The sequence below is a fragment of the Paenibacillus sp. FSL R5-0517 genome (assembly GCF_037974355.1).
Classification (GTDB): Bacteria; Bacillota; Bacilli; order Paenibacillales; family Paenibacillaceae; genus Paenibacillus.
The window spans coordinates 3,114,255-3,575,627 of record NZ_CP150235.1; the positions used below are offsets into that span (position 1 = coordinate 3,114,255).

Below are 461,373 nucleotides of genomic sequence, written 5' to 3' on the forward strand. Positions count from 1 at the left end.
TTATGGCTGTGCCACTTGGTGTCATTTCAGCTGTCAAACGCAATACGTTTACGGATCTCATCATTTCCGGAATATCCGTCATTGGTAAGGCCATGCCAAACTTCTGGATGGGGATCATGCTCATCCTCTTGTTCTCCGTCATGTTGGGTGTATTGCCGGTATCCGGTCGCGGAGGATTGTCACATCTGATCTTGCCGGCATTCACGCTTGGCGTTGGACTGGCTGCGCAGATGACCCGGCTGATTCGCTCAAGTATGTTAGAGATTCTGAATCAGGACTATATTCGAACAGCCCGGAGCAAAGGACTGGGTCGGATGGTCGTTATTGTGAAACATGCGTTTCGGAATGGATTGATTCCTGTGGTGACGATCATGAGTTTGCAGTTTACAAGTCTGATCGGGGGAACCTTGATTACGGAAACGGTATTCTCCTGGCCTGGACTGGGTCAATTGCTGGTCGTTGCAGTCAACACACATGATATGGCGATTGTACAGGCCGCGGTGTTTGTCATTGCTTTTATCGTTGTGGTAATCAACATCTTGACGGATGTGGCCTACAGGCTGCTTGATCCGCGCATCAAATACGACTAGAAGGAGGTGCAATCATATGACAGGCAGCAATGAAATGCCAATTCCGGGTACAGAACAGGGACAGGACAATGGGCGTGCACCAACGGGATTTCGTTATATCTGGCAACAACTGATCATCAGCAAGACCGGAATGTTTGGTGCTGTGCTTGTATTGTTGGTGGTGTTAATCGCCATAGGTGCACCTCTATTGACGAGTCATGATCCAGCGGCAGTGAATCCGCTCAATCGCCTTAAACCGCCTGCATGGCTTGAGGGTGGAACGGCCGAATACTGGCTGGGGACCGACAATCTGGGCAGAGACATGTGGAGCCGAATTGTATATGGTGCCCGGGTTTCCTTAATCGTGGGGATGGGTGCCGTGATTGTATCAGGCATCATTGGCGCCATTTTGGGGTTGGTATCCGGATTCTACGGGAAATGGCTGGATGCCATCATCATGCGTGTAGGTGATGCCTTTATGGCGATCCCAACCATTCTATTTATGCTCGTTGTGATGGCGATTGTTGGTCCGGGTATTACAACGCTAATCTTTGTCATCGGGGTGACAAATTGGGTTCCATTCACCCGTGTGGTCAGAAGTGAGGTCCTTAGTATCAAGGAGCGGGATTTTGTTCATGCGGCCAGATCGATCGGTGCGAAGAACGGAAGACTGATTGTGAAACATATTCTGCCGAATATCCTCTCGTCCTTTATCGTGATCTGTGGGATGAATGTGGGCACGACGATTATTATGGAAGCTTCACTCAGTTTCCTGGGTCTGGGCATCAAACCACCTGATGTATCCTGGGGAGGCATGCTCAGTGATGGCAGACAATATGTTGCAACAAGCTGGTGGGTCGCTACATTCCCGGGACTAGCCATTACTTTTACCGTACTCGGTGTTATTTTCCTTGGAGATTGGCTGCGTGATGTGCTTGATCCACGTACGGAGACAACCCAAAAATAAACGGAGAAGGGAGCCATCATTATGAATCAAAGACCAATTATGCCGGAGGATCTGCTTCACTATCGTTGGATAAGTCAGCCTGTTGTCAGCCCGAACGGACAAGTGGCTTATGTGGAACAAACCATTGATCAGGATAAAAACGAATATAACACGCAAATAAGAGGGATTTCGCTCGATGGTGATGAAGATATTGCACTTTCAGATGGTACGAAGGATTCTTCGCCTGCATGGTCGCCGGATGGCACACAACTCACATTCATTCGCTCTGTGGATGGAGGTAAAGGACTATGGGTGCTCGATTCGGATAAAAAAGAGTCTGTCATGCTGATCTCTCCCGCACGTAAGATATTGAATTATATCTGGTCGCCGAACGGGCATTACATTGCGTTTACCAGCAAAGTGCAACCGGAGGATCAACAGAAGACAGCTGATCCCCAACAGCAGTCCGCACCTGCGCTACGAGGTAAGGTTTTTGAGCGTACAACGCCGAAGGCAGAAGGGGCTGGATGGTGGGATGGTCAATACAGCCATTTGTTTGTATATGAGATCGCCAGCGGGGAGATCACGCAGGTAACTTCCGGGCTGTGGAATATCAGTGCTCCGGCATGGTCGCCAGATAGCCAGTATCTTTCCTTCATATCCAAGCAAGTGGAGGATGAGGAACTTGATGCGGATCTGTTGTACTTTACAGATGTATACAGCATTCAATTGGGAGAGAATACGTTCTTCAAAGTGACGGATTCCAGTCTGGCAATTAGCCAGTTTTCCTATTCACCGGACGGGCAGCAGCTGATCTTGATCGCCAGTGATCGTGAGTATGGTAGCGGGAGCCACAACAACTTATACGCTGTCCCTGTTCAACGGGGGGAACCCAGGATAATTGCACCACAGTTAGATATGCAGATTGGTAACGCAGCACTGGGAGATATGAAGTCAGCAGGTGCATCACCTTCTCCTGTCTCGGATATCCATCATCCGGAACGTGGTGTGTATGTACTCGGAACGCATAACGGGAATGTGGACGTGTATCGCATTCAAGAAGATGGAGCTTGTCAATCGGTGACGGACACTCGTGAAAAGGATGTGTATCAGTATACCTTAACGCCAGATGGTACTTCGCTCGTTATCGCTGCGTTGACTGATGAACATCCTGGAGAGTTATATCGCGTGAATATGGATAGTGGTGAGATGTTCAGGCTCACCCGGCGAAATGATGAATTCATGGCGGGTTTAGTTGTAAATGCGCCTGTACGTGTAGAGTTTAAGTCTTCCGATGGATGGCCGATTCAAGGTTGGTTAGCTACTCCGGCAATACGTGGCAACCATGGGAAGCTACCACTCATACTTCAAATACATGGTGGACCTCATGCGATGTATACGGGAACATACAGTCATGAGATGCAGACACTTCTTGCGCAAGGTTACGCTGTGCTGTGGATCAATCCTCGCGGAAGTATGGGATACGGTCAGGAGTTTGCCAGAGCTTGCCGTGGTGACTTCGCCGGAGGCGATTACCGGGATCTGATGGAAGCTGTTGATTATGCATTGGCTACGTATGATTTCCTTGATGCATCACGTCTGGGTGTCGCAGGTGGCAGTTATGGCGGTGTAATGACGAACTGGATCGTAGCACATACGGACCGTTTCAAGGCTGCTGTAACCCAGCGATGTATCTCTAACTGGTTATCCATGTACGGAACGAGCGATATTGGAATTTCCTATGTGGAGGGAGTCATTGGAGGTAATCCGGCGGAAAACGCTGAATTCCTATGGTCTCGCTCACCTCTTGCCCATGCACACCATATTGAGACGCCGCTTCTGATCATGCACGGGGAACAGGACTATCGGACACCGATTGCGCAAGCGGAAGAATTATATACAACGTTAAAACGATATGGCAAAAAGACCAAGCTGATCCGTTATCCGGGCTCCAATCACAGTTTGCTCAAAAGCGGTAAACCATCGCTGCGGATCGATAGCTTCGAACAGGTGAATGCCTGGTTCAATCAGTATCTCGGGAATGAGGAGGGCGAGCAATGAGCCGAACTCAGTTGTCCATTCCTGTAGGGCTTCTTGTAGAGAATGCACTGACAAGTGGTGCAACCAAGGAGAACATGATTGAATGGTTGCAACGTCGTGACTTTTCCCAGTTGCTGCCTCTGGTTAAAGAACCCGCGATGGATTTTGATGAAAGACTACAGACAGCAGCTGATATCGGAGACGACTGGGAGATGGCGATACGTCAAGGTTATGAGTTCAAGTTTTTGCATATTAACGCATTGAAGAGATTGCTCGATTTCCGGTTTGACCGTAAGGTGGATCGGGATTATGTTCAAGACGATCTGTCATTGAAGCATGTTCATCTGACTGAACATGAGATTGAATTGCTGCAATCGTTAATTGGCAGGCAATGGATCGTACACGTAGAAGAAACCGAGGCAGCAGAGGAAGGGAGAACAGACACCGGGTCATCCTCCCGCATTCCTGTCCTTATTCAATTGAAATTCCCATAGTATGACCAACAGAAGCCGCCGTGATCGCGGCTTTTTTGGTATGTACAGTTAGAAATGTGGACGACTGAATTCAAAAAGTTGAAATCGAACTCTGTATGATTTATATTTATATTAAATGATATTATTATCTATCAAAAATGATGGATGTGAAAAGGAGGACATGGGATGTCCATTCAAAATGTTCTGGGGAAAATTCAAATATCGGATGATGTGATCTCCAAAATTGTCGGCAAGATTGCAAATACGACCAGTGAGATTTCCTCCATGTCGACAGGATTTGTAGAAGGGATCACCAAAAAGTGGAGTGGGAAAAGTCTGCAAAATGGCATAGCAATCCGCAATATAGAATCCAGACTGGAGATTAACTTAAAGGTTGTAGTTCGTTATGGAACAAAAGTACATGAAGTCTGCAGGGAATTGCAAAACAATGTGAGAGTGCATGTAGAACAACTGACTGGTCTAACCATTGAAACCGTGAACGTCATCGTTGAGGGCATATCCTTCAATCAACCTGATGTGAGGATGTAGTCCAATTTCAACTACCTGGAGGAGTGACAGCGATGAATAAGATTTCCATAATAAAAGCCAGTCCACAGTCCTTGGTCGGCGGGCAACTGAATCAGATGGCACTTGAATATATGGCCTATTCGCTTGCGGGTACCAAGGATACAAGCATTATAGAAAAAACCTTCAACAAGTTATGGCGTTCGAAACGAAACCGATTCAGTCACGAATACGCTTATGAAGCCAAAATGCAGAACAAAACGCTGGGCATGATCATGTGTTATCCGACCACTCTAATGAACAAGCTCGCTTTGCCAACGTTCACCAAATTGTTTGAACTTCGGAACTGGAGCCTGATTAAGTATAATCTTCAACATTGGAAAGAGTTCTATTCCATGGTGACATTAAAAGAAGCGAAGAACGACGAATACCACATCGGGACATTGGCTACCTTGCCTGAGAGCAGAGGACTTGGTGTAGGGACACAGCTCATTCAATTTGCAGAGGAGCAAGCTGTAATACAAGGTTTCTCCAAGTCTTCACTTACAGTTAAAAGAGAAAATCTACTAGCTATTAAACTGTATGAACGTCTGGGATACCAGAGAGTGGGGGAAATCAACAAACCTTCGCTTTCCCTGTACCGAATGTCCAAAATACTGGTATAGTGTTTCTCTAATACGAATAGATAAAGAAATGGCAGATTCATATACTTAAGCACACATTGGAATATTCGATGGTGTGGGATGCAGGGACGCTTATTGCGTTCCTTTTGTAGTTTTAAGATCATTTTACAAAAAAAGATACTTGACTTTCAGTGGTGTTTAAGCAGGTACTTGACAGGGGTGTGGTATAGTATAAAAAGTTCTTTTAATGAAGAAAGACGGAGAAATATATAATGCGGGGTGTAACCAGTGTATCAATATAAGGACCAGGAATATGAGGCAGTACATTTTGAGGGGCGTGATCTGCGCTATGGAGAACTTATAAGTTGTGTTTTTAAACAATGTACATTTATGAACGCTTCTATGGAAGAAATCGAAACAAGTAATTGCCGTTTCATTGAGTGTGACTTCAAAGGGGCTTCCATGAATGGATCAATTCATACAGAATCGGCTTTTGAAAATTGCTTATTTGGTGGTGCGAATCTATTTGCTTCCAAATTCAGTTCTTGCAAGATGACCGGATCGGACTTTTCGGGTGCGCAAATGGATGGCATTACACTAAGTCACGGCGATTGGTCTTATACGAATCTGAGACATACCCGATTAGGCAAACAGGACTTGCGAGGAATTCGTTTCTTTGAAGCTGACTTTACGGACACGGATTTCACCAAAGCGGATTTGAGAGACTGTGATCTTACCAGAGCCGTATTAAGCAGAGCCAAGCTGCAAGGGGCCGATCTAAGAGGGGCTAATCTGGAAGGTATCGATCTGAAATCACTGGATATCAAAGGGGTACGATTGGATCGTGAACAAGCCGTTCTGTTTGTGCGCTCGTATGGTGCGAAAGTAGATTGAGTTGAACATATGCAGCATGAAGCCGCCGTTAAGGCGGCTTTTTGACTATAAAGCTTTCACATTTAAGAAAATAGGAGGGAATAATAGATATAAACAAGAAGTAGTTAACATAAGTTTCAACTAAATGAAGTTTATCATGACCGTCACATTAATTATTATTGTTGCTGTTATTGTCTTTGGGCTTATAACGAAAGTAAAAGACAGAATCACTTGGTTTGGAGGATATTTTTTTGAAATTAATTAAAACATATGATGTGGAACTAAGTGAAGAATGGTCAACTCTTCTTCAGGAATTACTTGTTGCAAGCTTTCCAGAGGTTTATCCGAAAGACAGATTGTTCTTTAAGCAGATACCACAGAGTAGGGTATTGGCATTTACCCCAGATAACCAACTCGTTGGGCAAGTGGGACTGGATTACAGGATGATGAATTTAAATGGAACACCGATCAGAGTGATGGGGATCATCGATTTGTGTGTTTCTCCAGCTGCTCGCGCTCAAGGAATCGCTTCATTGTTAATTTCCGAAGTGGAGAGGATGGCTAAAGAGCGTGTTGATTTTGTCCTTTTATTTGCGGATCATGAGGAATTGTATCGCAAAAATGGATTCAAAACGGTAAGCAACACATGTACGTGGTTGAAAATTAATCATGAAACCTTAACCACAGTTGGAGTAGGGACTCAAAAGGTGGAGGGGTTAATGATTAAAGAGGTTGGAAGCCGGCTATGGGAAGAAGGAGAACTAGATTTCTTAGGATACTTATATTAATCAAGTTGGTTGTGCGATGAGGCTCTATCTGCTTTCTCGCCTTGACCCGTGTTGTTGTTCCATGTTAAGTTTTCTGTATTAAATTTTAAGCTTCGAAAGGGTGATAAAGGGATGACAGAATTAGAGGTTGTAGATGTTTATGTGGACCTGTCAACGAACTTGAACAATGGCATGGTTCACAATATAGCTAATCAGAATCCGACACTTTATCCTCCTATGCATAGATCTACTTGGCGCTGAAGGTTATATCGCCAGGTTTCTTTATCGTATAAGCGAATCTAAATTCTGATTATGTTCAAATATTAAAGTGAGGGAATCCATGCCAGGTTCAATGGTGAAATCCCGTCAGTTTACTTTTATATTTCACATAAAAAGGATGATCAGCATGTCTTTAATTAACGTTACCAACCTGACCTTTGCCTATGATGGCAGTTACGATAATATATTTGAAAATGTTAGTTTTCAGTTAGACTCCGATTGGAAATTGGGTTTTACCGGCAGGAACGGCAGAGGCAAAACGACATTCCTCAATCTGTTGCTCGGTAAATATGAATACAGCGGACATATCTCTGCGAATGTTAGCTTTGAATACTTTCCTTTCCAGGTAGAGAATAAGGAAGCCATGACAATCGATGTCATCGGCGAGATTCATCCTGAATATCTGCACTGGCAAGTTGTGCGCGAGTTTAACCTGTTGAAGGTGTCGGAAGATGTATTGTATCGGCCTTTCGACACGTTATCCAATGGAGAACAAACAAAGGTGATGCTGGCTGCCTTGTTTCTGAAGGACAATCGGTTTCTGCTTATTGATGAACCAACCAATCATCTTGATCTTCATGCGAGACAAATCGTAGGTGATTATCTCCGCAGCAAGAGTGGATTTATTTTGGTGTCTCATGATCGATCCTTCCTGGATCAAAGTGTAGACCACATCCTTTCCATCAATAAGAGTAACATCGAGATTCAGAAAGGCAATTTCTCCGCCTGGTGGGAAAATAAACGAAGACAGGATCAGTTTGAACTTGCGAGTAATGAGAAATTAAAGAAGGACATCAAACGTTTATCCGATTCAGCCAAACGGACCGGTGGATGGTCGCATGAAGTCGAAAAGACCAAAAATGGTACGAGAAATTCCGGTTCCAAGGTGGATAAAGGATATATTGGGCACAAGGCTGCCAAGATGATGAAACGTTCCAAAAATATTGAACAAAGGCAGCAATCTGCTATTCAAGAGAAATCCAAACTTCTCAAAAATATTGAGAGTGCAGAATCTCTGCAGATCCATCAGCTGGATTTTCACAAGAATGAACTTGTAGAATTGGAACATGTGTCGATATCGTACGGGGCCAATACGGTGTGCAAGGATGTCAGTATGACGGTTGAAAAAGGAGATCGTATTGCCCTTTACGGTAAAAATGGATCTGGCAAATCCAGCATTCTTAAACTGATCTGTGGTGAAGATATTGCTTACACAGGTCTTTTGCGTAAGGATCATCAGCTTAAAATCTCGTATGTGTCGCAGGACACGTCCGATCTCGAAGGCCAATTAGCTGAGTACGCGGCGATACAGGGGATAGATGAGAGCTTGTTTAAATCGATACTTCGAAAGTTGGATTTTTCCAGACTGCAATTGGACAAAGATATCTCAACGTTTAGTGCAGGTCAAAAAAAGAAAGTGCTCATTGCCAAAAGTCTGAGTGAGAGGGCTCATCTGCACATTTGGGATGAACCACTGAACTTTGTAGATGTCATCTCACGTATGCAGATCGAAGACCTGTTGCTGGAATATACACCGACCTTGCTTTTTGTGGAGCATGATCGTGAATTTTGTACCAATATTGCAACAAAAATTATTGAACTATAAGCAACAGCAACAGACTGCGTTAAAAGGTTACGATGCTAAGAGCCGCCGAATGGCGGCTTTTAAGCTTTATATGTACAGCAAGAGTATAGCAGATAGCGTGTAACGTTCAGACTTCGATATGGTGAGAATGTATGCTATAATTTTATAGTCTAATCCAATCATATGATGGATGAACAGATCAATTATTGAACTATACTCGCTAAGAGGTGTAATACCAATGAAAAAGGAAATGACCACAATCAAACAAACCAGGCTCAATTCCATTTTGGACGAGGCCACCAAATTATTGATTGAAAAACCGAATGCATCCATGAATGAAATTGCCGAATCTGCAAAAATCGGGATCGCTACCTTACATCGATATGTGGAAAGCCGCGAACAGCTCATGGTTCATCTGGGGTTACGGGCAATCGAGGTGGTCAGTGAGACCATGCAACAAATTCAACTGGATGAAGAGCACTGTGAAAAGTACATACCTGAGCTGATCGAGGCGCTGATTCCATTAGGCGACAAAATATATTTCCTGGCTCATGACACCACCATTAACTATAATCCAGAGATTGAGGGAGCAGATCTGAAGCTGAGAGAACCGGTACTGCATGCGGTCGGTCTGTTACAGCAGAAAGGTTATTTCCGCTCCGATCTTGATAAAACCTGGATTGTCGATGTGCTGTATTCCATCATGTTCCTGACGTGGCAGCAGGTTGTAAGTGGTCATATCGCGAGAAAAGCAGCTCCAGCGCTTGTAGTAGACACGTTTTATCATGGTTTTAAGCAGCACTAGGTCAGCGCCAATAGAAGGAAAAACATTAGATTTTAATAGTGAAAACACGCTCAAAACAGTCAATCGTATCGTTAGATATGCAGACTCCTTTGAGGGTGTTTTTTTGCGTTTGCAACAGCTTTTCCCAGTGTACAGACATCATGGACTTGATTTTTACTAATATTCAAATATTAACAGGGTTCAGAATTTAAGATTTCAAGTTTACAAAAAATGATATAAATTTCTAGTAGATTCAAATCATTACCAAATAAAGACAAAATATTCAGACGAGGGGGACAGACAGAACGACCTGCAATTATCCAGTTCAGAATCAGCTCAAGTACTCATTCCATCAACCCAAATCAGGAGGGATTCCATGCTTTACACCATTATTGTGCCAGTCAACCAGGACTATAACATTTTGAACCTGTTCACAGATTCGTTGCTTCGGACGGTAAGCCCATCCACTCAGATTATTTTTATCAACGACGGTTCCGGCTCAGCAGTCTTTCAACATCTGGATAAACTGAAGCAAGAAGTAAAAGAAGGTGTGACCATCGAGATTCTTCAGCATGATTTTCCACTCGGTTGCGCCGTGTCGATTAATAGCGCACTGAGCCTTGCCAAGGGAGAGTACATTTTCTTCCTGGATTCTGACACGATTCTAGAGCCGAACTGGCAACCGATGATGAAAGAGACACTGGACAGCGATATTACAATCGGCATGATTGGAGGCGTTCTGCTGTATCCGCAAACCGGAGGTGTACAGCACTGCGGCATTGCTTTTGCAGACACCATCGGTCGACACCTGTTCCTGAACGCATCCCCTGATGATATCCCAAAAGAAACCTTCTCTGTTCAACTAGTGGTGTTTGCCATGTTCGGCATGAAGCGGGAGGTCTACGAGACCATCGGCAACCTCGATGAGAAATTCTTTAACGGGTACGAGGACTTTGATTATCAGATGCGGGCACGAGCTGCCGGATACGATACAGTCATTAATCCGAATATTCAAGCCTATCACTGGGAACGCAGCAGCGGCATTCACCGGAACTTCAACCGCAAGAACAATCTGGCACGCTTCTGGAAAAAGTGGGGCGGTCAAATCGAGGCTGATGTGTGGCCTTTCGTTTTCAGTCATCTGAAAGCGCAGCTAGAGAGTCAAGCTGAATACCAGCATCTGCCGATTGTAGGCATTGACCTTGCCGAGGTTCGCAGTGATGCGGATACATTCTGGACCAAGTTGGAGGAAGCTGACTTTGCCAATGTAACCGAGGTGCGTGACTATTCCAATCGCTTCAATTCCAACGGGGCCATCTGGCTGCCACAGGTACTGGGTAAGGAACTGATTCATAGTGAGAATCGGTTACTGTTCTTGGTGGACAATTTCGCCCGTTTATTAGAGAACCGCTACTGGATAGAGATGAGACATGCTCATCGAGCCAAGGATCTGATCATTGATCTGTATGGCAATGTAATTACGATGGATCGCATCTACGATGGATGCTGGCCTGGAACCAAAGTACGGTAATCTACGCACAACGAAAATAAACAGGGAGGTACTTAAGGTGAAAGAAAAAGAGAGCACGCTCGATCGTGCCGTAAGATTTACCCGTAATCTGGAGTGGTTGGAGCAAGTCGAAAAGGTAATTCCGAGCGGATGCAGCACTTTAGCCAAAGCACCTGAACGTTTATTTCCGGGGCATACACCCGTATGCTGTGCAGAGGCCTACAAATCCCGATTTACAGATATCGACGGTAATGAATGGCTGGATTGCGAAATGGCCATGGGTACGGCGTCTTGGGGCCATGCGAGGCATGAAGTCCAACTAACCGTCATTCACCAGCTGAAAAAAGGGACAAGCTTTTCGGTACCGGCCGACATCGAGCTTGAATGCGCCGAGTTAATTTTGGAGCGGTTCGAGGGTCGTTATCCGTCGCTGCGCTTCACCAAGAGTGGTGCGGATGCAGTGAGTGGGGCCGTACGACTTGCTCGTGCCGCAAGTGGCAAGAGCAAGGTTATTGCGACGGCTTATCATGGGTGGCATGATTGGTCCGCATACGGTTATTATGGTGGCCAGACGAAAGAACGGGGCATTCCAGTAGATATCGAGCGTTCGACAATCTGGGTCAACAAACCTACTGCAGAACGAATTGAGGCCCAGATTACCTCATCTCCCGAGGATATCGCATGTATTGTTTTATGTCCCAACGAGTGGAAAAGGGACGCACTGGAAGAAGTCGTGAACCTATGCCGGTCTCTGGACATCATTATCATATTCGATGAGGTTACTTCCGGTATTCGAATGGGCAAACAGGCTACAGCAGGAGAATATGACATCTGGCCTGATCTGCTCTGTATCTCCAAAGGTATGGCAAACGGTTTACCGCTCGCAGCGGTTTTGGGGCCTGAGCACTTGATGTCTCTGTCGGGACAAGTCCGATTCAGCAATGCCCATTCCAGCGAAACAACAGCGCTCGCGGCAGCCATTGCCTGTGAACGATTAATGAAAAATGCGAAAGTATGGCCGACCTGGCGTGATCCGGCAACCCGGATTATGGATCGTCTGGCATCTGAACTTGTGTTACTTGGATTAACGGATCAATTGGAAGTGAAGGGGACGTATGCGAGCTTCTGCATTCAATCCTTGGCCGAGAATAACTTTCAAACGGACCCTTTCCGCGAGTTCATGGTGAAGAGAATGGCTCACTTCGGCATTTTCACCAAAGGTTACTTTATTTTCTCGGATGCCCATACACGGGAAGAATTGCTGTGGGTTGAGGAAGCACTGTTACAGACCCTGTCAGACTGGAAAGAGATTCAGAAGCAGGAACATCTCCATTCGATGCAATTATCGAAAACGTTTGAAGTCTAATCCATAAATTAGAAATCACAATCAACTAGGAGGAATATTCAATGAAAGCACTCGTATATCAGGATCTCAAACAGGTGACTTATCAGGAGATTGAGGAGCCAACCATTCAAAAGCCAAACCAGGTGAAAATCAAAATCTATGGTTCAGGTATCTGTGGTACAGATCTGAACATTGTCAAAGGCAAAGTACCTGCCAATAAAGGCACGATTATCGGTCATGAGGGTGTGGGCACCGTTGTTGAGGTGGGTGAAGAAGTTCGCGGTTTCAAGATTGGCGATCGGGTATTGGTTGATCCCACGCAATCTTGCGGAACCTGCTCCTATTGCCGTGAAGGTCTGTTCATCTACTGCGAGAATTTTGATGACTATCAAGTAGGGATGACGACACATGGAACCTTTGCTGAATATTTTGTTGGGGACGAAAAGTATATCTATGCCATCCCGGATTCCATGAGCTGGGAAACGGCCATGATGATCGAACCACTGGGATGTGTGCTTCAGACGTTCATGAAAGCAGGGACTAAGCCAAGCGACGCTGTGCTGGTCCTCGGTTCAGGTGCAATCGGTTCCCTGTGTCAGCTTGTGAGTAAACGATTGGCAAGGCTTACTGTAGGCACGGAAGTTGATCCATATCGCAAAGAGTTCGCTTCAGGGATCGCAGATCATGTGTTCTATCCTCAGGATCTGACACTGGATCAAGTATACGAGATCAATAATAACAAGAAGTTTGATATTGTGGTGGACGCGGTTGGTAACCAGCTTCATGTGGGATTTGAGATGATTGCCAAAGGTGGAAAGATTATTCCGATGGGATATGACGACAGCTATGAGGTGACTTTCAAATCAACAGCCGTGATTAATGATGGCATCAGTATCATTGGTGCAGTTGCTAACCACTCGATGATCAGCACGGCACTGAAATTTGCCCAAAGCATCCCGGAGCTGGAACAAATGGTGACAGCCAAAGAACTGCTGAGTGATTATGAACGGGCCTTTAATGGAACGATTGGTTATGACATGCATACTGGAGAGAAATTGCCGATGAACTCGGTCAAAACAGCTCTTATCCTATAAGAGGTACTATAGGCATGTAGACATTAGCGGGTTTGCCGCTGCGAGAAGTTGTAATTCGCAGCGGTGAAAACCGCAGAAGGAAGGGATATCGATTGAAATTGCTTCAAGATTTGCCGAAGAATCCACGCTACTCCATTTTACTCGAACCGGTATGGGCCATTCCGGGCACGATCGTTCTCTTCTACGCTCCTTTATATATGAAGGAAGCCGGACTTTCGGATATCGAAATCGGTTTAATCAATTCGGTGAATCTTTATTTTGCTTTTATCTTTCAATTGTTTGCGGGTTCCATTACCAATAAGCTGGGGCGTAAACGAACAACGCTGATCTTCGACCTGCTTGCCTGGAGTGTTCCTATGTTCATCTGGGCTTTCTCCCAGAACTTCTGGCTGTTTCTGATCGCCTACTTGCTTAACGCAACATCGAAGTTTGTAACGGTTGCCTTTAACTGTCTGATCATAGAGGATGTTGAGGAACACAAACGATCCAAGGTATTTGCTATTCTCAACATGATTATTACAGGAGCCGGGGTACTTACGCCAATTGCAGGAGTTGTTATAGCTGATTTTGGAATTGTACCTACACTGGCCAGCATTTACTTTGTCGGGGGCATCCTCATGACGGCCATGTTTTTCATTCGTAATCGATACACGGATGAGACCGAGGTTGGTAAGGAGCTTATGGGATTGCATAGTAAAACTCGCGTGCTTCAGAGCTTGGGAGCCAGTCTGCGCCTGTTCGGCAAATCGTTCTATAAACGAAGACTGTTCCCGATCATTCTGATTACGGTGTTGTCGAATCTGATTTTGCAGCTGAATTTCTTTCAGGTCATTTTCTTCAAGGAACAGTTGAAATTCGATGACCGTGTCATTTCGTTTATCCCAGTGGTGACTGCGGTAACCGTCATGCTGCTCTATCTGGTCATTATTCCGCGACTGAAACGGCGTTCGGAAGAGAAGTATGTTGGTTTTTCCATTGTGCTTAGTACGGCGGGGGCCATTCTCTTTCTGTTGATTCCGGTGGGGAATATAGGCATGTTGTTTCTCACGCTAATCGTGCTCGCTGCGGGTAACTTCATTTTGCAGACGTATCGAGATTCCCTGCTGATGAACCGATTGGGGACGCATGAAAAAGCCGACATGTTCTCGGCTGTGCAGACGGTTATGACGTTAACAGCTATTCCATCGGGTTACCTGACGGGCTTGCTCTACCATCACAATCCAACGCTGTTGTTCAGTGTCATTCTTGGTCTATACATCGTACTCATGATCATCATGTTCTTCCTGCCTGATCCACAAAAGCACTCCCAAGTGCTGAAACCTTACAAAAATATGTAGAAGAAGGGGTTTTCTGTATATGAATCGAATATGTAGTACAGAAAAAACTAAAAATTAACTTCACTTGGGAGGATACGGAATGACGAACATAATGACAACAGAAGCGCGGAATCAGTGGAGCTGGATGAACGAGCCCGAGAGCTGGTCCTACACGGATCAGGGAGGTGTGGTGGTGGAAGCGAAAGCGGATACTGACTTTTTCCAGGACCCTGCGGGCAAGCATATTCGTGCAACTGCACCCTTCCTGTCCATGCCTGTACCTAGTGACTTCGAAATCACAACCCAGTTAACCGTAGATATGAAAAATCAATATGATTCCGGATGCCTGATGGTCATGGCGGATGATCTCAATTGGTGCAAAATTTGTTTTGAGTATGATGGAAAAGCACCTACCATCGTGTCGGTGGTCACACGTGATGGTTCATCCGATGATTGTAATTCGGTTGAAGTCTCTGTATCTAATCCCTATCTGCGTATACGCAAAGTAGAGGACTGCATATCATTCTTTTATTCTCCTGATGGGGAAGAGTGGAAACTTATTCGATATTTCGGCATGCCGACACAAGGGGAACTTCGAGCTGGATTAGTTGCACAATCGCCGACTGGAACGGGCTGTACATGTCACTTTTTGTCTGTCAATGTTACTCGTCCGGACTTGACTGCACGCTTCTAATCCGCTCCCCCGGCCGATCATTGGAGGGAGAACAGGTTCATGGTAAAAGCTTTCATATTTGATTTTGATGGACTCATTGTGGATACAGAGACGCCGTGGTATTATGCGTTTCGCGATATCTATGAAGAGCACGGTGTTGAACTTGGTCTGGACCTATGGTCGAAAAATGTGGGAACGTCCTTTGAGGAATTTCATCCTTTTTTGTATCTGGAGCAGGCGCTTCAAAGAAAAATTGATCATGAGCATATCAAACTGCTCTCAGAACAGAAATACGAAGCTTATTTGGGACAGGCGGCTATTCTTCCAGGGGTGAATGAATTGCTTCAGTCTGCGAGGGAAAAGGGGATTCAGCTTGCCGTTGCTTCCAGCTCCACACGGGACTGGGTTCATGGTTACTTGAAGAAATTAGGCATTTTTGATTATTTCAAAGTCGTTCATACATCTGAAGATGTGAAGCGAGTGAAACCTGATCCTGAACTGTACCTTCTTGCTCTCCAGAGTCTGGGAATCGAGGCTTCGGAAGCGATTGTGTTCGAAGACTCTCCTAACGGACTGAAGGCAGCCAACGCCGCAGGTATTCGTTGCATCATCGTGCCTAACGAGGTAACGCGTAGTCTGGAATTCGCCATGCATGAACTGCGGTTATCCTCGCTGGCCGAGATTGATATGGAGATTCTCTAATCCAGATATTGCTTGCGTAGCTCGATCGGGGAGATCCCTTCGTATTTTTTGAACACCGATCCAAAGTAACTGGCACTGTTAAATCCAACGGCATGCGCTATTTCATGAGCCGTAGTTGCATCATTTTCAATAAGCATTTCCTTGGCTTTCAACAACCGATATCGCATCAAATACTCCAATGGAGTCATTTGGAATTCTTTTTTAAATATCCGATTCAGGTGTTGTTCGGTCACGTCCATCTGCTCAGCCAACATAGGGAGAGAGAGATCCTGATGATAATTTTGTTTGATAAAAGTAATGAGTTCATCCAACCGTAATCGGGCATTGGAACGTTCGTAAGCACTATAGCGTTCACCTTCAATGGTTAATCTGACCAAAAGCATGTACAGTAATGCGGATACGTGCCAGATCTGATCCTTGTGCCGGGACTGCAGCGCCAACGTAATTTCATGCAACAGGATATGAAGCATTCCATCCGGCTTGAAGGCGCGCAGCTCCCCGATCTGCAAGGTATGCAAGAATCGTGGTAATAAATAGCCATTGAAAGACAGACAATCAAATCGTAATGAATCACTCAGATTGTGGTAACGGTATGTTACCTCCGGAAACAAAATGAGAGCTGTCCCTTTTTTGATCGAAAATTCATGATTCTTAGCTGCGATTCGCCCTGTTCCTCCGATGCACTGTACAATGCTGTAATCCCGTGAATGGTCGCTCCAATTCATCAATTCATCAACGGTCAACTGGTTTTGCCCTGTAATCATGAGCGGCATATCGGTATCCAGTGGATTCCCCATGCTAGGTTTCGGCATCGTCGTGTTATTCCTCTTTTCGTTAAAGGATCATGTGCGTAAGTGGCGTGGTTACAGCGTTAAAAGAAACCTAGAATGAATTATATTACATAAATGGAATAATTTTAATTGAATGGCAAGTGATAATAAAACGTTTTCAAAAAAACGATGCAACTGTTTTATCTGGATGGACTAGCATGAACCGCAGTCAGATCAGTCTCCATTTATGGACCTGAAAGTACGCTTGCCTTGCCAACAGAATGCGAAACAGTATACGCTATAACGGATGAGTGATTAAGGAAAGGGATGCAAACATGAAGAAAGTCATCGTAGTTGGATCGGGTATTCTGGGGGCATCAACAGCCTATCAATTAGCCAAACGGGGCGCAGAAGTAATCATCATAGATCGAAAAGATATAGGACAGGCAACCGATGCAGCAGCCGGTATCATCTGTCCATGGTTGTCACAGCGACGCAACCAGGACTGGTATCAGCTCGCCAAGGCTGGTGCGCGATTCTATCCTGGTATCATAGCGGAGCTTGAGGAAGAAGGAGAAACGGAAACCGGATATGCTCAAGTGGGCGCGCTCAGCATTCATACGGATGAGGATAAAATCAACAAAATGGAAGAACGGGCACAGCTTCGAAAAGCAGATGCACCGGAGATTGGTGAGATTACACCTCTTGATGCCAAAGGAACCCGTGATCGTTTTCCATTGCTAGATGAACGTTATCAATCGGTACATATTAGCGGTGCTGCACGTATAGATGGACGGGCGCTGCGGGATGCCTTAATCCGGTCTGCACAGCGTAATGGAGCGAAAGTGGTCCATGGAGACGCCACGCTTCAATTCGAAGCAGATCGGGTCATTGGTGTGAGTGTTAATGATCAGCATTTGCTGGCAGATGAAGTCGTTGTATGTGCAGGTGCGTGGGCCAATACACTCCTGAAGCCTCTCGGAATACACTTTAAAGTGCACTATCAAAAGGCACAGATTATGCATTTGCATGTCACGGAGGAGGCGGATACAGGCCGCTGGCCTGTGATTATGCCCCCGTCAGATCAATATCTGTTGGCCTTTGATCAACAGAAGATTGTGATTGGGGCCACTCATGAAAATGATGTTGAAGGTTATGATACAAGAGTAACTGCAGGAGGTATGCAGGAGGTTTTGAATAAAGGCCTGGAACTGGCACCGGGTCTCACAAACAGCACATTCCAGGAAGTGCGAGTTGGATTCCGTCCGTTCACACCTGGATTTCTGCCCGTAATGGGAGCTGTGCCGGGGTGGCTGGGGCTGATTACGGCGAATGGCCTGGGTGCCTCTGGCTTGACCATGGGGCCATTTATCGGGAGTCAATTGGCCAAATTGGCTCTTGGCATGGAACTGGATATCGATATTGAGCCGTACAATGTTGGCAAAGCAATGGATGAGATGGAAAGAGGTGAGTCATGACCTATTCACAACGTTTATCCGATGGAGCGAACTCGTCCGACATTATATATCTGGAGCATCAGATTGGTACGACAAAAGAAGAACTGCGAATCGCTATGGAGAAACAAGAAACATACGAGCGGGAAATGTCGGAATTGAAGTCATCACCAATCGGTAATGCATCGAAAGTCGGTTCGGACGAGCAATTCTTAAAGGAGAAGGCTAGTCAGACGCAGAACTTGATTGAAATCCTGTCTGCACAGCTGAATCAGCTAGAGGAAGCATTGGTGAAACTGGGCGATTAATCGGCTCATATCTCGTGTTTTCTGAAACTCTGACAATAAAATATACGATATGTATACAACAAAACCCCTTATTCAAGGGGTTTTGTTGATTTAGTTCAAATTATTTATACCAATAAATGAACGGGTGGTATAAAATAGAAGTGGGTGCAGAACTGTCAATTCAGGTACCCATGTAACCAATCATGAAACTATTCTGAGAGGTGGCTTTCGAATGTATAAAGAAGTGATACGTGTTGAGGACATCACAGGGTTCCAGACCAGATCTGAAGAGTTTTTTCCACTTCACTGGTTTCAACAAATGTTGTCCGATCATCCTGTGTACTATCACGAAGATACAGATACCTGGAATGTGTTCAGATACGATGATGTGAAGCAGGTCCTAAGCAATCATGAGTATTTCTCAGCTGAAGGAACTCGAACGACCATTGCGGTCGGAGCGAAGAACAACGAAGGCACACCTCCGGACAAATTAAACATTTCAAGTATCGATCCGCCCCGTCATCAAAAAAGTCGTTCGTTGTTATCCGCTGCTTTTACACCGCGTAGTCTGAAAAACTGGGAGCCACGAATTCGCAACATTGCACAGCAGCTCGTAGCTGATATTAAACCGAATACGACCATTGATATGGTTCAGGCGCTGGCCGCTCCCCTGCCTTCGATGGTTATGGCCGATCTACTTGGTATCCCTCTTACAGACAGTCATCGCTTTAAGAACTGGGTAGATATTCTGTTTCAACCCACCAATCCGAAGACTGCTGAGGAGAGTGAACAGAAAAAACAGACGGCAGCTCAAGAGTATTATCAATTTCTCTATCCTATAGTGGTTCATAAACGGACCCATCCTGGTGAGGATATCATTACGGATCTGTTGAGTGTTGAAGTTGAAGGGGAGAAGTTCACGGAAGATGAGGTTGTTCGCACGACCATGCTTTTACTTGGAGCTGGTATTGAGACAACGAGCCATATGGTTTCCAATACGTTCTATTCCTTCCTGTACGATGATCCGAGTCTGTATGAACAGCTTAGACAGAATCCTGAATTGGTGCCGCTAGCAGTGGAAGAAATGCTTCGTTATCGGTTTCATAATGCCAAGCGGCATCGAACAGTGAAGCAGGATAACCAACTGCTTGGAGTGGACTTGAAAAAAGGGGATGTTGTCATTTCCTGGATGAGTGCAGCCAATATGGATGAGCAGATGTTTGAAAACCCGTTTGAGTTAAACATTCATCGTCATAATAATAAAAGACATCTTACCTTTGGTAATGGTCCACACTTTTGTCTGGGTGCTCCGCTGGCGCGAATGGAATTAAGTATTGCCTTGACTGCATTTGTAGAGAAGATTGCTCGGATTGAACCCGTGGAGTCTTTTGATCTGGAGGATAATCTGGCTGCTTCAGCTCCGGGACAGTCACTGACCCATCTGCCAGTGAAGATTGTCGGCTAAGGGAATGAGTTTCATCATTGGACAACCTAAAAAGCGGCAGATCAGACGTGAACGTCTTGGTCTGCCGCTTTGTTATGCAAGTATGAGGCTGGATAACTTAATTTGAATTCATCGAAACCTTTTGTCTGATAACCTGTTTGACTTCTTCCTCTTTGGCTTGTTTGGTGCGTTTAATAAAGAAGGAAAGAATCAATCCCACGACAGCGATACCGATGATAACAACATACGCATCATTGATACCTTGAATCATGGACTCGGTAGCCAACTGTTGTTGACTGAGGCCATTGGCTGCACCAGTTGCCATCATATCCTCTATATGTGCTGTTGTACGTGAGGTCATGACACTCACGAGCAATGAAGTACCTACAGCGCCAGCAACTTGTCTGACGGTGTTGGAGATGGCTGTACCGTGTGCACCCAGTCTTGGTGGCAGTTGGTTAAGCCCCGCAGTTTGAATCGGCATCATGAGCAAAGCCATACCAATTCGGCGGCCGGTCGACATTAACACCAGGTAACCATAACTGGTTGAATCCGATAAATCGATGAAACCAATGGTGGTCACAATGGTGATAACCATCCCGATAACAGCGAGCCATTTTGCTCCAAATCGATCAAACAATTTTCCGGCTACAGGCATCAGGAAGCCCATAAAAAGGGCACCCGGAAGGAGTAATAATCCGGACTCCAGTGCAGTGTAACCACGTGCATTCTGGAGGTACAAGGGAAGCAACATCATGTCAGCATACATGATCATGGTAATTGCGATACTTATGACCGTGGTCAGGGAGAACATGTTGTACTTGAAAGCCCGCAGATCAAGCAATGGGTCTTCCGAAACGAGCTGACGCCAAGTGAAAAGCGCAAGTGCAACAAGACCAGCAGCAATACAGATAAGTACTTCTGCACTTGACCATCCCAGACTTCCTGCTCTGCTGAATCCATACAGCAATGCGCCGAATCCGATGGTGGACAACACCACGCTGATCGTATCGAACTTGGTGTTGACCCGTTCGGATACATTCTTCAGGTATACAAAGGCAAAGGCAATGACAATAAGTGTTAATGGAATCATGCCATAAAACATCGTTTGCCAAGAGTAGTTCTCCAGAATATAACCGGCAAGGGTAGGTCCGATGGCAGGAGCGAAAATGATCGCAAAACCAACCATACCCATAGCTGAACCTCGTTTCTCAGGGGCAAACAAGGTCAAAATAACGTGCATCAAGAGTGGCATGATAATCCCAGCACCTGCTGCCTGAATCATGCGACCTGTCAGCAATGTGCCGAAGTTGGTTGCAAGAGCGGATACGATGGTACCGATTAGGAAAATAAACATCGAAGCTTGGAATAATTGCTTGGTTGAAAAGCGTTGCATGAAGTAGGCTGTAATGGGGATCAGCACCCCGTTTACCAGCATGTAACCTGTCGTTAACCATTGTGCTGTTGCGGCGGAGATGTTAAAATCACCCATCAGTTCCGGTGTAGCGACACTCATGATCGTTTGATTCAACGTTGCAAGGAAGGCTCCCAGAATCATGATAAACAGAATAGGGCCTTTCTTTACGGAAGATTCATCTTGTAACTTAACCTGACTCAATCCTTTTCATCCTTTCAATCCAAACGTGACTAAATTTACAACGTGTTGTATAGTTTACATTGTATTTATTGAATTATATACATATTCGGACAGATTACAATTTACGTTATGAGGTGTTTTCGTCGTTTATTTTACAAATGTTATGATATTGTTGTGTAAATCGAATATAAACGACTGATTGTTTAAAATTGTAATGTTCCAAATTTGAAGGAGGGATACACGTGAAAGATGAGAAGAAATCGCCTGTGGACCCAAGAATATTGCGAACACGTCAGTTAATTCGAGGTGCGTTTGTGGAGTTGCTGCAGGAAATGGATATTGAGAAATTGTCAGTGAACAAAATTGCCGAACGAGCGACGATCAATCGGGTAACCTTCTATCTGCACTATCGGGATATTACGGATATGATGGAGAAGATGGCTGATGAGATGATTGAGCATATTGAACGGATCGTGGAAGAATATGCCCCTCATTTTGAGAAGCAAAGAACAGAAGAGGCATGGCCAGTTCTGGTCAAGTTACTGGAGCATTTTGCAGAGAACGCTTCATTCTATCAGGTGGTACTTGCCACGAAGCGCACGCCCATTTTCACAGAACGACTCCTGAAGCTGTTAAGTACCTTGGTCAAAGCTAAGATAGATCGAGCCGAAATGGAAGATGTGCTGGAGGATTCCGGCATTCACAAGGAAATCGCCATCTGGTATGGTTCGTCTGCTTTAATTGGTACCATTGTTGCCTGGCTGCGTAACGACATGCCTTATTCTCCGCATTTTCTGGCGAAACAATTCTCATTGATCCGTTCATACTCTTATAATGACCTGATATAATCAAACTACAATCCACTGAACAATGACAGCAAACGGGGGGATATGACAGGGAAAATGCAGGCCATCGACTCATACATAACAGAGGAGGACTAATGTAATGAAATATAGTGCAGAACGTATATATGTGAGATTTTGGAAGGTAGAGGATACCTCATTGCTTCTGGATCTTCAGGTTCGAAATCGTGAGGCAATTGAGAGAACCTCTGCAAGTCATCGGGATGACTCTTACTACAGCATGGAAAAGCAAAGGGAACTCATTGAGAGCTGGGACAAGAAAAGAGAAGAAGGAATTCGCTATTCCTTCGGTATTTTTCTACATACAACGGATGAACTTGTGGGTGAAATTTCATTGTTCAAGATCATAATGGATTCAACCCCCAAATGGATCGTAGGTTATGTGACGGATGTGCTGCATCAAGGAAAAGGGTATATGAGCGAAGCCCTGCAATGTGTGCTGGAATTTGCCAAACATGAAACTGAAATTACACGCATCGAGGCTGGCGCGGTACCTGATAATACAGGTTCCATCCGTGTACTTCAAAAGGCAGGATTCACAGCGTGCGGGTCACAGTCTGTCCCGATCCAGGGAACGTTAAAGGAGCATACGATGTTTGCTGTGGATATACAATGAGCAGGATGTATCAGAATTAACTATAATTTGAACCATATATTCAAACGTATCGGAGAGGACAGAAAAATCTATGGCTACTATACTCGTTGCGGACGACGATCCGAACATTCGCGAACTCGTCTGTCTCTTTCTCAAAAACGATGGATTCACGACGGTGGAAGCTGCGGACGGTAAGGAAGCTCTCACCGTGTACGGCGAGACGCCAGTGGATCTGGTCGTGCTTGATATTATGATGCCTGTTATGGACGGCTGGGCATTATGCAAGGAACTCCGCAGAGCCAATCCGGATCTCCCGTTACTCATGCTGACGGCGAGAGGAGAGACTTGGGAGAAGGTAAAAGGATTCGAATTGGGTACGGATGATTATTTGACGAAACCGTTTGATCCATTGGAGCTTACCGCACGTGTCCGAGCATTACTGAAAAGATATAAAATTGGCTCCACACACACAATCCAGTTTGGCAATGTCATTCTGGATCGTCAGACGTATAAGGTGACGAGAGGTACAGAATCGCTTACTTTACCACTGAAGGAATTCGAATTGCTATATAAGCTTGCTGGAACACCAGGCCAGGTCTATACACGTGAGCAGTTGATCGATCAGATATGGGGTATTGATTACGCCGGAGATGATCGAACGATAGACGTACATATTAAGCGCCTGCGTGAACGATTCGCGACGACACCTGATTTTCGGATTGAAACGGTGCGTGGGCTAGGATACAGACTTGAGGTCCATGAATGATCAGATCATTATACATTCGTGTGGTGCTCACCTTTCTGATCTCTGTCATCGCTGGTACAGTTATTTCTTTTTTTATGTCAACCTGGATATTCGAAGATAAATTGAACGAAAATGCCCGAATTAACATACGCAACTTTGGCCAAGACGTAGTGCAGATATATAAGACGATGCCTTTGGATGAAGCAGAATTATTCGTTAGCACTATGAAACAGCTTGATTCATATCATATTCGAATTTATGATGCAACGGGCAAGCTCCAGACTTATGGGAAGCTTAATGGACATAAATCAGCTGCTGTATCGAAAGAGCAACTTAAAAAAGTGTTAGATGGAGGGGTTGTTCAAGACACACCAAAGGGGATCGCTACTGTTCTTTTGGGGTTACCGATCAAGACGGAAATGGGCACAAAAGCGATGTTTTTGGAAACACTCGCACCGCCCTCCGCCTCTTTTGTAGTGCAGTTTGGCTTAATCTTTGCAAGCTGTTCGTTGATTGCAGGAAGTCTGCTGATTCTGATTGCTTCTGTATACCTGGTTAGACCAATCAAAAAATTGACCAAAGCGACCAAACGGATTGCAGCTGGAGATTTCAATGTCAAGCTGAACATCACGCAAAAGACTGAGATAGGTACGTTGGCTCGCAGTTTTGAAGAGATGATGCACGATCTGCAGCAGTTGGAGCAGATGCGCAGGGAATTCGTTACGAATGTTTCGCACGAGGTTCAGTCTCCACTCACCTCGATATCCGGTTACGCTTCGGCACTGAAGCAGGTAAACCTCTCAGAACAAGAGCGGAACCGTTATCTGGATATTATTATTGCTGAAGCCAAGCGAATGTCCAAAATGAGCGACAGCCTGCTCAAGCTGAGTTTGCTTGAATCGCAGTCACAGCAACTTCGGCTCAATACCTTAAGTCTGGATGAACAGATCCGAAGGGTTATCGTGGCACTCCAGCCGCAATGGTCTGCGCGCAATATTCATTTCGAGCTTGATTTGGAGAATGTAAAGGTGACGGCTGATCACGATCAGTTAAATCAGGTATGGACGAATATTCTGGGAAACAGCATCAAGTTCTCCAATGATGGCGGTATGATTAAAGTCAGTATCGAAGAGGATATCAAAAATGTGACTATCCGAATGTCCGACACGGGCATCGGTATTCCCCTTGAAGACCAGAAGCGTATATTCGAGCGCTTTTTCAAGGCGGATCGTTCCCACAGTCGTAAATATGACGGCAGTGGTATGGGACTTGCTATCGTTAAACAGATCGTATCGCTTCATCAGGGTGACATTCGAGTGGAAAGTGAACCTGGTCAAGGGACGTCCTTTGTCATCACGTTGCCCATCCATCCACCAACGGATAGTTAGGCTCGCAGGATAGGCCAAAGAATTAAAATCGGATGATTGAATACCGGATTTTCATACCATGTGTAACATGCAAGTTTTCTTGCATGTTACACATGGTTTTTTTGCTTGTTCATATTCCGTTCATATTCCGGTCACGGAGAGTACATCTTTGTTGGTTAGGCTTGCATTAACGGCCTCTTAGGCCAATACACAGATGAGGACAGGAGCAGATGAATGTGAATCAACAAGCAGACAAAAGCGTGCGGAGTAAGAGCAAAACAAAAAAAGTGTTAAGCATTTTGTTAAAAGTGCTTGCCGCAATCATTTTAGTAATTTTACTTTTTGTAGCTACCGTATATACGGTTAACAAAATCAGTAGTTATTCAGAGCAAAAAAGAATGGAGCCATATGGTCAACATGTTTCCGTGGATGGGAAAAATATGAATGTGTTCATTCAAGGTGAAGGCGAGGAAACGATTGTGCTTTTGCCGGGTTTTGGAACAGCGTCACCTGCACTAGATTTTAAGCCACTTATCTCGGAGTTAACCCCATATTATAGAGTCGTCGTGGTGGAACCTTTTGGTTATGGATTAAGTGATCAGACCGAAAGGGAACGCAGTACAGCAAATATTGTAAGCGAAATACATGAAGCGCTGCAAAATCTTCGTATTGATCGGTATATTCTCATGGGTCATTCCATATCGGGGATCTATAGTCTGGATTATGTGAACAAATATGCTGATGAAGTAAGTGCATACGTTGGGCTGGACACCAGTGTTCCAGCGATTAGTGAACAGAAGGTTGAAGCATCAGAAATCGTACCGATTAAATGGTACCGTAACTTGGGTTTCCCACGTTTGCAATTGAAAATGAGTGATGATCCATATGCTGGGCTTCCGTATGATGAACAAACCAAAGAACAATTGAACATTTTGATACAAAAGAACATGTTTAATTCAACTCAGTTAAACGAAATTGTAAGCATGTATTCCAATTTTAAAGCAGCTGAACAGTTAACGTTCCCAGTTGATCTCCCGGTTCTTTTCTTTGTTCAAAAGAATCATCCTGCAGTGGACAATTGGGTTCCCGAACACGAGAAGTTAATAGAGAACTCTGCGCGTGGTGAAATGGTGCTGCTGGAAGCAAATCATTATCTATACCGTTCCCATGCCAAAGAAATCGCTGCACAGTTCAGGGAGTTTATGGGAGGATCTCAATAACCCCATTATTCATTAGTATAAGCGCCTGCTCCGTCACGTCATAACATTTCTTTACTTGTTCATATTCAGTTCATATTGTCGTCACGGAGAGTACATGTGCATTAGATAAAGTTTCATTAGCGGCAAAGAAGAATACCAACTACCAGTTCAGGACAGGAGAAGATCAGCGTGACACAACCAGAAGGCAAGAAAGCCAAGAATAGAACCAGCGTCAAGAAGGTACGAAATATTATACTTAAAATACTAGGAGCAATCTTAATTGCTATTGTTCTGTTTCTAGGTATTGTTTATATCACAAATGTAATTAGCAGTAATTCTGAGGCGAAAAAGATTGAGTCTTACGGTCAGCATGTATCTGTAGACGGAAAAAATATGAATGTGCTCATTCAAGGTGAAGGCAAGGAAACGATTGTGCTTCTGCCCGGTTATGGAACAGCAACACCAGTGCTTGATTTCAAGTTGCTTATTGATCAATTATCACCATATTACAAAGTGGTTGCTGTTGAGCCATTCGGTTATGGATTAAGTGATGAAACTGAAAAAGAAAGAACGACAGAGAATATCGTAAGTGAAATTCATGAAGCTCTGCAGCAACTTGATATTCAGCAGTACATGCTCATGGGTCACTCTATAGCGGGCATTTACGGTATTGATTATGTGAACAAATATACGGATGAGGTTACTGCCTTTGTCGGTATTGATAGCAGTGTATCCACCCAACCAAGTATTACAGATGCGAAGTTCCCCTTAAAAACGTTTGCTCTTCTTAGAAATACAGGTCTCTTGAGATTAATGATGAAAGTGGGTGCAGATCCCTATGAGGGACTGGCATTCGATGAACAAACGGTTGAGCAGATGAGAATGATTTCGAATAAAAACATGTACAATCCCACCTCATTAAACGAGATGGACCATATTTATACCAATTTTAAAGGTGCTCAAGGTTTAAGCTTCCCTAAAAATCTTCCACTTCTTCTCTTTGTACAAGCGAATAATGAAGGGGTAGAAGGATGGATCCCCTTGCATGAAGGACAGATCAAAGACTCGGTTCATGGGAAAGTAATTCCAATGGATGGTTCCCATTATTTACATCATACGCAATTCAAAAAAATTGCTGAAGATGTTAGAGCCTTTATGGCTGAATCGAAATAAATAGGGGTAAACGTACAACCTTTGAATTAACAGATCTGTATGAACGAATCTATATGAACGAATCTATATGAACGAATATGAAAAACCGCCCTGTGTGGCGGTTTCTACAACATGGTCAATAACATGGTCAATCCGGACGTTGCTGTAATGAGAGAGAGGAAATATAAATGAGATTATTTGAGATACTTTTAGTTCTATCCTGCTTCGCTTTACTCGCAGACTTACTATTTATTAAAAGAAGTGCAAAGAAAACAGGCCTAGGTATAGGTATAGGTATAGGTATAGGAAGCAGTGTCATACTCGTAGCTCATTTATTGGTTGAGGGATACAGATGGCAGTTGCTTTTGGTATATATCATGACGGCACTATTCATGTTTATTGTTCTACTCCGGCATTCCGACAAGATGATCCATCTAAAAATAGGAAAGGTATTGAAGTATAGTTTATCTTCCCTAATCGTCATTCTACTTGTTGCTTCTACACTCTTGTCGGTATACTTACCTGTCTTTGATTTGCCGAAGCCCGAGGGTCCAGAGAAAGTAGGTACTCAAACCTTCCATTTTACAGATCAGAACAGAGATGAAATCTTGACTGAAGATCAAACCGATAAGAGGGAGTTAATGGTTCAAGTCTGGTACCCTACTGAAAACATTAGTAACAAGAAACGTGACACGCTGTTTCCAAATAATAAAGAAATGTTCAAAACGTATATTCAGAGCTTCTCTGCTTCTTTGAAACTGCCTGAATTTGTGCTCGACTACTGGAAATATAGTCATAGCAACTCTTATGAAAATGTAGAAATATTACCTTCGGCAAGTCCTTATCCTGTGGTGCTGCTATCTCATGGTATGGGAACCAGTAGAGTTCTACAGGCATCACAGGCGGAGAATCTGGCCAGTCATGGGTTTATCGTAGTGACAATCGATCATACGTACAGCACGTTTGCTACCCTCTTTCCTGATGGTCGTGTAACGGGGTATACAACAAAGATGACAACCATAGATGACCGCAGAGAAGTTGGCGATATATGGACAAAAGACGTGGAGTTTGTAATTGATCAAATTGAAAAGCTGAATTCAGGTGCAATTGAAAGTCAGTTTAAAGGAAAAATCGATGTAGATAACATCGGTGCGATGGGGCATTCTTTTGGGGGTGCAACGGCGTTTAATGCCACGTATTTGGATCATCGAATCAAGGCCGGGGTTAATATGGATGGGTCACTGAATGAAGTAGAAGATAGAGATGATATAAACAAGCCGTTTATGTTTGTCAGATCGGGAAATTTTGAAGACTGGTTAGCCAATTTTGAAAAGGATAGAAATTCGGATGACGAAGTAACTAAGTTTCTTTCAGATGAGCTGCACATTATGAAAAATGTTATTGAACATGGGGGAAATGTAATTTATATAGAAGGAACCCAGCACTTCAATTTCACGGATCTTCAATTTTATTCAGAACTGATTAAACTGTCCGGGATCACAGGAGAGATCAATGGTAAAAGAGGTTCAAATATCGTAAATCAATATGTACTCGATTTCTTTAACAAACAATTGAAAGGAACGGGTGGAAACCTGATTCAGGGGCCGAGCGACATCTACCCAGAGGTGAAATTTGTAGATCCGAAAGAACTCTAATTTGAACTCAGGAGATGATGTGAATGGGACGACAAACGGGAAAACGAATTTCAATCACCGCCTTAACTCTGGTGTTAATGATGTTAGCTCCAATGTCAGTCATGGCCGCACCAGCTACGAGTAACAACAGCGATTTAACGTATGAACCAACCAAGAAAATAGTAGCGGAGAAAGCGAAGATCCTAACTGAGACGTACGGTACGACCAGTGTACAATATGCATTAATCGATGCTGGAGAGATTGTGGTGTCCGGTCAAACGGGCAAGAACGATATAGAGGATAAAGTACCGCTTACTTCAGATACAATCTACGGCATCGGCTCAACAAGTAAAATGTTTCTTACAGCTTCTGTTATGAAGCTTGTTGATGATAGCAAGATCGATTTGGATGTGCCAATTGTGAACTATTTACCTGATTTTAAGATGAAAGATAACCGGTACAAATTAATCACACCACGTATGTTGTTGAATCATTCCGCTGGTCTGCTGGGCAGCTCCGGTAGCAATGCCACATTATACGGGGATAATGACACGTATTCACATGACACGTTTCTGGAGCAATTGGCGAACCAACACCTGAAGGCTGATCCTGGCGCGTACTCGGTGTATAGTAACGACAGTTTTACGTTAGCCGAGATTCTAGTTGAAAGAGTGAGCGGCATGGGCTTTACTGCATTTATACACAAATATATTACAGAGCCCCTGGACATGAAACATACCAAAACACCGCAGGATGTCGTTAATCCGGCAGCAATGGCGGGAATCTATTCTCCTTTGGTTGAAGGCCAGCTTCCTCAAGAGAATTATAATATCATTGCTACTGGAGGCATCTATTCCACTGCTGAGGATCTGGTGAAATTTTCACAAATCTTCACGGGAGAAGTCGATGGCATTCTTTCCAATAAGTCGGTAGGAGCCATGGCGCAGGAAGAATACAAAAGAGGTATGTGGCCGGAGGATAGCGACACGTCTATATCTTACGGGTTAGGGTGGGATAGTGTACATTTGTACCCATTCAGTGAATATGGCATCAAAGCTATTACCAAAGGTGGGGATACCATATCGTATCACTCCTCATTAATTGTACTGCCAGAATACAATCTGGCTGCAGCCGTTACCTCATCAGGGGGAACGAGTGCCAGAGATCAGTTTATTGCAAGTGAATTATTACTCAGTGCACTTGAGGAAAAGGGCATTATTACAGAACGAAAGCCGGAAAAATCGTTTGGCGTACCAGTGAAGGCAGATATGCCTAAAGAAATATCCACGTATGCGGGTATATACGGTTCTAATAATTCGGTGAAGAAGATCGAAATGAATCATGCTGGAAAAATGACTGTATCCGCGCTAACAGCTCCAAATAATTCGGCTCAAGAATACACATATACAGCGGATGGTACGTTTGTTAACGATAAAGGCACAGAAAAGCTGAAATTCGTTACAGAGCAGAATGGAAGGACATATCTGTGGTCTCGATCTTATATATCCATGCCGGGACTGGGACAGTTGGCGTTCTCCGAATATACGGCGGAGAAGCTGGAAGCCAATGAATTATCCCAAGATATTACTGCCTCATGGGAGCAGCGTGAAGGTAAGAGATACTACGTGGTGAATCAGAAGTATACATCAACTGTCTATCTCCATTCATCACCAATCCTTTCTTTCCATATGAATGAAGAGACCCCAGGGTATATGACCAATAGTAAGATTATTGGAGCCAACAAAGCAGTCACGGATCTTCAAATCCCTGGTATGGCAGGACGGGATTCAAAGGAAATTTATTTCGCTGAAAAGAATGGAGTAGAGTACATTACAGCTGTAGGTAGCATATACGCGAGTGAGGAAATCGTACAATCACTCTATTCGGGCAAACAATCTGTAACAACGATTCAAGCAGACGGTTACGCCAAATGGTTTTCTATACCATCAACGGTGAATGGAAAAGTCATGACCGTTAAACTGCCTTCAAATGGTGCCTTTGCCGTATATGATCAAAAGGGTATTTGTATTAATCACACCGTGGTCAGCGGTAAGAATGAGGTTGTTTTACCGGAAAACGGTCGCATTGTATTTGCAGGTGACGTTGGTTCCACATTTGAAATTTCATTGAAATAGATGAATTCTAGTAAGGTAGCATGTTTAACGAAACTAAGAAGGCAGCCGATCAAAGTAATCGGCTGCTTTTGTTCAATTGAAGAAGATATATTTATATTCTTTTTTCGGGGAGTGGAAACGATGCCTACGATATTAGTTGCTGACGACGATGCGAACATTCGCAAACTCGTCTGTTTATTTTTGCGCAACGACGGATTTACTACCATCAACGCCGTAGACGGAAAGGAAGCCCTGGCTATCTTTACCTCCACGCCAGTCGATTTGGTTATTCTTGATATTATGATGCCAGTCATGGACGGTTGGGCATTATGCGAGGAACTTCGAAGAGCCAATCCGGATCTTCCGTTACTCATGTTGACGGCAAGAAACGAGACCTGGGAGAAAGTACAAGCATTTCAGCTCGGGACAGATGATTATATGATGAAGCCATTCGATCCGCTTGAGTTGATGGCTCGCGTCAAGGCACTGTTGAAACGATACCGTATAGGTTTAACGCAGACCATCCAATTAGGAAACGTTATTCTGAACCGGCAGACTTATAAGGTCCTGAGGGGTACAGAGTCGTTCACCTTGCCGCTTAAAGAGTTCGAATTATTGTATAAACTTGCTGGATTACCGGGACAAGTCTATACGCGGGAGCAACTAATCGATCAAGTTTGGGGAATTAATTATACTGGCGATGATCGAACGATAGACGTGCATATTAAACGTCTACGCGAACGTTTTACCGATATCTCCGATTTTCGTATCGAAACGGTGCGGGGACTTGGCTACCGGCTAGAGGTGCAGGAGTGACCGGCTCCCTCTATACACGTGTAGTCCTGACCTTTTTGGTCTCCGTGACCGGGGGCACCATCCTTTCTTTTCTTGCTACAACCTGGATATTTCAAGATAAATTAAACGAAAACATACAAGCTTCCTTGCTTGACTTTGGACAGGATATCGTCCGCATCTACGAGACATTGCCTCTACGCGAAGCAGAAATGTTTATAAGTGAAATGAAACAACTCAACTCTTACCACATCCGAATCTATAAAGCAACGGGTCAGTTTCAATCCTATGGAGAACTTAAAGGACAACATCCTTTCCTAGTGACTACAGAACAATTGAAGAAAGTGCTGGATGGAGGAAGAGTCCAAGTTAATGGAATCGATACGATCTTCTTGGGATTGCCGATAAAAACTGAAATGGGAAGCATAGCAATGTTTGTAGAGCCCCTCACTTCCTCTTCCACCTCATTTCTTATCAAATTTGTTGTAACCTTTTTGATTTGTTCGTTGTTAGCAGGAAGCCTATTGATACTAATTGCGGCTATTTTTCTGGTAAGACCGATCAAAAAATTGACAAAAGCGACCCGGCTTATAGCTGCTGGAGATTTCAACGTCAAGCTTAATATTAAACAAAAGGGTGAGATAGGTACTTTGGCTCGCAGCTTTGAAGAAATGATGCACGATCTAAAGCAGCTTGAGCAGATGCGCAGGGAATTTGTAGCAAACGTGTCCCATGAAGTTCAGTCTCCGCTCACTTCCATTTCCGGTTTTGCTATAGCGCTCAAGCAGGTAGACCTCCCGGATGACGAAAAAAGCGATTATCTCGACATTATCATCACTGAAACTGCACGAATGTCCAAAATAAGTGATAGTCTGCTAAAGCTGAGTTTGCTTGAATCTCAATCATTGCAAATGCGGCTGGCCACGCTCAGTCTGGATGAACAGATCAGACGAGTAATTGTCGCTATTCAACCCCAATGGTCGGCCCGTAACATTCAGATCGATCTTGATTTGCAGCCCACCCAAATCACGGCCGATTATGATCAGTTAAATCAGGTGTGGATCAATATCTTCGGCAATGCCATCAAATTTTCCGAAGATGGTGCCCGAATTAACGTCACGATCAAACAGAATATCAAGAACGTGGATATCCGCATATCGGATTCGGGTATTGGTATTCTCCCGGAAGACCAAAAGCGTATATTTGACCGCTTCTTTAAAGCAGATCGTTCCCACAGTCAGAAATATGAAGGAAGCGGTATGGGACTAGCTATTGTAAAGCAGATCATCTCGCTTCATCAAGGGGACATCCGGGTGGAGAGCGAATATGGACGAGGAACGACCTTCATCGTCATCTTGCCAATTACAACACCCACAGAGTGATTGAATTTTATGCCTTCACTAGGCTATGACACCCTGTAAAAACCTCCTTGCGTATAATGATGCAAACTTTTTTTGCCTGTTCATCCTCCGTTCATGTTGTAGTCATTAGGGGGACATCTTGGTTTGTTATATTGTGTTTAGCGCCCACGTTATGGTGGCTTAACACAATGATGAAGACAGGAGTAGATGCAAGAATGAAACCAAGAGAGGTAACAAAACTGGAGATGAGTGTGAGGAGAGCAAGAAAGAGAAATACTATAGCTGCTGTGACTCTCATGCTGACGATACTTGCCCCGCTATCTGCAATGGCCGCACCGGCTGTCATGAATAACAGCATTAACCTTACGTACGAGACAACAAAGAAAACCGTAATCGAAAAAGCTAAACTGCTGACGGAGACGTACGGTACGACGAGTCTGCAATATGCGCTCATTGATGGTGGAGAGATTACGGTGTCCGGTCAAACGGGGAAGAACGATCTAAACGACAAGGTACCTCTTACTACGAACACGATCTATGGCATAGGGTCAACCAGTAAAATGTTTCTTACAGCTTCAGTGATGAAGCTGGTGGATGAAGGCAAGATCGATCTGGATGTGCCTGTTGTGAACTATATGCCTGATTTTACAATGAAAGATAATCGACACAAACAGATTACACCCCGTATGTTGCTGAATCATTCGGCCGGGCTTCCCGGAGCTTCTAACGGTAGTGCTATACTGTATGGGGACAATGATACCATTGCACATGATACCTTTTTGGATCAATTGGCGACCCAGAATCTGATGGCAGAGCCAGGTGCGTATTCGGTGTACTCTAACGATGGATTTACATTAGCTGAAATTCTGGTTGAGAGAGTCACTGGTATGAGCTTTACGGCATTTATACACAAATATATTACAGAGCCTCTGAAAATGAATCATACCAAAACACCACAGGATATAGTTAATCCGGAAGAAATGGCGGGAATCTATTCCCCTTTTTATGAGGCACAACTTCCAAAAGAGAATTATAATATCATTGCTTCAGGAGGCATATATTCCACCGCTAAGGATCTGGTGAAATTTTCGCAAATCTTCACAGGAGAGGTCAAAGGGATTCTTTCCAACAAGTCGGTAGAAGCCATGGAGCAAAAAGAATACAGAAGAGGCATGTGGCCAAAGGATAGTGATTCTTCTATGTCGTACGGATTAGGGTGGGATAGTGTGGACTTGTTCCCATTCAGTGAGTACGGCATCAAGGCTGTTACGAAAGGTGGAGATACGTTATCTTATCATTCTTCACTCGTCGTACTTCCGGAATACAACATGGCTGCAGCCGTGATCTCTTCAGACGGGTCAAGCGTAACCGATCAATTCATTGCGAGTGAGTTATTACTTAGCGCACTTGAAGAAAAGGGCATGATTAAAGAACGGAAACCGGAAAAATCATTTGGTGTACCTGTGAAGGCTGATATGCCTAAAGAAATCTCCAAGTTTGCAGGGAATTATGGTGGCAATAATTCAGTGACGAAGATCAAAATAAATACGGCTGGACAAATGACGGTCTCCTCTCTCACGTCTCCAAGTCATCCGGTTCAAGAATACACCTATACATCAGATGGTACTTTTGTGAGTGATGATGGTACAGAAAAGTTGAAATTCGTTGTGGAGAAAAATGGGAATACCTACCTGTGGTCTCGATCTTATATCTCCGTTCCAGGACTCGGACAGGTGGCTCTCTCAGAATATAATGCGGAGAAGCTGGAAGCCAATACATTACCCAAGGAGATTAACGATGCATGGGCAAAGCGTGATGGTAAAAAATATTATCTGGTGAATGCGAAATACACATCCATGTTTTATCTTAATGCTACATCGATCGTGCCTATTTATATGAATAAAGAGAATCCAGGGTATATGTCCAATAATAAGATTATTGGAGCAGACGAAGCAGCCAATCAATTGCAGATTCCGGGTAGTGCCGGACGAGAACCAATGGACATTCATTTCTTCAAAAAGAACGATGGAGAGTATCTTACATTTTCAGGTTATGTATTCGTCAGTGAGGAATTGGTAAAACCAATCTATTCCGGTAAACAATCCGCAACAACGATTCAAGCAGATGGATATGCCAAATGGTTTTCGGTACCCGCTACTGCGAAAGGAAAAGTCATGACAGTGAAGTTACCTGCAAATGGAGCCTTCGCTATCTATGATCAGAACGGAGTTTGTATTAATCACAGCGTAGTCAGCGGTAATAATGTTGTTGTTTTACCCGAAAACGGCCGTATTGTATTTGCAGGTGAGGCTGGCGCCAAATTTGAAATTTCACTAAAAAAGTAAATGAACTCAACAGGAGAGAACCATCATGATGAAAAAAATATTAATCATTTTGCTCAAAATATTCGGAGCGATCGTTATCGCTTTTGCATTATTTATTGCGACTGTCTTTATTGTTAATGTATTTAGCAACAAATCGGAGGAAGGGAAAATAAAATCATACGGCCAGTTTGTAGCGGTTGACGGGAAAAACATGAATGTGTTGATTCAAGGAAAAGGCAAAGAAACGGTGGTATTGCTTCCTGGGTATGGAACACCCGCCCCAGCCCTTGATTTCAAACCGCTCATCGATCAGCTATCTCCATTTTACAAAGTCGTTGTCATTGAACCTTTCGGTTATGGATTAAGTGACATTACTGAAAAAGAGCGTACTACGGAAAATATGGTTAGTGAAATTCATGAAGCGTTACAGCAACTTGGTATTCATCGTTATACGCTCATGGCTCACTCCATTTCAGGAATATACGGACTGGATTATGTGAACAAATATGCAAACGAAGTAACTTCCTTTGTCGGCATCGAGAGCAGTGTCCCAACGCAGGGAGGTAACGATGATCCATTCCCAACTGAAACGTACAAACTGCTTAAAAAATCAGGATTCTACCGATTGTTAATGAAACTGGCCCCTGATCAACTGATTGCACCCGATGTTGATGATGAAACCAGAGAACAAATTCGAATCCTTTCACTCAAAAATACGTTTAATCCGAACAATCTGAATGAAGGCGAAAACTTTGGTCCTAACTTCAAAGCAGCGGAGAACCTGACCTTCCCCAAAGATCTTCCGTTGATTTTCTTCTTACAAGCGAATGATACTGAAACGGAAGGATGGATACCCTTGCATGAAGAGCAAGTCAAAGATTCAGTGCATGGAAAAGTGATGACTTTCGAGGGAGATCATTATTTGCATCACACCCGCTCCAAAGAAATGGTTCAAGAATATAGGAAGTTTATGAGTGAAATAGAGTAGAGTGTGTCAACAAAAGAAGCCGCGAAATCGCGGCTTTTTTCTATTGAAAGAGGTGATGAACATACATACGTAGTTACTTTATTGGAAAATTAAGGTTGACACTCCTTGTCGCCGCGTATACAATCGTATACATGAATGCGTTGTATACATATGTATACACGTCATGGAGGTGGCAGGATGAGAGATCGACAGATCGAAGAATCGGATGGAAGTGTACGTCAAGGTGAACGTCCGAGACGTGATGTGGGTGACAGCGAGCAACGTGGAGAGCATTCCAGACGTGGCAGAGGACATGGTGAACATCAGGGGAAACGGGGCCATGGTGCGCAAACCTTCCGTCGCGGCCGGATTCTTGTATTTCTGGAACAGATGCAGAATCGAAGAACAACGCTCGCCAGACAACTTGGTCAGGAGGAGTATGAACATATTCGCCCAATAATCAGTGGGGAGTTGAAAGCCATTGATCAGGTCATCGACGAGTATGTCCATCTTTTCGAACTGCAAAATGAAGATGTAGGTCCCAATAAGAATCTGGAGAGTGAGAGTGAATAAGTATGATTCGTCGTTTTTTTTCGTATTATCGTCCTTATAAAAAACTGTTTTTGATTGATTTTGGATGTGCTGTACTCGCAGGTCTTCTGGAGTTGGCTTTCCCGCTTGCCGTCAGCAAATTCATTAATGAGTTGTTGCCGGGTCAGGATTGGCCTCTTATTTTGCTTGCCTGTATTGTGCTGTTATCCATCTATGCACTTAATACGGTATTGAACTATGTCGTTACATACTGGGGACATATGCTGGGCATTAACATTGAGACCAACATGCGTGAGAAGATGTTCGCTCACTTGCAGAAGCTGTCTTTCCGGTTCTTCGATAATCGCAAAACAGGTCATTTGATTGGTCATCTTACGAATGATCTGAACGATATCGGCGAGGTTGCTCACCATGGACCCGAAGATGTGTTCATTGCAGTGATGACATTAATCGGATCATTCTGGCTGATGGCTAACATTAATCTTGAGCTTGCGCTCCTAACCTTTATCATTATCCCAATTATGGCTTGGGTCATTATCGTATTCGGTGGCCGTATGACGAAGACGTATCGAAGACTCTTCGGAGACGTCGGCAATTTCAATGCGCGCATTGAGGACAATGTCGGAGGCATGCGAGTTGTGCAATCGTTTGCCAACGAAGAACACGAAAAAGAGCTTTTTGCTGTAGACAATCAGAATTTCCGTAAAACCAAGCTGCTTGCCTACAAAACGATGGCAAAAAGTATCTCAGTCAGTTATATGATGATGCGACTGGTTACGGTATTTGTCATGATCAGCGGGGCTTGGTTTTATATTGATGGCAGAATTAATATGGGTGATTTTATGGCCTTCCTGCTGCTATCGAATATCTTCTTCCGTCCTATCGAGAAGATTAACGCAGTCATCGAAAGTTATCCAAAGGGCATCGCTGGTTTCAAGCGTTATCTGGAGATCATTGATACAGAACCTGAAATTGCGGATAACAAAAACGCCGTGGAATTCGAAAGTGTGAAGGGTGATATTCGTTTTGAGAACGTCTCGTTTGGATATGAATCCAGTCGCCGTATTTTAAATGATATCAGTCTGACTGTTCGACCAGGGGAAACCGTTGCTTTTGTTGGCCCGTCAGGCGCAGGTAAGACAACCATCTGCAGCCTGCTTCCTCGATTCTATGAGGTAGAAGAGGGACGAATCACTGTAGATGGAGTGGACATTCGGGATGTTAAGCTTCAATCGTTGCGTAAGCATATCGGGATCGTTCAACAGGATGTATTTTTGTTCTCGGGTACCATTAAGGAGAATATTGCTTATGGTGACCTGAGTGCAACGGACGAACAGATCTGGGATGCCGCTCGCCGTGCCTCATTGGAGGAATTGATTCTTACGTTGCCGGACGGTATGGATACGGTCATTGGCGAGCGTGGAGTCAAGCTATCCGGAGGACAGAAGCAACGGTTATCCATTGCTCGTATGTTCTTGAAAAATCCACCCATTCTTATTCTGGATGAGGCAACGTCTGCACTGGATACGGAAACGGAAGCACTTATTCAGCAATCACTCGCTGAATTGTCGGTGGGTAGAACGACACTTGTGATCGCACACCGATTGACAACGATCAAGAACGCGGATCGAATCATTGTAGTGAACACAGATGGTATCGCTGAACAGGGTAACCATGAGGAATTGGTCGCCGCTGGAGGCATATACAGCCGTCTTCATCAGGTGCAATATAGTCACTCTTAATCCATATAAAATGAAAAAAAATATTTACACTGGGTACTCCGATGACAGAATAACCTTCCGATCGCTGTTATCCCCAGATTTTTTTATTCCTTCTTTAAAGGGGAAATCCGGGGATAAAGGCGAACGCTCCGCTTCTTCAGGTTCTTTCTGTCCTCTTCGTTTTGTGTAAATGTTCAGTTCAATTTATATAGAAACTTAAGTAGGTGACTAAGTATTTGTATAAAGTATCTAAATCAATTAAACCTTGCCGCGCATATGTGCGGCTTTTTGGTTTGGCTTAAAAATGTGGTAATCAAATATCAAGGGAAAATATAATGTTGACAACGTCCACTAACCTGATTATTATAATGTTGACAAAGTCCACTAAAAAGGAGGGTTTGACATCGACTCTCAGTACATAAATCCAGATATTCTGGCTGACATGCGACGTTTTAACCGTTTTTATACCAACATACTTGGTGTACTCGACAAGCATATTCTCGGAACAGGGTATTCCTTTGCTGAAGTACGGGTCATTATCGAGATTGGAATTCGGGGAGAGAGCATTGCGAACAATCTGGTGGATACACTGACCATTGATCGCAGTTATATGAGCCGCATTGTGAACAAGCTGACCAAGGAAGGTCTGCTGGTGAAAGTGAATTCTGAAGCCGATAGCCGGGTCAGTCTGATTCGTCTGACAGCCAAGGGTGAGGAACTGTATGCCCAATTGAATGATCGATCCGATCAACAGATTCTGAAATTAATGCAAGAACTCAATGAAGAAGAGATTCAAGAGGTATACACCTCCATGATGAACATACAAGAGAAGTTGAACAAGAAGGCAGGAGAGACAACACGATGATACGATTTGAATGTGATTATAACGAAGGTGCGCATGAACGCATTTTACAAAAACTGATGGAAACCAATATGGAACAGACAAGCGGGTATGGCACGGATGAGCATTGCGAACGCGCGAGAATGCTTATTCGTCAGGCTTGTGACAACGAGCAGGCTGATGTTCATTTTTTGGTTGGCGGTACACAGACGAATACAACGGTGATTGCCTCTATTTTGCGTCCATATCAAGGTGTGATTGCAGCGACCTCGGGACACATTGCGGTTCATGAGACTGGGGCTATCGAAGCAACGGGCCATAAGGTACTCACGGTTCCAAGTGAGGATGGAAAGATCACGCCTGAACAGGTTAGAGCAGTCTATGATGCGCACATGAACGAGTCTTCACCGGAACATTGTGTACAGCCAGGTATGGTCTATATATCTCAGCCAACGGAGAACGGAACGATGTACAGCAAAGCAGAATTGCAAGCATTGCACGCAGTCAGCAGAGCATGTGGTCTGCCATTTTTCGTGGATGGAGCACGCCTTGGATATGCACTTGCCTCCCGTAATTGCGATATGACACTTGCTGATCTTGCGCGCTTGTGCGATGTATTTTACATCGGCGGAACCAAGATTGGGGCGTTGATGGGAGAAGCGGTCGTGATCCTGAATGATGCGCTCAAACCAGATTTTCGTTATATGATCAAACAAAAAGGTGGCCTGCTTGCCAAAGGCAGATTGTTGGGGATTCAATTCGAAACTTTGTTCGAAGACGGCTTGTATCTTGAGATTTCCCATCATGCCGTGGATATGGCGTTGAGAATTCATGATTCACTCGAACAGCAGGGAGTACGCTTCCTGTATGACTCACCAACCAACCAGCAGTTTCCGATTCTGCCCAATCTTTTGCTTGAGAAATTACGGAATGATTATACTTTCTCCTTCTGGGAAAAGGTTGACGATACACACAGTGCGGTGCGCTTTTGTACCAGTTGGGCAACCCGGCAGGAGAATGTGGATGCACTGACTCGTGATATTGCTCAATTATTGCATGAAGAGACTCGGATTGAACAACGACTCGAAGTATTGGTATAACTTTGCTAATATTAATGTTACTTAAGGACAACCGCGACAGGTTGTCCTTTTTCGTATGTTTTTCGTGAATTGACAGTTCTCTTATATTAAAGCTATTATAGATATAATATATCCTTAATTGAGGAGGAGATTGTATTCTATGAATAACGGACATTTATCCGGACAAACGAACGAATCGTGGAGTGGTCATTCTGCTCCTTTTACAGCGTTACAGGAAACACCGATCTTAACCTTGCTCCAGCCGTCCCATGGAGAACGAATCCTTGATGTGGGTTGCGGGAATGGGGATCTGACAGCCAAAATTGCAGCCGCAGGAGCGCTGACAACAGGCATTGATTTTTCGAAGGAGACAATTAGGCAAGCTAAACAGAAATATCCTGATATGAATATTCAAGTCGCTAATGCCTGTCATTATCGGTCTGAAGAGCCGTTTGATGCGGTCTTCTCTCATGCCGTTCTGCATTGGATAAAGGATGCCCCAGCTGTAGTGCAATCCATATACTTAGCGCTTAAGACGGGCGGACGATTCGTGGCAGAGTTTGCCGGAAGTGGCAATACGGCTATTTTAATAGCAGCGGTACGGGAAGAACTGCATGCCCGTGGATACAAATGGGAAGGCCGGAATCCATGGTATCACCCTACCATTGGCGAATATACTAATCTTCTGGAGCAAAACGGATTTCGAGTTAGTCTGGCCCAGCATGTTGACCAATTTACTCCGTTCAAGCCAGGTGCCAGAAAGTGGTTGGACAGCTTCGCAGAGTATTTATTCAGTGGTATCGCACCTGCGGAACAGGATGTTATTATGGAAGCTGTAGAGAAAAAAGTACAGCCACAACTGATGCGGGATGGACAATGGTATTTGGACAGAAGCCGACTGCGAGTGGTAGCCATGAAGGAATCGGGGAATGCGGTATGAAAGTGGACAAACCCAAGCTTCAGGAGCAGTTGCTTGAACCGGAAACGATAGGTTTTCTCGAATCCAAAATGGAGTATAAACACAAACTGATTGAGAACATGACTTTGGATCAACAGGAAGCGAGTAAGGTTTCCTTTGAAAATGTTGTATTTAGACATGTGACGATCTCGGAGTCTGCCTTGGAACAATTCGAATTCACGGATGTCCGGTTCGAACACTGCGACTTCTCCAATGTCAATCTCTCTGGTGCCTTCATGCACCGAATCGAATGGCATAACTGCAAGTTTGTTGGAACGGATTTTTCCAATAGTCGCTTGCAAAATGTCAGTTTTTTTCATGGTCTAGGGGATTACAGCAATTTCCGTTTTGCCCATCTGAAACAGGTCTCCTTCTCGGAATGTACCTTGATTGGTGCGGACTTTGCCTATCTGGCTCTTCAGAAGATGGAGTTCACTCAATGTAATATCGACCAAGCTTCCTTAACGGGGACCAAAATGAAAGATTTGGATCTTCGCGATTGCCAATTTGACTCCTTGGTGTTAACCATGGAAGACCTCAACGGTTGTGTGATTTCACCACATCAAGCCGCCACATTTGTAGGATTAATGGGTTTGATTATCAAATAAATGGCATGATCACATTAACGGGGTTGCCAAGATAGTGGAAGTGTGTATAATTGGAGACACATTAGAATACAAACAGGTTTTCTAGGGTTCCGCGACGTATGTGTCGGTCTGGTCCGAGAGAAAACCCGCAACCTGTTGGTTGTGCCACGGAGGGATAAAAGCCTGGGAGATGAACTGCGATATGCAGTTTGTTTCCCGGGCTTTTTTTGTTTTTCGCTAATGAACCCTTACAGGTTGTACAAAAAATGTAGTAGAGAAGGAGTGTTTCAGGTATGAATAAAAATTGGATGTCGGTTGTGATTGCTGCGTTGTTCGAAGTGGGTTGGGTCATTGGATTAAAACATGCCAGCGGGTTGCTGGAATGGAGTCTTACACTGGTTGCGATTATGATCAGCTTCAGCTTAATGATTGCAGCTTCGCGTACCTTGCCCGTGGGAACCGTATACGCAGTATTCGTTGGCCTAGGTACCGCTGGAACGGTGCTTGCAGAGATTCTTTTGTTTAATGCAAATGTGCAAACCGGAAAAATGATACTCATTGGTACACTTTTACTCGGCGTAATTGGTCTTAAAATGCTGAGTAAAGAGAAGAACAAGGAGGTGCAGCTATAATGAACTGGGTGTTTCTTATCTTGGCAGGGGTATTTGAGATGATCGGCGTGCTAATGATAAACAAGTTGCACAAAGACCGTAATTTAATTTCACTCGTTCTATTGGTAGCCGGGTTTGGTTTAAGTTTTATGTTCCTGTCCCTTGCAATGGAAACTCTTCCGATGGGGACAGCATATGCGGTATGGACGGGAATCGGAGCCTCCGGCGGTGCCATTCTGGGCATGGTGTTTTACGGAGAACCCCGAAATGCCCTAAGAATTCTGTTTATCGCTATGGTGCTCGGATCGGCAGTCGGTCTTAAATTGGTTAGTTAAATAAGTAGAATTAAAAAGATAATGTACAGATTGCGTTTTTAATGTTATCCTTATACGTTACGTGTGAAATAAAAGATGCGTCTTATTGATAGATGTGCGTAAATGAAGGAGATAACATGACATTTAAGGACCTAAATATTATTCCCTCTATTATGGAAGGGTTAAGCAAAGCAAACTATACTAATCCTACGCCTATCCAGGAACAGGCCATTCCAGCTGTATTGGCTGGCAGAGACTTGCTGGGATGTGCACAGACCGGAACAGGCAAGACGGCAGCATTTTCGGTGCCGATCATTCAATTATTAAGCGAAAGATCCAAAGGACAAGGATCAAAGTCCGCTCGACATATTCGTTCATTGATTTTGACACCAACAAGAGAGCTGGCAATTCAGATCGCCGATAATATCAAAGTATATAGTCGGTATACGGACATCCGTTGTACGGCTATCGTTGGTGGTGTTTCGCAAAAAGTGCAAGAGCGGGCGCTGAATCAAGGTGCAGATATTATTATCGCAACACCTGGCAGATTGAACGATCTGATTAACCAGAAACGTATTGATCTGAAGATGGTTGAGATTCTCGTTCTGGATGAAGCAGACCGGATGTTGGACATGGGCTTTATTCATGATGTAAAAAGAATTATCGCCAAGATGCCGAACAAGAAGCAAACGCTGTTCTTCTCAGCGACCATGCCTCCTGAAATCACCAAGATGGTTAAAACGTTACTGGTTGATCCAGTCAAAGTCGAAATCACACCCGTATCTTCAACAGTAGACCGCATTGAGCAGTCTATATATTTGCTGGAAAATGGCAAAAAGCAGCAGATGTTGAATCAGATCCTGGAGGATAAATCCATCGTCACGGCATTGGTGTTCACACGCACGAAGCGCGGCGCTGACCGGGTTACACGTGATTTAGCCAAAGTGAATGTTACAGCACAAGCCATTCATGGCAACAAGTCTCAGAACGAGCGCCAGCGGGCACTGAACAATTTCAAGAGTGGGGCTACGCGAGTACTGGTGGCGACGGATATCGCAGCAAGAGGAATTGATGTGGAAGAACTGTCACATGTCATTAACTTTAACCTGCCTAACATTCCGGAAACGTATGTTCACCGTATTGGACGTACAGGTCGAGCAGGGAAAAGCGGGATGGCCATCTCATTCTGTGAGAAGGATGAACTTCCATTCCTGAAGGATATCGAGAAAGTAATCAAGAAGACGATTCCTGAAGTTAAAGGTCATCCGTATCCGATGACAGGTGTACCTGTGTTTGAGAAAACCAGCAAAGCATCGGGCAGTAAACCTGCGTTCAACAAATCGGCAGCGGGCAAACCAGCCAAATCCAAGGCGAACCCGGCACGCAAGCCCAAATCCGAGTGGTTTGCCAAGAGTGGCAAAACGACCAGTAGTCGTTCTAACGACGGTAGATCCAATAGCAATCGATCTAACAGCAGTAGCAGTCGATCGAACAGTAGTAGCAGTAAATCAAATAATGGTTCATTCAGCCGCAGCAGCAAAACAAGGAATGATAGAGCCAATTAAGACCTAAATAAACGCAGATAAAACCTTCTTCATTCATATGGAGGAGGTTTTATTATGTATGTACAGAGAGCTTATTTACATACGAACTTACATTCGATATCATTATATCGTTCACGGGTAAAAGGGAGGTACTGACTTGAAGGATACGATAATTAAGTACTGTTTGAACAAGAAAGGCGCGATCAAGGATTATCCATTTGGCCCTGATCCAGTCGCGATCAAGGTTGCGGGTAAGATGTTCGCGCTTATTTTTGAAAATAAAGAAAAGAACTGTCGCTTGAACTTAAAATGTGACCCGATTATTGCAGAGAATCTGAGAGAGCAGCATGAAGCTGTTCAACCAGGATATCATATGAACAAAAAACACTGGAATACCATTACGTTGGATGGCTCCTTGTCAGATGAGGATGTCTACGTCATGATCGATCACTCGTATGAAATGGTTATCCAATCCCTTCCGAAAAGGGTTCGGGAATCTCTGGCCGAATCGTGAGGCATTTCGCTCATATCAATGCCGATGGTCTGCTCGCCAAGTAGAATGAATATCTTATGAAAATGAAGACATACTTGAAGCCCATATGGGACCGTTATCTTGGAAATAAGCAAGATCGAACGGCCTTGTTCAACGTTGCATCCCTTGTTATCAATGCCTGGATTGGGATAGGCAAGCTAGTCTTGGGGATATATCTCCTTTCCGGATGGTTCATCACAAATGCAGTGTATTATTTGATTCTGTGTATAGTCAAAGGCCAGGTGCTTCATCAATATAAAGTTGCCAAAGGTATGGTGTCTCCCCAAGAAAGATATTCTTTGGAGCTTGCGGTGTATAAACGCGGAGGTCTTTTTCTATGTTTTCTGGGCGTATCCTATTCGATCGTCTGTCTGCGAATGTATCTGATCGGTGATGCCTTCATATATAGCGGACTTATTGTATATATCGTAGCTATAGTCGCTTTTACCAAACTTGCTTTTGCCGTGTATGGTACTTGGGCTAATCGTCATCTACATAACCCAATTATATCTACATTGAAAATGATTAACTTCACCGATGCCATGGTATCCATCGTCGTGACACAAGCGACACTACTTACCATGCAAGCCTCACCTCTCGCTTTAAAAACCAGCAGCGTGTTTGGCATGGGGTGCAGCGTTTTATTTTGTCTGATGGGGGTCTGGATGATGTTCCACAAGACAAAACAGTCAAGTATGGAGCAGGAGAGCGCATCCAACGAACAGTGAGAAACTGGGGGAGCTTGATATCTCGCATGAATATGCTGTCACAACGGAAGGTGGACTGGCAACGACAGTGGGGGAGGAAAATTACATCACTGTCTTGAATTCATTGGAGAATGAATGATTCAAATTTCCGATTGTCGGATTCATTCTTAATGCAAATAAGGAGTGATATCTATGGATCAACAGCAACAACTGGCCATGGTACAACAAATGCGTCAAAATGTCGTCGGTACAGATGCAGCTCTTCAACCCAGCTCCACGTATGCCGTCACCGTAGAAGAAGTTATGATTCCTACGACGAAAGGTGATGCGCGTGTACTTGTGTATACACCGAATCGGGATCATTCCGCACCTCTGCCGGTTTTCTTCAATATGCATGGGGGTGGTTTCATCCTCGGACAAGCAGAGATGGATGATCCATGGTGTCGTCTGATCGCTGATCGTGCTGATTGTGTGGTCGTGAATATCGATTACCGTCTTGCACCAGAGCACAAATTTCCAACCGCAGTCCATGAATGTTATGACGTTGTAAAGTGGGTCCACGACAATCCGGAATCCTTCTCGGTGAACCCATCTCTATTCGCCATTGGTGGGCATAGTGCTGGGGGGAATCTTGCAGCAGCAGTGTGTTTGCTGAATCAGCAACGTGGTAGCGAGCTGCCGATTGTACTTCAGGTTATCGATTATGCCGTGTTGGATATAGCTACAGATCCGGCCGAGAAACCGAGTTATGAAGTAGCCATTCCTGCTGATATCGCCAGAACGTTCAACGCGATGTACCTTGAAACGCCACAAGATGCGCATGATCCGTTAGCGTCGCCTGTGCTTGCGACATCATTGCAGGGTCTCCCGGAAGTGTTGATCATTACGGCGGAGAAAGATTCACTGGCACAAGAAGCAAGAACATACGCAGCAAGGCTGGAAGAAAGCGGTGTGAAGGTGACCCATAAGGAGTATAAGGGAGCTGCTCATGGATTTACACATTTTGGCGATCTTCAGATAGCTGAGGATGCTTGGTATCGGATGAGTGACAAGATCAGAGAAGCATTTTCCAAATAAAGTACATTAGAGCGACGTGTAGAAAGAACTGGTAAGTGGTTAGATATCATTTGAGCAAGTTGTATAAAAGTTACCTTAAAGTCGCCTAATGGCGGCTTTTTTTGAGTTCATTGGCGTGATTGCTCAATTGCTTGGTGAAACCAAGCTTCTGATCTTGCAGATGTGTTAATAAACTGGATTAGGAGCCGTCTTGAGATTATAACGATATCGTTAAGGGTAAGAGTGTTAATTAGAGGAAATAATAACCAATACCAGGAGGTTTATTATGAACCAATACAACAGTCCATCCGATATCGCCATTCTTGGCATGGGAACGGCTCTCCCTGCTCACCCCGTAGCGCAGTCTGATATTGCGGAACTAATTGCTTCTTCTCTTCAGGATCGGCCGGATTTGGCCCGGTTTGCCAGGCGAATATTCAAGTCCTGTGGTGTTGAAACTCGATATACCGTAGAACCGAGTTATCTGGGCTCACTGGAAGAATGCCGTTATCTGCCCTCTGGTGAGAGATCTGACATCCCGACAACTGAAGAAAGAATGAATACTTACAAGCGAGAGGCGCTTCCGCTCGGAATCGAGGCGGCAGAGAAAGCCCTCTCGGATTCAGGTGTATCTCCCAAGAGCATCACGCATATCATCACCGTCAGTTGCACCGGTCAATATCTGCCAGGTCTTGATGTTATGCTCATCCGTCACTTGGGACTGTCTGACCGTGTTAACCGACTGCCGTTGATCTTTCAGGGCTGTGCCGCAGGGTTGAAAGCCATTCAGATGGCACGAGATGTCGTGCAGGGTGCTCCGGGATCACAGGTACTTATTGTCTGTGTAGAGTTGTGCACAATACATTTTCAGCCGGTGCAAGATCGAGAAGCACTATTTGCGGCTTCATTCTTCGGAGATGCAGCTTCTTCTTGCATAGTGGGCACACCAGAACCTCAGCACAAAAATGTTCTGTGCTTGGGTACGGGGTATTCTGTGCTTCTTCCGGATTCAACTGAGGATATGACCTGGGAGGTTGGGAATCTGGGGTATGACCTTTATCTATCACCTCGTATTCCGAAGCTGCTTGGTGTTCATCTGGAAGAGGAACTTCGTCTCTTATTGCAAAGTGAGGAGCTTCCTGAACTGTGGGCCATTCATCCGGGAGGACGCGGGATTGTGGACACTGTGCAGAATGTAATGAAGCTGAGAGATGAACAAACAAAGTACAGCAGGGAGATCCTTAGAACGTATGGTAACCTGTCTTCCAACACGATTCTGTTTGTACTGAATGCGATGCGTGAGGACATGAAGGTGCAGGTTCAATCCTCGACAGATGGGGTAGCCATGGCATTTGGACCGGGACTCACCGCGGAGTTGATGAAATTCACTTATGTACCCTCATTATCTTCAGTGATGGAGGACCACGAACATGTCCTTCTTTAGAACATTATCCATTCGGGCCAAGGAAGAGGAACTGATGGATGACTTCTCTATGGGAGGGGAGGAGCTGCGTGAAGCACTCAGACATCTGAGACGTCTTAACAAAATATTCGCGGCACCCGGCCCAACGCTTGCTGGTGTAGAGAAGTTATGGAACTCTGTCGGCAGGCCAGATAAACTGTCTCTTCTGGATGTGGGGGCAGGTTCAGGGGATGTGAACCAGAAACTGCTGCAATGGGCGGACCGTCAGGGCATTCAGTTGGAAATTACATTGGTTGATTTGACGGAAGAGGCGTGTGAGGAAGCAAGACAACTATTCCGTGACGAACCCCGAGTCAGGGTACAACGTGCCGATCTTACGCAACTGCCCGATGCTTCAGCAGATATTGTGACAGGTTCCCAGTTTGTGCATCATTTTGACGGAGATCAGTTGGTTGATATGGTTTCTCATATGCTGCGAGCATCGAGATATGGTGTCGTCATTAACGATATTCACCGCCATTCCGTGTCCTATAAAGCCGTCTGGATTACAACACGAATGATCTCGCGCAATCGGTACATTCGTCATGATGGCCCTCTGTCCGTAGCCAAAGGCTTTACAGGCAGGGATTGGAAGGAACTTAAACAACGGCTAAATCATGATACGATGACTTATGAATGGAAGCCTTTGTTCCGTTACTCTGTTGTTATTCCCACAAAGGGCAGGTGATCTGACGTGACGAATTCGATAGATGTGATTGTCATCGGAGCCGGGATTGCCGGTAGTACGTGTGCAATGCAACTGGCAGGAAAAGGTCATCGAACCCTTTTGCTGGATCGCCAAGAGTTCCCTCGACACAAAACCTGTGGTGAGTTCATGTCACCCGAAACCAAGGAAATGCTGGAGGTTCTGGACATTCACCTTCTGGACCAGACGAAGAAACCCAGTACCATGGATCATGCCAAAATCGTTATGCCACAAGGTGGAGTGATCGAAGCACCACTGCCGGGATTTGCATATGGCATAAGTCGATATGAGCTGGACCAGATTTTGCATCAGAAGGCTCTGGCGGCCGGAGCCCAGATTGTTACCAAAGCGACCGTAACGAGTATTGAGCAGCTTGAGGATGCCAGTTATGAGGTTCAAGTGAAACAGGGAGATGAGCGGATGAGCTACAGAGCCAAAGCCGTCATCGGAGCACATGGTACCAAGAAGCCGCGTGGGATGGCTTCCGCACCTGAACTGCGAGACCAAACCGTATATGTTGGGGTTAAATCCCACTTCAGCGGAATTGAGATTCCTGCACGGGTCGAGTTATATTTTTGTGAGGGTGGTTATGTGGGGATTTCCCCCATTGAAAATGGCAATGTGAATGTCGCCGCATTGTTGACACTGGATACCGTACAGGGAAGTGGCAAGTCTGTAAACGATATTTTACAGGCGGCTTCCCTGAAGAACGTGAGTTTGGCAGCCCGTTTAGCCGAAGGAAAACCTGTAGACGGAACGCAAGTGTCAATTGCACCGCTGCATCTGTCCAATGTTCCTGAACCTTGGTCTCAATATCCGCATATTGGAGATGCCATGCTGATGATCCCGCCTTTATGTGGAGACGGGATGTCCATTGCCCTTCGCTCCTCACTCCTGTGTGCAAGGTGGACCGACAAGTACCTCCAAGGCGACATTGAACATGCCGATTGGCAGAGTAATTACACGCTGGAAGCAAGCCGTGAATTCACCCAATTGCTCAGACGCGCAAGAAGAATTCAAAAGCTGGCTTTTGCGAAAACCAATAAATTCTATCCTGGTCTGGCTCGGATGATCCCCGGTTTAGCTGCTTATGTCGTGAAGGCCACACGGTTATCCGAGATGAACGCAGCGCGCTAATTCATTGAAACTTTGCTCGCGAAAGAGGTTGCTGACGGCGGCCTCTTTTTTGGTGTATACATATAATTTTGTGGAGACAGTTTGGAAATTCGGCAAATGCTCGTATAATAGAATCTAATGTAACGATAGAGAACTAAGTCAGATGAAATGTCGGGAGGCACTATTTAAGATGAACTATTCATTTTCCAATCGTATCGCAGCACTGCAACCATCCATTATTCGCGAGATTCTGAAAGCTTCCTCGGGGCAAAATGTGATTCCATTCTCTGCGGGAAACCCCGCACCGGAAACCTTTCCTATTGAGGCGATTCGCACGTTCACCCAAACCATTCTGGAGCAAGACCCGGTCACGGCTCTGCAATATGGAATTACAGAAGGATATGTTCCCCTCAGGGAAGCATTAACGCAACATTTGAAGACAGGTTTTGATACGGGTAAGCCATCCGATCAATTGTTCATTGTATCTGGAGCGCAGCAGGGGATTGAGCTTGCCTGTAAAGTGTTCTGTAATGAAGGGGACACGATTATCTGTGAGAGTCCGAGCTTTATTGGTTCACTCAACTCCTTCCGGGCATCCGGTGCGAAGCTTGCGGGTGTTCCGATGGAGATGGACGGTATGGATATCGAGAAGCTGGAACAGGCGCTGCAAACGGAGCCCAATGTGAAAATGATCTATGTGATCCCAAGTTTTCAGAATCCTACTGGTGTAACGACAAGTCTAGCTAAACGTAAGGCTATATACGAGCTGGCTAAGAAGTATGGCGTTATGATTTTGGAAGATAATCCGTACGGAGAACTTCGATTCAACGGAGACGATGTGCCAACCATCAAGTCTATGGATGATGAGGGTCTGGTCATCTATGTTGGATCATTCTCCAAAATTTTGTCGGCGGGACTACGTGTCGGTTTTGTACAAGCGCCACATGAAGTGGTGGAGAAGATGGTTGTTGCCAAACAGGGAGAAGACGTACATACCGCCATGCTTCCACAGATTCTGGCATACAAGTTCATGACAGAATATGATTACGCGGGGCACATTAACAGCATTCGTGAGGTATATCGGAGAAAAGCTACATTGATGATGGACAAGCTGCAAGAGCATATGGGTGAGTCCGTTAACTACACTCAACCGGATGGTGGACTGTTCCTCTGGTGTGACCTGCCAGCACATGTGCCGATGCTTGATTATGCCAAGACAGCGGCAGCTCAAGGGGTTGCGGTTGTACCGGGAAATGCATTTCTGGTGAACGAGCAAGACCCTTGTAATGCCATCAGACTTAATTTCTCAACCCCGTCAGACGAACAGATTATCAAGGGTGTAGATATTTTGGGTCAGGTATTGAAGGGCTACAACGCTTAATATTGCATAAAAAGTAAAATACAATAATCCATGAGAAGTCGCCAATGGGCGGCTTCTTTTTGGCCTTTCACAGCCCTTAATTATCAATTAATGCACTTAATTCTGCCTGAAAAACCTTTTGATTCTTCTGATTAAAAGTACTCAGCAGCACGGTAACAATCCCATTACCTTTTCGTCGGGGCGTTAGTCCAATAACTTCTGCAATGACATGAAGTTCATCATCCGGAAAGACCGGCTTCAGAAATTGAATGTTATTCATTCCGGTTCCCGCCACGACATGTTCTCCATAGACCCCGACCTCAATCCATAATTTAAAGGAGATATTCATCGTTTGCATGCCAGAAGCAATGATACTGCCAAAGCGGCCTTGCTTGGCTTTCTCCTCATCCAAATGCATGTACTGTGGATCATAGATCGTGGCAAACTCCATAATATCGTTCTTGGACAATGCCAAGGATGTGGTTTCGTAGCGCTGACCTATTACATATTCACTGAATCTCATGAAGGCACCTCGGTTTCTTTAATATGTTTTTCGTAGTCGATGTCTTGGAAAGAGACATGACTGGACTGACGTGTTAAAATGCTAGTGAACACGCCGGTGTTATGCTGTGTTACCGACATAATGAAATAAACAGATGAAACTGTCTTTGAGGAGTATATATGATGATAACGATTAAAGATGTAGCCAAGATGGCGGGAGTAGCCAGTTCAACCGTATCTTGTGTACTCAACGATAAAGGCAATGTAAGTGAGCCAACAAGACTCCGAGTACTTGAGGCAGCGAGCCAACTTAATTACGTTAGGCATGGTCCTGCATCTGAATTAAAACGAAATAGTACACAAACCATTGGTATTATTGTCCATGACATGTCCAGTCCGTATTTCTCGGATTTGGTGAACGGAATAGAAACTGTCGTCATGAGTCATGGATACGATATGATCGTATGTAGTTCGTTGGGTGGAGAGAAATCAACAGCCCATCGTTACATCCGAGAAAGAAGAATTGATGGAGCTATTGTTATCGCTCAGAATATTCAAGATCAATTGCTGATTGAAGCATCTGAAGCCGGATTTCCAATTGTTGTCATGGATCGGGATCTGGATGCTCAACATATTGTAAAGGTTTTGATGAGTGATACGCAAGGCGGATACCTGGCAACCCGTTATCTGATCGATAAAGGCCACCGGACAATAGCTTATATCAGTGGTCCGTCACAATCGGAATGTAATCTCCATCGTTATCAGGGTTATTTGAAAGCCTTGAAGGAGGCAGGCATTGAAGAGAATCCCGAGTGGAAAATTGGCGGACAATACATGAAGCAAGATGGCTACGTTGCAGCCAAGAAACTGCTTGAAGGAGAGTTGCCCTCCGCGGTTTTCTTTGCAAATGATGAAATGGCGATCGGCGGCATGGAAGCCTTCAGAGAGCATGATATTTCAATTCCCGAGCAGTTATCCGTGATCGGCTTTGACAATATACCTGCATCACAGTACATGAATCCACCACTAACCACCTTTCGTCAGCCAAAGAGGGATGCAGGTCAGCTTGCAGGTCATGTTCTCTTTCAATTGCTGAATGGAGAGGTAGTTGAGACGTTGTATACACTGGACATCCAATGCGTGGAACGCGATTCTGTTCGGCTCCTCAACCTGAGTTGAGGAGTTTTTTTCATTCTATAGAATTTTAAATACTTAAAAAGAAAGGAGAGTAGCCATGAATGCATAATATAAAGACGAGGAGTTTTTTTGCTTTGGAAATAAATGGAGGGTGATACGATGGGCGTACCTACGTTTCTGGAGACAGGTCATATGCAGGAAGGTTTTCCCATTCGGGTAATTCACACAGGAAATCAATTCAATTATGCCGCACACTGGCATGATGAGGTTGAACTGATTCTTGTCAATGGTAAGAGCGCCAGAATTGGCGTGAACGACCACGTTTGTGAGTTGGAAAAAGGGGATGTGCTGCTGATCAAACCAGGGGATGTGCACTGTTTTTTTCCAGGGACTGAACAGCTAACCATTATTTTGTTCCGACTCGAATTGTTAACGGGAAGTTTCACGACCGAAGCTGAAATTCAGGATCTCGGACAACTTTTTAACAAAACAACAGTTATTCCCTCGAACACGGGAAGTCAGAGCAAACTGGCTCATTATATAGATGTCATCATTACCGAGAAGAAAAACCAGAAGCCGGGATATCGATGGTTAATGGTATCCAGATTATATGATCTCATCATACTTTTACTACGTACAATTGTACCGGTTACCACCGATGAATCAACATCTTCAGGATGGCCCTGTACTTCCTCCAAAAAATTTGAATTCCTTGAATCAGTTTGTGAATATCTGGAGGAGCACTATGCTGAACCAATCAAGCTGGAACAGGTGGCGGAACATATTAAGTTCAGCAAGTTCCATGTCTGCAAGCTGTTCAAAGAGATCAAGGGCGTAACACTGATGGAATACTTGAATCATTTTCGAATTATCAAATCAGAGTGGGCCTTATTGTTCCGTCAGGATACCATTCTGGAGATTGCGATCGGGCATGGGTTCAACAATGTAAACTCCTATAACCGTCTTTTTAAAAAATATAATGACTGCACACCCTCCGAATTTCGTAAAAAACATCGTACGAATATCACAAAATATGGAGGGTAATGCACAATATTTGTGGAGAAAGCCCTCTCCAAAATCAATATACTCTAATAAATTGTAAGCGTTTCCTTTTTGAAGGAGGGGGCCTATGAAGAAGTGGTTTAAGCCAACAATTGTATTTGTATGTGCAGCACTGTTGTTAGCTGGTTGTCAGTTCAGTCCATCCAATCAAAGCAAGCAACAGGAGATTACCGTGTGGAGTTTTACGGATGAAGCAGGATATGCCATCGAGAAATTCGAACAGCAATATCCTGACATCAAAGTGAACTTTGTCAACATCCCCGGTAATTTCTATATCACCAAGCTGAAATCTGCGCTACAGACGACCTCGAAGGCTCCGGATGTATTTATGATTGAAAATGCGAATATTCGAGAACTGATTGACGTTCCATATCTGGAGAATCTATCAGCTTCGCCGTATAACGCCAATGAACTTATTCAGGAACAATATGCTTTTGTGCAGGCCAATGAAAAGGACAGTGAAGGAAATGTCAGAGCGATAGGTTACCAGGGAACACCAGGGGGCATCTATTACCGTCGGGATTTGGCAAAGGAATACTTGGGTACCGATGACCCTGAGAAGGTGGGTTCACAGATCGATACATGGGAGAAGATTTTCGAGATTGGAGAGAAGGTGCAGCAACTTAGCGGGAATAAAGTACATGCATTGGCGAATTGGAATGCGATATCGAATTCATATGATGGTATACCTTGGGTGAAGGAAGGCAAACTTGTCATCGACCCAACCTACTTGAAAGTACTCGATCTTGTACGTGAAGCACGTGAGCGGAAAGTACTTGCCGAGTATGATGATGGAAGTGCCGGTTACGCTGCATCCATGCAAAAAGGAGAGGTCATGTTCTATCCCGGGGCAACCTGGGCCCTGCAATTTACGTTCAAGGCAAATGCCCCGGATACCGAAGGCTTGTGGGGATTGGCGCAGGGACCGTCAGCGTTTAGTGCAGGCGGAACTTATATAGGGATGTATAGTAAAAGTGACAAAAAAGATCTCGCCTGGAAGTTTATCGAGTTCTATAACTTTAACCATGATTTTCTGTCGGAGCTCGCGAAAGAGCAGGATTATTTCACGAGCAACATGGTTGTGAATGATGAACTTGCTCCGTCTCTCTCATCGTCCTATTTGGGAGGACAGAAGCATTTCGAATTTTTCTCAGAGGCTGCGAAACGGGTTCCTGTATACGAACGCACCAAATATGATGCGATTATTAACAACGATATCTACAAGAATGTACTCCAGTTGTATCTCAATAAGGACATTCAGACCAAGGAAGAAGTCGTAAAGCGAATCAAACGTGATGTCACCTTGAGATTTCCGGAGCTGGAAGTGGAATAGCTTAGGACGGTCTGATAACCTTCTTCGGAGTTTTCAGACACGCCCTCGAAGTAAGCGATGGTTATACACATCACACATCCGATGATAACTGGGGGGATAGAACATGTTTGCCAAAACGATTCGCAAGGACCATTACGGCTACTATTTCATTGCTCCGTTCTTTATTATTTTCACCATTTTTGGGCTTTATCCCATTTTATATTCGCTCTATATCAGTTTCACCAACTTTGATGGCATCACGACGCCTGACTTTGTAGGAATCGGTAACTACGTGGCTGTACTACAAGATCCGTTGTTCTACAAAACCTTGTTTAATACATTATTCATCTGGGGCGTATCTGTCGTTCCGCAGCTGACGATTTCCCTGGTGTTGGCCTTTATCCTGAATGATAAGCTGCTCAGAGGACGGGATTTTTTCAGAGCCGTATACTTTTTCCCGAATATTGTAACGGCTGCATCACTCGGGTTACTTGTCAGCCTGATCTTTGACTGGCAATCCGGAGGACTTAATCATTTTTTGGTGCAAACTGGCATCATACAAGATCCAATTAACTGGAAAAATGATCCCTGGTTTATGCGTCTGATTGTGTCCTCGATTCTCTTTTTCCAATACTTTGGCTATTCCATGGTCATCTACCTCGCAGGTCTCCAGGGGATAGACCCGTCGTTATTGGAGGCTGCGCAGATGGATGGAGCGAAAAAGAAACATATTTTCATTCATATTATCGTGCCAATGCTCCGTCCAATTATTCTGTTTCAGATGATTACCTCCATTATTGGTGGCATTCAGATTTTTGATCAACCATTTACATTAACCAATGGCAATGGTGGTCCTGACCGGGCAGCCATGACAAGCATTATGTATCTCTATAATGTCGCATTTCAGAGCACTCGTTTTGGGTACGGCGCTGCAATCGCATTTTGTCTGTTTATTATCATCATACTGTTGTCCGTTGCATCCTTCATCATGACCAAGCGGAAGAGCCGTTCATAGGGAGGGGAGTTCTCATGCAAACTGCAAAATCAGTTGAACAACCAAATGCAGCGATTCAGCAATATGCCACCACAAGGCGACTGACGGCAGGCAAGATCATCATCTATCTGTTATTGATTGGTCTTGCCGTGCTGTGCATTATTCCATTTTATCTGATGCTCATCTATTCAACACATAACAATGCAACGATTGCTTCAACATTCACCTTTCTTCCCGGATCGTTTTTGGTGGATAATTATATGAACATGGTATCCAAAATTAACATTTGGCGTGGGTTTGCCAACAGTATTTTCATTGCAGGATCATCAACTGTATTATCTCTGTATATTGGTGCTTTGACCGCATACGGTTTTGCCAAATTCAAATTCAAAGGGCGCAACTGGTTGTTCCTGTTTCTGTTAGCAACCATGATGGTGCCGGGTCAGTTGGCCCTGATTGGGGTATATCGCCTATTCAGTATGTTGGGGCTTCTGGACAGCTATGCCGCGATTATTTTGCCGGCTGCGGCTAACGCGTTTAATGTATTCTTTATCAAACAGTTCATGGAGAGCAGTATCCCGGATGAGATTATTGAATCTGCACGTGTGGACAGTGCCGGTGAGTTCCGGACGTTCAATCAGATTGTATTGCCTATTCTGGGGCCGGCCATCTCCGCCCTTGGCATCTTCACGTTTATTGGGTCGTGGAATAATTTTCTAACACCGCTTGTACTGTTTTTCTCCCTGGATAAATACCCCCTTCCAGTACTAGTTGCGTTAGTTCAGGGTTACTATGGGATGGATTATGGGCTCTTATACTTGGGTGTAGCAATCTCAATCCTGCCTATTATTGTTGTATTCTCTGTGTTTTCCAAACAGATTATCGGAAGTGTTGCTTTGGGTGCTGTAAAAGGATAGTGACGAATTGTATAACGGAATATCAGGGATGCAAAGGGTCCTTTATTCTGATTATATTCTCAGGGTCGCTCAAGAGGGCGGCTCTTTTGCTATTCAATATTTTGCGTATATATACCAACGTATAAGTAAAGGATACCTTTAACTGAGAATATCTGGACGAGCATGCGCAGAAAGGGGAGGGCGGTATGGACACATCACAGATAACACAACAGAACCTGCCGTTAACCGGACATCTTGCTATTGATCAGGAAATGTTAAGCTCCGTTTTTGCAGGTTGCTCGGATGTTATGTTTCATACATTCCAAACCGCATGCCATACTTCAGCACTATGTGTATATTGTGTGGGTTTATGCGATACAGAGCGGCTGGAGAGACAAGTTCTAACCCCCCTTCAGGAAATGGGGATTGAAGCTGCGCAGGTTCCCCTGGCTTCAGTTAAAAGTGTTGAAACAACTACTCAGGCGGTGCAGGCGATATTAGAGGGGGAAGCTTTGTTACTACTGGAAGGTTCAATGATTGGAACTACATACCCTCTATACAAAGCTGAAAATCGTTCAACCGAGGAACCTTTAGCTGAATCGACCGTGCGCGGTGCACGGGATGGATTCACAGAATCGTTAACGATGAATGTATCTCTTCTTCGCAAACGTCTTAAGACACCTGCATTGAAGCTTCATACACGTAATATGGGAGATCGAACCAACACCAGTATTTCACTTGTATACATGGAGGGAATTATCGACCCCAAGCTGGTAAAGGAAGTGAAGACACGACTTTCGGATTTAAAACTTCGTGACGTACTGGAGAGTCAGTACATTGAAGAAGGCATTGTTGATCAGCGGTACTCCCCATTTCCACAGATGATTGCGACGGAGCGTCCGGATGTTGTCGCTTCCAACTTGCTGGAAGGTCGCTTTGCTATTTTTGTGGACGGAACGCCTTTCACTCTTATTGCGCCAGTGACCATCTTTTCCATGTTACAATCCCCCGAAGATTATTATCAAAATGTGTTTATGAGTGTTTTTGTACGCTGGCTGCGATACATTTTTTTTGTGTTATCCATGCTGCTCCCATCCGCTTATGTAGCAATTACGACGTTTCATCAGGAGATGATTCCGACCGTATTGCTTCTCAGTATTGCGCGGGCGAGAGAAGAGATCCCTTTTCCTGCACTGGTGGAAGCGCTCATTATGGAAATCGCCTTTGAAGCACTGCGGGAGGCGGGCGTCCGATTGCCGAAGCAGGTCGGATCTGCAGTCAGTATCGTGGGAGCTTTAATTATTGGTCAAGCGGCGACGAGTGCCGGAATTGTGTCAGCCCCCATGATTATCATTGTTGCGATAACCGGTATCGCTTCTTTCATGATCCCTCGTTACGCTGCCAGCATTGCGACCCGATTACTGCGTTTTCCTATGATGTTTCTGGCGGGAACGCTGGGACTCACAGGTGTCATGTTGGGAGTTATCCTGGTTGTCATTCATCTGAGCAGTCTTCGTTCATTCGGAACACCTTATCTGTCACCAGTAGCCCCTACGATGAGCAAGGAACTCAAGGATGTATGGTGGCGTCCAGCACCAAGGAACAAACCGGATTAGAACAATTCATACTCAAGCAATCAAGGGAGAGGGATTACACATGTTAACTGACAAAGGAAAAATATCAGAGACTCAATTGGCATTCATGATCTTTCCTGCCATTCTCGCAACAGCCATCTTGTCTGTTCCTGGAATTACAATGCATTATGCAGGTCATGACATGTGGCTCTCTCCAATTATAGGCTCCCTTATTGGTTTTGCAGCGGTAGCGATCTCTATCGGACTGGATCGCCTGTACCCCGGAAAAACGCTCATTCAATCGAGTGTATCGATTGCGGGACGTATCTTTGGAAAATTAATAGGATTGGTGTATATCATTTTTTTGCCCCATTTGACGGGCTTGATTATACGGACGTACGGTGAATTCATCGTTAACAATGCACTTCCGCGGACTCCGCTATTCGTTGTAATGGGGACGATGGTTGCGGTGTGTGCGCTGAATGTCAGACTAGGAATCGAAGTAGTTGGACGCACGTCTCAAATCTTTGTGACCCTGCTTATCGTGTTGCTTAGTCTAATCTTCATTCTATTGATCGGGGAACTGACTCCAGCGGAATTATTCCCTTTCATGGAGAACGGACCGCTACCTAGCATTAAAGGAGCCCTTGCTCCTGCTGCATGGTTTAGTGAATACATCGTAATTGCCTTCTTGCTTCCTTATGTCAATCGTAGAAAACGCACAACACGAGTTATGTTGGGTTCCCTTATACTAACGACAACCGCAATGACGGTAATCAATCTGTTTTGCCTTTTTTTAATTGGAGATCTGACGGATAGCTTTGTATATCCGGTTATGATTGCCGCAAGATACATAACCATTGCAGACTTTCTGCAACATATTGAATCCCTGATTATTGCGGTTTGGATTTTTGGAATCTTCGTCAAGATTTCTGTTTTTCTTTATATTTTTGCGACATCCACAGCAGAATGGTTCGGTTTGAAGGATTACAAACCCGTCGTTGTGCCGCTTTCGTTTCTATGCATGGTTTATGCCTACTGGGTTGTGTCCGGCGGATCAGGTACATCCAGTCTGATTGGCCCTTCAGCTAATTTGTATACGATCAGCATTTTATTAATCCTTCCGGCTATGATCTACGGTGTCGCATGGCTGAAGAAAGGGTGGGCACATTTTCGAAAGAATCAAGCGAACACCTGATTGATGGGGGAGGAGCACTTGCGAATATATAGAGTACTACTAATGCCAATATTGTGTTGTGTACTTTTAAGTGGATGCTGGGATCGCATTGAGATTAACGATTTGGCTATCGTGCTGGCTACGGGTATAGATTACGAAGATGGCAAAGTGCAACTGACTTCACAGATTTTCATTCCGCGAAAGGCCAGTGCAGGAGATAGCAGTGGGAGCGGAGGCAGTCCAAGCGGGGTTACGATGATTCGAACAGCGGAAGGACTTACAATTGCTGAGGCATTGAATCGGTTACAACGTAAGGTTCCCCGGAATATGTTCTGGGGCCACTGCGAAGTCATCATCATTAGTGAGCAAGCCGGTAAACGCGGTATCCGCGAGTACATCGATTTCTTCCTGCGTTATCCCCAGTTTAGGGAGCATGCATATGTCTTTTCCAGCGAAAGGGCGGCAAAAGATATCCTTGCCTTGCTTGATCCTCTGGAGCGGAGTTCTGCTGAATCGCTGCGTGAGATGGCCAATCTGAAGCTGGGTACACGGATTACCGCTCTTGAACTAGGTAAATCGATCGAAGGTCCAGGCAGCTCGGTCATCTTGTCTCGCATGTTAATCTTACCCCCGGAGCCCGATCAGGATAAACTGACAACCACCCCATATGTAAAAGGTTTGAGCTTGTATAAGGAGGATCGCTACGTCAAGACGGTCAAAGAACCACTAAGCGTAGGTGTACTATTACTTGCAAAAGAACTGAACAACATTATCATGCCTGTTGAATTTAAGCCGTTAAAAGGTTCTTTTTCGATCCAACCCATTGAAATCCAAACGGTCTTGAAACCTCGGATTGTAAATCAACAGTGGAGTATGAAGGTCGACATCCAAACCCGGGGAGAAGTGGTGTTAAATACAACGGAGGCCGATCTGACTGATCCCGCTGTTTTATCTAAACTGGAACAGGAATGGTCAGCTAAGCTTACAACACTGGCTCATGATGCTTTAGAGATGGCCCAGAAGGAGTTGCGCACCGATTTCTTCAAATTTGCTGTTGAATTCCGCAGATATTATCCGAACCAATGGAAGAAGCAGGAGAAGAACTGGGAAACCATCTATCCTGAATTGGACGTGGAAGTCAAAGTGGATGCACATGTAGTACGTACCGGGAAATCTACAGGCCCGCAGGGGATACCTGATGAGGACGAAAATTGAACAGAGATCGCTCCTGTTATAGAGAATGAGGTGATTGTATGAAAATAGGCTCAATCCTTGGAATTTTGATGCTGGCGGCTGCGATAATGTATGGAGAGTGGAAGAGTAGCAAAGAGAAGCGAGGCAGAATAGTGAGTGCGGGGATTACTGCAGTGGCGACAGTTATTGGGATCATCCTTCTCTTTCAGCCCCGTTTTCCTGGTCCTACTCAGGTTATGAAGCTTGTATTTGGAAGCGTGGATAAATTAATGAAGTGAAAATATGGAAACAGAAGGACCACGTCTTTACGTACCATAGATGAGGTCCTTCTGTTGTTTGAAGTGAGCTGCATCAGCTCAAAGATGTCTATTCTTTGATTACTGAAGCGTTCACGGCATCTTCCATTTTTGTATTGTAGGAACGGAACAGACCCAGACGCCAGAACGCGGCTCCTTTGAGGTCATAACGTTTGGCAAGACCGAGCTTGTCATCTACCGAGGAGGGCGTTTCACTGCTTAAACTGATCCCGAGCAGAAGTTTACTCTTCGGAACACCGGCCTCTATAGCTAATTGAATCGCCTGATTTACAAGACTATTTGGCTCAGGTACCTGAGATTTGGTGCCAACCGGATTATACTGATAGGCCATAATAATAAGATCATCCGCAATAGAGGCAAGTGTCTTGTAATCATAACCCTTATAAGCACTATTTAGAGGCGGGACCGCTAGTGATAAGGATGTATCCTGGGACAAGGAACTCTTTAATTGCTTCACGTAAGCATTGAGCAGCTTCTGTTGTTCTACTGCATCCAGTTTAAAGCCCAGTCCTTCAAAATCCAGAACAACTCCACCAAAACCATGCTCTGTGACAGCAGCACTTATGCCTTCAATTGATTTTTGCCGCAACTCAGCGTTACTCAATACTTTGGTCAGTTCGCCGTTTCCATCCAAGGCATATACCATAAGCTGCGGTTGGATCTGCTGATCTGCCGCGTCAGCAACGATGGACTGCGGCGTAATATCACCCGAAGCAGCAGGAAGACGGTACTCATCCCCCTGAAGTGTAAACTGACCTTCGCGATCAATGCGGCTCCAACCAAATGCTACAGAATTCATGGAAGGAATAAGATCCTTTTCTTGAAAGGATTGCAATGCATAGAAGGCCCTCAGGTGCATCTCGCGTTGTGGAGATACGAGGGAGACCGTCTTGGTTGCCTGATTCCAGCTTACTTGTACACCGAATTGGTTACTGAATGAACTTAGTGGAATGAGCACGCGTCCCTCCCACTGAACGGGTGCTGCTGGGAGAGTAACTTTCTTCCCGTTTACGGTCGCTGTAGTACTACCCACTTGAAGCAGTACTTCTGTTGCTTGTCCTTTCACAATTTGCGTCGCTTTTACAGTTTGTGATTTGCTATTCCAGGTAATATCGATACCAAGGGCTTCTCCAACCGTTCTAAACGGAACGTACGTGACACCTTTCTCAATACGAGGAGCTGCATCAAATTTCAGGGGGACATCATCCAATTGAACCGAGATGGCTGGGGCAGCATAGGCTCCACCGATATTTGGGGTACTCCCGATGATAGAGAGAGCAATCACCGTAACCGCAGCAATTTTTCCTGCACGTTTAATAAGCATCGTTTGTTTCCTCCTACTTCTTACATAATAATAGAATCATATTTGATAACAAAATCTAGTAATCTAGCATATGTAGCATAACAAAATTTTCATATCGTTCCAATATAAGAGTCCGAAAACTGCAGAAGAAAGAACAAAAAACCAGTTTTCAATTGAAAGAGAGGGGCCTAAATAACCCCATACCTCTAATGGGAAAAAGCTTAGAGGCATGGGGTTATACGTGTTTTTAATCTGAAACAACAAATCCTTCGAAATTCTCAGGTCCGACCCGTGTTGTACCGAGCAGGTTTGTACTGATAAACGCGGTGTAGGTTAATTGGGGCATGAGCGGGGGGTTATAGTCAGTGGTAGCGAAGACAATCACCTCTGGGTTAAGCAGACCATCTAGACCATAGGTGTGGTTTCCCGAGTACACGATTGGATCGGTTGCGATTGTACCTCGTACAACAGTAATCCTCACTACAAAAAGTGCACGCGGCAATTGCACCGTGATGGTTCCTTTTAATGAAACTCTTAGATTGGTTCCGGCTCCAGCAGTTATGAGACCAATCTGGCCAAATAATTCTGGTGTAAGGATCACTGGAATCGGTATGGAAATGGAATTAAACAAGGCGGCATTCTGTGATGTCCGTGCATCTAGAAATTGCGTCAATGAATATACCTCCTATCTGTTCCAGATAGAATAATATATTCCTCATCGGGATATTCGCATGGACGGTGGGGCAATGCTGGAAATATTAAAGACAAACTGACTGCCCAAATCACTGGAATCTTTAAGCCATACCACGCCACCCATAAATTCAGCAAGCTGTTTACAGATGGACAGGCCCAATCCCGTTCCGCCATACTTCCCTGAATTACCATGAATCTGAGAGTAGGATTTGAACAACAGATCCTGACAATCCTGTGGGATGCCGATGCCCGTATCCTGTATTTCGTAGGTTGCATGCAGAAGCCCTTTTTTATCAGCAGATACTTGAGCAGAGATACATACTTCACCTTTCTCCGTGAATTTAAGCGCATTCCCAACGAGATTAATTAGAATCTGACGAACTTTGTGCTGATCACCCATTAGCATCACATGATCATTGATGTTGTATTCTGCGTACAAACGAATTCCTTTTTTCTGTGCTTCAGAAGAGAATAATTGTAATACATGATCTACTGTTTCAGTGACACTATAGGGATTGATCTCCAAAGAGATCGCACCAGCCTCAGCTTTCGAATAATCGAGAATCTGATCCATCATCGATAGAAGACTTGTGCCACTAGACTCAATGACATTAACATATAACGACTGGTCGTCATTTAGCCGGGTAGATTGTAACAGATTGGCCATCGCAAGAACACCATTCATTGGTGTACGGATTTCGTGGCTGAGCACTGCCAACAAATTGTTCTTTTCTTCAAGTACTTTTGCAGCGGTTTCTTCCGCTTGTTTTAACTGCTGTAGCGTCGTTTCCATCTCAAGAAGACTTGTGAAGAATGAAGACAAGGAGAGAAGCAGATCCACGTCTCTTTGCTGATAGGAATAGAAATCCTGATCAAATGAGCAGAGGGAGCCGTAAATCTCTCCGTTCTCATTATGTATAGGTACCCCTACAAATGAACAACCGCCTACGAATTCTGTAGCATCCATATGTTTGGTTAAAGGATGAGTAAGATTATTATTTATCACCAACGGGCCTTGGATATGTTCTGTCACAAGCGCACAGTATGACTCGGCGTTTTCAACGACTAGTCCCTCACCCAGAATTAGTTTGTCACGATTATATACGTTCAGAACTTTGGTGGACAGGTGATCCAACTGGGCAATACAAAACGTATTTGCTGGAATTAACCTGCTTGCCGTGTCCATAACATTAGCAGCCGAATCATATAATTTATGTGAGACTATAGATAGTACATCAATGAATTCTGTTTTTAACATATTGATATGACTCCTCCTGATTGTAGAAATTCGTTGTGCACTGTATTCAGTATATATGAATTCGAAGAATTGAGCATGTATGGTTTTGACAGTGGAAGATGGAAATGAGAAAATATAGTGCTGTAGAACATGAAAAATATATAAATTGGTGGAGGCATCTCAATGAATCAGCGTTTTCGAATTACCCGGTCCATACAAGATAACAATGCGGAACAATCCATCTCCCTGGAAGAGTGCAAACTTTACTTTGAATCGAAGCCCGAATTTACCTATTCACCGGTTCTTCATATTGTCGGAGCAGAGAGCACCATGTCCATCGATGGGGATTTTTTTATGTGGGATCTTGAGGGAACACAGATTGCTTTTCGTTTGTACATGGGCGATATCTATGTGGCTATTTCTAACGAGGCAATTGTCCCCAAAATGATGGAGATTGCAACGGATCTGCGTGCAGATATTGTTGAAGGATAAATAAAAGGCTGAGAATTAGATCTGGATAAAATGGAATCAAATCGTTGTAGTGCGTTTGGATAATCCTGTAAAAATGAGACTAAAGGTTCATTTATATTCCATATGTTAGCTTGTAATATATGGAATATAAATCATTTTACAGGAGAGTGAATGAAGTGAAAAAGACTAAATTAATACTTGTTGTATTCATGAGCATGATTCTCGCCATATCGGTACCTGGGATGGGCTCAAGTTCAAAGGCTTCTGCAGCTACTGCACGTACACCCATTGTATTGGTACACGGACTGACCGGTTCAGATAGCAATTTTACAGCGATTGAGAGTTATTTGCGTAGCCAAGGGTGGACGAGAGATGAACTATTCGCGATTGACCTCCCTAGCAAACAAGGAAACCAATTATTGAACTCCGCAGCCATCAGTCGTTTTGTAGATGATGTACTGCAACAAACAGGTCACACAAAAGTTAACATTGTAGCGCATAGCATGGGCGGAGCAAATAGTCTGTATTACATAATTAATCGTGACGGCGCTTCCAAAGTGGACAAATTAATTACCCTGGGAGGGGCTAATCGATTGACCACTACTACAGCTCCGAGTGGAATAAAGGTGACTTCGATCTATTCCACCAGTGATACGATCGTGTCCCCGGCACTGTCCCGGTTGAACGGGGCGAACAACATTTCTGTTTCCCTTGTATCCCATATCGGTCTGTTGTTCAATTCACGGGTAAACGCCCTGATCAAAACCGCGTTGAACGAGTAGCTAAATTGGTAATAGTGGCATGCTTTCATAATATACTGAATGATTGATTTGAACACGACTGACCATTCATGGTTAGTCGTGTTTTTCGTATTATCCGAAATAGCTCGCTGAGGTAAGATTCAAAAATAGCTACATCCGTTCTATAATTAGAAATCAGAATGAAAAATGGAACAAGCTAAAGGAGTCTGGATTCATGCAATCTCAACCGAATGATCGAATTAAAGTTCACCCAGGCTTTTGGGCCGGATTATATCAATTGGGAATTGGTGCAGAAGACATCGCTCGGACAGCACAACTATCTCTCGAAACAATAAATAAACCTGTAGTGACCCAATCTCAGTACTTTGCAATCTGGCAGGCTTACTCTGATCTCATAGGGGACACCGCCGAGGGCATCATCAAACTTGCAACCGGATATGAGATATCCAAGTATCCTCCGCCTGTGCTGGCGATGTACCATGCTCGTGATTATCGTGATGCGTTGAATCGAATGGTCCGTTACAAGCAAATGTGTCCTCCCGAGAGTTTGCAGATTACCGAAGCAGGGGAGGAATGTATCATTGAACTCGAATGGTTACATAAGGAGCTAACAGGTCCGCCATTATTGGTCGGTATTACGCTGGCATTTCTGCTTGAACTTGGACGTAGGGGTACAGGCCAGCCTTTGATGGCCAAAAGGGTCGAGTTCTCCCAACCGATGGGCAACGTATATACGCTTGAAGCTTACTTTGGCTGCCGAGTTGAGACGAACTCCAACTATAATCGGCTGACGCTGGAGCGAAGAGATCTGAGTCTTGCATTTCTCTCGTATAACGAGGAGTTACTGGAGATTCTGACCCCGGCTCTGGATCGGTCGCTGAACGAACAGAAGAACAGTCATTCCATTACTGAAGTGGTCAAATGGATCTTGCAACGCAACCTCACAGGAAAGCGCCCTGACATCCAGGCGGTCGCCAAAGAACTTCGTATGAGTGATCGTACCTTGCAACGGCGACTGACGGAAGAAAATACAAACTTCAAGCAATTATTAACCGAAGCCAGACGTGAGCAGGCCAGGGAGTACCTGGCAGATCCTTCGCTCGATATCAAAGAGGTCGCATTCCTGGTTGGATATGAAGACCAGAATTCGTTCTATCGTGCGTTTCGGAGCTGGGAAGGAGATACGCCATCGAATTGGCGTGTCAGGCATTAACTCTGGCGCAAGATGCTAGTTACTGAGCCCTTCAGACTGCGTAATATTATAACTATCCAGTGCATGAAGCTGTTGATAATGTTCAAAAATAGCTGCCGGATAGTTGTAATCATGAAGGAGAAATGCAGGATGGATATGGGACTAAAAGAGAAAACAGCCTTAGTTACAGGATCAACAAAAGGAATTGGTAAGGCGATTGCCATGGAACTTGCCCAAGAAGGTGTTCATGTGCTGATTAATGGACGCAATGATGAAGAGGTGGAACATACCGTTCGTGAAATCAAGACCACTTTTCCAGACACCTCTCCGCAGAAGGCCACGGCTGATCTTGTAGATCAAGCGCAACGCCAATTTTTATTTGAGAAATTTCCCGAAGTTGATATATTAATCAATAGCATGGGCATATATGAGATCATGAAATATGAAGAATTGAATGATGAAGTGTGGGAGAGATATTTCCGTATTAATGTGTTGGCTGCCAATGGCTTGTCTCAATTTTATTTACCTAAAATGATGAAGAACAATGACGGGCGCATTATTTTCATCGCAAGTGAAGAAGCCCTAATGCCCTCAGGCCAGATGCCCCAGTATTGCATGACCAAGTCAATGCTACTGTCATTATCCAAAAGTTTGTCCAAACTGACAGCAGGCACCGACGTTACGATTAATACGATCCTGCCAGGCCCAACACTGTCCGAAAACGTACGGGAAATCATTGAGGGCATATACCCAGATGAGACGTTGACTTTCGAGGAAAAAGAGAAAGACTTTATGATAAAAAATCTGCCTCAGTCTGAATTACAGCGCTTCATCAAACCAAGTGAAATAGGCAGACTCGCCGCTTTTGTATGCAGCCCGTATGCATCAGCTTTTCGAGGCTCTCCCATCCGTATGGACGGGGGCATGGTACCCACCATATTCTAAAATTGTTCAGGATACAGCATAAGTAACGATAAGAAGTCGCCAGTATTGGCGACTTTTTTAATGCCCATGTTAAAGATCGTTGTTGATATTTGCTTACACAAATGTTCTATAATGGAGTCATCAATCTACGAGGAAAGGTTGGAGCGTAAATGATTATAAGAAAAGCAATATTAATGGAATAGTGTTGACGATGTTCTAGGAAATTTATAACCACACGTCAATATGATAAAAGATACTATTTAGCTTTGAAGACGTTTGTTTTGAAAAGAGGTACGGTATTTTATACATAAGACCTATGCGAGGAGGGGTATCAAGTTTATAATACAGGTATGATTTACCGAAAACGGTTTCTATGATTTGGAAACGATTACTTCTATTATACAGATGAATTCAGAGGAGACAAAATTATGATAGCTGCATTAAATCTGGAAGGTGTCTGGAAACTTCAACTCGATGAACATAAAGTGGAGAATGGTCTGAATTTCTCAGACGTTATTACTTTACCTAATACAACTTCTCATGCGGGCAAAGGCAAGAAAAATGAACAGGTGTTAATCGGTGCGCTGACGGATGAGTATTTGTTTGAAGGATATGCCTGGTTTTCACGTGAGATTGATATTCCCGAACATTTGGCGAATAAACGTTGCTTCTTGCACCTGGAACGAACACGAGTAACCACAGTTTGGATTGATGGGGTGGAATGGGGCACGCAAAACAGTCTAAATACACCTCATCGTTACGAGTTGGAGGCAGGGTTAACGGCTGGGATACATACGATCACGATTCGAGTGGACAATACCAATTATCCAACCAAAGGCGGGCATCTTACATCTGAAGATACGCAGACCAATTGGAACGGGATTACCGGGAAGATGGAACTTCAATTTTTTGAGCGTGTATTTCTGGATAATGTGCAGGTCTACCCTGATCTTGCGAATCGGTCTTTTGAGATTAAAGGAGCACTTGTCGGTGAGCTGAGAGGAGTACATATCGTCATATCCGCTGTTGCTGTCAGTGCAGATCCGGTTCATACGACGAAGGAACAGAGTTTCATTCCGGATTCGCAGGAGATTGGGCTGACATATAAGATTGGCGAAGATGTCATGTTATGGAGTGATGATGAGCCTAATCTGTATCAACTTCACATTCAACTGCAAGACGAGAACGGGGAAATACTGGACTCCACCGAAGTATGGACAGGTTTACGGGAATTCCGGGCAGCTGGGGACAAATTCACGATTAATGGTCGCAAAACGTTTCTTCGTGGCAAACATGACGGGCTGATCTTTCCGCTCACGGGATATGCGCCAACCGATGTGGATGAATGGGTTCGCATTCTCGAGATCTCCAAGTCTTACGGCATTAATCACTACCGTTTCCATACCTGTTGTCCTCCAGAGGCTGCTTTCATTGCGGCTGATCTGCTCGGCATCTATATGGAACCTGAGCTTCCGTTCTGGGGAACCATTACGGACGAATCCTCGGATGCACACAATCAAGTAGAGCAGGATTACTTGATCAGCGAGGGGTTTGCGATGCTGCAAGCTTTTGGTAATCATCCTTCGTTTGTCATGATGTCCTTGGGAAATGAACTTTGGGGCAGCAAGGACAGATTGAATTCAATTCTGAAAGCATACAAAGCATATGATCATCGTCACCTATATACCGAAGGCTCCAACAACTTTCAGTTTGTACCGGACATTCTGGAAGAAAGTGAATTCTTTTGTGGGGTTCGATTCTCGAAAGAGCGTCTGTTCAGAGGTTCGTATGCCATGTGTGATGCGCCGCTAGGACATGTACAGACCGACTTGCCCAACACATTGAAGGATTATGATTCGAACATTGTACCTGAGCAAGGTAGTGATGCTGGCCCAGCTGCTCAAACGGGGGACAAAGAGATTCAGATTCAATATGGCACAGGTTCCAAAACGGTGCAGGCTGAAGCCGGAAGTGATCAACTCGTCTCACATGTACCGATCATCTCGCATGAAATTGGACAGTATGCCACATTTCCGAATTTTGAGGAGATCAGCAAGTATACAGGCTCTCTTAAAGCCAAAAACTTCGAAGTGTTCAGAGAGCGTCTGGAAGCCAAAGGATTGGGACATCTGGCAGAAGCCTACTTCAGGGCCTCTGGCAAGCTTGCAGTCGCCTGTTACAAAGAAGAATTGGAAGCGGCTTTTCGTTCGCAGCAACTAGCAGGTTTCCAACTGCTGGATCTCCAGGATTTCAGTGGTCAGGGAACAGCGCTGGTAGGTGTACTGGACGCATTCATGGATTCCAAAGGCATGATTACACCTGAAGAGTGGAGAACGTTCTGTTCCGATGCGGTGTTGCTCGCGAGATTTCCTAAATATAATTATCGAGCTGGTGAATTATTCGAAGCGCGTATTGAACTAAGTTACTTCCGGAGACAAGTGTTGGATGGACTTCAACTGAAGTGGGAGCTACTAAGCGAGCAGCAACAAGACGGCATCCTTCTAGAAGGGAGAGCTGACCTACCAGCGTTGAATGGAGAACATTATGTGAGTATCACGGATCTTAGCATTCGTATTCCTGAAGTCTCCAATATGACCAAAGTGGAGCTTAGAATGTCCATTCCGGGCACGGATATCCGTAAGTCTTATGACTTGTGGATCTACCCCGGGCAAGTCGAAGTGGATCTGAGCGGTCTTAACCTCTTTACCGAACTTTCGGAACAAGCGCTGGGTCTGCTTGAAAACGGGGAGGATATTCTACTATTCCCGAATCCTGATCAGATTCAACACGCGATCCAAGGTTTCTACAGCACCGACTTTTGGTCTTACCCTATGTTCCGATCAATATCGGAGAATATGAAAAGAGAAGTTCCTGTGGGCACAATGGGCTTGTTAATTCAACAGGATCATCCGGTCTTCGAACATTTTGTCACAGAGGAGCACTCAACCTATCCGTGGTGGAGCATCGTTTCTGAATCGTCATCCATCATTCTGGATGAGCTGAATAAGGAGCTGCGGCCAATCGTGCAGACCATCGATAATTTTGAACGAAACCACAAGCTCGGCCTGTTGATGGAGTGTTGGGTCGGGAAGGGTAGAGTGCTGATGGGAGCGCTGAATCTGGAGCGTCTGATGACTACATTGGAGGGCAGACAGTTGTTATACAGCTTCCAGCGCTATGTACTAAGTCCGGCCTACCAGCCAGCTGCCCGCCTGGAAGTCGAGGAACTTCGCAAGTTGTTTAACTAAGATATAGGGAGAAGAAGTGTCAGGTTTCCCTTAATTATGCCAATGAGCCCCTTCCGCGAATGGAAGGGGCTATAAGACACGCAGATTGAATCGGTTCATTCTCCCATTAAACGTTAGATGAACCTGCACTTTTTAGGATTACATTCCAATCTTCTTCTTCAAAAAGTATGTTGTCTTTCTCCTCTGTTACTCCGATCCGGACCTCAAGGATCACCATCCTGGTTTCAGCCAGAATAGAAAAGAGACTCTCCTTGGTAATCGCGAACTGATTGCCCATGCTCACTTGCATGACCTTTCTGTTGACAAGCACTTGCCCACTGCCTGCAAGCACGGTCCATGCTCTACACCCAGTTCTATGCCAGTTCAACCCGATATGTTTGCCCGGTAGAACCGTTATGTTTAATGTGGTTACTGTTGCACTCTCATCTTCTAACGAACTTTCAATGACACGATAACTGCCCCAGGTTGCTTCGCCATACATCGGTTTTAGTGGCAAGCTACCCAATTGCGCTTTAATTTCATTTGAATTATTTTTGTTGGCAATGAGAATGCCATCCGGACTTGCGGCAGCGATAATACCTGGCACACCCATGACTTGGATGGGGTAGGGAAGCTCGTTAATAATATAGGAATCGGAGGAAGAACCCGAGATTCCACCGTGTCCGATTACATGGGTATCTAACTGGGAGCACAGCGTATCCCAGCTTCCGATATCCTGCCACACTCCCTTATAAGGCAGGACTACGGCCCGCTGTGCCTTTTCTGCAACATGCTTGTCAAAACTGCGTTCAGGCAACGCTTCATACAGGGACGACAATTGATCATAATGAACCGGAAGCCCCATTTTTTTAATATGGGATATCATAAACGTGACGGTGAATGCGTACACACCGCAGTTCCATAGTGCCCCACGTTGTAGCAGAGTTTCAGCAATGGTGGTTTCGGGTTTTTCTATAAATTGTGTTATGGGCGCATAAGCATTACGTTCTTCCCCACCCGGCAGGATGTATCCATACTGTTCTGAAGCATGTGTAGGCCTTGTCCCAATTAAAGCGATATCGGCTTGAGAATGTTTCAATATATCCGGCAGTAATTGGAAGTTGCTGAAAAAATCTTCACCTGCGAACACATCAGCTGGAGCGATACAGATTACATCGTCATCTTTGGCCATTCGGAAGGATTGCAGATATAACGTCGCTAAGGCAGCCGCAGTAAAAGTGCCTCTTTTATAAGGTTCCCCAATGACTGGTATTTTGCCTTGAGTATGTCGTGCCGTAATATTAGCCTGATCCTGATGTGAAATAATGAGTGTTGAATCTGTTAGGGATGAACTGCCAAGCTGACGGCATACTCTGCTGATCATGGATTCCCTACCTCCAGCGGGTGATGGAAGTATATCTATGAACAGCTTGGAGCGAAGCTCATTGGATAAAGGCCAGAGCCTTTTGCCAGAGCCGCCGCACAGCAATACGATATGCATGGGCTTCCTCCTTACGCTCAGGGAGCTTTACTATAGATTTTCCGTTTATGAAAGGAAAGAGAACGGTATTTAAGAGCCAGATTACGGATTTGTTGCTCTTTTAACGAAGAAGCGTTCACATTCAGACTTTTATTCATGGAACTTCTAAGGGCCATGCTGCCAGGGTTTTTCGTATACATAAAATTGGCATACGTTTCATACTCGGAGAAACCAAACTGCTTTTTCTTATTGATATTGGAGATGATCGCTTTGTACCATGGCAGCTTATGAACATCTTCAATTTTCTGTTTTAAGGCAGCGAGTTTCGATTTGTCGAACAGCATATAATGGGTGACAAAAGAGCGGGGACGTGGAGCTTTCATGCCTAACAACTTGCGGTAGGTATTGAAATATTCCGGCTGGCTCCAGTCACGGCAGTAAAAGACGGTTTTGCCTTCTACAAGAAATGTATGAGGCTTAATCATTACGGTATCCGCATCCATGACTAAAAAGTGCTTTGCCTTCACAATGGAATCTCCGTTCATTTTGAGCAGCTGCTGATATAACCAGCCTGACCGATTCCATCGGGAGGACTGGTAGTGTATCTCGTCTTTGGTTAGAGGCAGGACGGATCGCTCATTAACAAAAATGCAGTTTTTAAGGGAACAAAGTTTTCTGATTTTGGAGCTGACCGGAGAAACAATATATATGCTTCCGATGGGATGCTTCACGTAACGGCGAATGTTATCAATGACGTGGGGAAGAGTAGCCAGATCTTTCTCGATCGCTGGTATAAGAACATCAATCTTGGGCGCAGCATTTAACTGCATTCCACGCTGAACGGACATCTTCTCAACTCCTTGCACATATCGTTATGACTTCTTCCATGGTATGTGTGCAAAAGTGGTTTGGTCAGGGCATGTGCTAATATACATTTTTTACGAATAGGGGCTCTTGTAGAGGGTTCCTATATCGGTATGACATATAATGCATGCAGGATCTTGATCAAACAGCAGGCTTTGATGCGGCTGCTGAAGGAAGAATGTACGACATGGGAGTTGATAAATTGCAGCCATTAAGAAGCAAGTGGTTAAAAACAAAATTGATTATTAATAATGAATCTATTAAACCGTTTATCCCAGACACACAGAAATATAACAAAACGAATCTGAAATTTATGATCAGCAAGTATGGAATGGTCTATATTAAACCTGAGAGAGGTACTTTCGGGATGGGTGTCATTAAGGCTGAAATGGAAGATCATCAACATTTTGTCTATCAGCATGATCAAAAACGTCTGACTTTTAACAGCTTTGAATCGTTCTATACCAGTCTGACACGTTTGGTGAATAAAAGAAGCTATCTGATTCAGAGAGGAATCCATCTTCTTAAGCACAATAACAGACGTTTTGACATCCGAGTCATGATACAGCTAAGCCCGACCAAGCAATGGGAAGCTACCGGAATCATCGGCCGACTGGGTCATCCAAAGAAAATCGTAACCAATTATCATAGTGGTGGTACACCGATGGATATTCACAAGCTGCTACAATCACATGCATCCACTAAACGTAGGAATGAACTGGTTAAGGAGATGAATGAGCTTAGCCTGCGCATAGCTCGTCATATGAAAAAAAAGTACTCGTATCTAATGCAAATTGGTGTAGATATCGGCCTTGATCATAGTCTGAAACCCTGGATTATTGAGGTAAATGTCAAACCCGACCCATATATATTCAATCAATTAAAAGACAAGACAATGTATCGCAAGGTAATACGATTTTACCGCCATGCTGTGCCCAAAAAAACAGAATAACCGACCGGACTTTTCATAGAAATGGCTGGAGAAGGTTTCAAGTTCAAGAGTCGCCAATGTGGCGACTTTTTTTGTTGATCTGCGTTTTAGGGTCGGAATAATGCATCTCATCCTAATTCGACACTGAAACCTATGCTAAAATAGTATATTCGAGAGTGAAATTCAGAGTCGATGTTGATGAAAGGCGGATGTCCCTCCATGTTTAATATTGCAATCTGTGATGACGAGCAGCAGCAGCGAGATCGTGTGAAATCAATGCTGGTCTCCTTATCTCTAAAAACCAATTTTGATTTTCAAATTAGCCTATTCACATCTGGAGAACAACTGCTCTCACACTACAGAGAGGTTGGGGATACATTTCATATTCTCATCTTGGATGTGGAGATGGGTGGAATGAACGGAATCCAGACCGCTAAAGAGATCAGGAATATGAAGTTTCTGGATGTACAGATTATGTTCTTGACCAGTTACCCGGAATACATGGTGGAGAGCTTCGATGTCATCACTTTTCAATATCTGATCAAGCCAATACAGCCGCAAGTTTTCGAGGAGAAGATGATTAAGCTGTGTCAATATTTTCAGGCATTGGAGAAAAAGTATGTGCTGATCAAGTCAGACTATGATGAATTGCTGCTGAAATATGATGACATCCTCTGGATGGAGGTCGTCAAAAGCTTAACGATCAAGAACAAGTTGAATGTGGTGACACGAGAAAATGTGCATGAGACCAAAGGTGTTTTATCCAGCTATGCTTCCGGTTTGAAAGACCATGGTTTTTTACAGATTCATCGCTCGATTATCATTAATTTGATGCACGTGCAGAAGTTTTCCGGTACTCAAGTCGTTATGTTAAATGGGACGGAGCTGCCCATAGGCAGATCCAAGATTAAGGAAGTCAAGGATGCCTATACCAAATACATGATTATGAGGGTTCAGTAAATGGACATGTATATGATGTTTTCTATCATCTTCGTGACCTTACTTATGGCTTTCCAGGCAAATTTTTATTTTGACTCTGTGTTGGGGAAGTCCAAGCGGAAGCCGCGTAGAGCAGTCTATTTCTTGGTATTTGTGCTGTTGGATTACTTTTATTTGGCAACTTCCTTCTCCGACCTCGTTTCGACAGCGATTGCCCTAGTATTAATCTTCAGTCTGGCACTATCCTATGATGTGGAGCTTAAAATCAAGCTTGTGTTTACCATCCTGTATGGGGTTCTGATTACAATGGCGAATACGATAGCTGTATATATTCTAGGCGTTTTGGAATCCACAGGAGACTTCATCTCATGGGAACAGTTCAATGGTGAAAATCACTGGATTCTCTCCAAGGTGATGCTGCTTGGTTGCAGTATCATGTTCATTGTTATTCAAATTGTACGTCTAGTCGCGAAACGCAGAGGTTTTGCTGTGCATTATCGTTATTATTTGTTGTTTCTCATTGTGCCGATAATTACGATCTATCAGATCAATGTGGCCTCCATCTATAGTGAAAAAAACATTTTCTACGTCTTTTCTGTACTAGGCTCTCTATTTCTCAATGTATTCATTGTTTATGTATTTGATAATATGGTGGAAAAAGCACAGCTCACGCATGAAAATACCCAGTTACAGCGTCAGATGGATTACCAGGATGCCAATTATGAGAAGACCGTTCATAGTTTTAAAAATATTAAAAGCATCATCCATGATATCAATCAGCAATTTTTGTATATAGATGAATGCATCAAACGTAACGAACTGGTGGCTGCTGGTGACCATATCCAGTCTACATTGAATACCATTGAAGGTGCGTATCAGCGGGTGAATTCCGGCAATCTGGTCATTGATGCTCTTGTTACAAATACCCTGGCTATGGGGCAGGCAAACGGAATCAAAATCGACACCAAAATCCAACTCCACTCGCAACATATCCAAATCGATCGTTATGATCTGTGCGTGGTGCTTGGTAACATGCTCGATAACGCAATTGAAGCCTCCAAGAAGGTTAGACAGGCGGAGGATCGATATGTCCTTATTGCACTTCACTCCACATCATCTGCACTTGTCATTCAGATTATGAATCATGTAGAGAAACCGATCGTTGAGTTGAAAAGTGAAAAGCCAAATCCCGAGTACCATGGCATCGGTCTAACCAATATCTCGAGAATATGCGAGAAATATGGCGGACATATGAGTATTGAACATCCGTCTCGGAAGTTTAACAACATGGTCGTGCTTCCGTTTCACACCGACAATCCCTGAACATACCGTTCGGGGATTGTTTTTTTCCATTCAGGGTCCAATTGCGTTCGATCTGTCATTTACCGGATATGATGAATTCATTCATAAGAACATTTGAGGGAGGACATTGGGATGAAAAAATTAATTAGTCTTTTATGTACAGCCGTGATTGTAATTACGCCGATGACAGATGTCAGCGCAAAGGAGAATACCAGTACAACGATTGAGACACGGGCGGAGCAGATCGCCACGGAGATGGTGCAAAACTATGGTGTCACCAGTGTACAATATGCGATCAGGGACGAAGGGAAACTCATTTTATCAGATAGTGTTGGATTGCACGACAAGGCATCACAAAAACCAATAGACAAGGAAAGCATGTATGGCATAGGTTCGGTTAGCAAAATGGTTGTTACGGCAGCCGCCATGAAGCTGGTTGATTCCGGCAAAATAGATCTGGATGAGCCGCTTACTTCGTATATCAAAGACTTTAAGATGGCAGATCCGCGATATACTCAAATCACACCGCGCATGTTGATGAATCATTCATCCGGTCTTTACGGTACACATTATGGAAACAGTATGTTGTTTGACGATAATGACACCCGCAATCATGACGAGCTATTACTCAAACTCCAGTCCGAAAAACTGAAATCCAAGCCGGGAGCCTATTCTGTCTACTGCAATGATGGCTTCCAGTTGCTGGAGCTTATGGTGGAACGGGTGAGTGGGTTATCCTACAGCGAATATATCGACCAGTACATCAGCGAGCCACTGAAGTTGGAATCAACGAAGACGCCAATGGATGACTTTGATAGAAAAAAGTTATCTGAGACCTATTGGCCAACACTTGCAATGAAGATGCCAACCGAAAATGCAAACATTATCGGTACAGGCGGAGTGTACTCCACCGCAGAGGAGTTGAGTCAATTCGGAGAGGTTTTGATGGGGAATAGACCGGATATTCTGTCCGAATCTGCTGTGAAGGCCATGCAAGCTCATGAATATCGTAAGGGCATCTGGGTATCAGATGAGCAAAATACGATCAATTATGGCTTGGGGTGGGATGCGGTGGATCTTGCACCGTTCAGCGATTATGGGGTTACCGCACTTGCCAAAGGCGGAGATACCATGATGTATCATGCCGTGTTAATCACGATACCTGAACATGATATTTCAATGGCGGTCTTATCTTCCGGTGGATCTTCCGTTTACAATCAGATGTTTGCCAGCAAAGTGCTACTGGAAGTTCTGGCGGATCAAGGTATTATTGACAAGGTGAAGCCCGATCAGACCTTCTCGTCACCCGATAAAGTGAAGATGCCCACAGAATTAAGCACGTACTCCGGTCTCTACGGTACGGTAGGAGAGACGTTGGATATAAAGATCGAGGATGACGAGTTCAAATTGCCTGCATTGCTGGGTGGAATTATTCCAGAGCAGAACTATGTGTACACAGGTGATGAACATTTTACAAGTACAGATGGCAGCGTGAAAGCCAGTTTTGTGAAGGAACGTAATGACAAGGTGTATGTTAAAGTTCAGGCCGTGATAACGTTACCTGGGATAGGCCAAACCGTAATGAACACGTATGATTATCAAAAACTGGATCAACATGCGCTGGACGCAACAACAAAAGAGAAATGGACAGCTCGTGACGGCTCGAAATATTACGCACTGGATGAAAAAATAACATCGATCTTTTATCTGCTTCCATCGATGCTGATCAAAAATCTGTCTGTTGATGCCCAAAATGGTTACGCCAATGGCACGGAAATCTTGGATGCGAATAATGCGAAGAACATCGCCCAGATTCCTGTGATGAACGGAAGAGATGCTTTCGATCTACAATTTTACACGAAAAATGGTGCCGAGATTTTGATCCAGGATGGGCAGGAATACATTGCAGAGGATGCAATTACGCCAATCTTTGGTGGAAAAAAAGGAATTACGACTATCCCGGCTAATGGTCAAGCAAGGTGGTATGCCATCGATTCCCGATCGGCGAACAAATCCATCACGGTGAATTCTCCGAACAGCGGAGGTTACGCAGTGTATGATGATCAAGGAGTAGTGGTTGATTTCTCTGTAGCAACCAATCAGGAATCAACGAAGCTCCCGAAAAGTGGTTTTATCGTTTTTGGTGGCAACGCCGGTGATGTATTCCAGATTGAATTAAAGTAAAGCAGGGACCTCATTACAAAATCACGTTCCCAACGTTGTCACATAACTAATGTCGTATTCAGGAAGTCGCCAACTGGCGGCTTTTTGATTTTTAGAATAATTTAACAATCGAGTAACTTTTCGGCCTCAATGCTCGTTATATTTTATGTAGTTATATATTAGGCTCATTTATCACAGGAGGAATCACTTTCTATGATCAATCGACATAAACGTCACACAATGAAGCATTATAAAAGAAGTGCAGGCAGACCCATCATTGCTGGTCTTACTGCCGGAATGCTGATGGTTCATGGAGTCAACGGCGTACTGCCATCTCAGGCACATGCTGAAGCATCGGATGTATCCATTCGTAACTGGTATTCGTATCAGCGAATCACTGTACCTGAACTGAAACCTACTTGGACAGCAAATGTAGATAACTATTTGAATATGAATGAGACGTACATCGGAGCAAGTGCCATTGCAGAAGAGGGCAAAGTATTCACGTTTGCTGGATCGAAGTTGGTGGCACTTGATGCGACAACAGGTAAAAGGCTCTGGACTTACGGCAAAGATCTGACACCTTATATCACCTATCAAAGCGGCGTCCTTTACGGACTGACCAGTGATCATAAGCCTTATGCCTTGAATGCAAAAACAGGCAAAGCAAAATGGCAATCTGTCACATCCACCTGGATTGATACGGTTCAACGTACAGAAGTGTTGGTGCCAACAATGGATACGCTCTACGTGATTAAAGGAAGTACAACGTTTGCACTGGATATCAAGTCAGGCAAATTGCGTTGGTCGGCAGATGAACCATTAGGGGAAGGTCATGGTACTGAGTATCTGGAAGAAGCTAATGGTGTGGTGCTGAGAACTTTTTTTGTTCAAGGAGCACTTACGTCCACTCAGCTTAATGCATACGACAAGAAAACAGGCAAGAAGCTATGGGGTCATTTTGGTCAGGGGGAGGCTCTTCAGATCAAAGACGGTCTTGTATATTCAGCGGATTACTATTCTCCAATGTTGGGAGATGATGACGAATCTTCGCCTGAACGCAAATGGAAAGTTAATGCGTACAACCTGAAGACGGGTGTGTTAAAAGGAAGTCAGGAATACACCTGGAAAATCCCTGGTGATCCACCGTATGAAAATGGGTATGGCGGAATTTTTACGAGTAAAGATAAACTATACATTTTGCAAGGGGATAAAATAGCCGAGTATTCATTGACTTCAACCAAGTCTGAACCCACGCCACTTCGAACTTTTCGTAGCCCTTATGGAGAAAATATGGTGTGGGTTGGCATTACACAGGAACGGTTGATCTTCAGAAACGCCAACACGGGAGAACTCACAGGCATTAAGCTGGCTAATGGTCAGGAGGTACAGTGGCATGGTGATGCCCCCGTTGCTCAGATCGATGTTTACGGTAAAGGAATGTATCGAGCGCAACGTAACGGCACCTTACTTGCACTCAACACGATGACGGGGCAGCCTGCTTTTCGAGTCTCCACCGGTGGTGACCTGCACAACACGACGTTGAAGACAAACGGAATGATTATTATCCAGGCTGAAGGCAAACTTCTTGGCGTTAAGCTTCCAGCATCGCTGAAATAATTGTTTCAGAATGAAAATTATAGGGAGAAGACCGGATCATGGCATAGCTTGCGCCTCTAATCCGGTCTTTTTTATTTTTGCGCGTAAAATACTGCAAAGTCCAAGGATTTGTACATGCAATCAACCACAGGAAACCCCGCTTCTTCCAACCACATAAACTGATCCTCCAGCGTGGCATTGATATCCACCTTGCGTCTTTCGATCGAAGCCGAGATAGCTTCCTCAGACAAACCACTTTGTTGAATCGCTTCTAACCAGCGCTGGCGGTAATAAGTGTCCGTATCTGGAGTTCTTCCTTGAACCTGATCTGCGTTGATGAAACGACCACCTGGTTCTAACAGCTTATGTACAGTTTTAAACACCTTTTTCTTGTCAGCGTGGGTCAGATGGTGAATAGATAGGGAGGAAATAATCATATCGTAGGAACTGGTGAAGTCGTACTTAGAGTAATCCCCAACCAAGTACTCTACTTGTGTAGCATCAGCAAACCTTCGACGTGCCCCTTCGAGCATCTGATCACTGATGTCGATCAGGGTTAATCGTGCGTTGGGGTACTTTTGCAGGACCAATCCGGAGAGAAGGCCCGTTCCTGCACCCAGATCAAGAATACGTGGCGAATTAAGCGAACACTCCATTAGATTCAGAGCCATTCCATAAAAATCATCAAAACAAGGGATAAGCTGTTTTCGCTGCACATCATAATCTTGGGCTACCTTATCGAACAGCTGCTTTACTGAGAGTTCCATATGCTCATCACTCCTTGAGGTTTTCTCCATAGTTTACAAACTGGAAGGAAACAAGGGAAATACCAATTATGGATAAGTTCATAGGCTGGAACTATGGGTTCCGAGTCAAAAGGTCGCCAACCGGCGGCTTTTTTCAGATTGAACGGAGATGTTAAGACGAATGATTCGCTGTATTTGACCTAGAGTGTACTCTAAGGTGTAGACTTGCATTAGATAGAAACTATTTCAAAGGAGACGGATGAGATGACACAAGAAGATACCTTTAAAACCTTACAACATAAAATTGGCTCAGGATTCGATCATCGGAGTACAACAGAGGACGTATTAAGTAATATTGATCTGACAGGACAACTTGCTATTGTAACAGGGGGTTATTCCGGCCTGGGGTTGGAGACGACACGCGCACTCGTCCAAGCAGGGGCTCACGTCGTTGTGACGGCACGCCGGCCAGCTGTTGCCCAAGAAGCTCTATCCGGACTGTCCGGTGTGGAAATTGACGAACTGGATCTCGCGGATCTCTCAAGTGTTCGTGCCTTTGCCGAGCGGTTTGTGGCGAGTGATCGCAACATCGACATGTTAATTCTCAATGCGGGCATCATGGCTTGTCCGGAGACGCGTGTTGGTCCTGGATGGGAAGCTCAATTTGCAACCAATCACCTAGGCCACTTTGCATTGACTAATCTGTTATGGCCAGCACTTGCAAATCAGGGTGGCGCACGTGTTGTTTCCTTGGCATCAGCGGGACATCATTTCTCACCGATTCGTTGGGATGACATCCAGTTTGAGCATGATTATGAGAAATTCCCTGCCTATGGACAGTCCAAAACAGCAACCATTTTATTCAGCGTTGAGCTGGACAGACGTGGTGCTGAACAGGGAGTGCGTGCGTTCTCGGTTCATCCAGGTGGAATTATGACGCCGTTGCAGCGTCATATGCCTAAAGATGAGATGATCGCATTGGGCTGGATTGATGAATCTGGACAAGTGGCCAATCCTGCATTCAAAACACTTGAACAGGGGGCGGCAACGCAAGTCTGGGCAGCAACTTCTCCTCAGCTTGAGGGCAAAGGCGGTGTCTACTGCGAGGATTGTGACATCAGTGAAATGGCTCCTGAAGATGGAGGTTTCTATGGGGTGAAAGAATATGCGATAGATCCTGAGCAAGCTCTTCGTCTATGGAATCTGTCCGTAGAGCTGACGGATACGGATATCCCAACCACGTAAAACCTTGATTTACACAATAATTAAATTGAATTCACACTAAACGCTACTGAAGTTGTCAGTAGCGTTTTTTTATTTTGCTCATACTATTTGAGAAAGTAACATCCCTCATGGTTAGGTGAATATCATATATCAGAACAGAGGGAAGAAAGGATACATTATACGGCTCAGTGAAGTGAAATAAATGTGATGGATTGTAATGTGAGTGCTTTTCCATTTAAAATAGAGGAATCATGTTCTTTTTGAGAACGCAGGGAGAGAAAATCATGAATATTTTTGAGCAACACATACCTTTAGAAAAAGTAAAATTCAATGAACCGCTAAAAAATCACACGTTTATTAAAATTGGTGGTAAAGCAGATATCCTCATCCATCCAACAACGATAGACGAAATCACTAAAATCGTAGAGATTGCCAACATACATCAATTGCCGCTGACGGTTATTGGCAAAGGCTCCAACGTCATCATCAAAGATGGAGGTATCCGAGGTGTAACTATTTCCCTTAGTCATTTCGATCAAATTAAAGTGAGTGGAGACAGTATGATTGCGCAAAGTGGCGTTGATATCATTGATGTATCCAGGCTTGCTTTGGAGCATAGCTTAACCGGTTTGGAATTTGCTTGCGGTATTCCCGGAAGCACGGGGGGCGCACTCTACATGAATGCGGGTGCCTATGGGGGTCAGATCGAAGATGTTGTTGAACGAGCGACTGTGATCACCAAAGACGGTACAGTATTGGAGATTCCTCGAGAAGAGATGAAGTTTGGTTATCGAAATAGTCTCTTCAAGATGGATCACTATATCATACTGGAGGCCGAATTCGGGCTCAAAAAAGGAAACAAGGAAGATATTGCAAGCAAAATGAAGGAATTAACGTTCCTGAGAGAATCCAAGCAGCCGCTTGAGTTCCCCTCTTGTGGAAGTGTATTTAAACGACCCGAAGGACATTTTGCCGGTAAACTGATTCAGGATTGTAACTTGCAAGGCACTCGTATCGGAGGTGCAGAGATCTCCATGAAACATGCGGGTTTTATCGTAAATGTGGATCACGCTACTGCCCAGGATTACATGGATCTGATTCAATTTATTCAGAAGAAAGTATATGATACGTTCCAGGTTGAATTGGAAACCGAAGTGATCTTCCTGGGAGAATAGCTTCGATGAATACTTGAAAGGTCGCCGTTGGCGACCTTTTTTGATTGGACACATTGGATTCGTACAAGAATCCATATACTAATTATGGTAATATTAGAGTGATTGTTTTTAATATTTCATCGTGTTTATAAGGAGTGCACTCGGAGATGTCCAAACGTAACAGGAGAATCCTGCTAATCATCACAATGGTAATTGTACTCTCGCCCGTGTCAGTCCTGACATATATGTATATGAATGAACGTGCAGGGGGGTTAGCCGATCAACGCATATCTAAAGTTTGGGGATTAAGTGAAACTATACATATTCCTATAGCGAAAAGTCCTGAGGGAGCAGTTCAGGAATTTAGAGGTGAGTTTTATACCTCCCAATTTATTCATCAGGAGGCTGTAGACGGAGGCATGATTTTGTTCACACAAAAAAAGGGTCGGGAAAACAACAGTAATCTTCAGATGGAGTATACCCGCAAGAACATGTTCGGATGGAAATGGGTATGGGGTGGAGGTTATTCCATAAGTGAGGGTCTACAAACCAAGTTTGCTTTGAATTATATGAATATACCGAAGTTGGATAAAGTCTCGGCCCCGTTTCCCATGTTGTTTGGTGACATCGTAGACCCAACCATCAGACGTGTAACTGTTGAAATCAAGCAAAATGGAAAACCAGTAGAGATAGAAAGCAAATTGGTTGAAGTGAGTCGGGACCAGCTGATCTGGTACGCCTTCCTGCCACCCGCAGCAGATATCCCATATACAATTCAAGCTTATAATGTTGAGGGCGAACTTATAGCAAGCAAGCGAATTGAAGATGCGAATGACAGTGGCTCATTGAATGTTGAACGATGATGCATATGGGTGTGATGATGGATATTACGCAGGATCATCTGTTGTTCGATTGGCTTTCACATATTTGAGCTGCGCAACGATGATGACGCTAATGATCACCAGCAGGAACCACGAACTGATCTTGCTAAAGCTAACCAGTTGCCAAGCATCATGTTGATCAGGATATTTCCAGCCATTGAAGAATGTAGCGATATTCTCAGCAGCCCAGATGAAGAAACCAACAATGACAAAAGCAATGGATAACGGCATTCGATAGGTCGTTGCCCGTACCCGGTAGATAATCCACGTTTTCCAGAAGACAATAAATACAAGCACCGTTAGCCACCAACGAAAATCGGGAATAAAATGATGGGTGAAAAAGTTGATATATATGGCTGCACCGAGCAGACCGGAAGGTAATATACCAGGCCATCCAGTCATGTCCATTCGCAGTCTTCGCCACACCTGACACATAAAGCTGGCTACACTTGCATACATGAATCCACTATATAGAGGGACACCAAGGATTTTGGTGTACGCCGGCTCAGGGTATGACCATGAGCCCATCCATACTTTATAGATCTCCAACGCCAGGCCAATCATGTGAAATACACAGATGACCTTGATTTCATCCCGGGTTTCCAAGCCGCTTCGATACATCAGGTACTGCACAACAAGCAATACCAGCAGGATCGCATCATATCGATAAAGAAAAGGAACTGGGATGACGCTGGATAGGGCCAATGTGCCAAAGATCGCTACAGGAAATATGCAGCTCATCGCCTGATGATAGCCGAAATGCAGTAGCTGTACTATAGGTTTCATTTCAAATTCAACTCCTTTCCAAACACGTTGGAGCCAGATTTATTTAAGATTTAGGGTGTTTATCATAGGCGTTTTTTTGCCTACACTTCATCATATAGATATTTCTGTGAATAAAAAGAGAAAAAAACGCACAAATCTGTTCTTGTTTTTCAGGATTGTATCCCTCAACCGTGATGACTCGGTCCTTCCATGTATATTCTCTCGTGGTTATGTTAAAATGGAATTCGAACAATTAACAATAGACAAGGAGGCCGCCATGCAACCGATCAAACCTCAAGATATTCAGCTCCGACTCAGTGAACTTGCTGATCAGGACTTATACGTACATCTGGAACTCACGTCAGGTGCATATGCACATCATTATGATAGTTCGAAGCATCCGGCATCGGCATTCATTACCAATGCGGCCATACGATATACGCAGGGCTCTATTTCGGGTACGGGTCCATACCGGGTAGGTCTAAAAACCACTCAGGGATGGATATATGCCGAGGGTCTTACACATATTGACGAACAGGAAAACGAAAGACTTATTCTGGCTGGTCACGACACTCAAGGCAAGCTGGTTGTCGCGTTACAACTGAGTCGGGAGATGTTCTGATGAAAGTGGAGGATGGAAAAACCATGAATACGACACACAATGAGCATGAGCGAATCTTGGTGGTGTATCCACATCCGGATGATGAAGCTTTCTCTGTATCGGGAACATTAGCCAAATACATAGATGGCGGTGCCCATGTAACCTACGCTTGTCTGACACTTGGCGAGATGGGGCGCAACATGGGTATTCCTCCCTTTGCCAACAGAGTCACATTGCCTGCGATTCGCAAGCAAGAACTGATTGAAGCTTCCGCAGCGATCGGAATCCAGGACTTAAGAATGCTCGGTTTTCACGATAAAATGATTGAGTTTGAAGATCCGCAGCTGCTCGACGATTGTATTATGGCACTGCTTGAAGAACTGAAACCGTCGCTCGTCATCACCTTCTATCCGGGCTTCAGTGTTCACCCCGATCATGATGCTACGGGAGAAGCCGTCATTCGCACGATTACTCGTCTTCCTGTAGCTGAGCGGCCAGTGGTTCACTGTGTTGCGTTTTCGAATAATCATGAACAGTTCATTGGCACAGCAGATGTATTCGTTGATGTGACTGGATTTTTAAGTCAAAAAATGGCATCAATTCGTGCCCATCGTTCACAATTCCAGGCAGCAGAGCTTGTCGGAAATCGTGAGCTCGATGATGAAGAAATCAAGAAACGCTTTGGTAGAGAAAAATTTTGGACCTATCCATTTGAATAATCGAATCACTTAGAAGTCGCCATTATGGCGGCTTTTTTTGTTAGATCACAATATCGACACAAAAATGTGCTGTCTATAGCCTAATTGAGCTATATGGAAAAAAATCCGTTTTAAGTACACTGTGATCAGGATTGTGATAACGCTTCATTATTGGGTTGCTTCAATGGATGAGGAATAAGGATGAATGATTCTGAGTGAAATGGAGGGATGGTGTGTACAGCCAAAGTATGCTTGAGATTGACGTAAGATCTGTTAAACACAAAGCCGCAGTATTACACCTCAGCAACAAGGAGTCAGATTTGCGCGGGATGAATCATGAATAATTTCGGGGAAAGGTTGCGTGTGTTTGGCTGTTGCAAGAAAAGCAGGGGCCTGGTCCTGCCTTTTCTAATTAGCATGTTGATTGCCCTATTGTATTTCCCGCAGGGAAAGGTCATGGCCGCCTCTGTAGAACGTGATCTCATTCCCCTTCAGCCAATGATTGACCGTTCTGCATCCGGAGATGTCATTGTACTTGAGTCAGGCCGATATGTAGGCCCCATAACGATTGATAAGAACATCACCATTCAGGGCGATCCTACGGTCATTGTTGTTAACGCGGAAGCCACATCTACAATAATGATTCGTTCGGATGGGGTGAAGTTGAGAGGTTTTACCATTGAACATGATGCGAATGCACAGACTGCAGCCATTCAGGTTGAAGGGAACAACAGTGAGATCACGGATCTGCATATTCAGACCCAGGGTTTTGGGATAATCATCCGGAATTCAAGTCAGGCGGCGATTCAGCGGAACAAGATCACTTGGGTGGGGTCTGGTTCTGCAACCAGTAGCCAGAAGGGCAATGGCATTGATCTGTACAACGCCCATGACAGCTACATTGAAGGCAATGAGATCATAGGCATGCGGGATGGCATCTATCTGGAGAACAGTCGCATATCTACCGTTCGAAATAACAGGCTGTTACATACAAGGTATGGCATCCACTGTATGTACATTGACGGCTCTTCTGTCATGGACAATACCGGAGAAGAGAACATGACAGGTGCCATGATCATGGGCGTCAAGAATACGGTTATATCGGGCAATTCTTTTCGCAAACAAAGTACCCATGTTCATTCCCAAGGCATTCTGTTGTATGACGTACATCAATCCTCTGTACTCAACAATGTGGTGGAGGGCAACCGTGTCGGTATGAATATAGCAGAATCCTCGGGCAATGAGATCCGTGGCAATGCGGTACTTCGGAATTTTGTGGGCATTCAGCTGGTTCTGGCAGAAGATAACGAATTTACACATAACCAATGGGTCTCCAATGTTATTGAGGCTTCGGCTTTGGATAGCTCGAACAATGTCATGATGGAGAATTACTGGGACTCCTTTCAGGGGCTCGATCTAAATCAGGACGGAATCAGTGAGATTTCCTATGCCATTAATCCTTTTTATGAGCAACTGGTCAGTCGAAATTCTGCGTATCAGCTCTTTTTTCAATCACCGGGCATGGTCTTTCTGAGTGACTTGTTTACAGAAGGCAGAGAACAATGGACTACTGACAAGTCGCCACGAATGAGCATGGATAAGGGATCTGATCCGCACATAACAGTGGAAACAGCTACAGGTACCCATATGGTTTGGATCATTGGGCTAGCTTTGCTGGGTATAGCGACTTTTATCATTATCTATATGGGGGTATCACGAAAATGAACAAAAGCTTGAACGGAAGATGGTCAATGCTTATGGTACTTATGTTTGGCATCGTATTATTAACAGCTTGCGGAACAAAATACGCGGCATTGCCGATCAATGAAGAGGTCGATATCTGCGCGATATGTAAAATGCAGGTGAAGGACGATGCATATGCAACACAGCTCACTACGAAAGACGGCCAGAATTACAAGTTTGATGATATCGGTTGCATGAACCAGTGGAAAACAGAGAATGGCACAGATAACATCGGCATGGACTATGTGCGTGACTATAATGACAAGGAATGGATTGAATACAGCAAAGCCACGTATGTATATGATGCTTCATTGCGCACGCCTATGGCCTATGGAATTCTAACTTTCAAGGACAAGCCATCGGCTGAAGCGTTCGTTGCAGAGCAAGGTGTGGGGACCATTATGACTGCTGAGGATCTTGCATCGCATGACTGGAAACAAAATACAGAGAATATGGACATGATGGGTGAACATGGGCACGGAGAAGAGGGTATGAGTGACGAAGGAATGAGTGATGAGACACACCAGGAAGATGAGACGAAAGAAGAGTCAGGTCACTAGGTATGACCATAGAAAATGGTGATCAATGATGGCAGATATGATACAGATTGCAAGACGGGAAGTGAAGATGGGATTTCGCAATCCCTGGGCGTATTCGTTTCTGATTCTTTTTTGCACATTTAGCTTAAGCTTGTTACTCCTGAATTCGCAGAATCTGGTTCAAGGATATTCGGGCACAACAGGTTCGATGCTGAATCTAATTCTATACCTTTTGCCATTAATGACGCTGTTCCTCGGTTCCTTCTCATTAACATCCGAAAAGGAAGATGGCAGTTGGCAACTGCTGGCGACATATCCTATTGGTACGATGTCCTTTATTGTGGGCAAGTATGTTGGGTTGTCAATTGTATTGATTACCATTGTTGCGTTTGGATACGGCCTGATGGGAGTGATTAGCGGAGTAGTCGGGAATCCACTGGATGTCATGACATATCTTCTCTTTCTGGCATTCTCGTGTGGACTGGTGTTGTTATTTCTGACACTGGCTCTATTCATCGGTTCGTTGTCACGCAATCGGTGGCAGGCATTAACCATCTCGGTGACCGTATGGTTTTTCACAGTCATTGGATGGCCAATGTTACTGCTCTCAGTATTGGGATTGATGCCTTATCTGTGGGTCAAACCGATGCTGGTTATGCTAACGTTCATTAATCCGGCTGAGCTGGTGCGATTGTTCGTAGTCATCAAACTGGGAGGCGGATCCATTCTAGGGCCTGAATATTATCAATGGGTGGAGTGGGTGCAACAACCCAGTGGCAGTTGGATTTTCATCGGGATATGTCTGTTCTGGATCACCTGCTCTGTCCTGACCATATACGGAATCTGGGAGAGGGGGCGTTCTCATGGATAAGGTGGGACTCGAAGTGATGGGATTGGGAAAATCCATTAAAAAGAAACGTATTGTTGAGGATATCTCCTTTCGCATGAGTTCCGGTCAAGTGCTTGCCCTCTGTGGAGGCAATGGCGCAGGAAAGAGCACGGTGCTGCGTATGATCGCTGGAATTCTTCGGCCTACCACGGGTGACGTTGTAGTCAACAATATTCGTTGGTTGAAGGAGCGCAAACATTATTCACAGCAGATTGGATATATGCCGGATGATTATCAATTTAATCAGGGATTAAGTGCGGAGGAAATGCTTCTGTTCTGGGCTTCTCTGCGGAAAGTTCCCAAGGGGAGAGTAAAGGAAGTACTGACTATGGTAGGTTTGGAGAATCAAAAGAAAAACCGGGTTACGACTTTCTCCAAAGGTATGCGCCAACGTGTGTTATTTGCTCAAGCTGTACTGTCCAAACCTCCATTGCTCATCATGGATGAGCCAACAAATGGATTGGACCCGTTCTGGATGCAGGAATTAGCTCAGCTCCTCAAGGGTATCAAGCAGGATGGCCACATGGTCGTGTTCTCAACCCATCAGCTGGAGATTGCAGATGATATTGCGGATCAGGTGATATTCATGAACCAGGGACGTAGTGTGGGAGAGGGCTCCACCCGTGACTTTCGTGATCAATTCGGTTCGCTCCATGCAGCATTTCATCAAAGTCTTGGTTTAAAGTGAAGGTGAGTTCAGTGCAGAAGAAAAATCTTAAGAGCAGACGTACTCTTACAATTTTGATTGGATTGATCGCTTTGTTAGCAGGTGCATGGGCTATTTTTGAAAATGTATCGACACCTGAGTCAGGGCGAGCCAACATGATTCAAGTAGGTGCAATGGCCCCTGAGTTCACAGCGGTTAATTCAGCAGGCGAGCAAGTGAAGCTGTCGGATTATCGGGGCAAAGCCGTCATGATTAACTTTTGGGCTTCATGGTGCACGCCCTGTGTAAGGGAGATGCCGCTCGTACATCAGATTGCCCAGGACTATCAGAATGATGTGGCAACCCTGTTTGTTAACGTGGGGGAATCAAAGGGTACGATTCGTGAGTTTATGGATAAGCAAGCGTTTGATTTTCCGGTCATCATTGATGTGACGGGTAACATATCAGGGATGTATCGTATTACGGGTTTGCCCGCTACGATGGTTATTGATAAGGAAGGGAAGTTCCGTCACATATTGCTGGGCGAACTTACTGAAGACATCCCTTTACAGCAATGGCTGGAAGAGAGTATTTAGTCGTAAGAGTTGGATGGTGAGAAAAGCGGCAGGAACCCCCAAGATCGCCCAAGATCCCTCATAATACAAGTGAAATGAAGGTGCGTTAAAAGTAACTACAAAAATTTAAGCACATAAAAAGCCGGACACCCCTTTAACGAAGGGGTGTCCGGCTTTACTTTTTTAAATATGCTGCTTCGCAGCAGAGATTACAATACAGCAGCGGAAGCGTAATTGGTACGGGCGATTCTGGTTGCATCCACCATGTTACGGAGGGAGGCCACCGTTTCTTCCTGTCCACGGGTTTTTAATCCGCAGTCCGGGTTGATCCAGAACAGCTTCGGATCAAGAACACGCAGGGCGCGTTCAATCATGCTGCTCATTTCATCCACACTTGGAACCCGTGGACTATGGATATCATATACGCCAAGACCAATACCCAGCTCATACGTATTTTCTTCAAAACTATGAATCAGTTCGCCGTGACTACGGGATGTCTCAATAGAAATGACATCTGCATCCATGGCTTCGATGGAATCAATCATGTCATGGAATTCGCAATAGCACATATGCGTATGAATTTGGGTCGTTTCGTGCACCGTGCACGTGGAAATGCGGAACGCTTTGACCGCCCAGGCCAGGTAATCGGCTTGTTCATTTTCCTTCAGCGGAAGCCCTTCACGAACAGCCGGCTCGTCAACCTGAATCATGCCAATGCCTGCCTGTTCAAGTGCTTCAACTTCCTGTCTTAGCGCATACGCCAATTGATAGGCAATCTGCTCCCGAGCAATGTCTTCCCGTACGAACGACCAGTTCATGATGGTAATTGGGCCAGTCAGCATGCCTTTAACAGGGCGATCGGTCTGCGATTGAGCATATTTCGTTTCTTCTACCGTCATTTCACCCGTGAACGCAACATCCCCGAAGATAATAGGCGGCTTCACGCAACGTGAACCATACGACTGTACCCAGCCGAACTGTGTAAAGGCAAAACCGGCAAGTTTCTCGCCAAAGAACTCAACCATATCGGTACGCTCAAACTCACCATGTACCAATACGTCAATTCCGATCTCTTCCTGAAGCTTAATCCAGATATCAATCTGCTCCCGGATGAAGGCAGCATATTGCTCGTTGTTCAACTCGCCTTTGCGCCACAACTGACGTGCTTTTCTGACTTCAGCAGATTGCGGGAAACTGCCAATCGTTGTCGTCGGGAAGAGTGGCAATTGCCATTTGACCTGTTGGGCTTCATGACGCTCGGCAAAAGGACGAGAGCGCTCTGGCTGTTGAACACTTATGGAAGCAACGGCTTTCTGTACAGCTGTGCGGTTCCGATCTTCGGATTGCTGAAGTGCCTGAAGGGGAAGCTCTGCTTCGTCTATTTTGGCTGTAATCTCTGCACTTGGTGAAGATAGGGCTGTAGTCAAAAGAACAATCTCATCCAGCTTTTCATCTGCAAACGCAAGAGCATTTTTCAAATCAGATGTAAGTTTGGCCTCACGTGCAGTGGTGACGGGCACATGCAGCAGGCTGCAGGATGATTGCACGATGATACGTTCAGACGTTACGACTTCAGCCAGTTCATTCAGCAACTTCAGTTTTCCTTGAAGGGAAGCTTTCCAGATCCCACGTCCATCAATAATACCTGCTCCGAGCACTTTGTCAGCCGGGAAACCGGATGTGCGAATGGATTGTATGTTACCAGAGAGTCCGTGTACAAAATCTAGTCCTACCCCTTGCACTGGCAATGACACAATGTCACTGTAGTTTTCGACAGATTCAAAGTACGTTTGCAGCATGATATTCAGGCCCGGCACGGCTGCCGCAAATGTCTCATATATTTTATTCAGACGCTGTACGTCTTCATCATCTAATTTGGTGACCAGAATAGGTTCGTCGATCTGCACCCACTGAACACCTTCACTCGCAAGTTCCTGGAGTAATTGAGTGTAAAGTGGAAGCAAGCGATCCAGCCATGCGTCAGTCTCGGATTTATCATAGCCTTTCGAGAGCTTCAGGAAGGTTAATGGTCCAACGATGACCGGTTTTCCTTCAATGCCTAGTTTTTCTTTTGCTTCACGATAAGCGAGAAGGGGTTTGTTCTCCGTCAGAGTTGGGGAAGCCCCCTCCAGTTCAGGTACGATGTAGTGATAGTTGGTGTTAAACCATTTTGTCATTTCACTTGCTGCGGCATCTTTCGTACCCCGGGCAATGCCATAATATACGGACAACGGAACCGAGCCACCATCATAAGCAAAACGTTTAGGAATAATGCCGAACATCACGGCCGTATCCAGGATATGATCGTAATAACTGAAATCATTCACCGGAATGAGGTCGATTCCTTTTGCTTGTTGTTTACACAAATGATCGATACGGATCTCCTGCAGACGTGCGTGAAATTCTGTTTCCTCCAATTTGCCTGCCCAGAACGCTTCCAACGCTTTCTTCCATTCCCGATCAGCACCAATACGCGGATATCCCAATACACTACTTTTCGTCATCGTTTAAAACCCCTCTGCTTTTATGTTACACAAAATTTATCACAGATCCGGAGTTATAACGTAATTCCATTAAATTATACCTAGTTATAGCCTGTGGCTATATCAAAAGTGATCATTACGTTTGAAAAAGACACCAGTAATGTTACAATGGATAACTATGTTCATACGAATGATTGAAGGGAGGGCGATAAGCATGAATCTGTATCACATCCAGTCTACCGTGCACGGAATCAACAGAGTAGCATCGTTTTTGGAAGAAAATTATATTGGTATCGCTTGGTCCGGTACAGGAGATCTGGAGCAAACGCCCCCGGAGCTATGGAAGGAACAGTTGGTTCAACACGCTAGCTTGGATGAAGCAGAATTGGCGAGAGCACTCGCGACATTACATATGTTTGCCAACCTCATGCAGGATGGGGATTATGTATTAATTAGCGATGATGAATGGACGTATGTGGGGGATATCGGGGATTATTATTACGACGATTCCGCTGGCACGGAAGAGGACTTGATCTGTCACCGCCGCGGGGTTACATGGTTGGGTCGTATTCCTCTCGCTGAGCTAAATGACAAAGTTCAGTCGCTGCTAAAAGATTCATCCACACTTGCAAAGTTTGAGCATCCCGTTTCACAAGCACAGCTGGATCGCGGACTTGCAATCGGCATAGCAGCTGAAGCAACACACACTCTCTCAACAGGAATAGATGAAGCTACAATTCAAGCAGCTATTCATGTGCTGAAGGAAGCGTTGCACAGTGAAGAAGAAGAGCTGCGAATTCGCGCGGCTACAGCCATTTTGCAGTATGCCAAACCATAGTAACATGCAAAATGTTAGAGAATAGTCGTGATTTTATATAGAAATCATTCATATCAAAACAATTTGAAATCTTCCAATTCTGGAGTGAGTTGAGGCGTACTTATAGAAATATTCAATGGATGGGGGAATTGACGCTTGCTGTTGGGAATGATAATTTAGACATATCATTAAAACCAATAAGTCCAATGAGATAAAGGGGGTATGTAGGGTGACACACATCGTGCATGCAGCAGCTGAAGATATTCGCAGCGAGGATTCGTTGCAATTGATCAAGGAACTGAGTGAAGAACTCGGTTTGTTATATGGCGGTGATGGAACGGCGGGATTTCAACTGTCCGACGTTGAAGTGCCACGGGCGGCTTTTATCGTTGCGAGGATCGACGGGTACCCGGTTGGTTGCGGAGCACTTAGACCCCTTGATGAAACATCTGTAGAAGTTAAACGCATGTATACACGCAGTGGCTACCGCCGTAAGGGGATAGCCCAGGCTATTTTGGCTGAGGCGGAGCGTCTTGCAAGTGAACTTGGTTATACCAACCTGAAACTGCAAACCGGTCCATTACAGCCGGAAGCTGCAGCACTATATGAGCGTGTAGGGTATTATCGAATCCCTGTATTCAGTGGCAATTGGGATAAAGTATTGGCCTATCAGAAAGATCTGGTACACGAAAAGGTAAATGTTACGCACGAATTATAACTTCCGTTATTGAACGGATAGAGGAGCATAATATACAAGAAAAAGTCGCCTATGGGCGACTTTTTTTAGCTTTAATATATGCAATGATCTCCAATGATCTCATCTGAACATATAGACAAAGTCGTTTAATCCGTTACGCTATTATTAAATCGATGTGTCTTGATATTGAGCGCCCCATTCGCACAGTCCTTCCAAAACGGGCAGTAACCTCTCAGCTTTCGCTGTCAGTCGGTACTCGACTTTAGGAGGGACTTGAGGGTACTCTTTGCGCTCTACCATGCCATCCGCTTCCAGTTCTTTGAGCTGTGAACTCAATGTTTTATATGTGATGGCTCCGATCTGTCTTTTCAGCTCATTGAAGCGGACGGGCGGGTTTTCTGCCAAAAGGTACATAATCACCATTTTCCATTTGCCACCAATAACGGACAACGTATATCCAAAAGGGGTATCTTGAATGTTTTTAACTTTACCGTGGTAGTCAGCCATACTCATTATTAACACTATCCTTCCGGGTAGTACCTATTATAAAAGACCGTACTATTTATTTTGGATCAGTTTAAACTAATCTCACCTGAAAGTAAAGTAGAACTACGATGACTCAAAAAACAATACGCCGCCTCAGCTGAAGATTTAACTGATGGTTCTGCTAGATACAACAAAGGAACAACCATCGCTGGTTGTTCCTTTTGGTGTGATTAGTTTGTTTTTATAAGAAGATCAGCAACAATGTTCCTGCGGCAAAACAGTAATACGAAAAGTATTTCAGGTTGCCTTTTGCCATAATGCCCATAAACCATCTCATGGAGAAATAGGTAACGAAGAGTGTTGTGATAAATGCAATCAGATAGGGGATCGCCAGCTGTGATCGATTTGGATCATTGGCGATGTCGGATACACCCATGATGAGTCCACCAATGCTTATTGGAATGTACAGCATGAAGGAGAACTTCAGTGCCGTTTCCTGTTTCATGCCCACAGCGATGGATGCAATTACAGTCGCCCCAGAACGGCTAATTCCGGGAATAAGAGCTACTGCCTGAGCGAGACCGACCAACAATGCATCTTTTGTAGACAGATCACCGTCTTGTTTACGACCACGAAGATTACGAATCAGCCATAAGGCGACCCCGGTGATCAATAGCGCGATGGAAACAGTGTAGACGGACGAGAAAATTTCTTCAATCCGATCCTTGAACAGGACCGCAACGACAGCAGCAGGAACCGTACCAATAATTATGTATAAGCAAAACATGAAGTCTGCTCTATATTCCTCTTTACGAGTACGAAGGTAACCTAATGCACCAATAATCAACGTTTTGATATCTTCCCGGAAAATAAAAATAATAGCGATAAGCGATGCCGTGTTGGTTAAAATCTCAAATGACAATCCATTCTGCTTCATGCCCATCAGTCTCTGGGCGATGATCAAGTGACCGCTGGAGGAGACAGGAATCGGCTCCGTTGCGCCTTGAACAATACCTAAAAATAAATACTTTAACCATAACATAATTTCTTCCATGTTGTCCTCCTTGAATACATGTCATTGGCTTTCCAATGATCTCTCTTTTTAATAAAAGTGACTTGTCTACTCTATTGATGATAGCCGCTTAAGTTAGTGACTTGCAAGTTAGAGTTCATAGAGGGAGGAAAATAAACATAGCTTGTCAAATACTTCAGAGCATGATATCGTTGATAACGATTATCAATATCAACGAAAAGGTGGGTTTATTTTGCGTAAACAGAGAAAATCAGTATGGATCATAATGGCACTCATCTTGCTGCTTGTACTTAGTGCTTGTGGTCAATCTACCGCGAGCAATAGTACAACCGGGGACAGTACGAATGAAACTGCGGGAACAGAAACCAAGACGAACTCGGATTCAGCTTCTTCAGCTGGTACAGAAGCAACTGCCGAAGAGGAACTCGTTACATACCAATCGGATGCAGGTGAAGTACAGGTACCCAAAAATCCTAAGCGCATTATTGATTTGACGTCATTTTCGACGGGGTACTTTGTTGCCCTCGATGCACCGGTAGTCGGCGCTTTATCAGGAGCGATGAACAACAAGTATATCAAGGATCAACTTGCAGAAGCTGGCACCAGTGATCTGGGTGAAAAGCCTACACCAGAGAGTCTAATCAGCTTAAAACCCGACCTCTTTATTGTGTACACAGGCACAGAGGGCATCGACAAGCTGGAGCAGATTGCGCCAGTCGTACAGATTGATTATGGTAAGCGCAATTTCAAGGATCTGATGCTTGAGATGGGTAAGCTTACCAATAGAGAAGACGCAGCTAAAGCATGGAATGCTAAATGGGAAGCAAAGATTAACGAAATGAAGCCTAAGGTTCAGGAAGCTGTGGGTGATCGCACGGTATCCATTCTGAATCCGTATGCCAAAGGATTATTTGTATTTGGGCACAACTACGGCCGAGGCGGTGAAATTATTTATGGAGAGTTTGGTCTCAAGGCACCTGCCAAGGCTCAAGCTGAAGCAATTGACAGCGGTACTGGTTGGGCTTCGATATCCATGGAACTATTACCGGAGTATGCGGGGGATATCATCTTCACCAGCCCATGGTCGGGAGACAAAACTGATCCCAAGATCGTATATGATAATCCATTGTGGAAAAATTTGCCTGCGGTGAAGGCCAATCATGTGTTCCAGCTTGACCCGACTTCAGACTCGTACAACGATCCGTTAACGTTGGAAGGTCAGCTGCAGTTTATTTCGGATAGCTTGCTTTCGAAAAAGTAAAATTGGACTGAAAAATATAATAGAGTAACATAGGAGCATTTCCAAACGTCATTAAAAGACGGGGAGATGCTCTTTTTTAGTGATACGGAACAGTATTAGCTAGTACCATGACAGATGAGGGCAGTTGTTTTATTGATCCATACCTCTCAGGCGTTTAATATCTTCTCTGGGCGGTAAACCGAACATGCGAGAATATTCACGCTAGGTATGGCTGCCGCAATGGACTTTATAGAGAATTTCCTGTGTTTGGCTAATTCGTCTTGATGTTCGTGAAGTCGATCGAAAACGGATAGGAATAGGCAAACATTTGATGTGAATGGATAAGACATGCTGATTGCTGGTTACATAATCACAAGTGCACAATCATGATATACAACAAGTACAGAAGATGTATACGTCTTTTATTTACTGATCGTTCCCGATGTGTTAGATTGACTTTAGGAGGGAAGTCGAATGGCTAGAAGTAAAGAGTTTGAAGTGAACGAAGTGTTGGATAAAGCAATGAAGATCTTCTGGGAACAAGGTTATGAGAAGACATCGATGAGTGACCTTGTGGAGCATATGGGAATACATCGCCGAAGTATATACGATACATTTGATGATAAACATACATTGTTCTTGCAGGCTATGGATCGTTATAAAGGCAAGATCAGTGCTACATTACTTGCAGAAATTAAAGCGTCCAAGACGGCAGTGGAAGCACTGCATAACATTTATGGATTGATGATCAGTGAAGCAGAGGATACACCATCGGGTTGTCTGATCGTTAATTCGGCAGTAGAGCTGGGCACACGTGATTCGGATGTAGATACACGGTCCCTTGAATCATTTAACGATACAGAGCGGATGTTTGAGCAGATCATCGAATGGGGACAACGCGATGGAGAATTTTCCTCAGACCATGATGCGAAGGAAATGGCAGAGTACTTGCACAATATTTCTGTCGGCATTAGAGCCATGGCTAGAACCTCGACGGATAAAGTTAAATTAAATCGAATAATCAATGTATCCATAAAACTGTTGGAAAAATGATACGGCTGGCTCTACGCGCATATAGAGGCATATCCGAAATGTCATTCCATACGATGTGCCTAAACATATCCCAAATAGCAGCTTGTAATCCGTTATAGGAGTACAAGCTGCTATTTTTGTACCTATTTACGTCATGAGAAAGATGGACCATCAATTGGTGACGGCATCGGCTGTTGTTTTTACTCTTCTGTGAATCTCTTCGGTTCCAGCTTCCAAAGCAGTTTCGTAGTATGAGCGTTTATGGTCAATAACTTCCATGGTCCTTCTTAGTTGCTCCATTTGTGCTTCAACAATGGCTTTTCGTTCCGTGAACATATCATATCTTTGCTTCAGGGTGGAATCCCCTTCAGAACACCATTCAATAAAATCCTTGATGTCTTTGATAGGCATTCCGGTCAACTTCAGGCATTGAATGATCTTTAGAAAGTCGATGTCTGAATCTTTGAACAAGCGCGTTCCGCTCGTGGTACGTTCTACAAAAGGCATAAGTCCTTCCTTATCATAGTACCGCAATGTATATACTGTAAGGTCTAATTTTTTGGCAACTTCACCGATTGAATAGGTCATTTAGAATGAATTCCTTTCTACGAGGGGTAGACTTCGAGTTAACTCTAGGATTGATCCGAGTGAATTCTATCATGTTGGATTACTGGATGTCAAAGTACGTTGGAGATAAAAAATAAGATAAACATTTGACCTAGAGTTAACTAGAGGGCTTAAGATTATTTATGTACTTACAATTACGAGGAGGTTATTTCATTGATTATAGCTAAAGCCAGAGCCGTTGACGGACCAGATCAACAATTCAGAAGTGCTGAAATTAAACGACGTGATCTGGATACCAATGATGTATTAATCGAGATTAAATATGCCGGTATCTGCCATTCTGACATCCATACTGCCCACGGTGAATGGGGTCCAGTAAATTATCCACTCGTTCCTGGCCACGAAATTGCCGGGATTGTAACCGATGTAGGAAGCGGAGTCTCCAAATATAAGGTTGGTGACCGAGTAGGGGTCGGATGTATGGTCGACTCTTGTGGTGAATGTGTTAACTGCCGCAAAGGTGAAGAGCAATACTGTCTTAAAGGAAATATTCAAACTTACGCTGGAGTAGACAAATACGGTGAACCTACGCAAGGTGGATATTCAACACATATTGTTGTCGTAGAGGATTTTGTCGTTCGCATCCCTGATAACATTGCACTTGATGCAGCTGCACCTTTGTTGTGTGCCGGTATAACGACGTATTCACCTCTTCATCACTGGGGAGCTGGCCCAGGCAAGAAGGTTGCCGTTGTAGGTATGGGTGGTCTAGGTCATATGGCTGTCAAAATCGCACATGCGATGGGTGCGGAAGTAACGGTCCTTTCCCAATCCTTGAGCAAAAAAGAAGATGGACTGCAATTTGGTGCAGATCATTACTTTGCCACAAGCGAACCCGAGACCTTCGAAAAACTTGCAGGAACCTTTGATCTGATGATTAACACGGTGAGTGCCAATATTGACATTAACGCGTATTTCTCACTGCTCACGCTGGATGGTACACTCGTGAACGTGGGAGCTCCTCCAGAACCATTAGCCGTAAACGTATTTTCTCTGATCGGTCATCGCCGTTCATTCGCAGGTTCCATGATTGGTGGCATTCGTGAGACGCAAGAGATGCTTGATTTCTGTGCAGAACATGATATTGCGCCTAACATTGAGGTTATCTCGGCTGATCAGATTGACGAAGCTTACAAGCGTGTACTGGCTTCTGACGTGAAATATCGCTTTGTTATTGATATCAACACCATGTAAGTGTGGAGTGTGATTATTGATAGGGATATTTAAAGATAGAATAAAGCAGCTGCCTATAAGGTCAGCTGCTTTTTATCTTGTTCATTGTAGGATCCTTTTTAGCTCACCTTCCTGGTGAAAATTCATATTTAATCTTTCAGCATGATATGGTTAAGTAAAAAGAGCCGCAACAGCGGCTCAAATAAATTAAAAGTTAAGATGCAGCAATGGCTTAATATGCTTAGCAGCGACACTGAACTGATCAGAAAATTCTTCTGAATCGTGGTATTCTCTAGGCAAGTCATTCAGGAATAATTTGATCTGTTTGGCTACTTTTATACGTACTTCAGAATCTGTACGGTTTCCTTTTAATTGATCCTTTACAAGATAACCATATTCATTTCTAAATATTAAAAAGTCATTGATAAGAACATTTATATAATCAGAGAAATTTTCAGTATGTTCTTTGATGAGCGTTAATCGGTCATTTATTAAAATGATGGAAGTATAAACATCAAACATTTGCTCGATTTCTCCAGTAGAATGTACCTCACTGGTTTGAGAAAGTGTATCATTCAGATTCTGTACTCTCGAAACAAAACTAGTATAATAATCCGAATTGACCGCAATTTCTTTCTTGCGAGTTGAGTTTTCAATTAAAATAAAAATTGCTACAGACATAGGTGTGAAGCTAGCTAAATCTAATAATGACTTGAAGAAACTTGAAAGGAGTGGAAGCAGAAAGATGACAGCATTATTTTCACATCAGCCCGAAGGGTATGAATGTCCATTTTGTGGTATTTGGGGTATCGAGCGACCTGATCAGGGAACCAAACAAAGAGATATTATCTATCAGAATGAAAAGGTAACGGCATTTATAGCAGGCAAGTGGTGGCCAAACAATAAAGGACATGTGCTTATTGTTCCAAATCAACATTTCGAGAACATCTTTGAACTTCCTGCGGACTACGCTGCTGAGATTCATTACGCGGCTCAACTTACAGCATGGGCAATGAAAAGTACATATGGATGTGAAGGAATCTCTACACGACAGCATAATGAACCTGCAGGTAATCAAGATGTATGGCATTATCATCTGCATGTTTATCCCAGATACGTGAATGATCAACTTTATCTGACAAAGGGTTCTCAATCCGATCCAGATGAACGCGCATTCTGTGCTTATCAGTTGCGTTCTTGGATTAAGGGAAAATTTAAAGTCTAGCAGGGTGCTCATTTTTTTATTGAGTGATCGGGCAGATAAGGGGTTTTGAATGAGATGTTCATGATAGAATGAGTTTGGACAGGGCAATTTAATAGTATATTTCATGATATAGGGGGAAACCAATGGAGACCTTTGCAGAATTTATAGCACGCATCGATAACCCGGAACACCAGGCACGAACGGAAGAAGTTTTGAACTGGATCACTGAAAGATTCCCGAATTTAAAACAAAAAATTGCATGGAACCAACCGATGTTTACCGACCATGATACCTTCATTATTGGTTTTAGTGTATCCAAGCAACATTTGGCTGTTGCTCCCGAGAAGGCAGGAATTAATCGTTTTTCGGAAGAGATCACTAAAGCCGGTTATGATCATACCAAAGAGTTGGTGCGAATGAAGTGGAAACAGGAGATTGATTATTCGTTACTTGAGAGAATGATTGAGTTTAATATCGCGGATAAGGCAGAATGTTCAACATTTTGGCGAAAATAAATTGCACACATAAAAGCCCCCCGACTTCCGGATGAGGAAATAGGGGGGTTCTCTCCATTTTTTTAGAAAAATTTACTATTGAGCACCTACTACAGGATGAGGTACATAAGGTTCTTCAAGGAATGTGACATCTTCTGAGGTCAACTTAACGGAAAGAGCACCTACAGCATCTTCCAGATGTGATAGTTTGGTGGCACCGATAATTGGAGCCGCTACAGTGTCTTTTTGCAGCAACCACGCAAGTGCGATGTGTGTACGAGGGACTCCGTATTTTTCTGCAATGAATGCAACCCGTTCAACCACAAGTCGATCTGCATCACTGGTCGCATTGTACTTGGATTTCTGAATTTCGTCTGTCTCGGATCGAAGGGTCGATACGGACCAGTCACGGGTTAACCTGCCTGAAGCAAGAGGACTGTAAGGAGTCACACCAATCTTTTCTTCCTTGCATAACGGTAACATTTCACGTTCTTCTTCGCGGTAGATGAGGTTCAAGTGGTTCTGCATGGAGACAAACTTGGTCCAACCATGTTTCTCTGCTACATGTAATGCCTTTTGGAACTGCCAAGCGAACATGGCTGAAGCCCCAATATATCTTACTTTCCCGGACTTCACCACATCATGTAAGGCTTCCATGGTTTCTTCAATAGGCGTATTGTAGTCCCAACGATGAATGATATACAGATCTACATAATCCGTTTCCAATCGTCTCAGGCTTTTATCAATCTCACTCAGGATGGCTTTTCTGGAAAGGCCAGAACCGTTGGGTCCTTTATGCATCTGTCCATGTACTTTGGTTGCAATAACGACCTCATCCCGATTAGCGAAATCCTTTAACGCCCGACCAAGGTACTCCTCGCTCGTACCCAGAGAATATACATTCGCTGTATCAAAGAAATTGATGCCCAGATCGAGCGCTTTTTTGATCACGGGGCGAGAGTCCTCTTCATTCAGTACCCACTGATGAACCCATTTACTGGCGTCTCCAAACCCCATACATCCTAGGCAAAATCGAGATACGTCCAAGCCAGTGTTACCCAGTTTCGTATATTCCATGTCATGTTCATATCCTTTCTAATGTTTATTATTGCCACCGGTCTGGTGATCTATTTACACCATTAGTATGTCATAACAAATGAACGAGCGGGTACCACATTTCTATCAAACTATTGCCTAATCTTCTCACAATCCCAGAATTCGTTAGATCGAGGACATAAAAAAAGATGCTCCTTGTAACTCAAGGAACATCTTATGCATTATCAATTATGAATGAACTCCAACTCAGACAGTGAATAAAAAGATTGAACTAGAAAAAACGCCATGATATAATCTATAGCGCAATTGACATTTTTATTAGGAACAAAGGGTGAATCATTATTTCTCCTAATTTAATTTTACATCCGACATTCCGATTTGTCAATGCTCTTTTTTGGGGTCCTAATAAATGGAAAAGGGAGTGGGTTCATTTATGGATAAAACCGTTGAATGGAAGTTGGAAGAGGAAAGATTAGTGCAGGTAAGGAGCAAGCTTCAGGCAAGACTCGACGACTTAGAACCAAAGGTTGAAGGACTGCATGAACAGGCAGCCGAAATTCGTAAACGGTTTTGGGAAGAAGTGACGATTAACACGGGTTCGTACACCGATTTTGAAGATGCCTTCTATACCATTAATCAGCAATCGAGAGTGTTGGCCGAGAGGGAACGTGGGCACAAGCTGTTAACGCAACAATGGAAAAATACAAAGAGATTACTTCCGACACCGTATTTTGGTCGCTTCGATTATAAGGAAAAAGGCATGACATATACTGAACAGATCTACATCGGCGTATCTTCCTTCATGGATGAAGATGGATTGAGCTTTCTCATCTATGATTGGCGTACGCCAATTGCGAGCCTGTACTATGATCACTCTCCGGGGCCAGCAAGTTATGACACACCTTCAGGACAAATCGAGGGTACGATGGAGCTCAAGCGTCAATTTCAGATCCAACACGGGCAGCTTCTTAGCATGTTTGACTCAAATGAGACGATCGGTGACGAATTGTTACAGCAAGTACTCGCCAAAGGTGCAGACTCACAAATGAAAAGCATTGTAGCAACCATCCAAAAGGAACAAAATGCTATTATCCGTGATGACCGAAGCCGTATGCTCATTGTTCAGGGAGCAGCTGGCAGTGGCAAGACGTCCGCTGCGTTACAGCGAGTGGCCTACTTGTTATACAAACACCGGCAGACCGTTAAGGCAGATCAGATTGTACTTTTTTCTCCGAATCCGATGTTTACCAGTTATACCTCCACCGTACTCCCGGAACTTGGCGAAGAGAACATGCAGCAGACCACTTTTCAGGAATATCTGAATTATTGGCTGGATTCCTCCTTACGACCAGAGGATGCCTTTGATCAGATTGAATATGTGCTGACAGCCCAGGGAGATCCAGGATATGAAGCTCGTATGGAGGCGATCAAGTATAAAGCTTCGGAGACATTCCTTCAAGTGCTCCAAAACTACGGGAAGTGGTTGGGAGGAGAGGGGATGCTGTTCAATGGGATTCGATTTCGGGAACGTGAGTTCATCACTGCGGACCGAATTAAGAACCAATTTTACAGTTTGGATCAAAATCTGACACTGTCCAACCGAATTCTTCTTGTGCAGGAATGGCTGCTGAGAGAACTCGTTATGCTGGAACGTCTGGAACGTGAAGCCGACTGGGTTCTGGAGGAGTTGAATTATCTGGATTCCGATGAGTATGTGGAAGCTTACGGTATGCTTCACAAAGAAAAGCCTGTGTTCGATGTCGCGGAAAAGTATGCAGCACGAGATAACGGTAATAACAGCGCAGAGCAAGATGAGGGTGCTTTTGATTTTGCAGAGCGCGAAGAGGAATTGCTTCGTCAGAAACTGGTGAAAAACATGTTTAAACCTTTAAGGAAGAGTGTGAGGAAATTCCAGTTCGTGGATGTGAAAGGGATATATGAACAACTATTTGCAGATGAAGCCGCTTATCGGAAACGAACGAATGGGGCAATCCCCCCGCAGCATTGGGCTGAGATATGCAAACAAACCAGGGAGATGATCCTCCAGAACAAGCTTTTCCATGAGGATGCTACTCCTTATTTATATGTAAAAGAACTGATCGAGGGCGTTCGGACGAATAGAGAGATTCGTTATGTCTTCGTGGATGAAGGTCAGGATTATTCAGCGTTTCAATACGAATATCTCAAGAAACTGTTCCCTCGTGCTCGCATGACCGTACTTGGAGATTTCGGGCAAGCCATCTTTATGCAGGCTACGGATTTAGCAGCGTCCAACTCTCCATTGATCCGCCTTTATGGAGAAGCTGAAACCACGTTGATCCGCCTGGTACGCAGTTATCGTTCAACCCAAGAGATTGTTGAATTCACGAGACACATGTTACCCGGGGGAGAAGAGATTAGACCCTTTGAAAGGAGAGATCGGAAGCCTCTTTTAACAAGATTTAAGGACGAGAAGCAGCGTGGTACGCGTATTCTGGCAGACATTACTGCGCTTAAGGCAGAGGGGTTCGATTCCATCGCTGTAATAACGAAGACCGCAGCTGAAAGCCGGGAAGCCTATGAAAGGTTACAGAGTCAAGGAGGCGAAGGGTTACAACTTATAACGAAGGATACACAGATTTTTGAAAAAGGAATCATGGTTATTCCTGTGTATCTTGCGAAAGGCGTCGAGTTCGATGCGGTCCTGGTCTATGATGCTTCACCAGAAGCTTACAGCCAGGAATATGATCGCAAGCTTCTATATACGGCTTGCACTCGAGCCATGCACCGACTTCAACTCTACACAACGAACGAGTGGTCACCGTTTGTGCAGGCGTTACCGGCGAATCTGTATGATACTTATCCCAAATAATAATCGTGAAGATATTACTGTTATTGTAAAACTTTATTACAGAACATTACTTCAAAAACAAACAAAGAAAGACCCGCCAATTAAGGTGGGTCTTTATGTTTATCTTTAAGCCTTTATAGATTGCTACATGAATTCCCTCGAATTCCTAACGTATTAGAGTTTTGCGAGAATATAGGGCTTACCCTTTAACTGCACCGGCAGTAAGGCCGCTGACGATATATTTTTGTCCAAATAGATACAGAATGAACACAGGCAACGAAGTAAGCACGAGATTGGCGAAGATCAGGTTCCAGTCCCGACTATATTTGCCGTAGAAATTGTAGATCGATAGTGGCATCGTCCAAGTGGAGCTGTCTGTCAGGAAGTATACCGGAATGGTGATATCATTCCAGACGGACATGAACACCATGATCGCTACCGTTGCGTTAACGGGCAGGATGAGTGGTGTGACAATGCGGAAGAACACACCGAACACACTTGCTCCTTCCAGAAAAGCCACTTCGTCCAGTGCTCGTGGAATGGTTTTAATGAATCCACTGTACAAGAACACGCTGAAGGCTGTATTTAACGCGGCATAGATCAGGATAACGCTAGTGATGCTGCCGTAGAACCCCAGTCCCTGTACAACCCGTATGGTCGTGATAATGGACATTGGCGCAATTAGTCCCATAAAGAAATACATGTAGAGGGTGCCGGATAGTTTGGTTTCCCGACGTGCCAGAATGAATGCCGCTGCAGAAGAAGCAACGATATTAATGATGGAAGATACGCCAGTAATCAAAATACTGTTGAAGAATGCTCGCGACAGACCGCCTTCCTGGAAGACACGAACATAGTTCGAGAACTGCCATGTTTCCGGGAAACTCAGGGAGAAGCTGAGCACTTCGGCGCTGGTTTTGAATGAGCCAAAGATCAGAATGACAAGCGGCAACAGAACGATAAGAGAGGCCAGAATCAGGAAGCCTTCCACGATATAGTTACGGATGGCGAGTTTGCGTGTATAGCCCATGTTATTCGGTAACCTCCTTACGCCGCATGAAGATCAATAGCGGTATAGCGATAATGGTAACGACCACGAACAGAAGGGTGTTGACCGCTGTTCCAAGTCCCCAGTTGCCTTCGCCGAAAGACCGCAGAATGATCGTACCTACGACCTGGGAAGCGTTACCCGGGCCACCACCGGTCATGACATATACTTCGGAGAATACTTTGAGTCCACCGATCAACGTCAGCATCAGGTTAATGTTAATGGCGGGCAGCAAGAGTGGCAGTGTGATTTTGAAAAAACTTCTCCACGAACTTGCGCCATCAATCTTGGCGGCTTCGTAATACTCCTGGGAAATGGACTGCAGGCCTGCCAGATAGATGGCCATCTGGAACCCGGCACTCTGCCAGATGGAGACAATGGCAATCGTCCAGATTACAATCGATGGGTTGGTCAGCCAAGCTTGGCTTAACGAATGTAATCCTACAGATTCCAACAAATTGTTGATGGTACCTTCGGTACGCAACATGGGAGTGAACAGAATGCTGATCACGAGTATGCTGAGAATGGAAGGGGAGTAGAATATCGCACGCAGCAGGTTCTTCGTTCTTAATCGCATGTTAAGTCCTACGGCCAGCAATAGGCCGATGACATTCTTGCCGACAACGGTGACAATTGCAAATATCGCTGTGTTTTTCAACGCCAGAATCAGCGTTTTGTCTGAGAAAATTTTCTCGAAATTATCCCACCCGATGAACTTCAACTCCAGCCGGTCTAACCGCCAATCCGTGAATGAGTAATAAAAAGCGGCGAGAGCAGGCACAACGAAAAAGATGGAGTAGATCAATAGTGCGGGAAATATCATGTAATACGAGTATAGATTTTTAGTCCTTTTCATGTCTCACACTCCGTTATAGCTAGGCAGCATAACAATTGATCATGTTATGCTGCCTTATATTTCACTCTTTAGAAACCTTCTACGCCTTTATCCTGCATCAGCTGACTAAACTTCTCATCCCAGGATTTGAGCACTTCGTCTGGTGACAATCCACCAGCGAATTGATCCTGCAACAATCGGTACAATTCACTGCGATCCACCAGCATGTATGCATCCGTTGTTAGCACGGTTTTCTTCGGCGTAATGTAATTGTCTACAATATCCTGTTTGTATGCCGGCAGTTCCGGAGTAGTAACGTCACTGAAATTGGATACGTATCCTTTGGAATCCACGATCTGTTGTGCGACATCTTTGGAAGCGATATAGTCGAGGAACTGTTTGGCTTCATCCAAATGTTTGGATTTCTTCGGAATGAACAGTTGTCCGCCGAGCGGACTTGCACCCAGACTGGCATTATCCGACGACGGAATCGGGAATACACCCAGTTCCATATTTGGATCTTGCTCGGCCACGCCTTCAATTAACCAATCACCCATAAACATCATGGCAACTTCCTTGTTCAGGAATTTACCTACTGCCATGTCATAGCTGTCGCTAAGTACATCGGTGTTGGTGTACCCTTTGGTGTACACTTCATACTGTTGTTCCAGGAATGTTTTGAATTCGGGAATATCGGACCATTTTTTCTTGTTACTGTTCAACTCATCAAAAAACGTCGGATCATTTTTGGCTACAAAATCGGCAAAAGCTGCAGCGGGCCAGATGTTGGCAGCCCAGGCATCTTTGTATGGCATGAATACAGGTGTAATGCCACTTGCTTTGATTTTTTCACAGATCGCCAGGAATTCTTCGTAGTTCGTTGGAATCGACAACCCGAGTTCTTCAAAGATTTGTTTGTTGTAAACTACCCCTTGCATCCCCGTATCCTGACTGACATGGAAGCTGTAGAGATGGCCGCCGGAAGAGAGGACGTCCTTGTTCACAATTCTGCTTGCCCAAGGTTCGTTGTCTAGAATCTCGAAGTTCCGTTCAAGGTTCAGGTCCGTGACAGCACTCGCCAGATTGTACTGAATGATATCAGGCGTTTCATCTACTGCCAGTTTGGTTTGCAATACTGTCGTCGTTTGTTCCGCAGGAATCAGCTGCAAGTTGACGCGAATGTTCGTTTGTTTTTCAAATGCATCGAGAATGTCCTGCTGAATGAAGGCAGAGTCCTGAGAACTTTTGGAGATTGCCAGCTCCAATGTGACCTTGCCACTCTTGCTGTCCCCGCCAGCAGCTGTACCTGAATCCGTATCTCCTGAACCACAAGCGGTTAATGAGATGGATAATAAACTGGCCAGAATAATGGAAATCGCCTTTTTTCTTTTTATTGTTTTCAATGCAAATCCCCCTCTAAAACGTGTAGTGAATCCGTTTACAAGTCCGATTATAGATTTTTTTCTCTCCTCGGTACATGTCTGTGCTTGAACGTTGATGTGTAAAATCCTGAACTTGAAATCGCTATCATTTCATGGAGTACCGTGATAGAGTAGACATCAATGTAAGGGATTTCACATCATGTCAGAACAGGAGGGTATCTCTAATAATGGCGAAGTTCATACATAAAACAACTCAATTCAGTTTGCAGACGAAGGTGTTTTTGACGTTTCTGGCTCTGCTTTTGTTTGTGCTGGGCTGTTTTATCGTTTATGTGAATGTGATCGTTGTCCGTCCGCTCAAATTGAAAACGGAGCAGGATACGCTCGTGACCGCTACGAAGGTAAGAGAACAAGTTGATCTCTATGTGGAGCAGCAGAACCAGATGTCACAGCGAATATTATCCAGCAAAAATATTTTTGCAGCCATGGACAAGAGCTCCTCAGCGCATAGTAATTATGAAAGACTGAAACAGATTCGGATCATTAAAGACATCATGTTCCAGGCCATCGGTCCGAGCATGAATATCAAGGACATGTCCATCTATGACAATCACGGCATTCTCCTGACGTCATATCTGGGTTCGGGTAATCCACCCGCCATCCTGAACACCCTGATGGAGAGTAGTCAGATCGGACGAGAGTGGACGGAAAGTGGTTTTGTTCTGCTGCGCCAAGTCGATACCATTTCCTTTGTTCGTACGATCAATGATCAGAATGGCAAGGTGTACGGTTATCTTAGCATTCAGATGGAACAAGCTTATATACAGAACCTTACGGAAGGCATTACAGCAGGGGAAGTCTATATTCTGAATGAACAAGGAGAGCAGATGACAGGTACGGAAGCTAGTGAGACATTTGCCAATTGGACAAAGCCTTCATCAGACGAGGGGTTAGATGTCGACAAAGACGACAATTACGTCACACATTCTATTTCACCGAGTACAGGTTGGATTACATACATCATAACGCCCAAAAAATCTGTCCTAGGCTCGATCCATTCTGTTCAGACGATGTCCATCCTGCTGATTACAGCACTGATGCTGGTGTCGTTCGTGTATATCTTCCTGTCGACGCGTAACCTGCTGCTGCCTATCCGCAAGCTACGTAGCCAGATCTGGCGAATGAACTACAGCAATATGAATCTGAAAGTGGATGAAACGCCGAAGAATAACGATCTATTGTTGCTGAATGAAGCCTTTCGGGATCTGATGGAGAGGCTTCAACAATCCATTGACCGGGAAAAATCGGCGCTTCATGAAGAAGTAAAGGCGCGTAATTCTGCGCTGCAAGCCCAGATCGCACCTCATTTTATTCATAATGTTCTATATCTGATCAGTATTGCCGCCCAAGAGGGGAAGACCAAAGTTGTATCCGATATGTGTAAACATCTCTCGGACAGTCTGCGTTATATTGTCTCTTCACCATACGCGCATGTGACTTTGGCTGAGGAGCTTCAACATACGAGACATTACCTGTCCCTTGTACAGCAAAAGTACGAGGAGGATCTGGAATGGGACATCTGTGCTGACGAACTGGCGAACGAAATCCGTTTGCCACGGTTGGTCATTCAGCCGTTTGTGGAAAACTGCATTGAACATGCCTTTGCCAACACTGCGCCGCCTTGGCATATCCGGATTACCGTGAAGCAATATAACGGATTATGGGCTTTGGAGATCAAGGATAACGGAGAGGGGTTTCCACCGGATAAGATCCAGGAGATTGTAGCCAATATTCAGGCATCGGGCTCCGGAATGAACCAGACGGCCGATCGTGCTACAGCCCTTGGTAATATGGGGATTATCAACAGTGTCAATCGACTCAAACTAATGTATAACAACCGACTCTTTATTAATATATTTAACAATCATTCGGAAGAGCAACATGGAGCAACGATTCAGATCATCGGCTCACTGACGAAAGATTTTTACTAGCGAGGAGGCATAGGCGATGTATAATGCGATGATTGTAGAGGATAGCAAGCCGATATTACGTAATATAAAAATGCTCTTGGAAACGCTGAGCTTTCCCATTCGTGTAGCGGCTACGGCAACGAATGGAGAGGAGGCTCTGGCAGCGATAAAGCAGTCATCGATTGATCTGTTGTTGACGGATATTCGAATGCCAAAAATGGATGGCCTGTCCCTGATTGAGCAAGCCAAGCTTGCCAACCCGGATCTGAAGGTCATTCTAATTAGCGGATACAGCGATTTTGAATACACAAGAAAAGCATTGAACCTGCAAGTGTTTGACTATTTGCTAAAACCTGTCGAACGAGAGGCGCTTGAAGAAGTCATGGGTCGGGTAATTGACCAACTTGATCAACAGATGTCCAAGGAACTGCTGGATCTGCAAGAAATCATTCATCCCCAATGTGAGACTACGCTCAAAAAGGGGGAGGATTTTCCGCCCTTATTCAGCCAGATGATGATGATTATGAGCAAACAACCCTTCACCGCAGGGAATGAACGATGGGTGCAGCTGGAGCTTGAGGCGATGGTGAAGGATTTTTTCCCATTCTATTCTTGTCGTGTGTACACCAGCCAAACACCATATCAATTTATTGCTTTTGTTAACAAGAGTGCACTTGAGGTGTATTCTTCCGTACACGAATGTCTTGAATCCTTGAGACGGCATTTGGTTGCGCATGACATCAATGCGATTATTGGAGGACAACTTCTATTGGCTGAGTCTGGTAATCTGCCTGAGCTCTATCACCGCATGTCGTCCATTATGTCTGAGCAGCAACGGTTGAAACAAGGAATAGTGTTGGATACCGGGAATCCGGTATCAATGGCTAGATCCGAGACAGGCTGTCTGGATTCGGTACTGGAATCTGTTTTTGTACAGATGATACAGGCCCGGCAGAAAGAACGGTTTGCTCTTAAGTTATCTGAATTGTTGAATCAATGGGCAGAGGAAAATGTACATATGACTGAGGTGGAACGGTTTATTGGATTGATCGTAGACACGTTTGCTCATCTGTACGAGGAACAGGGCTCGGGCATGAGATTGGGGTTGGAGCTTCGGGCAAAACAATTCGTCCAGGCACAGTCCTATGCTGATTTTTGCCGGGAACTGACGGAATGGACGGGACAGTGTTTCGATATGCTGCAATCCCACGTCCGCAAAAGCAAGGCGATCCTGTTCGAACAGATTGACGATTACGTAAAACTAAATAAATACTCTCCATTGTCGATCAACGACATTGCCATGAAGTTTCACGTCAGCCCGTCCTATGTCAGCAGAGTGATCAAAAATGAAACACAAATTACGTTTGTTCAGTATTACACCCAGCTTCGCATTCAGGAAGCCTGCAGACTGATGGAAAGCCAGCCGGACATGAAGTTTAAGGAATTATCCGATTTGCTGTCGTTTAGCGATCAGCACTATTTCTCCAAGGTGTTCAAAGAGTATACGGGGCTAAGTCCTACCGAATATAAACAACAGATGCTTGGTATAAAGAACCAATCATAGCTAACAAACCCTTTTTATTTATGCTATAATACGAAACAAATACGGCTTGTTACTGAATTCATTCAGGCAATACCTATGTATATACATGCTCAACGTTTCTTTGGGTGTGTACATATATGGGTTTTTTTGCGTTTACTTGCCGGTTGATTCTACTAAAAATGGATACAGAGAGGAAGATTCACTTTGGAAAAAGAAAAGAAAAAAAGGTCATTTTATAAGAAAGGAGGAGCCAGTTTACGATTAATGAGTACTAGGCTGATTGCAGCTTTCCTTGCGGTGCTTATTATCCCAACTACACTTATCGGTTATTTCTCGTATCATAGTGCCAAAGATCAGGTGCAACAAAAAATGACAGAACCCATCAACACAATATTAACGATGACAGGACAGCATATTAACAATCTGGTAGGGGAAAAAGCAGAATTATTGAGTTATATAGACCGTATCTATAGATCCTCGCCCGGTCAGGCGAACATCGAAGCGGTACAAGTAGAAATCGAGCAATTAGCTGATACATATCCTGATATTCTTGCTATAACTGTGGGTAACGAGCAAGGTGATTTCATATCATCTCCAGCAGTAGAGGATGCAACATATGATCCACGCAGCACAGAGTGGTATACCAATGGTGAAAGTAAGAATGGATCACTCTATTTTTCGAGCATTATGAAAGATCCGGTATCCGGGAAGATTTATGTAGAAATTTCAAAGGCTCTTTCAAATCAACATGGTGTAGCAAGTATTAAACTTGATCTGGAGCAATTAGCCAAAGAAATATCTGAAGTGGATGTAGGAGGTAATGGGAGCCTGATTGTGGTTGACGCCAATCGAACCATCGCGGCTTGGTCCGGTGCCATTGTAAAAGGTGGGGGAGGAGAACTTGGCGGAGCGCTGATCGAAGGAATTCCAGTTCATCCGAATACGGCTTCAAGTTCCGAAGAACCGATGGCATTCTCCCAATTTGTTAGAACGGATCTGGCGTATGATTTGGAGGTGTATAACGGTGTTAATGCTTTGACGGGATGGAATGTCATTGCTTTGATGGGCCATGAGGATTTTATCGCCGCAGCGAAACCCATCATGGTATCGAGTCTAATCGTCATTGCTGTATCTGTAATGATTGCCGGAGTTATTATTTTCTTCATTCTGAGATCTTTTATTGTACCCATGCAAAAACTGCGAAAGGCCACTCGCAGCGTAAGAGAAGGGAATCTGTCCGAACGGGTTAATCTTAAAACTGAAAATGAATTTGGTATATTAGCCAATGATTTTGACCAGATGACCATTTCCCTTCAATCGGTGGTTGCCGAACTTCATCAGACGTCATCGTTGTTAAGTCACTCTTCCCAAATGATTCAGGAAAGCACAGAACAAACCACCCAATCGGTTCAACATGTGGCGGAAACCATGCACCAGACTGCGGAATCAGCTATGGTTGGGGCGGAAAATGCGGAACAAACCGCGAATGCCGTAGAAGAGATGGCGAGAGGCATCAGTACAATTGCAGAATCTGCGAGTGCCATCGTTGATTCCGCTGAAGAGACGGAGCGCGCTGTTGCTAATGGCGGGAAAACCATCAACCAGGTCGGAGAACAAATGGAACATATTCTCGGAGCTGTTGAAGAAACCTCGGCATTGATTAATGAGCTGTCCAGTCTGTCCGCCGAAGCCAATCGAATGAATGAAGCGATTGCGGATATCTCTCGGCAAACTAACCTTCTGTCACTGAATGCCTCTATTGAAGCATCAAGAGCAGGAGAACACGGTAAAGGTTTTGCTGTCGTTGCTGGTGAGGTGCGTACGTTATCCATGCAATCCAAACAAAGTGCGGACGACATTGGCGCTACCATTGGCAAAATGCTTGATCTGATTGCAAAATCCACCTCCCTTATGAATGATAAAGTTCGCAATCAAGTTGGTGAGGGAATGCGGATCAGCCAAGAAGCTTCTGCAACCATATCCAACATTGAACAATATACAACTCATATCGTGGATCAAATTCAGGATATATCTGCTGTCTCAGAACAGTTGTCAGCCAGTACGGAGGAAGTCTCGGCTACCGTTGCCGCGATGAGTCACATCTCTAAAGTGTCGGCTGATAGCGCTCAGACAACTTCAGCAGCAGCCCAAGAGCAAATGGCGGCAATGGAGGAGATATCCGCATCTTCTGCACAGCTATCCAAAACAGCAGAGAATATGCAAGAACTGGTTCGCCGGTTTAAGCTCTAGATTAGAAGTAAGTAAGTTTGAAACGAAACGTGTTAAGCAAAAGGCGTTCCCCAAAAGGAGCGTCTTTTGTGCGCTTAGCTGAGAGAGAGGAGTAGGAATGTGATCACTCATCCTCAACATATCCTTTCCAGCATTCCGGATGAAACGAGTTCGCAGACAATAGAGGTAGGATAATGCAATAATTCAGTGAATTTATATATGAAGAGATCTGATAAAATGAATGAAAAGCTGGGAGGTAAAGCCATGAAAAAGCCCATGATCGGTGTACTGCCTTTATATGATACTGACAAAAAAAGTTACTGGATGCTTCCGGATTATATGAACGCAATAGAGGGAGCAGGTGGGATTCCGATTATGCTGCCTTTGACAACGGATACCGATATTATAGGAACATTGGTTAATGAATTCGATGGCTTCCTGTTCACCGGGGGACATGATCTCAATCCGGAGCTGTATCATGAGCATGCAGAGGTCGCCTGTGGAGAGTTATGTATTGAACGCGATATGATGGAGTCGGTATTATTACAAAAGGTAATTGAGCTTGATAAGCCAGCCTTTGGCATATGCCGTGGACTACAATTATTTAACGTTGTTTTGGGTGGTACGTTGTATCAAGACATTCCGACTAGCCTTCAACTTCATGTGAACAAGATCGTTAATCATAAGCAAAGTCCGCCGTATACGAATCTTGTACATGATGTACATATTGAGAAAAATAATATCCTATACGATATTTTGCAAACAGATAAGATAAAAGTAAACAGCTATCACCATCAGGGGATCAAGATGTTAACGGATAAATTAACGGCCGTGGCAGTCGCTGAAGACGGACTCGTCGAATCCGTGGTCATGCCGAACCGTTCATTTGTTTTAGCTGTGCAGTGGCATCCAGAGTACAGCTACAACGTAGATGACTGTAGTCAAAAGTTATTTACGGCGTTTGTTAATGCTTCTCAATCCCCGCGCTATAATGTCCATATTGAAGATATCACTGCATAATCTGGAGCAGAGAAAAGACCTCCTGTTTATAAAACATAGGAGGTCTTTGTAATGGTGAATCTAGTCGTGATGATGAGTAATCCTGGTATTACCATTGAAGTAGACTGATTATTTTAATCCAGACTTGGTGTTGGCTTGTTCTTCAGCATGAAGGGAAGCAATCAGCTTCTCGCCTTCAACATCCAGGTTTGGCAGAATGCGATCCAGCCATTTCGGAAGAGCCCAAGCTTTGTCTCCGAAAATAGCCATGATGGCTGGAACCAATCCCATACGGATGATGAAAGCATCGATCAGAATGCCTACGGCCAAGGTGAAACCAATCTGCTTGATCATGACATCATCGGTGAAGATAAATCCTGCAAATACAGAGACCATGATCACTGCTGCGGCAACAACCACGCGACTGACCTGATTGTACCCATGAACGACGGATTCGGTTCCGCGATGACCGTGGACATATGATTCACGCATCGAGCTAACAAGGAAGACTTGATAGTCCATTGCGAGGCCATACAAAATACCTGTCACGATGATCGGCATAAAGCTCAGCAACGGTCCGCCGGTATCAAAACCAAAGAGCGAATGCAGCCAGCCCCATTGGAATACAGCAGTCGTAATCCCGAATGTAGCCAGGATACTAAGCAGGAAGCCAATTGTTGCTTTGATAGGAACGATGATCGAACGGAATACGAGTAACAGGATGATCAGCGATAGCAGGATGATAATACCTACATAAATAGGGAATACCTGCGCGAGTTTAGCAGACATATCAATGTTAACAGCCGTAAGACCCGTAACTCCAAGCTTCACATCATAGGTCTGTGCGATACTCGAATCAGTCGATCGCAGATCAGTGACCATTGTTTTAGTGAGCGTATCGTTAGGACCCGTTTTTGGAATGAGACTAAAGATAGCCAAATCTTCTGTCATTCCAAGCGGTGTAACCTGTGCTACGTTGTTTTGACCTTGCAGCTCCATCATCAGACCACCCAAGAGTTCCGGCGTGACTTTGGCAGAAGATTGATTAGGCTCTGCGACCAGAATAAGTGGTCCGTTGAATCCTTCTCCGAAGCCTTCCGAGATAGCATCATAGCTCTGTCTTGCATCCGTATCCAGATTCGCTGAGGAAGCGCCAGGGATACCCATTTCCATTTTCGAGATAGGTATCGCGGCAAAACCAAGAATGATGATAATCGCGATAATGGTAGCCCAACGATTCTTGATAATGAATTTCACCCATCTATCCGCAACTCCGTGACTAGCGGCTTTAGGATGTTTCGTGCTTTTCTCACGAGCTTTGGCTGAACAGATGCGTTCTCCTACCAATCCCAGCAAAGCCGGCAACAGGGTTAAAGCAACAAATACGTTGATGAGTACAGTGGCTGCTGCAACCAAAGCCATCGTAGACAAGAATGTGAGACCAATGACGAGCATACCACATAGTGCAATAATGACGGTTAACCCCGCAAAAAATACTGCGCTGCCCGATGTACCAATGGCTCTGGCTGTTGCTTCTTTGGCGCTCAAGCCTTGATCAATGATCATTCGACGTTGGCGATTAACAATGAAGAGAGCGTAATCGATTCCAACAGCCAATCCAACCATGAGAGCCAGAACGGAAGTGACACTTGGCATTTCAATGAATTTGGAGATTGAGAATGCTCCACCTACTCCGATCGCAACACCCAGTAGTGCAGTAATCAGAGGCAGACCTGCTGCAACAACGGAGCCGAGTGTGATCAGCAATACGATTACAGCAATGACCAGTCCAACAATCTCTGCGGAGCCGACCCCAATCGATACCGCTTTGAGCGTTTCGCCTGGCAAGACCGTAATATTGGTTCCTTTTTCTACTGTCATAACGGATTGAATAACAGAGTCAAATACATCCTGCGTTATGGCAGACTGCTCGATTGTAAATTGGAACTGGAACAGTGCAATACTGCCGTCTGAAGAGATCAGCATACCAGGTACAGGAACACCATCCACCATCAAAGGTCCGTAGGGAAGAGGCGTGGTTGTTGCGGATTGAGCCGCACCCGCAGACTGAGCATTCTGAGCCATCTCAGCAGAAGCCCCTGAATTACTCGCTTCAGCTGCATAATCGGCAGGGTTAAGGACTTTGTCTAATGCGTAAACTTCATTAACACCTTTCATCATGGCAGCCAAACGTTCAGGTGTATCCAAACGCTCGTTGTCCGGTGCTTTGAACACAACACTTCCTTGACCGCCGGAGGCGGCTGGCAATTCTTTTGCTAATTGATCCAGAACCTTCTGCGACTCTGTGCCTTCAATCTTCATTTCAGAACTGATGTGAATACCATTGATACCAATCATGGAGATGACAATTCCCAGAATTAATACCCAGCCAATGATAAAGTAGGCAGGTTTGCTAAAAGCGGTTTTCCCCACTCTGTATAGTAATGTAGACATATCTCTATTTTACACTCCCTCTATGATGAATGTGGATGGTTGGCATGTTCGAATCCTGCCCGCAAATGACTAAACGTCGTTTCCAAAAATTGATCGAAGGTGATAGCACCGGGCTTGGTATCTTCAGTAAAGACTTGTCCGGGCAGCAGCACATTGAGTCTTCCATCAATTAATGGCAGTATCGTTCCATATAGTGCGTTAATTAGAAGATAAGTATAGATCTCGTCATACTTCCCGTTGGATAAGTCTAATAAGGTATCTTGTGCCTGCGTCTGCATCCGGTGCATAGCTCCGAGGTAATGAGGTTCAAGCACGGGATAGGTATGGGATAGCGAGAGTAGCTGATGAAGCCTTCCAATTAGTTCTGTTGTAAGTTGCATCTTGATCAGGTCATACAGCAAGTCTAACAAGGAGGCGTGTTCAGGCATTTCGGTAAGTAACTCTTCGAGTTCCGTTGTATTCTGAACGGATATTGCGCCTCTTGCTACGGCTTCTTCTTTACATGTGAAGTAGTTAGCAAATGTTCTACGTGAACAACCCACTTGATGCACGATATCTTCGACCGTAAAGCCATCAAGCCCGTGTTCAAGGGTAAGTTCAAACGCTGTAACAGCAAGCGCTTTTTCAGTTGCTTCTTTCTTCAAATGTCGCAAGTTTCGTTTAATCATTGTTCTCCGCTTATGCGTTCACCTCCCACACCATGACTATGGTTTAATTCTTTTTAACAAGAGCACACTTACTGAATATGCACTTTGTGAGGTTTATCATAACAACAAGTTGCTCATTGTGCAAATTTACTCATTGTGCAATTATTTTACATGACCTTTATACTGCGAATCAATGCTTCAACTCCTGAGGAATTGAATGGTATAATCAATAGAAAAACTTGGGGCGATAACGAGATATGAGTAGTCGTAGACAAAGTTTATTGGAAACAGCACTTGCACTATTTTTAGAGCATAGCTATGCAAATACAACAATCCAGATGATCTTGGATCAATCGGGTGTATCCAAAGGCACATTCTACAAATTCTTCAATTCTAAAGAAGATTGTTTATATTCAATTATTGATCAGCGCATGCAAGAGGATGTGTTCATTCGCAAAGAACTTGAACAAAATCACTATACATCGGATTACGACTTGCTCGTAGATCAGATTGCGATTCCTATGTCTGTACCTAATAAAGAGCGAGTATGGGAATTATATTGGACGGGGTTTTATTCCGGAGAGATTAATTCAGCCAAACTGGCTACAGTTCACCTCAAATGGCTGTCTACACGCTTGATTCAGGTGTACGGGAATGACATTAGCTTATATGCCCACGAAGGGGCAATATTGTGCTACGGCATATTACATCAGATTGCCAACACCTCAAGAAGTCTAAATACGCAAAAACCAGTATGGAGCGAAGTTGTTCCAAAAGTGTTAACCTACATTGAAGTGATCCTAAGAACGATGCACCAGAGAAATGAACATATTTTCGATTTTCAGTCACTCTATTTCCTGAATGCCGATGAGCGCAACCATGATATGGGTCTGGACATCGATGATATATTAAAAGATTTTGATGAGTTCAACAAACACGTTCAAAAATCCAAGGAATCGGAATCCTTGAAGCAACTTTCGAAGGGACTTTTAGGGCTTTTACAAGATAAAGAGGATATAAATATTCCTGTGATCGAAGTGGTGCTTCAAGCGTTTCACAAAGAGTATAAATCCAGTGCATTTCAATCCGAAGCCAATAGAGTGACCGAAGCCTGTTGGTGGTATTTGGAACTGGTGAAACAACGTTATTAATATGGGGGTTGGCTAATGGCCGACCTCTTTTTTTATGCTTTTTCCGCTTGAATGAGGATGAATTAATATCCATGATCACATTATTAATATTTGCTGGACATGAGACAACTTCCAATCTGATTACAACCGGCTCTTATCTTCTCCTGACACATTCCGAACAACTGGAACAACTTAAACAAGATCTGAATCAATGAGAAATGATTATAAGCAATGATATATTTGAGAACATCATTTATATATTGGAGGTAAACAATATGAATAAAGATGAACTTTTTATGCATAAAGCCATTGGGATTGCTCTGCACACTTTTTGTGACCCTACGCATCATGCAGAAATTGGTCTTATCCGAAAATATTGTTCCGAACATCATGTATTTGACCTCAGCGAGTACACTCTGTATACAAGTTGTGAACCGTGTGTAATGTGTTCCGGTGCGATGGTTTGGTCGAATCTGAGGAGGCCGGACAAAAAAAAATTTGATAATTGCTTGATTTTTTTTTCAACGTCTGATAGTGTAAGACCTGTGATTTTGGGAAGTTGATTTATCAATATGAATTAGAGCTTTCCAGCAGATAATTTTTGACCACTTCACCAAGAAGTTAAGGCCATACGGACAGCCGGGTCAAACGCCGATTGGCAACTTACGTTGCTTTATTGATTGAGTTCAAAGCTCAAATTTTATAAGTTGGTTACTTTACAACCAGTGCAATTGCACATCAACTTGTGAAACGGTCAATAAGAGTGGTAAAGGCGAATTATTTGCTATATAGACTCTGATCCAATATTGATATACATGAAGGAGCTTTCCGCCAAAGGAGTTCTTGTGAACTTTTTTGGTCATGGAGACTTCACGTCTTTTTTATGATGTATATCGATAAGCAAGTGTGATGATGCGCGATTGCGGGCATTTTTCACCTTGCTTTTTTTGTTGTCTTGTTGTTGTCATCGTATCAAACCAAATTAAACCAATTAAAAAAAATACATATTGGGATAGGAGAATGTAAAATGGGAAAAGCACTAATCATCGGCGCCGGCGGCGTTGCTTCCGTGGCAGTACACAAATGCGTTCAAAACAGCGAAGTTTTTGAGGAAATCTGCATCGCGAGTCGTACAAAATCCAAATGTGATGAACTCAAAGCCAAGCTGGACGGCGGAAAAACTAAAATTACGACAGCACAAGTAGATGCTGATAATGTTGACGAACTGATCGCTCTGATCAATGAAGTTAAACCGGATATCGTTATGAACCTGGCTTTGCCGTATCAAGATCTGACCATCATGGATGCTTGCCTTGCAACGAAAACAAATTACATGGACACAGCAAATTATGAGCCACATGATACAGCGAAGTTCGAATACAGTTGGCAATGGGATTACAAAGAGCGTTTTGAACAAGCAGGAATCACTGCTTTGCTCGGTAGTGGATTTGACCCAGGCGTGACAGGCGTATTCTCCGCTTATGCCCTGAAGCACTACTTTGACGAGATTGAGTACATCGACATCTTGGACTGCAATGGTGGCGATCACGGTTATCCGTTCGCAACCAACTTCAACCCTGAGATTAACATTCGTGAAGTTTCTGCGAACGGAAGATACTGGGAAAATGGTGAATGGATCGAAACGAAACCGATGGAAATCAAACGTGTCTACGACTTCAAAGAAGTTGGCGAGAAAGACATGTACCTGTTGTACCATGAGGAACTGGAATCTTTGGCGAAAAACATGCCAGGTCTGAAACGCATTCGTTTCTTCATGACATTTGGTCAAAGTTACCTGACTCACTTGAAAGCACTTGAAAATGTGGGCATGACTTCAATCGAGCCTATTGAATATGAAGGCAAACAAATTATTCCACTGCAATTCCTGAAAGCAGTACTGCCTGATCCAGCATCCCTTGGACCACGCACTGTAGGTAAAACAAACATCGGTTGTATTTTCAAAGGTAAAAAAGATGGTCAAGACAAAACATACTATGTTTACAATATCTGTGATCACCAAGAGTGCTACAAAGAAGTGGGTTCCCAAGCAATCTCTTACACAACAGGCGTTCCAGCTATGATTGGTGCGGCCATGGTCATGACAGGCAAATGGAACAAACCAGGCGTATACAATGTAGAAGAATTCAACCCGGATCCATTCATGGAAGAGTTGAACAAATGGGGTCTCCCATGGGTAGAAGACTTCAACCCGGTACTCGTTGATGAGCTGCCAGAAGAAGTTAAAGAATCGGAGCTTGTTCGTTAAAATGCGGTTCGAGCAATTACCGACACCATGTTTTGTTGTTGACGAGGCGCTTATCGAGAGAAACCTGAAAATCCTGAACGGTGTTATGCAGCGTACAGGTGCCAAAATCGTGCTCGCTCAAAAAGCATTCTCCATGACTGCGATGTATCCGCTGATTGGAGAATACCTGAGCGGTGCTACGGCGAGCGGTCTGTATGAAGCACGTCTGGGTCACGAGGAAATGGGCAAAGAGAATCATGTCTTTGCTCCGGCATACCGCGCAGAAGAGATCGACGAGATTATCTCCATCTGCGACCACATTATTTTCAACTCATTTTCACAGCTTGCAAAATTCAAGGATAAGGCGCTTCAGGCTGGCCGTAAGGTCGGCTTGCGCGTCAATCCTGAATGCTCTACCCAAGAAGGGCACGAGATCTATGATCCGTGTTCTCCGGGTTCACGTTTTGGCGCGAAACAAGAGGATTTCCAAGCAGATCTGTTGGAAGGTGTCTCCGGACTGCACTTCCACACACTGTGTCAGCAAAATTCTGACGATCTGGAGACTACGTTGAACGCGGTTGTCGAGAAGTTCGGACAATGGTTGCCGCAAATGGAATGGATCAACTTCGGTGGTGGACACCATATCACGCGTGAAGATTATGATATTCCAAGGTTGGAAGCTTGCATCAAGCGTATGCAGAATGATTATGGCCTGGAAGTATATCTGGAGCCGGGAGAAGCTGTTGCGCTGAACGCGGGTTATCTGGTGACTTCAGTGCTGGACTTCCATAAAAATGGCATGGACATCGCCATTCTGGATACTTCAGCTACATGCCATATGCCGGATGTGCTGGAAATGCCATATCGCCCGCCGCTGATCGGTTCGGGAGAAGTGGGCGAGAAAGCTCATCTGTATCGCCTAGGTGGACAAACCTGTCTGTCTGGGGACGTGATTGGGGATTATTCATTCGATCAGCCTTTACAAGAAGGTGACCGTCTGGTATTCGAGGACATGGCGATTTACTCTATGGTGAAAACCAACACGTTCAACGGCATGCCGCTTCCAGCGATTGCAGTCAAAAGAAAAGACGGCGATTGCGAAGTTGTTCGCGAATTCGGATATCAGGATTTCAAAATAAGGCTGGCATAAACGTTCATTATATAGAAGGTATTAATACAGAATTGTTTATAAAAAAGAAGGGAGCCTGGAGACAGGTTCCCTTTTTAACGTCCAATGATGTTTTAATGACTAGATGCAATGATGTTTATCATCGATGTCTATCAGTAAGGTTAGGTGATGTCTAAATGGAATCAGGCGACTCGGTTTAAACATCAGCTTCGGGTTAATTTTGTGGTTTTGAGGCTGCTCTTGCGGCGTAAGGAAAGATCGGTTCTCTTAGCTCAAAGTCATAGGTCATGCCATCCACAATGCCGACTACACTCTCACTGTCATACAGCTCCAATAGAAAACCAGCCATTTGTTCCGCCGTATGGAATTTAGGAACTCTGCCCTCATATTCAAACTCGTCTACATTAAAGGAATGTTTCGCAAATTCCGTCTCGGTTGCAGCCGGAGCGAGCACTTTGGCTTGCATTGCTGCATTCTTGCCTTTCAACTCCTGCGCAAGCCCTTCTGTAAAGGCACTTACATAGAACTTGGTTGCACAGTAAGTTACTGCATCGGCTACAATGGTATATCCTCCACCAGAGGAAATATTAATGATCTGTGTGCCATCGACATCTGCATAATCACGTACATACAGGGAAGAAAGAATCGTAAGAGCTTCTATATTTAGATGAAGCATCTGCTCAATTTTGGGCAGGTGTTGTTCGCCAACAGAAGCAAAATTCCCGAATCCGGCGTTGTTGATCCACGTCTCAATGGAATAAGCCTGAAGACTTTCATAGAATTCATGTACATTAGCGGCAATGGACAGATCAACTGTACGAATGACAACATCCAGATCAGGATTGATTTCAGCCACTTTTCCTTTTAACTTGTCCAATTCATCGGTTCTGCGTGCTGCCAGGATCATATTTTTGCCACGAGCTGCAAAAGCTAAAGCCGCTTCATATCCAATACCTGAACTGGCACCGGTAATCACTGTGTATTTCATGGGAATTCCTCCTGGATCTGATTTCATTTTTTATTGTGATGTGAGCACGAGTTGATTATACTGATTAGAGCTTACTCTAAGTCAAGCTCGAATATAGAGGGGAGGTTAACCATGCATACCATTGGTGAAGTGGCCGAGTTACTCCATATCAGTGCACATACGTTGCGTTATTATGAGAAAGAACAGATTGTAACACCTCTCCGAGATGCGAGTGGAGACAGGCGATACAACGAGTCCCACCTGAAATGGCTTCAATTTGTGATCAAATTAAAAGAGACTCAGATGCCTATTGCTACCATTAAGAAGTATGCATCCTTATTCCAGGAAGGGGAGCATACAGCGGGAGATCGGCTAAAGTTGCTGGAGGATCATAAAGAGTCGATTCAAAAACAGATGCATATCCTTAACACAGCCGATGAGATGCTTGAGCATAAAATCTCGTCGTACCGCACGTTCATCGGGCAATGATGTAACACACACAATGCCGATCTATTTGCCAAAACAGTGATTTTTATTATAGACTGTTTTTTATCGGTTGTTCATCAAGGAGGAAATGGAATGCATCAAAACAGAAAACAAAAGTCAAACAAGTTAAAGATCCTCTCCAAAGTATTATTGATTATCATTGGGGGATTTATAACGGCTTATGGCCTGGAAGCCATATTGATCCCGAATAATGTCTCAGATGGTGGTGTCACAGGTCTGAGTATCGTAGGATCACAGCTGTTTGGATTACCGCTGGGGATGCTCATCGGGATTATTAATATTCCGTTTGTATGGCTCGGGTACAAGCAGATTGGTAAAAGCTTCGCGTTATATTCAATCATCGGTATTGCTTCACTGGCGATCAGCACCAGTCTGATGCACCATGTACCAACGATCATCGAAGGGGATACCTTGCTCGTTACGGTGGTCGGCGGGATTATCATCGGTTTCGGTATGGGTCTTGCATTACGTAATGGCGGGGCATTGGATGGCATAGATATGCTGGCTGTACTTCTTTCGCGTAAAGTCCCTTTTGGAACCAGTGATCTCATTCTGTTTCTCAACATGTTTGTCTTTATTGTCGTTTCTACCGTGTTCGGTCTGCAAGGAGCGATTTTGTCAGGACTTGCGTATTTTATTGCTTCCAAAGTAATACATATTGTTGAAGAGGGATTAAGCGGCTCCAAAACGTTTAAAATTATTACCACTCAACCTGAGATCATGGTTGAAACCATCCGTGACCGTCTAGGTCGTGGTGCAACGTACACCGAGGCGTATGGTGGATACTCCAATGAACAATTCAAGGAAATTACTTGTGTCATTAACCGGATGGAAGAGAGCAAAATTAAAGATATCATTCATGAAATTGACCCATCTGCTTTTGTAGTTGTATACGATGTAGCTGAAGTAAGAGGTGGCAATTTCAAAAAGAAAGATATTCACTAACAACGTAATCACTATAAAAAAACGCGCCAGAGATGATCTCTTGGCGCGTTTTTTTGGTATACACTACATATTGTTTATGAATACTTCGGGCTGCTCCAGCTAACATTTTTCAGTGAAAATGGTACTGAAACTGCTGTCAACCCCTTCAACAAACAAAGGCACAGCATAAACAACACCGATATCTGATAAATCCTGGTTTAAATTCATATCTTCAATGACTAGAATGAATTTGCCATCCACACGATCTTTTCCCAGGATCTTCTGATGAAAAGCGATAGCTTCATCCTCATGAAGTGAAGATCCCGCAGAGATCATATCCATGCCGATTGCTCGTAGTGAATCAAACACCATGAGGTAACTGGCAGCTGATGCGGCAAACCCAGGGTTATGATCACTATAACGAACAGGGTCTGAGGAACGAAGCTTCCCAAAACCTGTACGTATGAGCAGCAAATCAGAGCCTGCAATCAGGTGCTCATAGGGCTCCAGGTCGGCTTTGGTAATCAATTCGTCATCACTTTTGGGAATGTCGAGGATCGTAGGATGAGAGAAAATAAAATCGTCTAATGGAAGCTCACTCAGTTTTTTGCCTTTGGGATTAAAGTGCCAAGGCCCATCAATATGAGTGCCGCTATGGTTGAGGGATGTGATGATAAATTGGTTATACGGGTCCCCTTGAGCTATGCTTGATTGCTGCTGGATCTCAACTGGGGGATTATCTTTATATACGGGAGTATTTACGCTAAGCGGATAGGATAAGAGCAGACGTTTCATTAGTTGTTCTCTCCTCTGTAATCGATGTGCACAGTTCTGAACAAGCACCCTCTCCATAGTGAAACGGCTAAACATGCTCTTTCACTTATTGATTGCTAATGGAAGCTTGAGCTCATTTTATGTAAGGATTCTGAACCTCATGCATAACTACAGTTCACTTATGGAAAACTTCTGTAGTGCGAACAAATAATATGGTTTCATTAATGGGAGGTTAGTATAATGACAAATCAGGACCCGCAAGAGCTTCTGAAGCAAAAACACGAGCTGGATGAGCAAAAAAAGCAATTCACTCATTTTTCCCGAAATATCTCAGGTCATGGTGAGGTTGAAGCTGGCCAAGAGTTCAGTGTTGACCGTGTACCAGATGATCAAAACCGTATGAAATCGGTTGAAAACAGACGCGGCGAGGTCTAAAAGTTCAAAATTAAGCTGATCCTTTAGGGGATCGGCTTATTCATGCGAAGCTTTGTAACACAGAGGACTGTGTATGGTAGTTGCACAAAAGAGAGGATATAGAAGGTGGTCAATCGTTGTAAAAGGTCGTATATTATTACTATGTGGATTGTGGAGTGAACATGGACCACATCGCAAAATGATAAACGATTTTACATAGAAGGATGGGAAAAAATGGACTTTAAACCACTTGCTACATTTATTGACCGCATGACATCCTGGCGTATACCGTGGGCAGAGGTATTGGTGATGCATCGAAATGATACTGTTTTCCATTATCGTAATGGTTACGCCAATCTGGAGGACAAAACGCCTATTAGCGATGGAGCAATCTTCAATCTATACTCCATGACCAAAATCATGACCTGTGTGGCAGGACTGCAACTAGTGGAGAAAGGTGAAATACTGCTAAGTGATCCACTTTCCGATTATTTGCCCGAATATGCCGATATGACGGTGAAGAAAACGATGGTAAACGGAGAGGTTCGACTGGAAAAGGCGACAAGAGCCATTACCGTACGCGATTTGTTCACCATGACCGCCGGATTCTCCTATGACGTAGGTAGTCCAAGTATTCAGGAAGCCGTAAAAAACACCCACGGAACATTGCCAACACGTGAATTCGCGAAAGCGCTAGCGAAGGAACCGCTTTTGTTTGAGCCAGGAACACATTGGAATTACAGCATGTGCCATGATGTGCTCGGAGCCTTGGTGGAAGTCGTCAGTGGTAAAAGCTTTGGTGCGTATCTCCGGGACGAAATCACCGGACCACTTGGTATGAACGACACAACGTTCAATCTGAACGATGAGCAGCAGAAACGCCTTATTCCGCAATATGCATACAATGACGAACTTGAAAAGGCTGTACGTATGGATGGGAATGGATTCCGTGTAGGTACCGAGCTGGAGAGCGGTGGCGCTGGGTTGTTATCAACCGTCAGCGATTATGCACGGTTTCTGAACGCGCTTACTGGACGTGGTACGAGTCCTGAAGGTGTGCGCATTTTGTCACAAGCTTCAGTGGAACTGATGCGAACGGATCATCTGAACGAGATGACTCGCGGTGATTATTCGTGGGATCATATGTATGGATACGGCTATGGACTAGGTGTCCGTACACATATCTCGAAAGCACGCAGTGGTTCGCTGAGCCCGCTTGGTGAATTTGGATGGAGTGGTGCTGCTGGTTGTATGGCTATTATTGATCCGGATTCAGAGCTTACGGTCATGTATGCCCAGCATTTGCTGAACAGTCAGGAAGGATATGTTCAACGACGCTTACGTAATGTGATATACTCCTGTCTATAAATTATATCGTTTTCGAATATGGAAGAAGAGCCGCTAATCAGCGGCTTTTTTATGTTATATGGATTAATAACGAAAAAATAGATTGATATATATTTCTTTATTAGAAAGGGTATGTTATCATTCTTAGGAAAATAGTACTAGTAGGAGGATATGCTTATTGAACATAAACCTATATTAATTACATAGTTTGATCAAAAGTACACTCTAGCAAGACTTATTAAAATGTTGAGATTATGCACGATTAAAAATTAGAAATGAGATTTTAGATGTTTATTTTACTCAGAGGAGAGTCATCAATGATACACCCTAAATACAAAGCAAAATGGGCTTCACTTGCCTTACTTACCTTAATCAGCTATGTTCTGAGCGCATTGCTCCTGCTGCCGCCCAATGCCGATGCCAAAGGAGAGCAAATCTCAGCCAAACAGCTGGAAAGTATGAGCCGGCTTTCATTTACGCTTCGTGATGCCAAGCAAACGGCATACACGGTTTATATTTTTGCTTATGATGAACAGAAGAGCACGCTGACCGAGGAAAATGGTTGGACGAAAAATAAAAAAGGAGATAAAAGTTACACTGGAACCTATCGGGCGGCCTTAATGAAAAAAGGTGCAGCATACGGAACAGTGCAAGCAGCAAAACTGGATCTGAATACGATTATTTTGCCTCAAACCTGGAACTTCGTTGTGAAAGGCAAAGAGGCGAGTACACCAGATATGCTGATGATCACGGACTGGGGAACTTCTAATTTCAATGAAGTGAAAACGTATATCGTTCGTTCCGGGGAATTGCGCCGTGTCACATATGTCGATAATAAGGGGAAAAAAATTGACGATGCATACTCCGCGATCAGAGATGGTGGAATTCGTACTCTTACAGGTGCCCGAGTGCAGTTCAAAAATTACAACAACCTTCAATTCGTCTATGGGGTTAATACGTTTAAGCTGAATGTGAACAAATTGGAAATGCGGTTGGAAGATACGCGCAACCTTCGTACAAGAGATTGGCCGAACTCGGGTGTTGGCGATCGTGCTTACCTGAAAAGCCTGAAGGACGCTGCATTAAAGGGTGCATTGCCTGGGCGAACGGACATCAAGATTGGCATGACGCTTCAAAATGCACAAAAAAAGCTGGGGAAACCCAATTCTCGTTCTAACGAAGAATGGGGAGCGTTCTATTATTACTCTAAATTCGGCGTTGGATTCGATTCATATATGCACGAGCTTACCAATAAATCACGTATTGCCGTTTTTGACCTGTACAATGAGAAGCAAAATCTTTCGCCATGGAATGTGAGAAAATGGATGGGTAAACCGTCCTCAGAATATTACAATGAAGTCGTAGGTGGTTATGAGATGGTATATCATTTGGGTAATCACGCCATTGTATTTAACTATGAGGAAGAAGAGGACTTGATTGACTTTACGAGTATATATTAAGTGGTATAATCCAGAGAATTGAATATTCATGGGACTGTATAAACAAACAAAAGCCGCTAATTAGCGGCTTTTTTAATGTGCATAAGATACACTATTAGTTATTTTATTGGCGTGTTATCGGCGCTATGTACAGAACGTACACGATTAACCAAGTAGATGCCAACGGATACGAACAACAATGCGGCCAGATTCTTCAATTCCAAGATCGTTTCACCGAGGAATAACGCTGATAACAATGCACCAAACACAGGGATAAGAAAGTTGTATACAGATACTCTTCCGACCTTATTGTACTTAAGAAGCATATTCCATAGACAAAATGCAACGGATGACAGCAAGGCCAAATAGATCAAATTACTGGTGGATTCCAGGGTGAAATGAGTGACTCGTCCGCCGAGTAATAGACCTAACAGCGTAAGCACCAGTCCACCAATGAACAGGCTAACCCCTGTAATGATTAGAACATCGATGGTCGCGGTGAGACGTTTTGCGTAAAGGGCTGTAACGGAAAACACAAGGGCTGCTAAAATAATGAAACCTTCGCCTGTAAATGAAAAGGAAAAAGTAAGCAGATCGGTATGGAAGTTTACGATAATGACGCCAACAAATCCGAGCAAGCAGCCAACGATTTTATTTCTGCTTAATTTGTCGTTCTTATAGATGAAATGGGCAAGAACAACACTGAAGAAGGTCGTCGTTGCGTTCATAATGGAACCTTTGACACCTGTCGTATTAGCTACGCCAACGTAGAAAAACATATACTGCAAACCGGTTTGCAATATACCTAACATGATAAGGCTTGTCCACTGAGTCCTGGATAATTGAAGCTTCTCTTTTCGAACGATACGAGACAAGAGTAATAGCAGCAATCCCGCCAGTGTGAATCGATATCCGGCAAAGACGTATTTGGAAGCAATGTCTTCCGGCAGAATGTTAAATGCGATATATCCAAGTTTGATGGACGGGTACGCACTACCCCATAACAAGCAACAAAGGCTCGCTATAAGCATGACGAAAATGGGATCACTAAATTTACTCGGTTTGTAGTTTTCAAGGGTATTTCTGTCTGTCACTTTCAATCTTCTCCTCACATTTTATGCACATATGTATGTATCTAATATCCTCACTGACCATACCACATATCGCTAATATTTGTAATGATAATTAACTCCTTAATATAGCTGAGAAGAGTAAATAAGACGGGAAGAAGCCAAGTCACTGATGAATTTTCAATGTACTTTCATGTTTACTTGGAGAAATTTCCAGAATGAAAGCGCTTGTCAAATCGAAAGTAATATGATAATTTAATATCTGTAACCGGTTACACATAGAGGAGAGCAACTTATGACAACAATTAAAGACGTAGCTCAACTGGCGGGCGTATCTGTTGCCACTGTATCCAGAGTCATCAATGATAGAGGTTATGTTCACGCGGATACACGCAAGAAAGTGGAAGATGCTGTGAAGGCACTTAACTTTTCGCCAAATGAAGTGGCCCGCTCATTATATAAGCGCAAGTCCAAACTGATTGGCCTGTTGTTGCCGGACATTGCCAACCCCTACTTTCCGCAGTTGGCTCGCGGTGTAGAGGATGGGATGCAGGAGCAGGATTATAGACTGATATTCGGAAACAGTGATGAGGAGGAACGGAAGGAGCAGGATTACATCCAGACGTTTATCCAGAACAATGTGGTCGGTGTAATCTCTTCAACGAACTACCCTCATTCTTCAATATATAAAAACCTGAAGATTCCCGTCGTGTTTTTGGATAGAACATCACTGGATCGTCCATCCGTGTATGCGGATGGCAGGGAAGGTGGAAGACTAGCGGCAAGGGAGATTATCCAACGCGGCAGTCGCCGAATCACAGTTATGCAAGGACCGTCACAGATCAGACCAGCTCAGGATCGCTTTGAAGGGGCGATAGAAATTATCCGTGATGCTGGGTTAGATTACCGGGTAATCCAGACGACCTCATTTTCAATTAACGAGGCAGGTATATGGGCTGAAGAATTATTCAGGAAGTATGCGGACACAGATGGGGTGATTGCCAGTAATGATATCGCAGCCATGGCAGTACTGCATGAGGCCTCACGAATTGGAAGGAAGATTCCTGATGATGTCCAAGTGATTGGTTTCGATGATATACCGATGAGCAGCCTGTTATCGCCGGCATTGTCCACCATCCATCAGCCAGCATACGAGATGGGAAGAGAAGCGGCGGGATTACTTATCAAGCTTGTGGAACAAGCTGCAATAGAGAACAAAAACATACAGTTGCCCGTAAGCTTCATCGAACGAGGCACTACGAGAAAGGTGAGATCAGATGGCTAAAATATGTGTAATTGGAAGCAGTTCAATGGATCTGGTTGTTACTTCGTCAAGACGGCCGGGGGCGGGTGAAACCGTTCTCGGAGACAGCTTCAAAACGGTCCCTGGCGGTAAGGGAGCCAATCAGGCTGTCGCTGCTGCACGACTGGGGGCTGAGGTTGCGATGATCGGCCGGGTAGGCGACGATGCTTTCGGCAAAGATATTTTAGAGAACTTCAGAACAAATGCTGTAAATACGCAAAATGTGAAACCGGTTACACATTTAGAAAGTGGAACGGCTCATATCATTCTGGCGGAAGGTGATAATAGTATCGTAGTGGTTGAAGCGGCGAATCGCGAAGTCACTCCTGCATATGTCGATGAAGCAGCGGAAGTGATCCGCAATGCAGATATCGTACTGATTCAGCAGGAAATCCCGGAGGAAACTGTTGTTCATGTCAGCGCAATGTGTGCGGAGTTCGGAACACCATTATTGCTTAATCCAGCTCCGGCGAGAAAATTGCCGCAAGAAGTTATTGATAATGCTGCATATATCACACCAAATGAGCATGAGGCCGAGATTTTGTTTCACGGTATGAGTCCGGCACAGGCATTGCGCCAATATGCGAACAAACTGTTCATCACGGAAGGCAGTAAAGGGGTTCGTTATTTTGATGGCACAGAGGAAATTCTAGTCCCAACTTATAAGGTGCAGGCAGTCGATACGACTGGTGCAGGGGATACGTTCAACGCCGCATTCGCAGTTGCTTTGGCTGAAGGTCAACCGTTGCAAGAGAGTATACGCTTCGCTAATCGGGCTGCATCGTTGTCAGTCACCAAGTTCGGAGCGCAGGGCGGCATGCCAACGCGTGATGAAGTAGAGGAGAGCTTGTAATGAAAAGATACGGCATGTTGAATAGTCACATCTCCAAAATTCTGTCTGATCTGGGTCATACGGACATGATTGCGATTGCGGATGCAGGTCTACCCGTACCGGACGGAGTTGTTAAAATCGATCTGGCCCTCAAACTGGGAACACCCAGTTTTCAGGAAGTCGTGGAGCTTATCGCAGAAGATATGGTCATTGAGAAAATTATTGTGGCAGAAGAAATTCACGAAGGCAATCCTGCAGCTATGCAATTCATCACGGAGAAGTTCAGTGAGGAAGCCATCGATGCTTCCGTCAGTCACGAACAATTCAAAGTATTAACTCGACAGGTGAAAGCGGTCATCCGCACAGGCGAAGCGACACCGTATGCCAATTGCATTTTACAATCGGGAGTCCATTTCGGTTAAAAGGAGGTTGCGTAATGCATATTCAGATGCAAAACATTCATAAAGCGTTTGGCACCAATCAGGTGCTGAGCGGAGTGGATTTTGAACTAAAAGACGGTGAGGTTCATGCCTTAATGGGGGAGAATGGAGCCGGCAAATCCACACTGATGAACATTCTGATTGGTCTCCATGAGCGAGATCAGGGAACCATCAGAATAGACGGAGAAGAAAACTATTTTGCAAGTCCGAAGGAAGCAGAGAAGTTAGGGATCACCTTTATACATCAGGAGCTAAACGTGTGGCCTGAAATGACAGTGCTGGATAATCTCTTTATTGGTAAGGAAATGACATCATCCTTGGGGCTGCTTAATACGAGACAGATGAAAGCGCTTGCCAAAGAGCAGTTTGAAAAGTTGTCCGTTGACATCCCATTGGAACGTCCTGCGGGAGAATGCTCTGTCGGGCAGCAGCAGATGATAGAAATCGCCAAAGCACTTATGACAGATGCCAAGGTTATCATTATGGACGAGCCAACAGCCGCCCTCACGGAGCGCGAGATACAGAAACTGTTTGGTGTAATCAGCTCACTGAAGAAGGACGGAGTATCCATCGTGTACATTTCTCACCGCATGGAGGAGATATTCACGATCTGTGACCGGATTACCATTATGCGTGACGGCAGAACGGTGGACACTCAGCCCATTCCACAGACAAGCTTTGATGAAGTGGTACGGAAAATGGTAGGTCGTGAACTTACCGAGCGTTATCCTGTCCGAAATCCTTCTTATGGTGAAGTTGTTCTGGAAGTAAGGAATGCCAGCAGCAAAGGGTTGTTCGAGAATATTAACTTCACGGTGAGAGCGGGAGAAATCCTCGGTTTCTCAGGACTTATGGGTTCTGGGCGAACCGAGATTATGAGAACAATCTTTGGTTTGGATACGTTGGATAGCGGTGAAATCTTCATCCGCGGCAAAAAAGCGAACATTCGTAAACCGGCAGATGCAGTGAAACATGGAATTGGATTTATTACCGAAGACCGGAAGGATGAGGGGCTGGTATTAGACTTCTCCATTCGCGAGAATATGGCGTTGACGAATCTGTTCAGTTTCTCGAGCAAAGGTTTCATCTCCGCTTCGAAAGAACAAGATTTCGTGGATACATTGATCAAACGTCTTCAGATCAAAACACAATCCTCCGAGACGGCGGCAAGGAATCTATCCGGGGGTAACCAGCAGAAGGTGGTTATCGCGAAATGGGTTGGTATTGGTCCAAGCGTACTTATTCTGGATGAACCCACACGCGGAGTGGATGTCGGAGCGAAGCGCGAAATCTATGAATTGATGAATGAACTTACAGACCGTGGGGTTGCAATCATCATGGTTTCGTCGGAGCTACCTGAAGTGCTTGGCATGAGCGACCGGATCGCAGTTGTGCATGAAGGACACATCAGTGGCGAGGTTGCAAGGGAAGTAGCAACACAAGAACACATTATGACATTGGCCACAGGGGGACAGTGATATGACAACAATGCAGGAAAACAAAACGGCTAAAAGCGGGTTCCGTTTCTCAAGCGTGATACAAAAATTGGGACCGCTGCTCGGCTTAATCATTCTTATTCTTATCGTATCGGTGTTGAATCCAAGTTTCTTGGAACCGCTTAATATCTTGAATTTATTGCGTCAAGTCTCGATTAATGCACTGATTGCCTTCGGTATGACGTTTGTTATCCTGACGGGTGGAATTGATCTGTCAGTTGGATCGATCTTGGCTTTATCCAGTGCTTTTGTAGCAAACATGATGTTGTCCGGTCTGGATCCAATCTTGTCCATCATTATCGGGGTAGCACTCGGTGGTGTCATGGGTATGGTGAATGGACTGATGATTACCAAAGGAAGAATGGCTCCGTTTATCGCTACATTGGCAACCATGACGATATTTAGAGGATTAACGTTGGTGTACACAAATGGTAATCCAATTACAGGACTAGGGGATAACCTGTTGTTCCAACTGTTCGGCCGTGGATACCTGCTGGGCATTCCGGTACCTGCAATCACGATGCTGATTACCTTTATGATTCTATGGATTATTTTGCATAAAACGGCTTTTGGCCGCAAAACGTACGCCATCGGCGGTAATGAGAAAGCTTCTATTATCTCGGGTATCAAAGTTAATCGCGTGAAAATTATGATCTACTCCTTGACAGGCATGCTCGCTGCTCTGGCAGGTGCAATCTTGACATCTCGGTTGAATTCAGCACAACCAACGGCCGGTACATCCTATGAGCTGGATGCAATCGCAGCGGTTGTATTGGGTGGTACAAGTCTTGCCGGAGGACGTGGACGAATCGTCGGTACCCTGATCGGTGTTCTGATTATCGGCGTACTGAATAATGGATTGAATTTGCTCGAAGTAAACTCATTTTACCAAATGGTTGTGAAAGGTATTGTCATTGCCATTGCCGTCCTGCTGGACCGCAAGAAAACAGCATAAGGAGAGAAGCGAATATGAAAAAGTGGACAATAACACTTGTAAGTGTGATGATGATTATCGTTCTGGCCGGATGCTCTTTGGAACCACCGGAATGGGCCAAACCTGACCCTTCCAAAAGTAACGGACAGAAAAAAATAGGTTTGTCGATCTCTACACTAAACAATCCATTCTTTGTATCACTAAAGGACGGGGTCATGGCTGAAGCCAAAAAACAGGGAGTACAGGTCATCGTGGTGGATGCACAGAACGATTCGGCCAAACAAACCAACGATGTGGATGATCTCATTCAGCAAGGAGTCAGTGCACTTCTGATTAACCCTGCTGACTCTGCAGCGATCTCCACAGCGGTTCAATCGGCCAATAGTGTGGGCATTCCCGTGATCACGCTGGATCGCTCCGCAGACAAAGGCGAAGTGGCAGCATTAGTAGCCTCGGATAACGTTAAGGGTGGACGCATGGCAGCGGAATACTTCGTGGAACAACTCGGTGAAGGAGCCAAAGTTATTGAACTTGAGGGTGTGCCTGGCGCTTCTGCAACAAGAGAACGGGGTAAAGGCTTCCATGAAGTGGCTGACAAGCAACTCGATGTGGTTTCCAAACAATCTGCGGATTTTGATCGGTCCAAAGGATTAAATGTCATGGAGAACTTGCTGCAAGGTAATCCGGACGTGCAAGCGGTATTTGCCCATAATGATGAGATGGCACTTGGTGCGATTGAAGCGATTCAAAGCTCGGGTAAAGACATTCCGGTCATCGGATTCGACGGCAATGATGATGCAATCAAATCCATTAAAGATGGAAAATTGACGGCAACCGTCGCTCAGCAGCCTGTACTAATTGGTCAACTGGCGCTGCAAGCTGCTCTGGATGTGCTCAGTGGCAAGCAGGTGGAGCCATCGATCCCGGCTGAATTAAAGCTGGTAACGAAGGAAAACGTGAACGAATAAATCATGACATGCAATGTTTCTCGTCTTGTGGAGAAGAGCATAGGGATATAACCAAGCCGCTAATTTAGCGGCTTTTTTTCATTTTATAAGTGTGGACATCACATCAAATGGACCTATTGGCGTTTAAAAGCCTACAAAAGGTGCCCCAATTGAATGGTAGTTTTTATTGTTTTGGATTGCTCCAAAAGAATGTTTTTGGATATGTATAACCAATCCATTGATTGATATACTAGCATGACGTTCTACACAATCTTCACAATACATAAGGAGGAAGCTTATCTTAATGATTCATTCCTGTGCGGAATAGAAAGAAGGCGAATGACATGAAACATCTAGTTGAAGAAAATCTCCAATCGGTAAGACGGCAAATCGCATTGGCCTGTCAGGCCTCAGGGCGTGACATATCGGACATTACCTTGTTGCTCGCCACCAAAACGGTACCGCTAGAGAAATTACAAATGGCTATTCAAGCAGGTGAGGTCCTTTTCGGAGAAAACAAAGCTCAAGAACTTCGGGACAAATTTCCACTTATGGAACAAAACAAACAGGTAGAATGGCATTTTATCGGACATCTGCAAACAAACAAAGTAAAGGACGTTGTTAAATATGTTACGCTCATTCATTCCGTAGATCGTCTGAAGCTGGGTCAGGCGTTACATAACCAGCTTCTCAAAGAGAATAAGACTCTAGACATTCTAGTTCAAATTAACACCTCCTACGAAGAAAGTAAATTTGGGGCCTCTCCAGAAACAGCCATTGAGCTTGTAGAACAATTAACTCAATTCGAAACGTTGAACGTGAAGGGCTTAATGACCATTGGAAAACTGAATGCAACGAATGAAGAAACACGGCATTGCTTTCGTTTGTTAAACCGTATTCGCAATCAAATTAAAGAGAAAAATATTCCGCGTGTAGAAATGGATATTTTATCGATGGGCATGTCCGGTGACTTCCAGGTCGCCATTGAAGAAGGAGCTACAATGATTCGTGTAGGAACAAGTGTATTTGGGCCACGGTATTTACCAGACGAATATTACTGGAATGAAAACACACGCATCGATGATTAAGTGAGAGGTCGTGTTAAATATGAAGACAGCATCTGCTTCATTACGTGGTCGCGATCTGATCTCACCGATGATCGCCGCCTTAATATCTGTGATTGTTAATTACGGGGGTACATTTATTCTTGTGTTTCAAGCTGCAAAAGTGGCTGGTTTAAGCCCGGAAATGACGGCTTCCTGGATTTGGTCCATCTCGATTGGGGTTGGAGTAACGGGGATCTGGCTCAGTTATCGATACAAGGAACCGATTATTACAGCCTGGTCTACACCGGGTGTGGCGTTTCTCGTTTCAGCATTAGCGGTGACCCCTTATCCAGAAGCTATCGGCGCTTACATGATTTCAGCAGTCGGATTTATTATTTTGGGTATGTCAGGCATGTTTGAACGTTTTGTTCGACTTATTCCCCCAGGCATCGCTTCCGGATTGTTAGCAGGTATTTTGCTACAGTTTGGAATATCGGCCTTTGGAGGGGCTAAGCTTGATCCTTTGCTTGTTACTGTGCTGTTTGCCGCCTACATCGTGCTAAGAAGGTTTACTTCCCGTTACGCCATAGTTGGCATATTGGCAGTTGGTTTGATTTATTTAATATGCATGGGAAAAACGGACTTCAGTACGATCCAATTGGCGGTCGCTTCGCCTGTATTTGTTTTCCCCGCGTTTTCGTTAAATGCTTTACTTGGCGTTGCTCTACCACTGTTCATTATTACCCTGACAGGGCAGTATATGCCCGGAATGCTAGTTTTGCGTAATGATGGATTCAAGACAAGTGCCAATCCCATTCTGGCGGTAACAGGTTTGGGATCACTGCTTGCAGCCCCATTCGGATCACATGCTTTTAACGTGGCGGCTATTACCGCAGCGATATGTACAGGAAAATATGCACATGAGGATGCAACAAAACGGTACATAGCGGGGATTGCTTGTGGAATCTTTTATATTTTTGTTGGTATTTTTGGCGTAACCTTAGCTGCACTGTTTTTGATTCTTCCTGCTACCTTTATTGCAACATTAGCCGGACTGGCGTTACTAGGAACAATTGGTGGCAGTCTCGCGAATGCATTAACGGACCCTAAAGGACGCGAAACCGCATTGATTACCTTTCTGGCGACCGCAGCCAATGTGACCTTACTTGGTGTTGGTGGTGCATTTTGGGGACTATTTGCAGGAATGATGGCGCATCTACTAATGAATAGTAGAATTCCCAAAAAACGATTTGGATCGAATAGATAAGTTCATTATTGAGAGGAAGATGTTCATGAAACATTTGGAGAAGCAAGATCAAGTCATAGGAAATGCTGTCCAGCAAGAGCTTGCACGGCAGCGGAATACGATTGAACTGATTGCATCAGAGAATTTTGTGAGTCAAGCTGTGATGGAAGCAACGGGTTCCGTATTGACCAATAAATATGCGGAGGGGTATCCGGGCAGAAGATATTATGGCGGATGTGAGCATGTCGATACCGTCGAAGAGATAGCGAATCACCGCCTTAAAACGCTTTTTGGAGCTGAACATGCGAATGTGCAGCCTCACTCCGGTGCTCAGGCAAACATGGCTGTTTATTTTGCCTCAGTGGAGATCGGTGACACAATCCTTGGTATGAATTTATCCCATGGTGGTCATTTAACACACGGAAGTCCTGTTAATTTTTCAGGGAGATTGTACAATTTTGTTCCATACGGTGTCGATGCACAAACGGGCCGTATTGACTTTGACGAAGTACGTAAACTTGCTCATAAGTATCGTCCACGCATGATCGTTGCAGGTGGAAGTGCATACCCGCGGACCATTGAGTTTGAATTATTTGCCCAGATTGCCACCGAAGTGGGAGCACTTTTCTTTGTAGATATGGCGCATATAGCCGGAATTGTTGCCGCAGGTTTGCATCCTAACCCGGTACCACATGCACATTTTGTTTCAACTACCACACATAAGACCTTACGAGGACCACGAGGGGGAGCCATCTTGTGCGGGGAGCCGTGGGCACAGTCGATCGACAAAGCTGTATTCCCGGCAATTCAGGGTGGTCCATTCATGCACGTCATAGCGGGGAAAGCGGTGGCATTCGGTGAGGCATTACAACCTGATTTCACAACATACATGGAGAGTGTTCTGGATAACGCCAAAGTATTGGCTGAAACATTAATTAATGAAGGACTCACCCTTGTATCAGGAGGAACAGACAATCATATGGTGTTGGTTGACTTACGATCTATTGATCTTACAGGCAAAGTAGCCGAGGCATTACTTGATGAAGTAGGGATTACGGCAAATAAAAATGCAATCCCTCACGATACGGCAAGTCCTTTGGTTACGAGTGGTATCCGCTTTGGAACACCGGCTATGACTTCAAGAGGGCTTGGAGGCAGGGAAATGAAAGAAATCGGTCAGCTTATAGCGCTTGCCTTCAAGAATCCAACGAACTCGGATGTCAAAAAACAGATATTAGGTAGTGTCCGCGAAATCACTTCGCAATTCCCTTTATATGAAGGGCTTGAATAGTTTAAGAGCAGAAACATATGTAGCCTGCAATTGATCCTGATGGATTACAATTGCAGGCTTTTAATGTTGCTTGCTTAAATTGAGAACTTATTGTTTTGAACAGAAGAGATACACCATAAGTGAAGTTTAAGACATACCCTAGTAGGCTATTCCTACACGAGACTGTACATACTCATCAGATATTAATTGCTGATAAGCAAACTCTGCCGTATCGATTACAGATATTGAAGTTCCACCGTCTGGCAAGTAGTTGCGCTCAACTCGATACTTACCGGGCGAGTCTCCATCATATAAATAGGTGGGGCACACAATCGTCCATTCCAACTCTGAGGCCTTGAGAATGTTGTACATCTCCAGATGCTCTTCAGCTGCGCGCGTTGACTTACGTTTGGATTCGGAGGATTGAAAACGAAACAAGCCAGGATCCGTTCGACTTTCCAATATTCCTGCTGTACCAATGGTAATGATTCTTCTGATATGCTCCTGAGCCATAGCCTCAACAATTAATTTCGTGGATTGTGATAATGTAGTCGTTCCATCTGTACCTAAGGCACTAACAACGAGATCAGCACCCTGAATGGCGTGATGAATATCCTCTTTGGCTAGAGCGTTTCCTTGAAGCAGGACGAAATGGTCATCGCTGATATGTACCTTTTCCGGGCTTCTTACCAGTGCAGTTACATGATGATTGGAACGTAGGGCACTAGCGACAAAATGACTTCCAACCCGTCCGGTAGCTCCTAACACTAAAATTTTCATCGCAAAAACATCCTTTCAAATCCAATTGGAGAGCATGTTCTCCATCATAATACAATCTTCGCAAGTCGATGTATGCCTTCCTCAATCTGATCCTCATCCACTTTCGCAAAACCTAATATCCATCCTTTTCGATGACTCTCCAGGCAATATCTACTAAGCGGATACACGCGCACACCTTGATCAAGAGCAGCATTCGTCAGCGCTTCTTCATCAAATGACATTTCTGATTCTAGAAGCATATGTAATCCCGTTTCCACACCACTTAATGTAAATCGTGAGCCTAACCCAGAAGCAACAATGGCTTTAGTCATGACTTCGTGTCTGCGTCGGTATATGTTCCGAACTCTTCTCATATGGCGCATAAAATGACCACGCTCAATAAAATGAGTTAGCGTTAACTGTTCCATAATCGGAAGATGACGATAAGTCAATTCTTGAACTTGGGTAAGACGATCGATGGCTATTCTGGGCCCGATGATAGCGGATAGCCGAATGCCAGGTGCAACCATTTTGGAAAAACTCATCATATAAAGCGTATTCTGAGGTTGCTGACTGAATATAGTCGGAAGTGGATCTCCACGGTACCTAAATTCGCTATCGTAGTCATCCTCAACAATCCAATATCGATGATGAGCAGCCATGTGCATTAATTGTTGCCTGCGAGGTTCTGACATAATAACACCTGCTGCGCATTGATGAGAAGGTGTGACATATACGAGTTTTGTCTCTGGGTGAATACGATCTACACATAATCCATACTCATCGACTGGAACCGAATCGACTTGCATCCGCCGGTGTTTCATCGCCATCCAAGCAGCAGGGAAGCCGGGATCTTCTACGGAAACTCTGTCTCCCTCACTTAAGAGGGCCTGAGCGATTAAATCAATGCTATGTTGTGCACCGGACGTTAACAAGATTTGATCCACTTCGATATGAATGCCTCGTTCAAGTGACAAATAACGCTGAATCTGCTCTCTTAACGCCAGTAAACCTCTGGCATCGCCGTAAGCCCAAAGATCCAGATTGGGTTCAGTGGAAGCTTGTAAAAAAGATTGCCTCCAGGCTTTTGTGAAACTTTCATCCAGATAAGGCTCGTGGGGATTAAAATCTATCTCGATCTTACGGCGGTCTCTATTGCCGAACCAACGATGCAGATGACCAATAGATTCGGTTAGTGCAGGCAGTTCGGGAGGAAGCGGCCCTTGGATCGTGGTTTCTTCTGATGAACGCGGTGCGTATGCCCAATCACTAACCCTTGTCCCTGCCCGACGGGAAGTTACCGTATACCCTCGGCTGAATAATTCCTCGTACACAATCTGTATGGTTGACCGTGAAACACCAATCAATTGGGCGAGTTCGCGGGATGGGAGCAATAATTCACCTGGTCTCCATTTTCCAGTTGTAATATGTTGAATCGCTTGATCCAAAAGTTGCTGCCAGATCGGGCGAGGGTCATCTCGATTCACTTTTAGCATAAATTCAACTCCAATATGGGGCGTTATGGATTGCTTTTAATTATGTATTTACGGTCGTTATTGGCACTCCATTGATTGATATATTATCATGGAAAAAGTTTGATTTGTAAACAAAACAGAGTTGTACTAAAGGGTTCTTTATCATGTGTTCAATTTATTTTGGTCGTTCCTGGCTGGTTCATACTCGATTCATATTCAAGCCATAGACAGTTCATTATGTTCGGTTACACTACTGGAGTACTACCACAGAGATTCCTAATCCATAGACTAGACAGGAGAAGATGAGATTGACACGAAAGAAACGAAGTTCTATCGCAGCCATAACCTTGGTGCTTGCGATGATGTCCCCAATGTCGGCCATGGCCACACCCGCTACCAGTGATGGTGGTAGACCTACGTATGATGTAACTAAAAAGGCAGCAAGTGAGAAGGCGAAGATACTTACCGAATCATACGCTACGACAAGTGTACAGTACGCACTGATGGATGGGGGCGAGATTGTAATTTCCGGTCAGGCCAGCAAAGATGGCTTAAAAAACAACATTCCGCTTTCGTCTGATACCATGTATGGCATTGGTTCAACCAGTAAAATGGTACTTGCTACCGCTGTAATGAAGCTGGTGGAACAAGGTGAAATCGATCTTGATGAGCCTGTCGTGAAGTATATCCCAGACTTTAAAATGAAAGACAATCGTTATGATAAGATTACACCACGTATGCTCCTGAATCATTCATCCGGACTTCTCGGAACGTCAAGTAACAGTGCAATTCTGTTTGGAGATCATGATACCTATGCACATGATACGTTACTGGAACAATTGGCGACGCAACATCTGAAGGCCGATCCTGGTGCATACTCGGTGTATAGTAACGATGGTTTTACATTAGCTGAAATTCTGGTTGAACGGGTCAGCGGCATGAGTTTCACCACGTTCATGCACCGTTACATAACAGAACCACTTGGGATGGATCATACTAAAACACCGCAGGATATTGTGGACCTTAGCCAAATGGCAGCAACATATTCCTCGTCGCAAGAGGAGAAACTTCCATTAGAGACTACCAATATGATTGGGTCGGGAGGTATCTATTCCACCGCAGAAGACCTAGTCCAATTCTCGAAAATCTTTACAGGTGAGGTTGAAACGGTTCTTTCACAGCAATCTGTAGAGGCCATGCAGCAAGAAGAATACAAAAGAGGCATGTGGCCGGAAGAAGGCGATTCGTCCATTGGCTATGGCCTGGGATGGGACAGCGTGAACCTGTTTCCTTTTAATGATTACGGCATTCAGGCAGTAAGCAAAGGTGGCAATACGATAACCTATCATTCCTCATTGATTGTGTTACCGGAATATAACATGGCTGCTGCCGTAACCTCTTCGGGTGGTCACAGCTCAACCGATCAATTGCTGGCAACCGAACTGTTGCTTGGTGCGCTTGAGGAAAAAAATATTATTTCAGAGCGTAAACCGGAGAAGTCACATGGTGTACCGGTAAAAGCAGCCATGCCGAAGGAACTTACAAAGCATACGGGTACGTATGGCGGTGGTGCAAACATGTTATTGAACTTGGCCGTGAAGGATGGTGGACAATTAACGCTATCTAACTTGTCCTCTCCTAACAGCCAAGATCAGACATATACTTACAGCGCTGATGGCTCATTCATTAATGATGAGGGTACGGAAAAGCTCAAATTCGTTCAGGAAGTCAACGGAAACACATACTTGTGGTCTCGCTCGTATCAGTCTGTTCCCGGACTTGGACAAGTTGCTTCTTCTGAATATAAAGCAGAAAAGCTTGAAACTAATGAACTGTCTGCAGAAGTAAAGGCAGCATGGCAGAAACGGCAAGGCAAAGCATACGTGTTGGTCAATGAAAAATACACATCCACATTGTACAATGCAGCTATGCCGATCATTCCCATTCATACTTTTAATGAGCTGCCTGGTTATATCTACACCAATAAAATTATGGGAGCTAACCAAGCCGTAAACCAATTGCAAATTCCTGGATTAGCAGGACGTGACACAATGGAGTTCAATTTCTATGAGGAAAATGGTGTGGAATACGTTACAGCCGGAGGCAATGTCTATGCCGCTCAAGATATCATAAAACCGATCTATGCGGGAAGATATTCGAAGACTACAATTCAAGCGAATGGTCATGCTACATGGTACTCAATTCCGGCATCGGCCGCAGGTAAAGAAATGACGGTCAAGATGTCTTCAAACAGCGCATTTGCTGTATATGACCAAGCAGGTGTAGGTATTAATCATACAGTGGTCAGTGGAAAAAATGAAATTGTATTGCCTGAGAACGGAACCATTGTGTTCGCGGGTGAAGCCGGTTCGAGTTTCGGGATTGTATTGACAACCAGAGAAAATTAATAGATGATAAAAAAACTGTACAACAAGAAGTCGCGGAAATCGCGGCTTTTTTGAGTTTTAAATTTTAAATAATACGTTTTAAAGTAAATGTACCTTTTTCAGATTTGCGATGTAATATTGGGTTTCGTAAAGCTTACCTAAAGGGTAAGTATAAAGAGGGCTTTTACTGGTTGGAAAAAAATGATGGAGGAAAATGTTGCAAGTGGAAAGGCAGGGCATTGATTGTTAATATACAGTAAATAATAACAATCAAATGGGCAGAAGATCGACAAGAAGCATAACAGTAATACCGATTCCAAAGAAAATAATAATGATTATTCGGACAACCGAGACGGGGAGGACACATGAAAACAACGAAGATCTCATTTTTTATACTTTCACTGATGCTGCTCCTGGTGAGCGGTCTATCAGGGTGGGTTGGGAACGCTGCTGCAGCATCCGATTCAGGTAAAACTTATATTATCGGAACCGATATCACATTTGCTCCATTCGAATATCAAGACGAGAATGGTGATTATGTAGGTATTGATATGGATTTGCTGGATGCCATCGCCAAAGACCAAAATTTCAAGTACCAAATCAAAGCTCTCGGATTTAACGCAGCTGTACAGGCACTTGAGGCCAATCAGGTTGATGGTGTCATTGCAGGCATGAGTATTACGGATGAAAGAAAAGCAAAATTTGATTTCTCAGAGCCTTATTATGATTCAGGCGTAGTCATGGGTATTAGCGCGAATAATGATACCATAAAGAGCTACGAGGATCTTCGTGGTAAAAAGGTCGCCGTGAAAACGGGTACAGAGGGGTACAGCTTTGCTGAGTCAATCGCCTCGAAATATGGATTTACCATTGTTCCATTCGACGATTCTTCCCAAATGTATGATGATGTTAAGACCGGTAATTCCGCCGCCTGTTTTGAAGATGAGCCTGTACTAAGATTCGGGGTAAAACAGAATAATGGTCTGAAGGTGGTTACTGACAAAGAAGACGGGGCTTCCTACGGATTTGCAGTAAGTAAGGATAAAAATCAGGAGCTTCTGGAGATGTTCAATGCTGGTCTCGTGAATATCAAAGCTAACGGTGAGTATGAGCGCATTATTGCGGAATATGTTGGAGAGAATGCCCAAGTCGCCAATCAAGGTCGCTGGGAGCTCATTCAGAAATCTCTTCCTGCCTTGTTTAAAGGTCTGGGGAACACACTTATATATACGATTGTGTCACTGTTCTTCGCGTTTATCATTGGTTTGATATTCGGATTCATGAAGGTGGGACAGAACAAATTCCTACGTGGTGTTGCCACTGTATTTGTAGATATCTTCCGCGGTATTCCGCTGATTGTCCTGGCATTCTTTATCTATTTCGGGATTCCACAGGCGATGGGCTTCACGATGCCATTGTTCTTGGCGGCTATTCTGACACTTAGTTTGAACGCAGGAGCATATGTGACTGAGATTATCCGAGGCGGGATTCAATCGATTGATCGTGGTCAGATGGAAGCTGCCCGTTCATTGGGACTTCCTTATCGCAAAGCAATGATTAAGATTGTCATTCCGCAGGCAGTGCGGGTTATGATTCCGTCCTTTATTAACCAGATGGTTATCACGCTGAAGGATACGTCCATCTTATCCGTTATTGGTCTCGTAGAGTTGACACAATCAGGTAAAATTGTCATCGCAAGAACGTTCTCCTCTTTTGACATTTGGTTAACGGTTGCGGTTATGTATCTGATTGTTATCATCACATTGACCAAAGTTGCTGATTATCTGGAGGTGAAGGTTCGTCGTGGCTAAAATAAAAGTTGAAGGTTTGAAGAAAAGTTTCGGCTCGAATCAGGTTCTTAAGGGAATTGATGTAGCGGTCAACGAAGGAGAAGTCGTCTGTGTCATCGGACCTTCCGGCTCAGGAAAAAGTACCTTCTTGCGCTGCATCAACCAATTGGAGGATATCACAGCAGGTCGAGTTATCGTGGATGATCAGGACCTCAATGATCCTAAAACCAACATTAACAAAGCGCGTGAAAATATCGGCATGGTATTTCAACATTTTAACTTATTCCCTCATTTTAACGTCTTGAAAAATATAATGTTTGCGCCAAGAGAATTAGGGGTTTTAAACGCAGAAGAGGCTCGAAAAACGGGCCTTAGCTTACTCGATCGTGTCGGGTTGTCTGATAAAGCGGATAGTTTCCCCAGTCAACTCTCGGGTGGGCAAAAACAACGGGTTGCTATCGCTCGTGCGCTTGCCATGAACCCGGATGTGATGTTATTTGATGAACCGACTTCGGCGCTTGATCCAGAGATGGTAGGCGAAGTTCTAGGGGTTATGAAAGATCTAGCGAGTGAGGGCATGACGATGATCATTGTTACACACGAGATGGGTTTTGCACGTGAAGTAGCTGACCGCGTCATCTTCATGGACGGTGGTTATATTGTCGAGCAGGGTACCCCTGAACAAATATTTGGAAATCCGAAGAATGAACGGACGATCAGCTTTTTGGAAAAGGTACTCTAGAACTGATCAAGACTATACAGTTATCACATTGAAAGTCGCTAGTTTTAGCGGCTTTTTTTGTTATATTTATGAGGTGATTTAATTTAATATATTTGAATACCAAATCAAGCAAGAAAGCGAGGTCTGTACTCCATGGAAAATGTGTCACAGGAAGACAAACTGGAATCCATCAAAGCCTTTCAATCAACCATCCGCAAATCGGAAAATGCCTTAGTGAATATGACTCAGAATTGTAATAACACAACATTGCTACAGAAACGTCTCCAAGCTTTTTACATTGGTCTAGCTTTGTTGGATAAACAGTGGAATCAAAAAGCTCATTCATACACGAAGGAAGATATAACAGAAGCCCGTCTTGTCTTGATTGGATTGTTTCCATCCCTTGAGAGCATGTATGCCAAGGCCAAAGAAGGTAGCCCTCAAAAGACTCTTCTGGAAAGAAGAATGAAAGCATTTCATCTTGCCGTTCATGCCATGGATGATCTCGCATTTTAAGTATTCCAACATTACAAATCTTCTACAAGTGAAACCGCTGAATATATATCAACGTATCCGTTGTTTGACAGGAAGATTGGGTATGCGTAATGGACCATGGATACAACTATGTCTATCGAATGGAGACTGATCATGGGCGGAAAAACGTATCATGCTGGATTACCCCAAAAATCGGGAAATAACTTCATGAATGCATTGGTATATGATACCTATGGAACACCAGAAGTCCTGCGATTGGAAAAAGTATCTGTCCCTATGCCCAAGGATCATGAAGTGTTAATTGAGGTCCATGCGACTTCGGTAAATTCATGGGATTGGGATCTCCTTCGTGGAAAGCCATTCGTTAACCGCATCGGCGCGGCAAGGCAGCCGCGTTATCGAATTCTTGGCGTAGACGTCGCAGGGCGCGTAATCGCCGTTGGAGCATCTGCTACACGGTTCAAACCAGGAGACGAGGTGTTCGGAGATCTTTCCGGTTGCGGGTGGGGGGGATTCGCGGAATATGTATGTGCGGCTGAGGAGGCCTTGACACTCAAGCCAACCGGTATCGACTATGTGCAGGCAGCTGCTATTCCTCAAGCAGCCGTTCTGGCTTTGCAAGGTCTACGTGATCGGGGAAAGCTGCAAAAGGGGCAGCGTGTTCTGATTAATGGCGCCGGTGGCGGAGTCGGAACATATGCCATCCAATATGCCAAATTGCTTGGGGCTGAGGTGACTGGCGTTGACAGTGCTGAAAAGCTCGACATGATACTTGCTGTGGGAGCTGACTATGTGTTGGATTACAGGAAAGCGAATTTCACTGCTGTAGGTGTACAATACGACCTGATTCTGGATGTCATCGGAAAGCACTCGGTTTTTGCTTTGAAACGTGCACTAGGTAGTGGAGGCAGGTACGTAATGATCGGAGGCCCAATGCCCCGTATTCTTCTCAATCTGATATGTGCACCGTTCATTGCCAGACTTGAACATAAGAAAATAATGCTTCTTATCCATAAACCGAATCATGAGGATCAAGAGGTGTGGAGAGAACTTGTTGAATCAGGAGAAGTCGTGCCGATTGTTTATCGGGAGTATGCGTTAAGCGAAGCGGCTCAAGCCTTTCGGGATATTGGAGAAGGCCGTGTGAAAGGAAAAGCCGTCGTCTCCATCAAGAAAATGGATTTATGAATATGAAGGGCATTATGAAGGTTGTTTGTCGATTCGTAATCAAAATTATAAGATCATAGTTCCGTCCAGGTCGCTAAATTAGCGGCTTTTTTTGTGCTTTCAAGTGCTATTGGAAATACACCTTGACAATAAAAAGTTCTTTAGTTAACATTGCATCAATGACAGTGAATACTGACATACAGGAAGGAGGGATATAAACATGTCCATCAGCAGTAATCTTAGCAGTAAAGAAAAATTAATGTTGACGGCCATCGATTTAATTTCAAAAAAAGGCTATAAAAGTGTGACGACACAGGAAATAGCCACAACAGCCGGACTAAGTGAGAAAACCTTGTTTCGTCTCTTTAAAACTAAACAAAACTTGTTAGAGACTGCCTTTGACCAATATCATTATGCAGAAGAGATGACAAGGATCTTCAATGAAAAACTGGTATGGGATCTGTATACAGATTTGTTGCTAATCAGCAAGACATATCATAATATCATGAACCGTAATCGAAAATTGTTTATGATTAGCCTCAAGGAAGTAGAGAATTTACCCGGTTATAGAGAGAGAACGGTGAAGCATCCTAAACAACTTTTGGATATTCTAACCAATTACTTTAATATCATGTATGATAAAGGAAAGTTGGCTAAAATCAATCCTGAACTGCAAGCTTTTTCATTCATGTCATTGAATTATGGTGTATTCATAAATAATCTCGAAGAAGAAGTACTTTTTCCAGGGCTCTCATTGGAAGGCATCATTACAGAGAGTGTATGGACGTTTACTAGGGCATTAACTCCCTAGTTTTTTTAAGCTTTTTAATGACAGTAAGTACTGACAGACTAAATATATTCAAAAGAATTGAGGAGAGTATGATGAACACCAATAAAGAAGCGTTATTACTCCGTGTTCTTGTTTTTACACTGATTATATCAGTCATGAATGGAATGATGTTTAATGTTGTATTACCTGTGATTGGCGAAGAGTTCCAACTTACTGCTTCTCAATCGAGCTGGATCGTTACAGGTTATTTAGTTGTATATGCGATTGGTACAGTGACTTACGGGAAACTTACCGATAAATACAGCATGAAGGTTCTAATTTCGTTTGGTCTTTGGATATTGGCAGCAGGCTCTCTTCTGGGGATGGTGGCAACAGAGTATTGGATGGTTATTATCGCACGGATCGTGCAGGCTGCTGGTGCAGCGGTCATACCTGCATTGGCCATGATTATTCCCGTTCGATACTTCGCACCGGAGCAACGCGGGCAAGCCTTGGGTACCTCTGCCATTGGTATAGCTATTGGAAATGCCCTTGCTCCAATCGTGGCCGGATTTGTATCGAGCGCTTTGAGTTGGGAATTTCTTTTTGTGATCCCATTACTTTCTCTTGCTACGCTTCCTTTTTATCGAAAATACCTGGATGATGAAAAAGGCGGCAGTGAAAAAATGGATTATTTGGGTGGAGCGTTATTAGCAGGAACAGTTGCTACACTTTTGCTTTCATTAACCCAATCTAATGCATGGTTCCTACTAACCGGGATTATCTTATTGCTACTGTTCATCGTGCGTATTCGTTATGCGGAAGTGCCGTTTGTAAAACCAGCCTTATTTCAAAACAAAGCCTATTCAGCTGGAATGGGAATTGCATTCCTTCTGGTCGCTATCAGTCCTGCGATTCCATTTACTACGCCACAATTGCTCTCGGAAGTACATGGTCTATCCCCAGCATGGACAGGTGTCATTATGCTACCTTCTGCGCTCGTAGCTGCACTTCTCGGACGCAGAGGTGGAAGGCTCGCGGATGAAAAAGGGAATCCTTTTTTACTGTATACGGCATCTTCACTACTTGTTGTTGGTTTTATAAGCTTATCGTTAGTTGTAGGTGCTACACCGGTCTTGATTTCCTTTTTTCTTGTTTTTGGTGTTCTGGGTCAGTCTTATATGCAAATTGCGGTCTCAAATACCATTGCTCAGACGCTTCCCAGAGAGCAAATTGGAATAGGGATGGGGCTACTATCCATGTTTAACTTCATTGCAGTGTCTGTGTCTACTGCTGCCTTAGGAAAGGTTCTTGACGGGGGAACAGCAACGCTTCAACTTAACCCTCTGCTTCAAAATAAGACAGCTTTTGTGTACAGTAATATATTTATTGTGCTCGCCTTGTTTGTTATTGCGATGACTATGCTATATATGCTTCAATTTGGACGTATGTCCAAAACTGTTCATCAGTCGAGTTCATCTTAAGGATGAACATAAAATGAGAGAGGTCTGCCTAATGAATGACAGACCTCTCTTTTTCTTATTGAAGCTTAAGAAAACCGATAGAGACGCACACCGTGTGTTGGCACAGTCGAAGTTAAGGAATTCTCTGTACATTCAGCAGCTTCCCCGCTCCACAATTCAGTACCTTCGGTAATACCGGACAGTCCGATCTTATCAAAAGACAGATCCACGGGAAGGGGGTTCTCTCCTGTGTTAAACACAGCGACATAAGCGGAACCATCCGCATGTTGGGCAGTCCATACAATAAGATCTTCTTGGCGTAAGGCTTCTCTGGCTCCGTAACTCTCGCGATGCATTCGCAGAACCTCACGATTGGTTAACAGGGACAGCGTCCATTCGTCGTTATCTCGCAGTTCACCACCAAAAATGAGCGGGGAACGGAAGATACTCCACAGTGACATCATCGTTAATTGCTCGTCAGGTGTGAACCGAGTCCAGCGATCCGCTCCACCACCGTCTACAGAACGGATACCGATATGACCCAATGGCAACATATCACAGTCTGGCCAGCAGCCAGCTTGGGGAACCCCTTGCCACGTCCGGCAGCGATCAAACATATCCAATAACAGCGGCCAAAGATCCCAGAAATCATCCGTAACACGCCACATGTTTGCATGTGCGGCTAAGAATTCCGAGTATTCCACCGGAGCAGGCCCAGGAGAGAGACTCAGTACCATGGGGCGCCCGGAGCGCTCAATCGCTTTGGATATCATCTCAATCTCGGGCTGATGAGTATCATAGAGCCTGGAAGCAGCGATATCGTCTACCTTCACCAAGTCAACGCCCCATTGGGCATATAATTCAAAGAGCGAATCGTAATAGGCCTGTGCGCCTTCTTTTGAGCTATCGACACCATACATATCCGTATTCCACGGACAGATGGAGTTCGGATGAGCAATATCGCGCGCAGTGGCGGTTGTGCCCAGGATCGAAGTCCCTGCATGTGCAGCTTGACGTGGAATACCCCGCATGATGTGAATGCCAAATTGCAACCCCAGACTATGAACGTAGTCGGCTAATGGCTTAAATCCCTGTCCACCGGCAGCAGAGGGAAACCGATTCTCAGCAGGCATAAGCCGTGAATATTCATCCATGATTAGTGGAACGAATGGACGATATTGCGAAGAATTGGCCAAAGGCTCGTACCATTGAATGTCGACCGTAATATAGCTCCAGCCGAAGTCTTTAAGATGTTCTGCCATGTACTCCGCGTTGCCACGAATTTCGTCTTCCGTAACAGCCGCACCGTAACAATCCCAACTGTTCCAGCCAAGCGGTGGAGTTGATGCTGCAAGCGTATGATTCATGGGAATACTCCTCTACTGATTAATTATTGCTCTCGCTAAATTCATCATAATAAAGGATTTTATTAATATCTACAGTAATGTTGAGTGTGTAATAGCAAAATATTGCGGTTAGTCGAAAAATAATTTACGGTACACAAGGCTTTCACCACCGCTTCGAAATTCGCCTGGCGTAACCCCGGTTATACTGCGAAAAGCTTTGATAAAATAACTTCCACTGGAATAACCAACTTGTTCGGCGATGACTTCAATGCTAAGAGTAGTTCCGCGCAGCAGTTCGAAAGCTTTCTCGGTACGTACACGGGTGAGATAAGCACCTGGAGTCAAGCCTGTACTGGAGGAAAAGCGACGTATAAAGTGATATTTGGAAAGGGAAACATACTCGGCAAGGTGATCAATACTGATCATCTTGGAGTAATTGTTCTCTATGTATTCAACGGCTATTTGAATGTTTTCAGACCAATTCTTCCTGTTGCGTAATGTTGTTCTCTGTAAGCGGGTCAATTCTGTCATGAACTGATATACGCTGGATGATGCAATCAGAGGATCAGTGATTCTGCCTGCCGCCGCATCAGTCACGATCATACGCAACAATCGGATGGGTGTACAATCAACGGGGAGATAGGGAACTTCTCCCGCTTCCCGAAGGAATTTTCGCCAATGGGACAGAATAAGAGTGGGTCTGAACAACAGGAACAGAAACTCCCAAGGTTCTTTTGACGCTGAATCATAGTAATAGCGATGTGCTCCTGGAATTTCTGCCAAAAAAGCTTGTCCTGCGGAAACATGATGTATGCAATTGTTTGACTCAAATACACCTTCACCCGAAGTTGTATATTGGAATAATAGAAGAGGCCCGTCCGAACGTTCAAGTCCATCCCAATGATAAGAAGGTTCAGTTATTGAATCACTTCCGGCTGCATAGAGTACACACAGTTGGAGCTCTTTGTCTTCGGCGAATCGAAACCCATAAGTTCCTCTGGGGATATTCATATCAGCTCTCCTTGTTGCCCCAAATTTTCATTGCGCTCCGCGAATGAAAATATCCACTAGTCTCTGGCCTAATGATAAATTGGAACCATATTTATTCAGGTTATCTTCCCGATTACCCATTAGCATCATGGTCGAGAAGGTCTCTGCCAGAAAAAACGGATCGTCCATCCGTAGTCTGTTTTCATCCATTGCCCGTTGAAAATGAATGGCTAACACTTCGTGAATATGATGCTCTGCATCCCGTATGTCCTGAATCTGGACCTGGTCAAGAAAAGGTTCAGCTTCTCGGAGCATCGTTACAATCTCTGCATGTGGATTGGCCAGTCTGGCCTCTGCCAAACGCACAAGCCCCGCCTCCAGACTCTCGGCTTGATCGAGCATATGCGAGGTTAATCGGCTCACATTCTGAAGCATCGTTGTGAAGGCAACTTTAAACAGCTCTGGCTTGCTGGTGAAATGATAATAAATGGTTGGTTTTGACACGTTACATGCTTTGCCAATTTGCTGAAGTGTAACCGCTTCGTAGCCATACTCCATGAACAGCTTTGAAGCTGTTTGTATGATGGTTTGCTGAATGGAGATATCGTCATCGCCATGTTTGGGTCTTCCAGGCAAACGTTTGTGTGATTTTTCTGTCATTGGACTTCCCTCCATGAATATTTTATGACAAATAACGATGGTTAGCAAAATCATCTTGTAATTATACTTACCGGTAAGTATAATTTGTGAAGAGTTAAAATAAGAACATATTATCCTCATGACAAGGTGGTTTTAGGGTTGAAAACAGCACAACGTACAAACAAATGGAAGAAGATAATCATATGGACGATCTTGTCCATCGTTATCATCGTAGCCGGAGCTTTCGTATATCTTAATTCGGTAACGTATAGTCCTTCTGAACGAGCTGAAGCGGCAATGATAAGTGATGCACAGGTTAATGTCACCAAGATTAAGGACGGTTACCGGTTTGAACCGGTGGGTACAGAGGTAACTGAACCGAATATTATTTTTTATCCGGGCGGTCTGGTCGAACCTGAAAGTTATTCTCCGTTTACCAGAGCAATGGCAGAAGAGGGACACCGCGTATACATCGCGAATATGCCAATAAACTTGGCCATTTTCGGTCAGAACAAGGCTGATTCCTTTGTAGAGGAACACCCCGATGAAGCATTTGTTATTGGCGGCCATTCATTGGGAGGCTCATTCGCATCACGGTATGCTGCCGAGCATACGGAGAAGTTGAAAGGCGCCTTTTTCTTGGCTTCTTATGCAGATGAAGGAGGTAGCTTGAAGAATACGGATTTGTCTATCTTACAGATTACAGGTTCCGATGACGGAGTGCTTAACCGGGAAGACTGGGAGAGCGCCAAAGCAAATCTTCCAGAAGACACAACATACGTCACTATTGAGGGTGGGAATCACGGTCAATTCGGCTCATACGGTATGCAAAAAGGAGACAATCAGCCTGCTATTACGAAAGAAGAACAGTTGGAAGAGGTTGTCGTAGCATTGCGGAACTGGATGGATAAATTAAAATAATATAATACATGTGTCGAATGATCATGATTCGTGATACGATTAAAGTCGCTATTTTAGCGACTTTTTTTAGTTGAAGAATAACTCTGTGCACTATGGAGCAGGACTAACTGCTTTTATTGATTGAATTTCATTTCAATGATAGGCTTATAAACGGTAGACAGCATAGCAAGAACACCTAAAGGAGAAAAGATTATGTTTTTCAGAAAATTCGCTTACACATTAGTAATCATCCTCGCCGCATTATTGTTCTCCGGTTGTACATCAGAGTCTTTACTGGACGTCGGATCACCTCAAGTTTCGGAGGATATGGGATTCGATGAGATTGCCAATTATATCTCGGAGCATAAAGAGCTCCCACCCAACTATATCACCAAGAAAGAGGCCAGGGATCTGGGATGGGAAGCCAGTGAAGGAAATTTACATGAAGTGGCTCCAGGTAAAAGCATCGGCGGTGACGTGTTCGGGAACCGGGAAGGACTACTCCCAAACAAAAAAGGCCGGATATGGTATGAAGCCGATATCAATTACACAGGAGGACGGCGCGGAAGCGACCGAATTCTATACTCGAATGACGGTTTAATCTATAAGACGACAGATCATTACAAGTCATTTGAACAGTTAAAATAAACGGAGGTCATGATATGAGCAATATTCAGATTGACGGATACCACATTCACAGCAAGGAAGAATTGCATCAAGTACTTCGGAATCAGCTTGAGTTAGACGAGAACTACGGAGGCAATCTGGACGCGCTGTGGGATGTCTTAACCGGGGCTGTAAGCATGCCGCTTACCGTTCAATGGCTTGGCTTCGAGAAGAGCAAAGAAATTCTTGGAGATTACGCAGATCAAGTCATCGAATTGTTGCGGGAAGTTGAAGCGGAGATCCAAGGATTTACGTTGGAATTATATTATTGAAAATATGTTTGGTGTGATGAGGCGATGGGCAACCATCGCTTTTTTGGTCTTCAGATTCTCATCAGATTCTACTCAGACACATGTCTAGATCATGCTATTTTCATGGCTTAATAATCAAGGTTGGGGTTATTAGACTTCCTTATACTTTAAGCATGGAATAGGTTAGGCGGGAGTGTAATTGTACACTAGCGGTTGAATATGTAAGCGTATACCACTCCATAGCGAACCATCTTAATGTCTGGATTGATTATTACAACTAACACCATTTAGGGGGCAGAAAAATAATGAGAGCCGTTTCAAAAATGCTAGGAGCATGTCTCGTAACGAGTGTCGTGCTGGTTTCCGCAGGTTGCGGAAACGCTGCAGAGAATTCCGAATCGAATACCAGTGACCCCAACAGTCCGATTACGTTTACCTTCTTTGGCGCAGATGCAAGTCCTAACTGGAACAATATGCAGGATGCTGTAGGGAAGAAAATTACGGAAGAAACGGGTGTAACCCTTAATGCAGAATTCGATATCTCAAGCGGAGGAGGAAACGACCGGATATCCCTTATGGCCGCCAGCGGTGATTACCCGGATTTAATATTCCCTAAAGGTAACCTGAGTAGACTCGTTGATGCTGGTGCAATGATTGATCTGACGGATCTGATTGAAGAGCATGCACCCAATTTGAAAAAAATCTATGGTGAGCAGTTTAATCGCTTGAAATATAGCAATGAAGACCCATCCATATATTGGATTCCTACGAATGGTGCAATTGATCAAGAAAGCTTCGATGCCACGAATGGTGCTGCTATTCAGCACCGAGTAGTCAAAGAGCTTGGATACCCCGAGATCAAAACCTTGGAGGATTATGAAAATGTCCTGCGTGAGTATTATAAAAATAATCCAACTACCGATGATGGCCAACCGACAATCCCGCTGACACTCAGTGCAGATGGATGGCGGCGAATGATCACCGTTACCGATCCGGCTGTGATGGCAACTGGAGGACCTGGGGATGGTGAATATTTCATTAACCCAGACACATATGAAGCTGTTCTTCATTATAAGCGTCCTGAGGAGAAGGAATATTTCCGTTGGTTGAACAAAATGTATAATGAAGGTCTAGTGGATAAAGACAGTTTTGTACAAAAGGATGATCAGTATAAGTCCAAAATCGCCAGTGGACGTGTTCTATCGGTGCTTGATCCGCTTTGGGGATTCAGCGATGCGGAAAATGCCCTTAAAAGTGCTGGCAAGGACGACATGACTTACGGATTCTATCCGGTAACGCTGAATGACAGCTTTCAACGCAAAGATTTTCAGAATATGGGCTTTGATGGATATGGTATCGGCATAACCGTTAATGCTGAAGACCCTGTCCGGGCCATCAAATTCCTGGATTGGCTTTCTTCTGAGGAAGGTCAAGTGTTGAGGAACTGGGGGATTGAAGGTGAACATTACGTTGTGGAAGACGGAGTTCGCAAAATACCGGCAGATATTCAGGAGCGTAAAAACAAGGACAATAGCACATTCAGCAAAGAAACCGGTATAAACTTATACACTATTTTTGGTGCTCATTATGGAGACGGTGTCAAAGATTCAACGGACAACTATTATACAACCAACTATCCTGAGCAGATCCAGGAAGGTTACTCTGATATTGAAAAAGAAACGCTGAAAGGTTACGGCATTACAACTTGGAAGGAGCTCTTTCCTAACGGAGATGAGTTCCCGGTGAGAGAATGGGGCGCTGCTTATAATATGCCGATTCCTACGGATAGCGGAGATTATAACGTGGTGTATCAGAAGACACAAGATATTATCCAGAAACGGATTGCGGAAGCAATTACATCCTCTCCGAGTGCCTTTGAAGGCATATATGACAATATGATTTCAGAACTTGATAAAGCAGGTGCAGTTGGGATGGAACAGCAGTACTCAGAGTGGATTAAAGATCGTGTTAGATTGTGGACGGGAAAAGAGGTCAATTAACTATCGGATATGATCACAATAATGGTTGGTTTACAGATCCGAAGATAAATACGTCAAGAACTAGAAAACATCGAGCCGTTCTGCATGGCTCGATGTTTTCAGTTTACATTGAATGAACTTGTCATTATTTTAGTAAGACTTCCGTTGCTTCACGTCTTTGTTTGATATATTTACCGGGGGAGATGCCGACCATTTTGGAAAAACTGCGAATGAAATTGGCATAGTCACTAAAGCCTGATTGAAAGCATGCATCCGTAATACTCATTCCATCAGATAGATGAAATTTGGCCCGTTCTATACGACGACCCAAAATATAGGAGCGGATTGTTAGTCCGGTATGCTTTTTGAATTGTCTGCTGATGTATGTGCTGTTCATATAGAATGCATCGGCAAGTTTGCGAAGTGTAATATCTTGATTTAGATGAATTTCAATGTAATCCATCGTTTCACGAATCAGCTCGGGCATGATGTCATTGGGAACAAATGAGTTGTTGTGAAACCAGACGTTAACCAAAACCAACAATTGGGCTACCGCTGCATTAATCTTGATGTCCGTGCCATAAGCATCCGAAGCAAGCAGTTCCTCCAGTTCGTTTGTCCATTGCATCATCATTTTCAAGCTTTGATCGTCCAAATGTACGATATTGCCCTTTCCTTTGGGGCGATGATCAAAACATGACAACAGATTAGTTGATGGTGTAGACAGCTGATAAAGGTATGTTTTTTTGAGATTGATTGTAATGCGCTCATACTCGGATTCATCTAGAATAAAGGCTCGGTGCATCTCCTCGGGTGACATCACAAGCAAATCCCCCGGTTGCACATGATAGCATCGATTTTCTACATAAAAGTGGACATTGCCACGTAGGAACAGGTAAATCTCATATGCATTATGGCGATGATAGATCGTTTCCAGCTTATACGTTGTTACGCGGTGCAGATATAAGAGTTCAGGCTGGATGGGATCGTAAAAACACTCAGAGGATCCACTCATGAAGTACCTCCCGTCATTTCACGCAATAAATAGAGCGGTTAACGCAATGAAATTGTACTCAGCTTACCTTAAAATGTAATCATCCTATCATGATACCTTTTGTATTGCAAACGCTTTCTTATAAAAGACGTAACGAATAACGATTATTAGGGGGATTATTTCGATGAATCAACATACTACACCACATTCAGGTGAGCAAAAGCAAGACCAGGCAGCCAATCTAGGGGAGATTGGAAAGCTTCGTCCAAACGGGAACCCTTTGGTGGCCCACAAATTCGGAGCCGATCCCTATGCTCTGGTATTTAACAATAGAGTCTACTTATATATGACAAGTGATAAGCTTGAATATGATAAGGATGGTCTTCCTCAGAAAAACAGCTATAGTTCAATCAACCGGATTACGGTCATTTCCTCAGATGACTTAATCAACTGGACTGATCATGGGGAGATCAGAGTTGCCGGACCTCAAGGTGCAGCAACATGGGCTTCGCAATCATGGGCCCCGGCAGCTGCTCATCAAATCTTGGATGGCGAGGATTGCTTCTTTCTATATTTCGCTAACAACGCCAGTGGAATCGGGGTATTGTCTGCACCAACACCTGTAGGTCCATGGGTAGACCCCATCGGAAAAGCACTTGTTACAAGAGAGACTCCGGGAGTGGAAGACGTAACTTGGCTGTTCGATCCAGCTGTAATTGTAGATGATGATCATCAGGCTTACCTTTACTTTGGTGGTGGTATTCCGGAAGGGAAAGCAGGAAGACCTGATACGGCAAGAGTTATGCGGTTGGGAGACGATATGATCAGTGTCGTTGGTACAGCTAAGGTTATTCAGGCGCCTTATATGTTTGAAAGCTCAGGGATACATAAATATAATAATAATTACTACTATACGTATTGTTCCAATTTTGACAAGGAAGATCGGCCAGAGGGCAGCCCGCCACCTGGTGAGATTGCATATATGACCAGCGTTCAACCAATGGGTCCATGGACATATCAGGGCACGCTGCTTCAGAATCCCGGACACTTCTTTGATATTGGCGGCAACAACCACCAGGCTATATTTCAACTGGCAGATCAGTGGTACATTGCCTATCATGCCCAGACATTATGCCAAGCCATGAATATCCCCGAAGGTTACCGTTCAACACATCTGAATCGAGTCGAGCATGATGCGGCTACGGGGAAGATTAAGAAAGTACATGCAGATTATCAGGGCGTGGATCAAATCAAGTACTTCAATCCCTATGCGCGGGTAACGGGTTCCACGATTGGATGGAGCAGCAGAGTATCCACTGAGCAATATCCGGACTCGGGTGAGATGTCTCTGTCAGATTCGAATATCATTGCCGCCAAGCTGCAAAATGAAAGCTGGATAGCTATATCCAAGGCTGATTTTGAAAGTGGAGGACCTTCTACCTTCTCAGCCATGATTTCGAATCAAGGAACCGAAGGTATGTTGGAGCTCCGTATGGATCGCACGGACGGACCTTTAATTGGAGAACTGATTGTTCAGCCCGCCACCGAATCGCTTCAATGGATGGAAGTAACAACCAAAGTTACGGGTGCGCAAGGTGTGCAAGACTTGTACATTATCTTTAGAAGTACAACAGACAGCTCAACTATCCTTTTGAGAGAATGGCAGTTTAATAGAAAAAATGAGGTGTAATTAAAGCATGTATCCAAATCCGATTATTTGGGCCGATTACCCAGATCCTGACGTGATTCGTGTAGAGGACACATATTACATGGTTAGTACAACCATGCATATGATGCCGGGATGTGTCATTCTGCGTTCATATGATCTGATCCATTGGGAAGTAGCTACCTATGTGTACGACACACTGGACGATACACCCGCGCAACGGCTGGAAAATGGTCAGCAAATATATAGTAAAGGCATGTGGGCCGCATCCCTTCGTTATCATAAAGGCATGTTCTATGTCATTTTTGTCGCAAATGATACCCGTAAAACGTACTTGTACACGTCGACCTCCATCGCAGGTGAGTGGAAGAAGCAAGTAGTGGAGGGATTTTACCATGATTGCTCTTTATTTTTCGATGATGATGAACGAGTGTATCTTGTGTACGGGAATACCGAGATCTATCTGACTGAATTAAGCTCTGATCTGACCGGTCCCAAACCGGGTGGAGTGCATCGCTTGATTGTAAAAGAAGAGCAGCCTTATCACCTTGGTTATGAAGGAGCACATTTCTACAAGATCAATGGCAAATATATTGTGTTCCTAATTCATATTACGAAAGCTTCCGGCCGGAGAACACAGGCTTGTTACGTGGCTGAATCTCTGGAAGATGTCTTCACTGGTGGAGAAGTATTTAATGACGATATGGATTATTTTAATTCTGGTGTTGCTCAGGGTGGCATCGTGGATACGCCGAATGGGGACTGGTACGCAATGCTGTTTCAGGATCATGGGGCTGTAGGGCGAATTCCTGTTTTGGTTCCACTCCATTTCGATCAAGGTATTCCGATATTTGCGAGCAAAGCTCCAAAGCAGATTGATATTCCGAGCACCAGACCAAAGTACCGTTATAATCCGTTAATAGGTAGCGACAATTTCAATTATGAAGCCGAAGAAGATGGAAGAATACGCCTCCATGACTTTTGGCAATGGAATCATACCCCTAATCAAGAATTCTGGTCTGTCACAGAGAAACCCGGGGTTTATCGTGTTCGGACGGGACAGATCAGCCCGAATCTGACATTCGCCGTCAACACACTAACCCAGCGTTCAATGGGGCCCGCTTGCGAAGCAATCGTTACGCTTGATGGCAGCCGTCTGAATAATGGCGACTATGCCGGGCTGTGCTTTCTGATTGGTTCATACGGAATGATCGCTCTTACGAAGCAGGATAACCAGTTTTACTTGGTCATGCATGCTAGAGATGGTGAGGACTCGACCATATTTGGTAATCTGATTGACCAGGAGCCAGCTACGGAGCATGAACGTATCCCTGTGTCAGGTCCAGTAGTTAAACTAAAAGCATTCGGAAATTTTGAGAACAATCTGGATGAGTGCTCTTTTGCCTACTTCGATGGGATGGAATGGAGAGATATCGGGATTGTCCATAAGATGATATATAAACTGGATCATTTTATGGGTTGCCGAACGGGGTTGTTTGTATATTCAACCCAAATGGTTGGAGGAACAGCTGACTTTTCGAATTTCGAATATTGTGTGATTAATCCGGAAGAGAAACAATGAACATATGTAAAAGCCGCCCAACGGCGGCTTTTCGTATTCAATAATTACAAGTTGTTGTACAATGATATGGATTCAAAGTTGACAGAGAGAAAAGAGTTGTTCAAACCGAACTGGGGGCATGTCGTCATGTATAAGAGATGTCTGGACATAACAAAATGGACCTTTATTCTGTTCCTTGCTGTGTCGATACCAGCAGGTCATACCGATGGAAATTCCAAACAACATCATTCGCAGCCAGATGGGCAGCAGATCCAACTTCCCGCGTTGTATGAGAAATATTCTCCTCCCATAGTAGTCTCTTTTGTCAGGGAAACCGGAGATGACCTTGAGCGTATGATTAGCCAGTTGCCTGGGGAGACGATGCTGGATAATCGCTGGACTCGTTTGTATGAGAAGGAGCTAGGAATTCAGATTCACTACGACTGGATTGCTAATGGAGATGTGTACAATCAGAAACTGGGTGTATCCCTTGCTGCAGGGCGTTTCCCTGATGTGGTCAAAGTAAATCCATATCAACTTAGACAACTGAGCAACGCTGGATTGATTGAAGATCTAACCCGTGTGTACCAAGAGCATGCTTCACCACTTACGAAGAGTATATTAGAGGCAGAGGGAACAGGAGCATTTGATGCGGCAACCATTGACGGCAAATTGATGGCTATTCCCGAATCTTCTTCCTCCATTGAGACTGCACAATATCTGTGGATTAGAACCGATTGGTTGGAGAATCTGGGGCTGCGGCCACCTGAAACGATGGAAGACCTTCTTCAGATTTCGAAAGCGTTTACAGAAGGAGATCCAGACGGAAACGGAGAGCAGGATACGTACGGACTTGCGCTAACGAACCATCTATGGGATCCAGTTATGGGAGCTGCAGGACTGATGTCAGGCTACGGTGCCTATCCTACGATATGGGTTAAAGATGCGGAAGGAAAACTCACTTATGGAGGTATCCAGCCTGAAGTCCGAGAGGCTCTGAAAGCATTGCAAACGATGTATCGTGAAGGCCAGCTTGATCCGGATTTTGGCTATAAGAGTGGAAGCAAGGCGTCTAGAATGGTTCAGGATGGAAAGATAGGGATGCTCTACGGGGAACAGTGGACATCCTTTATGCTTCAGACCACCCGTGATACGGATAACGATGTAGAATGGCAGGCATATCCCATTGTTGCAAAGTCTGACCAGAGTCTGTTTGTTCCGCTACGTTCCAACACTGGTCAATACTTTGCTGTAAAAAAAGGCTTCTCTAATCCAGAGGTCGTGGTTAAGCTCATGAATCTGCATCTGGACATCAACTGGGGGGATCAGGCACAGTATGAAACATACTACAATGATGACTCCAAAGCTGTGTGGATGCTTTCACCGGTGACTCCTTTTCCCGGTAATAAAAATATAGATGCTTACAAACAAATTCGGGATGCCAGAATTACAGGGGACTACTCTGCTCTGCAGAATGAAGCTCTCGCCATTCACAAACGAATTGTAGCCTATGATGTGAACCATGTAGAGAGCGGCTGGGGCTGGAAACAAACCTATGGGCCTTCGGGTGCTTTTAGCATTGCAGATTCTTATGAACAAAACGGTCAACTTCTCTATGACCAGTTCACTGGCGGCATTACGGATACCATGGTTGATCGACAAATCATTCTTCGAGATCTTCAGCTTGAAGCCTATATGAACATTATTCTAGGCAGGTCGATCGATGAGTTTGATCAATTCGTAGAGAACTGGCGCAAGCTGGGGGGAGATCAGATCACATCGGAAGTTAACGCGTGGTTTCGCACCAGCAAGCCAAAGGAATACTAATGTTCACTTTATTCATACAAGGAACCAACTCAGCCTTTGGCATTGGAGGTGAACGTATTGATCAAGATCCCTGCTAGATCATGGCTTAATAGTATATTTGCGCGATTAATAATTACCTATCTGGTATTCGTGCTTCCACTTATTCTTCTTGGAGTGTATCTGTATCATTGGAGTTATGACAATGCAAGCCAGGAAATATCGTTGTCAACGGAGAGACGGTTGAACCAATATGTCGTGGAATTGAACAGAGAGATGGAATGGATGGAATTACAGCAGTTTGATATCGTTGAGGATCGAAAATTGAATCGTCTGGCGATTCTCTGGGATATGATGGATCAGGTTGAGCGGCGTGATACATTAAATTACCTGACCGAACGACTCGCTTCATTTAAGAACAGCACTGCTTATATCAAAAACGTTCATGTACATATCCCTTCTGTCGGCAAAAGTATATCCGCGATCCAAGGCATCGACGATTTCAATAAAAGTTCTTACCTATACTTCGGTTCAAGCATGCAAGGAAAAGGTACACGTTTCACGGTGAAGGAGGACACCCTGAACCTCAGTGCCGTCAGGCTGACCGGCACGAGGGGAGAGCCTCCGCTTTTTGTCATTCAAGTGGAGCTGGACACAAATCATTTTCAAAATGAACTCACACGACTTAATCTGTACCCGGAGAGTTCGACTTTCCTGATTGAGGACAAAACGGGGCATGCCATCACAGATAACCATCAAGCTAGTGTTATTCTCGCGAATTACCGTGAGCACAGTATAAAAGGTACACTGGATGGCTTTCGGATGAAGGTGGGGGACACCATGTATCACGTTAGTCAGTTGCATATGGACTCCCTTGGCTTATCCGTAGCTACATATCTACCCGAGGCCATTGTCACCAAACCGCTTAGCAAGTTCTATCATTGGGCTTGGCTGTTTGCAATTACATCATTTGTTGCCATCACGGCGTATCTGTATTCTAGCTACAAGTTGATTCATATTCCGTTACTGTTGTTGGTGAAAAGATTCAAAAAAATGGAGGGAGGCATGCTTGATGTTCCCATCGCGCATAATCGAAAGGACGAATTCGGCTTCCTCTACACCCGTTTCAACCTCATGATTGAAAATCTTCAATCCCTGATCGACCGGGATTTCAAGAAAACACTGATGATGCAGCGGGCCGAGTTGAAACAGCTCCAATCCCAGATTAATCCTCATTTTCTGTACAATAGCTTCTTTATTCTGAATTCACTGGCAAGAACAGGGGAAACAGAGCGTATTGAGCAGTTTACTAATATGCTTGGCGAATATTTCAGGTTCATCACCCGGAATGAAACCGATCATGTGAAGTTGAAAGTGGAAGTGGAGCATTCACGAATCTATACAGAGATTCAACAATTACGGTTCTCCAGACGAATCAAAGTTGATTTTGGGTCACTCCCTGCTGAGATGGAACATATTCACGTTCCCAGACTCATTATTCAACCGATTATTGAGAATGCATATGAACACAGCCTTGAAAAGAATACGGCCTCCGGTCTTCTAATTATCGGGTTTACTATGGAAGGTTCATATGCCGAGATTACCGTAGAAGATAATGGAAGCGAGTTGGATGAGCAACATATTGAAGCTCTTCAGCAACGCTTGCATAAGGACGGAGGTACGGATGAAATGACCGCGTTAATAAATATCCATCGACGTCTGGTCCTGACGTATGGAGAAGGAAGTGGCCTTTTCCTATCCAGAAGTAAATTGCAAGGATTAAAAGTCACAATTCGAATCCAGTGGAAAGAAGGAGAGAACGAATGTATCGACTTTTGATTGTAGATGACGAGGAGATTATTACGGATAGTCTCTATGAAACTTTCGCCAGACATATACCCGACCAGCTTGATGTATGTAAGGCATACTCTGCTACAGAAGCATTGTCCTGGATGCAGCGTTCTAGAATTGATATTGTTCTAACAGACATTCGCATGCCGGGCATGAGTGGCTTGGAACTGACAGAGCGAATTCAAGCCAGTTGGCCGAATTGTCGCGTCATTTTTCTGACAGGACATAGCGATTTTGATTATGCCTATCAAGCTTTTCAGATGGCCAATGTACGTTACTTGCTCAAAACGGAAGGTTATGACAAGGTGATGTCTGTTGTCGAAGATGTGATGGAAGAGATCCGGCAAAGTCACAGCATGCTTGAATTGTTGGAACATTCTCATCAAGTCAACTCTCAGCTTGCACGGATTCAACAAAAAGAGTACTTGCGGAAGCTGCTTCAAGATTGTACAGCAGTTATGGCTTCTACTAATGATATGCAGGACGAATTATTCAAAAGAGATATCAGATTACAGATAAACTCGCCAATTTATCTCATACTGGGTCGGTTCAATAATCCGCCAGAAAAAGGTTCGGACCTCACAGAAGTCCAAGAATCTGTTCGCATTATCGGTTCTTCTCTAATGCATGATCGAACAGCGTACGTCAGCGTAACGGACCATTATGGAGATACAATCTGGTTGATTCAGCCCAAGCAGGAAGAAGAGATGTCCAATGATAAACTTGTACGGTTTCTAGAAGGCACACTGGAACTGGTACAGGAAGCTTGCATGGTATCTCTTGGCGTATCCATTGCATTCTCATTAAGCAGTCAAAGCTGCGAATGGTCCGAGTTAACCAAACAATATGAACGTCTGAGATTACTCCAGTGGATGAAAATAGGGGATGGCGTATCCATGGTGCTCACGGATCATCGCAATGACCTCTCATCTGACGTACCCAAAGAATCCATGCGTATCTCAAACCGGATTGAGATTATGTCAGGATATTTGGAAACGGGGCGAATTCAGCCTTTTTACGATATATTTGAGGAACTTGCAGGCGAATTGTTGCAGCAGGAGATTACGATGGAACGTGCAATGGAAACCTACTATAATCTGGCTTTATTATTACATTCGACAATCAATCGGTGGGGTCTTCAACAGAAGATTCCTGATCAACGAAGTTTGCTGCATTTAGGGGAGTATACATGCATGAAGGATGCAGTTCAATTTTTGTATCGTGCTGCCGATGAATTAGTCCGGTACAAGAGGTCCAATGAACAGGAACGCGCTAACGTTGTCATTCATTCTTTATGCAGTTACATCAAGGATAACCTTGAGAAAGATCTTTCTTTAGTAAGATTGGCTGAACTTCATCATTTCAATCCATCCTATCTATCCCGATTCTTTAAGCAGGAAATGGGAATTAACCTGTCCGAGTTCATTGACGACTGCCGAATAAGAAGAGCCAAAGAATTGCTTCAGAACCCGAATTTTATGGTACGTGAGGTCGCACTCCAAGTGGGATACGAGGCTGCACATTCGTTTACCCGACTTTTTAAGAAAATAACAGGAATGACCCCCCAAGAATACCGGGAATCCCTTTTGGTACGTTAATTGTGAATTCTCAGGAATTGGCTAGCTCAAATAACCACAAAAAACGCAGGGAGAACATCTCCTGCGTTTTTCTGTAGTTATTTAACAAACATAGCACATCGGCAATCCACCCTAGGCCGTGTGGATTTTTTGTCGTCTATAAGCATTAGGACTCGATCCGGCGTACGCTTTGAATTTTTTATAGAACCAATCAATATCCTTATAACCTACCTCAATCGCTATCTCATATATTCGCAGATTCGTGGAAGACAGCAGTTGCTGTGCCTTTTCCATACGTTGCTGGAGCATATAATCATTGAAAGACATCTTCTCTTCCAGTTTGAACTTCTGCCCAAGGTAGGCACAGTTAAAATGAAGCATATCAGAGATCTTCTTCAGCGTGATTTCATCACTCAGATGATCCCGTACATAGGCTTTGACGATACGAATCACATGACTGGAGTGCATGGGTTTACCATTCATTTGAACAGGCGTTTTGAAGAACGACGACGTTTTGTGTGCCGGATCGGTTTCAAGGTGGGATCGAAGTCCGTGCAGACTGTTAAGTAAAGAAGAGGGACTAACAGGATACGGTAGATAATCATTCACCTGATACGTAAGGGCTTTGCGTACGAACCTGAAGTGATCTCTTCCACCCATCAGGAGGATGGGGATCTGACTTTTCTTTCGAATCTCGTTGCATAACCAGAGCCCCGCGGTATCGAACCTCTCTGTATGTACCATAACAAGGGAAAAGTCTCGTTCTGACAATGCGGTCAAAGCTTCGGACGATGAGAACACACAATTAGCGATAGTATATTGAGCTTTGCTCCGTAGCAACATCTGTTGCAACTCTCCGCACAAACGACGGCTGAAATCCACAAGTAAAATATCATACATGAAGCAATACCTCACCTTCTGCTGAATTGTAATCCGCCAGATTAAACTCAATGATGACGTAATTTCATTATGGTAATAAAAGAAAGCGCATACAATGTGCATATTTTTGTAGAGAGTGCATTTCTTTACCAATTGGAACCCAGAATGCAATTTGTACGCACAAAATCATGGAAATCTATATTCAGCCGGGGTAAACACCTGTATTTTGGCAGGTTGTTTGCGCTTTCATTTGGGCGATACACTGTGAGAGCAAAAGACAATCAGGGGGGAAGACGATGAGAAAAAACAAGTTCATGCTACTGAGCCTGGTATTCGCGGTTTTGTTGGTGATTGCTGCATGCAGTTCTGCACCTACCGCTCAACCCGAGCCGGAAAAGACAACACCACAGGAGGAACAAACACCCGTAGAAACCGAGCCAAAGAATGAAAACTCTACGCCAGAAATGGACTTTGACATGGGCGGCAGAACGATCAAAGTTGTTGCTTGGTGGGACATGGAAATACAGGGGAACAACCCGGACAACATTCAACGCCTTGAGAATCTCGAAGCGCTGAAGAAAAAACACAACTTTAATATTGAATACGTTTCCATTGATTTCGGCGAATATCAGGAGAAGGTAGTTGCTTCGCTGATGGCAGGGGAACCACTTGGTGATTTGGTGAGATTGGGCAAAAACTATGCCATTCCCGCATTGACCAAACAGGATCTCTTGTGGCCAGTGGATGATTATATTAAAAACGACAAAGTATTCAATCAGAAAACAACAAAGGAATATATGCAATATGAAGGCAAAGGTTACGGCTTTACCGAGGACCAGTCTTCTTTTATCAACGGAATTTTCTATAATCGTACCCTCATGCAGGAGCTGGGCTTGAAGCCATTACAGGAATATGTGGATGCTGATGAATGGAACTGGGATACATTCCTCAGCGTTGCCAAACAAGCGAACAAGGATCGCAACAACGATGGCAAGCTGGACACTTGGGGACTAGCTCAGACGGGATTGCTTGAACCGATTCTGTATTCGAATGAAGCTTCCCTGACCCTAGAGGATAAGCAGAACCTGGAAGATCCCAAAACGAAGGAAGCGCTGAATTTCCTGTCCAAACTGGCTACGGAAAAGGTCGGCAGAGCTTCTGAAGGCGGCGATTGGACTGAGCCGTCCACGTTCTTCCGTCAAGGCAATACGTTGATGTATTCAGGTGCCATGTACGAGGTTGAAGGCATTATGACAGACATGAAGGATTACGATATCGGTTTTGTACCATTCCCTAAAGGTCCAAGTGCATCAGCGTATCACTCTGGAGAGTCCCGTTACCAGGCTATAACGATTCCTAAAGCAGTAGAGAATCCGGAACAACTGATGTACATCTGGGAGAAAATTAACGAGATTGATTCGATCTATGAGTATCCGGGCCAATCCACACTGGAGACACATCTGACCGATGAAGCAGATATCAACAACGCCAGAGAGGTTGCAGAAGGCATGCTGGTTCTCGACCATAACACATTCCCGTCCTTGCCTTTCTGGGACTTTGATGGAGAGCTCAAAGAAGGAGTATCTGTATCTACGCTGATTGAGAAATACAAGGCACCTTTCCAGGCTGCGATTGATGAGGTATACAAATAAGCATCATGACACACGGGCAGAACGCACCAGTGATGGTGCGGTCTGTCCGGGTTAGTCAATCGTCCAGTTCTCGCAACGCTTAGAGGAAAGGGGATACATTCGAACATGCGGTCACGTAAGAAAAAGGGACTAATCTTGGTGCTTGTCCTGGCCCTGGTACTCTCCATATGGACGCTATATCCATCGCGGGATCGTTATCCGGGGACGGTACATGCGCTTGAGGACTTTGACGCAGTATCGGCAACCGAGGATTCATTCAGTTATGACCATTATCTGACTACTCATGCCAATGCGGCTAAACCCGAGAAAACAATACGCATTGAAGGCGAATCTTATGTTCAGGCAACTGACGGGGAATTCGAGGTCGTGCAAGGTTATGCCGGACTGGATGGGAGCGCTGTAATTACGCCGGAAACTGGAACCATTCGTTGGGATGTTCCCGTTCAAATGAGCGGTTTGTACAATATTCGCATTCACTATTACCCTGTAGAGGGTAAAAGCTCGGGTATTGAACGCAGACTCGAGGTGAATGGGGAGGTTCCTTTTAGAGGGGCCGATGTTCTCTTGTTTGACAGGGTGTGGGGGAATCGCGAGGATAACGTTCGTCGTGACGATCGGGATAACGATCTCAGGCCAAGACAAGTGGAACAGCCCGAGTGGCAGTTGACTTCCTTCAAGGATAGCGGAGGCTATTTCGAGGAGCCCTTTCAGTTTTATTTTGAAAAAGGTAACCCGCAGTTATCGCTCACTTCATTAAGAGAAAGTATGGCGATTGATTATATTGAGCTGTATCAGGAAGGGGAGATCCCGACCTATGCAGAGCTTGAGGCAACTTATGCCTCACAGGGGCTGAAACCAGCGGCTCCAGTCATGCTGAAAGTACAAGGGGAACAAGCAGTCAGCAAGTCTTCACCTACACTGGCACCCATCTCGGATCGTTCGAGCCCATCGCTAGAACCTTATGATGTGTCCAAAATTCGCATGAATGCGATCGGGGGCATCAACTGGAAGCTGCCGGGTGAATGGATCGAATGGGAAATCGACGTGCCTGAAGACGGATTGTATCAAATCGCGTTAAAGGTAAAACAGGATCAATTGCGCGGTATTTACGCAACCCGCAGTCTGACGATCAACGGCGAAGTTCCGTTTAAAGAAATGAAACGCATTCGTTTCAACTACAGCCCATCCTGGCAAACTCAGGTGCTGGGGGCGGCAGAAAATCAGCCTTACCAGTTTCATCTGGATAAAGGGAAACACCGGATTCGAATGACGGTAACGCTAGGCGACATCGCTCCTCTGCTTCGTACCGTGGAATCCAGCGTGCTGGAATTGAATGAGATGTATCGCAAAATCCTGATGATCACCTCCAACAGCCCCGATCCGCTTCGGGATTATCAGTTGGAACAACGCATCCCGGAGATGACGGAAGTCTTTGAACGACAGGCAGACACGCTCCGTTCTGTAGCGGATTATCTGGAAAAGGCAACGGGTGAGCAAAGTGATAAAGTTGCCGTGCTTCACGCCATGGTCATGCAGCTTGAAGATATGGCGGCCAAGCCGGAGACCGTTCCTAAACGACTGGATACGTTCAAAATTAACGTAGGTGGCCTGGGTACCTGGATATTGTCAGTACGTGAACAGCCGATCACTCTGGATTACCTCGTCGTGTCTCCGCCGGGTGAAGCCTTGCCAGATGCGGAAGCGACGGCCATTCAGCAGGTGAAACATGAGCTGGGTGCATACGTGGCTTCGTATACCGAAGATTACGACAGCATCGGTAACGTGGAACAAAAAAAGGATTCCATTACTGTATGGATCACGACTGGACGGGATCAGGCTCAGGTATTGAAAGGCATGATCGATGATTCGTTTACTCCGGATACGGATGTATCCGTGCAGCTACGTCTTGTGCCGCCCAACATATTGCTTCCCGCAACCCTTGCAGGTGAAGGACCCGACATTGCCATGCAAATGGGTGAGGACATCCCTGTAAACTATGCGATGAGAAGTGCGGCAGCGGATTTGAGCAAATTCCCCGACTTCGAGGAAATTGCGGGTCGGTTCCGTGAAAGCGGGTTGACACCATACCGGTATAACGACGGTGTGTATGCCCTCCCGGAACAGCAACATTTTCCGATGCTCTTTTACCGCAAAGATATCCTGAACGAATTGGGACTGGAACCGCCGAAAACGTGGCAGGACGTGTATAACGCCATTGCTGTGCTGCAAAAGCATAATATGGAGTTTTATCTGCCCATCGAGGATACACTGAACAACGCAAACCTTGTGCCGAACTCGACTTTTGCGATGCTGCTGTACCAGAATGATGGCACCTTCTATACGGAAGATCAGAAGAAGAGTGCCCTTGATTCGGAAATTTCGATGGATGCGTTTAAACGCTGGACACAATTCTATACCAATTATAAATTCCCGCTTAAAGCGGACTTTCCAAACCGCTTCCGTACCGGTGAGATGCCGATTGGAATTGCGGACTATACAACCTATAACATGTTGACAGTTTTGGCTCCGGAAATTCGCAATCTCTGGGACTTTACCATTGTTCCTGGTACGCAGCTTCCGGACGGTTCCATAAGGCATGAGGTAGCCAGCGCAACAAGCGCCGTAATGATGCTTGAGAACGCCAGCAACAAGGAAGCTTCATGGAAGTTCATGAAATGGTGGACTGACGAGCAGACCCAGATTGAATACGGACGAGAAATGGAAGGTCTGATGGGGGCGGCAGCCCGTTACCCAACAGCCAACATTGAAGCTTTGAAACAGCTTCCTTGGCCCGTCAAGGATTATGAAAATCTGGAGAAGCAATGGAAATGGGTACAGGGGATCCCGCAGCTTCCTGGAGGTTATTTCACGGGACGGCATCTGGATAACGCTTTCCGTAAGGTGGTCAATGCGAATGAAAATCCGCGTGAAGCCTTATCGGACTATGTTCTGTACATTGATGATGAAATTGAGTTGAAGCGTAAGGAATTTAATCTGAAATAGAGGAAAGGGAGGGTAACGGTTGCAAGCTAAAACAACCAAGACAGCCGCCGCTCCTGCCGTCCATACCCGCCAGGTCGGCTGGTGGTCCCTTTTGAGAAGGGATCTGTATCTCAGCAGGCATTATTATGTGTTGATGGCACCGTTTATGCTGATTTTTTTCATGTTTACTGTCATCCCGGTCGGCATTTCACTGGGGCTCAGCTTTTTTCACTTCAACATGCTGGAGCTGCCGCGATTTGTCGGGTGGCAAAATTATTCCCGGCTTTTCCTGAATGACGACGTATTCCTGATCGCGCTCAAAAACACACTGCTTTTTGCCGTAATCACGGGTCCGCTCAGTTATATCGCCTGCTTTTTGTTTGCATGGATCATCAACGAGTTATCTCCCAAAATTCGAGCGGTCATGACGCTGGTGTTCTATGCGCCCTCCATATCGGGAAATGTCTTCTTCATCTGGCTGATCATCTTCTCTGGTGACAGTTACGGGTATATGAACGGCTTCCTGATGCGCCTTGGCGTCACACTAGAGCCGATCCAATGGCTTGCAGATGAGAAGTACGTGCTCGCGATTGTCATTATTGTACAGTTGTGGCTCAGCCTTGGAACCAGCTTCCTGGCCTTTATTGCAGGACTTCAGACCATTGATCGTTCTCTGGTTGAAGCAGGCACCGTGGACGGGATCAAGAATCGCTGGCAGGAACTCTGGTACATCACCCTGCCTTCGATGAGACCGCAACTGATGTTTGGTGCGGTGATGCAGATTACGGCTTCATTCGCAGTGGCCGAGATATCGATTGCATTGGCCGGTTTCCCAAGTGTCAACTATGCAGCTCACACCGTCGTCACACATCTGATGGACTTCGGTACAATCCGTTTTGAGATGGGATACGCTTCTGCCATTGCAACCGTGCTGTTTGCGTTGATGCTTGGTACGAACGTTTTGACGCAAAAAATGCTTAGAAAGATAGGTGAATGACAATGACCAGCAAAGTACGTGCCGTGTTTGGCATGCCAAAAAGGCTGAATCGGTCATTTACCGTCAGCCTGATGTTATTCGCACTGCTGGCCGTGTTTGGATCATTTATGGTGCTTCCGCTGATCTATGCTGTCAACAATGCATTCAAACCGCTGGATGAGCTGTTTATTTTTCCGCCGCGATTCTGGGTGAATAACCCGACAACAGAGAATTTTGCCGATCTGATCAACCTTATGGGCAATTCATGGGTGCCGTTATCCCGTTATATTGCTAATACCCTGCTCATTACAATCCTGGGGACGGCAGGGCACATTCTTCTTGCATCCGCCGCGGCTTATCCGCTGGCGAAATATCGTTTTCCAGGTTCGAAAGTGTTGTTCACGATTGTCATTCTGTCTCTGATGTTCTCACCGCATGTCACGGCGATTCCAAACTACATGGTCATGTCTTGGCTAGGATGGATTAACACACACGCTTCCATTATCGTGCCATCGCTTGCTTTCTCCCTGGGACTGTTCCTGATGAAACAGTTCATGGAGCAGATTCCCGATGCGCTGCTGGAAGCAGCCAAAATCGACGGAGCCAATGAATATCGCATTTTTTGGAGCATTGTGATGCCGAATGTAAAGCCGGCATGGCTCACGCTCATGATCCTGCAGTTCCCTGCGTTATGGGGGACGGACGGCGGGAGCTTCATCTACAGTGAAAATCTGAAAACGCTGCATTATGCGCTCAGTCAGATTGTACAGGGAGGGATTGCTCGTGCAGGTGTTGGTGCGGCTGTGGCCTTGCTGCTGATGATTGTACCAATCACGCTGTTTATCATCTCCCAGAGCAGTGTCATGCAAACGATGGCCACTTCAGGCATGAAAGAGTAGAAAGGAGGCAGCGAGGTGCGGAGAAGCACATGGAAAAAACGCAAATCGATCATCATGGGCATGATCTGCCTCCTGTTGTTCGTTCAAGAGGCATCATATGTGAGTGCAGACGGTAAAACGGATGCGTATCATTACTCCTTCTGGGGTGACGCAGTTCCGGCACCAGCGGCATATGAGGCAACAACCATTATCACCGGTAAGAAGCTGAACACGATTCCTATGAAAGAGCCGAGCGACATGCATGTTACCGCCAATCAGCACGTCTTTGTGCTTGATTCGGGCAATGGCCGCATTATAGAGATGGATCGCAACCTCAAGCTGGTACGGACGATTGATTCATTTAAGCAGGAAGGCAAGGAAGATCATTTTAAAAATCCGCAGGGGTTGTACGTTAGCGATCAAGGCCATCTGCTGGTCGCCGATTCGGATAATCATCGAGTCGTACATTTGGATGAAAAAGGCACGCTGGTCAAGATTGTCGCAGAGCCCAAATCGGACCTGTTAAAAGCGGATTTTCAATTCAAACCTATGCGTGTTGTTGTGGACAAGGGGGAACGTATCTACGTCATGGCCGAAGGCGTATTTGATGGATTCATGGAGTTCAGCGCCGACGGTACGTTCTCATCGTTTATTGGAGCAAACAGAGTTCAGGTAGACCCGGTGGAGTATCTATGGAAACGCTTCGCCACACGTGAGCAGCGCAGTCAGATGGTTATGTTCACTCCGACGGAATTTACCAATCTGGATATGGATGAAGAAGGCTTCATCTACGCGACTAGCGGGGATCGGGGCAAAGATCCGGTCAAGAAGCTGAATGCACAGGGCACAGACATTTTGCGCAGAGAAGGCTATCAGACCCCGCAAGGTGATATGGTGTATACCCAGGAAGCCGGGCCATCCCGTCTGATTGATGTGGACGTGGGGGACAGTGACATGTATTCCGTACTGGATTCCAGCAAGGGCCGAATCTTCACCTACAATGGAGACGGGTATCTGCTCCATATTTTTGGCGGCATCGGAAACCGCCTTGGCCAGTTTAATACACCTGTTGCGCTGGAACGTGCGGGAGACCGGATGTTGGTTCTGGATAAAGCGCTTGGCGAAATCACCGTCTTTCAGACAACTGAATATGGACGCACGCTCCATGAAGCAGTTCGCAGTTATTATAACGGTGACGAGGAGCAGTCCAGTGTACTGTTTGCTAAAGTTGCCGAGATGAACGCCAATCTGGAATATGCTTATGCGGGAATCGGCAAAGCGCTGCTTCGTCAGAAGGAATACGGCGAATCTGCGAAATACTTTAAGCGCAGTATGGAACCTAAAGGTTATTCCAAAGCTTTTCTTTTGTATCGCAAAGAGCTGATGCGTGAGCATTTTTCATGGATGATGTCCGGTTTATTCTTGGCTGTCGCTGCGTTTGTTACCGTCATCATCGTTCGCAGGCAGAAAAGGAGGACAACGAATGCAGGCATCAAGTAAACAGTTATATCAGTACCCGCTGCATCTGATCTTCCATCCGTTTGATGGATACTGGGAATTAAAATATGAGCGCAACCAGAGGAACTCACTGTTGATTGCTTTCATGATTCTGGTACTGCTGGTCATCACCAAAATTTTACATGCCCAATACAGCGGTTTTCTGATTAATCTCAGTAATCCCAAATACCTGAACAGTCTGCTCGAAATGGTATATGTGATCGTGCCGGTCCTCTTCTGGTGTGTGGCTAACTGGTCGTTAACCACCTTGATGGACGGGGAAGGCAAGTTTTCTGAAATTTTTATGTCAACCTGTTTTGCACTGGTGCCTCTTTTCCTAATCCATTTTCCTTGGATCTGGCTGAGTCTTGTGATCTCTGCACAAGAAACTGCCTTTTATTATTTCTCCAATGCACTCGCCGTCGCCTGGACGGTGTACCTGTTATTTGTGGGAAATATGACGGTTCATCAGTACACATCAGCCAAAACGATACTCACGATGCTATTGACACTTGTAGCTATGGCCTTTATGGCATTTCTGTGCCTCTTGTTCTTTAGCCTTGTACAGCAGATTGTATCGTTTGTCGTAACCATCTATCAGGAATTAGTGCTTCGGGGCTAAGGGAGGAGGAGAATGTGATGAAATATGCCGTAGCCAAAAAAATAACAGGGATGCTGCTCGCGGGCAGTCTACTGCTCAGCGGATGTCAGTTCTCGTCAGCACCACTGACCAACCAGGCGGTATCTGCCGCAGATCAAACGGACGTTCCCTCCCTGCCTCCCGGAGAAAAACTGAAATCATCTTTCAGTAATACCCGCCTTCCAGGCATGATTGGCATTGCACAGAATGATCAGCTTCAGCTGTTCATTCACGAAGAGACTGCCGAGATTGCAGTGATTCACATGCAGAGCGGGCAGATCTGGCGCAGCAATCCTGCAGATCGTGAACAGGATGGAATTGCCGCAGGGATAAACAAAGACCTGTTGTCTTCACAAACCAAGCTCAGTTTCTTCAATAGTCTGGGTCAGAGCAGCACGGTGAATTCTTTCACGGACAGTGCCGCACACAAGCAGATCAGCTTCGAGTCACTGCCAAACGGCGTACGGGTGAATTACCAGTTTGGCAGCACCGAGCGATCCATTGAAGATTTGCCGATGAAGATCAGCAAAGAGCGTTTTGAGCAAAAGCTGCTTGCACAGTTGGATAAGACCGGGCAGCGGGCCTTGAAGGTCGGATATGCAGAGGACAAAGAAGAAGGTACTTACGTCCGGATTGATAAGGCGATGCAGGGACTTCAGTTGTCCCGAGCGTTGAAAGCTTTTGACACAGCTGGTTACACACCAGAGGACCTGGCTCATGATCATGCCGAGTTCGGCATTGAACAGGAACGTAGCGGACCGCGGTTGTTCATGATCACGATGGAATATGAGCTGGATGGAGAGGATCTGTTAGTTCGTGTTCCTTCATCAGGCATTCATTTACCGGAGGAATATCCGATCAATAACATATCCATACTGGAGTATTTTGGTGCCGGAGGATTGAATGAAGAAGGCTCCATGCTGGTGCCGGACGGATCGGGGGCTCTTATCCATTTTAATAATGGGAAGTTGCAGTATCCTGCCTATCAACAAGATATTTACGGACCGGATATGACGATGAAACTGCGGGAAGCAAGTTCGAATGAAGCCAAAGCCCGATTGCCGGTGTTTGGACTTATTCGGAAAGAGGGGGCGTTCCTGGGTATTGTTGAGGAAGGGGATGCCGTTGCCGTTGTGAATGCCGATATCAGCGGCAAGCTAAACAGTTATAACAACGTATATCCAAGCTTCTATGTTGTGAACAAGAGCGATGTGACACTTCAGGCAAGCGATATGGTTCGTACACTTCCGAAATTTCAGAAGAATCCGACCGTGTCCGACTTCGCCGTTCGATACGCTTTTGTAGGGGCGGATAAGGCCTCGTACTCCGGGCTTGCCTCTCTTTATCGGGATTATCTGATGCAAAATGGCGGACTTCCCGAGCTGAGCGCCAGTAAGGATCAGAATGATGTTCCGTTTTATCTGCAACTGTTCGGTGCCATGACAACAAGCCAGCATATGTTGGGCATACCGTACGATTCAACGGAGGCTCTGACGACGTTTGATGAAGCCAAAAACATTCTCACCACCTTGAAGGAGAAGAAGGTATCCAATATACAGGTTCGCTATGCCGGGTGGTTTAACGGAGGGCTTTATCATAGGATGCCCGATTCCATTCACGTGGACGGTGCCGTGGGTGGCAAAAAGGGATTGCGGGAATTCAGTGCATTCACCAAAGAAGCAGGCATCGGCTTTTATCCGGATATTGCTCTGATAAATGTGTTATCCAAAAAAGGATTTAAACCGTCTAAAGAAGCTTCCCGAACCTTAACCCAGGAACCGGCGGTTATGTATCCGATGAACCAGGCCATACAGCGTCGTGACAGGGATCGTTCACCTTCCTATGTGCTGTCGCCCAACTTGCTGGAGAACGTGACGGCAGTGATGCTGGATGAACTCAAGTCTCTTCAAAAAGATGAACTTTCGTTGAGTCTGAATGACCTGGCCGCTCAGCTGAACAGCGACATGAATCCGAAAAAGTTGGTGGATCGAACGGAAGCACTGGGCTCTGTCAAGAAAGCACTTGAACAGATCAAACAGCAGGTAGGCCCTGTCGTTGCGGAAGGCGGAAACGCTTACGCACTGCCATATGTAACCGGGTTGACAGATGCTCCAATGAATAGCAGCCGTTTCAAGCTGGAGGATGAAGAGATTCCATTCTATCAGCTCGTTGTACACGGCAGCATTAGTTATACAGGTATGCCATACAATCTTTCTACTTATACGGACGCAAGACAGTATGTATTGAAGTTGATTGAATATGGAGCGAGCCCTTACTTTGCCTGGTTCAATGCACCAAACCATGTTGTGAAAGAAACAGATTATGATCAACTCTATGCGGCGAATTACGAACAATGGATGGATCTGGCTACTGACATCTACAATGAGGTCAACGACGTAAACCAGTCATTTACGGGACGTTCCATGATGTCTCATGAATCCATTGAAGAAGGCGTGTTCCGGACCATGTATGAAGGCGGCGGATTCGTAATCGTCAATTATAACGACTTCCCTGTAGATGTTGACAACGTTACAGTGGAAGCCCAAAGCTATGTGACTGGTGGTGAGCAGCTCTGAAGACGCTCCTGAAATGGAAATGGGGAAGTCGTACGTATGCTCAGCAGAAAGCCATGTGGGGCGTAATTTACGTGCTCCCCTGGCTCATAGGTTTTGTGTTATTTTTCTTCATTCCGCTGTTAGCCTCTCTGCGATACAGCATGAGTACAATTCAGGCCAACGCGGAAGGCATAGCGATTCAGTTCACCGGTGTCGCTAATTACATTCAGGCGCTAACCGTCAATACGAGCTTCAACCGTGCGTTAATCGAGGCAATCACAGACGTACTCATCAACGTACCTTTAATCGTTATATTCAGTCTGTTCCTCGCTGTCATCCTGAATCAGAAGTTCAGGGGCCGGGCTGTTGCCCGGTCGATCTTCTTCCTGCCCGTTATTCTGGCATCGGGAGTAATTATGACGCTGGAGAGCACCAGTCTGATTGAAGCGGTGAACCAGAGCAGTACAGGCGGCAGTTCACTCGGGACATTTGAACTCGAAAATCTGATGGTTAATGCCGGAGTAAGCGACTGGATCGTTACGTACCTGAGCAGCGCCGTAGATCGGATCTATCAGATCGTCAGTCAATCCGGTGTACAGATTTTGATCTTTTTGGCAGGCATCCAGACAATCTCCCCTCAGCTGTATGAGGCTTCGAAGATGGAAGGAGCTACGGGTTATGAAGCATTCTGGAAAATTACATTTCCGATGGTCAGCCCGCTGATTTTTGTCAATGCGATCTATACAATAATCGATTCGTTTGCCAATAACGCCATGACAGAACTGATCCGGGATACCGGCTTCGTCAAGTTCGACTTTGGTTTAAGCTCCGCCATGGCATGGGTCTACTTCCTGGCCATTGCCATCATTCTCGTTATCGTATCCATCATCTTCTCGAAGCGTGTCTTCTATCAAGATTAGAAAGGGGGGTGCTCTACGTGACAACTTCACGATTATTATCGCTGGAGCATTGGAAAGGCTGGCTGTGGGCCATGATCCGGTTTGTCCTGATTACCGGGCTGTCCTTCGTTATCCTGTTTCCCATATTCCAGAAGGTGTCAACGTCCATCAAGGATAAAGGCGATCTGTATTCCGCAGTGGTAGTGTGGATCCCGCAGAACTTCTCCATCGACAATTTCAAGCAGGCTATCCGCGTCATGGATTACTGGGCAACGCTGTTTAATACATTTGCATTATCTGCAACAACCACACTGCTGACCACTGCATCCTGTGCGCTTGCAGGGTACGGATTCGCCAGACTGAAGTTCAAGGGAAGCAACTGGCTGTTTGCCGGGGTAATCCTGACCATTCTTGTTCCACCGACGACCATTCTGATTCCGGTATACCTGAATCTGAAGAGCTTTGATCTGATGGGACTTATGACGCTTATCACAGGCAAACCGGTTAATCTGCTGAACACCTATTGGCCGTTTATTCTGACCGCGATTACAGCCAATTCACTCAAGGCTGGTTTATACATCTTCATTTTCCGGCAATTCTTCAGAGGTATTCCGAAGGAAGTGGAGGAGGCGGCCTATGTGGACGGTGCGGGCATCGGCCGAACATTCTCAACCATTATGTTACCCAATGCGATTCCGTCCATGGTTACGGTCATGTTGTTTTCGTTCGTATGGCAGTGGAATGACAGCTTCTATACGACAACTTATCTGACTTCGAGTAAAGTCATGTCGACCCAGTTGTCATCTCTTCCTTATAATCTGGCTCAGCAGGTTACTGACGGTGCAGCCTCCCAAGCTGATCCGTTCTATCTGAGCATGATTCAGGATACAGGAATTCTTCTTGCGATTCTGCCTTTGATCGTCATCTATCTGTTTGTACAACGATATTTCGTAGAGAGTGTTGAGCGTACAGGAATCGTCGGTTAAGTTCAATTCACCTGTACCTTTGGCGCGGCGATCAGCGTGGATAAGGAAGGAGGGATTCCATGGAACATTCCACTTGTAAAAAGGGGGCTTGCTGCGATCTTTTGCAAAACTGTTCACTTCAGAACCGCAACCCTTCGCTCCGCAGAATTCCCTTGCTGGTATGGAATGGGTTGCGGGAGCGGGCTCCGACCTGAGCGATATGCTGGTTTAGGAATGCGATGACAGCGTTACTTCGCAGTATAGCAAGGCATTACATCAGAAGAGGAGGAATTATAGTGAAGAAGATTTTGACATATTTCAAACTTTTAATCATTCTTGCTTTATTGATCACCATTGTTCCATGGGGAGGTAACCGAGCCGAGGCATGGGTGGGCATGCCGATGGGTAAGCTTCACGTTAACGGCAAAAACCTGGTGAACAGCAACAATCAGCCTGTGCTTCTGAATGGTTGGCATCAACCTTCAGGTGCTTACTGGACATATCAGGATAGCAATTATTACCTCAATCTACACGGTAATAACCGTCATGCAGCTACTCTGGCTTATCTGAAGGACATTACCGATACATTTGCGGATACCAGCCCGAAATACGGAAGCAATCATGGCTGGAATATGAATCAGGTACGTCTGTTTATCGACCGTCAGGATATGGGAGATGTGGCTGCTGGTACATATAACTTTGCCGGTGTGCAGACCGTTACGCAAAATGTCATTATTCCGTATATCCAATATGCCAAGAGCAAAGGCGTATATGTGGTCCTGGGACTCGACTTCACATTGAAGGATGATCAGGCAACAACACCTGCCAACCTGCAAAAATTCAATGAAATCTGGGGTTATCTCGCTTCACGCCCGGAGATCAAAAGTGCAGACAACGTTCACTTCGAACTGATCAACGAACCTGTGAAATCCTATGCCAATGGACATTGGGGTGGATACAACGGGGAAAATGACTTTGTGGATCACTGGAATGACCTGCGTAATTTCCAAAATTCCATGATTTCAACAATTCGCAGCAAAGGTGCGGACAATGTCATCTGGGCGGCAGGTCTGGGATACAACCAATTTTACAGCTTAACGGCAAGTCATCCATTGACTGACCCGCTCAACAACTATGGATATGCGGTTCACTGGTACCCTGGTTATGGCGCATATGACAATTTCTCAATCCTGCAAGACCAGTGGAATACCAACGTGAAGGCAGCCGCTGATAAATATCCAATTAACATTACCGAGGTGACCTGGTTCAAAAACAAACCTGGCGATTCGGCCTATTGGAACCTGTTTAATGGCAGCAATGAAGGTTTCGGTACCAATACCAAAACGATTTTCAATGCAGCAGGCAATGTCAGTATTGCAGCCCATATGAACGGTTTTATTCTAAGTGAAGGACCACGAAGCTCCTTTGCCGATCCAACGGCAGGCCTGAAATGGGACGGGGATGCTTCACGGAGCGCGATGGGACGTTTCCTGTTTAACTGGTATTATGAACGTGCTCAGACTTACCCGGGCGGTGGACAAGGTGGACCGACAACAGGTCTTGTATCTGGTGCGACCTACAAAATTGTAGCTCGGCATTCCAACAAGGTCATTGATGTACCCGGTGGTCTAAACGAGAACAATCTTCAACTCCAGCAGTGGAGCGATCTGGGCGGCAACCCTCAGAAGTGGGTTCTGACTTCGATCGGCAGCGGTAACTACACACTGACAAGTGTGAACTCACCAGACAAAGTCATCGACATTCGCAACGGTACTCTCACCAATGGGGAAGCGGTCCAACTCATGAGCAATCTGAACACAACCGCTCAGCATTTCAAAGTGAACGACCTCGGCAACGGATACTGGAGTATCATCAACGTGAACAGCAACAAAGCGATTGAAGTCGCAAACGCTTCCACGTCGGATGGTGCCAAGTTGCAGCAGAATACCTACACGGGTGCAACAAACCAACAATGGAAATTTGTTGCCGTCAGCAATTAAAAAACAAACCTTTAAAAAAACCTTCCCAAGCCATTCCTGGTCTTGGGGAGGTTTTTTTGCGTTTATTTTTTAATCCTTTGGCATGCAGGCCGTGCGAAGGTAAGTTGCAACTATAGTTGTGCACCAAATAGCAGAGAGACATTTATTTTCATGCAAGCATTGTACGCTGTAGTACGAAAATGTACCATAAGAAAGAAGTTGTACCTTCACTAAGAAGAAATGCCCGGTGTATCATGGAACAGCTACCTAATCAAAGAGAAATGTAAGCGCTTGATAAAAAAAGGGGGGTACATATGCAGCTCCTATGGTCCAAATTTTCACCCGTGTTCCGCCGTTTCCTCATTTCCTATCTTGTCATTCTGATGATTCCTCAAATTGCGGGATATGCCTCTTATCGCGCCTCCATTGAAGCGGCCCGCTCCAGCTCTATTGAGAACAGCTACAAGTCGCTGAGTCTCGGCAAAGAGATTATTGAGCGAAATCTTCTTCAAGTCGAAGCCTTTACCAGACAGCTTGCAGTCAATCCGGATTTGCAAAATTTAATTGCTGGTCCGAAGCCGCATGATCTCTACAATGTATATGGTATGAACCGCATGCAGCGCAGCCTCTCCATGTACAGCAGCACCAATGAATACTTGTCCCATTTCTTCATCCACATTCCAAACTACAATGCCATTATCACACCAAGAACCGTATATTATCGTCCAGAACATTATTATGCTGCCAATCAGCTGGACGGTATGTCGTTTGAACAGTGGTATGACCAAATTTTGAAACAGCCGCACTTTAACGAGATCATACCGCTTCGAAACTATAAACGTGAAATTGTCGGTACCGTGCTTGCAGATGTTCCGGCCATCACATTTCTGCAATCTCTTCCTCTGAACAGCTTTAACAAACCGCAAGCGACGATTGGTGTCATGATTGATCAGGATAAGATGGCGAGCCTGACTCAAAATATTGTGGATCAATATGGCGGCTGGACTCTCGTCACCGATGCAGAAGGACAGATCATTTTCTCGCTAGGCATTGGCCAGGCCGAGGCTGAGCAAGTGGCACAAAGTCAGCGGATCGAAGGTAAAGCTGCCGAAACGGAGCAGAATGCGAAGAATGTACAGAATGTGCAGAGCGTTCAGCCTGGAAGTGATGATCGACTGTTGATATCGATTCAATCCAGTCAAAATGGATGGAATTACATGGCAGGCATTCCCGAGAAAGCACTCATGACCAAAGCGGACCAGATTAAACAAGTCACACTGGCCTTTACTTTGGCAACGATTGCCCTGGGATTGCTGTTCGGGTTGGTTCTGGCTTATCGGAATAGTGCCCCCGTGTACAAACTGTTGGCCACTTTCCGGGAACACATCACCGATTCTCCCGGCAGACGGGGGAATGAATATGATTTCTTGGCAAGCCATATTAACAATCTGATTGCAAATAATGACTCGCTTACAAATGCCATGAATGAGCAGATTCCATTATTGAGAGACGGTTTTATCAAACGGTTGTTAACCGGGGAATTCTATACCTCCACGGAGCTTGAAGTCATCTCATCACAGGCACACATTTCACTTCATAGCAGCAAGGGCTTAGCAGGTTTGGTGAGAGTAAACGGCTATGCTAATCCGGACAGTGAAGAGACGATTCATGAACTGGGCGTCGCGAGGCTTCTCGTCAAGCAGGTACTTGTAGAGTGGAATGCCCAGGTACTGATTACGGATTGGGGAACGGACCAGATTGCTTTTGCTTGCCCATTGGATGCAAATCCACTGAATGAAGCGATGCGAAGATGTGAACAAGAGCTGAATACTTTAATGAAAGTGATCTACAGGGAACATCGGATATCTACAACAATTGGTACAGGTGCAGCGTATGAGGTCTGGAATGATGCAGGTCGCTCATTTGACGAAGCCAAACAAGCCCTGGATTATGGCATTCATATGGGAACAGATCATTTGGTGAGATTTGAAGATACGATGAAGGAAAATGAAATGTTCTATTATCCGATTGAGTCCGAACAGCGCCTGCTGAACACAATCAAAGCCGGGGAGCCAGAAGAGGCGATACGTATTCTGGAGCAATTATTTCTTCGCAATCTGGAGGAGCGGGAACTGTCCTACGAGATGACGCAGCAGTTCATCATGGAGTTGAAAGGGACCTTCCTGAAGCTGGACGAGCCAAAATTCAAGCTGGATGCCTCCCTGCTGGAGGAATATAAAAATCGGGTGACCTCTATTCAGATGACCGAAACGATCGCTGTGCTGCGCGGAAAGTTTAAGCAGCTGACAGAAGACATTTGCGGTGACTTCCAGACTAGAAGAGCAGGGGCACATGCGGATACGGTGATCGAAATGATTGAATTTATTCAACAAAGTTATGCGGATGCAAACTTGACGATCTATCGAATTGCCGAGTACATGAGCAAGTCGGAGAAGTATATATCCCAACTGTTCAAAGAACATACGGGAGAAAATCTATCTGATTACGTAGAACATGTGCGCATTGAAGCGGCTTCCAACCTGTTGCAGTCCACTGGTCGCACCATTGACGAGATAGCCGAGGCTACCGGGTATAACAGTGCGCATTCATTCCGACGAGCGTTCAAGCGGGTACGCGGCATTTCGCCAAGCGTGTTTCGGAAAATGGATGGTCATAGCAGTTAATGTAGGCTGTTTACAGATATATATATTCGTATTATGTACGTTTTCAGTGTAACTGTACCTTTACGCCTCCCCAGAGAAAATCTTATGATTACCCCGAAAGTAAGCGCTACCAATTGTGGTGAAGCTCATTATGAATGGGAGCCTTGAATGGGGGGATGATTCTGAGAACAACAATGACAAGTGAATCGAAGTCCGTAGAAAAGACAAGTAAGTCGTCTGCCTTGCAGCGAGCATTATCCAGAAGCTGGAGGCGACATTGGCAGCTGTATCTGTTAATCCTGCCACCAATTGCTTACTTTATTATTTTCAAGTATGTACCGATGGTGAATGCGGTGCTGGCGTTTAAAGATTACAACGTCATCAAGGGAATCTGGGGCAGTCCGTGGGCCGGAACCAAGTATTTTGAATTGCTTTTTCAAAATCCGGCATTCATCACACTCATCAAGAACACGCTTTACATTTCGTTTTACAGCCTGATTGTCGGTTTCCCGATTCCTATATTACTGGCACTCGCGCTGAATGAAATCAAAAACATACGATTCAAAAAAATCGTGCAAATGGTGACGTATGCTCCATATTTCATCTCTACCGTTGTAATGGTCTCCATCATTATGCTCTTTCTGTCTCCTCGGTTGGGTATTGTCAATACAATCGCAGGTGCACTTGGTTTTGAAGCGGTGAATTTTCTCGGAGAGCCTGGACTGTTTCGTTCCATCTACGTATTCTCCGATGTGTGGCAGGGAATGGGATACTCCGCTGTCATATATCTGGCCGCTCTCGCGGGTGTTGACCCATCCCTGTACGAAGCTGCCAAAGTGGACGGAGCCAACCGAATGCAGAAAATCATTAATGTTGATCTGCCTGGATTGCTTCCAGCAGCCGTCATCATTCTGATTCTGAGTGTAGGCAACATCATGGCTGTCGGATTCGAGAAAATATATTTGCTGCAAAATCCGCTCAACCTGTCTGCCTCGGAAATCATCTCCACGTATGTCTATAAAATAGGATTGCTGAATGCCAATTACAGCTTCGCTACTGCGGTTGGCTTGTTCAACTCGGTAATTAACCTGGTTTTGCTATTAATCGTAAACGCGGTCGCCAAGCGACTGTCCAACACAAGCTTATGGTAACGGGAGCGAAAGGAGGAGCACTAATTCATGTCTAACACACAAACAGATACCGGTCGTTCCCGAATCAGGAGCAGCAGTACAATCCGCGAATCTTGGGGAGATCGCGTATTTATAACGGTTGTTTATTTCATGCTAACGGTGGTGCTGATCGCCGTGTTGTATCCCTTGATATACATTGTGAGTTCTTCGCTTAGCAGCCCTGCTGCCGTCTCCTCAGGAAAAGTCTGGTTGTGGCCCATTGACCTGACATTCGATGGTTACAAGTCTGTATTACGCAATGATCAAGTCCTTACGGGGTATGCCAATTCCCTTTTCTACACAGCCTGCGGTACGTTGATAAGCGTGGCTCTGACCATCATGATTGCGTATCCGTTATCCAAAAAGACATTTGTTGGTCGCAGCTCACTAATGATGTTTATCACCTTCACCATGCTGTTTTCGGGCGGCTTGATTCCTACCTACCTGGTGGTCAAAACGATGGGGCTGATTGATACCCGCTGGGCGCTGCTGATTCCCAATGCTATCTGGGTCTGGCAAGTCATCATTGCACGTACATTTTTCCAGAATTCAATACCGGAAGAGCTGTCCGAAGCAGCAGACATCGATGGGTGCAGTGACATCCGTTTTATCTTCAGTGTCATCCTGCCGCTCGCCAAACCAATCATTGCCGTGTTGTCGCTTATGTACGCAGTTGGTCAATGGAATGCATACTTTGACGCTCTCATTTATTTGAAATCACAATCGCTCTACCCGCTACAGCTGATATTGCGCAGCATTCTTATTCTGAACAGCAGTACGGGAAATATGGACGCTTCAGAAATGATCAAACAGCAACAGATGGCTGAACTCATGAAATACTCATTAATTGTCATGGCCAGCCTGCCGGTTCTGATTATCTATCCTTTTGTACAACGATATTTCGTGCAAGGCATGTTGATTGGTTCTGTCAAAGGATAGGTTCATTTTTCTATTATTCATAAGGGAGAGGATTGTATTGAAAAAAGCGGGTTTCATCATTCTTGCCTGTATGCTATTTACCTCGTTGGTTCTTGCCGGATGTTCCAGTTCTGAAAAGGGGAACGGAGAAGGCGGCGATTCGTCAGGCAAGACAGCCATTAATGTGTTTGCACACCAAGGCTCGGACACCAATCTGTCCACCAATAAATTCACGAAGAAAATGGAAGAGAAATTTGATATCCAATTCAACTGGACTACGGTTCCATTCGATGGTGCAGCCGAGAAAAGACAGATTTCACTGGCTTCCGGCGATTATCCGGACTTGTATCTGTTAATCCCGTGGGTAGATCGGTTCTCCCAGACAGACTTGTTGAAGTTTGGCCAACAGGGGGTAATATTACCGCTGAATGATCTGATTGAGAAACATGCCCCGAATATTAAAAAAGTGCTTGAAAGCAATGACTATTATCGGGCCATGAATACCGCTCCAGATGGAAATATCTATGGTCTGACGGGTTTGAATGAATGTTTTCACTGTTCATACCCGAACAAGATGTGGGTCAACACCAAATGGATGGAACAATTAGGTTTGACCGAGCCTGCAACGACAGAAGAGTTTAAGGAAATGCTTCGGGCATTTAAAACCAAAGATCCAAACGGTAATGGTAAGGCAGATGAAGTGCCCCTAAGTGGTTCTACCGAGAATTTTGGGGTGCACATTATCCCTTATTTAATGAACGGTTTTATCTATGACGATGATCGGAATTATCTCATCGTTAACCAAGGGAAAGTGGAGACCGTTGCGAATAAGCCGGAGTGGAAAGAAGGACTTGCGTATATCAAATCGCTGTATGATGAAGGGCTGATCGATCCGGGGGCCTTTACGCAGAACGTGGGTGCTTTCAAAAAGATCGGTGATAATGCTGATGCACAGCTTCTCGGTGCAGGAGCAGCGATGCATCCATCGTTATTTGTAACCACTGCCGAAGGTTCACCTTACGGAAATGATTACAATCCCATCCCTCCACTGAAGGGACCGAATGCAACCTATGCTACGTATAACTATCCAATCGATCCCGGAGCGTCTTTTGTACTGACGAACAAGGCCAGCGAGGAAACACAGATTGCAGCCATTAAGCTACTGGATTATTTCTACACCCAAGAAGGGACCATGGCATCTTATCTGGGAGAAGAGGGCACAAGCTGGCGTAAACCACAGGAAGGCGAAGTGGCGCTCAATGATCAGATAGAGCCGCTCTACAAAGCCATTCCGCTTCCTTCCGGAGAAGAACCTCGTAATGACAGTTGGGCAGCATTGAGTCAGTACAATCATCACCGTGCCTATCGTGACGCCGAAGTACAGGTCAAGGACATCTACGCCAATGACGGTTATGAACGGCGACTGTATGAGGCTACATTATTGATGGAAGGAAAAGAGCCAACGGACGTTTTCCCTCACTGGGCACTCTGGGTTGACCCGTCTCTGGCGGATGAAACAAGCATGATGCAGACTAATCTTAAAGACTATATCGATCAAAATGCGCTGCAATTCATTACGGGAGCGAAAAGTCTCGATAAGGATTGGGAAGATTATGTGAAAGGACTGGAGGGACTGAACATCAATCGTTATCTGGAAATCATGCAGTCTTCCTATGATGCTTCTTCTATTTCCAAATAGTTGAGGTGTCCCATTGCATGCATCAGGTGGAACAAATCAGATATACATTGAAACGAGGTGTCCCTTTGTTCACCAACTTTGGCCTGAATGAAGTCAGGTTGACAAAAGGAGATTTTGCACATCGGCAGCAGCTTGTGCAAACCTATTTGATGTCATTTCGTATCGAACGACTTATGCACACGTTCAGAATCAATGCAGGAAAACCATCGTGTGCAGAGCCTCTGAGTGGATGGGAAGCCGAAGATTGCGGCCTAAGAGGACATTTTACAGGACATTATCTCTCGGCATGTGCCAAATTGGCTTTTGCCAATCAGCATCGGGAACTGACATCGAAGGCCAACGAGATAGTTGATATCCTGGAATCCTGTGCACGTCCGAACGGATACTTAAGCGCCTTCGAGGAGGATCAGCTTGACCAGTTGGAAAGCGAGCATAGTCCAAAGGTCTGGGCACCGTACTATACCCTTCACAAAATAATGCAAGGACTTATCGACTGTCATATATATCTGGGGAATATGAAGGCTTTGCAGCTTGGAGTGAATATGGCCCATTATATATCCGGACGGTTTGCACAGCTCTCTTTTTGGCAAATTGATGGCATTCTCCGCTGCACAAGGCTGAATCCGGCGAATGAGTTCGGAGGAATGGGAGATGCCCTTTACTCACTCCATGAACTTACCGGAGATGTGAAAATACTGGAGCTTGCACATCTGTTCGACAGAGACTATTTTATAGATCCGCTTGTTAATGGTCAGGATATGCTTGCAGATTTGCACGCCAACACCCATCTTCCCATGATCATAGCAGCAATGCACCGTCATGAGATCACTGGCGAGAGCCAATACAGAGAGGCAGCAATACATTTCTACAAATTTTTGAAAGGAAGAACATTTGCCAATGGCAATAACAGTTCAAAGGCTTTCGCTCCTGTCCAAGGCGGAGTTTCCGAGAAATCGGAACATTGGGGCCATTTCGGAAGATTGGAAGATGCACTGACAGGTGGAGAGAGTGAGAGCTGTTGTGCACACAACACCGAACGCATACTGGAGCGATTGCATTCATGGTCCGATGGAGTTGAATATCTGGAACATATGGAATTACTTAAATATAATGCCATATTGAATAGTGCCAGCAGTCAGACAGGGCTGTCTCAATACCACCAGCCAATGGGAAGCGGTGTAACCAAAAATTTCAGCAGTGCCTATGATTCCTTCTGGTGCTGTACGGGTTCCGGTATCGAGGCGATGAGCGAGCTGCAGAAAAACATCTGGTTCAGAAGCGGAAACAGATTGCTGTTAAATGCATTCATCTCGTCAACCGTAGAGTGGAGCGAGCACACCCGCATTGAGCAGTGCAGCAAATATCCCGATACGCTTGTGTCTACCCTGGTGATCAAGACGGTAAGACCCGTGATATTGGCATTGTACCTGAAAGAGAAGTCTGTCGCAGCGGTGAAAATCAACGCCAGTGCCCCAGATGTGCAACATAAGAATGGTTACATCGTCATTGAGCGAGAATTTCATGATCGGGATATCATCGAGATTGAGATTGATGCCAAGCTGCATCTGGTTCCACTGCAAGGTTCGGATAGCAAAGCCGCGATGATGTATGGTAACATTTTGCTGGCACAGCTGGGGGACTACAGAAGAGTGAAGGGAATGACGGCAGGCAATCTGCATGAGAAGATCGTCAGACTTCCCGGGGAGGAACTGGCATTCGTTGCAGAAAGTGAGCAAGGAGAACTCCTGAACTTCATTCCACTGTTTCGGGTGGAAGAAACAAGGTACAGCGTTTACCTGGATCTGGGGAATGACGCTTCTCCTGCTCGACCATTCTCTGTGGCCGAGACGGGGAGCGCAGCTTATGAGTACGAGACAACCAGCAACCATGAAGACGCATTTAATTCCTAAAGAGGCATGTCGTACAGAGAGAAAAATGATGATTTTGTTGCCTATATTGGCACAAAAAAACGTTCCCAATTCGCAGTTAGCAGATGCGAGCCGGGAACGTTTTTTTGTGTGATAAGTCTCATGAGAGGATCTACATATCATTGCATCAGCTTGGGACGATGCAAATGCTCAGATTTATCTTAGAATTCTTTGCAGCGCCAGAAGATCCGCTTTCCGAGGGCGATGGTCGCTGAATTTAGCCTGGCCTCAACCATTGTTCAACGTCCGCAGGACAGGTGCAATGGCACGGACACATCCGCTTAGTACATGCGATATCTTCCGCTTAGAGCCAGCATGCTGAAAAAATACAGGCAATTGTCGTAATAACGCCGTTCTCCCTGACGCAGAGGCGTGTTCCAAAATTTGCGAACAAATGAGGCAGCATGCGGACCATCTGCAGCCAGTGAAGCCATGGCATTGGTAGCCAGCAAACCAACAGGATGCAGTGAAGGTTCGTCAAAAGGCTCACCCTCAATGGTATAACGACGATAATCAGACATTTCAATATCACTAAAGAAGGACTGAATCCGATTGGATTGTTCGATCTGCCATGGATCCTTGCGGAACCATTCCCAGTCCAGCGCAATATTGGCAGCAGTACGATAGGCATCACTGTAAAAATGCCTGAAATCCCCATGTGGCTGTATTGGGGCAGGAGAGCCGTCAAAGTTCGCATATTCTGGTGAAAGTCCGGTGACGGGATGGCAGGCTGTATGCAGGTAAGACCGACTAGAGGTCGCCGCTTCTTTCCAAAAAGCCTGATCTTCTTCATCCGCATATTTCGCGAATAGTTCATAAAAATGAGGCAGATGGTAGGACGGATCGCTAAACGGTGTTTCCGGAATGAATTTGATCAGTTTTGTTTCCGGGTCCCACATGGGGTCACCTTCGCCGTTTTCACCTTGATGTATACAGGCACGAAGGATCTTGCGGGCTTGTGCCTTGTAATCATAAGGTTCAGTACCATCCCCCCAGCGGTTGGAGGCGAAAAACAGCGCCATGGCAAAAAACTCCTCGCCATCAGGAGCAGGCCCTTGCGAGAGTCGGGTACCGTCAGGCTTGCAATGCCAAGCGAAGTAATCTTTGTATCGACCCTCGGTATGCTGCATGAACGTGTGGGAGAAATTCCAGAGTCGATCAAATTCGTCCTTCTTGTCCATCTGAACAGCCATCATCATGCCATAGGACATGCCCTCAGATCGAACATCGAGATTACCGGTATCTAGCAAATATCCCTTGTCCTCACCCATGGGGTAATATATTCGAGTATTTTCATCGCCATAAAACAGCGCGTTCCATGTTTCATCCAATCTGGTCGTAATCTCATTCTGATCGTAGCCTAACTTCGAAAACAGATTCGTATACGTACCCGTATCCAACGCGCCTTGACCTGTGATATTCATGCGTTTCCTCCTTCATCAATGCGGTTTTTCAAAATTATAACATGGAAGTAGTATACAAATTAAAGCGTTTACATGAAAAATTATAGGTGTTCTGATCCGCATGTTATTGTACTTAACTTAAAATGATATAGTGGTTGAAATCCTATACTTTGTCAGGTTGTTGTAAAATTATGTAAGCGATACACTTTGGGAGAAGGATCACACCTGATCTAATCATAATACAAGCTGTGGTCCTTTAAATTTGGTTTGAGGGATGATCAGAATCTAGCCGAAAGGATGTGATGGTGATTTATGCTCCGGGATTCAGAAGATGCAGGTGAAAACACGGAATTCACTGCACCGCGTGATCCAGTGGGAGTGACAGCTTCGTCAGTCAAGCCCGCAATTGACTTTGAATCACAAGGATATCGTGACATGATTGGCCGGTCTCTTCTGAACAAAGGGATTAATGTCAGATTAAAACGAGCCATTGAGAAGGCAAAAAACGGCGAACCTGTTGTTATTGCTTATATTGGAGGCTCCATTACTCAAGGTGCTGGTGCAATACCTATTCATCTTCAAAGTTACGCTTATCGGTCGTATGAATCGTTCAAGTTTATGTTTGCGCTTTCAAAAGATAGTCCGATTCATCTAATTAAAGCAGGCGTAGGTGGAACTCCTTCGGAATTGGGGATTGTACGTTATGATCGTGATGTGTTACGTGGAGGTACGGTTCAGCCGGATATTGTCATAATCGAATTCGCAGTGAATGACGCAGATGATGAAACTCAAGGGAATTGTTACGAGAGTCTGGTGCTCAAAGTACTTGCTGCCGATAACAAGCCAGCAGTCATCTTGTTATTCAGTGTATTTGAAAATGACTGGAATCTGCAGGATCGTCTCGCCCCGGTTGGCTGGCATTATGATCTGCCAATGGTAAGTGTGAAAGATGCTGTCGTAGATCAGTTCAACATGACAATAGATGAGGGCAACATTATTTCCAAAAAGCAATTTTTCCATGATATATATCATCCGACTAATACAGGGCATCGGATTATGGCCGATTGTTTGGAACATTTGTTCGATGTGACGAATCATTCTGAATGGGATGAGCAAGATCATGATAATAAAAAAGCTCCGCTAATTGGAGATGATTTTGTTCATGTGAAGCTGTTGGATCGGAAAAACGGCAATAACATTGCCCTTATCGATGAAGGTTCTTTTTGCAAAACGGACACGGATCTGCAGATGGCTGAGGTGGATGCTCATGACTATGGTACACCCCAGTTCCCCAACAACTGGATGCGTCCGGGAGAGGGAAGAGGGTCTCAGAGCAGCTTCAACATAAGTTTGCAGTGCAAACGTCTCATTCTGATCTTTAAGGATTCGGGTAGCGACGAATTCGGAACTGCAGATATCAGGGTAGATGGGGTATTGGTCCGAAAAGTCGATCCTCGTAAGATCAACTGGACCCATTGCCATGCATTACTTCTGCTTGACGAAGAACAAGTTAGGGAGCACTCCATCGAGATCGACATGGCAGAAGGTCATGAACATAAATGCTTCACCATTCTGGGTTTTGGCTATGTGGATTAATTAAGACGGATAGTCATTCATATGTTCGGAGGATAAGAGAATGAAATTGATCTCATCAGCAGTAACGGGATATGACCAATATCGGGAGAATATACCACGTGGAGTCATGGAGACGATAGAGTACCCTTCCAGGGCGGTTGGCAATGCCCGTAAAGCGATGGTGTATACCCCACCAGAGTTTTCTTCGACAAGAATGTATCCTGTACTTTTTCTTTTGCATGGGATTGGTGGAGACGAAACCGAATGGCATACTCATGGTTCTCCCCAAATTATTCTTGATAATCTGTACAACGATAACTTGCTTGAGCCGATGGTTATTGTTTTCCCCAATGGTCGCGCGATGTCGAACGACCGGGCCGAAGGAGACTTGTTTGAACCTAAAAAAATCAAGGCATTTGAACGATTTGAATCCGATCTGCTTCACGATTTGATCCCTTACATGGAGTCCAACTATCCTGTGCATACAAGCCGGGATAAAAGGGCAATCGCTGGTTTATCCATGGGTGGAGGTCAAGCCTTAAATATCGGATTAAGCAATCTGGACCATTTTGCATGGATCGGTGCTTTCTCTGCAGCCCCAAACACCAGAAGTCCGGAGCTGCTTGTTCCCGATCTTTCGAAAGCGCCTTCATTAATCTCGCTGTTGTGGATCTCTTGTGGTGAGCAGGACAATCTTATAGAGATTAGTCTTGGAGTTCACCGATATCTGGCACAACACGGAGTACCTCACATTTGGCATGAGGAAAGTGGAGGACATGATTGGCCCGTATGGAAGAACGATCTGTATCTGTTTTCGCAACGACTTTTCAAGTGAAATCTGCTGAAGATCATTCATATCGGATTGTAGTGTCAACCAAATCTATTAAAATATCAGGAGGTATCATTTTATGTTCAAATTCGGTAAAAAATTAATGACTGTTGTTCTTGCAGCTTCCATGAGTTTTGGTGTATTCGCAGCAACATCCAGTGCTGCAACAGATTATTGGCAAAATTGGACAGATGGTGGAGGAACGGTCAACGCCGTGAATGGATCTGGCGGGAATTACAGCGTGAATTGGCAAAATACCGGGAACTTTGTTGTCGGGAAAGGGTGGACATATGGCACACCTAATCGGGTAGTCAATTACAATGCCGGTGTGTTCGCTCCTTCAGGTAATGGCTATCTCACCTTCTATGGATGGACTAGAAACGCTTTAATTGAATATTACGTAGTGGATAGCTGGGGAACGTATCGTCCGACCGGAACGTATAAGGGCACGGTGAACAGTGATGGTGGCACATATGACATCTATACAACGATGAGATACAATGCACCTTCCATTGATGGTACGCAGACTTTCCCTCAGTATTGGAGTGTTAGACAGTCCAAGAGACCGACTGGTGTCAATTCTACCATTACGTTCAGCAATCATGTGAATGCGTGGGCGAGCAAAGGGATGTACCTTGGAAATAGTTGGTCCTATCAGGTAATGGCTACAGAGGGTTATCAAAGCAGCGGAAGTGCAAACGTAACGGTTTGGTAAAAATGATGTAATGTAATTCAACGTCTGCACTTGCATTTGATTTCAATTTTCCGGAAGCGTTGAGGAACCGTTATTCAGCAGATTAACGGACCTCGACGTTGCCGGATTCAAGCTTAGCAAAGGAGAATAATTGAATGAGGAAGCTAGTATGGTTAACCTTAATTGCCATGGTTGTTAGTCTGAGTGCTTGTTCAGCCGGTAATTCTCAATTAAACGATGACATGGTTTTCGTCGAAGGAGGGGCTTTCAAGAGCAGTAAGTCGAGTTTTACTAATAAAAATGAAACGCTGGACTCCTTTTATATTGGCAAATATGAAGTGACTCAAAAAGAATGGATGGAAATTATGGGGGAAAACCCGTCTGGCTTTAAGGGAGATGATCTGCCCGTTGAAATGGTCAGCTGGTATGACGCAGTCGAATACTGTAATCAAAAAAGTATAAAAGAAAACCTGAAACCTTATTACAATATAGACAAGGACAATCTGGATACGAATAATCACAATGAAAACGACAATATCAAATGGAATGTAACGATCAACGAAGGTGCCAACGGTTACCGTTTACCTACAGAAGCAGAATGGGAGTACGCTGCAAGCGGAGGCCAAAAGAGCTTAGATTACACATACAGCGGAAGTAATAATCCGGATGAAGTTGCTTGGTACTGGATAAATGCCGGCGAAAATATTCTGACAGGTGATTGGAGCTGGCCCGCTATTGAGAGTAATCGTAACCAAACCAAAAAAGTCGGAACTCAGAAGGCGAATGAGTTAGGAATCTATGATATGTCTGGGAATGTGAGAGAATGGTGCTGGGAGTGGTACAGCGATCCGGAGGGACCCAAGCAAACTTGGCGAGTTGTGAAAGGCGGAGGCTGGATGGGCGGTGTCAATAACAATGAAATAGCATTCCGAGGCAAATTTGATGCAAATGGTTTTGGGCCTGATCAAGGATTCCGTATTGTGCGCGGAGAATAAATTCTCTTGCCTGTTAGTGGACTACTTCTGAGCTCGACCTATAATTTATCGGGTGAAAACCTATAGTTTATCAGGTTGTTGCACAAAAATGTAAGCGTTACACTTGTATTGTCATTCCCGGCGCTTCGTTATAATCGGAGCGTTCTTATAATACGACTGATAGATACAATTCTAAGTTATCGATTAATGATGATTAGACTGGTAAAATATTGTTTCTTATACAATTGCATACATCTTCAGATCCTGAAATTCTCCAAGTTGTGCGAGCAGACAACAATCCTGCTGTTGTTCTGCTGTTTAGCGTTTTCGGAACAAATTGAATCTACCCATAGATATAGATAAAATACATGCAGCTGATCATGGACAAAAGAGAGGTGAGCTAATGTACAAGGTCATTGTCGCGGATGATGAGCCGTTTATGCTAGAAGGATGGAGAACGATGATCGACTGGCGAGCTTGTGGATATGAACTCTGTGGGACGGCAACCGATGGGGAGGAAGCACTTGCTTTGTTCAACTCGGTTGAACCGGATCTTGTCGTTACTGATATTCAAATGCCTGTTATGGATGGTCTCGGTCTGATTCACACCTTGCGAGAAGATCTCGCTTATACCTCCAAAATCGTTATCGTTACAGGATACTCCGATTTTAATTATGCCAAGCAAGCCATACGGTATCAGGTCGATCAGTATGTGCTTAAACCTCTTGTTCCCGAGGAAATTCATCAAATCCTTATGGAAATGATAGAACCTCTGGACAAACGTAGAAATGAACGACAACAGCAGAATGGAATTATGGTTACAGATGAAGCCTATGAAAATCATCTTCATGAATATCAAATAAGCGAAGAATATAATTTAGAGCAAATGATGAACATCTCCAAAGAGATCTTGGCGTTGATTGAAGCAGGAAACACGTATTCCATCGATGATGCAGTGAGGGCATTGCTAAAGAAAAGTGAGAAAGCAGAAGTTTCATTGGAGTGGATACATCATGTCATCCGATATATCCATGGGGAGTTGCTACGGAAATATGGAAAGAGAGAGGTTTGCAGAGAAATCCTATGTGAAAAAGAATGGCACGAGGCTGCGAGTTGGACTTCTGGCACATTGCAAGACCTGTGTGTTCGACTGTCCGCGCAACTTTCCCAGTCTGAATCGAAGCAAAAATCGGGTACAGGAGGGCTTGTTGCAGAAGCGCTGAATGAATTGAAACAACACTATCGAAGTAAAATTAAATTACAAGATGTAGCTAATCGTATTCACGTGAATTCTGCCTATCTGGGTCAACAGTTCAAGCGGGAGATGGGAGTCAGTTTCAGTGACTATGTGCACCAGCTTCGTGTTGAGGAGGCCCGTAAACTCCTGCGACGTACCAATATGAAGATTACTGACATTGCATTCAGTCTGGGATATCATGATGCTGAATATTTCACCCAAAAATTCAGAGCACATACAGGGGAGCTTCCATCCGTCTACAAAAACAAAAATCAAGGGTGATCATATGCGTCATAAATTCTGGATGTTCCGTAAGGTTAATGATATTCCCCTCCGATCAAAATTTCTGCTTATTTATGTACTAAGCATTCTCCTTCCTGTAATAACGATTAATATCTTCTTCTATCAACGAACCTCTGCGGATATCAAAATTAGAGAACAGGAAAATCTGCGCAAATCCATCGACAGGGCTGCGGGGGAACTGCTTGGCATGATTGATGAGAGCGTTGCTCTTAGCCGAATTATTGCAGCAGACGATTCGCTCTACGAGGCATTGGATCGGACCTATTCTTCCCCCGTCGATTATTACAATGTGTATCATGCATTTCTGCGAGATAAATTAACACGGTATATGTCAGCGAATATTCTGGAGGTACGTATCTATACGGATAACCATACCATTCAGACGGGCAGTCATTATATTGTGATGAAAGACAAGAATGTACTTCCTGGATTGAAACAGCTGAAATCCACCAGTGGGGGCATTCTTGTTGTTGATTATGTTGAGCCGTCCGGATTTAACGCGGGAAGAAGGATCAGTGTGATTGGCAAAATGGATACCTACACTTCCTATGCCAATTACAACAAGTATTCCAAGATCGATCTGGAACTTAACCGGGTGTATAGCATTTTGAATCGTGAATCAGACAGTCTTCAGCTGCGTCTGGTCGATAGCAACAACCGTACTGTCGTTTCAAGCGGAGAATTCAGCGAAACCGCCATATCCAACCCGGATAACGAATCAATATCCAAGGACGCTGGCGATTCTGGTTATACACTCGAAAAGTCATTGGGCAATTTAGCGTACCTTAAGGGTTGGAAATTGATTGGCGTTGCCGATACGCGTCACCTTGACCACCTGTTGCAAGAAGCCTTCAAATCCATTCTGGGATTACTGGCAATAAGTATTGTAGTCCCCTCTGTGTTGATTTACATTATTTTGCGTTCCTATCACTATCGGATTCGCAAGTTATCCAGACATATGGAGAAGGTTCGCAATGAACGATTCGATCTGATTGAAATTCAGGAAGGGCGCGACGAGATTGGCGGGCTGATTCGTACATTTAACATCATGATTGGTAAAATTCATACGTTGATTAATGACGTATATAAACTGGAAATCCGTCAAAAAGATCTGGAGTTGGATCAAGTAAGGACCGAATTGTCCATGCTCCAGAGTCAGATGAATCCCCATTTTTTATTTAACACTTTGAATGCCTTGCTGGTCGTTAGTACGAAAAATGGATATACAGAAGTCATTGAGATTATTAAAAGTCTGTCCATGCTGATGAGACAGTTGCTCAGTCATTCTGACAATCTGATTCCTTTGCAAGAAGAGCTACAATTTACGAATCTGTATCTCCAGATTGAGAAGTTTCGCTTTGGAGAGCTGTTTGATTACACTTTCGAGGTTGACCCTGATGCAGCTTCGTTGCTAATTCCCCGAATGAGTATTCAACCGCTCGTTGAAAATGCCTGCAAACACGGCTTGCAGGCGCGAAAAAATGGCAGACAGATCAAGATAATGGCGAGACGAAATGCTTCTGAATTGCTAATTCAGGTGATCGATAATGGAATCGGCATGGATGCAGGGAGACTAACCGAGCTTCTGAGAGATATTCGTTCTGAAAGACCCAGAAACGGTGAACATGTAGGACTGCGCAATGTCTACCGCAGGTTGGAACTCTTTTATGAAGGAAATGCGATATTCGATCTAAGCAGTGTACCGGGAGAGCAAACCATTGCAGGATACCGTATACCAATCTCCAGGTTGGAACAGAGGAAATAGGAGGTAAACTCTCATGTATAAAGTATTGCTAGTGGATGATGAACCGTATGCCATTGAAGGATTACAACTTCTGATCAATTGGGAAAAGCATGGATTTGAAATCAGAGGTGTGTGCGCCAATGGTGCGGAAGCCATTCGTATGATACAAGAAGATCAACCTGATCTCGTGGTGACAGACATTCGTATGCCTGTCATGAATGGGCTTGAGCTTGTAGAAGAAGCACGACGATTGGAACATGAGTCTGTGCTGTTTGTCATCACGAGTGGATACAGTGACTTTAATTATGCCAGACAAGCCATTCGATTAGGTGTCTCCAACTATTTAACCAAACCCGTTGACAGTATAGAAGCAGAGGATATGCTGGTTCGTCTCCGTATGCAATTGCAGGAACGTGAAAATCAGGAGCGTATTCGGGAACATGCCAACGAGCAAAGGATCAAAGTGTTTTTGTCCGCAATGATTAAGGATAAGCAGACTATATCGGAGCAGGAGATGTCAGAGACCCTTCCTCGTTTGAACAAGTCCCATTGGGCATACCTGCGGATAGCTCTTCAAGGAGATATTCAGGAAGCCTGTTTAGTAGCTGAACAAATGGCTGACGCAACAACTAGTTGTTATGTGTTAGACAGAACAAGAGACTCATTGGGACTGGTATGGGGTGAAGAAGTGAATGATAGCGGGGGGACTTCTGAAGCAGTTAAAGCTTTTGCCCAGCGTTTGATGAGCAACATGCAAAATAACGGCTGCGAAGATATTCATATCGCGGTTGGTTCAACGGTGAACAAACTGGAGCTTTTATCTGAATCCTTCTGCTCCGCTCAGGAAGTTGGGCGTTATTTGTTTTTTAATCAAAAGCGCCTGTTGTTTGCCGAAGAAATTCAGCTGGAGAATTGGCAGTTTGATCCGGAAACACTGTCAGAGGTGGACCATATTAGCGAGTTGCTTGAGAACGGTTCTGTAGAGGAACTCTCAAGCAGCATTCGTAGTGCCTTTGAACTGTTTATAGAGATGAAGGCTGCGCCAGAGATTGTACATATTTTCTCTACCCATATTATATTCCGCGGACTGTCCTTGTGTAGAGAATTAGGAGGAGAATCTAATGCTCTAATGAATGAATTGGCAAGCGGAATCCTGGAGAAGGGCCAACGAAATATCGAAAAGGTTGCTAGCAATCTGGAACATTTCTGTTTGCAATGCAAGTCAGAACTGGCTATTTTCCGGGAAAGGCAGCTTGGTGGCATTCAGGCAACGGTTGCTGAATATGTGCAGATGCATTACAGAGAGACGTTTACCATCCAGGAACTCGCAGAACGATTCTACGTGAACCCAGTCCATTTAGGGCAGTCTTTTTTGCGAAAGTACGGCAAAGGTGTAATCGAGGTAGTACATGATCTGCGAATGGAAGAAGCGAAACGTCTCCTCCAGCATACGAATCAGACATCAAGTGCGATCGCAGAGCAGGTAGGGTACCGCAGTTACCAGCATTTTCTAAGACACTTCGAAAAACGTACAGCTATGAAACCTTTAGAATACAGACAAAAGTATGTGAATTGAGACTTGAAAAAGAAGAACCTCTCCCGAATAAGACCTGCAATTACAGGGGGGTGGACCTTAAATATATATATTTTGAAACCGCATACATTTCTTCATACTAAAAACAGTAAGACATACCACTTCCAAGGAGGGCAAGTACATGGGGGGACTTAAGAAAAAGAAGCTTTGGGGTTCCGTATCACTCGTTCTGGCTTTAAGTTTGGCACTTGCAGGATGCAGCGGTGACAATGAGAAAGCGACTACACCGGATGGGAAAGAGGTACTGAACATTACGGCCTTTATCGGAACGCCAAATCAGGCGCCAGCTAAAGACAACCGAATCTACAAGAAGATCCAGGATGAGCTCGGAGTCAATCTTGAGATGGAGTTTCTTGTGGGTGATCTTCAACAGAAGCTCGGCGTTATGATTGCCGGTGGCGATTTCCCTGACTTGATCACAGCAGATACCAAATTGGTATCAGCCGGTGCGGTTATTCCGCTCGAGGATCTCATTGAAGAGCATGCACCTAATCTGAAGAAGCATTTCGGTAAAGACTGGAACCGGATGAAAGATTCCAGTGACGGACACATTTACTGGTTGCCTAACTATGGAGTCTATACAGGGGAGTTCATTAGTAACTATTATTCTGGGCCAGCATTCTGGATTCAAAAGTCCATCCTGAAGGATGCCGGGTATCCGACTCCTAAAACGTTGGATGATTTCACAAAGTTGGTTCGTGATTATGCAGCCAAGAATCCGACGATTGATGGACAACCGACGATTGGCTTTACTACACTGGCATCTGACTGGCGGACGTTCCCTTTGCTTAATCCACCAGAACATCTTACGGGTCACCCTAATGATGGGGGAGTAGTCGTGGATGAGAATGGAGTGGCGAGTGTTTTTGCCGACAAGGATATCTCCAAACGTTATTATAAGGAACTAAACAATCTGTACAATGAAGGATTGCTGGATAAAGAAGCCTTCGTTCAGAACTATGATCAATATCTGGCCAAAATTTCTTCGGGACGTGTACTTAGTATGTTCGACCAGCACTGGAATTTCCAAGCCGGCGAAGACCCACTCGTAGCACAGGGGAAAATCGGCCAGACATACGTAGGTTTCCCGCTAGTCTATGATACAAGTATCACAGATCATTATCTGGATCGTCCGGTCATTAACTTGAACAATGGTTTTGGTATCAGTAAAGATGCCGAAGACCCTGTCGCACTCATTAAATTCCTCGATAAGCTTATGGATGAGAAGTACCAGAAACTCTTGTCATGGGGTGAAGAGGGTGTAGACTATCAGGTGAATGAAGAGGGAAGATTCTATCGTACACCAGAGCAACGTAAAGAGCAGGATGATCCGGCATGGAGATTGGTTAACAAAGCGGAAGGTTTCTATGCTGCGGCACCAAAGCTCGAAGGAACATTTGAAGATGGCAATGCCATTGGAGCGATCAACCAACCTGAGGAATTCTATGACAACCTCAAACCGGAAGATAAAGAGCTTCTGGATGCATATGGCTTCAAAACATGGAGTGACTTCTTCTCTCCTGCACCAGAAAATCCAGTGTACTATCCAGCATGGCAGGTCGATCTGAAAGAAGGCTCTGATGCTGCGGTAGCGAACAAACAAATGACAGACACTTCATTGAAATTCTTGCCTAAAGCGATCATGTCAAAACCGAATGAATTCGATAACATTTGGACTGAATATGTAGACGCTTACAAGAAAATCGATATTAAAGCTTATGAAGACCGAATTAATGAACAACTGAAATGGAGAATCGAGAACTGGTCTGTTAAATAAAAAAATGCGGCAATGATTCACTCGGAAGGTATTAACCAAAGGAATTACTCAGGCGAGTACCTTCCGGGTATCATGCATAAAGTCGCTGTAAGCCAATAGGAGGAGTGAAAGATGGCGAACACGCCTGGAGCCATACCAGAGCAAACCACCCGTACAGTCGTTGCCAAAACACCAATGTTAAAACGGTTGCGCGGACAAAGACAACTAATGTTCATGTCATTGCCCATCGTTGCGTACATTCTCGTATTCTCGTATTATCCCATTTGGGGCTGGGTTATGGCCTTTCAGAATTACAGTCCTGCCAAGAATTTCTCCCAGCAGGAATGGGTCGGGCTCAAACATTTCAAGTTTTTGCTAACTGATGATGCTTTTCTTAACGTGCTTCGTAATACCATTGCGATGAGTGTAATCAATATGGTACTCGGATTTGCGACAGCCATTATATTTGCCATTTTACTTAATGAGATCAAGCATAAGTTCTATAAACGAACGATTCAAACGATATCGTATTTGCCTCACTTTCTCTCATGGATTATCGTGACAGGCATCGTGGCAAGTTCACTGTCTGTAGACGGCGGGATTGTCAATGTGGTGCTCATGAAGTTAAACATCATTCAAGAACCTATCATGTGGCTCAGCGTTCCGGAATATTTCTGGGGCATTGTAGGCGCATCTCATGTGTGGAAAGAAGTAGGCTGGAATGCCATTATTTATTTGGCGGCCATTACGTCGATCGATCCCTCGCTCTATGAAGCAGCAGAGATCGATGGTGCGAACCGATATAAGAAAATGCTGTATGTGACCTTACCCGGAATCAAATCCATTGTTATCATTTTGCTGATCATGAATATGGGCTGGATTCTGGAAGCTGGATTCGAAGTTCAGTATCTGTTAGGTAATGGTGTGGTTGTCGACTGGTCACAGACGATAGATATATTTGTCCTGAAATACGGACTACAGATCGGAAATTACTCTTTGGCTACCGCAGCAGGCATATTCAAGACAGTAGTTAGTATCACGCTAATCTTTGCAGCGAATTCTATTTCCAAACGGCTCGGGGAAGACCGATTAATATAAGGGGGACTAGAGATGGGAATCAATAAATCTCGGCTTGAACCGATTGTCTTCCATACGTTAAATGGTATACTGATGATAGCAATCGCGATTGTTACCCTGTATCCGTTTGTGAATACACTCGCCGTATCGTTCAATGCCGGTAATGACACCATCCGGGGTGGGATTTATCTGTGGCCTCGGGTATGGACAGATCAAAACTACAGAGCAGTATTTGCAGGAGGAACCATTTTCAGCGCCTTTGGTATATCTGTGGCGAGAACGGTTTTGGGGACAGTATTAAGTCTATTCTTAACCTCCATGCTGGCTTACACATTAAGCCGAAAAGACTATATATTACGAAAGCCCATTACCATTATTGTTGTTCTTACGATGTACTTTAGTGCAGGTCTTATTCCAACGTACTTCCTAATGAAAGATTTGCATTTGTTAAACAACTTTCTGGTGTACATTATCCCTGGGTTGATCAGTGCTTTTAATATGATCGTTATTCGAACCTATATCCAGACACTACCTGAGGGACTGATCGAATCTGCCAAAATTGATGGTGCTGGAGATTTCAGAACGTTCATGTCCATTATTCTACCGCTGTGCCAACCAGTGTTGGCTACGGTTGCACTGTTCATTGCAGTCGGCCAGTGGAACTCTTGGTTCGATACGTTCCTCTATGCTTCTTCCAAACAAAACCTGAGTACGCTGCAATATGAGTTGATGAAACTATTATCTTCTTCCATGAATTCCAACAGCAGTGCAGCCGTTGCCAATGGGGCAGATCTTGGCGCTGCGCGCAACATGGTCACTCCAGTATCTATTCGGGCAGCCATTACAATTGTTGCCGCATTGCCGATCTTGGTTGTATATCCATTTTTGCAGAAGTATTTCGTTCATGGCTTGCAGCTTGGCGGGGTAAAAGAGTAAACTTGATTGGTAAACAGATTCAGTTAAAGATTAATAATCCAGAACGGCCACATGCGTGGCCGTTTTTGACTTGTTTAGAGCCTTTTATCCACAAAGGGGAGTTACACCAGAAGAACGAAAAAGTTTTGTTCAACAATATTGTTGACAATCTATTTGACACTACTGTATTATAAATTGTTTTACTTCTATAAATTTCAGGAGTGCCAATAGCGCAAGTGCTCCTTATTAAAGAACTGTCTACAACACCTGAATTTCCCAAGCTTTAACATTGTTGACGAGGAGACTAAAGAAAATGAAAGTACTAATTGTGGAAGACTCCATCTTTGTACAGAAATTGGTCCGGAAGCTAATTATGGATCATACTACGGATTGCGAGATTCAGATTGCAAGCAATGGAGAGCAAGGATATAACTTATATCAGACATTCAAGCCTGATCTTATCATAACGGATCTGCTAATGCCTGGTTTGAATGGACAAGAAATGCTTCGTATGATTCGGGAAATCGATCGGGATGTACATATTATTATTTTATCCGCGGATATTCAGAAGGCGACACGTGAAGAAGTAGAGAGTCTGGGAATCTCAGGCTTTTTAAATAAGCCCTTAACTGTTGATAAAGCAAATACGTTGGTTGAATTAATTCGGGTGACCAATCATGCTGAATGAATTGCAGAAGGATTTGCTTACTGAACTTGTGAACGTATACGTGGGACAAGCTGCCAATATGTTATCAGAGATTGTTGACAGGCATATTGTATTGAACATTCCTGATGTAGAACTGATTTCTTTCTCCGATGTTGATCGGAAAGATCGGAGATATAACATTTTTTTCAATGAAGGGCATCTATTCAGGTCTTCTCTTCAATTTGGCTATGAGTTTCAAGGAAAAGCTTTTTTGATGTTTCCCGCTGAGCAGGCTAAAATCCTGGCAAATATGTGTCTTGGGGAGCTCACTGAGACCATACCTGAAAACTTCCGCTTGATGGATACCGATCTGGATGTGTTGAAAGAAGTCAGCAATGTCCTTCTCAATGCCATCATTGGAGAATTTGGCAATTTCCTTGAGTTAAAACTCGAATATGTACTGCCGGATATTGAATTAATTCATGGCACTCACTCTGATCCGGAAATACTGCTTCAAAACGAAGTATATGTACTTGTTCTCCATACATCGTTTTTGCTCGCCGAAACGGACGTGAAAGGAATAATTATTATTGCGTTAAGTATGAGCTCCATCTCCATTTTGCTAGACAAAATTGATGCATTGCTAGGAGCTGGCCATGAATAATCTTCTATCACAAGCACTGAAAAAAGCCAATATAGGCATGCTCATTGTCGATAGACAATTGAAAGTTGTTCTTTGGAATGGCTGGTTGGAACGCTTTACTGGCAAAAATGCGGAAGAGGTTATAGGACTGAATCTGCTTGAAGTCTGCCCACGGTTTAAGTCGAGTATGTATCAGAATATTTTGCAAAATGCGCTGTATCACGGTCAGAGCAGATTTTGCTCAAGCGCTTTACATAAGGCATTCATTCTCCCGAGGGAAGGCGAGGATGAATATATATTCAGACAAAATATGCACGTGGAGCCACTCTATCTGGAAGATCACAGTTATGCCCTTATTCAGATTACTGACATGACGAATACAAATACCCGTGTGTATAAACTTAAAAATCTGATTAAAGAACTTGAGACGGAATATACCACAATTAAAAAGTCCGCGAGAATGAGCAAACATCTGTCTTTGCATGATGTGCTTACTGGTCTGCCTAATCGTCTTGCTTATAATGACCGTCTTGCCTGGTCAATTAGCAATGCGCAAAGACACGATAGCAAACTTGCTGTCATGTTTGTGGATGCCGATGGATTCAAGCAAGTGAATGATACATATGGACACGATGTTGGGGATCAAGTGTTGATGGAGATGGCAAAACGTTTCAGAGAAACGATCCCGAGCACAGACATGGTGGCCCGGCTCGGCGGGGATGAATTCACTATCTTAAGCCATCTACAGAATGATCAAGAGGCTATAACAATTGCCAAAAAGTTGGATGCTGCATTCAGTACGCATTTTAAAATTGCTGGAAACCATATTAATCTATCCATAAGTATAGGCATTAGCCTGTTTCCAACCCATGGACAAGAGCCTTCTGAACTTCTAAGATATGCCGATCAAGCCATGTACACGATTAAAAAGAATGGCAAAAATGGTTACGGAATCTATGAACCTGAACATGTTGAAGAATTCTAAAGATGCCTTTTAATAAAGTTGCTATAATAGCAACTTTATTTGTCTATACGATTAACATAAGAAAAAATACGTTTCTGGTGGTGCGTAGATTGAACGAAATGGTTGGTGCGATAGTCGCACTTTTGCTGTTCACTTCGGAATTTACGATTAAACACTTTTCGCTACGATAAAATTGTGATAATTCAAGTTAGTTTTGTTCATTTAAATGCTCTTGAGATTACAGTACACTTAAAATAACATACGAACGGAACATACTAAACATGAGAAGAAATGTGAGGAATTATACTTCGTTGGAGGGTTAAAAGTGAAGACTAAAAATATCTGGTTTAATCAACCTGCTAGAACATGGGAAGAGGCATTGCCTATCGGAAATGGAACTCTTGGAGGCATGATTTTTGGAAAAACACAGATCGAGAGAATTCAGCTTAATGAGGATAGCCTGTGGTATGGTGGCCCGATGCAGCGGAATAATCCTCAAGCCCTTGAATCTTTATCTCAGATCAGAAACCTGATTTTTGATGGCAAGATTAGTGAAGCAGAAGAACTCGCAGCAGATACTCTGGTAGGTGTTCCTGACGGGCAAAGACATTACGAGCCATTAGGCGACTTTTACATCGCTATGGATCACAGTGGACAAGAACCGAATGATTATCAAAGACATCTCGATCTGGAACATGGTAAGGTAAACGTGCATTATACCGTAGATCAATCCATATACAGCCGTGATTATTTTGCTAGCTACCCGGATCAAGTGCTCGTTGTTCATCTCAAATCCAGCGTACCTGGAAAGTTATCTTTCTCCACTATTTTTGGCAGGGGAAATGTTCTGGAATCATCATCATGGTCCAATATTCTCAAACATCCTGTTGGTTTCCAATCCTATCTGGATCGGATCGAGAAGCGTGGAACGAATAACTTGATTATCCGAGGAAGAAGTGGGGGAGAAGAAGGAATTCGATTTTGTTGCGGGATTCGCCTTATATCTGAAGGGGGGCAGGTTCATTATTCAAGCGGCCAGCTTTCTCTTAAGGATGGTAACTCAGCGACTATTCTAATCTCGGCCTGCACGGATTTCCGAATACCCAAGGAACAACTCGAAGCAGAGTGCCTCCGAAGAATTGAATCCGCTTCCACAAAGTCATATAACGAACTGCTCGCCGATCATGTCTCGGATTATCAATCCTTATTCGAAAAGATGGATATACATCTTGAAGATGATCATACAGATGTTATCTGTTCCGAACTTCCAATCGATCAGCGCCTTGAACGGCTTAGAACTGGTAAACATGATCCGGAACTGATAAGTCTATACTTTCAATTTGGTCGTTATCTGCTTATCTCAAGCAGCCGTCCAGGTTCTTTACCGGCAAATCTCCAAGGGATATGGAACAAAGACATGCTTCCTGTATGGGATAGCAAATATACGATTAATATTAATGCACAGATGAACTACTGGCTCGCAGAGAGCTGTAATCTTTCTGAATGTCACGTTCCTTTGTTTGATTTTATAGAGCGACTGCATGTTCGAGGAAAGGAAACAGCTAGAATCATGTACGGATGCAGGGGGTTCGTCGCCCACCACAATTCGGATATCTGGGCTGACGCTGCTCCGCAGGATGTATGCATGACATCGACGTTTTGGACCATGGGAGGAGCGTGGCTTTCATTACATCTGTGGGACCATTATGAATACAATCAGGATGTTCAGTTTCTACAAAAAGTTTACGCCACGATGAAAGATGCGGCTATGTTTATTCTGGATTATCTGATAGAAGATCCTTCCGGCAATTGGGTGATATGTCCTTCCTCCTCCCCGGAGAATCGCTATATATTAGATAATGGAGAATCGGGGGCTTTATGCTTTGGTGCTTCGATGGACAATCAGATTATTAGAGAGCTCTTCACGCGCTGCATTGAGAGTACACGGATCTTGCAAGAAGATCAGGAATTCGGAGAACAGCTCCGTAATGCTTTAACCAAAATACCGGAGACCTCCATTGGAAAACATGGCCAAATCCAAGAGTGGAGTAACGATTATGATGAATTGGAACCTGGCCACAGACATATTTCCCATTTATTCGCTTTGCATCCGGGAACGCAAATTACGGCGCAAGCCACGCCTGATCTGGCTACGGCAGCTCGCGTAACACTCGACAGAAGATTGGAACACGGTGGTGGACACACCGGATGGAGCAGGGCGTGGATTCTCAACATGTGGGCACGATTAGAGGAGTCGGAACTTGCACACGATAACATCGTGGAACTTCTACGTTCCTCCACGTTACCCAATCTGTTTTGTGATCATCCTCCATTCCAAATTGATGGGAACTTTGGAGGTACTGCAGGTATAGCAGAGATGCTTCTCCAGAGCCATGACGGAGTACTCCGATTGTTACCTGCTTTGCCCGCAGCCTGGCCAACAGGATATATTCATGGTATTCGGGCTCGAGGCGGATTTGAATTAGATCTGGAATGGGAGGCGGGTCGTCTGTTGAATACCAGAATTCGCTCTATTGCAGAAACTTCTGTAACCGTATCCTATCAGGACCAAAAGATAGAATTAACCTTTCCAGGCCCGAATTCCATGATTGAATTGAAAGGAAACACCTGGATTTAATAGAATGATCAATAATAAGTTACCGATTTACATGAGCGAATATCGCCCGATAGAATTGTCGGGTGAATTCGCTCTTTTTCTTTTCTGAGCTAAGATAAAGCCATTGATTCAAGCCGAATCAACGGCTTTTTGGTGTGAAATCACTGTTTTTAATAGTCCTTTCGCGCAATAAATATAACGATCTATGCAATGAAATTACAGATTGCAACCTATAAAATGTAAGCATATTACATATTTGAGTATAATTAATGAAACCGCTTCCAGATGGGAGGAGAGTAGTTTCTGGCGGGGGTATTTTCGTTGGAAGAAAGGGGACAAAAGGATGTTATCAGTACTACTGGTAGATGACGAGATGTATGTACGAAAAGGGCTGTATGAACTCATAAGCTGGATTGAGCTTGATATGGAGATTATCGGAGAGGCAGAGAACGGTCTAGAGGCACTGGATCTGATTGAACGCCTGCAACCAGACGTGATTATAACCGATATTCGTATGCCGATCCTGGATGGACTGGAACTTATTCGTGCCGTAGAGAAAATGTCTCATCTGGAACCTGTGTTCATTATCATCAGTGGTTATCATGACTTCAAATATGCACAGCAGGCAATCCGGTACGGTGTTCATGACTATATTCTGAAGCCTATTGATGATGAAGAACTGACGGCGACGTTGCAGAAGTCGGCTAATCTCATTTGCAACAAAAGAAAACATATACTCATGGCCGAGGGGCAGGCCAGTAACATCATGTTGGAGGATCTGATCAAAGGTCATGTACAGAAGCAGGATGAACCTCGATATGCCGAGATGCTCGGAATCAATCATAATTCCAATCTCCTCATGACTTTGATTGAACTTCAGACCGGATTAGATGAAATTAAAATTACCATTGAACAGGTACGTGAAGCAGTACAATCTCTCGAGAGTAACTTATGCCAAATGTTCATCAGTGAGCAACAGCACGGCATGTTTGCATTATTAATGTTGTGGTCTAAACCTGATCAAGGTGGCATGGCGTTACAGGATAAGCTGCATTCTATTCATATAACACTGAGCAAAAAGCTTAATCTGGACATCGGTCTTTACGCAGGAACACTCGTCAAAGAGATTGGAGATATCCCACAATCCCTTATGGCGGCTAAAGAAGCAGCCAAGCATAAATATGCAGAGACTGGTGGTGTCGTGCGCTATACGGAGATCAAAGACAAACCACTGTTTGTTTTTAATGTATACCAGGAGGAGGTAGATCAATTAATCTTGAGCCTGGAAGAGGGGGATAGGGCAGCTTACCACAACATTGTAGAAGAGAAATTCAAATTGTTTCATATGAATCGATTTTCTCCTCAGGCTGTAGCTGGTTCTCTGTTGCATTATATAACGGGTATTCTCGCTGTAGTCCACGAAATGGATGGTACTGATGAAGGGCTGCAGCAGCTAAAGGAGCTGGCACAGCAAAGTCATGAAGGGTGGAATTTAAGACTACTGAAGAATGCTTTTCTCATGGCGCTGGAGGAAGCCGAGCATTATGTGTCTCATTTGCGAATGGAGCGATCCAAAGGGGATATCAGCAGGATCAAACGATATATTGATGCTAATTATACCGAGAACATCAATCTCAAAAGCATTGCTGCGCTCTTCTACATGAATCCCGTTTATCTTGGGCGGTTATTCCGCAAAAGCTACAATCAGTACTTCAATGACTATCTGCTGAACCTGCGGATTCATGAGGCGAAGAAGTTACTGCGGCAGACGGATCTGAGAATGTACGAGGTCGCTGCACGCGTGGGATTTCAGAATGCAGATTATTTTGTAACCCAGTTTGAGAAGCTCGTTAAGTTATCGCCTACAGAGTATCGCAATCTCCTTATGGGAAATGAACAGCGAGGTGCACAATGCCAAGATGGAACCTGAATTACATGAAGCTTCGAGATAAGCTACTTCTGATGTATGTCCTGTCCGTGTTTATTCCCATTGTTGTTACCAATGTGGTGTTCTACAATGTTACATCCGCCAATATTCGTAGTCAGAAAACTCGTGATGCCGGCATGGCCTTGAACAATCTGAAGAACGACCTGCGTGTAACCATTGATCAGGGCGTCGGTCTCTCTTATTCGTTATATACGGATCCTGTGTTCAATGACACGATCTCGCGTTCGTTTCGAAGTCATTTTGAGTACATTGACGCTTATAATTCGTACCTGAAAGGGCAATTCTCCGGTCAATTGAATCAGGGGATTCGCTGGTATCAAGTGTATACCGATAATCCTACCATTCTATCTTCCGGTTATATTGATCGTTTAACTGATGTGGTCCGAAGCTCAGACTGGTACGTTCAATTTCAGACATACTCCGCTCCTTATCCGGCTCTGATCTCATCTGATCAAATGTTAAGTCTGGTACAAAGGCTCGACAATCTGGACACTGGGGGGAGAGAGCAGTTACTTAAAATTGACCTCAACATGGAGACGATCAAGCAGTATTTTCACAACAGCGGATTCGACGGAAAAGTGTATTTAGTTGATCCAGGAGGACACATCCAATTTTCAAATGATTATACAGCAGAAGCATCTCTGATAGGGAAACGTTACAGTGAGATCCAGTTTCCGAACAAAATGATTCCCTTTGAACTTACGTATACAGGCATTAACTATCTGGAAGGGTGGTCCCTGCATGGCGTTATGGATGAAGAAATTGTGCTGAAGGAGGTACGGAAGTCCCGTTCCTTCGTGGTTTGGCTTGCTTGCATTAATTTTGTCTTGCCTTCCATCATCATCGCGGCCATGTCCAGATCCATCCATGTCAGACTGGTGCGGATTCTAAAACATATGAAAAAAGTGAAAACACAGAATTTTCAGACGATTCCTCCTGAAGATGCAAGAGATGAGATCGGTCAACTTACGATGGAATTCAATCGAATGACCGAGACGATCCATAACTTGATTCATGAGGTATATCTAGCTGACATTCAGAAGAAAGACCTAGAGTTAAAACAGCAGCAAGCTCAGCTTCATGCACTCCATAGCCAGATCAACCCTCATTTTTTGTTTAATACCCTGGAGTCGGTACGGATGCGGAGCCTCATCAAGGGCGAGAAAGAGACCGCCAAAATTGTGCATAACATGGCCAAGATGTTTCGCAAGTCGATCAGTTGGAATCAGAATGATGTGACAGTGAAGGAAGAACTCGAACTCATCGAGAGTTTTTTGCAAATTCAGAAATATCGCTTTGGCGACAAACTCCAATACAGCATTGAAGCTGATCCTGCGGTACTGGTGTACCGAATCCCCAAGATGGTAATTCTCCCCTTTGTGGAAAATGCAAGTATTCATGGTATTGAATCATCTCCGGGTGTAGGCATCATTCAACTCTTCGTTTCAACTGAAATTGACCACCTACTTATCCGACTAACGGATAACGGAATAGGGATGTCACAAGCTAGATTGGAAGAATTGCTGAGCTATCTGAATCAGAACACGGATATGGGAGAGCATGTTGGCATGAAAAATGCGTATAGTCGCTTAAAACTTTGTTATAAAAATCACTTTACATTCGACATCCAGACAGGGGAAGGAGAAGGGACACGTATCCAAATTAAGCTTCCACTTGATCCATCAGCCATGCCAGGCGACTAAATATGAGGGATATACTTTTCAAAGTAGGAGGTACACTTTCATGGGTAACTTTGAAAGCGCTATCTTGATATATTGAGAAGGCTTAAAGACACAAACAATACTTGAAGGGGGCATTTGCTACATGTTTAGAAAAAGAAACATTATAACAGGTCTGGCCATTTTACTGGCTGTAACGCTGGGAGGTTGCAATAAAGCCAGTCCGGAAGCCTCTTATCCTGACAGTAATGACAACACCCCGGTCACCTTTAAATATTTCACGTTTGGCGGTGGCAAGAAGGATATTCTGGCAAGCAGCACGACCATTGGCAAGAAGTTACAGGAACAAACAGGTGTTGACTGGAAGATGGAATATCTGGTCGGCGACGGTGCAACCAAGGCAGGTGTCATGATTGCGAGTGGGGATTACCCCGACATCATCGACTCCAGTGGTGAAATGGCCAAGTTGATGGATGCAGGATCTTTTATCCCACTGGATGAACTGATCGATCAATACGGGCCTAACATCAAGCGAGTATACGGGCCTTATATGGACAAATTCAGACAGGAGGATGGAAAGATCTATTTCTTGCCATACACAGCCAACATTGGTTATGTGTCAGAGCCTAATTTTCAAACCGGCTTTTATATTCAGCGTGCTGTGCTCAAAGAGTTTAACTATCCCAAGATCAAAACGCTGGACGAATATTTTGATCTGATTGAGCAATACAAGCAAAAGTATCCGCAGATCGATGGAAAAGAAACCATCGGCTTTGCCACACTTGCGGGTGAGTCTGGCAGCTTCTTCACCCTGCTAAATCCGGCCATGCATCTGGCAGGGTATCCAAACGATGGCAGTGTGATGGTGGATATGCAGAGCCATGAAGCCAAACTGGTAGCCGGATCTGATTATCAGAAACAATGGATTCAGAAGCTAAGCGAAGTTAACGCACAGGGGATGTTTGATCCCGAATCCTTCACAATGAATCAGGATCAGTATCTCGCCAAGTTGACGTCCGGTCGGGTTCTGGGATATTTCAGTTACTCCTGGCAGGTTGGAGACGCAACGAACAACCTCAAGAAGGCTGGTATTGACGAAAAACGTTACGTATCTCTACCGATCGTATTTGATGACAGTGTCAAGGACCAGTATGTGGACCCGCCAGGTTTTGTGAACAACTATGGTGTCGGAATTACCGTCAATGCCAAAGATCCAGTACGAATTATTAAATATTTTGATAATTTGCTCAAGGAAGAAAACCAGATTCTGGTGCAATGGGGCATTGAGGACGAGACGTATAGTGTGAATGACGAAGGTCGCTTTTATTTCAAAAATGATGACCAACGCAAGGCACATGAAGATCCCGAATTAAGTCGTAAGTTCGGCTTTGACTATTTTAATTACAGCTGGCCTCGTTACGGCAATAACTCCGTACTGGAGGATGGCAACGCCTATGGACCAGGCAATCAACCAGAAGTGGCTACCTTTAGTTACACGGACGGTGACAAGCTGTTGTTAGAGAAGTATGGTGTGGAGACATTCACAGAACTATTCAGCACGCCGGATGAGCGTCCTTGGTCTCCTGCATGGTCCATTGCACTGGAGCAGGGTTCTCCTGAACAGATTTTCATCACCAAGGCAGAAGATCTCCAGATGAAATATTTACCCAAAATGATTATGGACTCGCCTTCTACGTTCGAGAACACATGGAATGAGTATATGAGTCAATTGAATCAACTGGACAAGAAAACATACGAAGCTACGATAACACAGGCAGTGAAGGATCGTGTAGCTGGCAAATGGTGAGTGCAATCCATAGAGACCATAAGGAACGGGGGAATATTCACATGTTAAAAGCGAAAGTTAGAATAGCAAGTTTAGCTGTATTAGTGACTGTTTTGCTGGCTGGGTGCAGTCAGAACAATTCATCATCACCTTCAGCCACAGGTGATGATGAGAACAGTCCAGTAACGTTCTCATATTATATGTTCTCTCCAGGCAAGAAGGATACTCTGGCAAGCGAAACAACAATCGGTAAAGTGTTGCAAGAACAAACAGGTGTGGACTGGAAGTTGGAATATCTGGTAGGTGATAGTGCGACAAAAGCCGGTGTCATGATCGCCAGTGGAGACTATCCTGATGTCATTAGCTCCAGTGGTGAGATGTCCAAGTTATTGGATGCCGGGGCCTATATTCCGCTGGATGATCTGATTGAGGAATACGGCCCTAATATCAAACGGGTATATGGACCATACTTCGATAAAATGAAAAATGCAGAAGACGGAAAAATCTATGCGCTGCCTTATACGGCTAATCAGGGTGAGTATTCAGGTAGTCCAAATGTTGGTGGGGGAGCCTTCTGGATTCAGCGCTCTGTGCTCAAAGAGTTTAATTATCCCAAGATCACTACACTGGATGAATATTTTGATCTGATTCAGGATTACAAGGAAAAACATCCAACAGTTGATGGTGCAGAGACGATCGGATTTGTGTCACTTGCAGGTGTGGCCAATAACTTCTTCACCTTGCAGAATCCAGCGATGCATCTCGCCGGTTATCCGAACGATGGCAGTGTCATGGTGGACATGACTACCCATGAGGCGAAAGTCGTCGCCGGAACAGATGCTCAGAAAAAATGGATTCAGAAGTTAAATGAGATTAATGCTCAAGGGATGCTGGATCCGGAATCCTTTACGATGAACAAAGACCAGTATTTGGCCAAACTGACTTCGGGTCGTGTGTTAGGATACTTCAATTATGGCTGGCAGATTGGGGATGCGTCGAAAAACCTACTCTCGGCAGGCATTGATGAGAAGCGCTATGCACCACTTCCGATCGTGTTTGATGAAGGAATTAAGGATCAATATGTTGATCCTCCCGGCTTCGTCAACAACTATGCAACCGGTATCTCGGTGAACGCCAAAGACCCTGTTCGTATCATCAAATACTTTGATAATTTGCTGAAGGAAGAGAATCAGGTTCTGGTGCAATGGGGCATCAAGGACGAGACGTACAGTGTGGATGAAAAGGGCCGCTTTTATTATGCAAATGAAGATCAACGCAAGGCTCATGATGATCTGGAGCTCAGCCGTAAATTCGGGTTCACCTACTTTGGTACAGATTGGCCGAAATATGGCGGTGAATCTACACTATCCGATGGTAACGCTTATAGCCCTGGCAACCAGCCGGAAGTGGCCGCTGCATCTTACACCGAGGGAGACAAGAAATTCCTTGAAGCCTACGGTATCCAAACTTTTAGTGAATTGTTCAACAAACCGGAAGAGCGGCCTTGGTTCCCGGCTTGGTCCATCGCATTGGAGCAAGGATCACCTGAACAGATCTTCACGACCAAATCGGATGATTTGCAACGTAAATACTTGCCGGAAATGATCTTGGGAGCACCCTCGAATTTTGATAAGCTGTGGGATGCCTACATGGCTGAATTGAACAAATTGGACAAAGCTGGTTATGAAGCGACCATTACCAAAGTTGTGAAGGATCGAGTCGCAGGAAAATGGTGATACGAACACTTTAAGTACGTGTTCAAGAATTCTTTTTTTGAACAAACTCGTTAAAACAAACTGTACATGCGCAGGAGAAGACGAAAGAACATAAACTCCGGTTTCTCCTCGCATGATGAACAGCATAGGAAAGGAGCAGGTTCACCGTGGAGAAACCTAATGTCTCCCTTAACTCGATGCCGCCAGCCTCGAATCCGAAGGGAACCAGAGCACATTCATTCTTCAAACGTCTTGTGCAACAACGAACACTTGCCTGGATGTGTATACCTTTTGTCATCTGGGCTTTTATCTTCAAGTACCTGCCGTTATGGGGATGGACCATGGCTTTTCAGAATTTCAAACCGGCGAGATCCTTCTCGGATCAGCAGTGGGTAGGCTGGCAGCATTTTAGTACGTTATTTGAAGACAATACCTTCTACCGGGTGCTGCGCAACACACTTGTCATGAGTTCCATTAAACTGGTATTGGGATTTGTGACAGCAATTACACTGGCCCTCTTGTTGAATGAACTGAAAAATGTCATATTTAAACGCTTTGTGCAAACCGTCAGTTATCTGCCTCACTTTATCTCGTGGGTTGTCGCCTCCAGCATTGTATTAACCGTACTGTCACCAGACGGAATTATCAACCTGCTCCTGATGAAGCTTCACCTGATTGATAGTCCGGTACTATGGATGGGAAAAGGTGAATACTTCTGGGGGATTCTTGGGGCAACCGAGGTGTGGAAGGATGTCGGCTGGAACACTATTATCTATCTGGCAGCGATTACGGCAATTGATCCAGCGCAATATGAGGCAGCCGAGATTGATGGAGCCAGTCGCTTCAAACGGATGTTATATATCACGCTGCCTGGTTTGAAACCGGTTATTGTGATCTTGTTGATCATGAACATGGGAAGTATTCTGGAATCCGGATTCGAGCCGCAATATCTGCTGGGTAACGGGATGAACATGGATTATTCGGAGAATCTGGACATCTTTGTACTGAAATATGGATTAGGGATGGGGAACTTTTCCTTGGGTACAGCAGCCGGCATATTCAAAACTGTGGTCAGTTTTGTCTTCCTTTTCTCTGCGAACTATATAGCGAAAAAAATGGGAGAGAGCAGACTATTCTAAAAGGAGGCCTATGCCATGCGAAAAGGAAACACATCCCGCTTGCGGAATAGCAGTACCGGGGATCGAGCGTTTGACACCATTAACATGATCTTCATGGTATGTCTGATGATTGTGACGATCTATCCCTTTGTTAATATGATTGCGGTATCCTTCAATAATGCGAACGATGCCATTCGGGGGGGAATATATCTATGGCCCCGTGTATGGACACTGGACAATTACAAATACATTTTTGGCGAATCCGATATCTATCACGCAACGCTGATCTCGGCCCTGCGTACGGTCATTGGAACCGTGGTCTCCGTCTTCTGTACAGCCATGCTTGCTTATACGGTTAGTCGTCAGGAATTTGTGCTTCGTAAGTTTGTTACAATGTTTTTTGTGTTCACCATGTACTTCAGCGGGGGCTTGATCCCCGGTTATCTGCTGATTCGAGACCTTGGATTGATCGGTTCTTTCTGGGTGTATATCATTCCGGGTGTAATCGGTGTATTCAATATGATCGTCATCCGTTCTTTTATTGAAGGTCTTCCGGAAGGCATTCTGGAGTCAGCACGTATAGATGGGGCAGGGGAGTTCACGACATTTATCCGTGTTGTCCTGCCACTAACGATTCCAGCAATGGCAACCGTATCACTCTTTGTAGCCGTTGGGCAATGGAATTCCTGGTTCGATGTATTCCTCTACAACTCTTCCAATAAAGAATTAAGCACGTTGCAATACGAATTAATGAAGATTCTGCAAACTTCAACGACCTCAGCGACTTCATCAGCAAGTGATGCTTATCAGTCTGCCGAGAGCAATGCAACGGCGGTTACGCCAACATCAATTCGAGCGACGATGACCATTATTGCGAGTGTTCCTATTCTGATGGTGTATCCGTTCTTGCAGAAATACTTTGTACAGGGCATGACGATTGGTGGCGTGAAGGGATAGTCATGATCTGCATATCATTTCATTGAATTATGTCAACGCAACAAACGTTACCGTATTAGCGTCTATTCATCCATAGAATAACAACAGGAGTGAAACAAATGCATGTAAAATGGATGACGATGATTGGTGCCGTCCTCGGAACTGTGCTTATAGGGGTGGGGACGGCAGCTGCGGAAGAAAATTTTGTTGATCTTAAGTATTCAAAGTGGGCAGAGGATGGCATCACGTATATGGCGAAACGGGGAACAGTAGCCGGATATGGTAATGGGATCTTCAAGCCTGAGGCACTTGTGACACGGGCACAAGCCGTCACTTTTATGGTACGGGAGCTTTATCCAGATCAGCTTCAGAGAGCAGTGGATGGCACAACCTATTCGGATGTTCCAACGACACACCCTTTCCATCGAGAAATCATGATAGCTGCTAAAAATGGACTTGCGAGTGGTTTCCCTAACGGAACCTTCCGTCCGGATGCACCGCTTAGCCGCGCAGAGACTGCGGCCTTCCTTACAAGGGCATATTCACTCTCGGAAGGTAAGAAGCCCGCAAAATGGACCGATACGGACAAGCATTGGGCGGCAGCGCCTATTCTTATTATGAGTTCCAACGGCTTGGTCGGTGGTTATTCGGATGCCACTTTCCGTCCAAATCAAGCACTCACGCGCTGAATATGCCGTATTCATGGCGAGAGTCATTCGCTTCGAACGCGAAGCAGCCATTCGGGCGCAAGATTGGGATAAGCTGATATCTTATATGACGGTAAGTGAGCAAGTGGGTCAGATGCTTATGCCCGATGTTAGGCAATGGAATGGTAAAGCGACGACGACCGTTAATGAGGGGCTGAAACGCAGTATCCATGACCAAGACTTGGGTGGACTTATTCTTTTTGACAAAAATATTGTTGACGTGAGGCAGCTTACAACGTTCACACATGATATGCAAAGAGAAGCAGGTGACATTCCGCTATTTCTTAGTATCGACCAAGAAGGTGGTGTGATTAAGCGAATACCAGGCGGTACGAATCTGCCAGGTCAGATGGCGCTGGGCGCAACTGGAGATGCAGCGCTTGCCGAAGCGGCTGGTCAGCTGACTGGGGAGGAACTGAAGGCACTGGGAATTCAGATTAACTTTGCGCCAGTGCTGGATATCAACAGTAATCCAGATAACCCCATCATTGGTATACGCTCGTTTGGCTCGGAGCCAGATTTGGTAACGCGACTAGGTCTCGCAACGATAAAGGGCTTGCAGCAATCCGGGGTGATGGCGGCAGTGAAGCATTTTCCGGGTCACGGAGATACGCAGGTAGACTCCCATCTCGGAATGCCGGTACTAACTCATCATCGCGAGCGGTTGGATGCGGTTGAATTAAAACCATTTCGAGCGGCGATTGAAAACGGGGTAGAGATGATTATGACCGCGCATATTGCTTTTCCTGCCATCGATAACGAACATGTCACTTCGCTCAAAGACGGTGAACGTGTGCCGATTCCAGCTACCTTATCGAAAAAAGTACTGACAGGACTTCTTCGCGAAGAACTGGGATATAAAGGTCTCATCATTTCCGATGCATTCACCATGAATGCCATTGCGGAGCATTTTGGGGAGAATACATCAGTAGAACGCGCCGTTTCCGCAGGTGTTGATATCATCCTTATGCCAAAAGATTCAGCAGCAGCCCATCAAACGCTGGTGAATGCGGTGAACAATGGAACGATCAAGGATGAAACCATACACGCATCTGTGAAACGAATCCTGGAGATGAAAGCGAAATATGGTTTGTTTGAACGTAACCAGACTCTTGCGCAAAAGCTAACTCAGATTAACGGTATTATTGGATCGAAGGAGCATCGAGCGGTGGAGCAGAAAATCGCAGAACGAGCGGTCACCGTACTCAGCAGTCGCGAAGTTATGCTTCCAGATCAAATTCAGCAAGGCGATCGGGTTGTGATTGTCGCAGCCGAGCAGGATCAGGCGAATCAGCTTGAAAAACAACTGTTGCAAGCTGCTAATAACCTGTCGTTAAAGACTGAAATTGCACTTGTTGGACAAGGCAAAATGAATGAAACGCTCCAGGCGATTGGCAAAGCGAATTATGTCATTCTTGCTTCTTACCAATTCCGGAATGTAGCCAGCCAGTTCGGATGGAGCGATTATCAAACCTTGATTAATGCAGTGAACAAGAGTAATCTGCGATATACGCTGTTGTCATTGGGTAACCCTTACGAGATGATCTATCTTCAGAACGTGCGCTCAGGGCTTGCAGTGTATGGAAAGCAGGAGCCAAATACGTCTGCCGGGATTAAAGTTTTACTTGGTCAATTGAAACCTGGAGGACAGTTGCCCGTTCAAACGGATTAAAGGTCAATCAATTTTGAGAAAATGAAGAAAAAAGACGGATCCCAGCATACGGAATCCGTCTTTTTATTTTAAACTAAACGTTGATTTCACCGATTCATCTACCACGCCATCACTCGGATATTTCTTCGCTGCAAACAAATTGGAGCAGCATCTTCACAAATTGCTCCGTCATCCGCATATCCAATGCATGATCATGAGCAGCACGAATCGTTACCATACGTTGGAGCATGGCCATCATCGTGGTGAAGATAAACTGAGCCAGATCGAGCGGAGGGGACGGATTCTTAATACTGCCGTCAACAACACCTTGGGATAATGCGCCCATCAGGAAATGATTTTCTTTCCCATTTTGGTTGAATCGATCGTATGTTTCTCTTAATTCAGGACTAAAATCATACATCTCATAGTTGATATCAAATAATTGAATAAACCGGATGTAGTCTGGATGATCCTGTGCATAAACAACCCATGCATTCAACATCACCGTGAGTTGTTCTCGCCCGTTCATGTCCTTCACCGATGTAAGGCTAACCTCATCCGTTAAATGTTCAATCAGTTGCATCTGAATGGCCAGAAGAAGCTCATCCATAGACTGAAAATGTTTATAAAATGTCACTCTGCTAAGTTCAGCTTTCGTACATACATCCTTAATCTTCACTTGCAGCAATCCATATTTCAAAAAAAGCTCCTTACCTGCTGCAATCAAATCATCACGATGTTTATTTCCCAATTGTTGATGCCAGTTTTCATTCACTTGTATACCGTTGTCCTTTCTTCGAACGAAATGCGTTCAAGGTAAGTCCGAGAGAAGCGAGCAGCATAATTGCACCAAAAATATACGGGAAGTTTATGTTTTTGTCAAACAATAGTCCTGCGATCAGCGGACCAATCACCGTCCCGAGACTGGAGAATGTCGTATTCAGACCCGATGCATAGCCTTGCCGATCTCCTGCATTTTTGGATATTAACGTGCTGAGTGAAGGCCGCAAAAACGAGTTAAAGGCAAAGAATAACGCAGAAGCGAATAACAGAAAGGTCAGGTTTACTTTAATTAACATTAATAATAAAGCGATGGGCGTAATAATTAGGGAAAGACGGATTAGCTTAATTTCACCGATTCTCTGTACGAACCAATCCAAAAGCCAGATTTGCACAACGATACCGATAATTGCGCCCAAGGTAATAATGATGGAGATCGTTGCAGCGTTGAATCCGTATTTTTGTTCTGCAAAAAGCGCGAATACGGTCTCATAACTCATGAGGCCAAAGGTCATGACGAGCAGCACAATCAAGTATTTAAAATACGGTACTTTAAATGAACTCCAGATTTTCTTACCCAAGTGATCTCCCTTTTGAAGTCGGATGGAGACGGTTCTTTTTTCCGGGGGAAGTGTCTCAGGCAGTAGCAGCGTCATCAGTGCAGCAACAAGTCCCAGACCAGCAGCGAAGAAATAAGGCATACGAATCCCCATCTCGGCGATGAGACCACCCAGACCAGGCCCGAGCACCATTCCCAAATTCATGGCTGCACCAAAATAACCCATGCCTTTCGCGCGGGTCTCAGGCGTTGTGATATCCGCGACATAAGCGAGATTCGCAGGAACCATTAAACCAAGACTGATTCCCCCGATAATTCGTGCGACATACAAGAGAGGCAGAGCGGTTGAAAGTGCAAAGATCACATCCGAGACAACGGAAAGAAACATGCCGGCCATGATCAACTTTTTACGTCCAAAGCGGTCAGATAATTTTCCTCCCAGTGGTGAAAAGAAGAATTGAGCTGCCCCGAAGGCTGCCACTAGAAATCCGGCGACGGTACCTCCCGCATGAAAGAGCTTCAAGTACTCCGGCAAAATGGGAATAAGCATCCCTTGCCCCAATAAAGCGATAAACAGATTTAACATCAGAATGAATAGTGGAAAGCGAATTGATTTTGGTAATGTACTCATGCTTGTCGTAAGCTCCTTCATTAACATTGTGTTAACCTTTACAATATGTAAACCATTTTAAATGATTCGAATGAGATATGTAAATGTAAATCTTTTTTAGGTGAGTAGAGCTATAATTAAATTCATATGGAGGTGGGAACGCGTGAATTTGGAGGAACTGTTTACGGTACATGTGAACATCGAGAAATCATTTGATTTACAGAATAGCGAAGGTAATTCAGTTGTCATGATTACTTTTACAGGTCGTGTAACCGGAAAGTACTTTGAGGGAATAGTGCTGGATGGAGGCGTGGATACTCAGATTATCGGGAAGAATGGTGACCCGCATACGCTATCGGCAAGATACATGCTTCAAGGGACAGATCACACAGGAGATAGCTGCAAAATTTATATCGAAAACAACGGAAACATCGATAAAACGCTGAACACTGCTTTATTTCGGACTTCTCCCAAAATGATTACGGACAGTAGTGCCTTATCCTTTTTGAACCGTGAGACATTTGTGGGAGAGGGTTATCCAACGGAGTCCGGAGTAGATATAAAAATATATAGGACGTTATGAGAACGAGGGACTCATGATAACGAATTTGTTCATATGTATCGCACCAAGATAGGCTGTAATACAGATGAAGATTAAGATAAGAGTCGCTAAGGAGCGGCTCTTTTTTTCGTTATGCGATTTTATGTCCATCTTTATATGTATTCCTTTACATTTATTTAACAAAGGGTGGATACAGCGCAGACACTTCTCCCCTATAGTATGATGAGCGAAAATAAACCAATAATAGGCGGATTAAGGAGAAGACTAATCAATATGATGATCAAAAAAATCGGGATTTCAGTCGTATCACTCACCATGCTAACATCTGCGAGTATGTTTGACGTATATGGTGCAGGTTCCAAACGCATGATCGAAGTTGCTGAACAATCGGCTAATGTGGTCGTGAACGGACAAAGGGTGGAAGGAGAGTCTTTTCTCTACAATGGAGTTACTTACGTGCCGGCAAGAGCTGTTGGTGAGGCACTGGGACAAGACGTAGACTGGGATAACAACACCCAATCGGTGTTTGTTGGAGCAAAAATTAACGATCAGCAGGGATACCGCGGTACCAAAACGCCATATCCTTTTAAGGAAACGAGTTATACTAAAGCTCCTATTGGATATGAACCCGTATTTATTAATTACATAGGCAGACATGGTTCCAGACATCTATCCAGTTCCAAGTACGACAAGACGCTCTATGAACTGCTCGAAATCGCTGAGAAGGATGGGCAGGCTACCAATCTGGGTAAAGAGCTGAAGAAGGAAATTGGTAAGCTTATGAAAGTTGAAAAAGACCATTATGGCTTGTTATCCACTACGGGTGGAGAAGAACTGAAAGGAATAGGAGCCAGAGTCGGACAGAACTTCAAAGAACTATTCACATCAGATAAAAAAGTAATCGCTCAGGCCACCTTCAAAGATCGAACGCCCCAGAGCAGAGATCAGTTTATTGATGGATTAAAGGAAAGTTTGGGAGATAACAAGATAGACATTGTGGCTTCAGCCTTTGAAGAAGGGAAAGACCCTTATCTGCGGCCCTACGACTTGGCTACGAAGTATAACGAATACGTGGAAGATGGAGACTGGGTTAAGTTATACGAGGATTATGTCACACAGAGCACTGGAACGCGGTATGCAAAAGACGTCCTTTTGCAATTTTTCTCTGAAGACTTTTATCAGCGATTGAATTCTGGAGAGTTCGAGTTGAAGGATGAAAAAGGGAAAGTGAAACTCAGTAACCCAACGGAAGCTGCTTCTAATTTATACGAACTGTACATTATATCTTCGAATATTAAAGGGGAAGGTGATTTCGAATTCGGGCGGTATTTTACGAACAACCAGTTAAAGTGGTATGAGAGCGTTGATAATATCAATGACTTTTATGAAAAAGGTCCATCCTTAACATCCACGGATCTGCCGCAGAATATCATCGCACCCCTGGTCAAAGAATTAATCGTGTCTACCGAACAATCCATTCAGCAGAAGGACACGGCTGGTATATTTCGTTTTGCTCACGCAGAAACCATTATTCCACTATCTTCATTCCTGGATATCGCCGGAGCTAATGTGAGTATCGACCAACCGCAGGACGTGACCGAAAACTGGAATGGCTCAGTCGTCTCACCGATGGGAGCAAACATCCAATGGATTTTGTATTCCAATGGTAAGGATGACCTCGTAAAGATGCTTAGAAATGAAGAAGAAATCGCCTTTCCGATCGAAACAAAGACCTACCCATACTATAAATGGGATGATGTGAAGACATATTACCAAAACAAACTGCAGAAGGTAGGCGTGGAACTGGACAGCAGTTTGGAAGATAATATTGAGCTTTTACAGAAGAAGTTCTAGTCGGGGAGAAGATATACAATTATAACAAGATAAAGATAAAGACGAAAAAGATGAAGAAAGCGACTCTCTCCATGGAGCTGCTTTCTTTTTTTGCATGTTATCTAAATGGAACAATAAAAAATCCAAAACAAAATGTGACCAAATGCCGTCCTTAGGAGTGTTAGAGGTATAAAGGAGGGCATAACAACCATGCAGCGATCAGTGCCCCAGCTGGGCGATCATGTGATGAAAGTCTACGAGACATATGCGGATACGCTGTTCCGAATTGCCATGGTGCACCTTGGCAGACGTGAAGACGCGGAGGAAGCCACTCAGGATACCTTCATCAAACTAATAGAAAAAGCCCCTACATTCAACGATGCAGAGCATCAAAAAGCATGGTTGATTCGGGTCATCACCAATCATTGCAAATCCTTATTAGGCAGAGGCTGGCGCAAACGTGAGGTCAAGCTGGAGGGTGTCGATGCCCTTACAACGGACAACCCGGAAGATCACGCGCTGATCGAACTCGTGCTGTCACTGCCCCTCAAGTATAGATCGGTGGTTCATCTGTATTATTACGAAGATTATGCAATTCGGGAAATCAGCGAGATTCTGGAGATTAGCGAGTCAGCGGTGAAGATGAGATTAAAGCGAGGAAGAGAGCTGTTAAAGCTGGAGCTGGAAGGAGAGGAACTGTAATGAAGGAAGAACAATTCAAACAAAACTACAAGAAAGCGGTGGATCATATGAAAACAAACGAACAAATGAAAAATCGGCTAGAGCAAGCTTTGAACACACAAAATCAGGGGCCAAAACGTCAACGCAAACCACTATACATCGCAGCAAGTGTCGTTATCGCTGCCAGCATTGGCTTGGCTGCGCCGAGTGTGTGGCAGCAATTCAATGGACCAGCCGCACCAACTCCTCAGGTGGCAGAGGTGACTCCGGGAGGGTCGTTTGATCCGATTGTGATTCCAAAGATGGAATTGCCGGATTCACAGGGTAAAGGCGCGATGGCTGATATGCTGCAATTGGTTGTGTTTGGAGGAAACGTCTATACACAGTCCCCAACATTGCTTGAAGGCGCAAATGCACTCAACCTGCGTGGCGAGAAGCTTGGCACAACAACTGGCGGCATCCATGAGCTGAGCGGTCAGGATAAATACACAGAACTTGCTTCCAATATTGGCGAAGCAGACATCTATGCAGTGAATGGTTACGATAAAGACTTCCGCATCATGTCTTACACCGAGATCGATGGTCAGGTGTATGCTCAACTATTCGACAAGAACAACGGGATCACCATTGGTACGGGTGCCGACCTGATCGGTAAGCTACATCTCGAAGGTAACGTTGCCTCGGCACAATGGGAGACGTTTGATAGCTGGAACAATGGAAAGCAGCAGTTTCAGCCGTTAGCAGCGGATGAATCACTGGAAAGCTTCATCTCTGCGTTATCTGCTGCTAAACCAATTGCAACGAGTCCGGAATTGGAAGAGAACCTCTACGGTAAGGAAGATCGCAAGATCATCTACCTCACGCTGAAAGATAAAACTCAAGTCCCACTGGTTTTGTTCGGTGAAGGTTTGGTTCGTTACGGTAATGTTCCTGCATTTCTCGAAGTTGAAAAAGGCGCGTTTCAATCCTTCTGGAACAGCTTGGGCGAGTAAGGAGAACACGGAGATACGATTGAATGAAGAAGAGCGAACAGGGCACGAAAGTGCTTTGTTCGCTCTTTAGATTATCGGAGGAGTTGTTTAATTAAAATTTTTGTAATACACCAAATGATCGGTCCACTCATCATTTTCGTGTATGAAACCTTTACGGACACATTCAAATTCCATACCCACGCTTTCAGCTAACTTCACAGAAGGGGTATTATCCAGATTGATATGGGCTTCTATACGGTGGAATTTCAGATGTTTAAATGCAATATGAAGAGCTGCATTCACAGCTTCTTTGCCGTAACCTTTTCGCCAATACTGATTATGGATCGTATATCCGAAGCTTCCCCATTGAAAATCATCTCTCGCCAAGGTTGCAATATCAACCATACCCAGATGTGTGCCATCTTCCTTGCTAAAGACACCGAATACATAAACCGCATCTGTACGCGCTAACTCCTGGTGTCGATCCACCAGATGATGGAACCAATCCAGTGTACATTCACTCATATCCATTTTCCCTTTATCATGGCGGTGCTGGGAGGGCAAGCGTTTTTCAAATTCATTTAACCAATTCTCATAATCGTTTTTCTGTAATGGTCTGATGACTAATCGTTCTGTCTCTGAAATATGATCAAATTTATCTGCTTTTAATTTCAAAATGACATCTCCTTTGGATTGAATTTTTATTCATGGCATAGCATTGAAATGCTCCATAACCACGCTGCGAAACTCTAAAGCGGCTTTGGAAATATACCTGTTTTTATGTGAAAGTAGAGCGATTTCCCGAACGAGTCTATGTTCCTCTACCTGAAGATATCTAATGCGTTCATGCGGGTTTCTGGCTGTGCTTGGTATAAATGCAAGACCGATCTCCGCTTCAACAAGGGCTGTTAATCGTGCAGGCTCATCACCTTCATACACATACTTCGGTACAAAACCAGCGGATTGACATGTAGAATCTACCATATCACGAACACCATAGCCTTGTTTTACCCCAACAAACGACTCATCCTTAAGCTCGGCTAGTTGAATGCTGCTTCGTTCTGCATATCGATGACCCATAGGAACAGCGACTACGATCGGATCGTCATAAAGTATCTGACATTCGATGTCGTCACCTTGCATTGGAGGGGAGGAGAGACCAAAATCTACCTCGCCCCGATATAGAAGCCTGGACATGTTTTCTAACGAAACCATTTGTACATGAAACTGAATGTCCGGTTGATTTTTGCGAAATTCTCGTAGTATACCTGGCAAAGTACTTGCCGTAGTTACCGCCAATTGCAGTATACCCTGATCTTTGTTGGAGAGGTCAGCGATTTCCCGCTTTCCTTGTTCCAATTCAAATAGGGCTTTTTCAGTTCGCTGAAGAAATGTTCTTCCAAAGTCGTTTAGTCGCAGCTTTCTCCCGATTCGATCAAATAAGGGGACTCCCAGGTCATCCTCTAATCGTTGTATCGTTTTGCTCAGAGAGGATTGCGTAACATGCAGCTTTCCCGCAGCTTCCGTAACATGTTCGCATCGGGCCACCGTCAGGAAATATTTTAGTTGAAGAAGCTCCATTTGCACCATTCCTTCATTCCTTCTAGTTCATCAAATCATAACATACAATGCGTTGGAATAAATGAATACTTTCAAGTAAGATGACAGCAGAAGAAGGAGTGATGCACTGATGAACGTTCGAAATAAAGGATTGATGTTGGCTGTTGGGCTTGGAATTATGTTGAATCCGTTGAATTCCTCCATGATTTCGGTGGCAATCTCCAGACTACAACAAGTGTACCAACTTGATTTTACAGCTGTTTCGTGGATCATTTTATCATTTTACATTGCCAGTGCTGTTGCTCAACCCGTCATGGGCAAGTGTAGCGATTTGTTCGGCCGCAGGAAGATCTTCCTCACGGGTCTTGTTATTGTTTTTGTATCGTCCATGCTTGCTCCGTGGTCTTCGAGCTTTTCGTGGCTCATCGTATTCCGGATCGTTCAATCGATTGGCACAAGCATGATGGTAGCCGTCGGAATGGCGATTGTAAGAATTAATGTGACTGACAAGCAAGCCTCCGCATTGTCTACTTTGGCGATATTCCTCTCCGGAGCAGCTGCCATCGGGCCATTTATTGGTGGAGTATTGATACATTGGTGGGACTGGCACAGCATATTCATCGTTAATATTCCGTTTGTCATAGCAAGCTTTGCGTTCGCCTGGAAAACAATTCCGAAGGACGAGTCATCTCCATCGATCACTATTCACATGTCCGTTCGGCAATGGCTTGCATTAATTGATGCATCAGGCATCCTGATGTTTACGGTAGCTTTGGTGACTCTGCTCATCGGATTACTGTCAGTAAATTCCACAGGAGATATTTCTACATGGCATCTGCTGACAGGAGGGATCGGGTTAATTACACTTGTCATGTTCATCCGGCATGAATTAAAAGCAGCCAAGCCATTCATCCCTCTGCGAACGTTTGCCATATATCCCGAGATGACTTGGGTGAATGTACAATACATGCTGGTGAACATCCTGTTTTACGCACTTTTTTTTGGAGTTCCAACGTATTTGAAGCAGGTACGTCATCTCAACGAAGTTCATACAGGAATGAGCATGCTGGCTTTGGGATTATGTTCAGTCATGATTGCTCCGATCGCAGGGCGCTGGATTGACAGATCGGGATCACGGCCAGCTCTGATCGTATCCGCTTCTTTAATGACATTTGGATCTATATTAATCGTTGTTATGAATGAAACTTCTCCAATCTTCATAATCATTGTTGCCTTAGCTTTATTTGGCATAAGTAACGGCTTAAACGCGGTTGGCATGCAAGCAGCTCTGTTCAAAAGCACACCCAAAGAAATGATAGGTGTTTCATCGGGGATTTTTAATACATCACGCTACCTGGGGACCATCATATCATCGTTATTGATTGGTATCGTTATGGGGGATACATTCAATGTGACAGGATTTCAGATGCTTGGAATTATCCTTACGGTATTAGCTGCATCACTGATCATCATGAGCGTACGCCGCGAGGCAGATGCGGTGAGTCCAGAGCAAATAAGCAAGCAAATAAAATAGTGAATCCACGTGCAATACCACGTTTACACCCAATGAATCAATAGCTCTATTGGGTGTATTTTTTGTTTTTCACCAAGTTGTCAGAAAGAGTTGATCCTTTCTTGAACGTTTAGGGTAGAAGACGTGACGTTGATTGAATTAGGTAAAAATAAAGATATAATAATTTTGATTATTAGGTCTCGCATAGCATTTTCTATGCATTTAATATCAGGAATCAACAGGAGTAATCGCAAAGTACATGTGGCAACATATCGTTGTAGCGTACTTTGTGAAAATTTTCTCTTATCCTAAACACACGAATTAGAGGAACGTCCTAATCTGATATTAAATGCAACCAGTGAGTAGCAGACCTGATCATAAGCAAATATTTTTCACTAAAAATCAACAGATTTTGAAAGGAGGCAACATAAAGAATGGCTATTGATACGGTGTTATGGAGCAGACTGGTGACTGGTTTGACACTCGGATTCCACGTTATTTTTGCAACGCTTGGTGTTGGTGTACCTTTGATGATTGCAATTGCAGAGTTCATCGGTATTCGGAAGAAGGATCACCATTACATACTTATGGCAAAGAGGTGGTCCAGAGGATTTGTCATATCTGTGGCGGTTGGTGTGGTGACAGGTACAGCGATATCGCTGCAATTGGCCCTGGTGTGGCCGAATTTTATGAAATTGGCCGGGAATGTTATTGCACTGCCACTATTTATGGAAGTATTCGCGTTCTTTTTTGAAGCGATCTTCTTGGGCATTTATTTGTACACGTGGGATCGGTTCAAAAATCCTTATATCCACTGGTTGCTGACTATACCGGTTGTTGCCGGGGCAGGGATGTCTGCTGTTTTTATCACGACAGTAAATGGATTCATGAACCAGCCTGAAGGCTTTGTCATGGAAGCAGGTCAATTCTTGGCAGTGAATCCTGTACAAGCAATGCTGAATGCGGCGACGTTCTCCAAAGTATTTCATGTATTAAGCTCTGCTTATCTGACAGGAGCTGCTCTGTTAGCAGGAATTGCAGCCTTGGCGATGCTGAGAAAAGGGGTGTCAGCCTACCACAAAAAGGGCCTGAACCTCATGATGGCCGTTGTTCTGGTCTTCAGCTTATTAAACTCCTTAGCCGGAGATGTATCTGCCAAGTTTTTGGCTGAGCATCAACCGGAGAAGCTCGCGGCTGCCGAGTGGCATTTCGAGACGGAAAGCGGCGCGGATCTGATCTTATTAGGATGGCTGAATGCTGAGCATGAAATCATAGGTGCTCTCCATTTGCCGAAAGTGCTCAGCTTTCTTGCCTTTGGAGACTTTAACGCCGAGGTAACCGGGCTGAATGAATTTCCACCCGATGAGCATCCGCCGTTACTTGTGCATTACTTGTTTGATCTGATGGCTGGAATCGGTTTCGCACTGCTTGCGATCTCATCTCTGTATTTCCTGTTTGTGTTCTGGAAGAAACGCAACCAGTTTAACAAGTGGATGCTACGCATGGTTGCACTCAGTGCACCGCTTGCATTTCTGGCCGTTGAGATGGGCTGGTTCTATGCAGAGATCGGGCGGCAGCCCTGGATCATCCGAGGTTATATGCGCGTAGAAGAGGCCGCCACTTCGTCACCGAGTGTACGAATTTTATTTTTCGTCTTCTTGCTTCTGTACATCGTGCTTGGCGTCATCTGTGTTCTCGTGCTGAGACGTTTGTTCAATAACAATCCTGCTGAGCTTGAGATGGAGAAATGGTTGAAAGAGAAGCGTGATCAATCAGCCAAGGGAGGGGAGCAGGCCTGATGAGTTATGAATTAATTGGTATATCGGTACTCTGGCTGTTCTTGTATGGCTATCTTATTGTAGCTTCTATTGATTTTGGAGCAGGTTTTTTCGCCTTTTATGCACGCCTGACCAAGCAGGATCATCTGATTAATCGGCTGATTTCCCGGTATCTATCACCGGTGTGGGAGATCACCAACGTATTTTTTGTCTTTTTCTATATTGGCATCGTCGGGTTTTTCCCGGATACCGCTTATTATTATGGCTCCGCGCTGCTTGTCCCGGGAAGTATTGCCGTCATTCTGCTTGCTATTCGGGGGTCGTTTTATGCTTTTGAGAATTACGGTTCCAAAAATAACATTATATATTTGTTCTTATACGGAGCTACGGGTTTGCTTATCCCGGCGTCGTTGTCAGTGGCACTAACATTGTCTGAAGGTGGCTTTATTCTAAAGCAAGGCGAGACGGTTTCCCTTGATTACTGGGCACTATTTACGAATCCATTATCGTGGAGCATCGTTGGACTCGCCATCGTATCCGTATTGTTCATTAGCGGATCATTTCTTACATTTTACGCTTCTCGGGCAGAGGATCATTCGGCATTAAAACTGATGCGTAACTATGCTTTGTTCTGGAGTACACCGACCATCATTCTCGCGTTGACTGCATTTATATATTTGGGTCAACACAATGAGCGTCATTTCCAAAACATGATGGATTTATGGTGGTTGCTGGCGCTTTCCGTTGCATTTTTCATGATTGCCATGTGGCTGTTATATAACGGTCGCCGTTACGGATTAGCTTTTATTTTCATTATGCTGCAATTTTTCACAGCCTTTTTCGCTTACGGCATTGGGCAGTATCCTTATATTCTTGATCCATATATCACGATTCAGAGCAGTGCCACACCGCCAGCAATGGGTTTTGCGCTAGTGGTTGTGTTTATCGGTGGGCTGTGCCTGTTAATTCCTTCTCTTATTCTGGTCTTCAAACTGTTCTTGTTTGATGCGGATTATGTCAAAGGGAAAAAATAAAGGAGGAGCGTTCTGTGAAGAGAAGAGCCAAATCCAATCTGATCTCGCAGCAAATGTCGTTACAACGAACAAACAGGCTGCTCCTTGCGATCATTTCGCTGGCGCTTGGTGTGACTATTATAAGTCAGGCGGCATTGGTGGCTGAAGCAGTCCAACGGATTTTTGTAGAGAAAGCTTCCTTCTCATCGGTGATGCTGCTGCTTGGGCTATTGCTGGCAGTAATGGCTGTGCGCACACTGTTGACGTACGGCAACGGGAAAGTGGGATTGCATATGGCAGCACGTGCCAAGACAAATATGCGAGCTTCTGTGTTGCAGAACCTTACCCGCGCTTCCATGCCTTCAACCCTTCGTGGACAGACGGGAGGAAAGGTCAGCGTTGCTCTGGATGCTGTGGATGAAGCTGACAGCTATTTCAGTCAGTACATGCCGCGTATGATGGAAGCTGCAATGATTCCGATACTGATTCTGATCGTTACGTTTACCCAGCACGCCAACACAGGCTACATTATGCTGTTTACAGCTCCGTTTATCCCGCTGTTCATGATTTTGGTGGGACTCAAGACAAAGAACAAATCCGAAGAGAAATACGCGCAGCTGGCCGAGTTTTCAGGTACATTTCTGGATTCGCTTCAAGGGCTGGTTACGTTGAAAATATTCGGACGGGCTAAACGTCAGCAGCAGGAGATTGAACGCAGCAGTCTGGGTTATCGGGATGCCACGATGGGCATTTTGAAGATTGCCTTTACAAATACGTTTATGCTGGAATCGATCGTAATGTTAAGCATCGGTATCGTTGCGCTCGAACTGGCTATACAGTTACTCGTGTTCAAATCGATGAGCTTCCACACGGCCTTTCTTGTGTTGTTGCTCGTCCCTGAGTTTTACAGTCTATTGAAGAATACAGGAACGGCTTTTCACAGCGGGCGAACCAGTATGGGGGCCATTCGTAAGGTGGAAGAGATGCTTGAGGAGACGAGTGGCGCAAGTAAGCCTACCATAGATGAGAAAGCCGAGAAGGATACACATATCGGTGATACAAACGATTTAAGGGTGCAGCAGGACAAGTTACGCACAAGTCGTGCCGAGTTGACTCTGATGCCACCAACCATTGAACTGGACCACGTTCGTTTCCGGTACACACCGGATTCCTTTGGACTTGAGACAGGACAGCTCTCGATTGGACCGGGAGAACAGATTGCCATTGTAGGCAAAAGCGGCTCCGGTAAAACAACGCTGTTGCATCTCATTGCCGGTTTGTTGAAACCAGATTCGGGAGCGGTTCTGGTTAACGGAATGGAGCTTTCGCAACATGATGAAACTGCATGGTTTGAGCAAGTTAGCTACATTACACAGCATCCGTATATTTTTGCAGGTACCTTTGCTGAAAATATAGTGATTGGAGCAGGTCGAAACGTCTCCAGAGCTGAAATAGAGCAGGCGGCAGAGGAAGCAGGACTTGCTGGCGTTGTCGCTCAGTTGGAGCAGGGATTGGATACGTTTGTTGGTGAGGGTGGTCGGGGGTTATCTGGTGGGGAAAAGCAGCGACTTGCCTTGGCACGAGCTTTTCTGAAGAAACCAGCCGTTATTTTGTTCGATGAACCCACAGTAGGACTGGATCTTCACACCGAACGGGTACTGCAACAGTCCATTGCGTCATTAGCCAAAACAGCGACGATGATTACGGTGGCACACCGTTTATATACGATTCAACATGCAGACAACATTTTGTTTATGGATAATGGGGTGTTGGTGGATTCAGGACATCATGAAGCGCTTCTGGTGCGCCTGCCTCAATATGCGGAGATGGTGGATGTACAACGGAAAGGAGGGTTAGCATGAATGAGCTGACGATTCTGTCAAAAGCGATGATTCAGGAGCGCAAGGATATCTTGCTTTCCATTTTGGGCGGATTTATCGCTGGCATAGCAGGGGTAGCGCTCTTTTCCGCGAGTGGATACATGATTTCGCAAACGGTATTTGCGCCACCGCTATACACCTTAATCGTACTTACCTCGATGGTCAAACTGCTCGGTTTCCTTCGGGCGGCGAGTCGTTACGCAGAACGCTTGTATTCTCATAGGGCGACGTTCTCCATGCTCAGCCGTTTGCGGACATCCTTTTTTGCCAAACTGATCCCGGTGACACCGGGTATCATGAACAAAAACCGAAGCGGAGATCTGCTTGCGCGGATCGTGGGTGATGTGGAAAGCTTGCAAAATTACTTTTTGCGTGTCGCCTATCCACCGATCATTGTTGTCATGGTGTTTTTGGCTACCATGCTGTTCACTTCGGCTTTTTCAATCTGGATTGCGTGTTTGCTGGTACTTGGCATGCTGATCACGGCTTTTGTTGTACCTGGCATTGTTTTGTTGGGACAGCGAAAAATCCACGGACGTGTCCGCCAGCAACGGGCTTTGCTGTCCACGGAAGTGACCGAAGTGTTGTATGGTTTCCGGGATCTGAAAGTATACGGCCAATTGGAACAGCGCGAGCAGCAGCTTCAGCAGGCTTCCGCTACATTGGCAACAGAACAGAAACAAGCCGCTTCGCACTTGCTACGAGGGCAATCCATGCACGTTTTTGTGACGTATCTCGTGACATGGGGTGTGCTTGCCCTGAGCGCTTTCTTGATTATGAACGGAGTGTTCGCTGGTGTATTCCTCGCCATGCTGATCCTGGCTACTCAGACTGTGTTCGAAGAAGCTGCGGGAATGGCTGTATTACCTCTATATAAACAGGACAGCGAACATGCAGCTCAGCGACTGACGGAAACTGTGCCAACCTCCGATGTACATCCTGCACAGCCAAGGGGTGAATTGTCAGGCGATCATGCAGTTTCAATCGAGTTAACTCATGTTAACTTCCAATATGAAGGAGAATGGAGACCGGCGCTGAGGGAGCTATCCCTGCAGCTTACAGCAGGCTCCAAAACTGCGATTGTCGGGCCGAGCGGGTCAGGTAAGTCAACGATTATTGATCTGCTACTCAAGCTGCGTACACCAACGTCTGGTGATATATGGTTAAACGATATTCCGGTGCAGGAATTGAATGAAGAGAGTATTTGGCAAAGGGCAAATGTTGTGTTGCAGCAAAGTCATTTCTTCCGAGGAACCATTCGGGATAACCTGCTGCTGAATGGAGAAGAACATTCGGATGAAAAACTAATGGCTGTTCTGGACAAAGTACAACTGCCGAATAAGTCGTTGAACGACATGGTGTATGAAAAAGGGGAGAATCTGTCGGATGGCGAGAAGCAGCGGCTAGCTCTGGCACGCGCCATGTTGCGCAACGGAAGGTTATGGCTGCTGGACGAACCAACTTCTTCTCTGGATTACGTCACAGAGCAACGTGTATTACAGCATCTTTTGGCACAGGCGACCGAAGATACAGTTCTTCTGATCTGTCACCGGCTGACGGGATTAGAAGAGATGGATCGGATTGTCGTCATGGACCAAGGCAAGATTGTAGAATCGGGTTCTTTCTCCGAGTTAATGGATCAAAAAGGTTATTTTTATAAAATGAAGCAAATTGAACGACAAATGATTGGAGACGCCGGGGCGTGAAATTGTAAGAAGAGTCCTGTTCGTGGTGTCGATCGTGCTTATTCAAAGACTAAAGAACGTCACTGATGTTATCGTCAGTAGCCGTTCTTTAGTCTTTTTGTCTATTCATTAAAAGAACTGTAAGCTCCTAATATAACAAAAGGTTAGCGAGTTCAAACGGATAATGGATATTTCGCAATCTAAGTCATCCTTTACATCACAGCAGATGATTCAGACGCCTTATTCTTCTTCGCAAGCGGTTTCTTCCTTAATGTTCGATCATATAGATACGGCTTACCGTGATATTCCCATGCATTCTTTTGTTTTTGCTTTTTATGTATATCAACCTTAATCTCCAGATTGGCAACGTTGCTCTGGAATTCAGTCGCAATTCGTTTGCACCATTTCAGTCCACTTTCTTCTGATGCACTGAAGTGCACGCGTAACAGATATCCATTCACCGTCAATTCAAACTTATATAAATTCATGGTATGTATCCTTTCCAAGTAGAGATTATATACTGCACAAAATACGATAATCTGATTATAACACGAACGTACGTTCCGAAAAAGTGATATTTATGAAAACCATAATCCAAGAAGGTTCGTTAGACTCCTTCGCAGGAGTCCGTTTAATGGTAAAATATCTAAAAATGGTTCATGTTGGAGGATACGCATGTATAAACTGATGATCGTCGATGATGAATTGCTCATGCGGGTTGGAATTCGTTCTATGCTGAATTGGGAAGAGTACAATTTCCATGTTGTTGGTGAAGCTGGAAATGGTAAAGAGGCATTGAGCCTGGCACTTGAAGTAATACCGGACCTAATTATTACAGATATCAAGATGCCGGTTATGGATGGACTGCAGCTTATACAAGAGGCCTCCGGCTCACTAAAAACCTGTAAGTATGTCATCCTGAGTAATTTTGACGAATTTCATTATGTGAAAGAGGCACTGAAACTTGGCGCTACAGATTACTTGATTAAAAGCGAGATCACCGAATCCTCCCTTATTGAGCTCCTGAGCACGGTTGGACAGAAACTGCAAAGTGAACATGTTCATCCAACCAATTCACCCTCTATCGCGCAGGATTATTCTAAGAATCTAAGATATCTAAAGGATAGTTTTTTTCAAGATATTGTAAGCGGATTCATAAGTGGAGAGGACATCATCTCCAGAGCAGAAGAACTGCATTTTCGTATCCATTCGGACCAGCTGGTTGTCATCAAGTTCATCGTGAACTATTACGAGGACGCAAAGAGGAAATATGTTGAGAAGGGGGAAAAGCTACTCCGATTTTCAATTCTTAATATTATGGAAGAGATTATTCCCTCGAAGTGGGAGAAGGAGATTTTTGTTGAAAGTTCTTCTGACTATTGGGTGATCGTCAATGTACATCCTGAGAGCCAATCTGTACACACCGATATAAATAAACTATGTAACAAATTGCTGTCTTCCATCAAGGACTTTATGAATCTGTCCCTCACCGCAGGTGTAAGTACGATGGTTTCGGGCTTCCCTCACATTAAGAAGGCCTGCCAAGAGGCGGAAATGGCTCTACAACATGGGTTCTTCACAGGTAGCAACAAGGTATTGTATTACGAGTATATGGTCGAATCCCCAGATCGACAGGAAATTAAGGGGGCTTTAAGCCCGCAACAAGAACGAGATTTGTTGAAGTTATGGGTAAGCAAAGACAACAATAAAGCGAAAGAGTTCCTCGAAGGAATCCGATTCAATCTGGAGCAGCTACGAGCGGATGAGAATAGCATTCGCAAGCAATATATCATGGTATTGGAAGTGATACATTCCCATCTTTCCCGAGCTACGGAAAGAGGTACAGCTTCTTTAACAGAAAAATCGCCATATGAAATCGTTCTAAAGGGGGAGTATTGGGAGGATATTCACCAAGATATGCTTGCCCATATTGCGTATTACTTCCAAACCGATTCCCAAAACAAACAGGAAAGCACCTACACCGATCTGGCCACTGAATTGATCGACAAGTATTATGCTGAGGATATTTCCTTGCAAGGCATCGCAAGCCAAATCAGTGTTAATCCGTCGTATTTAAGCCGGGTGTTCAAGCAGGAACGAGGAGAGAACTTTATCACGTATTTGACCCGAGTTCGCATTGAACATGCTAAAACGTATCTATCGAGCAGAGGAATGAGAGTGTATGAAATCGCAGAAAAGGTAGGCTACCATAATTACACGTACTTCAGTAAGATTTTCAAAAAATCGGTAGGTGTCACCCCTGAGGAATATCGAGAGTTACAGCAGGGATGAATGTAATCGGTGAATAGAGGTGCAGCATATGAAGCATGTTCGGCCTTTCCGAATCAAGTACAAAATTATGGTGATCTGTATGACCGTCATTATCCTTCCGGTATTGGTGATGACGATCAATTCGTATTACTCCTCAGAGCGGTTATTGGCACAGAACTATACAACGCTGCTCAATGATCTAGCCAAACAGACGAATATTCGCATTGACGAGTTCCTCAAGGAGATTGAAAAAATTTCATTACTGGCTAGCAATGGCCTTAGTGACAATCTGTCTGCCACTCATGAAGGAAGTTTTCCAATCCAGGATTTCCTGCGAACGGGTGATGAACAGCATGAGATTGCCGCATACAACATTCTGATGAATTATATCATGATGAAAGATCGTGTATTCTCCATCTACCTCTACAATATGAACGGGGGACAGGACCTTTTTGTCAGTCCGCATCAACCCATTGATCCGAACTACAAAGTAGCGAATGAATTATGGTTTAAAAAGTTCATGCATGATAATGATCGAACCATTACCCTCACAACACGAATCGACGAGCAATTGGAGAATAAAATACTGGCAGTGTCACACGCTCGCAAAATTCATGATGTGTCTAGTGGAGAGCTGCTTGGTGTAATCGTTGTCAGTATTGATATCAAATTCATCGAGATTGTCAATCGAAATTTGCAGGAAGGGTTACGCTCCAGATTCATGATCGTTGATGAGGATGACAAAATCGTATATAACGTGAACGAACGATTAATTGGGACATTGTTCAGGGACAACGTGCGTCCACCTGAAACATTCAATGTCGTGGTGACCAGTCCCCTTAGTCAGCAAAAATGGACAACTTACTTATATATGCCTTTGGATGAGTTGACTGCGGATGGCAAAATATTGGGCCGTAATCTGGTGACGCTCGCCATGGTCATTGTTCTTTTTGCTGCCGTCATATCCATCTTTCTATCTCACGTGATCACAACGCCCATTAAAAAACTGCTACGGAATATCGCGTTAGTTGAGAAAGGTCAGTTTGAACAAGTTGAACCTATTGGCTCAAGAGACGAGATTGGACACTTATCCATTCGATTTAATAGAATGTCTCACGAGTTGAAGCGGTTGGTCGAACGGATACAGCAAGAAGAGATAGAAAAAGCCAAGGCCGAGATGCGTGCGCTCCATGACCAGATCAAGCCTCATTTTCTATATAATACCCTTGGGTCGGTGAAATGGATCGCCTCGATGCAACAAGCTGACAAAATCGTGGATATGACTGATGCCCTAATCTCGATGCTCCGCTATGCCACAAAATCCGATGGAACCCTCGTAACGATTCGTGAGGAACTCGATAATATAGCCAATTATGTAACGATCCAGAATGTCAGGTACTATGATTGTATTCAGATGAGATATGAGATTGAGGATAGAGTGTTGGATTATCGGATGCCCAAAATGATCCTGCAGCCCATTGTGGAGAATGCAATTTTTCATGGCCTGGCCGAGCTAGAGGAAGACGGAATCATCACCATTCGGATTCAACTGCGAATGGATGAAGTTGTCATTGAAATCTGCGATAATGGCGTGGGTATGGATCAACATACGATGCAGAACCTCATGGAAGAAAAGTCCGGTGCAGGTACAGGAACCAATGGAATTGGACTGCATAATGTGCAGCGACGAATTCAACTTCATTTTGGGAAACATTATGGAATACAGGTGGAGAGTATAGTAGGTGAAGGTACCAAGTTCTCCATTTTGCTGCCTGCCATTTCAGAGTTTAGATAGAACCAAAGGGCTTGCAGTATGAACTGCAAGCCCTTTGGTTTACCCCTTGACGCTGCCTAGCACCAAACCTTTGGTAAAGTATTTCTGTAGGAACGGATATACGAGTAAAATCGGAATGGCTCCCAAGAACATTTGAGCTGCGCGTCCCGTTCTGGCGTTCATCATGGATAATAGCTGCGTATAATCCGAGCCGGATTTCAGCATGATTTGCTCAAAACTTTGCAGAAGGGTCTGCAGGTAGCTTTGTAATGGATAATTGGCTGGATTGTTCATATAAATAATGCCATCGAACCACGAATTCCAGTGGGCAACGATACTGAACAAACCAACGGTTGCGAGAGCGGGCTTAAGAAGTGGGAGCAGAATCCGAAGCAATACCTGTACTGGACCAGCACCATCGATAATGGCTGATTCTTCAATCTCCTCGGGCAACCCTCTAATGAAATTCATGAGGATAATCATACTGAATACGGGGAGAGCCCCAGGCAGGATCAAAGACCATATGGAATCGATTAGTCCCATTTTGACAACCACGAGATAGGTTGGAATTAATCCTCCACTGAATAACATGGTTACAATGAAAAATCCCATATAGATGTTACGCCCCATTAATTTTTGTTTGGATTTGGAGAGGGGATAGGCCGTGAGTACGATCAGAACCAGATTCACCAATGTTCCGAGAACGGTTCGTTGGATGGCCACCCAGAGAGAGGAGAAAAATGACCCTCCCGTTAACGCAAATTCATAGGCTTTTGTCGTAAATTCCACAGGCCAGAATGTAACACTCCCCGCAGATACAGCTGCGCTGCTGCTGAATGAAACAGCCAACAGGTTAATAAATGGCAGGATACATAAGAGAGAAATTAGAAGCAATATAGTGTAGTTTAAGATAAGAAATACACGTCTGCTCATACTTTTATCATGGATCATAATGTGAGTTCCTCCTCCTTCTTAGAAGATACGATAGCCAGCCACTCTGTAAGCCAGAATGTACGATACAGCAACGAGAACACTGGAAATGATGGATTTGAATAACCCGACAGCTGTTCCGATCGAATATTGAGCCTGTTGAATTCCCAACCGATATACATAGGTATCAATAATATCACCGGTCTGATAGACAACAGGGGAGTAGAGATTATAGATCTGGTCAAAGCCGGCATTCAGTACATTTCCTAACGACAGCACAGTCATTAAGACAATCGTTGGCATGAGGAGAGGCAAGGTAATATAGATGGTTTGCTTCCAGCGTTTGGCGCCGTCAATTACTGCGGCCTCGTAGAGTCCTGGATCAATACTGGTCAGTGCTGCCAAATAAACAACCGTGCCAAAACCAAAGCCTTTCCATATGTCACTTACAATCATCGTCCAGGGAAATATAGAGGGGGTGCCAAGAAAAGAGATCGGTGCAATCCCGAACACGCCTAAAAAGGTATTGATAATACCGTCAGAGCTCAGTATGTCCAGCATGATGCCAGCCATAATGACCCAAGAGAGGAAATTTGGAATATATACAAGCGTTTGAAATGTACGTTTGATTCCGCTGTGAAGGACTTCGTTAAGGAGTAATGCGAAAATAACGGGCACGATTATCCCGCCGATAATCTTGAAGACAGACATGTACAGTGTATTCCAGATGGTTCTTACGAAGTTCGGCTGATTGAATACGTGCGTAAAATTATCCCATCCCACCCAAGGCGAGTTGAAGCCGAGTCCCGGATTGTATTTCTGAAACGCGATAATAAGTCCGTAGAAAGGAATGTAACTAAAGATGAAGACCAAGACCAGGCTTGGGATCAACATGAGATGGTAAGGACTCTGCTGTTTCCATTTTCTCAACATTCATATTCCTCCGTTCATCGTGCGGGAAATGTAATCGCTATCAAATAGAGGGGTGAGATCACCCTCATCCCCTCTTTATGAACGAGATTATTTTGCCCCGTATGCCTCATTGACTGCCTGGGTTGCATCATCGCCTCCGGCTGCACGCCAATTCTGGACAATCACATCGAAATAATCGATACTTTCACTTCCCATAATGATCTTGGTAAAGCCCTCTGTCAGGATATCATCCAAGGTTGTTCCATAGCTTGACAGGATCTCTGGTGTAACACCCCATAAGGCTGTCTTCGTATAGTTTTCGCTGTCGAGTACTTTTTTGGCTAGGCCATATGCATTTTTGGGAGCACCTTGTTGCAAATAATCACCGACTGCACCAGGGGTTGCGTTCTCCATGAATTCAACACTGTTATTATATTTTTGCCACATACCCGAAGTCGTGAGTCCACTGGTATCCTTGGATTCAAGGGCAGCCGACACCGCCTCGAATTGCTCGTAATCGGAATTGGGGTTAAGTACACGGAAGGCTCCAACAACATGGGCAATATCGTTATCCAGCAAGGCAGATAGCGTTTCTGTAGATTCCTTGCCATTGCCTTCATCCACGATATAAGCATAGTCGTTCAAAATCTGGATTACTTTCTCGGGGTTCTTGAATCCCTTCTTCATGACAATATAATTGTTGTTGGCGAAAAAGATGGATTGTGTGGCTTCCTTCCCATCAACGGTAGGGATGATATAAGGGTAGAAGATGGCGTCCTTACCCAGATTGGATACGGTATCGACACCCGGATTATAACCCCACCATTGGTAATAAGGCTGCATTCCCACTTTGCCGGCGACAATGTCCGCGTTCATCGCGTTGAAGTCTTTGATTGCAAATTCCGGATCAATAATGCCTCGCTTGTACCATTCCGACCACTCCGCCAGCGCATTCTTCATCTCAGGCTGTACAGATCCGTATACGAGTTTTCCACTGGCATCTTCCATCCACATATCCGGATGTGCATTCCATGCAATCGCGAGCAGGTTGAGGTAGTCCAACGATTGGTCTACTGCTATGCCGTAACCGCCGTGTTTTTCCATGAATTTCAGTGCAATATTCTTGATGTCTTCCACAGATTTTGGATCCTGGAGTCCCAATTCTTCTTTCCAGTCGTTCCGAATCCAGATGAAGTCTGGTTGTTCAATTAATCCCCAATGCATCTGCGGTATCCCGTACAGCTTGCCGTCCTTCTTTCCAGACTCGTAACTGTCCGCATCTGCTTCCATGTAACCTTTGAGACGATCCGAAGCGTGTTGATCAAATACTTCGGAGAGGTCCATGACCATATCTGCTTCGACCAGCTGTCTCAGTTGTGATGGATTAACTCTGAATACGTCAGGAAGATCGTTCGATGCGATAGCCAAATTCAATTTGGTATCATATTCATCGCTGACCCAGTCTGTTTTGACATCGATATTAAACTTCTCTTTGTATCGCTTAATCCACACATTGTTGGTGATATCATCGCCCTTTGGATATTTGGCAGAAGAGTATTCTGACGTTACGGTGTGAATGGTTGTCGTTCCACCCTCGTTGGAATCCGGGTTCGTCGTTGGATCTTTCTCGGCACCGCTTCCACTGCTACAGGCAGCAAGTAATAAGGTTGACATGCACACAGACAAGAGTAAAGCTTTCGTTTTCTTGTTCATTTCTTTTCCCCCTTATCAGTCATATTTCAATAATGCTTTCTTGAAAATATTCTAAACGAGAAAGGGGAAAGGGGATATAAAGGTTATTGACGAGAACCCATACGTTTTTTTACTTTTGAGTTGTAGCGAAGAAAAGCTAAATAAGCGTAGTGCACTTTTTTTACTCTATACGCCTTCTTTTTTTACTCATGTCTCCAAAAATTGCTTTAGATGACGATCGATAAGGAGTGAATCCACTTCGTTAGCTCCAATCCCGAAGCAGTGTCCCCACTTGGACTCAATGGGCTGAAAAACAGCATTCGGCATATGTTGAACATCATACGCACTGTCTTCTGGTGTAAAAAACAAGTCACTGGACCCAGGCATAACGAGGGCAGGAGAGGTGATCTTACGCAGTGCCTGTTCAAAGTTGCGATCATCTGTGGGATTATCACTAATGTCTCCATATATTCCTGTACGAAGCATGGTGATTAAGTCGTTAGCATCAAAGGATAGAAACACCTGGTCCCAATAATCTTCAACATAAGACTTCAAGGTATCGTAACCTTCAGATTGATGCAATTTCTCCAAATAATACGCCTGCGAAAACCCCCATGGAGCATAAACTCTCCCCATTGCAGCGAGACCAGCAACCGGAGGGAGCTCATATCTGCCATTTTTAAAATTGGAATCTGCCTGTAACGCTGCGATCATTGCTTCGAATACCAACTGTGTATGGGGTCTGCTTTTTGCTGTTCCGCCAAAGGGGGCAATTCGTTCGACCATCTCCGGATAACTCGTGCCCCACTGAAACACCTGCATGGCTCCCAGAGACCAGCCCACAACGAGTTTAATTTTGGAGATACCGAATTTCTCAGTGATAAGTTGATGTTGGGCACGCACATTGTCATACATGGAGATGAGAGGAAAGTTCTCTCTATCCAATGGGGCAGGGGTATTGCTCGGAGACGACGATAATCCGTTACCCAACATATTGGGCACAACGATAAAATACCGACTGGGGTCCAGTGCCTTGTCCACTCCAATTAACCATTCATTATCTGTGTGAAGTCCAGCAAACCATGTTGGAACGACAATAACATTGTCCTTTTCCGGATTTAAGGTTCCATAAGTCTTGTATGCAATAAAAGCATGAGGGAGCTGTTGTCCCGATTGAAGTAATGTATTGCCAAGGTGATATGTTTCATAATCGTTCATGGATGGATTCTCCTTATAAAAGTAGTGATAACTTGATTTCACTCTACAATACGTCTATCATCAATTCAACGAAACGTTGTTGAATATAACATTCATTTATTTTGAACAAAGGAGGTTTTGAATTCATGGAAATACGACAGCTAAAAACCTTTTGGACCCTTGCATCGACTTGCAGCTTTCATCAAACTGCTGAATTATTGAGTTATGTCCCGTCTACCATAACCATGCAAATCAAATCTCTGGAAGAAGAGTTGGGCGTGAAATTGCTGGATCGATTAGGTAAAAAGGTTGTATTAACAGATGCTGGGCAGCAATTCCTGCCGTACGCCACTAAAATCTTAAACGATGTAGAGGAAGCGAAGTGCATATCTAGTCAACACGGGGAATTGGCGGGAACGGTAGTTATTGGAGCGGACGAAGTGCTGTGTGCTTATCTTCTTCCAGCCTTGTTCAAACGTTTCCGAGCGGACTATCCTGGTGTGCGGTTATTGTTCCGCCCGTTGTCTGGTCAAGAGCTTAAATCAAGTCTGAGGGAAGGGCATACGGATGTCGTTTTTGTATTGGATGAGCACGTGGGTGCCAAAGATCTTCACTCCGCGTTTTTGAAGAACGAGACCTTTCAAATGGTGGTTTCACCCGATCATATGTTAGCATCGCGTTCCGCGTTAGTTATCGATGACTTTCGCAAACAGCATTTTTTGCTGACCGAAAAGAACTGTTCTTATCGTGCTTATTTTGAACAATCTCTGCTGAAGAAAGGCGCAGATGTGCTGACAGAGCTGGAGTTTCATAGTGTAGAAGCCATTAAACAATGCGCAGTGGCAGGTCTCGGGATCGCTTTATTGCCTGAAATGGCTTTGAAACAAGAGTTAAGCAAAGGGGAACTGGTTGCATTGCCTTGGGATTTAACAGATATATCGTTTTCTGCACAAATGCTTTGGCATCGAGAAAAATGGATATCTCCATCCATCGCTGCTTTCATCCAGGTCGCCAAGCGTGAGCTAAGTTGATTGTTCAGAATTTGTTTAGATGTATGTGTTAAAATATTCTTCACAGACATATATGGGGGATTAACAATGGAAAGAAAGATTCGAAATTCTGCAAAAGCATTGATCATCAACGATGGAAGGATGCTTGCAATGAAGCAGGATGATCATGATGAAGTGATCTATATCCTGCCGGGCGGGAGCCAGAATGCAGGGGAGACATTGACCGACGCTGTGAAGCGTGAAGTCGGAGAAGAAATCAGAGTAGAGGTAGAACCGTTATCATTGGAATTCGTTATTGAAGGGGTATACGGTGAAGCTCTTCATCGTGTAGATTTTGTTTTTTTGTGCGAGTACATAGGTTTGATGGACACAGATAGTTCTATTCTGCCAAGTGACGAAAATCAAGTGGAATATGAATGGCTCGAAATTAAAAATATAAACGAACTACCTTTATTTCCTTCAAAATTACGAAAGCAGATTCTTAGATTGGTTGGGGGAGAACCCACGGTTATGTATTTAGGAAATGAGGAAGATGAGGAACTGTATGGTTAGTCGTGTCTAACACATCGAAGCCGAGAATGAATATGAAGTGATGCATAAACAAGCGGAAGTCTTTTATTTATATAAGGAAAGGCTATTTCTAAGGACGTGATGGTCCAGTGAGATAGCCTTTTTTGCCGTTGAACAAAGTGTACTGATCAATTCGAAAATGCCCCTAGACTAAGGGGTTACATAAGGCAAGGCCCACCAAAGTGAGGTGTTACATATCTTGTTCTTTCACACCTGCTGTCATATGTTTCTGACCCCACATGACCATGGATTCAATTAAAGGAACCAATTCCTTGCCTGATTCGGTGAGTGAATATTCCACTCTCGGTGGTATCTCGTTATATTGCTCCCGATGCACGATACCGGAATGAATCAAATCCTTCAAACAGTTCGTTAGCATCGTTCCGGTAATGCCAGGTAATCTTCTTTTTAATTCATTGTAACGTATACAGTCATTTTCACTGAGGATTGCCAGGATCGGAAGATTCCACTTGCCTCCAATGACCTGAAATGCATAAGTCGCTGGACATAACTGATCGAAATTAAACTCGTATTTCACTTGATACCCTCCAATAGTATACTTTTTGATACTAAGTCAGAAAAAGAATCGTACTTGTTCAGAAGATTGTAGACATTATAATCAAACTAACACAAGGAAATCAATTCATAAAGTTAAAGGCGGGATACATGTGAGTAACGAATCTATGATGTGTGATCTGGAAACCGGCATATGTGGTGTGAGCGAAGAAGAGGCTATGCAAGAAATTAATCTGAATCACGTTGGGAAAAAGGTAACCATTTATTACGCAACAGATCCGATTTGCTCTCACTGCTGGGCGCTAGAGCCGGTGCTTCATCGGTTTGTTGAGGAATACGGTCATTATTTTACGTTGGAAATCAAAATGGGTGGGCTACTGGCTAACTGGAACGGTTTCTCGGATGGCGCTAACGGAATTCAGAAACCTTCAGACGTTGCAGGGCATTGGAGGGAAGTGGGGGAACATTCACGTATGCCCATTGATGGTTCCCTTTGGCACGATAATCCAATACTTTCTTCCTATCCGCCATCTCGCGTATTTAAGGTCATTCAGAGTACACACCTTGGTAAAGAGCATGAATTTTTAAGACGTGCGCGTGAAGCCGTGTTTGCATTTAATCAAAATATTGGAGAAGATGATGTGCTGACGGATATCGTCAATCAACTGGGTTTGAATGGAAAAGAAGTGGTTGAGGCGGCTGCACAGCAATCTGCACAAGATTTATTAGAGGAAGACTTTGAGCGTGTCGCCAGTTTGGGAGTTAGAGGTTTCCCATCCATTATCATTGTAAATGAAGAGAACCAAGGGATGAAAATTGTCGGAGCACGTTCTCTTGAAACATATGTGCAAGCACTTCAGCAGGTGCTCGGAGCTGATCTGCAACCCAAACAGATTACCTCCTTGGAGCAGAAATTGAAGGAGGGACACCTTCTTTTTTCTAAAGAAGTAGAGGTCATGTACGATATCCAAAAGAGTGACATTGCATCCTATGTGAAATCTGAATTGGCAGAGCACACCTATCATGTGGGTCATATTTTGAATGAGATGTATATTAAGCATATCTGAGAAAAAACAAGAAATCTGTAGCAGCACATTATCCTTAACAGAATCTTCCTGCTTCGGCACACGGTTGTGTTATTCGCACAGGCAAGTCGTCCACCCATTGCGTAGACTAAAGTAGATCAAGTCAAGTGAGGTGAATTCCATGGTTAAGACCAATGAAATACACGTCAAGGCAAAACGGCTCAAAGATCGTCCAGTCTGCGTGACTCTTCATAATGGGGAAACGTACGTTGGCTATATCTCTGGTGTCAATCACGCAGGGGTAGTGATTACCGGAGGCGGAAAGCTTACTCAGGCCGCAATCTCAGCACCCTCATCTGAAGGAAGTGCTCGCAAAAGCAAACCTAAAGCAGAGGCTACAAGAAAAACAGTATCCTCTCGAAAGCGTAAACGGACGAACAATACTCGTAAGTCGCAGGTACGATCCCGGTCGATGTCTTCTCGTTCAATCTCTCGGCAAGCTCAGGTATCATCATTCATGCCTATGTTAGGTTCATTGTTAGGTGGTGGCTTTGGCGGACTTGGCGGTGCAGGCTCGATTGGAGGTATGTTAGGCGGTGGTATGCGGTTGTTTGGCATGATCCAGCGGTTTACACCTGTGGTCAAAATGGGGTATGGCATGATTAAGCAGATTCAGCCATTTATGGGGGCGGTTCAAGGGCTGATGACTCCAGCAAGCCAGGCTGCGGCAGATGCCGAAGGTGAAGAGGAAGCACAACGAGGATAATACTTGAAATGAAAATTGTGAAATAGAACACAACCTTCGTTGCATTTGGGAAGGAAGGATTGCTAGTATGTTGGGTGATCTGATCTCTTTCTGATCTGTTCTTATCTTCTCAGCTAGATGCTTAACTGCAAGCTGCTCTCCGTACGCCAAACGGAGGGTGGCTTATTTGCTTATGCTGTATATGAGGTTTGAACCAGCTCGATTTCGCATGCTTGCTCAATGCTAACGAACCTCAGAAACCTTAAACCTTATTCGGGTCAGTATCAAGCCATTAAAATTCGCCCGAATCGGGTTAAATAAGACTCCCTGTGTTTGTTAAATTCCTTCGTTGCGAGGAATACAAACTGAGATTTCCAATACGCGTCTAACATCTAACTTTGATACCATGTAGTTCGGCCGACTACCCTCATACAGCAAAAAGCACCGCGCGCTGGAAGCTGCACACGGTGCGAAAAACAATGCTGATGTTGCAGAGTAGGAGAAAATTCTATTCCGCTCTGATTAAGCTTGTTTGGTTTTAAGACGAATGACGTTCCACGACGCTTTGTTCAGTACAGCTTGCACTTTACCTTGATCTACGGTTGTGTGCCCGCCGTTGTGAGGAAGAACGTTGCGTGGGTTTTCCTTGGTATTGGTTGCTTTTAAGTCGTTGTTCTCCAATACGATATGCTCCACAAATGTGGTTTCTCCGAAGGAACGCAGATCCACATTCAGTTCCAATTTCTCATCCAGATGTCTGTTCACCGCAAAGATCGTGATCGTGCCATTCTCTTCATCATGCACACTGATTGCTTCGAGATAAGGAACATCTGTAAAGTCTTTGGAATCATATTTAGGTGAAGTAGTGATGGAACGCAACACTGTACCACGACCGAAGTTGGATGCGTGCATGAACGGGAAATATGTCGTCTGGAACCAGATCGCTCCGTTATTTTCCGTCATGATTGGTGCAATGGTGTTAATCAACTGAGCAAGGCAAGCCATTTTTACACGGTCGGCGTGCTTGAGAATGGTAATCAGGTAACAACCCACGGCTAATGCATCTTCATGCGTGTATACATCTTCAAATTCAGGAGGAGCAATCTGCCAGCGTTCTTCCATACGGCTTGTGCCAATGGATTTCCAAACATTCCATTCATCCAGGGACAGCATCAATTTCTTTTTACTGCGTTTTTTGGCTTGTACAAAATCACAGATCGAAGCCACACTATCAATAAATTGATCCAGATCCAGCGATGTTGCCAGGAAGTCATACGTGTTGTCTTTGTTGTTATTGTAATACTGATGCAGGGACAAGTAGTCTACATTTTCATAGGTGAGATCCAGTACAGTTGCTTCCCAATCTGCAAATGTCTTCATGTCACGGCTGGAGCTGCCACATGCAACGAGTTCAATCTCTGGATCAACCCATTTCATCGCTTTTGCTGTTTCGTTCGCAATACGACCGTATTCATATGCAGTCATTGCACCAATCTGCCAAGGGCCGTCCATTTCGTTGCCAAGACACCAGGTTTTGAATTTATGCGGATCCTTGTAACCGTGAGAGATACGCAGATCACTCCAATATGTGCCGGATGGGTGGTTGCAGTATTCAATCAGGTTTCTGGCCGCATCAATACCGCGAGTACCCAGATTTACAGCCATCATCACTTCGGTTCCAACCAGTTTGGCCCAATCTGCAAATTCATTCGTACCTACCGCATTCGTTTCAATCGTCCACCATGCGAGTTCAAGTCTGCGTTTGCGCTCGGCTACCGGGCCCACACCATCTTCCCAGTTGTAACCGGATACGAAATTGCCACCTGGGTAACGAACGATAGGTACATTCAGCGCTTTGATCGCTTCAATAGCATCCTGACGGAAACCTTGAGCATTCGCAGTAGGGTGACCTGGATCATAAATACCGCCGTACACGGCCCGTCCCAGATGTTCTATAAATGAACCATAGACACGTGGATCTACTTCAGCAATCTGAAAGTCTTTATCGATAAGCATTTTGGATGTAAGCAATGGGAAAACCTCCATAGAATTAATTTTAGGTGCGTAATGGACTTTATTTCACGTTGAATTCGCATAAAAGCAAAATCAACTTATTGATTTGTTATCTAATGTGTATCATAATGCTATTATATTGAGCAAGTTCATTTTACAGGGTTCGCTAAAAAACGAATCCTAAATCACTAAATATAATGGATTTTATAGAGATATGGGAGTGAAGTTCATGATGCTTGGCACGGATGCCGCGTCCTTAATCATTTACGAGGCCCTCGCAAGCGAGGCCCGTCTAAATATCGTTCGCTTATTATTGCAGAACAGAGAAATGCACATTAATGCGCTGGCCAAAGAACTGTATCTGAGCAAAGCCATCGTGAGTACTCATGTGAGCAAGCTGCAAAAAGCCGGGATTGTAGGCAGTCGCATGAAGCGGGAGAATGGGGGCACATATAAATACTGCTTTATTCTGCAAGAATTCATGACGATCAATCTCTCTCCTGAACCCGTTGATGCTCCGTATCATGAAGTATCTATTCCAGTTGGTCACTACACGGATTACGAAGCCTGGCCCACCTGTGGAATTGCAACAACAACACAAATGATTGGGCAATATGATACGCCGGCGTGCTTTATGGACCCGGATCGGGTTAATGCGGGTATACTCTGGTTGGCACGCGGGTTCTTGGAATATAAAGTCCCTAATTATCTGAATACAGAACAGCATCTCCAAGAGATTGAGATTTCACTCGAACTCAGTTCGGAAGCACCTCAAGTTAATGAAAACTGGCCTTCCGACATCCGTTTCTCGCTTAATGGAAAACACCTGGGAACATGGACAAGCCCCGGGGACTTTGGGGATCGGAAAGGCAAGCATACACCGCTGTGGTGGAAATTGGACGTTAACCAGTATGGTGTTCTGAAGGTACTTCGTATTAACAGAGAAGGAACGTTTATGGATGGCCAGCGTATCTCGGATGTGTGTATCCACGATCTGCAACTCGATTCATCGACCTACTGGACGTTTGCATTAAGGCCGGAAGAAGGGGTGCCCGGGCGTGGTGGTCTGACACTTTTCGGGAAAGGGTTCGGTAACTACGATCAGGACATTTTGATTCGATACTATTACGAGGATGCAAGGGAATCTACGCCTATTGATGTATAAAATTCCTTCTTTTATGTCAATTTAATAAGACAAAGCACACATAGACGAATTGCATGTAAATTCCATAGTATTGGTATTGACAACGATTACATGGGTGGTATAAGATACAGCTAAATAAGGAGTGTCACTGATTCGATCAGGCACCACCACAGTCTGGATTTCACAAGTTTGTTTGACTTGTGCTCTGGACCATGGTGGTGCTTTTTGCATATTGGGGGTGAGAACATCATGAGGTTCAAAAAATCGTTAAACAACAACATCGCTCTGGCAGAAGATGCCGAAGGCTACGAAGTCATTGTGATCGGGACCGGAGTTGGGTTCAAAAAAGTGAAAGGACAATGGATTGAACGGGAGCAGATTCAAAAAACATTTCGAATCGGCTCAGATGACAAATACCAGCGATTGGAGCAATTTTTTAATGATATCCCGCTGCAAGTCATTAACGTCACCGATCAAATCATTGAGCATGGCCGGAACCAAATCGGTAAAAAGTTGAATGATTCCATTCTGCTCACCCTAGCTGATCACATTCACTTTGCGCTGGATCGCTTCAAGAGCGGTGTGGACGTGCAGAATCCGCTTCACTGGGATATCCGTCATCTGTATCCTGTGGAATACCGTATCGGAGCCTATGCCGTCGAGCTAATTAACGAAGCTTTTGAGGTAAGTTTGCCGTCAACAGAGGCAAGCTCCATCGCTCTTCATTTTGTGAATTCGCAGTTTGATTCCGGCAGTATGAATCAAACGATCAAGATAACCCAGATGATTAATGACATATTAGATATCATGACGGATCATTTTGGAATGACACTGGATCAGGAAACCACTGATTTTTCCCGTTTCGTTACCCATCTCCGATATTTCATCGTTCGACAATTGAACAGGGAAGTGCTTTCCTTCAAGGATCAGCAGTTTCTGTATGACGTATTGTCGGAGCGATATCCATCCAGCTTCCAGTGCGCACTTAAGATAAAGGAAGAGATGGAGCAGCAGCGCGGATTCGCAATTACTCCCGATGAGATGGTATACCTCATGATTCACATCGAGAGAGTGACATCCCGTTCCGACACGGGTTGATCTCAATACAACCAGCTTGGAGCTATACCACATGATTATGAATATGGAGTGTTACTGATTCGATCAGGCACCACCAAATGTTTCCGACTCCGCTATCTACGGCGAGCCGGGTTGGCATTTGGTTTTTTTTCGCCCAAAAAAGGAGGAAGCAGCATGAATCATCGGGAGTTGTCGAAAGAAATCATTCACTTAACAGGAGGGCAAGGGAACATAACGCAAGCCTGGCATTGCATCACACGGCTACGATTCAATGTTCGTGATGAAGACAAGGTTCAGCTTGAGAAGATCAGAGCATTGGACGGTGTGCTCGGAGCCCAATTTCAGAGTGACCAGTTTCAAGTCGTCATCGGAAATAAGGTCGCGGCCGTGTATGAAGAGATTGAGGTTCAACTGAAACCGGATGGCAAGCCGCAACCCGAAGCAGGTGCTCCACGTTCCAAAGGCATTAATGCTGTATTGGATACCATCTCGGGTATCTTCACTCCCATCCTTCCTGCCATCATAGGTACAGGTATGCTGAAGGGTATTCTGGCTTTGCTGGTTACACTCGGAGCAATCCAGGAGACAAGTGGAGAGTATCAGATTCTGTCATCTATAGGGAATGCAGCCTTTTACTTTTTACCTTTTCTGCTTGCTGTCTCGTCTGCTCGAAAGTTCAAAGTCAATGAATATATTGCCTTGACCCTCGCGGGTACATTATTGTATCCAACCATCCTGAATGCATATTTGGCAAATCAGCTGGAGCCGATACGTTTTCTCTCACTGCCCGTGTCCATTGTGAATTATACCCAGTCTGTCATTCCAATCATTTTGGGTGTGTGGCTTCTGAGTTATGTTCATCGCTGGGTGGATCGATTCATTCCTGGCCCAGTCAAGGTGATCTTCACCTCGATGATTGTATTAGTCATCACGGTTCCCATTCTGCTCATTGCCATTGGGCCACTCGGGAACTACATCGGTATCTATCTAGAAATGGGTACCTCCTGGCTTTTTGCTCATTCAGGTCCGTTAACGGGAATTGTTCTTGGTGGATTAATGCCATTGATCGTCATGACAGGCATGCACTATGCGTTTTTCCCGGGTACGTTGCAGAATTTGAGCAAACTTGGATATGACGTGCTTTTGTTGCCGATCAACCTTGTGACCAATATGAGTCAGGCGGGTGCCGTGGCGGCCGTGTTTCTCAAAACAAAAGACAAGTCCATGAAGTCCATAGCCTTATCTAGCGGCATCTCTGCCTTGCTCGGCATCACCGAGCCAGCATTGTACGGGGTAACACTGAAGTTGAAAAAACCATTCTATGCTTCACTGATCGGTGGGGCCGCTGGCGGCGGGTTTATTACTGCAGTTGGTTTGAAGTGCTTTGGCTTTGCCGTGCCGGGACTGCTGGCCCTTCCGTTATATATTGGCCCAGGCGGAGGCATGTCTAACTTCTGGTATGCTCTGATCGGTATCGGCATCAGCTTTACCGTTTCATTCATACTGACTTTACTGCTCAAGTGGGATGAGCCGAACACACATAGTAATGTGGTATCCGGTTCATCTCAGCATCTATCCCAGCCGCATCAAGCCACCACCACTGTTGTGACTGATGAAGAGGCAAGAGCTGTAACCGTACATTCAATTGAGGAAAAGAAAGGCGAAGTATTCAGCCCGCTCACTGGTGAAGTCGTGCCGCTTGCATCTCTACCGGACAAAACCTTTGCTGAGGAGATGACCGGAAAAGGTATTGCCATTCTTCCGCAAGAAGGACGCGTGACAGCCCCATTTGACGGGATCGTCACCATGGTTGCCAAAAGCAAACATGCGATCATGTTAACGTCGACGAGCGGGATTGAAATTCTTATTCACGTTGGATTGAACAGTGTGTCGCTCAAAGGGAAATTTTTTGACGTGAAGGTTACTACAGGACAAGAAGTGAAGAAGGGTGATCTGCTGTTGGCGTTCGACCTGGATGGCATCCGGGATGCTGGGGTTAATCCGGTCACACCGGTCATCGTAACCAATACACCAGATTACCTTGATGTGGTACCTGTTCAGGTGAAGGGGGTGATTCTGATGAATGAATTGCTTCTCCTCACTGTTCGCTAACAGCTGTATGAAGGCGTACTTTTTTTAAAAGGACTTACGAGCAATATAAAACAACTTTGTACTCACCCAAAAAAGGAGAGAAACCACATGACAAAAACAATTAAACACTCATTTCCTAAAGGATTCTTATGGGGAGGAGCTACCGCGGCCAATCAGCTCGAAGGGGCCTATGACGCAGATGGCAAAGGACTTTCTACTTCAGATATGGCGCCTTATATCCCTCATGAAGAGCGTAACGGGAAAGATTTCACTTTCGACGTGGATTCGGTTCAGCTAGAACAATATCTAAGTGGTAACTCAGGCGTCTATTTCCCCAAACGGAATGGCGTAGATTTCTATCATCGCTATCAAGAAGACATCGCACTGTTTGCAGAGATGGGATTCAAGGTATTCCGACTTTCCATCGCGTGGACACGCATCTTCCCGACAGGAGAGGAGGAAGCTCCTAATGAAGCTGGTCTGGCATTCTATGACAACGTACTGGACGAGCTGCTGAAATACGGGATTGAACCGCTCGTAACGATCTCACACTACGAAATGCCCGTAGAATTAACCCGTAAATACAACGGTTGGGAAAGCCGTGAGATGATCGATCTGTATCTGAAATTTGCCAACACGCTGTTTGACCGTTACAAAGATAAAGTGAAATACTGGATTACCTTCAATGAAATGAATATGATGCTGACAAGTCTGTACACTGGCGGCGGTATTCTGGAAGATAAAATTAAGGGGACACCGGAGCAGGTAGCCTATCAGGCAACTCACCATCAATTTGTAGCAAGCTCACTGGCTGTCAAAAGTGGTAAAGAGAAGATGCCAAATGCTCAGATTGGCTGCATGATCTGTCGTCTGGAAACGTATGCTGCTTCTAGTAAACCGGAAGATGTGTTGCAGACGATGAAGGAAGATCAGATGAACCTGTTCTACCCAGAGGTGCAGGCAAGAGGCGAATATCCATCCTACATGCAAAGATATTTTGAGGAAAACGGCATTGAACTGGTTAAAGCTCCTGACGACGATGCCATTATTCGGGAAAATACCGTGGACTTTATTGCTTTCAGTTATTACATGACGTATATCGGAAAATATGACCCGAATGACAACAGCAACTCGGGTATGCTGGTAAGTCAGATCAAAAACCCTCATCTGAAAGCTACCGAATGGGGATGGCCTATCGATCCAATTGGTCTTCGCGTCGCGCTGAACCGATTGTATGATCGTTACCGGATGCCACTCTTCATCGTTGAGAACGGGCTGGGTGCTACCGACACACTGAAAGAGGATGGAACAGTGCATGACCCTTATCGCATCAATTACTTGCGCAGCCACATTGAGCAGATGAAAGAAGCTGTCGCTGACGGTGTAGAATTGATGGGATTCACGAGCTGGGGACCTATAGATATCATTAGCTGTTCAACCTCAGAGATGGGTAAACGTTACGGATTTATCTACGTGGATCAGGACAATGCAGGACACGGTTCATTGGAAAGGACCCGCAAGGATTCCTTCTACTGGTACAAACAAGTTATTGAAACGAACGGAGAAACCCTGTAATCATAAAAATTCTTACACGCCGCCCACATGGGCGGTCTTTATTTTGCACTAGTAAAATTAGGAATAATTATGTAGAATTGCGATATTAAAACAAAAGGAGTGAATTCAATGTCTAACAAGGTGATTGTGCTTTAGGTTCACAAAAGGATATTTGCGTTACAGAGATTCCTTTTGTGAACATTGCAGTACGGGAAACCGTCCCAACAATGTTTACTGGAGGAGATCATTATTAAATTTAACGAGGTTGTTAACATTAGCAATACACATGTACTGTCGGTGGTAACCGAGTTGTTTCATCTGGAGGGGTACAATATTCAGCTTATTCCTCCTCATGAGGGAGGACGGAATGTCGTATACACCTGTGAGCAAGAGGGATGTGAATCGCTAATTCTACGTGTGTCTTTTTTGCCTGACAGAAAGCGTGAAGATTACATTGCCGAACTGGAGTATGAACGGTATTTATTTGATCATGGAGCCAGTGTTTCGAATGTAATGAATTCCAAGAATGGCCATCTGCTGGAAGAGATCACTTATGCTGAGCATAAGTTCTTTGTAAGCCTGTTTAATAAGGCAAAGGGGAAGTTGCTGGTAGAGAACCATTATCAGTATCGTGAAGGGGTTCCGCTTACCGAATACTATTATAATAGCGGTAAAGTCCTAGGCAAAATGCATCAGCTATCCAAAAGCTATGTACCCGTTCATCGTCGGCATCATTTTGTGGACAGATATAATACGGAACATATCGAAAGGTTGGTCCCTAAGTCATTCTCTCTGCTCAGAAACAAAATGGTGGGACTTCTCCAAGCGGTAAAAGAATTGAGTTCGACTCAGGAGACGTTTGGCATGATCCATTTTGATTATAATGACGGGAATTATTCGATTGATTTTGATACGGGACAAATCACGGTATATGACTTCGACAATTCCTGTTTGGGCTGGTACATGTTTGACCTCGCAAGTCTGTGGATGAACGGAGTCGGTTGGGTTCAATTTGAAGCTGATGCAGACAAACGTAAACAGTTCATGGATGAGTATTTCCAAACCGCGCTCTCTGGATACACATCGGAAACCCAAATCTCTGCTGTCATGCTGGAGAAGCTGCCTTTATTTATTCAAGTCAGCCTTCTGGAGAATATTTTGGATCATTTTGAGGTGGCGCAACGCGAAGGTGAAGAACCAGAAGAAGATGACGAGGTTCTGTTATATCTCATTAAATGTCTGGAAGAGGATATACCATTTAAGGGTTTTTTCCATGATATCTATTCGAGTGAAGCACCTTTTGAATATGAGGAGCGCTGAAGGATCTAGATCCTAATTAAACCATGAATAACCAATGATTCTAATGATTTACCAAGGTATAGAGGCAGCCGGATTGACAGGTTGCCTCTTTTTTTGTCTACATTTGCTACTCGAATTTGGAAGGAGGCACATTGTAGAATTTTTTGAATGCTTTGGAGAACGTAAAGGGGTCGGGATAGCCCAGAAATGCGGCAATTTGCTGGATCGTATATTTTTTCTCGTACAGATAATCTCTGGCCCGATTCATTTTGATTTGATTAATGTACTGTCCCGGTGTGATACCGAGAATTTTTTTGAACAAAGAAATAAAATATTTCTCAGAGACGCCAGCAATAACAGCAAGTTCATTCACTCGAATGGCACGATGCAGATTCGCATCCACGTAAGGGAATACGTTCTGTAGAACTTCCAGACTCGCTTCAATTTTCCTCGGTTTTCGGTCTTTCAAAAATTCACCGTGATAGAAGCCTTGCCCATGTAATTCGAAAATTTTGGCGATCACGAGAAGAAGAGCGGCTTTCATGTAAAGTGGACTTCCGGTAGCGCCACTACTCTGCTTAAACCTTCGGTAGGAAGAGGTGAACAGCGTTGATTCCTCCTGAATCAGGTTACCAGGTACGATGCCAGGGAGCTGGAACTCGCCAAGAATCCTTTTTTGATCAGCGATGCTGAAATCAAAGTGTATGTATATGAACCGGCAAAGCTCTCCTGTCGTGGAAGCAGTGTAGGGCATATCCGGATAAAAAAACACGACGTCCCCCGTGGCCGCCATATGCTCGACTCCAGCGATGGTAATCTTGACAGAACCTGATGTAATGAACCACAGATCGTAATCGGAATGTGACTTATGTTCAATCCAATGACTGTCATGCGTTTGTTCCAGATAAGAGCTCATGCGAAGCGTGACATACTCCGAAAGCTCGTCGATTATACTCATATTTACAGTTCCCGATTGCATCGAATTCAGCCGAATCCTCTCTACTTTATGACATCTTTCATTTTCCCCTATCATATCAAAGGAATTACCCTTTGTTAACTATCGTACGATTTGACATCTTTTGAAAACTATCACACATTCCGATTCCATCCCACTCCCCTATAATGAACTTATATCGTTACAAGGAGGGGTACTTAATGAATGATATAAGCACACAGCATCCGAAAGTAGTCGTTATTGGGGCAGGAAGCCTGTTTTTTGGTCGTCAGTCCATCTGGCAGATGGTTCACTCCCCCTATTTGAATCAGGGCACGCTGGCTTTGGTCGATACAGACGAGGAACGGCTCTCGAAAATGGTAACTCTGGCGGAGATGGTCGCTAGGCAGAACAACGTATCTTTAAAGATTGAGGGCTCGGTCGATCGTAGACAGGTACTTCAAGGAGCTGACTTCGTTGTACTCAGCTTTGCGGAGCAATCGGTGAAATATCGTGGCATCGACTGCCAAGTCTCTCTAAAATATGGGATTCGCATGTGTTCTGGTGATACGATCGGCCCGGGTGGGATCTTTCGCGCGATGCGAGAATTGCCGGTGATTATGGAATGTGCCAAGGATATTGAGGAACTGTGTCCAGAGGCCTGGGTGATCAACTATATTAACCCGTCAACCGTTCATGGCATCGCATTACATCGCTATGCACCGAAGCTTAAGTCGTTTGCGCTGTGCGATAGTCATCATATGCCGCATAAAAAAGCCTATTACGCGGTAAGAGCTGGCATCATTGAAGAGAAGAGTCAGTTCACCACAGAAATTGACCGAAAATTCGATTTTCGGATCGCTGGAGTCAATCATTTCACTTGGCTGCTCAAAGCCGAGTATGAAGGAAACAATGTGATGCCCACGATCGCTGAAGCCATGCGCAAGATGGCAGGTGAAGAGAACAACGGCGGTGATCGGGGAGCCAAAGCTCTTTTTAACGATGCCATTACCTACGAACTGTATAATATTTTCGGAATCATTCCTACTTGCACGGCACATACGAAGGAATACGTTCGATATTGGCAAGGGCTTGGCAAGACAACGGACACGATTCCACCGTTATCAATCTGGGAGACAGAGGACAGGTATCAGCGGCATGATGAGATGTGGCAGCAGGTGGATGACTTCCTTGCAGGTACTATACCGATTGCCGACTATATGAACACATTTGGCCCGGATCATGCGACCGATATCATTGAAAATATGGTGGGAAATTTGGGTAAGAAGTTCTTTGTCAATACACTCAATCAAGGTGCGGTAACCAATATGAATGCAGATTCCTTCCTGGAACTACTATGCGATGTAGATATGAATGGTGTCAGACCACTCCATGTAGGCGAGATGCCGCGTGGGATCAGAGGGATGCAAGAAATTGTACTGGATACGCATGAGCTTACGGTGGAAGCTGTGCTAGAACAGAGCTATGAGAAGTTGCGAAGAGCGATGCTCACTGACCCGCTCGTGAGTTCCATCCATGACGCGGACCAGATCATCCGTGAATTGTTGGAACTGGAGCGTCAGATGATTCCAGACGTTTGGTACAAGGATAGACTACAGTTCAACTAGAACAGATATCGATAGAAGACCACGTCGTTTCCTTCAAAAGGATTAACGTGGTCTTTGTTTTTTATCATTACCATATGTCATTTAGGAAGATATTCTATTGCACTTTAAACAAGCCAGCATGGTCTTCATAGTACGAAGTAATAAAATCACGAAATTCTCCAACAGAAGGGGATAACCATTTTTGTTTGACCCAGGAGAGGCTAATTGGATATATCGCTGAATCATCAGCAATTTCTACATAGCTTAACCCGAGTGTTCTACATACGGAGATAGGAAGTAATGCAACACCCTGATCAAGTCTGATAATTTCGAGCAGGGTATGAGAATCGACCTCAAATTCAAGGTTGGGAAGGAAGCCTGCTTTCTCACAGAGGGTGGTTGTAAACCGGCTATATTCCTTATTATCTGCAAGCGAAATAAAGGGCTCATCTGCAACAACACTCAATGAGATGCTTGTCTCTCCGACGTATGCATGATTTGTTGGCACAACCAGAACAATATCCTCCTCGACAAGCACAACACTCTCAATTTCCTCATCCTGAATCGGATGCCCCGTAATGCCCAGATTCAACTCACCTTTCTTCAAACCTGTAATAATCTCAGCGCGCGTTCCAATGCCTTGATGGAGCTTGGTATCAGGAGAAGCGTTGATGTAGTCACTTATGAGACCGGTGAGGAAGCGGGTATTCGTAATGGAGATCCTGATCGTATTGGATATATGATGTTCCTCCGCTTTAATCTCCATCTCTGCATTTTCAATTTCAATAAAAATTCGGTTTACGTGTTTCAATAAGATTGCACCTGAGGCATTTAATTGAATGTTTCGTCCTCTCCTGTGAAATAAAGGCGTACCGAGTTCATCTTCAAGTCGTTTAATCGTCAAGCTTAGGGAAGGTTGAGCAATATTCAATTGTGCAGCTGCCTTGGAGATGTGTTCAGTATAGGCAACGGTCTGAAAGTATTTGAGCTGAAGCAATTCCATTTGTCTGCACCTCTTATTTATTTTGATAAATATATATAGTACTTATTATGTATTATATTAAATTTAAATATTGATGTAGAATTTTTTTATGAGATACAGTTCAAATTTTTATATAACAAAACTTAATTAATGTATGAGGCAGGTGTCTTTGATGAAAATCGATGTGAATAACATAACTAAAAATCTGAATACACCCCTAACGGCTCCGGCATATCCAATGCCACCGTACAAATTCGTGAATCGTGAATACTTGAACATTATTTATCGAACTGATGAAAAAGCGTTGCGGGCAGCCGTGCCCGAGCCTTTGGAAATTACTGAACCTTTGGTTAAATTCGAAGTGATGTGGATGCCCGATGTATCTGGACTGGGCGCCTACACGGAAGCTGGACAAGTTATCCCTGTGCAATTCAATGGGGAGGAGGGCGATTATGTGCATTCGATGTATGTAGACAATTTCCCCGCGATTGCAAGTGGTCGAGAACTCACCGCCTATCCGAAAAAGCTGGGCGCACCGAAGTTGTATACCGATTCAGATACACTTGTCGGCACACTTGATTATGGAACGCTGCGTGTAGCCACGGCAACGATGGGATATAAACATGTGGAGATGAATAAAGAACTCGCCAAACGTGAGATATGCCGACCTAACTTCATGATTAAGATTGCGACAGACTATACCGGGAATTTAAGAGTATGTGATCTGATCCGAACTCAGATTACGGACATCGAAGTAAAAGAGGCTTGGACAGGACCTGCGCGGCTGCAACTGTTCGAACATGCATTGGCACCTCTGGCAGATCTGCCTGTGTTGGAAGTTGTGTCCGCTTCTCATATCCTTACCAACTTAACCTTGAACGCTGCACAACCTGTATACAACTACCTGGAAGAGAAATAAGGAGGAAAAATAAAATGAGAATTGCAATTGTAGGAGCAGGATCATTGGGAACCATCGTAGGTGCATACCTGGCGGATGGCGGAATGGACGTTGAGTTAATTGATGCATATCAGGAGCACGTTGAAGCTTTAAATCAGACGGGTGCTAAAGTGACGGGTACTACGGAGTTTCAGGCAAAAGTAAAAGCCATTACGCCTGATCAGAAATCGGGACAATATGACCTCGTTTTACTTTTGACCAAACAACTCTATAACGATTCCATTCTTCAGGAATTACTTCCATTCTTGAAAGAAGACAGCATGGTGTGTTCGTTGCAGAACGGGATTCCGGAAGAAAAAGTCGCTTCTATTGTTGGTGAAAAACGCGTCATCGCAGGCTCTGTTGAGTTTGGCGCTACGTTTACTGAACCAGGTGTATCCAGTCTCACAACGGAGTACACTCAATTTAAGCAGTATGCTTTTCAGATTGGTGAATTGAATGGTGACATCACTGAACGAATTCAACAAGTGAAATCGGTGTTGGACCTTGTGGGCGGAACACATATTTCCGATAACCTGGTTGGAACCAAATGGTCCAAATTGCTGATCAACAATGCATTCAGTGGGTTGTCAGCTGCATTGAATGGGGAATATGGGGACATTATTGATCATGAAGCCGGCATTGTGAGTGCAGCTCATATTGCAGACGAGACGATTAAAGTTGCTCGTGCTAATGGAGTCACATTGGTTAAAATGAATGGATTCGACATCGCTTCACTCGAACTGAACAGCGAAGATGATATCCCTGAACGGGTGAAAACATTACGTTACGTGATGGAGCCATCCAGACTGCTCAAAGCAAGCATGCTTCAAGATCTGGAGAAGAACCGCAAAACGGAAATTGATTATATTAACGGGGTAGTTTCAAGCAAAGCAGAAGGCACCGGAATTGCGACACCTTATAATGATTTGGTTGTAAAGCTGGTCAAATCTGCTGAAGAAACACAAACCGTTCCTGATTTTGACACGAATATAAAAGCTTTTGAAGAATTATTAAGCACACATAAATAAAATTTATTTATTTACAGGTTCATTAGCACAAAATCACATTAAGTAGGGATGTCCTCCGTCATATTTATGACTTGTGAGACATCCTGTTTGTTGTATTGGCTGTTGTATTAATAAATCTAGTAGGAATTTCAGGATTCTCCAACCAAACTCTGATGTGGAGCTTAATTGATATGGATCCGAGGTATGACATGAATAATCAGTTGTTATACGAATTCGGCTGAGCTAATGCCGAGAGGTGATTACGACAAAAAAACAGCATGCTGTATAAGGGATTAATAACCGTTGGATAATAATGACATTGACAACCGCAGGTTTTTCCAAAATAATAGAATGTAATTGAATACTGGTACCTTTAATTCAGTCCAGAGAGGCTGGCAAGGGCAGCGGATTTCATAATCACGCGAGAATCAGGGCATATCCCGTCATGGGATGCTCTGTGTCTTCGCGCGGGTTATGATACAAAAAGAGGCTACTTGTCAGTGTAAAACCTGATGAAGTAGCCTCTTTTTTCTGCTTTTTTTGGTATCAGATACACTTTATGTTGGGGGTATTCTGATGAGCAAACAAGATCAAGAGTTTTCATGGCAAGCGGTGCCGAAAGGACAAAGAAACAACTTTTGGAAGACGTTATCCGTCATGCTCGGTTTTACATTTTTCTCAGCAAGCATGCTGGCAGGAGGCACATTGGGCGTCAGCTTGACGTTCATGGAGTTCATTGGCATCGTGCTTGCAGGCAATCTGGTGCTTGGTATCTATACAGGGGCACTGGCCCATATCGCTGCCAAAACAGGCTTGTCCACACATTTGCTCGCTAAGTATGCATTCGGTGCAAAAGGGTCGTATCTGCCTTCGTTCCTGCTAGGCTTCACACAGGTCGGATGGTTCGGAGTCGGCGTAGCCATGTTCGCCATTCCAGTCGCGAAAGCGATGGACTGGAACGTGTATCTGTTGATCATCATATTTGGACTTGCCATGACGGCATCGGCCATCTTCGGTATGAAGTCACTCGTCATTCTCGGTTATATCGCAGTTCCTGCGATTGCCATTCTCGGTGGTTATTCCATGTTCGAAGGTGCAGGTTCGCTGGGTGGTCTGCAAGGGTTGCTAGATTACACGCCGACTCAGTCACTTACTGCTGCGGCAGCATTAACGATCTGTATCGGATCATTCATCAGTGGCGGAACACTGACACCTGATTTTGCCCGGTTCTCCCGGACATCCAAACAGGCAGTTACCGCAACCGTTATTGCTTTTTTCCTGGGCAACTCGCTTATGTTTCTGTTCGGAGCAGTTGGCGCAATGGCGTATAACCTGGCTGATATCTCGGAGGTCATGTTCCTGCAAGGATTGATCATCCCGGCGATCATCGTTCTGGGCTTGAATATCTGGACGACCAACGATAATGCACTGTACGCTTCAGGTCTTGGTTTTGCCAACATCACCAAAATTTCAAAGAAATTCTTCGTCGTTGTTAATGGCATCGTCGGTACCGTATTCGCCATGTGGATGTACAACAACTTCGTCAGTTTCCTGAACGTACTTGGCGCGGCGATACCATCCATCGGAGCTATTATTATTGCAGATTACTTCATTGTGAAACGTAGAAACTATAAGCCTTTTGCAGATATGTCTTTCAAAAATGTAAACTGGGTAGCGCTCGTCGCTTGGGCCATCGGCGTGGCATTCGCTCAACTGGCTCCTGGTGTAACACCATTAAATGCACTGCTTGGTACAGCAGTAGCTTATATCATCTTGATGTTGATTGTTCCTGCCAAAGAATCCAAAGAAATGGGGAAAATAAATGATTATACAGAACGCAAAATTGCGGGGTAAAGAAGGATTATGGAGTATTGTTGTGAAAGACGGGAAGTTCGAACAAATCACACAATCACTGGAAGTGACCGACAATGAAGAGATCCTTGATGTCAACGGATCACTTGTACTGCCACCATTTATCGAACCTCATATTCATCTCGATACAACGCTAACAGCAGGCGAGCCGGAGTGGAATCTAAGCGGAACGCTGTTCGAAGGCATCCAACGCTGGTCAGAGCGCAAGGTATCCCTGACGCTTGAGGATGTCAAAACACGTTCCAAAACGGCGCTAAAGTGGCAATTGGCACAGGGCATCCAGCATGTACGGACTCATGTGGACGTTACAGATCCAAGCTTGATCGCAGTTAAAGCGATGCTTGAAGTCAAAGAAGAAATGGCTCCATATATGGACATTCAGCTTGTTGCTTTCCCACAGGAAGGCATTCACTCTTATCCAAACGGTGCGGAATTGCTGGAGGAGTCACTGAAAATGGGCGTTGACGTGGTCGGTGGTATTCCACACTTCGAATTCACGCGGGAATACGGCGTTGATTCCATGAAAGTTGCGTTTGATCTGGCTGAAAAATACGATCGGCTCATTGATATTCATTGCGATGAGATCGATGACGAGCAATCTCGTTTCGTAGAAGTCGTTGCCAAGGAAGCCTACGAACGTGGATTGGGTTCACGCACAACGGCAAGTCACACAACAGCAATGGGGTCGTATAATGACGCTTATACGTACAAGTTGTTCCGCCTGCTTAAGATGGCTGATTTGAACTTTGTCTCCAATCCGCTAGTCAACATTCACCTGCAGGGACGTTTCGACACGTATCCGAAGCGAAGAGGTCTGACACGTGTTAAAGAGTTGCAGGAAGCAGGTCTGAATGTATGTTTTGGTCACGATGACATCTTCGATCCGTGGTATCCCCTGGGTACGGGCAACATGTTACAAGTGCTGCACATGGGGATTCATGCGTCGCAGTTGCTTGGTTACGACCAGATCGTGAATTCGCTTGATCTCATTACCAAAAACAGCGCAAGAACGTTACACATTGAAGATGTATACGGTATTGAAGAAGGCAAACCCGCTAACTTTATCGTACTTGAAGCAGAGAACGAGTATGAGGCTGTTCGCAAACAAGCCGGTGTACTGTATTCCTTCAGAGGCGGTCGTAAAATTGCGGAGTCGAAACCGAGGGACACTTCAATCATTTTTGAAGGCAGTTCAGAGAAAGTTACTTTCAATAAATAATCACGCTTTCCTTGAAAGTCGCTATTTTAGCGGCTTTTTTTCTTTTTTGTACGAATCACACCATGCATTATACAACCCAACATTTAACTTACCTTAAGGTTTCCACTAGCAGCTTGCTTCCCGCCTTTCTTACGAACAAAGCTAAGAATCAGCAGCAGCAGTGGTAACAAACCAAATAAAAAAATGGACATATTACCAAGAAAATCGCCCAAAGCTAGCGTTTCCTCCAGGTTTTTGGGTAAATAAGCAATCAAATAGAGCACGGGTAACATCGCAAATTGTATTCCGGTAATATTTTTGAGACGAAACAAATCTCGTATACCAATGGATGCAAAATAGTGCTTGAAGGCATAGGTTGCAAAAATTTGCATTAGCCAAAATACGATGAAAAGCGATTCATAGCGCTCAAATAAAAATCCTTCAATTTCAAAACTCCGAACCATATCAAACGTTGGCCACATCCGTGTCTCAACACCCGACAGAGATAAATTCCCCACGACTGTAACAATTGTTACCATATATATAATTGTACATATAAGTATACTGAAAATAGCCGTCTTATTACTTGCCTTCACGTCTGTCATATAAGCTGTGACGATGAGCAAAACTTCATATCCGGAATAGGAGAGACAAGAAGGCTTAAGTCCCTTCAATACAGGCATAATCCCCTCACCTAGCATGGGTCTGAGATTATTGATATCAAACATTTTCGTACTCAAAAGGAACACCAGTGCGAGCAATGCTAGCGTAACGGGCAGAACGATTGAAAAGACACGAATGATGACCATAAGACCACCCGTTAGCATGTAAATACCAATCCACAAACTAACCATAATGGTGACCCAGCTAGGGGTACGCTCAAGGATGTACATACTTGTAATTTCAGCCATGACTCTGACTTCGAATGAACATAGAACAATAAAATATACGATAATTAGAATTCCTAACAGATAAGAAATCCATTTTCCCGTGATTTCAGGAATAAACTCGAACACCGTTTTACCGGGGAATCTGCGACATAACGTTACAAGAAGAAGGCTGATTGTCGTTACGATCAAACCAGCCAGAATGACGGAGATCCATACATCTGGTGTTTTTACCGCCTTGCCAATCGTACGAGGAAGCGTTAGTATTCCTGCACCAAGGATGGAGTTAATAACTACAATTATTACTTCAGAGGTACTGATTGTTGTTGCGGATGTCCTCACAGGCTTCACTCCAAACTGGGAAATTTGTTTGTAGTGTTACCCAATGAAGTTATTTTATGTTATTTAAAATAAATAGAAAAAAAGTGCAGGTTGTTTTCGGTCTGTTCGTAATTACACACAGTATCCTAATAAGTTCATGAATTTGTCTCACTAGTTCAGATATTTCTTGCGAAACAGAAGGGGAGATATTCCAACATTTCGCTTGAAACAGGTAGAAAAGTAGGGAGAATATTGAAATCCTATTTCAGTCGCAATACGATCTATCGACCATTCCGTCGAAACCAGAAGCTGTTTGGCCCGCTCTATCCTGAATTGATGTAAATATTGAACAGGTGTCACACCGTACTTCATTTTCATGCAACGAACGATGTAGCTAGGGTGGAAGTGCAATGCTGACGAGAGAGTTTCATTGGTGATTTCCTCTTGGTAGTTCTGTTGCAGAAATAAGGCTACGCTCTCAGCAAGGCGTGAAGCAGGTGTCTTGGCCATATCTGAGGTGCCATTTTCGAGTATAGCCAAAAAACGGAATAGCAGCTGTTGCTTCTCCCAGAAGGATTCTCCCACGGGCAATAGTACAAGCTGGTGCATCATATCAAATGCGAGCTGGGGGTTTAGCAATGTGGTTTTCTTAGGAATTCGTATGGACTTAGGCTTATCAAATGGCGATAGCGGAATTGCTGCTTCCGACTCTTCTATTAAGGGACCTTGATGCCAGTCCACATGCTCAAAATGAACCCAGTAAAACGTTGCTTCCTGTTCGCAGGGCCTGAACGAGTAATGCTCACCTTCCGGCAGTAATACTAGTGCATCACCTGTAGCAAGTGTCCATTCCGTCCCGTTCTCACCGATATGTAGTTCTCCATTGACCACGAGCAGCACATCAAACAGGCCGAAATTTCTTCGATTCGGATGACGGTCTCCTACACGAAACGTTGAACGACCAGATTCCCAGTAATATGGAAGGGGTGGGGTTTGTAACGCAACAATGAATTCTTTGTCCAATGAATTAACCTCATTTTCAGTGTCATTTTGTATAGAAAAAAGCTCATTCCATTACTATTATCGCTTTACGAAAAAAGCATATACTCGACGTTGTAAAGAGTCAAATTTTATAAATTCGAGGTGTGTGTAATGGGACAAAAGCAAATTGAAATTCAAGACCAATTTTGGAATACATATTCTGATCTTGTACGAGAAACAGTCATTCCCTATCAATGGGAAGCTCTGAACGACAGGGTGGAGGACGCTGAACCTAGTCATGCCATTCGAAATTTCCGTATTGCTGCTGGCTTGGAGCAAGGCGATTTTGGTGGTTGGGTATTTCAGGATAGTGATCTCTACAAATGGTTGGAGGCCGTTGCTTATTCGCTCCGTCACCATCCCGATCCGAGGTTGGAGCAGATCGCCGATGATTCGATTGAATTGATCGCTCAAGCTCAACATGACAATGGTTATCTGAATACCTATTTCACAATCCAGGAACCTGGGAGACAATGGACCAATCTTTATGAAGCGCATGAGCTGTATTGTGCAGGTCATCTAATTGAAGCCGCAGTTGCGTATTATCAGGCGACAGGCAAGCGTAGATTACTGGACATCTCTTGCCGATTCGCTGATCTGATTGATCGTATGTTCGGACCCAAGCCCGGACAGATAAGAGCTTACTGTGGGCATCAGGAAATTGAGTTAGCGTTGGTCAAGCTTCATACCATTACAGGTGAAGAGCGATATCTGAATCTTAGTCGGTTCTTCATAGATGAACGTGGTAAACAGCCTAATTATTTTATCAAGGAGTGGGAAGGTGGTAACCGGACAAACATCTGGTCCCATGGAACGCCTAATCTGGAAATGTATCAATCTCACCTTCCTGTTCGTGAGCAAAAAGTAGCGGTTGGGCACTCTGTTCGGGCAGTTTACATGTACACAGCGATGGCTGATCTTGCGAGATTAACAGGTGACGACGGACTGAAGGAGGCCTGTGAACGACTCTGGTCGAACACAACAGGCAAACAAATGTACATTACCGGGGGCATTGGTTCGACACATCTTGGGGAAGCTTTCACGTTTGATTACGATCTTCCGAATGATTCCGTATACGCAGAGACCTGTGCTTCCATTGGTTTGATTTTCTGGGCGCGCCGCATGCTTCAATTGGAAGCGAAGAGTGAATATGCAGATGTTATGGAGCGAGCGCTGTACAACAATGTTCTCGGTAGCATGTCTAGGGATGGGAAGCATTTCTTCTATGTCAATCCACTTGAGGTATGGCCAGAAGCAAGTCTGAAAAATCCGGATAAACATCACGTCAAGCCCGTCCGACAAAAATGGTTCGGTTGCTCCTGCTGTCCTCCAAATGTCTCACGCTTGCTAAGTTCATTGGACGATTATATATACGATATATCAGAAGAAGAGAGATCGATCTATACTCATCTGTATATTGGAAGCAAAGTTTCCTTTCAACTTGCCGACAGTACAATCACATTGCATCAACGTTCTAATCTGCCTTGGAACGGTCATGTTGAATTCTCGGTTCAGCTTCCCAAGGATAGCGAATCTGTCGAATTTGAACTTGCGCTACGTATACCGAATTGGTTCCAGGAGGAACAGCCCGTGTTGAAGGTGAATGGAGAAAGGCAAGATTTTCATATTGAGAATGGGTACGCAAAAATAAAGCGAAGTTGGTCAGATGGAAATATAGTAGAGTGGTTGCTTCCGGTTAAGCCAAAATTAATTGCTGCACACCCATCCATTCGGGCAGATGCTGGCAAAGTAGCCATTCAACGCGGCCCGCTCGTGTATTGCATCGAAGAAGCAGACAATGGAGCCCCGCTCACTACAATCGCGTTGGCTGCGGAGCCACAATTAACGGAGTATGCTGATCCAGATCTACTAGGTGGTTGTGTCATCATAGAAGGCGATGGTCTAGTGCCTGATGACAGCATTTTATGGTTAGACGGGATGCCGTACCGTTCTTATATTAATCAGAGAAAGGCTGTACGTTTTAAGGCCATTCCCTATTATTTGTGGGGGAATCGCAAGGTTGGTGAGATGAGCGTATGGCTCCGTTTTTAAAGAGGACGTAGGATCACTGGAGGCTTTTTTCGCAGTCACTTTCCAAATAAGCATAATAGAAAAACGAAGGCATTGACCTTCGTTTTTTTCTGTTTTGATGAACTCCACCGACTAGTCACTCTGATAAAACTGAATTTATGTGACAATCATGACTCATGACATTTGGATGCTGCTAACCGTGGCGATATTCAAGTTCTGACAGACATAATCAACAAGATCAGGGAAACCGATAAGTGAGCAATTATAGCCCAATATTGATAAAAAAGTTGCGAAGCTATGCTGCTTTGGATATGATTAATTAATTGATGATTAAGATAGTGAGGTAGAAAAAATGATCGCAAGAACAGAAGAAGACTTTAATGGTTTGAAAGAAATCGGAAAAATTGTTGGTGCTATCCGAGATGAATTGGTACAAAAAACAGTGCCAGGCATAACAACTAAAGAGCTTGACGATCTAGCTGGAGCACTTTTTGAGAAAGCTGGTGCAGTGTCTGCTCCAAAAAGTGAATATAATTTCCCGGGATTTACTTGTATTAGTGTTAATGAAGAAGTGGCACATGGTATTCCGGGAGAGCGGGTTATTCAAGAAGGGGACATCGTGAATATTGATGTGTCCGGCTCCAAGAACAGCTATTTCGCAGATACGGGAATTTCGTTTGTCGTAGGCGAAGGTGAAGAAGTATTAACGAAAATATGCGACGTTGTTAAACTGGCATTCGAAGCAGGACTTAAGAAAGCAAAACCGGGCTCCAAAAAAAGTGGAATCGGAAAAGCGGTATTCCAAACGGCCAGACAGCATGGACTAACGGTTATTAAAAACCTTACGGGGCATGGTGTTGGACGTGCGATACACGAAGCCCCTGACCACATCTATAATTATAATGATCCATCGGATGATGAATTGTTAAAAGAAGGCATGGTTATTGCATTCGAGCCATTTGTCTCAACTTCAGAAGAAGAAGTATTCCAGACCGGAGACGGCTGGACCTTTGCTACTAAAAACAGCCATGTCGCTCAAATTGAACATACGATTATTCTTACTAAAAATGGTCCAATTATTGTTACTCAATAAATTTGTGCAAACTGAAAGTCGCTAAATTTAGCGACTTTTTTTGTTTTCTTGTATGTTATAGCATATCGTAATATCTACGTTTGCTTATTAATTTATGTTGAAATTATGGAAGGATTTAACGTATATTTAGGATCTGATGAAAAATAAGAAATGCCCCTAATTTTTCCTGTTATAATTTTGTAGTTTTATAGATTCAACATAGTAACTCCAATACATATGTTTACTATTATAGTGCGGGCAGTGGTGAGGTAATGCGAAATGAGAAATGAAGCATGTACATTTAACTTTTTCCACTCAGACTTGAAAGGATCGTAATTGTGCTAAAAATAATTAATTTTCTTCTCTTCTTGCTAATCATTTGGGTAGTCATTTTTTATCCTTTTCGTTTGGTTTGGTTTGAAGGTGTAAAACAGATTCCTGCAGACCTTCATGGTGTTTATTTACTTTTCTTGTTCTTTGGATATCTGATCATTTCATCTGCTATGGGACTTATGGTTGGCAAGATGTTTTTCAAACGAAAAGAACAGTAAGTATGAGTAAAAATAATCAGCCTTTTAAGCCCCATGTATTCTCCAAAACAGGAGGCGACATATGAATACCATTCTGAAAGTTATAGAAAAGCTAAAGTTGAAGGTCTTACATATTGAAGATGTTCCAGAGTCATATAGTTCTGATGTTTACAAACTTACTCTTGTCAGTGGAGAAAATGTATTTGTGAAAATCCCATTTAATAAGGATAAACTATACCGTGAATTTCAGATCCTCGAACGATTAAAGGGTGTAATACCTATTCCTAAGGTATTGGACATTTGGTACGGGGATGAAAGTGCTGTTGGAGCGTTGCTCCTTTCAGCACTTCAAGGTAAGCCTTTTACAGGAGAGATGGATGAGCGTCTTTCTTATCAGATTGGCATGTATCATGCTATGCTCCATGAGGTTAAAACTTCTGGGTATGGTTACCATGGAACTGATGGTTTTAAGTTACTTGACCAAAATAATTGGAGATTATATATCAAAAGTAACTTTGAAAAGTGGAAAGAGCCCTGTAAAGAAATTCTCGACTCTGAATTGTATGAGAGATGTATTCATCACTTTGATGGTGTTTTCTCTGCTTTACCGCATCCTGACGGACCATGCATTGTTCACATGGATTTTAGACCAGGTAATATATTGGTGAATGGTAACGAGGTTGCTGGTATTATTGATTTCGAGAGCGCTCGTAGCGGTTCCTCGGAAATAGATTTCACAAAAGTGAATCGATATATTTGGAAAGTCAATCCGAGAACTAAGATCCCGTATATTAAAGGCTATGAATCAATTCGACCTATGTTGGATCTGGAAAGAGTGCTGCCATTTTACGATCTGTACGATGCTTTCAGCGCAGTTGTTTGGTGTAAAAATAGAGGCATTGAAAAAAATCGTATGTTCCTTCAGGAGAATATTCTTATTTTAAGGAATTCTGTGGGTTATTGAGTAGAATTGATTATACATGATGGGGCTTAATCTCATATGTACTCCATATAATTGTATGCGGTTTCAAAACACCCTAATTGATATAATAAATTCCGTAATTACACCTGGCTTCAAAATAAAAAAATTTGATGAGCATCGTGACTGGGAAAATGAAAATATCCAATGGAAATTTACAATTGAGGCAAATAAATAAATTCAAGATTTATCCCTAGAAAATTTGCTCTTTTGTCGGAGTGACTTTTTCGTGCATAAATTGCAAGGTATTCATTATGTATTTCCCATAAGCTTACCTTGAAGGGAGGGACTACTACGATGGATTGGTTGGACAGGATGAATGGTGCCATGGAATATATCGAATCAAATCTAGCGGACATTATTTCAATTGATGAAATAGCACAGAGAGCCTGTTGCTCTACCTATCATTTCCAGAGAATGTTTCCATTTATTACTGGCGTATCATTATCGGAGTATATTCGACGTCGACGGTTGACATTGGCAGCATTCGAACTGCAGACAGCAGAATCAAAGGTTATTGATGTAGCTATGAAATATGGATATGATTCGCCGGAGGAGTTTGCACGAGCCTTTAAGAATCTTCATGGTATTATGCCTACATCTGCACGCAATACAGGCAACTCTCTAAAAGCCTATCCTCGAATGTCCTTTCACATTTCAATCAAAGGGGATGTCGAAATGAATTACCGTATTGAGCAAAGAGATTCGTTTGAGATGTTTGGAGTATATGGGATTATCAATGCAGATCAGAAAACAGCATTCGCTGAAGTACCTCAATTCCGTATAAAATGTGATGATGATGGCAGCGTTGATCATATGAATGACTTACTGGGACGTTTTGGTGATACCATGTTGCATGCCGCCCTCTATGATCACACGAAAGAATCTTTCAAATACATGATCTGTTATCATGCACCTAAAGGACTTGAGATTCCAGAGAGATTCACAAAACTTGCTGTCCCAGCATTAACGTGGGCGGTTTTCCCCGAGCCGCAAAGTGATATGCAAAAACTATGGGTACGAATCTATTCTGAGTGGTTTCCGACATCTGAATACGAACAGGTTGAGGGCCCTACTTTCGAAATGTATTATGGAATGGCACGGCATGGAAATGTTTCAGGAGAAATCTGGATACCGGTGAAGAAAAAATAACGTACTGAAGTTTGCGAAATGCAGGCATTAATGAAGAAGACAACGGAATAAATTCAGCGTATAGTATGGGTCATCCCCACAAAGGATGGCCCTATAACTTGCCGTTACAGACAGCGCCATTAGAGGGAAAGGGAAGATTGTTTGATTATATTATCTTGAGGGGGTTAGATATGGATATTAAAATACGAGAAATAATATCAGATGATTATGCTGAGGTTGTTTTTTTATGGAACGATGTGCTTGGAATGAGCAATGTTAATATTGCAAACTTTCGAGAGACTATGGAAGAGATGAATAGGGAAGGGAATTATAAAACATTTGTCGCATTAATAGAAAATGAAGTGGTCGGATTTGTAACTATTGTTCAAGCATTATCTGTTGGCGTTCCAATTGGTTATCTACATATTCAAGGTCTTGCGGTTAAAAGAAATGTTCAACACAGGGGAATCGGAACAAAATTACTAAGGCAGACTGAAAATTATGCTAAAGAACGGGGAATAGCAAGTATTATATTATGTAGCGGAGTTAAGCGAATCGAAGCCCATGCTTTTTATGAACATAACGGCTATGACAGAGATTCATATTGCTTCGATAAGATGATCGACCTAACTCAAGGTTAAACGGCACTAAATAGGCCCAACTCACTCTGTAATCACAAGAGTAGGATGTTGGGCTTTTTCCGTACTGCATTACACATATCATTAAAACAACCTATACATACGAAGTCATTGATGGATCATATTTCTTCGGTATTGATAAGGCGTAACTCCGTATTCCACTTTGAACAGCTGGATAAAATATTGATTTTTTTTGTAACCGACCATTTGCGCGATATCGTGGACCCGGAGTTCCGAATCTTGAAGCAATTGAGAAGCTTTCTCCAGCCTCTTCCTGGAAATGTAGTTTGACACATTTTCGCCCGTCTCCTGTTTAAACAGTTTGGAAAAGTAGACCGGATGCAGATGTGCAACTTTGCCCAGTTCATCCAGGCTAAGGCCATGTGACAGGTGCTCTTCGATATACGTTTGTACTTTGTCGATGATGGTTTGAATGGACATCTGTTTGTTGTTTGTGATCCGACTGACCCGTTCCATGAGAGTTGACGATAGTTCATCAGGATACTGTAACTGGTTGAATATCCAATCCACGGTCTCGGTGGTATCACGATCCTTGTCCGTCAGATACGCATATCGAATGATCTCCATGAGAAAGATTACTTTTTGCTTTCGGGAACGGATATGATCATATTTTTTAATAATGTGTCCGGCTGACTCCCCATCACCACATGATGGAGAATGGTTGAATATGGCTATGAAGTCTTCTGAGTGTACATCTTCATTAAGGAAGAACCTGTAGAATATCTGTCGGGTCATGTTTCGATCAGTTAACAAAAATGGAGGAGACACGACCGATTGCTCCAGTTTGATAGTCAGTTCTCCAGCAGCTTCTTCCGGAATAAAAGCAGTCAGTCGGGTTCCAGTAGCCCATACGAGACGATCCAATTTGTCTCCGACAGCATATTTTATAACACTCACCTGTTCTTGTGTGAAACCCTCCAGCTTGAGACAGCAAAAATGGCGTCCCCCTAGAAATGTAGTATAAGCCTCATACTCCTTACTTAATGTCCCGTTATGACCCAGCAGCGAGAGCAGAAACGCCAATCCATCGAAGTTTTCCCATACGATAGATTGGGCGGGCCTTGTCTTTGCAATATTGTTAATGGCTTTGGACATGGCTTTCTCCACGTCATCTTTATCGACAGGTTTGAGCAGATAGTCGAGTGCACCCAGACGAATTCCCTGTTGCGCATATTCGAACTCGGAGTAACCGGAGAGGATGATAACTTTGGTTGACAAGCCATGTTGGTGGATATGTTGAAGCAGATCGATACCAGAGACTTCGGGCATTCGGATGTCAGTAATCAGAATGTCGATGTGATTTTGAGTCAGCATGTCCCTTGCTTCAATCGAATTGGTCATCGTCTCGATCTGGTCAATGCCGAAAGTGTTCCAATCGAGCAAATGCTTCATGTACTCCACGACGTAATGTCCGTCATCCACAATTAATAAACGCATATCAGCTATCTCCTTTCATCTCGGGAATACGGATGAGCAGCAGGACGGACAAGCCGCCCCAATCATTGGTAGTAAAATGTAACCCACTACGTTCGCCGTACGTATTTTTCAGACGTCGATTTACATTCCAGAGCCCTACACCTTTGATTCCTTCAGGCGGGGAGTCGCTCTCAAGCCGAGTCTCCAGGTTGCGGATATCGTCCAGTGAAAGACCCTTCCCGTCATCAGAGACCTTGATCGTTATCGCATCCTCCGTCTGTTTTACATCAATAGTTACTCGATGGGCACCTTGTTGACCTTCAATCCCATGTTGAATCGCATTTTCAACTACGGGCTGGATGATCAGCGGCGTGAGAGAAAGGGAGGCCAGCTCCGGCGGAAGATCAATGCTGTACTCCATTTTTTTGCTAAGCGCCATAATAATCAGGAAATGTTCTGCAAACTGAAGCTCGCTTTCCAGCGTGACCTCATGCTGATCCAATTTGGTTAAATAACGATAATATTCAGCTAGATGTTTGCTCATGCGCATGACCGAATCAGGTGAAAACTGGGCCACCGACATGATGAAAAACAAACTATTGTACAAAAAATGAGGGTTGATCTGAGCCTGGAGTTGTTGAAGTTCCGCACTTCGCCTGAGCTCCGTTTCGGTCTTCAAGGATACGAACAGATCCTGGATCTCGGTAACCATATGATTAAAACTTTTAAACAGGCTGTAGAATTCTCTATCCGTATTTTCGGTAATACGCGTGTTGTGATTGCCTTGTTCAACCTGTGAAAACTTTCGCTCCAACAAACGAATATTACGGTAATAGTTCCGGTAAAACGTAAAGATCACAACCAGCCCAAGCGTAAAAACGGCTAAAATACTGGCAAAAAAAACCTTGCGATTGCGGTCAAGCGGCTGCAGGAAATCATTCGTCTGTGTATATGTAATCAGATAGGCATCGATGGATTCAATATATCGGGAAAGAACATAGTAATCGTCCGAATTGGTGTGATAATCATATTTTAAAGTGACCTCCGGCTGTGGAGAAACCATATCGGTAACCGCTTTCAAGAGTTCGTTATCGACTTCTTTTTCACTCCATAACTGATCAGTGTTAAACAGAAATAGAGCGTTTGAGCTGTCATTGTTTACAGCCTTTTTCAGCAGATTTTTCAAATAATCGGTATTCAGCTTTACCCCAACAACGTACTGAGTCGGTTCATTTTGTCCGGATTTTTGGATGTAAGGATAGAGGGCAAAGTAATACAAGCTATTGCCGACGATTTGCCAACCCCGTTGATGAACATCCTTGAAAGGAATTCGTGCCTCTGGCGTATTGTTCGTGGACAGAAATGTTTCTTCAGACTTCCAATAGATGCCGATGGACTCGATGGAGCGACTGGATAGAAGCGTTTGCCGCAAGCGATCAACGATATCGTTTTTCTTCATTTGCGAATCGTAATTGCTCAGCTCGATCACATGCCTCTGATAAAACCGGACATCACTGTCAGCTGCATACTGAACCCCGTACATATTTGCCTCGTACATCACTCCATCAAGAATTCCTTTCACATAATCAAGCTGGTTTTTGGAAGCGCCGATCAGATTTTCTTCCAGTGTCTTGGAACTCAATTGATTCATTACGAAAAACAAACTCAACGTTAACAACAGAAAAAAAACAAAAAAATAAATGAATCGTTTCATATACATTTTTCTGATCATATGTGGTTCCTTTCATAACGCCAAACGTAGTAGTGCAAACTCCAGATCGGATTATCCTTAATATAAGCCAAACCTTCGAAAAGCGGAAGGGCAGCATAGGCAATACATGAAAGCGGTTTTAAATTGCTTCAGGTTGGGGTGATGATCTTGAAATTTTGGCATTTTGGAATGAAAGCGCTTTTGTTAAGCTTATCTTCAAGGATCGCTTTTGAAGAGCCATCATAGAGGAGGTATGCAACATTAACGAAACTGTGCCCGCCAGATCCCCGAAAAAAACAAAAACAAAGATTCCCCAGCGATCTTCATTGAAAAAGGAACTTAAGAAAAGCTGGCCTTTGTACGTACTGTGTATTCCCGCTTTTGTGTTTGTCTGCATCTTTTCCTATGGCCCGATGGTAGGATTGCTCATGGCATTTCAGGACTACAAACCATGGCTTGGCATCACAGGTTCACGATGGATCGGGTTAGATAATTTTGAACGAATTTTTCAGTACAAAGAAGCCACACAAGCAATCGTGAATACGCTGATTATCGCCGTTTCCAAAATTATCGTCGGCATTATCGTTCCAATCGGCATGGCTATTTTGCTGAGTGAGATCCGAAATATGGGCATTAAGAAAAGTGTGCAGACACTAGTGTATCTGCCGCATTTCTTGTCTTGGGTTACTGTGGCAGGATTAATGATCGACATTCTCGGATTAGACGGAGGCATCAATCACATCTTGACCCGGATTTTCGGAACCGATCCCATTTACTTCTTGGGTGATCCTGATCTGTTTCGATTCACGGTTGTCATCAGCGACGTGTGGAAGAGCTTTGGCTTCGGCATGATTGTTTATCTGGCTACCATTGCCGGGATCAATCCTTCGTATTACGAAGCGGCAGAGATCGACGGGGCCACACGCCGGCAGCAAATTCGATACGTCACTTTGCCTAGCATGTTGCCCATGATTATCGTCATTTCTACCCTGAGTCTAGGCAATATTCTGGACGCAGGCTTTGATCAAGTATTCAATCTGTACAACCCGCTTGTCTACAGTACAGGAGATATCATTGACACCTATGTCTACCGTTCATCCTTGTTAAACGGGCAATACGGGTTCGGGACCGCTGTTGGACTGTTCAAATCGGGAATCAGCTTGATTTTGATCGTTGTCTCCTACAGGCTGGCCTATAAATATGCCAATTACAAAATATTCTAACAAGGAGGGAGAGGGATCATGTACCATAAGACGACAGGCTATAGAGTATTCTCATATTTTAATTACGCGTTTATGATACTGGCTGGTCTGGCGTGTTTTCTGCCACTGCTTCATCTATTGGCACAATCGCTCAGCAGCAAAGCGGCCATTAGTGGGAATATGGTGTCATTTTGGCCGGTCGGATTCAACGTGGACGCCTATGTCAAAACGTTCAACAATTCCAATTTTAACGGTGCCATGCTGACATCCATTACTCGAACCGTGTTGGGTACAACCATCAGCATGTTTATCCTAATCTGTGCCGGATATGCCCTGTCCAAAGAATTCCGGGGACGCAACGTGCTCATGTGGTTTTTTATCTTCACCATGCTCTTCTCGGGGGGCTTGATACCTTCTTACATATTGATCACAGCCCTTGGATTAAAAGACACGATATGGGCTCTTGTGCTGCCGGGTGCTTTCGGTGCTTATAACCTGATTCTTCTCGTCAATTTTTTCAAAACGATTCCAAAAGCTTTGGAAGAAGCAGCTTTCATTGATGGAGCGTCCTTCTTCGTCATCCTCAGCAAAATATATTTACCATTATCTCTGCCTGGCATAGCGACCGTATCCCTGTTCATTATGGTGGGGCACTGGAACTCCTGGTTTGACGGAATTTTGTATATGTCGGATGCCAGCAAGTATCCGCTGGCTTCGTTCCTACAAACCGTTGTCGTGCAGAGCAACATGCAGAACATGGCGATGAGCCAGTCCGAGGTGGCAGCCATGTCGGAGCAAAGTATCAAGGCAGCTCAAATTTTTGTCAGCACGCTACCGATCATTTTGGTTTATCCATTTTTGCAGCGTTATTTCGTGAAGGGAATCGTACTGGGAGCCGTCAAAGAATAGTTAGAGTAAAGGGGACATGAATTCATGAAAAAAAGAAATGATTTGTGGAAAACGGTAAGTCTGGTCATACTGTCGGCCATGCTTGTGGCTGGCTGTAGCAAAGGGGAGAGTGCTTCCGAGACCGCACCGGCATCGGTACTCAAAGACGGAAAATATGATCCGCCAATGACGATCACCATCGCCAAACAGCAGGATGAAAATGCGGGAAAGTATATCAATGGGGAGACCTTGAATGACAATGTCTTGACCCGTTGGGGTGAACAAAATCTGGGCATCAAGATCCAAACTACCCTGCTGGGCGGAGATGCCTCCCAGTATAATACCAAGCTGCGGCTGGCGTTGACGGGTTCGGAAAAACTACCAGACGTTCTGCCCGTCTATGATACCATGCTGGTCAATGATCTGATCGAGTCGGGGCAGGTCAAGGAGATTACGGAAGACATCTCCACTTACATGCCTGACCGGCTTAAAGAAATATACAAACAATATCCGACCACTTTCAATCCAGTGGTTAGGGATGGCAAGGTGTACGGGATGGCCATCGCGCCCAATCTGACGGAAGGCGAAGTCATGTTGATCCGCCAGGACTGGTTGGACCAATTGAATTTGAAAGCGCCAACAACGATTGAGGAGTTTGAGCAAGTCATCGCTGCGTTCAGCAATGAGGACCCGGATGGGAACGGCAAGAAAGACACATACGGCTTTACATTCTCGGGTAAAGATTCCTACAACACAGGCTGGGTCAGCGATCCGGTCATGATTTTCAGCGCATACACGGGTAAACATCTTCCAAGGCAATGGCATAACGACAACGGCAAACTCACCTATGGATCTGTCGCTGCTGGCAACAAAGAGGCACTTGTCAAGTTACGCGATTGGTATGCAAAAGGGTACTTGAACAAAGAATTGGCCACCCAAGGGGCTTGGGACGCACTGTCCGATTTTACGGAGGGGAAAGCTGGCATTATCATTGGTCGTCCTTGGCTTTACGACAGTGTGAAGGACGTAGAGAAGAACGTAGAGGGTGCAAAAATTAGTGCTTATCCGACCATTCAAGGCGTGAACGGTGATAAGACCTATCAGTCCGCCCAATTGAACGATGGTGTGTTCATGTTTAATAAGGACTTTCAGAACATGGAAGCCTTCTTCCTATACTACGACAAAATGTACGACGCAGCGTTCAGCACGGGAGATTTCAAATACGGCTACGCTCAGGGATACGATTACGATATCGTCAACGACGAAGTGACTTTTGATCCAACGAAATTTAATAAGCCATTAGAGGCTATACAAGGCGTTGGGAAGATGGCATTCACCAAAAACACACCGAGTGTTGATGGTCCCGGCCAATCGTACTATGATCTGGCGAATGGTGTTAAAGCCGACACGGGCGTCCTCATTCAAAGCGCTTCAAAGGACCAAACGACCCAGGACGGATACCAGATTTCATATGAAAACAAGGATGTTTTGCTGCCCAATGCGTTTAATGGTCCACCAACACCAACGATGCAAAATGTATGGGAACAGTTGACCACCATGGAACAAGAAACTTTCACCAAAATTATATATGGCAATGAGCCGCTTGAGGCATTTGATACCTTTGTCACACAGTGGCACGAAAAAGGCGGAGACACGGTTATCGAAGAAGTTAACGAATGGTACAACCAAGCCAGCGAGACGGATGTTATGACACTGATGAATTTGAAATAAAGTCAATTTTCACCTGAACCAGCCTTCCAACAACAGGGAGGTTGGTTTCCTAAAAAAGGAGATGATGAGACATGATCAAAGGTAAATCGTGGATGGCTGTCGTCATTGCATTGATGTTGTTAACTGTTCATTTAACGTCCTCAGCACAAACCGTTCATGCGGCTGGTGAAGAGACCAAGATAGCTGCAACACTGTTTGTGTTGAAAAATGAATCTGACGTATCCAATGCCAAAATCCATTGGGCACCTGTATCGGGGGCGACTGCATACGAGTTGTACAGATCCGAGAACAATGCGCCATATACGTTAATACAGACCTTAACAGGTATAACGACGGATGATTACGAGCTCAACGTGGGTAACACGTATAAATACCAAGTGAAGGCATACGGTGGGACTTCCTTGTTAACCTCTGCGATCTCGCCAGAATACACCCCTTACAGTCTTCCAGATAACCTCACAACTTTTGATAACACAACGCAATCCACTCTGATGCTCCCGAATGAACTTAAAGTGGGGGATACCTACTATAGGTTTAACTTTGTACAAAAGTCATCAGGCGGTTTTGGCGAAATGATTCAACAGACGTCAACAGATGATATCACATACGGTAACGACAAAGTGGTCCTTTCCTACACGGATCACCCCGATCTGGCGAATTCCAAGTTTGAAGGGATTAACATCCTGTACCATGCGCCTACGAACAAATTTGTTTTTTGGGCTCACTATGAAAACAGTACAGACTACACGCTTGCCAGAGTATCTGTGGCTTCAGCAACGCCTGGAGAAGACTTTACATTTCACAAAAGCTTTCGGCCGGAAGGGAACGAATCCAGAGATATCTCCATTTTCAAAGATGACGATGACTCAGCTTATCTGATCTCTACCGCCAATAATAATTCGGACACGATTCTGTATAAGTTAACCTCTGATTGGCTGGATGTGGATCATCAAGTATCTGTTATATATGAAAATCAACACAGGGAACTACCTAAAATGATCAAAAAGGATGGCATTTATTATTTGTTCTCTTCCCAAGCAGCAGGATGGTATCCGAGTATTCCTTTGTATTCTTCCGCAGCAAGCATAGACGGAGATTGGTCTGAATTACGGACCATTGGCAACACATCAACCTTCTCGGCGCAGTCGGGTTCCGTTATGCGGGTGAAGCCAAACACGGGTGACAACGTGGTTATGGTTGCGTATCGCTGGATGTTCGGTTGGGCAGGTACACAAAATGGAACAACAGAGGAACGATTGCTTCCCGTGTGGTTCTCCGATGGTTATGCATTTTATGATTATTTTGATCAAGTCCTGTACAACACAAGCGATGATACGCTAGTTCCAGTCCAAAATGGAAAACTCCTGTCACAAGGTAAACCGGCAACAGCGCAAACGGCTACCGGAACGAACCCTGCAAGTTATGCGAATGACGGCAACTATCAAACCGAATGGGTGGGCACAGGCAGTTCCTGGCCACATTGGTGGAAGGTCGATCTTGGCTCCGTTCAACCATTGAGTAATGTACAAATCTCCTGGTGGATGCAAAAAGGCTCTGAAGGATTTTACAAATATAAAATAGAAACCAGCACGGATAATGTAAACTGGACCGTGGCGTTGGATCGAACTAATAATACATCTTATGGCTTCACCTCAGATTCTATATCGAACACTGCCGCTAGGTATGTACGGATTAATATGTTAAATGCGACGCTCCATAATAACCCTAACAACTGGTATACCCCAAGGTTATGGGAAGTGAAGGTATTTGGATTGGGTACTAATTAAACGATGTTTTTAAAAGAAAAGAAGAGAAGAGAGGTAACGGTGTGAATAATCAATTAACCAATGGTGGCATCTGGTATGATTCAAGCGGTCAGCCGATCCACGCCCATGGTGGACATATATTATTCCATGACGATTATTATTACTGGTATGGCGAAGATCGAAGAGACGATATATATGTGAGTTGTTATCGTTCCAAGGATCTATTCAACTGGGAGTTTCGAAGCCATATCATTACGATATCTACTCCAGTGGCATCCATTCGAGTTCGGACGAATCTGAGATTAATGAGTGACAAAGGCGGAAAGGTCAATCTCGAACGACCTAAAGTGCTGTTCAACGCGGTGACCAAGAAGTTCGTACTTTGGGTTCACTATGAGAATGGTGATAATTATAACGATGCCGCATGCGCCATCGCCACCTCGGATTATCCGGATAGCCATTTTGTTTATCATGGTAGCTTTAATCCCTATGGGTATATGTCGCGTGACTGCACACTCTTTCAGGACGATGACGGAAAGGCATATTTCATTTCAGCTGCAAGAGACAATGCGGATCTTCATATCTATCGACTACAGGAGGATTATCTTAATGTGGAACGTCTTGTCGAAACGTTGTGGCAGGGGGAGTATCGGGAGGCGCCAGCCGTATTCAAGCGGAATGGAAAGTATTATATGCTGAGTTCATTTTGCACCGGTTGGGAACCCAATCAAGGGAAGTTCGCGATAGCTGATACGATGGATGGCCCATGGGGAATGCTCAGCGACTTTGGGGATGAAACGACGTATCGAACGTAGCCAGCGTTTGTGCTGAAGCGATCAGAGGAGTACCTGTACTTTGCGGATCGCTGGAACGGATCGGACTACTTTCAGTCCAGCTATGTGGTACTGCCCATTGAGTTCAATGGGGACATTCCCATTCTAAAGGAGTATGCCACGTTATCTTTGCGAGAAGATGCACATCTGATTCATTTTGAACGCTAATTTAACGATAAAACGACTGATGAGAAAAGACTTTGATCCTACGAAAAATGTAGGTTCAAAGTCTTTTTGCACAAATTTTATAATTTCAAATCTAACGAATAACGATCGCGAAGTACGGATAAATGGTGGAGCTCATGTCCAGCCATAACATATGCTATCGATCGAGTTGAAGCAGGATTCTCACTGACGAGTCCTCTACAGAGCCAAGCTTCCGGCGTGAGGCGACGGAGCATTAGAATGGTTGAGCGGCGTGTAACGGCATATTCTTCACTCAAATCGGCCAGTGTATACGCATTGAAGGGATGGCTCTGCATAAGCACGTCCTGATCGTAACCGGGATGATTCGTTTTGTCACCTCTGGCGATACGAAGCAATCGGCTGCTCATAATGCGTTCGTTATCCAGAAGATGGCCGATGACCTCCTTCACGCTCCATTTGCCTTCGTCGTAACGATAATTTGCTTGCTCCTCTGTTAATGAAGAGAGCAACGTTGGTACGATATTGGCTTGCAGTTCCAAGCGTTCGATGATGTTCCCTTCAGGCACAAGCCGGATATAACCTTCATAAAAAGCTCCATATTCATCTGTGTTAGGTCGTTCAACCATGGTAATGCCTCCTTCGGTATTCATAACTATGGAATATATTGTAGCATATATCTTGCTACCAGCATTAAGATAGGCCCATTCGCTTGATTGGCAGAAGGGCCGTTTCATGTGATTTGAACATTATATGTCGTTGGGGTGACTACGTCTAATCTGTACGTCCTATGCCTTTTTTCTGAACAAATTTCTCCAAAACCTCGAAAGACTCAGTCACATTTTTGAAGGGCAACGTGTCCAGCACTTGTTCCCGGTAACTCTTTTTTGCCGCTGCGCTGAGACGGGAGTCAAGTATGCTGAGTATGCCAAGGTCGGTTTCACTACGAATCAAGCGACCCGTTCCTTGCCTTAACCGAAGAAGCATGTCTGGTACAAACACCTCCATGAACGGATTCTTCGTTACAGATTCCTTATATTCATAAACAGGGTCGGAAGGAACAGGGAAGGGCAGACGGAAAATAATAATCTGTGACAGGTCAGAACCCTCGATATTCACACCTTCCCAGAATACTCCGGTACCCAGGAGTACACCTTTGCTTTTCCTGAACTCAGCGATAACACTGTCCTGGGAAGATCCCTTTTTTTGAACATGGACTGCCCATGTATTTTCACTTCCCCTTGAAATCAACTTTTGGTGAATGTACTTCATGTCCTCCTTTGCTGAGAAAAGGACGATGGTTCTACCGTGAGTCAGATTACAGAGTTCAACCAGTTCCTTATAAGCTGCTTCAAGATAGTTTTCGCGCTGGTCATGGTCGTAATATGGAACGTTGTTCGAGATGTACATCATGGCATGATTGGTGTAGTCAAAAGGGGAGGATTTGCGATCCATGAACTCCCCCGTATACCCGAGGGAATGTGCCAGATAAGCATATTGTTCCTCCAGTGTATCTCCGCCTTGGCACAGCGTTGCCGACGTTAGGATGACGGGCACCTTGTCATTAAATAAGGCGTATTTCAGGAACTGGCTGATATCTTTGGGACAGATGCTGATCGTGGCTGCACCGAGAGGACTGCTTGCCCATAAGAGATAGTTATCTTCTTTTTCTATCAAGACATGAATGAGGGCAATAAGCCCGTTGATGGCTTCAAAAGCGTCATCGATCTCCCGCTCATGGCGTGAGGTCAAAATGGAAAGGCGTAGACTGAAATCTTTCAAATCACTCAACGCTTGGTTCAACGGTATTCCTTTGATCTCCGACACTTTGATTCGGTCGTTATCCTGCTTGGCGTGGTGGAGCAGATCCACATTTACCTGTTTGAATATATGCCGGACACATTTTTTAATAAAATTGGATTGTGAAAAGAGCCCTTTATCCCCGGACTGCTTCGTGAGCAGCTGCACCGTGGTATCCAGAACGCGGCAGATTCCCCGGTAAGTGAACTCCAGTGTTCTGGCGTCTCGAACTTTTGCTTCCAGATTATGCGCTTCATCAATGACGATCAGAGCAGGCTGTTCCGAGATAATACGCTTGGTTCCTTCTTTTTTCTTCATCAAATCCCGGATGAGCAGGTCTTGGTTCACGATAATAAAATCAATCTCATGAGCTTTTGCATTCAATTTTGCTCTCATATCATAAAACAAACATGCATTTTTATGCTGGCAACGTTCAAATTTGCAATCATTCACGGAAACGTGGGACCATTCGGCATCACTAACTCCAGCTTTAATATCAGCTCGCTCATCAATCTCATAATCTAATATGCGCTGGGCAAGAGGAGACACGGACGGGTTGGGATCATCAGACCTGATTAATTCCGCAGCCCTGCTTCGGCAAGCGTACTGACCCATGCCTTTCCCCACAACGGAACGAACCGTTGAGAATCCCAACCGACTGCCAATGATCCTTAAATCTTTATGTATCTGTTCCGAAAGCTGAATGGAGGATGTAGCTATAATGACAGGTTTCTGAGACATTTGATTCGTGAGCAGACTTGGTATCAGGTACGCAAAAGATTTTCCGATTCCAACACCAGCTTCAATCATGGCATGATGTCCATGGATATAAGCATCGGCGATATCGAGTGACATTTCTTGCTGTCCGTTCCGCTCTCTAAGACCGATTCGGGGGAACCGGTCATATATTCGGAAGATCGCGTTAACCATAGAACGTTCGATTTCCTTTTGCGGTTCCCGTTGATTTTTTTTATAGAGTTCATTCAACCAATTCATAACGATCGCCCTCCTTCCGAATGATGATCTTCTTGTACTGAATTTTGGAGACGATTTACTTCACAATGGAGTGTTCACGGCATTTTTTAATCTGGATACGCCTTCCTGTAATTGTTCATCTGACAAATGTGCAAAAGATAAATAGATCCCATACTTCGTACCATCAGATGTTGAACTGTTGACTTCTGAGTATACCACACCTTGTAATCTAGCTGATGCCCGAAAGGCCTCATAAGTGGTCACATTACCTCGCCACCAGCCAAACACGTGCAGACCTGCTTCATTCTCTACCCAATCAAACCATGTCGAGAGCTGCTGGTTCAACAGTTTGAGTAAGAGATGGAATTTACGACTGTACAGACGATTCATCCTGCGCAGATGCCGCTCATATTGACCGCTTGTCATAAATGCTGCTAATGCTCGTTGTTCAATCAGGTTGACGGGTCGTGGCTCGTATAATGCCTGCGCCTTTCTAAAGGTATCCGCCAAGGTAGGGGGAAGAACCACATAGCCAAGTCGTACTTCTAAAGGCAAGGTTTTTGTGAAGCTGCCGAGGTAGATAACACGACCTGCTTTATCAAGTGTTTTTAGCGGTTCAACATGCATTCCACGATATCGGAATTCACTATCATAATCATCTTCGACAATCATGGCATCATGCCGATGTGCCCAGTCCAGCAAGGTTTGTCTGCGCTCAAGGCTGAGCATCTCGCCAGTAGGAAATTGTCGTGACGGCGTGACAAACAACATGCGAGCTGCCCAGTCTTGAGGTACAACTCCCTGGCCATCAAGATTGGCTTCTATCAACTTTGCACCCGCAGCCCAAATAGCTTGAGATATCCCGACATAACAAGGACTCTCTGTTACTACATAATCCCCTGGATCTGCAAGTAACTGAGTGAGTAGAGCTATGGCTTGCATGGAACCTGCAGTCACGGCGATATGATCCGGATCGATTTGAATTCCCCGCATTCTCCGAAGATAGGCAGCAATGGCTTCTCTCAATCTAGGCTCACCTGTTGAACTCACCATAGCAGAGGTTGTTTCCAGGTGATGCTCACGATGCCTTATCTCTGCATACAATCGATTATTCCATTCATCGTAAGGAAACTTGGAGAAATCAGGTTGGTATTTGCTAAAGTCGATCACTTCGTCGCTCTCCATACTGAAACTATTGGTATGTGCATCTCTTTGAATCGTCTGTTGTCCCAACTGCTGAATACGATTCCCCCAGGCTGATAAGTGATGGGTACACGCTTTCTCGGTGGACGCATCATTGTTCAAATCCAACTGATACGCGACAAAGGTTCCTCTTCCATGCTCAGAAAGAATGTAACCTTGCGCAGTCAACGTATCATACACTTGATTCACGGTTCCCCGGGAAATGTGATACGTCGCAGCCAACTCTCTGGTCGAGGGTAACTTCTCACCATATATTAGATTGCCTTCATGAATAGCATCACGAATCGCATGATAAAGAGCCTTCATCTTGGTATATTTTCGGTTTAAATATGAACTGTAAGCTACGTGAAATTGCATATGCCCTCCAGAGTTATCATTGAAGTGGTACAATAAAAATCGAAATTATTGGATCTTTTTATATGACCATTCTCATTTTATACTAAATCATAGTTTAGAGCGATGCCTTTATTGAAAATCACCCAAAAGTTAATAGGAGGTCTACAATTATGCAAACAGGTACAGATCGTGTAAAAAGAGGAATGGCTGAGATGCAAAAAGGTGGCGTCATCATGGACGTTATGAACGCAGAGCAAGCTAAAATCGCTGAGGCGGCAGGGGCAACAGCAGTTATGGCTCTTGAGCGGGTGCCTTCTGATATTCGCGCAGCCGGCGGTGTAGCCCGCATGGCAGATCCAACGATCGTTGAAGAAGTTATGAAAGTTGTGTCTATTCCAGTTATGGCCAAAGCACGTATCGGTCATTACATAGAAGCCAAAGTGCTTGAATCACTGGGTGTGGACTATCTCGATGAAAGTGAAGTTCTTACTCCTGCAGACGAAGTGTTCCATATTGATAAACATGAGTTCACTGTACCATTTGTATGTGGAGCCAAAGATTTGGGAGAGGCTCTTCGCCGTATTGGCGAGGGAGCATCCATGATTCGTACAAAAGGCGAGCCAGGAACGGGCAACATTGTAGAGGCAGTTCGTCATATGCGCCTAATTAACAGCCAGCTTCGAAAAGTGCAAAACATGTCCAAGGACGAGCTGTATGCTGAAGCCAAAAACCTGGGTGTAGCTTATGAGTTACTCCGCGAAATTCATGAAAATGGCAAACTTCCTGTCGTAAACTTTGCAGCAGGTGGTGTAGCTACTCCGGCGGATGCAGCACTAATGATGCACCTTGGAGCAGATGGTGTGTTTGTAGGATCAGGTATTTTCAAATCAGATAACCCTGAGAAATTCGCTCGTGCCATCGTTGAAGCTACAACACATTACACGGATTACAAACTGATTGCCGAAGTATCCAAAAACTTGGGCGCCCCTATGAAAGGGATCGAAATTTCTAAGTTGGCTCCAGAAGAGCGCATGTCCAACCGCGGTTGGTAAGAACAGATTTAACAGCTGGAGTATGAATAGTGTCAAGCAAAGCCGATCCATAGACAAAATGGATCGGCTTTTTGGTTATTGTTGACAAATACAAGCAAAAAGGCGAAGAAAAGAATAGCTGTGCAGTCATCAAATGAGAATGATTATGATTATCATTTACGTAATTCGACATTTGCTGTATACTGACATTAACTATTTTACATAATGCACAAATAGAAAAATAAAAATGAAAAGGGAGAGAATCAAATGTCTACACGCTTTAAAAAAGGAATGTTATTTTGCTTTATTGCTGCACTTGTTTTTGTACTTGCAGCCTGTTCCAGTAGTAAGGGTGAAAGCAATGAGGCAAACAATAGCTCACAGGAAGCAACGAAGGAGGTTGCAGCAGATGAGAAGACATCGGGTGCAGACGCTTCAGGTGCAGCTCAAACCACGTATCCGATAACCGTTTCAAATTATACGACAGAGAACGGCACATGGGTGAAGAAGGATCAAACGTTTGACAAGGCACCTGAACGAGTAGTTGCTAATACCCAAGGTGCAGCCGAACTGATGATTCGCCTTGGTCTGACAGACAAGCTTGTAGGTGTAGCTGCACTGTTTGGAAGTGTACCTGAAGATATCGCTGATGAATTCAAACAAATTCCTGTGCTGGCTGAAGGTTATGTGGGCAAGGAAGTGACCATAGGTGCTTCTCCTGACCTGGTTGTGGGGCGTGGTGGATTGTTTGAGGATGCAGATTGGGGTGTTGGTACAGTAAGCAGCTTGAATGATATGGGGATCAAAACGTATGTACAAAGCACCAGTGTTCCTGATGCATCGTTAGATAGCCTGTATCAGGATATTACTGAATTAGGTGAGATATTCAACGTACAAGCGAATGCAGCCGCATATATTGAGACGCTAAAAGCACGCGAGACTGCATTGTCGGCCCGAGCTAGCGCTGAAACGATCAACTATGCATCTTTTTCGGATAATGGTGATGGAACGATTGGAATCTACAACGGAAATGGAGATACGTTTATTGAAAGTGCAATGTCATTAATCAATATGCATAATATGCTGATTAATGAAACCGGCACACTCAGTCTGGAGAAGCTAATCGAGATTAATCCGGATGCCCTGATTATTTCCAGGTATGCTGGTGGCATTGATCCTGAACAGACAATTGAAAAACTGCTGGCCAACAAGCAGGTACAGAACATCAATGCAGTTAAAAACAAGAAAATCTACATTATTGATTTCAACAACTTCTGGGGCTACGGAGATTCCATCTTCACAGGTGTTGAAGGGCTCGCTGATGATCTCGGGTTGTAAATGAATCCCCTTAAAAGTCGCTATTTTAGCGGCTTTTTTTGTTACCAGGAACCAAGTCTCCGACTCTAGTTGAACCGGATTAACTCGTTAAATGATAATGAGAATGGAGTCAAACTTTATTTGGAATCTAACGTTACTATTATAAGATTAAAAATCACATGAATGGGGCGAGTCGATGTGAAAATGAAGTATTTGAAAAAAGTAGTTGTCGTTGCATTCGTGATGTCCGTCTTATTACCACTGGGGGCTCAAAAATCTGAAGCAGCAAAAAAATATGTTAATTTGGAAATTCAGTGGGCGGACGGCCGTATTAACCATGTTGAGACGTTACACAAGGATGGAATCACTTACGGAAGCTTGTTCTCACTTGGTATTAAGGCAGGTCTGCCGTGGGGGATGGAAGATGATAATACGGCCGTACTGAAGAACAGTCAGAAGCATATTGTAGTGCACTTGGGAAGTAAAATTGCCGAAGTGGATGGTCAAAAAGTAGATATGGGCAGTGAACCTGTATGGTATATTAGTAACCTTTATGTACCCATTAGTTTTCTTGCAACTGCTATGGACGGGGAAGTGACTCATCAAGATACGAAGACGAACAAGGTAATCGTGACTGGGCTGAGCAATTATACCGATACTTTTTATGGCAGCAACATGGGATACATCTATATGATTCGTGCTGCAAAAGGTGATCTTGAGATTACGAATGCAGAAACTGGACAAAAGAGTTTGATTCCATTAGGTATAAAGGATATGAATGTAAATACCCATGATCTCAAGATCAATTTCAAGCGGAGTCCTCAAAATCTACTTATTGTCCTCATAGAACATACCAACCGAAAAACGGAAGACTACGATCTTTACACGTTGGTATTCAAAAACAAAGGTCTGGTTCGCAAATCCATTGCTCACGGGGTAACGGGGCAGCATGAGATTTTAAATGAAGATAGTACCATTCAACTCATCGATGACAACAGTATACGTATTATCGAAGATGGAAGTGGTAAAGTACTTGAAGTGCTTCCTCGTTGAATAGATATCTGATCGGATATTCTGAATTGTTATAATAAAATAATGTCCAGTTGTCATGCTCTTATATTATTGAATAAAACAATTATCTCAAAGAACCGCTATTAGGTTACTTTGACACTGGAGCGAAATAGAAATGATCTAGGGTCTAAAGAAACCAAAATGTTGAGCTACATGTAAAAATGGTATTGATAGAGCGCCTGGTTCCTTCGATGTCGAGGGGCAGGCTCTTCATTATATTAAATATTTCATTTATAAAATCAGCATAGTCTTAGCGTGTCATAATTAGTTACGGAAATCTTAAAAAATGAATATCTCTGCTTTGAAATTTTCTATAGTGTACCACTCTGCTTCCAGATAAAATGGAAATACCAACCATGTAAGCGCTATCTATTATTGAGGTGCAGGTATCTTTACCTTGTTTAACCTGTACCCAGTAATATTAACTCGCACAGGTTGGAATCATTCATGGAGGTGTATGATGAAAAGGAAGTCTTGGTATACGTTGGTGGTGACAGGTATTGTTTCTTTGTTTTTTTCGGTAAGCGCTTTCGCGGGTTATGTGTTCTGGGAACCACTAACCTATTTTAACGCAAGTACGTGGCAAAAGGCGGATGGGTATTCCAATGGGAACATGTTCAACTGTACGTGGAGGGCCAACAATGTTAATTTCACAAGTGACGGGAAGCTTAAGCTTGGTTTGACCAGTTCTGCACAAAACAAATTTGATTGCGGAGAGTACCGATCCACGAATACGTATGGGTACGGCTTGTATGAAGTCAGTATGAAACCTGCGAAGAACACAGGTGTGGTTTCCTCATTTTTCACATACACAGGTCCCTCACATGGCACCCAATGGGATGAAATTGACATCGAATTTTTAGGGAAGGACACCACCAAAGTGCAGTTTAATTATTATACCAATGGGGTTGGCAATCATGAGCAGATTATCAATCTGGGTTTTGATGCATCCCAAGGTTTCCATACGTATGCATTCGATTGGCAGCCGGGACATATCAAATGGTATGTTGATGGTGTCCTGAAGCATACGGCAACCAGTAATATTCCAAAAACACCGGGTAAAATTATGATGAATCTCTGGAATGGAACGGGTGTAGATAGCTGGCTCGGTCCTTACAACGGTGCCAATCCGCTGTATGCAGAGTACGATTGGGTTAAGTATACAAGTAATTAAGCAGACTGAAGCAGCCCTTAGCGGCTGCTTTTTTACTGTCTTCAAGTGTGTTGTATTTATTAAATATATATATTCAATATCCAATATCCTAAATTAATGCAATAAATGTTGCAATATTAGTATGGGCATAAATATCATTCATTCATTATGATTAACGTGTAAGCAACATTACATAGACTGGGGGAACGAAGTTGGACACAAGTAAAAAGAGACGCGTAGGCAGCTTGGTCATGATCGGTGTATTGGCCCTATCCGCAGCCTTGAGCGGATGCAGCAGCGGAAACGACAAACAGACAGAAACGAGCGCACCGGCGACAACGTTGGAGCTCAAAGATGGGAAGTATGATCCACCCGTATCTATTACGTATTTACGGCCATGGGGACCAGATGTGAAGTTCAAGCCCGGTGAGGATCAGGATAACAACGTGCATACCAAATGGGCTAAAGAGAAGCTCGGGATTGAGCTGAAAAATCAGTGGATCTCACCATCCACCAACAATGCATTCGAGACCAAGCTGCGTCTATCACTTGCTTCCAATGCGGAAATGCCGGATATCATTTCGTATCGTGGCGAATTCAATCTGGTACGTGAATTGATTGAGTCCGGAAAATTTGTCGATGCGGGCGAGTTATTTGACCAATATGCAAGCGATACATGGAAAGCAGCCGTAAACGAAGATCCTTCTGTATGGTATCCATACATGCAAGATGGAAAAAGAATCGGTATTCCCATTCTGGACTATGCCTATAACGGCGATCCCGTCATGTGGATCCGTGAAGACTGGATGAAGAAATTCAATCTGGAAGCACCTAAAACGATAGATGATCTTGAAGTTATTATGGAAACGTTTACGAATCAAGATCCGGATGGTAATGGGAAACAGGATACCTACGGACTGACCATTGGTTTCAAGAACTGGCTGAACACATGGATGTCAGAAGCTGGATGGGTATTCGGCGCTTATGGTACCATGCCGAACCAATGGAATCTGACGGCAGACGGCAAACTTGAATACGGTTCGGTTACACCGGGTGCGAAGCAGGCTTTGGCCAAGTTACAAAGCTGGATGAGCAAAGGTTATATCCCGGAAGAAGCCGGCGTGTATGACGAGACGAAAGCTGCTGAAGAATTTACTGCTGGAAAAGCAGGTATTGTGGTAGGTCCTCACTGGATGCCATCCTGGCCGCTGGAGGATGTGAAGAAGAATAATCCTGATGCTGAATACAAGGCGTATCCGATTCCTTCCGGTCCGGATGGTCAGGCAGGAAGACATGGTACGTCGAACGGAAACGGCGTAGTTCTGATTAACAAAGACATGAAGAATCCGGAAGCCTTTTTCACCTATCAGAACTATCTCTTTGATCACTATGCGAATCCTAAAGAGGGCGATGAGTTCGAACATGGATTTGCAGAAGGATACGATTGGGTTATGGTCGATGGTAAACCATCAACTGATGCAAGTCTGACGGGCGGTTATGCTCCCGAGAAGTACACTTTAACGTTTGACGGAGCGCGAATTCCGAATCTGAGCATGACAACTCTGGCGAAGCTGGCAAGCGGTGAAGAACCAACTACGCCTTTCGAGAAAAAGATCAAATCAGGTGTACCTACACCTATGCTTGATGCAGCCAAGATTGTATTGGATCAAAAGGACATCGTGTTCAATCAAATGTTTACCGGTGCACCTTCCATGACGATGCAGATGAACAATGATATTTTGACGAAGATGGAGAAAGATACCTTCTCCCAAATTGTATATGGCAAAACCTCCGTGGATGCATTCGACTCCTTTGTTGAGAAGTGGAAATCTTCAGGCGGAGACCAGATTACAAAAGAAGTAAACGAGTGGTATGAGTCCGTGAAAAGCGGAAAATAGGACGAGCACAGCGCCGCGAACATGAATTCGATGCGGTGCAGGGCGGCGCAGTAACAGAAGCAACATAAAGGCATTGCAGGAGAGCAACTCCCGCAATGCCTTTTGTTATGCAATATGAATATGGGTAAACGGTGAGTTGACTTGAACGTCAAGTCCGGTCTGAGTCTCCTTAAACCGGCAGATTTTCCCGATATTCCTGTGGTGTAAGATCATAAAATTTCTTGAAAACCCGAATGAAATATGCGGTATTGTTGTACCCGACAAGTTCTGCGATCTCAAACACTTTGGCGGTAGATGTTCGCAAATGATAGGCTGCTTTCTCCATTCTTAATCGGTATACGTATGCTGTAAGTGCTTCACCGGTCTCCGCTTTGTATACCTTGGACAGGTATACCGGATGAAGATGCACATGGTCAGCAATGGCAGGCAGAGATACATCTCCAGCCAGATGAAGGTCAACGAAACTTTTGACGCTGCGTACAATGGTGCTGTGATTGTCTCTAAGCTCTTGTTCAGCATCATCTCTTATGTAATGAAGTGTGCGTATGGACCAGTCCTGTAATTGCTGAGCAGTGGAGTAACTGGGAGCTTGAAAATAGCGATAGGAGTCTGCTGGAATCAACGAAGAGATTTGTTTGCCATTTTTATGAATGATGTACGCAAACGCACCCGCAATAGCAAAATACACCTCAAAGGTCGACTCCGCTATATCATGATGTTCATTGGAATGCAGCAGTTCTTCAAAAATATGCTCGATTTTCTGTTCCACATCCTCAAACCGCCCAGCTTCCAATAGGCTGATTAACGTTGGCGGCTGATAAAGTGACCTGATCGTATGTAGAGGGTTAGCGTCTGTTTCATCGGAAGCAGTGACAAACAATCCTTGAACTTGCCCCATCCGTTTACGCATGGACATAACGGCCCGCTCATAAATTTCTCCTATTTCGTGAGGGAACTTGCCCCAGTTAGAGACAGAAATCGAGATCGCACCCTTCAAGTATAACTTAACATTCGTTTGAATCTGGGCAGCATACTGCTCAAGCAGGGTCTGAGGTGTCTCGTTCCTGCTATAGCTCATCGTTGTGGAGTGCTTCATGCTAACCAGAACAACAATGTAATCGTGAACGTCTCGTGTGTGCCAGATATGAAAATGATTATGCATCACTTCACTAATGATATTACATATCGCATATTCCATTAGGGCCAGGTCACCGTGTGCCATTTCAGATAGATGTTTCTCCATGCGAATAACCAGCATACCCAGGTCTTCACCTATGGAGTAGGGAAGCTCCAGCAGATCAAGCTTGTCTGCCAGTGTCTTCGGATCATAGACTTTTCCAGTCAGCAATTCATGCAGCATTGTGGATTGAAGCAAGGGCAGGTGATCCTGAAAGGCGTGTAAAGCTCGTTGATGGGAGGCTGCCGTTTCCCACTTTTCTTTAATTCGATGAACGAGGCGTTGGACCGTTTCAATAAGATCTTCATCGCTAACCGGTTTTAGCAAGTAATCAAAGCTTTCCTGGGCAATAGCCTGTTTTGCATATTCAAAATCAGCATGACCTGATAACAGAATCGTCTGTACATGGGGCCATTTTTCATGAATCGCTGTAATAAGCGCTATACCTGACATTTCGGGCATTCGTATATCTGTAATGACAATGTCAATGTCGTGGTTTTCCATGATTTCCAACGCTACCGAACCGGATAAGGCTTCATGTACTGTGCCAATCCCGCAGCTTTCCCACGGAATGGTCTCGGCCAGCGTTTCCACGACTGATCGTTCATCGTCCACTAGTAATAATTGCAGCATGATTTGCTCACCTACTTGTTAGTATTGTCGTGCCATACGATGTTAACTTTGATCCCACCTGATTCAGAATGATCATAGGCCAGTCCTGATCCATCACCATAGAGAAAAGACAAGCGTTGGTGGACATTCCATGTGCCACATCCCATGTTCTCATCCAGCGGTTTGGTAAGATTATTCCTTAATTGTTCAAGCTGTTCATCAGACATGCCAAGCCCGCTATCCTCCACTGTAATCGTGTACACATCATTCTCGCAATCGGCATAAATTTTGATCTCACCATTCTCGGATCTGGGTTCCAAACCATGAATAATAGCATTCTCAATAATAGGCTGAAGGGTCAGTCTGGGAACTGTTTTATCCAAAATAGCATGGGGGACGTCGATTGTAAAATGCATTCGTTCCAATCGCAGTGACTGAATTTCCAAATAATTTTTGACCATCGTCAACTCTTCCCGAAGCGTGGCTTGATCCTTTTCAGACCTGGTTATGTATCGGTAATACTCTCCCAGATTAAGTGCCATGGCTACCACAGCTTTCTCATTTTTCATTCGGGCCATGTTCTTGATATAGAAGAGACAGTTATAGAGAAAATGCGGATTAATCTGCGATTGAAGCTGTTTAAGCGTGGCTTCGCGACTTCTCAATTTTTCCTCGTATACATTCTCGATTAACTCTTGAATTCGTTGTGCCATGATGTTGAAACGTGCAAATAAAAGACTAAATTCATTCCTCGCCGTATGATGCAACCGAACGGAAAAATCCCCGGTGGATAAACGATTCGTTCCTTTGACTAACTGTAGAAGTGGAAGTTGCACACTGCGATAGAGTGTATACAGCACAACAACACTCATCACGATCAGAACCGCAATTGAAGCGTAAAAGAGATTCCGGCTGCTCGTAATCGGTTTTAATATTTGCTGCATGGGAACATAGTCAACATAGTACCATCCGAGGCTTTTGGATTGAATGTAAGAGACGTAATATTCCGTCTTGTTCAATGTTGTGCTGAATCCACCACTGGTCTTCAGATCTGCTTCTTTCAGAGAGGGCAGGATGGCCTTCAAGGTATCCTTTCCGGAGCTATTACTGATTAAACCATAATCCGGGTGGAACATAAACGGATCACCCTTATTGTTTAACTTGTTTTGATTCAGCAGTGCGGTTAAATGGTAATCCGGAAAACTGATTTTGGTAATTAACCGAGCTTTGCCGGGTTTCGCCATCGCTGTCGTTGGATCGGTCGTATACCAGATAAACTGATGATCGGCATAGGTCCACGACTGGGACAGCGGCTCCGTGAATTCGTTATCCCTATAGGGAATATAGGCATAATAATCCGTTGATATCACTTTCTTCATCCGGGGGAAGTACAGCGTAATCGTCGAGTGCCATTTACTCGCTGCGTTATACAGATTCATCTTCTCCAGAATGGCGCTTCCGACTTTTACACGTTCATAAGGTACGTCCTTGTAGTCGGGACGTTGATATTCCTGAATACTGGAATCTTGTCCAATAGACATTCCATATAATGACAATTGGTATATATTGGATTCTACTGAATCCGCAAACGTCGAAAGATGATTCATCGTGTTGTTCTGAATCTCATGTTCGATAACTCTTACGCTTTCCCGGTTCGAGTACGTGTAGAGAAACAATACCAAAATAAGCAGCATCACAAACAACAATGTAATTTTGGTAAAGACATTCATGCGTGTGAGCAAAGTTCAACCTCCTTAATCTCATTAAAATAGTGATATCGTTGTTGCAATATTAGGATATAGATCGCAAATTTCCATTGCTATAATTTTAATATACAAGTTCACGATGACTTGTAAAATATAAATTTTAGAACATGGGGGATGCAGGAGTGAAGGAACATACGTTAGAAACGCCGCATAAACGGCGCTCCACCAGGGTCAAACAGCGCTGGAATATGCAACGGAATTGGACCTTGCATATGATGCTCGTACCAGCCGTATTGCTGGCACTGGTGTTTCAGTACATACCGATGGGCGGCATTGTAATTGCTTTTCAGGATTTTAAGCCTTACTTGGGATTTTCTGAATCCAAATGGGTTGGTTGGGACAATTTTAGATATTTATTCTTATATCCGGATGTAGGTCAGGTGATCTGGAATACACTAGTCATTGCATTTTTCAAAATCATCGCTGGACTGTTCGCCCCATTTTTGTTTGCCATTTTGCTCAATGAAGTTCGCTTGACGGCATTCAAAAGAGTGAGTCAAACGCTTGTGTATCTGCCGCATTTCCTATCATGGGTTATTCTCGGTGGGATTCTGCTCGACATCCTGTCTCCTCAGGGCGGCATGGTGAACCAGCTTGTCGTAGCCTTTGGAGGAGAACCAATTTTCTTCCTAGGAGATGGTACATGGTTCCGTATTACGCTAATCGTCAGCGATGTATGGAAAGAATTTGGTTTTGGTACGATCGTATTTCTGGCTTCTCTATCCGGAATCAATCCTGCGCTCTACGAGGCTGCCGAGGTGGATGGAGCCAACCGTTTCAAACAGACGCTGCACATTACAATTCCAGCATTGATGCCAATCACAATTGTATTGATGACGCTCTCTATCGGCAATATCCTGAACGCCGGATTTGATCAGGTGTTCAACTTGTACAATCCACTTGTGTATGACAAAGGCGACATCATTGACACCTTTGTATATCGACTCGGGATCTTGAACGGGAAGATGAGTTTTGCCACAGCAGTGGGGTTATTCAAATCAGTGGTAGCTACCATTTTGATTGTTATATCGTACAGAATGGCTTACAAACTGGCTAATTATCGAGTTTTCTAGAGAGGAGAAAAGGGCTTGTATTATAAAACAAAAGGATACCGCATATTTAGCATCGCTAACTATACTTTTCTTGGGATATTATCGTTACTCTGCATTTTACCAATTATTCATATATTGGCTGTTTCATTCAGCAGTATGGCGCCGGCATCATCGAATCTGGTCAGCTTCTGGCCCATTGGTTTCACAACGGACGCTTATGTGAAAACCTTCGGAAATTCAAATTTCATCAACTCGCTTCTGGTGTCTCTTAAACGGACTGTGCTTGCCACGATCATCGGTATGGTCATCATGCTCATTACCGCATTTCCGTTGTCGAAGGAAGATATCAGCTTTAAAGGTCGCTCGTTGTATACATGGTTCTTTGTATTCACCATTTTGTTCAGCGGCGGTCTGATTCCCAGTTACATTCTGATTCAGAAGCTTGGTCTGATGAATACGATCTGGGCGCTTATTCTGCCCGGCGCGCTGTCCGTGTGGAACGTCATTCTGATGATGAACTTCTTCCGTGGTCTGCCGAAAGAACTTGAAGAAGCAGCCTATCTGGATGGAGCAGGTCATATCAAAACGTTGATTCTGGTCTACGTCCCACTGTCGCTACCGGCAATCGCAACCTTGTCTTTGTTTACAATGGTGTATCAGTGGAACTCCTGGTTCGACGGAATGATCTACATGTCTGATATTAAAAACTATCCGCTTGCTTCTCTGTTACAGACTATTATTGTTCAGCAAGATCTCAGCAAAATCAACGTGGATCCTTCCATGTTGGAGAATATCTCGCAGCGGACCGTACGCGCAGCACAGATCTTTATCGGTGCGCTTCCGATTCTGATGGTATACCCGTTTTTACAACGTTTCTTCGTAAAGGGAATTGTTATTGGAGCAGTCAAGGAATAGCTAGACTATGCAAGGATAACTGAGCTGAGGGAGGAAGTAAGATGAGAAGAGGACTGGCATGGTTGGTCGCATCAAGTTTAATGGCTTCACTTGTTTATCCAGCAACTGCTGGAGCAGAAAGTGTAAAGGGTCAAGCGGAGGTGGGAAATGTGCAGGCGAAAAGCCTGCACTCCTCTGTTCCCTATACAGACCTCACCGGGCATTGGTCACAATCTGCAGTTACACGGTTGCAAGAGTTGAATGTATTGAAAGGTTATACGAACGGTACATTCAAGCCTAATCAGGAAATTAGCCGAGCTGAATTCGTTATGATTTTGGATCGGGCCTTTGGTTTCACGGGTAAAGCGACGATTGATTCGTATGCGGATATGACTTCAGACGATTGGTACTATGATGTAATGGTACGAGCGAATGGTTCCGGCATCATCGAAGGCACAGACCGTAAACATCTCTCACCGCAAAAACCGATTACCCGCCAAGATGCAGCGGTTATGGTAGATCGAGCGTTTCAGCTTTCAACGATTACAGGTGAAGATAATGAACGATTGGAATTTCAGGATGCAGATGATATTTCCAGTTATTCAAAGAAAGCGCTTACCTATCTGGTGAAAGAAAATATTTTAAATGGCTTCCAAGGTAAATTAAATCCGAAATCTCCGATTACACGAGCAGAGACAGCGGCCATGTTGTCGGCGATGATTACCGATCTGAAAAGTGCTCCTGGTATATATGAGTCCCGGGTGGATGGCAACTTGATTATTAAATCGACGGATGTCACGTTAAAAAATATGATCGTCAATGGAAATCTTCTGCTGGCAGAAGGAATAGGTGAGGGTTCTGTGGTGCTCCAAGGCGTAACCGTTACAGGAAGTGTCATCATTAAAGGCGGAGGCAGTCATTCCATCGACATTAGCAACTCCAAGTTGAATCGAGTGGTCGTTGACAAACGGGGTGAACCCGTCAGAGTTGCCATTGCGGGAGAAAGTAACATTCAGGATCTGCATGTCATGCAAAAATCCATTCTGGAAATCTCTTCAGACAGCCTCATTAATTCTATGAATATTCATGCAGAAGCGACTCAGACCCGAGTGGATACCAAAGGTACGATTCAACAATTAAGTGTTGATGCGAATGATGTTGTTATTAATGGAGAGAAAGTGAAACAAGGTTTGCGTACATCCATGGCAGGGGAAGTTCAGCAACCTGCATCGTCACAGCCTGGGGATTCTACGAGTGTGGCAAACACGCCAACGCAATCTGCTCCAGGAGGGCAAACACCATCCAACCCATCGACACCAAGCAATCCTGCGGGTGAAAAACCGGTGCCTGCTACAACGATTCCGCATGATCAATGGGAACTGGTCTGGAATGATGAGTTCAACGGGCCTGCGATTGATGCCTCCAAATGGACCGTGCAGGATACAGGTCTGGTTTATAATAATGAAATGCAGTATTACAGCCCGGATAACACTCGTATTACGAAAGATCAGAACCGAAGCGTATTACAGATTGAAGCGAAAAAAGGTCCGAAAAATGGTAAGGATTACAGCTCTGGCAAACTGATCTCTATGGGAAAAGGCGACTGGACCTACGGTAAAGTGGTAGTACGTGCGAAGCTTCCTATTGAAAAAGGCATGTGGCCTGCCATCTGGATGATGCCTACGGATGAAGCACATTATGGCGGATGGCCGGCATCTGGTGAGATCGACATTATGGAGCTCATTGGTGGCAATGAGAGTAATAACAAGGTATATAGCACATTGCACTATGATAGTGTGAAGCCTGATGGTTCCCATGGACATGATCAGGGAAGCCTTACTCTTCCGGAGGGAGAAACGTTTGCTGACGATTATCATGATTTCCAGGTGGAATGGTTGCCGGGCATGATCCGCTTTTATGTAGACGGTAAACTGCATCATGAAGTGACTAACTGGCAAACCAAGGCCGCGGGCCAACCTGAGTATTATACGTTCCCTGCACCATTCGATCGTCCATTCTATCTGATTCTGAATCTGGCAGTTGGCGGAGACTGGCCGGGCTCCCCTGAGAGCGACTTCACTTCTGAAACGATGAATGTTGATTTTGTACGTGTGTACTCTTATAAGAATCTCAACACATGGCCTGATGTAACAACCAATCCCATCGAGCCTGTACAACAGCGTGAACCACAAGCCGATGGCAATCTAATCTACAATGATCGTTTTACGGAAGGGTCTGAAGAAAATGGAGTGCCTCTACAGTGGAAATTTATTACGAATGCTGACGGAGCGGGCAGTGTGCAAGTTGTAGAGGATGAGCAGAAAGGCAAAGCAGCACAAGTTAGTATTGATGCATCAGGGACTGAGAACTATTCGGTTCAACTTACTCAGATGCCCATGTACATGAAGAAAAACAAAAAGTACAAGATACAGTTTGATGCGAAGGCTTCTGCTAACCGCACGATTATGTCCAAAGTGAACCAATTCGAAAAGAGTTGGACGAATTATTCGGGTGATAACACCTTTGAACTCACGACTGATTGGCAATCCTATGACTATACCTTCAATATGCGGGATGGATCAGATAATAATGCCAGATTCGAATTTAATTTGGGATTGGATGATAAAACCGTTTGGCTTGCCAATGTTCGACTGATTGAAGTGGGTGAGGCTGATCCATTAGTTGTAGAACGAAATACACTGCCTGATGGCAATTTCATCTACAATGGTACATTTGATCAAGGTAAAGAGCGTCTGGGATTCTGGTCAAGCAACATTCAGGAAGGTGCAAAGGCTCAGATCGGTGTAAATAACTTCTTGAAATTCCCGATTATGGAGCGTCAACTGGTTGTGGATGTTACGCAGACAAATGGTGAACCACAACAGGTTTCGGTGAACCAACCGGAGTTGCAACTGGAGGCGAATTCAACGTATGGATTCTCCTTTGATGCCAAGGCAAATTCACCACGAAGTATGGATATCGATCTTGTCAGCAGTAATGGGCATACGGTGCAGGTTCATCAAGGACAAAACCTCTCATTGAACCAAGAAATGAAAACGTATACCGGAGAGATCATTGTTGGAGATGGACCAGCAATCGCACAATCCGAACTTAGACTGTTATTCGGAAGTTCCAACGGCAAGGTATATGTGGACAATGTGCGTCTGACCAAACGAGGCAAACCGCTGTCCGTGAATGGCTACGCACATATCCCTGCAACCGAAGCCTGGGAAATGCAGGGCTTGCAACTGGAGGACTCCGTAGAAGGCGGCAAACATGTCAGTTACATGGATCAGGGAGATCTGCTGCAATATAAAATTGATGTGGCCCAAGAGGGGGAATATGTACTCTCTGCCCGAATGGCCAGTGGTAAAAGTGATTCTGAAGTACGATTCAGCATTCAGGATGAACAAGGTACAATCGTTGCTCAGTCCGAAGTGAATCTCGGAGACACGGGGGGATGGCAAACATACAAAACTGTGTATTTCCCAGGGTTCAACTTGGCAGCAGACAAATCCTATTATGTGAATTTTGAAGGAGCAAATTATAATACCCGTTGGGTGGATATCTCACTAAACAAAGTTCAAAACAGCCAGCTTGCAACAGATCTGAATCATTGGGAGCTAATTCCTAATGATCTGACAGCTTCACATAAAGAGGGCGAAGGATTAACGATCAACTTGCCTGGTACAAGTGAACATTGGTGGGATGCATTGCTGCAACAAGGTGAGATCGAACTGGATGCAAATAAATCATATCGACTTACCTTCGAGGCATCTGCTTCCAGTCCTAAATCTATGCAAGCGGTCCTTTCTCAGAATGCAGGGGATTTTGTGAAGTATTTCGAAGAAGAAGTGGAATTAACTTCTGATCCACAGTCGTATAGTTATACCTTCACCATGGGAGATACTTCTGATTCGGGAGCCGTACTTGCATTCGGACTAGGATATCCGTTACCTGCAGGTGAACACTCGATTAACATCCATAACATTCAGTTATATGAAGTTAATCCGAATGCAGATCAAGGAGGGCAACCAGCTCATGTTAATCTTATTTCCAATGGAGACTTCTCCAAAGGTAAAGACAGTTGGTTTACCTACGCGGATGGTAATGCAGCTGATCTTGAGATGCAAGTTAGCAATCAACAGCTTCTTGCCAAGATTGGTAATGCTGGACAGAACCCCTGGGATCGTCAAGTCATCAATGAAGGATTTGGCATACAGCAAGGTTTTAAATACAAATTAACGTTTAAAGCCAAAGCAGAGAAGTCCAGAAAAGTGGGTTTGGGAATTGGATGGGTCGACGCAGCTGCCAACTATGAATGGCATGGATTCTTTGGGGCACGAGTTGATTTGACTCCAGAAGAACAGGAGTTCACGTTTACATTTGATGCAACAGAAGCCAGCTATGCGAATACTCGCATCTCATTTGATCTGGGTAATATCGATGGCGCAGAAGACGGTAACACAACTGTCTCTTTGTCCGATGTCAGCTTGATTAATCTGGGTCCTGCCAATTAGCTTCTACTCTCATCCTCTTAGTAGCTAAAACGTAGAATAAAGTTGCCTTATAGTGACATCATAAAGAGGTAGTACACATCTCAGTTTCCAGAGGAGGATCTCTTTTATGGCTGACCAGAAGAAACGAAAAGAAGCTGCCTGGAAGTCACGAAAGCAAGAACAGCATCCCCATGGTAAAATCAAATCGCTAAAAGAATTATCCAGCGAGTATGAAGAGAAACCTACTACGAATTAAACGAAAGACTGCCGGTGAACATTGCTGGCAGTCTTTTTATATGTTGTAAACATGGAGCGCTAAGTGTATACACTATGTCCTAAAAAACGAATGAACATAAGATATAGTATATATATAGTTCGTAAATAACTGTGAACAAATCATCAAATCGTTGACATTGCATGTTATTTTAATTAGAATACGAAATGGACTTCAGGTTAAAACAGAGATGAGTATCTTTATGTTTCGTTTTTATGTTTCGTATAGAGCATAGCTGTTAAATCTTTAATCCTAACGACGAATATGGGAGCGTTAATAATACAATCCTATATGAAGATTAGGATTTTTTGTTTTTAGCTTGGAGTATAAATTGAAAGTTGGAGGCTGGCTTTAGCATGGACAATTGGTTCAAACTAAAAGAAAGAGGTACGAGCATTCCCACAGAGATTATCGCGGGGATTACAACATTCTTTACAATGGTATACATAGTGATCGTAAACCCAGGTATACTTAGCAGCACGGGCATGGACTTTAACGGAGTATTCATAGCAACGGTACTGGCAAGTATTGTCGGAACCCTGATTATGGGCATATGGTCCAATTATCCCATCGTCATCGCGCCGGGTATGGGACTGAACGCATTCTTTGCATATAGCGTCGTTGCCGGGTATGGCGTGTCTTGGCAGGTTGCACTGGGAGCGGTATTTATCGCAGGGATTTTGTTTATTATTTTATCGCTTACTTCATTCCGTTACATGTTGCTAGATGCCATTCCTGCAAGCTTAAAACATGCCATAACCGCAGGGATCGGATTGTTTATTACAACGGTAGGTCTTCAAAATGCCGGCATTATTGCCGATTCGGAATCGAATTTGATTACAATCGGCAACCTGGCTGAGCCAATGGCTTATCTGACTATTATCGGATTGATTATTACCGTTGTGCTGATGGCTTACAAAGTGAAGGGTTACCTGTTCATCGGCATGGTGGTTACAGCGATACTTTCCTGGATCATGGGACTATTCCAAATGCCGGAATCCATTGTATCCATGCCGCAAGGCCTCTCGTCAACGGCTTTGCAACTGGATCTGGCAGGTGTATTCTCGAATGGTTTGTATACAATCATATTTACGTTCCTGCTAATCACACTGTTTGATACGACGGGCACGATGCTCGGCGTTGCCGAACAAGCAGGATTGCTGAAGGAAGGTAAATTTCCACGCTCGCGTGGCGCACTATTGGCAGATGCCGTAGGAACAACCAGTGGCGCTTTGCTCGGAACAAGCCCAACCTCAGCTTACATCGAGTCGAGCACAGGGGTGGCTGCAGGAGGAAGAACGGGACTGACGGCGGTAACGGTAAGTGTGCTTCTTGCTCTGACGTTGTTCTTCACACCGATCGTAAGTGTAATTTCAAGCATTCCGGCGATCACTTCTCCGGCACTGATCATTGTTGGCTACTTTATGATTAACGTTATCAGCAAAATCAAATGGGATGATCTCGAAGAAGCATTTCCTGCCTTCCTGATTATCATCCTTACTCCGCTCACGCATAGTATTGCAACAGGGATTGGCGTAGGCTTTATCTTCTATCCAGTACTCAAGTTGCTTCGTGGCAAAGGTAAAGATGTTCATCCAATCTTCTATATCTTTGCAGTATTGTTCTTCATTCAGCTTGTATTCCTGGACCACTAAAAATGGTCTAAACCCTAAAGAGAACTGCTCTAACAAGCAGTTCTCTTTTTTTGCAGTTCATATTCCGTTCATATTCCCGTCACGAAGGGGACATCTTACATGGTTACACTATATCTATGCCGCAAGAGCGGCTCTACAGATATAGAGACAGGAGAAGATGGATGTGGGAAAAACAGTGGATATAACAACAACGGGGACTAAGGGCCGCAAAAAACGGAACTTATGGTTAAAAATAATTGGAGGTATTGTCGGCGCGCTGGTGCTGTTTATGGGTATCACGTTTGTTGTTCATACCATCAGTAATGGTATTGAGAAAAAGAAAATTGAATCATATGGCCAATATGTTAATGTCGATGGAAAAAAAATGAATGTATCCATTCAAGGCAGCGGTGAACAAACGATTGTGCTTTTGCCTGGGCAAGGAACCCCATCACCAGTGATTGACTTCAAATTGTTAATCGATGAATTAACTTCTGATTACAGAGTTGTAGCAATCGAACCTTTCGGTTATGGATTAAGTGACCAAACCGATTCGGAGAGAACAACGGAGAATATCGTCAGTGAAGTTCATGAAGCTGTACAACAGCTTGGGATTAACCGCTACATTTTGATGGGCCATTCCATCACGGGACTATACGCAGCGACGTATGTGAACACGTATCCGGATGAAGTTTCCGCTTTTGTCGGGATCGACAGCAGTGTTCCGAATCAACCTGGGATGGATGTTAAATTACCTTTGAACTTAATGAAATTTCTTAAACAATCAGGCCTGATGAGAGTACTTGCAAAAGTAAGCGGTGATTCAGATGCTTCACTTGCATACGATGAACATACCAGAGAACAGATGAGGTTGATCTCGAATCAAGTCTCAACTAATCCGACAATGATCAATGAGCTGGAACACTTGGGTTCCAATTTCAAAAATGGAGAAAACCTCACTTACCCTCGTGATATGCCAATGCTTTTATTCGTTCAATCCAATAACGAGCATAATCCACAATGGATTCCGCTGCACGAAGAGCAAGCGAAACAATCTGCACAGGGCAAGATGATCCCGATGGAAGGTTCACATTACCTGCATCATACGAAATATAAAGAGATTGCTGAAGAGTTCAAATCTTACATGAAACAACTCCAATAGAGATTGATCATTGTTGAACTGCGGTACCGAAATGGGTACCGTAGTTTTTTCTGATACAAGCAGCAAAATTACTGAACCAATTGTGCCATATCCGGCTGTAATTTGGTTCGCAAAGCATATAACATGATGGCCCCTACAAGAAACGCGACGGCATCCGCAATAACAAGTGACCAGATCACTCCATGAAATCCATTCAGTTGATTTGCGATATACAATACAGGAATCAGCGTAATTCCTTGAATGATGGACATCACAAAAGCGGCAGTTCCTTGGGCTGTAGCTTGGAAAATTCCAATAAACAACGAAGTCAATCCTGTAATAAACAAGGATAAGAAGGTCACATGGAGAATGTAGCTACCCATTTCAATTAATTGTGGATCAGTCGTAAATAAACCAATCAAGTGGTCAGAAATCAGATAAACGATAACGCCGAACAGGACAGCCAGGGCCAGAATCGCTTTAATCGTGAATCCAATGGTTTGTTTCATGCGTAATTTGTTCGCTGTAAATGAGAAGGCAATCAACGGCACGACTCCCTCGCACAGACCCATCAGAATAAACTCAGGAAACTGCAACAAACGCGATGAAATCCCATACCCTGCAATGGCCTGATCCCCATATTCGACAAGAAAAAGGTTAAGAATAAGCGACATGGCACCCAAGAAAACACTCATAACAAAGACGGGAACTCCGATTTTGAACACATTGCTCACAATCTCCTTGGTAACCTTGAACCATTTCAAGGAGACAGTTAAGAACGGGCTCTTATAACTGATGTGGAAAGCGTAGAATGCACTTGCAACCATGTTGGAGATGACTGTTGCAGATGCGACACCAATCACGCCCCAATGGAACACAAATATGAATAGCGCATCAAGAATAATATTCACCACAACACTGAGCATCATGCCGATCATTGACGTGATTGCTGAACCTTCTGAGCGCACGATATTCTCCAACGTGAAAAACAAGATGACAAATGGAGAACCGATAAGCATGATTGTGACATACTCTTTCGTAAATCCGAAGGAGTCGGGCGTTGCCCCCAGCCCATGAACAATAGGCCCGATCAAAGGGAGACCAACAGCTAGTACGATAATTCCAAGAACTAAACTGCTGTAAAAGGCAAATGAAGAGACATGCTTCAGATCATCCACTTTTTTCTCACCCAACAAACGAGAGATGAATGTGCCGCTACCTATGCCTATTAAGTTGCCTAGCGCCATAATGACTGCGAATAATGGCAACGTTAGGGCGAGCGCGGTTAACATGGCCGTATTGCCCAATGTACCAAGGAAATAGGCATTCAAGATGGAATAGATGACACTCATTGACGTGCCCAGCATCATTGGGACAGCGAAGTGAGCTACAGCTTTGGCGATTGGTGCTTTTTCAAAGTAATGGAGGTTTTCTGCATCCATGTGGATCACTACTTTCATCATTAATTTTTGATTCAATCTAACACCGTTAGATTGAACCTTACAGTGTTAGATGTTATCATGAACTTATGAACCTGTAAAGCATAAACTTACACTGTTAGATTAAAGGGCGGATAACGATGAAAAAACAACAGCCTCAGATTTCAGAAGATAAGATCTTGGAAACCTCGTGGGAGCTTTTGGGCGAAGAGGGTATTGAGAAATTCAGCATGAGGCGTTTGGCAGACAAGCTGGGCATTCAGGCTCCATCTCTATATTGGTACTTCAAGAGCAAGCAGGCACTTTACCAGCGGTTAGCCAACCAGATATCCAAAATTATTTTGGATGAATTTCAGACTGATGGGAACTGGAAGGAACAGATGGAAGGGCTTGCGATAACTGTACGGAATGTACTCAGCCGATACCCGTGTTCTACCCAGCTCATGATGATGACACTACCCCACGAACCGGACATGATCCGGTTCACCAACCGCATATTGCTCTGCATGGAATCGACGCCACTTGAGCAAGAACAAAAACTACAGGCAGTACTCACGCTTGTGAACTATGTGTTTTACTTCGTTCTGGACAATTACCAGCATCAGCGTAATATCTCTGCTGTTGTTAAGGACAACGAGGAACTTCAGGGTGAAGAGATGATTCACCTTCTGGACGCCATGGGTGAGAAGGAAGCTGGAATATTCAGCAGGATGTATAAGAGCGGTATGTTTGAGGTGATGGGAACTGACGGAGCGTTCGAGTTCGGCTTGAAGCTTATATTGTTGGGGATCGAACAAGTGGTCAAGGAGCAGGAGAAGTAGGTGTGTGAAGCAATGGAGACAGTAACGAGGATTACTGAGTGGTAATTAGATAGGTAAAATAACAAAGAATGATAACAACAACCTGCTAAAACAGTGGTTAGTTGGTGTTATCATTCTTTGTTGTTCGAGGATCAAGATGATGATTCTATCGGAAGCTGCAACGCCAGTGATTTTAAAAAGGTTACCGACAATTTAATTACCCTTCGGCATTTTGCTCTCATCCATATACAGCAGGTTCCATCGGTGACCGTCCAGGTCGGCAAATCCTGCGCCATACATCCAGCCATCCGTTTCACCCGGCTTGCCAAAGATGGTTCCTCCGGCAATCTCTACTTTTCGAATAAAAGCATCAACTTCCTCTTTGCTGTCAGCACCAATGGAAAATATAACTTCTGCGCTGTGAGAAGTATCTGTGATTTTTGAACCTGTAAATTTCTCAAACGCTGCATCTGGAAACAGCAGAATCGTTGTTTGGCCAATGACAAGTTGGGCTCTCTCGTTACCAACATTCTTCCCATGGAATCCAATCTCATTGAAAAAGGTAGTGGATTTCACAACGTCTTTCACCGGCAGGTTAATCCAGATATTTTGTGACATGGCTGCAGCCTCCTAGAGTATATTTTGAACACTCTTACTATACTCTACTTAAATCCATAATTACATAATCGGGTACATGCGATTATGTAAGAGTTAGAAATAACCGGTATAATGAAGGACCGATTTATCCAACGAAGAGGAAAGCACCTGGGAGAGTTTATTGATAAAGATGGAATTACAGTCAAGGTATCAGGTACACAGACGTATGATACAAGTCACCAGATTATGCACTGGGTCACGTTCCGTGATTGGATCAAACATCAATATTCGGACTGGGATAAAACACCGTTCAATCCTTTATCTCCTTCGATCATTAGTGTTTGTCGAAAAAAACATAGTGTCTGAAACAAACAATCCCGGAATATTCCTCCGAATGGTTCTAATTAGTGTTACACAATTTAATAATCTTCCATCCAAAGTCGCTTAATTAGCGGCTTTTTTTGTTTTAGTAACCTCAAGACTTGACCTACAGTTAACTCTATGTCTTATACTCCGATTAGGCTTGCAAAATTATATGAGGAATTGGAGATTTTATTTATCATGGCGAAGAGCACGAATTGGAATGTTTTTGGACTCGCAATACTACTAGGTTTATTTTCTACATTAGGTCCATTTACGATTGATATGTATTTACCGGCTTTCCCGGAGATTGCACAAAATATGAATACAACGGCATCACTTGTACAATTTAGTCTTACTGCTTGTTTGTTAGGACTAGGTGTAGGACAACTCGTGATGGGTCCTTTGAGTGATGCGTACGGTAGACGGAGACCATTGTTGATCTGCATGGCAGCCTACATTATTTGTTCCTTGGCATGTGCGTTTGCTCCGAATATCGGACTATTAATTTTGTTTCGTTTCACGCAAGGATTTGCCGCATCAGCAGGAATTGTCATTTCCCGTGCGATAGCTAGAGATCTATATAGTGGACATGAGCTCACTAAATTTTTCTCTTTGCTGTTGCTTGTAGGGAATTTGGGGCCTTTGGCAGCACCGATTGCGGGAAGTGGCATTCTTTCCTTCACGACATGGATTGGCGTGTTTATCTCGCTTTCATTCCTGGGAGTTTTCTTATTGATCATGACCAAGTGGAGCTTAAAAGAAACACACCCGGCCGAAAGACGTATGGTTCCCGACTTCAAACAGCAATTGGGTAATTACAGAATGCTTCTGCGTGACCGCACGTTTGTTGGCTATATGCTCGCACAGGGAATCATGACGGCAGGGGTCTTTGCTTATGTAGCAGGAACACCTTTTATTTACCAAAATATATATGGTGTTACGCCCACAGTATTTGCTATATTGTTTGCTTCGAATGGAATCAGCTTGATCATCGGTTCTCAAATTGTGGGTCGATTGGCCAAACGTATCCCTGAGCAAACGCTTCTACTATCCGGGCTATGGCTTGCTTTAATAGCAAGTGTCGCGGCTTTGGTGGTAACTTTGGTTCATGGTCCACTTTTCGCTTTGGTCATTCCATTGTTCTTCTTCGTTTGCTCAATCGGTATTACGTCTACAGCTGCATTCCCATTGGCTATGGAAAGTCAAGCTAAGATGGCCGGAAGTGCTGCAGCACTGCTCGGCGTTGTTCCTTTTCTACTGGGTGCATTGGTTGCTCCTCTGGTCGGGATCGCAGGTGAGGACACTGCCGTCCCGTTAGGACTCACTTTGTTAATGACCAGTGTCATTGCCATTGTTACTTATTTTCTACTCGTTAAAAAAATCTCGCAGCATACACCTAATCATGCCCAGTCTAATGCTGACTTTTAATATAGAAGGAACAGCTCGCCAAGGATTGGCGTGAGGCGTGAGGCATAATGAATATGATTCCATTACAAGTCGCTAACATAGCGGCTTTTTTTGGTTTTTCGTACTGAGCGCTCACTGCTTCAACTGGTATAGGTTTAATCTCTCTTGTACAGCGTTCAGGACTTCCTCCGGAACTTCCTTGACTTTGATATCTTCGCCTAGAAAAAGCAACCAATTGGTGATTTCAGTTAATTCGTCTATGTTATGAACGTTCATAAATGCCTTTAGAAGGGCTGTAGTTTGGTACGGATTCGTATAGGCAATTGAAAACTTTAAAGGATGGTACTTTTTATATTGGGCAATCGCCTTTGGGCCAAGCTCCAGAACAAGGTTGATGACCTCTTCCTCCGCATTTCGTTTTAGTTGTTCTACAATCTTTTTCGTACTCCGTCTGTTTTTCGTTGGGTATGCTTCTACACGGATGAGGTTGTCGACAGATACGATTCGTCTATTTTCTTCCTCCAAGTCAAACCCTTCAATGATCCAATGGCCTTTTTGATGATGAAGGTGTAAGAGCACGATGGGATAGGACTTTGTTTTTTTCTCTTCTTGGACAGTAACTAACAAATAACGTTCGATAAGAAGAATTTGGATGAGTTTCTCCAAGATAGGGTGGGGCAGGTCTGACAGATCTAACAAGTCTGGATTATGGGGATTGGTCCCCTCAAAAAGCAATATTTGATTCAGATGCACAAGGTCATCTTGCTGATTCTCTGAGATAAGGCCCAACAATTTTTCAGCCAAAGATTGACGACTCTTCAGATAAGGAAGCTGTTGATTTCTTGTCGCCATAAAGGCAATGAATAACGCTTTGATTTCATTATCGGTAAAGCGGACTGTGGGCAGGAGGGAGTTGTTCATAACAAAATAACCGCCATCTCGCCCAACTTCAGCGACTAGTGGCATTCCCATCGCTTCAATTTCTCTGATATCGCGAATGGCTGTCGAACGGGAAATGTTAAATTCTCGCATGATTTCAGAGATGGTAAAGTGGGCACGGTTATTGATATACCGCGTGATGATATTAATGCGTTCTACTCTTTTCATTGGGCCCCCTAAACAGTATCATATTCTGACATGATTTAAGGTTATTATAAACCCATCAAGTGAAAACACAAATTAATTGAAAATTAAAAGAGGATGGTGTAACAATGAGTAATTATCATTTTGAAGAAAAAGACAGCTTTATCGTATTAGGAATTGGAACAGAGCTTAAGAGTGACTACACAGACTATGCTGGCATCAGCAAGGAGAAGGCGGATTTTTGGTCCACTGTGAGGGAGGATGGAAGCCTGGACACATTAAAGTCTCTGGCTACTAATGACTATATTTTTGCTGTAAACGAAGCGGTGAATAACAAAATGATGCATTATGCTGGCGTCATGACAGAAGAATCTCTGCCAGAAGCAACGAGAATAATTCAATTTCCTAAGGGAGAATACCTGGTTGTAACGGGCGAAGCAGAGACGGCAGAAGCGCTCAGTAATATGCTTACTGGCATTGCCTTTGGTCAAGCCCTCCCCGCAGAAAAGGATTACGTCTATGTTGGCGGACCCAATGCAACGGTTGAAATGGGACAGAAAAACGGTTTGGTATATGGTGAAATGTGGATTCCTGTAGTACGGAATTAAAGAGCAGTAGATCATAAGGTCCGAAACTATTTGAAGTGCACCCATTAGAATGGACATTGGTTAACCCACGGTTGATCCGATGAAATTCTACGAGGTGCACTTTATGCGTTGACGGAGACTCACATCAATTTCGCTATCAGGTTCCATCTTAACCGTAAGTTTTCTTTTAATTTGTTGATATTCGCTTCATACGTGAGATAGTTCAGTAGTTTGCTAGAAAGACATGGATTATGTTGTGCAAAATCAAGATGATTATTCAAAAGAGGCTTTTTATTCAAGAACTTATAACCAAAGTTTGAAAGATCGTTTTCAAAATCCATAATTTTCAATTGATTTAGAAACTTTTCCCTGAATCTAGCGTCTAATACTATGAGTTTTTGAGGGGTTGTAAATAAATTACTAGAGAGTAGAAGGAGCCAAAGACAACGCATGAATATGAAGAAGAAATTATCCATTTTTACCGCTTTAGCCGTTTTTCAGGCATTTGCAGTTGGTTCTGTGAATGCGCAATCAACACAGCAAGGTGACACCACGTCAGTAAACACGGCAAACGTAGAATCCGTAGAGGTGTTAAAACAAGAGCAGCCAATTGCAGAGCGTGAAGTGAAGACAGAGAGCAATAACAAATCGATCAGTACTCCATCCTCTGAAGCCAAGGAAACTAAAACCTCGACTGGCGATCAGGCAACAACCAAAACAGATAGTGAGAAACCTGCATTGGATGGGGAAGAAGCCACTACTGACGCAACGGGCACGAAACCTGAGGTTCAAGAGGAAGTGCCTGAGAAGGTTGAAACGCCAGCTACGCCAGCAGAAATAGAGCAACCATCCATTGACGGGACGTCTCCTGTAGCAGCAGGTGGTAATCTGACGTTATACATGAATAGCAACAAAATGGAGCAGGATGGAAAAACGTATCTTGCTGGCCAGCCCATGGCTGTCAAAAACGGTGTATCCTATGTTGCCATTCGTGCGCTGGTTGACCGTGTGGGGTACGGGGTCAAATACGATAACAAAACCAAGGAAACCATCATTATTAGTGGTGACGATGAACTCCGATTCAAGACGAACAGCAAGGACTACACGGTAAATGGAGAGACCAGAACGATGAAAGGCCCTGCTTATCAGCAAAAAAATACGTTCATGGTGCCGTTAACTTCCATCACTCAAGCCCTGAACATCACCTATAAAGTGAATCAGTCAGCCAAGACGGTTGTGCTGAATCTGAATACGAAACCTGTTGCAAGCTTCACCATTACCCAAAAGGAAATCTTTGCAGGCGATACAGTGGACTACGTAACTTCAAACAGTTCACCCAATGGATTGGATATCGTTGACGAACGCTGGACAGGTCGCCAGGATTCATTTGATCAAGCAGGTACATATACGATTTCATATCAAGTACAGGATGCCAACGGCCAATGGAGTGATCCTTACTCGATTACCATTGAAGTTATGACTCCTAATCTTCCTCCTGTAGCCATGTTTGCCACGGATAAAGAACAATATAAAATGGGCGAAAAAATAACATACACCGACCAAAGCACAGATGATGAAAATAATATTGTCAAAGCTGTGTGGGAGAACAATCCACTTGCTTTCTTTGAACCGGGTCCAAAAACGGTAACACTTACGGTTACTGATAATCATGGCGCTACAAACACGTACTCCAAGGTGATCACCATAACCAATGAGACCTTATATTCATTTACCGACTTCAATTTACTCTTCACGCCAGTAGGACAGAAATTCACCTTTAACGGCGGCGAAGTGACTACAATGGAGAAAGTGCCATATACGTATATGGATGAGCCAAGTTTGCTGATCCGCAGTAACAGCCCGGAAACGGTGAATACGGAAGGCATCGTGTATAAAGAATCATCTTCGGGACAGACCCGTTTCATGATTCACCACGTGAACAATACAGGCAAACGAGTAAAAATGTATGTGATTGCAACCAATAACAACCCGAATCCGGCTGTATTCGAACAGCAGAATATGGGCTTTGCTGGACCTACACCGTATGCTACTGTAGCCGGGAAATTGTCTATTGATAAATGGTTCAAGTCAATTCAGACCGGAGCGGATCAAAAGAAAGAGTACCTTCAACCTGGGGAAAGCAAATTGATTTTGACCGAACTTAATAAAACGCCGATGAAAGAAGGACAAGTCATCTCACTCTATTCGGATGCATATAGTGATTATTCCTTAGACTATAACGTTATCCTGGTGGAAGAAAATAAAGATCCGTTCGAAGCGTTGCCATTGCTTCCCGTGCTTGATCGTGACGGAGTGCATAACCGTGGTACGTATCCGAACGCGACTCGCATCATAAAGTACGATGAGCACGTGGGACTCAAACCGGCCCGTCTGCCACTTGGTGACAATTCAAGCGATCCCAATCTGGTAGGAACAGATCCGATGGCCTACACAGATGCATCCAACGCGGGTAATTTCGGCGTATTGTACAAAATCACGCTGACCAATGTTGCACCGCGTACGCTTATCTCCTTTAACCCTCGTGGAGGAAAGTACTCCGGAGTAGCGCTGGTGAACAACCAGTTGGTATCGATTGCCGAAGGCAACGTTGCCGTTGCCAATTCAAGTGAACAAAGCGTTCTTTACCGCACCGGATCAATCGGAGAGAGCGTAACGATTCTGTTCTCAGCCGCGCCAGGAAGCAACCTGCCGGTCAATCTGCTCTTTACACCGCTCCCATCGGAGAAGTAAGGTAGTTGTCTCTTATAACGAATGCTTTGTGCGATGCGTTAATCATCGACAGAAAAGACTCCATATGGGGTCTTTTCTTTTCATAAGGCAATATGAAGATGTACGTAATGGACACAATCAAAAAGTCATATATGGCACCGCTATTTCTACTTAGGAGGAATCCATTCCGATGAATGTATTAGGGATTATATAATCAATGATCAATACAGCCAAGATAAGCGCAGCTCATGGACCAGAAAAATATTGATGGGAGCGTGACGATCGATGAACAATAGAGAACGATTTACGAGTCGGGTCGATTCGTACTTGAAATACCGCCCGAGCTATCCAAAAGAGGCTATTGACTATATGTACGATGTCGTCGGTTTACGTGCGAACAGTACCATATCAGACATCGGTTCAGGTACTGGGATCATCTCAAAACTACTTCTGGAACGCGGAAGCTATGTAATAGCGGTCGAGCCAAATCAGGCTATGCGGGAAGCCGCCGAGCAAACGTTAAAAAGTAGTCCGCAATTCGTGAGTATAGCAGGTTCTGCAGAATCTACGGGATTACCTGATCAGTCGGTTGATTTTATTGTCTGTGCTCAGGCATTCCACTGGTTCGATCAATCCGCAGCCCAAATCGAGTTTCGCAGAATTCTACGGCCTGGCGGGAGAGTAATACTCATCTGGAATTCACGTCTTACACACGGTACTCCGTTTCGTGAAGAATACAATCAACTGCTCCATACATATGGAACCGACTACCAAAAAGTTAATCATAAAAATATTTCTCAGGCGATATTGCTCTCTTTTTTCAAGGAAGGTTCAATGCATGAAATGCGATTCAGAATGAGTCAGGAGTTCGATTTCGAAGGATTGAAAGGCAGGTTGCTATCATCTTCCTATAGCCCTGCACCAGGGCATGCAAATTACGATCCTATGATATCAGCACTGCGAAATTTATTTGATAAAAATAATCAAGAGGGTACTGTTGCATTCGACTATGAAACTGAAATGTTTTGGGGAGAAGTATAGATCCCCTAATGAAACCCAGTCATATCAATAAGGAATAAGAATATAACGCCATTTGAAAGTCGCTATTTTAGCGGCTTTTTTTATTTTATTAGAACAAGTTCTTGTCCAGCTTGCTTGGATTCAGTTGTTGAAACGAACCCTGGCACACTCCTTAAAATCTTATAAGAAATTCTTGAAATTTCAGAAATTTATCCGATAAACGGGTGCTATTATACAAATACAAACAAAGACGAGGTGATGAAATGCAAGCAAAATTGGCAGCGGACGCCGTTCCCATCTCCCCAAAGCGAAAGTCATGGATCAGGACAATACAAAAGCACAAAGTGATGTATGCTCTCTTATTACCAGCCTTAATTTACTTTGCCGTATTCAAATACATTCCCATGGCGGGAATCATGATTGCTTTTAAAAACTATAACCTCGCTCTGGGACTATGGGATAGCCCATGGGTGGGATTCAAAAATTTTACGGATTTTATGAACGGCGTTTATTTCTGGGACATCATGAAAAATACGATCATCATATCGCTGTATAAGCTATTGTTCGGATTCTCCGCGCCCATCGTACTTGCTTTACTCCTCAATGAAGTGTATAGCCAATGGTTTAAGAAAATCGTACAGACCATCACTTATTTGCCTCATTTTCTGTCATGGGTCATTGTTTATGGAATTATGGTGGCATTACTAGCCCCAGGTGATGGTCTCTTTAACATGATTATGAAGGATTTTGGTTTTGAACCCATCTCGTTTCTAACGGAACCTGCCTGGGGCAGATTGCTGATCATCTTATCTGAAGTATGGAAGGATATTGGATGGGGGGCAATATTGTACCTTGCCGCCTTGGCAGGAATAGATCCAAGCTTATATGAAGCGGCTCGAATGGATGGCGCTTCCAAATGGAGACAACTATGGCATATCACGTTACCTGGTATTCGAGGAGTCATTATTCTGATGCTGATTCTAAAATTAAGCCATATCCTGGATGCGGGTTTTGACCAAATATTCATGTTTGCCAACACGTTTAACCAGGAGAAGATCGACATTATCGACACATGGGTATACCGTGAAGGGTTGGAGCGTCTCAAGATTGGCTTGGCTACTGCTGTAGGGTTGTTTAAAGCTGTCATCGGATTTGCTTTGGTGTTGGCAGCGAATAAGCTCGCCAAAAAATTCGATGGGCAAATTTGGTGAGGTGGTCTTTAGAATGATCCATATGACAATCGGTGAAAAAGTCTGGCAAACCGTCGTTTATGTAATGCTTATTTTGTTATCCCTACTTTGTGTGCTGCCCTTCCTCTATGTGGTTGCTGTCTCCGTAACGCCAGAATCGGAAGTATTAAGAAGAGGGATTGTGATTATACCCGAATCCTTTACCTTTTTGGCCTATAAAGAAGTATTCGTTTCTCACGGGATCTGGCAGGCGTATAAAATTACGTTGTTTCGAACGATTGTAGGCACTGCGTTAAATGTATTTTTTACAGTAATCGCGGCATATCCGTTATCCAAAAAATATTTGCCCGGAAGAAGTCCGTTTTTACTCTTCATTGTATTTACCATGATGTTCAGCGGGGGGTTAATTCCGACCTATCTACTAATTCGTTCTCTCGGATTGTTAAATAGTCCGTGGGTATTGATTATTCCCAATCTCATTAGTGCATTTAATCTGGTGATCATTAAAGGATTTTTTGAGCAACTACCTGGTGAAATCGAGGAATCCGCGAGGGTAGACGGTGCCAGTGAGCTTCAGACGTTATGGCGGATCATTTTACCTCTGTCGTTACCCGTGCTTTCAACCATTTCCTTGTTTTACGCAGTCGGGCATTGGAACAGTTATTTCGATGCCATTGTATATATCAATGATTCCAACTACATGCCACTTCAAGTGATTTTGCGCAATATCCTGCTTAACGTCGCAACGCAAAGCGCTGATTCGCTCGCCAATTCCGGAGCTGTCAGTACGTTCGCTGTGCAAATGGCTACAGTTGTTGTGACTACGGTCCCGATTTTGATCGTTTATCCATTTTTGCAAAAGCATTTTACCAAAGGTGTGCTCCTGGGATCCGTTAAAGGTTAAAAGGTGTTCCAACCTAACTTATTACGGGCAAACCGTGATAATATACAAACAAAGGAGAGGTCAATATGCAGCGTAAAAAGATTTCATTTGCTATTATGTCGGCAATCTTAGGACTTGGAACGCTATTGTCGGGTTGTGGGGGAAATGAAGAAGTTACATCGACAACCTCGAGTAATGTGCAAGACCAGTCTGGCCAGTTTGCAACCAAAATGAAGATCTCCATGTTTAACCAAGGTACGTTCAATGCTGCTGCTCCAGTACCTCCACGGGATGAAGATATTCAACGCCAAATGTTGGAAGAAGAGATGAACATCGACTTGGATATGATGATTCCTCAAGCGGGTCAAGCAACAACCAAACTGAACACGCTCATTGCAGGCGGGGATATTCCAGACTTGATCTTCTTGAAGAGTCGTGCTGATCTTGCACAATATTACGACCAAGGCGTGCTTGCGGATTTGACCCCTTATCTGGATCAGTTTCCTGAATTACAGAAACGGTTTGGCAATGACTCCTGGGAGGCGATGTCCTATCAAGGGAAAACGATCGGAGTTCCAGGCTATGATAATGTAAACGGTATCAGTCGTAGCTACTTCATCCGTAACGATTGGCTGAAAAAGTTGAATATGGATGTGCCAACGACACCTGACGAGTTGTTCGAAGTTATGAAAGCCTTTACAGAGAAAGATCCGGACGGGAATGGCAAAAACGATACGTACGGATTCATCGGCGGTATGAATAAAGAAGGCAATCTGCAAACCTACGGCTTTGATAGCCTGATGTGGATGTTTGGCGTTAATCCTCCTTCGGCCGTTGAGATAAAAGATAATGAACCGGTATTCCTGTTTATCGATCCCAAAATGAAAGAGGCACTTGCCTACATTAACAAAATGATGGCAGCCAAAGTCGTAGATCCGGATTGGGTGACGATGAATTCACCTGATCTGTTGGATCAAAAGATGTTTAAGGGTAAAGTTGGCTTCATGATCAGAGATGCCCGCAGGCTGGAACCGGATTATCAACAGAAAATGAAAGAAATTAGTGGAGAGGTGCCGGAATGGATCGTTATTCCTCCGATGAAAGGTCCTTACGGCGATCAGATTGTAGAGAGAAAATCGTTCCAGGGCAATTCATGGGCCATATCTGCAAAAGCGGACGAGGACAAAATCATTCGCATCTTGTCCATGCTGAATTATCTCTTTACGGATGAAGAAGCCTATCCGAATTTTGCATACGGAATCAAAGGGATTCATTGGGATGTGGTGGATGGCAAAATCAAAAATAAAACCTCCGAGTTATCGAAGGAAATGAAAGAGAAGTACCTGTGGGTCGATCATTATAGAATGCCGCGGCGCGGTGATGATGCGGAGTACTTCAGCTTCCAGAATCCGAAGACAGCGGAAGCCTTCAAGAACAATCAGCAATATGTGGGGCCAACGTTACCCGGTAATTTATTGACCCCAGACCCGAGCGACACCTTGGATGCTGACCGCCAACGGTTCATTAATGAAAGCTTGGTCAAATTTATGACGGGCAAAGAACCTCTTTCCAACTGGGACAATTTCCTCCAAACGTTGGATACCAAGTTTGATATGCAGAAATATAAGGAAACAGCCATCCAGCAATTTAAAGACGCCGGCCTCATCAAGTAAAAATAAACAAAGAGAGAGTGGCTATTCGTAGCCCCTCTCTTTATTCGCATATGCTATTCTTAGTACAAAACGGAACTAAAAGGAAGATGATCGATGCGAAGAAGAATCAGCTTGCCTTTAAAATTGTTTTTTATCGTGTTCGCGTTTGTATTGGGCTGCATCATCTTGATAAGCCAATTATCTTATCGCTATGTCCAAAAAGAAATACGAACCAATGATATTTATTACACCAATCAAATATTAGACAAGGTGGACCAGTATTTCACCGTTAACTTTTCCTCCTTCCAAACGATCCTCTTCTCGGTTGAAACTTCGGTGAAAGCCAATATTAACCATACCGAAGTGATTAAAGAGCAATTAAGAGAACTGTATGAACTCAACAGTAATTATGTTAGTAATATTTATTTGATCAAAAGCGATTTATCCATTCTGGGCGGAAGTGCACCTACACGAATATTCGATGAACCTTTATCGGAAAGAGAATCTTTATATGATGCGGCTGACAAAAATAGAAGGACTACCTTTGTTAGTGAACCATACAAATCAAAGTACTCCGGCTGGACTGTTACGATGGTTCGTTATCTGAACGGTGCTCCGTTTCCTATGGCCATTGCGGTTGATCTGGATCTAAATGCCATTGAAGAAACCTTGTTCAAGATTAATAAACAGGAACAAATGAATCTGGCTCTGATCACCGCCTCAGGTAAGATCATTGCCGGATTTTCTGAAAATAAAGGACCCCTGAGTATTCAAGATCATACGTTTTCGATCGGGGAGACGTCAGCGGAAGAAATTTTGGATACGTCAGAAACAAATCTTCAACTGCATACGAAGGATGGTATTCCCGTCTCTCTTTTGAAGAAACCAACGGAGAAATTCAACTGGACCATTGTCTCCGTTAATGATGAATCCCGTTTGAAAGCAGCTTTGTCCAGATTGGAAACCTATTATATTGAGCTTCTGGCTGCAGGTCTTCTGTTAAGTTTGTTCATTTCTTTCATGGTTGCCAAATTTATAAGAAAACCACTATATACACTCAAAACAAAAATGAAACAGGTCGAACAAGGCATCCTCACAACGACAGTAACCATTAACCGGAACGATGAGTTTGGAGATCTTTCACGCGCATTTGATCGTATGTTACAGCAAATTGTTGAACTGATTCGCCGAGCCGAGCTTCATAATGAACTTGAGCGGAAGCTGGAAATTCAGGTATTACAGTCTCAAATAAACCCACATTTTCTGTATAACACGCTTGGTTCGATCAGCAATGTGATACGTCTTGGACAAATAGAGAAAGTCGATGTGGTAATCGGGTCGCTCATTTCATTATTGGAGTATGGGATAGACGATGCTTCTGAGAAGGTTTCCCTACGCCAGGAATTACGCAATGTAGCGGACTATATCGAGATCCAGAACATTCGGTATAACCGAAACTTCAATTTGATTGAACATATCGAAGCAGGATTAATGGATTTTCCGGTTTTCCGAATGTTGTTGCAGCCCCTTGTGGAGAATAGTATCTTCCATGGTTATAACGGAGGCGAAATTGAGGGACCTATTACGATTCATGCGTACAGGGAGGAAGACTATGTCATCATCGAAGTTGTTGACCAAGGTGAGGGAATTCCGGCCGACCAATTAAAGCATATTTTAATCTCAGAACCGAGTGAAGAGGAAGTAAAAAGAAAAAGAATCGGGTTGAATAATATTCATAGTCGAATAAGACTTCACTACGGAGATCAATTCGGACTGGATATCATTAGCATACCTAAGGAAATAACCCGCATACGCGCATTATTCCCGGCAGAATTGCAAAAAGGAGATGCATAATGGGGAAAGAGTATACCTGCTTCATTGTTGACGATGAAGACCTGATCATTCAACGATTGGAATTGTTTTTTAGTGAGCTATCTCATAGGGATAAGCGATTTGTTCTAGTGGGAAAAGCAAATAATGGGCTGAATGGGATCGAGGAGATCATCAAACTTAAGCCGGATATCGTTATATCCGATATCGTTATGCCGCGAATGGACGGCATCTCCATGATTGAGCAGCTCAAGGCGGAACTCCCCCATACCCAGTACATACTTTTGACCGCCTATTCATCCTTTGAATACGCCCAGCGAGCTATTCAAGCCAACGTATTGGAGTACATTGTAAAGGTTCCGCTAAGGGAAGCCGATCTGAATCGAGCATTGGATAAGGCAGCTGGAATTCTAAATGAGTTTGAGAAAAAAGAAGCGGAATTTCACTCGTTAAACGTATCCGTACTTGAAAATAAATATAGAGTCCGTAAGCAATTTTTTAACGAACTGATCCGAGGTGAAATTCCTTCTCATCGGGCATCGGATTTTGCCAATCGTATGCAGTTTCATTTCTTTCAAGCCAACTATTGCTGCTTCATCGTTGAGATGAATACGTATGAAAGTTTCCGAAACGAATACGCTGCCGCAGATCAAAACATCTTGAAATATGCGATTACGAATATCATCGAAGAAACGGTGATGAGTGGCGGCAGCGGTGTAGCTGCGGATCTGTCCGATAATCGGTTTATTGGCTTTTTATCCTGGGAAAATAACCGCAGTGATATGGAAACGGAATACGCTTGCCTATCCTTGGGAGGGCAGATCATCTCTCATTTGCATCAATATTTGAATCAAAGGGTATCCGTCGCTTTTGGAGGTCCACACCGAGGATGGGAATCGATCAAACAGGCGTACACGGAAGCTACAAATGTAAGTGAGGATTTCTATTATCATACCGAAAAAGTAGTCAAAACACCGATGCATCGGTTCCAATACCATAATGACAAAAAAGCAGACTTTCAGCAGCAGGTGAATGATTTTCTTATACGGCTGAAACGAAAGATTTCCAAGGAAGAGCTCGACAGTGCACTTGCCGAACTGCTGCAATTTGTTTCGGACCATAAAATCCACAAGTCCGTCATGGCGCCCATGATTAGAGACTTGTACAGAGAAATTACCGTAAAGTTTAAATCAGGGAACAAGCTGGCTATGGAAGCAGCTGAATTCCCCATGGAATATATGACATTTCAAGAGCAGCTCGCCTATATTGGCGACTTCACATTTGAATACGTGCATGCAGGCCAACGATTACATCGTGCAGAAATCATGAATGCTATTCATTTTATAGAGAAAAACCTGAAACAGCGTTTAACGCTGGAGGCCATTGCGGAGGAAGTGAATTTAGCGCCATCGTATTTTAGCAGCTTATTCAAAAAAACAATGAACGAAGGTGTGATTAGCTACATCAACCGTAAAAAAATCAATCTCGCTCTCGAGTTGTTACATGTGAAGGATTATTCTTTATTGGAATTGTGCGAGGAAGTAGGCATTGTCAATGAAGGTTACTTTTGCAAACTTTTCAAAGAATATACCGGTGACACACCTAAGCAATATCGGATAAAAATGACACGGTAGAAATCCTAATAAGGATGCAAAAAATGTATGATTTTTTCGTGAAATTATGTAAAAAAAAAGGGGCCAAAACCATTACCATGATAGGAGCATCTAATCATGGAGGTTATCAAAATGGAGTCTATAAAAGCTGATGTAACCGTCGTAGGTGGAGGTATTGCAGGGATATGCGCTGCCATTGCAGCTGCACGCCAAGGTCTGCAGGTTTCACTTATTAATGATCGGCCGGTTCTAGGGGGAAATGCGAGCAGCGAGGTCAGAGTGCATATCAACGGGTCGGCTTATCTCGGAAATAGTCCATCCTACTATGCACGAGAGGGTGGGTTGATAGAAGAACTGAAGCTGAAGATATTTCATTACAATCCGTTATACAACAAGAAACTTATGCTTTCGCTTTCCGATACAGCCTTACTCGACATGGTTTATGATGAGCCCAACATCTCTCTATTCCTGAACACATGCGTTCATGAAACGGGCATGGAAAACGGCAGAATTCAATGGGTAGACGGACTTCAGTTGGCTTCCGAGAGAAAATTTCGTTTTGAAAGCCCGACCTACATTGATTGCTCCGGGGATGGAATTGTTGGATACCAAGCAGGTGCTCACTTCCGATGGGGAAGAGAGGCGAAACATGAATACAAGGAGGAGCTTGCTCCAGAAGTGGCGGATCATTACACCATGGGCGATACGATTCTATTTCAAGCCCGTGATGTAGACTATGCCGTTCCTTACAAAAGGCCTGGCTTTGCGTATGATATTACGAAGCTGGACTTTTTCGATAGTATCCGAAAAGGGTTAAACCATCGGTCTTTTCCAAGGAAAATCAACGGACTTGGCGGATTGTGGTGGCTGGAATACGGCGGTCATATGGATATTATCAAGCATAATGAAGACATTGCATTGGAACTACGAAAATTGGTGTACGGAATCTGGGATTACATCAAAAACAGCGGCGAGTTCGATGATGTAGACAATCTCATTCTGGATTATGTGTGCCCAATTCCGGGAAAGCGGGAATCGAGACGATTCATAGGGGAACACATGCTGTCTCAAAACGATCTTACAGCAAAACCTCATTTCGAAGATGCGGTATCCGTCGGAGGCTGGTATATGGATCTGCATGCGAATAAAGGCATCTACGATGAAGGGCCAGCTACAGCGTGGAATTTTGTGCCGGGATTGTATAATATCCCGCTTCGCAGCTTATTTTCACGCAACATTCCCAATCTCATGTTCGCTGGCCGCAATATAAGCGCTACCCATGTGGCTTTTGGGTCTACAAGGGTCATGGCAACCTGTGGTTGTATGGGGCAGGCTGTAGGAACGGCTGCTGCGTTATGCGTAAAATATGAGGCAGACCCTGCGGCTCTCGTCAAAGCCCATATGGGTGAGCTTCAGGCACAGCTGCTTCGAGACGGGCAAACGATTGTAGGGCTTCAAGAGCCGTTGGATCGTTATTTCGCAGATGGATTAACGATTCGTGCCTCATCTCAGCGAAGCTATGAACATCTTCATGCAACCGAAGAGATCTCCTTGGACAAAGCGTTATGTTTGGTCTTGCCGATTCAGACATCCGTGGCGGAAAGCGTGCAGATCAAAATTAAAAATAGATCCGAGCAATCGGAAACGTTGCAAGTGAAACTATATGGCGGGGAGCGGAAGGAAAACTATATTCCCACCAGCGAACTGAAAGACTATCACTTGCTTATTTCAGCGGGTTACGATGACTGGATTACGCTGGACCTGGGCTGTGAGAAACCTGATGATTACAAGGTCTACATCGTATTGGAAGGTTCAGAGAGCCTTGCGGTACACACCAATGAAGAGAACATGACTGGAGCGGTGAGTTTCTTTTATAAACCGGAAGAGCCATCCAGGCTGAAGAAGCTTAATAAGAGCATTTGCTTCAAGGGTCTGATACCATCCCAGGATATGTATAATCCCGCGAATGTCGTCAACGGCTTCTCCAGACCTTATGGTCTGCCAAACGGTTGGATTTCGGAACGTACAGAAGGACGGGAATGGTTGGAATTTGGTTTTGCAAGCCCCAAAAATCTGGATGAAATCCATCTTGTCTTCAATTCGGAGCTGAATTTGGAGCATTTTGACGATCCAATCGAGCCACTGATTCAGGATTATGATGTGACCTTAACGTTAGAGGACGGGATCAAGAGTGAAATTAAAGTCCGCGGAAATTATCTTTCGTTGAATAAACATCAGGTGAATGCACAAGGTGTAACCCATATCCGGTTTGATTTCTGTGCAACGTATGGCTCACCTTATTATGAAGTGTTTGCAGTGAAATTTTTTGCTCCTAAAAATGCGAAGTGAGGTTGGGTGAAATTGCGATGAAGGAATTTTTCCCTCGAAGAGGGCTACCTAATGTCATTCAGAAGTTGGAAAATGGGGAACCTGTGACCATCGTTTATTTTGGCGGCAGTAATACGCGTTCTGAAGGATACAGAGTCATGACGGCCGATTGGCTGCGAGGGCAATATCCCCATGCCGATATCCGCGCAGTGAACGCAGGCATTGATGGGACAGGATCGGACCTCGGCTGTGCTCGTTTGCAGACCGATGTACTGCGTCATCAGCCTGATCTCGTTTTTGTTGAATTTGTTGGCAATGATGGGGGAGTCCCCGAATCCAAGGCGCGAATCGAAGGTATTGTCCGACAGATCCGCAAGCACAGCCTATTCACCGATATACTGTTCGTATATACGATTAAGGAGCGGGATTTGAACTTATTTCAATCCGGAGAGTACCAGAAGGGTGCACTTATGCAAGAGGAAGTTGCCGACTATTACGGCATTCCTTCGATTCATCTGGGCGTGGCGGTCAGTCAATTGGTTTCAGGTGGAAAGCTCATTTTCACCTCAAGTGCAGATGTATCCATTCCCGGTGCCGTTATTTTTACACATGATTCGATCCATCCAACGATTCCCGAAGGACATCAGATTTACACGGACACCATCACCCGGTCATTTGAGAAAATGAGCGAACTTCGAGATCATGTGGGAAATGTGGAACATCATTTGCCGCAAGACACTCTGGTTCCGGCCAATCCTTGGGAGTATGCAACCATGCTGCCACTGGATCGTCTTACTCATTTTTCCGCAGGATGGTCTTACATGACTCCCGATGATTTTGCCTTAGTGCGCGAGTATGATTGGTTGTTCCCCGGTCTGTGGCGAGCAGTTGATCCCGGTGAGACGATCATAGTGGAATTTGAGGGAACCCACATCGGCTTATTTGATATCGGGGGGCCGGATTCTGGCAGATTGAAGGTGTCGGTGGATGGAGAGGAACCAATTGTTCTCGATCGGTTCACACCCTATAACGATCATAATCGAAATCAATATGTTTTCTTACCAGAACTACCCAATGGGAAACATACCGTTCGCTTCGAGATCGATCACGAGAAGACAGACAAAGCGGCCGTATTTGAAGCAAGTGGCAATGTAAGAAGTATCGCACATGTTCAGCAGCATCCGGATTGGTATGATCAAACGGTCATTCAGCTTGGAAAGTTGTTATTGGTGCAGCCGCCATTATAATGGATTGTTTCACTTGGAAGACTAGGGACATTAGGGACATTTGGAACATGTGATAAACCTGCATTCTATCTGACTGCAATAAGCGCTCAGTTAGATGTAGGTTTTTTACTTAAAATCGTATAAGAAATTCTTAAAATGAAAGAAATTTCAAAGTGTTGAGACTGCTAAGATAAAAACGACAGAGCGGGAATAGGCAGAAGGATAAGGTTAATAGCTTTTTTACAATCATTTGAGTAAAAGGCAATCTATTATTGAAAGCGTTACCATTTTTGAGGAGAGGCTGTGAATTGTATGGTCAAAAGGAAGCTGTTTTTCTTCATCGTTTTCATGTTGACGATCGTAGTTCCTTTCAGCCTGATTGGAATAAGGACCGCTTATGCGGAGACCTTACCTTATCAGACCATTATCATCGATGACGGGAGTATTAAGATCAATGATGTTCTAACACCTGATGCGGGTAACGAGAACAATGGATATTCGGCTCCAAATTGGACCACAAGCACAGGGGTGAAGGGGTATGATCTTTCCAGCACCAAATATACGAGTACAGCAGGCAGAACGATCACATGGAATCCACGCTTGGAAGCAGGAACAGCGAAAATTTCGTTCTATAAGCTGGATTGGGCAGATAAAGCAGATAGCAATGTGAAAATTGAGATTGTTCATAATGGGACAACAGATGTAGTCTTTATGGATCTAAGACCCTCATCTGGCGCGCCGGCGGGTTGGGTTGATTTGGGAGAGTACTATTTTTCCGGGGTTGGGGAAGAATTCGTTCAATTGACCCGGTCTACCGGCACCACGAACACGATCCTTACACGAGCTGATGCGGTCAAGTTCGAAGGAAATATTGAGCAAAAAGAGCCACATAAGACGATCATCATTGATGATGGAAGCCTCACGATTGATGATGTCGTCACTGTTGATGCAGGCAATACCAATAACGGATTCTCCGCTCCGTATTGGACCACAAGCGCGGGAGTGAAGGGATACAATAATTCCAGTTCCAAATATACGGATGCTGTAGGCAGAACGATCACATGGAATCCGCGATTGGAAGCAGGGACGGCGAGAATATCGTTCTATAAGCTGGATTGGGCGGACAAAGCAGATAGTAATGTGAAGATTGAAATTGTTCATAACGGGATTACGGATGTGAAGTTTCTGGATCTAAGACCTTCGTCAGGTCCATCGGTTGGATGGGTTGATTTGGGGGAATATGAGTTTAGTGGTGATGATAGCGAATTTGTCAGGCTGACTCGAACGCAACCTTCGACGGGTACCATTATTACGCGGGCTGATGCAGTCAAATTTGAAGGAAATATCCAGCAGAAAGCCCCGCCGTTGCCCCCGCTGCGGAGCCGCACTTTAGGGAATCTCAGTTACACGGAAAAAGGCAGTATCGAGAATGATAGCTATAAAGCAACTTTCTATGAAGCAGCATGGGATGGGGGCAGCTCTATCGTTCGTGACATGTTTTACAAGAACACAGACACTGGAGACTGGATGCCGATCAATACTGTGGCGGAAAGATTAGAGGAACAATGGGTTGTATTGGACGGGAATGCGGGCAGCCGAACTAATTACTACGATACGATGAATAAGCGCTGGATTACATTTGACGGGATCTCTTTTCCAGACAGCCAAACGGCGGTATTAACCGATTCCTCACACGGCAGTGATTACGATTTACAGGTGAACTGGTCCATGGCAGGAGATAAACCCGATGTTTCCTTTGCCTTTACACCTCGCCGCGACGGCAATTATGTGATTGGATATCAGTCTTTCACAACAGAGACAGTCTCGGGCATCAACGAAGTGTTAAATGGATTCCGGTCACATGCCAAAATGGTAGGTACAGTGGAATCTACAAGCTTGAGAGAGCTGAGCGCTCCGATGAGCCTGGTTGAGAAAAATGATGGTTCGGGGAATCCATTGACGTATGGGATATTTGTACCCTCGGGGGAGCTTCCGGTTGAATTTGAACCGACGGGAGGTGTGACCAAACAACGTTTGGGCATGAGCCTTGTTAACAACGAAGGCAGCGTGCAGCCCATCCTGTATGCGCCTCAATTAGGGACCTATTCGCAAATGACCGCAGAAAGCACCTATCAATTTCATATAGGGTTAATCGCGCAAAAAAGTAATCTGTATGAGTCCTACACGGATATTCTTCGCAATGAGTACGATTATTCGGCATATCGTGAAAATGTATCAAATAAGTCGCTTACTGACGCGATGTTTAATATGATCGATTTGCTCAAGATTGAGCCGCAAGGAGACGACTCTGTTAATTATGTCCCGTCACCCAGCGGGTGGTGGAGCCGTGCCAAGGGTTTTATTGATATTGAAAATGAGGATAGCGTTAGAACAAGCTCGAATGCGGTTCTTCTGGGGGCTTACTATTTGACCGGGGATGACCAACTTTATGATACGAGAGCATTGCCGTCCGTCCAGTATGGCGTATCGCGAAATGGTATCGGTTGGTCGCCGACGCAGAAGAAAGTATACGGTGTACCTTCCTTATGGAAAATGGCTACTCTGCCTTTTGATGTTTCAAGCGTAGCCGCTGTCAATCAGATGATGGGCACTTCGGCAGGAATTGGGGCGCTGGCAGAGGAAGAGTACCTTATGCGTGATCCTGACCAGAAAGACCGCGGGCCTGTCATTCAGCCCCTAATGATGTATCGTATGACGGGAGAGGCACAGTACTTGCAGGCTGCGAAGGATGCAGCCGACAACTATATTACACAACATATCGATACACCTGCATCTATCGATGTGAGTAAAAATGAGTTCATTTATTATTATAGCAAGCTGTGGATGGAAATTTTGGAGCTGTACGAAGAAACGCAGGACCCCAAATACTTGGATGCCGCTTACAAGGAAGCTAAACGGTATGCAACCATGTTTGTTGCTCGTCCAGTTCCTGAAGGGAACGTTACGATTCCTCAACCAGAGACATATAATTACGCGGAGTCATTCCATTGGCCGGAAAGCGGTAAATTTCAATATCCTCGGCTCAAACTTCCTGAAGATATTGCCGGAGGCGTTCAAGCCGAGCGTTGGCTTGTTTCACCAAGCGGATTGACGTTTGAAGCAGGAAGTACAACCGGCTATTATCGGATGAATGCTCAGGAAGCACCGTTCATGCTGCGATTGTCGCTCTATACAGGGGATAAACTGCTACAGGACATTGCTCATAATGCGGTTATTGGTCGGTATTCCAGTTATCCAGGTTATTATTATAAAGGATTCGCCGTTAGCCAACTTGAACCGGACTTCCCTCTGGAAGGCCCCAGTGGGGCTACATCCATCTATTATCACCATATTCCGGGGCAGCTCGGGCAAACGATGGATTATTTGATCAGCGAACAATCCTTGAAATCGAACGGAAGCATTACATTTCCTTCCGTATTTGAAACGAATTTTTTATGGTTCAAATATCACCTCTATGGGAATAAACCAGGTCAATTTTATGGCAATTCCGACGTTTGGCTATGGATGCCGAAGGAGATCATTAAGACCAATCATCCTCAATTGAACTGGATCACAGGTGAGAGTGGAGATAAATTCTACATTGGGCTAAGCAACGCATCGTCGGAAGAAATTCAGACTCCGATCGAATTGAATGAACAGATCATTGGGTTCAACCCGGCACAAAGTTATACTGTAACGATCATCCGCGACAATGGTACACCTGAGCAAACCGTTATGAGTGGCGGAATCATTCAAGCCACCGTTTCAGGCAAGGGCATCACGGCTATCATTGTAGAGGGACTTGACATTGATGTACCGCTGCATCAGGTCAGAACAGCTGAACCATCGGATGCAAGCTATTTCTTTGATACTCACAGTCCAATTGATGCGGTTAAAGGTATGCTGATCGTAAAGCCTGACGAAACGGTCTATGATGCTTATGTGCAGGCCAAAACGACAAAACCGGCAACCATTCATTATTCGTTGGATGGCGGCGCTACGTATACGACCGTCCCGGATACGATCTACCCGATGGAATGGTCGATACGGGTGAATGATTTATCCCAAACCTTCACGTACTACGTGGAATCGGAGGGGAAACAGACCCGCAAGCGCACACTCTATCTGCCGGATCGGGTAACGGAAACGCCAGTCCAGCCCGATGATGGGCAGGATCATTCATCGATCATTGTGGATAATACGGAGGCGGAGACAGAAGGCGTCTGGATAAGGGATACGACAGCTAACGACTATTACTATGATAACTATGTGTATGCCAAATCTACGACTGGTACAGCGACAAGCAAAATGAGATGGCGGCCTGAGCTTCCGGAAAGTGTTACTTACAGTGTGTATTACAAGATTCCGCAAATCACTGCAACGAGTGAAAATTGGGCAACTAATGCCTCGTTTACCGTTTATCATAGTGAAGGCTCCGATATGGTTACTGTTGATGAGACAATGACGAACGGTACTTGGGTGCACCTGGGGGATTATCCGTTTGCTGCAGGTGATAGCGGGTACGTAGAACTAACGAACAAGGCCAACAAATCCAGAGTCGTAGCCGATGCAATGATGTGGGTGGACCCAAACAAGATACCGCAATTGGAGTCTGCCATAGTTCAGTCTGATCGGAACGAGCTGCAGATGACTCAAACCGCACAACTAAGCGTAACCGGTTATTTGGATAACGGTTTGATCAGTGATCTGACACAGGCTGATGTTCAGTATTTCGTTGATCGTACGGATCTGGCTGAAGTGAACAGCAGTGGGTTGTTGACTCTTCTCAATCTCGATGGGGACACGGATCACATTGAGGTATGGGCCACGGTAACGATTGACGGAGTGACCTTAACCACACCGCATTTGAACATCACGATTAAGGACCTAACGATTATCGTCGACAGTACAGATACAACAGGGTTATACACAACAGAAGGGTCTTGGAGCCAAAGTAATTTAGCCGGATACAAAATTGGGGTTAAATCCCGCTACTCAACCGTTCAAGGATCATCCGCAACGTGGAAAGGCCAGTTTCCAGAAGGGAAATATACCGTTTCCATCTACAAGCTCGTCCATACAACGGGAAATGATAATAATGTCAAAGTGGAAGTGAAGCATAAGACGGGTACCGAGGTCACCTATATCGATGCAACGGTCGGCTCGTCGGGTTGGCTTAATCTGGGCACGTTTGACTTCGCGGGAGACGGCAGCGAGTATGTTCGTTTAACCAGGGTTACATCTACAACGGTAGACCCGCCAACGCTTCCTGCGGATATGATCTATACGAGGGTTGACGCAGTTATGTTCGAACGGCATTCCGATGATTCACAGTTGCTTGCAAATGAGGCGCCAGATGAACCGACACTTTCCGAACAAGAGTAGTGAATTATGAATGGAAATGAAACAACGGCAAGTGATGTTATACAAATTATTGTAAAATAACGCTAAGAGCCGAGTGGATCAATACGATCCATTTGGCTCTTTTGGTTTAGGAGCAAGAAGGTGTGGTCACAGGTAAGGAAGCCAGTAGGCCAACTTCCTCGTACCCATCAAACACTTAAGTTTGCCAAATCCAACTTTTTTGGATTCTCTTAAAAGAATTGCCGCTTACAGATTATGTTTCGTAACACTCAAAACGTTTCTCTAGACCCACACAATTCAGCAATGATACCATCATAGTCGTGCTAGAAATGAAGATTGCAGGAGGATGTCATTGTGGATCAACTAAAATACGATAATCTAAAGCTGGGGGAGCGCGGAGCCATCATCAGCATTATCGCCTACATATGTTTGACCTTATTAAAACTGATCGTTGGCAATATGGCCGGATCAGAAGCGCTTAAGGCGGATGGATTAAACAATGCTACCGATATTGTGGCCTCCATAGCTGTACTAATCGGTTTGAAGCTTGCCCAACGCCCAGCCGACAAAGATCATACCTATGGTCACTGGAGAGCAGAGACCGTTGCGTCCCTTGTTGCTTCTTTTATCATGATGGCAGTAGGTTTACAAGTATTGTTTGAAGCCATCAGTTCTGTGTTCCAGGGTACACATGAATCTCCGGATATCATCGCCGCGTACACAGGTATTTTCTGCGCGGTTATTATGTATCTGGTCTATCGATATAACAAGAGACTTGCTACACGTATCAAAAGTCAGGCGGTCATGGCTGCAGCGCGAGATAATATCTCCGATGCCTGGGTGAGTACCGGTGCGGTCATTGGAATCGTGGGTTCCCAGTTCGGCCTTCCATGGTTGGACCCCGTAACGGCTGTTATCGTAGGTTTCCTGATCTGCAAGACCGCTTGGGACATTTTCAAAGAAGCCACACATCATCTGACCGATGGTTTTGATGTTGAACTGATTCAAGAGTACAAAAAGACGATTGCCGGAATAAACGGTGTAGAGAAGGTCAAAGACGTAAGAGCACGCAATTATGGCAATAATGCTGTCGTGGATGTTGTTATCACCGTACATGCTGAGCTGGATCTTCAACAAGCACACGATATCTGTACAGACGTGGAGAACGAGTTAATGGAGGAGCATGACGTATACACCGTTCACGTTCATGTGGAACCTGATATGTTGAAAGAATGCATATAAGATTTAGATTTTAAATGAGAAATTCAGCAAAGCAAAAAACCAGTGAGCTTTAATCATTCACTGGTTTTTTGCTGATTTCAATTGTGTTTCTGTGAAGGAATCCACGCGTTAATTATTCCATACCTGACTATCTCGGCAGATTGTAAGTAATCAGATTGTTATATTTATCCGCATGTTTCTGTTCGTCCAGAATGATTCCCCAGACCGTGTCTTTATATATGCCATAAGGGAGACCAAACCATATTCTCCGATACTTTTCCACGGCCGCCAATTCACCTTGAAACGCCTGTTGCAGCCCGCCTAGATAAGAAGTGACCTTCTCAACCGGCTCATTACTTACGCCCGAAATCTCCTGACCTGTCAGATCCTTGTACATTTGCCGATACATTTGATTATGTCCACGTTCATCATTACGGATGCTCGTGATGATGGTAGCCTGATTGGCATCAGGTGATAACTGAATCAGTGAATCATAGAACATCTCATCGTTTCGTTCTCCCTGCACAGCGGATTTGATTAATTCAAGTGCTTCGTCTGTTGATGTTGCCCATACCGGAGTAAAAGTGTACCTGTAACCATAAGGATATGCCACATACATTACGAATCCCTCCAAGACGAATATGAGTTAACATATGCACGTATGCCCATCCGCGTTAACCCATAACTGTTTTGTATGTGTGCGTTAAACTTTTCAGACCGGGTTTTGATCGCTGTGTAGATGTTTCAATAACACGCCGTACCCGTAAGCCAGCACAAATGGCAAGAGATAGGACAAGAAAGTCCAAAAGATGTTCCAACCGTTAAAATAGATCACATGCCCCAGCATTTTAGCAATCCATTCTATGAATGTCAGTGATAAGGAGGCCGCAAATATGGCTGCCCATGGCTTCGCCCCTTTTACTAAAATGGCATACATCATCAGGCATCCGGCAATTGGATAGATTCCGAGGTCCATAGGGAGAGCGGCAAAAGACTGGTTGCGAGTGTTCGGCAGTATGTTCCAGAAATAATTAAACCCCACGTTGTTGATACAAGCGGCAATAGCCACACCCAGTGGATAATAAATAACGAGGATTTTAACGTGTCGTCGCAAAACCCACACGCCCAACAGAATGGGAAGAATCATACCCAAAAGCAAATTTCCTAACATTTATTTTTCCTCCAAAGCTAGTTACTTCAATTATGGATTTTCATGCCTTAAATCAGTCCGTCGTTTTCTTCTCCATAAGACGATCCATTTGATCTGACAGAGCATTTAATTTTTTATCATAATGCTTGTACGTATAGTATCCAATGATTGCTTTGACCGTAAAAAAGAGTATCGCGGCAATAACAATCAATATATAATTGTGGGCAATCTGCCTCAACCAGTCGTTAACCGCATTCATCGGATTTCTCTCCTTCAACACATAGATGGTTAAGTTAGAGTACCCATCTTCATGGGAAATAATGCATGGTTATACGGGAGCGAGAACGAACCCAAACGGAAATAAAATCGCCACACCCTCTATAAAATGGTCCGCGTTTTGTTCCAAACTGATTTCATGTTCATATCATTTTTCTCATATTAACGGATCATGTTGTTTTGTTTCATTTTGTAATGCATAAGGCAACATATTTGAGGACAATTGGGTGAATACTTAAAAGAGTTCCATAATTGTCTAACACGCGAAAGGGTGCTTGTATTGTACGAACATGTTATTATCTTCATCCGTAGTATCTTTGCCTTTATGCTTTTATTGGGAATTGCTCGCATATTGGGAAAACAAACGTTGTCTGATATGAACTTCCATGAATTTGTCACCGCAGTCATCATGGGAGCCATAGCTGCCAATCTAGCTTTTAACGAGAAAATAGAAGTCACACATCTGATTATTTCTCTAATTGTTTTTACCGGAACCTCTTATCTGTTATCTAAATTAAATCTGAAAAGCAGAAAAATCCGTCTACTGGCAGAAGGTTCACCTACCGTATTAATTGAAGGTGGCAAAATCCTTGAAAATAATCTCGCCAAGAATAAACTGACATTGGATTCCTTAAACCAAATGCTAAGACAGAAAGACATTTTCAATATGGAGGAAGTAGAGTACGCCTTACTCGAAGTGAATGGACAAGTTTCAGTCATGAAAAAAAACAAATATAGAACGGCTACGGTTGAGGATGTTCATAGGAAGGTAGAGTCCAAACCTGAACGCATGCCTGTGGAGTTAATTATGGACGGAACGATGTTAAGCAAGAATCTAGAACTAAATGGCATATCAGATAAGCAATTAATGCAACAGCTTGAATCGAAAAGCAAGAACATAAACGATGTATTTTATGCTGTAAAAGGAAGCGACGGCAGGATCTATATCGATTATTATGAGGATCAAATCAAACATCCCATTGATGTCGAGTGACACCATCAGAAATGAAAAAAATTCCCTTCTCTTCAGATGAAAGAAGAGAAGGGATGATCATAAATTACCGAATTATGGTGAAATTATTGGTGCTTGCTGAGGATATCAAATATGATCTTGGCATTATCTGTGTTGTCGATCAAACCGGCGAAGCGATGACTTGCCGGGCCGTAGGCATATACAGGAACATCCTCCCCTGTGTGTCCACCTGTGGTCCAGCCCGTAAACGAACGGCTATTAATAATGGCTTCAATGGCATTATCAATCTTCGTTACATCTGCACTTTTGGCTGCTTCTTTCACCGATTGAATCTCTTCCGGCTTCAACTCCAGTTTCAGATAACTTTTCAGTGTTTCTTCAATCGAAGCACCTTTCGCAATCTGTGCTGCCATAAAGTCTGGTGTTCGCAGTGCAGCTTTGATCGGGTCTACGAAAAAGTTGTATTCTCCGTCTTTTCCAAGCGTAAGTCCGCCTGTGGAGTGATCGGCAGTAGCCACGACAAGGGTTTCACCATCTTTTTTGGCAAAATCAATAGCTGCCTGAAATGCTGCTGCGAAATCTTCCATTTCACTCATCGCGCCAACGATATCATTATCATGTCCTGCCCAGTCGATCTGGCTGCCTTCAACCATTAGGAAGAACCCTTTATCGTTCGAACTGAGGCGATCAATCGCTGTATTGGTCATCTCAGCCAATGATGGCGTTGCAGCAGTACGATCTATCATCTTGTCCAATCCTCCATCGGCAAACAGTCCAAGAACTTGTTGATTCTTATCAGCGAGGAGAGCGGAACGATCCGTCACATAGCTGAATCCGGCCTTCTGGAACTCCTTCGTCAGGTCCCGACCCTCGCGTACAAAATTGGATTTCCCTCCACCCAGAAGTACATCCACCTTATGCTTACCATTAATCAACTCATCATAATAATCGTCCGCAATGGCATCCATATTTTTTCGACTGATATCATGGGCACCAAATGCAGCTGGTGTGGCATGAGTGATCTCCGACGTAGCCACGAGTCCGGTGGACTTACCGTTTTCTTTGGCCTGCTCAAGTACGGTTTTGACTTCCTTCTGCTCAGGGTCAACCGCAATGGCCGCATTGTATGTTTTCACGCCCGCCGACATGGCCGTTGCTGCGGAAGCAGAATCCGTCACATTTTGTTTATCATCATCCGGATAGGTCATTTGTGCCCCAACCAGATAAGGGTCAAATACGGTTTTGTCCATGCCCTTCGTTGAAGGATCATCCTTCATATAGCGGTAGGCCGAAGTATAAGAGGTCCCCATGCCATCCCCAATGAGGAAGATGATGTTCTTGATTTGTTTTTTCTCCACACTTACAGCTTGAACGGCACTTGCTTGTCCCGCAGACAAGAGAGTAGAAGCCGATACAGCCAGAGTCAGCGCTACCGCTGGTAATACTTTTTTGGATAATTTCACAATGATTCCTCCTCATCATATCTCGAAAACAAAAATGAATGCATGAATCTATATTCATTTGTTCATCATTAAAAAGGTTAGCATTCAATTGTAAATGAAAACCAAGAATTTTGTATACCTGAGGTAAAATAAACAAAATAAGGCGATGTATTGGACAATAGGGTTCCAGCGAAAGATTCACATGATCTACAACAGACGAGATTATAAAAATATACTCATTCCACTATTTTTGAAGTATGATACAACATAAGTAGAACGCTTTCATTTTTCAGTTAAAGTAAATCATTTAAACTCAATCTCATTTCAGGAGGCTTTTCCATTGACCACATCATCTTCAAATTATAATGGGTATCTATTTGTACATTTTATTGGCGAACAACCAGATGGAGAGCAGGTTTATTTCTCCTATAGCGAGGATGGTCTTCACTGGAAGGATCTTAATGGCGGATCACCTGTGCTGTTTTCTGACCTTGGAGAAAAAGGAGTACGGGACCCGTTTCTGATTCGTTCAGTCAAGGAAAATAAATTCTATCTGATTGCTACAGATCTGCGCATCGCAAGCGGCAAAGGATGGACTCATGCCGTTAATGCCGGGAGCCGGGACGTAATTATATGGGAATCCAGCAATCTCGTGAATTGGTCATCCCCCTGGAACGTTACATTAGGAGTTGAGGGAGCTGGTTGTGTCTGGGCGCCCGAAGCGGTGTATGATGAAACAACAGATGAGTTTCTCGTATTTTGGGCTTCTGCAACGCAAGAGCCTCAGGAGCAAGAACGAAAGCAAAAAATATACAGCGCTCGCACAAAAGACTTTCGTACGTTCTCCGCATCGGAAAAATACATTGAGCGGGATAATCATATTATTGATACAACGATTCTTCCTTCGGGTGGTTGTTACTATCGATACTCCAAGGATGAAACAACCAAAAACATACGGGTAGAAAAAGGAGACTCTCTCGACAAAGAAGCGTTTGTTCCGCTGCAAGCCCCGATTCTGGAGGCTGTGGCAGGTGTGGAGGGACCTCAGATATTTAAATTCAATGACCGGGAAGAATGGTGCCTGATTGTTGATCGATTTGCTGAAGGCAAGGGTTATCTTCCTCTGCTGACTACAGATCTGGGAAGCGGAGAATTCCGAATCGTTCCTGATGATGATTTTGATATGGGAAAGAACCAAAAGCGTCATGGAAGTGTCCTGCCCATCACAACTGAGGAGTGCAGCCGGCTTCTCGCGGCTTACGGGGATGGTCATCAGGTGCTTCCTGGACAATATGCCGATCCAGATGTCGCCAAGTTTGAGGATCGTTACTATATGTATCCGACAACAGATGGTTTCGAGGGGTGGTCGGGAACACAGTTCAAGGTGTTTTCTTCTTCAGATCTGAGGCATTGGCAAGACGAAGGTGTGATCCTTGATCTGGGGACAGAGGATGTCACCTGGGCAACCGGTAATGCCTGGGCACCGGCCATTGCAACCCGCAACGAAAAGTTCTATTTTTATTTCTGTGGCAAAATGCTGAATGGAGAGAGTGCCATCGGCGTTGCTGTAGCGGATACACCGATTGGGCCATTCCTGGCTGAGCCGCAGCCTTTGATCACAATGCAGCAGTTAAGACGTCTGGGTATCACCATGGGGCAAGCTATCGACCCTTCTATCTATACTGAAACGGATGGAAAATCGTATTTGCTATTCGGGAATGGACATGCTGCCATTGTGGAGCTTGGTGACGACATGACAAGTGTCTTAGAGGACACCATGAGCAATCTCTCAGGGCTCCATGATTTTCGTGAGGCGGTAACGGTGTTGAAGCGGGGCGGACTATACCACTTTACGTGGTCCTGTGATGATACGGGCAGTGAGAACTATCATGTGAATTACGGTACGTCAGAGCAATTATACGGTCCAATCACCTATCAATACCCGATTCTGAGCAAAAATGTGGAGAAAGGCATGCTGGGCACAGGTCATCATTGTATATTTAATGAGCCCGAAACTGATCAGTACCGGATAGCCTATCACCGTTTTGTCACGCCACTCTCCAGATTTTCCTCTGGAAAGGGTTATCATCGTGAAATATGTATTGATCTGCTTCTTTTCGGCAAGGACGGATTGATTCAGCCTGTTATACTCTAACATAAGACATTCATTTGAATCGTTATTTCATAATTGATCCAATATAAACGCCTGTCAAAAACTCGCTTTTAGCAGTGTTGACAGGCGTTTTTGACAATCATATCAATAAATCATATTTTGGAGGACATATACAGGAGTTGACACAGCTCGAACTGAGTTAAGCACCTTATTTTTCATGTCAAAGATCCCATGAATTATGTTGACTTCAAATTTTTAATATTATAATATAAGCATGCACTTATGCTTAACGGAAGGAGGAAGTGACATGGATTCCATTCAAAATGCAGCAGAAAAGATTAAATTGTTGGGCGATAAAACACGTCTTACGATCCTTACACTCCTCAAAGAACGAGAATGGTGTGTCTGTGAATTTGTAGAGATTTTAGACATGTCACAACCTGGAATTAGTCAGCATTTACGCAAGCTGAAGGATCAAGGCTTGGTTAAGGAGAATAAGCGTGGCCAGTGGGTATACTACTCTTTAAATGTAGAGAATACACCTTATATTAAATCTGTCTTGGAACTGATGCCGGACACGGCAACGATTCTTAAGTCTTTGAACAAAGAGAACTTTACATCCGTATGTAATTAATTTTTAATCAATATATAAGTATATTGTTATATACAAATATAAATCAGATGGCAGAACTGAAAGGGGGAAATATATTGTTTTCTACGCAGCTAGCGTGCATGATCTTTTTAATTACGCTAATCCTTGTCATCTGGCAGCCTAAGAACCTGTCCATTGGTTGGTCTGCTTGCGGCGGAGCAATTCTTGCTTTACTTGTGGGTGTGGTCGATCTTCATGACGTCTGGGATGTAACGCAAATCGTTTGGAATGCTACGCTTGCATTTGTCGCAATCATTCTGATTTCGTTAATTCTGGATCGTATCGGCTTTTTTGAATGGGCTGCCTTACATATGGCCAAAGCCGCTCATGGCAATGGTGTACGAATGTTTGTTTACGTCTCCATCCTGGGAGCAGTGGTTTCTGCTTTCTTTGCCAATGATGGAGGTGCACTGATACTGACACCAATTGTTCTAGCCATGGTACGTGCACTGAATTTTGATGAAAAGAGAGTATTTCCATTTATTATCGCCAGCGGATTTATTGCGGATACGACTTCCTTGCCGCTGGTTGTGAGTAACCTGGTTAACATTGTGTCTGCCGATTTCTTTGGTATTACGTTTATGGAGTACGCAGGAAGAATGTTTGTTCCGAATCTGTTCTCACTGGTGGCGAGTATTGGTGTACTGTATCTCTTTTTCCGCAAGAGTATTCCCAAACGATTTGATGCGAGTGAATTGAAACCTCCGGTAACTGCCATTAAGGATATGAAGATGTTTCGGTTGTCTTGGGTGGTATTAGCGGTTCTTCTCATTGGATACTTTACCAGTGAATTTCTCGGAATCCCCGTATCCTTTGTGGCAGGTATTGTCGCGATATTCTTCCTGATCATGGCTTCCCGGAGTTCTGCTGTACCGACTGCATTGGTTGTCAAAGAAGCACCTTGGGCCATCGTATTTTTCTCCATCGGCATGTATGTCGTGATTTATGGTCTACGTAATGTAGGCTTGACCGATCTGTTGGCCGTAGTCATTCAGGCTGTAGCAGATCAAGGATTGTTTGCTGCAACAATGGGTATGGGCTTTATCGCGGCAATCATTTCATCCCTGATGAACAATATGCCTACCGTGTTGATTGATGCACTTGCCATTGATGCAACGACAGCAACAGGGACTGTTCGAGAGGCGCTTATCTATGCCAATATTATTGGCTCGGACTTAGGTCCCAAGATTACCCCGATTGGTTCACTCGCGACCCTGCTCTGGCTTCATGTACTTAGCACCAAAGGTGTCAAAATATCATGGGGCACTTATTTCAAGACAGGTATCATAATCACCATTCCGACTCTGCTTATTACCCTAGTGGGTCTGTATCTGTGGTTAATCATTTTATAACTTAAATAACAAGGAGAGATAAACATGAGTAAAAAAACACTGTACTTCCTATGCACCGGTAATTCCTGCCGGAGTCAAATGGCCGAAGGCTGGGCCAAGAAATATCTGAGTGAAGACTGGGACATCTATAGCGCAGGAATAGAGGCCCACGGTCTGAATCCAAAAGCGGTTAAAGCCATGAACGAGGTTGATCTGGATATTTCGACTCAAACCTCGGACATCATTGATTCAGAATTGTTGAACAACGCTGATTTCGTAGTCACATTGTGTGGGGATGCCGCAGATAAATGTCCAATGACGCCTCCACATGTGAAGCGGGAACACTGGGGATTTGATGATCCTGCCAAAGCGCAAGGTACAGATGAAGAGAAATGGGCCGTATTCCAAAGGGTCCGTGACCAGATCGGGGAACGTATTAAAGCATTTGCCGAAACCGGAAAATAATACAACCCTGCCTGAGCAGGATAATTGAATGAATACCGAGAGAATGCCACGATAAGTGGCATTTTTTTGTTCAAAAAAAATGAACGTTTCATTCAGAAACGGTTCTTTGACTTCCCCATAAGCCCAACATAGAGTGAAGACAAGGATGATGGTTGATTTAGTTGATTTAACTATAAAAATGAGAAGCATATTCCCCTTGACTTTCCCCTGCACGGGAAACTATATACTCGCATTATATTAATAGATTGGAGATGATATGTTGTTCAAGATCAGTGCATTTTCCAGGCTAAGTAGGGTTTCGTTAAAAACACTGCGTTATTATGACCAGATTGGCATACTTAAACCGAGAAAGGTAGATCACGACACGGGTTACCGTTACTATTCCGCAGATCAGCTTCTGGAGCTCAACCGAATCCTCATTTATAAAGAATTGGGGTTTACGTTGCCACAAATCACACAATTGCTACAGGAACATATTACATTGGAGAATATTCAAGGCATGTTTCAACTGAAAAAAAGCGAAATTCAGCAGATTATCGATACAGAACAAGCTAAACTAGTCCGAATTGAGGAACGCTTGCAGCTTATGGAGGAAGAGGGGCACGTCGAAACTGGGCAAGAAATCCGAATCAAAGAGGAAAGTGCTCGGCAGTTTCTTTTTCAGACTGGGTACGGGGGGGATGAGGATATTCCGAGTTTATTTCGTCATTTTGATCAGTCATTAACCAAAGAAATACGTCAAATGATCCAGGGGCCACAGGTTGTTTTGTGGAGAGAAATCCCCGGACAAGAGGAAAAGTTCGAATTGGAAATAGGTTATTTCTTAACTTGTGAGCTGCAATTACCTCCATATCCATTTCAACTCCGGACTCTTCCTGCAGAGCCCATGATGGCCACCATAGCTTATCGTTCCAATGCCACCTTTGCCTGCAAAGCCTGTGTTCATTTAGCTACATGGATTGAGAAAAATAACTATCAGATCAAGGAAAACGAAGCGGGTAGGGAACTATATTTACCCTTATCTCAAGAACAAGATGCACAATTCATAGAAATACAGATCCCAATACTAAATAGATAACTGAAGAAGACGGAGTGGAGTATATTGAAAAATAAATGGATCATATATATCTTGGCGTTAACTGTTTTTCTGATCGGAACGCTTGAGTACATCATTACAGGAGTCATTGAAATGATCGCCTCAGACTTGAGCGTATCTACTTCCCAAGTGGGGTTACTGGTGACTGTATTCGCTCTGTCAGCCGCCATTATTGCCCCGATTCTCATTGCAATTACAATAAATATGGATCGCAAGAAGTTACTGTTGTCCACCCTCAGTGTGTTTATTGCCAGTAACGGGCTCATGCTTTTTAACCTTTCTTACGAAACTTTACTATGGGTACGAATAGTTCAAGGGGCTAGCGGAGGCATGGTTACTGTAGTAGCGATGGCCGTATCTACACGAATGGTTGAAAAAGAAAAGCGGGGCAATGCCATCGGCATCATTTTGATGGGGCTAAGCAGTTCGTTAGTGCTCGGTGTCCCAGTGGGTACATTTTTTAGTGAAAGGTTTGGATGGAGAGTTCTATTTGTATTGATTGGATTGTTAAGTGTTCTTCCATTACTTATTATCAACAAAAAGGTTCCGGTAATCAAAGAGGAAGAAAAGATCACCCTCAGAATGCAGCTCTCCATTTTAAAAAATCCACTCATTCTGACGGCCTTGCTTATTACATTATTGTATATCGGCGGCTATTCAACACTGTTCACGTATATCACGCCGTTCTTGCAAGCTACATCCACACTTACCATGACCGAGATCAGCGGTGTTCTGTTTCTCGCGGGAATTTGCAGCTTTGTCGGATCAAAAGTGGGCGGACAATTGGCAGATGCAAAGGGATCAAAGTTTACAATTGGTCTAGGCCTTCTGTTACAAGGCGTAACTCTTCTTTTGTTTGCTCTAGCTGGAGTTAATCTTGTGATGTTAATCTTGGTTTTAATGATTTTTATGTTAGCCACGTGGAGCATATCTCCGGCCCAGCAACTATATCTGGTTACACTGGCACCTCGTAATCCTGATATTGCCCTTAGCGTCAATACGTCGTTTATCCAATTTGGTTTTGCACTGGGATCTGGATTAGGCGGGATTGTGATCAGTCGTACATCAGTCCTGTACTTAAATTGGTTGGGTTTTGGAGCTGTAGGCATTGCTTTACTTCTTGTCATATTACTATTTAAGAACTTGAGAAGCAGGACGGAAACAACAGATCCAGTGTAATTTCAGGATGGTAATTGTTGCTTCTAAAGTACTTGGCTTTATTGAGATGCAATCATCGATTATATCTAAAATTAAAAAGATCTCTTCAGCATTCACTGCATAAGAGATCTTTTAGGTGTATGACAAAGTTATAATGAGAATCATAGTACATCATCATGGCCGAATAGAGCATGAGTTTATTAGCAAATTGCTGCTGTTTGTTCATCAATATCAAATTAAATGAGAGCGGAGATTATTATGCGAGAATATATCATCGGAATTGACTTGGGTGGAACCAACATTAAGTCCTCCATTTTCACCCTGGAGTTTCAAAAAATTCACGAAAGAAGCGACCCTACAGAGGCGGTAAAAGGACCGTTCCATGTATTAAACCGAATTGTACACATTATCCAAGAAATGCTGTCTTCTGAGGGGATTGAGCCAGCTTCTATTCTGTGCATGGGTATGGGCATTCCTGGATTATTAGATCCGGAGCAGGGACTATCCATATTTTCACCTAATTTTCCAGACTGGGAAAACATTCATGTCGTGAACTATATGAAAAAACATTTTGAATTTCCTGTTTACATCGACAATGATGTTCGGGTAAATCTGTATGGTGAATGGCAGTTTGGCGCAGGCACAGACTATAAAAACCTGATATTGATAACGTTAGGCACAGGTCTGGGATCTGGTATCGTCAATGACGGAAAGGTTATTTACGGTACTACATCGAGTGCGGGTGAAATAGGTCATATGAATATGTACCGGGAGGGTCGGCCTTGTCGTTGTGGAAGTTCGGGCTGTCTGGGGAGATACGTGTCTGCGGTAGGAATCGTCAAAACGCTCACAGACAAGCTTGAGGGAGGGCGCTCAAGCATGATTTTGAAGTGGGTGGAAGGGAATTTGACGGCAATTACTGCCCGTATGATCTCGGAAGCATACGATCTTGGCGATTCACTTGCAATTGAAGTTATGCATGAGACTGGTAAGATTCTCGGATTTGGTCTATCCAATGTAATCAATCTGTTCAATCCTGAAATGATTATTATTGGCGGAGGAATGTCGGCAGCCGGTGATCGATTGCTAAATACAGTGCGCGACACTGTTGAGAAACATGCGCTAAAGCTTTCATCCCATGCATGTAAAATAGTGCAAGCGAAATTAGGCGGGCAAGCAGGGATGATTGGTGCGGCTGCATATGCCAAAAACAAGATGTCATTATAAAGTATCACAATATGATAATAGATCAATTATGCTTGAGAATATGTCATTGCATTATACAGGCTAAAACCTTAACTTAAAATGACAGCAGAGAACGCTAACAAACTCGTTGACGTATACCTTTTGGATGGCTAAAAAGTTAAGTGTAACTGCCCATTGGACAGAGCGAGAGAGTGAGATTTATCTCTCATTCTGTTATGTCAGCCGAGTTCTTTATGTCGTTTATGAATCGCTTGGGTGATACACCCGTCATTTGTTTGAATTGCCTGCAAAAATGCTCGACATTACGATACCCGCACCTGTCGGCGATCTCTGCAACCGTATATTGATGATGTCTGAGGTACTCTTTAGCTAACCGAATTCGGCTATGAATTACATCCTCCATACACGACACCCCAAAGGAGTTCTTATATACAAGCTGTAAGTATCCCGGACTAATATTCATGGTTTTGGCCATGGCAGCAACTGTCCATGGGTGACTCGGATTATTGTGAATCTCTGTTCGAAGCTTCATCAGAGGATAATGCTGCGGGCCAATACTCTCTTGAACGCAAGACTCCAACAGCTTGTTGAACAGCGTTCGTAGTAAATAATCTATCGTTGATTCTCGGTTGTTTTTCTGGAAAGAATGCTCAGCAACAAGTAATTGAAACAGCTTGTGACAAAATTCAGGATCATCTAATGGAAATGGTTCGCCCTTCGGTAGGGAAGTTTCGGTTACATACATCTCATCACTTTCGAAACGAATCCAATCATTCACATATTGCTCCGTACAAGAGCGATAATATATTTTCTGATGAGGTGGATAGAGAACGGCACAATGAGGTGGATAATCTATCAATTTCCCGCCCACCCAGAACTGTGCAGGAGTCTGCGTAACAACTAACAGCCAGCAATCATGTCCTTCTGGAATATCAAACACAAACGGATGGTTATGGGCAGCATCATATTCGACGTAAAAAATCGTATTCATTGTTCTTCACCTTTACCATGCAGGTTATGGAATAAATAGAGACACTTATGGAACATTGTAGTTGTTCTCTATTATACGAAAGTAATCGTAAGTGTAATAGATGGTCTATCAATTTATATAAGGAGTGTGCATTGAATGAATAAACAAGGTTTGAATCCATACCTTCCATCCTGGGAATATGTCCCCGACGGCGAGCCTTATGTATTCAATGAACGAGTGTATGTGTATGGTTCACATGACCGTTTTAACGGACATGCCTTCTGTCTGAACGATTATGTATGCTGGTCTGCACCCGTGAATGACCTTGGGGATTGGCGAAATGAAGGGGTAATCTACCAAAAAACTGATGACCCCCTTAATCCAAATGGTCATATGTGCCTGTATGCGCCAGATGTTACGCGGGGTCCCGATGGACGGTATTATCTGTATTATGTGTTGGATAAGGTACCCGTTGTTTCGGTGGCTGTATGTGATACACCTGCTGGCAAATATGAATTCTATGGGTATGTACAATATGCTGACGGCACTCGTCTCGGCGAAAGAGATGGGGATGAGCCGCAGTTCGATCCCGGCGTGATGACTGAAGGACCGTATACCTATCTGTATACCGGTTTTTGTGCACCTGGAGACCCCTCAAGACATGGCGCGATGGCCACGATGTTAGGTTCAGATATGCTAACGATTGTGGAAGAACCCGTATTCGTAGCACCGAGCGAACCTTACAGTAAGGGCAGCGGTTATGAGGGCCATGAATTTTTCGAAGCACCTTCCATCCGCAAGAGAGGGGATACCTACTACCTCGTATATTCCTCTATCGTTATGCATGAATTATGTTATGCCACTAGCCTGTTTCCAAATAGAGGATTTACATATCAGGGCGTCATCGTAAGCAACTGTGATCTCCATATCGACTCCTACAAACCTGCTGAAAAACCCATGTATTATGGAGGCAATAACCATGGCAGCATTGTAGAGATCAACGGAGACTGGTATGTTTTCTATCACCGTCATACCAATGGTGACGCATTCAACCGCCAGGGCTGTATTGAGAAGATATCATTTGAAGAGGACGGCAGCATTCCTCAGGTGGAAATGACCTCCTGCGGCTCAAACGGTAGACCGTTGGAGGGAAGAGGCGAGTACCCTGCGTATCTTGCATGCAATCTTTTTACCCAAGAGGATCAAAGGTATACTGGGGGGTTCGGGGCAGGAGCCTGGCTGGACAGCCGATTTCCGAAGATCACCCAGGATGGAAGAGATGGTGATGAAGAGATCGGTTATATTGCCAATATGGTTGAATCTGCAACGGCAGGGTTTAAGTATTTTGATTGCAAAGGGATTCGCCAGGTCTCAATCAAGGTGCGTGGATATTGTAACGGGGTATTCGAGGTCAAAACAGTATGGGACGGTCCTGCACTGGGTACAATACCGGTACATTTCACTAATCATTGGAAACCCTATACAGCCGAGATTAATATTCCGGATGGTATACAGGCGTTGTATTTTACATATCGGGGTTCGGGAAGTGCGAGCCTCGCTGCATTTATTTTAGCGTAAAAGTTACAACAGAACATCGAATACCTGAGAAAGATAGAGCAGCTTCTGGACATCCAGTAGCTGCTTTTTGTATTGGTTAGCTTCATGCGGCTCAGAGATTGCTACATCTCAGTCATCTGAATGTGTGGCTTCACCATTCTGCTGCGAATGACTGCGAAATTCACTTGGCGCGATGCCTGTCCACCGCTTGAACTGGCGGCTGAAGTGCGCATTGGTCTTATACCCCAGCATCATCGCAATATGGTCTATGTTCAGGTCCGTTTGTTTTAACAAGCGCTGCGCTTCGTTCAGAAGGGTTTCCGATAGAAACTTACGCGGAGCGATGCCGTATACCTGCCGAAAAATACGATTAACCTGTGACGGGCTAATGCTCAGCGACTTGGCAATATCTTGAATCCAGGTTCGCTCGCTCTCCTGAATTTCCCCATGAAGATGGATATATCTCACCGAATCCTCAATGTGCTCAGCAATCTGATGGGCAATGGTTTCTTTTCTCGACAACGTAACGGATGCTTGCTGAGATAACTGTCCGACCAGGGAACCGAGCAGTTCGAACACAGCAGCATGCACCTTCATCTGTTTGGAAGAGGATAGCGAACTCGACAAATGCTCTGTGGCCAGATTATACAAGGTAGACAGGGAAGAGGACAGCCCCAGAGCCAAATTCGAATTTGCCGGATAATAGATGTCTTTGCAACGGTTGAGTTCTCTGCAAAAGGACGTATCCTGTACACTGAAATGCACGGAAAAGTATGTGAACCCCTCCGGTCCGGCACCCGTACAGGAATGCGTCATACCAGGGCGAATGAACAGAAGATCGCCTACAGTCTGACTGTATAACTGTCCGTTAACAACCATATTCATCTGGCCGTCCATCATCCAGTGCACTTCATACATTGAATGCTCATGAGATGGATACGTCCAGGTTGAATCCACTTTTCTTGCATGTAGCCCCAATAATTGAAAAGACATGCGAACATCAGGCAGACGACCCAAATACACGGCTTCCGAAAGCTTGGCCACAGCACCCCAACCTCCTTATCCTTCTATACTCCAACATCTTATCATTTCGTTGATATCCACTGAACTGAGAATACACACAGGGACGAGAGATGAGTACATCATCCTTGGTTCATCTAATCTAGATTTATCTTAACAGAAAAAAAATGCGTGAAAAGGGTAATTCGTTGGAGTGATTAGAACATCGTCACGAAACCTGGCTGGTGCTAAGGTAATATTATCAACCCAATAGGGAGAATGGGGGCAAGCTTGAATGCGAATTATTCGATTTCTGGACGGGCAACAAAAGTGGCTGGCAGCCGTTACGGATGATGAAAAAGCCTATCGTTTGCCGCAAGCCGATTTTATGACTTTGATCCATCAAGCAAAAGAACAAGGGATATCACCTGTTCAACTTATTGAAAGCGCTTTTAAACCATTAAACAAGCTGACGGATGATTGGACTACCTTGCATCTGATCACACCAGTGGATGCCCCGGAAGTATGGGCGGCAGGTGTTACGTATCAACGAAGCAGGGTAGCGAGAAATTATGAAGCGACGGATGGAAAAATGGATGCAACGACCTTTTACGATAAGGTATACGATGCGGAAAGACCCGAAATCTTCTTTAAATCCACGGCAGCACGAACGGTAGGTCCGAATGATGCCGTCACGCTCCGAAGCGACTCCACGTGGCAGATCCCGGAGCCTGAGCTTGGATTGGTGCTTGCGGGTGACGGAAGTATTGTAGGATACATTGCCGGTAATGACATGAGCTGCCGTGATATTGAAGGGGAGAATCCGCTGTATCTGCCACAAGCCAAAATGTGGCGCAACTCCTGCTCCATCGGTCCGGCTATCCGATTGACAGAAACGGTGCAGAATCCCTACGCATTCAGCATTGTCTGCGAAATTTATCGCGCAGGTGAACTGGTTGTTAAAAGCGAGGCAAACACAAGTGAATTAAACCGTAAGCTGGATGAATTGGTCTCTTTTTTAGCAAGGGACAATGATTTGTTTGACGGTACGGTTCTTTTGACAGGTACAAGTATTGTTCCCCCTAATGAATTCACACTTGAACCCGGAGACCGGATTGAAATATCCATTAGTGATATCGGGACACTCGTGAATTCTGTTATTTCAAACTAATCTATAAGGAGGATAAGGCTATGACCGCATTTCAAGTGGAGCAGACGTACAACAATTATATTAACGGAGAATGGGTGAAGGCCACATCTGGTGAGACCGAACCGAGCATCAATCCTGCAAATCGGAAGGAAGTTGTCGGCTATGTACCCACTTCCGGCGTAGAGGATTTGAACCGGGCTGTCGCAGCGGCGAAGGAAGCAGCAAAAAAATGGCGGAGATTATCGGGTGCAGAACGCGGCAACTATCTATTTCAGGCAGCAAATGTGCTGGAATGTCGGGCCGATGAAGTTGCAGAGGCGATGACCAGGGAAATGGGCAAAACACTTCCTGAAGCCAAAGGAGAGACGATGCGCGGTGTAGCGATCTTAAGGTATTACGCCGGAGAAGGCATGCGAAAAACAGGAGACGTTATCCCCTCGACAGACAGTGAAGCGCTGATGTTTACGACTCGTGTACCCCTTGGCGTAGTAGGAGTTATTGCCCCTTGGAATTTCCCTGTAGCCATTCCGATTTGGAAAATGGCTCCGGCCTTAATCTATGGCAATACAGTTGTGTTGAAGCCGGCTCAGGAAACTGCGGTCACTGCGGCTAAAGTCATGGAATGTTTTGAAGAGGCGGGTATCCCGGCAGGCGTTCTTAATCTGATTTGCGGCAGAGGCTCGGTGATCGGTTCAGCACTTGCCGAGCATCCTGATGTGGGTGGAATAACGTTCACGGGTTCCAATGAAGTGGGGAAACGGGTCGGTGCTGCAGCGCTAGCACGTGGGGCCAAGTATCAACTCGAGATGGGTGGCAAAAACCCGATCATCATTGCAGCTGACGCTGACCTGGATTTGGCTGTCGAAGCCACCATCAGTGGTGGATTGAAATCAACAGGGCAAAAATGTACAGCTACCAGTAAGGTCATCATTGAACGAAACGTATACGATGCCTTTAAAGAAAAACTGCTCTCGCAAATCCAGGAAATCCGGCTGGGTGACGGCATGTCTGCTGGAAGCTGGATGGGGCCATGTGCGAGTGAAGGACAACTCAATACGGTGCTGAGTTATATCCAAAAAGGTCAGGATGAAGGTGCCGTTCTGCTTGCTGGCGGAAAAAGAGGAGACGGTCCCGGACTGGAAGAGGGATTCTATGTGCAACCGACTGTATTTGAAGGGGTCGAATCCCATATGTCCATTGCCCGGGAAGAAATCTTCGGTCCGGTTCTGGCCTTAATTGCAGTAGATTCCCTGGAGGAAGCGATTGAAGCGGCGAATGACAGCGACTACGGCTTAAGTGCTTCCATCTATACTCAGAACGTAGGGGCGATGCTGTCCTTCATCCGGGACATGGATGCAGGACTTGTCAGAATTAATGCAGAAACGGCCGGCGTAGAGCTGCAAGCTCCGTTCGGTGGAATGAAGATGTCAAGTTCACATTCCAGAGAACAGGGGCAAGCGGCTATCGAGTTTTTCACCGCCATCAAAACGGTCTTCGTGAAGTCATAAACTGTGGGGGGCTATCATGCACGAACAGATTACGTCGATTATGGGGGAGAAGGCATCCAACTGCTTCGATATCATAGCACATGCTCCAGGGGCTGCCGGACGGCTGCCATTAACGGATGATTTACTGCGAAATGCTCCAAGTGGCGACTTGTTCGGCATGTCCCAGAATGTTGGAATGGGATGGAAACCTGGGGAATTGAACGGAAAACAATTTCTGATCTTAAGTACACAAGGCGGCATTCGCAACGAGGATGGTAGTCCCACAGCCCTCGGTTACCATACGGGTCACTGGGAGGTCGGTCTACTGATGAAAGCTGCCGCAGAAGAACTGTCAAGCCGGGGAGGAGTCCCGTTTGCCGGCTATGTCAGTGATCCGTGTGACGGCAGATCACAGGGAACGACCGGCATGTTCGACTCGCTTCCTTACCGGAACGATGCTGCCATGGTATTTCGCAGACTGATTCGCTCGCTGCCGACACGTAAAGGGGTGCTGGGTGTCGCTACTTGTGACAAAGGTCTTCCGGCAATGATGCTCGCGCTTGCCGGTATGCCTCAATTGCCTGGTGTAATTGTTCCCGGTGGCGTCACGCTTCCACCTACCGATGGAGAGGACGCCGGTAAAATTCAGACCATCGGTGCACGATACGTCAGCGGGGAACTTTCGCTCGAAATGGCGTCGGATTTAGGATGCCGCGCGTGCGCTACGCCGGGAGGAGGCTGCCAGTTTCTAGGTACCGCCGCAACAGCCCAGGTCGTAGCAGAGGCCATGGGTATGACAGTACCACATGCCGCGCTTGCACCTTCCGGGCAGCCCGTCTGGATTGAAATGGCGCGCCAATCGTCACGCGCACTCATCCATATGGAGTCTCAGGGAATGAGGATGGCAGACATCGTCACGGATGCATCCATTCGCAATGCCATGACCGTGCACGCTGCGTTTGGCGGATCGACCAATCTGCTTCTTCACATACCAGCGATAGCCCATGCGGCTGGTTTAACCGTGCCTACGGTACAGGATTGGATACAAGTCAACAAGAATGTTCCAAGACTGGTTAGTGCCCTGCCTAACGGTCCGATCTTTTACCCGACCATTCGCGTCTTTCAGGCCGGAGGTGTACCAGAGGTTATGCTTCACCTCAGACAGCTTGGTCTGTTGGATGAGTCTGTACCAACGGTTACAGGTACGTCATTGGGGCAGGTGCTGGATTGGTGGGAATCGTCGGAACGCCGTCATCTCATGCGGAAGCAGTTGAAAGAGCAGGACGGCATCGATCCGGACAGTGTCATCATGAGTGTAGAACACGCCCAACAGCTTGGCATCTCTTCGACCGTAACATTTCCAACCGGAAACATCGCTCCGGAAGGTTCTGTCATCAAATCCACCTCTATTGATCCTGCTGTGCTGGATGAGAATGGCGTGTACCGTCATCGTGGCAGAGCCAAGGTATTTACCACCGAACGCGAGGCGATCCGTGCGATTAAGACCGGAGGTATATCGGCTGGGGATGTGGTCGTGCTGCTCGGACGAGGTCCATCCGGAACCGGAATGGAGGAGACGTACCAGCTAACCTCTGCGCTTAAGCATTTGTCTTTTGGCAAATACGTGTCACTGATTACGGATGCCCGGTTCTCCGGTGTTTCCACCGGTGCGTGTATTGGTCATGTTGGCCCCGAAGCGCTGGCAGGCGGACCAATTGGCAAGCTGCGGAACGGAGACCTGATTGACATCGTGGTGGATCGGAACACGCTGGAGGGCAGCATTAACTTTATCGGAGAAGGAGAGATTGAGGTTTCGCCGGAAGAAGGTGCTCTCATCCTGGCACAAAGGACCTTCCATCCGGATATGCGGCCTGATGAAGCTTTGCCGGACGATACAAAGCTCTGGGCTGCGCTGCAATCTGTCAGCGGCGGAACATGGAGAGGCAATGTATACGATGTAGAGCGAATTGTAACTGCTCTGGAAGCCGGCAAAAAAGCGCTGGGCTGGTACTGATTTCTACCTTTCGTGTATCTGCTGTTGTACAGATTATCACTTTCATACCGGAGGTTTCTTCCATGAACAGTATCAAGAAAATGATCACCAATCCCATCCTCCCCGGATTTCATCCAGATCCGTCCATATGCCGGGCGGGAGAAGATTATTATATCGCCACGTCCACCTTCGAATGGTTCCCCGGTGTTCGCATACACCATTCGCGAGATCTGGTTCATTGGCGACCAATCGCTTCACCGCTGACTCGTGCAACGCAGTTGAACATGGAGGGCAACATTAACTCCGGAGGTGTATGGGCGCCATGTCTCAGTTATGACAACGGCGTGTTTTACCTGATCTACACCGATGTCAAAAGCCGGGTAGGCGCTTTTAAAGACACTCTCAATTACCTTGTGACAGCAACCGATATTGAAGGGCCTTGGTCCGAACCGATATATCTCAACAGTAGCGGTTTTGATCCTTCCCTGTTTCATGATGAGGACGGACGGAAGTGGCTGGTCAATATGATGTGGGATCACCGCAAGGGCAAAAACCGGTTTGCAGGCATCGTTCTGCAGGAGTACTCGGTTGGGGAGCAAAAGCTGGTCGGGCCAGCCAAGAACATTTTTGAAGGAACCGCTTTAGGATTAACCGAAGCACCTCATCTGTATAAACACAAGGACTATTATTATCTCATTACGGCTGAAGGGGGAACCGGTTATGAGCATGCGGTTACAGTAGCACGTTCCCGTACACTACAAGGCCCTTACGAGGTTGATCCAGCCAATCCGATCCTTACTTCATATGGCAGAACGGATTTGGCTCTGCAGAAGGCAGGCCACGGCAGTCTTGTTGAAACACATACCGGCGAATGGTACATGGCTCATCTGGTTGGACGACCCGTTCATCAAAAATATTGCATTCTTGGACGTGAGACCGCACTTCAGCCGTGTACGTGGAGCGAGGACGGCTGGCTGAGGCTTGCGAGCGGTAACCGGTATCCCGAGGTCCAGGTCATTGCACCGAAGATTACGGCACATCCGTTTGAACCGTTAGCTGAAATGGATCATTTTGATCAATCCGAGCTTCGGAATGACTGGAATACTCTTCGCATTCCACCCGACCCGACTTGGCTCAGCTTGTCGGAACGTCCCGGTTACTTGCGCTTGCACGGTATGGAGTCGATGAGTTCAACGCATAGGCAAAGCATGATCGCGCGAAGATTGCAAACGTTTGAGTGTGAAGCCGAAACAGCTCTGGAATTTGCGCCGGACAATCCACAGCAGATGGCAGGATTGATTTTGTACTACGATACCAAGGACTATCTCTATTTACGTGTAACTTATCATGAAGAGAAGGGGCTGTGCTTGGGAATAATTCAGTCCAAGTACGGGGTGTATGACGAACTGTTAGAGGATATTCCGCTAGAGTCGGTGAATACGCTTCGCTTAAAAGTAGTGGTTGATCATGATCGCGCCCGCTTTTACTATGCGTTAAACAAGGATTCATCCTGGAATCATGTAGGCGAGTGGGTTGATATCACACATCTGTGCGATGAATCTCCGGAGTATATTCGGTTTACGGGAACCTACATCGGACTTTGTGTGCAGGATCTCGGTGGAACTCGAAAACATGCCGATTTTGATTACTTTGTGTATAGAGAAACAAAGCATGAAGTGAATGCATTAAGCCATATAGATTCAGCGGATGGTGTGTCTGGAGAGTTATCAAGAAATTAGAAGATTGTGTGATATTGCCCAAATGTTATAAGGTGAACTCGTGATAAAATATTTCTATTCGGATAAAGCAGCGCTCCCTTGTGAAGGGGGCGCTGCTTTATAAAATAGGGATGAATAACTACATAATAATATGATATTATGTTTGTCGGTAACAGGTCGAATATAATAGTTGGAGGCATATTATGAAATTATATAAAGTTGTTCAACCCCATAATTCAAACTATCCCGATCCCATCGTTTTAGCTAAAGGAGATACGATCCTATATGGGAGAGAAGATACTGAATTCCCCAACTGGATTTTCTGTGAATCCGTACATTCTAAAAAAAGCGGCTGGGTACCGAAGCAAATATTAAGCACTCCCAATGAAGAACAGATCGCGACTGCATTATCAGATTATTCAGCACACGAATTAACCGTAAAACCCGGTATCATCGTTACAAAAGAATTTGAACTAAATGAATGGAGTTTTGTTCATACCGCAGAGGGTGAAAAGGGCTGGTTACCAAATAAGGTATTGATTCCATCGGAATAAATAAGGAAATTGAAACAGAATCAATGAGCACATCTGAACAAATTCCGGTCGTGACATGTACGCGATATCCAGTGTATACCCGTCAGGTAAAACCAGGCTGGCGTCGGCACCTTGCAGATACTGAAAATCACGAATGGTTTCAGGGCTTAAGGAATCGCGACATGCTTCACGGTTCTCCGGTGTCGGTAAGTGCCAGTACGTCTCCCAGGCTCCCCATGCGTCACTAAATCCCTCCATATATGCATTCCCATTCTGACTAATGATAGCTTAAACCTTTTCCGGATGAGCAACGGCCAATCTATTCCCCACAGGTGCACCGTAATCAAATACATATAGTACATACTTATTGAGAGATAGGGCTTGAGTAAAACCTTCAATCACCTGGAACAGGTTCTCAAATGTAAAGTTGAATGGAAACCCATGTAATAACAATATAACTGGACCATCCTTGGAACCAGCTTCATGATAAAAACATCGACCTCTCCAACTTTTTGCCGCTGATAACTAATTCTGTTGTTATCTAAGGCAGACATATTGTTCATCGTGATTTTCAAATCAACCTACTCGAGATCATGAATCAAACGTCTCACCCACATAATGAAACGAGTGAATATGAGTTTTGGTCAGTTCGATCACATTCTTGATAAAAACATCACGTGATTCATGATATCCGCTTAATATCCAATTGTTCAATAGTCCAAAAAAACCGTAGGCGGTATAGTACTTGAAATAGTCCATGTTCACCGGGGAGTTATTGATCGTCTCAAAGACAAACTGTTCCTGATAGATTTTGAGTATAGTTTGGGGGAAACCTGTATGTAGACCGGGTAACGTGTCATCGTATTGAATCAGTTCGAAGAAGTCTCGGTTTTCATAGATATAATCCACGATTTGAAAAGATTCGGCGTCCAGCTTGTTTGTTGAAACCTTTTGACCGTGCCAATAGGGCCTACCTACTGCCCCCCTTAATCCTTGAAGTGTTGTACTCAGCAATTCTTCAGCGAGAAGATATTTGTCCTGGTAGTGTAAATAAAACGTGCTGCGATTGTAACCCGCCTGATCAACGATGTCCTTGACAGACACACCATGGAATCCTTTTTTCTTAATGAGCTGAATCAGAGCGGTTTTTAGGTGCTCCTTGGTTCGATTACGATGTTGAGCAGTCACAATAAGTTCATTATTCATTCAAAAAAACTCCTATAAATTTAGACATATTTTTATGAAGTGTCTACGAGGTAGACACTTGGTCATATCTTAATGATTGGAATGTTACAATTTTAAGCATAGAATTAGTTTTGTAAACATCATATAGCACTATTTATATAGGCGCTATTCAAAATATTATACTGGGGGATTTATTCATGGGCAAACTACAGGATAAAGTAGCAATTATTACAGGAGGAGCATCCGGAATCGGCGCAGCAACAGCTCGCCTGTTCGTTTCCGAGGGAGCCAAAGTGGTTTTGGTCGATCTGAATGAAGAAAAAGGCAAGGCGTTCGAACAGGAACTGAAAGCGCTTAATGCGGAAGCTCTCTTTATCAAAGCAAACATCACGAGTGAAGAAGAGGTTTCCGAGATGTTCAAACAAACCGTCCAAGCCTTCGGTCAAGTGGATATCGTATTCAACAATGCAGGAATTGGACGTGTTCATCCTACACATGAGCTTGACTACGCCGAATGGCGTAATACGGTCAATGTTGATCTGGACGGCGTTTTCTTGGTCGCTCGTGAATCAATTCGCGAAATGCTGAAAATTGGCGGCGGCACAATCGTCAACACGGCGTCCATGTATGGATGGGTTGGTTCTCCTGGTTCAGCAGCTTACAATGCAGCTAAAGGTGGCGTTGTGAATCTGACTCGTTCCCTCGCGCTGGAGTATGCTGAGCAGAATATTCGGGTGAACTCTCTTTGCCCAGGCTTCATCGATACACCGATTATCCCGGAAGAGAGCAAACAAGCACTTGCTGCGGCAACCCCAATGAAACGTCTGGGTCAAGCAGAAGAGATGGCGAAAGCCGTTCTGTTCCTCGCTAGCGATGATTCTTCCTATATGACAGGAAACAGCCTGATCATAGACGGAGGATACACTGCTCAATAAGTGTAGCAATTGTAAAAGCACACAAGAAAGAACATAGTTCCATTAAAAGTCGCTAATCTAGCGGCTTTTTTTATTTTATTGGTATAAGAGCAGTTTCCGAGCCAATGACAACTAGCAAATAGCCCGTTTAGCTACTCATAATAGATGGCCTCATAAGGAAACTCCAACTTATTCAAGCGATATTCTTTGGGTGACATGGACATATATTGCCGAAAAACTTTGCCGAAATAGCTTGGGCTCTCAAAGCCGCATTGTTGACCAATTTGGGAAATCGGAAGTTCCGTTGTGCGGAGAAGTCTAACTGCCACCTCAATGCGTCTGTCTTTGAGATAGGCGAGCGGTGATGTTTTCTCCGATCTCTGAAATAACCTGCACAAGTAGTGTTTATTGATATCGCAATGGCTTGCGAGCAGATCCAGCGTCAATGGAGAAGAATAATTCTCCCGGATGAACTTTTTACATTTCTCGATTGTTGTTATGGAAAGGGCACCAATATCCCTCTCCGCATCCCGACTCGTCTGCACCAAGATTAGCAACCAGCGGTAGATTTGCATAGACAAACGATACTTGTCGGTGACTTTATCCTGATGAATCAAATGGATGATTTGCCATAACTCTTGAATCAAGGGAGAATCTGCGTTTCGTCGAATGACATGTCCTTCATTATCATGAATCATATCCCAAATTCGGTTGGCTTCATCCCCGCGAATGTTAATCCATATAAATTCCCATGGTTCGTTATTCTCTTGTTTATAGTAATAGCAATGTTCTCCGGAGATTTTAACAAGCAGGGCATGTCCCTTGGGTAAAGGAATCGTTTGATTATCAATATCCAGATAACCCTGACCATTAAGTGTGTATTGAAAAACAACGTGTCCCGGGTCCGGTCTATCATCACTGGGACAACGATATTCCTCGCTCGAAACGATCTGCCATCCAATAGAGTCCAGTGTCATGATTGATGTATCGTCATTACGAAAAGCGTAAGATACCGTATGAACCATACGTGAATCTCCTTCCTGAAAAAGTCAATTATTTTATATAATACGTCACATTTTTTAGATTGTCTGTCTTTTTTTAGACCTGTAAGATAAATGTAAGCGGTAACATAAAGAGGAGGTGGCTGTAAATTGTGTTCCTATGACAACAAGCAGGGCAGGATCGAACTGTTGATTCTAAAAATGAATTTTTAGATAAGGAGGCGTTAATCGAATGATCCGAAGAACTGTTTCCATCCAGAAATCGATGTTTGTATCTTTTTTAGCACTCCTTATGGTTATTTCTCTGGCTGTTCCTCCAGCACCGATGCGTGCAGAGTCTTCTTCAAACAACATGCCGGGTCGCCAAGCAGAATACCTGAACCGGGGGTTGGTTGCGGTTCTTGTAGACAACGGTGTTTTTCTGAGCTGGAGGTATTTAAACAACGACCCAGATGATATCGCTTTCAATATATATAAAAACGGAACCAAAGTGAATACGTCGCCCATAAGCGACGTGACCAACTATGTGGACACCACGGGTTTCGACAGCTCGCAATATCAGATTTCCACTGTTGTTTCAGGCAAGGAGCAGATGCAGCCGGAGGTTGTATCGGTCTGGCATAACGATTATCTGCCTATTCCGCTGGATAAACCGGCCGACGGACGGACCAAGGACGGCGGAACCTACTCCTATTATGCAGGTGATGCTTCCGTAGCTGACTTGGATGGGGATGGCGAATATGAAATCGTCTTCTTGTGGAGTCCGAGTAACTCCAAGGACAATTCGCAGGCCGGTTATACGGGCAATGTCTATATCGATGCCATCAAACTGGATGGCACGAAGCTGTGGAGGATTGACCTGGGCGTAAACATCCGTGCCGGAGCGCACTACACACAGTTAATGGTGTATGACCTGGATGGCAACGGAAAGGCCGAGGTTGTTGTTAAGACAGCGGACGGTACGAAGGACGGCCAAGGCACAGTTATTGGTGACGGGACGAAGGATTATCGCAATGACGGCGGATACATACTGTCAGGGCCGGAATATCTCACGCTGTTCGACGGCGAGACTGGCGCAGCCGTATCCACGGTGAATTATGATCCGCCAAGAGGCAACGTAAGTGATTGGGGGGACGGGTATGGCAACCGTGTAGACCGTTTTCTTGGCGCGATTGCTTATCTGGACGGTACGAAACCAAGCGTCGTGATGAGTCGGGGTTACTATACCCGCACTGTGCTTGTTGCTTATGATTATGTTGGTGGAGAACTCGTCAAACGCTGGACGTTCGACACCAACGAAGCAGGATCACAATATCAAGCACAGGGCAACCACAATCTGAGTGTACTGGATGCCGACCATGACGGCAAAGACGAGATTATGTTTGGCGCCCTAGCTATAGACGATGACGGCAGCTTGATGTACAGCACCGGACTTGGACACGGTGACGCCATGCACGCCGGTCAGCTTGACCCGAATCGGGATGGCTATCAGGTCGTCAGTGTTCACGAGCATTCAGATGCGGCGTACGGACTGGAGATGCGCGATGCCTCCACAGGTGAAATCCTCTGGGGTGAGAAAACAGGTTTTGACACCGGTCGCGGGATGTCGGCGGACATCGATCCGAACTATCCGGGCTACGAATCATGGGCCACGACCGTTACCAACGGGCAAAGTGTACCTGTAACCAATACCTATTCTGCTGCAGGAAATGCGATCTACACGGTGGACGAAGGGCCCAAAACTGCCAACTTCGCCATCTGGTGGGACGGAGATCTTCAGCGGGAGCTGTTTGACCATCAGTGGGATAACAGTACGGCCAAAGGAATTCCACTCATTTACAAATGGGATTACGAAAATAAAAAGCTGAATGAAATCTTCCGGGCAACCGGTACGTTAACGAACAATCATACCAAAGGTAATCCGGCACTTCAGGCGGACATTCTGGGCGACTGGCGTGAAGAAATTCTGCTGCGGAGCGAAGATAGCTCGGAATATCGTCTCTACACGACGACCATTCCTTCAGATTATCGCATCCCTACGCTGATGCAGGACCCTGTGTACCGACTTGGCGTAGCCTGGCAAAATGTAGCCTACAATCAGCCGCCTCATACCGGCTTTTATCTCGGAGCAGAAGCTACAGCATTCCCGAAAGCCGATCTGGCGCTGACCCGCGAAGCAGAGATGCCGGAGCAGGTTTACCGTTTTGATTTTGGCACAGAGACAGCGTCAGGAAATACGGCTATACAAGACACGTTATACTCACAAGAAACGGGATATGGATTCAAGGATACAAGTGGGGTTACCGTAGGTAACAATGAGGTTTCGGTCGTGACAGGCACAACATTTGCTGTTGACCTGCCAAATGCCAACTATAAGGTGACGCTGCGATTGGGCAGTGATGCGCATAACTCCAACGTGGGGGTCAAATCCGAATTCGTTCAGAAGCTCGCCGTAACAAATGTGACCGCTGGAACACCGCTGGAGTATTCCTATGATGTTGCATTGGTGGATGGACAGCTTGATCTGCTCTTCACCGGTACAGCCATAGACATCCAGGATGTCATCATCGAAAAGTATCCAGAGAAAGCGGCTGGTGCGGCAACAACGATCTATATGGCTGGTGATTCAACCATGCAATCTTACAGTGAAGCGCAGGCTCCTCAAGAAGGATGGGGCCAGCAGTTCGGACGTTATTTCTCCAATGGGGCAGTCGTCGTGAACGATGCGATCGGTGGTCGAAGCAGCAAATCCTTCATGGTAGACGGTCGTCTCGATACGATCCTGCAGCGAATCAAGCCGGGGGACTTCTTCTTCATTTCCTTTGGTCATAACGACGCCAGTGCAGGGATACCGGACCGGTACGCATCACCGGAGGACTATAAGATCTACTTGGCTCGTTATGTAAACGGTGCCAAACAGCGCGGCGCTACCCCGGTATTACTCACTCCAGTGGGACGCCGGGATTTCAACACAGTGACTCAGGAGTTCAATGTCAGCTTCCCGGCATATGTGCAGGCAGCGAAAGAAGTGGCGGAGGAACTTGACGTGCCGCTGATTGATCTTAGCAAGTTAAGTATTGCGTACTACGACAAAATTGGTAATACAGCTACAGAAAAAGTATTCCTATATGCTAATCCGGGTGAATATCCAAAATACCCGAATGGAATCAACGATAATACTCATTTTAGCAGTTATGGTGCACAGAAAATTGCCGGTCTCGTTGCTGGTGCGGTCAAAGACATGGGGCTGAGTATCTCATCGCTGGTCATTGACCCTGATATTTCCGAACCCGAACCAGAGCCGGAAACCCAGCTCTATGAGGAGGATTTTGAAGGCGACGCTGCGGGCTACCAGTATGCGATGGTCAATGCCACGGGTATTGCAGGAACCATGGCGGGAACGGTGGTTGAACAGTCCGGGAATAAGGTACTGTCTGTCACAGGGTCTGGATCAGGCAATCGAGCTAAGGTGTTCCGTCTGTTTGATGCCGTAAACGGAGATCAGGTAAAGGTAAACTTTGACTGGCAATCCGGTAATGTGAGTGCCTATCCGTCAGAAGGTCATCTCACGGTCCAGGATTCCAACGAAAATGCCCTGTTCACGTTGTATACCAAAACCGGAAGTACCAAAATTCATTATTATATCGGTGCATATAATCCGGACTACGGCACAGGAGATACAGCTATACCCGAAGGGGGAACGGCTACTGAGATTTCCAAGAACCAGTGGGTCACTGTGGATGCGACCATTAATTTTGCGAAGAAAACGTTGGATCTCACATTAACAGATGTGGCGAATCCGACCGTTACACAAACAATTAAAGATATCCCTATGAGTTCCATCGCATATGCCGACAATGTCAGAGCGATTCGATTCCTCGGAACAAGAAAAGGCGGTGGAGGCACGTTGAACTGGACTACCCAGATCGACAACGTGCGGATTGAAGGCACGCAGCTTCCTTCGGATGGTGGCGATCAGACGGCATTAATCGCTCTGTACGATGAGATTAAAGCACTGGATCTGTCGGATTATACAGATGCATCAAAGGCCGTGGTGAACCGGGCTTTGACAGCAGCGGAAGCGATATTTAATACGGAAGCCACTCAGGCTCAAGTTGACCATGCGTTTAATATGTTAACTGTGGCAAAGGATTCATTGACAAGTGAACCGAGCGAAGAAATAAGTGAATACCGATTTGATTTTGGTTCCGGCGGTGCTGCCGAAGGATACATCAAGGTAGATGCCAAGAGAGCGTACATCGAAGGCAACGGTTACGGTTTTGCCGATACTGCACTGACCAAAGATGAGAACCGGGAGACCGGGGATGCGCTCAAAGAGGATTTCACACGAGTAAATGGCACCTCCTTCCTGGCGGAAATGGAGCCGGCCAATTATCGGGTAACGATGACCATCGGGGATGCAGAGGAATCAACCAGCGCAAATGTTGTTGTGGAGCAAATGACCAAGTTGCCGCTCACAACGGTTGCCAAGGGCGAATTCAAAGAAATTACGTACGATATTGCTCTGATTGATGGGGTATTTAACTTCAACTTCACCGGAAATGCACCGAAGATCAATGCGCTGAAGCTGGAGCGTCTGCCAGATCACAGCGCAAGCGATAAACCTGTTATATATTTGGCGAGCGATTCAACTGTGGCCAATTACGCGGAGAGCTACCGTCCACAAGCAGGTTGGGGCGAAACGTTGGGTGAATATTTTGATGCAAATGAAGTCAGCATTGATAACCGGGCAGTTGGCGGTTTGAGCAGCAAAACCTTCCTGGTTGGCGGATATCTCAATGATATTCTGCTCGCCATTCACGAAGGCGATTATCTGTTCATGCAGTGGTCTCATAACGATTCCACACCTTCACGTCCGGAGCGTTATCTTACGCCAGAGCAGTTTAAGGTATATCTGAAAGAATACATTAACGGTGCTCTTCAAAGAGGGGCGATCCCGGTGCTGGTTACGCCAGTGAATCGTCGTGATTTTACCGGAGAAGTGCTGAACAAAAGCTTCCCGGAATACGTACAGGCGATGAAAGAGACGGCGCAGGAAACGGAGACACTCCTCATCGATCTCAATCAGGCCAGTTGGGAGCATTTTCAGGAACTTGGCACTGAAGGAACCAAATCGATATTCATGTGGGTAGGTACAACCGAAGACAACACACATTTGCAGATGAACGGTGCAATCAAGGTGTCTGAACTCGTGGCAGGCCTTGTCAAAGATTTAAATATCCCTTTATCTGATTTTGTCACACTGGAAGGGGAATCACCGGAACAGGAAGCCCCGCATACTAAGGCAACTGTGGAAGGGGAATCGCAGAACGACTGGTATACTTCTCCTGTACAAGTGATCTTTACAGCAACCGATGAAGACTCCGAAATCGAAGGGACCTATTATCAAATTAATGGTGGCGAAACGGTGAGTGGCACGCAGTTGACCCTAACTGAAGAAGGTACACATACGATCACCTACTGGAGCATCGATGTTGACGGTAACAAAGAGAGCGAACAATTGTTGTCCATATCCATTGATCTCGTACCACCAACCATTGAAATTCATGGTCAAACCGAGTACACCATTGATCAGCACGTGGAAATTGGCTATACCGCTTCCGATACGGCATCCGGTGTGGCTGAACCGGAGGGTGTGCTTCTGGACACTCCGGCGTATACACTGGAACCCGGCCTAAATCAGGTTACGGCAACCGTCTCCGATGTGGCTGGGTGGGAACAGACGGTAGAATATCGTTTTGCGGTTATTGCTACATTCGACAGCCTGATCAATCTGACCAGCGCCTTTGCAGTTGATTCGATCGATCCGAATGCCGGTGTTCTTGCTGATCAGCTCACAAACACGTTACAGCAGGCCAAACAGGCAGCAAGCGATCGTGAAGGAGCAAAAGCGCGTCAGTTGCTTGCATCCTACGGTAATGACGTTCAAGCAGCTAGAGGAACCGTATTTACAGATGAGCAGGCAAGTGTGCTAATCAAGTGGGAGGAATGGCTCCATCAGGCAACGCCACTCGCAAACGGGGCCCCTGGCACTCCGGTCTTGTCTGACAATAATGGTTATGACACGGGTCTCAAAGACGGGGACTATACCGTCACAATGAATCTGTGGTGGGGAAATAACGGCAATCAGTTCAAGCTGTATGAGAATGGTGAATTGATTAAGGAAATTTCCCTGGTGGATCAATCCCCATCTGCCCAATCTGTTCAAGTTGATATTACTGGTAAGAAAAATGGCACCTACATCTATACCGGGGAACTAATCAATGCACTGGGTACAACCATGAGTACGCCGTTGACAGTTGTTGTCACGGATGCTTCCCCGGGGCAAGCCGTTCTGTCGCATGACAACTGGGACGGTGACGGCAACTTTAATGTCACCATGAATCTATGGTGGGGAACAAACGCAACCGAATACGAACTTTACGAAAATGGTGTAAAGATTGACACACAATCGCTGCAATCTCACTCACCTGGCGCACAGTCTGCGGTTACCGCAATCTCTGAAAGGGCACCTGGAATCTATGAGTATGAAGCTGTGCTTCGTAATCCTTCAGGGGAAACCAGATCAACCAAATTAAATGTGACGGTGCGCGAGTAGCTGAGAGGTTTGAGGCATTCCATTATCCACAATGAAATAAAGTAGGTTAGGTTTATAAAAAAGTGCTATTCCTCATCCATTCGAGGAGTAGCACTTTCTACTTATTTTGCGATAAAATTGTAAAGAGAGTCCATTTTGAGGGAAGAAGGTGCACTTTGAGCAGCAAAATCCATGAATTTATGAGTTGGGCTGAGTCAAACGGTTGGATCATAACTCAGAAATCGAATTGTCATTTAGATTTAGATGTTAGTTTCATAACTAGATACAAAGTTATTCCTGAAGAATATTTAGATTTTTTACGTGTTATGGAACGATGCATTACTCCTGATGAAAAGACATGGTTCCTTTGTGAGAGTGAATACAAAAATAGCTCAGATGCTGATTTTCAATGGAATGAATTTGAACTGCTCAGCTTGGAAGCAGCAAACGAGGACGATCAATGGAGATCAGAAATAACGACATGGTGGAATCATTATCTACCAATCATGATTTCTGTTAACGGTGTTTATTCCTTCTATGCTATTGACTTATCCAATGAAATAGGAGCCATCGTATATGGAGAAGAACCAGAATTTGAAGAAATTAAAAAAGTGGCTAATCATCTGAATGAGTTTATGGAACTCATTATGTCGAAATCGATAGCACTTTATTGAGCAAATTTTGATCCTTTTAGAGAACTTCATTTATTAATCTCTTAGATCTTACCATCCACTATGAAAGCGTTTGACATATTTGAATATCAATCTATAATGATGAAAGGAAATTGGACTTGGAGCAAGCTTCCATACACAGGAAGCTTGCTGTTTCATTTTCAGAAGGAGAATAGGTTCCCATGACTCTTAAAAAAAGAATATTTTTACTGTTCTTTCTCAGTGCGTTTATCCCTTTTATCAGCATATTTGCAATCTCTTATTATACTATTGACTCCATCTTCGCCAATAAAATTGATGATGGCATCCGTAGCAATTTACAGCAGGTCACGTCCTCATTGGACAATTCAATCACCAATATGAATCACGTTACCCAGCAATTGTCCTACAGGGGAACTTTGGGCAAAAGCATGGATGAATTCTTGAATCCGTCTTCTGATATCTTTCAATTGATTGAGGCCAGGGACGAATTAAAGAGCGAGTTAAGTGTGGTCACATTTACCAATCCCAACATCGGACTGACGCTATATTACTTTGATAAAGAAGGTACAACGCAGTTTAGCAACTTTCCAATCAAGGATCGTTTATCTTTTGACTCTTTACCTGTGCTCTTCCAAACCTATGGCATTAAATACTATGGCCCTCATATCAGTATGAACCGATTCGATGACCAACTCGTTCTGTCCGCTATGCGAAAAGTACAACTCTCCAAGAGGGACGATGTGTACATTTACGTGGAGTCCGGCTTTCGGCTTACACAGGATATCTTGGGTTACAATCAATACAACGGCGCATTATCTCACCTCATCCTGGATGGTACAGGAAACATTGTGTACAGTGAGATACCGGAGGCCATGAAGGTCGGCGAGAATTTCTCCAGCTTAACAGCCGATCCTGCGAAGGACGGAATATCCCGAGGGTATCACTGGTTCAAGGAGGATTCCTCACAGAAATGGAGTGTCGTATCGGTCATTTCGCAGGCTCAATATCAACAGGAGAAAAACCAGTGGTTGCTTCAAATTTTGCTGGTCGCTTTATTTTTCCTCGGCTTTACCGTGTTTCTCGCTTGGCTCCTGTGGAAGATGGTATACAAACCACTCGGGCTGTTCCATTCGGAAATCGATGGGATGTCCAAGAATCCTCAAACGACCGGGAGCCGAGCTCGTACTCAGATTCCCGAATTTGATTTTCTGCTCGGTGAATTTTCGAATATGCAGCATCAGATTGGTGACCTCTTCAAGGAAGTTCAGCAGAAAGAGAAGATTCGTGCAGACCTGGAAGTGGAAAAACTGCTCTATCAGATTAACCCGCACTTTCTGATGAATACACTGGATACGGTGCACTGGTTGGCCGTCATGAATGGTCAAGGGGAGATCGACAAGCTGGTGCAATCATTGAACAAGCTGCTTTATTACAATTTGGGCAAATTAGGGCAAGTATCCACGATGGAAGAGGAGATTGATGCGTTAAGACAATATCTGATTTTGCAGCAAATTCGCTATGACTTTGAATTTGACGTCCGCATTACTGCAGATGAACAAGTGCTTCAAATTCCTGTGCCCCGCTTTATTCTGCAACCGCTGGTTGAAAATTCGTTATATCATGGATTGAGTGACGAAGGTTTTATTCAGATTGAAGTGACATGCACTGCAACGCTGAACATTATGATACAAGATAATGGTGCAGGCATGACCGAAGAAACCATTCATAATCTGCTAAACAATCGTGTAGCTGAACAACAAAAAGTAGGGATGGGCATCGGGCTCAATTACGTTCACCGCATGTTGAAGGCACAGTACGGGGACCAAGCACAACTGGTGATCGAGAGTGAATTGGGGACAGGGACAAGCATCCTGCTCGTACTGCCTATTAAAGGAGAAGATATCTCGGCATGATTAAGGTATTAATTGTAGATGATGATAAGTTGGTACGCAAAGGCATTAGCTCTGCGATGCCATGGAACGAGTTCAACATGGAGGTTGTAGGAGAGGCAAGTAACGGGGCGAAAGCACTGGATTTCCTGAAAACCCAACCGGTCGATCTGATGCTGACGGATCTTGCGATGCCCGTTATGTCAGGGATTGAACTGATGCGAGCTGCGAGGCAGCTCTATCCGGAACTTCATATCGTTGTGTTAACCCTGCATCAGGATTTCGATTATATCCAGGAAGCACTTAGACTCGGAGCCATTGACTATATAGCCAAAGTCCAGCTGGAGAAAGAACAATTCGAGCATGTTTTGCAACGGATACATACCCGAATCAACGGGTTGACGAACACGATCAGAAAGATGCCTTCGCAGAATGAAATCAACGTCCATTATCAACATGTGTATGCACTGGTTTCACAGGATCGCAAATCAGAGCCTAAGTGGCCAATGGAGATAACTGCACATGAAGATGAGATTAGGTGGGAGGTTGAGCGTAATAGCTGCATGTGGGCTGTTCGTCCATCGGAAGAGGATCAACTCTTTCATCAATTGAAAGAATTGTTGCATCAAGATGCCCATAGTACGTTGTTGGTTTTGTCTGATGTACAAGAGCGCACATGGTCACAGATCAAAAACTGGATTATGAATTATACAGATACTTCATTTTTCTATGCGTACAACCCCAATAACCAAGTCATTACCGTTTCGATGAATGAGGACAACACGAGTTTAAAAGAACCGCAGGATGAAGATATCGATCGAATTAAGCAAAGTTGGTTCCAGACACCATGGACCCACAACGACAGTTACTACAACCAACTCATTGACCAGTTTATATCATTACGATTACATAAAGGTCAGTTGATGGGATTGCTGTACTCGATCGTTATGGAATGGAACCACCTTTTTGCCCAAACTACGCTTGGAAGAATCGCCATGATTCATTCTTTTGAGTCCTGGTACGAGGTTGAAGCATGGATCAAGCAGACAGCTGCAAGCATTCAAAAAGCAGATGCCCAGACTTCCTATTCGCAGGAAATCATCGATGCCGTTAAGAAAGCAGTGAGGATCGTACAAAATGATATGGAGCAGGCCTATACCGCTTCAGGTCTGTCGCAACAACTCAACATCAGCCGAAGTTATTTCAGTCAATGTTTCAAAGATCTGATGGGTAGAACCTTTAATGAGTACTCCCGATATATCCGGGTAGAGAAGTCCAAGGAGTATTTGCTCAATACAAATAATACGATTTTCTGGATTGCGGAGCGAGTGGGGTATACGGATGAAAAGTATTTCAGCCGCATTTTCCGCGAACTGACAGGTCTGCTGCCGAGCGAATATCGGCAGCTGGGTAGAGGAAATAAATAGCCGACAGCCTCCTGTTTTAGGAGCTGCCGGCTTTTGTTTTTGATTAAAAGTCAGGGTGGTTAGACGAATGTAGATCCGTAAGTAGGGTAAATGCTCACAAGTTAACCATACTTCATCATACGGACTGAAAAATTGTAATCATATCTCTATCCAAACGGACGTGTATTCCCTATCACGATAGGGCTTCACTCCATTTTATAATGAAAGCGCAAACACAAATATTAAACATCAGAAAAAGGGGAATCGAACTAGATGAGAACAAAATGGTCCATGAAAAGCAATCGGTTGACAAAACGTCTGGCCGTGCTGTCCATGTCTGCCTTAATGGTTGCTGCCCTGGCGGCATGTGGAGACTCTTCCACTCCTCCTACTGCAGAAGAAGCAGGCAAATATGAGGTAACGCCTGGAGATCCGTTCAGTGCCTATAAAGACGAAATTACCGTCACCATGGGACGAGTAACCACAGCCAATCCGAAACTGCCGAGTGGTGATACCTATGAGAATAACGCGTATACTCGGCTGGTCAAAGACACGTTTAACGCTCAGATTTCAGATCAATTTGAAGCCAATGGCGAAGATTATAGCCGTCAGGTTTCGCTCGCCATCGCATCCGGGGAATTGCCAGACATGATGCGTGTTGATTCCAAAGATGAATTAAAAGAGCTGGTGGATAATGATCTGATTGAGGATCTGACAACCATATATGATCAATATGCTACGGATAATATCAAGCAGATATACGATTCCTATGATGGCCGTGCATTAGAAAATGCGACGATTGACGGACGTTTAATGGGACTTCCGGCGACTTCTCTGGATTCTGCACCCACGATGGTTTGGGTTCGTCAGGATTGGTTGGATCTGCTCGGGATTCAACTTGATGCAGACGGAGACGGTGCCATCTCGCTCGATGAAGTAGAGAAAACGGCACAGGAATTCCTGGAAAGAGACCCTGGCCAATCCGGAAACCCGGTAGGTATCCCCTTTGTGAACACGATGAATACAACAGATTACAATGGCTCTGCATATACGATGCTGGGTGTGGCCTCAACCGAAGGAGCCTTCCCGCAATATTGGATGAATGGTGAAGACGGCAAAATCGTGTATGGTTCCACGACAGAAGCAACGAAGAAGATGCTCGGTATCATGGCGGATTGGTTCAAGAATGGGATCATTGACCCGCAATTTGGAACCCGCACGTTTGACGATATTACCGCACTCTACGCCAATGGCCAAAGCGGTATTGCTTTTGGACCGTGGCATATCCCTGACTGGGGACTGATCAGTGCCAAACAGATGGATAAAAATGCGAAATTCTCGGCTTATACGCTGGAGGACGCAAGTGGCAAAGTTAACGTGGCGCATGCCAATCCATCCAATCAGTTTATCGTGGTGAGAAAGGGATATGAACACCCTGAACTGGCCGTTAAGATTCTTAACCTGTTCTACGATAAACTGGCCAATGATAAAGATGCCGCTACAACCATGCCGGAAGCTGCCAAGTACCAGGAGACCGGGGTAGACGGATCTACGAGACCTTTTAATATCGAAGTCAACTCGGCTACATCGCTGCTGGATGATTACTCTGACGTTGTTCGTGGGATCAAAGGTGAGATTGGTTTGGATGAGGTTCGAACAACCGAATCGAAAAACAATATCGGCAGCATCAAAACTTATTTGAGCGACATGGATACGGATGATGTGACTGCTTGGTCCAAATATCATTCACGGATCAACGGTGTTGGACTAATCGACAAACTGACACAGGAAAAGAAATTCGAATGGATGACACCTGCTTTCTCTGGAACCACAGCAAGCATGAAACAGACGTGGGCCAATCTGACGAAGCTCGAACAGGAATCGTTTATCAAAATTATAACGGGTTCAGAACCTTTGGATTACTTCGATACATTCGTGAATAACTGGAAAAAACAAGGCGGTGATCAAGTCATTCAGGAAATTGAGGACGAGATCGCATCCAAACAATAACATCTATGAACAGTAGCGGGGCTGCGATACGCAGCCTTTCTTCAACGAAAGGGGTTCATTCATGAAACAGGGAAATATGAAAGCGAGAGGCCGGCTTGGCCCAGGTGCCATGTACCATATGATGATGCTGCCAGGCATTTTGTTTTTGCTGGTATTCAGCTATGTTCCAATGGTCGGCATCATTACGGCTTTTCAGGACTATATACCGGCCAAAGGCATGTTTGGCTCTGAATTTGTAGGGCTGAAACATTTTACTTATATGTTCAAGCTGCCGGATATCGCGCAAGTCGTCAGCAATACGTTGGTGATAGCGATTGGCAAGATTTTGCTTGGAACGATGATGGCCATCATTTTTTCCGTGTTGTTAAATGAAATTCGTGTCAAATACGTTAAAAAATCGGTGCAGACGATCGTTTATCTACCGCACTTTCTATCCTGGGTTGTACTGGCATCGGTCGTTGTCAACATGTTCAGTTTGGATGGCATTGTGAATCAAATGCTCGCGTTCTTTGGCCTGGAAAATATTAATTTTCTTGGCAGCAACACCTGGTTCCAGCCACTGATTATCGGTACAGATGTATGGAAAGAGTTTGGTTACAGTTCCATCGTGTATTTGGCTGCGATCACGTCGATTGATCCCGGTCTGTATGAAGCGGCAGGTATGGATGGAGCCAGTTGGTGGAGAAAAGTATGGCATATCACCTTACCAGGCATGCTGCCTATTATTCTGCTCATGGGCGTAATGAGCCTGACCAACATTTTGAGCGCCGGTTTCGATCAAGTTTATAATCTGTATAATCCGGTTGTCTATGAGTCGGGCGATATTCTGGACACCTATGTTTATCGAATTGGTCTCGTTGGGCGACAGTATAGCTTCGGTACGGCTGTTGGCTTGTTTAAGTCCGTAATCGGTATTGTTTTGCTGATGTCTGCCAACCAGTTGGCCAAAAAATATACGGATCGAAAAATATTCTAAGGAGGCCAAACCTGTGTCCTATTCAGCAAGCTTCAAAGATCGAATTGGCCGGTTTGTCATCTATGCCATTGTGATTATGCTGGCATTGATCTGCCTTCTTCCGTTATGGAATATCGTTGCCATATCATTCAGCAGCAGCGAGGCGGTATCTGCCAATGCAGTAGGTCTCGTTCCGGTCAATTTTACAACAGCAGCGTATACCAAAATTATCGATGATGCTCAGTTTTGGCGTTCCTTTGGCATATCTGTTCTACGTGTCGCACTTGCCCTTGTGCTTAATATGATTCTGATTATTTTGATGGCTTATCCGTTATCCAAATCGAAGCGGGAATTCAAAGGCAGAAACATTTATATGAATATCATGATTTTTGCCATGTTGTTCAGTGGAGGTATGATTCCGACTTACCTGTTGATCAAAAACCTGGATATGCTAAATACGATATGGGCACTTGTTCTGCCAGGCGCTGTTCCGATTTTCAGTGTCATCCTCGTGATGAACTTCTTCTCTGCTGTACCTAAAGCGCTTGAAGAAGCAGCATTCATTGATGGGGCCAATCCGCTTCAAGTCTTGTTCAAAGTGTATGTTCCCGTGTCCATTCCAGCGCTGGCGACAGTTGCCTTGTTCAGTATTGTGGGGACATGGAATGACTTCTTCAGCGGTCTGATCTATATGACCAAAGTCAGCAATTATCCGCTAATGACCTATATTCAATCCCTTAACGTGAATATTGCCGATTTGCTTCAAGCCGGTACGAATTCCAGCGAGCTCAGCAACCTGACTGAAATTTCGAACAAAAACCTGAACGCAGCCAAAATCGTAGTTGCTGTTATCCCGCTGTTGCTGATTTATCCGTTACTGCAAAAATACTTTGTGACTGGTATTGTCGTCGGATCGGTCAAAGAATAACGTTAAGGAGGTTCAATGAACATGGAAAATAAAAAATGGTGGAAAGAAACCGTTGTGTATCAAATATATCCACGGAGTTTTCAAGATAGTAACGGAGATGGCATCGGCGACTTGAAGGGCATTGTATCCCGATTGGATTATTTGCAGGAACTCGGCATTGGTGCGATCTGGTTATCACCTGTGTGCAAGTCCCCTCAGGATGATTACGGTTATGATATTTCAGATTATCAGGATATTGATCCGATGTTTGGGTCTTTGGAAGATATGGAAACGTTAATTCTTGAAGCGAAGAAACGAGATATTCGGATCATCATGGATCTGGTGTTGAACCATACATCAGATGAACACCCCTGGTTCCAAGAAGCCAAAAAAGGCAAAGACAATCCGTACCATGACTATTACGTCTGGAGAGATGGTGTTGAAGGAACGGCTCCGAACGACTTGGGTTCAACCTTCGGTGGTTCAGCTTGGGAATGGGTGCCTGAGATCGGGCAATATTATTTACATCTATTTTCCGTCAAACAGCCAGATCTCAACTGGGAAAACCCGAAAGTCCGGCAGGAGATATACAACATGATCAATTGGTGGATCGACAAGGGTGTTGGTGGTTTCCGACTTGACGTTATCGACTTAATTGGCAAAGAACCGGATGCAAAGATTACGGGCAACGGACCGAATCTGCATAAATATATCAGGGAACTAAGCAAGGAGACGTTCCAAAACGCGGAAGACCTTCTGACCGTAGGCGAGACATGGGGCGCCACTCCGGAAATCGCCAAACTGTACAGCAACCCGGACGGCAGCGAGTTTTCAATGGTATTCCAATTTGAACACATCAGTCTGGATGAACAAGAAGGCAAAGGAAAGTGGGCTCTTAAACCTTTGGATGTGTTGGAATTGAAAAAAGTGCTGTCCAAATGGCAGACGGAGCTAGGGGGCGAAGCCTGGAACAGTTTGTTCTGGAACAACCACGATCTGCCCCGAATTGTCTCACGTTGGGGGAACGATGGCGAATTCAGGATCGAATCGGCTAAAATGTTGGCTACCCTTCTTCATGGCATGCAAGGCACGCCTTATATTTATCAGGGTGAAGAATTGGGTATGACGAATGTACAATATGCGATTGAGGATTATCGAGATATTGAATTGCTGAACTTTTATAAGGAAAGAATGGGGAGAGGTTATCCTGAAAGCAGCGTGATGGAGTCAATCTACGCCAAGGGCCGCGATAACGCACGAACACCCATGCAGTGGGATACTTCTGATAACGCAGGTTTTACACGAGGGGAACCCTGGATTAAGGTAAATCCGAATTATAAGCATATCCATGCCGAGCAAAGTTTGAATAACCCCGAATCCATATTCCATTATTACCGGAAGTTGATTCAACTTAGAAAAGACCATGAAGTCATTGTATATGGTGATTATGAGCTGATCTTTCCAGAAAACCCAGACGTGTTTGCCTATACCCGCACGTTGAATGGTACTACGATTATGGTGGTGTGCAATTTCGAGGGCGATACAACCGAACTTTCGCTTCAGGAGCATTTAACAAAGTCCAATCAGCTTCTGATATCCAATTATACAGGTGAGCTCTCCGAGAGCATATTACGTCCATATGAAGCAAGAATGTACCTTATGCATGCGTAAAGCATACTACGTAATATGTTATATAATTGTCAGTTCTCAAGAAAGAAGGATTATATTCAATGAAAAGAGTATGGTGGAAAGAAGCAGTAGCCTATCAAATCTATCCGAGAAGTTTTATGGATTCCAACGGAGATGGTGTTGGTGATATTCAGGGGATCATATCCAAGCTGGATTATATCCAAGATCTCGGTATTGATCTGATCTGGATCTGCCCAATGTATAAGTCACCCAACGATGATAATGGTTATGATATCAGTGATTATTGTTCCATTATGGATGAATTCGGCACGATGGCAGACTTTGACCAATTACTGCATGAAGTGCATCACCGCGGCATGAAACTTATTATGGACTTGGTGATTAATCATACAAGTGACGAACACCCGTGGTTTATTGAATCCAGAGCTTCGCTGGATAACCCCAAACGAGACTGGTACATCTGGAGAGATGGGAAGAACGGAGAGGAACCGAATAACTGGGAGAGCATCTTTGGCGGTTCTGCCTGGGAATATGATGAAGTCTCCGGACAGTACTATCTCCATCTGTTCTCCAAAAAACAACCGGATTTGAATTGGGCTAATAAAGATGTTCGTAAATCCATATATGAAATGATGAATTGGTGGCTGGATAAAGGGATTGATGGGTTCCGTGTGGATGCCATTAGCCATATTCACAAGGAAGAGGGCCTCTTGGACATGCCTGTTAAAGAAGGCTTCAAATACATCTCTTCTTTTGAAAAACATATGAATGTGAAGGGAATCCAGAGTTATCTGCAAGAAATGAAAGAGAATACATTGTCCAGATATGACGTCGTGGCTGTTGGGGAAGCGAACGGAGTAAAGGTAGAGGACCAGGAAGATCTGCTGGATTGGATCTGTGAAGTCAGAGGGAAATTTAATATGGTTTTCCAATTCGAACATCTAGACCTTTGGAAAAACAGTACGGACAGAGAACTGGATATCCCCAAATTGAAAAACGTCTTGACCAAGTGGCAGAAATCCCTAGAAAACGTCGGTTGGAATGCATTGTTTATTGAAAATCATGATCAGCCCCGCAAAGTTTCATCTTGGGGAAATGACAGTGCGTATTGGTATGAAAGTGCCACTGCGCTTGGTGCCATGTACTTCTTCATGCAAGGCACACCTTTCATATATCAAGGGCAAGAAATAGGCATGACCAACGTGGCTTACCCTTCCATAGAAGATTATAACGACATCGCCGATCGGAATATGTATCAGATTAAAAGTGAAGAGGGGATGTCTCATGAAGAGATCATGAACATCATCTGGGCTTCAAGTCGTGATAATTCCAGAACGCCGATGCAGTGGTCTTCGTCCAAAGAGGCCGGGTTTACCACCGGTACGCCATGGTTAAAAGTGAATAACAACTACGTCAATATTAATGTAGAGAAACAACTTCAGGAACCACGTTCCATCCTTCACTTTTATAAACGAATGATTCAGCTGCGAAAAAAACACGATACGTTGACTTACGGTATCTATGAACTTCTTATGCCGGATCATCCGAGTGTATATGCATATACACGTACACTGGCAGACCAACAGGTGCTGGTTGTCATCAATCTAACCGAACATATCGTGGAGCTTGAGGAAGATGAGCTTGGCCTCAACTTCTCGGAGATCTGGCTTACCAACTATGAGAGTGGCATGCTGCGACTGGTGTTGCGACCGTTCGAAACAATCGTTGGTTTAAGCGATAACGTATAAGCAGGAAACGTAAAAAGCGTCTATATCATGTTCTGAATGATATAGACGCTTTTTAATTGTTGTGTGGCGGGAGTATCGGAATTCACCAATAATTAACCATTACATTGGTTAGCCACATGAAATTCAGCGGAGAAAGTTAGTTTTATTGATGGAGAACATCCGCATATTCGGAGATACGTTCGAAACGTCCCTTGGCAAAAGGGCATAAAGGTAAAATCTTAATATCGTTTTCCCGCGCATATTCAACCATAGCTTTGATAAGTTCATCCCCAAGCCCTTGTCCCCGATATGCATTTTCAACCAATGTGTGATCAATAATGTATAGTTCTGGACTTGAAATTACATACGTCATTACCGCAGCAATGTCGCCGTTATCATGAATAAGAAATCTCTTATTGGCAACTTCATGTTCTACATTATGCATGTTCATCCTCTTTCTTTGTTGAGTCTTCATCGTTCAGAAGCTTGTACGTCAATGCTCCGCTTGGACATGTGTCGATATGACGGGCAATGGCCTCCGAAGTCTCACCATCAGGATCAACCCAAGGACGCTTGCTCAAATCAAACACAGCAGGGAGGCCCTTTACGCAAATACCTGAATGAATGCAGACATCCGAATTAAACATGACCTCGATATCCTTACCGTAGTATAGCTTTTGTTTACTCATAATTACTCACATCTTTCACGGTTGAGTTTTGTTTACATATCTATAGTTCAGTCTTACCTGGCAAGCAGTATTCTGCCTGGCTTTCGATGTCCGAATTATAAATGAGGAATCCTTAATTAGTCAACGTGACAAAACTCCTATTACGTTGGGGGATTTGATTTAGTGACCTCAATCTGAAATTGATCGGAATAGGATTTGAGGTTGCCAGCAAGGCCAGCGAGCTGCCCGGAGATGTCCGACAGTTCACTCGCGGATCGCTGCTGCTCCACAGCACTGGCCGTGACTTCTTCAGCCATGGCTGAAGTTTCCTCGGTTGCAGACGCGATATAGCTCAGGTGCTGTTCCACCTCCTGTCGAATGGAATGCATATCCATCGTCCGGTTTTCCAAACGCTGAGCAAGCTCATGCACTTCAGTCGATAATTGGCTAACCTGTCGGAACGCCTGAAGACAATCCGCGATCTGTGCTTCCTGTTCCTTGACCGCCACCATGTTCGCTTCAAAATGACTGCCCATCCGGTGGGTTTCTTGGACAAATGAACTCAGAATCACATCAATCTCCTGGATGGAACGTTCGGACTGTTGAGCAAGCAGTCCCATTTCACCAGCAACGACCGCAAAACCTTTACCTGCCTCACCAGCACGAGCTGCCTCGATTGAAGCATTTAGCGATAAGATCTGGGTTTGTTTCAGGATGTTGTGGATTTGTCCACTAATGGAGGAAGCGAGTTCCGATTGAGTGGTTAGGGACCTGGAAATTTCCTGCTGATGCTCAACCCGCTTGGCATTCTCCCGGCCTTTCTCAAGCAGAACCTCATGTTCACGTGTAACTTGTACTTGTACGGCAGACAGCTGCTCTGAAGTATGAGTAAACTGTTGCACGTAAGAACCTACTTCATCCATAATTTTGCCGAGATTCTCCGAATGCTGGACGGAATGTTCGGTTTCTTCTGCCTGTTTCATGGAGCCTATAGCAATTTCCTCGATTGCTCTGGAGAGTTCTTCAGTCTGACGCTGATTCGTCTGAGCCGTTTCCGCAATATTGGCCGAGGACTTCTGCAGCGTATTCGAACCTTGTTGTATTCCCATCAGGATGTTTGTCAATTGGGCAACCATGACGTTAATCAGATCACTGATGTCACCGAGCTGATCGTTGGTCATATGTGTGGATACTACTTTGAGATTCCCATCCGCAACCTGTTCCAGACTTGACTTAATATCCCGTACTTGTCTGAGGATACCTCTTACCACCAATAACATCATGACCAGCGATAGAATCAATACAACCGCGAAAATCGGTATAATGGTTCGATAGGCATTATTCACGGAGATCGAGGAGACTTGATTCACCGCCCCAGCAGATATATCGATTCCCAAATAGCCAATAATCGCACCTTGTGAATCCTTGATTGGTGTAAAAGAGGACAGTAGCTGTCCCCAGGTTGGATCGTCTACAATACCTGTTGTCACGACTTCACCGCTTACTAAACGTTCCTGAATCTGGGGGTTGAATTCCATGGCAGTCCCGTATGGGCTATATTCCGTATCGTCCCAATCCGCTCCATCCACAGTGTAGATCCATCCGTCCGACGTTTTTTCATACATATAAACATATAAGGCTCCCGATTGAAGCCTAACTTTAACAAGTTCGTCTCTAAGACTTTTGTATTCGCTGCTCTCCTCTGAAGCAGTAGAGGATAATGTCTTGAGTAATTCAGATTCCTTGCCTAGTTGAGAGGCAGTATTCACTGCCAACTGTTGATTGTTATGCTGCATGGTCATTAGTGAAGCATTTTTACTGGAATCGATCGTGGTCCACATGATTAGACCGCCCATGGTCAGTAGTGGAACCAGAATGATTAAATACAGCTTGAACCTTAAATCCATCTTTTTTTTGCGAGTCTGTCTCACGTTCTGCTCCCCCTTGGATGTAATAAAGCAATATGGTTTATTTGTATAACCCCATACTATTTATCGTAACATTGAAGAGGGAAATGAAGACTAAATCTAAATTTGTATATACATATAGGTTACAGGTGAGAAAACGGGAGCCATATTCATGTTAAGTTTTATTCAATTGAGGTGAACATATAGAAAGTATTCGAATCTGGGAGTGAGAGGAAGGGCTACAAATGGATTGTGCTTGATGGTAAACAGTGTTACTCTAAAAGTCTGTGTTCGACAAATTATTTAATGATGATCACCAATTTAGGTATAAAGAAAGGTAACATGATGATAAAAGTTGATAACCTATCCTTCTCGTTCCCGCAAAAGGAACTATATCAAGACATTTCATTTACGCTTGAAGAGGCACAACATTGTGCTTTCATAGGAACAAGTGGCAGTGGGAAAAGTACACTGATCGATATATTGATGGATCCGGAAAGATATTTGTTCGATGGCAAGTTAGAGATAGACCCCGATTGCAAAATCGGGTATGTGAGTCAGTTCTCGCAAGTCGATAACACGAAAGAAATGACTGTTTTTGAATATATCGGAGAAGAATTCATCAAGATACAAGATGAAATCACAGCCCTTTATGCGGAAATGGCAACTACATCGGATATGGATTCGCTGATGGATAAAGTTCAATTGGCTTTGGATGCCTTCCAGGCCATGGACGGGGATAATTTCGAAAACACCATTAATAAACAGCTAAATCTGGCTAACCTCATGAAGCTAAAAGACCTTGATGTATCCGAATTAAGCGGCGGGGAATTCAAACTTATTCAAGTAATGAAGGAAATGCTGAATCGTCCAGACTTAATGATCATGGACGAACCCGATGTATTTTTAGACTTTGAAAACCTGAACGCACTTAAAAAATTGATTAATACCCACAAAGGTATGCTGCTCGTTGTTACGCACAATCGCTATCTATTAAATCATTGTTTCAATAAAATAATACACCTTGAAAACACGGAGATCCAAGAGTTTGATGGGCGATACATCGACTATAACTTCTCGCTGCTTCAGACGAAGATCGAGTTACAAGAAATTGCAGTTGCTGAAGCTGAAGAAATTGAGAGATACGATCACATCATTGACAATCTTAGAGAGATCGCCACTTATAATTCGGAAGCCTCGAGAGGCAGAGCGTTAAAAGCCAGAGTCAGGTTTCAAGAGCGCTTGGAAGCACGTCGAATTAAAGAGCCCTTTGTCGATATCAAGCAGCCGAATATCCGTTTTGGCATCGAAAAGGAAATAGAAGACACCGTTGTGGTTAACGTCAATAACTATAGCGTTTCCTTTGACGAGTTGCTTTTGGACCATGTGAACTTTGAGATCAAATCGACAGATAAAGTAGCCCTGATCGGTCCAAACGGTACCGGAAAAACGACCTTACTCCGTGAAATCTTCCAAAACAATCAGGATTCCATTGAAATAAATGCTGATGCTACAGTGGCTTATTTATCTCAGTTTCAAGGTGAAATGCTTAAGGATTCGAATACCATACTAAATGACTTTATTGATGCCGGTTTTCAAACGTATGATGAGATTAGATCGCATCTTGTGCACTATGGCTTCGAAGGAGAAATCCTTGATCAGAAGATAGAGTCTTTATCTGGTGGAGAAAAAAACATGCTCCAATTGGCTAAAGTTGCTGCCAGTCAAGCGAGCGTATTGCTTCTTGACGAACCGACAAGCCATTTGGACATCTATAGCCAAATCGCATTGGAGAAAGCTATTGAGGACTACAAAGGTGCGATTCTCATGATTTCTCACGATTTCTATTCGGTTGTAAATGGTATGGATTATGTTTTGATTATCGAGGACAAGACGATTACTAAAATGAGTATTCAAGAATTTAGAGAGATGATATATACGAGTCATTTTAATGAAGACTATCTTGAAACGGAACAAAAGAAAAAGTCTGTTGAACTGAAAATCGAAATGGCTCTGAAAGATACTAATTTTGAACTTGCAAAAAGTCTGGTAGATGAGCTGGAAAAGCTGATTAAGTTGCTTTAGACAGCTAATTAGTTCATAAATTAAATCCCCCTGTATGCGGATTAAACCGTATACAGGGGGATTTCTTCTAGAAACAGCTAAACGAGCTAATTCGCTGCAGATCAATGCCGGTGTATAACCAGAAGAAGCCATTCCAGCGGAACCCAGCCACCGAATTTCTACCTACAAATACCGGGTACATCCAGAAGCCGGGACCACGATCCGGCCAAATATATGTGTAACGAAACAGACAGCCAGATATGGCTCTTGGATCAACTGCAAATAACGATGCGGGTTGCTGTGGAATGAATGATGGTGGCGGCCCGGTAGGTGCTTGCACGCCTTGTGGTCCACCGCCTCCACCACCGGGGAACGATGGCGGACCAGGCATTCCACCGGGTCCTCCTGGTCCCCCAGGTCCTCCGGGAAACCCAGGTCCACCAAACCCTCCGCCAGGTCCAAAAGGAGGTAAAAATGTCATATCACATCACTCCTGTTCATTAGTCTAATGTATTGTATGTAGGCCATTGAGCAGGGGAATGGGTGGGAGCCTATAGAAGGCCGCTAATTATAATGAAACGATCACAGCCGAAATGCTATTCCAGCAGTTCTAACTTTTAATAATATCTATAATTTGTTTTAGCGCCTTTTTGGCTTCAGGGATGGGGAATACCGGGAATACGTGATTCATTTTTGGATACTCGATATAATTGATATCTACAGATTGCCGGGCCGCTTTTTCTTTAAATTTACGTGCATCCGGAAGGAATAATTCATGGGTCCCGATAAACAGGGAGATTTTACCCAGATCTTTGATCTCGCCATGAAGCGGGCTGACCAGGTAGTGAGAGAGTGGCAGTTCACCTGCATATAATTTACCAGCTTCAACAAGCATGTCCCAGTTTAGCATGGGCTCATCATCAATCATTGCAATGACCTCGGGACTGCTCAATGTAATGTCAAGCCATGGGGATAACAGAATGATATCCTTGGGCTGAGGTAATCCTTGTTCTGCCAAATATTGCGCAAAGGCCAGCGTAAGGCCACCGCCCGCAGAATCACCCATGATGGTGATATTTTGCGGTTTGGTTATTTTCAAGATATGCTGATAGATGTTCAACACACATGCAATTGCATCCCTACACTGATAGTTTGGCGCTTTTGGATACACTGATGCATACACCGTACAATTTAATTGCTCCGTCAATTGATTCAGGAAATGCCAGTGCCATGTCAGTGGCTGCTCAACGTATCCTCCGCCAGGCAAATATAGAACAACCCGTTCATCAGATTGAGTGTTGGATTTCATAATATAAGTATCTACGGGGAGGCTCTGATCCTTGGTAATATTGTATTTGTGTTTAAGCTTCACAGGGACTTCATAGGGGACGCTATTACTCTTTCTACGTTCTTCCATAAATTCATGTACATTCATTTTTCTTTTCGTCATTTTGAGCAACAATTCTACAAGAAAACTTCGAATACTACGCATACTATCGACCTCCTTAGACAAATCATACTTGATTATAAGCATCAAATATATTTAATAATATTTTAGTATCCTAAACAATTAATTAAGGATAGGAAGAATGAGATGAATATTTCCCAGCTTCAATATCTAATATCTGCTGCACAATTCGGTTCATTTACCAAGGCAGCAAGTGTACATCATCTAACCGTGCCAACAATCAGCCAATCCATCAAACAGCTTGAAGAAGAGATGGATACCATCATTTTTCACCGCACCAAAAAGGGCGTTTCTCCGACAACAGAAGGGGAGTTGATCCTGAAACATGCAGCAGCTATTCTAAAAAATATAGACAGTATGCAGCAAGAATTGCTCATGTTAAAGGAAGATCATATGGAGAGCATTACGATTGCAACCATTCCCGGTTTTGTTCCGCAAGTCGTTCAGGCAACGTTAGAGCTAATGCAAAGTTATCCGGCGCTTAAGGTGCAGATGATTGAAGGAGATACTCAGACCGTCATGAAGCAAGTACAGGAAGGTTACGCGAACATGGGTTTATTATCCTACAGTAAAAGTCAACAAAATTCTACGTTTGAATGGTTCCCGATCGTTGAGGGCAGTGCTGTAATCATTATGAATACAAGCTCACCACTGCGTTTTTTCAAAATGATATCTCCAGAAACCTTGGAGAACGAAGTGTTTGTTCTATATAAAGATGAACATATCGAAAATATTGCCCATGATCTGATGTCTGCAAGTGCTGGCAATCGAATATCTCTAATTACGAATAACACTGATGCGTTGGGTCAGATGGTTGTTAAGGGCAATGCGATTACAATTGCTCCCGATTTTATCGTTAATGCTTTGGCCTCCACCTATAAGGAACAATTGGTCACGGTTCCAATCCAACAACTCGGCTCCGATAACAAACCCATACTGGGTAGAATTACAAAAGTGAATGAGCCAATCCCTATAATGGTTGAAGAATTTACAGCCAGACTTACGGATCTGGTTAATCATATTAGTCCCCAGATGAATTGAAGGACATACGGAGATATCGGCATCAACTTTTCTGTGCTTCTCACAGGAAAGTTGACTCACACCATAAAGTGATATATTTTTATATCAAATGATAATTTAAGTTTTTATATTTTCACAAAATACGAAGAGATTGGACGGATGCAGCTATGAAAATGCCTTCGAACATTAAATTAATGGTGGATAGCACTTCAGATTTATCAAAGCAACTGCTCGACCAGTACGATATCAGCGTTGTACCTTTATATGTCGTTATGGGCGCTCAATCCTACAAAGATAATATAGATATCATGACTGGAGAATTGTATCGTCGCTCAGATGAAGAAGGCATCATTCCCAAAACAGCAGCGCCATCTCCAGCCGATTTCATTCATTATTTTGAAAAATCACTCAAAGAAGGCAAACAAATCTTATATATCAGTATGTCATCCAAGGTGTCTTCCACTAACCAGAATGCACATATTGCAGCATCCGAGCTACCGCATGGGCAGGTTCATATCGTGGATTCCATGCATCTGTCTGCAAGCTATGCCATGCTGGTGGTACGTGCGGCAAGGGCACTTGAAGAGGGTTGTTCGCTTGAACAAGTGATCAAGGATATTGAGAATGTACGAGAGAAGGTTAATATTGAGGTATTCGTGGACCGTCTGGATTATCTGTATAAGGGTGGACGAGTGAGCAGTTTACAGCATTTGATCGGGAATGTCCTTAAAGTCCGTCCTGTGCTGAATATTATTCAGGGAGAAGTGCGCTCTATTCGGAAGTATCGCGGGAAAATGGAAAAGGCTCTGGACGGAGTTGTTCAAAAAATTGTTAGCCGTAAAGATGAGATTTGTCCAAACGTACTTATTATCGCTCAAACCTTTGCAGAGAAAATGACGGATAAACTGTATGCATCTCTGATGCAAACGAATCACTTTAAAGATATTATTCTTATTGAGGGCGGGTGTGTTATTGGCTCGCACACAGGTCCTGGTTCAATTGCTGTCAGTTATATCGATTTGTAAAACTCCATGTGACAGCTTTTTTCAGAATATCGGAGTAGAGATTAGCCAACCACCTAAGTGGTTGGTTTTTTTTATATTCAGAACCTTTATTCCAGAATTTAAGTGATATCTCCTATCTAGTGAAGTGTTGACAAAAACAAATGATCTTTGTATTATACCCATAGGGGTATACGTATTAATCTCCTGTTTATAACGGAGTGCAGAGCCATTTCTGAAGAAAAACATATCATTCGTTGCTCTGTTCTAATGCTTGTCTTATTCATAATCATATTGGAGGAGGTCGTTACAGTGTCCGAAATTAAAGTAGATCAAACCATTGATTGCAAGGGGCTTGCGTGTCCTATGCCGATCGTAAGAACGAAAAAGGCTATCGATCAACTTGATGCTGGTCAAGTTATTGAAATACAAGCTACAGATAAGGGTTCTCTCGCGGACATCCAAGGCTGGGCCAAAAATACAGGTCATCATTATCTGGGAACATTAGAGGATAATGACGTTCTTAAACATTATGTTCGCAAAGCGAGTGCGACCGAAACCAAAGAAGAGAAGAAACATCCATATGTCATTTCAACTGATGAATTACAGAAAAAACTTGCAGATCATGAGAAGGTGACTGTACTGGACGTACGTGAACCTGCTGAATATGCATTTAATCGAATTGCGGGAGCCATTTCTATTCCGCTTGGTGAACTCGAGAACCGAATCCAGGAGCTTAATCAGGAAGATGATATTTATGTTGTATGCCGAACCGGCAATCGTAGTGATCTGGCTTGTCAATTTCTTACCGAAAAAGGATTCAAAAAAGTAAATAATGTAGAGCCAGGCATGACTGGCTGGACAGGGCCAACAGAAAAATAAATAACAATTAAAAAATCGGAGGTAATAACAATGAGTACAAAAGTGGCTATTATTGCAAGCAATGGTGGGATGTTCGATGCATACAAAGTGTTTAATATTGCTACCGCTTCAGCAGCAACTGAAGCAGAGGTTGCCATTTTCTTCACATTTGAAGGATTAAACTTGATTCATAAGCAAGCCCATCACCAGCTGCCGCTCCCGGCAGGAGCTGAACATATTGCTGAAGGCTTTACAAATGCAAATGTTCCATCTATTCCACAGCTCGTAGAAATGGCTCAGGAGTTGGGAGTCAAAATTATAGCTTGTCAAATGACGATGGATGTAATGAACCTGACCAAAGAAGACTTTATCGATGGGATTGAGGTCGGCGGAGCAGTCACTTTTCTAGATTTTGCGAAGGATGCCAATGTTACATTGTCGTTCTAATGAGCTTGCAGGATGAAAGGGGAAACTAGCAATGGAATTAAGAACAATGACGGCAAAGGAACTAACTACTATTGTCTTGGCTAAAGAAGAAATATTTATCCTTGATGTTCGGAATGAAACAGATTTCAACGATTGGAAGATTGAAGGATACGGTGTAGATATCGTGAACATTCCTTATTTTGATCTGTTAGACGGCGTTGATGATGCACTCGACAAGATTCCTGATGGGAAAAAATTGCTTGTTGTTTGTGCAAAGGAAGGCTCTTCCAAATTTGTGGCAGAACAAATTGTTGAAGCTGGCAGAAGCAACGTCTATTACCTTGAAGGCGGCATGAAATCATGGAGTGAACATCTGGAACCCGTCAAAGTTGGCGAATTGAAGGATGGAGGTTCATTGTTTCAGTTCGTAAGAGTTGGGAAAGGCTGTTTGTCTTATATGGTTATTTCGGGGGGAGAAGCCGCAGTGATTGACACCCTGCGGATGACGGAAGTGTTTGAACAGTTTGCAAGAGAGCAAGGAGTACAAATTAAACACACACTGGATACACACCTGCATGCCGATCATATTTCAGGCGGACGAAAATTAGCTGAGCATACGGGTGCCACTTATTGGCTGCCTCCAAAAGATGCAACGGAAGTTACTTTTAATTATGAGAAGCTTGAAGAAGGGCGTGACATCAAGGTCGGCAGCACAACGATTCAAATTCAGCCCATTTACTCTCCCGGACACACCATCGGAAGCACATCCTTTATTATAGATAACCAATATCTGTTGACCGGCGATATCCTGTTCATTGAATCGATTGGTCGTCCTGATCTGGCGGGTCTTGCAGAGGATTGGGTAGGTGATCTTCGTGAAACACTTTATACACGATATAAAGTACTTTCTTCAGAGCTTATCGTCCTGCCTGCACACTTTGGAAAAGTAACGGAGCTCGGGGAAGGCGGCCGAGTTATGGCGAAACTTTCTGATTTGTATCAAAAAAATCCGGGCCTTAACATTGGTGATGAGCAAGATTTCCGTCGCACGGTGACCAAGAATCTTCCACCTCAACCGAATGCGTATCAGGAGATCCGGCAGACAAACATGGGTAAAATTACACCCGATGAAGATAAACAACGTGAGATGGAAATTGGTCCCAACCGCTGTGCCGTGCATGACAATTAAAAGGAGGAACATGAGATGAAAACAGATATGACTGTAGATACGAAAGGATTGGCATGTCCTATGCCGATTGTTAAAGCAAAGAAAGCACTGGATAGTCTGGAAGCCGGACAGATCATGGAAGTCCTGTCTACGGATAAAGGTTCCCTTAATGACTTTCAGGCTTGGGTGAAGCAAACGAAACATGAATTGATTTCTCATGAGGAAAAGGATGGAGTGTATACGTTTTACGTTCGAAAAATCTAAATCACTACAATAAGCGAACACGCAGTAGGAAGCCGGGCAAATGTTCGCGTGTTTAAAACTGGCTTAATTCAGATTAAGCCAGGGAAAGGAGGAGAACTATGGATTTCCTCATGTTGATCATTATGATCACTCTTGGCTTAATCGGGTCCTTTTTCTCAGGGTTGTTAGGGATCGGTGGGGCCATTATTAACTATCCGCTATTGCTGTATGTACCTCCACTATTCGGGGTAGCTCATTTCACAGCTCATGAGGTTTCTTCAATTAGCATGTTTCAGGTTTTCTTTGCTTCGCTTGCAGGCGTTCTGGCATTTCAGAAAAACAGCAAAGGAAAGCTGGAGCCACCCGTCATTCATAAGGGACTCGTTGTTTATATGGGAAGCGGGATTCTGGCAGGAAGTCTGATCGGAGGATATATATCGGGATTGCTTCAAGGAGATGTTATTAACCTGATCTACGGCATTCTTGCTTTGTTGGCAGTTATACTGATGCTGATTCCTCGCAGGGGCTCGGATAATATACAAGATCATCTTCAATTTAATAAAATCATCGCGGTTGTGTCAGCGTTTATCGTGGGTATTGTCTCGGGAATTGTCGGTGCGGGCGGGGCGTTCATTCTCATTCCCATCATGCTCACCATTCTTAAAATACCGACACGTACGACCATCGCTTCTTCACTTGCCATCGTCTTTATCTCAGCCATCGGCGGGGTAATTGGAAAGCTTACTGGCGGACATATTCCTTTATGGCCAACTTTATTTACAGTCGTAGGAAGTTTGATCGGTGCTCCTCTAGGATCCAAAATCAGTTCCAAAATCAATGTCAAGGTGCTTCAGTATGGACTCGTTGTATTGATTGCGCTGACAGCCGTGAAAGTTTGGTCAACAATTCTTTAGAGGAGCGAAACACATTCTCAAGATATTGTAATTTATGTATTCAAGAAAGCGGGGATTAAGATTAATGGCAGATAAATCAACGATCGTCTTATTCAGCGGGGAGCTGGATAAAGCAATCGCGGCGTTCATTATTGCAAATGGAGCAGCGGCATATGATCACGAAGTAACGATATTTTTCACGTTCTGGGGGCTGAATGCTCTTCGGAAAGACGAGGTTATCCAGACCAAAAAAGGTTTTCTGGAAAAGGCCTTTGGATGGATGATGCCACGAGGAGCCAACAAACTTGGTCTTTCCAAAATGAATTTTGGCGGTTTGGGTCCGCAAATGATTAAACATGTTATGAAAAAACACAATGCCTTATCCCTGCCTCAATTGATGGAATTGGCACAAGAACAAGGAGTGAAGCTGGTTGCTTGTACCATGACCATGGATCTTCTAGGTTTAAAACAGGAAGAGTTACTCGATGGTTTGCAATATGCAGGTGTTGCTGCTTATCTGGGTGATGCATCGAACGGAAAGGTAAACTTATTTATTTAAAGGTGTAAGCTAACCTTTTTTGCTCTATAATATACCTATACTGGTATGCTATAAAGGAGAGTAGATTGGATATGGAATATCATTATTCAGATAGCTTAAAAACACGTTTGCGCAAAATTGAAGGACAGGTCCGTGGTGTGCTTCGTCTAATGGAAGAAGATAAACCTTGTAAAGAGGTTGTTGCTCAGTTGTCCGCTGTCCGTAATGCTTCTGACCGGGCTCTAGCACAAATTGTGGCAGATAATCTCCAACAATGTATCAAGGCTGAACAAGAAGCTGGCAATAATGATACGAGTAAGTTAGTGAAGGAAGCGGTGGAGCTTCTTGTGAAAAGCCGATAGGCAAGGTACAAGAATCAGAATTAAAATGGAGAGTCTGGCTAGACTTGAGAAAGTTCTAGTCTGTTGTTACAATACCCATAGGGGTATATGTTTAAAATGATAATGGACGGCATATGGATACATTCAGCATATGTTCGGTTTGAAGATAAATAGAAAGCATCTTGAAAACCATATTTTTTATAAAAGGAGCGGATGTAGATGGCATTTCAAATTCCAAAAGTAATCACCCCTCAAGAGGTATCGTCGCAGTTGAAACAAGGGGAGCAGCTATACCTGCTAGATGTTCGGGAGGATGCTGAGTGGGAAGAAGGACATGTACAGGGGGCAAAACATATTCCGCTAGGCCAGTTGATGGAACGGGTTGAGGAACTGCCAGTCTCACAAGAGATCATTGTGATCTGCCGAAGCGGGAACCGTAGCGGCCTGGCCTGTGAACTTTTACATGAGAAAGGGTTCCAGATTGTGAATATGACAGGCGGTCTTAGCAACTGGACAGATTACGATCAATTGGTTAGATAAGACCTGTTCACTGCAGGAATGAAAGCACGTGGAAGAAAGGATGTTATGAATGACACTGGTGTATATTGCAGCTACAATTGGTATCCTATGGCTAATCATTCAGCTCTGGCCGGTCTCCTCCCTAACCTATGTGAACAGCAAGGAATGGGACCCGTCACAGAAACGGTGGTCTAACGTCAGAATACTGGATATCAGAGACTCAAGCGAGTACTGGCAAGATCATATCCCGGGTTCAATTAATATATCCATTGGCCGATTGTCTGCAGTCTGGATGAAGGAGCTGTCACCCGATCAGGAGGTCATGATCTTTTCACGGAATTGGCTATCCCGCCAAAAAGCAGCCCGCATACTGGCACGCCGTGGATTCAGACAGTTGTATGCAGTGAAGGGTTGTTATTTTGCCATGAATAGAAAGGGAGAGTCCAGTGAACACAAGCACTGTTATTAATATCGCCATTTTGCTTCTGATTGTATGGTTCCTCTATACTCGACTGAAGCCGGTCACCGGCTTGACCAACCTAAAACCGGATGAATTCCGACAGGCCATCAAAACAAACCCTCCAGGCATGGTGGTGGATGTGCGCGAGCCTGCTGAATATAAAAGAGGGTATATTCCGGGAGCAATTAACATCCCCTTGTCGCAACTGCAGCAGCGATTAAGCGAGATTCCACAGAACAAGCGTGTTTTTCTATACTGCCAGAGTGGCATGCGCAGCAAGAGTGCAGCCAAAATATTAAGCAAGCAAGGCTACACTCAGATCTCTAATCTTCAAGGCGGCGTAAGTGCATGGAGAGAAAAATTGATTTCCAAAAAATAAATTCCCCACCTATATGCTGTATAACAGCAGTCCATTCATCGGGCTGCTGTTTTTTGACGTTTTTCAAAACAAATAATTAAACCCGGGTAATATTGACTTTATATTTTTACCCGGGTAATATAAAAGAGTCAAGGTAAGATCAGAGAAGGAGGAGTCATATGCAAGCTTCATCACACCCAATCAGCTACACCGCTTTTGTGGATCGAGCCTGCTTCGCGAAGGGCTCATTACAACATGTTGTTGGTATTGCCAAAGATAATCTGGAGGACAGTCAACTTGCACAAATCCTTATTTTCCATGATGGGACAGGTAAACCGGTTGACGTTGATTTTCGCGGGAGCACCGTTGAAGTGCTTGACCGATTACACGGCGAGGGTATGGAAGGGCCTACTTCGGATACAACAGAAAAAGAAAATGAACAGCCTGCTCGCAAGGTTGGTCGTCCCAAGCTGGGCGTAGTATCTGGCGAAGTTACGCTACTTCCCAGGCAATGGGAATGGTTGAAAGCTCAACCCGGAGGCGCTTCTGTCACATTGAGGAAACTGATTGATGAAGCCCGCCGTGTGGGTGAGAGTGAAAGTAAAGTTCGTGCCGCTCAAGAAGCGACGTATCATTTCATGACTGCAATGGCAGGCGACTTTGACCAGTATGAAGAGGCTCTGAGAGCACTGTATGCCGGCAATGAAGCTCTTTTTTACGAATGGATTGATGACTGGACGCCAGATATCAGAGACTATGTTAAGGATTTGGCCAAAGGTGCGTTCATGCAACAAATATAAATTTGAAGGAGAATATTTTAATGAATAGATTAAACGTTAATGGTATTGATCTTGCTTATGACAGTTATGGCGATGAAAAGCATGAAACCATTCTCTTGATCGCCGGGCTGGGAACACAAATGATCCGATGGACGGCCCCCTTTTGTGAAATGCTGGCAGCCAGAGGATACAGGGTAATTCGTTTTGACAATAGAGACACCGGATTATCTACTCATTTTAGTCATCACGATCCTCTGGATTTTGAAACACTCGCCAGAACACTTATGTCAGGACAACGCCCCCATATACCTTACACGCTTGAGGATATGTCTGATGATACGATTGGATTGTTAGATGCACTGGACATCGCGAAAGCACATATTGTTGGACGTTCCATGGGTGGTATGATAGCCCAACTCACTGCCAGCCGTTATCCCGAGAGAGTGATCTCGCTAACTTCAATCATGTCCACTACAGGCAATCCAGAACTTCCGCAGACTTCACCAGAGATCATGGCGTTAATGACTCGTCCAGCTCCGAACCCGAGAGAGGATGAGGCAGGATATCTGGCTCAAAGTACGGCTTTTGCCAGACAGATTGCAGGTACGGGTTATGCGTTTAACGAGGAAGAGTATCATTCCATGATTCGTGAAGAACTGCGACGAGCGTATGATCCGGGCAGTATCGGAAGACAAATTGCAGCTATTGCCGTATCCGGAGACCGGCGTCCGCAACTCGCAAAAATAGGTGTGCCCACGTTAGTCATCCATGGAGCGGAAGACTCCATGTTTGTGCCAGCATGCGGAGAAGACACGGCGAAAGCCATCCCGGGCTCCGAATATATGGTGCTTAAAGGCATGGGACATGATTTGCCGGAACAGCTGTTTGGAACGGTCATTGACGGAATTGTTCGAACAGCTCAGCGTAACAAACCGAATTGAAATGATGAATCATAGACCTCCAAAGTGGCCTTAGAAAACAATTTCTAAGGCCTTTGTGTTTATCTTTAGATAATAGATAATCTGACGATTTTATCGTCAACAAGTACAAAATGATAATTCAATAATAGTGGATCGGGTAGACCAGTCTTGTCGTAGGTACCATCGAGCTTGCATGTTAGCACAATTTCATCTCCTATTTTTTTTGCCTTTGTTGGCTTTAAGGTTACATTCGCCGCGAAATGGTTTTGATCACTCCATTCCCGAATCGCCTGTTTACCATTTCGCTTTTTTCCTTCATCTAATACAACGGCATTTTCTGAAAAACAATCTACAAATACTGCTGGGTCTGGTTTATTAGATGCATGAATGTATTTGCTAATTACAAACGGTAAATGATTGAGATCCATATTGTTCCTCCTCTTATTAAATCGCATTAGACGGTAGGGATAGTTCCCCCATCAATGACATATTCACTACCTGTAATAGATGCTGCTCGGTCTGATACCAGAAATGCGGCCAGCTCAGCGACTTCTTCAGGAAACCCTGGCCGTCCAATGGGGATACCTCCGAGTGAAGTCATGAGTTGTTCAAGAGCACTTTCTCGACTTCCAGTTTCCGCTGCGATCCGATCAATTAGTGCGTCAGCCGCTTCTGTCTGGATAAACCCTGGAGACAATGTATTTATGCGAATTCCTTGAGGGGAAAATTCATTTGATAGTCCCTTGCTATAATTAGCCAGCGCGGCTTTTGCAGATGCATAAGCCAGTGTAGTTTCATATAAAGGCAAACGTCTTTGGATAGAAGTGAAATGAAGAATAACGCCTGAATTATTTTCTAACATAAGTGGAATTAAGCCACGATCAAGTCGAACTGCTGCGAGTAAATTCCAATTTAATGCATGAAGCCAATCGTCATCATTCAATACAAGTGCGCCTCCAGGTGGTGTGGTTGATCCACCTACGCAATGGACAATAATATCGATGCCTCCAAGTTGTTCTTTTACTGCTGTAATTATTTGATCTGTACCTTCAGGTGTGGCGACATCTGCTTGAACAAATTTCACTGAATTGGGCAAGTCAGTGGATACTGAACGGGCAGTAGTAAGGACTGTAGCTCCGGCGTTTGCAAGTCTTTTTACAACAGCTTGTCCCATTCCCTTTGTTCCTCCAGTTACCAGCACCTTTTTGCCTTTAAATTCAGATAGAGAGTACTCAAATTCTTTATGCATAATTATTCCTCCTAGTAATAATATTCAATGATTAAAAACTGCTTTGTCTCTTAACATTGTGTTATGAGAGAGGAGCTAGAACTAATACTACACTTGCCACTTTCATAACGTCCAATTTATTATAATAATGAAAATGATGAATAATATTAATATAGGAGGTTGTCCTAATGGAACTTACACAATTAGAATACTTTATGACCGTTGCACGGCTTGAACATATGACATTAGCCTCCAAAAAACTCGGTATTACTCAGCCAGCGTTAAGTCATGCAATTGCCAAGCTTGAAAATGAAATAGGAGCTCCATTATTTGAGCGCAATGGACGCAATATAAAGCTGAACCGAAACGGTACCATGTTCTCTAAATGGATTGGTAGAGCCCTACAAAATATTGAAAATGGGCTCAGGGAAATCGAAGAGTGGTCCAATCCTGATACGGGTGTAATTACGTTGTCTTATCTAAACATTCTTGGTGTTGAATTGATTCCTAACCTAATCCGGAGTTATCAATTGAAGTACCCTAAAGTGCGGTTCGAATTGACACAAGGAAATTTAGGGGATATCGATGAACATCTAGAACAAGGATTTTCGGATGTTATGATTACATCGAGGGAATCTACTTTGGACAATCATCACTGGAAAACGGTTCAAAATGTTCCTTTATATATCGTTGTTTCCTCCCAACATCGTTATGCAGATTGTAATGCTCTTAGTTTGGCAGAGCTATCTGGCGAGCCGTTTATTGGATTGAAAAACAACTGCGGATTAAAAGAAACGATCATGTCCCGTTTTCGACATACCGGTTTTGTTCTTGCTTCGGCTTATGAAGCGGAGGACCTGATCACTGTAGCCGGTTTTATCAAATCGGGTCTTGGTGTATCAGTATTGCCAAAGACATTGGGGTTAATGTTAGATGAATTGGTCTGGATCCCTATCCTTGATGAAGGATGGTACTGGGAAATCGGGTTGAAGTGGAGAGAAGATCATCATATTTCTCCAGCAGCCAAAAGGTTTATTGCATTTGTTGAAACTTTACATCCAAAAGAATGACCGCCAAAATTTAGGATTGAAGAAGTCATGGCAATATGCAAGAACATCTATCTATTAAAGTCGCTTTTTAAGCGACTTTCTTATATTATTGGTACAAGATCATAGTCAATTACCTAGAAGTTATCCAAACGGGGCACCGAATGGGACTTTTTTTTTCTAGCACGGAAGAATATTTCGAAGAAATGATAGGGTGATAGGGATGAGAAGACTGGAGTCTGGCATGACAATAGACAACGAAATATTCACTGATATTGTCAGGTATGAACACGAAACGATCAGCGAAACAACCATAACAAATTCGAATATTGGTTCACCTATATTTTGGAGCTGTAACCTGAAACATCTTGTATTTGATACCTGCGATTTTACCAATGCGAGATTTTTTGCCGGTTGTACGATTGATCATTGTACTTTTATCCGTTCCGACTTACGCTCTGTTGGCATTGCCAGGAACGAAGCTGTTTTCACCAATTGCGAATTTCCCTCCTGCGATCTGAGAGGCATGACATTGGAGAATGCAACGTTTATCGACTGTACTTTTTTTAAATGCCGATTTAATGACCGGATTCTACAAGCGGCGAATATCGTCAATTGTTCCTTTACCGGCAAGCTGGTGGATATTACGTTTGAAGGAGATGGCACACAAAAGCTAATCGCCAATTTTGAAAACTGCATCCTTGACGGAGTTCGTTTTGTAGGCTGTGACCTAACGCAATGTATTCCGCCAAAATCAAAAAACCATGTATATGTTGAACAGGTATCCTCACGTGTGAAAAAGGCTATGAAGAAGATAGACGATGACGCTGATCTATCTGACGATGTTCGGAAAGTACTCGTCCGCAATCTGCGCAAGCTTGAGCATATGGAACAATATATTTTTAACACGGCGCATATGAAGAAAATATATGGTGATGTATTTGTTGAACGATTTTTCAGCAGTCTGGAATAATGCGTAAACAACTCGGCCGTGGAAAAATGTCAAAGGACACGAACGTATTTTCATTAAATCGCTATTTCAGCGGCTTATTTTTTTTGTACAAGTTCGTGTTTCGATTGAAGAAAAAAGGACTTGTTCTCATGTTGTATCTCCAATTAAACCTTTTACAATCATTGTCAGTAAGCTATAATAAAATAATCGATGGGAATACCGAATATAAAAGTGAAATAATGTAATTGTTCGAGACAAAGTATAAGTAGAAATTGATTACGGGATCGGCACGGCACATTGTGTTGAGTGACGTGAATCCATATAAAAAAATCGGAGGTATCGTTATGATCAAGAAGAAACTTTGCACAGCCGTTAGCGCAGCTTTAATCGTTTCTATGCTGGCTACTGGCGGAATCGTCGTTTTCCAAGGTAAAACAACATTAGAGGTAGCGAAGTCGGCAGGAGATAAAAAGGTTGAAGTTATTAAAGCTATCCAAAGCACCTGATGCAAAAGTCAACAGGAATCAAAAAACTTCAAATGTTACATAAAAAAAAACCAAAGTTCCGATTGGAACTTTGGTTTTTTTATGTACTTGCATGTAATAGAAGGAGAAGATTGTACTACATTCCATTACGTGCCCGGAACTTCAGGCTGCAAGTTTTCTTGTTCCTCCAGCAGTCGTTTCAGCTTTTGGCGCTGCCGTTTTTCCTTCTGACGTCGCTCTTTGTCCTCAGCCTGCAGTGCCTTGAGCAGGGAGAAACACATCCCGATAAGGACTACAGCGAACGGCAATGCAGACACGATGGAGGCCGTCTGGAGGCCGTTCAATCCCCCACTAATCAGCAACACTACCGCAATAGCGGACTGCATGATTCCCCAAGTCAATTTCACTCTTGTACTTGGGTTTAGCTTGCCATCTGAAGACAGCATGCCTAACACAAAGGTAGCCGAATCAGCCGACGTAATAAAGAAGGTCATGATGAGGAGTGTTGCGATGAATGCTACGATCGAGCCCAAAGGCAACTGCTCCAACATAAGGAATAGGGCGGTTGTCGCATCTTCCTTGACGGCTTCCGCCAGATGAGCGGCATTGAACAATTCCATGTGAAGTCCGGTTCCGCCGAAGACTGAGAACCATATAAATCCGAAAAGGCTTGGAATAACCATGACGTAAATTACAAATTCCTTGATGGTTCTGCCTCTGGATACTCTTGCGATAAAAGTGCCGACAAAAGGAGCCCATGCGATCCACCAAGCCCAGTAAAATAACGTCCATGCTCCAATCCAGGTTTCTCTTGAGAACGGCGTCAATCTCAAACTCATGTTAATAATATTCTGCATATAACTGCCCAAGGTTGTCGTGAATGTGTCAAATATGAAAGAAGTCGGTCCAGTCGCTAATACAAACACCATCAATAGCACAGCTATAACGAGGTTGGTGTTGCTTAGAATCTTAATCCCTTTATCCAGACCGGAGGTTGCCGAGATTAGAAACAGTACGGTTACAATTGAGATAATGACAATCTGGGACAACGTCGAGTTAGGAATACCGAATAAGTAATTCAGTCCCCCACCAATCTGAAGTGCACCCAATCCAAGAGAGGTTGCAACACCAAAGATGGTGGCAATAACAGCCAGAATATCAATGATCTTGCCAAGCCAGCCAGCCGCAAGACGCTCACCGATCAGAGGAATAAAGGTAGAACTGATCAACCCTTTATAACCTTTCCGGAACTGGAAGTAAGCGAGCGCCAAACCGATAACGGTATAAATCGCCCAAGGATGCAGCCCCCAGTGAAAGAAGGAATAACGCATGGAAAGTCTTGCTGCCTGCGCAGTTCCGGCTTCTGCTCCTTCCGGGGCAGATAAATAGTGGGACAGGGGCTCGGCAACTCCCCAGAAAACCAGTCCGATTCCCATACCAGCGCTAAACAGCATGGACAGCCAGGAAATCGTAGAATATTCCGGTTCATCATCGTCATCCCCCAGCCTGATCCCGCCAAATCGGCTGAATGCCAGATAAAAAGCAAAGATCAGGAAGAACAGTGTCGCTAACAAATAAAACCAGCCAAAATTCTGAATAGAGAAGTTGTAGGCAACGTTTGCTGCATCCGCCAGCTGATCAGGAGCGACGCCCCCCCATATTGCAAACAGTGCAACGATGATAATTGTGATGGTAAATACCATGATGAGACCTCCATTATGTAATCTTCATCCAACTTTTCCTTAGTATGTGCTAGTCCGGCTAGTTATCATTCGGAAATCCAGCTGTTGATAACATAAAACAATTCGACGTGTATTGAAACAGGTGAGGAGAAAGTCCTCTTTTTCAAAGGAGAGGATTTATCGATTTTTGATGTCCCCCAAGGAGAAGAAATGTTGAATAAAAAATGATAAGAAGGGGGAGAGTAGGGAGAAAAAGGGGGGGGGAAATCCATGTACCGTTTAACCGTTCTAGCCATTAGTCTTTTTCTGTTCTTTGGAGCATATCATACTGCCGAAGCATCAGAAATATCCACATCTTCTCTCATTAGTGATCTACAAAAAGGGGGTTACATCCTTTATGTCCGACATGGAGATGCAACAGTTGGAGTTGATCAACCAGATTTTAGTCTGACAGATTGCTCCACACAGAGGAATTTAAGTGCGCTTGGAAAGGAACAGGCAGAAAAATATGGTCATGCTATTCGGAAACTAAATATCCCCGTCCATTTCCCCGTGGAAGCAAGTCCCCTGTGTCGAACTCTCCAAACTGCTCAGATTGCGTTTGGTGCACAAAATGTAAAAGAAAATACATTTTGGTTAAACATATATAAACTCAGTCAAAATCTGGACACAGAAAATATAAACAGTACAATTCAAGCATTTACAAATGAAGTGGAGCAAACCTCTCCAACGAATTCGAACAGGCTTATTGTAGCTCACTCTTTTCCTAGCGGTCTGGGATTAGGAGAACTCTCGAGTATGGAGACATTCATTATTAAACCACTGGGAGACCATAAAGGGTATCAAGTTGTTGGAAAATTGAAACTAGAAGATGTTTTGCAGCAAGCTGGAATGTCTTAGATGACGAGGGACAAGAAGAACATATGCTCATTCAAGTCGCTATTTTGGCGGCTTTTTTTATCGTTTCCTGACGGAAAAATAAGAATCTAGAAATTAATAAAATCATATACTTTATATAAAGTGGTTCCAAGAGAGGGATTCTACGTTCAAAATAGAATACATTATGAAGGATTGTCTATTTTACCAATATTGGCTATATCGATCAAGAAAGACGATTCTCAAAATAATGAGAGGACTGATTATATTAAAACCACACAACTTTTAAATATGTTTGCAAATGAGAACAGTAACTCTAAACACGGTGGAACGATATACGCCTTTACTCATTATGGCTATGCTAAGCCTGACAATAGGTCGAGAGGTTTGTAAGGGGCTATTTTACCATTGTGATATGCAGCTTATGCGCTACTCCTTTTATCTTGCGTGTCTAGAAGCCGTACTAAGTATCTCTATACTTGTTTTGTCTGAAGGAAAGGATATAAGTACATTGCTTGCTATCTGGTTTATGACGATGACACTGTCCATATTTTTCTCAGTACATCATCTATTGGTATATTATGTATTCTAACCCTACACAACGGAGTTGGACACCAATAATCCTCTTTTTACATTAGTGAACAGTCTTATTTCATTAGGCTTTGTTATAACGATGTTTTTAGGTCCAACTCTGTGGGTGCTCACTGTTATCTTAATTGTATTGACTGTAGGCTGTCTGTTCAGTGCGGTACCTGTCGTATCCAAATATGCTCAAAATAACTTTAGAGTGAAGTGAAAGAAAGCCCCAATCATTTTAAAACGCTACTGACATAACGTTGTCAGTAGCGTTTTTTTATCATTGGATATGTAAAAGTAAAAGATATGGATAAGTAACATGTCTGTTTTACAAAAAAATAGGACACAGTTAGATTTAGAAAGGATGATATATTGTGAATTTTTCTTCTGTACGCATCATTACTGACGACGTGGATCGTCTCGTTGAGTTCTACGAAAAAGTCTTGGAGGTTACGGCAGAACGACCTGCACCGGTATTTGCCGAACTCGTTGTGCCATCATGTACCCTTGCAATAGGACATACCCAGACGGCACAGTTATTCGGTACGGATGCTGTACTGAGCGCTCATAACCGTACTGTCATTATTGAGTTTCGAGTCGATGATGTAGAAGCCGAATATGAGCGCTTAAAGTCATTTGTCGATCATTGGGTAAAAGAACCGACCATGATGCCGTGGGGAAACCGTTCCATGCTGTTCCGCGATCCCGATGGCAACCTACTTAACCTTTTTGAGCCCGTGACTGAGGATGCGATTAAACGGTTTAAAGATAGACATTAACGTACAGTTTCAATGAAATTTGTTCATCTACGACGAATTGGAGTATGATTGGGGAAGACATTACTTCTTTGGAGGGGGACATCTGTTTTGGATGAGCAGTTTCTAGATTTATTGGCCGAAAAATATGATACGGAAGAAAAGATCGTAACCGAGATCATCAACCTTGAAGCGATCTCCAATCTCCCGAAGGGAACCGAGCATTTTGTCAGCGATTTGCATGGGGAGTTCCAGGCATTTCAGCATGTACTAAGAAACGGTTCGGGTACCGTCAGAGAGAAAATCAAAGAATTATTCCGGGAAGCTTGGACAGATCAAGAAATCAATGATTTTGCCGCATTGGTTTATTATCCGGAAGAAAAAATACAGCTGGTTATAGGTGAACTGAGCAATAAACAGGCTCTGAACCAGTGGTATAGACGAACGATTGAACACATGCTTAAGCTTATCTCTTATGCCTCTTCCAAGTATACGCGCTCGAAATTGCGTAAAGCTCTGCCGGAGCAGTATGTATATATTGTAGAAGAGCTTCTATATAAGACGGATTCGACCAACAATAAGGACCCTTATTACGAGGAAATATATCGACAAATTATATCTTTGGACCAGGCGGACAAGCTCATCATCGGCCTTGCTTATACGACCCAACGCCTGGTAGTTGACCATCTTCATGTGGTTGGAGATATCTATGACCGGGGGCCGGACCCTGATAAAATTATGGACACGCTAATCAACTACCATTCTGTAGACATTCAGTGGGGGAACCATGATGTCCTCTGGATCGGTGCTTATGCGGGTTCTCTGGTCTGCCTTGCGAATATTATCCGGATCTGCGCCAGGTACGATAATCTGGACATCATTGAAGATGTGTACGGAATCAATCTGCGCCCACTGTTAAATCTGGCGGAGAAATATTACGAAGACAATCTGCCCTTTAGACCTAAACTGCAAGCTGGCCATAACGTATCGGAGCAGGAAATTCTGCAGATCACCAAAATTCACCAGGCCATTGCCATGATCCAGTTTAAACTGGAAATCCCGATTATTAAGAGACGCCCATACTTCAATATGTCTGAAAGACTTTTGCTGGAGAAGATTGATTACGACAACCATGAAATTAATATCTGCGGAAAAACGTACACGCTGGAAAACACCTGTTTTAGCACCGTAAATCCGCAGCAGCCTGAGCAATTGCTGGAAGAAGAACGTCAGGTAATGGAAAAGCTCCTGTTCTCCGTTCAGCATTCCGAAAAACTGGCCAGACATATGAACTTTCTTATGAAGAAGGGTAGTCTTTATTTAAAATATAACGGAAATTTGTTAATCCACGGCTGTATTCCTTTGGATGAAGAAGGAAATATGGAAGAAATGCAGATTGAAGACAAGACATATGCGGGTCGTCAATTGCTTGATGTTTTTGAAGATTATCTACGCTACGCCTTCGCGCATCCGGAGGAGACAGAAGATCTGGCGACGGATATGGTATGGTACATCTGGACAGGGGAATGTTCCTCGCTCTTTGGAAAGAGAGAAATGACTACGTTTGAACGATATTTTATCCAGGATAAAGAAGCACATAAAGAGAATAAGAATCCCTACTACCATTTACGTGAGAATGAAGAGGTCTGCCGGAAAATCATGCAGGAGTTTGATCTGAATCCGGATCATGGACATGTCATTAACGGCCACACGCCAGTCAAAGAAATTCGTGGAGAGAGCCCTGTTAAAGCAAACGGCAAAATGATCGTGATTGACGGCGGTTTTTCCAAAGCCTATCAATCCACAACGGGCATTGCCGGATATACATTGCTGTTTAATTCCTTTGGCATGCAGCTCGTCGCCCATCAGAAATTTAATTCAAAAGAAGATGTGTTATGCAACGGAACGGACGTATTGTCTGTAAAAAGACTGGTGGATAAAGAACTGGAACGAAAACTGGTGAAGGAAACCAATGTTGGAGAGAAGCTGCAGCAGAAAATCTCAAATTTGAAGGACCTTCTGGAATATCACTATATGAATTAAAACGATTGCTAAAAACATCCGGATCAAATGTTGGAGTGTAATTAAACACAGACGCTCGTATCGGACATGAATCGGAGAACGATCGTTATATAAATTGATAGCAAAATTAGGGCCATCTAGTTAAAGGTGGTCCTTAAATTTGGACCACTGTCATAACCGATCTTTCCAAATATCAGTGATATGTCTGTTTTGTAGTGAATGATGTCCCAAATGATTATCAACTCAATACAGACAACCGCCTATAATTAAAAATAATTATTGGCGTATCTGAACTAAGACACTTATTATCTCGAAATTATGAGAGCGTTATCATGTAGAGTCGACAGAACATTGTAGCATAGCCAAATGTTAGAATATATTAACGATAAGGAGGCCATTTACGCTTATGGAGAAGTTAGCAGTTTGGTTCAATCAACCGGCAAAGGCATGGGAGGAAGCGCTCCCAATTGGTAACGGCCGTTTGGGCGGTATGGTTTTTGGTGGCATTGAACAGGAACGTATTCAACTGAATGAAGACAGTCTGTGGTTTGGCGGACCCATGGATCGAAATAATCCTGATGCACAGACAAATCTACCACGTATTCGAGAGCTGCTTCTTGAGGGCAGACCCCAGGAGGCACAGCGATTGGCCTCATTAGCACTATCAGGTATCCCTGAGTCGCAACGACATTATTTGCCGTTGGGTGATCTGCATTTAGCCATGCCGCGCGGCGAGGTAGAATCATATCGCAGGGAGCTGGATCTGGAAGACGGGATTGTACGGGTAGAGTACGTGCGTGATGGTGTTCAATTTCGACGTGAGATATTTGCCTCTTATCCAGATCAAGCCATCATCCTTCACTTAAGCACTGACAGTCCAGGGGCCATAAGCGCGGATATTCGCCTGAGTGGGGTGAAGAAACGACATCTGGATGGCATTCAACGAGAGGATGAGCGGACGCTACGAATGTTCGGACGGGCTGGTGGCGATGGCGGCGTAAGCTATGCAGCCATACTAAACGTAGAGACTGAGGGTGGAACAACACAGATTATCGGTGAAACAGTGATGGTTGAAGGAGCCGATTGGGTCGTAATTAAACTAGCCGCAGCCACATCATATCGATATGAAAATCCTACTGACATCTGCTTCGATCACATTAGACAGACAGAAGTACATAATTACAGCAAGTTGCTAAGTCGTCATCTTGAGGATTATCAGAAGCTTTTCAAGCGTGTTAGCTTATCACTTGGGGCTCGGAACGAGTTGCTTGGAATTCTGCCTGTAGACGAGCGGTTGAGCCGAGTACGAGAAGGCGGGCAAGATGAAGGTCTGATTTCATTGTATTTTCAATTTGGACGTTATCTGTTGATTGCAAGCAGCCGCCCGGATTCTCTACCCGCCAACTTGCAGGGGATCTGGAATGAGCATCTGAATCCGCCATGGGACAGTAAGTATACGATTAATATCAATGCCCAGATGAATTATTGGCCGGCAGAGATGTGTAATCTGGCCGAATGCCACGAGCCATTGTTTGATCTAATTGAACGCATGCGTGAACCTGGTCGCAGAACTGCTAGGGTAATGTACGATTGTGGCGGTTTTGTTGCCCATCACAATACTGATTTATGGGGAGATACAGCACCACAGGATGTATACTTACCAGCAACCTACTGGCCTATGGGAGCTGCGTGGCTTTGTTTGCACTTGTGGGAGCACTATCGTTATGGCGGGGATAAGGACTTTTTATATCGGGTGTACGACACTATGAAAGAGGCCGCTCACTTCTTTCTGGATTTCCTGACGGAATTGCCGGATGGCAGGCTGGTGACCAACCCTTCGGTTTCCCCTGAAAATACGTATATTTTACCAAACGGCCAGTCTGGTACGCTATGTGTCGGCCCAGCCATGGATAGTCAAATTTTGAATGCACTATTTGCTGCTTGCATTGAAAGTGCGGAAATTTTGGGAACGGATGCGGAATTTAAAAACCATCTTGCTAAAACGCTGAAACGGCTGCCGAAAATCCAGGTGGGTAAACATGGGCAGATTATGGAATGGATGGAGGACTATGAGGAAGCCGAGTTGGGGCACCGACACATCTCTCATTTATTTGCACTTTATCCAGGATCACAGATCACACCACGGGTAACACCTAATCTCAGCCAAGCGGCTCGCATAACACTGGAGCGTCGATTGGCGAATGGTGGTGGGCATACTGGTTGGAGCCGCGCTTGGCTTATCAATTTCTGGGCTCGTCTTGAAGATGGAGAGCAAACATATGAAAATATTATGGCACTGCTTCGCCAGTCCACGCTTCCCAATCTGTTTGACAATCATCCTCCATTTCAGATTGACGGTAACTTCGGAGCTACGGCAGGAATTGCAGAGGCGCTTCTACAAAGTCATACGGATGCGGTTCATCTGTTACCAGCTTTGCCGTTGGCATGGAATGAAGGGCAAGTCAAGGGGCTCAAGGCTAGAGGCGGGTATGAGATTGATATAGAGTGGAGCAGTGACGGTCATTTTATAGCCCAGATTCGTCCTGCCTTTACTGGTCCGCTTCGAATTGAGGCAGAGCATGTTACCCGACTTTACACTTTAAAAGGAGGAGAGACAGTGATTGCCGATATGTTGTCCCAAGATCATCAATATCAACTAGAGACAGGCGTCGAATATACAATAGAAGGGAAATATCGGCTATAGGAGCATGTCAGTTCCAGAACTTAGGGTAGGACGTGCCTCACAAGTGAAAGATGAAGACTCCTGCACGGCTGCGGGGTGTCTTCATTTTTTTGTCTTGAAGCTCGATAGGAATCCAATCGAACTAATTCCTGAATGATAGGTTGATATTAATCTATGTGGGATGGCTGTGTCCAACTGCGAAATCGGGCAGGAGTCATTTCCGTAAATTGTAAAAACATGCGAGAAAAGTGTGAACGCTCCATGTCCAACTCTTCAGCGATTTTTTCTACAGACCACTCGGTGGTTACAAGCAGACTTTTGGCTCGTTCCATCTTAAGGCCAGACAAGTAATGATGAGGTGTTGTACCGAATACAGACTTGAAATAACGGAAGAAATATTTAGGGCTATAGCCAAACTCGGCTGCCAGCGATTCAATTTTTAAAGGTCTGCCAATATGATCTTCCATGTATTGGGCAATGGCGTTAATGCGTTCCTGCTGTCGGATTGCGATCATTCGGGGGCGAGTAGCAGATGTATTCCATAATTCACTAAGTAGCTCAAACATACAAGCCTTAATCGCCAGTGGAGACCAGTCATCGTCACGCCTAAATGCCTCTATCAAACGAGAAAAAAGAGATTCTGCGCGCTGTTTATCTTTGAGCAGAATACGTAACACCGGATCAAACATTTGAAAGAGTGGAATTTCTCCAATATGTGCATGGAAATGACAAAACATTTGTCGAAAAGGATGAGTTTGGGAGGTAGAGTATGAGATGACGGACCCAGCAGGGAGAATGTAGGCCTCCCCGGCCTGGGGATGAAAAAATGTATTATTTATTTTGAGTGTGCCTTCTCCTTCCAGAAATAAATAAAGGCAATTATTCGTCGTAACATGCTTTTCATGACGCCAGTCCAATGGTACAAGTACATTTCCGACCAAGGTTACATGAATCTTTAACTCTTCCAACTGTCGCTGGATTTGCGATATCCCCATGCTGCCCCTCCTTTAATATTGTTGCCCTATGAGAGATTGTAGCATAAGCCCAAGGGAGGTTACTATCCTACACATCTTCGTGAGTTCTGTGTCTGTCGGAATCAGCCTTCTTTATATACGATGAGAATGATGACAGTTAATCCGTAGGAATGGAGGAATCGCATCAATATGAATAGAAACAAAGGGCCACTTAACGAGAAAGATAACAGAGAATATACAGAAAAAAAAGGAACTAGAGCAGGCTACCCTAGCCGGGACCCTGATTTGGACGCACTTGCTGGCTTTCGATATCCGCCAGAAGGTTATGGCGAAGTTGCTTTTTATTGGTGGGTCGGAGAGCGGCTAGACCGGAACAGACTGGAATGGCAACTGCATCAATTGAAGGATCATCATATTACAGCATTACAGATTAACTACGCTCATGGAGATGTAGGTGGGTTATCCTACGGCCTGACCTATCCGAGCGATCCTCCTTTGTTCTCTGAAGAATGGTGGGAGCTGTTCAACTGGTTTGCTCAGAAAGCAGGAGAATATGGTATCGCAGTCAGTTTGAGCGACTATACCTTGTGTACACCAGGTCAGGGCTCGTATGCGGATGAAATATTGTCGAAGAACCCCGATCTAGCTGGTTCGATCCTTAAACATTGGAGTTGGAATGTGGATGAAAACTTATCCTTATGGAAATTACCAGCTCATACTCTCAGTGTTATGGCTGTCCGGGAAGACGAGGGAAGTCCGGCCGAAGCAATCAACCTGAGCTCATATGTTCAGGGTGAATCCCTGCAATGGACCAAACCCGAAGGGTACTGGAGAATAACAGCTGTTTACCTTGAAGCCCGTCCCATGTCGATTGATCCGACGCATCCATGTAGCGGTGAACTCGTTATCGAGCACTTCTTTAAACGATTTGAACATCGACTTCAAAATGTTCCTGGTGCACGGCTGGGGTTTTTCTTCTCGGATGAGCTTGATTTCGGACTAAAAGGCTTCATCTGGAGTGAAAAATTGCGTTATGCTTTCATCCTCCATAAAGGATATGACCCTTTGCCTGAGCTAGCGGCATTATTCGTGGATATTGGGCCGCGGACAACCAAAATCAGGCTTGATTACGGGGATGTGATGGTTGGCATGTCGGAGGATCATTACTTCAAACCGGTATTTAATTGGCATGAAAGTCGTGGGCTGATCTATGGCTGTGATCATGGCGGCCGTGGGAAAAACCCTATCGAATTCGGAGATTACTTCCGTACACAACGCTGGAATCAAGGGCCAGGCTGTGATCAGCCGAATTTGGAATGTGATTTGATTAAAAATAAAGTGGCCAGTTCGATCGCACATTTGTATGAGCGGCCGCGAACCTGGCTTGAGGGGTTCTATGGAAGCGGCTGGGGAACAACGACTGCAGAGTTAGCCGATGCTATCTTCCGCAATTTTGTCAGTGGACACAACTTACTTACACTCCATGGATTGTACTATACAACATACGGCGGTTGGTGGGAGTGGGCACCTCCCTGCAATCATTTTAGAATGCCATATTGGAAGCATATGCAAAGCTTGATGGAATGTACAGAACGACTTAGCTATCTGCTCAGTCAAGGTCATCATGTGTGTGATATTGCGGTTATTTATCCTGTAGCAAGCCTTGAAGCAGGCATCTACGGCGACCTCGCCTTGACAACTGCTTTTGAAGCTGCAGACAGTCTCTACAAGCAGGGAATCGATTTCGATTTCATAGATCATCAGTCGATGGAGAGAGCGAACGTTGATCAGGGTAGGCTAACTGTGGCAGGCGAATCCTATAAGGTACTTGTTTTGCCAGCCATGCGTGCACTTCGCCAGACTACGCTGCGCAAGGCACTAGAGTTCTTTTGCTCAGGAGGAATCGTAATTGCTATTGGAAGCTTACCTGAAGCAAGTGATCGGGCTGGTTCGAGTGATCCTGAGTTGAACAAAATGGTTCGTCAGCTCTTCGGTTGGACAGCGGTAGAAGCCACCGAGAACGGAGGGAACCTTACGAATCGACATCTGTCCGGTGGTCTGGCTAAGACGGTTTGGCATTGGAAGGATGCTGTTCAAGTCATTGAAGAAGCGTTCCCTCGTGATTTTTATTGCGAGGGAACGCCAGATACACCAGAGGCATTTCCGTATATACAACATAGAAAGATTGGTCAGCGTGATCTATACGCCGTTTACAATGTGCCACGGGGAACTGAGTGCTTCTTTAGATGTCACGGCTCTGTCGAGATCTGGAATCCTTGGGATGGTTCAAATACACCTGTGTCAGCACAACGAGTGGACCCGAAAGGAACATGGATTTGCTTGCCGATGGATCAGAAGGAAATACAACTGGTCGTCTTTACGCCTGATCCGGAAGCGTTAACATCTCGAATAATTTCAGTACCCATAACTCAGAGGGAGAAGAAGCCGTCAAGAATCCTTCCGTTAGTAAATGACTGGTTTTTCCTTCTCCGGCCAACAATGGATAACCAATTTGGTGATTTTCGCCAACCAGTCAGCGATACAGTCATTGGTGCAGAGGTTCGAATACTCCGTTTTGCTTGGGAGAAAGACAAGACAGCCGCTGCAGATTGGCATTACCCAAAATTGGATGACTCCAGCTGGCAGCCAATGGAGTTAGGTAACGGCCCCTTCTTCTGGAAGCTTGGTCCCTTGCCACTTGAAAAATGTACAAAAGAGCAGGAGCATCTTTGGGCTACATTAGACCAACCTCCTTGCAAAATACAGGGAGCACCGGAACATTGGACTCTGTATGAGTTCTCCACACGATACGGTATAGCAGGCGACCCAGGACATCAGGGTTATCATGGCTTGAAAGGAAATGTGTCCGATGCGTTCCTTACTTGGGGGCGGCCGGTTCCTACGTTAACCGGAATGCGCTATGAACCGGAGGAAGCTGGAGAAGTCTACTATTTCTGGTCTACAGTGGTTTCGCTTGAATCGCAGTATGTGAAACTTCATCTGAGCGAACAACGGCCAGATCGTATCTGGCTAAATGGTATACCCATTCAATCGGCTGACAACAACCTATGGCTTAATGCCGGCCATAATATCCTGCTAGCGCGGTATATTGGAACTGGACGAGGTTATCTTATGTTTGATACCGCTGCGAATGCTAATCATACGCAAACTCTGCCTCTGGCCATGTCCTGGTATAACCAGGCTGCCTTTCTATCTTTTGATGCATTGCCGCAACGAGGAGAGATGGCATGCTGGTATCGGTTCACTGCACCACCTGGACTCAAGTCACTGGAGTTGACGGCTCACGGGCAGATCGAAGTTTGGATAGACGGGAACGTCTGTCAAGTCAAGCCGATCGGCCAGAGAGATGAAGGGGCTACCCGCTATCAGGTGACACTGACCGAGCCTGTTCTTCCAATCTCAACGGTAGCTATCCGCCTGATACCTAGCCGGGGCTTTTACGCGGGAGCTGCTATACCTGAACCAATTCAATTTCAATGTTTTGAAGGTCTAATTAAGCTGGGGGATTGGTCCGAAATTGATGGTCTTCGATGTTATTCTGGCGAGGCTATATATCGTAAACACATCCATTGGCAGCCGAAAAGTTCTCCCGAGCGTGTTGTGTTACAACTAGGGAATATCTCTTCTACTGCCGCAATTTCGATAAATGGTAGACATGTACGCACCCTTTTACAGCCCCCTTGGGACGTTGATCTTACCCAGTATTTTCAACATCCAGGGGATTATGCAATTGAAGTTTCGGTATGTAATACACTAGCCAATCACTACGCAACAATTCCAACAAGATATGGAGGTGAAACTGTGTCCGGACTTTTGGGGCCAGTGGCGCTTGTTATTTATGACGATGAGCAAGATCTTCTTTTCAATCAGACAAGTGGTATATTGACGGAGAAAAAGTATTAATTCATGTTGCACATTCCTTTGCTTTAAAAAGGACCCTTCTTTATTGAAAATGAACCGTGTTCACGGTCTTCCCTTCAACTCTATAATGAATGTAACAACAAGTTGGAATGAAGGAGGGGTTTTTATCCAAAAGAAAGCGCATACAAATTCAAGACTGTTTCGAAGGCAGTTTCCCTTTCATGCTTTTGTTGGCATCGGAATCATCTATTTAATTGTATTCAGCTATATTCCGATGTTTGGAATCATTATTGCATTTAAAGATTACAACATCTCCACAGGTATTGAGGGCATATTTACCAGCTCATGGGCGGGGTTATCCCATTTCAAGGAATTGATTAACGACTATCACTTCCCAAGTCTTGTCCGTAATACATTACTCCTAAGTTTATTAAAGGTCATTTTCTCCTACCCTATTCCTATTCTTTTTGCCATTATGCTTAGTGAAGTACGTCATGTGGTGTTCAAACGCTTTGTTCAAACAGTCAGTTATTTGCCTCACTTCGTATCCTGGGTTGTCGTAACCGGAATTGCATACGCTTTCTTCTCTTCCGGTTATGGCATTTTCAACGAACTATTGCTTTCCCTGCATGTCATCAAAGACCCCATTCAAGTGCTGACTGATCCGGATTCCTTCTATGCATTGGCTGTATCAACGGCCATTTGGAAGGAAGCGGGGTGGTGGACAATTATCTTTCTTGCAGCTTTGGCCGGAATTGATCCTGCTCTCTACGAAGCGGCAGAAATGGATGGGGCGGGAAGGCTCAAGCGGATTATCCATATTACGTTACCCGGACTAAAGGGAGCTGCCATCGTTGTCCTTATTTTGACCATCGGAAGCATTCTTGGAGGCGGCTTGGTTGGATCGAACTTTGAGCAGTCGATGCTTCTTGGCAATGCGCTGAATGTGGAACGTTCGCAGATTATTCAGACGTATGCGTTTAATGTGGGTCTTGCGCAAGGACGATTTTCCTTCGCCACGGCGATAGACTTTGCTCAATCTGTTATTTCATTGATATTGATTTTTTCAAGTAACTATATCGCTAAGCGGGTTTCCGGGACCGGATTATTCTGAATATGCGTAAGAAAGGAGCGGGTGATCATAAGGCACAGAAGAAAGCGTTCGTGGGAGGACTGGATTCTGGATTCGGTCATTTTTATTTCCTTGCTGCTCATTATTCTAACTACGCTGTACCCGTTTTATTACATCTTGGTGATCACATTTAATTCCGGGGCAGATACGGCAAGCGGCGGTATGTATTTATGGCCCCGTGAGTTTACCTTTGAAAATTACAGCTATTTTCTAAATGATTCCAAATGGTTAAAGGCTTTGGGTATGTCTTTGCTGCGCACGGTCGTAGGCACGGCGCTTGGCGTGTTCTTTACCTGCCTTGTTGCCTACGGATTGGCACGCAAGGAGCTTATGTTCCGCAAAATCTATTTTTTCATCATTATTTTTGCTATGAATTTTTCAGGTGGACTTATTGCGTATTATGTTGTGCTAAGGAGTATAGGACTCATTAATACCTTTGGTGTTTATGTTATTCCGGGAATGCTCAATTTGTTCTTTTTGCTGATTGCTATTTCGTTCTTTAACGAGATTCCAGAGGAAATCGGTGAATCGGCACGGATTGACGGAGCAAGCGAGGTGAAGATTTTCGGAAAAATCATTTTACCTGTGTCCATGCCACTGATTGCAACCATGTGTCTTTTTATAGGTTCGGGGCATTGGAATGCTTGGCTGGACTCCGCTTATTTCGTTCAAAACGAGAATCTACGCACACTTACCTATCGTATGATGCAGGTCATTAACCAGTCCATGGTTCCTTCGGGAGCCAGTGAAGCAGCCAATGCAGCCATGTCACGTACTCAGGTCACTCCGTTTTCCATTCAAGCGACAGCTATGGTCGTTTCCATTGTTCCCATTCTGGGCGTATATCCATTTTTACAAAAGCATTTTGTATCTGGCATGATGCTCGGTTCCGTCAAGGGCTGAGGTCTTACATTAAGGCTGTTATGGTTTTATAGCATTCTAAGAGCGATCAACGCTCAAGATTGCTTTGCAATATAATCTCATCTAACGGGGGGACAAACGATGGCTAAACGGTTGAGAAAATCAATACTTCTAGTATTCGCCTCATTATTGCTGGGAAGCACTGTAGCATGTAGCTCAAGCTCGAATCAGAATGGCAACAGCAGCTCTACAAATAATACTGTAGGGAATACACCAGGAAATTGTATTAATCCTGTAGAGATTGACATGTTTGTTGATGCAACATGGTATCCATTTCAGGACTGGTCCGGGGAGATCCCAGAAGCTATTACGAAAGCAACGTGTGTGAAGCCCAAAGTGACCGTCGCTAACGATGACAAGCAGCTTGCTCTCATGGTGGCTTCAGGCAGTCTGCCTGACCTTGTTGTATCCTTTAATTTCAAACTGATGTCTGACAGCAGGCTTTCTCTGCCTTACAATAAAATTTTCCCCGAATATGCACCTGATGTGAAATTTGATCCTGTGAAGGAATTTGTGAACACGGTAAGTGACGGTAATTATTACGCTATTCGCAACGATTTTTCCACTGAGGCAGAATGGAAAGCAAATCCATACGCGCATATGATGACCGCAGGTCTTGCCATGCGTAAGGACATTCTTGAAGAAATCGGCAATCCCCCAATCAAGTCCCTGGAAGATTTGAATAGTGTATTTATGCAGGTGAAGCAGAAGCATCCGGAAATGACCCCATTGATTCTCAATCCAAACTGGATGCGTCCATACTTTGATACTCAATTTGGGGCTCAGAGCGGTTTTGTCGACGAAAATGGTCAGCTTATGTATTACCTGAAACAAGACGCTTTGCGGAAGTCGGTTTTATATATGAACAGTCTCTATCGGAATGGCTTTATAACGAGTGAGAACTTTGCTTACAAGAACGAGTCAGAGACTGAACAAATGATGCTTTCCAACAAAGGTTTTGCCTACACTTGGACTTATGCTGCTGCAGATCGCCTGAATGCAGACAGCAAGGGCAAGTATCCATTTGTTCAACTTGCCGAGCCACTGGGACAGGAGGCAAACATCGTTAGCACAGGCACGGGTGGGCTCGGGGTATATGTAACCAAGAATAACAAAAATGTTGAAGCTTCTGTGCAATTATTGAAATATATGTTTACAGAAGAAGGCTGGAGAATGGGAGAGTGGGGGATTGAAAATCAGGACTGGACATGGAATGAAAAAGGGTACCCGGAATTTAAATATGATAACAACGATATAGAATCATTGAAGAAAAAAGGAGTTTACTGGTGGGGGGTTCCCTGGGAATCGGGTGTAGGCATGGCACTGACCTCATATAAGGAGGGTTCTGAAACTACAAGACAAGGTGAGCAGTATGATAAAATCATCTCGTTCAACCCTGCAATCGGTATGATTGCTCCGGATACCGATTCGCCTGAACAAATTATAAAGACCAATATTGATAATATGATAAAGACGGAGATCACCAGAGTATATTTAGCAAAGGATGAGAACGAGGCAAATCAGGCGTTTGATGAAATTTTGAAAAAAGCAGATAAAATGGGGCTCGCTAAACTCGAAAGCTGGGCGAACACTCAATATGGTCCATATAAAGAGAAGTACGACAGCTTAACCAAGAAATAGTGCTCTGCATCATAATAATAGGTACAGTATGAATTAGCCCGCGGGTCCATCAATAGTGGATCTTCGGGCCATCTGCTTTTGAACTAGCATCGATAACTTGAAGTGAAGGAAGGACGTGGAACATGCGCATCAGCACAAAAATGTTTATTGGATATGTCCTTCTGATTGTGTTGCCTTTTCTGGTCTTTTTCATCTTTTGGTATGTACAGATGTATGACAAACTGGTGTTGCAATATCAGCAGACCAATCAGAAAAATCTGGAACAAGTTGCGGGCCATGCAGAGGAAACACTGAGTAAAATTGAAGCCTTGCAGTCCATATATCAGAATAATGCAGCGCTCATTGATTATTTGCGTGATACAAACATGGAGGACCGTGATATGATCTACTACTATCTTCGAGACATCAGTCCTGCCATTTCTTTTGCTAAACTTGCTGAAACGAACGTGCAGTCCATCTCCATTTATCCCAAGTTGCAGGAGCGCCTTTTGAATGTACCAGGGTTCTTTCCTTATGATGCACTTGACGCCAAGCTGACGACTGCGGAAATCAGCACGTTGCGTCCCCTTAACGGTCAATGGAAGCATGTTTCCAACGATAAAAACATCATTCTGACCTATTATCACAAAATATACAGCGATCTTTATACTACAGATCTGGGGATGTTGGAAATTGAAGTCCATCCCTTATTTATGAATCATCTGTTGAATCAAATGATAGACATCCACCCTGAAAATGAAATACTTGTATTTAATGAAGAGGGGAAGCTGGTTGGAGAGCCTAAAGGTACCATGTTGTCATCGGACGAAGTCTCTATGATCGGAAACGAGGTGCTTACACTCAATAGCCATGCGTTCGAAAGCGAACAGGGAAAGCTGCTTATCAATCATATTGAACTTCCTAGATTAGGGCTACGTATCGTAGAAGTGGCCAACCGTGAAATCGCATTTGATTTCCTTCGAGTCAAGCTACTCTTGTTGTCCACGGGACTGGGCATGCTGGGCATTTTGTCAGTCCTGTATTACCTGATTGTATCCTCAATGACTAAACGCGTCATTAAACTGTCCCGACATATGCGAAAGGTTGGTTTGGATACACTAGGCTCGCCTTATACAGGAACAGCTGGATCAGATGAAATTGGTTATATGATTACGAGCTATAATGCGATGATGGTACGGATGGACGAGTTAGTAAACAAGGTTCAGCGTGAAGAACTGCTTAAGAAGGAAGCGGAATTCCGAATGCTGCAAGCGCAGATCCAGCCTCATTTTCTGTACAACACACTTGAAACCATCCGCATGCTTGCACGCTCCGACCGCGGAACACTGGTTGCAGAGATAGCACTATCTCTGGGCAAGCTGCTACGGTACAGTCTGTCCTCCAGAAACGATGCAATTCTGAGAGATGAGTATGATCATGTTTGTTCATATATGAGTATTCATCAGATTCGCATGAAAGAGCTTCATTTGCACATCGATGTGGACGAAAGCATACTGTCTGTTGCTTGTCCACGTTTCATCCTCCAGCCACTGGTAGAAAATAGTATTCTTCATGGTCTTTCACGTAAACGGGGCAGTGGACGGATATCTCTCAGCATTAAGCGGGAAGGATGTGCAGTGCGAATCCAAATAACCGATAACGGAGCGGGAATTGAGAGTGAACGTTTAGCCATTTTACAGCAAGTCTTGTCCACTGGCTCAGTTATCGAAGATCGATTGCAACCTAAAGGCTTGGGGATTGGTTTAGCCAATGTGGTGGCTCGGGTGCGTGCTTATTTCGGTCCAGGAACTGAGATGCTAATAAACAGCCGCCCCGGTGTCGAGACGACAGTCACTCTAAAACTGGATGTGGAGGTGTATACCCATGCTGAAATTGATGATTGTGGATGATGAGCCCATTCTGCTCTCGGGCATTCGAGATATGGTTGAATATGCAAATACTGCGTTTACCCGCATCATGACTGCAGATGACGCAGTTGAAGCGTTGAAAATCATGGACTATTTTCAGCCGGACCTGTTGATCACCGATATTCAGATGCCGGAAATGGATGGCCTGGAGTTAATTCGGCGAGCAAAGACGAAGCATGTTAAGCGATTTATTATTCTGACAGGTTATGATCTGTTTTCCTACGCCCAGAGTGCAATCAGGCTTCAGGTGGCTGAATACGCGTTGAAGCCGATCGACGAAAGTTATCTGACTGAACTGCTGAAGAGGATGGCCATTGAAGTTCTGGAGCAGAAGCCAATGGACGGGGATGGCATAACGCAGTCTTATTACAATGAGGAGGATGGACACAACGAGCATATTAGACAATTGAAAGCATTTATCCATGCCAACTATATGAAAGATATTTCACTATCAGTTGCTTCACAGTACCTTGATCTCCATCCTGTTTATATAGGTAAGCTGTTTAAACAAGTAACGGGGGAAAATGTGGTCGCTTACATCAATCAATTGAGAGTGCAGAAAGCTAAAAAGTTGATGTTTAGCGACAAAAACATACCATTGGACAAAATTGCAACCTGTGTTGGATTTGAGCATAGTCGTACATTTTACAAGGTCTTCCGCAAATACACTGGACAGACGCCGGGTGAGTATCGGAGCCTGGTTGGAGGGCACGAAGAGGAGTTAACATGAACTACTCCAATATGAATTATTTAGAAGATTCACAAAGAAGAAATCGTTTATTTACAGATTTTTATGAGAGAAAGTTGGAAATTACCGCTTAAAAAGTTGAAAAGTAGGTTGTCTCTTTCTATTTTATTCGATTAGGATTTGGTTGTAACATTCATTTATATAGAAGAGAGGGGGAAGAGTTAACTTCTTTATTATATTGAAAGCGATACCATAAATAAAAGAATCTAAGTAGGTTTAACAAATCAATTGGAAAACAAGAGACTTATTTAGGGTTAAATGGTACTTAAAATAAGGAGAAGAGGTGCAACAAATGCAGTATTTTCATTTGCAAAGACGACGGATGGGCATTCTGATTTCAATGTTTTTGGTATTAGGTTTAGTTGGATTGGTGCCACCCTCTGCAAAGGCGGCAGCGTTTGCACATCCGGGCATTCTGCATTCCGCCGAAGACCTGTTACGGATGAAAAACAATCAAAATACAGAGCCATGGAAATCAGCCCTAACTTCGTTTATGAATGATTCAAAGGCATCCTCCAGCTATTCCATGCAAGGCCCCTATGCTACGGTATGCAGAAAGGATACTAACTTGGCAACATGTACGAACCAGAACGATGGAAACACGGCTTTGGAAAATGATTCTAGAGCAGCCTATTACAACGCACTCCTCTGGAATGTAACAGGGAATCAGGCTTATGCCAACAAAGCAATCCAGATTTTGGATGCGTGGTCTGGAACATTAACGAATATCGCCGGAACGGATGCGCAGCTTGCTGCAGGCGATAATGGCATCTTTTTGGCCAATGCGGGTGAATTGTTGCGATACAGTAATTCAGGCTGGTCCACAACCGGAATTGCTAAATTGGAGCAGGTGCTAGTCAATGTCTTTTACCCACCAATCGCCGAGGTAGGTGATGCCAATTGGGGAGGATCTTGTTTGAAAACAATGATCTCCATTGCTGTATTCACCAATAATCAAACGATGTTTGAAAACGTAATATCCCACTTCCGAACTAATGCTTGTGCAGCTTTAACTAAAAACGTCATGTCTACTGGTCAGATTTCGGAGTCAGGTCGAGATCAGCCTCATGCACTGGGAGGACTTGGGAATTTGATCGTTGTGGCACAAGCTGCCTGGAATCAAGGCATCGATCTATACAGCGATGCAGATAATCGGTTGCTGACAGGTACGGAATATTGGTCAAATTATAATCTAGGTAATGCTCCAACCTCTTACGATACAACCTATGGCCGCTGTACGATGGGGCCTTGGAGCACTATCAGCGCGACGGGAAGAAGCGCTACTTACGGTTGGGCACAGAACGAGCTGATCTATGCACACTATGTGAGCAAGCTCGGAATGTCGGCGCCTTTCACAACGACATATATGAATGGAATGCCATCTTCTGATCCGGATGCAGCTTTGCTTACTTTTGCTTACAGGCTTGGCACGATTACGGATACGACCAATCCCACAACGCCAACAAATTTGACGGGAACCCCGATCTCCACAGGTATGCTTCATTTGAATTGGACACGTTCAACAGATAATATTGCCGTTAAGGGCTATAATATCTATCGGAATGGTACAATGGTAGGTTCTACTACATCGACGGATTATACAGATAAAGGTCTAGCAGCTGGAGCGACGTATACCTATACGGTGCGTGCATATGATGGAAAGGGGAATATTTCAACAGCAAGCAGTTCATTCCAGGGGACAACACTTTCTTCCACCACGAGTCAGATTCCATTTCAATCCTCCGATATTGGCAGTGTCGGTTTAACAGGAAACTTCTCTTATAGCGGGGGAGTCTATACGCTGAAAGCATCAGGCAGCGATATCTGGAATAAGACGGATGAACTTCGCTTTGCCTTTGTCCCTTTAAAAGGAAATGGAACCATTATTGCACGTGTGACCAGTTTGACGAATACACACTCTTCAGCGAAAGCGGGAGTTATGGTCCGTGAGTCTCTACTGGCATTTGGCAGCAATGCATATGTGGCACTTAAGCCTTCACAAGTTGTATTCCAGAATAGAACCGCTCCAGGGGCTGCTACCAGTTCTATCACGGCAGCTACACAAGCTGCTCCATACTGGGTCAAGGCCGTTCGCACTGGTGATACCGTGGCCGGATATGTCTCGGCTGACGGATTGACATGGACACAGGCAGGCTCCTCTACCATCTCTTCGGCTAGTACAGCATATATCGGCCTCGCAGCGACATCGCATGACAATACCAAGTTAACAACAGCTGTATTTGATAATGTGACTATCCAGCAGTAAAATTAAATGAGATGTGAATCTTTTAAGCCCAAAAGACCCTTTATCCAAGAATCTGGATAAAGGGTCTTTTGGGCTGCGCAATATTATTGGGTTTTCGATTGGACAAGAAAAGGAATTCTGGAATCCGAGGGTGTGCACATATACACACGTCGGTATAGTTTAGCAAAATAGTCCGGCTGCATTCCCACACAATCAGCAACATAATTAATAGACATTTCAGGGTGATCAATCAGTAACAGATGTGCCATTTTCAGACGGGCCAGCTGCATATATTGCAGAGGCGTCTTCTGAAAAGCTTGATGAAAGATGCGGTTTAGCTGTTTCGTGGAATATCCGACATGGGCTGCTATGTCTGTTACCCGAATGTCGAGTCCCAGATGATCATGAATGTATCTCACAGCATGATCAATCACAGCCTCATGTGATTGTGTCTTCCGCCTAGAAACAGCGATGTGTGATTCCTGGTTTTCATGATGTACATCCCGTTGCAATTGCATCAAGAGTGAGAACAAAAGTTCCGCCAATATCCATGAATCACCATCAGGAGTGTTGTTAAACCAAATTTTCCGGATTTTTTCTGTATATTTTTCAATCTCCTTCAGCTGGCGCCGAAAAAAATCCTGTGCGAAGCCCCAAGATGAGAGTGTGCCTTCAGCCATTTCCGTAAAGGATACATAGCCTACTCTCCAATCCTCTGTGGCGGACGAAGGAGCATATTCATGAGGCATATGTTGGGGAATATACAAGAGTGTGCCCGGGATCAGAGTTTCCCAATTTTTTTGTCCTAACAATCTGAATTTTCCTTCTCCTTCAAAAGTGAAAAAGAGCTGATTAGCAGAATATCCTCTAAGCCGTGTTAAAGGCAATTGTATCTCGCTTCCGACGGAATATACTGTGAAAGGTAGAGCAGGTTCAGCCGCAATCGCTTGGCGTATTCTGATCGGAAATAACTCCATCTGGTCACCTCAATATGTCCTTTTTGTCAGGATGTTTGTCTCTTTATTTCCTTATATCCGATCCTACTTCAAAACTATAATGAAATCAAGATACTGCAGAAAAGGAGATAGAAATGAAACTATTTGAGCGTTATTGGGAAAATCCCAACATTCAGCAAATAAATCGGGAACAGCCGCGATCCTACTTTATCCCTTATTCAGATGAACATTCCGCCCAGGAACGTAAAAGAGGAAGATCTTCTTTTTATCGAACATTAAACGGGCAGTGGAAATTCCGCTACATGCCTTCAGTTAGCCAAGTAAACCAATCTTTCTATGCTAATAATTATGACACGTCAGACTGGGATTCTATTCTTGTACCGTCTTGCTGGCAGACTCATGGTTATGATCAAGCAAATTATATTAATTATGATTATCCAATTCCATGTGACCCGCCTTATGTCCCTGATCATAATCCAGCCGGGCTCTATACAAGGGATTTTATGATCACTTCCGATTGGGATTTAAAAGAGAAGTTTGTTGTTTTTGAGGGAGTTAATGCTTGCTTCTATGTTTGGGTAAATGGCCGTTTTGTCGGGTATTCCCAAGGAAGCCGGATGCCGGCTGAATTTCATTTGACAGAATACGTGCATACCGGCCTGAATCGTATAACGGTTATGGTACTGAAATGGTGCGATGGGACTTATGTAGAAGATCAAGATATGTGGCGTTTCTCCGGTATATACCGTGATGTATATCTGCTTGCTCGCAATAAAACTCATATTAGGGACGTGTTCAATAAACAGCAATTTGCGTTGGACCCGAAGGAGCATGTGAAATTAACTTGCGATATCCAAACCACCGGATTAATGACCGTTCGTGCGAAACTTAAAAATGCCGATGGTGAAGTTGTTGCGTCCACAGAGGCCGACATTAATCTTCACGGTAATTTGGAGTTTGACGTGTCAAATCCGACGTTGTGGAATGCAGAACAGCCTTACTTGTATCAATTAGTCTTACATGCCAAGGATGAAATTTTGCAGTTTCAGGTCGGATTTCGCAGTATGGATATAAATGAGGGTGTATTTCGTATCAATAGTCAGCCGGTGAAGTTAAAAGGCGTTAATCGGCATGATTCACATCCACGTCTTGGTGCGACTATTCCCATTAAGGATATGATTACGGATCTTAAGCTAATGAAGCTGCATAACATTAACACCGTTCGCACAGCTCATTATCCAAATGATCCTCGCTTCTTGGAGTTATGCAACGAATTGGGATTGTATGTGATCAACGAAGCTGATCTGGAATGTCATGGAATTCGGCAGGCCTCTGATGTCGCGGCAGGCTCTTATCATAAAATTTCTGCCGACCCGCTATGGCGAAGTACATTTCTGGACAGGGCGATCAGACTCGTTGAACGAGACAAAAACCAGCCTTCCATTGTGATATGGTCTTTGGGTAACGAATCCGGATACAGTCATAATCATGTTGCAATGGGTGAATGGATACGAGAAAGAGACCCATCTCGTTTGATTCATTATGAAGGAGCTTGTCCAGAGACAAATGGGCTTCCAGATATCGAATGTCTGGACGTGGAGAGCCGAATGTATTTCCCTATAGACAAACTGGAGGCTTATGCCAAGGATGTGTCTAATTCAAAGCCGCTGTTTCTCTGCGAATTCAGCCATGCGATGGGAAACAGCTGTGGTGATTTGAAGGATTATTGGGATGTGATGTATGCTCATCCGAAATTAATGGGCGGGTGTATATGGGAATGGTGCGATCATGGGATTGAATCCTTTACTCCCAAAGGTGAGAAATACTTTGCTTATGGAGGAGATCTCGGGGACTCACCCCATGATGGAAATTTTTGTATGGATGGCCTGGTTTCACCAGATCGTCATCCCCATACAAGTCTGCTGGAACTGAAACAAATTCTAGCTCCGATACACATGGAGCGGGACAATTCGTCTGCAATGAAATTCATGCTGATGAATCGTTATGATTTCAGTAACTTAGGCCATTTGTATTTATACTGGCGCATTGAAAAAAATGGCGAGACCATTCACCAAGGTCGTATTGAGCATCTGGAGGTTGCGCCACAGAGCCAAACATCAATCAGTATCCCTTACGCACTTCCGGAAGCAACTGAAGATTCGTATTCCATTATGTTCTCCTATCGAACGTTGGAGGAGACAAGCTGGGCGGAAACCAATCATGAGGTGGCCTTTAAACAGTTCGAACTTTCGTCTTCTGCTGCAGTAGGGCAGGCGCGTGGTCGTGCGCAGGATGCAGCTCTATTGGATGTGCAGGAAGTGTACAACCATCTGTATATGCGAGGCTCTGATTTCTCATATGAATTCGATCTGAATCATGGTAATTTGGTTAGCTTGAAGCGAAATTATGTTGAACTGCTAGCCGAGCCAACCACGTTTACCATCTGGCGTGCCCCACTCGATAATGACATGTATGTCATGCATAAATGGCGGGCAGAGAATGTGAATCGATCTTGGATGAAGGTATATCATTGCGAATGGAACAGAGCAGCTAATGGCTCAATATCTATTCTAGTTTCCTTTTCGATTGGAGGGTTCAGTCGATATCCGGCAGTACGCGGTGAAACGATATGGAATATTCACTCTAATGGTGAAATTACGATACAAAGCAAGGTCCAGTTGAGAGAACAAATCGAATTTCTTCCTCGTTTTGCACTTCGGTTAGTTATGCCTGAAGGCAATGAAGAAATTGAATATTATGGGCACGGCCCTCATGAGGCTTACTTGGATAAACATCACAGTACACGTAAAAGCCGATATGTTACCACGGTGGATAGCATGTTCGAACATTACGGAATGCCTCAAGAAAATGGATCAAGATATGGAACGGAGTGGGTGATCGTATCTAATGAATTAGGTATGGGCTTGTGGATTGCCTCTCCTAACGAGACGTTCTCCCTGAATGCCTCCCATTATACAGTAGCGGATTTGGAGATTGCGAAACATCCACATGAGCTAAGCAAACGAAAAGAAACGATTCTGCACTTGGATTATAAGATGAGTGGGGTGGGGTCAGGGTCCTGTGGTCCTCAACTCTTGCCAGCATATCAGTTAGCCGAGCGGGAAATTGTTTTTGATCTCACGCTTAGACCCATTTACAAAGAAGATGAATAGTTAGGAGAATCGAGTGGGAGGGGGGGCGGCAAGCTCCCGTCTTCTCATACCACCATACATGCAGGTCCGTACATGAGATCAAACATCCAAGTTATTAACCAAAATCTTCATACGAACGATCGCGTTTCTCCTTCCTTTCAGAATCAGGCCAGCACATTTTCCTTTCAGAAAGATTATTTCATGGTAATAATCATCGTTTTTCCATACAGTAACCGTGGGAATTTGCCTCTTCATACCCAAAATATTCTGATAGGATAATGATACAAACATGAAAGGTACTGGAGATACCTTAAAGGAAGGTGGACTATGGACGCTAAATTGGAGCTAAACAAAGCTAAGAATTCAAGTCTTTCTACTAAATTTGCGGTTTATATTAAAAGGGACTGGTTTCTATACTTACTGCTGATTCCCTTTCTGTTGTGGTACGCCACATTTGCTTTTAAACCGATGTACGGGATCATTATCGCTTTCAAAGATTATAGTGTGTTTAGGGGAATTGCAAATAGCGAATGGGTAGGTCTGCTGCACTTCCAAGAGTTTCTGAAAAGTGAATACTTCTACAGAGTATTAAAAAATACGTTATTAATCAGCTTGTATTCTTTGCTCTTTGTATTCCCTGCACCTATTGTATTTGCACTCTTGCTGAATGAAGTCAAGAATGTCAAATTCAAAAAAATCGTGCAAACGTTTACTTATATGCCCCATTTTATCTCGGTCGTTATTGTGGCTGGGATTGTGACAAATTTTCTTGCCCCAGGCAATGGGTTGATCAATCTGATTATTGAGAAGCTGGGTGGGGAGAAGATTTACTTCCTGGCCGATCCAAGTTATTTCAGAACAATCTTTAACTCTATGAATATTTGGCAAGGTACCGGCTTTGCAGCCATCATATATATCGCTGCCTTATCTGGCGTCAATTCCGAATTGTATGAAGCTGCGGTTATTGATGGTGCAAGCAAGTGGAAGAGAACATTACATGTAACGCTCCCTGGCATTTTGCCGACAATTATGATCATGCTGATTCTCCAGATTGGCGGGTTATTAGAAGTCGGATATGAGGCCATCGTTTTACTGTATCAGCCCGTGACCTATTCAACAGCTGATGTCATCAGTACGTATGTATATCGCGAAGGTATTGTCAACGGAAGGTATGATATGGCAGCGGCAGTGGGCGTTTTCAACTCCTTTGTAGGCTTTATTCTAATTATGCTGGCCAACAAACTTAGTAAAAAATATACCGAATCTGGATTATGGTAGGTGAAACGAAATGCAAGATAGTCGCGCAGAGAAAGTATTTTATTTCTTTAATTATTTGTTACTAGGTTTATTTGCATGTATAACCTTATATCCGTTTTTGTACGTGTTGTCTGCTTCCATCAGTACGCCACAAGCGGTAGTCACCGGAGAGGTATTGCTCTTTCCAAAAGGTATTACATGGGAAGCTTACAATTCCGTATTTGCTGAAAAGGGAATATGGATTGGCTATGCCAATACGCTATTTTATACAATTGTAGGCACGCTGGTGAGCATGATTCTTACTATTTGCGGAGCATATCCCTTGTCCAAAAAAAGATTGAAAGGGCGCACTGCAATCAATTTGATTATTTCGTTTACGTTGATATTCAGCGCAGGCATGATACCCTTGTATCTGAATTTCAAAAGTCTGGGGTTGTTGGACTCACGCTTTGGTATCATCATAGGATTTGCCATCAGCACATTCAACTTTGTTATTCTTCGTACCTTTTTTCAGTCCATTCCTGATGAAATTGAAGAGGCAGCTCGCATTGACGGCGCCGGTGATGTCGGAGTATTAATGAAAATTATTTTACCGCTGTCCAAGGCCTCATTGGCAACGATTGCTCTGTTCTATGCGGTTTCTCGCTGGAATGGTTACTTCTGGGCAATGATCTTACTGCATGACGAAAGGAAGTTTCCGTTGCAGGTATTGCTAAACCGACTGGTTGTTCAGATGAAACCCACGGATGACATGTTAAATGATGTCGCTTTTACAACAGGAGAGACTGTTATCTATGCTACCATTGTTGTCGCTATAATCCCAATTATTGCAGTGTATCCGTTCATTCAGAAGTACTTCGTTAAAGGAGTCATGATCGGATCGTTGAAAGGCTGATTCATGCTTGGCGTGGTATCTTGATGAGTCTTGGCAACGTTGTCTGTCAAGAAATCACATGATATATAATAATCAACACATACCATATTTAGGGGGAAAACAACTTGAACAGAAAAACAAGCTTACTCCTCGCAACATTGCTACTCTCTGGCACGATCCTGGGGGCATGTAGCAATGGAGCAGAATCCAATGCTCTGAGCAAAACCAACTCTGAATCCCAGAATTCTGGTGAGACGGTGCAAGGCGCTGAGGAACCTGTTACACTAAGCATTTTTTATTTCGATAATACCGGCACGATTAAAATGGATTCCCCTGTACTTAAGAAAGCCGCAGAACTGACTAACGTTAGTCTGAACAATGTAGCTTCAACGGGTGGAGAGGATAAACAGGCTTACAATTTGATGCTGGCTTCAGGATCTCTTCCGGATATTATCAGCTACAACATCACGGAGTTGAATGCGATTGCCAGCGAAGGTGCACTTGAGCCTCTCAATGATTATATTGACAAACTCGCTCCAAACTTCAAAAAATTTCTAGACGAGAACGAGGACGTCAAAAATGCGATCACCGCCTCTGATGGGAACATCTATACTATTCCTTTTGTCGGAGATGGTAACGCTTCCACTGGATGGTTTATTCGTCAGGATTGGCTTGATAAGCTTCAAATGGAAGTACCGAAGACTGTCGATGAGTTTTACAGTGTTTTACAAGCATTCCGGAATGATGATCCGAATGGTAACGGCAAAAAAGACGAAATCCCTTATATTCAGCGTGATAATAATATTGGTGCCTACACTTTGCTTCCACTGTGGGATGCCTATGACAAACTGTATATCAAGGATGGAAAAATTGCATACGGACCGTATGAAGACGAATTCAAAGTCGGTATCAGCAATATTGCAAAATGGTATAATGAAGGCCTTATCGATAAAGAAATCTTCACTCGAGCCAAAGCGAGAGAAACCTTGCTGGGCAACGATACAGCAGGCTCTACTCATGACTGGTTTGCAAGCACATCAAACTTTAATCAGTCTCTGCAGAACGAAGTGCCTGGCCTGAAGTTATTGCCCATCGCACCACCTGAAAGTATTTCCGGCAAAGTGTTTGAAGTAGGCAAACGTCCAAAATTAAGCGGATATGGCTGGGCCATTTCCTCACAGAGCAAAAATGTTGAAGCTGCTGTGAAATATTTCGATTTCTGGTGGAGTGAAGAAGGTCGCCGCTTATTTAACTTTGGTATTGAAGGTGATTCGTATACCATGGTTGATGGCAAACCCGTATTCACAGAAGAGGTGTTAAGCCAACCTGCAGTTAATGGTTACTTGACAGAAAAGTATGGAGCCCAACTTCCGAAAATAGGAGTATGGCAGGACTTTAGTTACGAACAACAATGGACCAATGAAATCGCATTGAAAGGGATTAATGAGTATCAGGAAAACAACTATATTTCCGACGACTATACACTCCCGACACTTAACTTTACACAAGAAGAACAAAAACGAATTGATGCTTTAGTTGGACCCATTGATACGTTTTTCCATGAAAAAGCTCAGACTTGGGTCATGGGGGGCGAGGAGGCAGAATCGGCATTCAGCTCCTACCAAACACAGTTGAGAAATCTTGGCGTTGAAGAATACGTGCAAATTTATAACGATGCATACCAAAGATATCTACATGGTAACTAAAAGATATGTCAATAGGGAAGCCAAATGGCTTCTCTATTGACATTTGGTAAAGCTATTTTTACAGTTTGAGAGAGCAACGTCTAGAAAACGAAGGGGTATTTAACATGAAAGATTGGCTGCGTTCAACTACATTTCGCAAACGGATACAGATATCGTTGATTCTTTTCACAGTGGTAGCCGTTATTATGTGTGGTTTAACGTCGTATGGTATTGCAGTAAGGGTGATGGAGAAAAATACGTATCATTTTAATCAAATTGCGATTGATAAATCGGCTCAATCTATTGAAGAAAAACTTCGAAAAATTCGTTTGGCCGTCCTTACATTTATGTCTAGTGATCAATTCACGCATCTCATGAATTCCATCTCTGGTGGGGGAGAATTGACATATTACGAACATTTCAAGTTAAATCAATCCCTTCAAACGCCCATATTTCAGATGAAATTGATTGAGCCGGGAATCACTTCTATTTTTATCAATACGTCAATCGGAGATTTCTATTCCAATTCAGGTGAACGTATTGACGCACCATCATTTCAGGACAGCATACTGTTTAAAGCCCTTGAGTCCTATCAATCACCAATCTGGGTGGTGGCTCATGAGGATGATCTGTTTAACAGTAAACAACGCGTATTAACACTTTTGTTTGATCCCTTCACAAAAAATGTTCCTCCCAATACACATTTGGCAGTTAATGTGAGTGAGACATCCATGATAGAGTATTTACAAAAAAATGCCGGGGATGCAATTCCAGTTGTTTTTACGGAAAATAACAAGCTTGCCCTGAAGTCAGGTGATTTATCTGAGGAGGCTGCGGAGGATACCGAGTTTAGAAAAAACATCGTTGGCGAAAAAGGACATTTCGAATACAAGATGAACGGTACACCATATATGGTTAACTACTCGACGGTTTCTTTTCCTGATAATTGGATCATTGTACACATGATGGATAAGAATAAACTTTTGAAGGATGTCCGTTTGATTCAGTGGGTGACCATATGTGTTATCGCGCTTTTTACAGTGCTAACTCTACTGATTTCAAGAACGTTAACCAGCCATTTGCTACGTCCACTCAATGATCTACAGTCTGTCATGAGGCAAGTTGAACAAAACGACTGGACAGTAAGATATGAAGGACATTATCGAGATGAGTTTGCTCAGGTCGGGATGCGTTTTAATAGTATGCTTACGCAAATGGTGGAACTCACCCATGAACATCTGGAAGCGCAACGAGCGGAGCAGTTGGCTGAACTAAAAGCGCTTCAGGCTCAAATGAACCCCCACTTTTTATATAATACGTTGAATACAATCCTATGGAAATCACACTCCAACAAGCAGGAAGAAGTTCGTGAAATGATTATGTCGTTGTCTGTGTTATTTCGCGTAGGTTTGAACAATGGCGAGGAAGTAACCACAGTTGCCCAGGAACTGGAGCATGTTACCCAATATTTAAAAATTCAGAAGCTGTGTTATACCCATTTATTTGATTATACGATTCGATGTAGTGAAGATTTGCGGGATATTCGTCTCCTCAAGTTATTATTGCAACCTCTCGTTGAAAACAGTATTCTGCATGGATTCAAAGATTACCAGGGGAAGGGTGAGATTGATATCCATGTATACACGGAGGATGAGAGTCTACACCTCAATGTGACCGATAATGGTCAAGGGTTTGATACGTTAATGAATGACTCCCGGACGACGATCCTAGTAGAAAACAGGAAGGGATTTGCATTAGAGAATATAAGAAAAAGACTAACACTTTATTATGACGGAGAGGCAGCTATCGATATCGTTAGCAATCCTTATGAACAAACAACAATCAAGATTTCAATTCCACTTAAGGAGTAAAGGAGGAGAAGAAATGAGCCATTTACTTTCAATGGTTATTATTGATGATATTCCAGCTGTTGTTGAGGGTATTGCCAATGATCTTCCCTGGGAAGATCATTCCATTCGAATTGTAGGGACAGCTTACAATGGGGCTGAGGGTTTGAAACTTATTCAGGAAACACGACCGGATATCATTGTCACTGATATCCGCATGCCTAAGCTAAACGGGATCGAAATGGTGGAGAAAGCAAAGCTCACGGGTTCAAAGTTGATTTTCATCAGTGGTTATTCCGACTTCAATTATGCTCAGCAGGTAGTTAATTTAGGTGGTTTTGACTACATACTCAAACCTTTTACACCAGATAAGCTGATCGAGACGATCAGTCGGGCTAGAGAGCAATTGGAGCAGGAGCAGCGTGATCGTGTGCATTTGATGGATGTTGAGCAGAAGCTTAGAGCAAGCATGCCCTTCCTGCGCCAGGATTATTTGAATCTGCTCGTTCGTTACTCTGCACACCCTGAAGTGGTTAAAGAAAAATGGAACTTTTTAAATATTAAAATGAATGAATCCTTTTTCACTATTTTTGTTGTGGAGATAAATACCGATTTTTCCAGCAAGGCTGCGATTAATGTCGTGGAGCTCCAACGTTTTTCACTGCAAAATATTTTGGAGGAAACACTCGCAAAGCATAAATCCGCTGTGGTCTTTCGCGACGATCACAAACGCTTTGTATGTATTGTCAACGACGACGATACGGACCTCTATGGAATGCTTGGAATTGCAGAGGAATGTCGGGAAAATGTGGAGCGAAATACGCGGTTTACAGTATCCATAGGGGTGGGTTCATGTGTGGAGCACATTCATGAATTACCATTAACCTATCAGCAGGCTGTTTCCTCGCTAGCATATACCTTTTATACCGGAGGAAATAGTGTTTTTGCTTATTCCAACATGGAATATGACGCGACCATCAAAATCAAATTTTCGTCGGAAAAAGAGCAAGAACTTATTTACGTACTTCGTTCAGGTGTAACCACCAGAATTAACGAAGTGCTGGAAAACATCTTTGGGGAATGGAAAGACAGCCAAACGCTGCCCACTCCCGAGAAGATTAAAGTATTCTGGCTTGAATTAATGCTTGACTTGCGGAATTCACTACAGGAAGAGCTAAGCCAGGAGGAGATCCAATTTTTTGAGCGACATCTTGAACGGTTAACATATAACACGGATTCCATTGCCGAGCTTCAACGAATCGTCGCCGAAATCTGTTATCGTTTCTGTGAAAACATCGGGCAAAAACAAAAAGAAACTGCCCATGTGGTCATCAACCAGTCGTTGGCCTACATCCGTGAACATTTGCATTTGAACGAATCCGTGGCCGATTATGCCAAACAAGTTCATTTAAGCACTAGCTATTATTCCAATTTGTTCAAAAAAGTGACAGGTCAATCTGTGCTCCAATTTGTGGTTAGTGAGCGAATCGAACTGGCCAAGAAGCTTATTCTTCAGGGAGTAGCACTACAGGAAGTAGCTCTTACCGTGGGATACGATGAAAGATCCTATTTTAGTGATGTATTCAAGAAAAAAGTTGGCATGAGTCCATCGGATTTCAAGAAGAGATATTGTGGTTGATTCTGCTCTGCTCCAAACCACTGATGAAGGAAATGACATACGAGTAAATCAGAATCATTGGAAGCTAGCAAACTACATGCCTCATGCATTACTCGCCTTGGCTTTGAGACGATATTGGAGCGGAGTGATTCTGTATGTTTTTTTGAAACAGGAGATGAAATGGGATACGTTCTGAAACCCAATCTGATGAGCGATGATTTCCACTGGAGTTGAAGTACTTTCAAGTAAGTGGGCAGCTATCTTAATTCGTTTGGCAGTGAGATATTCGCTGAGATTGCTGCCAGTTTCCTTTTTGAATACTCGAGATATATAAGAGCGTGTCAGATGAAGCTCGTTGGCCAGTCTGTTCAAAATATCATTCTCCATATAGTTATCTTCTATCCAGCTCATTATTCTCTCGGAGTATTCCTCGTGTCGCCATTGCACGGGAGAGGAATAGAGATTCTCGGGGATCACTTTTTCAAGTACGCTAAGTAAACGTAACATAAAAACAGTGATCTCTTCTTGCGTAGCTCCACGATCTTCATGCGCAATCTGCTCATAATCTTCCATACATTGTTGCACAGCTTCAAAATGCTCCCCCAGTTCAAACGCCCGTTTCATATCGCGTGAATAGCATAATGTATCTAACATTTGATGCCTTCTAGGAAAAGATCGCAAATAAGGCTCGATATGCAGATGATTCAGATGAACCACTGTTCTATCATAAGGGATATCATCTGTTGATCTGGCGAACACCTTGTGAATCTCGAAAGGCTGAAAGATAAATATCATCCCCTCACGTATTGGATAGGTTTGATTATTAATAATAATTGTTCCACTACCCCCAAATACCAATAACAATTCACAACATTGATGCCAATGATAAAAACTGATACCTGGACTTATTGTTTGGTGACGTTTGTTCCATAAAATCGGGGAACCTTGAAACGAAATTGCATCAAAACCTGCGGACATGACCAGCACTCCATTCGATGACCGTTTTCCCTTTAAAAGGGTACGCTAATTTATAAAGTCTATCACTGATCTACACCTTAGAACAAGACAATAAATCCGTATTATTGTGATTTTCGAAAAAACTAATACTCTAATTTAAACGTTATAATGAGAACGCTTAACAGCTATGATTTAAGAGATGTTCATTTTTTATATTCATCTAAACTCATAGGGATGACTCGACGTAAGGATGATATAAATACGGTTTTTTTGATTGATTCAAAAAAACATTCATTTAAAAAAAGATAGGAGAGTTAAGATGCTAATTGTAGATAAAAACAATGCTTGGCTGGATCAAGTCGTTCAGAAAATAACAGACAAAATGGATTGGGTCAGTGATAAATCACAACATAAAATTCCATATACCACGTTCAATGGGACACACGATGATCGTTCTCTATTGAACCCGAGCGGCGATGATGCTGACGGAATTAATTGGTGGACCAATGGCTTTTGGGGTGGCATGCTCTGGCAAATGTACAACGTAACAGGACAAGAAAAATATAAGCGCTATGCAAACTTAGCGGAAGATAAGTTGGATGAATGCTTCAACCAATTTTACGGACTTCATCACGATGTTGGTTTCATGTGGTTACCTACGAGTGTTGCGAATTATCAGTTAACACAAAATCCGGAATCCCGCAAAAGAGCGCTTCATGCCGCTAATCTCCTAGCAGGACGCTACAACCCTGCAGGCGATTTTATACGTGCATGGAACGATCTTTCCGATGGAGATACACGAGGCTGGGCTATCATTGATTGCATGTTTAACATCCCATTATTGTACTGGGCATCTAAAGAGACGGGAGACCCTCGCTTCAAGCATATTGCAGAGCGCCATGCTGATACAGTAATGAATACGTTTGTAAGACCTGACGGCTCGGTACATCACATTGTTGAATTCGATCCATTCCTGGGTGGGGTTGTTAAAACATATGGAGGTCAAGGGTATGAGAACGGATCTTCCTGGACTCGTGGACAAACTTGGGGGCTCTACGGGTTCATGATGAGTTACCTTCACACTGGAAAAGAAGAGTATCTCCATACGGCTAAACGAATAGCACATTACTTCATTGCCAATATTCCCGAGAACGGAATCATTCCCGTTGATTTTAGGCAACCGAAAGAACCTGCTTATGAAGATTCGACAGCAGCAGCCATCGCTGCATGTGGTCTAATCGAAGTTGCTAAAGTTGTCAGTGAGCATGAAAAGGATCTCTATCTAGGCGCAGCAATGAAATTATTACGTACCTTGGATCAACAGCGGACAGACTGGAGCACAGACTGCGATTGCATTGTGCGAAATGGTTCAGCAGCGTATCACAACCCCGACCATCATCAAGCAATCATTTATGGAGATTACTACTTTATTGAAGCTATTCTCAAGCTAAAGGGTGTTGATTTATATTTTTGGTAGGTCTTGATATTGAAACTGGACATTCTGGAATATTAAGGAGTTGATTATCCCTTCAGGGAGACGAACGTAAAGAACATCTAATGCTGATGACTTCAAATTTGTCGACGTGGAGGGCTTTTCGCGTAATTGGTTTGATGTAAATATGATTAATGAATGAGAAGGTGAAGCCAATGATAAACCGATGGAAGCAGATGAAGATTCGTTGGAAATTTGTTTGGTTGTGCTCACTTGTATTGTTGTTTCAATTCATCTTCTCCAGTATGTATTTATTTAGTCAATCATCAGAACTCGTTCGCAAGCAATGGGAAGATCTGATCAGCAAGTATTTATCTCAAAGCAATGGCAGTATTCAGAATGAACTGAACAACGTTGAATCATCAGCCAATATTTTGTTGCTCAGTGATGATTTTCAGCGTTACTTGCGAAAATATGCCGTCCGATACTTCGAAAATAGGAGTGCCAATATAGACTTTCAGTTTGATGTTGTTCAAGGATTTCGTAATCTGATCTCTCAAACAGGAAATATTCGTGAGGTTCAGATTCATTTGGAGGAAAATATCTTCGAGATTACTCTCAGTACGTATGTACATAAAAGAAATGAAGAGCTTGAGATGTTTAATGCAATTACTGCTACTCCTCGATCCAATATTGGGTGGCAGTATCGGATGACTGAACACAGACAAACGGAATTCTACTACCGGTTGCCCTTAAGCGCAGTAAGCAAAACAACAGGTATACGAGGCTGGATGGACATCGTTGTCCAACCCGAATCCGTGTTTCAAGCTGTCATGGATATGACTTCCTTCAGTGAACAAGTAAAACTGTTTGTTGTCGATCAAGAAAGACACATTGTCTATTCTAATATATCTATGGAAGATCAATTCAAGGATCTAAATAAAGTGCTCTCATCTATATCTGAACTGGATCCCATCCAGATTCAGGAAATATCAGGTCCATTGGTCATGACTAAGATGGGGCCAATTCATGGAACCGGATGGAGATTAATTGCGAGTATTCCAGAAGAAAATTTCCAACTGGATTTAACGAATTACATTAGAACAAGTCTATTAATACTGTTTATTCCCATAGTCGTGTTGATCGTCGTAATCCTAATTATGACTAATTACATGTTAAAGCCGCTGAGACAATTAGTGACTGTCATGGGCAGTGTCAATCATAGCAATGTAATCACGCGGATTAATACAGACAGCCAGGATGAATTTGGTCTGCTGGCGATTCGTTTTAACAGTATGATGGAGCGCATAAACAGTCAGATCAATGTCATTCGAGAAAAAGAGCAGTTGAAACGTGAAGCGGAAATGAGTGCTTTCCAATCGCAAATAAGACAGCATTTTTTGTATAACACACTTGCTCTTATCTCTTGGAATGCACGCAAAGAGAAGGCGAAGGAAACGGAACGAATTTCCAACTTATTTGCTCGTTATTACCGATTGGCATTGGGAAAAGGCGAAACTTACGTTGCATTAGATCGTGAAATTGAGTTGTTGCACTATTATTTGGATATCCAGTGTTCTCGATTCGTTGATCAACTTGAATACGATTTTCGGGTGGACGTTCCCATACAACAATATCAGGTGATTCGTAATATTTTGCAGCCGCTTGTAGAAAATGCGATAGAACACGGTGTCATGTTGAGAGACCGTGGTAAGGTATTTGTTCGAATTCATGAAGATGGAGAATTTCTAGTGATTCGAATCATGGACGATGGTACAGGAGCCAATCCAGATATCGTAAATCGGATTAATGCAAACTCGACTTTCGAAGGTGAAAAAGGGTTTTCGCTCCGCTCAATTAAACAAACGTTGAAATCTTATTATGGAGAGGATGCCTCTCTTGATTTTCAAAGTGTAGAACGATCCGGTACAGTCGTGACGGTTAAATTGCTTAAATCAAGACTAATGATTTGTTAATTTCGTTGAATAGCAATCAAAATGTTGATTTTCAACAAAATGAAAAACAAAACCAATGATAAGATTTAAACATAAGAAAGCGATTACATCATTCGAGGTGATACGTTATCGAGTATAGATTATGGAAGTTTCTATCTTGTTAGAAAGGAGCAGGGTGCAGGTGATATCTACGAAATACAAATTGTTTTTGCTCGTGTTACCATTTATGTTTTTTGTTTTTGTGTTCGCTTATATGCCTCTTTGGGGATGGTCATATGCTTTTGTTGATTACCGCCCTGGAAGATCTATTTTTGAAATGGATTTTGTAGGATTGAAATGGTTCAAGATGATGGTGTACTCCGAACAGCAAACGTATGAAATTTTGAGAGTGCTCAAAAACACCTTCGGGATCAGTTTTCTTAGTCTATTTTTTTCGTTCTTACCGATGGTTTTCGCAATTCTGTTATACGAAATTCGTAGCAACAAGATGAGAAGAATTGTGCAAACGCTAACAACCATTCCTCACTTTATTAGTTGGGTATTGGTCTATTCAATCGTGTTCGCTCTGTTGTCTGTTGATGGAGGTGTAGTGAACAACATTTTAGTCAATTCTGGGCTAATATCTAAACCGATCAATTTTCTTGCGAGCTCAGAGCACATATGGATCAAAATGGTTGCTTTAGATATTTGGAAAGGTTTAGGCTGGAGCGCTATTTTATATCTAGCAGCTATCAATGGAATACCACAAGATCTATATGAAGCAGCCAAGATTGATGGCGCCGGACGTTTTCGCTCTGTGTGGCACATTACCATTCCAGGGCTACTGCCAACGTTCTTTGTTCTGTTGATGCTGGCTGTTGCTAATATGATCAATACAGGAATGGATCAATTCTTTGTATTCTCGAACGCAATGAATAAAAGTTCAATTGAAGTACTCGATCTATACACGTACAATATTGGTCTTCTAAAAGGGAATTTCTCTTTAGCTACAGTAATCAGTATTCTCAAAACGTTCGTCAGCTTGGTGCTGCTGTTCAGTGTCAACCGACTATCCAAGACACTTAGAGGGGAGTCGATCTTTTAATGAGCATGAACAACGTACGATTCGATCAGAGTAGCAAGGTGAAAACATCACCTCTAGGAAAAAATGGAAGTCTCACCTTAGGTGAAAAAGCGTTCAATATTGCGAATTATGCTATCTTTATTGGATTTATGTTGTTGTGCGTATATCCATTTTATTACATTTTTATCAATACGATTAGTGATAATACGCTGAGTTCAAAGGGCCAGATCATGTTCTGGCCAGAGGGAGTTCATTTTACGAACTATTTGCAAGTATTGCAAATTCCGAACATTTATAACGCCCTGTTCATTAGTTTTTTGCGAACCATGTTTGGAACACTCCTTACAGTACTAGTCTCAGGCTTTCTTGGTTTTATGATGACACAACGAAAAATGTGGCTTCGACGCTTCGTCTATCGGTATTTCATCACAACAATGTATGTCAGCGGTGGTATTATACCTATCTACTTGTTATACAACCAATTAGGACTGCTGGACAATTTTCTAGTGTATATTATCCCTGGCATGGTCTCTGCGTTTAACCTGATTTTGGTCAAAACATATGTGGAGTCAAGTGTCCCTGAAGAATTGCAGGAGTCCGCTGAAATGGATGGAGCTGGGATTGGGGTAGTATTCTTTCGTATTGTCTTTCCACTAATGATACCAATATTGGCGACATTAGCTATCTTTTCAGCTGTTGGGCAGTGGAATAGCTTCATGGATACAGTGTTATATGTAACTAAAGACAATCTCCATACGCTACAATACGTACTTTACCGATACCTTAGCCAGGCTACTGCACTGGCAAATGCGGTAAATTCGGGGAGTATGGCAGCTGAGGATGTTGGAGTAAGTGTACAGACTGCACAATCCATCAAGCTAACCGTAACAATGATTGTAGTCATCCCAATTTTTATGGTATATCCTTTCTTCCAGCGCTTCTTTGTAAAAGGTATCATGATCGGTGCGGTAAAAGGATGATTGTCAAAACAGTGCTATGGTCTGGCATTTCAAACTAACGGAGGGATCTTATGAAAAAAAAGGTTTTTCAAAAAGCAGGTTTGATTAGTGCGGCGTTATTACTAGTACTTAGCACAGTTGGATGTAACACTAATGGTATAGGTAACACAGATAATAAAACACCGAATTTAACCATTTATACACAGTCAGCTACCTATGAAGGTGCTGTGGGCGGATATATGGGCAAAGTGATGAAAGACAAATTAAATGTTTCTCTAAACGTCATGCCTAATAGTGTAGGGGGATCATCTCGTTTCGAAACAAAAATGGCTACAGGTAATCTGGGTGATATGGTTTTGTTTACTTCGTCTGACGATTTTAAAAAGGCTATTGAAGCAGGCAGTGTGCTTGATTTGAAAGAAGATTTGGATCAGATGCCGAATGTTTCGCGATTTAAAGAAGCAATAACTCGAATGGAGGATAGTTTTGGAGGCGTTTACGGAATCCCAACCGGAGTCTCAGATGTGAATAATGTGACGCAGCTTGACCCCGTTTCAATTCCATCTCTGCGCTTCGATTACTACCAGGAACTTGGTACACCAGAGATCAAGGAATATTGGGATTATTATGACGTGATCAAAAAGATGGTGGAAGCACATCCAACCACAGAAAATGGTGATAAGTTTTATGGCATGTCACTCTTCAGTGAATGGGATGGAAGATCGGTCAACATGGCTAAACAAATTGCTCTTTCATATGGATTCACCTCAACAGATGGTGTAAATAGCTATGATTTTATCATGCCGCATGGTACAGAAGATAAAATTGAGAAAATCCTTGATGAGAATAGTTACTATCTGCAAGCTTTGAAATGGTATAACAAGTTTTATCAAAATGGCATGTTAGACGAAGATTCGGTATCTCAAACGTGGGAAGACTATTTAGCCAAAGCCAATAAAGGACAGTCTGCGCTGTGGGTATACGGTTATATGGGGACGCTGAACTATAACCCATCTAATCTTGAGATGGTTAAAAGAGGAAAAGGATATAAGCGAATTCCATTTTCAAACTTAATGGCATCCGAAGCTAAAACTTCAACCGTAGGTGGCCGCTGGTTCTGGGCGATTTCCTCTACGTCAGAGAACAAAGAAGCTTCTATTAAGGTACTAGATTATTTCTATTCAGATGAGGGGGCGCTCAATTATCATTTGGGTCCAGAAGGTCTGTTCTGGCAGAAGAATGATAAAGGGGAACCTGAACTGACAGAACTCGGGAAGTCTCCTGTGGATTCTGTTGTTCCAGACGAATTCGGTGGTGGCAAAACGGGGGATACCTTCAAGTATATGTTCAACGGAGCAGCGCTTGATGAAAACACCATTAATTCAACGATTAAAGCGCCAATGAACAAAACCACATGGAAATCCTACTTGCAAGATAATGCCGAGCTGCTAGATCAAAACTGGACAGAACATTATGAAGGAGCGTTATCGGCAAAAGAATATTTACTTAAAAATAACATGCTCGCTTCATATACCGTTGTGAACGTACCGAATTTTAAATATGATGACCAGCTTGCAGTCAAACGGGATCAGGTTGGAGAGATCATCAAAGAGTTGTCCTGGAAAATGATCTATGCTAGAAATGATGCTGAATTTAGTTCACTGCAAGCAGAAATGATTCAAAAAGCCAAAAGTTTAGGGTATGACGAATGCGTTGTGTTTGAGGAGCAAGCAGCAAGAGCATGGTTTGAAGCACGGAAAGCAGCAAAATAAGGTTGAGACTTGAACGATTACAACAGCTGCCCTGTATTTTGTTACAGGGCAGTCATTCATTTATATTTTCAAATAAAACCTTTCAGCATTAGAGGAGGATTGGTTTTGAATGAAGATGATTATTGTAGACGATGAGCGAATAGGCCGGGAAGGACTCATAGATTTTATAGACTGGCGTAAGGATTACGGCATTGAAATCGTGGGTGTTGCCTCCAATGGTGAAGAAGGATTCAACCTATATCAATCCAAGAAGCCGGATATTATTCTTACAGATATTAAGATGCCCATCATGACTGGTATAGAGATGGCTGAAAAAATAAGAACTATAGATCTGGATGTTCGTATCATTTTGCTGTCTGCATACAGTGATTTTAGCTATGCTCAAAAAGCGCTGAAAACGAAAGTGGATGACTATCTGCTCAAACCTATTGAAGAAGAAGAAGTTCGGAGGCTTATGAATCAAATTAGGGTAGAAAGCATGGAGCGTTGCTTAAAAAAAGACTCTAGACGACAGTTTTTGAACCTCATGAACGGTAGCTACGAATGGAACCACCAACTACAACAATGTACCTTCCAAGTGTTTATACTCGGCGAGCCAACGGAACGGGATCGTTGGAAGGATTCCTTGTGGCTATTGGAGTTTCATGAAGGATCCTATGTAGGGATAGCAAAATTTTCGCAAAACTCTTCTGATTACAATTCGAAGTTGTCAACGTTGAGAAGAGGGTTATATGTAGGAGGGTTAGCAGCAAATCCACAAGATATCCATAGAAGCTACAACGAGGCAGTTTTAGCACAATATATTGGAGAATTCTGGTCTATCAAAGGAGTGGATTATACTTTAATTTTAAAGCGACGAGAACAGTGGAGTAAGCATCAAATGGAAATACAAAAAGAAATTATTAAGCTGGCTGATGAGATTCGTGCTGCTCTTAGTCAATCAGAACATGAAATGATGGAAACAATCGTTCATCGGACAATGCAATATTTAATGCAAAATCAGGGGATTGACCCTTCATATATTGAAGATTCCTTAATGAGTCTTGCAATACGAGTTTCCCAAGCCTTATCTAATTTTAACGATGTCAAAGCCTCTCTATGGGAATTACGCATTTCGCTTCACGGAAGCAAGTGTTTTCATGAGATTAAAGGGGTCTTCTTGAATTGGTTGCAGAATTGGATAGAAAAAGTGGGAGAACAGCGTAAAGCATCTGATACAACGATCATAGAACAAGTTGTTGGAATTATTGAGCAACAATACGCAGAGGATCTTAATCTACGTATCATTGCAGAACGATTGTATCTGAGTCCAAATTATCTGGGTAACGTTTTTAAAAATACAACGGGGATGTATTTTAATGATTATTTAGCCATGCATCGATTGAAAAAAGCAACGGAGTTTTTGATCACTGGCTCCGATAAGGTGACTGTGATTAGTGAAGCCGTAGGCATTCCGAACACTTCATACTTCAGTGCATTGTTTAAGAAGACCTATGGCTTGACGCCTAAGGAATATCGAAGATTGCGATCGGCTCAATAAATAATAGCTGAGGAGAATACGGGCAGATGAAAATTTCTAAAACAAGTATCAATTTAATGGAATGGGATAAAGACGAGGCTCTAGCGAGTAAGAGAATGGACGAAACAGATCTTACGTGGCAATTACATCCTAACAGTACAATGACACTTCAATATCCTGGCATTCATCTGGACAATCACTGGGAAATGAAAGGATTTGTCGCTAGTAACCCGTATAGTGTAGATTTACGAGATTGGCATTCACTTGAGATTGAGGCAGTTATTAATACCACGACTCCTCTGAAGTTCATAGCAGAAATCGGATTGCTTAAAGATAAAAGTCCATTAGCAGAAGAATTAGCATATGTTAGTGCACAAAGTATAACTGTAGCTGATGCAGGAGGGCGTATACGACTTTCATTCGTTCTCAAACATTTTGATACAACTGTCGCATTGTCAGGAAGATGGAAATTTGTAAGATCAGTTTGTCTATCTGTCCAAGGTATAGATTCAGAGTTTGCTCAACCTCTTACAATTCGGGCCATACGGTTCGTTCGACGTCCTGCAATCTTCCTTGATACACCCGTACTGTCTCGTTCCGTGCCCAAAGGAAACTGTGCACATTACCGTGTTTCTGTTCATAATTGTACGGATGTCATCCAGCCGATTGTTCTCTCGTCAGAAAGATATGGGTGGGAATCCATGGATGTTCATGTTGAACCTTCCCAATGCATATTACAGCCTGGTGAGGTGCATGAAGTTGATATTCAGGTCACAGTACCCATGCATATAGCGCTAGGAGGTTACGAGAAACAAAATGTGATCGTTATTCCTGGGGGACGAGGTGAGCTTGCAGAAACTTTGGAACTGACAACAGTCTGTACTTTGCCACATCCCTATATCAAGCATGTTGAAGAAGGTTGGGAACAAGTCAAGCGAAATATTCGAGAGTATAACTGGGTCTCTGAACTGAAGGACATGTATCAACAACGAGCCGAGCTTTGGGAAGTGCCGGACATTGAATCAGATCATTTTCTGTTTCGGAGCCATCACGCTCATGAAGCCGAGAATGCGGCTATAGTATGGAAACTGACTGGCCGTGAAGACATGGCTAAGAAAGCGATACAATTTCTGCGTGCCGTTGTCCACCCTATACAAGGATATCCATTAAAATTACAGGCTTGTCATCAAGAATTGGTTCACGAAGGTGAATTTTTCAAGCATACTGCGGTTGTATATGATGTATTTGCGGATTCAGGGTTACTTACGACAGACGATCATGCGAATGTGGATTACTCTTTTCGAATGTTTATGGACTTGATTGATTACTCTCTATCCATTGGTGATTTATCGAACTGGACGATAAGTGAGATGATCGGTGCATTGTATTGTAGCCAAGCGTTGCAGGATCTAGAGCGAATGAATCGCTTCTTGTTTGGCATAGGTGGATTCACCGATCATTTGTCCAAGGGTACTTTGGATGATGGATGGTGGTACGAATGTTCCGTTGGTTACAATACAATGTCTGCTGGATTATTTACAGAAGTTGTTCAAAGTTGCAAACCGTGGGGGATCAATTTAGCGGATCATTGGTTGCCCGCTCAATATCATGACCAGATCACACCTGGGAATAAGCCGGAAAAAGATGGGCTTTGCCTAGATATTTGGGGCCCAAGGAGAAACAATTATCGATCCATTCGGCAGCTATGGGACAGCTTGTTACCTTTCGCAGATTACCGAGGGGTTGTTTTTGGAATTAACGACTCAACGGAAACGAAGCTGCTTGGAATTTCGGAGCGTGGTTATCTCGACGCTCGCTACGATTTGGCGTATTACCTGTTCCGTCAACCAGAATATGGGGACATCGCATTGCGGTGCAATCTAGAGGATAGAGATTTACTGTATGTAGTGCCTGATATTGAGGCCAGCGTTAATAAACCTTACCTTCAATCAGCCTATGCTGACACTGCGGGTGTGGCTGTACTTCGTTCCCAGACCACAGATCGTGAGCCTGGAGAACAGATTCAAGCTGTGGTGAAATACGGTATTCATGGCGGTGCGCATGGTCATTATGATCGTGTTAGTCTACTATCCATCATGCGCTATGGACGCAGTTTCTACAATCCAGAGAGCATCTGGTACAGCTATCATACGTTCATGTACAAATTCTATGTGCAATCTTCCATCACTCACAATATGGTTGTTGTTGACCGGAAGCAGCAGGATCCGACAGAAGGAAAACATCTATTATTTCATAGTGGTAGTTTGTTTCAGGCTAGTGCTGTTGAGAACATAGCTCGATGGTCCTATCCTCCATATGGAGGATGGAGAGTGGAGGGAGAAGATTCTTTTAGCGAACGTGCTTGGAAGGAAGGTCGATACATGCCGATTCCAGATATTGAACCAGAGTACACAAAACGAACGAATTTTACCGAGCCCATTCATCAACGAAGACTTACAATCGTCACAGATGACTACATCGTCCTTTTTGACTACATGGAGGGCGAGAAAGAACATGAATACGACTGCTTGTTCCATTGCAGAGGGCTAATTAGTTTGGAAGGCGATGGCAAGCGCTTGGAAGCACATACCCAACAATTCGATCCAGATCCGCTAGGGGGAGCACAGCTTATTACGGATTGTGAATGGTATAGCTTGGAAGGAAACGCCAAGGCTCACTTTGAAATGTTTTACGGTGAAGACAATATGGTTGCTGATCGAACAAGATTTAATGAGGATGGACTGTTACAGATGGATCATTATACGTTATGGCCACCCGCTCCTGAGATAATCATAGGAAACGATCCCGAATTTCATAAAGTTGACAAGCAACTGTTCTATGAGGTTCGAGGTGATGGACAGATTTTGCATAAAGGACAATTTGGAGCCTGGATATTAGGTCGAGATGACCTTGACTTGCCTGTTGAAGGCGTAGAAGAGATCGAGTTACGTGTTATGACATATGAAGGTGTTGGTGATAACGGCTTCTTGAAGGTTTCGGAAAAGACCATTTTCTGGGGAGATCCTTATTTGGAAACAACGAGTGGTGAAAAAATATATATAGCAGATCTCTCACTCGAAACTAAAAATACAGATCCCGGTCACGGAGTTGGTAAAGATTACTTCGGAGGACCTGTCAAGCTGGCAATGAAACAATTCGATCGAGCCGTTCCTGCTAATCCAATGAATATAGATAAAGAAGGGATCATTCGCATTAATCTGAAAGGTCTGAATGCAGTTCGGTTCGTTACGGCTATCGGAGGAGATTACCCACTTGGGGATGAGACTGGGCGACGCAAGATGTTGAGTGCACGCAGTGTTGGTCGTAAAGCACGATTCATTACAGTCATTGAACCTTATGAAGAGCATTCCATGATCATATCCGCTGTTGCCACTTCTGCTGATGAAACAAGAATCGTACTTGCAGACGGACGAATTCAAACCATACGAATTGAAAATCTTGATCATATGGTTGCTCCAGTAAAAGTTGAACTTGAAGAGACGGATGTAGCCGGTCAACGAATCAGATACGAAAAAGGCGGTCATGAGATATAAGTCGGATGATGGATTGGAAAACTGAAGCAAATATATTGAATTTTGTTGAGTAAACAGAACTAAATATATTTCCACGATCAGTTAGAAGAACATTCGTGAAGGAGAAACAAATATGATATCAACTTCCAACGCACGGTATATGCTTCAACAGCTTATCATTCGAGCAGAGCAATTGTTGGATGCAAGGGGAAGCTTTGTCACGAATGGTGCAAAACGTGCATTGCAAGATGCATTAAACCAGGCATACAAAGCTATGGATTCTAACGATGAAGTTCCTTTTCATAGGAATCGTGAATTTTTGGTCCCAAGAGATGATGAAGCGATTCATTTTGCCACGAGACGATTTACAATGGTTCCGCCTTTTCAAGAAGGGGGTGTATATGCCCTTTACGGTCTTGAGCCAGCAATAACCTGGTTTGAAAATCAGAATATTTTACGTGGTGGTGGTGCTTCTATCCCAGAAAAAGCGAAGTTTGCTTTAGAAAAGGTCCATCAATTCTTAAGCGCTGCTACACTGGGAGATGCAGTGGGTAACTATGATCCGGAAAAAGTTCAGCCGTTAATGATAGCTACCCAAGCATTAGAGAAAGAGTTAGGCGATTACGATCCAGATATTCATGGTGAAATAGTAGCTCAAAAAATCGTTGAGTTATACAACTGTTTAGATGATCTCCGAAATTCTCGACGTTTGCGTACGGATCTTGAACCTGATTCTTCATTATATTTGAGTAGTAAGAAGATGAAGAAACTCAGGGCTGATGTTCATAGCGGAGGCTCCATTCAAGAACGTTACAAGAATCTCGAACGATGGACAGAGCTCTATAGTCTAGAAGATTTAGAGAAGGCCGTCGATGGAATCATGCATGGATGTAGTGACTATGAAGATTTGAACAAGCATTTTTATCTCTGGAGTCATACCGATAAGATTATAAACTTCAAAGCTCCAAGTGAAACTGTGAAGGCATCGTTAAGCTTTGTTTTACCATCAGAAGAGAACGAGACAGAAGGATTAGGGCATGTATGGATTGATGACGTCGCCATCTGGACTGCGCACGGTAAACGTTTGGATATATGGAACGGTGGCTTTGATGATGGTACAACGCAACCAGATCATTGGTCCTCACAAGCGCGTCGAGGTAAGCCGATCTTGAAATGGGAACAAACGTATCCTTACTGTGGAGGTGAACATTTCAAAGAGATCCGACCATCTGATCCATCGGTATTTGCTTATGGAGATCAGCATAGTGAGGGTAAACGTTCCATCTATCTATGTAATCCAACTTCCGAGGATGAAGGGGCTTGGGTGTATGATCATATGTTTGCCGTTGAGCAAGGCACGCAATGTACACTTACCTTTTCTGCTAAGCTGGATGGGAAGTTAAAGAAAGGTCTGCGAGTGGTCATTACTTTTTTGGATAGTAATGACCGTGCCATAGGTGAACATGTATACGTATTTAATCGTAAATCTTCACTTTCAGGTAGTCGCTTCCAGTTGGCTATGCAGGCTGATGCGACGCGTTACGCAATGACAGGTGATATCTACTATGCGATCAAGACAAAATTTGCAATGCTTTATATTCTGAATGATTTCTGTCAAGGCGCAGAACATTGGATGGTCACCAATTTACGGCCTGAAGGTAATGACGCTTATGGAGCAGTACAGGGAGGTCGTGTATTAAGCGTTCTGGCGGTAAGTTATTCACTAATTCGTCAGGCTGACGTCTTTGAGTTGCATGAAAAGGAGCAATTCCATGCATTGATCGAGTATATGTTGAGATACTTGCTAGATTTGCGTGATCGAACCGAATGGAGTGCGGAGGAAGCACAGCGAGGCTGCAGCAATTGGCAGACGGATATGAGTGTAGGAACCAGCTTCATGATGATGGCCCTAAGCGATTTTCCAAACAGACACGTCTGGCTGAACAATGCAAACACTATACTCCGGTCACAATTGGAATTAAACGTGAATTCCGATGGTTCGTGGCCTGAATCGATTCGCTATCATCATGCTGCGTTGGAGAGATTCGCGGGATATGCCACTGTTTTGAAGAATGTAACGGGTGAAGATTGGTTTCTTACAACGCCAATTGCAAGGATGTTTGAATATGGCATTGATATGCAAACGCCTGGATATAGCTACTTTGATGGCAAGATTGGCACACCTCCATTTGGTGATCATGCACTTGGAGACGGGTCTGAATTTGGATATTACGGTGTCTTCCATGCTGCGATCGTGGAAGTGGATCAACAGCTAGCAGATCGAATGTACCATACTTGGGATGCTGCTGGGAAACCATTGAAAAAATGGACGGGTGAAGGGGTAGCTTTTGAAAATTTGCTTACTCACATTGAAGAATATGTCCCGAAGACGAAGCTTCACCTTAACTCCTGTATGAGTTACCCAGATGCTGGAATATATCTATTCCGAAAAAATTTTGGTATTCAGCAACAAAGCTATTTTGCAATCATGTCGAGTCCACGTCCGGTTGCACACGGACATCTGGATCAAGGGTCCTTCATTTTATATAAAAACTCAATACCACTCGTGATGGATTCGGGCATCGAAGGATACTTTGACAGTAGCACACATTGGCATCTTAGCTCTTACTCACATGCCTGTTTGCAATTCGCAACGCGCAAGCGCTTACTACCTGCAGATGATGGAGGAATGATAAATCTCTCAGCCGGTACATTTAGTTTAGAAAGAGGTTGGGTAGATGTTCCCAAGAGTAGCCGTGTTCTTCTCGTGAAACTTGGAGGGGAGGTTGAATCCATTACGATTGAGATAACTAATCCAGAAGGCTCCGGAAGGCACATTCGCCATGTAGCTTATGTCCCCGCATGCGACGTTTATATTATTCGTGACGAAATTGCAGACTATGAAGGCCAAGTGTTATTCAACTTACCTGTTGCTGCTACCGGTTCCACTTTACGTGGACATCGGATACTGTCAAAAGGCGTTGAATCTGTTGATCTTGAGACTATTTTTTTAAGTCCTCTCGAATCCATTACACTGGAGCAGGGAAGGACAACCCGCTTTTATGATCGCAAAGATGAGCATGTTCCAATGATGGATTATGTTCGAGCGGTTGCTGATGCAAAGAAAGGGTTCTGGACGGTACTCTATCCGAAAGAGAAAGGCCAAAAGGAACTCACAGTTACTTATACATCGGAAGACACTATTCACCTTTCAACTGAGCGTCATCAAGTGATGCTAGATATTAATTCCTGGACAGGTACTAAAGGCTTTAATCTGAATGATGATACGTATCGCTTACATGTAAGATCCGTATAGTAACGATTACTGCACACAGGATGTATACATTTGAGGGAGGTATGATGTTGAAGATTTTAGGGAAAGCAGCGAAACGTTTGCTCTCATAATCGTTGTGTCATCTATGGCTTCTTCGTTATTTAAGCTTCCGGATCATAGCTCAAGATCGAAGCTTCGGATTCTTACAATACCCCTATCTCGCAATTAAAAGAGCTAGTTGTTGCTGCGAACGAGGAAGAGTACCAAGTCATTTTAACTGCTTCGGCGCAGATTCGTCTTATTCGAGATATACATGTCAAAGAGGGGGGCAAGTAGTTCGCATGTTACGTTTTATTAACTAGACAATTGGAGGCTATAACGTTGAGTGAGACAATGATTCAAAATCCCATACTGCGTGGCTTTAATCCTGATGCATCTATTATACGTGTTGAGGATGACTACTATATTGCCACTTCTACATTCGAGTGGTTTCCTGGAGTAATCATTCATCACTCCAAGGATCTGATCCATTGGCGCCAGTTAGCCCGCCCTTTGGATCGGGTTAGTCAACTGAACCTGAAAGGCATACCAAGTTCAGGTGGTGTATGGGCGCCATCCCTCAGTTATTCCGATGGTGTATTTTATTTATGTTATACGAATGTTGTTGGAAGGAAAGGTGTATACAAGGATCTCTACAACTATGTAGTTACTGCTCCTTCCATTGAGGGACCTTGGTCTGATCCCGTTTATTTGAACTCAAGTGGTTTTGATCATTTTCTGTTCCATGACGAGGACGGAAGCAAATGGTTATTCAATATGCAATGGGATTTTCGTAAGAATCAAAATAGTTTTGCAGGAATTATCATGCAACAATATGATCAAGAGCTTGGCAAGCCTGTAGGACCGGTTAAATTAATTACTAAAGGCACTCATTTAGGTGTAACTGAAGGGCCAATGGTGTATCAGCGCAATGGATTTTATTATTTACTATTGGCTGAAGGTGGAACGGGAGAGATGCATGCAGCAACATTAATGCGCTCTCGAAGTTTGGAAGGACCTTATGAGGTAGATCCGGATTATCCTCTGTTAACGACAGTGGGCTCGATAGAACATCTGCTACAAAAGGCAGGGCATGGTAGTCTTGTGGAAACACAACAAGGTGAGTGGTATATGGTGCATATCTGCAGCAGACCCCTTTTCGACGGAAGCAAACTTAGTCCGCTTGGCCGAGAAACTTCCATCCAAAAGGTCATTTGGAATGAGGATGGGTGGTTAAAACTTGATTCAGGCAGCCGGTTGCCTGAACTCGAAGTAGCTGCGCCGAATTTGCCAATACATCCGTTTCCTGAATTGCCCTCAAGAAATCATTTTGATGAACATGCTCTTGGAATGGAATGGAGTTCACTACGAGTACCCGTGGATGAAAGCTGGATTACCCTTAGAGAACGCAAAGGATATTTACGTCTATATGGACGAGAGTCACTTGTATCCTGGCATGAACAAAGTTTAGTTGCAAGGCGTTTAAGCAGCTTGAACTGCGAGGCTTCAACATGTGTTGAATTTGAGCCTTCTACCTTTATGCAAATGGCAGGTCTTGTTTTGTATTATGATGAATCAGATCACTTTTATCTGTGTGTATCCTGGGACGAGCACATTGGCAAACACATCAAGGTGATTGTCAGTCAGCAGGGAGTTTACGATGAGTTGGGGAAAGGTATCAAGCTGGAGGAAGGATCCCCCATCTATTTAAAGGCTGTTGTGTATCAGGAAAAAACACAATTTCGTTATTCCCTAGATGAGGTAAATTGGATCGACATTGGTCCAGCGTTATATACGGGCGTGCTTTCCGATGAGTACGGTGGCAAACTCTCGTTTACTGGTGCGTTTGCTGGTGTATGTGTCCAAGATTTGGGTGGTACACGCTTGTACGCAGACTTCGATTACTTTGATTATAAAGAGATGGATTAAGATATAAGCGGAGGTTGTAATTTTAATACGAAATTGCACGTGAATTGTAATGAAAGAGTCACTCAGACAATCTGAGTGACTCTTTGAGTTGGCAACAATATACGAAAACTCGGTTTGCATTTATATAATGTGTTGCCACTTAGTGTCTGAAAATAGAATCAGACTGTTATCTCCCTGATTTCAGGCCATAAGTGTAGCTTTGTTACACAAATAAGGGTCAGACAAGGAAACCGTATTTTTAGGATAAATATCCAAACAAAAAGCCGTAATCTTGTGTTAAAATGAGAGCGTTTTATAACAATCAATATCATTTTTCCTAAGTTGGCTGTTATAAGCGGAAAGATCTCCTGAACCCTTACCCTTACAGCAAAAGAACATACGGACCAAGGAGGAGTAGCACATGCGTTTTTTTCGCCAGCTCAGGTATAGCGTTTTTTTGAAATTTTCTGCGGCTTTTATCATTGCAGGGCTGACTCCCCTATTTTTGCAAAGCTTCTATTCCTATCAGACCTTCACTTCACACGTGGAACGTTATGCGCAGGATAATCTCAAACAAATGGTCATGTACATGAGCTACAACATCAATGATGCGCTTGAACAGTATGACGATACCACCCAATTGATGTATACCGGAAGATATAAGGGCTTCGTTCAGGGCGCAAACATCAAACAGACTTACCAGGTCAACCAGTTGGAACAAATCAATGCCATTCCGATCGATACGTTTCTTGAAACGCTCCTCTATAGCGACAACTATATTGCAAGCGTTTTTTTTGCTCGTCAATCTGATAATAAAATATTTTATCAAACACGTAGTACAAGAGAGCTGCTTGAGAATCAACTACCTGTTCCGACCTGGAGTCAAGCGATGCAGGAGAACCCGACAAAAGTAGCCTTTTTTGTGACTCATTCGGTTCCTTATTTTGCCGGCTTTAACGAGAATGTGTTCACCATAGGCCGAAATCTGATAGATACATCTGGAGAGCCCACGGCCACGCCCAAGGTGCTTGGAACGCTTTTTATTGATGTCAAAGCCTCCAGAATCGGTCAATTGTTTGCGGAAATTCAGTTGAATGATAAAGACAATCTGTTTGTGCTGGACGGACAGGAACAGGTGTTTTTCAGCAATCGCGACCCGGAGAACGATGCTATGCCTGTTACGGAATCCATGGATGATCACACTATGGAATTCACAGAATCGGTAGCGGCGTTGAATGGTAACATGGTGGTCCAGATATCAAAAGAACGATTGTATGAGCAATTAACCTCCACGCGCTCCTCCTTTATTTTCACCATTGCGTTTTCAGTATTTGTGCTGATGATTATGGGCATCTGGTTCTCACGCAGGCTTTCGACGCCCATCCGTAAGCTTATTCGACAGATGGTGATTGTGGAATCAGGCAACCTTGACACCCGAGTAGACATTCAGGGTAAGGATGAGCTTGGACGTCTGGGAAAAGGTTTTAACCGTATGGTAGAAAGATTGCGAAATTATATCGACGACGCATTTGTTGCCGAGATCAAGCAAAAGCAAACGGAACTTAATGCATTGAAAAGCCAGATCAGGCCTCATTACCTATATAACACACTTGAGGTGATTCGCATGAATGCAGTCGACAAGGATGCGCTCGAGGTCGGTGACATGATTGCTTCGTTATCCCATCAGTTGAAGTATGTGATCGACTATGGGGAAGAGTGGGTTACGCTCCGGGAAGAATTAGATCATTTAACGGACTATTTTTATATCATCGAAGTCAGGTTTGAAAGGCGTTACCGCCTGAATGTTCACGTGGCTGACAATGTTCCTCTGAGCACGGCCATGCTGAAGTTGTCCCTGCAGCCTTTTGTAGAAAATGCGATTGAACACGGTTTGCATCCCCAAGGCAGAGGTACCGTGGAAGTGTCGATTTCTCGATCCGAAAACCATTTGATCATCACCATTTCCGACGATGGTGTTGGCATGGACGAATCGAGGTACACCGAGGTGATGCATTTGTTGAACTCCCGTGATCAAAGCACCGTACATGTCGGTATGAAAAACGTGCAGAAGCGTATCCGCTCCCTATGCGGAACAGAATACGGCTTAAGTATCGCAAGCAAACTGCATATCGGAACTTCGATTACGCTGGAATTACCCATAAAGGAGGGGAACGAAAATGATCAAGGTGATTTTGGCGGATGATGAGCCTATCATTATCAAAGGATTGCAAAAGCTTATTAATTGGTCCAGTCTAGGCATGGAGATTATCGGGCAAGCCAGTGAAGGAAACGAATTAATGCGAATGCTGGAGCAGAACCATCCTGATCTAATTATCAGTGACATCAAAATGCCTAATATGACGGGTATTGACATTATCAAAACGATTAAAGAGAATGCGCTGCCCGTCAAAGTTATTTTTATTAGCGCATATCAAGAATTCAGTTATGCCAGGGACGCCGTTTCATACGGTGCACTGGATTATTTGTTGAAACCTATTCGCAGAACTCAGCTTGAGCAAGTGTTACTTCGTGCTGCTCGGCTCATTACTGAAGAACATGAGGACAAACTTCGTCAAGGTAAACTTAAACATTTGGAGAAAAAGGTTCATTTGGAGCAACGTGAAGAGGGAATTTCTCGTCTAATCGAAGGAACTTTATCAAAAAATTCGGATTACTACCCGTTGATTTGTAATGTATTGCGAGGTCCCCAATATTGTATCGGAATAATGGATGTTGAATGGGGAGAAGTCGGACAAAAGTGGAACGATAAAGAGACCAGACTCGCTTTGTTTGCTGTTGGTAATATCTTAAACGAATTGATTACGGAACCAGCAATTGGTCAAGTTCTACTGTACGGTGACAAGTATGTTTATATATGTGGATTTGATAATGAACAAGACTCACGGGAGATGGCCAAGGAAATTCATAGAAATATCAGACAATATCTAAAACTGGGATCGACGATTGGAATCAGTAGTATGATCGATCAACTATTTAATTTACCAGATGCATATCAACAAGCCAGGTATGCTAATGATTTAAAGTATTTCTTGGGGATCGACAAAGTAATTGAATTTAATGGAGCTCCTCTGGCTGCTAAGTCACGTGTTATAGAAATTTACAGTTTGCAGCGTCAGGCAGCAATTCATTTTATAGAAAATGATCAAAAAATGGGAATGAAAATATGGAAAGAATTGCTGGAAATGATTAGATTAGCACACTTCGGGGATCGTACATTAGCTATATCTACGTGCTTGTCCTCTCTCCTATATTTGGTTCAAGAACTAGAAAAGTCTGGTTTGTTAACAACGGAACAAAGTGTACTGCGTGACCAGGCACAGGTACGATTAAGCCAACTCAAAACATATAACCAAGTCCTTCACGAAATGATTCGAATTGTTGAGGATTTACTCATGATCATCGAGAACGAATCTGGAAATAAGGAAAAAGCAGTATTGGCAAAAGTTAAACAGTTCATAGAAACTCACTACCATGAAGAAGTTACACTTGAATCCGTTGCTAACATAACCTATATGAATTCAAGCTACTTTAGTTTTTTCTTCAAAAAACATACAGGAAAAAATTTCAAACAATATTTAACGGAGGTTCGTTTGAAGCATGCTATTCGAATGCTGTTACATACGGACTTCATGGTTTACGAAATAGCTGAAAAAGTTGGATATCATAATCCTCGTCATTTTAGCGATATTTTCCGCAAAGCATTTGGACAATTACCAAACGAATACAGACAAGACAAAGGTAAAAACAATTGATTACCTTTCAACCTCTTTTTGAACCAGAAGGGAACTTGGGTAGGATGAAAACAACATGAAACTCGAAAATGCTACACCTGAAGCTAGAGAAACTTCATTTTACAGAAGGATTGAATTTGTTAATCTATCAATAGAAAGAGTAATTGCTTTTAGCAAGCGCTCTCATTTCCGAAAGGGAGGCCATTCAGATGAAAACAAAAAGAAAACGCGGACTCGTGTTAGCATTGGCTTTGCTCGTGACATCGGCTTTGTCGGCATGCAGCAGCAGTGGTGATACCAATACAACGACAGGGGGTTCATCAGGCAATTCTACAGAATCAAAAGTCACCTTCAGCATCGGTTATGCCACAGGGGACCCTGCAGGCAAACAAGCCATCTCCGAAAAAATTAAAGCTTTTATGGAAGCGAATCCAAATATCATTATTAAAGATATCAGCGAGGGCACGTCCTCTTCATACCTCGACTGGTTAAAGACAAAGGATGCCGTTGGCGAATTCCCTGATCTTGTAGAAATGCGTGACACAGAGGTATTCCTCAAAGCAAACAAAATTGCTGAACTTCCGCAGGAAGTCCAGAATCTGTTCGATTCAGTTCCAGCTATTGACGGCAAAGTATACAACGCTCCCATGGGGCTTAATGCGCCGGAAGGCATCATTTATAGTAAAAAAGCCTATCGAGATGCAGGTATTACCGAGCTTCCAAAAACCTATGATGAATTTCTGGCGGACCAGGAAAAATTGAAGGCTTCAGGCATTACTCCAATTGTGGTTGGCGGCAAAGATATTTTCCATATGGGTTTCTGGCTTAACAAGTTCCTCATCGATCAGGTATATGCGATCGACCCGGACTGGAACTCAAAACGTACGGCAAAACAGGTAAGTTTCACCGATGACAACGTCGTGCAGGCGATGAACGACTACAAGGAGCTTTTCCAAAATTACGTGGATAAAGGCTGGCTGAGCACAGGGGATAACCAAACGACATCGATCCTTATTTCCGGTAAAGCGGCGCAGTTATTCTCTGGACCGTGGATGTTCACCCAAATCGAGGAAGCGGATCCCAACTTCGAATTCGGTTTTTACGCGCTGCCGGATCGTCAGGGCAACATCAATGTGGTAGGACTCCCTTCTCCTGCGGGCTGGTCGTTGTCTTCCGAAGCGGCAAAGGATCAAGCAAAAAAAGAAGCAATGGTAGCTTTCCTTAAATTCTTCTTTGATAAAGAACAATACGGCGAATTTGTAAGTGTAACGAACACTATTCCAGCCACCAAAGACAAACCTGAACTTCAGGTATCCGAGCAAATGCAAACCGTACTGGATCTGGCAGAAGACAGCAACGTGAAGAAATCGCTTATGATCAATCAATGGTATGGCGAAAATCAGATTCCTTCGCAGTTCCGTAATTGGTATTACAAATTAATGCAGGATCTCGTTGTTTCCAACACAGACGTGAAGGAATATATGGAAAAAGCAGATGCGGAGTACGACTCGAACGTAGCTTCGAATCAGCAATAATTCGGAGTGGGCCTCCGCGATGACCGGAAGGCCTGCTTATATTTCGGATAGGAACAGAGGAGAGGAGAGAGGAGCAGGGCCATGCTTAAATCAAAGAACAGATATGAGGCAAACTCCATGCCAACTGCCAAAAGAAAAAGAAAATGGCCGCACTATGCCGTGTTGTTTATTCTACCATCGTTCATTCTGTACGTTATGTTCGTCATCGTACCAACGTTGAGCAGTGTGTATCTCAGCTTTACATCATGGGATGGCGTAAGCAGTAAGGTTAACTTTATCGGTTTGGCCAATTTCAAGGAAATATGGTATAGCGAGCGAGTGCACAATGCTCTCAAAAACACGCTGATTTTAACAGTTGTTTTGGTGCTGGTGGAAAATGCGGTAGCACTCGCCCTGGCGATGCTGGTCGAAAATGTCCGCTGGGCCAAAAATTTGTTTCGCAGCATTTTTTACTTTCCGGTGCTTATGAGCGGAATTGTCATGGGATTCATATGGACGATTATTTTGAACTATAATTTCGGAGTGTTGAATCAAATTTTGAGCGCCATCGGCCTGGAATCATGGATGGTGGACTGGCTAGGTAATCCAGACTATGCCCTGATTTCCATTATTCTTTCGACCGTATGGAAATCGGCAGGTTATTATATGATTATTTATCTCGCGGGCCTTCAAGGAATCTCGGCGGATCTTGGTGAGGCAGCATCCATAGACGGTGCCAATAAGTGGCAGCAATTCCGGCATGTAACCTTTCCGTTGCTGGCAGGTTCAGTCACCGTATGCTCCGTGTTGTCTATGATCGGATCACTGAAAATATTTGACCAGATCGCTGTAATGACGGATGGTGGCCCTGGCTTTGCAACAGAAACGCTGACCTATATTATTTACAAAGTCGGGTTTGGAGAAATGCGTCAAGGATTCGGTACGGCCATGGCCTTGGTTCTTTTCCTGTTGATTATGGTCATTACCATTATTCAGGTTAAGGTACTTCGCAAACGGGAGGTACAGCTCTAATGAACAAAAAAAGAAAAGTGACCGGGAATGATATCATAACACTACTGATAACAACGTTTATTGCTATTGTTTTTTTCTTTCCGATTCTGTTTAATCTGATATCTGCCTTCAAAAGCAATGGGGATATTTTACGCAATGCTATTGCATTGCCTAAAACCCTCTATCTGGACAGCTTTAAATATTTGTTGACCGAAACCGATTTTCCTGCGGCAATTTTAAACAGTTTTCTGCTTACCATGTTCTCCATTTTGTTCATGGTGCTCATTATCCCAATGGCTGGTTATGCTATTGAACGCCACGCTCGCCGCTGGACCAATTTCATTTTTGTGTTCTACCTGGCAGGTATGATGATCCCGTTTCAGGCTTACATGATTCCTTTGTTTAAGGAATTGAAGATGCTGGGGCTGTATGGTTCGTTGGCAGGTCCGATCGCCATTTACGTCTCAGGTTCCGTCGGTTTTGGTTGTCTCTTGTACACCAGTTTTCTTAAAAGCATTCCACGAGAGATCGAAGAATCTGCCGAAATTGACGGCTGCTCACGATACGGAATTTTCTGGCGCATCGTCTTCCCGTTACTTGGACCATGTACGGCGAGCATGGTCGTGCTTCAAGGATTAGGGATCTGGAACGATTTTCTCATGCCGATGCTGGTATTGCCTTCAGGACAACCCAAAACGATGATTGTGGAAATTTTTTACTTCGTCGGCGAATTCTCTTCCAGGTGGGACATGATTTTTGCAGGTACCACCATGTCAATCGTGCCGGTGCTTATCGTATTTGTCTTTTTGCAAAAATATTTTGTCAAAGGTTTGGCATCCGGAGCGATTAAGGGGTAGCACGGACAATCAAACACACACCAAAAAGGCGCTATCACAAGATAGTGCCTTTTTGGTGTCTTACTTGTATGAGCCATAATGTACAATTTGCGGACTGAATCTGATCATTCTCCTCTTTCGTTAATCTCGTGACCATAAGCCTCGAACTGGGTCAGGGCAGGAAAAAGAGCGGGCTCGTCTGACTTGATCAACTCACTAAGCTTGACCCATTCTACATTTTTCGGAATCAGGGAAATCGTTTGCGCTTTTCCTGATTTCACCAGTCGAGCGACCTCACTACTGCCATCCGAAAAGGAGAGCGTGACTTGTGTCCAATAATTGTCGTGCGGAAAATCGGCTCGAAGCACAAGTCTGATTTTGTCGATGCGTACCATTCTGCCGAAAGAGACCTTAAATTCCGCATCATCCTGCATATTAATGCCCCATGATTCGAAAGGCCATTCCCCGTGGGAGAAAGAAACAGTATTGCCGTTAATCGCATTTCGCGCAGCAAAAACCGCTTCACCGCGTGTCTCTACATTGGCGGAAGCATGAGGAAAGAGCGAGGTGTTATCATGATGGTCGTATACGTTCTCAGCCAGGTTTTTGTAGGCGGATATATCTTCAGGTGAAGCAAGCTGTGCAGTCATCACATGAAGATCGCCCGAAAAGGCTTTGGGCGAATAGGAGGTTTTTTTCTCAGCAAATGGGATGATGAACTGATATTCGTGTCCTGCCAGAAACACAAAGGCTTCATTCATCGCATCATCCAGTTGCATGAGCAGATATTGTCCGGCATCCAGGCTTTTCACAATAACCGAATCGCCCGGTTGATAGGGCCTGTTATAAACAAGGTGGACTTGGTCTGAATCTGTGTTCATTGCGAGCAATTGATTGGCTGCATCCCGAATCTCAATCGTAAGGGTAGTCATCTCTTTACCTCCGTGCATATTCAGTGTTTTGTTCCTAAATTGGAACATACAGGTTAAATCTTAACATGGCTGGTCCGGTAATAATCCCATTATGTTGAGCGAAAATACAGTATGGTTTCACGAATGGACTCGCATACGATAATCAGAAACAGGGAAGAACCGAATTCTTTATTGAAGCAAGCAGAGAAGTAGGGAAAATATATTCTGACAGAAAAGAATGTGATCCAACGCAACCACACTCGATGACGCTATCACTTGTTGCAAAGCACCTGTTGAAG

At 44.1% G+C, this 461,373-nt stretch carries 369 protein-coding genes, 2 pseudogenes and 1 riboswitch (1 of these 372 cut by a window edge); of the genes and pseudogenes, 294 read left to right on the plus strand and 77 right to left on the minus strand.

Annotated features, from left to right (window positions below):
* From MKX40_RS13925 to MKX40_RS14000, 16 genes are all read left to right on the plus strand, one after another.
* Positions 1–590, plus strand: the 3' portion of a protein-coding gene (locus MKX40_RS13925) for an ABC transporter permease (protein WP_017688654.1). The gene continues 328 nt to the left of window position 1, outside the view; the window shows 590 of its 918 coding nt (coding positions 329–918); its start codon lies off the left edge, out of view; the stop codon is at positions 588–590.
* A gap of 16 nt (positions 591–606) precedes the next feature.
* Positions 607–1,536 (plus strand): ABC transporter permease, encoded by a 930-nt coding sequence (locus MKX40_RS13930; protein WP_339242414.1) that lies wholly within the window; start codon positions 607–609, stop codon positions 1,534–1,536.
* A 21-nt stretch (positions 1,537–1,557) separates the two neighbouring features.
* The gene (locus MKX40_RS13935) at positions 1,558–3,576 is read left to right on the plus strand and encodes a S9 family peptidase (RefSeq protein WP_339242416.1); all 2,019 of its coding nucleotides are present in this window, start codon (positions 1,558–1,560) and stop codon (positions 3,574–3,576) included.
* Positions 3,573–4,049, plus strand: a complete 477-nt coding sequence (locus tag MKX40_RS13940) for a hypothetical protein (protein ID WP_339242418.1) — start codon at positions 3,573–3,575, stop codon at positions 4,047–4,049. The genes MKX40_RS13935 and MKX40_RS13940 overlap by 4 nt, the downstream gene beginning before the upstream one ends.
* 165 nt (positions 4,050–4,214) lie before the next feature.
* Positions 4,215–4,577, plus strand: a complete 363-nt coding sequence (locus tag MKX40_RS13945; RefSeq protein ID WP_339242420.1) for an Asp23/Gls24 family envelope stress response protein — start codon at positions 4,215–4,217, stop codon at positions 4,575–4,577.
* A 32-nt stretch (positions 4,578–4,609) separates the two neighbouring features.
* Positions 4,610–5,218, plus strand: coding sequence for a GNAT family N-acetyltransferase (locus tag MKX40_RS13950; protein WP_339242422.1), 609 nt, complete (start codon positions 4,610–4,612; stop codon positions 5,216–5,218).
* A gap of 246 nt (positions 5,219–5,464) precedes the next feature.
* Positions 5,465–6,070: a pentapeptide repeat-containing protein gene (locus MKX40_RS13955; RefSeq protein ID WP_339242423.1), complete on the plus strand. Its 606-nt coding sequence runs from the start codon at positions 5,465–5,467 to the stop codon at positions 6,068–6,070.
* 230 nt (positions 6,071–6,300) lie between these two features.
* Positions 6,301–6,837, plus strand: a complete 537-nt coding sequence (locus tag MKX40_RS13960) for a GNAT family N-acetyltransferase (protein WP_339242425.1) — start codon at positions 6,301–6,303, stop codon at positions 6,835–6,837.
* Between the two features lie 385 nt (positions 6,838–7,222).
* Entirely contained in the window at positions 7,223–8,701 is a 1,479-nt protein-coding gene (locus MKX40_RS13965) for an Lsa family ABC-F type ribosomal protection protein (protein ID WP_339242427.1), read from the plus strand.
* Between the two features lie 217 nt (positions 8,702–8,918).
* The gene (locus tag MKX40_RS13970; protein ID WP_339242429.1) at positions 8,919–9,485 is read left to right on the plus strand and encodes a helix-turn-helix domain-containing protein; all 567 of its coding nucleotides are present in this window, start codon (positions 8,919–8,921) and stop codon (positions 9,483–9,485) included.
* 355 nt (positions 9,486–9,840) lie between these two features.
* Positions 9,841–10,995, plus strand: a complete 1,155-nt coding sequence (locus MKX40_RS13975) for a glycosyltransferase (protein WP_339242431.1) — start codon at positions 9,841–9,843, stop codon at positions 10,993–10,995.
* Between the two features lie 37 nt (positions 10,996–11,032).
* The gene (locus MKX40_RS13980) at positions 11,033–12,340 is read left to right on the plus strand and encodes an aminotransferase class III-fold pyridoxal phosphate-dependent enzyme (protein ID WP_339242433.1); all 1,308 of its coding nucleotides are present in this window, start codon (positions 11,033–11,035) and stop codon (positions 12,338–12,340) included.
* Positions 12,341–12,381: 41 nt separating this feature from the next.
* Positions 12,382–13,413, plus strand: a complete 1,032-nt coding sequence (locus MKX40_RS13985; RefSeq protein ID WP_339242435.1) for an alcohol dehydrogenase catalytic domain-containing protein — start codon at positions 12,382–12,384, stop codon at positions 13,411–13,413.
* Positions 13,414–13,505: 92 nt separating this feature from the next.
* A complete protein-coding gene (locus tag MKX40_RS13990; RefSeq protein ID WP_339242437.1) occupies positions 13,506–14,750 on the plus strand; it encodes an MFS transporter in 1,245 nt (414 codons plus the stop codon).
* Between the two features lie 79 nt (positions 14,751–14,829).
* A complete protein-coding gene (locus MKX40_RS13995) occupies positions 14,830–15,423 on the plus strand; it encodes a DUF1349 domain-containing protein (RefSeq protein WP_339242439.1) in 594 nt (197 codons plus the stop codon).
* A gap of 39 nt (positions 15,424–15,462) precedes the next feature.
* Complete coding sequence (locus MKX40_RS14000) at positions 15,463–16,104, plus strand: HAD family hydrolase (RefSeq protein WP_339242441.1); 642 nt, start codon at positions 15,463–15,465, stop codon at positions 16,102–16,104.
* On the opposite strand, the gene MKX40_RS14005 is transcribed toward MKX40_RS14000, so the two are convergent.
* The gene (locus MKX40_RS14005; protein ID WP_339242443.1) at positions 16,101–16,916 is read right to left on the minus strand and encodes an AraC family transcriptional regulator; all 816 of its coding nucleotides are present in this window, start codon (positions 16,914–16,916) and stop codon (positions 16,101–16,103) included. The two genes, MKX40_RS14000 and MKX40_RS14005, sit on opposite strands and share 4 nt — an antisense overlap.
* A gap of 293 nt (positions 16,917–17,209) precedes the next feature.
* Between MKX40_RS14005 and MKX40_RS14010 the strand changes: the two genes are divergently transcribed.
* The 3 genes from MKX40_RS14010 (at position 17,210) to MKX40_RS14020 (ending at position 20,080) form a co-directional block, all read left to right on the plus strand.
* Positions 17,210–18,352 carry an FAD-binding oxidoreductase gene (locus MKX40_RS14010; protein WP_339242444.1) on the plus strand — a complete coding sequence of 381 codons (1,143 nt, stop codon included), beginning with the start codon at positions 17,210–17,212 and terminating at the stop codon, positions 18,350–18,352.
* Complete coding sequence (locus tag MKX40_RS14015) at positions 18,349–18,636, plus strand: hypothetical protein (RefSeq protein WP_339242447.1); 288 nt, start codon at positions 18,349–18,351, stop codon at positions 18,634–18,636. The genes MKX40_RS14010 and MKX40_RS14015 overlap by 4 nt, the downstream gene beginning before the upstream one ends.
* A 211-nt stretch (positions 18,637–18,847) precedes the next feature.
* Positions 18,848–20,080: a cytochrome P450 gene (locus MKX40_RS14020; protein WP_339242448.1), complete on the plus strand. Its 1,233-nt coding sequence runs from the start codon at positions 18,848–18,850 to the stop codon at positions 20,078–20,080.
* A gap of 97 nt (positions 20,081–20,177) precedes the next feature.
* On the opposite strand, the gene MKX40_RS14025 is transcribed toward MKX40_RS14020, so the two are convergent.
* Positions 20,178–21,617, minus strand: coding sequence for a DHA2 family efflux MFS transporter permease subunit (locus tag MKX40_RS14025; protein WP_339243059.1), 1,440 nt, complete (start codon positions 21,615–21,617; stop codon positions 20,178–20,180).
* A 281-nt stretch (positions 21,618–21,898) separates the two neighbouring features.
* Here MKX40_RS14025 and MKX40_RS14030 point away from each other — a divergent pair, with 281 nt between their 5' ends.
* The 28 genes from MKX40_RS14030 to MKX40_RS14165 all read left to right on the plus strand — a co-directional run bounded on the left by MKX40_RS14030 (position 21,899) and on the right by MKX40_RS14165 (position 51,936).
* On the plus strand, positions 21,899–22,504 hold the full coding sequence (locus MKX40_RS14030) for a TetR/AcrR family transcriptional regulator C-terminal domain-containing protein (RefSeq protein ID WP_339242450.1): 606 nt from the start codon (positions 21,899–21,901) through the stop codon (positions 22,502–22,504).
* Between the two features lie 97 nt (positions 22,505–22,601).
* Positions 22,602–23,135 (plus strand): GNAT family N-acetyltransferase, encoded by a 534-nt coding sequence (locus MKX40_RS14035; protein ID WP_339242452.1) that lies wholly within the window; start codon positions 22,602–22,604, stop codon positions 23,133–23,135.
* Positions 23,136–23,205: 70 nt separating this feature from the next.
* Entirely contained in the window at positions 23,206–23,880 is a 675-nt protein-coding gene (locus MKX40_RS14040; protein WP_339242454.1) for a response regulator transcription factor, read from the plus strand.
* A complete protein-coding gene (locus tag MKX40_RS14045; RefSeq protein WP_339242455.1) occupies positions 23,877–25,247 on the plus strand; it encodes a HAMP domain-containing sensor histidine kinase in 1,371 nt (456 codons plus the stop codon). The genes MKX40_RS14040 and MKX40_RS14045 overlap by 4 nt, the downstream gene beginning before the upstream one ends.
* Before the next feature lie 209 nt (positions 25,248–25,456).
* Positions 25,457–26,446 carry an alpha/beta hydrolase gene (locus MKX40_RS14050; RefSeq protein ID WP_339242457.1) on the plus strand — a complete coding sequence of 330 codons (990 nt, stop codon included), beginning with the start codon at positions 25,457–25,459 and terminating at the stop codon, positions 26,444–26,446.
* Between the two features lie 162 nt (positions 26,447–26,608).
* Positions 26,609–27,598: an alpha/beta hydrolase gene (locus MKX40_RS14055; RefSeq protein ID WP_339243061.1), complete on the plus strand. Its 990-nt coding sequence runs from the start codon at positions 26,609–26,611 to the stop codon at positions 27,596–27,598.
* A gap of 167 nt (positions 27,599–27,765) precedes the next feature.
* Positions 27,766–29,232, plus strand: a complete 1,467-nt coding sequence (locus tag MKX40_RS14060) for an alpha/beta fold hydrolase (protein ID WP_339242458.1) — start codon at positions 27,766–27,768, stop codon at positions 29,230–29,232.
* Positions 29,233–29,255: 23 nt separating this feature from the next.
* Positions 29,256–31,346: a serine hydrolase domain-containing protein gene (locus MKX40_RS14065; RefSeq protein ID WP_339242460.1), complete on the plus strand. Its 2,091-nt coding sequence runs from the start codon at positions 29,256–29,258 to the stop codon at positions 31,344–31,346.
* A 120-nt stretch (positions 31,347–31,466) separates the two neighbouring features.
* On the plus strand, positions 31,467–32,141 hold the full coding sequence (locus tag MKX40_RS14070) for a response regulator transcription factor (protein ID WP_339242462.1): 675 nt from the start codon (positions 31,467–31,469) through the stop codon (positions 32,139–32,141).
* A complete protein-coding gene (locus tag MKX40_RS14075; RefSeq protein ID WP_339242464.1) occupies positions 32,138–33,499 on the plus strand; it encodes a HAMP domain-containing sensor histidine kinase in 1,362 nt (453 codons plus the stop codon). Before MKX40_RS14070 ends, MKX40_RS14075 begins: the two co-directional genes overlap by 4 nt.
* Before the next feature lie 194 nt (positions 33,500–33,693).
* Positions 33,694–35,823: a serine hydrolase domain-containing protein gene (locus tag MKX40_RS14080; protein ID WP_339242466.1), complete on the plus strand. Its 2,130-nt coding sequence runs from the start codon at positions 33,694–33,696 to the stop codon at positions 35,821–35,823.
* Between the two features lie 25 nt (positions 35,824–35,848).
* Positions 35,849–36,790: an alpha/beta hydrolase gene (locus MKX40_RS14085; RefSeq protein ID WP_339242467.1), complete on the plus strand. Its 942-nt coding sequence runs from the start codon at positions 35,849–35,851 to the stop codon at positions 36,788–36,790.
* Between the two features lie 177 nt (positions 36,791–36,967).
* Positions 36,968–37,342, plus strand: coding sequence for a hypothetical protein (locus tag MKX40_RS14090; protein ID WP_339242468.1), 375 nt, complete (start codon positions 36,968–36,970; stop codon positions 37,340–37,342).
* Positions 37,343–37,344: 2 nt separating this feature from the next.
* Positions 37,345–39,063 carry an ABC transporter ATP-binding protein gene (locus tag MKX40_RS14095; RefSeq protein WP_091016502.1) on the plus strand — a complete coding sequence of 573 codons (1,719 nt, stop codon included), beginning with the start codon at positions 37,345–37,347 and terminating at the stop codon, positions 39,061–39,063.
* A 421-nt stretch (positions 39,064–39,484) separates the two neighbouring features.
* Positions 39,485–39,907 (plus strand): MarR family winged helix-turn-helix transcriptional regulator, encoded by a 423-nt coding sequence (locus MKX40_RS14100; protein WP_339242471.1) that lies wholly within the window; start codon positions 39,485–39,487, stop codon positions 39,905–39,907.
* Complete coding sequence (locus MKX40_RS14105) at positions 39,904–40,983, plus strand: low specificity L-threonine aldolase (RefSeq protein WP_339242473.1); 1,080 nt, start codon at positions 39,904–39,906, stop codon at positions 40,981–40,983. Before MKX40_RS14100 ends, MKX40_RS14105 begins: the two co-directional genes overlap by 4 nt.
* Before the next feature lie 139 nt (positions 40,984–41,122).
* Positions 41,123–41,902, plus strand: a complete 780-nt coding sequence (locus MKX40_RS14110) for a methyltransferase domain-containing protein (protein ID WP_339242475.1) — start codon at positions 41,123–41,125, stop codon at positions 41,900–41,902.
* A complete protein-coding gene (locus MKX40_RS14115) occupies positions 41,899–42,528 on the plus strand; it encodes a pentapeptide repeat-containing protein (protein WP_339242478.1) in 630 nt (209 codons plus the stop codon). The genes MKX40_RS14110 and MKX40_RS14115 overlap by 4 nt, the downstream gene beginning before the upstream one ends.
* Before the next feature lie 70 nt (positions 42,529–42,598).
* Positions 42,599–42,699, plus strand: a riboswitch (guanidine-I (ykkC/yxkD leader).
* A gap of 101 nt (positions 42,700–42,800) precedes the next feature.
* Positions 42,801–43,139: a multidrug efflux SMR transporter gene (locus MKX40_RS14120; RefSeq protein ID WP_339242481.1), complete on the plus strand. Its 339-nt coding sequence runs from the start codon at positions 42,801–42,803 to the stop codon at positions 43,137–43,139.
* On the plus strand, positions 43,139–43,453 hold the full coding sequence (locus MKX40_RS14125; protein ID WP_339242483.1) for a multidrug efflux SMR transporter: 315 nt from the start codon (positions 43,139–43,141) through the stop codon (positions 43,451–43,453). Before MKX40_RS14120 ends, MKX40_RS14125 begins: the two co-directional genes overlap by 1 nt.
* 116 nt (positions 43,454–43,569) lie before the next feature.
* Positions 43,570–44,997 carry a DEAD/DEAH box helicase gene (locus MKX40_RS14130; protein WP_339242485.1) on the plus strand — a complete coding sequence of 476 codons (1,428 nt, stop codon included), beginning with the start codon at positions 43,570–43,572 and terminating at the stop codon, positions 44,995–44,997.
* 136 nt (positions 44,998–45,133) lie between these two features.
* Positions 45,134–45,490, plus strand: coding sequence for an MmcQ/YjbR family DNA-binding protein (locus MKX40_RS14135; RefSeq protein WP_339242487.1), 357 nt, complete (start codon positions 45,134–45,136; stop codon positions 45,488–45,490).
* A 56-nt stretch (positions 45,491–45,546) separates the two neighbouring features.
* Complete coding sequence (locus MKX40_RS14140) at positions 45,547–46,236, plus strand: hypothetical protein (protein ID WP_339242489.1); 690 nt, start codon at positions 45,547–45,549, stop codon at positions 46,234–46,236.
* A gap of 171 nt (positions 46,237–46,407) precedes the next feature.
* On the plus strand, positions 46,408–47,292 hold the full coding sequence (locus MKX40_RS14145; RefSeq protein ID WP_339242491.1) for an alpha/beta hydrolase: 885 nt from the start codon (positions 46,408–46,410) through the stop codon (positions 47,290–47,292).
* Between the two features lie 265 nt (positions 47,293–47,557).
* Complete coding sequence (locus tag MKX40_RS14150) at positions 47,558–48,715, plus strand: type III polyketide synthase (protein ID WP_339242494.1); 1,158 nt, start codon at positions 47,558–47,560, stop codon at positions 48,713–48,715.
* Positions 48,702–49,421 (plus strand): methyltransferase domain-containing protein, encoded by a 720-nt coding sequence (locus MKX40_RS14155; RefSeq protein ID WP_339242496.1) that lies wholly within the window; start codon positions 48,702–48,704, stop codon positions 49,419–49,421. The genes MKX40_RS14150 and MKX40_RS14155 overlap by 14 nt, the downstream gene beginning before the upstream one ends.
* Positions 49,422–49,427: 6 nt before the next feature.
* Entirely contained in the window at positions 49,428–50,576 is a 1,149-nt protein-coding gene (locus MKX40_RS14160) for an NAD(P)/FAD-dependent oxidoreductase (RefSeq protein WP_339242499.1), read from the plus strand.
* A gap of 169 nt (positions 50,577–50,745) precedes the next feature.
* Positions 50,746–51,936 (plus strand): PLP-dependent aminotransferase family protein, encoded by a 1,191-nt coding sequence (locus tag MKX40_RS14165; RefSeq protein ID WP_339242501.1) that lies wholly within the window; start codon positions 50,746–50,748, stop codon positions 51,934–51,936.
* Between the two features lie 76 nt (positions 51,937–52,012).
* On the opposite strand, the gene MKX40_RS14170 is transcribed toward MKX40_RS14165, so the two are convergent.
* Complete coding sequence (locus MKX40_RS14170; protein ID WP_339242503.1) at positions 52,013–52,438, minus strand: MaoC family dehydratase; 426 nt, start codon at positions 52,436–52,438, stop codon at positions 52,013–52,015.
* 161 nt (positions 52,439–52,599) lie between these two features.
* Here MKX40_RS14170 and MKX40_RS14175 point away from each other — a divergent pair, with 161 nt between their 5' ends.
* The 9 genes from MKX40_RS14175 to MKX40_RS14215 all read left to right on the plus strand — a co-directional run bounded on the left by MKX40_RS14175 (position 52,600) and on the right by MKX40_RS14215 (position 62,040).
* Positions 52,600–53,595, plus strand: coding sequence for a LacI family DNA-binding transcriptional regulator (locus tag MKX40_RS14175; RefSeq protein ID WP_339242506.1), 996 nt, complete (start codon positions 52,600–52,602; stop codon positions 53,593–53,595).
* Positions 53,596–53,712: 117 nt separating this feature from the next.
* Entirely contained in the window at positions 53,713–54,597 is an 885-nt protein-coding gene (locus MKX40_RS14180; RefSeq protein ID WP_339242507.1) for an AraC family transcriptional regulator, read from the plus strand.
* Between the two features lie 85 nt (positions 54,598–54,682).
* Entirely contained in the window at positions 54,683–55,948 is a 1,266-nt protein-coding gene (locus MKX40_RS14185; protein ID WP_339242508.1) for an extracellular solute-binding protein, read from the plus strand.
* A 103-nt stretch (positions 55,949–56,051) separates the two neighbouring features.
* Positions 56,052–56,942 carry a sugar ABC transporter permease gene (locus MKX40_RS14190; RefSeq protein WP_339242510.1) on the plus strand — a complete coding sequence of 297 codons (891 nt, stop codon included), beginning with the start codon at positions 56,052–56,054 and terminating at the stop codon, positions 56,940–56,942.
* A 14-nt stretch (positions 56,943–56,956) separates the two neighbouring features.
* Entirely contained in the window at positions 56,957–57,838 is an 882-nt protein-coding gene (locus MKX40_RS14195; RefSeq protein ID WP_091016464.1) for a carbohydrate ABC transporter permease, read from the plus strand.
* A 185-nt stretch (positions 57,839–58,023) separates the two neighbouring features.
* Positions 58,024–59,433 (plus strand): spore germination protein, encoded by a 1,410-nt coding sequence (locus MKX40_RS14200; protein WP_339242512.1) that lies wholly within the window; start codon positions 58,024–58,026, stop codon positions 59,431–59,433.
* Between the two features lie 40 nt (positions 59,434–59,473).
* On the plus strand, positions 59,474–60,589 hold the full coding sequence (locus tag MKX40_RS14205) for an endospore germination permease (protein WP_339242513.1): 1,116 nt from the start codon (positions 59,474–59,476) through the stop codon (positions 60,587–60,589).
* Positions 60,590–60,607: 18 nt separating this feature from the next.
* Positions 60,608–61,783, plus strand: a complete 1,176-nt coding sequence (locus MKX40_RS14210; protein ID WP_339242515.1) for a Ger(x)C family spore germination protein — start codon at positions 60,608–60,610, stop codon at positions 61,781–61,783.
* 38 nt (positions 61,784–61,821) lie between these two features.
* The gene (locus tag MKX40_RS14215) at positions 61,822–62,040 is read left to right on the plus strand and encodes a hypothetical protein (protein WP_339242516.1); all 219 of its coding nucleotides are present in this window, start codon (positions 61,822–61,824) and stop codon (positions 62,038–62,040) included.
* An 88-nt stretch (positions 62,041–62,128) separates the two neighbouring features.
* Here MKX40_RS14215 and MKX40_RS14220 read toward each other — a convergent pair whose 3' ends face one another.
* The 3 genes from MKX40_RS14220 to MKX40_RS14230 form a co-directional block, all read right to left on the minus strand.
* Positions 62,129–63,403 carry a stalk domain-containing protein gene (locus MKX40_RS14220; RefSeq protein ID WP_339242517.1) on the minus strand — a complete coding sequence of 425 codons (1,275 nt, stop codon included), beginning with the start codon at positions 63,401–63,403 and terminating at the stop codon, positions 62,129–62,131.
* A 226-nt stretch (positions 63,404–63,629) separates the two neighbouring features.
* Complete coding sequence (locus MKX40_RS14225) at positions 63,630–64,055, minus strand: hypothetical protein (RefSeq protein ID WP_339242519.1); 426 nt, start codon at positions 64,053–64,055, stop codon at positions 63,630–63,632.
* 42 nt (positions 64,056–64,097) lie between these two features.
* Positions 64,098–65,333 carry an ATP-binding protein gene (locus MKX40_RS14230; RefSeq protein ID WP_339242521.1) on the minus strand — a complete coding sequence of 412 codons (1,236 nt, stop codon included), beginning with the start codon at positions 65,331–65,333 and terminating at the stop codon, positions 64,098–64,100.
* 162 nt (positions 65,334–65,495) lie between these two features.
* Here MKX40_RS14230 and MKX40_RS14235 point away from each other — a divergent pair, with 162 nt between their 5' ends.
* The 5 genes from MKX40_RS14235 (at position 65,496) to MKX40_RS14255 (ending at position 71,908) form a co-directional block, all read left to right on the plus strand.
* The gene (locus MKX40_RS14235; RefSeq protein WP_339242523.1) at positions 65,496–65,804 is read left to right on the plus strand and encodes a hypothetical protein; all 309 of its coding nucleotides are present in this window, start codon (positions 65,496–65,498) and stop codon (positions 65,802–65,804) included.
* Positions 65,805–65,992: 188 nt separating this feature from the next.
* On the plus strand, positions 65,993–66,565 hold the full coding sequence (locus MKX40_RS14240; RefSeq protein WP_339243063.1) for an alpha/beta fold hydrolase: 573 nt from the start codon (positions 65,993–65,995) through the stop codon (positions 66,563–66,565).
* A gap of 193 nt (positions 66,566–66,758) precedes the next feature.
* Entirely contained in the window at positions 66,759–67,757 is a 999-nt protein-coding gene (locus tag MKX40_RS14245; protein WP_339242524.1) for a helix-turn-helix domain-containing protein, read from the plus strand.
* A 129-nt stretch (positions 67,758–67,886) separates the two neighbouring features.
* The gene (locus MKX40_RS14250) at positions 67,887–68,681 is read left to right on the plus strand and encodes an SDR family NAD(P)-dependent oxidoreductase (protein ID WP_339242525.1); all 795 of its coding nucleotides are present in this window, start codon (positions 67,887–67,889) and stop codon (positions 68,679–68,681) included.
* A 407-nt stretch (positions 68,682–69,088) separates the two neighbouring features.
* Positions 69,089–71,908, plus strand: coding sequence for a glycoside hydrolase family 2 TIM barrel-domain containing protein (locus MKX40_RS14255; RefSeq protein WP_339242527.1), 2,820 nt, complete (start codon positions 69,089–69,091; stop codon positions 71,906–71,908).
* 106 nt (positions 71,909–72,014) lie between these two features.
* Here the strand turns inward: MKX40_RS14255 and MKX40_RS14260 are convergent, their stop codons facing one another.
* Positions 72,015–73,388, minus strand: coding sequence for a sugar phosphate nucleotidyltransferase (locus tag MKX40_RS14260; protein ID WP_339242530.1), 1,374 nt, complete (start codon positions 73,386–73,388; stop codon positions 72,015–72,017).
* A 17-nt stretch (positions 73,389–73,405) separates the two neighbouring features.
* A complete protein-coding gene (locus MKX40_RS14265; RefSeq protein WP_339242531.1) occupies positions 73,406–74,215 on the minus strand; it encodes a DUF6492 family protein in 810 nt (269 codons plus the stop codon).
* Between the two features lie 203 nt (positions 74,216–74,418).
* Here MKX40_RS14265 and MKX40_RS14270 point away from each other — a divergent pair, with 203 nt between their 5' ends.
* The 5 genes from MKX40_RS14270 (at position 74,419) to MKX40_RS14290 (ending at position 81,186) form a co-directional block, all read left to right on the plus strand.
* Positions 74,419–75,183 (plus strand): YheC/YheD family protein, encoded by a 765-nt coding sequence (locus MKX40_RS14270; RefSeq protein ID WP_339242533.1) that lies wholly within the window; start codon positions 74,419–74,421, stop codon positions 75,181–75,183.
* A gap of 198 nt (positions 75,184–75,381) precedes the next feature.
* Positions 75,382–76,122 carry a LytTR family DNA-binding domain-containing protein gene (locus tag MKX40_RS14275; protein WP_339242535.1) on the plus strand — a complete coding sequence of 247 codons (741 nt, stop codon included), beginning with the start codon at positions 75,382–75,384 and terminating at the stop codon, positions 76,120–76,122.
* Positions 76,123–77,424: a GHKL domain-containing protein gene (locus tag MKX40_RS14280; RefSeq protein ID WP_339242537.1), complete on the plus strand. Its 1,302-nt coding sequence runs from the start codon at positions 76,123–76,125 to the stop codon at positions 77,422–77,424.
* 111 nt (positions 77,425–77,535) lie between these two features.
* Complete coding sequence (locus MKX40_RS14285; RefSeq protein ID WP_339242539.1) at positions 77,536–79,587, plus strand: serine hydrolase domain-containing protein; 2,052 nt, start codon at positions 77,536–77,538, stop codon at positions 79,585–79,587.
* 192 nt (positions 79,588–79,779) lie between these two features.
* Positions 79,780–81,186, plus strand: a complete 1,407-nt coding sequence (locus MKX40_RS14290; protein WP_339242541.1) for a PQQ-binding-like beta-propeller repeat protein — start codon at positions 79,780–79,782, stop codon at positions 81,184–81,186.
* A 71-nt stretch (positions 81,187–81,257) separates the two neighbouring features.
* Here MKX40_RS14290 and MKX40_RS14295 read toward each other — a convergent pair whose 3' ends face one another.
* Positions 81,258–81,932: a class I SAM-dependent methyltransferase gene (locus MKX40_RS14295; RefSeq protein ID WP_339242543.1), complete on the minus strand. Its 675-nt coding sequence runs from the start codon at positions 81,930–81,932 to the stop codon at positions 81,258–81,260.
* 243 nt (positions 81,933–82,175) lie between these two features.
* On the opposite strand from MKX40_RS14295, the gene MKX40_RS14300 reads away from it, so the two are divergent.
* From MKX40_RS14300 to MKX40_RS14310, 3 genes are all read left to right on the plus strand, one after another.
* Positions 82,176–83,156 carry an SDR family NAD(P)-dependent oxidoreductase gene (locus MKX40_RS14300; protein WP_339242546.1) on the plus strand — a complete coding sequence of 327 codons (981 nt, stop codon included), beginning with the start codon at positions 82,176–82,178 and terminating at the stop codon, positions 83,154–83,156.
* Between the two features lie 263 nt (positions 83,157–83,419).
* A complete protein-coding gene (murB, locus tag MKX40_RS14305; protein ID WP_339242548.1) occupies positions 83,420–84,310 on the plus strand; it encodes a UDP-N-acetylmuramate dehydrogenase in 891 nt (296 codons plus the stop codon).
* Positions 84,311–84,456: 146 nt separating this feature from the next.
* A complete protein-coding gene (locus MKX40_RS14310; RefSeq protein WP_339242550.1) occupies positions 84,457–85,152 on the plus strand; it encodes a hypothetical protein in 696 nt (231 codons plus the stop codon).
* A 24-nt stretch (positions 85,153–85,176) separates the two neighbouring features.
* Here the strand turns inward: MKX40_RS14310 and MKX40_RS14315 are convergent, their stop codons facing one another.
* Entirely contained in the window at positions 85,177–85,956 is a 780-nt protein-coding gene (locus MKX40_RS14315; RefSeq protein WP_339242552.1) for a DUF817 domain-containing protein, read from the minus strand.
* Between the two features lie 256 nt (positions 85,957–86,212).
* Between MKX40_RS14315 and MKX40_RS14320 the strand changes: the two genes are divergently transcribed.
* The 7 genes from MKX40_RS14320 to MKX40_RS14350 all read left to right on the plus strand — a co-directional run bounded on the left by MKX40_RS14320 (position 86,213) and on the right by MKX40_RS14350 (position 91,647).
* The gene (locus MKX40_RS14320; RefSeq protein ID WP_339242554.1) at positions 86,213–86,557 is read left to right on the plus strand and encodes a YojF family protein; all 345 of its coding nucleotides are present in this window, start codon (positions 86,213–86,215) and stop codon (positions 86,555–86,557) included.
* The gene (gene bshB2, locus MKX40_RS14325) at positions 86,557–87,255 is read left to right on the plus strand and encodes a bacillithiol biosynthesis deacetylase BshB2 (RefSeq protein WP_339242556.1); all 699 of its coding nucleotides are present in this window, start codon (positions 86,557–86,559) and stop codon (positions 87,253–87,255) included. Before MKX40_RS14320 ends, bshB2 begins: the two co-directional genes overlap by 1 nt.
* A gap of 315 nt (positions 87,256–87,570) precedes the next feature.
* Complete coding sequence (locus MKX40_RS14330; protein WP_339242558.1) at positions 87,571–88,959, plus strand: NosD domain-containing protein; 1,389 nt, start codon at positions 87,571–87,573, stop codon at positions 88,957–88,959.
* Complete coding sequence (locus MKX40_RS14335) at positions 88,956–89,537, plus strand: nitrous oxide reductase accessory protein NosL (RefSeq protein ID WP_339242559.1); 582 nt, start codon at positions 88,956–88,958, stop codon at positions 89,535–89,537. The genes MKX40_RS14330 and MKX40_RS14335 overlap by 4 nt, the downstream gene beginning before the upstream one ends.
* Before the next feature lie 28 nt (positions 89,538–89,565).
* Positions 89,566–90,387 (plus strand): ABC transporter permease subunit, encoded by an 822-nt coding sequence (locus tag MKX40_RS14340; RefSeq protein ID WP_339242561.1) that lies wholly within the window; start codon positions 89,566–89,568, stop codon positions 90,385–90,387.
* Positions 90,380–91,093, plus strand: a complete 714-nt coding sequence (locus MKX40_RS14345) for an ABC transporter ATP-binding protein (protein WP_339242563.1) — start codon at positions 90,380–90,382, stop codon at positions 91,091–91,093. Before MKX40_RS14340 ends, MKX40_RS14345 begins: the two co-directional genes overlap by 8 nt.
* An 11-nt stretch (positions 91,094–91,104) precedes the next feature.
* On the plus strand, positions 91,105–91,647 hold the full coding sequence (locus MKX40_RS14350) for a redoxin domain-containing protein (protein WP_339242566.1): 543 nt from the start codon (positions 91,105–91,107) through the stop codon (positions 91,645–91,647).
* 188 nt (positions 91,648–91,835) lie between these two features.
* Here the strand turns inward: MKX40_RS14350 and metE are convergent, their stop codons facing one another.
* Entirely contained in the window at positions 91,836–94,130 is a 2,295-nt protein-coding gene (gene metE / locus MKX40_RS14355) for a 5-methyltetrahydropteroyltriglutamate--homocysteine S-methyltransferase (protein ID WP_339242567.1), read from the minus strand.
* Between the two features lie 193 nt (positions 94,131–94,323).
* Between metE and MKX40_RS14360 the strand changes: the two genes are divergently transcribed.
* Positions 94,324–94,947, plus strand: coding sequence for a hypothetical protein (locus MKX40_RS14360; RefSeq protein ID WP_339242569.1), 624 nt, complete (start codon positions 94,324–94,326; stop codon positions 94,945–94,947).
* A gap of 208 nt (positions 94,948–95,155) precedes the next feature.
* Positions 95,156–95,644: a GNAT family N-acetyltransferase gene (locus MKX40_RS14365; RefSeq protein WP_339242571.1), complete on the plus strand. Its 489-nt coding sequence runs from the start codon at positions 95,156–95,158 to the stop codon at positions 95,642–95,644.
* A 144-nt stretch (positions 95,645–95,788) separates the two neighbouring features.
* Here MKX40_RS14365 and MKX40_RS14370 read toward each other — a convergent pair whose 3' ends face one another.
* Both MKX40_RS14370 and MKX40_RS14375 read right to left on the minus strand, forming a co-directional pair.
* Complete coding sequence (locus tag MKX40_RS14370) at positions 95,789–96,136, minus strand: helix-turn-helix domain-containing protein (protein WP_339242572.1); 348 nt, start codon at positions 96,134–96,136, stop codon at positions 95,789–95,791.
* 214 nt (positions 96,137–96,350) lie between these two features.
* Positions 96,351–97,163, minus strand: coding sequence for an undecaprenyl-diphosphate phosphatase (locus MKX40_RS14375; RefSeq protein WP_339242573.1), 813 nt, complete (start codon positions 97,161–97,163; stop codon positions 96,351–96,353).
* A gap of 211 nt (positions 97,164–97,374) precedes the next feature.
* Here MKX40_RS14375 and MKX40_RS14380 point away from each other — a divergent pair, with 211 nt between their 5' ends.
* On the plus strand, positions 97,375–98,403 hold the full coding sequence (locus tag MKX40_RS14380) for an ABC transporter substrate-binding protein (protein ID WP_339242575.1): 1,029 nt from the start codon (positions 97,375–97,377) through the stop codon (positions 98,401–98,403).
* 453 nt (positions 98,404–98,856) lie between these two features.
* Positions 98,857–99,435, plus strand: coding sequence for a TetR/AcrR family transcriptional regulator (locus MKX40_RS14385; protein WP_339242577.1), 579 nt, complete (start codon positions 98,857–98,859; stop codon positions 99,433–99,435).
* A 150-nt stretch (positions 99,436–99,585) separates the two neighbouring features.
* On the opposite strand, the gene MKX40_RS14390 is transcribed toward MKX40_RS14385, so the two are convergent.
* Positions 99,586–100,002 carry a MerR family transcriptional regulator gene (locus tag MKX40_RS14390; protein ID WP_339242579.1) on the minus strand — a complete coding sequence of 139 codons (417 nt, stop codon included), beginning with the start codon at positions 100,000–100,002 and terminating at the stop codon, positions 99,586–99,588.
* Between the two features lie 192 nt (positions 100,003–100,194).
* Between MKX40_RS14390 and MKX40_RS14395 the strand changes: the two genes are divergently transcribed.
* On the plus strand, positions 100,195–101,235 hold the full coding sequence (locus MKX40_RS14395) for an NAD(P)-dependent alcohol dehydrogenase (protein ID WP_339242581.1): 1,041 nt from the start codon (positions 100,195–100,197) through the stop codon (positions 101,233–101,235).
* Positions 101,236–101,421: 186 nt separating this feature from the next.
* Here the strand turns inward: MKX40_RS14395 and MKX40_RS14400 are convergent, their stop codons facing one another.
* On the minus strand, positions 101,422–101,895 hold the full coding sequence (locus MKX40_RS14400; protein WP_339242583.1) for a hypothetical protein: 474 nt from the start codon (positions 101,893–101,895) through the stop codon (positions 101,422–101,424).
* Positions 101,896–101,959: 64 nt separating this feature from the next.
* On the opposite strand from MKX40_RS14400, the gene MKX40_RS14405 reads away from it, so the two are divergent.
* Both MKX40_RS14405 and MKX40_RS14410 read left to right on the plus strand, forming a co-directional pair.
* Positions 101,960–102,439, plus strand: a complete 480-nt coding sequence (locus MKX40_RS14405) for an HIT family protein (RefSeq protein ID WP_339242585.1) — start codon at positions 101,960–101,962, stop codon at positions 102,437–102,439.
* 122 nt (positions 102,440–102,561) lie between these two features.
* Positions 102,562–102,933, plus strand: a complete 372-nt coding sequence (locus MKX40_RS14410; protein WP_339242587.1) for an iron chaperone — start codon at positions 102,562–102,564, stop codon at positions 102,931–102,933.
* 75 nt (positions 102,934–103,008) lie between these two features.
* Here MKX40_RS14410 and MKX40_RS14415 read toward each other — a convergent pair whose 3' ends face one another.
* Positions 103,009–103,989 carry an aldo/keto reductase gene (locus tag MKX40_RS14415; RefSeq protein ID WP_339242589.1) on the minus strand — a complete coding sequence of 327 codons (981 nt, stop codon included), beginning with the start codon at positions 103,987–103,989 and terminating at the stop codon, positions 103,009–103,011.
* A gap of 412 nt (positions 103,990–104,401) precedes the next feature.
* Here MKX40_RS14415 and helD point away from each other — a divergent pair, with 412 nt between their 5' ends.
* The gene (gene helD, locus MKX40_RS14420; protein ID WP_339242591.1) at positions 104,402–106,819 is read left to right on the plus strand and encodes an RNA polymerase recycling motor HelD; all 2,418 of its coding nucleotides are present in this window, start codon (positions 104,402–104,404) and stop codon (positions 106,817–106,819) included.
* 178 nt (positions 106,820–106,997) lie between these two features.
* Here helD and MKX40_RS14425 read toward each other — a convergent pair whose 3' ends face one another.
* The 3 genes from MKX40_RS14425 to MKX40_RS14435 form a co-directional block, all read right to left on the minus strand.
* The gene (locus MKX40_RS14425; RefSeq protein ID WP_339242593.1) at positions 106,998–107,828 is read right to left on the minus strand and encodes a carbohydrate ABC transporter permease; all 831 of its coding nucleotides are present in this window, start codon (positions 107,826–107,828) and stop codon (positions 106,998–107,000) included.
* Between the two features lies 1 nt (position 107,829).
* Complete coding sequence (locus tag MKX40_RS14430) at positions 107,830–108,702, minus strand: sugar ABC transporter permease (protein WP_339242596.1); 873 nt, start codon at positions 108,700–108,702, stop codon at positions 107,830–107,832.
* A 68-nt stretch (positions 108,703–108,770) separates the two neighbouring features.
* Positions 108,771–110,084, minus strand: a complete 1,314-nt coding sequence (locus MKX40_RS14435; protein WP_339242598.1) for an ABC transporter substrate-binding protein — start codon at positions 110,082–110,084, stop codon at positions 108,771–108,773.
* Positions 110,085–110,290: 206 nt separating this feature from the next.
* Here MKX40_RS14435 and MKX40_RS14440 point away from each other — a divergent pair, with 206 nt between their 5' ends.
* From MKX40_RS14440 to MKX40_RS14455, 4 genes are all read left to right on the plus strand, one after another.
* On the plus strand, positions 110,291–112,054 hold the full coding sequence (locus MKX40_RS14440) for a histidine kinase (RefSeq protein ID WP_339242600.1): 1,764 nt from the start codon (positions 110,291–110,293) through the stop codon (positions 112,052–112,054).
* Positions 112,055–112,070: 16 nt separating this feature from the next.
* Positions 112,071–113,597: a response regulator gene (locus MKX40_RS14445; RefSeq protein WP_339242603.1), complete on the plus strand. Its 1,527-nt coding sequence runs from the start codon at positions 112,071–112,073 to the stop codon at positions 113,595–113,597.
* Positions 113,598–113,840: 243 nt separating this feature from the next.
* Positions 113,841–115,826 (plus strand): methyl-accepting chemotaxis protein, encoded by a 1,986-nt coding sequence (locus tag MKX40_RS14450; RefSeq protein WP_339242605.1) that lies wholly within the window; start codon positions 113,841–113,843, stop codon positions 115,824–115,826.
* Positions 115,827–116,069: 243 nt separating this feature from the next.
* Positions 116,070–116,825 (plus strand): gamma-glutamyl-gamma-aminobutyrate hydrolase family protein, encoded by a 756-nt coding sequence (locus MKX40_RS14455; protein ID WP_339242607.1) that lies wholly within the window; start codon positions 116,070–116,072, stop codon positions 116,823–116,825.
* A 108-nt stretch (positions 116,826–116,933) separates the two neighbouring features.
* On the opposite strand, the gene MKX40_RS14460 is transcribed toward MKX40_RS14455, so the two are convergent.
* Both MKX40_RS14460 and MKX40_RS14465 read right to left on the minus strand, forming a co-directional pair.
* The gene (locus MKX40_RS14460; RefSeq protein WP_339242609.1) at positions 116,934–119,258 is read right to left on the minus strand and encodes an MMPL family transporter; all 2,325 of its coding nucleotides are present in this window, start codon (positions 119,256–119,258) and stop codon (positions 116,934–116,936) included.
* Between the two features lie 20 nt (positions 119,259–119,278).
* Positions 119,279–119,926: a TetR/AcrR family transcriptional regulator gene (locus tag MKX40_RS14465; RefSeq protein ID WP_339242611.1), complete on the minus strand. Its 648-nt coding sequence runs from the start codon at positions 119,924–119,926 to the stop codon at positions 119,279–119,281.
* Between the two features lie 236 nt (positions 119,927–120,162).
* Here MKX40_RS14465 and MKX40_RS14470 point away from each other — a divergent pair, with 236 nt between their 5' ends.
* The 5 genes and pseudogenes from MKX40_RS14470 (at position 120,163) to nspC (ending at position 124,430) form a co-directional block, all read left to right on the plus strand.
* On the plus strand, positions 120,163–121,056 hold the full coding sequence (locus MKX40_RS14470; RefSeq protein ID WP_339242613.1) for a TetR/AcrR family transcriptional regulator: 894 nt from the start codon (positions 120,163–120,165) through the stop codon (positions 121,054–121,056).
* Positions 121,057–121,100: 44 nt separating this feature from the next.
* A pseudogene (locus MKX40_RS14475) lies at positions 121,101–121,235 on the plus strand (cytochrome P450); the annotation flags it as partial.
* 75 nt (positions 121,236–121,310) lie between these two features.
* Positions 121,311–121,511 (plus strand): annotated as a pseudogene (locus MKX40_RS14480) (nucleoside deaminase); the annotation flags it as partial.
* Between the two features lie 551 nt (positions 121,512–122,062).
* On the plus strand, positions 122,063–123,301 hold the full coding sequence (locus MKX40_RS14485; protein ID WP_017688530.1) for a saccharopine dehydrogenase family protein: 1,239 nt from the start codon (positions 122,063–122,065) through the stop codon (positions 123,299–123,301).
* Between the two features lies 1 nt (position 123,302).
* A complete protein-coding gene (nspC, locus tag MKX40_RS14490; RefSeq protein WP_339243065.1) occupies positions 123,303–124,430 on the plus strand; it encodes a carboxynorspermidine decarboxylase in 1,128 nt (375 codons plus the stop codon).
* A gap of 193 nt (positions 124,431–124,623) precedes the next feature.
* Here nspC and MKX40_RS14495 read toward each other — a convergent pair whose 3' ends face one another.
* Positions 124,624–125,397 carry an SDR family NAD(P)-dependent oxidoreductase gene (locus tag MKX40_RS14495; protein ID WP_339242615.1) on the minus strand — a complete coding sequence of 258 codons (774 nt, stop codon included), beginning with the start codon at positions 125,395–125,397 and terminating at the stop codon, positions 124,624–124,626.
* A gap of 111 nt (positions 125,398–125,508) precedes the next feature.
* Here MKX40_RS14495 and MKX40_RS14500 point away from each other — a divergent pair, with 111 nt between their 5' ends.
* Positions 125,509–125,865, plus strand: a complete 357-nt coding sequence (locus tag MKX40_RS14500; protein ID WP_339242617.1) for a MerR family transcriptional regulator — start codon at positions 125,509–125,511, stop codon at positions 125,863–125,865.
* A 90-nt stretch (positions 125,866–125,955) separates the two neighbouring features.
* Positions 125,956–126,828, plus strand: a complete 873-nt coding sequence (locus MKX40_RS14505; protein ID WP_339242619.1) for a YitT family protein — start codon at positions 125,956–125,958, stop codon at positions 126,826–126,828.
* Between the two features lie 99 nt (positions 126,829–126,927).
* Here MKX40_RS14505 and MKX40_RS14510 read toward each other — a convergent pair whose 3' ends face one another.
* The gene (locus tag MKX40_RS14510) at positions 126,928–127,602 is read right to left on the minus strand and encodes a cyclase family protein (protein WP_339242621.1); all 675 of its coding nucleotides are present in this window, start codon (positions 127,600–127,602) and stop codon (positions 126,928–126,930) included.
* A gap of 219 nt (positions 127,603–127,821) precedes the next feature.
* On the opposite strand from MKX40_RS14510, the gene MKX40_RS14515 reads away from it, so the two are divergent.
* From MKX40_RS14515 to MKX40_RS14525, 3 genes are all read left to right on the plus strand, one after another.
* Positions 127,822–128,016, plus strand: a complete 195-nt coding sequence (locus tag MKX40_RS14515) for a hypothetical protein (protein ID WP_339242623.1) — start codon at positions 127,822–127,824, stop codon at positions 128,014–128,016.
* Positions 128,017–128,229: 213 nt separating this feature from the next.
* Positions 128,230–129,363 (plus strand): serine hydrolase domain-containing protein, encoded by a 1,134-nt coding sequence (locus MKX40_RS14520; protein ID WP_339242624.1) that lies wholly within the window; start codon positions 128,230–128,232, stop codon positions 129,361–129,363.
* A gap of 296 nt (positions 129,364–129,659) precedes the next feature.
* Positions 129,660–130,802, plus strand: coding sequence for a DUF4309 domain-containing protein (locus tag MKX40_RS14525; protein WP_339242626.1), 1,143 nt, complete (start codon positions 129,660–129,662; stop codon positions 130,800–130,802).
* A 98-nt stretch (positions 130,803–130,900) separates the two neighbouring features.
* On the opposite strand, the gene MKX40_RS14530 is transcribed toward MKX40_RS14525, so the two are convergent.
* Positions 130,901–131,875 carry a DMT family transporter gene (locus tag MKX40_RS14530; RefSeq protein ID WP_339242627.1) on the minus strand — a complete coding sequence of 325 codons (975 nt, stop codon included), beginning with the start codon at positions 131,873–131,875 and terminating at the stop codon, positions 130,901–130,903.
* A 271-nt stretch (positions 131,876–132,146) separates the two neighbouring features.
* Between MKX40_RS14530 and MKX40_RS14535 the strand changes: the two genes are divergently transcribed.
* The 9 genes from MKX40_RS14535 to glyA all read left to right on the plus strand — a co-directional run bounded on the left by MKX40_RS14535 (position 132,147) and on the right by glyA (position 141,386).
* The gene (locus MKX40_RS14535) at positions 132,147–133,136 is read left to right on the plus strand and encodes a LacI family DNA-binding transcriptional regulator (RefSeq protein ID WP_339242628.1); all 990 of its coding nucleotides are present in this window, start codon (positions 132,147–132,149) and stop codon (positions 133,134–133,136) included.
* Complete coding sequence (gene rbsK / locus MKX40_RS14540) at positions 133,129–134,007, plus strand: ribokinase (RefSeq protein ID WP_339242630.1); 879 nt, start codon at positions 133,129–133,131, stop codon at positions 134,005–134,007. The genes MKX40_RS14535 and rbsK overlap by 8 nt, the downstream gene beginning before the upstream one ends.
* Entirely contained in the window at positions 134,007–134,408 is a 402-nt protein-coding gene (gene rbsD, locus MKX40_RS14545) for a D-ribose pyranase (protein ID WP_339242631.1), read from the plus strand. The genes rbsK and rbsD overlap by 1 nt, the downstream gene beginning before the upstream one ends.
* A 14-nt stretch (positions 134,409–134,422) precedes the next feature.
* On the plus strand, positions 134,423–135,904 hold the full coding sequence (locus MKX40_RS14550; protein WP_339242632.1) for a sugar ABC transporter ATP-binding protein: 1,482 nt from the start codon (positions 134,423–134,425) through the stop codon (positions 135,902–135,904).
* Between the two features lies 1 nt (position 135,905).
* Complete coding sequence (gene rbsC, locus MKX40_RS14555; RefSeq protein ID WP_253435553.1) at positions 135,906–136,877, plus strand: ribose ABC transporter permease; 972 nt, start codon at positions 135,906–135,908, stop codon at positions 136,875–136,877.
* Positions 136,878–136,891: 14 nt separating this feature from the next.
* Complete coding sequence (gene rbsB, locus MKX40_RS14560) at positions 136,892–137,824, plus strand: ribose ABC transporter substrate-binding protein RbsB (protein ID WP_339242634.1); 933 nt, start codon at positions 136,892–136,894, stop codon at positions 137,822–137,824.
* 323 nt (positions 137,825–138,147) lie between these two features.
* Positions 138,148–138,891, plus strand: a complete 744-nt coding sequence (locus MKX40_RS14565) for a YggS family pyridoxal phosphate-dependent enzyme (protein ID WP_339242635.1) — start codon at positions 138,148–138,150, stop codon at positions 138,889–138,891.
* A gap of 19 nt (positions 138,892–138,910) precedes the next feature.
* Positions 138,911–140,116 carry a benzoate/H(+) symporter BenE family transporter gene (locus tag MKX40_RS14570; RefSeq protein WP_339242637.1) on the plus strand — a complete coding sequence of 402 codons (1,206 nt, stop codon included), beginning with the start codon at positions 138,911–138,913 and terminating at the stop codon, positions 140,114–140,116.
* A gap of 25 nt (positions 140,117–140,141) precedes the next feature.
* The gene (gene glyA, locus MKX40_RS14575; protein WP_339242639.1) at positions 140,142–141,386 is read left to right on the plus strand and encodes a serine hydroxymethyltransferase; all 1,245 of its coding nucleotides are present in this window, start codon (positions 140,142–140,144) and stop codon (positions 141,384–141,386) included.
* Positions 141,387–141,524: 138 nt separating this feature from the next.
* On the opposite strand, the gene MKX40_RS14580 is transcribed toward glyA, so the two are convergent.
* Together MKX40_RS14580 and MKX40_RS14585 are read right to left on the minus strand one after the other, a co-directional pair.
* Positions 141,525–142,145 (minus strand): SDR family oxidoreductase, encoded by a 621-nt coding sequence (locus MKX40_RS14580; protein ID WP_339242641.1) that lies wholly within the window; start codon positions 142,143–142,145, stop codon positions 141,525–141,527.
* Positions 142,146–142,189: 44 nt separating this feature from the next.
* Positions 142,190–143,620, minus strand: coding sequence for a PLP-dependent aminotransferase family protein (locus tag MKX40_RS14585; protein ID WP_339242643.1), 1,431 nt, complete (start codon positions 143,618–143,620; stop codon positions 142,190–142,192).
* Positions 143,621–143,901: 281 nt separating this feature from the next.
* Between MKX40_RS14585 and MKX40_RS14590 the strand changes: the two genes are divergently transcribed.
* The 7 genes from MKX40_RS14590 to MKX40_RS14620 all read left to right on the plus strand — a co-directional run bounded on the left by MKX40_RS14590 (position 143,902) and on the right by MKX40_RS14620 (position 152,412).
* Entirely contained in the window at positions 143,902–146,007 is a 2,106-nt protein-coding gene (locus tag MKX40_RS14590) for a serine hydrolase domain-containing protein (RefSeq protein WP_339242644.1), read from the plus strand.
* A 344-nt stretch (positions 146,008–146,351) separates the two neighbouring features.
* The gene (locus MKX40_RS14595; protein ID WP_339242645.1) at positions 146,352–147,797 is read left to right on the plus strand and encodes an amino acid ABC transporter substrate-binding protein/permease; all 1,446 of its coding nucleotides are present in this window, start codon (positions 146,352–146,354) and stop codon (positions 147,795–147,797) included.
* A complete protein-coding gene (locus tag MKX40_RS14600) occupies positions 147,790–148,518 on the plus strand; it encodes an amino acid ABC transporter ATP-binding protein (RefSeq protein ID WP_339242646.1) in 729 nt (242 codons plus the stop codon). Before MKX40_RS14595 ends, MKX40_RS14600 begins: the two co-directional genes overlap by 8 nt.
* A 132-nt stretch (positions 148,519–148,650) precedes the next feature.
* On the plus strand, positions 148,651–149,013 hold the full coding sequence (locus MKX40_RS14605) for a hypothetical protein (RefSeq protein ID WP_339242648.1): 363 nt from the start codon (positions 148,651–148,653) through the stop codon (positions 149,011–149,013).
* 132 nt (positions 149,014–149,145) lie between these two features.
* Positions 149,146–150,180, plus strand: a complete 1,035-nt coding sequence (locus MKX40_RS14610; protein WP_339242649.1) for an NAD(P)-dependent alcohol dehydrogenase — start codon at positions 149,146–149,148, stop codon at positions 150,178–150,180.
* A gap of 199 nt (positions 150,181–150,379) precedes the next feature.
* Entirely contained in the window at positions 150,380–150,970 is a 591-nt protein-coding gene (locus MKX40_RS14615) for a TetR/AcrR family transcriptional regulator (protein WP_339242651.1), read from the plus strand.
* A 71-nt stretch (positions 150,971–151,041) separates the two neighbouring features.
* On the plus strand, positions 151,042–152,412 hold the full coding sequence (locus tag MKX40_RS14620; protein WP_339242652.1) for an MFS transporter: 1,371 nt from the start codon (positions 151,042–151,044) through the stop codon (positions 152,410–152,412).
* 65 nt (positions 152,413–152,477) lie between these two features.
* On the opposite strand, the gene MKX40_RS14625 is transcribed toward MKX40_RS14620, so the two are convergent.
* From MKX40_RS14625 to MKX40_RS14635, 3 genes are all read right to left on the minus strand, one after another.
* Entirely contained in the window at positions 152,478–153,758 is a 1,281-nt protein-coding gene (locus tag MKX40_RS14625; protein WP_339242654.1) for a glycoside hydrolase family 27 protein, read from the minus strand.
* Positions 153,759–153,866: 108 nt separating this feature from the next.
* The gene (locus tag MKX40_RS14630) at positions 153,867–154,748 is read right to left on the minus strand and encodes an AraC family transcriptional regulator (protein ID WP_339242655.1); all 882 of its coding nucleotides are present in this window, start codon (positions 154,746–154,748) and stop codon (positions 153,867–153,869) included.
* Between the two features lie 27 nt (positions 154,749–154,775).
* Positions 154,776–155,387: a helix-turn-helix domain-containing protein gene (locus MKX40_RS14635; RefSeq protein ID WP_339242657.1), complete on the minus strand. Its 612-nt coding sequence runs from the start codon at positions 155,385–155,387 to the stop codon at positions 154,776–154,778.
* Between the two features lie 138 nt (positions 155,388–155,525).
* Between MKX40_RS14635 and MKX40_RS14640 the strand changes: the two genes are divergently transcribed.
* From MKX40_RS14640 to MKX40_RS14655, 4 genes are all read left to right on the plus strand, one after another.
* On the plus strand, positions 155,526–156,287 hold the full coding sequence (locus MKX40_RS14640) for an alpha/beta fold hydrolase (protein ID WP_339242658.1): 762 nt from the start codon (positions 155,526–155,528) through the stop codon (positions 156,285–156,287).
* 192 nt (positions 156,288–156,479) lie between these two features.
* The gene (locus tag MKX40_RS14645) at positions 156,480–156,914 is read left to right on the plus strand and encodes a ribonuclease domain-containing protein (RefSeq protein ID WP_339242660.1); all 435 of its coding nucleotides are present in this window, start codon (positions 156,480–156,482) and stop codon (positions 156,912–156,914) included.
* Positions 156,915–156,928: 14 nt separating this feature from the next.
* Positions 156,929–157,204, plus strand: coding sequence for a barstar family protein (locus MKX40_RS14650; protein ID WP_339242661.1), 276 nt, complete (start codon positions 156,929–156,931; stop codon positions 157,202–157,204).
* A 284-nt stretch (positions 157,205–157,488) separates the two neighbouring features.
* Entirely contained in the window at positions 157,489–159,183 is a 1,695-nt protein-coding gene (locus tag MKX40_RS14655; protein ID WP_339242663.1) for an ABC transporter substrate-binding protein, read from the plus strand.
* Between the two features lie 124 nt (positions 159,184–159,307).
* Here MKX40_RS14655 and MKX40_RS14660 read toward each other — a convergent pair whose 3' ends face one another.
* Positions 159,308–160,177 (minus strand): AraC family transcriptional regulator, encoded by an 870-nt coding sequence (locus MKX40_RS14660; protein WP_339242664.1) that lies wholly within the window; start codon positions 160,175–160,177, stop codon positions 159,308–159,310.
* A 163-nt stretch (positions 160,178–160,340) separates the two neighbouring features.
* Between MKX40_RS14660 and MKX40_RS14665 the strand changes: the two genes are divergently transcribed.
* The 5 genes from MKX40_RS14665 to MKX40_RS14685 all read left to right on the plus strand — a co-directional run bounded on the left by MKX40_RS14665 (position 160,341) and on the right by MKX40_RS14685 (position 168,635).
* Complete coding sequence (locus MKX40_RS14665; RefSeq protein WP_339242667.1) at positions 160,341–161,846, plus strand: glycoside hydrolase family 43 protein; 1,506 nt, start codon at positions 160,341–160,343, stop codon at positions 161,844–161,846.
* 7 nt (positions 161,847–161,853) lie between these two features.
* Entirely contained in the window at positions 161,854–163,404 is a 1,551-nt protein-coding gene (locus tag MKX40_RS14670) for a glycoside hydrolase 43 family protein (RefSeq protein WP_339242669.1), read from the plus strand.
* Between the two features lie 126 nt (positions 163,405–163,530).
* Complete coding sequence (locus tag MKX40_RS14675; protein WP_339242670.1) at positions 163,531–165,210, plus strand: extracellular solute-binding protein; 1,680 nt, start codon at positions 163,531–163,533, stop codon at positions 165,208–165,210.
* A gap of 48 nt (positions 165,211–165,258) precedes the next feature.
* Positions 165,259–167,025, plus strand: coding sequence for a histidine kinase (locus MKX40_RS14680; RefSeq protein ID WP_339243067.1), 1,767 nt, complete (start codon positions 165,259–165,261; stop codon positions 167,023–167,025).
* On the plus strand, positions 167,010–168,635 hold the full coding sequence (locus tag MKX40_RS14685; protein ID WP_339242673.1) for a response regulator: 1,626 nt from the start codon (positions 167,010–167,012) through the stop codon (positions 168,633–168,635). The genes MKX40_RS14680 and MKX40_RS14685 overlap by 16 nt, the downstream gene beginning before the upstream one ends.
* A 111-nt stretch (positions 168,636–168,746) precedes the next feature.
* Here MKX40_RS14685 and MKX40_RS14690 read toward each other — a convergent pair whose 3' ends face one another.
* Positions 168,747–169,514, minus strand: a complete 768-nt coding sequence (locus MKX40_RS14690; RefSeq protein ID WP_339242674.1) for a helix-turn-helix domain-containing protein — start codon at positions 169,512–169,514, stop codon at positions 168,747–168,749.
* A 275-nt stretch (positions 169,515–169,789) separates the two neighbouring features.
* Between MKX40_RS14690 and MKX40_RS14695 the strand changes: the two genes are divergently transcribed.
* The 15 genes from MKX40_RS14695 (at position 169,790) to MKX40_RS14765 (ending at position 192,875) form a co-directional block, all read left to right on the plus strand.
* The gene (locus MKX40_RS14695; protein ID WP_339242676.1) at positions 169,790–171,145 is read left to right on the plus strand and encodes an extracellular solute-binding protein; all 1,356 of its coding nucleotides are present in this window, start codon (positions 169,790–169,792) and stop codon (positions 171,143–171,145) included.
* A gap of 105 nt (positions 171,146–171,250) precedes the next feature.
* Positions 171,251–174,148, plus strand: a complete 2,898-nt coding sequence (locus MKX40_RS14700; protein WP_339242678.1) for an extracellular solute-binding protein — start codon at positions 171,251–171,253, stop codon at positions 174,146–174,148.
* Between the two features lie 19 nt (positions 174,149–174,167).
* Positions 174,168–175,124 (plus strand): sugar ABC transporter permease, encoded by a 957-nt coding sequence (locus tag MKX40_RS14705; RefSeq protein ID WP_339242679.1) that lies wholly within the window; start codon positions 174,168–174,170, stop codon positions 175,122–175,124.
* Positions 175,125–175,126: 2 nt separating this feature from the next.
* Positions 175,127–176,002 carry a carbohydrate ABC transporter permease gene (locus MKX40_RS14710; RefSeq protein ID WP_278295182.1) on the plus strand — a complete coding sequence of 292 codons (876 nt, stop codon included), beginning with the start codon at positions 175,127–175,129 and terminating at the stop codon, positions 176,000–176,002.
* 15 nt (positions 176,003–176,017) lie between these two features.
* Positions 176,018–177,481 (plus strand): hypothetical protein, encoded by a 1,464-nt coding sequence (locus MKX40_RS14715; RefSeq protein ID WP_339242682.1) that lies wholly within the window; start codon positions 176,018–176,020, stop codon positions 177,479–177,481.
* Positions 177,465–178,100 carry a YIP1 family protein gene (locus MKX40_RS14720; RefSeq protein WP_339242684.1) on the plus strand — a complete coding sequence of 212 codons (636 nt, stop codon included), beginning with the start codon at positions 177,465–177,467 and terminating at the stop codon, positions 178,098–178,100. The genes MKX40_RS14715 and MKX40_RS14720 overlap by 17 nt, the downstream gene beginning before the upstream one ends.
* A gap of 17 nt (positions 178,101–178,117) precedes the next feature.
* Entirely contained in the window at positions 178,118–180,694 is a 2,577-nt protein-coding gene (locus MKX40_RS14725; RefSeq protein WP_339242686.1) for a DUF5696 domain-containing protein, read from the plus strand.
* 53 nt (positions 180,695–180,747) lie between these two features.
* Positions 180,748–181,593: a sugar ABC transporter permease gene (locus MKX40_RS14730; protein ID WP_253435651.1), complete on the plus strand. Its 846-nt coding sequence runs from the start codon at positions 180,748–180,750 to the stop codon at positions 181,591–181,593.
* Between the two features lie 17 nt (positions 181,594–181,610).
* Positions 181,611–182,558: a carbohydrate ABC transporter permease gene (locus MKX40_RS14735; RefSeq protein WP_339242688.1), complete on the plus strand. Its 948-nt coding sequence runs from the start codon at positions 181,611–181,613 to the stop codon at positions 182,556–182,558.
* 275 nt (positions 182,559–182,833) lie between these two features.
* Complete coding sequence (locus tag MKX40_RS14740; RefSeq protein ID WP_339242689.1) at positions 182,834–184,537, plus strand: RICIN domain-containing protein; 1,704 nt, start codon at positions 182,834–182,836, stop codon at positions 184,535–184,537.
* A 293-nt stretch (positions 184,538–184,830) separates the two neighbouring features.
* Positions 184,831–187,200, plus strand: a complete 2,370-nt coding sequence (locus MKX40_RS14745; protein ID WP_339242691.1) for a helix-turn-helix domain-containing protein — start codon at positions 184,831–184,833, stop codon at positions 187,198–187,200.
* Between the two features lie 275 nt (positions 187,201–187,475).
* Positions 187,476–188,330 carry an ABC transporter permease subunit gene (locus tag MKX40_RS14750; RefSeq protein WP_339243069.1) on the plus strand — a complete coding sequence of 285 codons (855 nt, stop codon included), beginning with the start codon at positions 187,476–187,478 and terminating at the stop codon, positions 188,328–188,330.
* 27 nt (positions 188,331–188,357) lie between these two features.
* Positions 188,358–189,287: a carbohydrate ABC transporter permease gene (locus MKX40_RS14755; RefSeq protein ID WP_253435665.1), complete on the plus strand. Its 930-nt coding sequence runs from the start codon at positions 188,358–188,360 to the stop codon at positions 189,285–189,287.
* A 37-nt stretch (positions 189,288–189,324) separates the two neighbouring features.
* Positions 189,325–190,965 (plus strand): ABC transporter substrate-binding protein, encoded by a 1,641-nt coding sequence (locus MKX40_RS14760; RefSeq protein WP_339242693.1) that lies wholly within the window; start codon positions 189,325–189,327, stop codon positions 190,963–190,965.
* Between the two features lie 17 nt (positions 190,966–190,982).
* The gene (locus MKX40_RS14765; RefSeq protein ID WP_339242696.1) at positions 190,983–192,875 is read left to right on the plus strand and encodes a beta-L-arabinofuranosidase domain-containing protein; all 1,893 of its coding nucleotides are present in this window, start codon (positions 190,983–190,985) and stop codon (positions 192,873–192,875) included.
* A 299-nt stretch (positions 192,876–193,174) separates the two neighbouring features.
* On the opposite strand, the gene MKX40_RS14770 is transcribed toward MKX40_RS14765, so the two are convergent.
* The gene (locus tag MKX40_RS14770; protein ID WP_339242697.1) at positions 193,175–194,317 is read right to left on the minus strand and encodes a glycosyl hydrolase family 8; all 1,143 of its coding nucleotides are present in this window, start codon (positions 194,315–194,317) and stop codon (positions 193,175–193,177) included.
* Positions 194,318–194,608: 291 nt separating this feature from the next.
* On the opposite strand from MKX40_RS14770, the gene MKX40_RS14775 reads away from it, so the two are divergent.
* The 22 genes from MKX40_RS14775 to MKX40_RS14880 all read left to right on the plus strand — a co-directional run bounded on the left by MKX40_RS14775 (position 194,609) and on the right by MKX40_RS14880 (position 223,425).
* Positions 194,609–195,892 (plus strand): SGNH/GDSL hydrolase family protein, encoded by a 1,284-nt coding sequence (locus MKX40_RS14775; protein ID WP_339242699.1) that lies wholly within the window; start codon positions 194,609–194,611, stop codon positions 195,890–195,892.
* A gap of 40 nt (positions 195,893–195,932) precedes the next feature.
* On the plus strand, positions 195,933–196,706 hold the full coding sequence (locus MKX40_RS14780) for an alpha/beta hydrolase-fold protein (RefSeq protein ID WP_339242700.1): 774 nt from the start codon (positions 195,933–195,935) through the stop codon (positions 196,704–196,706).
* 73 nt (positions 196,707–196,779) lie between these two features.
* On the plus strand, positions 196,780–197,415 hold the full coding sequence (locus MKX40_RS14785; RefSeq protein WP_339242701.1) for a glycoside hydrolase family 11 protein: 636 nt from the start codon (positions 196,780–196,782) through the stop codon (positions 197,413–197,415).
* A 134-nt stretch (positions 197,416–197,549) separates the two neighbouring features.
* Positions 197,550–198,389: an SUMF1/EgtB/PvdO family nonheme iron enzyme gene (locus MKX40_RS14790; RefSeq protein WP_339242703.1), complete on the plus strand. Its 840-nt coding sequence runs from the start codon at positions 197,550–197,552 to the stop codon at positions 198,387–198,389.
* A 382-nt stretch (positions 198,390–198,771) separates the two neighbouring features.
* Positions 198,772–199,887 (plus strand): response regulator, encoded by a 1,116-nt coding sequence (locus MKX40_RS14795; RefSeq protein ID WP_339242705.1) that lies wholly within the window; start codon positions 198,772–198,774, stop codon positions 199,885–199,887.
* 4 nt (positions 199,888–199,891) lie between these two features.
* Positions 199,892–201,673 carry a sensor histidine kinase gene (locus tag MKX40_RS14800; protein WP_339242706.1) on the plus strand — a complete coding sequence of 594 codons (1,782 nt, stop codon included), beginning with the start codon at positions 199,892–199,894 and terminating at the stop codon, positions 201,671–201,673.
* Positions 201,674–201,686: 13 nt separating this feature from the next.
* Positions 201,687–203,228, plus strand: coding sequence for a response regulator (locus tag MKX40_RS14805; protein ID WP_339242708.1), 1,542 nt, complete (start codon positions 201,687–201,689; stop codon positions 203,226–203,228).
* A 139-nt stretch (positions 203,229–203,367) separates the two neighbouring features.
* Positions 203,368–205,023: an ABC transporter substrate-binding protein gene (locus MKX40_RS14810; RefSeq protein WP_339242710.1), complete on the plus strand. Its 1,656-nt coding sequence runs from the start codon at positions 203,368–203,370 to the stop codon at positions 205,021–205,023.
* Between the two features lie 174 nt (positions 205,024–205,197).
* Entirely contained in the window at positions 205,198–206,100 is a 903-nt protein-coding gene (locus MKX40_RS14815) for an ABC transporter permease subunit (protein WP_339243071.1), read from the plus strand.
* A gap of 12 nt (positions 206,101–206,112) precedes the next feature.
* Positions 206,113–207,015: a carbohydrate ABC transporter permease gene (locus tag MKX40_RS14820; protein ID WP_339242711.1), complete on the plus strand. Its 903-nt coding sequence runs from the start codon at positions 206,113–206,115 to the stop codon at positions 207,013–207,015.
* A 292-nt stretch (positions 207,016–207,307) separates the two neighbouring features.
* Positions 207,308–207,682 (plus strand): response regulator, encoded by a 375-nt coding sequence (locus MKX40_RS14825; protein ID WP_339242712.1) that lies wholly within the window; start codon positions 207,308–207,310, stop codon positions 207,680–207,682.
* Entirely contained in the window at positions 207,672–208,304 is a 633-nt protein-coding gene (locus MKX40_RS14830; protein WP_339242714.1) for a chemotaxis protein CheC, read from the plus strand. The genes MKX40_RS14825 and MKX40_RS14830 overlap by 11 nt, the downstream gene beginning before the upstream one ends.
* Positions 208,297–209,268 (plus strand): sensor domain-containing diguanylate cyclase, encoded by a 972-nt coding sequence (locus MKX40_RS14835; protein WP_339242715.1) that lies wholly within the window; start codon positions 208,297–208,299, stop codon positions 209,266–209,268. Before MKX40_RS14830 ends, MKX40_RS14835 begins: the two co-directional genes overlap by 8 nt.
* A gap of 304 nt (positions 209,269–209,572) precedes the next feature.
* The gene (locus MKX40_RS14840; protein WP_339242716.1) at positions 209,573–211,885 is read left to right on the plus strand and encodes a glycoside hydrolase family 95 protein; all 2,313 of its coding nucleotides are present in this window, start codon (positions 209,573–209,575) and stop codon (positions 211,883–211,885) included.
* Positions 211,886–212,207: 322 nt separating this feature from the next.
* Complete coding sequence (locus tag MKX40_RS14845; RefSeq protein ID WP_339242718.1) at positions 212,208–213,794, plus strand: response regulator; 1,587 nt, start codon at positions 212,208–212,210, stop codon at positions 213,792–213,794.
* Complete coding sequence (locus MKX40_RS14850; protein ID WP_339242719.1) at positions 213,776–215,515, plus strand: sensor histidine kinase; 1,740 nt, start codon at positions 213,776–213,778, stop codon at positions 215,513–215,515. Before MKX40_RS14845 ends, MKX40_RS14850 begins: the two co-directional genes overlap by 19 nt.
* 121 nt (positions 215,516–215,636) lie before the next feature.
* Positions 215,637–217,298, plus strand: a complete 1,662-nt coding sequence (locus MKX40_RS14855) for an ABC transporter substrate-binding protein (RefSeq protein WP_339242721.1) — start codon at positions 215,637–215,639, stop codon at positions 217,296–217,298.
* Positions 217,299–217,339: 41 nt separating this feature from the next.
* A complete protein-coding gene (locus MKX40_RS14860; RefSeq protein ID WP_339242723.1) occupies positions 217,340–219,013 on the plus strand; it encodes an ABC transporter substrate-binding protein in 1,674 nt (557 codons plus the stop codon).
* Between the two features lie 176 nt (positions 219,014–219,189).
* Positions 219,190–220,131, plus strand: a complete 942-nt coding sequence (locus MKX40_RS14865; RefSeq protein WP_339243073.1) for an ABC transporter permease subunit — start codon at positions 219,190–219,192, stop codon at positions 220,129–220,131.
* A 15-nt stretch (positions 220,132–220,146) separates the two neighbouring features.
* Positions 220,147–221,067 (plus strand): carbohydrate ABC transporter permease, encoded by a 921-nt coding sequence (locus MKX40_RS14870; protein WP_215077816.1) that lies wholly within the window; start codon positions 220,147–220,149, stop codon positions 221,065–221,067.
* A gap of 98 nt (positions 221,068–221,165) precedes the next feature.
* Positions 221,166–221,735, plus strand: a complete 570-nt coding sequence (locus tag MKX40_RS14875; RefSeq protein WP_339242725.1) for an S-layer homology domain-containing protein — start codon at positions 221,166–221,168, stop codon at positions 221,733–221,735.
* Positions 221,698–223,425, plus strand: a complete 1,728-nt coding sequence (locus MKX40_RS14880; RefSeq protein ID WP_339242726.1) for a glycoside hydrolase family 3 protein — start codon at positions 221,698–221,700, stop codon at positions 223,423–223,425. Before MKX40_RS14875 ends, MKX40_RS14880 begins: the two co-directional genes overlap by 38 nt.
* Before the next feature lie 109 nt (positions 223,426–223,534).
* Here MKX40_RS14880 and MKX40_RS14885 read toward each other — a convergent pair whose 3' ends face one another.
* On the minus strand, positions 223,535–224,179 hold the full coding sequence (locus MKX40_RS14885; protein ID WP_339242728.1) for a TetR/AcrR family transcriptional regulator: 645 nt from the start codon (positions 224,177–224,179) through the stop codon (positions 223,535–223,537).
* Entirely contained in the window at positions 224,172–225,374 is a 1,203-nt protein-coding gene (locus MKX40_RS14890) for an MFS transporter (RefSeq protein ID WP_339242729.1), read from the minus strand. Before MKX40_RS14890 ends, MKX40_RS14885 begins: the two co-directional genes overlap by 8 nt.
* 142 nt (positions 225,375–225,516) lie before the next feature.
* Here MKX40_RS14890 and MKX40_RS14895 point away from each other — a divergent pair, with 142 nt between their 5' ends.
* The 4 genes from MKX40_RS14895 to MKX40_RS14910 all read left to right on the plus strand — a co-directional run bounded on the left by MKX40_RS14895 (position 225,517) and on the right by MKX40_RS14910 (position 229,421).
* Entirely contained in the window at positions 225,517–225,936 is a 420-nt protein-coding gene (locus MKX40_RS14895; protein ID WP_339242730.1) for a DUF3237 domain-containing protein, read from the plus strand.
* Between the two features lie 252 nt (positions 225,937–226,188).
* Positions 226,189–227,769 (plus strand): histidine-type phosphatase, encoded by a 1,581-nt coding sequence (locus MKX40_RS14900; protein WP_339242731.1) that lies wholly within the window; start codon positions 226,189–226,191, stop codon positions 227,767–227,769.
* A gap of 189 nt (positions 227,770–227,958) precedes the next feature.
* Positions 227,959–228,450: a sigma-70 family RNA polymerase sigma factor gene (locus MKX40_RS14905; protein ID WP_253435717.1), complete on the plus strand. Its 492-nt coding sequence runs from the start codon at positions 227,959–227,961 to the stop codon at positions 228,448–228,450.
* Positions 228,450–229,421: a hypothetical protein gene (locus MKX40_RS14910; RefSeq protein ID WP_339242733.1), complete on the plus strand. Its 972-nt coding sequence runs from the start codon at positions 228,450–228,452 to the stop codon at positions 229,419–229,421. Before MKX40_RS14905 ends, MKX40_RS14910 begins: the two co-directional genes overlap by 1 nt.
* Positions 229,422–229,508: 87 nt before the next feature.
* Here MKX40_RS14910 and MKX40_RS14915 read toward each other — a convergent pair whose 3' ends face one another.
* Together MKX40_RS14915 and MKX40_RS14920 are read right to left on the minus strand one after the other, a co-directional pair.
* Positions 229,509–230,075, minus strand: coding sequence for a GNAT family N-acetyltransferase (locus MKX40_RS14915; protein ID WP_339242735.1), 567 nt, complete (start codon positions 230,073–230,075; stop codon positions 229,509–229,511).
* Positions 230,076–230,105: 30 nt separating this feature from the next.
* Positions 230,106–230,981, minus strand: coding sequence for a LysR family transcriptional regulator (locus MKX40_RS14920; protein WP_339243075.1), 876 nt, complete (start codon positions 230,979–230,981; stop codon positions 230,106–230,108).
* Positions 230,982–231,090: 109 nt separating this feature from the next.
* Between MKX40_RS14920 and MKX40_RS14925 the strand changes: the two genes are divergently transcribed.
* The 5 genes from MKX40_RS14925 to cydC all read left to right on the plus strand — a co-directional run bounded on the left by MKX40_RS14925 (position 231,091) and on the right by cydC (position 238,850).
* The gene (locus MKX40_RS14925; protein WP_339242737.1) at positions 231,091–232,494 is read left to right on the plus strand and encodes an MFS transporter; all 1,404 of its coding nucleotides are present in this window, start codon (positions 231,091–231,093) and stop codon (positions 232,492–232,494) included.
* Between the two features lie 413 nt (positions 232,495–232,907).
* The gene (locus MKX40_RS14930) at positions 232,908–234,272 is read left to right on the plus strand and encodes a cytochrome ubiquinol oxidase subunit I (RefSeq protein ID WP_339242739.1); all 1,365 of its coding nucleotides are present in this window, start codon (positions 232,908–232,910) and stop codon (positions 234,270–234,272) included.
* On the plus strand, positions 234,272–235,285 hold the full coding sequence (locus tag MKX40_RS14935; RefSeq protein WP_339242741.1) for a cytochrome d ubiquinol oxidase subunit II: 1,014 nt from the start codon (positions 234,272–234,274) through the stop codon (positions 235,283–235,285). The genes MKX40_RS14930 and MKX40_RS14935 overlap by 1 nt, the downstream gene beginning before the upstream one ends.
* A 53-nt stretch (positions 235,286–235,338) precedes the next feature.
* Positions 235,339–237,126, plus strand: a complete 1,788-nt coding sequence (gene cydD / locus MKX40_RS14940; protein WP_339243077.1) for a thiol reductant ABC exporter subunit CydD — start codon at positions 235,339–235,341, stop codon at positions 237,124–237,126.
* Positions 237,123–238,850 carry a thiol reductant ABC exporter subunit CydC gene (gene cydC / locus MKX40_RS14945; protein ID WP_339242742.1) on the plus strand — a complete coding sequence of 576 codons (1,728 nt, stop codon included), beginning with the start codon at positions 237,123–237,125 and terminating at the stop codon, positions 238,848–238,850. The genes cydD and cydC overlap by 4 nt, the downstream gene beginning before the upstream one ends.
* A gap of 191 nt (positions 238,851–239,041) precedes the next feature.
* Here the strand turns inward: cydC and MKX40_RS14950 are convergent, their stop codons facing one another.
* Positions 239,042–239,317 (minus strand): hypothetical protein, encoded by a 276-nt coding sequence (locus tag MKX40_RS14950; protein WP_339242743.1) that lies wholly within the window; start codon positions 239,315–239,317, stop codon positions 239,042–239,044.
* A 187-nt stretch (positions 239,318–239,504) separates the two neighbouring features.
* Here MKX40_RS14950 and MKX40_RS14955 point away from each other — a divergent pair, with 187 nt between their 5' ends.
* Together MKX40_RS14955 and MKX40_RS14960 are read left to right on the plus strand one after the other, a co-directional pair.
* Positions 239,505–241,121: a helix-turn-helix domain-containing protein gene (locus tag MKX40_RS14955; RefSeq protein ID WP_339242745.1), complete on the plus strand. Its 1,617-nt coding sequence runs from the start codon at positions 239,505–239,507 to the stop codon at positions 241,119–241,121.
* Between the two features lie 28 nt (positions 241,122–241,149).
* Positions 241,150–242,895, plus strand: coding sequence for a sensor histidine kinase (locus MKX40_RS14960; protein WP_339242747.1), 1,746 nt, complete (start codon positions 241,150–241,152; stop codon positions 242,893–242,895).
* Positions 242,896–242,934: 39 nt separating this feature from the next.
* On the opposite strand, the gene MKX40_RS14965 is transcribed toward MKX40_RS14960, so the two are convergent.
* From MKX40_RS14965 to MKX40_RS14980, 4 genes are all read right to left on the minus strand, one after another.
* The gene (locus MKX40_RS14965; protein ID WP_339242749.1) at positions 242,935–243,825 is read right to left on the minus strand and encodes a carbohydrate ABC transporter permease; all 891 of its coding nucleotides are present in this window, start codon (positions 243,823–243,825) and stop codon (positions 242,935–242,937) included.
* 21 nt (positions 243,826–243,846) lie between these two features.
* Positions 243,847–244,737 (minus strand): ABC transporter permease subunit, encoded by an 891-nt coding sequence (locus tag MKX40_RS14970; protein ID WP_339242751.1) that lies wholly within the window; start codon positions 244,735–244,737, stop codon positions 243,847–243,849.
* A gap of 87 nt (positions 244,738–244,824) precedes the next feature.
* Positions 244,825–246,429 (minus strand): hypothetical protein, encoded by a 1,605-nt coding sequence (locus tag MKX40_RS14975; RefSeq protein WP_339242752.1) that lies wholly within the window; start codon positions 246,427–246,429, stop codon positions 244,825–244,827.
* 186 nt (positions 246,430–246,615) lie between these two features.
* Complete coding sequence (locus MKX40_RS14980) at positions 246,616–247,626, minus strand: alpha/beta fold hydrolase (RefSeq protein ID WP_339242754.1); 1,011 nt, start codon at positions 247,624–247,626, stop codon at positions 246,616–246,618.
* Between the two features lie 125 nt (positions 247,627–247,751).
* Between MKX40_RS14980 and MKX40_RS14985 the strand changes: the two genes are divergently transcribed.
* A complete protein-coding gene (locus MKX40_RS14985) occupies positions 247,752–248,636 on the plus strand; it encodes a LysR family transcriptional regulator (RefSeq protein ID WP_339242756.1) in 885 nt (294 codons plus the stop codon).
* Between the two features lie 66 nt (positions 248,637–248,702).
* Complete coding sequence (locus tag MKX40_RS14990) at positions 248,703–249,167, plus strand: NUDIX domain-containing protein (protein ID WP_339242757.1); 465 nt, start codon at positions 248,703–248,705, stop codon at positions 249,165–249,167.
* A gap of 208 nt (positions 249,168–249,375) precedes the next feature.
* On the opposite strand, the gene MKX40_RS14995 is transcribed toward MKX40_RS14990, so the two are convergent.
* A complete protein-coding gene (locus MKX40_RS14995; RefSeq protein WP_339242759.1) occupies positions 249,376–249,723 on the minus strand; it encodes a helix-turn-helix domain-containing protein in 348 nt (115 codons plus the stop codon).
* Positions 249,724–249,853: 130 nt separating this feature from the next.
* On the opposite strand from MKX40_RS14995, the gene MKX40_RS15000 reads away from it, so the two are divergent.
* Complete coding sequence (locus MKX40_RS15000; RefSeq protein ID WP_339242760.1) at positions 249,854–250,768, plus strand: DsbA family protein; 915 nt, start codon at positions 249,854–249,856, stop codon at positions 250,766–250,768.
* Between the two features lie 139 nt (positions 250,769–250,907).
* Positions 250,908–251,492, plus strand: a complete 585-nt coding sequence (locus MKX40_RS15005; protein ID WP_339242762.1) for a hypothetical protein — start codon at positions 250,908–250,910, stop codon at positions 251,490–251,492.
* Positions 251,493–251,993: 501 nt separating this feature from the next.
* Here MKX40_RS15005 and MKX40_RS15010 read toward each other — a convergent pair.
* Positions 251,994–253,487 (minus strand): alpha-N-arabinofuranosidase, encoded by a 1,494-nt coding sequence (locus tag MKX40_RS15010; protein ID WP_339243079.1) that lies wholly within the window; start codon positions 253,485–253,487, stop codon positions 251,994–251,996.
* A gap of 226 nt (positions 253,488–253,713) precedes the next feature.
* Between MKX40_RS15010 and MKX40_RS15015 the strand changes: the two genes are divergently transcribed.
* From MKX40_RS15015 to MKX40_RS15035, 5 genes are all read left to right on the plus strand, one after another.
* Entirely contained in the window at positions 253,714–254,649 is a 936-nt protein-coding gene (locus MKX40_RS15015) for an ArsR family transcriptional regulator (protein WP_339242764.1), read from the plus strand.
* A 228-nt stretch (positions 254,650–254,877) separates the two neighbouring features.
* Positions 254,878–255,726, plus strand: a complete 849-nt coding sequence (locus MKX40_RS15020) for a PRD domain-containing protein (RefSeq protein WP_339242765.1) — start codon at positions 254,878–254,880, stop codon at positions 255,724–255,726.
* A gap of 153 nt (positions 255,727–255,879) precedes the next feature.
* Positions 255,880–257,817, plus strand: coding sequence for a beta-glucoside-specific PTS transporter subunit IIABC (locus MKX40_RS15025; RefSeq protein ID WP_339242768.1), 1,938 nt, complete (start codon positions 255,880–255,882; stop codon positions 257,815–257,817).
* A gap of 87 nt (positions 257,818–257,904) precedes the next feature.
* A complete protein-coding gene (locus MKX40_RS15030; protein ID WP_339242769.1) occupies positions 257,905–259,371 on the plus strand; it encodes a family 1 glycosylhydrolase in 1,467 nt (488 codons plus the stop codon).
* A 288-nt stretch (positions 259,372–259,659) separates the two neighbouring features.
* Positions 259,660–260,670, plus strand: a complete 1,011-nt coding sequence (locus MKX40_RS15035) for a phosphotransferase (RefSeq protein ID WP_339242771.1) — start codon at positions 259,660–259,662, stop codon at positions 260,668–260,670.
* A gap of 106 nt (positions 260,671–260,776) precedes the next feature.
* Here the strand turns inward: MKX40_RS15035 and MKX40_RS15040 are convergent, their stop codons facing one another.
* A complete protein-coding gene (locus tag MKX40_RS15040; RefSeq protein ID WP_339242773.1) occupies positions 260,777–261,607 on the minus strand; it encodes an AraC family transcriptional regulator in 831 nt (276 codons plus the stop codon).
* 197 nt (positions 261,608–261,804) lie between these two features.
* Between MKX40_RS15040 and MKX40_RS15045 the strand changes: the two genes are divergently transcribed.
* On the plus strand, positions 261,805–263,211 hold the full coding sequence (locus tag MKX40_RS15045) for a glycoside hydrolase family 4 (protein ID WP_339242775.1): 1,407 nt from the start codon (positions 261,805–261,807) through the stop codon (positions 263,209–263,211).
* A gap of 94 nt (positions 263,212–263,305) precedes the next feature.
* On the opposite strand, the gene MKX40_RS15050 is transcribed toward MKX40_RS15045, so the two are convergent.
* Positions 263,306–264,193 carry a LysR family transcriptional regulator gene (locus MKX40_RS15050; RefSeq protein WP_339242776.1) on the minus strand — a complete coding sequence of 296 codons (888 nt, stop codon included), beginning with the start codon at positions 264,191–264,193 and terminating at the stop codon, positions 263,306–263,308.
* A gap of 151 nt (positions 264,194–264,344) precedes the next feature.
* Between MKX40_RS15050 and MKX40_RS15055 the strand changes: the two genes are divergently transcribed.
* From MKX40_RS15055 to MKX40_RS15070, 4 genes are all read left to right on the plus strand, one after another.
* Positions 264,345–265,091, plus strand: a complete 747-nt coding sequence (locus tag MKX40_RS15055; protein ID WP_339243081.1) for an acetoacetate decarboxylase — start codon at positions 264,345–264,347, stop codon at positions 265,089–265,091.
* Positions 265,092–265,105: 14 nt separating this feature from the next.
* On the plus strand, positions 265,106–266,140 hold the full coding sequence (locus MKX40_RS15060) for a ketopantoate reductase family protein (protein ID WP_339242778.1): 1,035 nt from the start codon (positions 265,106–265,108) through the stop codon (positions 266,138–266,140).
* Between the two features lie 555 nt (positions 266,141–266,695).
* Positions 266,696–267,973: a cytosine permease gene (codB, locus tag MKX40_RS15065; RefSeq protein ID WP_339242779.1), complete on the plus strand. Its 1,278-nt coding sequence runs from the start codon at positions 266,696–266,698 to the stop codon at positions 267,971–267,973.
* Complete coding sequence (locus tag MKX40_RS15070; RefSeq protein ID WP_339242781.1) at positions 267,942–269,210, plus strand: cytosine deaminase; 1,269 nt, start codon at positions 267,942–267,944, stop codon at positions 269,208–269,210. Before codB ends, MKX40_RS15070 begins: the two co-directional genes overlap by 32 nt.
* An 83-nt stretch (positions 269,211–269,293) precedes the next feature.
* Here the strand turns inward: MKX40_RS15070 and MKX40_RS15075 are convergent, their stop codons facing one another.
* Together MKX40_RS15075 and MKX40_RS15080 are read right to left on the minus strand one after the other, a co-directional pair.
* Positions 269,294–270,418 (minus strand): GerAB/ArcD/ProY family transporter, encoded by a 1,125-nt coding sequence (locus MKX40_RS15075; protein ID WP_339242782.1) that lies wholly within the window; start codon positions 270,416–270,418, stop codon positions 269,294–269,296.
* 150 nt (positions 270,419–270,568) lie between these two features.
* Complete coding sequence (locus tag MKX40_RS15080; protein ID WP_339242785.1) at positions 270,569–271,420, minus strand: helix-turn-helix domain-containing protein; 852 nt, start codon at positions 271,418–271,420, stop codon at positions 270,569–270,571.
* A 129-nt stretch (positions 271,421–271,549) separates the two neighbouring features.
* On the opposite strand from MKX40_RS15080, the gene MKX40_RS15085 reads away from it, so the two are divergent.
* The 5 genes from MKX40_RS15085 to MKX40_RS15105 all read left to right on the plus strand — a co-directional run bounded on the left by MKX40_RS15085 (position 271,550) and on the right by MKX40_RS15105 (position 277,822).
* Positions 271,550–273,490, plus strand: a complete 1,941-nt coding sequence (locus tag MKX40_RS15085) for a beta-L-arabinofuranosidase domain-containing protein (protein ID WP_339242786.1) — start codon at positions 271,550–271,552, stop codon at positions 273,488–273,490.
* A 331-nt stretch (positions 273,491–273,821) separates the two neighbouring features.
* Positions 273,822–274,562, plus strand: a complete 741-nt coding sequence (gene map, locus MKX40_RS15090; protein WP_339242788.1) for a type I methionyl aminopeptidase — start codon at positions 273,822–273,824, stop codon at positions 274,560–274,562.
* Between the two features lie 591 nt (positions 274,563–275,153).
* Positions 275,154–276,035: an aminoglycoside phosphotransferase family protein gene (locus MKX40_RS15095; protein ID WP_339242790.1), complete on the plus strand. Its 882-nt coding sequence runs from the start codon at positions 275,154–275,156 to the stop codon at positions 276,033–276,035.
* Between the two features lie 312 nt (positions 276,036–276,347).
* The gene (locus tag MKX40_RS15100; RefSeq protein ID WP_339242792.1) at positions 276,348–277,202 is read left to right on the plus strand and encodes an AraC family transcriptional regulator; all 855 of its coding nucleotides are present in this window, start codon (positions 276,348–276,350) and stop codon (positions 277,200–277,202) included.
* A 170-nt stretch (positions 277,203–277,372) separates the two neighbouring features.
* On the plus strand, positions 277,373–277,822 hold the full coding sequence (locus tag MKX40_RS15105; RefSeq protein ID WP_339242794.1) for a GNAT family N-acetyltransferase: 450 nt from the start codon (positions 277,373–277,375) through the stop codon (positions 277,820–277,822).
* 105 nt (positions 277,823–277,927) lie between these two features.
* Here the strand turns inward: MKX40_RS15105 and MKX40_RS15110 are convergent, their stop codons facing one another.
* Positions 277,928–279,277: a response regulator gene (locus MKX40_RS15110; protein ID WP_339242796.1), complete on the minus strand. Its 1,350-nt coding sequence runs from the start codon at positions 279,275–279,277 to the stop codon at positions 277,928–277,930.
* 1 nt (position 279,278) lies between these two features.
* Complete coding sequence (locus MKX40_RS15115; protein WP_339242798.1) at positions 279,279–280,907, minus strand: histidine kinase; 1,629 nt, start codon at positions 280,905–280,907, stop codon at positions 279,279–279,281.
* Positions 280,908–281,395: 488 nt separating this feature from the next.
* On the opposite strand from MKX40_RS15115, the gene MKX40_RS15120 reads away from it, so the two are divergent.
* The 6 genes from MKX40_RS15120 (at position 281,396) to MKX40_RS15145 (ending at position 287,555) form a co-directional block, all read left to right on the plus strand.
* Positions 281,396–282,190 (plus strand): ABC transporter permease subunit, encoded by a 795-nt coding sequence (locus tag MKX40_RS15120; protein WP_339242800.1) that lies wholly within the window; start codon positions 281,396–281,398, stop codon positions 282,188–282,190.
* Positions 282,191–282,208: 18 nt separating this feature from the next.
* A complete protein-coding gene (locus tag MKX40_RS15125) occupies positions 282,209–283,078 on the plus strand; it encodes a carbohydrate ABC transporter permease (RefSeq protein ID WP_215077778.1) in 870 nt (289 codons plus the stop codon).
* 24 nt (positions 283,079–283,102) lie between these two features.
* Positions 283,103–284,788 carry a hypothetical protein gene (locus tag MKX40_RS15130; protein ID WP_339242802.1) on the plus strand — a complete coding sequence of 562 codons (1,686 nt, stop codon included), beginning with the start codon at positions 283,103–283,105 and terminating at the stop codon, positions 284,786–284,788.
* Between the two features lie 71 nt (positions 284,789–284,859).
* A complete protein-coding gene (locus tag MKX40_RS15135; protein WP_339242804.1) occupies positions 284,860–286,575 on the plus strand; it encodes a discoidin domain-containing protein in 1,716 nt (571 codons plus the stop codon).
* A 41-nt stretch (positions 286,576–286,616) separates the two neighbouring features.
* Positions 286,617–287,369, plus strand: a complete 753-nt coding sequence (locus tag MKX40_RS15140; protein ID WP_339242805.1) for a family 43 glycosylhydrolase — start codon at positions 286,617–286,619, stop codon at positions 287,367–287,369.
* A gap of 9 nt (positions 287,370–287,378) precedes the next feature.
* On the plus strand, positions 287,379–287,555 hold the full coding sequence (locus MKX40_RS15145; RefSeq protein ID WP_339242806.1) for a hypothetical protein: 177 nt from the start codon (positions 287,379–287,381) through the stop codon (positions 287,553–287,555).
* Positions 287,556–287,632: 77 nt separating this feature from the next.
* Here MKX40_RS15145 and MKX40_RS15150 read toward each other — a convergent pair whose 3' ends face one another.
* The 3 genes from MKX40_RS15150 to MKX40_RS15160 all read right to left on the minus strand — a co-directional run bounded on the left by MKX40_RS15150 (position 287,633) and on the right by MKX40_RS15160 (position 291,866).
* Positions 287,633–288,160, minus strand: a complete 528-nt coding sequence (locus MKX40_RS15150) for a DinB family protein (protein WP_339242808.1) — start codon at positions 288,158–288,160, stop codon at positions 287,633–287,635.
* Between the two features lie 145 nt (positions 288,161–288,305).
* On the minus strand, positions 288,306–290,327 hold the full coding sequence (locus MKX40_RS15155; RefSeq protein WP_339242810.1) for an ATP-dependent DNA helicase: 2,022 nt from the start codon (positions 290,325–290,327) through the stop codon (positions 288,306–288,308).
* Positions 290,328–290,387: 60 nt separating this feature from the next.
* Positions 290,388–291,866 (minus strand): PLP-dependent aminotransferase family protein, encoded by a 1,479-nt coding sequence (locus MKX40_RS15160; protein ID WP_339242811.1) that lies wholly within the window; start codon positions 291,864–291,866, stop codon positions 290,388–290,390.
* A gap of 146 nt (positions 291,867–292,012) precedes the next feature.
* On the opposite strand from MKX40_RS15160, the gene pdxS reads away from it, so the two are divergent.
* The 5 genes from pdxS (at position 292,013) to MKX40_RS15185 (ending at position 298,315) form a co-directional block, all read left to right on the plus strand.
* Positions 292,013–292,897: a pyridoxal 5'-phosphate synthase lyase subunit PdxS gene (gene pdxS, locus MKX40_RS15165; protein WP_253442583.1), complete on the plus strand. Its 885-nt coding sequence runs from the start codon at positions 292,013–292,015 to the stop codon at positions 292,895–292,897.
* Positions 292,898–293,143: 246 nt separating this feature from the next.
* Positions 293,144–294,214 (plus strand): ABC transporter substrate-binding protein, encoded by a 1,071-nt coding sequence (locus tag MKX40_RS15170; protein ID WP_339242813.1) that lies wholly within the window; start codon positions 293,144–293,146, stop codon positions 294,212–294,214.
* 183 nt (positions 294,215–294,397) lie between these two features.
* Entirely contained in the window at positions 294,398–295,246 is an 849-nt protein-coding gene (locus MKX40_RS15175; protein ID WP_339243085.1) for a stalk domain-containing protein, read from the plus strand.
* 478 nt (positions 295,247–295,724) lie between these two features.
* On the plus strand, positions 295,725–296,438 hold the full coding sequence (locus tag MKX40_RS15180) for a glycoside hydrolase family 16 protein (protein ID WP_339242814.1): 714 nt from the start codon (positions 295,725–295,727) through the stop codon (positions 296,436–296,438).
* Positions 296,439–296,629: 191 nt separating this feature from the next.
* Positions 296,630–298,315, plus strand: a complete 1,686-nt coding sequence (locus MKX40_RS15185) for an extracellular solute-binding protein (protein WP_339242817.1) — start codon at positions 296,630–296,632, stop codon at positions 298,313–298,315.
* Positions 298,316–298,484: 169 nt separating this feature from the next.
* On the opposite strand, the gene MKX40_RS15190 is transcribed toward MKX40_RS15185, so the two are convergent.
* Positions 298,485–300,125, minus strand: coding sequence for a response regulator (locus tag MKX40_RS15190; protein ID WP_339242819.1), 1,641 nt, complete (start codon positions 300,123–300,125; stop codon positions 298,485–298,487).
* 11 nt (positions 300,126–300,136) lie between these two features.
* Entirely contained in the window at positions 300,137–301,846 is a 1,710-nt protein-coding gene (locus MKX40_RS15195) for a histidine kinase (RefSeq protein WP_339242820.1), read from the minus strand.
* 212 nt (positions 301,847–302,058) lie between these two features.
* Between MKX40_RS15195 and MKX40_RS15200 the strand changes: the two genes are divergently transcribed.
* From MKX40_RS15200 to MKX40_RS15225, 6 genes are all read left to right on the plus strand, one after another.
* Positions 302,059–302,943: an ABC transporter permease subunit gene (locus tag MKX40_RS15200; RefSeq protein WP_253442589.1), complete on the plus strand. Its 885-nt coding sequence runs from the start codon at positions 302,059–302,061 to the stop codon at positions 302,941–302,943.
* A 15-nt stretch (positions 302,944–302,958) separates the two neighbouring features.
* Positions 302,959–303,837 carry a carbohydrate ABC transporter permease gene (locus MKX40_RS15205; protein WP_253435956.1) on the plus strand — a complete coding sequence of 293 codons (879 nt, stop codon included), beginning with the start codon at positions 302,959–302,961 and terminating at the stop codon, positions 303,835–303,837.
* A 41-nt stretch (positions 303,838–303,878) separates the two neighbouring features.
* Positions 303,879–308,336: a carbohydrate binding domain-containing protein gene (locus MKX40_RS15210; RefSeq protein ID WP_339242822.1), complete on the plus strand. Its 4,458-nt coding sequence runs from the start codon at positions 303,879–303,881 to the stop codon at positions 308,334–308,336.
* 106 nt (positions 308,337–308,442) lie between these two features.
* Positions 308,443–308,571 carry a DUF6254 family protein gene (locus MKX40_RS15215; RefSeq protein ID WP_219845137.1) on the plus strand — a complete coding sequence of 43 codons (129 nt, stop codon included), beginning with the start codon at positions 308,443–308,445 and terminating at the stop codon, positions 308,569–308,571.
* Positions 308,572–308,945: 374 nt separating this feature from the next.
* Positions 308,946–310,244: an NCS2 family permease gene (locus MKX40_RS15220; RefSeq protein ID WP_339242824.1), complete on the plus strand. Its 1,299-nt coding sequence runs from the start codon at positions 308,946–308,948 to the stop codon at positions 310,242–310,244.
* Positions 310,245–310,401: 157 nt separating this feature from the next.
* Positions 310,402–311,385: an alpha/beta hydrolase gene (locus tag MKX40_RS15225; RefSeq protein WP_339242827.1), complete on the plus strand. Its 984-nt coding sequence runs from the start codon at positions 310,402–310,404 to the stop codon at positions 311,383–311,385.
* Positions 311,386–311,453: 68 nt separating this feature from the next.
* Here the strand turns inward: MKX40_RS15225 and MKX40_RS15230 are convergent, their stop codons facing one another.
* The gene (locus MKX40_RS15230) at positions 311,454–312,806 is read right to left on the minus strand and encodes an MATE family efflux transporter (RefSeq protein ID WP_339243086.1); all 1,353 of its coding nucleotides are present in this window, start codon (positions 312,804–312,806) and stop codon (positions 311,454–311,456) included.
* 137 nt (positions 312,807–312,943) lie between these two features.
* Between MKX40_RS15230 and MKX40_RS15235 the strand changes: the two genes are divergently transcribed.
* On the plus strand, positions 312,944–313,624 hold the full coding sequence (locus MKX40_RS15235; RefSeq protein WP_339242829.1) for a TetR family transcriptional regulator: 681 nt from the start codon (positions 312,944–312,946) through the stop codon (positions 313,622–313,624).
* Positions 313,625–313,816: 192 nt separating this feature from the next.
* Here the strand turns inward: MKX40_RS15235 and MKX40_RS15240 are convergent, their stop codons facing one another.
* Positions 313,817–314,221: a VOC family protein gene (locus MKX40_RS15240; protein ID WP_339242830.1), complete on the minus strand. Its 405-nt coding sequence runs from the start codon at positions 314,219–314,221 to the stop codon at positions 313,817–313,819.
* 540 nt (positions 314,222–314,761) lie between these two features.
* Between MKX40_RS15240 and MKX40_RS15245 the strand changes: the two genes are divergently transcribed.
* Positions 314,762–315,991, plus strand: a complete 1,230-nt coding sequence (locus tag MKX40_RS15245) for a multidrug effflux MFS transporter (RefSeq protein ID WP_339242831.1) — start codon at positions 314,762–314,764, stop codon at positions 315,989–315,991.
* Positions 315,992–316,102: 111 nt separating this feature from the next.
* Here MKX40_RS15245 and MKX40_RS15250 read toward each other — a convergent pair whose 3' ends face one another.
* On the minus strand, positions 316,103–317,077 hold the full coding sequence (locus MKX40_RS15250) for an HTH domain-containing protein (protein ID WP_339242833.1): 975 nt from the start codon (positions 317,075–317,077) through the stop codon (positions 316,103–316,105).
* Between the two features lie 104 nt (positions 317,078–317,181).
* On the opposite strand from MKX40_RS15250, the gene MKX40_RS15255 reads away from it, so the two are divergent.
* The 12 genes from MKX40_RS15255 (at position 317,182) to MKX40_RS15310 (ending at position 338,718) form a co-directional block, all read left to right on the plus strand.
* A complete protein-coding gene (locus MKX40_RS15255; protein ID WP_339242834.1) occupies positions 317,182–317,661 on the plus strand; it encodes a GyrI-like domain-containing protein in 480 nt (159 codons plus the stop codon).
* A gap of 429 nt (positions 317,662–318,090) precedes the next feature.
* Positions 318,091–320,391: a stalk domain-containing protein gene (locus MKX40_RS15260; protein ID WP_339242836.1), complete on the plus strand. Its 2,301-nt coding sequence runs from the start codon at positions 318,091–318,093 to the stop codon at positions 320,389–320,391.
* 264 nt (positions 320,392–320,655) lie between these two features.
* On the plus strand, positions 320,656–321,411 hold the full coding sequence (locus MKX40_RS15265; protein WP_339242837.1) for a class I SAM-dependent methyltransferase: 756 nt from the start codon (positions 320,656–320,658) through the stop codon (positions 321,409–321,411).
* Between the two features lie 242 nt (positions 321,412–321,653).
* Positions 321,654–322,601, plus strand: coding sequence for an ABC transporter permease subunit (locus MKX40_RS15270; protein ID WP_339242838.1), 948 nt, complete (start codon positions 321,654–321,656; stop codon positions 322,599–322,601).
* A 13-nt stretch (positions 322,602–322,614) separates the two neighbouring features.
* A complete protein-coding gene (locus MKX40_RS15275; RefSeq protein WP_091018884.1) occupies positions 322,615–323,484 on the plus strand; it encodes a carbohydrate ABC transporter permease in 870 nt (289 codons plus the stop codon).
* 65 nt (positions 323,485–323,549) lie between these two features.
* On the plus strand, positions 323,550–325,136 hold the full coding sequence (locus MKX40_RS15280; RefSeq protein WP_339242840.1) for an extracellular solute-binding protein: 1,587 nt from the start codon (positions 323,550–323,552) through the stop codon (positions 325,134–325,136).
* Between the two features lie 93 nt (positions 325,137–325,229).
* Entirely contained in the window at positions 325,230–326,969 is a 1,740-nt protein-coding gene (locus MKX40_RS15285) for a histidine kinase (RefSeq protein WP_339242842.1), read from the plus strand.
* On the plus strand, positions 326,969–328,579 hold the full coding sequence (locus tag MKX40_RS15290; RefSeq protein WP_339242843.1) for a response regulator: 1,611 nt from the start codon (positions 326,969–326,971) through the stop codon (positions 328,577–328,579). Before MKX40_RS15285 ends, MKX40_RS15290 begins: the two co-directional genes overlap by 1 nt.
* A gap of 111 nt (positions 328,580–328,690) precedes the next feature.
* Positions 328,691–330,907, plus strand: a complete 2,217-nt coding sequence (locus tag MKX40_RS15295) for an FAD-dependent oxidoreductase (protein WP_339242845.1) — start codon at positions 328,691–328,693, stop codon at positions 330,905–330,907.
* Positions 330,908–330,924: 17 nt separating this feature from the next.
* Entirely contained in the window at positions 330,925–332,133 is a 1,209-nt protein-coding gene (locus MKX40_RS15300) for a GDSL-type esterase/lipase family protein (protein WP_339242847.1), read from the plus strand.
* A 291-nt stretch (positions 332,134–332,424) separates the two neighbouring features.
* Complete coding sequence (locus tag MKX40_RS15305) at positions 332,425–337,497, plus strand: hypothetical protein (RefSeq protein WP_339242849.1); 5,073 nt, start codon at positions 332,425–332,427, stop codon at positions 337,495–337,497.
* Between the two features lie 333 nt (positions 337,498–337,830).
* Positions 337,831–338,718, plus strand: coding sequence for a cation diffusion facilitator family transporter (locus MKX40_RS15310; RefSeq protein ID WP_339242850.1), 888 nt, complete (start codon positions 337,831–337,833; stop codon positions 338,716–338,718).
* 127 nt (positions 338,719–338,845) lie between these two features.
* Here the strand turns inward: MKX40_RS15310 and MKX40_RS15315 are convergent, their stop codons facing one another.
* From MKX40_RS15315 to MKX40_RS15325, 3 genes are all read right to left on the minus strand, one after another.
* Positions 338,846–339,316: a ferritin-like domain-containing protein gene (locus MKX40_RS15315; protein WP_339242851.1), complete on the minus strand. Its 471-nt coding sequence runs from the start codon at positions 339,314–339,316 to the stop codon at positions 338,846–338,848.
* Between the two features lie 93 nt (positions 339,317–339,409).
* The gene (locus tag MKX40_RS15320) at positions 339,410–339,868 is read right to left on the minus strand and encodes a hypothetical protein (RefSeq protein WP_339242853.1); all 459 of its coding nucleotides are present in this window, start codon (positions 339,866–339,868) and stop codon (positions 339,410–339,412) included.
* A gap of 52 nt (positions 339,869–339,920) precedes the next feature.
* Entirely contained in the window at positions 339,921–340,106 is a 186-nt protein-coding gene (locus tag MKX40_RS15325; protein ID WP_124114832.1) for a hypothetical protein, read from the minus strand.
* A gap of 288 nt (positions 340,107–340,394) precedes the next feature.
* Here MKX40_RS15325 and MKX40_RS15330 point away from each other — a divergent pair, with 288 nt between their 5' ends.
* The gene (locus tag MKX40_RS15330) at positions 340,395–341,117 is read left to right on the plus strand and encodes a DUF421 domain-containing protein (protein ID WP_339243087.1); all 723 of its coding nucleotides are present in this window, start codon (positions 340,395–340,397) and stop codon (positions 341,115–341,117) included.
* An 83-nt stretch (positions 341,118–341,200) separates the two neighbouring features.
* Here MKX40_RS15330 and MKX40_RS15335 read toward each other — a convergent pair whose 3' ends face one another.
* A complete protein-coding gene (locus tag MKX40_RS15335) occupies positions 341,201–342,562 on the minus strand; it encodes an alkaline phosphatase (RefSeq protein ID WP_339243089.1) in 1,362 nt (453 codons plus the stop codon).
* 316 nt (positions 342,563–342,878) lie between these two features.
* Between MKX40_RS15335 and MKX40_RS15340 the strand changes: the two genes are divergently transcribed.
* The 7 genes from MKX40_RS15340 (at position 342,879) to MKX40_RS15370 (ending at position 350,580) form a co-directional block, all read left to right on the plus strand.
* The gene (locus tag MKX40_RS15340) at positions 342,879–344,693 is read left to right on the plus strand and encodes a family 43 glycosylhydrolase (RefSeq protein WP_339242855.1); all 1,815 of its coding nucleotides are present in this window, start codon (positions 342,879–342,881) and stop codon (positions 344,691–344,693) included.
* Between the two features lie 265 nt (positions 344,694–344,958).
* A complete protein-coding gene (locus MKX40_RS15345; protein WP_339233570.1) occupies positions 344,959–345,285 on the plus strand; it encodes a metalloregulator ArsR/SmtB family transcription factor in 327 nt (108 codons plus the stop codon).
* Positions 345,286–345,332: 47 nt separating this feature from the next.
* Positions 345,333–346,655 (plus strand): arsenic transporter, encoded by a 1,323-nt coding sequence (locus tag MKX40_RS15350; RefSeq protein ID WP_339233572.1) that lies wholly within the window; start codon positions 345,333–345,335, stop codon positions 346,653–346,655.
* Positions 346,656–346,679: 24 nt separating this feature from the next.
* The gene (gene arsC, locus MKX40_RS15355; RefSeq protein WP_339233575.1) at positions 346,680–347,099 is read left to right on the plus strand and encodes an arsenate reductase (thioredoxin); all 420 of its coding nucleotides are present in this window, start codon (positions 346,680–346,682) and stop codon (positions 347,097–347,099) included.
* A gap of 259 nt (positions 347,100–347,358) precedes the next feature.
* Complete coding sequence (locus tag MKX40_RS15360; RefSeq protein ID WP_339233577.1) at positions 347,359–348,177, plus strand: helix-turn-helix domain-containing protein; 819 nt, start codon at positions 347,359–347,361, stop codon at positions 348,175–348,177.
* Positions 348,178–348,201: 24 nt separating this feature from the next.
* Positions 348,202–349,374 (plus strand): MFS transporter, encoded by a 1,173-nt coding sequence (locus MKX40_RS15365; protein WP_339233579.1) that lies wholly within the window; start codon positions 348,202–348,204, stop codon positions 349,372–349,374.
* Positions 349,375–349,611: 237 nt separating this feature from the next.
* Positions 349,612–350,580, plus strand: coding sequence for an ROK family protein (locus tag MKX40_RS15370; RefSeq protein WP_339233581.1), 969 nt, complete (start codon positions 349,612–349,614; stop codon positions 350,578–350,580).
* Between the two features lie 184 nt (positions 350,581–350,764).
* Here the strand turns inward: MKX40_RS15370 and MKX40_RS15375 are convergent, their stop codons facing one another.
* On the minus strand, positions 350,765–351,550 hold the full coding sequence (locus MKX40_RS15375; protein ID WP_339233583.1) for an AraC family transcriptional regulator: 786 nt from the start codon (positions 351,548–351,550) through the stop codon (positions 350,765–350,767).
* A 135-nt stretch (positions 351,551–351,685) separates the two neighbouring features.
* Between MKX40_RS15375 and MKX40_RS15380 the strand changes: the two genes are divergently transcribed.
* Entirely contained in the window at positions 351,686–353,107 is a 1,422-nt protein-coding gene (locus MKX40_RS15380) for a family 43 glycosylhydrolase (protein WP_339233585.1), read from the plus strand.
* Positions 353,108–353,215: 108 nt separating this feature from the next.
* Here the strand turns inward: MKX40_RS15380 and MKX40_RS15385 are convergent, their stop codons facing one another.
* Positions 353,216–354,130, minus strand: a complete 915-nt coding sequence (locus MKX40_RS15385; protein ID WP_339233587.1) for an AraC family transcriptional regulator — start codon at positions 354,128–354,130, stop codon at positions 353,216–353,218.
* A 250-nt stretch (positions 354,131–354,380) separates the two neighbouring features.
* On the opposite strand from MKX40_RS15385, the gene MKX40_RS15390 reads away from it, so the two are divergent.
* The 5 genes from MKX40_RS15390 to MKX40_RS15410 all read left to right on the plus strand — a co-directional run bounded on the left by MKX40_RS15390 (position 354,381) and on the right by MKX40_RS15410 (position 360,987).
* Positions 354,381–355,256, plus strand: a complete 876-nt coding sequence (locus MKX40_RS15390) for a fumarylacetoacetate hydrolase family protein (protein WP_339233589.1) — start codon at positions 354,381–354,383, stop codon at positions 355,254–355,256.
* A 20-nt stretch (positions 355,257–355,276) separates the two neighbouring features.
* Positions 355,277–356,743 (plus strand): alpha-ketoglutaric semialdehyde dehydrogenase GucD, encoded by a 1,467-nt coding sequence (gucD, locus tag MKX40_RS15395; protein WP_339233591.1) that lies wholly within the window; start codon positions 355,277–355,279, stop codon positions 356,741–356,743.
* A 16-nt stretch (positions 356,744–356,759) separates the two neighbouring features.
* Complete coding sequence (locus MKX40_RS15400) at positions 356,760–358,736, plus strand: YjhG/YagF family D-xylonate dehydratase (RefSeq protein ID WP_339233594.1); 1,977 nt, start codon at positions 356,760–356,762, stop codon at positions 358,734–358,736.
* A 62-nt stretch (positions 358,737–358,798) separates the two neighbouring features.
* Complete coding sequence (locus tag MKX40_RS15405) at positions 358,799–360,454, plus strand: glycoside hydrolase family 43 protein (protein ID WP_339233596.1); 1,656 nt, start codon at positions 358,799–358,801, stop codon at positions 360,452–360,454.
* Positions 360,455–360,636: 182 nt separating this feature from the next.
* Positions 360,637–360,987, plus strand: a complete 351-nt coding sequence (locus tag MKX40_RS15410) for an SH3 domain-containing protein (RefSeq protein WP_339233598.1) — start codon at positions 360,637–360,639, stop codon at positions 360,985–360,987.
* 570 nt (positions 360,988–361,557) lie between these two features.
* Here MKX40_RS15410 and MKX40_RS15415 read toward each other — a convergent pair.
* Positions 361,558–362,172: a TetR/AcrR family transcriptional regulator gene (locus MKX40_RS15415; RefSeq protein ID WP_339233600.1), complete on the minus strand. Its 615-nt coding sequence runs from the start codon at positions 362,170–362,172 to the stop codon at positions 361,558–361,560.
* A 176-nt stretch (positions 362,173–362,348) separates the two neighbouring features.
* Between MKX40_RS15415 and MKX40_RS15420 the strand changes: the two genes are divergently transcribed.
* Entirely contained in the window at positions 362,349–363,086 is a 738-nt protein-coding gene (locus MKX40_RS15420) for an SDR family NAD(P)-dependent oxidoreductase (RefSeq protein ID WP_339233602.1), read from the plus strand.
* A 131-nt stretch (positions 363,087–363,217) separates the two neighbouring features.
* Here the strand turns inward: MKX40_RS15420 and MKX40_RS15425 are convergent, their stop codons facing one another.
* Complete coding sequence (locus tag MKX40_RS15425; RefSeq protein WP_339233604.1) at positions 363,218–364,090, minus strand: AraC family transcriptional regulator; 873 nt, start codon at positions 364,088–364,090, stop codon at positions 363,218–363,220.
* A 208-nt stretch (positions 364,091–364,298) separates the two neighbouring features.
* Between MKX40_RS15425 and MKX40_RS15430 the strand changes: the two genes are divergently transcribed.
* The 9 genes from MKX40_RS15430 to MKX40_RS15470 all read left to right on the plus strand — a co-directional run bounded on the left by MKX40_RS15430 (position 364,299) and on the right by MKX40_RS15470 (position 381,882).
* Positions 364,299–370,685 carry a GDSL-type esterase/lipase family protein gene (locus MKX40_RS15430; RefSeq protein WP_339233607.1) on the plus strand — a complete coding sequence of 2,129 codons (6,387 nt, stop codon included), beginning with the start codon at positions 364,299–364,301 and terminating at the stop codon, positions 370,683–370,685.
* Positions 370,686–370,840: 155 nt separating this feature from the next.
* On the plus strand, positions 370,841–371,338 hold the full coding sequence (locus tag MKX40_RS15435) for an SMI1/KNR4 family protein (protein ID WP_339233609.1): 498 nt from the start codon (positions 370,841–370,843) through the stop codon (positions 371,336–371,338).
* Positions 371,339–371,517: 179 nt separating this feature from the next.
* Positions 371,518–373,230: a histidine kinase gene (locus tag MKX40_RS15440; RefSeq protein ID WP_339233611.1), complete on the plus strand. Its 1,713-nt coding sequence runs from the start codon at positions 371,518–371,520 to the stop codon at positions 373,228–373,230.
* Positions 373,227–374,633 (plus strand): response regulator, encoded by a 1,407-nt coding sequence (locus MKX40_RS15445; RefSeq protein ID WP_339233614.1) that lies wholly within the window; start codon positions 373,227–373,229, stop codon positions 374,631–374,633. The genes MKX40_RS15440 and MKX40_RS15445 overlap by 4 nt, the downstream gene beginning before the upstream one ends.
* Positions 374,634–374,885: 252 nt before the next feature.
* Positions 374,886–376,622: an extracellular solute-binding protein gene (locus tag MKX40_RS15450; RefSeq protein WP_339233616.1), complete on the plus strand. Its 1,737-nt coding sequence runs from the start codon at positions 374,886–374,888 to the stop codon at positions 376,620–376,622.
* A 61-nt stretch (positions 376,623–376,683) separates the two neighbouring features.
* Complete coding sequence (locus MKX40_RS15455; RefSeq protein ID WP_339233618.1) at positions 376,684–377,598, plus strand: ABC transporter permease subunit; 915 nt, start codon at positions 376,684–376,686, stop codon at positions 377,596–377,598.
* Between the two features lie 13 nt (positions 377,599–377,611).
* Positions 377,612–378,505, plus strand: a complete 894-nt coding sequence (locus MKX40_RS15460; protein ID WP_339233620.1) for a carbohydrate ABC transporter permease — start codon at positions 377,612–377,614, stop codon at positions 378,503–378,505.
* Positions 378,506–378,526: 21 nt separating this feature from the next.
* Positions 378,527–380,155, plus strand: a complete 1,629-nt coding sequence (locus MKX40_RS15465; RefSeq protein WP_339233622.1) for an alpha-glucosidase — start codon at positions 378,527–378,529, stop codon at positions 380,153–380,155.
* A 59-nt stretch (positions 380,156–380,214) separates the two neighbouring features.
* Positions 380,215–381,882 (plus strand): alpha-glucosidase, encoded by a 1,668-nt coding sequence (locus tag MKX40_RS15470; RefSeq protein ID WP_339233624.1) that lies wholly within the window; start codon positions 380,215–380,217, stop codon positions 381,880–381,882.
* A 142-nt stretch (positions 381,883–382,024) separates the two neighbouring features.
* Here the strand turns inward: MKX40_RS15470 and MKX40_RS15475 are convergent, their stop codons facing one another.
* From MKX40_RS15475 to MKX40_RS15485, 3 genes are all read right to left on the minus strand, one after another.
* Positions 382,025–382,306: a GNAT family N-acetyltransferase gene (locus tag MKX40_RS15475; RefSeq protein WP_339233627.1), complete on the minus strand. Its 282-nt coding sequence runs from the start codon at positions 382,304–382,306 to the stop codon at positions 382,025–382,027.
* A complete protein-coding gene (locus tag MKX40_RS15480) occupies positions 382,299–382,550 on the minus strand; it encodes a (4Fe-4S)-binding protein (RefSeq protein ID WP_339233629.1) in 252 nt (83 codons plus the stop codon). The genes MKX40_RS15475 and MKX40_RS15480 overlap by 8 nt, the downstream gene beginning before the upstream one ends.
* 140 nt (positions 382,551–382,690) lie before the next feature.
* A complete protein-coding gene (locus MKX40_RS15485; protein ID WP_339233631.1) occupies positions 382,691–384,460 on the minus strand; it encodes a methyl-accepting chemotaxis protein in 1,770 nt (589 codons plus the stop codon).
* A gap of 321 nt (positions 384,461–384,781) precedes the next feature.
* On the opposite strand from MKX40_RS15485, the gene MKX40_RS15490 reads away from it, so the two are divergent.
* Complete coding sequence (locus MKX40_RS15490) at positions 384,782–386,521, plus strand: ATP-binding cassette domain-containing protein (RefSeq protein WP_339243091.1); 1,740 nt, start codon at positions 384,782–384,784, stop codon at positions 386,519–386,521.
* A gap of 67 nt (positions 386,522–386,588) precedes the next feature.
* Here MKX40_RS15490 and MKX40_RS15495 read toward each other — a convergent pair whose 3' ends face one another.
* A complete protein-coding gene (locus MKX40_RS15495) occupies positions 386,589–386,981 on the minus strand; it encodes a collagen-like protein (RefSeq protein WP_339233633.1) in 393 nt (130 codons plus the stop codon).
* Between the two features lie 129 nt (positions 386,982–387,110).
* Positions 387,111–387,992: an alpha/beta hydrolase gene (locus tag MKX40_RS15500; protein WP_339233634.1), complete on the minus strand. Its 882-nt coding sequence runs from the start codon at positions 387,990–387,992 to the stop codon at positions 387,111–387,113.
* 102 nt (positions 387,993–388,094) lie between these two features.
* Here MKX40_RS15500 and MKX40_RS15505 point away from each other — a divergent pair, with 102 nt between their 5' ends.
* The 14 genes from MKX40_RS15505 (at position 388,095) to MKX40_RS15570 (ending at position 397,516) form a co-directional block, all read left to right on the plus strand.
* The gene (locus MKX40_RS15505; protein ID WP_339233636.1) at positions 388,095–389,009 is read left to right on the plus strand and encodes a LysR family transcriptional regulator; all 915 of its coding nucleotides are present in this window, start codon (positions 388,095–388,097) and stop codon (positions 389,007–389,009) included.
* Between the two features lie 146 nt (positions 389,010–389,155).
* Positions 389,156–390,013: a DegV family protein gene (locus tag MKX40_RS15510; protein WP_339233639.1), complete on the plus strand. Its 858-nt coding sequence runs from the start codon at positions 389,156–389,158 to the stop codon at positions 390,011–390,013.
* Positions 390,014–390,259: 246 nt separating this feature from the next.
* The gene (locus tag MKX40_RS15515; protein ID WP_339233643.1) at positions 390,260–390,871 is read left to right on the plus strand and encodes a sulfurtransferase TusA family protein; all 612 of its coding nucleotides are present in this window, start codon (positions 390,260–390,262) and stop codon (positions 390,869–390,871) included.
* A gap of 30 nt (positions 390,872–390,901) precedes the next feature.
* Positions 390,902–391,297 (plus strand): DsrE/DsrF/DrsH-like family protein, encoded by a 396-nt coding sequence (locus MKX40_RS15520; protein ID WP_339233646.1) that lies wholly within the window; start codon positions 390,902–390,904, stop codon positions 391,295–391,297.
* A 31-nt stretch (positions 391,298–391,328) separates the two neighbouring features.
* A complete protein-coding gene (locus MKX40_RS15525; RefSeq protein WP_339233648.1) occupies positions 391,329–392,465 on the plus strand; it encodes an MBL fold metallo-hydrolase in 1,137 nt (378 codons plus the stop codon).
* Between the two features lie 15 nt (positions 392,466–392,480).
* Positions 392,481–392,708, plus strand: a complete 228-nt coding sequence (locus MKX40_RS15530) for a sulfurtransferase TusA family protein (protein WP_339233650.1) — start codon at positions 392,481–392,483, stop codon at positions 392,706–392,708.
* 98 nt (positions 392,709–392,806) lie between these two features.
* Complete coding sequence (locus MKX40_RS15535; protein WP_339233652.1) at positions 392,807–393,601, plus strand: sulfite exporter TauE/SafE family protein; 795 nt, start codon at positions 392,807–392,809, stop codon at positions 393,599–393,601.
* A gap of 64 nt (positions 393,602–393,665) precedes the next feature.
* Positions 393,666–394,139: a DsrE/DsrF/DrsH-like family protein gene (locus MKX40_RS15540; protein WP_339233654.1), complete on the plus strand. Its 474-nt coding sequence runs from the start codon at positions 393,666–393,668 to the stop codon at positions 394,137–394,139.
* Positions 394,140–394,210: 71 nt separating this feature from the next.
* Positions 394,211–394,480: a metal-sensitive transcriptional regulator gene (locus MKX40_RS15545; protein WP_339233656.1), complete on the plus strand. Its 270-nt coding sequence runs from the start codon at positions 394,211–394,213 to the stop codon at positions 394,478–394,480.
* Between the two features lie 198 nt (positions 394,481–394,678).
* A complete protein-coding gene (locus MKX40_RS15550) occupies positions 394,679–394,999 on the plus strand; it encodes a rhodanese-like domain-containing protein (RefSeq protein WP_339233658.1) in 321 nt (106 codons plus the stop codon).
* Between the two features lie 49 nt (positions 395,000–395,048).
* The gene (locus MKX40_RS15555; protein ID WP_339233660.1) at positions 395,049–395,447 is read left to right on the plus strand and encodes a rhodanese-like domain-containing protein; all 399 of its coding nucleotides are present in this window, start codon (positions 395,049–395,051) and stop codon (positions 395,445–395,447) included.
* Complete coding sequence (locus tag MKX40_RS15560; protein ID WP_339233662.1) at positions 395,425–395,817, plus strand: rhodanese-like domain-containing protein; 393 nt, start codon at positions 395,425–395,427, stop codon at positions 395,815–395,817. The genes MKX40_RS15555 and MKX40_RS15560 overlap by 23 nt, the downstream gene beginning before the upstream one ends.
* Before the next feature lie 158 nt (positions 395,818–395,975).
* Positions 395,976–396,596 (plus strand): DUF2239 family protein, encoded by a 621-nt coding sequence (locus tag MKX40_RS15565; RefSeq protein WP_339233664.1) that lies wholly within the window; start codon positions 395,976–395,978, stop codon positions 396,594–396,596.
* 20 nt (positions 396,597–396,616) lie between these two features.
* Positions 396,617–397,516 (plus strand): alpha/beta hydrolase, encoded by a 900-nt coding sequence (locus tag MKX40_RS15570; RefSeq protein ID WP_339233666.1) that lies wholly within the window; start codon positions 396,617–396,619, stop codon positions 397,514–397,516.
* A gap of 65 nt (positions 397,517–397,581) precedes the next feature.
* Here MKX40_RS15570 and MKX40_RS15575 read toward each other — a convergent pair whose 3' ends face one another.
* Entirely contained in the window at positions 397,582–397,923 is a 342-nt protein-coding gene (locus tag MKX40_RS15575; protein ID WP_339233669.1) for a nuclear transport factor 2 family protein, read from the minus strand.
* A 26-nt stretch (positions 397,924–397,949) separates the two neighbouring features.
* Positions 397,950–398,744: an SDR family oxidoreductase gene (locus MKX40_RS15580; protein ID WP_339233671.1), complete on the minus strand. Its 795-nt coding sequence runs from the start codon at positions 398,742–398,744 to the stop codon at positions 397,950–397,952.
* 167 nt (positions 398,745–398,911) lie between these two features.
* On the opposite strand from MKX40_RS15580, the gene MKX40_RS15585 reads away from it, so the two are divergent.
* The 3 genes from MKX40_RS15585 to MKX40_RS15595 all read left to right on the plus strand — a co-directional run bounded on the left by MKX40_RS15585 (position 398,912) and on the right by MKX40_RS15595 (position 401,227).
* Positions 398,912–399,793: a LysR family transcriptional regulator gene (locus tag MKX40_RS15585; RefSeq protein WP_339233673.1), complete on the plus strand. Its 882-nt coding sequence runs from the start codon at positions 398,912–398,914 to the stop codon at positions 399,791–399,793.
* A 220-nt stretch (positions 399,794–400,013) separates the two neighbouring features.
* Positions 400,014–400,742: a pentapeptide repeat-containing protein gene (locus MKX40_RS15590; RefSeq protein WP_339243093.1), complete on the plus strand. Its 729-nt coding sequence runs from the start codon at positions 400,014–400,016 to the stop codon at positions 400,740–400,742.
* A 323-nt stretch (positions 400,743–401,065) separates the two neighbouring features.
* Positions 401,066–401,227 carry a hypothetical protein gene (locus MKX40_RS15595; RefSeq protein WP_339233675.1) on the plus strand — a complete coding sequence of 54 codons (162 nt, stop codon included), beginning with the start codon at positions 401,066–401,068 and terminating at the stop codon, positions 401,225–401,227.
* Positions 401,228–401,352: 125 nt separating this feature from the next.
* Here MKX40_RS15595 and MKX40_RS15600 read toward each other — a convergent pair whose 3' ends face one another.
* Positions 401,353–402,909, minus strand: a complete 1,557-nt coding sequence (locus tag MKX40_RS15600) for a BCCT family transporter (RefSeq protein ID WP_339233677.1) — start codon at positions 402,907–402,909, stop codon at positions 401,353–401,355.
* 249 nt (positions 402,910–403,158) lie between these two features.
* On the opposite strand from MKX40_RS15600, the gene MKX40_RS15605 reads away from it, so the two are divergent.
* From MKX40_RS15605 to MKX40_RS15620, 4 genes are all read left to right on the plus strand, one after another.
* The gene (locus MKX40_RS15605; RefSeq protein ID WP_339233679.1) at positions 403,159–403,788 is read left to right on the plus strand and encodes a histidine phosphatase family protein; all 630 of its coding nucleotides are present in this window, start codon (positions 403,159–403,161) and stop codon (positions 403,786–403,788) included.
* Positions 403,789–404,714: 926 nt separating this feature from the next.
* Positions 404,715–405,119: a VOC family protein gene (locus tag MKX40_RS15610; protein WP_339233681.1), complete on the plus strand. Its 405-nt coding sequence runs from the start codon at positions 404,715–404,717 to the stop codon at positions 405,117–405,119.
* A gap of 87 nt (positions 405,120–405,206) precedes the next feature.
* Positions 405,207–407,138, plus strand: coding sequence for a fructose-1,6-bisphosphatase (locus MKX40_RS15615; RefSeq protein ID WP_339233684.1), 1,932 nt, complete (start codon positions 405,207–405,209; stop codon positions 407,136–407,138).
* Positions 407,139–407,523: 385 nt separating this feature from the next.
* A complete protein-coding gene (locus tag MKX40_RS15620) occupies positions 407,524–409,821 on the plus strand; it encodes a glycoside hydrolase family 95 protein (RefSeq protein WP_339233686.1) in 2,298 nt (765 codons plus the stop codon).
* Positions 409,822–409,967: 146 nt separating this feature from the next.
* On the opposite strand, the gene MKX40_RS15625 is transcribed toward MKX40_RS15620, so the two are convergent.
* Positions 409,968–410,795: an AraC family transcriptional regulator gene (locus tag MKX40_RS15625; protein WP_339233687.1), complete on the minus strand. Its 828-nt coding sequence runs from the start codon at positions 410,793–410,795 to the stop codon at positions 409,968–409,970.
* Positions 410,796–410,963: 168 nt separating this feature from the next.
* Here MKX40_RS15625 and MKX40_RS15630 point away from each other — a divergent pair, with 168 nt between their 5' ends.
* From MKX40_RS15630 to MKX40_RS15660, 7 genes are all read left to right on the plus strand, one after another.
* Entirely contained in the window at positions 410,964–414,698 is a 3,735-nt protein-coding gene (locus tag MKX40_RS15630) for a glycosyl hydrolase (RefSeq protein WP_339233689.1), read from the plus strand.
* Between the two features lie 43 nt (positions 414,699–414,741).
* A complete protein-coding gene (locus MKX40_RS15635) occupies positions 414,742–415,770 on the plus strand; it encodes an ABC transporter permease subunit (protein ID WP_339233692.1) in 1,029 nt (342 codons plus the stop codon).
* 21 nt (positions 415,771–415,791) lie between these two features.
* Positions 415,792–416,691: a carbohydrate ABC transporter permease gene (locus MKX40_RS15640; protein ID WP_339233694.1), complete on the plus strand. Its 900-nt coding sequence runs from the start codon at positions 415,792–415,794 to the stop codon at positions 416,689–416,691.
* A gap of 99 nt (positions 416,692–416,790) precedes the next feature.
* Positions 416,791–418,350: a hypothetical protein gene (locus MKX40_RS15645; RefSeq protein WP_339233697.1), complete on the plus strand. Its 1,560-nt coding sequence runs from the start codon at positions 416,791–416,793 to the stop codon at positions 418,348–418,350.
* A 122-nt stretch (positions 418,351–418,472) separates the two neighbouring features.
* Positions 418,473–420,239: a sensor histidine kinase gene (locus MKX40_RS15650; RefSeq protein ID WP_339233699.1), complete on the plus strand. Its 1,767-nt coding sequence runs from the start codon at positions 418,473–418,475 to the stop codon at positions 420,237–420,239.
* Positions 420,214–420,987: a response regulator gene (locus MKX40_RS15655; protein WP_339233701.1), complete on the plus strand. Its 774-nt coding sequence runs from the start codon at positions 420,214–420,216 to the stop codon at positions 420,985–420,987. The genes MKX40_RS15650 and MKX40_RS15655 overlap by 26 nt, the downstream gene beginning before the upstream one ends.
* A 310-nt stretch (positions 420,988–421,297) precedes the next feature.
* Positions 421,298–423,271: an alginate lyase family protein gene (locus MKX40_RS15660; RefSeq protein ID WP_339233704.1), complete on the plus strand. Its 1,974-nt coding sequence runs from the start codon at positions 421,298–421,300 to the stop codon at positions 423,269–423,271.
* Positions 423,272–423,354: 83 nt separating this feature from the next.
* Here the strand turns inward: MKX40_RS15660 and MKX40_RS15665 are convergent, their stop codons facing one another.
* Complete coding sequence (locus MKX40_RS15665; RefSeq protein ID WP_339233707.1) at positions 423,355–424,227, minus strand: AraC family transcriptional regulator; 873 nt, start codon at positions 424,225–424,227, stop codon at positions 423,355–423,357.
* A gap of 113 nt (positions 424,228–424,340) precedes the next feature.
* Between MKX40_RS15665 and MKX40_RS15670 the strand changes: the two genes are divergently transcribed.
* From MKX40_RS15670 to MKX40_RS15695, 6 genes are all read left to right on the plus strand, one after another.
* Positions 424,341–427,379 (plus strand): glycoside hydrolase family 2 TIM barrel-domain containing protein, encoded by a 3,039-nt coding sequence (locus tag MKX40_RS15670; RefSeq protein ID WP_339233710.1) that lies wholly within the window; start codon positions 424,341–424,343, stop codon positions 427,377–427,379.
* Positions 427,380–427,685: 306 nt separating this feature from the next.
* On the plus strand, positions 427,686–428,636 hold the full coding sequence (locus MKX40_RS15675) for an ABC transporter permease subunit (protein ID WP_339233712.1): 951 nt from the start codon (positions 427,686–427,688) through the stop codon (positions 428,634–428,636).
* Between the two features lie 10 nt (positions 428,637–428,646).
* Positions 428,647–429,510: a carbohydrate ABC transporter permease gene (locus tag MKX40_RS15680; protein WP_339233714.1), complete on the plus strand. Its 864-nt coding sequence runs from the start codon at positions 428,647–428,649 to the stop codon at positions 429,508–429,510.
* A 104-nt stretch (positions 429,511–429,614) separates the two neighbouring features.
* A complete protein-coding gene (locus MKX40_RS15685) occupies positions 429,615–431,195 on the plus strand; it encodes an extracellular solute-binding protein (protein WP_339233717.1) in 1,581 nt (526 codons plus the stop codon).
* Positions 431,196–431,299: 104 nt separating this feature from the next.
* Positions 431,300–433,045 carry a histidine kinase gene (locus tag MKX40_RS15690; RefSeq protein ID WP_339233719.1) on the plus strand — a complete coding sequence of 582 codons (1,746 nt, stop codon included), beginning with the start codon at positions 431,300–431,302 and terminating at the stop codon, positions 433,043–433,045.
* Positions 433,046–433,058: 13 nt separating this feature from the next.
* Positions 433,059–434,660 (plus strand): response regulator, encoded by a 1,602-nt coding sequence (locus MKX40_RS15695; RefSeq protein ID WP_339233721.1) that lies wholly within the window; start codon positions 433,059–433,061, stop codon positions 434,658–434,660.
* 81 nt (positions 434,661–434,741) lie between these two features.
* On the opposite strand, the gene MKX40_RS15700 is transcribed toward MKX40_RS15695, so the two are convergent.
* The gene (locus tag MKX40_RS15700; protein WP_339233723.1) at positions 434,742–435,617 is read right to left on the minus strand and encodes an AraC family transcriptional regulator; all 876 of its coding nucleotides are present in this window, start codon (positions 435,615–435,617) and stop codon (positions 434,742–434,744) included.
* 298 nt (positions 435,618–435,915) lie between these two features.
* On the opposite strand from MKX40_RS15700, the gene MKX40_RS15705 reads away from it, so the two are divergent.
* The 14 genes from MKX40_RS15705 to MKX40_RS15770 all read left to right on the plus strand — a co-directional run bounded on the left by MKX40_RS15705 (position 435,916) and on the right by MKX40_RS15770 (position 460,184).
* A complete protein-coding gene (locus MKX40_RS15705; RefSeq protein WP_339233726.1) occupies positions 435,916–437,073 on the plus strand; it encodes a glycosyl hydrolase family 88 in 1,158 nt (385 codons plus the stop codon).
* 170 nt (positions 437,074–437,243) lie between these two features.
* The gene (locus tag MKX40_RS15710) at positions 437,244–439,004 is read left to right on the plus strand and encodes a histidine kinase (protein ID WP_339233728.1); all 1,761 of its coding nucleotides are present in this window, start codon (positions 437,244–437,246) and stop codon (positions 439,002–439,004) included.
* A gap of 160 nt (positions 439,005–439,164) precedes the next feature.
* Positions 439,165–440,067 (plus strand): ABC transporter permease subunit, encoded by a 903-nt coding sequence (locus MKX40_RS15715; protein ID WP_339233731.1) that lies wholly within the window; start codon positions 439,165–439,167, stop codon positions 440,065–440,067.
* The gene (locus MKX40_RS15720) at positions 440,067–441,026 is read left to right on the plus strand and encodes a carbohydrate ABC transporter permease (RefSeq protein ID WP_339233734.1); all 960 of its coding nucleotides are present in this window, start codon (positions 440,067–440,069) and stop codon (positions 441,024–441,026) included. Before MKX40_RS15715 ends, MKX40_RS15720 begins: the two co-directional genes overlap by 1 nt.
* Positions 441,027–441,076: 50 nt before the next feature.
* Positions 441,077–442,777 carry an extracellular solute-binding protein gene (locus tag MKX40_RS15725; protein ID WP_339233736.1) on the plus strand — a complete coding sequence of 567 codons (1,701 nt, stop codon included), beginning with the start codon at positions 441,077–441,079 and terminating at the stop codon, positions 442,775–442,777.
* Positions 442,778–442,886: 109 nt separating this feature from the next.
* Positions 442,887–444,317, plus strand: a complete 1,431-nt coding sequence (locus MKX40_RS15730) for a response regulator (RefSeq protein WP_339233738.1) — start codon at positions 442,887–442,889, stop codon at positions 444,315–444,317.
* A 26-nt stretch (positions 444,318–444,343) separates the two neighbouring features.
* Positions 444,344–447,850 (plus strand): hypothetical protein, encoded by a 3,507-nt coding sequence (locus MKX40_RS15735; protein ID WP_339233741.1) that lies wholly within the window; start codon positions 444,344–444,346, stop codon positions 447,848–447,850.
* 112 nt (positions 447,851–447,962) lie between these two features.
* Positions 447,963–451,145, plus strand: a complete 3,183-nt coding sequence (locus MKX40_RS15740; RefSeq protein ID WP_339233743.1) for a heparinase II/III family protein — start codon at positions 447,963–447,965, stop codon at positions 451,143–451,145.
* 339 nt (positions 451,146–451,484) lie between these two features.
* On the plus strand, positions 451,485–453,071 hold the full coding sequence (locus tag MKX40_RS15745) for a glycoside hydrolase family 43 protein (protein WP_339233745.1): 1,587 nt from the start codon (positions 451,485–451,487) through the stop codon (positions 453,069–453,071).
* Between the two features lie 400 nt (positions 453,072–453,471).
* Positions 453,472–455,253, plus strand: coding sequence for a sensor histidine kinase (locus MKX40_RS15750; RefSeq protein ID WP_339233748.1), 1,782 nt, complete (start codon positions 453,472–453,474; stop codon positions 455,251–455,253).
* Positions 455,228–456,823, plus strand: coding sequence for a response regulator (locus MKX40_RS15755; RefSeq protein ID WP_339233750.1), 1,596 nt, complete (start codon positions 455,228–455,230; stop codon positions 456,821–456,823). Before MKX40_RS15750 ends, MKX40_RS15755 begins: the two co-directional genes overlap by 26 nt.
* A 188-nt stretch (positions 456,824–457,011) precedes the next feature.
* On the plus strand, positions 457,012–458,337 hold the full coding sequence (locus MKX40_RS15760) for an extracellular solute-binding protein (protein WP_339233752.1): 1,326 nt from the start codon (positions 457,012–457,014) through the stop codon (positions 458,335–458,337).
* An 81-nt stretch (positions 458,338–458,418) separates the two neighbouring features.
* Entirely contained in the window at positions 458,419–459,348 is a 930-nt protein-coding gene (locus tag MKX40_RS15765; protein WP_339233755.1) for a sugar ABC transporter permease, read from the plus strand.
* Entirely contained in the window at positions 459,348–460,184 is an 837-nt protein-coding gene (locus tag MKX40_RS15770; protein WP_339233757.1) for a carbohydrate ABC transporter permease, read from the plus strand. Before MKX40_RS15765 ends, MKX40_RS15770 begins: the two co-directional genes overlap by 1 nt.
* Before the next feature lie 104 nt (positions 460,185–460,288).
* Here the strand turns inward: MKX40_RS15770 and MKX40_RS15775 are convergent, their stop codons facing one another.
* A complete protein-coding gene (locus MKX40_RS15775) occupies positions 460,289–461,095 on the minus strand; it encodes a carbohydrate-binding protein (protein ID WP_339233759.1) in 807 nt (268 codons plus the stop codon).
* Positions 461,096–461,373: the final 278 nt, after the last annotated feature.

Coding starts and splice junctions, on each gene's coding strand:
- MKX40_RS13930 (WP_339242414.1), top strand. CDS start 607: ATGACAGGCAGCAATGAAATGCCAATTCCGGGTACAGAACAGGGACAG.
- MKX40_RS13935 (WP_339242416.1), top strand. CDS start 1,558: ATGAATCAAAGACCAATTATGCCGGAGGATCTGCTTCACTATCGTTGG.
- MKX40_RS13940 (WP_339242418.1), top strand. CDS start 3,573: ATGAGCCGAACTCAGTTGTCCATTCCTGTAGGGCTTCTTGTAGAGAAT.
- MKX40_RS13945 (WP_339242420.1), top strand. CDS start 4,215: ATGTCCATTCAAAATGTTCTGGGGAAAATTCAAATATCGGATGATGTG.
- MKX40_RS13950 (WP_339242422.1), top strand. CDS start 4,610: ATGAATAAGATTTCCATAATAAAAGCCAGTCCACAGTCCTTGGTCGGC.
- MKX40_RS13965 (WP_339242427.1), top strand. CDS start 7,223: ATGTCTTTAATTAACGTTACCAACCTGACCTTTGCCTATGATGGCAGT.
- MKX40_RS13970 (WP_339242429.1), top strand. CDS start 8,919: ATGAAAAAGGAAATGACCACAATCAAACAAACCAGGCTCAATTCCATT.
- MKX40_RS13975 (WP_339242431.1), top strand. CDS start 9,841: ATGCTTTACACCATTATTGTGCCAGTCAACCAGGACTATAACATTTTG.
- MKX40_RS13985 (WP_339242435.1), top strand. CDS start 12,382: ATGAAAGCACTCGTATATCAGGATCTCAAACAGGTGACTTATCAGGAG.
- MKX40_RS13995 (WP_339242439.1), top strand. CDS start 14,830: ATGACGAACATAATGACAACAGAAGCGCGGAATCAGTGGAGCTGGATG.
- MKX40_RS14000 (WP_339242441.1), top strand. CDS start 15,463: ATGGTAAAAGCTTTCATATTTGATTTTGATGGACTCATTGTGGATACA.
- MKX40_RS14005 (WP_339242443.1), bottom strand. CDS start 16,916: ATGCCGAAACCTAGCATGGGGAATCCACTGGATACCGATATGCCGCTC.
- MKX40_RS14010 (WP_339242444.1), top strand. CDS start 17,210: ATGAAGAAAGTCATCGTAGTTGGATCGGGTATTCTGGGGGCATCAACA.
- MKX40_RS14015 (WP_339242447.1), top strand. CDS start 18,349: ATGACCTATTCACAACGTTTATCCGATGGAGCGAACTCGTCCGACATT.
- MKX40_RS14020 (WP_339242448.1), top strand. CDS start 18,848: ATGTATAAAGAAGTGATACGTGTTGAGGACATCACAGGGTTCCAGACC.
- MKX40_RS14025 (WP_339243059.1), bottom strand. CDS start 21,617: ATGATTCTGGGAGCCTTCCTTGCAACGTTGAATCAAACGATCATGAGT.
- MKX40_RS14035 (WP_339242452.1), top strand. CDS start 22,602: ATGAAATATAGTGCAGAACGTATATATGTGAGATTTTGGAAGGTAGAG.
- MKX40_RS14040 (WP_339242454.1), top strand. CDS start 23,206: ATGGCTACTATACTCGTTGCGGACGACGATCCGAACATTCGCGAACTC.
- MKX40_RS14045 (WP_339242455.1), top strand. CDS start 23,877: ATGATCAGATCATTATACATTCGTGTGGTGCTCACCTTTCTGATCTCT.
- MKX40_RS14050 (WP_339242457.1), top strand. CDS start 25,457: ATGAATGTGAATCAACAAGCAGACAAAAGCGTGCGGAGTAAGAGCAAA.
- MKX40_RS14060 (WP_339242458.1), top strand. CDS start 27,766: ATGAGATTATTTGAGATACTTTTAGTTCTATCCTGCTTCGCTTTACTC.
- MKX40_RS14065 (WP_339242460.1), top strand. CDS start 29,256: ATGGGACGACAAACGGGAAAACGAATTTCAATCACCGCCTTAACTCTG.
- MKX40_RS14070 (WP_339242462.1), top strand. CDS start 31,467: ATGCCTACGATATTAGTTGCTGACGACGATGCGAACATTCGCAAACTC.
- MKX40_RS14080 (WP_339242466.1), top strand. CDS start 33,694: ATGAAACCAAGAGAGGTAACAAAACTGGAGATGAGTGTGAGGAGAGCA.
- MKX40_RS14085 (WP_339242467.1), top strand. CDS start 35,849: ATGATGAAAAAAATATTAATCATTTTGCTCAAAATATTCGGAGCGATC.
- MKX40_RS14090 (WP_339242468.1), top strand. CDS start 36,968: ATGAGAGATCGACAGATCGAAGAATCGGATGGAAGTGTACGTCAAGGT.
- MKX40_RS14095 (WP_091016502.1), top strand. CDS start 37,345: ATGATTCGTCGTTTTTTTTCGTATTATCGTCCTTATAAAAAACTGTTT.
- MKX40_RS14100 (WP_339242471.1), top strand. CDS start 39,485: ATGCGACGTTTTAACCGTTTTTATACCAACATACTTGGTGTACTCGAC.
- MKX40_RS14105 (WP_339242473.1), top strand. CDS start 39,904: ATGATACGATTTGAATGTGATTATAACGAAGGTGCGCATGAACGCATT.
- MKX40_RS14110 (WP_339242475.1), top strand. CDS start 41,123: ATGAATAACGGACATTTATCCGGACAAACGAACGAATCGTGGAGTGGT.
- MKX40_RS14115 (WP_339242478.1), top strand. CDS start 41,899: ATGAAAGTGGACAAACCCAAGCTTCAGGAGCAGTTGCTTGAACCGGAA.
- MKX40_RS14120 (WP_339242481.1), top strand. CDS start 42,801: ATGAATAAAAATTGGATGTCGGTTGTGATTGCTGCGTTGTTCGAAGTG.
- MKX40_RS14125 (WP_339242483.1), top strand. CDS start 43,139: ATGAACTGGGTGTTTCTTATCTTGGCAGGGGTATTTGAGATGATCGGC.
- MKX40_RS14130 (WP_339242485.1), top strand. CDS start 43,570: ATGACATTTAAGGACCTAAATATTATTCCCTCTATTATGGAAGGGTTA.
- MKX40_RS14140 (WP_339242489.1), top strand. CDS start 45,547: ATGAAAATGAAGACATACTTGAAGCCCATATGGGACCGTTATCTTGGA.
- MKX40_RS14145 (WP_339242491.1), top strand. CDS start 46,408: ATGGATCAACAGCAACAACTGGCCATGGTACAACAAATGCGTCAAAAT.
- MKX40_RS14150 (WP_339242494.1), top strand. CDS start 47,558: ATGAACCAATACAACAGTCCATCCGATATCGCCATTCTTGGCATGGGA.
- MKX40_RS14155 (WP_339242496.1), top strand. CDS start 48,702: ATGTCCTTCTTTAGAACATTATCCATTCGGGCCAAGGAAGAGGAACTG.
- MKX40_RS14165 (WP_339242501.1), top strand. CDS start 50,746: ATGAACTATTCATTTTCCAATCGTATCGCAGCACTGCAACCATCCATT.
- MKX40_RS14170 (WP_339242503.1), bottom strand. CDS start 52,438: ATGAGATTCAGTGAATATGTAATAGGTCAGCGCTACGAAACCACATCC.
- MKX40_RS14175 (WP_339242506.1), top strand. CDS start 52,600: ATGATAACGATTAAAGATGTAGCCAAGATGGCGGGAGTAGCCAGTTCA.
- MKX40_RS14180 (WP_339242507.1), top strand. CDS start 53,713: ATGGGCGTACCTACGTTTCTGGAGACAGGTCATATGCAGGAAGGTTTT.
- MKX40_RS14185 (WP_339242508.1), top strand. CDS start 54,683: ATGAAGAAGTGGTTTAAGCCAACAATTGTATTTGTATGTGCAGCACTG.
- MKX40_RS14190 (WP_339242510.1), top strand. CDS start 56,052: ATGTTTGCCAAAACGATTCGCAAGGACCATTACGGCTACTATTTCATT.
- MKX40_RS14195 (WP_091016464.1), top strand. CDS start 56,957: ATGCAAACTGCAAAATCAGTTGAACAACCAAATGCAGCGATTCAGCAA.
- MKX40_RS14200 (WP_339242512.1), top strand. CDS start 58,024: ATGGACACATCACAGATAACACAACAGAACCTGCCGTTAACCGGACAT.
- MKX40_RS14205 (WP_339242513.1), top strand. CDS start 59,474: ATGTTAACTGACAAAGGAAAAATATCAGAGACTCAATTGGCATTCATG.
- MKX40_RS14215 (WP_339242516.1), top strand. CDS start 61,822: ATGAAAATAGGCTCAATCCTTGGAATTTTGATGCTGGCGGCTGCGATA.
- MKX40_RS14220 (WP_339242517.1), bottom strand. CDS start 63,403: ATGCTTATTAAACGTGCAGGAAAAATTGCTGCGGTTACGGTGATTGCT.
- MKX40_RS14230 (WP_339242521.1), bottom strand. CDS start 65,333: ATGTTAAAAACAGAATTCATTGATGTACTATCTATAGTCTCACATAAA.
- MKX40_RS14235 (WP_339242523.1), top strand. CDS start 65,496: ATGAATCAGCGTTTTCGAATTACCCGGTCCATACAAGATAACAATGCG.
- MKX40_RS14240 (WP_339243063.1), top strand. CDS start 65,993: ATGAGCATGATTCTCGCCATATCGGTACCTGGGATGGGCTCAAGTTCA.
- MKX40_RS14245 (WP_339242524.1), top strand. CDS start 66,759: ATGCAATCTCAACCGAATGATCGAATTAAAGTTCACCCAGGCTTTTGG.
- MKX40_RS14250 (WP_339242525.1), top strand. CDS start 67,887: ATGGATATGGGACTAAAAGAGAAAACAGCCTTAGTTACAGGATCAACA.
- MKX40_RS14255 (WP_339242527.1), top strand. CDS start 69,089: ATGATAGCTGCATTAAATCTGGAAGGTGTCTGGAAACTTCAACTCGAT.
- MKX40_RS14260 (WP_339242530.1), bottom strand. CDS start 73,388: ATGCATATCGTATTGCTGTGCGGCGGCTCTGGCAAAAGGCTCTGGCCT.
- MKX40_RS14265 (WP_339242531.1), bottom strand. CDS start 74,215: ATGTCCGTTCAGCGTGGAATGCAGTTAAATGCTGCGCCCAAGATTGAT.
- MKX40_RS14270 (WP_339242533.1), top strand. CDS start 74,419: ATGGGAGTTGATAAATTGCAGCCATTAAGAAGCAAGTGGTTAAAAACA.
- MKX40_RS14275 (WP_339242535.1), top strand. CDS start 75,382: ATGTTTAATATTGCAATCTGTGATGACGAGCAGCAGCAGCGAGATCGT.
- MKX40_RS14280 (WP_339242537.1), top strand. CDS start 76,123: ATGGACATGTATATGATGTTTTCTATCATCTTCGTGACCTTACTTATG.
- MKX40_RS14285 (WP_339242539.1), top strand. CDS start 77,536: ATGAAAAAATTAATTAGTCTTTTATGTACAGCCGTGATTGTAATTACG.
- MKX40_RS14290 (WP_339242541.1), top strand. CDS start 79,780: ATGATCAATCGACATAAACGTCACACAATGAAGCATTATAAAAGAAGT.
- MKX40_RS14295 (WP_339242543.1), bottom strand. CDS start 81,932: ATGGAACTCTCAGTAAAGCAGCTGTTCGATAAGGTAGCCCAAGATTAT.
- MKX40_RS14300 (WP_339242546.1), top strand. CDS start 82,176: ATGACACAAGAAGATACCTTTAAAACCTTACAACATAAAATTGGCTCA.
- murB (WP_339242548.1), top strand. CDS start 83,420: ATGAATATTTTTGAGCAACACATACCTTTAGAAAAAGTAAAATTCAAT.
- MKX40_RS14310 (WP_339242550.1), top strand. CDS start 84,457: ATGTCCAAACGTAACAGGAGAATCCTGCTAATCATCACAATGGTAATT.
- MKX40_RS14315 (WP_339242552.1), bottom strand. CDS start 85,956: ATGAAACCTATAGTACAGCTACTGCATTTCGGCTATCATCAGGCGATG.
- MKX40_RS14320 (WP_339242554.1), top strand. CDS start 86,213: ATGCAACCGATCAAACCTCAAGATATTCAGCTCCGACTCAGTGAACTT.
- bshB2 (WP_339242556.1), top strand. CDS start 86,557: ATGAAAGTGGAGGATGGAAAAACCATGAATACGACACACAATGAGCAT.
- MKX40_RS14330 (WP_339242558.1), top strand. CDS start 87,571: ATGAATAATTTCGGGGAAAGGTTGCGTGTGTTTGGCTGTTGCAAGAAA.
- MKX40_RS14335 (WP_339242559.1), top strand. CDS start 88,956: ATGAACAAAAGCTTGAACGGAAGATGGTCAATGCTTATGGTACTTATG.
- MKX40_RS14340 (WP_339242561.1), top strand. CDS start 89,566: ATGGCAGATATGATACAGATTGCAAGACGGGAAGTGAAGATGGGATTT.
- MKX40_RS14345 (WP_339242563.1), top strand. CDS start 90,380: ATGGATAAGGTGGGACTCGAAGTGATGGGATTGGGAAAATCCATTAAA.
- metE (WP_339242567.1), bottom strand. CDS start 94,130: ATGACGAAAAGTAGTGTATTGGGATATCCGCGTATTGGTGCTGATCGG.
- MKX40_RS14360 (WP_339242569.1), top strand. CDS start 94,324: ATGAATCTGTATCACATCCAGTCTACCGTGCACGGAATCAACAGAGTA.
- MKX40_RS14370 (WP_339242572.1), bottom strand. CDS start 96,136: ATGAGTATGGCTGACTACCACGGTAAAGTTAAAAACATTCAAGATACC.
- MKX40_RS14375 (WP_339242573.1), bottom strand. CDS start 97,163: ATGGAAGAAATTATGTTATGGTTAAAGTATTTATTTTTAGGTATTGTT.
- MKX40_RS14385 (WP_339242577.1), top strand. CDS start 98,857: ATGGCTAGAAGTAAAGAGTTTGAAGTGAACGAAGTGTTGGATAAAGCA.
- MKX40_RS14390 (WP_339242579.1), bottom strand. CDS start 100,002: ATGACCTATTCAATCGGTGAAGTTGCCAAAAAATTAGACCTTACAGTA.
- MKX40_RS14400 (WP_339242583.1), bottom strand. CDS start 101,895: ATGTCTGTAGCAATTTTTATTTTAATTGAAAACTCAACTCGCAAGAAA.
- MKX40_RS14405 (WP_339242585.1), top strand. CDS start 101,960: ATGACAGCATTATTTTCACATCAGCCCGAAGGGTATGAATGTCCATTT.
- MKX40_RS14410 (WP_339242587.1), top strand. CDS start 102,562: ATGGAGACCTTTGCAGAATTTATAGCACGCATCGATAACCCGGAACAC.
- MKX40_RS14415 (WP_339242589.1), bottom strand. CDS start 103,989: ATGGAATATACGAAACTGGGTAACACTGGCTTGGACGTATCTCGATTT.
- helD (WP_339242591.1), top strand. CDS start 104,402: ATGGATAAAACCGTTGAATGGAAGTTGGAAGAGGAAAGATTAGTGCAG.
- MKX40_RS14425 (WP_339242593.1), bottom strand. CDS start 107,828: ATGGGCTATACACGCAAACTCGCCATCCGTAACTATATCGTGGAAGGC.
- MKX40_RS14430 (WP_339242596.1), bottom strand. CDS start 108,702: ATGAAAAGGACTAAAAATCTATACTCGTATTACATGATATTTCCCGCA.
- MKX40_RS14440 (WP_339242600.1), top strand. CDS start 110,291: ATGGCGAAGTTCATACATAAAACAACTCAATTCAGTTTGCAGACGAAG.
- MKX40_RS14445 (WP_339242603.1), top strand. CDS start 112,071: ATGTATAATGCGATGATTGTAGAGGATAGCAAGCCGATATTACGTAAT.
- MKX40_RS14450 (WP_339242605.1), top strand. CDS start 113,841: ATGAGTACTAGGCTGATTGCAGCTTTCCTTGCGGTGCTTATTATCCCA.
- MKX40_RS14455 (WP_339242607.1), top strand. CDS start 116,070: ATGAAAAAGCCCATGATCGGTGTACTGCCTTTATATGATACTGACAAA.
- MKX40_RS14460 (WP_339242609.1), bottom strand. CDS start 119,258: ATGTCTACATTACTATACAGAGTGGGGAAAACCGCTTTTAGCAAACCT.
- MKX40_RS14465 (WP_339242611.1), bottom strand. CDS start 119,926: ATGATTAAACGAAACTTGCGACATTTGAAGAAAGAAGCAACTGAAAAA.
- MKX40_RS14470 (WP_339242613.1), top strand. CDS start 120,163: ATGAGTAGTCGTAGACAAAGTTTATTGGAAACAGCACTTGCACTATTT.
- MKX40_RS14485 (WP_017688530.1), top strand. CDS start 122,063: ATGGGAAAAGCACTAATCATCGGCGCCGGCGGCGTTGCTTCCGTGGCA.
- nspC (WP_339243065.1), top strand. CDS start 123,303: ATGCGGTTCGAGCAATTACCGACACCATGTTTTGTTGTTGACGAGGCG.
- MKX40_RS14495 (WP_339242615.1), bottom strand. CDS start 125,397: ATGAAATACACAGTGATTACCGGTGCCAGTTCAGGTATTGGATATGAA.
- MKX40_RS14500 (WP_339242617.1), top strand. CDS start 125,509: ATGCATACCATTGGTGAAGTGGCCGAGTTACTCCATATCAGTGCACAT.
- MKX40_RS14505 (WP_339242619.1), top strand. CDS start 125,956: ATGCATCAAAACAGAAAACAAAAGTCAAACAAGTTAAAGATCCTCTCC.
- MKX40_RS14510 (WP_339242621.1), bottom strand. CDS start 127,602: ATGAAACGTCTGCTCTTATCCTATCCGCTTAGCGTAAATACTCCCGTA.
- MKX40_RS14515 (WP_339242623.1), top strand. CDS start 127,822: ATGACAAATCAGGACCCGCAAGAGCTTCTGAAGCAAAAACACGAGCTG.
- MKX40_RS14520 (WP_339242624.1), top strand. CDS start 128,230: ATGGACTTTAAACCACTTGCTACATTTATTGACCGCATGACATCCTGG.
- MKX40_RS14525 (WP_339242626.1), top strand. CDS start 129,660: ATGATACACCCTAAATACAAAGCAAAATGGGCTTCACTTGCCTTACTT.
- MKX40_RS14535 (WP_339242628.1), top strand. CDS start 132,147: ATGACAACAATTAAAGACGTAGCTCAACTGGCGGGCGTATCTGTTGCC.
- rbsK (WP_339242630.1), top strand. CDS start 133,129: ATGGCTAAAATATGTGTAATTGGAAGCAGTTCAATGGATCTGGTTGTT.
- rbsD (WP_339242631.1), top strand. CDS start 134,007: ATGAAAAGATACGGCATGTTGAATAGTCACATCTCCAAAATTCTGTCT.
- MKX40_RS14550 (WP_339242632.1), top strand. CDS start 134,423: ATGCATATTCAGATGCAAAACATTCATAAAGCGTTTGGCACCAATCAG.
- rbsC (WP_253435553.1), top strand. CDS start 135,906: ATGACAACAATGCAGGAAAACAAAACGGCTAAAAGCGGGTTCCGTTTC.
- rbsB (WP_339242634.1), top strand. CDS start 136,892: ATGAAAAAGTGGACAATAACACTTGTAAGTGTGATGATGATTATCGTT.
- MKX40_RS14565 (WP_339242635.1), top strand. CDS start 138,148: ATGAAACATCTAGTTGAAGAAAATCTCCAATCGGTAAGACGGCAAATC.
- MKX40_RS14570 (WP_339242637.1), top strand. CDS start 138,911: ATGAAGACAGCATCTGCTTCATTACGTGGTCGCGATCTGATCTCACCG.
- glyA (WP_339242639.1), top strand. CDS start 140,142: ATGAAACATTTGGAGAAGCAAGATCAAGTCATAGGAAATGCTGTCCAG.
- MKX40_RS14580 (WP_339242641.1), bottom strand. CDS start 142,145: ATGAAAATTTTAGTGTTAGGAGCTACCGGACGGGTTGGAAGTCATTTT.
- MKX40_RS14585 (WP_339242643.1), bottom strand. CDS start 143,620: ATGCTAAAAGTGAATCGAGATGACCCTCGCCCGATCTGGCAGCAACTT.
- MKX40_RS14590 (WP_339242644.1), top strand. CDS start 143,902: ATGAGATTGACACGAAAGAAACGAAGTTCTATCGCAGCCATAACCTTG.
- MKX40_RS14595 (WP_339242645.1), top strand. CDS start 146,352: ATGAAAACAACGAAGATCTCATTTTTTATACTTTCACTGATGCTGCTC.
- MKX40_RS14605 (WP_339242648.1), top strand. CDS start 148,651: ATGGAAAATGTGTCACAGGAAGACAAACTGGAATCCATCAAAGCCTTT.
- MKX40_RS14610 (WP_339242649.1), top strand. CDS start 149,146: ATGGGCGGAAAAACGTATCATGCTGGATTACCCCAAAAATCGGGAAAT.
- MKX40_RS14615 (WP_339242651.1), top strand. CDS start 150,380: ATGTCCATCAGCAGTAATCTTAGCAGTAAAGAAAAATTAATGTTGACG.
- MKX40_RS14620 (WP_339242652.1), top strand. CDS start 151,042: ATGAACACCAATAAAGAAGCGTTATTACTCCGTGTTCTTGTTTTTACA.
- MKX40_RS14625 (WP_339242654.1), bottom strand. CDS start 153,758: ATGAATCATACGCTTGCAGCATCAACTCCACCGCTTGGCTGGAACAGT.
- MKX40_RS14630 (WP_339242655.1), bottom strand. CDS start 154,748: ATGAATATCCCCAGAGGAACTTATGGGTTTCGATTCGCCGAAGACAAA.
- MKX40_RS14635 (WP_339242657.1), bottom strand. CDS start 155,387: ATGACAGAAAAATCACACAAACGTTTGCCTGGAAGACCCAAACATGGC.
- MKX40_RS14645 (WP_339242660.1), top strand. CDS start 156,480: ATGTTTTTCAGAAAATTCGCTTACACATTAGTAATCATCCTCGCCGCA.
- MKX40_RS14650 (WP_339242661.1), top strand. CDS start 156,929: ATGAGCAATATTCAGATTGACGGATACCACATTCACAGCAAGGAAGAA.
- MKX40_RS14655 (WP_339242663.1), top strand. CDS start 157,489: ATGAGAGCCGTTTCAAAAATGCTAGGAGCATGTCTCGTAACGAGTGTC.
- MKX40_RS14660 (WP_339242664.1), bottom strand. CDS start 160,177: ATGAGTGGATCCTCTGAGTGTTTTTACGATCCCATCCAGCCTGAACTC.
- MKX40_RS14665 (WP_339242667.1), top strand. CDS start 160,341: ATGAATCAACATACTACACCACATTCAGGTGAGCAAAAGCAAGACCAG.
- MKX40_RS14670 (WP_339242669.1), top strand. CDS start 161,854: ATGTATCCAAATCCGATTATTTGGGCCGATTACCCAGATCCTGACGTG.
- MKX40_RS14675 (WP_339242670.1), top strand. CDS start 163,531: ATGTATAAGAGATGTCTGGACATAACAAAATGGACCTTTATTCTGTTC.
- MKX40_RS14685 (WP_339242673.1), top strand. CDS start 167,010: ATGTATCGACTTTTGATTGTAGATGACGAGGAGATTATTACGGATAGT.
- MKX40_RS14690 (WP_339242674.1), bottom strand. CDS start 169,514: ATGTATGATATTTTACTTGTGGATTTCAGCCGTCGTTTGTGCGGAGAG.
- MKX40_RS14695 (WP_339242676.1), top strand. CDS start 169,790: ATGAGAAAAAACAAGTTCATGCTACTGAGCCTGGTATTCGCGGTTTTG.
- MKX40_RS14700 (WP_339242678.1), top strand. CDS start 171,251: ATGCGGTCACGTAAGAAAAAGGGACTAATCTTGGTGCTTGTCCTGGCC.
- MKX40_RS14710 (WP_278295182.1), top strand. CDS start 175,127: ATGACCAGCAAAGTACGTGCCGTGTTTGGCATGCCAAAAAGGCTGAAT.
- MKX40_RS14720 (WP_339242684.1), top strand. CDS start 177,465: ATGCAGGCATCAAGTAAACAGTTATATCAGTACCCGCTGCATCTGATC.
- MKX40_RS14725 (WP_339242686.1), top strand. CDS start 178,118: ATGAAATATGCCGTAGCCAAAAAAATAACAGGGATGCTGCTCGCGGGC.
- MKX40_RS14730 (WP_253435651.1), top strand. CDS start 180,748: ATGTGGGGCGTAATTTACGTGCTCCCCTGGCTCATAGGTTTTGTGTTA.
- MKX40_RS14745 (WP_339242691.1), top strand. CDS start 184,831: ATGCAGCTCCTATGGTCCAAATTTTCACCCGTGTTCCGCCGTTTCCTC.
- MKX40_RS14755 (WP_253435665.1), top strand. CDS start 188,358: ATGTCTAACACACAAACAGATACCGGTCGTTCCCGAATCAGGAGCAGC.
- MKX40_RS14765 (WP_339242696.1), top strand. CDS start 190,983: ATGCATCAGGTGGAACAAATCAGATATACATTGAAACGAGGTGTCCCT.
- MKX40_RS14770 (WP_339242697.1), bottom strand. CDS start 194,317: ATGAATATCACAGGTCAAGGCGCGTTGGATACGGGTACGTATACGAAT.
- MKX40_RS14775 (WP_339242699.1), top strand. CDS start 194,609: ATGCTCCGGGATTCAGAAGATGCAGGTGAAAACACGGAATTCACTGCA.
- MKX40_RS14780 (WP_339242700.1), top strand. CDS start 195,933: ATGAAATTGATCTCATCAGCAGTAACGGGATATGACCAATATCGGGAG.
- MKX40_RS14785 (WP_339242701.1), top strand. CDS start 196,780: ATGTTCAAATTCGGTAAAAAATTAATGACTGTTGTTCTTGCAGCTTCC.
- MKX40_RS14790 (WP_339242703.1), top strand. CDS start 197,550: ATGAGGAAGCTAGTATGGTTAACCTTAATTGCCATGGTTGTTAGTCTG.
- MKX40_RS14795 (WP_339242705.1), top strand. CDS start 198,772: ATGTACAAGGTCATTGTCGCGGATGATGAGCCGTTTATGCTAGAAGGA.
- MKX40_RS14800 (WP_339242706.1), top strand. CDS start 199,892: ATGCGTCATAAATTCTGGATGTTCCGTAAGGTTAATGATATTCCCCTC.
- MKX40_RS14805 (WP_339242708.1), top strand. CDS start 201,687: ATGTATAAAGTATTGCTAGTGGATGATGAACCGTATGCCATTGAAGGA.
- MKX40_RS14810 (WP_339242710.1), top strand. CDS start 203,368: ATGGGGGGACTTAAGAAAAAGAAGCTTTGGGGTTCCGTATCACTCGTT.
- MKX40_RS14815 (WP_339243071.1), top strand. CDS start 205,198: ATGTTAAAACGGTTGCGCGGACAAAGACAACTAATGTTCATGTCATTG.
- MKX40_RS14820 (WP_339242711.1), top strand. CDS start 206,113: ATGGGAATCAATAAATCTCGGCTTGAACCGATTGTCTTCCATACGTTA.
- MKX40_RS14825 (WP_339242712.1), top strand. CDS start 207,308: ATGAAAGTACTAATTGTGGAAGACTCCATCTTTGTACAGAAATTGGTC.
- MKX40_RS14830 (WP_339242714.1), top strand. CDS start 207,672: ATGCTGAATGAATTGCAGAAGGATTTGCTTACTGAACTTGTGAACGTA.
- MKX40_RS14835 (WP_339242715.1), top strand. CDS start 208,297: ATGAATAATCTTCTATCACAAGCACTGAAAAAAGCCAATATAGGCATG.
- MKX40_RS14845 (WP_339242718.1), top strand. CDS start 212,208: ATGTTATCAGTACTACTGGTAGATGACGAGATGTATGTACGAAAAGGG.
- MKX40_RS14850 (WP_339242719.1), top strand. CDS start 213,776: ATGCCAAGATGGAACCTGAATTACATGAAGCTTCGAGATAAGCTACTT.
- MKX40_RS14855 (WP_339242721.1), top strand. CDS start 215,637: ATGTTTAGAAAAAGAAACATTATAACAGGTCTGGCCATTTTACTGGCT.
- MKX40_RS14860 (WP_339242723.1), top strand. CDS start 217,340: ATGTTAAAAGCGAAAGTTAGAATAGCAAGTTTAGCTGTATTAGTGACT.
- MKX40_RS14865 (WP_339243073.1), top strand. CDS start 219,190: ATGCCGCCAGCCTCGAATCCGAAGGGAACCAGAGCACATTCATTCTTC.
- MKX40_RS14870 (WP_215077816.1), top strand. CDS start 220,147: ATGCGAAAAGGAAACACATCCCGCTTGCGGAATAGCAGTACCGGGGAT.
- MKX40_RS14875 (WP_339242725.1), top strand. CDS start 221,166: ATGCATGTAAAATGGATGACGATGATTGGTGCCGTCCTCGGAACTGTG.
- MKX40_RS14880 (WP_339242726.1), top strand. CDS start 221,698: ATGCCACTTTCCGTCCAAATCAAGCACTCACGCGCTGAATATGCCGTA.
- MKX40_RS14890 (WP_339242729.1), bottom strand. CDS start 225,374: ATGAGTACATTACCAAAATCAATTCGCTTTCCACTATTCATTCTGATG.
- MKX40_RS14900 (WP_339242731.1), top strand. CDS start 226,189: ATGATGATCAAAAAAATCGGGATTTCAGTCGTATCACTCACCATGCTA.
- MKX40_RS14905 (WP_253435717.1), top strand. CDS start 227,959: ATGCAGCGATCAGTGCCCCAGCTGGGCGATCATGTGATGAAAGTCTAC.
- MKX40_RS14910 (WP_339242733.1), top strand. CDS start 228,450: ATGAAGGAAGAACAATTCAAACAAAACTACAAGAAAGCGGTGGATCAT.
- MKX40_RS14920 (WP_339243075.1), bottom strand. CDS start 230,981: ATGGAGCTTCTTCAACTAAAATATTTCCTGACGGTGGCCCGATGCGAA.
- MKX40_RS14925 (WP_339242737.1), top strand. CDS start 231,091: ATGAACGTTCGAAATAAAGGATTGATGTTGGCTGTTGGGCTTGGAATT.
- MKX40_RS14930 (WP_339242739.1), top strand. CDS start 232,908: ATGGCTATTGATACGGTGTTATGGAGCAGACTGGTGACTGGTTTGACA.
- MKX40_RS14935 (WP_339242741.1), top strand. CDS start 234,272: ATGAGTTATGAATTAATTGGTATATCGGTACTCTGGCTGTTCTTGTAT.
- cydD (WP_339243077.1), top strand. CDS start 235,339: ATGTCGTTACAACGAACAAACAGGCTGCTCCTTGCGATCATTTCGCTG.
- cydC (WP_339242742.1), top strand. CDS start 237,123: ATGAATGAGCTGACGATTCTGTCAAAAGCGATGATTCAGGAGCGCAAG.
- MKX40_RS14950 (WP_339242743.1), bottom strand. CDS start 239,317: ATGAATTTATATAAGTTTGAATTGACGGTGAATGGATATCTGTTACGC.
- MKX40_RS14955 (WP_339242745.1), top strand. CDS start 239,505: ATGTATAAACTGATGATCGTCGATGATGAATTGCTCATGCGGGTTGGA.
- MKX40_RS14960 (WP_339242747.1), top strand. CDS start 241,150: ATGAAGCATGTTCGGCCTTTCCGAATCAAGTACAAAATTATGGTGATC.
- MKX40_RS14965 (WP_339242749.1), bottom strand. CDS start 243,825: ATGATCCATGATAAAAGTATGAGCAGACGTGTATTTCTTATCTTAAAC.
- MKX40_RS14970 (WP_339242751.1), bottom strand. CDS start 244,737: ATGTTGAGAAAATGGAAACAGCAGAGTCCTTACCATCTCATGTTGATC.
- MKX40_RS14975 (WP_339242752.1), bottom strand. CDS start 246,429: ATGAACAAGAAAACGAAAGCTTTACTCTTGTCTGTGTGCATGTCAACC.
- MKX40_RS14980 (WP_339242754.1), bottom strand. CDS start 247,626: ATGAACGATTATGAAACATATCACCTTGGCAATACATTACTTCAATCG.
- MKX40_RS14985 (WP_339242756.1), top strand. CDS start 247,752: ATGGAAATACGACAGCTAAAAACCTTTTGGACCCTTGCATCGACTTGC.
- MKX40_RS14990 (WP_339242757.1), top strand. CDS start 248,703: ATGGAAAGAAAGATTCGAAATTCTGCAAAAGCATTGATCATCAACGAT.
- MKX40_RS15005 (WP_339242762.1), top strand. CDS start 250,908: ATGGTTAAGACCAATGAAATACACGTCAAGGCAAAACGGCTCAAAGAT.
- MKX40_RS15010 (WP_339243079.1), bottom strand. CDS start 253,487: ATGCTTATCGATAAAGACTTTCAGATTGCTGAAGTAGATCCACGTGTC.
- MKX40_RS15015 (WP_339242764.1), top strand. CDS start 253,714: ATGATGCTTGGCACGGATGCCGCGTCCTTAATCATTTACGAGGCCCTC.
- MKX40_RS15020 (WP_339242765.1), top strand. CDS start 254,878: ATGAGGTTCAAAAAATCGTTAAACAACAACATCGCTCTGGCAGAAGAT.
- MKX40_RS15025 (WP_339242768.1), top strand. CDS start 255,880: ATGAATCATCGGGAGTTGTCGAAAGAAATCATTCACTTAACAGGAGGG.
- MKX40_RS15030 (WP_339242769.1), top strand. CDS start 257,905: ATGACAAAAACAATTAAACACTCATTTCCTAAAGGATTCTTATGGGGA.
- MKX40_RS15040 (WP_339242773.1), bottom strand. CDS start 261,607: ATGAGTATAATCGACGAGCTTTCGGAGTATGTCACGCTTCGCATGAGC.
- MKX40_RS15045 (WP_339242775.1), top strand. CDS start 261,805: ATGAATGATATAAGCACACAGCATCCGAAAGTAGTCGTTATTGGGGCA.
- MKX40_RS15050 (WP_339242776.1), bottom strand. CDS start 264,193: ATGGAATTGCTTCAGCTCAAATACTTTCAGACCGTTGCCTATACTGAA.
- MKX40_RS15055 (WP_339243081.1), top strand. CDS start 264,345: ATGAAAATCGATGTGAATAACATAACTAAAAATCTGAATACACCCCTA.
- MKX40_RS15060 (WP_339242778.1), top strand. CDS start 265,106: ATGAGAATTGCAATTGTAGGAGCAGGATCATTGGGAACCATCGTAGGT.
- codB (WP_339242779.1), top strand. CDS start 266,696: ATGAGCAAACAAGATCAAGAGTTTTCATGGCAAGCGGTGCCGAAAGGA.
- MKX40_RS15070 (WP_339242781.1), top strand. CDS start 267,942: ATGATTATACAGAACGCAAAATTGCGGGGTAAAGAAGGATTATGGAGT.
- MKX40_RS15085 (WP_339242786.1), top strand. CDS start 271,550: ATGGGACAAAAGCAAATTGAAATTCAAGACCAATTTTGGAATACATAT.
- map (WP_339242788.1), top strand. CDS start 273,822: ATGATCGCAAGAACAGAAGAAGACTTTAATGGTTTGAAAGAAATCGGA.
- MKX40_RS15095 (WP_339242790.1), top strand. CDS start 275,154: ATGAATACCATTCTGAAAGTTATAGAAAAGCTAAAGTTGAAGGTCTTA.
- MKX40_RS15100 (WP_339242792.1), top strand. CDS start 276,348: ATGGATTGGTTGGACAGGATGAATGGTGCCATGGAATATATCGAATCA.
- MKX40_RS15105 (WP_339242794.1), top strand. CDS start 277,373: ATGGATATTAAAATACGAGAAATAATATCAGATGATTATGCTGAGGTT.
- MKX40_RS15110 (WP_339242796.1), bottom strand. CDS start 279,277: ATGCGTTTATTAATTGTGGATGACGGACATTACGTCGTGGAGTACATG.
- MKX40_RS15115 (WP_339242798.1), bottom strand. CDS start 280,907: ATGAATCAATTGAGTTCCAAGACACTGGAAGAAAATCTGATCGGCGCT.
- MKX40_RS15120 (WP_339242800.1), top strand. CDS start 281,396: ATGGCATTTCAGGACTACAAACCATGGCTTGGCATCACAGGTTCACGA.
- MKX40_RS15125 (WP_215077778.1), top strand. CDS start 282,209: ATGTACCATAAGACGACAGGCTATAGAGTATTCTCATATTTTAATTAC.
- MKX40_RS15130 (WP_339242802.1), top strand. CDS start 283,103: ATGAAAAAAAGAAATGATTTGTGGAAAACGGTAAGTCTGGTCATACTG.
- MKX40_RS15135 (WP_339242804.1), top strand. CDS start 284,860: ATGATCAAAGGTAAATCGTGGATGGCTGTCGTCATTGCATTGATGTTG.
- MKX40_RS15150 (WP_339242808.1), bottom strand. CDS start 288,160: ATGGTTGAACGACCTAACACAGATGAATATGGAGCTTTTTATGAAGGT.
- MKX40_RS15155 (WP_339242810.1), bottom strand. CDS start 290,327: ATGAATTGGTTGAATGAACTCTATAAAAAAAATCAACGGGAACCGCAA.
- MKX40_RS15160 (WP_339242811.1), bottom strand. CDS start 291,866: ATGCAATTTCACGTAGCTTACAGTTCATATTTAAACCGAAAATATACC.
- MKX40_RS15170 (WP_339242813.1), top strand. CDS start 293,144: ATGTCTACACGCTTTAAAAAAGGAATGTTATTTTGCTTTATTGCTGCA.
- MKX40_RS15175 (WP_339243085.1), top strand. CDS start 294,398: ATGAAGTATTTGAAAAAAGTAGTTGTCGTTGCATTCGTGATGTCCGTC.
- MKX40_RS15180 (WP_339242814.1), top strand. CDS start 295,725: ATGAAAAGGAAGTCTTGGTATACGTTGGTGGTGACAGGTATTGTTTCT.
- MKX40_RS15190 (WP_339242819.1), bottom strand. CDS start 300,125: ATGCTGCAATTATTACTAGTGGACGATGAACGATCAGTCGTGGAAACG.
- MKX40_RS15200 (WP_253442589.1), top strand. CDS start 302,059: ATGCAACGGAATTGGACCTTGCATATGATGCTCGTACCAGCCGTATTG.
- MKX40_RS15210 (WP_339242822.1), top strand. CDS start 303,879: ATGAGAAGAGGACTGGCATGGTTGGTCGCATCAAGTTTAATGGCTTCA.
- MKX40_RS15215 (WP_219845137.1), top strand. CDS start 308,443: ATGGCTGACCAGAAGAAACGAAAAGAAGCTGCCTGGAAGTCACGAAAG.
- MKX40_RS15220 (WP_339242824.1), top strand. CDS start 308,946: ATGGACAATTGGTTCAAACTAAAAGAAAGAGGTACGAGCATTCCCACA.
- MKX40_RS15225 (WP_339242827.1), top strand. CDS start 310,402: ATGGATGTGGGAAAAACAGTGGATATAACAACAACGGGGACTAAGGGC.
- MKX40_RS15230 (WP_339243086.1), bottom strand. CDS start 312,806: ATGGATGCAGAAAACCTCCATTACTTTGAAAAAGCACCAATCGCCAAA.
- MKX40_RS15235 (WP_339242829.1), top strand. CDS start 312,944: ATGAAAAAACAACAGCCTCAGATTTCAGAAGATAAGATCTTGGAAACC.
- MKX40_RS15240 (WP_339242830.1), bottom strand. CDS start 314,221: ATGTCACAAAATATCTGGATTAACCTGCCGGTGAAAGACGTTGTGAAA.
- MKX40_RS15245 (WP_339242831.1), top strand. CDS start 314,762: ATGGCGAAGAGCACGAATTGGAATGTTTTTGGACTCGCAATACTACTA.
- MKX40_RS15250 (WP_339242833.1), bottom strand. CDS start 317,077: ATGAAAAGAGTAGAACGCATTAATATCATCACGCGGTATATCAATAAC.
- MKX40_RS15255 (WP_339242834.1), top strand. CDS start 317,182: ATGAGTAATTATCATTTTGAAGAAAAAGACAGCTTTATCGTATTAGGA.
- MKX40_RS15260 (WP_339242836.1), top strand. CDS start 318,091: ATGAATATGAAGAAGAAATTATCCATTTTTACCGCTTTAGCCGTTTTT.
- MKX40_RS15265 (WP_339242837.1), top strand. CDS start 320,656: ATGAACAATAGAGAACGATTTACGAGTCGGGTCGATTCGTACTTGAAA.
- MKX40_RS15270 (WP_339242838.1), top strand. CDS start 321,654: ATGCAAGCAAAATTGGCAGCGGACGCCGTTCCCATCTCCCCAAAGCGA.
- MKX40_RS15275 (WP_091018884.1), top strand. CDS start 322,615: ATGATCCATATGACAATCGGTGAAAAAGTCTGGCAAACCGTCGTTTAT.
- MKX40_RS15280 (WP_339242840.1), top strand. CDS start 323,550: ATGCAGCGTAAAAAGATTTCATTTGCTATTATGTCGGCAATCTTAGGA.
- MKX40_RS15285 (WP_339242842.1), top strand. CDS start 325,230: ATGCGAAGAAGAATCAGCTTGCCTTTAAAATTGTTTTTTATCGTGTTC.
- MKX40_RS15290 (WP_339242843.1), top strand. CDS start 326,969: ATGGGGAAAGAGTATACCTGCTTCATTGTTGACGATGAAGACCTGATC.
- MKX40_RS15295 (WP_339242845.1), top strand. CDS start 328,691: ATGGAGTCTATAAAAGCTGATGTAACCGTCGTAGGTGGAGGTATTGCA.
- MKX40_RS15300 (WP_339242847.1), top strand. CDS start 330,925: ATGAAGGAATTTTTCCCTCGAAGAGGGCTACCTAATGTCATTCAGAAG.
- MKX40_RS15305 (WP_339242849.1), top strand. CDS start 332,425: ATGGTCAAAAGGAAGCTGTTTTTCTTCATCGTTTTCATGTTGACGATC.
- MKX40_RS15315 (WP_339242851.1), bottom strand. CDS start 339,316: ATGTATGTGGCATATCCTTATGGTTACAGGTACACTTTTACTCCGGTA.
- MKX40_RS15320 (WP_339242853.1), bottom strand. CDS start 339,868: ATGTTAGGAAATTTGCTTTTGGGTATGATTCTTCCCATTCTGTTGGGC.
- MKX40_RS15325 (WP_124114832.1), bottom strand. CDS start 340,106: ATGAATGCGGTTAACGACTGGTTGAGGCAGATTGCCCACAATTATATA.
- MKX40_RS15345 (WP_339233570.1), top strand. CDS start 344,959: ATGGATTCCATTCAAAATGCAGCAGAAAAGATTAAATTGTTGGGCGAT.
- MKX40_RS15350 (WP_339233572.1), top strand. CDS start 345,333: ATGGCAGAACTGAAAGGGGGAAATATATTGTTTTCTACGCAGCTAGCG.
- arsC (WP_339233575.1), top strand. CDS start 346,680: ATGAGTAAAAAAACACTGTACTTCCTATGCACCGGTAATTCCTGCCGG.
- MKX40_RS15370 (WP_339233581.1), top strand. CDS start 349,612: ATGCGAGAATATATCATCGGAATTGACTTGGGTGGAACCAACATTAAG.
- MKX40_RS15375 (WP_339233583.1), bottom strand. CDS start 351,550: ATGAATACGATTTTTTACGTCGAATATGATGCTGCCCATAACCATCCG.
- MKX40_RS15380 (WP_339233585.1), top strand. CDS start 351,686: ATGAATAAACAAGGTTTGAATCCATACCTTCCATCCTGGGAATATGTC.
- MKX40_RS15390 (WP_339233589.1), top strand. CDS start 354,381: ATGCGAATTATTCGATTTCTGGACGGGCAACAAAAGTGGCTGGCAGCC.
- gucD (WP_339233591.1), top strand. CDS start 355,277: ATGACCGCATTTCAAGTGGAGCAGACGTACAACAATTATATTAACGGA.
- MKX40_RS15400 (WP_339233594.1), top strand. CDS start 356,760: ATGCACGAACAGATTACGTCGATTATGGGGGAGAAGGCATCCAACTGC.
- MKX40_RS15405 (WP_339233596.1), top strand. CDS start 358,799: ATGAACAGTATCAAGAAAATGATCACCAATCCCATCCTCCCCGGATTT.
- MKX40_RS15410 (WP_339233598.1), top strand. CDS start 360,637: ATGAAATTATATAAAGTTGTTCAACCCCATAATTCAAACTATCCCGAT.
- MKX40_RS15415 (WP_339233600.1), bottom strand. CDS start 362,172: ATGAATAATGAACTTATTGTGACTGCTCAACATCGTAATCGAACCAAG.
- MKX40_RS15420 (WP_339233602.1), top strand. CDS start 362,349: ATGGGCAAACTACAGGATAAAGTAGCAATTATTACAGGAGGAGCATCC.
- MKX40_RS15425 (WP_339233604.1), bottom strand. CDS start 364,090: ATGGTTCATACGGTATCTTACGCTTTTCGTAATGACGATACATCAATC.
- MKX40_RS15430 (WP_339233607.1), top strand. CDS start 364,299: ATGATCCGAAGAACTGTTTCCATCCAGAAATCGATGTTTGTATCTTTT.
- MKX40_RS15440 (WP_339233611.1), top strand. CDS start 371,518: ATGACTCTTAAAAAAAGAATATTTTTACTGTTCTTTCTCAGTGCGTTT.
- MKX40_RS15445 (WP_339233614.1), top strand. CDS start 373,227: ATGATTAAGGTATTAATTGTAGATGATGATAAGTTGGTACGCAAAGGC.
- MKX40_RS15450 (WP_339233616.1), top strand. CDS start 374,886: ATGAGAACAAAATGGTCCATGAAAAGCAATCGGTTGACAAAACGTCTG.
- MKX40_RS15455 (WP_339233618.1), top strand. CDS start 376,684: ATGAAACAGGGAAATATGAAAGCGAGAGGCCGGCTTGGCCCAGGTGCC.
- MKX40_RS15465 (WP_339233622.1), top strand. CDS start 378,527: ATGGAAAATAAAAAATGGTGGAAAGAAACCGTTGTGTATCAAATATAT.
- MKX40_RS15470 (WP_339233624.1), top strand. CDS start 380,215: ATGAAAAGAGTATGGTGGAAAGAAGCAGTAGCCTATCAAATCTATCCG.
- MKX40_RS15475 (WP_339233627.1), bottom strand. CDS start 382,306: ATGCATAATGTAGAACATGAAGTTGCCAATAAGAGATTTCTTATTCAT.
- MKX40_RS15480 (WP_339233629.1), bottom strand. CDS start 382,550: ATGAGTAAACAAAAGCTATACTACGGTAAGGATATCGAGGTCATGTTT.
- MKX40_RS15490 (WP_339243091.1), top strand. CDS start 384,782: ATGATAAAAGTTGATAACCTATCCTTCTCGTTCCCGCAAAAGGAACTA.
- MKX40_RS15495 (WP_339233633.1), bottom strand. CDS start 386,981: ATGACATTTTTACCTCCTTTTGGACCTGGCGGAGGGTTTGGTGGACCT.
- MKX40_RS15500 (WP_339233634.1), bottom strand. CDS start 387,992: ATGCGTAGTATTCGAAGTTTTCTTGTAGAATTGTTGCTCAAAATGACG.
- MKX40_RS15505 (WP_339233636.1), top strand. CDS start 388,095: ATGAATATTTCCCAGCTTCAATATCTAATATCTGCTGCACAATTCGGT.
- MKX40_RS15510 (WP_339233639.1), top strand. CDS start 389,156: ATGAAAATGCCTTCGAACATTAAATTAATGGTGGATAGCACTTCAGAT.
- MKX40_RS15515 (WP_339233643.1), top strand. CDS start 390,260: ATGCTTGTCTTATTCATAATCATATTGGAGGAGGTCGTTACAGTGTCC.
- MKX40_RS15520 (WP_339233646.1), top strand. CDS start 390,902: ATGAGTACAAAAGTGGCTATTATTGCAAGCAATGGTGGGATGTTCGAT.
- MKX40_RS15525 (WP_339233648.1), top strand. CDS start 391,329: ATGGAATTAAGAACAATGACGGCAAAGGAACTAACTACTATTGTCTTG.
- MKX40_RS15530 (WP_339233650.1), top strand. CDS start 392,481: ATGAAAACAGATATGACTGTAGATACGAAAGGATTGGCATGTCCTATG.
- MKX40_RS15535 (WP_339233652.1), top strand. CDS start 392,807: ATGGATTTCCTCATGTTGATCATTATGATCACTCTTGGCTTAATCGGG.
- MKX40_RS15540 (WP_339233654.1), top strand. CDS start 393,666: ATGGCAGATAAATCAACGATCGTCTTATTCAGCGGGGAGCTGGATAAA.
- MKX40_RS15545 (WP_339233656.1), top strand. CDS start 394,211: ATGGAATATCATTATTCAGATAGCTTAAAAACACGTTTGCGCAAAATT.
- MKX40_RS15550 (WP_339233658.1), top strand. CDS start 394,679: ATGGCATTTCAAATTCCAAAAGTAATCACCCCTCAAGAGGTATCGTCG.
- MKX40_RS15555 (WP_339233660.1), top strand. CDS start 395,049: ATGACACTGGTGTATATTGCAGCTACAATTGGTATCCTATGGCTAATC.
- MKX40_RS15565 (WP_339233664.1), top strand. CDS start 395,976: ATGCAAGCTTCATCACACCCAATCAGCTACACCGCTTTTGTGGATCGA.
- MKX40_RS15570 (WP_339233666.1), top strand. CDS start 396,617: ATGAATAGATTAAACGTTAATGGTATTGATCTTGCTTATGACAGTTAT.
- MKX40_RS15575 (WP_339233669.1), bottom strand. CDS start 397,923: ATGGATCTCAATCATTTACCGTTTGTAATTAGCAAATACATTCATGCA.
- MKX40_RS15580 (WP_339233671.1), bottom strand. CDS start 398,744: ATGCATAAAGAATTTGAGTACTCTCTATCTGAATTTAAAGGCAAAAAG.
- MKX40_RS15585 (WP_339233673.1), top strand. CDS start 398,912: ATGGAACTTACACAATTAGAATACTTTATGACCGTTGCACGGCTTGAA.
- MKX40_RS15590 (WP_339243093.1), top strand. CDS start 400,014: ATGACAATAGACAACGAAATATTCACTGATATTGTCAGGTATGAACAC.
- MKX40_RS15595 (WP_339233675.1), top strand. CDS start 401,066: ATGATCAAGAAGAAACTTTGCACAGCCGTTAGCGCAGCTTTAATCGTT.
- MKX40_RS15600 (WP_339233677.1), bottom strand. CDS start 402,909: ATGGTATTTACCATCACAATTATCATCGTTGCACTGTTTGCAATATGG.
- MKX40_RS15605 (WP_339233679.1), top strand. CDS start 403,159: ATGTACCGTTTAACCGTTCTAGCCATTAGTCTTTTTCTGTTCTTTGGA.
- MKX40_RS15620 (WP_339233686.1), top strand. CDS start 407,524: ATGGAGAAGTTAGCAGTTTGGTTCAATCAACCGGCAAAGGCATGGGAG.
- MKX40_RS15625 (WP_339233687.1), bottom strand. CDS start 410,795: ATGGGGATATCGCAAATCCAGCGACAGTTGGAAGAGTTAAAGATTCAT.
- MKX40_RS15630 (WP_339233689.1), top strand. CDS start 410,964: ATGAATAGAAACAAAGGGCCACTTAACGAGAAAGATAACAGAGAATAT.
- MKX40_RS15645 (WP_339233697.1), top strand. CDS start 416,791: ATGGCTAAACGGTTGAGAAAATCAATACTTCTAGTATTCGCCTCATTA.
- MKX40_RS15650 (WP_339233699.1), top strand. CDS start 418,473: ATGCGCATCAGCACAAAAATGTTTATTGGATATGTCCTTCTGATTGTG.
- MKX40_RS15655 (WP_339233701.1), top strand. CDS start 420,214: ATGCTGAAATTGATGATTGTGGATGATGAGCCCATTCTGCTCTCGGGC.
- MKX40_RS15660 (WP_339233704.1), top strand. CDS start 421,298: ATGCAGTATTTTCATTTGCAAAGACGACGGATGGGCATTCTGATTTCA.
- MKX40_RS15665 (WP_339233707.1), bottom strand. CDS start 424,227: ATGGAGTTATTTCCGATCAGAATACGCCAAGCGATTGCGGCTGAACCT.
- MKX40_RS15670 (WP_339233710.1), top strand. CDS start 424,341: ATGAAACTATTTGAGCGTTATTGGGAAAATCCCAACATTCAGCAAATA.
- MKX40_RS15675 (WP_339233712.1), top strand. CDS start 427,686: ATGGACGCTAAATTGGAGCTAAACAAAGCTAAGAATTCAAGTCTTTCT.
- MKX40_RS15680 (WP_339233714.1), top strand. CDS start 428,647: ATGCAAGATAGTCGCGCAGAGAAAGTATTTTATTTCTTTAATTATTTG.
- MKX40_RS15690 (WP_339233719.1), top strand. CDS start 431,300: ATGAAAGATTGGCTGCGTTCAACTACATTTCGCAAACGGATACAGATA.
- MKX40_RS15695 (WP_339233721.1), top strand. CDS start 433,059: ATGAGCCATTTACTTTCAATGGTTATTATTGATGATATTCCAGCTGTT.
- MKX40_RS15700 (WP_339233723.1), bottom strand. CDS start 435,617: ATGTCCGCAGGTTTTGATGCAATTTCGTTTCAAGGTTCCCCGATTTTA.
- MKX40_RS15705 (WP_339233726.1), top strand. CDS start 435,916: ATGCTAATTGTAGATAAAAACAATGCTTGGCTGGATCAAGTCGTTCAG.
- MKX40_RS15710 (WP_339233728.1), top strand. CDS start 437,244: ATGATAAACCGATGGAAGCAGATGAAGATTCGTTGGAAATTTGTTTGG.
- MKX40_RS15720 (WP_339233734.1), top strand. CDS start 440,067: ATGAGCATGAACAACGTACGATTCGATCAGAGTAGCAAGGTGAAAACA.
- MKX40_RS15725 (WP_339233736.1), top strand. CDS start 441,077: ATGAAAAAAAAGGTTTTTCAAAAAGCAGGTTTGATTAGTGCGGCGTTA.
- MKX40_RS15730 (WP_339233738.1), top strand. CDS start 442,887: ATGAAGATGATTATTGTAGACGATGAGCGAATAGGCCGGGAAGGACTC.
- MKX40_RS15735 (WP_339233741.1), top strand. CDS start 444,344: ATGAAAATTTCTAAAACAAGTATCAATTTAATGGAATGGGATAAAGAC.
- MKX40_RS15740 (WP_339233743.1), top strand. CDS start 447,963: ATGATATCAACTTCCAACGCACGGTATATGCTTCAACAGCTTATCATT.
- MKX40_RS15750 (WP_339233748.1), top strand. CDS start 453,472: ATGCGTTTTTTTCGCCAGCTCAGGTATAGCGTTTTTTTGAAATTTTCT.
- MKX40_RS15755 (WP_339233750.1), top strand. CDS start 455,228: ATGATCAAGGTGATTTTGGCGGATGATGAGCCTATCATTATCAAAGGA.
- MKX40_RS15760 (WP_339233752.1), top strand. CDS start 457,012: ATGAAAACAAAAAGAAAACGCGGACTCGTGTTAGCATTGGCTTTGCTC.
- MKX40_RS15765 (WP_339233755.1), top strand. CDS start 458,419: ATGCTTAAATCAAAGAACAGATATGAGGCAAACTCCATGCCAACTGCC.
- MKX40_RS15770 (WP_339233757.1), top strand. CDS start 459,348: ATGAACAAAAAAAGAAAAGTGACCGGGAATGATATCATAACACTACTG.
- MKX40_RS15775 (WP_339233759.1), bottom strand. CDS start 461,095: ATGACTACCCTTACGATTGAGATTCGGGATGCAGCCAATCAATTGCTC.